The sequence below is a fragment of the Bradyrhizobium sp. McL0616 genome (assembly GCF_049993385.1).
Lineage (GTDB): Bacteria > Pseudomonadota > Alphaproteobacteria > Rhizobiales > Xanthobacteraceae > Bradyrhizobium.
Map to the genome: position 1 here is coordinate 1857428 of NZ_CP188255.1, position 455045 is coordinate 2312472.

The following is a 455045-nucleotide window of genomic DNA, read 5'->3' on the forward strand; positions in this document are numbered from 1 at the left end:
GCGTCACGTTGCTCTTCGCGTCCGAACACTACTGAACTCAGTCGATCTCCTCGCCAACTGGCGAGAATCACTTGAGTAGGACCGTAACAATTGCCGATTTCCGATCAAGCGTGCGGAACAAAGCGGTTGCTACGTGTGCTTGATGCTCTTGGTTTGTTTCCAGTTGTTTCTTGATATATCTAATCGCATCAGTTGATTTGAAATTCGAACTAGTTTTGCACCGTAGCGGTTATAAAGTTCCGCACACCCGTGGAATTACAGCTATTTTGGGTAGTGTCGCAGGTCCGTCACATTGAGGGGTTTTCAACCCCGGATTGACTCTCCTGGTCACGCACCCACATGCGACAATTCGACTCATGTATGTCGTTGAGACTCCAGCTTGGTGAAATCTTGGCGAGTGTGTGTCTTTCGAGTCGCACTTTCGCCTCGTGCATGACGCGTTTGACTCATTCGACGTCGCATCGCGCGTGACGGAACGTTTTCGATGCGCACGTTTCAGGCAAGCTTCGGCAATTAGCTTCGTTCAACAGATCGAAACGAACGGAGCATTTTCACATGTTGTCCGATGGAAAAACGCGTCCCAGCGAAACCGCAACTATGTCTGCGCCGCCGCAGCCTGCTCAAGCGGCGCGCGATGCGAAGGACAATAAGCCGGCTACAGGCACGAAACCTGCGGCAACAAGCGACGAAGTTGCGGCAAAAGAAGCGCTCGAGGGGTTGAAGCGGATTCGCGCCAAGGCGCGCCTCGACAAGATGGCGATCCCGAAGCCCGCGCAAGTCGTGATCAAGCCGGCCGTGATCGTGGCCAAGCCGCCGCCGCCCCGTCCAACATGGGTCGCACCACTCGCGACATTGGCGGTTGCCGCCATCCTGGTGGTTTGCGCCTGCACCGGCGTCATCGCCTATCTGACCATGCAGCCGAGCCAGACCAATGTCGCGGCCAATGCCGAGATGAGGAATCTGCGCGAAACGGTCGCGCAATTGCGCAAGCAATTGTCCGGCATGTCCGAAAATCTCGATGGCTTGCGCACCGCGGTCGATTTCTCGAGCAAGGCGACCAGCGACCGGTTCGGCCGGTTCGCCGAGAACCTGGATCGCATCGAGCGGGTGAGCTCGTCCTCGACAGCGAAGCTCGACAAGCTTGCCCAGGCGCAGGTTCAGGCGCAGACGACAGTCGCCGCGCTGCCGTCATCATCGACGCCGATGATGGCCTCGCTCGCCGTGCCCGAGACCACCGGTTCGGTGTCTCCGGCCGAACGCAGCTCGGCGCCGCGAAAGGTGATCAAGGGCTGGTCGGTTCGCCAGGCATATGAGGGGATTGCGATCCTGCAAGGTCCGAACGGCGTCGTCGAGGCCGTGTTGGGGCAGCAGGTGCCGAACCTCGGCCGCATCGAGGAGATCCGGAACGAGAACGGCCGGCTCGTGGTGGAAACCAGCGGCGGTTCCGTCTATTCGCCGCGCAAGGGGACGCCGTAACCGGCGGACCCGTCTATTGGCGGTGATGCTCGAAGCTGGTGCATAACAGGTCGATCTCCGCCTCGGCGATCGGCGCGCGAAATAGACGGCAGGTGAACTCGACCGTCGACTTGTTCTCGGAAGAGGTGCGGTCCTCCCGAAGGAAGATACATCGCTTGCAGACGTCGGTATGGTGACGCTGTTCGGCCGCGTCCGCCTGGTCGAGCACGTGTCGCAATGTGTCGCGAAAGCGGATCTTGCCGTCATCATCGAGCACGTCAATGGCCTCGACGAGGCCATTGACGGGATCGCGCGCGAGGAATTTTTTGCCCTGCTGCGTCACGCTCAGCATCACCGAGCGCTTGTCCTTGGCGGAGCGCTTCCGCTCCAGATAGCCCAGCCGCTCGAGTTCGCCGATGATGAACGAGGCGGTGCCGCGCGTGGTGCCGACGTAGCTCGCCAGTGCCGAAGGCGTCCTGGAAAACCGGTTGGCACGGGAGAGGAAGCGCAGCGCCATCCACTCGCGGTCGCGCATGCCATGCTTGGTGCCTTCGAACCAGAGGATCCGAGCCACTTGTCCCAACAATTCAATCGCTTCGCGAGCCAAATTCATTTCTGTGCCAGATCGGATAAAGCTATATTCAAGTGAGCGCTTGGTAGCGCAATCTATGCGGGTCGCAATAAAGCACTCGAGCGCTGCGTCGCTCGAAGCGGAAACACGTGCTGCGCTTGGAAGACGCCTCTCCGTTCTGGAGATTGAACGTTCGAGAGTGGAACTAGAGCGTCACAAAGAAAGTTCGAGTAAAGTACAAGGCTCAAGTCTTCTGAAAATTTCAGTCAAATGGCGGAGATTCCCGCGCAAATTCCGTGCTATGTGCGATGCCTGGGCAACATGATGTGTCGTTGCAGCCACGATCGAGCCCGATTGTTGCTGCGAGACGTTTCGAATTGCGCGTAAGCGCTCATGGGTTGCAACGCGCGATGGTGCGGCGGGCAGTGGGTGAACCGCCTTTTTCGGTTAATGGATGTTGCGACGCAATGCGACCTGACGGTTAAATCGGGCACGTAATCAAATCGGGAAATGCGGGAGTCTCGTCGGCAACGCGTCCGCCGCCGATTGGAGTCCAGTGCGGGCACGGCGGAGCGGAGACGAGTCTAGACGCAGAAACTCTTGTCCCTATCGTTCTTCACTCGCGCTCCACAGCGCATCCAAGCCCTGCCGATAGGTCGGATAAGCGAGCGTCACGCCAAGCTCGTGCTTCAATTTCGCGTTGGAGACCCGGGCATTGCCGGCATAGAAGCTGCGCGCCATCGGCGACATTTCGGCAGCCGCAAACGCTTCTTCGGCCGGCGGTGCAACACCCATCAGCTTCGCCGCATAGGCGATCACATCCTGCGGCGGCGCAGGCTCGTCATCGCAGACGTTCCATAGGCCGCCGCCCTGATGGCTAATCGCGGCCAGGATCGCGCCTGCGATATCGTCGACGTGAATGCGGTTGAAGACCTGGCCGGGCTTGATGATGCGCCGGGCCGTTCCCGCCCGCAACGTCGCGAGCGCATTGCGACCGGGGCCGTAGATGCCCGCAAGCCGCAGGATCGCGACATCGCCGCGCGCGGTCTCCGTCCACGCTTGTTCAGCGGCAAGCCGCATCCGCGTGCGGTCGAAGCTGGCCAGCGGAGGCGTGCTTTCGTCGACCCATGCGCCGCCGTGATCGCCATACACGCCGATGGTGGCCAGATAGATGATCTTGCGGCGGTGGCCCGCCGCCAGGACCTCGCCGAACGCGGCGATGGCGGGATCGCCGTTACCTCCCGGCGGGATCGACACGAGAACGACATCGGCGTCGCGAATGCGTTCGACCGTCTCGCGAGCCGGGCCGCTGCCGGAAAAGGCATGCAGCTCGACGCCGGCGAGGTCTTGCCGTGTCGCGGGATCGCGCACCGTTGCGGCGATGTGCGAGAAGGTGCCGCCGAATTTGCGGACAAAGCGCCGGGCGCTATAGCCGAAGCCGAGGATGAAGAGCCGCATGCGTCTCCCGTTCCGATGAGAGTTCCGAGCGCGCCGCCGCGCGCATGTCCGCTCATAAGGGATTTTTGGGTCCGGCAAAAGATATTGCGATTTTACTCGCCGGCCGCCTTGGGCGATGGTCGCCCGTCATGGTGTCATGAGGGAGGCGTCGATCATGCAGCCAGGCGCTGCAGAACTGGTCCGCCGCGCGGCCGCGCTGATCTTCGATGTCGACGGCACCCTGGCAGAGACCGAGGAGCTGCATCGGCGGGCCTTCAACGCAGCCTTCGTTCACCACGGCCTCGATTGGCGGTGGGACCGTGCCGTCTACAAGGACCTGCTGCGGGTCACCGGCGGCAAGGAGCGCATTCGCGCCTATCACGCAAGACAGAGGATCGCGTTCCCCCTGCCGGACGGGGACATCGCGGAACTTCATCGCATCAAGACCGCGCATTATGCCGAATTGGTCGAGACCGGCTGCTGTTCGTTGCGGCCGGGCGTGGCGGAGCTACTCGGCGCGGCGAAGGCGCGGGGGCAGCCGCTCGCGATCGCGACCACCACCTCGCACGGTAACATCGACGCGCTGCTGTCGCGCGCGCTCGGAAAACGCTGGGCCGCCGACTTCGACGCGATCGTCGCCGGCGATGATGTACGGCACAAGAAGCCTGCGCCGGACGTCTATCTCGAGATCCTGGCGCGGCTGAAGCTTGAACCTGCGGACTGTGTTGCGATCGAAGATTCTGGCAACGGCCTGATCGCGGCTTCACGGGCGAACATTCCGGTGCTCATCACCCGCAGCATGTTCTTTCGGGATGATGACTTCGCCGAAGCCCAGTTCGTGCTGGACGATCTGTCGGAACTCGAGGCCGCCGACAAAAAAACTGAAAAACAACCCCATGCACAGTAGATCACGCCGGCGTGTTCGCCGCGTTCAGTGGACGCGGTGGCTCGTTCTATCGTCTTCGGCCTGCTCGACAATTTGCGCGATTGGGCTCGACTGGTGGTGCACGAGGCGCCAGCCGTCGCCGACACGGCGAAAATGGTTGGCGGCGGCCAAAGCAGTGCCGTCGACGATCTCGATGCAGAGCACGCGCGCGCAGTCGCCGTCGATGATCGCCTGTGGTTCGGCACAAACGATCTGCGGCCGCTCCGGATTTTGCAGGATATCGCGCCAGCTCCCGATCACGGTGGCCCGCCCGACGATGGCCGGCCAGCCGGGATGGATGCAGGAAATGGCGTCGTCATCCGCCCACATCTGTTCCATGCCGTCAAAATCGCCCGTCGAAAAGGCGGCGTAGAAGGCCGCGTTCGCGGCGATGACCTCGGTGTCCTTTGCCATGCCTCTCGGGTGGGGCAATGACGGGCAAAAATCAAGCGCGACTTCCGTTGGAATTTGACCGCAGTGCAGCATGCAAGACGCTGCTGCCCACTTTGTAGTCACGCGGACACGTGCGCCTCTACAGCCCGCCGCGCACCCTCTGAATAAAGACGGCCGAGCGCTGCGGTCACGGCTTCGCGCAGGCGCGGTTCGGCGCCTAACGGGCCGAAAACCTTTGTCACGCCGAGCAGCACGGGCGCGAGCCGTTCGGCGACGGGACCTGCCTCGCGCGCCAGTGCCGCGAGTTCGCCGGCGAGCGGATCACGAACGTCGATCGCGCGGCCCTGCTCATCGATCGCGGTGACGTAACGCATCCAGCCGGCCACCGCGAGCGCATGTGTCGCGATCGGCAGATTCTTGAGCAGGCGGTCCTGCATTGCGCCGAGCAGCCGCTGCGGCAGCTTTTGCGAGCCGTCCATCGCGATCTGCCAGGTGCGGTGATGCAGCGCCGGATTGGAAAAGCGCTTGAGCAGAGAGGCGCGATAGGCGGCAAGGTCGGTGCTGACAGGCATCGTCAGCGTCACCGCGGCCTCCTCCATCACCCGCGCGGCGAGCCGCGCGAAATGCGGATCTTTCATGGTGTCGGCGATGGTCTCGTAGCCGGCGAGATAGCCGAGATAGGCCAGCGCCGAATGGCTGGCGTTGAGCAGCCGCAGCTTCATCAGCTCGAACGGCTTGACGTCAGTGACGAGCTCGACGCCCGCGGCGGCGAGATCGGGCCGGCCTGCGGAGAAGCGGTCCTCGACCACCCATTGCGTGAACGGCTCGGTCATCACCGGCCAGGCGTCGCGCATTCCGAGCGCAGCCGAAACCGCGTCGCGATCGGCATCGGTCGTCTCCGGCACGATGCGGTCGACCATGGTGCACGGGAAAGCGGTCGTATCCGCAATCCATTTGCCGAGATCCTTCGACCGCAGCGCTGCGAACTGCGCCACGATCCGCTGCACGGTGTGGCCGTTGGCTGCGAGGTTGTCGCAGCACAGCACGGTGAAGGGCGAAAGCCCCTGCGCGCGCCGGCGCGCCAGCGCAGCAACGATGAAGCCGGGCGCCGAGCGCGGCGCGTCGAAATTGTTCAGATCGTGCATCACGTCCGGATGCCGCTCGTCGAGATCGCCGGTCTGCGGCGTGTGGCAATAGCCCTTCTCGGTCACGGTGAGCGAGACGATGCGGATGGCGGGATCGGTCATCCGCTCGACCAGCGCTGCCGGCTTCTCGCGCGCGACAACGCTGTCGAGCAGTGCGCCGATCACGCGATGCTCGGTGCCTTCGGCGGCGCGTACGGCAACAGTATAGAGGTGATCCTGCGGGGCGAGAGCGTCGCGCGTGTCCGGACTGCGCAGGCTCGCGCCGATGATGCCCCAGGCGGTGGCACCAGTTGCAAGACAATCGTCGATGACGACGGCCTGGTGGGCACGATGAAAGGCACCCAAACCGAGATGCACGATGCCGGGCGTGACGCGCGAACGGTCATAGGTCGGGCGGCGGATGGCTGGCGGCAGCCGGTCGAGATTGGCGCGGCCAAGGCGTGTTGAACTAAGCCGCATCGTCGTTTCTCCCTGTGTTTGGCCGCTGCTTGACATGGCGCCCGTGCTCGGTCAATGCTTCGGTCAATTGGTAAGGCCAATTATCCAAAATTGGCGGGCCGCCGGGGTGGAAGCCTCCCCGGCGAGACCCTTTTGGGGAGGCCAGCGTGCCGCTGGAAGCTGTGGAGGCGAGACGGCTTTATCGCCAAATCGCCGATCAATTGCGAAGCCTGATCGACAGCGGCGAGTACGCGGTCGGCAGCCGCTTGCCGACCGAGCGCGAGCTCGCCGAGCAGCTCAAGGTGTCGCGGCCGACGGTGCGCGAAGCCCTGATCGCACTCGAGGTCGAGGGCCGCGTTCGCATCCGCGTCGGTTCCGGCATCTATGTGATCGATCCCGCGGGCGCAGCGCCCGTGTCGGCGGCGGTCGTCATTGAAGGCCCGTTCGAGCTGCTGCGCGCCCGCGAATTCCTCGAAAGCGCGATCGCCGAACAGGCCGCGCGCGTGGCGACCAAGGATGACGTCGCGCGCATCGACGCCGCTCTCGTCGCGATGGAGAATGTCGACCATCCCGGCGAAGCCTCGATGGTCCACGACCGCGCCTTCCATGTCGCGATCGCCGGATGCCTCGGCAATGCGGTGCTGGTGCGCGTGGTCGGCGAGCTGTTCGACCAGCGCCTCAATCCCTATTTCGCGCAGCTTGCGCATTATTTTGAAAATCCAGGCACGTGGCGCACGGCGCTCGACGAGCATCGGACCGTGCGCGATGCCATTGCGGCGCGGCAACCCCAGGCTGCCCGCGATGCCATGCGCGATCATCTCGCGCATTCGCAGGAGCGCTTTGCGCAGAATTTTGGCGCCGAGGCCGTAGCCGGATCGTCATCCGGCCAGAAGCGGACGGCGGGATCCAAGGCGAAGCCGGCAACGGCAAAACGCTTGCCGAAAAGGCAGGCCAAGAGCGGCAGCGCGCGACGGCGATGACATCGGGCGGCCCGCATTGTTTCGGCGCGGGTGAACAAGAAGCAGACTTAAAAGATGGAGGAAAGTCAGTGTTGAAGAAGATGACGATGGTGCTGGCGACGTCAGTCGCGGCGATGCTCGCGACAACCAATGCCGGCATGGCGCAAACCAAGCTGAAATGGGCCCATGTCTACGAGACCTCGGAGCCGTTCCACACCGCCTCGGTCTGGGCCGCGCAGGAAATCGGCAAGCGCACCAACGGGCGCTATCAGATCGACGTCTATCCGGCGTCCCAGCTCGGCAAGGAAGCCGATATCAACCAGGGCCTTTCGCTCGGCTCGGTCGACATCATCATCTCCGGCTCGAGCTTCGCGGCCAAGAGCTTTCCGCCGATCGGCGTGACCTATTATCCCTACACCTTCCGCGATGCCGACCATCTCCTTGCCTACACCAAGAGCGACATCTTCAAGGAACTCGCCAAGGGTTATGAGGACAAGAGCGGCCACCACATCATCGCGGTGACCTATTACGGCGTGCGCCAGACCTCGTCGAACAAGCCGATCAAGACCTGTGCGGACCTCAAAGGTCTGAAGATGCGCGTACCCGACGTTCCCGCCTATCTGGCGATGCCGCGCGCCTGCGGCGCCAACACCGCGCCGATTGCGTTCGCCGAAGTCTATCTCGCGCTTCAGAACGGCACCGTCGAAGCCCAGGAAAACCCGCTGACCACGATCGAGGCCAAGAAGTTCTACGAGGTGCAGAAGCACATCGTGCTGACCGGCCACATCGTCGACCACCTCAACACGGTGGTGGCGGGCGCGCTCTGGAAGAAGCTCTCCGACGAGGACAAGAAGATCTTCACCGACGTTGCGCAGGAGGCCGCCGCCAAGGCGACCGACGAGATCAAGCAGAACGAAGCCAAGCTCGTTGCCTTCTTCAAGGAGAAGGGCCTGACCGTGACCGAGGTCGACAAGAACGAGTTCCGCGACATCGTGCTGAAGAACGTTCCGTTCGAGACCTTTGGCTATCGCAAGGCCGACTGGGAACGCATCCAGGACGTGAAGTAACCGACGCGGTGATTCCGGGTTCGACGCTCACGCGTCGGCCCGGAATGACGTTCACGTCCTCTAAGGAGTAACCCCATGTCGACCGCCGAAACCCACCGGCAGATCACCGCGGACGAGATCGCCCATACCTTCGAGGAGGAGGCGACGCCGAAGGTCGATCTCGGCATCTACGCGTTCGAGGACTGGATCGCGCTGGTGATCTTCTGGGTGATGGCGCTTGCCGTCTTCCTCCAGTTCTTCACCCGCTATGTGCTCAACGACAGCTACGCCTGGACCGAGGAGATCGCGACCTACTGCCTGATCGGCGTGGTCTTCATCGGCGCGTCGATGTGCGTGCGGCTGTCGCGGCACATCCAGGTCGACCTGATCTATCGCTATCTGCCGCATCTCGTGGCACGCGCGCTGTCGTCGGCGATCGACCTGATCCGGATCGCCTTCTTCGGCTACGCCATCAAGCTGGTCTGGGTCTACATCCAGATCATCGGCGACGAGAACATGACCACGATCAATTTTCCGAAGAACTACGTCTATTACGCTGTGCTGCTCGGCTTCGTGCTGATGTTCGTGCGCTCCGTTCAGGTCGCTTTGCAGCACCTGCGGCAGGGCTATTCGATCCTCGAACGTCCTGGCGCCTACGACGGTTTTGAAGGGTAAAGTCATGCTGCTGTTGCTTGGAGGTTTCCTCGTCCTGATGCTGCTCGGCGTTCCCGTGGCGATCGCCATGGCGTCGTCGTCGCTGCTCTACATCCTGGTCAGCGGGGTGACGCCCGACGTCACGCTGGCGCAGCGCATGATTGCCGGTGTCGAGAGCTTTCCGTTGCTCGCCGTGCCCTTCTTCATTCTGGCCGGCAATCTCATGAACATCGCCGGTGTCACCGGGCGCATCTACAAATTCGCTGTGGCGCTGGTCGGCTGGATGCGCGGCGGCCTCGGCCACGTCAACATCATCGGCTCGGTGATCTTCTCCGGCATGTCCGGCACCGCGATCGCGGACGCCGCCGGTCTTGGCACCATCGAGATCAAGGCGATGAAGGACCACGGCTACTCCACCGAGTTTTCGGTCGGCGTGACCGCGGCCTCCGCGACGCTCGGCCCGATCATACCGCCGTCACTGCCGTTCGTGATCTACGGCATGATGGCCAACGTCTCGATCGGCGCGCTGTTTCTCGGCGGCGTCATCCCCGGCGTCGTGATGACGCTGCTGATGATGGCGACCGTGACTTACTTTGCGCACAAGAACAATTGGGGCAGCGATGCGCCGTTCTCCTGGCCGCAGCTCGGCTCGGCCGGGCTCGAGATCGCCATCGTGCTCGCTTTCCCGCTCGCGATCTGGCTGATGACGCTTGCCGGCATGTCGACCAATATGGCGGTGGTTATCGGCCTCGGCACGCTTCTCGCGATCGACTGGTATTTCGACTTCTCCGCGGTCATGGCGCTGATGGCGCCGGTGATCCTGATCGGCGGCATGACGCTCGGCTGGTTCACGCCGACGGAAGCCGCGGTCGCCGCCGTGATCTGGTCGCTGTTCCTCGGCCTCGTGCGTTACCGCACCATGACGCTGAAGACGGTGGCGAAGGCGACCTTCGATACCATCGAGACCACGGCCTCGGTGCTGTTCATCGTCACCGCCGCCTCAATCTTCGCCTGGCTCCTCACGGTGTCGCAGGCAGCCCAAATGCTGTCGGACTGGATGCTCAGCATCACCCACAACAAATGGGTGTTCCTGGCGCTTGCCAACATCCTGATCCTGTTCGTCGGCTGCTTCATCGACACCACGGCGGCGATCACCATTCTGGTGCCGATCCTGTTGCCGATCGTGCTCAAGCTCGGTATCGATCCGATCCATTTCGGCCTGATCATGACGCTGAACCTGATGATCGGCCTGCTGCATCCGCCGCTGGGCATGGTGCTGTTCGTGCTGGCGCGGGTTGCAAAACTCTCGGTCGAGCGCACGACGGTCGCGATCCTGCCCTGGCTGGTGCCGCTGATGCTCGCGCTGATCGCGATCACCTACATTCCTGAACTGACCCTCTGGCTGCCAAAATACATGGGACTCTCCAAATGACCTCAGTCGCTCTCGCCGCAACCCTGTTCGGCCCCGAAGATCTGCGCATGATCGAGCATCCGCTCGACAAGCTGGCAGCGGGCATGGTGCGCATCCGCTTCGGCGCCGGCGGCATCTGCGGCTCGGACATGCACTATTTCCGCCATGCCCGCACCGGCGATTTCGTGGTGAAGTCGCCACTCGTGCTCGGGCACGAGATCTCCGGCGAGGTCGTCGAGATCGCAGGCTCGACAGCGAACCTGAAGGTCGGCGACCGCGTCGCCGTCAATCCGTCGCGCTGGTGCGGCCATTGCGTTGCCTGCCGCGAGGGCCGGCAAAACCTCTGCGAGAATATCTACTTCATGGGCTCAGCCTCGAAGACCCCGCATATGCAGGGCGGCTTCGCCAATTTCTTTGACGCGATCCCCGCGCAGTGCGTGAAGATCCCAGACCACGTGTCTTATCAGGCCGCGGCGCTCGCGGAGCCGCTCGCGGTCTGCCTGCACGCGGTCGCGCGCGCCGGCAAAATCGAGGGCAAGCGTGGCATCATCTTCGGCGCCGGCCCGATCGGACTTTTGACCATGCTCGCCGCGCGCCGCGCCGGCATGGCCGACATCACGGTGGCCGACATCGCGTCGGCGCCGCTCGCCTTCGCGACCCGGCTTGGTGCCTCTCACGTCGAGAATGTCGCGGGTGGGGAAGAGGGCCTGAAGGCGCAGGCCGCTTCGCGTCCTTATGACGTCGCCTTCGAGGTCTCGGGCACGGCCGCGGGCCTTGCCAGTGCTATCGGCACAGTTCGGCGTGGCGGCATCGTCGTGCAAATCGGCAACCTGCCGGGCGGGCAAATTCCGACGCCGGCGAATGCGGTGATGGCCAAGGAGATCGACCTGCGCGGCTCGTTCCGCTTCGGGCTCGAGTTCATGACCGCGGTGGAACTGATTGGGGCCGGCAGTGTCGACGTTTTGTCGCTTGTCACCGCCGAGCGGCCTTTGTCGAGCGCGCCGGACGCGCTGCGGCTGGCGCTCGACCGCTCGCAGAGCGTCAAGGTCGTGTTGACTGCCAACTGATTGGAGACAACTCATGATGCTAGAGGGATGGCGCTGGTACGGGCCGGATGATCCGGTCTCGCTCGACGATGTCAGGCAGGCCGGGGCGACGGATATCGTCTCGGCGTTGCATCAGGTGCCGATTGGTGAAGCCTGGACGCGCAAGGCAGTCGAGGAGCGCAAGAACTTTATCGAGCACGGCCAGCCCGGCCGCTCGCAACTGACCTGGTCGGTGGTGGAATCGATTCCGATTCCCGACGACGTCAAGCGGCTCGGGGCCAAGGCGACGCGCTCGATCGAGGCGTGGATCGCGAGCCTGGAGGCGGTCGCCGCCGCTGGCATCAAGATCATCTGCTACAATTTCATGCCGGTGGTCGATTGGTGCCGCACCGATCTGGAATGGGAGCTGCCGAACGGCGCCCGTGCCATGCGCTTCGACCAGGATCGCTTTGCCGCGTTCGAGCTGCATATCCTGAAGCGGCCGGCAGCACTCCAGGAGTATTCGCCTGAGCAGCAGGCGCGCGCGAAAAAGCTCTTCGACAAGATGAGCCAGGCGGACATTGACTACCTCATCATGACTATCGCCAGCGCGCTGCCTGGCTCGACCACCGAGCCGATGACGATTCCGCAATTCCGCGACCGGCTCGAACAATATCGCGACATCACGCCGAAGATCTTGCGTCAGCACCTCGCTGAATTTCTAGGCCGCGTCGCACCCGTCGCCGAGCAATTCGGCGTCTCGCTGACGCTGCATCCGGACGACCCGCCACGTCCGCTGTTCGGCCTGCCTCGCATTGCCTCGACCGCCGACGACTATCAGGCGCTGTTCGATGCCGTGCCGTCCAAGGCCAACGGCATCTGCCTGTGCACGGGCTCGCTCGGCGTTCGCGCCGAGAACAATCTGCCGGCGATGGCCGAGCGCTTCGGCCCGCGCATCGCCTTTGCGCATCTGCGCGCGACCAAGCGCGAGGCGGACGGCCTGTCGTTCTACGAGTCCGATCATCTCGACGGCGACGTGGACATTGTCGCGGTGCTGAAGGCGCTCTTGAAGGAGAACGCGCGGCGTTCGCCAGACAAGAGAATCGTGTTCCGTCCTGATCACGGCCACCGCATGCTGGACGATCTCGCCGCCACCAAGCGGACTAATCCCGGCTATACTGCAATCGGCCGCCTCCGCGGCCTCGCCGAGCTCCGCGGCGCGATCCGTGCGATCGAGCATCAATAGGAGATCCGCAGCGGTGCGTGAGCGGAGGTAGGAAATGCGCCTGGCACAGTGTCATAACTTCCACGATTTCCGGCGGCTGGCGCGTCACCGGCTGCCCGGCCCGATCTTCAACTATATCGACGGCGCCGCCGACGATGAAACGACCCATCGCCGCAACAGCGCCAGCTTCGAGCATTGCGATTTGCTGCCCAACGTGCTGCGCGGCGTGCAGCAGGTCGACCTTTCGGTGACGGTCATGGGCCAGAAGCTCGCGCAGCCGTTCTACTGTTCGCCGACCGCCTTGCAGCGGCTGTTCCATCATGACGGCGAGCGCGCCGTCGCTGCGGCCGCTGCGAAATATGGCACCATGTTCGGTGTCTCCTCGCTGGGCACGGTTAGCCTCGAGGAATTACGCAAGGCCTACGACACGCCGCAGGTCTATCAGTTCTATTTCCACAGGGATCGAGGTCTCAACCGCGCCATGATGCAGCGCGCCAAGGAGGCGGGCGTCGAGGTGATGATGCTGACGGTCGACAGCATCACCGGAGGAAATCGCGAGCGCGATCTGCGCACCGGCTTCAGCATTCCCTTCCGCTTGACGCTTGCCGGGATGCTGCAGTTCGCGATCAAGCCGGCATGGGGCATCCAGTATGTCACCCACGAGAAATTCAGGCTCCCGCAGCTGGAAGAGCATGTCGACATGAGCGGCGGCGCCATGTCGATCGGCCGTTATTTCACGGAGATGCTGGATCCCGCGATGAACTGGGACGATGTCGCGGAGATGGTGCGGACCTGGAACGGGCCGTTTTGCCTGAAAGGGATCATGTCGGTGGAAGACGCGCGCCGCGCGGTTGATATCGGCTGTGCCGGGATCGTCCTGTCCAACCATGGCGGGCGCCAGCTCGACGGCTCCCGTTCAGCCTTCGATCAACTCGCCGAAGTCGTCGATGCCGTGGGTGACCGCATCGACGTGATGATGGATGGTGGCATCCAGCGCGGAACCCATATCCTGAAAGCGTTGTCGCTCGGGGCCAAGGCAGTAGGGCTTGGACGATACTATCTCTATCCGCTCGCCGCCGCCGGCCGGCCCGGCGTCGAACGGGCCCTCGGCCTGCTGCGCGCCGAACTCGAGCGCGACATGAAGCTGATGGGGTGCACGTCGATCAGCCAGCTGTCGCGCGCCAATCTGCGCTTCAGGTAGCGCGCCTCGGTCGCCCGTCGTCAATAACAAGCTGCCGTCGTGCCGCCACCAAGCGCACCAATCCCGGCTACATCGCGATCGGACGCCTGCGCGGCCCCGCCGAGCCGTGCGGCGTGATCCGCGCCATCGAGCATCGTTGAGGCCAAGCTCTATCCAATCGTCATTGCGAGCGCAGCGAAGCAATCCAGAATCCCTCCGCGGGAAGACTCTGGATTGCTTCGCTGCGCTCGCAATGACGTGGAGGGAGTGGTGCCGATGCTTCCACAGCGTCATGGCCGGGCTTGTCTCGGCCATCCACGTCTTGCCCCGCGGTACGGAGAACGTGGATGCCCGGGACAAGCCCGTGCATGACGACCTCTCGAGAATGTTCGTTCGCGGCCTAGTAACAAGCCGCCATCGCGCCGAGCTTCGGATAGAGCCGGTCGATCGCAGCGATCTCGCTTTGCATCTGTGCGAGGATCCAGTCGCGGATCTCGGCGGCGATCGGGCGCATGGGGCGGTTGCGCGGTGGCAGGAATTCGCAGATGCGCCGGGTGGTGGTGAGCGTCTCCGACGCCGGCACCAGCGCGCCGGTCAGGAGCCAGTGCGAGGCGACGGTCAGCCAGCCGAGCGCGATGCCCTGGCCGAGTAGGGCCGCCTGCACCACGACGGCATAGTCGGTGAAGCTCAGCGCCTTGGCCGCACCGCGGCGCCCGGTGAGAAGCGAGGAATAGTCCGCGGCCCAATCGCCTGGTGTCTCGGCGAGACGAATGATGGTGTTGCCCTCGGCGGAATCGGTCTCGCCGAGATAGCCGGGACTGCACATCGGCAGCATGACTTCCTTCATCACCAGCGTGCCGCCCGACGACGGTTCCTCGCGATCGCGAAAGCGCATGCCGAGGTCGACATTCTCCACCGGTCCGCGCAGCGCGCCGGAGATGAGCTGGAAGCGCAGATCGACTTGCGGAAATTGCCGCTGCAGCTTGTCGATGCGCGGCATCAGCCAATGCGTCGTGAAGGCGGATGAGACCGACAGCGTCACCGTCTCGGTGCCCTTGCGGCGCCGCTCGATCTCGACCAGCCCACTCTCGATACTGCGAAAGCCGTCGAGCACGCGGCGATAGAGCAGTTCGCCTTCCTCGGTCAGTACAGCGCGTCCTGCCTTGCGGTCGAACAGGCGTACGCCGAGATGCTCCTCGAACTGTCCGAGCATCCGGCTCACCGCAGGCTGCGTGACGTTCAGTTCCGCTGCTGCTGCGGTGAAGCTGCCGTTGCGCGCCGCTGCGTCGAAGACGAACAGGGCGTTACTGGAGGGCAGCATCCGGCGCAGCTCAGACATAACGCCATGTTATGAGCCGTGTGAGAATTTGGCAATTGCCGAGTTCTGCCAAGTCTGGTGTCATTGGCATGACAGCCTAAACTCAGGGTCTTCGAGAGAAGATTTGGTGCGGCGCACGCTTCGAGCGTGGGTGCTTCAAAACCCTGTCTATAATGCAGGCTTATGGCGCGCAGTGAGGCACGCCAGCTAGGGACATGGGCGAGGTCGATCGTTGGACAAACGAGCGGAAAGCGTCGAGATCAGGTCCGCGAGCAAGGCTTACGGCGCGGTTCGCGCGCTCGATGACGTGTCCCTCAATGTCGGCGCCGGCGAGTTCGTCTCGCTGCTCGGTCCCTCCGGTTCCGGCAAGACCACGCTGCTCGGAATCCTCGGCGGCTTCATCCTGCCATCGAGTGGAACGATCCTCTTTGGTGGCCGCGACGTCACCTGGATGCCGCCGCACAAGCGCGACATCGGCGTCGTGTTCCAGAACTACGCGCTGTTCCCTCATATGAGTGTCGGCGAGAACGTCGCCTTTCCCTTGCGCGCGCGCCGCCTGCCGAAAGCGAGCTGGCCGGACAAGGTGCGCGCGGCGCTCGCGATGGTCGGCCTTGCCGGCTACGAGGAGCGCGGCATCGCACAGCTCTCCGGTGGCCAGCGCCAGCGTGTAGCGCTGGCGCGCGCCATGATCTTCGAGCCGCGCCTGATCCTGATGGACGAGCCGCTCTCGGCGCTCGACAAGCAGCTGCGCGAATCCATGCAGATCGAGCTGCGCACGCTGCACAAGCGCATCGGCGCCACCATCATCTACGTCACCCACGACCAGCGCGAAGCCCTGACCATGAGCGACCGGGTCGCCGTGATGAAGGACGGCAGGCTGATCCAGATCGACGAGCCCGAGCGGCTGCACGATCACCCGGCGGATTCGTTCGTCGCAAGTTTTATTGGCGAGGCGACGATGTTGCCGGTCCGCCGTGTCGATGCCTCCAGCGTCGCGCTCGGCAACGCGCTGCTGCGCAGCGCCCGCGCCATTCCTGACGGCGATGCGCTGATGCTCGCCGTGCACAGCGAGAAGCTGCTGATCGACGACGGCGCGCAGGATGCGGCCTGCAACCGGCTGACCGGGACGGTCACCGACATCGTCTACCAGGGCGAGAGCCTGCGCATCTTCCTGGCGCTCGCCGACGGCCTCGCGCTCAGCCTGCGCCAGCCAGCCTACCACCAGGCCTATAGCCGCATTCCGCCGCTCGGCGGCAACCTCACCGTCACCCTTCACCCCGAGGACACCATCGTCGTGCCCAGGGTGGGGGACTGAACTCAAGCCTTGTCCAACCGAGAGAAGAAGCCAAAATGTCGTCAGCAGCCTCGTTCAGCAATTTCAAGGTCCTCACCTTCGACGTCGTCGGCACCTTGATCGATTTTGAGACCGGCGTGCTCTCCGCGGTGCGCAGGATCTCGGGCAAGACGCCGGCCGAGCTCAGCGACGACAAGATCTTCGAATCCTACAAGCGCGGCCGCGACCAACACTATGAGCGGTCGAGCGAGGTGATGTTCCACGTCTACCGCTACCTCGCCAAGGAACTCGGGCTGCCGGCTGATGATGCCTCCTGCGATGTGTTCCAGCTTTCGGTGCTGCGCTGGGGACCGTTCCCGGATTCCGTCGAGGCCCTGAAGCGCCTGCGCACGAAATTCCGGCTGGTTGCGATGACCAATGCCGATCGCGTCGCGCTGTCCTGCTATGCGCACGCGCTCGGCGATCCCTTCGACGACACCGTATGCGCCGACGAGACCGGCGTTGCCAAACCCAATCCGGAATTCTTCGCCTACAACAAGGGCCGGCAGTCTGCTTTCGGCTACAAGCAGTCCGACATTTTGCATGTCGCCCAGAGTCAGCATCATGACATCGGGATCGCGCGAAAGCTCGGCTACAAGGTGTGCTGGATCGAGCGGCGCCAGGGCATGGCGGGCTTCGGCGGCACGCCCGCCGTCGAGACGCTGACCAAGCCGGACTTCCACTTCCCAACACTGAAGGCGCTCGCCGACGCGGCGATCGGACCGGCGGCGTAAATCCGTGAGCGCGGGCATGACACGGGACTGGAGCGCACTGCCATCGGCCAACTCGCTGTGGGAAGCCACAGCGGAGCCGGCGCGCGCGTTTCCGGTCCTGTCGGGCGAGAGCCAAGCGGATGTGGTGATCATCGGCGCGGGCTATACCGGCCTGTCGGCCGCGCATCACATCGCCAAGAGCGGTCTTTCGCCCATCGTGCTCGAGGCCAACCGTCCCGGCTGGGGCGCGAGCGGACGCAATGGCGGGGTAATCACCGCGAAATTCCGTCTCTCGTTCCGCGAGGTCGATGCCGTGCATGGCCGCGCGATGGCGCGGCGCATGTACGAGATCGCACATGAGTCGACCGACATCGTCGAGGAACTGGTGTCGGAGTTCGGCATCACCAGCGCGGCGCTGACGCGCACCGGCCAGGTCAAGGCTGCGCACAATGAGACGACGCTGAAGGCTGCGATCGACGAAGTGGAGTGGATGAAGCAGGAAATGGGCTCCGCCGAGGTCCGCATCCTCGACAAGCGCGGTGTGCGCGAGGAGACCGGCTCCGACATCTTCGTCGGCGGCGTGCTCAATCCCGGCTCCGGCGGCATCCATCCGCTGAACTATCTGCGCGGCCTCGCGGATGGCGTTGCGCGCCGCGGTGTCCCCATCTTTCAGGAGTCGCCGGTCGTCAAACTTCGGCGCGAGAACGATGGCATCGTGGCTGAAACGCCGCAAGGCGCTGTGCGCGCAAAGCAGGCGATCATCGCCACCAACAGCTATTCCGATCTCACCGGCGCGACCGCGCAGTTGCAGCGCACGCTGATCCCGTTCCGCAGCGCCATGGTCGCGACCGAAAAGCTGCCACGCAATCTCGCCGGAAAGCTGATGCCGACGGGACGCACCTACACCGAGACCAAGCGCATGATGCGCTGGTTCCGCATGGTCGACAATCGCGTCATTTTTGGCGGCCGCGGCGCCTTCGGCAAGCAGGATTCGGAATCCGCGTTCGATGCGCTGCGCAAGGCGATGATCGGCATCTTCCCGGATCTCACTGAGGTGCCGCTCGCGTATAAATGGTCGGGCCTCGTCGCAATGACGATGGACTCGGTGCCGCATATCGGCCGGCTCGACGACCGCACCCTGTTCTCGATGGGCTACAACGGCGCGGGCGTTGCGATGTCGAGCCTGATGGGCCGTTATCTCGCCGCCTTCGTCCGCGACGAGACGCCCGATGTCGGGCTGCTAGATGCGCGGCGCCTGCAAGCCATTCCGTTTTATCCGTTGCGCGAACCTGCCGTGCGCATGGTCGCCGGCTGGTACCAGTTTCTCGATGCGATCGGTCAATGACATTTATTTGGTGACAGAGGAGGCGAGGATGACGATGAAACAGCACTTTGGCTACGCCCTGTTGGGCGCTTCGCTCGGCGCGATTGGGCTCAGCGGCACCGCGGCCAGCGCCGCCGAGCAGATCACCTTCGTCTCGCAAGGCGGCGCCTATCAGCAGGCGCAGACCGTGGCGATCCTCGATCCCTCGGCGAAGAAGCTCGGCATCACCATCAACCAGGATTCCATTCCCGACGCCTGGCCCGCGATCAAGACCCAGGTCGGCAGCGGCAAGCCGATCTGGGATGTCGTCGACACGCCGACCGGCTATTGCCTGCGCGGCGGCGAGCAGGGGCTGATCGAAAAACTCGACTTCTCGAAGATCCCGAACGCTGCGGCGATGCCGGAGGCGTATCGCAGTCCCTATTCGGTGTCCTACGAGTTCTATTCCAGCGTGCTGGCCTACAGCCAGAAGACCTTCCCGAAGGACGCGCCGAACAGCTGGGTGGATTTCTGGGACGTCAAGAAATTCCCCGGCCGCCGCGCGCTACGCAACCATCCGATCGCCACGCTCGAGGCGGCGCTGATGGCCGACGGCGTCGCGCCCGACAAGCTCTACCCGCTCGACGTCGATCGCGCCTTCAAGAAGCTGGACGAGATCAAGCCAAGCATCACGGTGTGGTGGACCTCGGGCGCGCAATCTGCGCAACTGCTCAACGACGGCGAGGTCGACATGGAGATGGCCTGGAACGGCCGCGTCAGCGCCGTCGCCAAGGAAGGCGCAAAAGTCGCATTCACCTATAACCAGGGCATCTTGCAAAGCACCTCGCTCTGCATCCTCAAGGGCGCGCCGAATCTCGACACGGCGGTGAAATTCCTCAACGAGGCCGTCGATCCCGTGCATCAGGCCAATCTGCCGCTCAATATCGACTACGGCCCGGGCAATCCGAAGGCGTTCGACACCAGCGTGATCAAGCCCGAGCGCGCCGCGCAATTGCCGAGCGAGCCGGCCAATGCGGCCAAGCAGGCGCTAATGTCCTACGCCTGGTGGTCCTCGCCGGCCGGCGAGGCCGCCGAGAAGCGCTGGGCATCGTTCATGCAGAAGTGAGCGAGGCAGCGTTGACGACATCCGTGCCAGATCCATCGCAGAAGCATCAGCGCCGTGAGCACGGCCTGATGCTGGCTTTGGTGTCGCCGGCGCTGCTGGTGATCTTGGCTCTGATCGTGTTGCCGGTCGGCTGGCTCGCCTGGCAGTCGATCTACCACGACGGCTTCACGCTGGAGAACTACCGCCGCATCTTCACCGAGGACATCTACTGGCGTAGCTTTGCGCTGACCTTCGAGATCAGCCTCGCGGTCACCGTGATCGCGCTGCTGCTCGGCTATCCCGTGGCGTATCTCGCCAATTCCGTGCCGAAAGGATGGAGCATCCTCATCCTGGCGCTGGTCGTGCTCCCGTTCTGGACCAGCGTGCTGGTGCGGGCCTATGCCTGGCTGGCGCTGCTCCAGCGCACCGGCGTGATCAACCAGCTTTTGCGCTATCTCGACGTCATCGGCGAGCCGCTCGCGCTGGTGCACAACACGTTTGGCACGGTGGTCGCGACTGTGCACATCCTGCTGCCGTTCATGGTGCTGCCGCTCTATGCCACCATGCAGAAGATCCCGGGGGATCTGATGCAGGCCGGCGCCAGCCTCGGCGCGAGCCCATCGCTGACGTTCATGCGCGTCTTCCTGCCGCTGTCGCTGCCGGGCATGCTCGCGGGCTGCACCATGGTGTTCGTGCTCTGCCTCGGCTTCTACATCACGCCGGAGCTGCTCGGCGGCGGTCGCACGGTGATGGTGTCGATGCTGGTGAGCCGGAATGTCGAGCTCTACAACCAGTTTGGCGCGGCCAGCGCGGTTGCGGTGGTGCTGCTCGCCAGCGTGCTGCTGATCTTCGCCGTCGTCAGCCGCTTCATTTCGCTCGATCGCATCTTGGGGCAGAAATGACGCGTGTATCGCCAGCACGGATCGCTCTCTACGTGATCAGCGCGCTGGTGCTGATCTATCTGATTCTGCCGGTACTGATCATCGCGCCGATCTCGTTCTCCAGCGCGCGCTTCCTGACCTTCCCACCGCCGTCGTTCTCGCTGCGCTGGTATCAGCAATATTTTTCGAACCCGGCCTGGATGCAGGCGACGCGGGTGACGCTGACGGTCGCGTTTCTCACCGTGCTGATCGCGACGCCGCTCGGCGTCGCCGCCGCCTACGCCATCAGCCAATCCAAGCTGCGTATCATGCGGATCTTCCACATGGCGCTGCTGCTGCCGCTGGTGGTGCCGATCATCATCACCGCCGTCGGCATCTTCTTTGTCTACGCCAAGGTCGGCCTGGTTGCGACCTTGCCGGGCCTCGTGCTGGCGAACGTGATGCTGGGCTTGCCATACGTCGTCATCTCCGTGCTGGCGGGCATGCAAAGCTTCGATCCGGCGCAGGAGATGGTGGCGCGCAGCCTCGGCATGAGCCGCCTGCGCAGCTTCTTCGCTGTGACCTTGCCGCAGATCAAGTCCAGCGTGCTCGCGGGCGGCATCTTCGCTTTCATCTCGGCGATGGACGAAACCATCGTCGCGCTTTTCATCTCCGGCGGCCAGTATCAGCCGCTGACCAAGCGCATGTTCACCGCGCTGCGCGACGAGATCGACCCGACCATCGCCGCGATCTCGACGCTGATGACCACGGCGTCCTTCATGCTGGTGCTGCTGGCGAGCACACGGCAGAAGAAGGGTGGATGAGGAGCCTCTATCGCCTGCCTTTTCGTGGTGAGACGAATAGTCATGCCGTACTGAGTGCGCTCTTTGTCCGACGATCCACGCAGAGCAGCTCGCTCCGGAGCTTGCCGCCGTCATCCTCGATGCGGACGTAGTTGAGCTCGTATGGATAGGTGTTGTCGTCCTCGAGATCCCGCAGCGTGAGAGAGGAAGGGTCCTCGATATATCGCGTCCATGAACCGGGATTGTAGTACCGGCGCCCGTTCTCCTCAACGGACTCTGGCAGGTGGGTGTGGCCCAGCACGACGATTTCCGCGAGCGCCTTCCATTTGTTTCGAGCAATGGTCAAACATTCTGCCCGCGCGTCGATCCGTGAGGCGTCGTGCAACATCAGCGTCGCTCCGCCAGGCTCTTCGGCTGAATTGACAGCGGGCTTGGCGATTTCCAGAACATCGGTCCATTTGGTCAAGGTCGGGTCCGCCTTCAGCAGCAAGTCGAGAAGCTCTGCGACCTGCTCCTCGCTTGCGAAGCGCTTGAGGACGTCGGCTTCGGTTGTTTCGTGCCAACCAAGCAGGTCGCGGCAGAGCCCGGCAAGCTTCTCGCGAAAGAAGACATCGCCCCGTATGGCGCCCAGGAGCTCCGGTCCGATGTCGTCTCTGCTCTCGGCGGAGAGCGATGCGCCGAAATGCTGGATGACGAACCTGGCGCCGAGCCATCCAACCGTCCGCAGTCCCCATCGGTCTTCACGAAGCAGGATCCGAACCAACTCGGTCTGGGGATGCACGTTGTCGACGAAGGGGTATTTGTTCTCGAGCAGGTTCACGAATCGGACAACGAACAGGGTCCCAACACACATCTCCAACCGCGGCGCTTCCTTGTCGTCCGGCATGTGAAGAATCGGATTGCGCCAGTGCTTGAAGCCGTTGACGGGATCGATCGACGGGAACAGATGGCCATGGCTGATGTGCAGCCTGCCGTCGTAACGCACGTAGGTATCGTCACCGAGTTCGATGTTGACGTTGCCAGCCTCGCGGCGGAGGCGGTCTTGCACCTTTGTCCAGTAGAGGTCTATGTCGTGGTTTCCGGCAAAGATCGTCACGATGTTGCCGGGCTTCTGGAATTCGGCGAGCGCGGCAAACGCCTCCGGATGACCGGCGAGGATGCAATCCAGCTTGGCCAGCGATTCCTCTTCCGAGCACCAGAAGTCGGGCGAGTTCAAGGTATATCGTTCGGGGAGAACCTGAACGAATTCGAGAAGGTCGCCATTGATGATCAGCTCGATCTCGCCGCGCCGGCCTTCGTCGGTCTGTGCCTGTTGATGAACAAAGTTCGCAAACTGCTGCCTGTCGTCGACAAAATCGTCGCCGCGTTTTCCATCTCCCATGTGAAGATCGCTCACGATGAGCGTGACGGGTTTCTGAGCCATCAGGTCGGTGCCTTCAGGTCGAGAGGGCATTGCAGCGAATACCACAGGCCGAGCGGATTATCCCTGGCGAGCAACTCCCGGCGAAGATCGAACAGAATCTTGCCGACGGGGATCCGCTCGGCATAGCGTTCTATGAACGTCCTCGCCAGCACGGCGGCGAACAAGGTCGGAATTGGAAACGACGGCGCCACGAGACCTGCAGATCGTCGCTTCCGGAATTCCTTTCGGAAGGACAGGAAGGAGACCGGGGATATATTGCCGGCGTCGCACGCGTTGACGAACACCAGTGGCCAATTCTCGAAGGGAGGGCCGCTGACGTGGAACGCCGTAAAAGGCTTTGATTTCTCGAACTCGAGGATATCGGCAGTCCCGTGGCAGAAGAAATAGATCAGGCTCGCGTTGGCGGATTGGTCGCGAAATGCAGTCATGACCTGATTGAAGCCGCTTGCATAGTTGCCGCGGTGCGCGAGCTTCAGGTCGAAATAGTCCTTCTGCAATTTCACCGGAAGCAGCTTGCGGCCTTCCCAGGCCTTTTCAAGGTCGATGCCCTCGTTCAGGCCCATGGTGACGTGAAGTGGGCGGGCTTGCTGGCGATTCGTCGGTAATTTCTCTTCCGTTGACGTCACGATGAGCAGCGATTCGATGACGAAGCGGTTGCCCCAGAATTGTTCCGGCTGGTAATTTTCGGCCGGATAGCCGTCGATATAGTCGAGAGGATAAAGCATCTCCCAGGGAAGGACGACGGAATCGGTGATTACGGCGATCTTGGCCCCCAGGGGCAGCGCTTCGATTTGTTGGAACATCTTCTGAAAGACGGGATCTTCCGAGAACAGGCGGTACAGTTTCGATCCGACGGTAACAGCGGCCTGCATCGCTTCCCGCGCCAGGTCGCGCGAGATGTCGTCGGAAGGCAAAGTCAGCTCCTCATCAATGCTCTTCCACAACGCGTTGTTCGCGATCTTCCTGATGTCGTCGACGATGAGGGAATCGTAGGCAGCTTTCAGCTTCGAAGGGGTTACCACCGAGGTGACCTCGGGCTCGCCGCGTACGCCGTCGACGTTCCAGTAGACCTGCCAGGAATCCCCCTTGCTGGTGATGACGAGCTCGGCGATCCGCTCTTCCAGCTTGGCTGCAGCAATTGCCTGCAGGTCGAAATCAATCACGACGGGAGCGTATGCAGTTGATCCCAAAGCATCCACGAGATGGATTTCGAGAAAGAACGTGTGTATCAGGGCGCCGGCGACCGAGAGGACGATGTGAATGCCGGATGGTTCAGCTTCGGCATCCAAAGGCTCGGATCGAGACGGGGCTGCAAGTTTGAAGCGCGGCGCCTCTCCTGTCAGCGTTCCATTTTCGAAGCGTGCTTCGCGCGTAGCGATGCCGTCGGCCAGAAGCAGCCCTTTCGGCACGATCGTGATGCCGAGCTTCATTGAAGGCCGGGCGATCAGACGATCAATTTCCTTGCTGAGAACACCTCCGAGGTCACCCTCTCCAGCCAGTCCATAGCTGACAGCGAGGTCAAATTGGCTTCCCCAGACGGCTTCGCTCTGGCGCGCCTGCTCGCCCTCCAACGTGAAATTCAGGCTTTGCCTTTGCGGCGGTGATGGTTCCCGAGCGGAGCGTCGCGGCGCGCCAATGAGATCCTTAAACGCCTTTCTGTACGCCGGATCTGCACCCAAGATGCTTGTCAGATCATCCGATGCATTCGCGCTCGTACCTGAACGCACCTCGTCGGTTCGCGAGGGATGTATTGCAACGGGTGAACCTCGGATTGGCTCATCAGGAAAAGTCTTTGTCGAAATGCCTCCGCCGATGATTTTGTGCACGGCCGCGGATGTTTCTCTCGGCCGATCCCAGGGAGCCTCTCGCGTTGCGAGGCTGACCATGTCGCGGGTTCTTTGACTTTCCCTGATGGCCGAATCTGGTTCCGGGGCGCACTGGACGTCGCGCGCAACGACCGCATGGATGATATCGAGTCGGCTTGGTTCGGCCGTGGCGGCGGAAAGCGGTTTGAACGAGTTGTCGCGCGCAGCAGCCTTCAACGAAAACTGATTGGCGACGGAATCGATATTCTTGACCACCCGGGTCGCGCTGGTGATTTCTTTCGCGCGCGAGCGCTTTTCATTCAGCGACACAGGAGACCGAGCGACCCTGCTCCAGGGGTCGACAACGAAGGCGATATGGTCGCCCGGCTCGCTGTCCAGCAGTCCGTCGAGCGCCGTGAACGGAAGATGCTCATCGTTCCAGTAGAGCTGGCCGTCAATGGAGACGCCTATGTTCTCAGGCGAAGCGAGGCTACTCGCCAGCACGTGCTCTGGACTGATCCTGGCGTGCCGGTTGTCGAATATCCTCCAGCGTCCCGACGCGGCGTTCGTCGCCACCATCGTCAACCGCACCGATCCTTCGTTAATCAGGTCGAAATCGACCAGACGCAAAAGCATTTCGCGGGCGGCGGTGAATCTGCGTTGCTCGTTTCGGCTTGCGAAGCCGAACTGCCCGCGTACGCCGCGAATTAACGGCGAAAGCTGTGATGGGGCGCTCGCCAGCGGCGCGCGCATACAGAGTTCGAGATATTCACGCAATGCGCGCTGGCGCCTCTCGGGTGAGTTGCCGGCAATGATAGCTGCGGCGATCGACCCAGCCGAACTGCCACAGAGCCAGTTCGGCGTCAGGGTCGGGTCCTGCACCAGGCCTTCATATGCGCCCACATGATACGGGGCGTGGCAAGTATCGCCCAGCAGCGCGAGAACGATAGTGGCGGGTCGGTCGAAATGCGGCATCTTGGTTGCTGCCCCGAGACGCGTTTGCCTGACTTTCGGACGGTATCCTAGCGACCATCCGATCCCAAATCCAACCTGAAGTAGTCCGGCCGGATGGTTGCCTCGATAGATCGCCGCAGGTGCGCAGGCGGGTGGATAGGCGACGCGATCAGCCGCGCTTCACTTCCCCGCCCCCAGCCACGCCAAAATCATCTCCACGATCTGCGCACGGCTCTTCGCCAGCACCTTCGGCTCGCTCAGATCACGGTCGAACAGAGCGCCGAAGGTGTGGCGGTTGGCGACGCGGAAGAAGCAGTAGGAGGAGATGGCCAGATGCAAATCGATGGCGTCGACGTCGTCGCGGAAGGTGCCCTCAGTGCGGCCGCGCTTGAGGATGCCGTCGAGGGTCGCGATGACGCTGGCGTTGAGCTGGCGCAGTTGCAAATTCTGCTTCAGGTGCTTGCCATGGTGGATGTTCTCGATGCTGACGAGGCGGATGAAGTTCGGATTGCGCTCGTCATGGTCGAAGGTCGCCTCGATCAGCCGGCGCAGTCCCTCGCGCGCGTCGCAGCTGGCGATGTCGAGCTGGTCCTCCAGCGCGCGGATGCTGCGATAGGCCTCTTCCAGGACGGCGAGGTAGAGCTGCTCCTTGCCGCCGAAATAGTAATAGATCATCCGCTTCGAGGTGCGCGTCCGCGCCGCGATCGCGTCGACGCGGGCGCCGGAATAGCCTTCCGAGGCGAATTCGGCCATCGCCACTTCGAGGATGTCGCGCTTGGTGCGCTCGGGGTCGTTGGTGCGCTTCGATGGGGGCGGCATGCGCTTGAGCATCACAATTTCTCCCGCCGGTTTCTATGGATCACCTTGAAGGTGAAGGCAAATTTCGCCCAATCCGATGTCTTTCGATGTCGTCTTGCATAAACGTACTAGTTCGTACATTATGTTCGAAACGAGATTGCGGCAACCAAACAAAAAAGCGCGCACGGCCGGACGGCCAGAAGCGAGCCGCGACCAACATCTCACACGGGGAGGAATTTCATGAGCTCGACCTCAGTCGCATCGCTGCACGCGCCGTCCACCGCGGAAGCCACACCTGGCATGCTGCCGAAGCGCGCCGCGCTCGTCAGTTTCGTCGGCAGCATGCTCGAATACTACGACTTCTTCATCTACGGCACCGCGGCCGCGCTGATCTTTCCAAAAGTGTTCTTCGCCAATGTCGCCCCCTCGACCGGGACGCTGCTCGCGCTCTTGAGCTTCGGCATCGGCTATATCGCGCGGCCCGTCGGCGCCGTGATCCTCGGTCATTTCGGCGATCGCATCGGACGAAAGACGGTGCTGTTGTTCACGCTGGTGGTGATGGGTGCCTCGACGCTCGCGATCGGATTGTTGCCGGACGCCAAGACGATCGGCAATGCCGCGCCTGTCATCCTGACGCTGCTCCGCCTGTTGCAAGGTTTGTCGGCCGCCGGCGAGCAGAGCGGGGCGAATTCGCTGACGCTGGAGCATTCCGCCAATTCCAACCGCGCCTTCTTCACGAGCTGGACCTTGAGCGGCACGCAGGCCGGCGCGATCCTGGCGACGCTGGTGTTCATTCCCATCTCCAGCATGCCCGAAGATCAATTGCTGAGCTGGGGCTGGCGCATTCCGTTCCTGCTCTCCGCGCTGGTGCTGCTGGTCGCCTATCTGGTGCGGCGGACCATGCCGGAAACGCCGGTATTCGAAGACATCAAGGACAAGGCGCAGGTCGCGCGCTTCCCCGTCGTCGCACTGCTGCGCGACTACTGGCCCGACGTGCTGCGCGTGATCGCCTGCGCGCTGATCGCGACGGTGAGCACCCTGACGGCCGTATTCGCGCTCGGCTACGCAACGAGCAAGTTCGGCGTCGCGCGTCCGACCATGCTGTGGGCCGGCGTGCTCGGCAATGTCACAGCGCTGATCACGCAGCCGTTCTGGGCCTTGCTCGCCGACAAGATCGGCCGCAAGCCGGTATTCATCGGCGGCGTGCTCGGCTGCGCGGTGCTGCTGTTCCCCTATTTCATGCTGATCACGTCGGGCAACACGATCGCGATCTTCGCCGCGGCGATGATCCTGTCCGGCGTCGTCTACGCTGCGCCGAACGCGATCTGGCCGTCGTTCTACGCGGAGATGTTCGAGGCGCGTGTGCGCTATTCCGGCACCGCGATCGGCACCCAGCTCGGCTTCCTCGCTGCCGGCTTCACGCCGCTGGTGAGCGCGAGCCTGGTCGGTGACGGACCGAACGGCTGGATTCCGGTCGCGACCTTCGTCGCCTGCTGCTGCGTGATCTCGGCGGTCGCGGCCGCGACCGCGCGTGAAACCCATACCGTCGATATCGCCGATCTCGGCAAGCGGCGCGCTTGAGCGAAGAGACAGGATAATAGCGCATGCTGACCAACGCAGTTCCGACTACGCGCGGCCCCGTCGTCGGCGCCGAGCAGGCGGGCGTCCGCGCCTTCAAAGGGATTCCGTTCGCGGTCGCTCGGCGCTTTGCCAAGGCGACGCCGCCGCCCGCGTGGACGGAGCCGCGCCGCTGCACGGACTACGGCGCTTACGCGCCGCAGCCCGGGCACCTCGATCATGCCGTTGAGGAGTCCTGTCTCAGCCTGAACATCTGGACGCTGGCGGGAGCCGATCGGCCGTTGCCGGTGTTGTTCTTCATCCACGGCGGCGCCTTCGTGACCGGCGGCGGCGCCGACTACGACGGCGCATTCCTCGCCGCGCACGGCCCGGCGGTGATCGTCACCATCAACTACCGGCTCGGGCCGCTCGGCTTCCTGCAACTGCATCGCCATGGACTCGGGGAGGCGAACAACCTCGCGATCTCGGATGCGCTCGCCGCGCTCGACTGGGTGCATGCCAATATCGCCAATTTCGGCGGCGATCCTGAGGCCGTGACGCTGTCGGGACAATCGGCCGGCGCGTCGATGGTGATTGCGCTCGCAACCCTGCCTCAGGCCAAGGGCAAGTTCAGCCGCGCCCTGGCGCTCAGTGCGCCCGGGCGGAATATCATGAGTGCTGACCATGCCGACGACGTCGTGCGCCGTGTGCTTGCCGAGCTTCAGCTCGAGCGCGACACCAGCGCGATCACGTCCGTGCCGTTGCCGCAGCTGTTCTCGGCGGTCGAGAAAGTCGGCCGGAGGCTCGCGGAGGAGACGACGTCAGGCACCGTGTACGGGCCGGCGCTCGACGGCACCGTGATCCCGCGCGAGCCGCGCGATGTCTTTGCCGACGGGAGTTTGCGCGACATTCCGCTCTGGCTCGGCTCCTGCCGCGACGAGATGGTGATGTTCCTGAAGAGCACCCCGCCGGCCGCGATGATCCGCACCACGGAGCGGAACGTGCGCGCCGCCTTCGGCGATGCCGGTTGGGAGCGCCTGCTGGCTTACTATCGGGGCACCGCACGCCTCGACGAGGACCCGTACAAGGCACTGTTGTCGGATGCTTTCTGGCATCGCCCGATGGCCGATCTCGCCCGGCATCACGCAGCCGCCGGCGGCGCGGCGTGGCTGAGCCGGTTCGACCATCGCCCGGCGCTGGAGCCATTCCTGTCGCAGGGGCCAACCCACGGCGCGGACAACGCCTGCCTGTGGGCGCATCTGCCCAACTTCATCGATCGTCCGATCCTGAAGCGCAAGGGCGGGCCGATGACACCGGCCGACATCGATGTCGCAGCGCGGTTCCAGACGAGCTTGCTACGCTTCGTCACGACCGGCGTACCGGATGTTGCGGAAGCCTGGCCGCGATTTGAGCCCGGCAAGGAACCCCTCGCAATCTTCGGTCAGCCGTTTCATGTTATTCCGCTCAACGAGGGCACGCGCTTTCGCTTGTGGGCGGAGCTCAGCCTGAATACCAACGACAAGAAGAAAATGAGGGAGGCCGGATGAGCCTATCGAACAACAACGCCGGGCACTCTCGGCGATTTTCCGCTTTTTCGATTGCGACCGTCCTTGGCACGTTTGCGATGCTGGCCGCCTGGCCCGCGCCGGCGCAGATCGTCGCGACGCCTATTCCCGGAGATCCCGTCAGCATCGATTCCGGCGCTGTCTCCGGCAAGGTTTTGCCGTCGGGCGTGAAAGCCTATTTCGGCATTCCCTTTGCCGCGCCGCCGCTCGGCGATCTTCGCTGGCGCGCGCCGCAGAAGGTCGAGGCGTGGAACGGCGTCTATCACGCTGACCGATTGGCAGCCGAATGCATCCAGGTGCTGCGCCGGCACAATCTCAATCATTATTTCGGCGAGGAGGCGACCAGCGAGAACTGCCTCTATCTGAACATCTGGGCAAGCGCTGGCGCCAAATCAGGCGCGAAGCTGCCGGTGGTGGTCTGGATCTATGGCGGCGGCTTCACGCTCGGTTCCAGCGGCATGGCGATGTATGACGGCGAGAACGTTGCGAAGAAAGGCACGCTCTTCGTCAGCTTCAACTATCGCGTCGGCATTTTGGGCAATCTCGCCCATCCCGAGCTGACCGCGGAATCGCCGAACCACGCCTCCGGCAATTACGGCCTGATGGATCAGGTCGCGGCCCTGCAATGGGTCAAGCGCAACATCGCGCAGTTCGGCGGTGATCCCGACAACGTCACCATCACGGGGCAGTCGGCCGGCGCCATGTCGGTGTCCGCGTTGGAGGCGAGCCCGCTGGCGAAGGGCTTGTTCAATCGCGGCTTCGCGATGAGCCTGAGCATGTTCGACAACCGCTTCAAATTCCCGGCGCTGCCGGCCGCCGAGAAGATCGGCCTCGAGGTGCAGTCGGCGCTCGGTGCAGCATCGCTCGCCGAGATGCGGCTGATCCAGGCCGACAAGATTTTGGCGGTCCAGAAGGACTGCCAGCTCGGCTGCGCCGGCACCATCTCCGTCACGCCCGATATCGACGGTTACGTGTTGCCGGATACCGTGCCGAACATCTTCGCCGCCGGCAAGCAGAACGACGTTGCCACTGTCGCAGGCTTCACGAGCGACGAGAGCTCGAATGATCTGCGCACCGGCGGAAATCTAGAGGCCTATGTTGCCGCCGCGCGAAAACTCTATGGCGACCAGGCCGACCGCTTCCTCGCGCTCTATCCTGCCAAGACCGACGGTGAGGCGAAAGCCATGGGCCTGCTCGCCGCGCGCGAGGGGCTGGTCGAGATCGGCACGCGCAATTGGGCCGTTGCACAAGCGAAGACCGGCAAGGCGCCGTTCTACATGTACATGTTCTCCCGCGTGCACCCCTTTGCGCCAGGCATCGAGTTCTTCGACAGCCCGCAGAAGATCGGCGCCTATCACACCTCCGATGTGCCTTACTGGTTCGGAACCCAGGACACCTTCAACAAGTTCCGCACCACGCGCGTCTGGACCGAGTTCGATCGCGCGCTGTCCGAACGCATGATGGATACGCTGATAGCCTTCGCGCGAACCGGCGATCCCCGCACGCCGGCGACGCCATGGCCGCAATGGAAGCAGGACGCGCAGACATATATCGAGTTCGGCGACGAATCCGGAGTGCGCGAGGAACGCCGGGCGCGGCTGGACTTCCACACGCCGGCGAACGTCACGCCATCGACGCCGCGTGTGTCGCGGGATTAACGCAGGGCTGACTTACGAAGGCGCTTTGCAGGATCACCTGTAATCTGCCTCACACGCAAATGCGCCAAACAACGCTAGATAAAGTCAGGTCGCGCGACCGCGCGGCCAGGCTCGGAGCTGGCGATGATGGTTGCATTGGCAAAGGCAATATCCCGCGCGACGAGAATCAACGTTGACGTCGAAACTCTGAAAGTGCTGTTGATTTTCTCGGGAGCGGGCCTGCTGCTCTCACTTGTGGCCGCAATGATCTACGGACAGGCCTTCGACGCCGCCTTGTTCTGAAATCTTAGAAGCCGGCTCTCCAAATCCGGCCTGCCGGGCGTCAGAACTGGATCTCCGGCGGAATATCCTCCGCGCTGAGGCCGATGGTCTCAAAGGCCTTGAGCATCCACTCCCGGGTCTGGCCGAGCGCGCGGTTGTAATCGGCCCAGGCGCTGAGGAAATCCTTGTAGCGGCGATCGCCTTCGGCACGGATGCCGAGGTTGGTCGGCAGCGTGAGCAGCGGCCGCGGCACCGCGAGCTCGCCGAGCGTCGGGTTCTTCTTCAAGGTCGCGACCGAAAGCACGGCGAGCGAGATGTTGCAGTCCGCGCGCCCGGTGGAGACGGCGAGAATCGCCTCGTTCCGCTCCTTGAAGCCGAGGATCGTCGCCTTCGAGCAATAGCGGCGCGCAATGGTCTCATGCGTGGAGCCGATGTCGACGGCGATCTTGACCTCGGGCTTGTTCAATTCAGCCCATGTCTGCGGCTTGGCAAAACCCTTCTTGGTGATGACGGTGAAGGAGTGCACCAGAAAGGGCGAGGAGAAGTCGATCACCAGCGCGCGCTCGGGCGTCGGATTGACGGCGAAGGCGAGATCGATCTTCTCGGCCTGAAGATCGAGGATCTGGTTGCCCCAGGTCGATTCCAGCGTCTCAACCTTGGCGCCGAGCTTGCCGGCGATGTCGTTGGCCATGTCGATGCAGGCGCCCGACCATTGATTGGTCGTGAGGTCCTTGTGGAAATACGGATCCTGGCCAGCGATGACGGCGATCCGTAGCACGCCGCTCTTCTTGATACGGTCGAGCGTGGAGGTCGGCGTGGTGTCGGCCTTGGCCGAACCTGCCGCGGCCATCGCCGCGCCGGCGAGGGCGACAGTGGTGAGTGCGTCCCTGCGATTCATGGCAGTTGCTCCTGAAGAGAGGTTCAGTCCGGCTTCTGGACTATTCTTGTATTCAGGACTAAATGCAAGATAGTATTCTTTCTCCAGAACATGAAAGATAAGCCCGTGCGCGCCCTGTTCGTCGATGCCAACGACACGCTTGCAGCCGTGACTGAAAAGCTGCTGCGAGCCAACCAGCTTCCGGTCAGCATCAACCGCAACCCGGCCGTCACGCCTGACGATTTGCCGCGCCTGATGGACGGCGTCGAGATCATGATCGTCGATCACACCGCAGTGCCGACGGCGGTTGCCGCGAAATGTGCGGCCCTGAAACACGTCGTCTTCCTCGGCACCGGGGCGCGCAGCTACATGAATCCGGACGAGCTTAAGCAGCGCGGCATCGCCGTTCACATCATCAAGGGCTACGGCGACACGGCCGTGGCCGAATGCGCGATCGCCCTGATGTGGGCCTCGGCAAAAGGTTTTGGCGAGATGGATCGCGGCATGCGCGAGGGCAATTGGCTGCGTCGCGACGCGGTCCAGCTCACCGGCAAGACGCTTGGCCTGGTCGGGTTTGGCGGCATCGCCGCGGAAGCCGCGCGCATGGCGGCAGGCTGCGGCATGAGGGTGATCGCCTGGAATAGGTCGCCGAAGACGCATCCCGGCGTCGCGTTCGTTTCGCTGGATAAGCTGCTCGCTGACAGCGATGTCGTCTCGCTGCATCTGTTGCTCAACGACGAGACCAAGGGTTTCCTGTCGCGCGAGCGCATCGCGATGATGCGCAAGGGCAGCATCCTGATCAACACCGCGCGCGGCGCCGTCGTCGACGAAGACGCGATGCTCGATGCGCTGCGCTCGGGCCATCTTGGGCATGCCGGCCTCGACGTCTTCACCGTCGAGCCGCTGCCTGCCGGTCATCCCCTGACAGAACTGCCGAACGTAACGCTGTCGGCGCATTCGGCGTTCCGCACCCCGGAGGCGAGCGACAATTTGATCGGCGCCGCGCTCGATCACTGCCGTCGCATCATCGCGAATGGCGGGTAGTGCAAACATCAGGGACGGGCATGATGCCAGCGCAGGGTCCGGAAAGCCTTTCGATCTTGCGCGCTATGTCCGCCTGTCCTACGCCACCTCGGAACGATACTTGCGCGAGGCCGTGAAGCGCATCGCCAAAGCCTGTAGGGAGATGTCATGACCATTCGCAACACCCGGACCGGGGGCCAGATCCTGATCGATCAGCTCGTCGCCCAAGGCGTCGAGCGCGTCACCTGCGTGCCGGGCGAGAGCTATCTCGCAGCGCTGGATGCGCTGCATGACAGCCCGATCGACGTCATGATCTGCCGCGCCGAAGGCGGCGCCGCGATGATGGCGGAAGCCTATGGCAAGCTCACGGGCCGGCCCGGCATCTGCTTCGTCACCCGCGGCCCCGGCGCGACCAATGCCAGCCACGGCGTCCACATCGCGATGCAGGATTCGACACCGATGATCCTGTTCGTCGGCCAGGTCGACACCGGCATGCGCGAGCGCGAGGCGTTCCAGGAGCTCGACTACAAGGCAGTGTTCGGCACCATGGCGAAATGGGCGGTCGAGATCGATCGCCCCGACCGCATTCCCGAGCTGGTCGCGCGCGCCTTCCGCGTCGCCATGCAGGGCCGTCCCGGCCCCGTCGTGATCTCGTTGCCGGAGAACATGCTGACCGAAACCGCTGCTGTTGCCGACGCCATGCGCATCGAGCCGGCGGTGAGCTGGCCCGCGCCATCAGATATCGAGCGTGTCAGCGCCATGCTCGCGCGCGCCAAGGCGCCGCTCGTCATTCTCGGCGGTTCGCGCTGGAGCGATGAGGCGACCAAGAGCATCGCGCGCTTTGCCGAGCGGTTCGACCTGCCGGTTGCGACCTCGTTCCGCCGTGCGTCGCTGATCGACGCCGATCATTCGCATTATGCCGGCGATCTCGGCATCGGGCCGAGCCCGGGGCTGAAGGCGCGCATCGACGGCGCGGACGTCATTCTTCTCATCGGCGGCCGTATGTCGGAAATGCCGTCGTCGTCCTACACGCTGTTCGATATTCCGACTCCGCAGCAGAAGCTGATTCACGTGCATCCGGGCTCGGAAGAGCTCGGCCGCATCTATCAGCCCGAGCTCGCGATCCAGGCGACGCCTGCCGCATTCGCCGCCGCTGTGGAGACGCTGAAGCCGGCTGGTGCGGTCGCCTGGAAGGGCGAAGCGGCCAAGGCGCACGCCGATTATCTGGCCTGGACCGAGAAGGCACGCGAGCTGCCGGGGACGTTCCAGTATGGCCAGGTCATGACCTGGCTGCGCGACCGGCTGCCGAAGGACGCGATCGTCTGCAACGGCGCTGGCAATTATGCCGGCTGGATCCATCGCCATCACCGCTTCCACAGCTTTGCGTCCCAGCTCGCGCCGACTTCGGGCTCGATGGGCTATGGCGTGCCGGCGGCGGTGCTGGCGAAACGGCAATACCCGGATCGCACTGTCATTGCCTTTGCCGGTGACGGCTGCTTCCTGATGAACGGCCAGGAGTTCGCGACCGCCGTGCAGTACGACGCAGCGCTGGTCGTCATCGTCGTCGATAATGCGCAATACGGCACCATCCGCATGCACCAGGAGCGCGACTATCCCGGCCGCGTCGTCGGCACCCAGCTCAAGAACCCCGATTTTGCGATGTACGCAAAGGCGTTCGGCGGCCATGGCGAGCGCGTCGAGCGCACCGAAGAGTTCGCGCCGGCGTTCGAGCGTGCGCTGGCCTCGGGCAAGCCGTCGATCCTGCATTGCATCATCGATCCGCGCGCGATCTCGGTCGGCAAGGATTTCGCGCCCGCTGTGAAGGCGTAAGCGATGCCGCAAGGCCGCCACGTTGCCATCATCGGAGCCGGCGCAGTCGGTGTGATCAGCGCCATCGAGGCGCTGCGCGAAGGCCATCGCGTCACGATGATCGATCCCGGCGAGCCCGGTGGCGAGCAGGCGGCGAGCTATGGCAATGCGGGCTGGCTGTCGTCGCATTCGGTGATCCCGCCGGCGGAGCCGGGCATCTGGAAGAAGGTGCCTGGCTATCTGATCGACCCGCTCGGTCCGCTCGCGATCCGCTGGTCCTACTTGCCGAAGGCCTTGCCCTGGCTGATCAAGTACCTGCTCTCGGGTTGGACCGAGGCGCGGGTCGAGAAGACGGCCTTTGCACTGCGCGATCTCCTGAAGGATGCGCCGCTGCTGCACAGGAAGCTCGCGGAAGAAGCCGGCGTGCCCGAACTGGTCGAGCGCAACGGCGTGATGCATGTGTTCCCGTCGCGCGGCAATTTTGACAATGATCTCGGATGGCGCCTGCGCAAGCGCGTCGGCGTCGAATGGCTGGAGCTCAACGCCGACGAAATGCGCCAGCGCGAGCCCGATCTGCATCCGCGCTACACGTTTGGCGTGGTGGTGGAGGAAGCCGGCCGCTGCCGCGATCCCGGCGCTTATGTTGCAGCCCTTTCTAATCATGCGCTGGCAAACGGCGTGAAGCTCGTGAAGGCCAAGGCGACGGGCTTCAAGCTTTCCGGCAACAAGCTCGTCGCGGTTCTCACCGAGACCGGCGAGATTCCTTGCGACGCTGCGGTGGTCGCGGCCGGCGCGCATTCAAAGCGGCTCACTGCATCCGTCGGCGATCCGCTGCCGCTCGAGACCGAGCGCGGCTATCACGTCATGATCGAGAACCCGGAATCGGGACCGCGCAGCTCGATGATGGCGTCGGATGCAAAGATGGTGGTGAACTGGACCGACAAGGGCCTGCGCGCCGCCGGCACAGTCGAGATCGCCGGCCTCGAGGCCGAGCCGAACTGGAAGCGTGCCGAGATCTTGCGCAACAACCTCCTCAGCATGTTCCCAAAGCTGCCGAAGGACATTCCGGCCTCGCGCATCAAAACCTGGTTCGGTCATCGTCCGAGCATGCCGGACGGCCGGCCCTGTATCGGCTATGCGCGCGCCTCCCGCGACATCGTCTATGCCTTCGGCCACGGCCATATCGGGCTGGTCGGCTCGGCCCGCACCGGCCGTCTCGTCGCCCAGCTTCTGAGCGGCAAGGAGCCGGAGATTCCGCTGGCGCCGTTCGCTCCCACTCGCTTCTTCTGAGATCGCATCATGACCACTCCAGCCAACACATCCTCCCGCACCGCCCGTGGCGGCAAGGCCATCTACGGCGCGCCGCTCGGCATTCTGATGCTGGAGGCGCGCTTCCCCCGCATTCCCGGCGACATGGGCAACGGCACGACCTGGCCGTTCCCTGTGCTCTATCGCGTGGTCAGCGGTGCCTCGCCGGAGAAGGTGGTGCTGAAGGGCGCGGCGGGTCTGCTGCCTGATTTCATCGATGCGGCCAAGGATCTCGTGCGGTTAGGGGCCGAAGCCATCACCACCAATTGCGGCTTCCTCTCGCTGTTCCAGAAGGAGATCGCGGCGGCCGTCGGCGTACCGGTTGCTACCTCGTCGCTGATGCAGGTGCCGTGGGTGCAGGCAACCTTGCCGCCGGGCAAGCGCGTCGGCCTCGTCACGGTGTCCGGCTCGACCTTGACGCCGGCTCATCTCGAAGGCGCCGGCGTGCCGCTCGACACGCCGCTGGTCGGCACCGAGAATGGGAAGGAATTTTTTCGCGTCCTGATCAAGGCCGAGAAGGACGATATGGATGTCGCCCAGGCCGAACGTGACGTGGTCGAAGCCGGCAAGCAGCTCGTTGCCGAAAATCCGGACGTCGGCGCCATCGTGCTCGAATGCACCAACATGCCGCCTTATGCGGCAGCGTTGCAGGCTGAGGTCGGGCTGCCCGTTTATGATATCTATTCCATGATCACCTGGTTTCATGCTGGGCTGCGGCCGCGTCGGTTTGGTTAGAGGTCGAGAAGCTGCCCATGAACAAGCATTTGGAACTCCCTTCCGACAGCATCGTCGATCGCGTCTATGAACAGCTCAAGGCGATGGCCGTGAGCTATGAGTTCAAGCCGGGTGAACGGCTCAACGAGGGCGAACTGGCCAAACGGCTCGGCGTCAGCCGCACGCCGCTGCGCGAGGCGCTCAATCGTCTCAACACCGAGGGCTTCCTGCGCTTCACGCCAGGCAAGGGCTTTTTCTGCCGGGAGCTCGACGCGCACGAGATTTTCGATCTCTACGAATTGCGCAAGTCGATCGAGGTCGCTTCGATCCGCCTCGCCATCAAGCGCGCCAAGGACGAGGACATCGACGCGCTGCTGAAATTCCTCGAAGCCACCGGTCCCGATCCCGGCGAGCGCTCTTCGGTCGAGCTCGTCGAGCTGGATGAGACCTTTCACGAGCGGCTGATGGCGATGTCGAACAATGCCGAGATGCTGCGCGTGCTGCGCAACGTCAACGCCCGCATCCGCTTTGTGCGCTGGATCGACATGGACAGCATCAATCGTTCGAATACGCAGGCCGAGCACCGCGCCGTCGTCGAGGGGCTGAAAGCGCGGGACGAGGCCGCTTGCGTCTCCGTGTTGGAGAAGCACATCGACCGACGCTTGGATCGCATCACATCGGCGATCAAGGAAGGCTACGCGCAGATTTATATGCCGGCGACGGCGAGGACCGCGGCGAACTGAGGTTTCTTGTTCCGTTCTCCCCTTGCGGGAGAAGGTGGCGCGAAGCGCCGGATGAGGGGTATCTCTCCGCGTGCACGGATGCGCATGAATGCGCGGAAACAGACTCCTCACCCTAGCGAGTTCGTATCGACCTGCGGAGATGCCCTCTCCCACAGGGGGAGAAGGCGCAGCAATGCGCACCGAGAAAGACGCAGCTATACAATCCTTCAATACCTGATCATGCCAGACGGTCAGAGCCTTCGCGCGGAATAATCGCTAGCGTCCGCTCGAATTTCACGGAGACAAGCGGTGCACAGCCCCCAACCGAATCTCGAAACGCGCACAAGCGACGACTGGCCGTCCGAGCTCTATCGCATCCTCAAAGCTGCCGACGTGCGGCAGATGTCCTACGTGCCGGATGCCGGCCACAGCCAGCTGATCCGCATGTTCTCCGCCGACCGCGATGTCACCACCAATGTGCTGACCACGGAAGAGGAGGGCGTCGCCATTGCCGCGGGCGCCTGGCTCGGCGGCCAGCGCAGCGTGCTGCTGATGCAGTCGAGCGGCGTCGGCAATTGCATCAACATGCTGTCGCTGTCGGCGATTGGCCGCTTTCCGCTGTTGATGCTGGTGACGATGCGCGGCGAATGGGCTGAGTTCAATCCCTGGCAGGTGCCGATGAGCCGGGCGACGCAGCCATCGCTGGAGGCGATCGGCCTTAAAGTGATGCGCGCGGAGACGGCGGAAGATCTGGTCGAGACCGTCGAATCCGCGGCGGCGCTCGCCTACGATTCCGACCAGCAGATCGCGGTCCTGATCGGACAACGCCTGATCGGCAAGAAGAAGTGGTGATGTCGATGTCCAATCCCTCTCAACTCGATCGTCGCGTTGCCGTCGCGGCTCTTCTCAGGAATCGCAAGGACACGCTGGTCGTCTCCGGCCTCGGCTCGCCCACCTACGACCTGCATTCCGTCGGCGACCATGACGGCAATTTCTATCTCTGGGGCGCCATGGGCGGTGCCGCGCTGATCGGGCTTGGGCTGGGACAGGCCCAGCCGGGAAAGCGCGTCCTCGCTTTGACCGGTGACGGCGAGCAATTGATGGGGGTCGGCGGACTTGCGACCATCGGTGTCGCGCGCCCGCGCAACCTCGACATCGTCGTGATCGACAACCAGCATTTTGGCGAGACGGGGATGCAGGCGAGCCACACCGGGCGCGGCGTCGATCTCACAGCGATCGCAGCGGCCTGCGGCTTTGTGGCGACCGGAACCGCGCGGACGATCGCGGAGGTGGAAGGCCTCGCGGCGAAGCTCGGCGAGCAATCTGAGGGCCCGCGCCTGTTCGTGATCAAGGTGGCCGCCGAAAATCCGCCGCGTTCGCTGCCCTCGCGTGATGCCGTCTTTATCAAGAACCGGTTCCGTGCTCATCTCGGCTTCGCGGCGGCTTGATCCGGGGTGCTCTCCGGGATAGCCCGTTGCCCAAGCAGCTATTCTGGAGTGAGCCCCATGAAACTATCCGGCAAGGTCGCCGTCATCACCGGCGCGGCGCGCGGCATCGGCAAGGCCTGTGCAAAGCGTTTCCTCGATGATGGGGTCAAGGTCGTCATCTCGGACGTCGATACGGATGAGCTCGAGAAGACCGTCAACGAGTTGGGGCGGCCTAAGGAGCTGTATGCTGTGCCGTGCCACGTCGCACGGCGCGCGGACGTCGACCGTGCGGTTGCGACCGCGGTCCGGAAGTTTGGCCGGCTCGACATCATGGTCAACAATGCCGGCGTCGCCCGCAACCGGGATATCCTGGAGATTTCCGAACAGGAATTCGACGAGATCATCGGCATCAATCTAAAAGGCGCATTCTTCGGCGTGCAGGCGGCGGCAAAGCAGATGATCGCGCAAGGCGGCGGCGGCGTCATCATCAACATGTCCTCGGTGAATGCGCTGCTTGCGATCCCGACGCTTGCGACCTACGCCATCTCCAAGGGCGGCATGAAGCAGCTCACTTCTGTGGCCGCCGTGGCGCTCGCCCCGCACAACATACGTGTCGTGGCGGTCGGGCCGGGCACGATCCTGACCGACATGGTGGCGTCCTCCATCTACACCTCCGAGGATGCCCGCAAGACCGTGATGTCGCGCACGCCGGCTGGTCGCGGCGGCGAGCCGAGCGAGGTTGCTTCCGTGGTCGCGTTTCTTGCCAGCGACGATGCGTCGTATATCACCGGACAGACCATCTATCCCGATGGCGGCCGGCTGATCCTGAACTACACGGTGCCTGTGAAGGATAAATAGTGCGGCGTTACGACTTCACCGCGCCTGACGTCATGCCGTCGATGAACTGGCGCTGCAGCGACACGAAAATCACGACGATCGGCAGCACGATGGTCACGGCGGCAGCTAACATCTCGCCCCAGTCGGTCGAGTACTGGCCGGTCAGATTGTAGAAGCGCACGATCGCCGTGACGTTGCTGTCGTTCTGGAGGAACGTCACGGCGATGACGAATTCGTTCCAGGCGTTCAGCCCGACGATGATCGCGACCGTAAGCAGCCCCGGCCGCATCATCGGCAGGATCACGTACCAGAACGTCTGCCACGGTTTTGCTCCGTCGACTTGCGCGGCTTCCTCCAGTGCGACGGGGATCGCGAGCGCATAGGTGCGCAGCAGGAAGATCGCGAACGGCGAGAACATCGCTGTGTAGATCAGCGCCACGGCGGGAATCGAATTGACCAGCCCAAGCTTCGCAAAGATGAAATAGAGCGGGTAGAGGTAGAGCTGCACGGGCACGGTGATCGTGGCCATGAAGTAGAAAGTGATGAAGCGCCAGAATTTGCCCTTCTGTCGCGCCAGCATAGGCGCAGGGCGTCGCGGTGATGCACACCATCAGAATGGTGAGGGTCGCGACCTCGGCGCTGTGCAACAGGCTCGGGCCGAGCTGGGCGTTGCGCCAGGCAGAGGAGAAATTCTCCCAGTGCAGTTGCGTCGGCAGCGCCAGCGGATTGCTGCCGATCTCGACGGTCGTCTTCAGCGCGTTCATCACAGCAAGCACGATCGGCAGCAGCGAGCTGAACGATGCGACGCCGATCAGCGCGAGGCTGAATGTCCTGCTCCAGCGGTCCCCGATCATGTCGATTGCGCGTCGTCGGTGATCTGGAGCCAGAGATAGACGGCGGTGGCGCACAGGCCGAACAGGCTCATGACGCAGGCGGCCGCCGCGGCCTGGCCGACATCGCCCTCGAAGAAGGCGTGACGGTAGGCGAATGTCGCCAGCACCTCGCTGCCATAGGCGGGGCCGCCGCGGGTGACGATGAAGATGAACTCGAACACCTGGAACGACCAGATCACGGTCAGGATCAGCATGAGGATGAGCGTCGGACGAATACCCGGGATCAGCACATAACGGAACAGCGCGAAGAAGCCGGCGCCGTCTAGGCGTGCCGCCTCGATCTGGTCGACGCTGATCTGCCGCATCGCCGACAGGAATACGACCGCAAGAAAGCCCCACCAGTGCCAGATGTCGACAGCGGCAACGGCGTAGAGCGAGCGGTCGGGGTCGGCCAGGGGATCGGAGATCGAAAAGCCGCGCTCATTCAGCCAGGCGACGATGCCGGTGGCCGGACTGAAGATCATGCCCTGGAAGATGCGGCCCGTGACCGCGACTGCTATGATGCGCGGCAGGAAGATGATGGACTGCACGACGATGCGCGCATTCGGCGCCATCAGGAGTGCCGCGGCCATCACTAACGCAAGGCACACGGGTACAGTGAGAAAGATCGCTGTCCAGATGAAATTATTGGTCAGGGCGGACCAGAACACGGGATCGGCGACCATGTTCTGGAAATTGGCCAGTCCCGCCCAAGCCGGCGTGCCGACACCGTCCCACATGAAGAACGCCGCCGTGAATGTCAGCACGGCGGGCACCAGGATGATGCAGATATTGATCAGCAGCGCCGGAAGCGCGAACAGCCACATCTTAAGGTCAGGCCGTCCGCGGCGGCAGCGGCGGCACCTTGCCTTCCTTGGCTTCCTGGCTGAACAGCGTCTGCATCCGGGTGAGATAAGCGTCCGGCGTGATCTTGTTGAGCCAGACCTGCTCGATGCCCTCGATCAGATAGGAATTGGTGGCGCCGGGCCAGAACGTCCAGGTGGTGAAGCCGTATTGGCCCTTGCTGAAGGCCTCGTGCAGATTCGCGATCGTCTTCTCGAACAGGGGATAGCCGATGCCCTGGAGCATATCCGGCGGCAGATCCTTGACGGGCAGCGCCCATTTGCCGGGCCAGTCGCGGTTCATGGTCTCGTAGAATTTGCGCGTCAGCATGAACTCGAACACGGCGGCCGCGCCGTCCGCGTTCTGCGAGGTCTTGGCGATCGACAGGGTCGCGCCGCAGGCAAGATGCACCAGCGGCCCGGTGAAGGCCGAGCCGAGGCTCGGCGTCGGCATCACGTCCATCACCGTGTCGGGCTTCGACATGCCGTAGGATTTGGTGCCAAACGACCAGGTGCCGCTGAGTGCCATCGCCGCCTTGCCGTTCACGACCTGAAGAAAACTTTGCTCGATCGTCAGCGAGAAATAGTTCTTGCCGAAATAGCCTTTGTTGTACCAGACCTTTGACAGCTCGACGGCCTCGACGAAGGGTGGGGCGGTCCATGGCAGTTCGCCCGCGAGCGCCTTGCGGACGTTGTCGGGGCCGGCGACGTTGTTGAAAAACACCGTCATCAGCCACTCGTTGACGCCCTTCCAGTCAGCATTGCCGGCGCCAAAGGGGATGATGCCCTTGGCCAGCGCGGCATCGGCGACCTCTTCCATCTCCTGCCGGTTGGTCGGCAGCTTCCAGCCGTTCTGCTTGAACAGTTCCTTGTTGTAGAAGAGATGCATCGACTCATAGTCGCGCGGCAGCGCATAGAGCTTGCCGCCATAGACGCTGGTGTTGAGAAGCGGCGCGAGGAAGCGGTCCTTCCACTTGTACTTCTCGGCAAAATCGTCGAGCGGGAGCACCTGGCCGGCATTGGCGATCGCAGTGAGATAGGCGGGGCCCGCGGTCTGCACGATGTCCGGGCCGTTGCCGGCGACGAGTGCTACCTTCAGCAGGTTGTTAACCGCGACGCCCTTCACTTCCATCTGCAGCAGATATTTGTCCTGCGAAGCGTTGAACGCCTCGACCAGATCGTTGCGCAGCGCGGCCTGGCCGTCCGAATTCGCCTGGCCGAACCAGAAGGTGACGACCTTGCGCCCGTCCTCGGCGCGGGCGCCGCGCGGCAAATTGGCTGCAAGCGCTGCGGCAGGAATGGCGGCGACAAGCTGGCGTCGGGTCATGGTCATGGCGATGAACCTCGGTTTCCTCGGGCGCGGATGGCGGTTGTTGATTTTCCTTTAGTTATACGTATAACTAAGCCAAATGGCGACGTCAACAACGAGGACGACGCGGGGGACGAGGCGCGACAAAGCAGCGCCGACCCGCCCCACGCAGAAGGATATTGCACTCGCGGCCGGCGTTTCGCAGGCCGCGGTGTCGCTCGTCCTGAACAAGACGGAGACGCCGTCGGTTCCGCCGGCGACGCGCACGCGGATCCTCGAGGTTGCCGAGGGGCTCGGCTATCGACCGAACCATCCGGCGCGGATGCTACGTAGCGCGCGCACTATGACTTTTGCCTGCGTCATCCCGGATATCACCAACCCATTCTATCCCGGCCTCGTGCGGGGATTGCAGACCGTTGCCGCGCCTGCCGGCTATGACGTCATGATCTTCGACACCGACGGGCGGCCAGAGCGCGAGGCGCGCGCGATCGACTGGCTGCTACAGGGGCGCGCCGACGGCGTCGTCGCGACGTTCTTTCATCTGCGAGTGCCCCAGCTTGCAGAGCTTGCGCGGAAAGGCATTCCGCTGGTGCGGCTGGAAAGCCAGCACAAGCCGGACGGGCCGCTCGCGATTGACAGCGTCTATATCGACAACGCGGAAGCCGCCGCCGAGATGACGCGGCTCCTAATCGCGCGCGGGCATCGCCGCATCGCCATGATCCAGGCCGAGTTCGGCCCGAGCCAGCGCCGCGCACAGGGATACAGCGCAGTGATGCGGGAAGCAGGGCTTGCCCCTGACTTCGTCACCGACAGCGCCTATTCCGAAGAGTCCGGCGCGCGCGCGATGAAGCGGCTGCTTGAGCGAAAGGGCCATCGTCCGACCGCCGTGTTCGGTGCCAGTGACGTGCTGGCACTTGGCGCAATGGAAGCGGCGCGCGGCGCCGGGCTCTCGATCCCCGGGGACATCGCGATCGCCGGGTTCGACGACATTCCGGTCGCCAAGCTGCTCGGGCTCACCACGGTGCGGCAGCCGGAGTTCGCTCTCGGCGCGCTTGCGGCGGAGACGCTGGTCAGGCGGTTGCAGCCCGGCGGCCTCGAGTCGCCCGGCAAGAGCCATGAGTTGAAATTCGAGATCGTGACACGTTCGTCGGCCTGACCGGTGAGCCAAAGAAGTTGATATGGGAGTGAACAAGTGACGGCAATTCCTCATGACTACGCGGAGCGCGTCTATGCCGGCGTGCTCGGCAAGCTCATCGGCGTCTATCTCGGCCGGCCCTTCGAAGGCTGGACCTATGAGCGCATCATGAAGGAGCTCGGGCCGATCAACTATTACGTCAACGAACGGCGCGACGTCGCGCTACGCTCGCACCACCTCGTCGTCACCGACGACGACGTCTCCGGCACCTTTGCGTTTCCCCGAGCGCTCGCCGACAACGGCTACCCGAAGCGCCTGACCTCGAAGCAGGTTGGCCAAGCCTGGCTGAACTACATCGTCGAGGAGCGCGCGATCCTGTGGTGGGGTGGCATCGGCAATTCCACCGAGCACACCGCCTATCTCCGGCTGAAGTCCGGCATCCCTGCGCCGCAGAGCGGCTCGATCGAGCTGAACGGTGCGACCGTGGCCGAGCAGATCGGCGCGCAGATATTCATTGACGGCTGGGCGATGGTGAGCCCCGGCAATCCCGAGCAAGCCGCCTATCTCGCCGACCAGGCCGGCCGCGTGAGCCACGACGGCGAATCCGTGCATGCCGCAAAGCTGCTCGCCGCGATGGAGGCGCAGGCCTTCGTCGAGCGCGACGTGCAGAAGCTGATCGATGTCGGCCTCGGCTTCGTGCCGAAGGACGCGCTGATCCGGCGCGTCGTCAACGACGTCCGCGACTGGCATGCCGGCGACAACAGCAATGACTGGGAGCGCACCCGCGCGCTGATCGCCGAGCGCTACGGCTACGACAAATTTCCCGGCAATTGCCACGTGGTGCCGAACCACGCGCTGATCATCCTGGCGACGCTTTATGGCGAGAATAGCTTTCAGGAGGCGATGCGGATCGCCAACACGGCCGGCTGGGATACCGACTGCAACGCCGGCAATGTCGGCTGCCTGTTCGGCATCCGCGCTGGATTGGCCGGCCTCGATGCCGGGCCGGATTTCCGTACCCCTATTGCCGACCGCATGTATATCTCGACCGCCGACGGCGGTGCTGCGATCACCGATGCCGTGATCGAGACGCAGTCGCTGGTCGCGGCGGGGTTAGCGCTCGCGGGCGCGCCGGCGCTCGCCGTTGCCAAGGACGGCGCGCGCTTCAATTTCAATTTTCCAGGTAGCTTGCAGGGCTTTCAAGTGCATCGCGGTTCGCTGGCGCGGCTGCATCAGGTCGAGCTCAGCAACGTCGCCGGCCACAGCCGCTCGGGCGAGCGGAGCCTCGCAATCGACTTCCGCCGTCTCGCGCCCGGACGCGTGGCGAGGGTCGCGAGCCCCACCTTCTTCGACAAGGAGGTGTTCACGATGCCGACCTACCAGCTGGTGTCTTGCCCGACGCTGTATTCAGGGCAGCGCGTCGAGTGCCGGCTCGAATCGGAGACGGACAGTGGCCGCGTGGCGGTGCGGCTGTTTGCCAGCGTCTATGACGAGCGCGATGAGCTGGTGCAGATCTACGGCGATACGCAGGAGCTGATCGGCGGTTGTCAGACCGTGCTGAGCTGGCGGCTGCCGGAGACGCACGCCTATCCGATCTTTGAGATCGGCGTCGAGATCGAGACGCATGATCCGCTCGGCGTCGACGGCACGCTTTATCTTGATTACCTGACCTGGGGTGGTGCACCCGACATCGTGCTGAAGCGTCCGGACAACAATCTGAGCGCGATGTGGAAGCACGCCTGGGTCAACAATGTCAGCCAGTTCCAGACGCGCTGGGAGGGCCTGCGCGTCACCAATGGCGACGGGCTCGGCTTCATCGCGCAGGGTTCGCGCGACTGGAAGGACTATCGGGTAACGTCGGAGATCATGCCGCTGCTCGCGAACGCCTGGGGCCTCGCCGCGCGCGTGCAGGGACGCGAACGCTATTATGCGCTGATGTTCGATCGCGCCGAGGGCGGCCGCGTCCGCCTCATCAAGCGCGTGCATGACGAGGTCGTGCTCGCTGGCGCGCGTTTCGACTGGCAGCTTGACCGGAAATACGAGGTCGAGTTGCGCGTGGTCGGCAGCGAGATCGAAGCGCGCGTTGGCGGCAAGACACTGTTCAGCGTACAGGATACGGGTTGGCTGCCATTGACCGGCGGCGCGGTCGCGCTGGTTGTCGACAGCGGCTCGATCTCCGCAGAAGAGGTGCGGGTAGCGCCGATCTAGGTCGGCGTCACTCCGCGGCGATCGTCATCCCGTATCCCAGCCGCTTCGAGATGCCGGCGGCGCAATCGCGCAGGGCATGTGCGATCGGGCTGTCCCAGCGCGCGTCAAACGTGCCCTCCGGCCCCATCGCGGTAATGACGAGCGCGACATGGCCGGAATGATCGAACACTGGCGCCGAGAAGGCGTTGACGCCGGGCAGGGGATCGCCGAGCGCGCGGGCGAGGCCGTGCTTGCGGACCTCGGTGAGCATCTCGGCGACCTTTGCGCCTTTGACAGGCCGCTTCGGATTGTAGCCGACACCGTGACGGTCGAGGCCGTTTTCAAGCGCGGCGCTGATGGTCTTCTCGGGCAGGTAGGCCGCGAACGCCCGGCCCGTCGCGGTTTCCAACAGCGCCATCACCGAGCCGGCCCGCATCACGATGTGCACGGGCTGGCCGGGTTCTTCGAGTTGCACCACGGTCGGACCGTGCGTGCCCCAGACCGCGAGCGAAACTGCGTGGCCGATCTGGGCCGCGAGCGTCGCGATCTTCGGGCGTGCGATGCGCACGCCCGAGAGGCGGCGCAGGCTGATCAGGCCGAGCTCGAGCGCCAGCGCGCCGATCTCGTAGTGGCCGGTGATCTCGTCCTGCTCGATCAAGCCGATGCGGGAGAAGCTGGCGAGATAGGGATGCGCCTTGGCCGGCGTCATGCCGGCTTCGCGGGCGAGATCGCGCAGCATCATCGGCTCGCCGCTTCTCGCGAGGGCGCGGAGCAGTTCTCCGCCGACCTCGATCGACTGGATGCCGCGGCTTTCTCTCTTCATGCGCCTCCGATGCGCGTTGCTTACGCCGCGTCGCGCTTGGCGGCGCTATCGGCAAGGTGTCGTCCGGCAATGTAGCCGAAGGTCAGCGCCGGCCCAAGGGTGATGCCGGCACCGGGATAATTGCCCCCCATGATGCTCGCCATGTCGTTGCCGGCGGCATAGAGCCCGGAAATGACGCGGCCCTCGGAATCCAGCGCCCGCGCATTCTCGTCGGTGACGATGCCGGCATAGGTGCCGAGATCGCCGATTACCATCTTGATGGCGTAGTAGGGGCCGTTCTCCAGCGGCGCCACGCAGGGGTTCGGCCCGTGCATCGCATCGCCCTGGTAGCGGTTATAGGCCTTCGAGCCCTTGCCGAAGGCGGCATCGTGCCCTTGCGGCGCAGTTGCATTGAATTGCGCCACGGTCTCGGTGAACACCTTTGCATCGATGCCGGCTTTTGCCGCAAGTGCCTCCAGCGTGTCACCGCGCATGAGATAGCCGGTGTGCAGATGATGGCCGAGCGGCATCGGGAAGGGCGGCACGCAGCCGAGGCCGTATTTACGCAGCGTCTTGTGATCGCAGACGAGATACGCTGCGATCTCCTCGCCGGGCCTGGCCGCCTTGACCATGGCCTGGACGAAGTCGTGGTAGGAATTGCCCTCGTTGGCAAAGCGCTTGCCGTCGCGCATCACCGCGATCACGCCGGGTTTGGCGCGGTCGATGAAATGCGGCATCACGCCTTTTGAACCGTCCTTGCGCGTGGTCAGTGACACCGGGACCCAGGCCGCCGCGTTCGGCAGCCGATCCTCGACGTGGCCGCCGGCGCTTTCAGCAAGGCGCAGGCCGTCGCCGGTGTTGCCGGTCGGGCCGGGCGAATAATGCTCACTGCCGGTCGGCGCGTGTGGAAACATTTTTTTGCGCCGCGCGACGTCATGCGGAAAACCGCCGCAGGCGAGCACCACGCCGTGGCGGGCGCGGACACGGACATCGCGTCCCTCGCGGGTGACGATGGCGCCGGTCACGGCGCCGTTCTCGACGGTCAGCTCGCGCACGGGCGAGGACAGCCACATGGGAATCTTGAGATCAAGTGCGGATTTTGCGAGACGGCCCGCGAGCGCGTTGCCGTTGGTCAAGGTCATGCCGCGACCATAGCGCAGTACGTCCATGAAATGCCGCGACAGGCGCTTGGCGACATAGGCCGCCGAGGTCAGCGACTTCGTCACGCGCATGAAATGGATGATCTCCTTGCCAGAGCCTAACATCATGCCGAACACGGTGAGTTCGGGGAGCGGCATGCCGAGCGTCTTGATGAGGTCGCCAAGCTCGCGGCCGTCGAACGGCCGCGTCACCATCGAGCGCCCGCCTTGCGCGCCGCCGGGGGCTTCGGCGTGATAGTCGGGAAATACCAGCGGCATGTCGAAGCGCAACGCGGTCTTGGTCGTGAAGAAGTCGACCGCCTCGGGGCCGGCGCTCAGGAATGCGTCGACGCGCGCGGCATCGAAATTGTTGCCGGCCTCATGCCGCAGATAGGTGCGGGCCTGGTCCGGCGTCTCCTTGATGCCATAGGCCTTTGCGAGCGAAGTGCCGGGGATCCAGAGCCAGCCGCCGGAGCGGGCGGTGGTGCCGCCGAAGCGCGGCTCCTTCTCGACGATCAGCACGTCGAGGCCGCGATAGCGCGCGGTGATCGCCGCCGACATGCCGGAGGCGCCCGATCCGGCCACGAGCACATCGCACTCGTAAGTCTCAATTGCGCTATGCTCGTTGCCGGTCATCTGGGCCTCACTTCTTGAGCAGTGGACATTTGGATTCGGAGACCGGGCGGAAGGCGTCCTCGCCCTTCACGGTCTTGATGATCTCCAGATAGTCCCAGGGTTCCTTGGACTGCTCGGGTGACTTCACCCTGGCCAGATACATGTCGCGAATGACGCGGCCGTCTTCACGCAATTTACCGCCATGGACGAAAGTGTCCTCGATCGGCAGCTCGCGCATCTTGGCCATCACCTTGGCCGGATCGTCGGTGCCGGCGGCCTTGATGGCCTTGAGATAATGCAGCACCGAGCCGTAGACGCCGGTCTGGATCATGGTCGGCATCACGTTGGTGCGCGCGTAGAACTTTTTCGACCAGGCGCGGGTCGCCTCGTCCATATTCCAGTATGACGCCGTCGTCATGTAGGTGCCCTGTGCGGCCTTGAGGCCGACCGCATGCACGTCGGTGTCGAACATCAACAGGCCGACGAGCTTTTGGCCGCCCTGGACCAGGCCGAATTCGCCGGACTGCTTGATGGCATTATCGGTGTCCTGGCCGGCATTGGCGAAGGCGACGACGTCGGCTTTCGAGCTCTGCGCCTGGAGCGCGAAGGAGGAGAAGTCGGGGGTATTGGTCGGATGCTTCACGCCGCCCAAAACCTTGCCGCCCATCTCGTTGATGAAGCGGGTGGCGTCCTTCTCGAGCTGCTGGCCGAAGGCGTAGTCCGCGGTGATGAAGTACCAGGATTTTCCGCCTTCCTTGATCACGGCGGACACCGTCACCTTCGACAGCGCATAGGTGTCGTAGGTGAAATGCACGGTGTTCGGGCTGCACAGCTCGTCGGTCAGGGAACTCGCGCCAGGACCGGAGAGCAGGGCGATCTTGTTGCGCTCGCGCACCATGTTGTGGACGGCGATCGCGATGCCGGAATTGGGGATGTCGACGACGGCGTCGACCTTGCCGTTGTCGAACCAGCCGCGCACGATCTGCACGCCGACATCGGTCTTCATCTGGTGATCGGCGCTGATGATCTCGATCGGCTTGCCGAGCACGGTCGGCCCGAATTCCTCGACAGCCATCTTGGCGGCCTCGACCGAGCCGGGCCCGCTGTTGTCGCGGCCCCAGCTCGACAGATCCGTCAGCACGCCGATCCGCACCGCGTCGTCGGAGACTTGCGCGGTGGCCACGGTCGTCGTCGCAGCCGAAGTCATGGCCGCGAGCATGGCACAGGCCAAAAGCCCTCTCATGGTCGTTCCCTCTCTTTTATGGGCCGCTTGGCGCGGCCGGTTATCAGTTGGCGTCTAGTTAGATATTAGCGAATGAGTTTGTCAATGGCGAATTATGGGCTTTGGGCGAGTTCCAGGACCGCCGGGAGACACTGGTGAGATGCACGCGACCGCTTCAACGCCCGTCATTGAGAGCGCAGCGAAGCAATCCAGACTTTCTCCGCGGAGACAGACTGGATTGCTTCGTCGCAAGAGCTCCTCGCATTGACAGCTGTGGGAGCAGCTGTGCGCGAAACATCGCGCCGTGATCCCGCGAAGAGCCAGCACCCCCGCAGGTTGCAACCTCCATCGCGATTGGCCATGATGCGCCCCGGAATCATGGGGCGTGGCAATGACGGCAGCAACGGGGGTCTCCAGCGCGACGGAGAGATCGACGACGGCACATGTAGTGTGGGCGAGCGCACTCGGCACCGCGATCGAGTGGTACGACTTTCTCATCTACGGCACGGCCGCCGCCCTCGTGTTCAACAAGCTGTTCTTTCCGAGCTTCGATCCCTTCGTCGGAACGCTCGCGGCGTTCTCGACCTATGCGGTCGGCTTCGTCGCGCGACCGATCGGCGGCGCCATCATCGGACATTATGGCGACCGGCTCGGACGCAAGACAATGCTGGTCGCGACCATGATCGCGATGGGGCTCGGCACCTTCCTGATCGGCTGCCTGCCGACGTATAGCCAGATCGGTGTCTGGGCGCCGATCCTGCTTATCATCCTGCGCTTCATCCAGGGCATCGGGCTTGGCGGCGAGTGGAGTGGTGCGGTGGTCATGGTGGCCGAGCATGCCGGCAACCGTCGCGGCTTCTACGGCAGCCTGGTGCAGATCGGCTTTCCCGTCGGCGTCGCCGCATCCACCGGCATCTTCGGGCTGATGACACAATTGCCCGAAGCGGACTTCCTGAGCTGGGGCTGGCGCGTGCCGTTCCTGATCAGCATTCTGCTCGTCGGAATCGGCTTCATCGTGCGGCTCAAGCTTGCGGAAACGCCGCACTTCAAGGAGGTGGTCGAGCGCAAGGAGGTGCTGGCGCAGCCGGTGTGGGAGGTGATCCGCCGCGACTGGCGCAGCTTTCTGCTGGCGATCGGCATCACGGTGTCGGAAGTCGGGCTCGCTTATCTCCTCACCGTCTTCACTGTGGTCTATGCGACGACAAAACTCGGCTTGCCGCGCCAGGTGATCCTCAATGCGGTGGTCTACGCGGCTCTCGTCGAGTTCGCGACGCTGCCGCTCGCCGGCTGGCTGTCGGACATCTTTGGCCGCAAGGCGTTGTATCTCGCCGGCGGCGTGTTCTCGGTGGCGCTGGCGTTTCCGCTGTTCTGGTTCCTCGACACCAAGGAGCCGGTGCTGATCACGCTCGCGCTCGTCGTCACGATGACGCTGACGCATGCGTTGCTGTTCGGCCCCAAGGCCGCGTTCATGCCGGAACTGTTCCGGACGCAGGTGCGCTACAGCGGTGCGTCGCTCGGTGCCAATGTCGCGGCCGCGCTGAGCGGCGGCTTCTCGCCGCTGATCGCGACCGCGCTGCTCGCCTGGGCCGGCTCGTACTGGCCGGTGTCGCTCTACATCATCGGGCTCTCGATCATCACGATCATCGCAACGCTGATGGCGCCGGAGACGGCGCGCGACACGCTGAGATCGTAAGAGCCGCTACCGGCAGGCCGGATTTACGGCGTCCGGAAACAGCAGGAAGGTGATGGTCGCCGGCGCAAGTCGGATCGTTCCCGCTGGTGTCGCGCGCGCGTCAAGCCGGGGCAGTTCGTCGTCGGCCGTCAGCGCGAGCATCTCTCCGTTTAGCTGCACGGTCGCGTCTTGCAGCCGCGTCGCATGCAGCGTGTATCGCCCGGCGGAACGTGACAGCGTCAGCACGTCCGACGCGAGCCGAGACGTGTTAATCGCGAGCACCGACACCGCGCCCCGCATGCCCGGATGGCAATGCGCATAAAGATGGAGATCGGGCGCGGCGGCGGGCGCGGCGAGCACGATCGTTCCCATCAGCCGGTGCCAGAGCAGCGCAGCCCAATAATTTGGCCGCGGACGGAACGTCCCTTCGTCAAGCAGGCCATAGTCGCTGGCGGCGAATGTGTTGTGCATCACGACGTGGACGCCGTCTCTTGCCAGTCGTCCGAGCTGGTCGAGATAGCGAAACGTGTCGAGAAAAGTTGCATCCCAGCGGTTGCCGCCGCAGGCCGCATTCGCCGTCTCCGTCAGCCAGATCGGCTTGCCAGGCTCGAATGCGTCGCGTAAGGCCCGATAGGTCGCAAGCGTCGCATCGGTGCGGGCAAGCCATTGCTCGGAGAGCGCCTGCGCCGGATCGTCGCGGCCGCCGCAGCGCGGCGAGAGGGTGTTGTAGTGATGATATGAGAAACGATCGATACCGGGGCCGGATGCGGCGAGCAGATCGCGCGTGGTGATGCCCGACCCGGATGGCGACGGTGCGTCGCCGATTGAACCCGGACCGATGGTCAGCGTCTCGGGCGCTGTGCGTTGCATCCATTCGCGAAAAATCCTGAAGTCGCGTCCGTAAGCCTTCGCATCATATCCAGGCGGTGCACCGTTCGTCGCAGCGAGTGTTGGCTCGTTCATGAATTCCACCGCCGCGATGTGGCCACCCAGTGAACGCGTCGTATCGATCAGGCGTTGCGCCTGATCTGTCGTCCACACGCCGTCCGCATCGCGACTGCCGGGACTGATCGCGAAGGAGGTGACAATTCTTGCATCGACCGCGCGCGCAAAATCGATGACGCCGCGCCACTGTTGACTGCTGAGCACCGTGTCGAATCCCGGCGGTGGCTTGCCCGGCGCACGGTCCGTGTCGGCAAGGAACGCCGCATTGGCCCACGTGCCGCTCACGCGCAGATAGGCCGGCGACAGGGCCGCCGCGAGCTTGCGCAGGCGCGCATTGGCTAGATCGATCGGCGGCCTCGCGCTGTAACGATCCCGCTCATCGAACGCGCGGATCGTTCGCGGATAGGGCTTCCAGAACCGCCCGCCGGTCACCTCCACCATCTCGATGTTGTAGGATTGAAAGCGCGCATCGATCGTGCCGATTGCCTTCAGTTCCGCGGGCGCGATGGACACATCGCCGGCGTGTGCCGCGCACAACCTTGCGGCAGCGAGCAGCGCAATTGTTGTCGCGCCTGCTGCGCGAACGAGCCCGCACGATCGAAGCCGCCGCCTTGTATGCACGTCCTGACGCCTTCTTATGCGCCCTGCCAAATCCAAATGCATCGGCGCGAACCATTAGCCCCGTTTATAACGCGAATTGTTACTTCCAATTTTACTTCGCAAAATCCTGCCCATAGCCTCGCGCACAATTGATCACATCCGCAGCCGGTCAATGCCGACCGGAGCGAACGTTCATTGTAGCCAACGAGGGTTGCCATGCTTGACAGGGATAAGCGGACATCCACTTCCGTTTCAACGGGAACGGAAGCCAAAGCGGACGTCAGATCGACGAAAAAGCTGTGCCGGCGCACGCTGTTGAAGGGGGCAGCCGCAGTTGCAGGCGCAGCCGCAGGGTCGGATGCGATCCGCGGATTCCCGACCATCTGGGCGCAGGAGATCAAGGATATCGAGCTGCGCCATGTCGGCGTCTCCTATTCGGTGGTGAAGGCGATCGGCGACCAGGCGGCCAAGGATCTCGGCGTCAAGGTCACGATGCAGAACCTCGATACGTCGGCTGCCATCAACCGCTTCATAAGCCAGCCTAATACGGTCGACATCGCCGATCTCGAAGGCTGGCAGGCCAAGCTCGCCGCCAAGCGCAGCGTGATCCAGGGCATCGAGGTCAAGAAGATCAAGGAGTTCGACAATATCCTGCCGATCTTCACCAAGGGCGAGATCGACGGTCACAAGATCCCGCGCCAGGGCATCTCGCCCTATGAGGCCATGTATATCGCGAAGCCCGATTCCACCGACCTGAACGATGGTGTCACCGAATGGGCGACCTTCCTGCCGCAAGTCTACAACGCCGACTCCATCGGGTATCGGCCTGATCTCGTCGGCCACGAAGTGACCGAGTGGAAGGACCTGATCGATCCGAAGTTCAAGGGCAAAGCCGCGATCCTCGATGTGCCCGCGATCGGCATCATGGACGCCGCGCTCTGCTTCGAAAGCGCCGGGCTGATCAAGTACGGCAACAAGGGCAACATGACCAAGGAGGAGATCGACTTCACCTGCAACAAGCTGATTGAGCTGAAGAAGCAGGGCCAGTTCCGTGCAACCTGGACTACCTTCGACCAGTCGGTGCAACTGATGGCAGCGGGCGAGGTCGTCATCCAGTCGATGTGGTCGCCGGCGGTCGCGGCGGTGCGTGTCAAGGAAATCCCCTGCGTCTACGCGCCGGTGAATGTCAAGAACGGCAAGGAAGGCTATCGCGGCTGGTGCAACGGCATGGGCCTGATGAAGCATCTTTCCGGCAAGAAGCTCGACGCCGCCTACGAATATCTCAACTGGTATCTGTCGGGCTGGCAGGGCGGCTTCGTCGGACGCTACGGCTATTACAGCCCGGTGCCGTCGACGGCCAAGAAATTCCTCACCGCGGCGGAATGGGACTTCTGGTACGACGGCAAGCCGGCGCCCGCGGTGATCAACGATCCCTACGGCGTGCCGATGGAGAAGGTCGGCACCAAGCGCGACGGCGGCTCGTTCCTCGATCGCGTCAAGAACATCTCGTGCTGGAACACGCTGATGGACGAGGCGGCCTACATGAATAAACGCTGGAACGACTTCAAGGTGGCGTGAAACCTGCTTTCCCTGACGTAACGAAGCACCGGCGCCGCAACGCGCCGATGCGAGAAGACCGACTTCGAGGCGTTCGTTAATATGCAGCCAAGTCCAGCTCAACCTCCGTCACGCGCCAATCTCGCCGGCTGGCTCTTTGTCTCGCCGCTGGTGCTGGTACTGGTGCCGTTCTTCGTGGCGCCGATCCTGGTCGTGCTGACCGCGAGCTTCTTCGCCACCGACGGCTTTGGCGGGCTGACGCCCGACTTCACGCTGGCGAGCTACATCGATGTGCTGCATTCGGCGCTGACGTTGAAGCTGTATCTGGCGACCATCAAGTTCACGGTGCTGACCTGGGTCTTCACCCTGATCATCGGCTTCTTCGTTGCCTACTTCCTGGTGTTCCACGTTCGCAACCAGCTCTTGGCGATCGGCCTGTTCCTGCTCTGCACGGTGCCGTTCTGGACCTCGAACATCATCCGGATGATTTCCTGGATACCGCTGCTCGGCAAGGAAGGCCTGATCAACCAGGCGCTGCTCGCGCTCGGGGTGATCCGCCAGCCGCTGGAAGTGCTGCTGTTCTCCGATCTCGCGGTGGTCATCGCCTATGTCCACCAGCTCACGATCTTCATGATCGTGCCGATCTTCAATTCCATGGCGCGGATCGACAAGAAGCTGATCGAGGCCGCGATCGATGCCGGCGCCAGTCGCTTCGACATCATGCGGCTGATCGTGGTGCCGATGTCCAAGAGCGGCATCGCGCTCGGCACCATCTTCGTGGTCTCGATCGTGATGGGCGACTTCTTCGTGGTCAAGGTGATGTCCGGCGGAGGCTCCGCCTCGGTGGTCAGTGCATTCTACGAGGACGTCGGCGTGCTGCAATATCCGACCGCGGCGGCGAGTGCCGTGCTTCTAACCCTCGTGCTGGTCGCGATCGTGTCGCTGATTCTGCGCACCGTCGATATCAGGCAGGAGATCACGCGATGAGCGCGGTTCTCGCCGACATGCCCAAGACTGAAACGTCAGAGACGGCCGCGTCCGCGACGACCAAGGCGATTGCGCCGAGCAAGGGTGGACGTCCCTGGACGTTCTACGCGCTGGCATCGCTGTTTGCGCTCTACGTGATCGCACTCTATGGCCCGATGTTCTGCATCTACATCCTGTCGTTCCAGGACATCCGCGGCGGCCTCGTGTTCCCGATGAAGGGTCAATCACTGCACTGGTTCGTCGATCTCTTCACCCAGGTGCGCACCGGAGACGTCAAGGGCTCGTTCGACCGCTCGATCAAGCTCGCGGTCATCGTGACCATCATCACCGTCGTCGTCTCGTTCCTCGCCGGTCTCGGCTTCCGCAAGCGTTTTCGCGGCGACACCGTCGTGTTCTACATGATGATCGGCAGCCTGGTCGCGCCCGGCCTCGTGCTGGGTCTCGGTACCGGTCTGCTGTTCCAGGCGCTAGGGCTGAATGCGAGCTGGTACACCTCGGCACTCGGCGCGCAACTGTCCTGGACGCTGCCGTTCGGCGTGCTGGTGATGTTCGCGGTGATGTCGCGCTTCAATCACGTCTGGGAGGAGGCTGCCTATGATTTGGGCGCCAGCCGCTGGCAATCGATCTGGCTGGTGATGATCCCGGTGCTGGCGCCTGGCCTCGTTGCGGTCGCGCTGTTCGGCTTCACGCTGTCCTATGACGAATTCGCGCGCAGCCTTCAGACGGCGGGCTCGTTCAACACGCTGCCGCTGGAAATCTGGAGCATGACGCTCAACGTCACCTCGCCCTCGCTCTACGCGCTCGGCACGGTGACGACCATCGTCTCCTTCGTCGTCATCGGCGCGAGCCTCGGCAGCATCGTGCTGATCCAGAAGAAGCGCGGCAGCGGGGCAAAGGGTTAGGCTGGGAATGAAGAACGATCGCGGCGATATCGAACTGGCGGGCGTCTGCAAGAGCTTTGACGGCGCGACCTACGTGGTTGACGGCGTCAATCTCAAGATCGCGGACGGCGCCTATTGCTGCTTCATCGGCCCCTCCGGCTGCGGCAAGACCACGATCCTGCGCATGATCGCGGGCCATGAGGATCCAACGGCCGGCGAGATTATCATCGGCGGCCAGAATGTCGTCGGGCTCGCGCCGGTGCAGCGACGGACCGCGATGATGTTCCAGTCCTACGCGCTGTTTCCGCATCTCACCGTCCGCGACAACATCGCCTTTGCGCTCCGCGTGCGCGGGATGTCGAAGGCTGATCGCCTGCGCGCCGCCGACGCCATGATCGAAAAGGTCCGGCTGACGCAATTCGCCGACCGTCTGCCGGCACAGCTTTCCGGCGGCCAGCAGCAGCGCGTGGCGCTGGCGCGCGCGGCGATCACCGAGCCCCGCGTGCTGCTGCTCGACGAGCCGCTCTCGGCGCTGGACGAGCAGCTCCGCGTGCAGATGCGCCAGGAGTTGCGGCGGATGCAGCGGGAGCTTGGCATCACCTTCATCCACGTGACGCATACCCAGCTCGAGGCGATCGCGCTCGCCGATCTCGTGGTGGTGATGGAGCAGGGCAAGATCAAGCAGGCGGGCGCGGCGCGCGACGTCTATGCCCATCCGCACGATCGTTACGTCGCCGAGTTCATGGGCGGGCAAAACGTGCTGTCCGGGCGCGTCGAAAAGGTCAACGGTGCGAGCTTCACGCTGGCGCAGGCCGCCCCTTCGGGCATCGAAGTGCCGCTCCAGGCGCGCTCAACTATCAGCGTCGGCGACAAGGTCGATATCGCCGTGCGCCGCGACGACGTCGCGCTGGTTCGGCCGGGCCAGGAATTGCCGCCCGGCTGCACCACCTCGCTGCCAAGCCGCGTTCTTGCGATCGAATACCAGGGCTACTTCGTCAAGGTCATGCTCGACACCGTGCCGGACGACGCGTTCGTGGCCTATGTGCCGGAAAAGACCTTCTTCGCAGATCCGTTCACCGTCGGCGATGTCGTGATGGCCACATGGGCTACCGGCAGCGCACTTCCACTCGCCTAAGACCCGTCGCGCACAGGAGTATGACCGTGCAGATATCCTTCACACTCAACGGCCGGCCAACCACTGTCGAAGTCGAGCCGGCGACACTCGTCGCCGAACTCCTGCGCGAGCAGCTCAATCTGACCGGCACCCATATCGGCTGCGACACCAGCCAGTGCGGCGCGTGCGTGGTGCATCTCAACGGCTTGCCGGTGAAGAGCTGCACATTGCTCGCGCCGGCGCTCGACGGCGCGACGCTTCTGACCATCGAGGGCTTGCAAGGCGCGCCCGGCTCAAACCAATTGCATCCGATGCAGGAGGCGTTCCGCGAGCATCACGGCCTGCAATGCGGCTTCTGCACGCCCGGTATGCTGATGACCGCAGTGGCGCTTGCGACCGAGAAGCCGTCGCTGACCGAGGCCGATGTCCGTCACGGCCTCGAGGGCAATATCTGCCGCTGCACTGGCTATCAGAACATCGTCGTCTCGGTGATGGCCGGCGCTGCCGCCATGAACGCCGCCAAGGGAGAGTGACCATGGGCAATGTGATCGGCATCGGCGCCTCACCGAAGCGCAAGGAAGATCAGCGCTTCCTCACCGGACGCGGCAATTACGTCTCCGACATCAAGCGCCCCAGCATGACGGCGGGGGCGTTCGTTCGCTCGCCGCATGGCCACGCAATCCTGCGCGGCATCGACAAAAGCGCGGCGCTGGCCGCGCCCGGCGTCATCGCGGTCCTGACCGGCGAGGATGTCGCCGCCGACAAGCTGGGCTCGCTGCCCTGCGGCTGGGGCATTTCGGATGCCAAGGGCGTGCCGATGAAGGAGCCGCCGTTCCCGATGCTGGCGCAGGGCAAGGTGCGCTTCGTCGGTGACATGGTGGCCTTCGTGATTGCGGAGACGCCGGAGCAGGCCAATGCGGCGGCCGAGCTGCTGACCGTCGATTATGAGGTGCTGCCCTCGGTGGTCGGCGTGCTCGAAGCGGTGCGGCCGGGCGCGCCGCAATTGTTCGATGACGTGCCGAACAACATCTGCTGCGATTGGGAGCTGGGCGACAAGGGCGCGGTCGAGACCGCATTCCGCAAAGCCGCGCATGTCGCAAAGCTCAGTCTCGTCAACAACCGCCTTATCGGCAACCCGATGGAGCCGCGTGCGGCGATCGCCGAATACGAGCCCGGCACCGATCGCTTCACGCTATGGACCACCAGCCAGTTCCCGCACGTCGTGCGCTTCCTGATGGGCGCGCTGGTTCTGAACATTCCGCAGCACAAGCTGCGCGTGGTCGCGCCCGATGTCGGCGGCGGTTTTGGCGTCAAGCAGTTCCATTACGGCGAAGAGGCCGTGATCACCTGGGCCGCCAAGCGCGTGATGCGCCCGATCAAATGGGTGGCGAGTCGCTCTGAAGGCTACGTCTCCGACCGCCACGGCCGCGATCACGTCACCGAGGCCGAGCTCGCGCTGGACGAAAACGGGAAGTTTCTCGCCTTCCGCGTCAACACGCTCGCCAATATGGGCGGCTATCTCTCGACCTTTGGGCCGAACATCCCGACCAACCTCTACGGGCCGCTGCTCGGCGGCGTCTACACCACGCCCGCGATCTACTGCAATGTGAAAGTGGTGTTCACCAACACCGTTCCCGTCGACGCTTATCGCGGCGCCGGCCGGCCCGAGGCAACTTTCGTGCTGGAGCGCATCGTCGACGTCGCAGCCAGCGAGATGGGCATTGACCGCGTCGAGATCCGCCGCCGCAACATGATCCCGAAGGAGGCCTATCCGTATCAGACACCAGTGCTGGTGCAGTACGATTCCGGCGATCCGATGGGATGCCTCGACGGCGCGCTGGTCGCGGCCGACGTGAAGAGTTTCGGCGTGCGCAAGGCAGCGTCGGCGAGCAAGGGCAAGTTCCGCGGGCTCGGTTACTCGACCTATGTCGAGGCCTGCGGCCTTGCACCATCGCGCTTCGCAGGGCGGCTCGGCGCGCGTGGCGGCCTCTATGAGAGCGCCACGGTGCGCGTGCATCCGACTGGCCAGGTGACGGTCATGATCGGCACGCACAATCATGGCCAGGGCCACGAGACGACGTTCGCACAGATCGTCTCGGAGAAGCTCGGCGTGTCCTTTGAGAATGTCGACATCGTGTTCGGCGATACCGATCGCGTGCAGTTCGGCATGGGCACCTACGGCTCGCGTTCGCTGGTGGTCGGCGGTGCGGCGCTGTCGAAGGCGACGGACAAGGTGATTGCGAAGGGCAAGAAGATCGCGGCGCATCTGTTAGAGGCGGCCGAAGTCGATATCCAGTTCGAGGCCGGCAATTTCTCGGTCGCGGGCACCGACCGCATGAAGTCGTTCGAGGACATCGCGGGCGCCGCCTACGTGCCGCATAACTATCCGCTCGAAGTGCTGGAGCCCGGGCTAGAAGAGCAAGCCTATTACGATCCAGTCAACTTCACCTATCCCGGTGGTTGCCACATCGCCGAGGTCGAGGTCGATCCCGAAACTGGCACGGTGACGCTGGTGAACTACACGGCCGTGGACGACGTCGGCACGGTGATCAATCCTATGATCGTCGAGGGCCAGTTGCACGGCGGCATCGTGCAAGGCGTCGGCCAGGCACTGTTCGAGAACGCGGTCTATGACGAAGGCTCCGGCCAGCTTCTGTCGGGTTCGCTGATGGACTACTGCATGCCGCGCGCCGATCACATGCCGATGATGAAGGTCGCGACCCATTCGACGCTGTGCACGCACACGCCAATGGGGGTGAAGGGCTGCGGCGAAGTCGGAACCATCGGTTCGCCGGCCGCCGTCATCAACGCGGTGGTCGACGCGCTCGCGCATCTGGGCGTCACCCATGTCGACATGCCGGCGACGCCGAACCGGATCTGGCGCCTGCTGCAAAACGCATCGCTGCCGGTCGCGGCGGAATAGGGAGGACAACAATGAAACCGTTTGCCTATCACCAGCCCGACCAGATTCCCGACGCGGCAAAGTTGCTGATCTCGATCGAGGACAGCAAGCTTGTTGCTGGCGGCATGACGCTGATCCCGACGCTGAAGCAGCGGCTGGCCAGTCCAGTGGCGTTGGTCGATCTTTCCAAGCTCGGAAACTTGAAGGGTATTACCGATGACGGGGCGACCATCACCATCGGCGCGATGACGCCGCATGCGGTGGTCGCCGCTTCCAAGCTGGTGCAGGCAAGAATTCCTGGCCTTGCCGCGCTCGCGTCCATGATCGGCGATCCCGCCGTGCGCAGCCGCGGCACCATCGGCGGCTCGGTCGCGAACAACGATCCAGCGGCCGATTATCCCGCCAGCGTGCTTGGCCTCGGTGCCACCATCGTCACCAATACGCGCAAGATCGCGGCTGATGAATACTTTCTCGGCTTGTTCGAGACGGCGCTCGAGCCGGGCGAGATCATCACTGCGATCCGATTTCCGGTGCCGCTCAAGGCGGGCTACGGAAAGTTCAAGGCGCCGGCCTCGCGTTATGCGCTGGTCGGCGTGTTCGTCGCGAAATTCGCCGATGGGGTCCGCGTCGCCGTAACCGGTGCAGGCTCCGGTGTGTTCCGGGTGCCGCCGATGGAGGCGGCGCTGTCGCAAAATTTCGATCCGTCCGCGATCGCGGCGATCAAGATCGACACCGACGGCCTCACCTCCGACATCCACGCCGAAGCCGATTATCGTGCGCACCTCGTCACGGTAATGGCCAAGCGCGCCGTCGACGCGGCGCTCAGCTAGCTCTTTAGGGTTGATGATGACTGATGGTTCCGGCCGAACGGCCTTCCCGCCGGCGCCGACTGGCCTCGGCGCGCTTTCTGCAACCGAGATCATGGCCGGCTACCGGCGCAAGGCGTTCACCCCGCGCGATGTCGTCGATGATACCATCGCCGCGCTCGAGGCGACGAACGAGGCCTGTAACGCGGTGGTGACGCCGATGTACGAGCAGGCGAGGGCAGACGCCGATAGACTCTCCAAGGAGATGCGCACAGGCGAAGCCAAGGGGCCGCTCGCCGGCGTGCCTGTCACGATCAAGGATCTCGTCTTCGTCTCGGGCGTGCCTGCCTATGGCGGTTCGCCGATGAACAAGGCGTTCGTGCCCGAGGTCGATGCGGCTGTTGTTTCGGCGCTGAAAGCATCCGGGGCGATCATCACCTGCAAGACCACGACCTGCGAGTCCGGCTACAAGCTTACGGCCGATAGCCCTGTCACGGGGACGACGCGAAACCCATGGAATCCCGGTCGCACGAGTGGCGGGTCGAGTGGCGGCGCGGCGGCGGGGGTTGCGGCCGGCTGCGGGCCGATCGCGATCGGCACCGACGGCGTCGGTTCGATCCGCGTGCCATCGTCCTTCTGCGGTGTGTTCGGACTGAAGCCGACCTTCGGCCTGGTGCCGCGCTCGCCTGGCTTTTCGCCGCCGTCCTGGGCCTCGCTCGCACATACCGGGCCGATCACGCGCACGGTGGCCGATGCTGCGCTGACGCTGGAGATCATCGCTGCTTACGATCTGCGCGATCCCGCCAGCCTGCCGGTATCGCCGCGTCGCTTCGATATCAATCCCGCCTCATTGAATGGTATCCGTATCGGCGCCAGTGCTGATCTCGGCTACGCCGCCGTCAATCCCGATGTACGTGCGGCCTTCAGCAAGGCGCTCGCCATTCTGGATGCCTGCGGTGCGCAGGTCACCATGGACGGCCCGGGTCTCGATCCCGGCATTTTGGAGCACACGCTGAAGCCGATCGCCTTCATCGAGCAGGCGGCCGCGGTCGCGAGCAAGACCACGGCTGATCTCGCAAGTTCCGAAGCGGATTATCGCGACGTCGTCAGCGCCGGACGGCACTACAGCGGCACGGACTATATCGAAGCTGGCTACCGCCGCGGCCAGGCGCGCAACGCCTTTCTAAAGCTGTTCGAGCGGGTCGATGCGCTGGTGACGCCGACGGTCGCGGTGACCGCGTTCGAGGCTGGCCAGATCGGCGTCGACAGGATCGACGGCAACAAAGTCGATCCTCATCTCGGCTGGTCGCCCTTCACCTGGCCGATCAACCTCGCCGGCCTCCCGGCGGCAACGCTGCCCTGCGGCTTCGATCGCGACGGCATGCCGATCGGCCTTCAGATCGTCGCGCCCTGGCTCGACGAGCCGACGATCTTCCGCATCGCCGCCGCGTTCGAAGCGGCGCAGCCCTGGGCAAAGTTCTGGCCGTCGCTGGCGCTGAGATAGGAGGCGTAAGCTAGGACAGCTCGATCGGAACGCCCCTGCCGCTAAGCTCTTCGTCGAGGCGCAGATAATGCGCGAGGTAATCGTGCAGCGCGGTGGCCGCCTTCGACGTCGCGCCGCTCGACTTGTAGAGCAGCAGCTCGATCTTCGGCAGCGGCGGCAGTCCCTCGTTGGGGCCGATCTCCCGCATCGCCGGCACCAGCGCGCTGCGGCCAAGCACGGTGACGGCCATGCCGGCAAACGCCGCAGCTTGCAGGCCGCCGACACTTTCGCTGACGCAGGCGATGCGCCAGCGCAGGTTTGCACGTTCCAGGGTATCGATGGCGTAGTCCCGATAGATGTTGCCGGGCGGCAATAGCGCGAGCGGGATCGGGCGTTCCTGGTGCGCAGCGGACTGCTCGCCGGTCATCCAGACCAGCTGCTCGCGCCGCACCACCTGGCCGCCGGTGAAATCGTTCATGCGGGTGACGAGCGCGATGTCGACGTCGCCGCGCTTGACGAGACCGACCAGCGGCGTCGACAACGCGCAGTTGAGCTCGACCTGGACACGCGGAAAGGATTTTCGGAACACGCTGAGAATCGACGGCAGCATGAATGCCGCATAGAGGTCGGGCGTGCCGAGCACCACCTGGCCCTCGATCTCCTGCGAAGCCAATTGCGAAATCAGCTCGTCGTGCAGCCGCAGGATCGATTTGGCGTAGGTGAGAACCGTGGTGCCGTCGTCGGTCAGCATCAGCCTTCGGCCGGCATGCTCAAACAATTGCTTGCCGGTCAGCTCCTCCAGCCGCTGCAATTGCAGGGTGATCGCCGGCTGGGTGCGGCCCAGCCGTCGCGCGGTCTCGGTGATGCTGCCGGTCTCGACCACCGAGATCAGCGACCGAAGCATGCGGATGTCGAGACTGATGAGGTTCATGCGGCGTCCATGTCGCCCAGAATTTATGCAAGTTCCATGCTAACGCCAGCACAAACGGCCCGGAAGTCGATCCCGGCTTGGGATGCGACGCAGTTATCGCGTCCGCGGCGTGGCGGAGGCGGATTTCCCTCCCGGCCGGCCCTTGCGCGCCGTATTCCAGAAATTCTCGGCCGCCCGGGTCATGCGTGCGCGCGTGCGGAACAGCGAGACGCTGATCGGAATGTCCCATTCGCCGCCGCCCGCCCGCAGCAGGCGGCCGCTGTCGAGATCGGCGCGGACAAGGCTCATCGGCGCCCATGTCACGCCGCGCCCCTCACGCGCCATGTCGATCAACAGCATGACCGGTGCGGCGAAGCCCGGAACGAGCCAGGCCGCTGGATCCTTGACCGCCAGGAATGATGTGACCAGTCGCCCCACACCAGAGCCCGGGTGGTAGGCGAGATAAGGCAGCGGCGCACCGGCTGCGCCGGGCAGGGCGTAGCGAGGCTGTGCCTTCTTGCTGCGGCGTCCGCCGCGCGCGTGGCGCGTCAGCGGCGCGCTGATCGGGATCAGCACGTCGGTTGCGAGGTCGACGCGCTGGAAGCGGTCCATGTCGAGCCGGCTCACCAGCGACGGATGATAATGCGCGAGCATGAAATGCGCCTGGGCGTCCAGAAGCAGCTTCTCGCAGCCGGCGAAATTCGAGGCGACGAGCTGAACGGCCGCGCCGGCGCGTGCGCCGTCCGAGTTACGGATCCATTCCGCAAAGAAGGTCTGCGACAGCGAATGGGTGGCCGCGAAGGTGATGGTCTCGGCCTTCAGCCGCGCGACTTCGAGAGCTTCCTCCCGTCCGACCAGGACCCGGCGCAGCACGTCCTCCGCGACGGGGCGAAAACTTTCGCCGGCGGCCGTGAGCGTGATGGTGTGCGTCGAACGTTCGAACAGCGGCGTTCCCAGCCACTCCTCGAGGGACCTGATGCGGCGGCTCAGCGCCGGCTGGGTTACGTGCCGCCGCTGGGCGGCGCGGGAGAACCCGCCCTCCTCGGCGATGGCAAGGAAATCCTCCAGCCAGACCAGGTCCATAAACGTTTTGTCCTCAATTCATACCGATACGGCATTAGCGCCTGATACGCCGCTGGTCCAATGTAAACGGCATCGCAAGACAAGAACAAAGCGCCATCCATGGCGCGACGATGCCGTTGGAGGAAAGCACATTGCAGGTCGCCGTAACGCCGCTGTCTGAGCCTGCCCCGAGCGCCATGTCCGAACGGCGCCGCAAGCCGCTGTGGCGCGAGCAGTATGTCCTGGTGGTCGCCGGCGCCGCGCTCGGCGCGCTGTTCGGCTTCCTGCTTCCGACCGTCGCGGTCGAGTTCAAGCCGCTCGGCGATGTCTTTATTTCTCTGATCAAGATGACGATCGCGCCACTGATCTTCCTGGTCGTGGTCACCGGCATCGCGCAGGTCGGCGACATGAAGGCGGTCGGCCGCATCGGCCTCAAGGCCTTCGTCTATTTCGAGGTGGTGACGACGATCTGCCTGCTGATCAGCTTCGTCGTGGTGCGCTGGGTCCAGCCCGGTGCGGGCGTGGCCCACGCCACCGCACAGCAGGCCGAGGCCGTCGCGCGCTATTCGCAGGCCCATGTCGGGTCGCTATCGGCCTATATCCAGCACATGATCCCGGAAAGTTTCGTCGGCGCGTTCGCGACCGGCGACGTGCTTCAGGTTCTCGTGCTGGCACTGCTCTGTGGCATCGGCCTGCTGCTACTTGGCGACAAGGGTGCGCCGCTGCGGACCGGCCTGGAGCGCGTGACCGAGCTCGTCTTCAGTGTCGTCCATGTCGTGGTGGCGCTCGCCCCGATCGGCGCCTTTGGTGCCATGGCATTCACAGTGGCGAAATTCGGCGCGGCCACGCTCTATGCGCTGGCACTGCTGGTCGGCACCGCCTGGGCGATGATGGCGTTCTTCATCTTCGTTGTTCTCGGCACGATCTGCCGCCTCGTCGGCATCCGCCTGATGGATCTGTTGCGCCTGCTGCGCACCGAGTTGCTCGTCGTGCTCGGCACCTCGTCGTCGGAGACCGCGATCCCCGGCATGATGGAGAAGCTGCCGAAGGCAGGCGTCGGCCGCGCGGTGGCGGGCCTCGTCATTCCCTCCGGCTATTCTTTCAATCTCGACGGCGTCGCGCTGACGCTGCCGCTTTCGACGATCTTCGTCGCGCAAGTTTATGGCATCGAGCTGACGGCCGCGCAGCAATTGAGCCTGTTCGTGGTGATGCTGTTCACCAGCAAGGGTGCAGCCGGCGTCACCGGGGGCGCGTTCGCCGCGCTCGCTGCCACGGTCGTCGCCGCGGGATTGCCGGCGGAGGGGCTGGCGCTGCTGCTCGGCACCGACCGCTTCATGTCGCTGGCGCGCGCCATCACCAACACCATCGGCAACGCCGTCGCCTCCATCGTGGTCGCGAAATGGGATGGGGAATTCAACCGGGAGGACTGGGCTCGGTCCGCCGCTCAAATCCAGGCAGTGAAGTAAGGATCCAAGGTTTCTCATATGGCTACCAACAACAACGGACTTCCCGTCATCGCGCTGACCCCGGGCGATTGCACTGGCATCGGCCCGGAACAGATCGCGCGCGTCCTTTCCGACGACCGGCTCGCGGACGTCGCGCGCCTTGTCGTGGTCGGGGATGCCCGTGTGCTCGAGATGGGCATGGCGCACGCCGGCGTGAAGCTGAAGGTCGAGCGGATTGCCTCGCCCAAGGCGGCCAATTGGGGCAGTAGCACGGTGCAGCTTGTCGATCTCGACAACACCGATCCCGCCAAATTCCCGATCGGTAAGGCCAGTGCCGAATCCGGCCGGCTCACCGGCGAGACGCTGTCGCGCGCGATCGATTTCTCCAAGGCTGGCGAGGTAGACGCCATCACGTTCGCGCCGCTCAACAAGCGCGCGATGTTCGACGGTGGCTGGAAGTTCCCCGACGAGCACAAGATGTTCGCGAGCCTGCTCGGGCACACCAGTTACTTCTCCGAGATGAACGTGCTGGACGGCCAGTGGATGTCGCGGGTCACCGGGCATCAATCGCTGCGCGAGGCGCTGGACGGCATTCATCCGGCGAGCATCACCGAATCGATCGTGCTGGTTGACCGGATGATGCGGAAAGCGGGCGTTGCCAAGCCGCGCATCGCGGTCGCAGCCCTCAATCCGCATGCCGGCGAGGGCGGCCTGTTCGGTCGCGACGAGATCGAGATGATCCGGCCGACGGTGGAAGCTGCCGCAAAGATGGGGATCGACTGTACCGGGCCTTATCCCGCCGACACCGTCTATGTCCGCGCTTTCGCCGGCGAGTTCGACAGCGTGGTCGCGATGTATCACGACCAGGGCCAGATCGCGACCAAGCTGCGCGGCTTCAACCGCGGCGTCACCGTCACCGCCGGGCTTGAAACCGTTTTCACCACGCCGTCGCACGGCACGGCGTTCGATATCGTCGGCACCGGCGTGGCCAAGACCGGCGCGCTGGAGAGCGCAGTCCGCCTCGCGGCGCAACTGGTCTCGATCAAGGTCAAGGAGGCCGCCTATGCGAACTGATCGCAGGACCCTGCTCCAGGCGGCGGCTGCGCTGCCGCTTGCCACCGTCGGCGCCAACGCCGCCTTCGCGCAAGCGCCCGCCACAGCGCCTGCGGCTGCGCCGCCCAAGGACGTCACGCGCGCGCTGGCGCATTATCTCGTGACCGCAAAATACGACGACCTGCCGGCCAATGTCCGGAAAGAGGGCGTCCGCACGCTGCTGAACTGGGTCGGCGTCGCCATCGGTGGCTCGCATCACGAGACCGTTGATATCGCTGTCTCGGCGCTCGGTCCGTTCTCCGGGCCGCAGCAGGCTTCCCTTTTCGGGCGGCGCGAGCGGTTCGACATCATGAATGCCGCTTTCATCAACGGCGTATCGAGCCACATCTTCGACTATGATGACACGCATCTGAAGACGATCATCCATCCCGCGGGTCCTGTCGCCTCGGCAATCCTCGCGCTGTCGGAAATGCAGCCGGTCTCGGGCAAGGAGTTTTTGAACGCGCTGGTGCTCGGCGTCGAAACCGAGTGCCGGATCGGAAACTCGGTCTACCCGAACCATTACGATGTCGGCTGGCACATCACCGGCACGGCCGGCGTGTTCGGGTCGGCAGCTGCTGTCGGCAAGCTGTTGAAGCTGAACGAGCAGCAGATGACCTGGGCGCTGGGCCTTGCCGCGTCGCAGCCCGTGGGCCTGCGCGAATCCTTCGGTTCGATGAACAAGAGTTTTAACCCGGGCCGCGCCGCCTCCAGCGGCATCTTCGCGGCCATCCTGGCCTCCAAGAACTTCACCTCGTCCGACGCGATGATTGAGGCCAAGCGCGGCTGGGCCAACGCGATCAGTACCAAGCAGGACTACAGCGAGATCCTGGGCGACCTCGGCAAGCGCTATGAGGCCGCGCTCAACACCTACAAGCCGTTCGCCTGCGGCATCGTCATCCATCCGGCGATCGATGCGGCGATTCAGCTGCGCAACGAGAACAAGCTGACCGCGGACCAGATCGAGCGGGTCGACCTCAAGATCCATCCGCTGGTGCTGGAGCTGACCGGCAAGAAGACGCCGAGCCAGGGCCTCGAAGGCAAGTTCAGCATCTACCACGCGGTCGCGGTGGCGATCGTCGAGGGCGCCGGCGGCGAGAAGCAGTTCAGCGATCGTGCCGTCACCGATCCGACCATCGTCGCGCTGCGCGGCAAGGTCAATCCGGTCATCACGCCAGGCATCAAGCCGGAGCAGGTCGATCTCACCATCGTGCTCAAGGACGGGCGCAAGCTCAACCGCTACATCGAGCACGCCATCGGCAGCGTCGAGATGCCGATGACCGACAAGCAGCTCGAGACGAAGTTCTCCGACCTTGCGGAGGGCATCATTCCCACGGCGATGATCCGGCGTGTCATGGATGCATGCTGGAACGTCGAAGGTCTGGCCAGCGCGGCGGAAATCGCCAAGATGTCCGTCTCATCCTGATTCTGGAGTCACTTAGGGATGCCGTCACGCCGCCGTTTCCTTCAATCCTCCGGCTCGATTGCCGCGCTCGCTGCAACCGGCGGCCGCACGGTTCGTGCGGCGGGCCTTGGTGTCACCGAACGGCTCGCGCACTACATGGTCGCCGCGCGCGACCAGGAATTGCCCGAACAGGTGCTGCGCGAATGCAAGCATCGCATTCTCGACACTCTCGGCGCGATGATATCGGGCTCGCGGATGAAGCCGGGCGAGATGGCGTTGAAATACGTTCGTACGCTCGGCGGCGATGCGCAGGCTTCCGTGGTCGGTTCTGATTTCCGGACCACTGCGGTCAACGCGGCACTGGCCAATGCGATGTGCGCGCATGCCGACGAGACCGACGATTTCGAGCCCGTCACCAAGGCGCATCCGGGATGCTCGGTGGTGCCAGCTGCGCTGGCTTTTGGCGAGCGCGAGCATCGCAGCGGGCAGGACGTCATCCGTGCTGTTGCGCTCGGCTATGATCTGACCTGCCGCCTATTGATGGCGCTGGGCCCCGATCTCGTGCGTGGTTCGCATAGGAGCGCCGAAGGAACGTCGTCAACCTTCGGCGCGCTCGGCGCCGCCGCTTCACTGGCGCGGCTCGACGAGACCGGGATGCGCTATGCGATCTCCTATTCGTCGCAGCAGGTCGCCGGTCTGTGGAGCTGGGTGAAAGATCATGATCATATCGAGAAAGCCTTCGACTTCGCCGGCATGGGTGCGCGCAACGGCGTCATGGCCGTCGATATGGTGAGCAATGGCCTGACCGGCGTCGATGACGTGCTCGACGGCACGCACAATCTGTTCATTGCGCTGTCGACCGATCCGAAGCCGGAGGAGATGGTGAAGGATCTCGGTAGCCGCTTCTACGTCACGGAGACGGCGATCAAGACCTTCTCGGTCGGCTATCCCATCCAGTCGCCGCTGGATGCGATGCTGACGCTGCGCAAGCAGCATGGTCTCACGCCAGACAACGTCCGCAGCATCCTGGTCAAGCTTCCGACCGACGCGATGGGGATCGTGGGCGAAAGCGCTATGCCCGACGTCAATTGCCAGCACCTCGTGGCGGTCGCGCTGGTCAAGGGCGCGGTCTCTTTCAACGACAGCCACGACGTCCCGCTGATGCATGATCCCAAAATTCTCGCGCAGCGAGCCAAGGTGACGCTGGCCGGCGACAAGACGCTGATGGATCCCGCTGCGCCGCGCGGCGCTGTCGTCGAGGTGACATTGACCGATGGCAATAAGGTCGAGCACTTCACCAAATATCCGCCGGGCACCAAGGAGAATCCCCTGAGCACCGAAGCCGTCGCGGCGAAGACGCGGGACCTGATCGCGCCGGTGCTTGGCGCCGACAGGGCCGAGAAGCTGATCGAGCAGATCGGCGGTCTGGAACGGCTTGACGACGTCGGCAAGCTGCGGCCATTGCTGACCGCGTGATGCAACAACAAACAACAAGACAAACATCGAGGAAATGCCCATGCGCGGGGTTCTCCGTCGCTCCTTTCTTGCCGCCTGCGCGGCGGTTCTGTTCTCTGGCTTCGCGGTAGCGCAGGATTATCCCTCCCGGCCCGTCAAGATCATTGTGCCGTTCCCGGCCGGCGGCTCCAACGACATCATCGCCCGCATCGTCGCGCAGAAACTGGCGGAGCGATCCGGCCAGACCTTCATCGTGGAAAATCGCGGTGGCGCCGGCGGCAATATCGGCGCCGAGGCGGTCGCGAGCGCGGAGCCCGACGGCTATACACTGCTACTCACTGCACCGCCGCCGCTGACGATCAACGCTTCGCTCTACAAGAAGCTGCCGTTCGATCCGGCCAAGGCGTTTGCGCCGGTGGCACTCGTCGCCTCCGTTCCGATCGTGCTGGTCGTCAATCCGTCATTGCCTGCGAAGAACGTGAGCGAGCTGATCGCACTCGCCAAGGCCAAGCCTGGCACGCTGAATTTCGGCTCCTCCGGCATCGGCTCGACCAATCATCTTGCGGGTGAACTGCTCAAGAGCATGGCCGGCGTCGATATCGTTCACGTGCCCTATCGCGGCGCGGCGCCGGCGATGAACGACCTGCTCGCCGGGCAAATTCCGTTCATGTTCGACAACATGCCCGCGGTGTTGCCGCAGGCTCAAGGCAAGGCCATCAACGCGATCGCGGTCGCCGGCGCAAAGCGCGCGGACGCGCTGCCTGATGTGCCGACGGTGGCCGAGACCATTCCCGGATTCGAGGCGTCGTCCTGGTTCGGATTGGTGGCCCCGGCGAAGACGCCGGCTCCGGTCCTCGCCAAGCTGAGCAGCGAGCTCGAAATCATCCTGAAAATGCCCGAGGTCAAGAAGCGGCTGGCCGAGCTTGGTGCCGAGCCCGGCACCGTCTTCGGTCCCGCATTCGGGCAATTCATGACGGACGAGACCACGAAGTGGGGCAAGATTATTCAGGCTTCGGGCGCTACGGTAGACTAGGCGGGAATGGCGACGTCATGGATTTAAATCTCGGCGGCAAGGTGGCCGTCGTCACCGGCGGCAGCATCGGCATCGGCCGGGCAATCGCCGCCGAGCTCGCGCGTGAGCAGGCGCATGTCGTGATCGTCGCACGCGACGCCGAGCGGCTGGCAGCGGCCGCGCTGGAGATGTCACGCGAGACGGGCCGGCGCGTGATGGCTTGTGCCGGCGACATGACCAAACCCGACGACATTGCCCGAGCGATGGCGGCCGCACGCGAGGCCTTCGGCCGCGTCGACATCCTCGTCAACAACGCCGGCGCCTCACCGATGGGCCGGATCGCGGAGACGCCGGATGCGATTTGGGCCAAGTCGATTGAGCTGAAGCTACTTGGCTACATGCGATGTGCGCGCGATGTTTTGCCCGCGATGCGCGATCGCCGCTGGGGGCGAATCATCAACATCATCGGCCGCAGCGGGCATCAGCCGCGTGCGGCCTATATGGCGGGTGGCGCGGTCAACGCGGCGCTGCTGAACTTCACGCTCGCGCTCGCCGAGGAATGCGCGCCCGACAATGTGCTGGTGACCGGCGTCAATCCCGGTCCGGTGCAGACCGAGCGCTGGGATAGCCTGGTCTCGCAGGGCGCGGCGATCGCGGGGCAGGATCGAGGCGCGGCGAATGCCGCGGCCATCGCTTCGGTGCCGCTCGGCCGCGTCGGCCAGGCACACGAAGTCTCGGGCCTTGTTGCCTTCCTCTGCTCCGATCGCGCATCCTTCATTACGGGCACCTGCATTAATGTCGATGGCGGTGGAACGAGGTGTATCTGATGGCTAGCGAACTGCGGAAGATCGGTGTCAGCGACGATTGCGAGCTTGCGGTTCGCATCGACGACTATCTGCTGCCCTGGGACATCAAACCGCCGGTCGTGATGCTGCACGGCCTTGCCGAAAGCGGCGAGGCGTTCCGGCGCTGGGTGCCGTATTTTGCCACGCATCATCTGGTGGTGCGGCCCGATCTGCGCGGTTACGGCGATTCGACCCCGATGCAGGGCGACTATGTCTATCGTTTCGCCGGCCTTGGCGACGACATCATTCGGATGCTGGACGCGCTGAAGCTCGACCGCGTGTTTCTGGTCGGTGGCAAGATCGGCGGAACGCTGGCGATGCATCTGACGGCGAAGCATCCGGATCGCGTCATCGCAGTCGCAGCGGTCGGCGCGCCGGCCTCGCTGACATCGTTCTCGGAGCGGGCGCCGACCTGGCGCAAGCAGATCCGCGAACAGGGCGTCGAGGCCTGGGTGCGCGAGACTACGGCTGGCCGCCTTGGCTCGTCGCTGCCGCCGGCGGCGCTCGATTGGTGGATCAGCCTGATGTCGAAGACCAAGGCATCGACGCTGGAGGCCTTCCTCCAGATGGTGCCGACGGTCGATGTGACCGGCGAGCTTCCGTCGATCAAACGCCCGGCTCTGGTCATCACCACGACCGGATCGGGTCTCGGCAGCGTCGATTCCGTGAAGGCGTGGCAGGAGACGATTCCGGGCTCGAAGCTCGAAGTGCTGCCGGGTGATTCCTATCACGTGGCCGCCACCGACCCCGACGTCTGCGCGCAGAAGGTTCGTGCGTTCTTCGATCGCGTCGCGACTTAAGGCTTAGCAAGCGGGCCATTGGCCCGCCGACCGTTTGGTTCTATGACTGGCGTCAGAAAAGAGCGGCAAAAATCAGGGAGTGGAGCCATGACAAAAACCACGCGACGCGACGTGCTCACCGCCGCAGCTGCGATGACAGCCGCAGGCCTTGCCGATGCGACGCCAGCCGCAGCGCAGGCTGGGCCGAAGCCGATCTTTCCGGTGCCGATGGTCGCGATCCCGATCGTCGGCGAGACCCAGGTGTTCCAGGTGCGCCGCATCTACTGCATCGGACGCAACTACGCCGCGCACGCGATCGAGCGCGGCTCGGATCCGAGCCGTGAGCCCCCGTTCTTCTTCCAGAAGCCGACCGACGCGATCCAGAACGTTGCGGTGGGCGAGGTCGCCGATCATCCCTATCCGTCGCTGACCAAGAACTATCATCACGAGGTCGAGCTGGTTGCCGCGCTGAAATCCGGTGGCAGCAACATCCCGGCCGAGAAGGCGCTCGACCATGTCTACGGCTACGCGCTCGGCCTCGACATGACCCGGCGCGATCTCCAGAACGGCATGGCCGCGGAGAAGAAGCCGTGGGAGATCGGCAAGAGCTTTGACCATGCGGCGGTGATCGGGCCGATCCACCCGGCCAGCAAGACCGGCCATTTCGACAAGGGCGCGATCTCGCTGGCCATCAACGGGACCGTGAAGCAGAGCTCGGATCTCAGAAAAATGATCTGGAGCGTGGCCGAGCAGATCGCAAAGCTGTCGGAAGCGTTCGAGCTGAAGGCCGGTGACATCATCTATTCCGGCACACCGGAGAATGTCGGGCCGGTGGTGAAGGGCGACGTGCTGCTGTGCAAGCTCGAGGGTTTGCCGGATATGTCGATCAAGATCGTCTGAACGCTGCTGCGGCTCTTGGGGCCTGGAGTTGTAATATGTTGCGGTATGCTGTGATCGCTACGTTGAGTCTCGCCTTTGCCGTCGTCGGCGCAAAGGCCGAAGGCGCGAGCGACATCGCGCCCACGGGAGCACTGCGTGTGGCGGTGGCCGTTGGTCCCGCTGCATCGGCGTTCTGGACGACGCGCGATCCGGCGACGGGCAAGCCACGCGGCGTCACCGTCGAGCTCGCCAAGGCCGCCGCGGACAGACTGCACGTTCCGCTGCAACTGGTCGAGTACCGTAGTTCTGACGAGATCGCCGCGGCGGGCGATAAGGATGTCTGGGATCTCTCCTTCATGCCGGCGGACATCAAGCGCGAGCCGTTTGTCGACCAGGGGCCGGCTTATGTCGCCTATATGAGCGGCTATCTCGTGCGCGCTGGTTCTGAGATCCGCTCCGTTGCGGATGTTGACCGCGCCGGACTACGCGTCGGTTGCATCGAGGGGACGTCGACGTCGCGTACGGTTGAAAAATCCCTGAAGCAGGCCAGGCTAACAAAGTTCGTGAAGCCGGAAGAGGCGGCAGAGCTGATCGGCAAGGGCGAGCTCGACGCGCTCGCGATGGGCATGGGAGCGTTGGAAGACCTTTCGCGAAAGCTGCCGGGAACCAAGGTACTGGACGAGGTGATTCAGTCGACCGGTGTGGTCGTGGTCGTTCCCAAGGGCAACACCGTCGCGAAGGCCTGGGCCGCGCATTTCCTGGATGAAGCCAAGGCGGACGGCACGGTGCGCCGCGCGCTCGACGGCCACGGATTTACAGGCGACAAGGTCGCGCCGTAGGGACGCTGTTGCGCTGGTCGGCCTGTGCCGGAACCGCGATTGGCGGCAGGGCTCTTTGAATTGCCGGAGTTCCATCGGTCATTGCCCTTTGTCGGGCAACGAACAGACCTCCTGCGGCCATATTTGAGGAAGAGTGATCTCCCGCAAGGGAGGCGCTCCGATGAAGAAGATTCTGATCACTGCCGTCGTGATGCTGGCTGGGGTCCCCGCAAGCGCCGCCGCGCAGGAGCGCGCTGGCGCTGCGGCATTGGGCGCCGTGTCCGGCGCCGTCGTGCTGGGCCCGATCGGCGCGGTCGCGGGCGCAGTCGTCGGCTACACCGCCGGACTTTCGATCTCCCGGTCATGGGGCATGAGAGGCTCGCGGTCGGCAAGATATCGGCAGCCGCAACGTCGCGAGGCCTATCGCGGCACTTCACCGCGCACGCGCGAGGCGATGGAGGCCAACGGTCAGATGCGAGCTGCCAGCAATCCGCCGGTGCAAGCCGTGTCTGCGGCGCAGCCGGCTCAAGCTGCTCCTGCAGCGGCCGTGCAGGCCACGCCGCCGCCTGTTCAGGGATTCGACTGACCCTTTAGGCCGCGCTAGTTTTCGGGCGCAGCCGATCTACCGTCCTGGCGATCAGCGCAGCGACCTCTTGAACCCTCGGCCCAATCCGAAACTCCGGGCCTGCGACAACAACGGAGAGCCTGCGGCCGCCGATCGGCAGCGGGATCGCCGCGCCGGCGAGATCGCGGCTGTAGTCGCCAAAACTCTGGCAGAAGCCGCGGTCGATCGAATTGCGCAGCTCCGCTTCAACCGCGTCGATGCTGATCGGCGTCGACGGGCCGTACTGCTTGAACTCAATTTTGCGGTAAACCGAGTCGCGCTCCTCCTGCGAATATTGCAGCAGCAGCGCGCGGCCGCTTGCGGTGGCGTGAATCGGCACGCGGTGGCCGATGGTGGCGAAATAGCGGATCGCAGCCTGGGACTCGACGACGTCGATGAAGACGGCCATCACGCCAGCCGGCGCCACGATCGACGCAGTCTCGCCGGTCTCTGCCGAGAGATTGGCCACAAGCGTGTGCGTCCACGGCGGCAGCGGTTCGACCTCGGAGATCATCTGCGCCATCGCCAGCAACCGCGGCGTCGGATAGAATCCGGCGCGCGGTCGCGGTTCGTAGAGATAGCCCTTCTCCGACAGCGTCGCGAGCAGGTTGAAGGTCGACGAGCGCGGCCAGCCGAAATGATCGGCGATCTCGGCAAGCGTCGCCGGCTTCCTCGTTTGCGCGAAGAACTCCATGATCTCCAGGACGTTTGCGGCTTGGCGAACAATCATGGCGGCGCTGTATCCTGATCTAGGGCTGGCCGAGGATCTTCGTCGCGGCGCGAAGATGCGGCTTGTCGATCATCTGTCCGTCGAGCCGTAGCGTGCCGGAGTTGGGATTGCTCGCGAACGCCGCGATCACCTTCTCCGCCCAGTTACGCTCGGTCTCGGTGGGCTCGAACGCCGCGTTGACGACATCGACATGCTTGGGATGGATCAACGCCTTCGCCGAAAATCCATCGCGCCTTGCCGCGCGCGTTTCCTGCTCGAGGCCTGTGAGATTGTCGATGTCGGTATAGACGGTGTCGATCGGGGCAACTTCAGCCGCGGCCGCCGCCATCAGGCAGAGATCGCGGGCGAGACGATAAGGGCTGTGAAACACGCCGCCGCTCGCCTTCTCAGTTGCGCCGAGCGAAGCGGAGAGATCCTCCGCGCCCCACATCAGGCCGGCGAGGCGAGGGGAACAACCCTTGTAGGAGCCGAGGCCGAAGATCGAGCCGGCGGTTTCAGTTGCGACGCAGACGATGCGGGTCGCGCCGACCGTGATACCTGCTGCTGCCTCAAGCGCTTCCAGCCAGGTCGCGACCTGGCGTACGTCGTCGCCGCCCTGCGATTTCGGCAGCACGATGCCGTCGGGCTTGCCCGGCATCACCGCGGCGAGATCGGCGAGCGTCATGCCGGTGTCGAGCGCGTTGACCCGGACATAGAGTTGGTGCGGCTTGCTGCGCCCTTTCAGCATCGCGAGCGTCAAGCCGCGCGCCTCCACCTTCTTGTCGGTGACGACGGAATCTTCGAGATCGATGATCAGCGCGTCGGCGTTGCCTTCGCTCGCCTTCTCGAATTTGCGCGGGGAATCGCCCGGCACGAACAGCATCGAACGCATCAGACCGGCCTCTTGTGCATCATCGCCATGCGGCGGCATTTGCCGACGATCTCGTCGTTCTGGTTCAGGGCGTGGTGCTCGAACTCGACGATGCCCGCCTTGGGGCGCGATTTGGATTCCCGCAACGAAAGCACTTTCGTCGTCGCCCGCAAGGTGTCGCCATGGAAGACCGGTTTTGGAAAGGTCACGTCGGTCATGCCGAGATTGGCGACGGTGGTGCCCATGGTCGTATCATAGACGGTCATGCCGATCATGATGCCGAGGGTGTAAAGGCTGTTGAAAATGCGCTGGCCGAATTCGGTCTGGGCGGAGAAATGCGCGTCGATATGCAGCGGCTGCGGATTGAGCGTCAGCAAGCTGAACATGGTGTTGTCCATCTCCGTGACGGTCCGGGTCAGCGGATGCCTGAACTCCTGGCCCACGGAAAAGTCTTCGAAATAAAGTCCGGCCATCGCCATTTCCTCCCTGCGTCCTGCGATTTGGCTGGCGCTGCGCTCAAGGCGGCGCTGCCAGGTGAACTGCCTTCTGCTCCGCAAGCTTTTCGATCTCGTCCGCCGAGAAGCCGGCCTCCGTCAAGATGTCGTGGCCATGCTGGCCGAGCGTTGGTGCGGGACCCTGCGCTTCCGGCTGGGTCACACTCCAGGTGGATGGCACGCGCATCTGACGGATGCGGCCTTCCACGGGGTGATCGACCGTTCTGAAGAAATCGATCGCCTCGAGGTGCGGATCGTCCAAAATCGTTTCCAGCGTATGCATCGGCATCACCGGAATGTCGGCCCGTTCCAGTAGATCGCGCCATTCAGCCGTCGTGCGCGTCAGGAAGATGTGGCCGATCTCCTCGTAGATCTCATCGATGTGCCTGGTGCGCGCGGCGTGGTTGGCAAAGCGCGGCTGCTGCAAGAATTCCGGCCGGCCGATGGCCTCGAAGAAGCTGCGCCAGTGCTTGTCGTTGTAGACGAGGACGCAGAGATAGCCGTCGCTGGTCTTGTACGGTCTTCGATAGCGCGAAAGCAGGCGGGCGTAGCCGCCATGGTCGAGCGGCGGATCGTAGGTCAGCCCGCCCAGATGGTCGATGAGCACGAACTCCGTCATCGATTCGAACATCGGCACGTCGATGCGCTGGCCCACACCGGTGCGCTGCTGATGCATCAGCCCGCCCATGATGGCGTTGACCATCATGAGCCCGACGATGCGGTCGGCCATGGTGACCGGAACGTAGCGCGGCGTTCCATCGCCGGCGGCGGCGAGCAGCGTGGGAATCGTGGCTGCGCCCTGGATCAGATCGTCGTAGGCGGGCTTGGCGGCATAGGGGCCGGACTGGCCGTAGCCGAACGCGCCGACATAGACGAGGGCGGGATTGATCGCGGCCAGCGTCTCATAGTCGAGGCCGAGCCGCGCCATCGCCTGCGGGCGCACATTATAGACCAGCGCGCTGGCACTCTTCGCCAGTCGCAGCAGCGTATCGCGGCCCTCAGGCTTTTTTAGATCGAGCACGATGCTGCGCTTGCCGCGATTGGCATTGAGGAACATCCCGCCCATGCCGGGCGTGCGGCCGGGACCGATCTGGCGAACGATGTCGCCCTCGGGGCTTTCGACCTTGATGACATCAGCGCCCATGTCCGCCAGCACCTGGGTGCCGTAGGGGCCCATCAGCACCGAGGTCAGATCGAGAATGGTGAAGCCGGCGAGCGGTCCCATGGAGCCTCGTTGTAGTAATTCATATACGTGGAGTTAGAATTCATAGATATTCGGTGTCAATTCGCTGACTGCAGCCCTAGGTGCATAGCCCTATACACAGTTCATATACTTGACATATAAATTCACATATATGTACTTTCTTCGCAAGCAAGAATTGGAGTGAGGGCCGGACGGCCGGCAGCGGCAGGCTGCCGCCTTCGGCGTGGGGACGCGTCAGGGAGAAGCAAATGAAGAAGAATTTGGTCTGGTCCGTCGCCGCGTTCGCAGTGGCGCTGCCGGTCTCGATGATGTCGGCGCAGGCGCTGGAGCTGAAGGTCGCCGACAGCTTCCCCGCCGGCCATTATCTCGTCCGCCTGATGCTCAAGCCCTGGATGGATGACGTCACCAAGCGGACCAATGGCGCGGTGACCTTCACCTATTATCCGAACCAGCAGATCGGCAAGGCAGCCGACATGCTGCGGCTGACGCAGTCAGGCGTGGTCGACATCGGCTACATCGGGCCGTCCTATGTCTCCGACAAGATGCCGCTGTCGGAAGTCGCGCAATTGCCGGGTGCGTTCGCGACCAGCTGCCAGGGCACGCTCGCTTATTGGAAGACCGCGCGCGAAGGCATTCTGGCCAAGCAGGAATATACGCCGAACAAGATCAAGCTGCTGATGGCCGTGGTGCTGCCGCCCTACCAGGTGTGGACCGTCAAGGCGAGGGTCGAGACCACCAAGGATATGCAGGGCCTGAAGCTGCGCACCACCGGCGGCGCGCAGGATCTGACGCTGCGCGCGCTCAATGCCGTGCCGGTGCGCATGGCCGCGCCCGATGCCTATGAATCGCTGTCGCGCGGCACGATGGATGGTCTGCTTTTTCCGCTCGACAGCGTCGTGGCCTATGGTCTCGACAAGCTGGTCAAGCACGCCACCGAGGGCGTCAGCTTCGGCAGCTTCATCGTCGCCTATTCCATCAACCAGTCGGCCTGGGACAAGCTCCCCGACGACGTGAAGAAGGCTATGGACGAGGCGTCTGAAGCGATCACGCCAAAAGCCTGCGCCGACGTCGACAAGGAAGGCGAAGTAACCAAGAAGCACATGCAGGATGAAGGCGTCAGCTTCGATCCGCTGCCGGAGGCGACGCGCGCCGAGATGAAGGACAAGCTCAAGGGCGTCGGCCAGGAATGGGCGAGCGGTCTCGACAGTCGCGGCAAGCAGGCCTCCGCCGCGCTGAAGGAGTTCGAAGGCTTGCTCGCCGCCGGCAGCAAGTAATCCGGGATCGAAGAGGGGAGGCGCGCGAGGTGATCAAGCAGGCAGGGGCTGTGCTCGGCGCGCTGGAACGCGCGCTGACAGTGATCGCGGTCGTGTTCATGTTCGTGATCATGATGCTGGTCGTGACCGACGTGTTCATGCGTTACGCGCTGAACCGTCCGTTCTCCTTCACCTATGATCTGATCGGACTCTATCTGCTCGCCGGCGTGTTCTTCTTCACGCTGTCGGACGCCTTGCGCGAGCATGTCCATGTCGGCGTCGACATTCTCTTGTCGCGCTTCTCGCCGACGGGACGGCGGCTGTCCGAGATCGCCACCGCACTCGCCGGCCTGTTCGTGTTCGTCCTGATCTGCAAGGTCGGCTTCGAGCGCGCGCTGGAGAATTACGAGCAGCACGACGTTCTCTCCGGCGCCATTCCTTGGCCAACCTGGATATCGGCGGCGCTGGTGCCGTTCGGCTGCGGCGTGCTGGTGCTGCGGCTGGCGCTCCAGCTCGTCGGCAATGTGCTCAGCCTTGTGAGCGGTCGCGACCTCTATCCGCTGCCGCCGGTCACCGGCGTCGGCGAAGCGCGCGGCTTTGAGTAACGGCGGATATCCATGACACCTCTCATCGTTCTCGCTCTGCTGTTTGCCCTGCTCGCGCTCGGCACGCCCGTGGGCATCGCCATGGCCTTTTCCGGCTCGGTTGGCCTCGTCATTGTCGGCGGCTTCCCGACCCTGTTCGGCATTCTGGAAACGGCACCGCTCTCGACCGTCTCCTCCTATGAGCTGATCACCATCCCGATGTTCCTGCTGATGGCGGACCTGGTGCTGCTGTCGGGCGTGGCGGACGATCTGTTCAAGACGGCTTCGGCCTGGGTCGGCCGCGTGCCCGGCGGGCTCGGCATGGCGACCGCGCTCGCCGGTGCCGGCTTCGGCGCGATCTGCGGCACCTCGACGGCGTCGGCCGCGACGCTGTCCTCGACCAGCCTGCCGGCGATGATCCGCCAGGGCTACGAGCCGAAGATGGCGGCCGGCGTGGTTGCGATCTCCGGCACGCTGTCGATGCTGCTGCCGACGAGCGTCGCGCTCGTGATCTTCGGCCTGCTGGCCGAAGTGAATATCGGCAAGCTGCTGATCAGCGGCATCATCCCCGCGATTTTGGTGACCTTCACCATCATGGCCACGATCTATTTTCTGGTCTGGCAAGATCCGTCACGCGCGCCGGCCGCGAAGTCGGTGCCGTGGCGGGAAAAATTCGCGCTGCTGTGGCAGGTCTCGCCGATGGTGGTGCTGTTCTCGATCGTCACCGGCACCATCTATCTCGGCGTCGCGACGCCCACGGAAGCTTCGGCCTTCGGCGCGTTCGGCGCCTTCCTGCTTGCGATCGTCAAGGGCAAGATCACCCCTCGCTCGCTGTATGCGACGCTGCTGCGCGCATCCCACGGCACCTGCATGATCATCATGATCTTGGTCGGCGCCTCGATCTTCGGCTATTTCTTCACGCTCACCCATGTCACGCAGGACCTCGTCGCCTGGATCGGCTCGCTGCCGACCTCACGCTGGGTCATCATCACGCTGATCCTGTGCGGCTATATCGTGCTCGGCTCGTTCATGGACCAGATCGCGATCCTGGTGCTGACCGTGCCGATCGTGCTGCCGCTGATCAAGACGCTCGGCTTCGACCCGATCTGGTTCGGCGTCATCAAGATCGTCACCGCCGAGGTCGGCATGATTACGCCGCCGGTCGGGCTCAACTGCTTCATCGTCGCCCGCTATGCCAAGCGTCCGGTCGCCGAAGTGTTTCACGGCACGCTTCCGCACTTCATTGCGCACCTGTTCGCGATTGCGATCCTGGTGGCGTTTCCCTCGATCATTCTCTGGCTGCCTTCCCAGATGGGGCGCTAAGGCCGGAGCCCTCGCGGCTCCCAATAAGGAGATCAAGAGCATGGATTTCGCGCTTACAGACCAGCAGGAAGCCATTCGTGATGCCATCGCCAAGATCTGCGAAGGCTTTCCCGATTCCTATTGGCTGAAGAAGGACCACGACGGCGGCTTCCCGCATGATTTCCACAAGGCGCTGGCGGATGCCGGATGGCTCGGCGTCTGCGTTCCCGAGGAATATGGCGGCTCCGGCCTCGGCATCACTGAAGCGGCGATCATGATGCGCGCGATCGCCGAATCCGGTGCGGGCATGTCCGGCGCCTCCGCCGTGCATATCAATGTGTTCGGTCTCAACCCGGTCGTGGTGTTCGGCACCGAAGAGCAGCGCAAGCGCATGCTGCCGCCGATGGTCGAGGGCCGCGAGAAAGCGTGCTTCGCTGTCACCGAGCCCAACACCGGCCTCAACACTACGCAGCTCAAGACCCGTGCGGTCGCCAAGAACGACCGTTACATCGTCAACGGCCAGAAGGTCTGGATCTCCACCGCGCAGGTCGCGCACAAGATCCTGCTGCTGGCGCGGACCACGCAGCTGGAAGAAGTGCGCTCGCCGACCCATGGCTTGAGCCTGTTCTACACCGACTTCGACCGCAAGAAGATCAAGGTCCACGAGATCGAGAAGATGGGTCGCAAGATCGTCGATTCCAACGAGCTGTTCTTCGAGGACTTTGAGATCCCGATGGAGGACCGTATCGGTGAAGAGGGCAAGGGCTTCCAGTACATCCTCGAAGGCATGAACCCCGAGCGCATCCTGATCGCGGCCGAGGCCGTCGGCCTCGGCAAGCTCGCGCTGTCGCGCGCGACCGAATATGCCAAGACGCGCGTGGTGTTCAACCGCCCGATCGGCAAGAACCAGGGCATCCAGCATCCGCTCGCGATCAACTGGGTCGAGCTCGAGGCCGCCTGGCTGATGGTGATGTCGGCGGCCTGGCAATATGACAGGGGCTTGCCCTGCGGCGCTGGCGCCAATGCCGCAAAATATTTCGCAGGCGAGGCCGGATACCATGCCTGCGAGCAGGCGGTGATGACCCATGGTGGCTTCGGTTACGCCAAGGAGTTCCACGTCGAGCGTTATATGCGCGAGAGCCTGATCCCGCGCATCGCGCCGGTCAGCCCGCAGCTTGCGCTCTGCTTCATCGCGGAAAAGGTGCTCGGGCTGGCGAAGTCGTACTAGCCGCGGGGGGCGGACCACTGGCGGATATACGATGCTCGAGAACACGACTGCGATCGACTATTCCGGCTTGATCCGGGAAGGCGATCTCGTCGTGTGCGGGCAGGCGACGGCGGAGCCGGTCACCCTGACCGAAGCGCTGGTCGCGCAAGCCGGACATCTGCCCGCGTTCCGCATGATGGTCGGGCCGATCTTCTCGGAGACGTTCTCCGCAAGCTACACGCCCAACATCTCGTTTCAGAGCTACGGGGTGATCGGGAGTGCGCGGCGGCTTGCCAAGGCTGGGCGGCTTGACGTGATCCCAAGCAACTACAGCGCCTTCTGTGCCGACTTCGCGTCGCGACGCCACAAGGCGGATGTTGTCCTGGTGCAACTCGCGGAATCCGGCGACGGACGGCTGAGCGCCAGCCTGTCCAACGACTATGTCATCGATGCCGCGCGCGGCGCGCGCCTCGTCATCGCCGAGATCAATCCGGATGCGCCCTTTACGTTCGGGGCAGAATGGCCCGCGGATGTGTCGATCGATATCCGCGTGGCGGGCCCCCGTCCGCCCGTCGAATTGCCGTCGACGCCGCTCGACGATGTCTCGCGGAAAATCGCCGCGCATGCTGCGAGCCTGATCGCGGACGGCAGCACGCTTCAGTTCGGCGTCGGCCAGATTCCGGACGCGATCCTCTCCTCGCTATCGCATGCGCGCGATCTCGGCATCCATTCCGGCCTGATCAACGACGCCGTCGTCGACCTGATCGAGCGCGGCGCGGTGACAAATGCGGAGAAAGGTATCGATCTCGGGATCACCGTCACCAACCAGGTGATCGGCACGCAGCGGCTCTACCGCTTCGTGCACGAGAACAAGGCGGTCGCGGTGCGGCCGACATCCTATACGCACGGCCAGGGCGTACTGGCCCGGATCAATCGGCTGGTCGCGATCAATTCGGCACTTCAGGTCGGGCTCGATGGCAGCCTGAATTCGGAGACGCTGAACGGTGTTGCGATCGGGGCGATCGGTGGCCAGCTCGATTTCGTGCGTGGCGCCAATGCCTCCCCCCGAGGCAGGGCGATCATCGCGCTGCCGTCGACGGCGTCCGACGGGACCAGCCGGATCGTCGCTGATGTCGAGACTGTGACGACGCCGCGTGCCGATGTTGACGCCATCGTCACCGAATGGGGCATTGCCGAGCTGCGCGGCTGCGGCCTTGCCGAGCGCGCGCGGCGCATGATCGCCATTGCGGCGCCCGAGCACCGCGATGTGCTGTCGGCGCAGCTCCACGGCGTCGCGCGTTAACTCAGTTCATCATGGCAAGCGTCGGACGCTGGCTCTCGCTGGAGCCGATGATCGCGGGAAGATCCGTCGCCTCGCCGGCGATCATTCCAGACATCTGCCAGAACAGGTGAGCCAGGCGGGAGAACACCAGCCGTTCGCGCTCGGCAGGAACGGTGCCGTCCGGGATCGTCACGGTTTCCAGGCCGACCACGTTCTTGAAATCTGGCCAGATCGTCATCGACTGCGCGATCACCGAGTAGCAGCGCGGATCCTCATCGCTCTCGTCGGACGCCGGCGGCAAGCCCGGATACTGCACCGGCGCCGCATAGAACTTGTAGGCGCCATAACCGAGCCGAAGCAGGAATTTTTCCGAGACAGCGACGTCGGCGGCAAAGGACACCAGCCGCGCTTCGCTCAATACGTCCGGGTCGATCGCGTTGAGGTCCGATGCGCGCAGCGCCGAGCAGAACGCGAGCTCGCGATGGTGTTCTCTCAGCAGATTGGCCAGCGGCTGCTGCTGTTGCACGGTGTCGGTGAGCAGGATGATGGTCTTGAGCATCTGTGATGTCCGTCAGGGGAAGAGATGGCGGGCGGTCATGACTGCGTTGTCGGCCGCATGGTGGACGAAGAAGTCGTTGGCGATGCGCTGTCCCGGCGCGATCTCCAGGATGCGGTAACGCGCCAGCGCCGCCGCGTCGCGCGCGGCGCCGACGTCCTCCTGCCAAGCGCAGAGCGACAATTCGAGCCGGCCGTAGCCACCGCAGTCGGCGGCATAGGCGCCGGTCACAGCCTCGACGGTGGCGGCCACCGCGCCGGCGTCGCTGGCCGAGATGTCGCGCAGGATCACTGAGATGCCGTTTGCGGCTTCGGCTTTCGAGGTCATCACCATGAAGGCGTCGCGGGCGCCGGTGCGGCCGGCCCGGCGGGCGGTGCGCACGAGGCCTGCGAAGGCGGGATCGGGGCCGAGCTCCAGCGTCGTGGTCTGCTGGTCATGCAAAATCGTAGCGCGCATCGCGCCGAGATCGCCCTTCATCGCGTGATAGGATCGCGGCAGCCACACCGTGTCGAGCGGCACCTGCGCCGAGGTCAGGCTCCAGGCCTGGTCGAGCAGATAGCCTTCCCAGATCGCAGGGTAGGATGCGGCGAGCTGTTGCCAGGTGCGCAGCAGCATTTCAGCGCTCCTGGAGCGGCCGAGATAGAGCGTGCGCGCCGACATCTCCCAGCGATTCCACTTGTGCAGCGCGACGTCGCAGCCGAGAAAGGACGGCAGCAGCGGCGCCTCACGCAGCACGGTGCCGACCTCGACGAACAGCAGCGGCTCGCGATACTTGTTCCACATCCGCAGCATGAACTCGGCTTTCTCGAAGCAGAGGATGCGGTCGCCGAGCTGGGTATCGATCGGCTCGATATGACAGGCGAGCTCGAACCGCTCGAGCGAGTGCCGAAGCGCGAAGGCTGCGGTCGCGTCGCCGCCGCGCGGATAGCAGGAGACGATTCGTGGACGAACGGCGGACGTATCGGCCGCGGCGAGGAACTTCGACCAGCCGATGCCGCCCCACCACATCTCGTGCGGGCCGTCGGCGCCGCAGTGGCCGACGGTGCCGAACTCGGTCAGCTTGGACTTGAGAAAATCGAAGCCGGGATTCTCGCTTGTTGGAATGACGACGGCGCAGCCGGGATTGAGCGAGCGGTAGAACAGCTCGGCCGCAGCACCACTCGGCGGCTCCTTGAGGATGATGACGCCGTTGCGCCGTCCGCCGGGAATGCCGTCCAGCGTCGGCGCACCGTATTGGCCGGCTAGCCAGCCCAGGCGATCGCGCTGGGCCCATCCGAGCCGGACGCCGCCAGCTTGCAGCAGACGATCAAGGTTGTCGTGCGTCCCGTCCGTCAATTCCGTGCCCCTCACGTCACCTGCCCTTGGACTTCAACGGTCAAGGCGGTGCGATCAGGCGGACTATTTGGTGCTGGAGCCCATCGGGGTGATCGCGATGGAATAGATCGCGATGTCATGCGTCATCGCGGCGACGGGGATCAGCAGGCAGGCGTCTTCGTTCTGGGCGCGATAATACGCGCCGTTCCGCTGCACGCTGGCTGAGATCAGGCTCTCGGCGGCGATGCTGGTCACATCCTGGCTCTCGGCCACGTCGCGAATGTCGTCGCCAGATTGGACGGTTACGCCATGAAGCAGGCCTTCGGCGGCGAATTTCGGTAGCGGAAGCGCAACCGTGGCGATGCCCATGGTGCGCAGGAGGGGAATGCGCAGGCGCAATTCGCCGAGGCCGGTGCGGTGGACGGTCACGTTCTCGAGCGTCGCTTTGCCATTGGCTCGGAACAAGCCAATCTGAACCGTGCCGCAGGGATGCTCTTCGAAGACGTCAGCGGGCAGACGGTTGGCGCCGAACAACGTATAGAGATAGCCATGGGACGGCGACAGCTGCGCAAAGCTGCCCGCGAGCCACATCGGCGGTGCGGCTGATGTGCAGGCGGCGGACAGGCCGCGGGCGGTGATTTGATCGCGGATGAAGTCGACGTCGAGCATCGGCGCCAGCGCATGCGTGCCGAGATTGACGTCATGCTTCATCCCGCCGAGCAGCGCCAGTTCGTCCTCGTCGGGCAACAGCAACAGCCGCGCCAGCGTCGCCGCGCACCAGCGCGCCGCGACGTCGGGCGAGGCATAAGGGTTCAGGCAGAAGTCGAGCGCGACGTCATCCGCCGCCTCTGCAAAGGCCAGGGCACCGGCCTGCAGCTCCGCGGCCAGCGCGATCTGGCTTGCCGGACGCGGATTGATCTCGCGCAGCACACGGTCACCGTCGTAGTCGCGCACCGAGCCGTCGGCTGAGCAGCAGGCCTGTTCCAGCAGCGCGATGTTGCGGATCAGCATGCGCTTGGCATGGGGCGTGACCACGAGGTCGGAAATGAAGCCTGCGGCGCTGTCGCCTTCGGCGACATCGTCGAAGGCATCGTCGAGCGACAGCAGATAGGCGCCGTGGAGGTGGATCTTGACGCCCTCCAGGTCGAGGACGCGGCGTAGCGCTTTCTGCACGCTGCCGGAATAGCCGAGATCGGCGAGCACGAGATCGGTGCAATCGTCGAAGTCGGGGATGGTATGGCGCAGATAGGCCAGCAGCCGGGCGCGCAAGGCCGCCGCGAGGGCGACGATCTCGCCGGAATCCATCAGCTCGGGGAGTGCCGCGGCCAAATCCTCGCCGGGAGCGATCCCGTCGGGAAAATCTGCGAAGAAGGCGGCAACCTTCGGCGGCATGATCTTCACGATGTCGCCGAAGGTTGGTGCGTCGATCTTGAACACCTTGCTGAGGAGATCGCAGAGCGGCTGCATCGTGTCGGCCGAGGCGATCAGGCTGACGCGGCGGTTGATCTCGAGATAGGCCGATGTGGTGCCGCGCAGCTCATGCCAGATCCGGTGCGGCAGAAAGCCGTCGCGGCCGAGGAAAGCGAGAGCGACCTTCCGGTCCGGGCCCGCAACCTCTTCGCAACGCCCGGCGATAAAGGCGTCGAACGCGGTCATCACCGGGCCGAGCACGGTCGCGCCGAGGTGGAAGGCGGGAGATTTTTCGACGCTGCGAGCGGCGACCATGCGCCGCAAGGTGCGTGCGCCATGATCGAGCCGGGACGGCGCGCACGTGCACAACAATTCGAACAATGCGGTCTCGCGCTGAAATTTCGAGGCCAGTTGCGGCGTGGCCTGCGGATAATAGCGCGGCCGAATGCCGTGACGCTTCGCACCCCTGATGTCCGCTTTGTCATTGTCGCCGACGTGAAAGGAGGAAGCGGCGTCGATGCCCTCTTCAGCCAGGTATTTTGCGAACAGCGTCTCGCTCTTGCTCATGCCGTGGTCGCAGGATGCGTAGAGGAAGTCCCACGTCAGTTCGGGACGGCAGGCGCGCAGCAGTCGCGCCAGCTGGGCGGAATCCCAATAGGTGTCGGAGATGAAGCCGACGCGGTGGCCGGCACGCTTCATGTCCAGGTATTGCCGAAGCATGTCCGGGTTGGCGCGGCAGAGCTCGAGCTCGGCTGCGAACTCTGATTCGACGAGGTCGCTCAGATGGCCGCGCGTGAGAGCGAACAGCCTGAACGGAAAATAGGAATAGATTTCATCGATGCGCACTTCGCTTGCGCCGCGTTTGTCCTTCGCGGTCCTGCGTGCGCGTGCTTCGGCCTGGATACGATGCTGAACGAAACTCGCGGAAACATCCGGACAAGTTCTTGAAATGCTGGAAAGCTCGTAAGCCCTTTCAAATACGCCATCCGGCGTCGTGCAGGCGCGCATCAGAAATGTATCGAAAACGTCGAACGACCAAGCAGAAACAATTTGCGCGCGGCGCTCGAGGCCGGCCGTTGCTATCGTCATGCGAAGAATCCCCGCTCATCAGAGCGATTAACGTTGGCATCGGCGGAGTCAGGCGCCACAAGTGCGAAAAAAGTTCGCGCGCGATTCAAAATCGCGCTCGTCGCGACTGACAGATTCAAAAAAATCGCTAGGTTCGAAAAAGGTGATTCGGAAAAAATTGCCGAGTGCAGAAGTCGTCTCGCGTTCATTCACACTCGGAAACAATCGCTTCTTGATGCGCTGTGCGTGTGTCGCGTTGGTCACCTAGTGCCGCGTAATGTCAGCGTTTTTTCTCACGACATCTGTTCAGGAGGGATGATCCGCCATGGCGCGAGACGATGTGATGATTGCAGACGTGATGCGCAAAGGGAATCGCGCAGTCGGCAATTATTGCCTTCCACTCGGCAAAACATTCCAGCTAACATCTTGAAAAATAACAAAAATTATCCGCCTGGATTGTTTTGGCCCCGCGTTCAACGCTTGGAAGCCGTGTGGCATGTGCGTCGCCGGCATTGCGGTTTGGAGATTGCGGGATGAGTTACGCTGCTGATGTCTGGGCTCCCGCCGAGGCCGAGATCACGACGATGGTGCCGGCTGAAGTGACCGTGCCGGTGATGCCGTCGGTGCCGCTCGCGCCGGACTGTCCGGTGGTTGCCGCAGACGTCGTGTTCGATGAGGACAGCGAACTCCTCGAAAAGCTCGCCGCCGGCGACGAGGCGGCGTTCCGCATGCTGGTCGAGCGCCACATCGATCGCGCTTACGCGATCGCGCTTCGCATCGTCGGCAACGCGGCCGATGCGGAAGACGTGGTGCAGGACACCATGCTCAAGATCTGGAGCCATCGCGGACGCTGGCAGCATGGCCGCGCCAAATTCTCGACCTGGCTCTATCGCGTCATCTCCAACCGCTGCATCGACCTGCGCCGCAAGCCGCGCACCGAGAATGTCGAGAGCGTCCCGGAAGTCGCCGACGGCCAGCCGGATGCGGCTGATATCATCGAGCGCAACGAATTGAACAGGATGCTGGAGCTCGCGATGCAGCGCCTGCCCGAGCAGCAGCGTATCGCGGTGATCTTCTCGTACCACGAGAGCATGAGCAACAGCGAGATCGCCCAGGTGATGGACACCACGGTGGCGGCAGTGGAGTCGCTGCTCAAGCGCGGCCGCCAGCAGCTTCGCCAGCTCCTGCGCAAGCACGAACGCGACATCCGCACCGCGTTTACCGATTGCTAATCATAAAAATCGCCTCACGAAAATTTTCGCGCCTGATCTCCTTGCGCTCTACCGTTTGAGCGAACGGACGGGGCTGTGGTCCGCGTCGTCAATCGTCTTCAACGATGCGGCACGCTTGCCCATCAGCACAGGAGTTTCCAATGCCTGCAATTTCCACCAATACCGCGGCGAACTCTGCGGTCCGCTACCTCAACATCAATTCCGCGCAGGAGAGCAGCGCGCTGGCAAAGCTGTCGAGCGGTTCGCGCATCACCTCGGCCTCCGACGACGCCGCCGGCCTCGCGATCTCCACCCGCATCTCGTCGGACGTCACCACGCTGCAGCAGGCCGCGACCAACGCTTCGCAGGCGACCGCGATCCTCCAGACCGCTGACGGCGGCGCCTCGAATATCTCCGACATCCTGGCGCGCATGAAGTCGCTGGCTTCCGAGTCCGCGTCGGGGACCACCACCGATTCCAGCCGCGCCTACATCAACTCGGAATTCTCGCAGCTCACGAGCGAAATCGATTCGATCGCGACCGGGACGCGCTATTCCAGCCAGAGCCTTCTGGACGGCTCGAGCGTGTTCTCCTCGGGCGTCTCGGTGCTGGTCGGCTCCTCCGGCTCCGACACCATCACCATCACGCTGACGAGCCTGACGGCGTCGACGCTCGGCGTGTCGTCACTCGACGTCAGCTCCCTGTCTGACGCGACCTCGGCGCTGACCACCCTTGATACCGCAATCGATACGGTCTCCGGCGCCCGCGCCAGCATCGGTGCGCAGGAATCGCGGTTCAACTTCTCGTCCGACTCGATCTCGACCCAGACCCAGAACCTGCAATCCGCGAACTCGGCGATTAAGGACGTCGATATCGCGGCCGAGCAGGCCACGCTGTCCTCGGCCGAGGTGAAAACACAGGCCGCGGTGTCGGCCGAATCCGCGGCGAACCAGATGCCGCAGTATCTGCTCAAGCTCCTCGGCTAAGGCGCAAGGTCCAGGCGACCGCCTAACGACCGTCATGCCGGGCCGGCTTGATGCCGGCCCGCTCCACCTCGCGATGGATCGGGCAGCAAAGTGACCAGCGTCAGTTCGAGTACCAGCAGCACGGCGAGCACGAGCACGTCTAGCGCCTCCTCGGTGACCACGACCGGTACCACCACGTCCACCAGCCTCGACTGGAGCGCGCTGATCACGGCGGCGGTGGACGCCAAGCTCACCCAGGCGACCACGATCTCGACCACGATCACCAACAACGAGGCCAAGGTCACGGCCTACCAGGCGCTCCAGACCGACCTCTCGACGCTGTCGAGCGGGTTGTCCTCGCTCGCGACCTCCGTCGTTAATTCGCTGGCAACCAACGTCTTTGCCACGCGCTCGGCGACCATCAGCTCGACCGGTGACGTCAGCGCCTCCTCCGCGCTCTCCATGTCCGTCGGCAATGGCGCGGCGACCGGGGACCACACGCTGACCATCAGCCAGGTCGCGACCGCGCAGAAGGTGGTCGGCACCGCGCAATCAAGTGAAACCACGGCCCTCGGCTATTCTGGAACGTTTTCGCTTGGACTCGGCAGCGGCAGCACCGCCAGCATCAGCGTGACGAGCACGATGTCGCTGCAAGACGTCGTCGACACTATCAACGCCCAGACCTCGACCACCAATGTGCAGGCTTCGATCGTCCAGGTGTCGAGCGGGTCTTACGAAATGGTGTTGACGGGGACCGAGGATGCCGCCGACATTTCCTATTCGAGCGCGTCCGGCAACGACATCCTGAACGAGCTTGGCGTGACCGACAGCTCCGGCGCATTTTCCGATGTTCTGCAGACGTCGCAGGCCGCCAAATTCACCCTCGACGGCATCTCAGTGACCAGGGATACCAACGACATCACCGACGTGCTGACCGGCGTCACTTTCAACCTCTTGCAGGCGACGACGAGCGGGGCGACGCTGAACATCAGCATCGGGACGGATACCAGCCAGATCACATCGGCGCTCACGACCTTCGTCACCAATTACAACGCCTATCGCGATGCGGTCATCGCACAGCAGGCGACTGGTTCCGACGGCACGGCCTCTTCGAGCGCTGTGCTGTTCGGCGACGGCACCATGCGCGACATCATGGATACGCTACAGAATGCCATGAACAGCACCGTCGGCGGCCTCACCATGGCCGACCTCGGCCTGTCCTTTAACGAGAACAACGAGCTCGAGCTCGATACCTCGACGCTGTCGAATATCCTGAGCACGAATCTGAGCGGGGTCACCACGCTCCTCTCGGCGCAGACCAAGACCTCGTCGAGCCAGCTAACTGTCGTCAACACCGGGACGTCGCCGCAATCCTTCACCCTGGACGTAGCGGTCGATTCCTCCGGCAATCTGTCCTCGGCCTCGGTCGGCGGCGATTCCTCGCTGTTCACGATCAGCGGCACCACGATCATCGGCAATGCCGGAACGGCCTATGCCGGCATGGCCTTCACCTATTCGGGGTCGACGTCGCAGTCGATCACGGTGACCTCGACCTCGGGCCTCGCCACGCAGGTCTACCAGATCGCCAAGAATTATTCGTCGAGCTCGGGTGCATTGCAGACGCTGATCACGAATTTGACTGACCGTGACAGCGACCTCCAGCAGAAGGTCGACGATATCGACAGCGCCGCGTCGGCCTACCAGACGCAGTTGCAGGCGCAGTATGCGAAGTACCAGGCCGCGATCGAAAGCGCCAACAACACCCTGACCTATCTCAAGGCCTTGCTTAACTCCAGCTCGAGTAGTTGATGATGCATAATCCGATGGCGTACATGGCCAACCAGGCCTATCGGGGCGCGGCAACCAGCGTGCCGCCGCTCAAGGCGATCTCGATGCTGCTTGGCGGCGCGATCACCTTCCTCCAGAAGGCGCTGTCCGCGCAGGAGGCACGGCGCTTCGAGGAAGGGCACGAGCACCTGATGAAGGCGACCGCGATCCTGCGTGGTCTCAGCCACAATCTCGACTTCGCCAAGGGCGGGGCGGTGGCCGAGCGTCTGTTCCAGACCTACAACGCCCTCATCCTAGCGAGCCTCAAGGCCTATGGCCGGCCGCATGCGCGCGAAAGCTTTCGGCGAATCATCGCCGGGCTGACCGAGTTGCGGGAGGCCTGGGAGTCCGTCGACGCGACGGTACGCGGAGCCAAACCTGCCCTCGCTGATTCGCCCGGCAAGGGCTAAGGAAGGCCCGGCGCCCCGATCCCGAGGGGGGCCCCCGAATCGGTCGGACGACGTTTCGACCGCCTTCCACAAGGCTCCGGGCACTTTTGGCGCAGGACACCGCGCAAATCCGGTTTCCGCCGCGCCGGCAATGCTTTATGACGGGCCTGACCGAGGCGGGACCGGCGGGCGATGGACGTCACCGAGTTTGAGGAACTGATCGACCGGCTGGGCGAGGATCTCTCGCTCTGGCCCGACGACCGGCGTTTGCCTGCCGAAGAGCTGCTTGCGCAATCCTCCGCCGCCCAAGCCCTGCTGGAAGAGACCCGCGCCTTGCGCCGCGCACTCGCCGCGCCTCCGGTCCGAGCGCCCGCAGGCCTCGCCGACCGCATTGTCGCCGCTGCTGCGAAACTGAAGAGCGACACCGCCGAGCCGCGCACGGAAGGCGAGACGGCGGGAAGCTGAACGGCTTTCTCGACTGAATCTCGTCGCTGTCTTCACCTCTCCCCGCTTGCGGGGCGAGGAAGCGCGCACCGCTGCGGCATACATCATCGCATAACTAAACTCCCGCGCACGGCAGATTTTGCCTAATCGAAAGCGATTTTCGCAGCGGTGAATCCGCGCCTGAATCCGCGCGCCCACGCGTTTCATCAGCACACAGATTTCAAGCGCCACGGAGCGACATCGTTGTCGCCGGTTGCGCGAGAAAGCCGGAGTTCCTGATGACGACAGTTTCCGCAACGAGTTCTGCTTCGACGGCCACGACATCGTCGTCGTCGAGCACGTCGTCCAGTTCGACGCTGACCTCCAGCGATTTCCTGAGCCTGCTCGTGAGCGAGCTTCAGAACCAGGATCCGCTGAACGCGACCTCGACCACCGACTTCATCAACCAGCTCACGTCTTACGCCAATTTCAGCCAGCAGCAGTCGATCAACTCCAACCTGACCTCGCTCTCAAGCTCGTTCTCGAGCCTCGTGACGCTGAACTCGGTCAACTATATCGGCCACACCGTCGAGGCGAAGACCGACACGTCGACCTTGAGCAGCGGTTGGGCGACGTTCGGCTATTCGCTGTCCTCGGCCGCATCGGATGTCGCGATCACTGTCAAGGATTCCTCGGGCAACACGGTCTACACCGGTACCGGCACCGGCAATTCCGGCTCCAACACCTTCACCTGGGACGGCAAGAATTCCAGCGGCACCCAGCTCGCGGACGGCGGCCAGTACACCGTCTCGGTGACCGCAACGAACTCCGCCGGCACTTCGGTCCTCAACTACACGACGATCACCGGCACGGTGACGGGCATCGACACCTCGACCTCCACGCCGTCTCTGACCGTGAACGGCGTCTCCGTCAGCGCCGCCAACATCATCGGCGTCACGTCCTGATCTCACGTTCCGATCTCTCTGGAGTTTCATCATGAGTCTCACCGGTGCTTTGTCCTCGGCGATCTCGGCGCTCAGCGCGCAGAGCCAATCCCTGTCGATGATCAGCGACAACATCGCCAATACCAGCACGACGGGGTACAAGACGACCTCGGCGATGTTCGACGATCTCGTCACCGCGTCGAGCAACACGACCTCTTATGCCTCGGGCGGCGTCACCGTCTCGGGCCGCGCCAACATCACGCAGCAAGGCCTGCTTGCGGCAACCTCCAACGCCACCGACGTCGCGATCCAGGGCTCGGGCTTCTTCGCTGTGACCAATGCCACGTCGGGCGGCACGACCTCCTATACCCGCAACGGCGCCTTTACGACCGACAATGCCGGCTATCTCGAGGACAACGGAAGCTATCTCGAAGGCTGGCGCACCGACGCCGACGGCAACGTCGTCGGCAGCGAGTCAGCGAGCAATCTCCAAGCGATCAACAACCAGGTCGCTTCGACCAGCGGCAGCGCCACGACCAAGACCACGATCGCGGCTAACCTGCCGTCCGATGCAGCAACCGGCGAGACCTATACCAGCTCGATGACTGTCTACGATTCGCTTGGTGCCGCGAATTCGATGCAGGTTACCTGGACCAAGACCGGCTCCAACGCCTGGAGCGCGAGCTTCGCCAATCCGACCTCTACCTCGGACACAACGACCGCGACTGGCACGGCTTCGGGCACGATCGCCATCACCTTCAACAGCGACGGCTCGCTGGCCAGCACCAGTCCAAGCCCGGCGACGGTCGCGGTGACGGGCTGGACAGACGGCGCGACCGACAGCACGATCGCGATGAATCTCGGCGCCGTCGGCAAGACCGATGGTCTGACGCAATACGCGTCCGGTGAGACGACGCCGTCTGTGAACGTCACCAGTATCGACTCGGACGGCTTGTCCTACGGAAAACTGTCCAGCATCGCGATCGGCAAGAACGGCATCGTCGACGCCACCTATTCCAACGGCCAGACCATTGCGATCTATAAGATCGCGGTGGCGACTTTCGCCGACCCCAACGGGCTTTCGGCCTCAAGCGATGGCATCTATTCGGCGACGGTGGCGTCCGGCAACGCCTCGTTGCAGGCCTCCGGCGAGAACGGCGCGGGCACGATCTACGGCAGCGAGCTGGAATCCTCGACTACCGACACCTCCAGCCAGTTCTCGAGCATGATCTCGGCGCAGCAGGCCTATTCCGCCGCGTCCCAGGTCATCTCCACCGTGGACAAGATGTACGACACCCTGATCTCGGCGATGAGGTGAGCGATGCCTGGAGAAAGGGCGAGTGCCGCCGGAGAGGCGCTGCTGCGCCGGCTGCGTCGGCTGGTGGCGCGGGCCGGAGCCGTCAAGGGCAGCGACCGCAAGCAGTTGGTCGCGCTGCTCGACGATTTCGAGACGAGCCGCCGCGGCCTGTTGAAGGAATGCGCGGATGTCGAGGGCGAGATGAGGCAGGCGACCGTCAGGACCACCGCGATCAGCGCGTATTTGCGCAACTCGCAGGTCGGCCGCGGCAAAACGGCATAATTAGAAGAAGGCGATGACCATGAGTGTAGCCCAAGCCAACAGCCAAGCCACGAGGACCAACGCCGCAAACGGCGATGCACGGATCAAGTCGCTGATCGCGCTGATCGACGTGCTGACCGCGCTGGTCGCGGAGGAGAATGCAGAGCTCGCCAAGGGACTGCCGGCCTCGCGCCTCAAGCAGGTCGACGAGAAAAACCGCCTGGCGGAGGTCTTCGAACGGACCGTCGCCGAATGCGCGGCCGGAACGACCACCCTGAACGTACGGGACCGGCTCCTGCGCGAGCAGTTGCTTGAGCGGATTCTGAAGCTGCGCGCCGCGATGGACGAGAATTTGGTGCGCCTGCGCGCGGCGATCGAGGCCAGCAACCGCCGGATCGAGGCCGTAATGCAGGCGATCCGCGAGCAGATCGCCGCGGTGTCGCCCTATGGCGCCTCCGGCCGCGTCGCGGCGCGCGCCGTCTCCAGCGGCACCAGCCGCAGCGCCTGACCAAACGAGGAGCCCGCCGTGTCACTCGACATCGCACGATCGATCGCCTTCAGTGGGCTGTCGTCCACGTCGGTCCAGATCAGCGTGACGTCGTCGAACATCTCGAACGCCGACACGACGGGCTATACCAAGAAGACCGCGAACCAGTCGAGCAGCGTCACCAACGGCGTTGGCACCGGCGTCACGGTGACGGGCATCACCTCGACGGTCGACAAGCTGCTGCTGAAGTCGCTGGTCAGTGCGACCTCCGACCTCGGCTCGGCGGACACGACGAACACCTATCTGACGTCGCTCGAAAAGCTCTACGGCGCGACCAGCAGCACCGACAGCTCGTCGACCGGAACCTCGCTCGCCAACGGCATCGCCTCGCTGGAATCGGCGCTGTCCTCGCTCGCGAGCACGCCGAGCAGCGCCTCGCTGCAGTCCAACGTGGTCAGCGCGCTCGACGACGTCACGAGCCAGTTGCGGGAGACCTCCAGCGGCATCCAGAAGCTCCGCTCCAATGCCGATCAGGACATCTCGTCCTCGATCGACGACGTCAACACGGACTTGCAGTCGATCGCGGACCTGAACGCCGCGATCAAGCAGACGGCGGCGGCCGGCCAGTCGACCGCCGACCTGGAGGACCAGCGCAACACCGTGCTGCAGGACGTCGCCTCCAAGATGAACGTCAGCTATTACACGGCGTCGAACGGCGATCTCCAGATCTACACCACGACCGGGCAGGCCCTGGTCGATAGTTCCGCGCACAAGATCAGCTATACCGCCGCGGCCAATGTGTCGTCGTCGACGACCTACACCGCCGGCTCGTCGTCGAGCGGCTTCAGCGCCATCACAGTGAACGGCGTCGACATCACCTCGCAGATCACGGCGGGAGCATCGGCGGACTCGTCACCCTCCGCGACAAGACCCTGCCGGCGGCGCAATCCCAGCTTGACCAGCTGGCAACGCAGCTTGCCTCCGCGGTGAACACCGTCTCGAACAGCGCCTCCTCGGCGCCGGCCCCGACCAGCCTGACCGGAACGACCAGCGTCACCAGCAGCACGGCGCTGTCCGCCACCGGCACGGTGCGCCTGGCCGTGACCGACAAGAGCGGCGATCTTGTCTCCTACAGCGATCTCGATCTGTCGTCCTATTCCACGGTCGGCGATCTCGTGACGGCCATCAACGGCATCTCCGGGATGTCGGCGTCGGTCGATGCCAACGGCCATCTCTCGATCACGGCGACCGGCTCGGGCAATGGCGTCGCCATCAACGAGATGACGAGCTCGGTGGGGAGCTCCAGCGCAGGATTTTCCGACTATTTCGGCCTCAACGACCTCGTGACGGGAACGAGCGCGTCGGATATCGCGGTCAACAGCAGCATCCTGTCCGGCACCAACGAGTTGCAGCTCGCGACGCTGGATTCGTTCTCGAGCCTTACGGTCGGCAGCAGCGTGCTGTCATCGGAGTCGGCCACCACGGTCAATGCGTTCTACGACGCATTGACAGCCTCCCGGACGTTTTCCTCCACCGGAGGGCTTGCCGCCACCACCGGCTCCTTTGCCGACTATGCCTCGGTCATCGTGGCCGACGTCGCGAGCAAGTCTTCGCAGGCTTCCACCAACTATACCGCCAAGGAGACCGCGCAGTCGACCTATGCGAGTTCGCTGTCGTCGCAATCGGGTGTCAACCTCGACGAGGAATCGGCCAATCTGAGCACGCTCCAGAACCAGTATTCGGCTGCCTCCGCGCTGATCTCGGCCATCAACACCATGTACACGGCGCTTATAACCGCCGTGCAGTCGTCCTAAGGCGCGGGAGCAGGCCCATGGTCGCGATGCGGATCGCCACCTTCGCGCAGTCGAACAAGATGATCGCCGACGCGATGCGCGTGGAGTCGGTCATGGCCAACGAGCAGGTCCAGGAATCGTCGGGCATGGTCTCGACCGATTACGGCGGCTATGGCTCGAACGCGCAGCATGTCGTCAATCTCCAGGTCTCGGTGACGCGTGCGCAGTCCTATGTCGATGCGGCCACGCTCGCCGACAGCAAGGTCCAGGTGATGTATTCCGCGGTCGGCTCGATGACCGACATCATCACGCAGCTGCGGTCCCAGCTCAGCGCCGCCTCGACCGGAAGCTCGACCGAGTCGAATTCGGTGATCTCTTCCGCCCAGCAGATGCTGGAGCAGATGGGCTCGCTGACGAACACGCAATATGACGGCCAGTATGTCTTTGGCGGCGGCAAGACGGACACGGCGCCGGTCGATCTCACCAGCTTTTCGTCGGGCACCGGATCCACAACCACGGCGGACACCAGCTATTACAAGGGCGACGATGAGATTGCATCGGTGCGCGTCGCCGCCGATGACACCGTGTCCTATGGTGTCACCGCCGACAATTCGGCGTTCGAGGAGGTGATGCGCGTGCTGAAGTTCGTGGCCAATAGCACTTCGCTGTCGTCCTCGGACATCTCCAGTGCGCTTAACCTCGCCAGCACGGCGCTCGACGACACCGCGGCCGTGCAGGCAAAGCTCTCCAGCTCGGCGTCATCGATCGAGACGGCGAGCGCGCGCCAGACCGATTACAAGAGCTATGCCGAGACCCTGTCGAACGACCTCACCGGCGTCGATGTCGCCGCCATCACGGCGCAGCTGTCGACCTATCAGGCGCAGCTCACCGCGTCCTATTCGGCGATGTCCAAGATTCTCGGCATGAATCTCGCGAGCTATCTGAAATAGGAGGAGCCTATTCGGCGGCGATCCGCTCCATCGCCATGGCGCGGAGCCTGGCGCGCTGGATCTTCACGCCATTGGCGCTGTCGGTGACAGGGAAGGCGTCCACGATGTAGACCCGCGCCGGGATCTTGTAACCCGCGAGCCGCTCGCGCAAGCGCGCGACTAACGCCTCCTGAAGAGGTGGCTCCTGGTTCGAGTCTCGGGCCGGGATCACGAAGGCGACGCAGCGCGCATGGCCCTTCAGATCGACCGCGACGACCTGGGCGTCGGCGACGCCAACGCAGGATTTGAGCTCGTCCTCGATCTCGCCCGGTGCAACCAGGAAGCCGCCGAGCCGCATCGCGTCGCCGGCGCGGGTCTCGTAGACGAAGGAGCCGTCGCCTCGCAGGCGGCCGATATCGCCGGTGTGGAAGAAGCCGTCCGCGGTGATGGCGTCGCGCGTCGCTTCCGGATTGTTGAAGTACCCAAGGAAGCGCGAGGGCGCGCTGATCTCGATCTCGCCGGAGACGCCTTGGGCCACAAAGTCGCCGGTCTCGGTGTCGCGCACACGGACCTTGGCCTGCTGCGACATCGGCCAGCCGCCACCCTCGATGCGGTCGGCGAAGACGTCGCTGGCGCGGCTGATCGAGAACAGCGCCTGCACCTCGCTCGAGCCGTAGAGGCCGAACAGCTGCAGGCCGCGCGCCTGCGCCTCGGTGGCAAGCTCGCGCCAGCCCGGCTGGAACGCGGCGAAGCCGCAGACTTCGAGATGCGGCAACGGCCGCGGCGCATCGGTGAGGGCGAGGATGCGGCGGAACATCTCGTCAGAGCCGAAGGTGTGCGTGATCTTGTGTTCGCTGAGGATTGTCAGCGCCGGCGCGGCCTCGAAGGCGTCGAGCACATGGACGGTCGCGCCGGCTCCGATGAAGCCGAGCAGGCTCGTCATGCCAAAAGTGCCGCAGAACGGCAGCATAGCCAGCAGCGCATGACGCTGTCGATCAAGCTTGAGCGCGTTGGCAACGGAGACGGCGTGCGTGGCCAGCGTCCGCTGCGAATGCGCGACCAGTTTTGGTCCCTTGGTCGTGCCCGATGTGGTGTAGAGCAGCACCGGCAAGTCGACGTCGCCTTGCGGCAGCGGGGCAGGCGGGTATGGCTTGTCGAAGGCGTCGAAGCGCACGCACGGCCAATGGGCAGTAATCGCATCCGCGCCGATCACCGCGAGTTTTTGCAGAGCGGGCACGTCAGACCTGGTGATATCAGCGAGAATGGCAGCGAAATCGATGGTGCGAAACGCGGCCTCGACCACCATCAGCCTGGCGCCGGAAACCTTCAGCAGATGCGAGACCTCAGCACTGCGGTAGCGCGTGTTGACCGCGGCGACGACCGCACCGAGGCGGGCGGCGGCAAACAGCAGCGCGATCCATTCGATCCTGTTGACGAGCCAGACCGCCACCACGTCGCCCTTGCCGATTCCTTGCGCGGCAAGCCAGGCCGCAGCCTGCTCGACCTTCCGAGAAAATTCCGCGCGCGAGACGGGCGTGCCGTCGAACACGAAGGCGGGATCGGCAGCGGTCTCCGATCCGATCAGCGATTGCAGTGAAACATCATCGGCGCGCATGGCAACCGGAGTAGCCCGATCGCGCAGACCTGTCTACTTGGTGCCGAACATCCGGTCGCCTGCGTCGCCCAGGCCCGGTACGATGTAGCCGTGGTCGTTGAGTCGCTCGTCGATCGCGGCGGTCCAGATCGGCACGTCGGCATGCTCGCTCTGGAATTGCGCAATGCCTTCGGGCGCCGCCAGAAGGCAGACGAAACGGATGTCGCGGGCGCCGCGGTCCTTGAGCAGGGACGCGCCGGCGCAGGCAGAGTTTCCGGTCGCCAGCATCGGGTCCATCAGGATCACGGTGCGGTCGGACAGGTCCTGCGGCGCCTTGAAGTAATATTCCACGGCCTGCAATGTCTCGGGATCGCGGTAAAGCCCGATATGGGCAATGCGCGCCGACGGCATCAGCGCCAGCATGCCGTCGAGGAAGCCGACGCCGGCGCGCAGGATCGGCGCCAGCGTGAGCTTCTTGCCGGCGATCTTCGGCGCCCGCATCGGCGAGATCGGCGTCTCGATCTCGACCAGCTCCAGCGGCAGGTCGCGCGTCACCTCGTAGCAGAGCAGCATCCCGATCTCGTTCAGGATCTCGCGAAAGCTCTTGGTCGAGCGGTCCTTCTCCCGCATCAGGGAAAGCTTGTGCTGGACCAGGGGGTGGGCGACGACATGGACGTTGCTGCTGCTCATGAAACCGCTCTACACGGTTCCGCGAAACTGCGCCAGATCGGCCGGGTTCTTTCCGCGGGATACGCGGCCTGTCCCGGCATCGCAACCGCGGTTCACGCCCGATTGCCCGCCTCGTAGGCAGCCATGGTCAATTCGCGGTCGGTCGCGGTGCGAAGTCTAGACCCCGAGTCCGCGCGCCACGAGCGTGATCACGAGCGTCAGGATCGCGCCCCAGACCAGGCTCAGCGTCATGGTCAGGACGGTCGTGGTGACCGCGTGTTCGAGATTTCCCTTGAAGAGATGCACGCTAGCCCCTCAGTAATCGTGCCGCCAGCACGATCAGCGGATTGCCGCGGTTCTCGATGTCGAGTTCGAAGGTCTCTGTGGGGAACACCAGCGCGCATCGCACGGGCTTGCTCTGACGATTGGCGAAACCGACTGCGGAGCTCTTGAACAGGAACAGGCCGCCGATGCGTCCATTCGCCTCGCGTGCGACCCAGAGCCCGGCCTTGTTGCGGCCGATGAAGAACGCGGGAATGGAGGCGCTGACGACGTCGGGATCGAGCGGTTTGAGCGTCGCCGCCTGCGTCTGCTGGGTCTCGGTCCGGCGATGGACGGCTTGAAGAGCGATCGCGGCCATGGCGGCCTCCTCACACATCTGCAAAGTCATGATGGTCACTGTTGCGTTCAGGCGTGAAGGTGCCAGACATAGACTGCGGTCTTCAGCGCGATGACCGCCGCGAGCAGCGTGCCCATCGACAGCACGGCCAGCGTGCGCAGCGCGACGCGCTTGAGCTGGGCCTTGCGCGGCTTCGAGATTCGCGCCGGGCGTTCGGCCTCGTCAAAGGGCCGGTCAAAGCCATGTGTCAGCACCGACATTTTGGAAGTCCTTGTCCAAGGTAGGGCGAGACGCCGCCCCAACCTGCCTCGTATGATGTCCATCGTTGCGTAGGATTGCGAGATGAGCGCCGAGGCGGCCGCATAAGAATGTCATAAAGACGCTGATCGGCGCGCCAGCAGCCCTCTGAACAGGTCGGGATTGCGCTTCGGTCGAGCCTGAGACGGTGCAGGGTCCGCACGCGTCATCCCGATGGCTGCGGTAAAGGCGAGCCGCAGTCGCGGTTCCTCGATCGCCTCGCAGAAGCATTGCAGGGTTGCTTCCGCGTTCTGCTGTTGCCCGCTGATCGCCGCACAGAGCTGGGAACTGGTTCGCCGGAAGAAGTGGAGGGTGTCGTCGGCGTTGCGGCGGCCGCCCTGGCGATCGAGCTCCGCCGCGAGAGCCGCGGCACTGAGCCGGTCGGAATCATCCAGTGTCACGGCAAAGCGCAAGAGCGCCAGCTTCCAGGCGCGGAGCAGCCTGTGAGATCCTTCGGTTGATTGCAGCATGCGATATCCGGATGGCGCAGCGACGCGTCAGGCTCTGACGCTGTCGATCAGCTCCTCGTCAGCGATCGCAGCGAATGCTCGCGCGACCTCCGCCTGCATGGCGGCGTCGAGCGGCACGATTGGCAGCCTCGTGGCCGGCGACATCAGGCCGAGCGTGCTCAGCGCGCTTTTGAGCGCCGCCGGACTTTCCCTGGAGAGGCAGGCGATGAGCGGGATGAGGCGCTTGTGCAGGTAGCGCGCCGATTGCAGACGGCCCTGCCTCACCTGTAAGGAGATCGTGCGGCAGAGATCCGGCGCGACGTTGGCGACTTCCGAGATTGCGCCGTCACCGCCGCTCGCGATGAAGCCGAACGCGGTGGTGTCGTCGCCGGAGAGCAGGCGAAAGCCGGTGGGCAGCAGCCGGTTCAGGCGCATCGGACGGGTGATGTCGCCGCTGCCGTCGCGCAGGCCGGCGAACTGGCGGGATTCGACCAGACGCAGCAGCGTCTCGTCGGCGAGCGGACGCAGCGTGCGGGAGGGAACGTCGTGCAGGATCACCGGCAATCCGATCGAGCCGGCGACGGCGCGAAAGTGCGCAAGCATCCCTTCCTGCATCGGTTTGTTGTAGGCGGGCACCACCAACATGATGGCATCGGCGCCGGCCGCTTCCGCGCGCCGCGCGAGTTCGATGGCGCGACTGGTTGAATTCGACATCGCGCCGGCGATGATTCGCACGCGGCCGCGGACGACATCGACCGCGGTGCGAATGACGAGCTCCTGCTCGGCCGGCGAGAGCGTCGGCGCTTCGCCGGCCGTCCCGCAGACCACAAGCGCGGGAACGCCGGCCGCGACCTGGCGCTCGCAGAGCGCGGCGAACGCCTTGAGATCGATCGCGTCAGCCGCATCGAACGGCGTCGGCAGGTCCGGAATGAAGCCGGTGAACCAGACAGAAGGAGGGATGAGCATGGCTTTTCGCCGGGAAGGCGCTCAGGCGGCGCACTGCGAGATGTCAACGTTGGGGGTCTTGCCCATGTCGAGCTCGATCTCGCGCGGCAGTTCGACGATGGTTTCGGGATGCTGTCCGTTTTCGAACAGCGCGTATTTGATGGCTTGAGCTCGGCTGACGAACAGGCCGCCATAGAGGCCGTTCTGCTCTTGCGCGATCCACTGTCCCCTGTGGTTGCGGCCGATGAAGACGATGGTCGAGGGGGAGCTGCACGAGGGAGGTTCGACGAGTTTCACTTTGGTATTCCTTTTGATCGATGCAGGCCGCGGGAGCAGTCCCGGGGGCCGCCCGATCAATATCTCTTCTCGCAGGTATGAATTCGAGGTCGGCCAAACGACGATCTCATAGGAGCGTCATAAAGCTGGGCGCTTAGGCCAAGCTGTCCCTAGCCGAAATGGTCGCAGGCGACCGGCTCGTAGAGCGGGTCCAATGCCGAACGCACCGAGGGAACGCTCGGCCGCGAGACCTCCACGGCCAATGCCTGGACCTCGATGAAGGCCGACAGCAAAGCGATCGCAAGGTCGCCATGACATCCCTCGACGGCGGCGTCCAGCCAGTCCGGCAGTTCGCGTTCACGCGAGAGTGCGCAGTGCCATTCGCCTTCGTCATAAGCGATGCGGCGGACCTGCCACAGCGGCAGCTCCAGCTCCATCAAGGCCAACGCAGCATCGGTCCAGGCCTCTGCATCAACGAGGCGCATGACGCGTGCTGTCCGCTCATTCTGTCCGAGCGAGGGGAAGCGCCGGCAGGCCTTGTCGATGATCTCGAGCATCAACGGCCGCGTCATTGCATCTACCGTGCGAAGCCGCTCGCTGAGTGAGGGCGGGTCATAGCATCGAGGAGCGGCGGTCATGTCAGCCTCCTAAAAGGGGCGTCGGTCAGTCGGCCGGCGTCCCCAAGATGGCTGGAAGGGCATTTGAAAACGAGATGAGGATGGGGTGGGAGATATAGGGATTTCATAAGTGTGCGGATGCTTCCGGGCGAGACGCACAGACAGCGCTCATACTCGACTGTCGTCTTTGCCGAAGGTGGAGGCTTATGGAAACCGGCGTTTTGAAAAGACCTTGTCCACAGTCTGCCGTAACAATCACTAGCTAGGGTGATGGTGGATCGCGTCGCTGCAATGCCTGCCCGGAACGACCGCCCTGGAATGCGTTATCAGTGTCGCATGGCCGCCGGCGATGACGTGCCGGCCTTTATGAGATTCCTATAACTTCGTCATAGGCCTCATCTCGAAAATCTATGTGCGCGGTGGCACTTCAGCACGGTGAAAATTCCGGGCGGGCGCGGACACGTGTTGCATTCGCACGCAGCAAGCGGTCGGCCGGGATCCGGGAGACAGCTTACGCCGGATATCGTCTCGCAATGAGGAGTAATTCCATGATGGACATTCTGATGCTGGCGCTGGGCTTCGTCTTCTTCGCCCTTGCGATCGGCTACACCTATGCCTGCGAACGGTTGTGAGGGAGCGGACCATGATCTTCGATTATGCGCTTGCCGGGACCGTCTCGTTCGCCCTCTTTATCTACCTCACCTACGCGCTGCTGCGGCCCGAGCGGTTCTGACCCGTGCTGCTACTTCTCGAATTGCTGCTGGCGGACGCTGCGCTGGTCGCCTGCCTGCTTACGGTGCTCCTGCCGCTTTTGCGCGAGACACAAAGCCTGAAGGGTTAATGCCATGACTATGATCGGTTGGCTCCAGATCATTCTTTTCTGCGCGATCATCGTCGCGCTGACCAAGCCACTCGGCTGGTACATGACGCGGGTCTTCAACGGCGAGCGGACGTTTCTCTCGCCGGTGCTGCGACCGATCGAGGCCGGCATCTACTGGATTTCGGGTGTCGACGAGAGGCGCGAGCAGCACTGGCTGACCTACACGGTCGCCATGCTGTTGTTTCACGTCGGCGGCTTCCTCATCATTTACGGCGTGATGCGGTTGCAGGCCGTTCTGCCGTTCAATCCGGCAGGCCAAGGAGCGGTCGCCGAGGATCTCTCCTTCAACACCGCGATCTCCTTCATCACCAATACCAACTGGCAGAATTACGGCGGCGAGAGCACGATCTCCTATCTCGTGCAGATGGTGGGCCTGACGCACCAGAACTTCCTGTCGGCGGCAACCGGCATCGCGCTTGCGGTGGCCCTGATCCGCGGCTTCTCGCGCGCCTCGATGCGCACGGTCGGCAATTTCTGGGTCGACGTCACCCGCACCACCCTCTACGTGCTGCTGCCGATTTGCGTCGTCTACACGCTGTTCCTGGTCTGGCAGGGCATCCCGCAGACGCTCGGCAATTATGTTGAGGCGACCACACTTGAAGGCGCCAAGCAGACCATCGCGGTCGGCCCGGTCGCCTCCCAGGTCGCGATCAAGATGCTCGGCACCAATGGCGGCGGCTTCTTTAATGCCAACGCCGCGCATCCCTTCGAGAACCCGACCGCGCTGTCGAACCTCGTGCAGATGCTGTCGATCTTCCTGATCGGCGCGGCCATGACCAACGTGTTCGGCCGCATGGTCGGCAACCAGCGCCAGGGCTGGGCGATCCTGTCCGTGATGGGCGTGCTGTTCATCACCGGTGTCGCCATCACCTATTGGTCGGAAGCGGGCGGCACCTCGATCATGCATGCACTCGGCCTGACCGGTGGCAACATGGAAGGCAAAGAAGTTCGCTTCGGCATCGTTGCATCCTCGCTGTTCGCCGTGATCACCACGGCTGCCTCCTGCGGCGCGGTCAACGCCATGCATGACAGCTTCACCGCGCTTGGCGGCATGATCCCGCTGATCAACATGCAGCTTGGCGAAGTCATCATCGGCGGTGTCGGCGCCGGCCTCTATGGCATGCTGCTGTTCGTGGTGCTTGCGATCTTCGTCGCAGGCCTGATGGTCGGCCGTACGCCGGAATATGTCGGCAAGAAGATCGAGGCGCGCGAGGTCAAGATGGCGATGCTGGCGATCCTGGTGCTGCCCCTGATGTATCTCGGCTGGACCGCGGTCGGCGTGGTCTACCCGGCGGCGGTGGCCTCGATGGCGAATGCCGGCCCGCACGGCTTCACCGAGGTGCTCTACGCCTTCACCTCGGCGACCGGCAATAACGGCTCGGCTTTCGCGGGCCTCACCGGCAACACCTTCTTCTACAACCTCACGCTCGCAAGCGCGATGTTCGTCGGACGCTTCTTCATGATCATCCCGGCGATGGCGATTGCGGGCTCGCTGGCCGCCAAGAAATCGATCCCGCCTTCGGCGGGCACGTTCCCGACCACCGGCGGTCTGTTCGTCGGCTTGGTTGTCGGTGTGATCCTGATCATCGGCGGCCTCACCTTCTTCCCGGCACTCGCACTCGGCCCGATCGTCGAGCAGCTCGCGATGAACGCCGGCCAAGTGTTCTGATCGCCAGCCTTCTGAGTTTTTTGGAGTGACCTCCATGGACACCATGAAACTACAAAAACGTGCATCGATGTCGGCGATGCTGGATCCGAAGATCGTATTACCCGCGATCCGCGCGTCCTTCAAGCTCGATCCGCGGCTTATGATCAAGAACCCCGTGATGTTCGTGGTCGAGATCGTGGCCGCGCTCACCACCGTGATCTTTCTCCGCGATCTCGTCACGGGCGGCGCGAATCTCGGCTTCACCTTCCAGATCATTCTCTGGCTCTGGTTCACGGTGCTGTTCGCCAACTTCGCTGAAGCCGTGGCCGAGGGCCGCGGCAAGGCTCAGGCCGACTCGCTGCGCAAGACCCGCACCGAGAGCCAGGCCAAGCTCCTGAGCGGTGCCGGTCGGGCGTTCACGCTCGTGCCAGGCACGAGCCTCAAGGTCGGCGACATCGTGCTGGTCGATGCCGGTGACACCATCCCCTCGGACGGTGAGGTGATCGAGGGCGTCGCTTCCGTCAACGAAGCCGCCATTACTGGCGAATCCGCACCCGTGATCCGCGAGTCCGGCGGCGACCGGTCGGCTGTGACCGGCGGCACGCAGGTCCTGTCCGACTGGATTCGTGTCCGGATCACGGCGGCTCAAGGGTCGACCTTCATCGACCGCATGATCAAGCTGGTGGAGGGCGCCGAGCGGCAGAAGACGCCGAACGAAATCGCGCTCAACATTCTGCTCGCCGGCCTCACCATCATCTTCGTGTTCGCCACCGTCACCATTCCGAGCTATGCGGCCTATGCCGGGGGCTCGATCTCGGTGGTCGTGCTGGTCGCGCTGTTCGTGACGCTGATCCCGACCACGATCGGCGCTCTGCTGTCGGCGATCGGCATCGCCGGCATGGACCGGCTGGTGCGCTTCAACGTGCTGGCGATGTCTGGCCGCGCGGTCGAGGCTGCCGGCGACGTCGATACGCTGCTGCTCGACAAGACCGGGACGATCACGCTCGGCAATCGCCAGGCAACCTCCTTCCGCCCCGTGCGCGGCGTCACCGAACAGGAACTCGCGGACGCAGCTCAGCTCGCCTCGCTCGCCGACGAGACGCCGGAAGGCCGCTCCATCGTCGTGCTCGCGAAGGAGAAATACGGGATCCGCGGCCGCGACATGGCCGAGTTGGGCGCCACCTTCATCCCGTTCACCGCGCAGACCCGCATGAGCGGCGTCGACGCCGGTGGCTCGTCGGTACGCAAGGGTGCGGTCGACTCCATGCTCAGCTATGTCGGCGGTGGTGCGCCGCTGGCCGTTGCCTCCGGCAACACCGCCCGCACCATCCAGCCCGCCGGGCTCTCGGACATCGGCCGCGAGGTCCAGACCATTGCGGACGAGATCTCCAAGGCTGGCGGCACGCCGCTTGCCGTTGCCAGGGACGGCAAGCTGCTCGGCGTCATCCAGCTCAAGGATATCGTCAAGGGCGGTATCCGCGAGCGTTTCGCCGAGCTGCGCCGCATGGGCATCCGCACCATCATGATCACCGGCGACAATCCGATGACGGCCGCCGCGATCGCGGCGGAAGCCGGCGTCGACGATTTCCTGGCGCAGGCTACCCCAGAGGACAAGCTCAAGCTGATCCGCGACGAGCAGGCCAAGGGCAAGCTGGTGGCGATGTGCGGCGACGGCACCAACGACGCGCCGGCGCTCGCCCAGGCCGACGTCGGCGTGGCCATGAACACCGGCACCCAAGCCGCGCGTGAGGCCGGCAACATGGTCGACCTCGATTCGAACCCGACCAAGCTGATCGAGGTGGTCGAGATCGGCAAGCAGCTCTTGATGACACGCGGCGCGCTGACGACCTTCTCGATCGCCAACGACGTCGCAAAATACTTTGCGATCATCCCGGCGATGTTCCTGGCGTTCTATCCGCAGCTCAACGTGCTCAACGTCATGAACCTGTCGAGCCCGCAGAGCGCCATCCTGTCGGCGATCATCTTCAACGCGCTGGTTATCGTCGCGCTGATCCCGCTGGCGTTGAAGGGCGTCGCCTATCGCGCGGTCGGCGCCGGCGCGCTGCTCCGGCGCAATCTGTTGATCTACGGGCTTGGCGGCATCGTCATTCCCTTCATCGGCATCAAGGCGATCGACCTCGTCGTGACTGCCCTGCATTTGGCGTAACCCCGTGATTGCGAGCGAAGCGAAGCAATCCAGAAATGCCTCCGAGGCCGAGAGCCTGGATTGCTTCGTCGCTTCGCTCCTCGCAATGACGAAAGAATTAGGAGAAACATATGCTCAGAGAAATTCGCCCCGCCATCGTCCTGTTGCTGGTGCTCACCGCCATCACGGGCCTGGCCTATCCGCTCGCCATGACCGGCATCGCCGGCATGCTCTTTCCCGCGCAGGCGCAGGGCAGCTTGATCGAGAAGGACGGTAAGGTCGTCGGCTCCGCCTTGATCGGGCAGGAGTTCAAGGACGACAAATATTTCCACGGCCGCCCCTCGGCGACGCTGGCGCCGGATCCGAATGATTCGACCAAGACGGTCTCGGCGCCCTACAACGCCGCCAATTCGGGCGGCTCCAACCTCGGCCCGACCAGCAAGGCGCTGGCCGACCGGCTGAAGGAAGATGTGGACAAGCTGAAGAGCGAAAACCCGAATGCTGCCGTCCCGGTCGACCTGGTCACGACCTCCGCCAGTGGCCTCGACCCGGACATTTCGCCGGAAGCGGCGCAATTCCAGGTACCGCGCATCGCCAAGGCGCGGAATATGCCGGACGATCAGGTCAAGCAGCTTGTGGCCTCCGGCACCCAGGGCCGTCTGTTCGGCCTGCTTGGCGAGCCGCGCGTTAACGTATTGGCACTGAACCTCGCGCTCGATCGCGCCGCCGCGAAGTAGCGGTCTAGGCTCGCGGCGCCCGGATGCTTATATTGACCTGATGGTCCGAGAGCGCCGCGATCCCGAACAACGTCCGTCTCCCGAGGCGCTGCTGGAAGCGGCCCGGCGGGAGGAGAGCGCGAGCGGCAAGCTGAAGATCTTCGTCGGCGCCGCCCCCGGCGTCGGAAAGACCTACGAGATGCTGCAAAGTGCCCATGCCAAGCGCAAGGCCGGCATCGATGTCGTGGTCGGCTTCGTCGAGACCCATGGCCGCGCCGAGACCGAGGCGCTGGTGCGCGGGCTGGAAGTGATCCCGCGCAAGAAGCTCGACTATCGCGGCCAGATCGTCGAGGAGATGGACCTCGACGCGGTGATCGCGCGCCGGCCTCGGATCGCGCTGGTCGACGAACTCGCCCACACCAACGCCGCCGGCAGCCGCCATCCCAAACGTTATCTCGACGTCGAGGAGCTGCTCTCCCACGGCATTGACGTCTATACTGCCGTCAACATCCAGCACATCGAGAGCCTGAACGACGTCGTCGCCCAGATCACCCATGTGCGGGTGCGCGAGACGGTGCCGGATTCGGTGTTCGATCGCGCCGATGCGATCGAGCTGATCGACCTCACCCCCGACGATCTGATCCAGCGGCTGAGAGAAGGCAAGGTCTATGTCTCCAAGCAGGCCGAGCGGGCGCTCGATCATTATTTCTCACCGGGCAATCTAACTGCGCTGCGCGAGCTCGCGCTGCGGCGCACGGCCGAGCGGGTCGACGAGCAACTCCTCACTCACATGCAGGCGAACGCCATCGCCGGCCCCTGGGCCGCGGGCGAGCGCATCCTCGTCTGCGTCAGCGAGGATCCGCGTGCCGCTGGCCTCGTGCGCTACACCAAGCGATTGGCCGACCGCCTGCATGCGCAGTTCACCGCGGTCTCGATCGAGACGCGGCGGTCGCTCCAGCTCTCCGACGAAGAGCGCGACCGGCTTGCCGATACACTGCGGCTTGCCGAATCACTGGGTGGTGAAGCCTTGACCATTCCAGCCATCGGCCGGCGCATCGCCGACGACGTCATTAATTTTGCGCAAGGCAACAACGTCACCCAGATCGTGATCGGCAAGTCGACGCGCTCGCGCTGGTTCGAGATGACGCGCGGCTCCGTCGTGCATGATCTGGTGCGCCGCTCCGGCAATATCAGCGTTCACGTCATTCCGGGCGACGAGCTCACGAGCGAGCCCGCGCCGAAGACGGCGTTGCAAATCGCGGCGCGCTCCGAGCCGTTCGATGCACGTCCCTATCTGAAGGCGCTTGGGATCACCGCGCTCGGCCTTGCCGCAGCTGTGGTCATCAAGCCGTATTTTGGCGTCGAGAACGTCGACCTGATGTTCCTGACCGCGGTGGTTGCCGTGGCGGTCCGCTATGGGTTGTGGCCGTCGCTGCTTGCCAGCGTCGCGGCGTCGCTGGCGTATAACTTCTTCTTCCTGCCGCCGGTCTACACGTTCACCATCACCGATCCAACCAACGTAGCGGCGTTCTTCTTCTTCATGCTGATTGCGTTTGTGGTGTCGAACGTTGCCGGGCGAGTGCGCACCCAAGCCGACAGCGCGATCGGCCGAATCCGGACCACCGAGCAGCTCTATGCGTTCAGCCGCAAGCTCGCCGGCACCGCCACGCTCGACGACGTGCTGTGGGCGACCGCCTATCAGATCGCGCTGATGTTGAAAGTTCGCGTCGTGCTGCTGTTGCCGGAGGATGGCCTCTTGACGGTGAAGTCCGGCTATCCGCCGGAGGACCAGCTCGACCAGGCCGACCTCGCCGCCGCCAACTGGGCCTGGAGCAACGATCGCTCCGCCGGCCGCGGCGCGGATACGCTGCCCGGCGCCAAGCGGCTGTTCCTGCCGATGCGCACCGGGCGGGGCCCGATCGGCGTCATCGGCATCGACAATGATCGCACCGGTCCGCTGCTGACGCCGGACCAGCGCCGGTTGCTCGACGCGCTGGTCGACCAGGGCGCGCTCGCGATCGAGCGTGTGCTGCTGGTCGAGGACATGGACCGCGTCAAGCGCACCGTCGAATCCGAGCGGCTGCGTTCGGCGCTGCTGACCTCGATCTCGCATGATCTGAAGACGCCGCTAGCCTCCGTGCTCGGCGCGGCCTCGACCATGCGCGATCTCGCCGGCGCGCTGTCCGACAGCGAGAAACGCGACCTGCTCGCCACCGTGATCGACGAATCCGAGCGGCTCAACCGCTTCATCGCCAATCTGCTCGACATGACCAAGCTCGAATCCGGCGCCATCGTGCCCAACACGGCGCTGTATGATCTCGGCGAAATCATTGGCAGCGCGCTCCGGCGCGCAGCCAAGATCCTGACCGCGCACAAGGTCGAGCTGGTGCTGGCCGCCGACCTGCCGATGCTCCAGCTCGATGCCGTGCTGTTCGAGCAGGTGCTGTTCAACCTGCTCGACAACGCCGCGAAATATTCGTCGCCCGATACCACGATCTCGATCCGCAGCCAGCGTGAGCGGGACCAGGTGGTGCTGCAAATCGCGGACGAGGGCGGCGGCATTCCGCCGGACGAGCTCGAGAGCGTGTTCGACAAGTTCTATCGCGTGCAGAAGGGCGATCACGTTCGTCCCGGCACCGGGCTCGGGCTCGCCATCTCCCGCGGCTTCGTCGAGGCGATGCAGGGTACGATCTCGGCCGCCAACCGCAGCGACAGGAGCGGTGCTGTTCTCACCATCCGTCTGCCCGTTCCGGCGCAGACCCAGGCATTGGATACCGCCGCATGAGTGCTGCTCCGATCAAGGTTCTGGTCATCGACGACGAGCCGCCGATCCGCAAATTGCTGCGGATGGGGCTTTCGACGCAGGGCTATGAGATCCTGGAAGCGTCGAACGGCAAGATCGCGCTGGAGAAGCTCACTGAAGACCCCGCACTGATCATCCTCGATCTCGGCCTGCCCGACATCCAGGGTCATGAACTGTTGCGCACGATCCGCGCCCGCAACGAAGCCGTGCCGATCGTGGTGCTGTCGAGCCGCGGTGACGAGGCCGGCAAGGTGCAGGCGCTCGATCTTGGCGCCGACGACTATCTGACAAAGCCGTTCGGCATGGACGAGCTGTTGGCCCGCCTGCGCGCCGCGCTGCGGCACCAGCTCCAGGTGCAGGGCGAGCGCCCGGTGTTCCGCACCGGCGATCTCTCCGTCGATCTCGTGCGTCGTATCGTCAAGCTCGGCGAGCGCGATGTGAAACTGTCGCCAAAGGAATACGACCTGCTGCGCGTGCTGGTTCAGCACGCCGGCAAGGTGCTCACCCACCGCTTCCTGCTCAAGGAGCTCTGGGACGAACTGACCGACGCGCAATATCTCCGCGTCTATGTCCGCCAGCTCCGGCAGAAGATTGAAGCCGACCCGGAGCGTCCGCAATACGTACTGACCGAGACGGGGATCGGGTACCGGCTAAAGGCGGGGGATTGAGGCTTGTGCGGTGGCCACGACTGAGGTTGTGGCGCGAGCCTGCATCAACATCGTCCTTGCGAGCGCAGCGAAGCAATCCAGAATCTTTCCGCGGAGGGACTGGATTGCTTCGCTGCGCTCGCAAGGACGGAGTATCAACCCGCCTTCTTGCGCCTCGCCGCTGTCCGGTGCGCCTTCTTCGCAGCGACCTGCCGTCCCGTCGCCCGGCGTGCATGGGATTTGGCCGACGGTTTCCCTCTGCGGCCCCCCTTCAGGCTCTGCTTCAGCGCATCCATCAGGCTGACCACATTGCTCGGCTTCTCTTCGCGCTCCGGCAGCTCGATCGTCTTGCCGCTCGCCTTCCGTTTCACCAGCGCTTTCAGCGCGTTCTCGTACTCGTCCTTGAATTTCGACGGGTCGAAATGAGAGGCTTTGGTGTGCAGGATATGTCCGGCGAGCTCGACCATGTCCTTGGTGATCTTCGGACTCTTGATGTCGTCGAAGAATTCGCCTTCGTCGCGCAGCTCATAGGGGTAGCGCAGCGTGGTGCCGAGCAGGCCTTTGCCGAGCGGTTCGATCGCGATGATGTGCTCGCGGTTGGTGAGCACGATTTTGGCGAGCGCCACGCGCTGCTCGTCCTTCATGGCATCGCGGATCACGGCGAAGGCGTCGGTCGCCGCCTTGCCCTCGGGTGCGATGTAATAGGGGTGGTTGAGATAGCGCTGGTCGATCTCGTCCCGAGGCACAAAGCTCTCGATGTCGATGGTATGGTTGCTCTCGATCTGGACCGCCTCGAGCTCTTCCGGCTCGATCTCGACATATTTGTCCTTGCGCAGCTCGTAGCCGCGGCCCTTCTGATCGCTCTCGATGACGTCGCCGGTCTCCGAATCGACCATCTGTTGCTTCAGCCGGTTGCCGGTCTTGCGGTTGATCATGTGAAACCGCGTCTTCTCGGCCGCCGTGGTCGCCGGATAAAGCAAGACCGGGCAGCTGACCAGCGACAGCTTCAACGTTCCCTTCCAATAGGCGCGGGGGGCCATTCCATTCTCCAGTGATTTCAAGGCTTTTCAGGAACTCCAACCGGGCTCCGGGGTTTTGGTTCCGGCTGGGACTTTTGCCGTGATAGGCTTCCACGCCGAAAAGAAATGCGGGACCGGTCGTGCTGCGAAAGCTTTCCTCCTATCGACAGAAGCGGGATTTTGAGAAGACGCCGGAGCCTTCCGGCGAGACCGCAGTGGCGCCATCGAAGCAGCGGCGCTTTGTCATCCAGAAGCATGATGCCACGCGGCTGCACTACGATTTCCGGCTCGAATTCGACGGTGTCTTCAAGTCCTGGGCGGTCACAAAGGGCCCCTCGCTCGATCCGCACGACAAGCGGCTCGCAGTCGAGGTCGAGGACCATCCGCTCGACTATGGCGATTTCGAAGGCACGATTCCGGACGGCCAGTATGGCGGCGGCACAGTGATGCTGTGGGACCGCGGCACCTGGGAGGCTGATGATCCGGAAGCCGGCTTCAAGAAGGGGGACCTGAAGTTCACGCTACATGGTGACAAGCTGCACGGGAGCTGGGTGCTGGTGCGCATGCGCAACGATCGCACCGGCGGCAAGCGCACCAACTGGCTGCTGATCAAGCATCGCGACGAATATGCCAGCGAGGGCGAGGATGTCCTTGCCGAGGACAAATCGGTGGCTTCCGGCCGCGCCATGGCGCAAATCGCCGATGGCAAGGGGCGCGCGCCAAAGCCCTTCATGCTGGCGAGGGGCACAGGCAAGGCCGATGCGGTCTGGCAGTCCAACCGTGCGGAAGAGACGAAGGGGCACACGGTAAAGCCGGCGCCACATGCGGCATTGAAGGGTGGCAAGGTGGCAAGAAAGAAAGCCACGACCGCGACGAATGCCAGCAAGGTTTCTGAAATGCCGGACTTCGTCGCGCCCCAGCTCTGCACGCCGGTCGAGCGCCCGCCATCCGCTGGCGGCTGGTGCCACGAGATCAAGTTCGACGGCTACCGCGTGCAGCTCCGGGTCGAGGACGGCAACGCGATGCTGAAGACCCGCAAGGGCCTCGACTGGACCGAGAAGTTCGCAGCGATCGCGAAGGAGGCTTGCGTGCTGCCGGACGCAATGATCGACGGTGAGATCGTCGCGCTCGATCACAATGGCGCGCCGAATTTCTCCTCACTGCAAGCTGCACTGTCGGACGGCAAGACCGATGATCTCATCTTCTTTGCCTTCGACCTCCTGTTCGCTGAAGGCCTCGACTACCGCCGCATGCCGCTGGGCGAGCGCAAGGACCGCCTCAAGGAGCTGCTGGCGGCGCGCAAGCGGAAGTCGAGCCAGATCCGCTATGTCGAGCATTTCGTGAGCGGCGGCGACGCGGTGCTGCAATCCGCCTGCAAGCTCGAGCTGGAAGGCATCGTGTCGAAGAAGCTCGATGCACCCTATCGTTCCGGCCGCACCGAGAGCTGGACCAAGGCAAAATGCCGCGCAGGCCATGAAGTCGTGATCGGCGGCTGGAAGACGACGGCGGGAAAATTCCGCTCGCTGATGGCCGGCGTCTATCGTGGCGATCATCTCGCCTATGTTGGCATCGTCGGCACCGGCTTTGGCGCAGACAAGGTCAAGCGCATCATGCCGTTGTTGAAGGAGGCTGCGTCGAGCGAGAGCCCGTTTGGCGGCAAGAATGCGCCGAAGAAGGCCCGTGATGTGCATTGGCTGAAGCCGGAGCTGGTTGCCGAGATCGAGTTCGCCGGCTTCACCGCCGATGGTAATATTCGCCAGGCTGCGTTCAAGGGATTGCGGCAGGACAAGCCGGCCGAGGAGGTCGAGGCGGAAACGCCTGTCGATACCAAACTTGCAAAACCCTCTGCCGGAAAGCGCGTCCCTGCGAAGCCCGGCAATGGGAAAGGCGCCGGTAGTGCCGAGGTCATGGGCGTCGCAATTTCAAAGCCGGACAAGGAGCTTTGGCCAGATGCGGGCGACGGCGAGGGCGTCACGAAGCTCGACCTCGCGCGCTATTTCGAGGCGGTCGGCAGCTGGATGATCGAACATCTGAAGGGCCGCCCCTGTTCGATCCTGCGCGCGCCTGACGGTATCGGCGGCGAAAAATTCTTCCAGCGTCATGCCATGCAGGGCTCATCGAACCTGCTCGAACTCGCAAAAGTCTCGGGCGATCGCAAGCCTTACTTGCAGATTGACCGCGTCGAAGGGCTTGCGGCCGTGGCTCAGATCGGTGGCCTCGAACTGCATCCCTGGAATTGCGCCCCTGACGCTTACGACACGCCGGGCCGGCTGGTGTTCGATCTCGACCCTGCGCCGGATGTCGATTTCGCCGATGTCGTCGAGGCCGTAAAGGAGATGCGGCAGCGCTTGACCGCTCTCGGCATGGAGAGCTTTTGCAAGACCACAGGCGGCAAGGGCTTGCACGTGGTGGTGCCGCTGCTCCACGGCGCGCGCGACAGAGTGGGCTGGAAGGAGGCCAAAGCCTTCGCGCAAGGCGTCTGCCAGTGGATGGCGGACGAGGAGCCCGAACGCTATCTGCTCAACATGTCGAAGAAGCTGCGCAACGGAAAGATCTTTCTGGACTATTTGCGTAACGACCGCTTGTCGACGGCGGTGGCTCCGTTGTCGCCGCGCGCGCGCGACGGTGCAACCGTCTCGATGCCTGTCACCTGGGCACAGGTGAAGAGCGATCTCGATCCGAAGAAATATACCGTGCGAACGGTGCCGGGCCTGCTGGCGCGCTCGAAGGCCTGGGACGGCTATGACGATGCGGCGGCGTCGATCAAGGCGTCGATCAAGAAGCTCGCGGGGAAAAGGAAGTAGGGTGGGTTAGCCGAAGGCGTAACCCACCCTACGTTTCGTACTTGCGGCTAGATCCGTCCCAGCAATAGCAATATCAGCAGGATGACGATGATGAGCCCGAGGCCGCCGCCGCCGTAATAGCCGGTGCCGTAGAACGGGCCGCCGCCGATGCCGCTGAAGCCGCCGAGCAGCGCGATGACCAAGATGATCAGAATGATCGTACCGATAGACATGCTATTCTCCTCCAGCCCTTTGTAAAAAGGGACGTTTCAATCTGTCCCGTTGTGCGAGGGCAACTTGCCGCAGGTTTTAAAGTTCCAACTATGAAACACGGCCGCGCGTCCAACTTGCATGGAACCTTTGCCGCTCCGTCCGGCATGATTAGGTGAAGATTAATCAGCACGAGTCAGGGCCATGTCAGCACCGCTAGTCGTTTCCATTCCGCATCGTCTCGGCCGCGAGGAGGCGGTGCGCCGGCTCAAGACCGGGCTCGGCCGTGCCGCAGCCAGCATTCCCGTGATGCAGGTCGAGGAGGAGCGCTGGAGCGGCGACTGCATGAATTTTCGTATCCGCGCGCTGGGGCAGATCGCGAGCGGCCAGGTCGACGTCGCCGACGACCACGTCAAGATTCAGGTGGTGCTGCCGTGGCTGTTGCAGCGTTTTGCGGAGATGGCACAGGCGACCATCCGCAAGCGCGGCCAGTTGCTGCTGACCAAGGACGACGGAAAGTGAGTTTCAGGTGGTCACGCGCCGCCGCGCGGGCCTGACGGCGCTCGCCGCGGGCGCCGCGATGACCGCAACGGGGAAATCACGGAAAGCCCGTGCCAGCGGCAATTGATTGCCGGCAACGCCCGGCACGATGTAGCCGGTCGTATGGACGGTTGCGTCAAACCCTTCCAGCACAGGCCACTCCCGGCCCGCCTGCGTGAACGGTGCGTATTGGCGTCCGACCACGACAACCGCCGCGGCGCGGCCATGTCGGCGGGCGAAGGCGATCACATGGTCGGCGTGTGCGCCGCGCACGTCCAGCGGCTGGTAGTCGCCTTGGGCGAACACGTTGGCGAGGTCATTGCGCAGCTTGAGCAGGTGTCGTGTCCAGGCGAGCTTGAGCCGCCCGTCCGGCCAAGTCTTGGTCAGGTTACGCCAATCCGGATTGTCGAGCGAATTCAGTGCCGCGTGCCGCGCGGCAAAGTTGACCGGGCGGCGGTTGTCGGGGTCGACCAGTGAGAGATCCCAGAATTCGGTGCCTTGGTAGAAATCAGGAACGCCGGGAAGCGTTGCTTTGAGCGTGAGCTGGCTCAGCGAGTTCAACGCGCCGAGCAATGCGACGCGGCGGGCCAGGGTTTGCAACGCCTCCAGGAATTCGGCGGATTGCGCGGGATCGAGGATCTTTTCGATAAAGCTCCGCACCTCGGACTCATAGGCCTCGTGCGGGTTGAGCCAGCTCGTTTCTTCCTTGCCCTCGCGCGCAGCCTTGAGCGCATAGGCTTGAATCCGCTCGACGAAGCTTGCATCGGGTCCGCCAAGCGGCCACGCGCCCAGCAAGGTCTGGTACAGCATGTATTCGAACGTCGCCGACGGCGCGCGCAAATTGTCGTGGAGGGCGAGGTGCGGCGCGTTCAATACTTTCCAGCGTGAGACCGCACTGGTCCATTCGCCAGTGACCTCGCTGAGCGCGGCGATCCGCGCGCGCGCGTCTTCGCCGCGCTTGGTGTCGTGGGTGGCGGTTGCTGTCATCCCCTGCGGCCATTCCTTGGCGCGGGTGCGCATGATTTCGTGAAAGGCAGGAATCGCCAGGCCGGAGCTTGACGGATCGCCGCCGACCTCGTTGAGGGCAATCAGCCGATGGAATTGATAGAAGGCGGTGTCCTCCAGCGACTTCGCCATCATCGGCCCGGTGAACTGCTGGACCTTCAGCGCGAAGCGGCGCACGCGCGGGGCGCTGTGCGGCGGCCGGTCCGGCTTGAGCAGATCCATGGTCAGGGCATCGCGCAGGAAATCGAAAATGCCCTCGTCGGCGGCGAACCATTCGGCACGGGCGCGTTCGATGGTCTCGTCGATCAGCTTGCGATCAAGCGCAGTTGGACTGCTGTGCGTCAGATAGGTGCGGTAGACCGGGAAATGCAGCACGTAGAGCTCGAGCGCCTGCCGCAGGCTGTCGGCCGAGAAGTCGCGGGTCGAGTAATGCCCGTTGGCGATGCGTGCGAGCAAGCGCGTCAGCACGATGAATTCGCTGGTGAGCAGCGTCTCCAGCACGCGGCGCTTGGCATCCTTCACATAGGGCGCGAGCCGAGGCGGCCGGTTGCTGACCTGGCGCCAGGTCTCATCCAGCGCTTCCAGCCCCTTGGCATCGACCAGAACATGAGTGATGACATTCATCCACTCATAGCCGGTGGTGCCCTGAACGCCGGCAAAGTGCGGCAGGCGCTCGTGCTCGCAGAGGATCTTTTCGATCACGGTGTAGAACGGCTTTGTGGTGCCTTGCGCATCGCGCACCAGCCGGCGCAACCGCTGGCAATATTGCGCGGGATCGCGCAGGCCGTCGATGTGATCGAGGCGAATGCCTTGCAACTTGCCGTCGGCGACGAGCTGCTTCACCAGCCGGTGCGTGGCGGCGAATGTGCCGGGATCCTCGACGCGCAGGCCCGCGAGCCCGTTGACGTCGAAGAAGCGGCGATAATTGATGTCGCTGGAGGCAAGCCGCCAATGGCCGAGCTTGTAATTCTGACGCTCCAGCAGATGATGCAGCGTCAGCGTCTGCGCCGGGCGATCTTTTCCTGAGCGATAGGCGTCAAGGCCGCGAGCGATGATGTCGGCGCTGCCTGCGATGTCCTTGAGCTCTGCCTTGAAGCCAGGCGCTTCCTTGCGGTTGGGGCGGCGCAATCCGGTGTAGCGTGCCCCGAGCGCAGACAGGCGCTTGCCGGCCTCCGTCTCTGCGGCGTCGGCCTCCTTCACGACCATCCGCAGCACTTCGCCATAGCGCTCCGGCGCGATCGGCAGGCGATGCTCGAAATACCAGGCGGAAAGACTGGCTTCGTCGGGATCGTAGCGCAGCTCGATGTCGCTGCGCTCGAGCGCCTCGCCATAGGACGAGCCGAGGATCGGCAGCAACACGCCGCCGCGGGCGCGGTGCGGCAGCAGATCCCAGTCGATATCGAAGGCGGCCGCATGCGGTGATGCCTGGCCCCATTCCAGTACGTCCAGCCACCAGGGATTGTCAGCAAAGTGCACGCCGACATGGTTGGGTACGAAATCGATGATGAGGCCAAGATCATGCTGCTTGAGCGCCTCGCTCAGCCGCGCAAATCCGGCCTCACCGCCGAGCTCTGGATTGAGCTGGCTATGATCGACGGTGTCGTAACCGTGGGTCGAGCCCTTGCGGGCCTTCATCACCGGCGAGGTGTACAGATGCGTGATGCCGAGCGCCTTCAGATAGGGCACCACCGCGGCGGCCTTGTCGAAGTCGAAATCCGCGGTGAGTTGCAGGCGATAGGTGGCGAGAGGAATGGCCGGAGGCATGCTAACCTCCGAGACGCCAGATCACCGACCAGGGCGGAAGCCGGTCGCCGGCCACGCCGCCCCAGATCGGCGTGCCTGCATTGTTGTCGGAATGCGTGATGTCCTTGTCCGACAAATTGGCGGCGAGGCGCAGCGTCGCGCCATCACCCATGCGCCAGTGAGCAGTCAGCAAGCCATTGTCGGTGGCCACGGCGTCGCCGAAGGTCGCGCCCTTCAGCCGTGGCGCGATCTCTTCGCGGCGGAGCGCGAGCAGGTCGCGCACGAAAGCAAGCCGCGTGTCCTGTTCCGGGGTGCGGCCGGTCCAGTCGAGCACGGCCGATTGCAGCGTCGCGGGATCGAGCGGGTCGGGCACCTCGTCGCCGTATTTCTCGTAGGCCCAGGCGTATTCCTGCTTGCGACCCTTGCGCACGGCGTCGGCCAGCCCGCCCTGGAAGTCGCAGAAGAACGGGAAGGGCGCCGTCGAGCCCCATTCCTCGCCCTGAAACAGCATCGGCACCATCGGCGCGAGCAATGTCACCGCAAGCGCAGCCTCGATCTGCTGAGGCGATGCCAGGCTCTCAAGCCGGTCGCCCAGTGGGCGGTTGCCGATCTGGTCGTGGTTCTGGAGAAAATTGACGAAGGTCGCCGGCGGCAGCTCGCCGCTTGCTTCGCCGCGCGGCTTCTTGCCCCAGAACTCGGAGATCTCGCCCTGATAGACAAAGCCCGACGCCAGCGCGCGCGCAAGATCCATGCGCGGGGTCTGGTAGTCGGCGTAGTAGCCGCCGAGTTCGCCGGTCAGCATCACATGCCAGGCGTGGTGATAGTCGTCGTTCCACTGCGCGCGGTATTTGCCGTTCGGCGGATCTTGCGCAGCATCGAGCAGGCTGGCGCGATTGTCGCCGTTCTCCAGCACGAGATGGATATGCCGTCCCGTGGCCTTGGCGAGTTCGCCCGCGGCGACGCTGAGGTCCTGCAGCATCGATTGCTCGCCGGGCAGCGTCATGATGTGGTTGGCAGCGTCCAGCCGCAGGCCGTCGAAGCGGTAGTCGGTGAGCCAGGACAGCGCATTCTCGACTGCAAAGGCTCGCACCTGGGGCAGGCGGTAATCGATCGCGCTGCCCCAGGGCGTGTGCGCGTCGGCGAAGAAGGTCGGCGCATAGCGGCCGATGTAATTCCCCTCGGGGCCGAAATGATTGTAGACGACGTCGAGAAACACCATCAGCCCGCGCAGATGCGCCGCGTCGATCAGGCTCTTCAGATCCTCGGGACGGCCATAGGCGCTGTCGGGCGCGTACCACAGCACGCCGTCATAGCCCCAGCCGCGACGGCCAGCGAAATCGGCAAGCGGCATCAATTCGAGTGCCGTGATGCCGGTCGCGACCAGATGATCAAGCTTGTCGATCATGGCGCGGTAGGTACCTTCCGCCGTGAAGGTGCCGACATGGGTTTCGATCAACACCGTCTCTTCCCAGGGACGGCCGCGCCAATCGCCCGCGCGCCAGGCGAAGGCGTCATGATCGATCACCTCGCTCGGGCCGAACACGTCCTCGGGCTGAAATGCAGACGCCGGATCGGGCACATCGATCTCGTCGTCGATTCTGAACTTGTAGGAACTGCCGACGGTGAGGCCGGCAATGTCGGCCACATACCAGCCATCCTGCCGGCGCTGCATCGCATGTCGTGTGTCGAGCAGCAGATCGACGCGCCGCGCGGCTGGCGCCCACAGGCGGAACGATACGCCGTCCTTCGTCGGCCTGGCGCCGAAGGATGGCCTCATAGCGCCCCCGCGAAGGCGAGCACGGAGCGCGGCGGCGCCTTGCTGTCGCTGCCGGGCAGGAAGTCGATCGTGTTCAGCTTGGCATCGGTCGTGTTCAGGATCTGCTGCCAGCTCTTGTATCCGGGCATCTTGGGCAATTTGAATGCGATCTCTTCGGGGGCGGCGTTCAGGATGATAAAGATCGCGGCGTCACCCGGTTCCATCGGCCCCATCACATAGGAGAGGAACCTACCTTCCGGGAATTTCCAGTCGTTCTCCGTCATCTCGTCACCGGCCGGCGTCAGCCACAGCACGCCATAGGAGACGCCGTCCGCGGGGCGGCCGTCGAGCCAGCGATGGCTGCGGAGCTGCGAAAAGCGGCGACGGATGTCGGCGAGCTGAGCGACGAAATCGATCATATCGTCGCCGTCCTTGCCGAGATTTTCCCAGCCAACCCAGCCGACTTCGTTGTCCTGGCAATAGGCGTTGTTGTTGCCGGACTGCGTATTGCCGACCTCGTCGCCGGCCAGAAGCAGGGGAATGCCCTGCGCCAGCATCAGGCAGGCCAGCACGTTCTTGCGAAGCTGGCGGCGCAGGCCGAGGATCCGCGGATCGTCGGTCGGGCCTTCGACGCCGCAATTGTTGCTGTGGTTGTCGCTGGAGCCGTCGCGATTGTCCTCGCCATTGGCCTCGTTGTGCTTCTCGTTGTAACTGAACAGGTCGGCCAGCGTAAAACCGTCATGCACGGTGATGTGGTTGATGCTGGCGCGCAGCCTTCGTCCGTCATGGTTGAACAGGTCGGACGACGCCGTCATGCGGCTGGAGATGTCGCCGATCAGGCTGCCTTCACCGCTCCAATAGCGGCGCATGGCGCTGCGGTAACGGTCGTTCCACTCCGACCATTGCGACGGGAATGCTCCGACCTGGTAGCCGCCGAGGCCGAGGTCCCAGGGCTCGGCGACGAGCTTGACGGTCGCAAGCACCGGGTCCTGCCGGATCGCGGTCAGGAACGAGATGCCGCGATCATAGCCGTTCGGTCCCCGCGCGAGCGTGGTGGCAAGATCGAAGCGGAAGCCGTCGACATGGCAGACCTCGACCCAGTAGCGCAAGGAGTCCATCACCATTTGCAGCACGCGCGGATGGGTTAGGTTCACCGACGAGCCGCAGCCGGTGAAGTCGTCGTAGAAGCGCGGGTTCTCGCGGTTGAGCCAGTAATAGGACGCGTTGTCGATGCCGCGGTAGCACAGCGTCGGGCCGAGGTGATTGCCCTCGGCGGTGTGATTGTAGACCACGTCGAGCATCACCTCGATGCCGGCATCGTGCAGGCGCGCGACCGTGGTGCGGAAGGAGTCGAGCGCATTGTCCTGGGCGTAGCGCTGCTCCGGCGCGAAGAAGGACAGCGTGTTGTAGCCCCAATAATTGGCGAGCTTGTTTTCCACCAGCACACGATCGTCCACGAAGGCGTGGATCGGCAGCAGCTCGACCGTGGTGACGCCGAGCTTCTTGAGGTGTTCGATCATCGCGGGCGACGACAGGCCGCCATAGGTGCCGCGCAAATTCGGTGGGACGTCGTCGCGCTTCTGCGTCAGCCCCTTGATGTGGGCCTCGTAGATGATGGTGTCTTCCCAGGGAATGTTGGGCCGGATCTCGCGGCGGCCCCAGTTGAAGGTCTCGTCCACCACGATACCCTTGGGCATGCCGCGGGCATTGTCGCGCCGGTCGAAGGACAAGTCTTCGCGCGCGCTGCCGGTGCGGTAGGCGAAATGTGCATCACTCCAGACCAGCCGCCCGGCAAGCCGTTTGGCGTAGGGGTCGAGCAGCAGCTTGTTGGCGTTGAAGCGGTGGCCGTGCTCGGGCTCGTAGGGGCCATGCACGCGATAGCCGTAGAGCTGGCCCGGCGAGACGTCGTTGAGATAGCCGTGCCAGACGTCTTCGGTGCGTTCCGGCAGCTCGATGCGTTCGAGTTCGCGACGGCCCTGGCTGTCGAACAGGCACAGCTCGACCTTTTCGGCGTTGGCGGAGAACAGCCCAAAATTGGTGCCGCGTCCGTCCCAGCTTGCACCGAGGCGTGCGGGCGATCCAGCAGTCAGGCGCATGTGTCAGCTTTCCGGAACGAGGAAGATCGCGGCGAGCGGTGGAATGGTGAGGCGGAGCTCGGGCGTCTTGCCGTCAACCGCCTGAACCTCGCCGATGTTCCCGACATTGGTGCCGCCATAATGGGCGGAGTCCGAATTGAACACCTCTTTCCACTTGCCGGCAAAGGGTACGCGAACGCGATAGTTGCGGTAGACGTTGGGTGAGAAGTTGACGATCACCAGACAGCGCGCGTGTTCGTCAATGCCCTTGCGCATCCACGCGAACACGTTGCGGTTGGCATCGTCCGTGATCAGCCATTCGAAGCCGGCCTGGTCGCAATCCATCTGATGCAGCGCCGGCACCGCGCGATAGACGCGGTTGAGATCCCGGATCAGTGACTGAATGCCGGAGTGGTTCTTGTGTTCGAGCAGGTGCCAGTCGAGCGACTGGTCGTGATTCCACTCGCGGCTTTGCGCGATCTCCGCACCCATGAACAACAGCTTCTTGCCGGGATGAGCGAACATGAAGCTGTAATAGGCGCGCAAATTCGCAAAACGCTGCCACTCGTCGCCGGGCATCCGGCCGAGGATCGAACGTTTGCCATGCACGACCTCGTCATGCGACAGCGGCAGGATGAAGTTCTCCGAGAAGGCGTAGTGCAGGCCGAACAGGATATCGCCGTGATGATGCTTGCGGTGGATCGGATCCTTGCTGATGTAGTTCAGCGTGTCGTGCATCCAGCCCATGTTCCACTTGTAGCCGAAGCCGAGCCCGCCAAATTCGACCGGGCGCGAGACCTGCGGCCATGCGGTGGATTCCTCGGCGGCGGTCGTCGCCTGCGGGAAGCGTGCGAACAGCTCGGTGTTGAAGCGGCGCAGGAACGCGATCGCCTCGATGTTTTCCCGCCCGCCATACTGGTTCGGAATCCAGGCGCCCGGCGGGCGGCTGTAGTCCAGATACAGCATGGATGCGACCGCATCGACGCGCAGGCCGTCGATGGCGTAGCGCTCCAGCCAGAACAGCGCGTTCGACACCAGAAAGTTCGTCACTTCGGTGCGGCCGTAATTGTAGATCAGCGTGCCCCAGTCGAGGTGGCGACCCTGCAGCGGATTGGCGTGCTCATAGACCGAGGTGCCGTCGAACTGGCCGAGCCCGTGCGGATCGTCGGGGAAGTGACCGGGCACCCAGTCGAGCAGTACACCGACGCCTTCGCGATGGCAGGCATCGACCAGCGCGGCAAAATCCTCCGGCGTGCCGAAGCGGCTGGTCGGCGCATAGAGGCCGGTCGGCTGATAGCCCCAGGAGCCGTCGAACGGATGCTCGCTCACGGGGAGGAATTCGAGATGAGTGAAGCCCATGTCGCGGGCATAGGCCGGCAATGTCTCGGCCAACTCGCGATAGGTCAGCCATTCATTGTCGCTCTTGCGCCGCCACGAGCCGAGATGAACCTCATAAATCGACATCGGCGCCGACAATGCGTTGATGCCGTCGAGCGCCGGTCGCGGACGTGGCAGATGTGCCTCGTCGAAGACGATGGAGGCTGTCTTCGGTCTCACCTCGCTCGCGAATGCCATCGGGTCGGATTTCAACGGCAGCTGATGGCCGTGCGGCCCGATGATGTCGAATTTGTAGTGGTCGCCGGCCTTGGCGTGCGGAATGAACAACTCCCAATAACCGGCACCGCGCACCCGCATGGCATGCCGCCGCGCGTTCCAGAAATTGAAATCGCCAACGACGGCGACGCGCCTCGCATTCGGCGCCAGCACCACGAAGCCGATGCCGTCGACGCCCTCGAGCGTCATCGGATGCGCGCCGAGCTTGTCATAGAGGCGCTGATGGGTGCCTTCGCCGAGCAGATAGAGGTCGAAGTCGGTCAGGATCGGCGGAAAGCGGTAGGCGTCCTCGAACTCGACGACGTCGTTGCCGAACTTCGCGCGCAATTGGTAGCGCTTGGAGCCATTGGGCAGGGCGCCGATGAACAGGCCGGCATCGTGGACACGATCCAGCCTTGCCACCTCGCCATGCTCGCCGACCGCCTCGACATCGGCGGCTTCGGGCAGGAAGGCGCGTACCACGCTCTTGCCGCCCTCGGGATGCAGCCCGAGATAGTGGAAGGGGTCGGAGTGGCGGCCCTCGATGATCGCGTAGGCCTCAGCAGGCAGTTTAGGCATGTGCTTCGCTCTCGGCATTGGACAGAATGCGAAGCAGCCGGGTCAGCGGTGCATTGAGCCCCTCCGGCCGGTGGGACAGCTCGTACTCTACTTCGTCGAACGCTTGATCAAGCAGGAAAAACCTTAACAGGCTTTCTGCGGAATGGGGATCATGGGGCCACAGCCGCCGGTCGGTCATGGTCTCGCGATAGGCGGTCAGGAAAGTGGCGGTGGCGCGCTCGCGCCATTCGCCGAGCGCGGCCGCGAGCCGGCCCTGCTCGTCGGAGGTGCCGTTGAGCGCACGATTGAGCGCCGCGGCTGCCGCGAGCTCGATCGAGCGGACAAGGCCGGCAACGTCGCGCGCGGCAGGTAGCTTGCGCCGCTTCTCCGCCAGCGGCAGGCGCGGGTCGCCGTCGAAGTCGATGATGAAGATGTCGTCCTTCACGATCAGAGTTTGCCCGAGGCGGAAGTCGCCATGATGACGGATGTTCAACCCGCCGATGTCGGATGGCAATAGTCCAGTCAGCCGCGCGGCCAGGGTCTCGCGGACTGCGGCGATCTGGTCGACCAGTGGCCGGTCGGCCTCCCGCAGGCTGTTGCGGCCGGCTGCCAGTCGTTCGAAAACCCGCTCAGTGCGTGTCTTGAGGTCCGAGGCCCAGCGCTTGACGTGGGCCGGGCTGATCGGCTCGGGGGCGAGATCGGCGGGCTTTGCGGCCGCCAGAGCCATGTGCAGCTCGGCGAGCCGCCGGCCAGTCTGCGCCAGATGATGCAGGTAGGGCGCCTGGTCCTGGTTATCGCGGGGTGTGTCGCTCGTGGCCAGCAGCCGCTGTTCGTCGATATGACGATCGAGATAGCTCGCGGTCACGGCCCAGCCGTCGCCCTGGTTCTCGACATAGGCATGCAGGACGCCGAGCGCGCTACGGCAGTCCCCTTCCACCAGCTCGATGCTGCCGAGCAGCGCCGGCGCATGAGCAAAGCGCGCGACCTCGGTGAGATAATGGCCGAGCTCGATCTCGGGATTGATGCCGCTCTCGAGCTGACGATGGATCTTGGCGACGTATTGATTGTCGACCAGCGCGGTGCTGTTCGACTGCTCGATCGCGCGGATGCGCTCGGGCTCCTTGATGGTGTATTCGGAGAACAGGCTGGTCGGCTTGAACTCCAGCCGCAGATTGTTCTCCTCCACCACCAGGTGCTGCGACAAATTGCGCAGGAACAGGCCGATGAAGATCTGGTCAGTCGCGACATCGAGCAGCGTGCCTTCGCGCGCGCCCTGTCGCACGGCGGCGAGCGCCTTGGGGTTGAAGCGCTCCCGGTCGAAGCGCACCCATTCGATCTGCATCGGCACCACGTAGCGCGTAATGACATCGTGCTGCGTCGCCTCGAAGAAAGCGATCCACGGCCGGTTGTCGCCGATGTCGCAGAACGGCACCGCCGAGGTCAGCGTGGGCTGGATGTGCTTGGGATTGTGCTCGGGATACCACCGCGTGCGCGACAAAAATCCCGGGAGCACGTCGCGCTCGAACATGCCGCGCTCGCGGGCAAGCGAGACCCAGGTCGAATTGACGGGCACTACCAGGGTCTCGAATTCCGGCACCGCGGTTGGCGTCACCGGCTCGGACTTGTCGCGCTCCAGCAGGTGGAACCAGTAGAATCCGTAGGGCCCGAGCGTGATCATGTAGGGCACCTCGCCGATCGCCGGAAAGCGCGTGCGGCCGAGCATCTCCTGCGGGATGCGATCTTTCCACGGCGACAGGTCGAGCTCGGTCGCCTGCGCTGCGCGCGAGAGGTTGGCGACGCAGAGGATCACCTCGTCCTGGTACTGTCGGACATAGGCGAGCACCGCGCGGTTGGTCGGGCGGATGAAGGTCATGGTGCCGCGGCCGAAGGCGAGCGTCGACTTGCGCACCGAGATCAGCCGCTTGGTGGCGCTGAGCTGTGACGACAGGCTGCGCGACTGCGCCTCGACGTTGACCGATTCATAGCCGTAGACGGGATCCATGATTGGCGGGGCGTAGAGGCGGGCCGGATCGGCGCGGGAGAAGCCGCCATTGCGGTCCGGACTCCATTGCATCGGCGTGCGCACGCCGTTGCGGTCGCCGAGATAGATGTTGTCGCCCATTCCGATCTCGTCGCCATAATAGATGATCGGCGTGCCGGGGAACGACAGCAGCAGCGAGTTCATCAGCTCGATCTTGCGCCGGTCATTGTCCATCAGCGGCGCGAGCCGCCGGCGGATGCCGACATTGATGCGGGCGCGGGGATCGTTGGCGTAGGTGGTCCAGAGATAATCGCGCTCGACGTCGGTGACCATTTCCAGGGTCAGCTCATCATGGTTGCGCAGGAACAGCGCCCATTGGCAGCTCGCCGGAATGTCCGGCGTCTGGCGCAAAATATCGGTGATCGGAAAACGGTCCTCTTGCGCGATCGCCATGTAGATCCGCGGCATCAGCGGGAAGTGATAGGCCATGTGGCACTCGTCGCCGCGGCCGAAATATTCCTGCACGTCTTCCGGCCATTGATTGGCTTCGGCCAGCAGCAGCTTGCCCTTGGAGTAGGCATCTAACTCCCGGCGCAGGCGCTTGATGATCGTATGCGTCTCGGGCAGGTTCTCGTTCGAGGTGCCTTCGCGCTCGCAGAGATAGGGAATGGCGTCAAGCCGGAAGCCGTCGACGCCGGCGTCGAGCCAGCGTTTCATCACCTGGATGAGGGCGCTGACGACGCGCGGATTGTCGAAATTGAGGTCCGGCTGGTGCGAGAAGAAGCGGTGCCAGTAGAACGCGCCGGCCTCCGGATCCCAGGTCCAGTTGGATTTCTCGGTGTCGGTGAAGATGATCCGGGTGCCCTGGTACTTCTGGTCGGTGTCGCTCCAGACATACCAGTTGCGGGCGCTCGAGCCGGCAGGGCTGCGGCGCGCGCGCTTGAACCAATTGTGCTGGTCCGAGGTGTGATTGACGACGAGTTCGGTGATGACGCGCAAGCCGCGCTTCTGCGCTTCCTGGATGAAGCGCTTGAAATCCTTCATCGTCCCGAAATCAGGATTGATCGAACCGTAGTCGCCGATGTCGTAGCCGTCGTCGCGGCCGGGCGAGGGGTAGAACGGCAGCAGCCACAGCGCGGTGACGCCGAGATCCTGGAGATAGGGCAGCTTCTCGGTCAGACCGGCGAAATCGCCGATACCGTCATTGTTGCTGTCGGCAAACGCCTTGACGTGGAGCTGGTAGATGATGGCGTCCTTGTACCAGAGCTCATCCACGGTCTCGGCAGCCTCAGCTTTCTTGGTGTCGACGGAAGACAATACATTCATGGCGTTGAGCCTTTACGCCAGGCAGCGGAACAGCAGCGCCGGATCGCGGTCGGGATCGATACGCAATGTGACCCCGCCCCATTCGATGCGGGACTGTTCGCCGGTGAGGAGATTTTCGAGTGCGGTGACGTTGCGGCGCTCGCCGCCGACGTCGATGGTGAGGTCGCCAAGCGGCAACCAGAACTCGCGCACATGGCGCGAGAGTGCGATTGTCGCGACGACGGTGTTGGCCGGGTCGGCCGCCTCTTTCACGAAGGCGATGGTCTCGCTGTCCTCGATGCCGAGGAAGCGCAGGTTCGCCGTCTGCTGAAGCGCGGCGTTCTCGTTGCGGATGCGGTTCAGCTCGGTAATGTACGGCTTGATATTGCCCGGCTTGTCCCAGTCGCGCTGCCTGATTTGGTATTTCTCGGACTCGAGATATTCCTCGCGGCCGGGGATCGCATCGTGCTCGAGCAGCTCGAACCCGCTATAGACGCCGTAATTGCCCGACAGCGTCGCAGCCAGCGCGACGCGCGACTTGAACGCCCAGGCTGCACCGCTCTGGAGGTGATAGGGCAGCAGGTCGGGCGTGTTGACGAACAGGTTCGGCCGATAGAAGTCACGCTCGGGATAATGCGTCAGCTCGCCGAGATATTGCTCCAGCTCCCACCTCGAAGTGCGCCAGGGGAAATAGCTGAAGGATTGCGCGAAGCCGAGCTTGGCAAGGCCCTTCATCAGCTTTGGCCGCGCAAAGGTCTTGGAAAACAGGATTACCTCGGGATGCCGGCGGCGGATGTCCAGGATCAGCCATTCCCAGAACGGCAACGGCGCGGTGTCGTCGTTGTCGATGGCGAAGATAGTCACGCCATGGTCGATCCAGAACAACATCGCGTCGCGGAAGGCGTTCCACAGTCCGATCCTGTCGACCGAAGCGAAGTCGGGGATGACGATGTCCGAATAGGGCCCATCCGCGGTTCGCACCGAACGGTCCGGCCGCCATTTGAACCATTCCGGATGCTGCGCCAGCCAGGGATGGTCCGGCGAGCACTGCACGGCGAAATCGAGCGCGAGCTCGACGCCGTATTCCAGGCAGGTTGCAACCAGCGCGCGGAAATCTTCGATCGTGCCGAGCTCGGGATGCAGCGCATCGTGCCCGCCCTCGGCCGTGCCAATCGCATAAGGCGAGCCAGGATCACCCTCAGTCGCCACGGCAGTATTGTTGCGGCCCTTGCGGCGGGTGCGGCCGATCGGATGGATCGGCGTGAAATAGAGCACGTCAAAGCCCATTGCAGCGATGTCGGGGACGCGCGCGATGCAGTCGCGGAGCGTGCCGTGCTGGCCGGGTACTTGACTCAGGTTTTGGCTCTGGCTGCGCGGCATCATCTGATACCAGGCGCCAACGCGCGCTCTGTCGCGGTCGACGATCAGCGGGAAGAGCGGCGAGCGGGTCAGGTCGGGGCGCGACTGGCTCTCGGACATCGCATCGTTCAGCTCGGTGGCCAGCAGCGGGGTAACGTCGCCAGTCTGAAGATAGTCCTCGCATTGCCTGACGATGACATCCGCGGCGTCTTGCCGCGCGCCATGCGCCTTGGTCAGCAGGCCGGCCCCCTCGATCGCATCGAGGCTGACATCGGCGCCGGAGAGCTGCTTGCGCTCCATCCCATGACGCCATGTCGCGAACTCGTCGGTCCAGGCTTCGATGGCATAGACATACTGGCCGGGCTCGGCCGGCACGAACGCGCCGGACCAGCGATCATTGCCGTGATGGATCATCGGCTCGCTCCGCCATTCCCGGTCCTGCTCACCGCGCCAGATCAGCGCGGCGCTGATCACGGCGCCGCCGTCGCGATAGATGTCGGCCCAGACCTCGACCCGTTCGCCCGCGATCCGCTTCACGGGGAAGCGGCCGCTCTCGACCAGCGGATAGATATCTTCGATGAGGAAAGCGCTGCCCGAAGCGGCACTCTCGACAGTTTGAATTGTCTTGTTCACGGTGATGCCATTGACAAGAAAGCAGGAGCCCGTTTCCCTTGCCGGGAACCTACGCTTGATACCTATATAGAATGCCGCTTGTGTGTCATTAGTTCCCCTTGGGAACGGCAGGCGCGGTTTGCGAGTTAACCCTGACTAACGTCTTCCGCGACCTCGTTAAAATCGATGCCCCCGGCCAAACAATGGCCTGCAAACCGCGTGCCGAATGGATCTTTTAGCTCAAGCCCAGATCAAGGGCGTTCAGTCCGAATTCGTCGATGCCCTCGGAAAGCTGCGGATCACCGATCCCGTGGCCCTCAAATCCATCCTCGACTCCCTGCCGGAGAAGCGGGTCTACCGCTTCGTCAGCGGACCCGTCGTGGTGCGCGCTTTGGGCAATCCGCGCACCGAATTGGCGGCGATCGGTGCTGTGCCGCTTAAATGGAAAGTCACCGGCAGCGGCAACGTGATCGCGCAGGGTGAGACGCGCGAACCTGTGATCGCCTGGCCGGCCGGACTTCCGCTCGGTTATCACCGGTTGACACTGACCGACGCCGCCGGCGCGACGGAAGAGGTGCCGATGATTGTGGCACCCGAGCGTGCCTTTGGCGGCGATTTCGACCGCGGCTGGCTGCTCGCCGTGCAGCTTTACAGTGTCCGCTCTGACCGCAATTGGGGCATCGGCGATTTCACCGACCTTGCCGGTCTCGTTCGGCTGGCAAAACAGCTCGGCGCCGACGGCGTCGGGCTCAATCCGTTGCACGTCCTGTTCGACAACCACCCGGGCGATTGCAGCCCCTATTCGCCGAACAGCCGGCTGTTTCTCAATCCGCTCTATATCGACGTCGAGGCGATCCCGGAATTTTCGGCCGACCTCGTCCCTGCCGCCGCTGTCACGGCCGCGCGGCTGCGTGCGGGCGATCGAGTGCCCTACGTGGAGATGGCGGCGCTGAAATGGCTTGGCCTGCGCGCTGCCTTTGACGGCTTCGTGAAAAGCGCGAGCGCTGTCCGCCGCAACCAGTTTGACGCCTTCCGCGCCGACCGCGCGCCGCTGTTGTCCCGCTTTGCCTGCTTCGAGGTGCTGCGGCATCGTTTCACCGGACCGTGGTGGGAATGGCCGCCGGAATGGCAGCAGCCGGAGGCGGCAAAGTGCGCGGGCTTGCGCAATGGCCGCGACAAGCACGACGTCGAGTTCGTCGAATTCGTGCAATGGACGGCAGATTCGCAACTGTCTGCGGCCAAGGAGCTCGCGAGCCAACTCGGCATGCGGGTCGGGCTTTACCTCGACGTCGCCGTCGGCGTGCAGTCCAACGGCTTCGACGCCTGGAACGAGCAGACGGCGATCTCCCGCCATCTTGCCGTCGGCGCGCCGCCCGACGTGCTCAACACGGTCGGCCAGGACTGGGGCCTCGCCGGCTTCAATGCCGGCGGCCTCGAAGCGCAGTCCTTCGTGCCGTTTGCCGACATGCTGGCGGCTTCGATGCGCCATGCCGGCGCGATCCGGATCGATCATGTGCTAGGGCTGAAACGGCTTTATCTGGTGCCGCGCGGCTTCAAGCCCGACAACGGCGCCTATGTGCAGATGCCGTTCGAGGCGCTGCTGGGCGCAATCGCGCGCGAGAGCGCGGCCCACAAATGTATCGTGATCGGCGAGGATCTCGGCACCGTGCCGGAAGGTTTTCGCGAGATCATGCAGGATTTCGGCATCTGGTCCTATCTCGTCATGATGTTCGAGCGTGATGATGCTGGCCATTTCCGCGATATCGACCATTACCGGCCGAACGCGCTGGTGACGCTGAACACGCATGATTTGTGCACCTATGCGGGATGGCGCTCGTTCGGCGACCTCAAGATGAAGCGCTCGCTCGGGCTCGATCCCGGCGAGAACGACCAGGCGCGCTGGGATGCGCTCGGCCTGCTCGACGAGATTTTGCGGCAGAACGGCATTGGCGCCAACGACCTCTATTCGGTGCTCGCCTTCCTGTCGCGCACGCCGTCACGGCTGCTGGCGGTGTCGCTGGAAGATCTGCTCGGTGTGATCGACCAGCCCAACATTCCCGGTACGATCGACGAGCATCCGAACTGGCGCCAGCGCTTGCCCGTCGCGCTCGACAAGATCGCCGCCAAGGTCGATCTCAAGGCTTTGAAGGCCGCGACACGGGAACGTTCCCTGACCCGCGGGAGTTGAAGCGCCGGGGATTGCTCAGGTTCGTAAAAAATTGTCCCAGAAGATCGAAGACTACGCGCTGATCGGCGACTGCGAGACCGCAGCGTTGGTCGGGCGCGACGGCTCGATCGACTGGCTGTGCTGGCCAGCTTTCGATTCCGACGCCTGCTTTGCCGCCATCCTCGGGACCCGCAAGAACGGCCGCTGGCTGATTGCGCCGTCCGAAGAGGTCACTGGAACCTCCCGCCGCTATCTCGGCAACACCCTGATCCTGGAAACGCGGCTTGAGACCAAGAGCGGTACCGTCGCGCTGATCGACTTCATGCCGCCGCGCGGCAAGGCGTCCGATATCGTGCGGCTGGTCCGCGGCGTCAGCGGCACGGTCGCGATGCGGATGGAACTCGTCATCCGCTTCGGTTTCGGTGTCGACATTCCCTGGGTGCGTCGCTGCGAGGACGGATCGCTGCTGGCGATCGCCGGCCAGGACATGACGGTGCTGCGGACGCCGGCCAAGACCCGCGGCGAGGATTTCACGACAATTGCCGAATTCGAGGTGAAGACCGGCGAGACCATGCCGTTCGTGCTGACCTATGGCCCCTCGCATCTCGATCCGCCCAAGCCGATCGACCCGGAGATCGCGCTCCAGGAGACTGAAAAGTTCTGGAAGGAATGGTCCAGCCGCTCCACGCACGACGGCGAGTATCGCGATCTCATCATGCGCTCACTGATCACGCTGAAGGCGCTGACCTTCGGCCCGACCGGCGGCATCGTCGCCGCGCCGACGGCGTCACTGCCGGAAAAGCTTGGTGGCGCCAGGAACTGGGACTACCGCTTCTGCTGGCTGCGCGATGCCACCTTCACGCTGCTGGCGCTGATGAACTCAGGCTATACCGAGGAAGCCTCGGCCTGGCATAATTGGCTGTTGCGTGCCGCGGCCGGCTCGCCGTCGCACATGCAGATCATGTACGGCATCTGGGGCCAGCGACGACTGCTCGAATGGGAAGCGGACTGGCTCGACGGCTATGAGGGTTCGCAGCCGGTGCGTATTGGCAATGCCGCGCATGCGCAGCTCCAGCTCGACGTCTACGGCGAATTGATCGACGCCTTCCACCAGTCACGAATGGCCAAGCTGAAGCTCGACGATGAGGCGACCTGGGCACTGGAATGCGCCGTGCTCAATCATCTCGCCGAGGTCTGGGACCAACCCGATCACGGCATCTGGGAGCGGCGTGGGGAGCCCCGGCACTACGTCTTTTCCAAGGTGATGACCTGGGTCGCGTTCGACCGCGGCATCAAGAGCTCCGAGACCTTTGGCCTGAAGGCACCGCTGCTGCATTGGCGCGCGCTGCGCGAGGCCATTCACCGCGACGTCTGCAACAAGGGTTTTAACGCAACAGAGAATGCCTTTGTCGAGTCCTATGGCTCGAAGCTGCTTGATGCCAGCGTGCTGCTGCTGCCGGCCGTCGGCTTTCTGCCGGCATCCGATCCGCGCATCCGCGGCACCATCGGAGCGATCGAAAAACACCTGATGCGCGACGGATTTGTGCTGCGGCACGACCCACGCGAAGTGTCGGAAGAGCAGCAGCCGATCGAGGGCGCGTTCCTCGCCTGTACCCTCTGGCTGGCCGATGCCTGGGTGCTGTCAGGCGATCTCGACAAGGCGCAAGAGCTGTTCGACCACGTGGCCGGGCTTGCGAATGATGTCGGACTGCTGGCCGAGGAATACGATGCCGTTGCGCGCCGCCAGACCGGAAATTTCCCGCAGGCGCTAACCCACATCGCGCTGATCAATACCGCGCATAATCTCTCGACGGCGAGGGAAGCCAGCAAGAAGCCGGCAATGCAGCGGTCGAAATGACGCCTTAGCCCGCCCCGTTCCGCGTCAAGATCATCTCCATCGCCTCGGCAAAGCCGTCCTGCTCATTGGTGGCGGTGACGTTGGTCGCCTGTTCCTTGACGCTGTCCGTGGCGTTGCCCATGGCAATCGACATGCCGCTGACGCGGAACATCGCGAGGTCGTTCTGCATGTCGCCGATGGTGGCGACCGCGTCGGTCGCGATGCCGAGGCGCTTGGCCATGGCCTGCACGAAGGTGCCCTTGTCGAAGCCGGGCGGCGTGATGTCGAGATAATAGGTCTGCGAGCGCACCGCGGTCGCTTGGCTGCCGAGCGCCTCCTGCATCGCTTTTTCGCAACGCTCGAGACCGGCGGCATCGGCGCTGGCGCCGACGATCTTGCAGGCGCTCGCGAGGTATGGCGAAAAATCCGTCACGATGGTCGGATCGGACCGGATGGTATGTTGCTCATGCGCGACGTATTTGCCACTCGGATTGTCGATCAGCCATTTGTCGTATGTGAACAGCCAGATATCGGCGCCGAACTCGCGGAGGATTTGCAGCGACCGTTCGGCGGCGCTCGCGGGGATGAGATGCTGCTCGACCGGATTCATCTCGGGGTCGACGATCGAGGAGCCGTTGAACGGGCCGACCGGCAGCCAGAGCGCGAGCGGCTCGATCAGGAAGCGCATGCCGATGGCAGGGCGGCTGGAGGTGATGGTGAAGCCGAGGCCGGCCTGGTGCAGCCTCTGCACCGCGGATCTGGCGCGGTCGGTCAGGGTCTTGTCCTTGGTCAGCAGCGTGCCGTCGACATCGGAGACCACCAGTGAGATTTTCGTCATGGCTTGCTTTTCCCGCCATCGAGTTTCAACTGCCGCACGATGCCATCCACGATCGCCTCGACGGATTCGTCGATGGACGCCGTGATCACGTGCTCGTTCGGCTCGGGCGCCTCCAGCGTGTTGAACTGGCTGGTCAGGAGCCCGGGCGGCATGAAATGGCCCTTGCGGTTGGCGAGCCGGTCGGCGATCAGCTCCTGCGTCCCCTTCAGGAACACGAAACGGACGTCGTCGCGGCCGCGCAGCAGCACGTCGCGATAAGTGTGCTTCAGCGCCGAGCAGGCGATGATGACGCGCTCGCCCGCCTCGCAGACGCGCGCAATCTCGTCGGCGATGGCGTTGAGCCAGGGCCAGCGGTCCTCGTCGGTGAGCGGGTGGCCGGCCTTCATTTTCGCGACATTGCTGGCGGGGTGAAAGCTGTCGCCGTCCTCGAACCGCCAGCCGAGCCGCTTGCCGAGTAATTCCGCAACCGTGCTCTTGCCGGAACCCGACACGCCCATCACGATCAATGCACAAGGTGCTTTAACGCCCGCCACGAATTCCCTCCGGAAGCGCGGCCTGGTCGACCAGCCAGACGGTCTCACCATTCGAGCGCGCGCGTACAGCGGGCAGAGTCTCGCCATTGAAGAGGCGCGTCAAGATCGGCTGCTTGTCATGCCCCGCAATCTCGAACAGCATTTCGCGGCAGGACGCCAAAGCCGGCAAAGTGAGCGAGACCCGGGGCACGAAAGGCGCGACATTGGCCTTGGGGACGCCGACGACCCAGCGCTGCGTCTCCTCGATCGCGGGATAGCCCGGGAAGAGCGAGGCGGTGTGGCCGTCCGGCCCGGCGCCCATTAAAACCATGTCGAACAGCGGTCGCTCTGGATCAAGCAGTTCCGCGCCGTAGAAGACATGCAGCTCACGCGCATAGGCTTCGGCGCTGCGATCGGGGCTCTCGGCCGTGGTCGGAATAGGGTGGATATGTCCAGAGGGCGCGCTGCGATCGAGAAAGGTCGCACGCGCGATCGCCATGTTGTTGAGGGGATCGGTCGAAGGCACGAAGCGTTCGTCGCCGATGAACCAGTGCACGCGATCCCACGGGATCTTGGCGCAATACGCATCACTGCCGAGCAGCTCATAGAGCTTCTTCGGGCTGGAGCCACCGGTGAGGCAGATCGCGATGCGGCCGGGATTGGCCGTGATCCGCGCCATCACCCGCTCGGCCGCGGCGTGCGCCAGGGCCTCGGCATCGGCGACGACGATTGGCCTCGGCTGGTCGGCCGCGGCCATCACGTAAACTTCCGCCAGCTTCGCCCGTCACGCTTCAGCAACTCATCGGCGCAGGCCGGGCCGTCGCTGCCGGCGGTGTAGGTCTCGATGCCATTGGTGCCGGCCTGCTTCCAGGCATCCAGGAACGGCTGTACCGCCTGCCATCCGGCCTCGATGCCGTCGGCGCGCTGGAACAGGATGTTGTCGCCGATCATGCAGTCATAGATCAGCGTCTCGTAGCCGGTTGAGGGATCGGCCCTGAAGTAATCGCCATAGCGGAATTTCATCTCGACGCCGTCGATGGTGATGCTCGGCCCCGGGATCTTGGCGTTGAACTGCAGCTCGATGGTCTCGGTCGGCGCGATGCCGATGGTGAGAAAGTTCTGCGAGAGACGGTCGACCGCCGTGCCCGAGAACATCGACAGCGGCGCCTGCTTGAACTTGATTGCGACTTCCGTTCGTTTATGGCCCAGCGCCTTGCCGGTGCGCAGATAGAAGGGCACGCCGGCCCAGCGCCAATTGTCGATCATCAGCTTGAGCGCGACGAAGGTCTCGGTGGTGCTGCCGGGCTTGACGTCCTCGGTCTTGCGATAGTCCGTGATCTCGTCGTCGCCGATGCGGCCGGCGAGATATTGCGCGCGAACCGAATTCTTCAGCGCCTCTTCCCGGGTCGGCTCCTGGATCGACGTCAGCACGTCGGCCTTTTCGGAGCGCACGGAATGCGCATCGAACCGTGCCGGCGGCTCCATCGCGACCAGCGACATCAACTGGAACAGATGGTTCGGCACCATGTCGCGCAGTGCGCCGGTGGCATCGTAGAAGCCGCCGCGATGGCCGACGCCGAGCTTCTCCTCCACGGTGATCTGGATGTGATCGATATGGTTGCGATTCCAGATCGGCTCGAACATGCCGTTGGCAAAGCGCAGCACCAGGATGTTCTGCACCGTCTCCTTGCCGAGATAATGATCGATCCGGTAGATCTGGTGCTCGTCCATGATCTTCAAGAGCTCGGCATTCAGCGCCTTGGCTGACGCGAGATCGGTGCCGAACGGCTTTTCGATTACGAGCCGACGCCAGGCGCCGTTCTCCTTCATCATTCCGGTGCGGCCGAGCTCCCGCGCGGTCGGTGCGAACGCGGCGGGCGGGGTCGCGAGATAGAACAGTCGGTTGCCGCCGGTGTCCTGTGCGCATTCCAGCGAATCCAGATGCGCGCGCAAGCGGTCGAAGGAGGTGGGATCCTTCGGATCGGCCTCGACGAAGGTCACGCATTCCAGCAGCTTCCGGGCGATGTCGTCGTCCACGGGACGGGTTGCGAACTCGCGCAGCCCCTTCAACAGGCTGTCGCGCAGCTCGTCATCCGACTGGCGGTTGCGGGCCACGCCGACGACGCAGAATTTCTCCGGCAACAGGTGCTCGGCGGCGAGATTGTAGAGCGACGGCATCACCAGCCGATGGGTGAGGTCACCGGTCGCGCCAAAGATGACGAAGGCGCAATTTTCGGGCTTGCGCTTGGCCTGCGGGTCTTTTGTCACGAATGATCGGCCTTCGCTCTGTTACTTGTTACTTCAGCTTTTATTTGGGTTTCGAAGCGCCCGGCTGCTTCGGCTCCTTGTGGCCGCCGAAACCCGCACGCATCGCGGAGAGAATTTTTTCGGCGAAGGTGTGTTCCCGGCGGGAACGGAAACGTGCGTAGAGCGCCGCGGTCAGGACTTCGGCGGGCACGGCTTCGTCGATCGCCGCATTCACGGTCCAGCGTCCTTCGCCGGAATCCTCCACGAAGCCGGAATATTCGGAGAGCGTCGGGTTATCGGCGAGCGCGGTCGAGGTGAGGTCGAGCAGCCAGGACGGGATCACGCTGCCGCGCCGCCAGACTTCGGCGATGTCGGGGAGATTGAAATCGAAACGATGATCCGCCGGCAGTGCATCGATATTGGCATTCTTGAGGATGTCGAAACCTTCGGCATAGGCCTGCATCAGCCCGTATTCGATGCCGTTGTGGATCATCTTGACGAAATGGCCGGCGCCGACCGGGCCTGCATGGATATAGCCCTGCTCGATGCGGGGATCGCGCCCGTCACGTCCCTCGGTGCGCGGAATGTCGCCTGCGCCGGGTGCGAGCGCGGCGAAGATCGGATCGAGCCGATCGACCACCTGCTTCTCGCCGCCGATCATCATGCAATAGCCGCGGTCGAGACCCCACACGCCGCCGGACGTGCCGACGTCGACATAATGGATGCCGCGCTCCTTGAGCGCCTTGCCGCGGCGGACGTCGTCCTGCCAGAAGGTGTTGCCGCCGTCGATGATGACGTCGCCTTCCTGCATCACGCCTGCGATCGTGTCGATGGTCGCTTCCGTGATGCGCCCCGCAGGCAGCATCACCCAGGCCGTGCGCGGCCGCTCCAGTTTCGCGATGAACTCTTCCAGCGTCGCGGAGCCCACAGCCCCGTCTGCAGCCAGGCCGCCGACGGCCTTGGCGTCCTTGTCATAGACCACGGTCGAATGGCCGTGGCGCATCAGCCGGCGAACGATGTTGCCGCCCATCCGGCCGAGGCCGATCATGCCGAGTTGCATTGAGGTATTCCCCTAGTTCAGTGCGTTCGTGAGCGCGGCGTTGAGGGCCGCGAGGCCTTTCTTGAGCGGACCCTTCAGGTGCACCCGAAGCGCGCGCCGGCCGCGCTCGGTGAGCACGTCGAAATCGCCGCGGGCTTGCGCCGCCTTGATCACACCAAAGCTTGCCTTCTGTCCCGGCACCGGAAGATCCTTGGCATCATCAGCAGTGATCTGGAGGAATACGCCGCTGTCGGGCCCGCCTTTGTAGGCCTGCCCGGTGGAGTGCAGGAAGCGCGGGCCGAACTCCGCGCAAGTCGCGACGTGACGCTTCTCGCGCACTTCGAGCCGCATCGCCTGGAGCGCATCGATGGTGGCCTTGTCGCGCGCGATGTAGCCGAGCAGGGCGACATAGTCGCCATGGTTGGAGCGCGACAGATGCGCCTTCAGCCAGGAGGCGAGGTCGCCATTGGCGCCGGCGGCGCGGAGTGCCGCGGCGTTAGTCGCGTCGGTATAGAGATCGACGTCCGCGGTGCTGACCACCGGCTGTTCGGCCGGCAATGCGCCGGTCTTCTCATACGCTGTCGTCAGCTCGCGGGTCTTGATCTTGGCCGCTTCCACGTCCGGCTGGTCGAACGGGTTGATGCCGAGGATGCTGCCTGCCACGGCGGTCGCCATCTCGAAGCGAAAGAATTCCTGGCCGAGATGGTCGATCGATTTCATCACGATGCGCACGACGGGATGACCGGCCGCTTCGATCGCGGCAAGCTTCGAGTCATGGGCGGCATCCGCTTCGCCCTCGGTGCGGATATCGATGAAGAAGCGGTCGTTGCCGTAAAGCGAGGGTTCGCCGAGCGGCTCACCGGCGATCGGGATCAGGCCCTTGCCTTCCTTGCCGGTCGATTCCGCGATGAGCTGTTCGGCCCAGGCGCCGAAATCGGCGATCTTGTTCGACGACAGGATCGTCACCTTGTCGCGGCCTTCGAGGCCGGCAAGGCCCATCGCAAGCCCAAGCTGCACGCCCGGATTTTCCTGCGGCGGCACGTCCGGTCCGCAGGAGCGGGCCATCGAGAGCGCGTGCTTGATCAGCGTCTTGACATCGATGCCCGCGGTTGCCGCCGGCACCAGGCCGAACGGCGACAGCACGGAATAGCGTCCGCCGATCGAGGGTTCGCCGTGGAAGATGCGCGCATAACTCAGCTTCTTGGCGGCCTTCTCCAGCGACGAGCCGGGATCGGTCACCGCGATGAAGCGATAGCCGGTCTTGACCTTCGGGCCGACCGCCTGCGTGACGCGTTCATGGAAATAATCCTTCATCGCGTTCGGCTCGGTGGTGCCGCCGGATTTGCTCGACACGATGAAGACGGTGTTGGCGATGTCGATCTTGGCCTCCATCGCCCGCACCTGTGCAGGATCGGTGGAATCCAGCACATGCAGCTTCGGGAAGCCCGGCTTACGCGCAAAAGTCTCCGCCAGCACCTCCGGCCCGAGGCTCGATCCGCCCATTCCGAGCACGACGGCGTCGGAGAATTTCTGGCCCTTCACGCGGTTGGCATAGTCCTCATAGTCGGCGAGGTCGGCCTTCGCCGCGCTGTCGAGCCAGCCGAGCCATTTGTCCTCATCGGTGCCGGTCCAGACCGATTTGTCGCGCTGCCACAGCCTGCGGATCTTTGCGGACGCGCGCCATTCCTCGGTGCTCTTGGCCACCGCCTTGCCGAGCCCGTCGCCCAGCGAGAGAAGCTGGCGGTCGATCGCCGGTCCGAGCACGGTGGCGCGCTTGTGCGCGACCGCGCCATAGAGCTTGTCGGCGGCATCCGCAAACTGCTTGACGCCGTCCTTGACCAGCTCCTCGGTGATCGCGTTGAGCGAGACACCGGAGCGCTCCAGCTCTTCCAGCACGCGATAGGCGTCGTCGACATTCTCCTCAAGGCTGTCGCGCGGCTTGCCGTGGTCGCGGAACGCATCGAGCGTCGCCGGCGGTACGGTGTTGACGGTGTCGGGGCCGATTAGCTCCTCGACATAGAGGACATCACTGTAGTCCTTGTTCTTGGTGCCGGTGGAAGCCCACAGCATGCGCTGCGGCTTGGCGCCCTTGGCGGCGAGCTTGTCCCAGCGCGGGCCCGAGAACAGCCGCTTGTAATCCTGATAGGCGACCTTGGCGTTGGCGATCGCGACCTTGCCCTTCAGCGCGGCAAGCCGTTCCTTCTCACTGGGGTCGTTGGCGCGGGCGATCTTCTCGTCGAGCTGCTTGTCGACCACGGAATCAATGCGGCTGACGAAGAAGCTCGCTACGCTCGCGACATGCGACGGATCACCGCCGCCCGCGACATATTTTTCCAGGCCGGCGAGGTAGGCCTCGGCGACCTCGAGATAAACCGCCTTCGCGAACAACAGCGTGATGTTGATGCTGATGCCGTCGCCGATCAGCGTTTCGACCGCCGGCAGGCCCTCCGGCGTCGCCGGCACCTTCACCATCAGGTTCTTGCGATTGACGTCCTTCCAGAGCCGCCGCGCCTCGGCGACCGTGCCGGCGGTGTCCATCGCCAGATAGGGCGAAACTTCCAGGCTGACATAGCCGTCATGACCCCCAAGCTTGTCATAGACCGGGCGGAGCACGTCGGCGGCGTTCTGGATGTCCTCGATTGCGACGGCTTCGAACAGATCGGCCACGGTCCGGTCGCCGCGCTTGAGCGCCTTGCCGATCGGGGCGTCGTATTCGTCCGAGCTGCCGATCGCCTTCTCGAAGATCGAGGGATTGGAGGTGACGCCCTTGACGCCGTCGGTGTCGATCAGCCGCTTCAAGTCGCCCTTGGCGATGAAGCCGCGGGCCAGGAAGTCCAGCCAGACGGCTTGTCCGTGCTTTTCCAGTTCTTTGACGGGATTCATGATGCTTATTTATCTCCAAGCCTGCGGGCGAGGGGTTTCCGCGCCGGTCCTGACGCGCTATCCTGTAGCTTACATGCTCCCGGGAGGGAACCAATCAAGGGCATTGGCGTCATACTCTCAGTGTAACTCCGCTGCGGTCATAGCGATCCAGGCGGCAGTGGTGGATTTGCGTAATTAAAATCATTGGCCGGGACGGTTCGGCCGAGGTCTTGTTGCGTAATTTTGACCTGTCGCGTCACGGAGTGTCGTCAGGGGATTCCGATCCGCCTGATGCATCATTGGCTCGGTCGCGAATGGCCATGCTTGGGGGAAAGCATGCACGCACATCCTGATCGCGTCGCACTCGCCGTCGCAGACGATTCGCAATCGGCCGCTTCGGCCGTATGCATCGATGCAACCCACGATCTCGAAATCGGTCAATGCGCCACGCGCCTGCGGCTGCTGGTCGCGGCTGGCTTCGCGATGACCCTGCTCAGCGCAAGCCTTGCCTTTCATTGGTGGCATGGCCTTGCCGATTATGATGTGGCGATGGGCTATGTCGGCGTCGCGGTGTTTGGCCCGGTCACCTGCTGGCTGATCTGGATGCTGCCGGCCGAACGGGGCCCGGTGGTGATGGTCACGACCTACGGCATCCGCGATCTCCGCGTCGGCAATGAATTTCTGCTGTGGGACTCGATTGCGGATGTTTCGGTTGAGGAATGCCGCGGACACAAGGCGATTGTGCTGACGCCGATTCCGGCCTTGCAGCGCCAGCTTTCCTGCATCCGCGCCGCCTCGCGCGGCGCGCAAACCGATCGCATCCTCATTCAGTCCGACGGGCTGGCGACGGATTTTGGCACATTGCTGCGGGCCTGCCGCGACTGCCACGCTGCCAGCGATTCACGCACCGCATTGCGGCGAGACCGCGATCAGGTCGCGCAAAGCCAGGCCGCACAAGCGTCATAAAGCTGCCGCCGGCCGGCTTCTATGCTGCGCTGCCGGATGACCGAACCCCGGTAACGCCCGGATGTTGCGGCGAGGCGACATTTGCTGGAAATTAGCAAATACAGGTATAGATTCGCATAAATAACAGGCAGGTGCCTGTTCGTAACTCACCCGATGCCTACGTTGTGCGTTGCGTGGTGAAGGCCTGCGGGTGTCGAATGATCGTCATGTGCTCACGCTGATTCGAGAGTGGCGCTAAGGAACGGTCCGGTCGCTGCTTTAGTTCAGTCGTGTAGCGGAACTCACGCGGAGAGGGATCATGTACAACGATTCTCTATTCAACGCTTTCGCTAAGTCGTTCGAGGCGAGAAGCCAGCACGACATGTCGATGGCGGAATACCTGGAATCGTGTCGAAGCGATCCCATGAAATACGCCAACGCGGCCGAACGATTACTAGCGGCGATCGGCGAGCCCCAGACGATTGACACGGCCAAGGACCCACGCCTTGGCCGTATTTTTTTGAACCGCACGATCCGCACCTATCCGGCCTTCGCCGGCTTCTACGGCATGGAAGAGACCATCGAGCGCATCGTCGGTTTCTTCCGTCACGCCGCGCAAGGCCTCGAAGAGCGCAAGCAGATCCTCTATCTGCTCGGCCCGGTCGGCGGCGGCAAATCCTCGCTCGCCGAGCGGCTGAAGTCGCTGATGGAAGTGCATCCGATCTACGTGCTCAAGGCCGGTGATGAACTCTCGCCCGTGTTCGAGAGTCCGCTCAGCCTGTTCGATCCCGATCAGCTCGGGCCGATGCTGGAAGAGAAGTACGGCATTCCGCGCCGGCGCCTCACCGGCCTGATGAGCCCGTGGTGCTACAAGCGGCTGGAAGCCTTCGGCGGTGATATCTCGCAATTCCGCGTCGCCAAGATTCAGCCGTCGCGGCTGCGCCAGATCGGGATCGCCAAGACCGAGCCCGGCGACGAGAACAACCAGGACATCTCCTCGCTGGTCGGCAAGGTCGATATCCGCAAGCTCGAGACTTACGCGCAGAACGATCCCGACGCCTACAGCTATTCCGGCGGTCTCAACCGCGCCAATCAGGGCGTGCTCGAGTTCGTCGAGATGTTCAAGGCGCCGATCAAGATGCTGCACCCGCTGCTCACAGCGACGCAGGAGGGCAACTACATCGGCACCGAGAATATCGGCGCGATCCCGTTCACCGGCGTCATCCTCGCGCACTCCAACGAGGCGGAGTGGTCGAGCTTCAAGGCCAACAAGAACAACGAAGCCTTCATCGACCGCATCTGCGTGATCAAGGTGCCCTATGTCCTGCGGTTCACCGAGGAGCAGAAAATCTACGAGAAGCTGATCCAGGGCTCCGAGCTCGCCTCTGCGCCCTGCGCGCCGGCGACGCTGGAGACGATGGCCCGGTTCTCGGTGATGTCGCGCCTGCGCAAGCACGAGAATTCCACGGTGTTCGCCAAGATGCGGGTCTATGACGGCGAAAGCCTGAAGGAATCCGATCCGAAGGCGCGCAGCGTGCAGGAATATCGCGATGCCGCCGGCGTCGACGAGGGCATGGACGGCGTCTCCACCCGCTTTGCCTTCAAGATCCTGGCTGCGACCTTCAATCATGATCCGCAGGAGGTCGCCGCCGACGCCGTGCATCTGATGTACGCGCTGGAGCAGTCGATCAAGCGCGAGCAGCTGCCTGAGGAAGTCGAGAAGCGCTACCTCGAATTCATCAAGGCGGATCTTGCGCCGCGCTATGCCGAGTTCATCGGAAACGAGATCCAGAAGGCTTATCTCGAATCCTACTCGGATTACGGCCAGAACCTGTTCGACCGTTACGTCGACTATGCCGATGCCTGGATCGAGGACCAGGACTTCAAGGATGCCGATACCGGCCAGCTGCTTGATCGCGAACTGTTGAACCAGGAACTGACCAAAATCGAGAAGCCGGCGGGCATCGCCAACCCGAAGGATTTCCGCAACGAGGTGGTCAAATTCTCGTTACGGTCGCGCGCCCAGAACGGCGGCAAGAATCCGACCTGGATCTCCTACGAGAAGATTCGCGATGTGATCGAAAAGCGGATATTCTCTCAGGTCGAGGACCTGCTTCCGGTCATCTCGTTCGGGTCGAAGAAAGACGGCGAGACGGAGAAGAAGCACGGCGAGTTCGTCGCACGCATGGTGGAGCGCGGCTACACCGAGCGTCAGGTTCGCCGACTGGTCGAATGGTACATGCGCGTGAAGCAAGCCGGTTGAGACGGATGAGAAAGTGGCCATTCACATTATTGACAGGCGCCTGAATCCAGGCGGCAAGAGTCTTGAGAACCGGCAGCGGTTCTTGCGTCGGGCCAAATCCCTGGTGCAGAGCGCCGTCAAGAAGACCTCGCAGGAACGCGACATCAAGGATGTCCTGGAGGGTGGTGAGGTCACCATACCGCTCGACGGCATGCACGAGCCGCGGTTCCGCCGTGAAGGCGGAACGCGCGACATGGTGCTGCCGGGGAACAAGAAGTTCATCGAGGGCGACTACCTCCAGCGCTCCGGCCAGGGCAGCGCCAAGGATTCCGGCCCGGGCGAGGGCGACAGCGAGGACGCCTTCCGCTTCGTGCTCAGCCGCGACGAATTCGTCGATCTTTTCCTCGACGATCTCGAACTGCCCGATCTCGCCAAGCGCAAGATCGCGCAGAGCGAGAGCGAGGGCATCCAGCGCGCCGGCTACACCACCTCGGGCTCGCCCTCCAATATCTCGGTGAGCCGGACTGTACGGCGCGCGCTGGCGCGCCGTATCGCGCTCAAGCGTCCCAGCAAGGACGAGATCGAAGAGCTGGAAGCTGCGATCGCCGCATGCACGGATGAGGATGAGCGTTTGGTGCTTGTCGCCCAGCTCGAAAAGCTGAAGGCGAAATTCAAGCGGATTCCCTTCATCGATCCGCTCGACATCCGCTATCGCCGCTTCGAGACGGTGCCCAAGCCCGTCGCACAGGCGGTGATGTTCTGCCTGATGGACGTCTCCGGTTCGATGTCCGAGCACATGAAGGATCTCGCCAAACGCTTCTACATGCTGCTCTACGTGTTCCTGAAGCGCCGCTACAAGCATGTCGAGATCGTCTTCATCCGCCACACCGACCGCGCCGAGGAGGTGGACGAGCAGACCTTCTTCTACGGCCCGGCGTCCGGCGGCACGCTGGTCTCCAGCGCGCTCCAGGCGATGTACGAGATCGTGCGCGAGCGCTTCAATCCGTCGGACTGGAATATCTATGCCGCGCAAGCCTCCGACGGCGACAATTCCTATTCCGACGGTGAGCTCACCGGCATGCTGCTGACCGACAAGATCCTGCCGGCCTGCCAGTTCTTTGCCTATCTCGAGGTCGGGGAGTCCGGCGGCAGCGCCTTCGATCTCTCCGATTCCTCGCTCTGGACCCTCTATGAGCGCCTGCGCAACAGCGGCGCACCGCTCTCGATGCGCAAGGTCAGCGAGCGCAGCGAGATCTTCCCGGTGTTCCACGACCTGTTCCAGCGCCGCGAAGCCACCCAGGAGAAAGCCGCCCCATGACGGAACGCTTGTTCGAAGGCGCCGATTGGGATTTCCACACCTTGCAGCGCATTACGGACGCCTGCGAGGAGGTGGCGACGAACGATCTCGGCCTCGACGTCTATCCGAACCAGATCGAGGTCATCACCGCTGAGCAGATGCTGGATGCCTATTCGTCCGTCGGCATGCCGCTGTTCTACAAGCACTGGTCGTTCGGCAAGCACTTTGCCTATCACGAGGCGTCCTATCGCAAGGGCCTGATGGGGCTCGCCTATGAGATCGTGATCAACTCCTCGCCCTGCATCTCTTATCTCATGGAGGAAAACACGGCGACGATGCAGACGCTGGTGATCGCGCACGCCGCCTTCGGCCACAATCACTTCTTCAAGAACAACTATCTGTTCAAGCAGTGGACCGATGCCGACGGCATTCTGGATTATCTCGACTTCGCCAAGAAGTATGTGATGAGTTGCGAGGATCGCTACGGCCGCATCGAGGTCGAGCGCACGCTCGATGCCGCGCATGCACTGATGTCACACGGCATCGACCGCTATCCCGGCAAGAAGAAGCTGGATTTGCGCGAGGAAGAGAAGCGCGCCGGCCGTCGCCGCCAGCACGAGGAGGAGGTCTTCAACGATCTCTGGCGCACCGTGCCCAAGGGCGCCTCGAAGACCCGGTCCGCGATCTCGCTCGAGCGCCGGCGCAAGCTGCTCGGCCTGCCGCAGGAGAACCTGCTCTATTTCCTGGAGAAGAGCGCGCCGCGGCTGGCGCCCTGGCAGCGCGAGCTTCTGCGCATCGTCCGCCACATCGCGCAATATTTCTATCCGCAGAGCCAGACCAAGGTGATGAACGAGGGGACGGCGACCTACGTCCACTATCGCATCATGACCAAGCTGCACCAGCAAGGCCGCATCACCGACGGCAACTTCCTCGAATTCCTGCAATCGCACACCAATGTGGTGTTCCAGCCCGAATTCGACGATCAGCGCTTCTCCGGCTTCAACCCCTATGCGCTGGGCTTCGCCATGATGCAGGACATCGAGCGCATCGTCACCAGTCCGTCGGACGAGGACCGCGAATGGTTCCCTGACATCGCCGGCAAGAACGACGTGATGGGCGTGCTGCGCGACGTCTGGGCCAATTACCGCGACGAGAGCTTCATCGCTCAGTTCCTGAGCCCGAAGCTGATGCGGCAGCTCCGCATGTTCCACCTGCACGACGATCCCGAGGAGCGCGCCGGCATAAGGGTCGATGCCATCCACGACGAACGCGGCTTCCGCCGCGTCCGGCGCGAGCTGGCACGCCAGCATGATGTCGGCTACATCGACGCCAATATCGAGGTGGTCGACGTCGATCTGTCCGGTGACCGCCGGCTGATCCTGCATCACCGCGTCATCAAGGGCTCGCAGCTGAACGAGACCGATGCCAAGCGGGTGCTCCAGCATCTCGCCGATCTCTGGACCTATGACGTGGCGCTGATCGAGGTCGACGCCAACGACAAGGTGCTGCGCGAATACGTCGTGAGCCCGCGGCCGATCACCGCGGCGGCCTGACGCCGCGGTCTAGGCCGAAGCCTTGGCCGGCTTCTTCTTTGCCTTGGACGTGTTCAGGGCTATGGCCGCCCGGATGAGCGCCTTCAGCGCCTTTTCGTTGATCTTCGCGCCCTCGGGAAAATCAATCGCGCGCCGCACATTTCCCTCGAGGCTCGAATTGAACAGGCCCGCCGGGTCATCGAGCGCAGCGCCCTTGGCAAATGTCATCTTCACCACCGCCTTGTAGGTCTCGCCGGTGCAGATGATGCCGTCGTGCTCCCACACGGGAACGCCGCGCCACTTCCACGTCTCGACGATTTCAGGATCGGCCTCCTTGATCAGGCCGCGGATCCGCTTGAGCATTTCGCCGCGCCAGTCGCCGAGCTCCTTGATCCGGCCGTCGATCAGCTTCGAAGCTGAAACGCTGTCCGTGTCCTTTGCTGCGCTCTTCTTCACCGCCACGGCCTTCTTCATGATCTCGCCTCGCTTGATGCGCCGCTGCGCCGGCCGACATAGGGCAGCGCGAACAGATAGAGCCCGGTCGAGAGCAGCGGGATCAGCGGAACGAAGGCGAGCAGCCCGATCCATGTGGCTTGAAGCTGCATGGTCAGAGCAACGATGTTGGCGACGACGGCGATCGTGAAGGCGATGGACAGCCAGCGATGGATCTGCCGAATCCACATGTTCGAACTCAATGGGACCTCCTAAAAAGATGATCGGAATGAACGGGCTAGTCGGCTCGCGCCAGCAGCTCGTCCAGCTTTGCGAAAAACTGCTTCCAGCCGGCGTGTGCGCCGCCATAGGCCTGCTTCTGGCTGGGGCGGAAGCCTGCCTGCTCGACGCGCAAGTGCGTGCCCGCGCCCGTCGGGGTAAGCGTGAACGTCACCACGCTCTTGAGATCGTAGGCCGCGTCCTCATGCGTAAAATTCCAGGTGTAGGCGAGCGATCGCTTCGGCTCGATGGCGAGGACCTCGCAGTCCAGCACGCCGCCCCATTCGCCGCGAAGATTGAAGCGGTGGCCGACGCTGGGCTTGAAGTCGTTCTTCATCAGCCACTCCTCGATCAGGTGCGGCTGGGTCAGCGCGCGCCACAGCCGCTCTGCCGGGAAGGCAAATTCGCGCTCGATGACCACGGAACGGGTTTCGGTCTCAGTGTCTGTCATTGGTCCATCCTCTTCAGGAGATCGTCGAGCGCGTCGAGCCGGTTCTGCCAGAACCCGGCCATCTGGCTGGTCCAGTCGATCAGCGGATTGAGTGCGCCGGGTTGCGCGCTGTAATGGGTCTGGCGTCCCTCGTGGCGGTCGCGCACGAGGCCGGCCTGCTTCAGCGCGCCGAGATGTTTCGAGACCGCCGGCTGGGACACGCCCGACCGTGCCGTCAGTGCCCCGACCGTCTGCTCCCCCTCGCGGCACAGCCGCTCGAAGATCGCCCGCCGGGTCGGGTCGGCGAGCGTTCTGAACAAAACATCGGGTGTGGTGGACATGCGAAACCCATAACCAGAAAGTTATGGATTAATTCATAACCGCATGGTTATGGATAAGTCAAGCGCGATGGGGCTTTCTTTCGGTGCGGCTTTCCCGGTGCCCTAAGGCCGCAAATAGAGATAGCCCTGCGATTGAAGCTCGGCCAGGCGGACCACGCCGCCTTTCTCCGCGCTGACGAAGCCCGGCAGCAGGTCGCTGAGCGTGATGTTCTGCGCCTTCATGGTGTTGCCGCAGGCGGCAAGCTCGACGCCATCCTTGGAGAAATCACCGATCCGCTTGCTGATATCGGGATTAGCCTGCGCCAAGTGGAACGCCTTCAGCGCAGGGCCGTGGATCACCAGCGCGATCGTCACGTGCTCGGGCCCGCCGACGCCGTCGATGTGGTTCTGGATGTTGCCGAGCACGAAATTGACCTTCTCGGCGTCGCTCAGATGATAGACGACCTTGAGCTTGTCCGATGAGGCGGTCGCGGCCTTGGCGCGCGAGGCGGCCAACGTCGCGCCCAAGGCAGACAAGGCCGAGACGGTGCTCCACAAGATGTTCCGGCGGTTCATGGCGATCTCCCTACACTGGCCCTGACTTTGCCGGACTCATATCATTTGCGGCGGAGCGCGGCGAGTTCCTTGCGGTCGGTCACGAGCGAGGCGCACTCGCTGGCGTCGGTCCGGTCGACCCGAAAAATCCCGTCGTCAGCGCCTGCGACCAACGATCGTTCGGCATCTTCATCCGGCTTGTTGTGCTGCCAGACTCTGACCTGCTCGAGCCTCACGACGGCGGATTTGTCGTCCTTTGACAGCGCCACGCCGATGCCGCCGCCCTCGCAATCGACGCCGCAGCCGAGGCGGACCTCGTTGCCTTCCTTGGCGAAGATCACGTGGTGACAGGAGCCGCTGGAGTCGAAATCACCGCTGCGATGGCGGTATCTGAAGCCGAGCCGGAAGGAATTGTGGAGCTGCCTGTCCTCCTCGTCGACTTCCGCCGAGACCAGCAGCTTCATGGACGCGACCTTCTGTTTCGGATGCCGCGCCAGATGCTCGGCATCGTAGCGGCGCACGAAACAGGCATAGGCCTTGTCGCCCGGTGCGCCCGCATACATGCGTGTGTTGAAGGTCCCGGCTTCGGTCTTGTTGGCCTCGCGGATGTCGTCGGCCTCTTCGGCATGGCCGGCGCCGGTCAGCGCTACCAAGGTGACGGCGGCAAAGAGAGCGAGCTTCATGACGGCCTCGAGCGCGTGAGAACCCTGCCCTGGCAGGACGGAGCTGTTGGCTGTTAGACGCAGGCCATGTGCGCCCCGTTCACGTCCGGCAGTCCCTGACATGATCATCACGAAGCGGAGCAAGGTGGAGTTCCGTGCAGGGCGTTAGTCACTGGCTCGGCGAAGAAAGTTCAATCGATGTAGCGCTTTCACCCCCCGGTAATTCGATGCCGGCGCTTCCTTCGACATTGTCCCGGTTGATCAATGTGATAGCCTTCACAGACTGCCTCTGTTCGAAGCGGTAGGCTGGGGCGGTTTCTTGCAAGTTTGTGGAGTCCCAGGAATGGGCGAAATTCGCAACTTCAGATCCGGGAATCAGGGCGAGCCGCCTTCGCACGGCGCGATGCCTCGCCGTCTCGCAGCGATCATTGTCGGTGACATAGCTTCCTATAGTCGCTTGATGGAGGCCGACGAGGAGGGCACGCATGTTCGCGTCAAGAGGATCGAGCGGGATCTGATCGAGCCGAGCATCGCCGAACACCATGGAAAGCTGGTCAAGACGACGGGTGACGGTTTCATCGCCATCTTTGACAGCCCTGTCGAAGCGGTCAGGTGCAGCATCGTCATTCAGCAGAATTTGGTAGGCCGAAACGCTTCGCTTTCGAAGGACTCGCGCATCGAGTACCGCATCGGTGTCAATCTCGGCGACGTCATCGTTGAAGCAGACGACATTTACGGCGACGGGGTCAATATCGCCACGCGCATCGAAGGTATCGCGGAGCCCGGCCAAGTCTATATTTCAGGCGCAATCTACGAGCAGATCAAGCACAAGGTGGTTTGCGGTTACGAGTCGCTTGGGGACCGTAAGGTCAAGAATATCACCGATCCCGTGCGCGTTTATCGCGTGCTGCCGGACGCGGGTGCGATGGGCAGGACGCGAGGCCGCCGCGAGAATACCCTGATCTTTCTCCTGAGCATTACGCTGATCGTCATCGCCGGCGGCGTGCTCTGGTATCTTCTGACGCAGCCGGGCGTTAGGGTGAGGGAACAGGCCGCCGCGCCGACTGCTGCTCCGGCCCCATCTCCGAGCCCGCAGCCTCCCGCGCGGGAGGCCGCGACGCAGGTGCCGCAGCCGTCTCCCTCGGTGACCTCGTCACCCTCAGTGACCTCGTCACCCTCGCCCTCCGTCCCGCCGCCCAGCCCATTGGCGGCGGCTGTCCGCGAACCCGAAGTGATCGCCGTTCGCGGAGGCAGCTTTGCAATGGGGAGCAACGATGATCCGACCGAACGGCCTGTCCACCAGGTCACGATCAAGCCGTTCTCGATTGGCAAATATCCGGTGACGGTGCAGGAGTGGAACGAATGCGCCGCTGCCAAGGCGTGCGGCTTCACCGCCGCCGGCAAGGATGATGCGCCGATCACCAATGTGAGTTGGACCGACGCGCAACAATATGCCGCCTATCTCGCGCAGGCCACGAAGAAGCCCTATCGGCTTCCGAGCGAAGCCGAATGGGAATATGCGGCGCGCGGCGGGACGCAGAGCAAGTATTGGTGGGGCGACAAGCTTCAGCCGGGCGTGGCCGGGTGCAAGGATTGCGGTGATGCCGCGGCCGAGCAGCCGGCGAAAGTGGGCAGCTTCAGGCCCAATCCATTTGGGCTCTACGACATGGGCGGCGGCGTCGATCAGTGGATCGAGGATTGCTGGCACAAGACCTATCAGGGTGCGCCCGGCGACGGCTCGGCATGGACCGGCGGGGACTGCACCTCGCACGTCCTGCGCTCGGGCTCGTGGAAGAACGATGCCAGATATGTGCGGCCGTCGAACCGCGATGCTTACGATACCAATGTTCGTTACCCGACGCATGGATTCCGCGTCGCGCTCAGTCCTTAAGCGCTGGAGTAAGTTTGATGCAGATCTTTCGCTGCGTTGCGCTATCGGTGGCGGTCGCATTGCTCCCGGGCGTCGCCTATTCGCAAGGCAAGACCGCCCCCAAGGACGCGAAGCTTTATTTCATCACCCCGCATGACGGGCAGAAGATTCGCGGCGGATTTTGGGTTCGGTTCGGCTTGCGCAACATGGGCGTGACGCATGCCGGCGACGAGTACCAGAACGCCGGTCACCATCATTTATTGGTCGACGTGAACGATCCCATCGATTCCAAGGAACCGATCCTGCAGGACAAGTCGCATCTGCATTTCGGGGCGGGGCAGACTGAAACATTTCTTGAGCTTCCGCCGGGGACGCACACGCTCCAACTGGTGCTCGGCGATGCGAAGCACTATCCGTTCGAACCGCCCATCGTGTCGAGCAAGATCACGGTGCGGGTCAGGTAAAGCCCTCGGCCGCAAAGATCTGCCATTCGCCGGGAATGCCCTTCAACGCGCTCGTGCCGCGGCCGGCGAAGCGCAGGCCTGAGCCGGCCACGAGATCCTTCACCGTCCCCGAAACCAGTACTTCGCCTGCGCCGGCAAGCGCTGCGACGCGTGCCCCGATGTGGACTGCAATCCCGCCGACATCGTCGCCGATCATTTCGCATTCGCCAGTGTGCAGGCCCGCGCGGACATCGATGCCGAGCGACTTGATCTCATTCGCAATCGCGCAAGCGCAACGGACGCCCCGTGCCGGTCCGTCGAATGTTGCCAGAAATCCGTCGCCCGTGGTCTTGACCTCGCGTCCCCTGAATCGCGTGAGGATGCGGCGGACCATGGCGTGATGCTCATCCAGCAATGCGCGCCAGCGGCGGTCGCCGAGAGAGGCAGCCTTTTCGGTCGAGCCGACGATGTCGGTGAACAGCACTGTGGCAAGCACGCGGTCCGCCACCGGGGAACCACGCGTCCCCGTCAGGAATTCCTCGACCGTATCGGAAATCTCGTCGGCATTCTCGCCGACATAGAAAAGATGATCGGTGCCAGGGAATTCCACCAGACGCGCTCCGGGAATTTTCGCGGCGACGTCGCGCCCGCCCTCGACGCTGACGACCTGATCGTCAGTTCGGTGGATGACGAGTGCAGGCACGCGAACCGCGGGCAACACGCCGCTGATCTCGATCTGGCTATTCATGCGCATCAAGGCCACGACCGCGGACGGACTTGCGCCCAGACGCTCGTTTCGTCCCCACCAGCGCTGGAAGGCTGCGTCATTCGCACGCGATGGCGCAAATCTCTGAATGCTGCCGCCGGTTCCCCAGGCTTTCTCGACATAGCCGAAGAACGTCTTCAGCGCCTCCTCGGTGGGAAACCAGTAGGAAAAGCGCGAAAAGCTTCCGTAGAGTACGATGGCGCTGCACCGATGCGGATAAGTAGCGGCATACAGGATGGAAAGCGGCGCCCCTTCCGAAATGCCGAGCAGTGCCGCATGCTCCATGCCGGCCGCGTCCATGACCGCACGCAGATCGTCCATCCGCACGTCGAGCCCGGGAAGCTCTCCGACACGGTCGGACCCGCCAGTACCCCGTTTATCGAAGGTGACGACCCTGGCGTAGCTCGCCAGGCGCGTCAGGAAGCGAGCAAAGTCGGGTTGATCCCAGTAGTTCTCGACGTTGGACACGAAGCCCGGCACCAGAACCAGATTGATCGGCCCGTCGCCAAACGCCTGATAGGCGATGTGGACGTCTCCGCTCCTGGCATATTGCGTAACCGGCTGCATCCTGATCCCTGCCCGCCGGTTCACCATAGCAAACAAGCTTTGCGGGCGGATAGCCGTCCCGCGGGGAGCCTCGCACAAGGTTCCAGCCTTAAGCCTCTAGAAGATGGGGCATTGATAAACCCCGGGTTGCTGCAAATGGCCGGTGGCAGTCGAAAATGTCCGTAGATCAGACCCTGCCCAACCTTTCGATCGGCTATTCCCAAGGGCGGTTGCTGAAGTTTTTCGGCATCGGCCTGCTGGCGACGCTCATGTGCACCGCGGTCGCATTCAACTGGTATCGCGGCAAGGACATCAACGCGTTCCAGATGACGGCCTGCTATGTCGGCGTCGCGTTGTTCGGCTTCGCCACTTGCAAGACCCTCTGGATGTTGATTTCCTCGAGGGGGCCGGTCGTCTTCATCAGCCGTGTCGGCATTCGCGACACCAGGATCGCCGATGAAACCATCGCGTGGCAATCCGTCCGGGACATATTGATCTGGCAGTATCGCGGTCAAAAGATCGTGGTGCTCAAAGTCGACCACCTTCTCGCCCAGCGGTTTGCCGGAGGCCTTCTGAAGGGCCTGCTGTCGCTGATGAACAAGGCGCTTGGCGCGGACGGCGTGGTCGTCAACGCCGGAGGCCTGACCATGGACAGCCAAACGCTGTTCGATACCTGCAGGCAATACTGGACCGCCGGCCGATTTGCATATTCGGGCCGATCCGTGTCGGAGCCCGAGCGCATCAACTAGAACGACGCGGCTCTTCAGGCATGGGCTGAGCCGATGCCTGACCTATTCAGACCGTGCGTCAGCGCAGGCTGGCGTTGAACTTGTCCAGCGCCGCCGAGCCCGGGCAGAGCGTGTCGGCTTCCAGCGAGTTGAGCGGCGTCTCGACCGTGTTGAGATGGGTGTGCAGATCGTCCGCGTCGGGATCGACGTACAGCAGACCGGTGACAATCTGCCCTTTGGCGGCGTGCTTCTGGAGAAAGGTCTGGGCGCCGAGCCGATCATGCGGATCATAATCGGCATCGATCTTGCGCAGCGCGATCTTGCTGCCGTCATGCTGCTCGACCACCTGCACCGTGCCCGGCGCGTAATCGACGGCAATCGGGTCGCGGCCGACCAGCACGTCGAGCCGGTTCACGGCGTCGTTGTGCTCGCGGACATAGTCGAAGCTCTTGGTCGAGCCGGCGTGATTGTTGAAGGCGATGCAGGGGCTGATGACGTCGATGAAGGACGCGCCCTTGTGGCCGATCGCCGCCGCGATCAGCGGCACCAGCTGGCTCTTGTCGCCGGAGAACGAGCGCGCGACGAAGGTGGCGCCAAGTTGCAGCGCGATCGCGACGAGGTCGATTGCGTTGTCGGTGTTGGTCACGCCCTTCTTGCTCTTCGAGCCGCGGTCGGCGGTCGCCGAGAACTGGCCTTTGGTCAGGCCGTAGACGCCGTTGTTTTCGACGATGTAAGTCATGTTGACGCCGCGTCGGATCGAATGCGCGAATTGACCGAAGCCGATCGAAGCGGAATCGCCGTCGCCGGAGACGCCGAGATAGATCAGGTCGCGATTGGCGAGGTTGGCGCCTGTCAGCACCGACGGCATGCGGCCGTGCACGGAGTTGAAGCCGTGCGAATTGCCGAGGAAATAATCCGGCGTCTTCGACGAGCAGCCGATGCCGGAAATCTTCGCCACCCGGTGCGGCTCGATCGAGAGCTCGTAGCAGGCCTCGATGATGGACGCGGTGATCGAATCATGGCCGCAGCCGGCGCACAGCGTCGAGATTTTGCCTTCGTAGTCGCGATGCGTATAGCCGAGCTCGTTCTTCTTCAGGGCCGGGTGATGGAATTTCGGCTTTGCGATGTAGGTCATGATACGGCCTTGCGGAGCGGGGTCACCTTGAGGTGATCCTGGTGGTCGCCAATGGCTTTTGCGATGTAGCGGGCGGTGATCGGAGTACCGTCGTAGTGCACGATCGGCACGAGACGCACCGGGTCGATGCCGTTCTCGTTGACGATGAGCTGGCGCAGCTGGCTGTCGCGGTTCTGCTCGACGACATAGACGAAGTCGTGCTCGGCGAGGAAGCTCGCCACGCTCGAATGGAACGGGAAGGCGCGGATGCGCAGCCGGTCGAGCTGATGCCCGCGCGTCTCCAAAAGTCCGATCGCCTCGTCCATCGCCGGCGAGGTCGAGCCGAAATAGATCACGCCATATTTGGTCGGCCGTTCCGCGTTGGCCTGAAGCGGCCGCGGCACGAGGTCTTGCGCAGTCTCGAACTTGCGCATCAGGCGCTGCATGTTGTCGGCGTAGACCGAGCCTTCCTCGGAGTAACGCGCATAGCGATCACGCGAGGTGCCGCGGGTGAAATAGGAGCCCTTGGTCGGGTGCGTGCCGGGATAGGTACGGTAGGGGATGCCGTCGCCGTCGACGTCGAGATAGCGGCCGAAATCGCGGCCCTCGTCCAGCATCTCCGCGGTCATCACCTTGCCGCGGTCGTACTGCTTGGCATCGTCCCATTTCAGCGGACGGCAGAGCCGGTGGTTCATGCCGATGTCGAGGTCGAGCATCAGGAAGATCGTGGTCTGAAGCCGCTCGGCGAGATCGAAGGCGGCTGCTGCGAACTCGAACGCCTCGGCCGGATCTTCGGGGAACAGCAGCACATGCTTGGTGTCGCCATGCGAGGCATAGGCGCAGGCGATGATGTCGCATTGCTGGGTGCGGGTCGGCATGCCCGTGGAGGGGCCGGCGCGCTGGACGTTCATGATCACGGCCGGGATCTCGGCAAAATACGAGAGGCCGATGAACTCGGTCATCAGGGAGATGCCGGGGCCGGAGGTCGCGGTAAAGGCGCGGGCGCCGTTCCAGGAGGCGCCAATGACGATACCGATTGAAGCCAGCTCGTCCTCGCCCTGCACGATGGCGTATTTCGCCTTGCCCGTCTCCGGATCGTGCCGGTATTTCTTGCAGTGGGCGGTGAAAGCCTCCGCCACCGACGAGGACGGCGTGATTGGATACCAGGCGCAGATGGTGGCGCCGCCATAGACGGCACCGAGCGCAGCCGCGCTGTTACCTTCGATGAAGATGCGATCGCCAACCTTGTCGGATTTTTTGATGCGCAGCCCGATGGGGCATTTCAGGTTTTGCAGCGCCCAGTCGCGGCCAAGATGCAGTGCGTGGACGTTGGAGGAGAGCAGCTTCTCCTTGCCCTTGTACTGTTCGCCGATCAACTGCTCGATCAGCTTCGGGTCCATGTCGAGCAGCGCCGAGAGGCTGCCCAAATAGATGATGTTCTTGAACAGCTGGCGCTGGCGCGGATCGGTGTAGGTCGAATTGGTGATCGCGGTCAGGGGCACGCCGATCACATTGATGTCGTCGCGGAATTTGGTCGTCGGCATCGGCTTGGTGGAATCGTAGAACAGGTAGCCGCCGGGCTCGATGCCGGCGACGTCCTTGTCCCAGGTCTGCGGGTTCATCGCCACCATCATGTCGACGCCGCCGCGGGCGCCGAGATAGCCTTCTTCCGTCACCCTCACCTCGTACCAGGTCGGCAGGCCCTGGATGTTGGAGGGGAAGATGTTGCGCGGTGAGACCGGCACACCATGGCGCAGGATCGCGCGCGCAAACATTTCGTTGGCGCTGGCCGAGCCCGATCCGTTGACGTTGGCGAAGCGGACGACGAAGTCGTTTACGCTGCTGATCGGCTTTTTGTCGGACATGCTGAACCTGCGTGAGTCATCTCGATGAAATATTTCTGCATGTCCCAGGCTCCGGTGGGACAACGCTCGGCGCACAGCCCGCAATGCAGGCAGACATCCTCGTCCTTGACCATCACGCGCCCGGTCTTGAGATCGCTGGACACATAGAGATCCTGGTCCGGATGGAGCGAGGGCGCCTTCAGGTGCTGGCGCAGATCGGCTTCCTCGCCATTATCAGTGAAGGTGATGCAGTCCATCGGACAGATGTCGACGCAGGCATCGCACTCGATGCAGAGCGAGGTGGAGAACACGGTCTGGACGTCGCAGTTCAGGCAACGTTCGGCTTCACCGAGCGCGAGCTTGACGTCGTAGCCGAGCTCGACCTCGGTGCGGATGTCCTTCAGCGCAATCACCTTGTCGCGGTGCGGCACCTTGAAGCGCTTGTCGACGGAGATGTCGTTGTCGTAGCTCCATTCGTGGATGCCCATCTTCTGCGAGGAGACATGCACCTCCGGCAGCGGGCGCTCGGTGATGTCCTCGCCCGACAGCAGCTTGTGGATCGACAATGCGGCGTCATGGCCTTGCGCGACCGCCCAGATGATGTTCTTGGGGCCGAACGCGGCGTCGCCGCCGAAGAACACTTTTGGATTGGACGAAACGAACGTCTTCGGATCGACCTTGGGCATATGCCATTTGTCGAACTCGATGCCGCAGTCCTGCTCGATCCAGGGGAAGGCGTTCTCCTGGCCGACCGCGACCAGCACGTCGTCGCATTCCAAGGTCTGGTCGGGCTCGCCGGAGGGAACGAGGTTGCGGCGACCCTTGGCATCGTATTCGGCCTTCACCTTCTGGAAGGTGATGCCGGTGAGCTTGCCGTTGTCGTGAACGAAGGCGACGGGGACGAGGAAGTTGAGGATCGGGATGTCCTCGTGGAGCGCGTCTTCCTTCTCCCACGGCGAGGCCTTCATCTCCTCGAAGCCGGAGCGCACGACCACCTTGACGTCTTCGCCGCCAAGCCTGCGCGCGGTGCGGCAGCAATCCATCGCGGTGTTGCCGCCGCCGAGCACGATCACGCGCTTGCCGATCTTGTCGGTATGGCCGAATGACACCGAGGAGAGCCAGTCGATGCCGATATGGACGTGGCTTGCTGCTTCCTGGCGGCCGGGAATGTCGAGCTCACGGCCGCGCGGCGCGCCGGAGCCGACGAAGATCGCGTCATATTTCTCCGCGAGCAGCGCCTTCATGCTCTCGATGCGATGGCCGCCTTTGAAGTCGACGCCGAGATTGAGGATGTAGCCGGTCTCCTCGTCGATCACCGAATTGGGCAGGCGGAATTTCGGGATCTGCGTGCGCATCATGCCGCCGGCTTCAGGATCGCCGTCGAACACGGTGCAGTGATAGCCGAGCGGGGCGAGATCGCGCGCCACGGTCAACGAGGCCGGGCCGCCGCCAACGAATGCAACGCGCTTGCCGTTTTTCGCGGCGGGCCGCGGCAGACGGTGCGTGATGTCGTCTTTGAAGTCCGCGGCGACGCGCTTGAGGCGACAGATCGCCACCGGAGTCTCCTCGACCCGTCCGCGACGACACGCCGGCTCGCAGGGACGATCGCAGGTGCGTCCCAGAATTCCGGGAAACACGTTCGACTTCCAGTTGATCATGTAGGCGTCGCTGTAGCGGCCCTGGGCGATCAGTCGGATGTATTCGGGAACCGGGGTGTGTGCAGGACAGGCCCATTGGCAGTCGACCACTTTGTGAAAGTAGTCGGGGGCCGCAATATCGGTCGGTTTCATTCCTACCCTGTCCGCGCAGGCTCAAAGACCCGGCGGCCTTTTCTTGAGCTTGTCGAACGCTAGCGCGCGGCGATCTGGTTTCTGAATGACGTCATTGGGTTAGCTTATTAGAACCATTCCGAAGCACAACGGCAAATTTGGGTGATCACCCGCTTTCATGGGAGCTGCGCGCGCACAGCATTAACGGCCGCGCGCAGCAATGCGGCGGTGCAATATGTTGCGTTGCGGATGGCAACTTAGCTGTGCGCGATATCGCTCTTCGCGAGATCCCACATCAGGCTGTAAGTGCCAACGGACACGGGCAGCGGGAAGGGCGCTGCAGCAGGGCCGGTGAAGCGCTCGGCGATGACGGCGGAGACCGCGCCGACATGCGTGCCGTCGATCAGCACGAACCAGTCGCGCGCGCCCTCGTTGCGTACCGCCGGGATGTCGGCCGTTGCACCCGACAGCTCCGGCTCGCTCTCGAGCAGATGCATCGAGATGATGCCCTCGCGCTTCTCCGGCGCCAGCTTGTCTTGCAGTGCATCACGCCACGCCCCTGCATTGTCCGGCGACGGCCGCAGCCGCACGAGGCCGAGCGCAGCTCCGCGGCCGGTGCCGTTGCTGACGGTGATGCGCACGACCACGCGCAGCATGTCCTTGAAATGCGCCATGGTCCGCCGCGACCATTCGGTCTGGTTGGCGAGCCGCGCCCGGTAGGCGGGACTGTCGAGCACGTCCAGCGTCGCGGTCGAATAGAGCGAGAGATATTTTGGCTTGGCGGCGTGCGCGACATAGCGCCGTGCCTCCAGAAAGCCCTCGATCGCGACGCGCTCTTCCAGATGCTCGCGATCGTACCAGCGGTTGAAATCGGCCTCATCGGCCTCGTCGATATTCATCGACGTCAGCAACATGCCTTTCCCGGCGAGCGGCATTTTCTTGTCCTTCTATCGCGCGGCCTTCGAAGCGAGGTCCGCGATCGACTTCATGACCGCGTCCCTGACGCCGGCATCATAGAGCGAATGCCCGGCTTCTTCCACGATCCGAATCTCGGAACGCGGCCAAACCTGCGCGAGCGCCTGCGATGTCTCAGGCGGGCACAACAGATCGTAGCGGCCCTGCACGATGATGCCGGGAATGTCGGCGAGCCGGCCGGCGTTCCGCAACAGCTGGTTCTCGGTCATGAAGCTGTCGTTGACGAAATAATGCGCCTCCATGAACGGCGTCGCGGGCAATGTGCGCCAGACGTTCAGCGAGGCGAGGTTGATCCGCATCTTGGCGGGCTTGTGCTCAGAGAGCGCGCGTTCGGTGTCGTGCCAGGCCCGTGAAGCTGGTCCATGCACGGCCGGATCGGCATCGAGGATGCGGCGATAGTAGGCGTCCACGGGCCGGTCCCGCTCTTCGAGTGGCAGCACGCTCAGGAAATCCTCGTAGAGCGCCGGATAGAATTGCGGCAGGCGCAGCGTAAATCCCGCTTCGACTTCCGCCCGCGTGCCCAGGAAGGTCGCGCGCAGTGCGATGCCCGAGACGCGCTCGGGATGGGCCTGCGCATAGGCCAGCGCCAGCGTCGCGCCCCAGGAACCGCCGATCACCATCCAGCGCTGGAAGCCGAATTTTTCGCGGATCTTCTCCATGTCCGCGATCAGATGCGCCGTCGTGTTGTGTTCGCGCGATCCTTTCGGCCGGCTGCGGCCGCAGCCGCGCTGGTCGAACAGCACGGCATGGAAACGGTCAGGATCAAAAAGCCGGCGATGATCGGGCTGGCAGCCGCTGCCGGGCCCGCCATGCAGATAGACCGCGGGAACACCGTCAGGGCGGCCGACGCTCTCGACATAGAGCTCGTGGCCGTCGCCGACATCGAGCATTTCGGAGGTCAGAGGTGCAAAGGGATCGGCGCGTTTTGCCGCTGCAGCCGCGTCGGCGTCAGGCATCATTCTCGGATTCCAGAGTGCCGCCGGCGAAGTTGCGGTAGAGGAAGCGGTTGGTCTCGCCCTCGGCCTCGCGCTCGGCCTGCTTGAAGATGGTCTCGTGCAGCGGCGACAGCGCGCAAGCTGGATCGGTGTTGGCGGCGTCACCCGTCAGCGCAAAGGCCTGGCAGCGGCAGCCGCCGAAATCGATCTCGCGGAATTCGCAAGACTTGCACGGCTCCTTCATCCAGCCCGTGCCGCGATAGCGGTTGAAGGCGTCCGAGTTCTGCCAGATCCAGGCGATTGAATGATTGGAGCGGACGGATTCGAAGTCGAGCCCGGTGATGCTTTCGGCGGCGTGGCAGGGCAGCACCTTGCCGGCGGGGGAGATGTTGAAGAACTGCCGGCCCCAGCCGCCCATGCATTTCTTTGGCCGCTGCGCATAATAATCCGGCACGACATAGTCGATCGCGAGTGTACCCTTGAGCCGTTCCCGCGCCTCCTCGACGATGCGGGTGCATTCATCTAACTGCGTCACCGTCGGCATCAGTGCGGCGCGGTTCTTCAGTGCCCAGCCGTAATACTGTACATTGGCGACCTCGAGCCGGTCGGCGTCGAGATCGATCGACATCTGGATGATGTCAGGAAGCTGATGCAGGTTCTGCCGATGCATCACCGCGTTCACGGTCAGCGGCAGATCGAGTTCGCGCGTCCATTTTGCCGCTTCGAGCTTCTTGCGATGCCCATTCTTGTAGCCGGCGACGCGATCGGCGAGACCCTCTTCGACGCCCTGGAAGCTGATCTGGACGTGACACAGCCCGGCATCCGCCAGCTCGCTGAGCTTGTCTCGCGTCAACAGCACGGCCGAGGTGATGAGGTTGGTGTAGAGGCCGACGTCGCTGGCGTGCTTCACCAGCTCGACCAGGTCCTTCCGCGCGGTCGGCTCGCCGCCGGAGAAATGCACCTGGAGCACGCCGATCTCGGCGAGCTCGCTCAGCACCTTCTTCCATTCCTCGGTGGTCAGTTCCTTGCCGGAGCGGTCGAGCTCGACCGGGTTGGAGCAGTATGGGCATTGCAGCGGGCAGCGATGCGTGATCTCGAGCAGCACTGCGAGCGGAATGCCAAAGGTCTCCGCCGTCGAGCGCTGCTTCTCCAGCACCGCGAGGCCATCGCTGGCATCGGGCGGAATGGCGGGATTGCCGAGCACATCGCTCATTGCGTTTTCTCCCGGGCCTCGGTGAGGAAGCCCTTGTCGGCGAGATCCTGCAGCATGACGATGACGTCGGCGAGGATCGCCTCGCGCGGCGCGGCATATTTCGCCGCCAGCAGGTCGGAGACGTCGCCGACATTGCGCTCGCCGTTGCAGAGCTGCAAGACCTCGACCGCGATCTCGTCCGGCGCCAGCACGCGCTCCGGCGCCAGGATCACCCAGATTTTTCGCGTCTCGTCGTATTTCAGCTTGGCATGCCGCGGCAGCACGGGGCGGCTTGCCTCGCTGACGCTGATGTTCCGCGGCCCGGCCATTGCTCTATCCCTTAACTCGCTTTGGGCACGAACGCGCCCGGCGGAATGTTGCCCTCGACATAGGCGTGATAGAGCGCGTCGAGCTGCACCCATAGCACGCTGGTCTTGAAGATCAGCGCGTTGCACACCTGCGCGCGCTGCTCCGGCGTCGTGGCATGCGCCTTGACATAGTCGAGCGCAAAGCCGGCATCGCGCGGCGCCTGCGCCAGACGCCGCTTGAAGTAGCTCATGATGTCGGGATTGACGAAGTCGTAGTGCTCCAGCATGCCGGAGATGCGCTCCTCGTGCAGGTTCGGCGCGAACAATTCGGTGAGCGAGGAGGCGATCGCCTCCAGCGGCGACTTTTCGCGGCAATAGTGGACATAGGCCTCCACCGCGAAGCGCGTCGCCGGCAGAATGCCTTCGGTGGATTCGACGTAAGCCGTGTCGAGCCCAAGGCCGTCGGTCAGTTTGAGCCAGCGCTCGATGCCGCCCTCGCTGCCGACATCGCCGTCATGGTCCTCAATGCGGTGACGCCATTCCAGCCGCGTGGCGCGGTCGCGGAAGCGCGAGATCACCACCGCGTCCTTGATCGGGATCGTGCTCTGGTAATAGTAGCGGTTCAGCGCCCAGGCCTGCACCTGGCCCTTGTTGAGCTTGCCGCCATGCAGCAGCTTATGGAATGGATGCAGGCTGTGATAGCGCGTCGCGCCAATATGGCGCAGCGTCGCCTCCAGCTCCTCGGCGCTAGTGAGCCTGATGTCCTTGCCGATCGAGAGCGCAGTCATTCCAGTCATGGACGCGGCATTCACAGCACGATCTCCGTTCCGTCGGCGGGTATCTGCCAGCCCGCCTGCTCCGCGGTCTTGCGCTCGATTGAGCCGGGCAGCAATGCCGGGTTCGAGTTGTTGATATGCAGAAACATCTTCCTGTCGATCTTGAGGTCGGCCAGCCGTGCGATCGCGCCGTCGTCGCCGGACATCGCGACATGGCCCATGCTCTTGCCGGTCTTGTGGCCGAGGCCGGCCTTTATCATCTCGTCGTCCTGCCACACCGTGCCGTCGAAGAACACCAGCGCTGCGCCGTCGATCGCGGCCTTGAGCGCGTCGGTGATCTCGGCGCAGGCGGCAATGAAGTAGAAGCATTTGCCGGTCGACTTGTCGGTGATCTTCAGCCCGAGCGTATCGCCATCGCCGGTCTCGCCGCCGGGATGCGCCTTGCCTTCGAGGTACCAGGCCGACTTGCCAGGCACCGCGAAGGGCAGCACCTCCAGTCCTGAGCGCGCGCCATCGGGCAGCCGCGGCTCGAACGGCTCGCTGATGTCGATCGGCTGCCGCCGCACGTTCTTTTCGTTCAGCACGTTGAAGATGCTGTTGCTCTTCAGGATCGCCAGCACCTTCTCATGCGCATAGATCGTGAACGGCGAGCCCTCGCGCATCGACAGCAGGCCGGCCACCGCATCCACTTCGCTGTTCGTCAAGATCACGCCCGCAATCGGCGTATGGCGCAACGCGCCCATCTTGGGATGCAGCTGCGGCGTGGCGTTCAATTGCTGGCGAAGGTCGGGCGAGGCGTTGATCAGGAACCAGTGCTCGCCGTCGCCGCTGAAGGCGACCGAGGCCTGGGTTCGATAAAGCTCCTGGCCGCGGCTACGTGCCGCCCGGCAGCCCTCGCAACCGCAATTCCATTGCGGGACACCGCCGCCGGCCCCGGCGCCCAGGACGACGACGCGAAGCATGATCCGTCTCCTGGAGGGAACGCCGCGAGGTGACTCTCAGGCCGACACAAATCCTGTCTTTCGGAAACGCATCGTGACCGAAAGGGACAAGGACTCGACCGAGAGAGCCACCTGCGCTGAACGCGAACTCACCAACCGCTTACTTGCGGGTGGCGCTCACATACATGTTGATTTCCATGCCGCAGGGCACTTCGACGATCTTCGGGGTTTTCCAGGCCATTTCGGCTCTCCATTTTCAAGAATTCGGACGTATCCGCCCAAAGGTTAAACTAATGCGGGCAGAAAAGTTCGCCAGTGAAATTTTCCCGATAAAAGCATGTTGCGCCGCGAAAAATGATGGGGGAACATCAGTTTCGGTGACGCTGCCTTGCGCCTGGCGCATTCGGTCGCGAACTGTCCTGATAAAGCAGTTGTGAGTGCAATGCAGCTTTCAATCCGGTACAGGCGACCCAATTGGAATTCGTGATGCCCAAATATTTCTTCAACACCCGTATCGGCAAGGAGTTGATCGTGGATCCCGAAGGCGAGGATCTGCGCAATCCTGATCGTGCCTGGGAGGTCGCCCGCCAGATGATCCTGGAGGTGCTGAAATCCGAGGGGACCCAGCCGGCGCTCATGGAAGCGGTGATCGAGGTCACCGACCTCGAAGGCGAGATCGTGCTGGAATTCCCCTTCACCGAGGCCCTTCTGGACGTGCCGGACCAGTCCGCGACCCGGCATTAGGGGCCACGGCTCCCTCCACCCGTCATTGCGAGGAGCTCTTGCGACGAAGCAATCCAGAGTGCCTCCGTGCAGGCAGTCTGGATTGCTTCGCTGCGCTCGCAATGACGGCGTAACCTTGCGAAATCCGCATGGCTTTGCCGCGTTCCCGGCGCTAAAAGACGCCGGTTACACGGAGCAACCCATGCAAGACCTCTGGCGCCTGTCGGCTGCCGACCTCGCCACCCTCGTCAAAGCCAAAAAGGTGTCCGCCAGGGAGGCCGCCAAGGCCGGCCTCGCCCGGCTCGACGCGGTCAATCCCCAGCTCAATGCGGTGATCGACCACCGGCCGGAGGACGTGCTCAAGCAGGCCGACGCCGTCGATGCGGCCATCGCGAGGGGAGAGGACCCCGGCGTGCTGGCCGGCGTGCCCGTCACCATCAAGGCCAATGTCGACCAGGCCGGCTTTGCCACCACCAACGGCCTGAAACTCCAGCGCGACCTGGTCGCGCGCGAGGACAATCCGGTGGTCGCCAATTTCCGCAAAGCCGGCGCGGTTCTCCTTGGACGCACCAATTGCCCGGCCTTCTCCTATCGCTGGTTCACCACCAATCTGGTCCATGGCGACACCAAGAACCCCCGCGACGCCTCGCTGACCCCGGGCGGCTCGTCCGGCGGCGCCGGCTCGGCGGTCGCGGCCGGCATCGGCCACATCGCCCACGGCACCGATATCGCCGGCTCGATCCGCTATCCCGCCTATGCCTGTGGCGTGCACGGCCTGCGCCCGACGCTCGGCCGCATCCCCGCCTTCAACCCGGTGCTGCCGGAGCGCCCGATCGGGCCGCAGATCATGGCGGTGTCGGGACCCTTGGCACGCACCGTCAATGATTTGCGGATTTCGCTCGCCGCGATGTCGGCGCGCGACGCGCGCGATCCCTGGTATGTGCCGGCGCCGCTGGAAGGCCCGGCGCGGCCGAAGCGTGCCGCGGTCTGCCTCAACCCGGATGGGCTCGCGACCACGCCGGAGGTAAAGGCGGCCGTGACCGACGCCGGCAAGCGGCTGGAGCGCGCCGGCTGGACCGTCGAGCTGATCGAGAACACGCCGCCGATGCGCGAGGCGGTCGAGTGGCAGGTCAAGCTCTGGCTTGGCGACGGCTACGAGGCGCAGCTCGAAATGGCCGAGCGCGAAGGCGATCCCGGCGCGCTCGCCTGCCTGCGCGGCAACCGCGCCAAGGTGACGCCGTTCGACCAGGCCGACTACGCCAAGGCGCTGACCCGCCGCGCCACGCTGACCCGCGACTGGATGCTGTTCTTCGAGCAATATGCGGTAGTGCTGACGCCGGTCTCCGGCGAATTGCCGTTCCCGGATCATCTCGATCGCAAGGACGAGGCCTCCTTCAAGCGCGTTTGGGAGGCGCAGCTGCCGCAGATCGCCATTCCCTTCATGGGACTGCCGGGCCTTGCGGTCTCGACCGGTCTCGTCGGCAAGGCCCCCGTCGGCGTGCATATCGTGTCCGCGCGCTATCGCGAGGATTTATGCCTGCTCGCAGGCGAGGCGATCGAGGCGGGCGGCGTTCCGCCGTCGCCGATCGACCCGGTGGGTTAGCGATGTCGGCGATCTACGAATTCAAGGCCAACTCGCTTCTCGGCGACGAGATCGCCCTGCGCCATTTCGAGGGCCAGGTGCTCCTGATCGTCAACACCGCGAGCAAATGCGGCTTCACACCGCAATATCGCGGCCTCGAGGATCTGCACCGCGACCTGTCGCCGCGCGGCTTCTCGGTGCTGGGCTTTCCCTGCAACCAGTTCGGCGCGCAGGAGCCGGGGCAGGCGAGCGAGATCCAGTCGTTCTGCTCGACCAATTACGACGTCACCTTTCCCCTGTTCGCGAAGATCGACGTCAACGGCGCCAAGGCGCACCCTTTGTATGAGTACCTGAAGCGCCAGCAATCCGGCCTGTTAGGGGCCTCCATCAAATGGAATTTCACAAAATTCCTGGTGGATCGCGCCGGCCGAGTGATCGCGCGCTATGCGCCGACCGCACGGCCCGAAGGATTGCGGCAGCAAATCGAGACCCTGTTATGAGCGAGACAATCATGAGCGACGAATTCCCGGACCGCCTGTCGGTCAATCCGAACAGCCCGTTCTACAACGCGGATATCCTGTCGCGCGACGTCGGCATCCGCTTCAAGGGCGTCGAGAAGACCAATGTCGAAGAGTACTGCATCAGCGAAGGCTGGGTCCGCGTCACCGCCGGCAATGCCAAGGATCGCCATGGCAACCCGCTGACCATCAAGGTGCACGGCCCGGTCGAGCCGTATTTCAGGGATAAGAAATAGGCGCTGCGCGCGCTCTTTCTCCTCGTCATTGCGAGGAGCCCTTGCGACGAAGCAATCCAGACTATTTCCGCAGTGACAATCTGGATTGCCTCGCTTCGCTCGCAATGACGAAAGGAAACCCCATGTCCGTCCGCATCGTCGACGTCCGCGAGATCACCAAGCCGATCTCATCGCCGATCCGCAACGCCTATATCGACTTCACCAAGATGACGACGAGCCTGGTTGCCGTCGTCACCGACGTGGTGCGCGACGGCAAGCGCGTCGTCGGCTACGGCTTCAATTCCAACGGCCGCTACGGGCAGGGCGGCCTGATCCGCGAGCGCTTTGCCTCGCGCATCCTGGAAGCCGATCCGAAGTCGCTGCTCAATGCAGCCGGTGACAATCTCGACCCCGACAAAATCTGGGGCGCGATGATGACCAACGAGAAGCCGGGCGGCCATGGCGAGCGCTCGGTCGCGGTCGGCACCATCGACATGGCGGTGTGGGATGCGGTGGCGAAGATTGCGGGCAAGCCGCTGTTTCGGCTGCTGGCTGAGCGTCACGGCCTCACAGCCAATCCGCGCGTGTTCGTCTACGCCGCCGGCGGCTATTACTATCCCGGCAAGCACCTCTCGGCGCTGCGCGGCGAGATGCGCGGCTATCTCGACCGCGGCTACAACGTCGTCAAGATGAAGATCGGCGGCGCGGGAATCGAAGACGACCGCACCCGCATTGAGGCGGTGCTGAAGGAGATCGGCAAGGACGCCCAGCTCGCCGTCGACGCCAACGGCCGCTTCGATCTCGAGACCGGGATCGCCTACGCAAAAATGCTGCGCGACTATCCGCTGTTCTGGTACGAGGAGGTCGGCGATCCCCTCGACTACGCGCTGCAAGCCGCGCTCGCGGAGTTCTATCCGGGCCCGATGGCGACCGGCGAAAACCTGTTCAGCCACCAGGACGCCCGCAATCTGATCCGCTATGGCGGCATGCGGCCCGACCGCGACTGGCTGCAATTCGATTGCGCGCTGTCCTACGGCCTCTGCGAATACCAGCGCACGCTGGACGTGCTGAAGACCTACGGCTGGTCACCCAGCCGCTGCATCCCGCATGGCGGCCACCAGATGTCGCTCAACATCGCAGCCGGCCTCGGCCTCGGCGGCAATGAGAGCTATCCGGATCTGTTCCAGCCCTATGGCGGTTTCCCCGACGGCGTCCGTGTCGAGAACGGCCACATCACCATGCCTGACCTTCCGGGCATCGGCTTCGAGGGCAAGTCGGATCTCTACAAGGAAATGAAGGCGCTGGCGGAGTAGCTCGGCTGCGGCAACACGCTCCGTCATTGCGAGCGCAGCGAAGCAATCCAGGGTCTTTCCGCGGACGCAGCCTGGATTGCTTCGCTGCGCTCGCAATGACGATGCGGGGCGAGCAGGCCGTCTCTTGACGCAGTCGTATGTCGCGCCACTTTCACGCCCGTTGCAGCAGCGGCCTCAGGCTACGGATATCCGTCACAGCCTCGATCTCATACACCGACTTGATCAACCGCGCCGCCTTCTCGCCGCCGACCACCGGCGCAATCAGATCCCGTGCCTTGTCGATGACCTCGTCCCGCGTCATCGGGTTGCGCGGGGTGCCGCGGACTGCGGTGACGCGTTCGGAAAGGTGGCGGCCGTCGGCGAGCTCGATCTCGACGATGGCGACGCGCACCGGCAACAGTTTTGCCAGCTCCTCGTCGCGCACCAGATTCACCTTGGCGCGTTCCTTCAGCACTGCAGCATCCTGCATGCGCGGCTTGTCGTGTGCGGCGTGGAAGGAGGCGGTCTTGTCGAGCAGCATCACGGCGACCATGTGCTGGAGGCAGATGTCGGGGATGTCGCGGTTGTCCACGACCTCGGCGACCGACGGGGCAAGCCGCACCGTCACGCGCTTGACCTGATCGGCCTCGAACGCCTGCTTGCTGCGGATTGCATAGACCGCGTCCAGCGGTCCCTGGATCGGCGAGCCCACGGTCCATTTCTTGATGTCGGTGCCTGCGATCTCGTAACGCTCGCCGAGCTTTTCCACCAGCTTCCCGGTCGCAGCCTTCGGCGCATAGGCCAGGAAGTAATTGTCCGGCCCCGAGAACACGTCGTCGACGCCGTTCCAGTCCGATCGCACCAGCAGCGCCGCCGTCACGCCGTTGCGGGCCGGCATGCCGGCGAAGACAAAACCCTTCTCGATATGGTCGACGTCGCGCCGCCACACGATAAAGCCGGAGGATTGCTGCGCGGCGTAGTCGAGCACCCAGCGCATCCGGCGCGAATCGAAGCCGGCGACGCAAGCGGCCGCAGCGGACGCGCAAAACGTGCCGGAAATACTGTGCGTGCTGAGCACGCTCTCATAGCTGAAATCGGCGCCGCCCATCGCCATCACCACGCGCGTGCCGACGTCGTAGCCGAGCGTCACCGCGCGCAGGAAATGCGCGCCGTCGATGCCGAGGTGTTCGCCGAGCGCAAGCGCTGCGGGAACGACCGAGCTGCCGGGATGCGAACGCGATGGGCTGTGAGAATCGTCGGTCTCATCCGCATGCGCCATGACGCCGTTGGCCAGCGCAGCCTCGACCGGCGATGCGGTGAGCGATGTGCCGGCGACGGTGGCCGTGCCCGGCGCGGCATTGGCACGGATGTAGCGTTGCGCCGCCTGACCGGGCGGCAGCTCCGATCCGGAGATCATCGAAGCCAGCGTATCTAGAATGTGGTGTTTTGCTTGTTCGACGACTTCGGGCGGCAACACGCGGGTTTTGGCCGCGCTCATGTAGTCGCACAGCGCCGTCATTTCCGGCCCGGAGCCGGATCCCTCCGCGAAACTGCGTGCAGGCGAGAGCGAGAAGCTGGTAGCCGCCGCTGCGGTCAAGCCGAAAAAATCACGTCGGTTCATGGTGTCCCGTTCTTTGGTGCAGGAATCCGATGAACCGTCTAGCGCTTATGACAGCCGCATGTCCAGCAGCCGCCGTCGACGGTGAGGCCAGAAGCGCCCGAGGTGTCGCCACATCCTCCGTCATTGCGAGCGCAGCGAAGCAATCCAGTCTCTCTCCGAGGAGACAGTCTGGATTGCTTCGTCGCAAGGGCTCCTCGCAATGACGGCGGAGGGAGTCAGCCTTTCGACGCCGCGCTCGCATTGACGATGTGGAGCGAGCGTGTGTCTTATGACAGCCGCATGTCCAGCAGCCGCCGTCCTTCGCCCTTCAGCAGCTTCTTCACCGCGCTGGACGCCACGACCTCGCCGTCATTGGCGTAGGCTTCGTGGTTCTTCTCGATGTCGTCGAGGCGGTAGAGATAGTTGACCATCACGCCGGCGGACTCCCGCACGCCCTTCGGCGAGAGATCGCCGAGCCAGTTGATGCGTTCGAGCCTCGCGCCGTTGCCGAGATGGAAGCGGGCGACGGAGTCGATCAGCTTGCCCTTCGGCGTGCGCGCCTTCAGGAAGTAGTGCGCCGCGAGCGGTTCGATCACGCCGCGGAGCAGCGTCGTCGTCTCGGGATTCTCGAACCATTTGGGATCGTCGAGACGCTTCAGGATCTCGCGATCCTCGTCCGACAGCGGCAGGTCCTTGTCCTGGTTCACCCAGTGCATGAAGCCCGGCACCGGCGACAGCGTCACGAAAGTGTCGAGCTTCGGCGTCTCGCGCCTCAGCTCCTCGACCACCTGCTTGATCAGGAAGCTGCCGAAGGAGATGCCGCCAAGGCCGCGCTGGGTGTTGGAGATCGAATAGAACACGGCAGTGCGCGCTTTCTCGATCGGCAGGTACTGGCGGTCGACCGTGAGCAGCGGCGCGATCGCGCCGGGAATCGTCTCGGTCAGCGCTACCTCGACGAAGATCAGGGGTTCGTCGACCATCGCCGGATGGAAGAAGGCGTAGCAGCGGCGGTCGACCGGATCGATGCGGCGGCGCAGGTCGTCCCAGTCGCTGATCTCGTGCACGGCTTCATAGCGAATGATTTTTTCGAGGATGTTGGCCGGGGTCGACCAGTCAATCCGGCGGAGCACGAGAAACCCCCTGTTGAACCACGAAGAGAGGAGATGGGAGACGTCGCGGTCGAGCGCGGCGAGGTCGGTGTGTCCGTTCATCATGCCGAGCAGATCGGCGCGCATGCTGACGAGATCGCCGGTGCCGCCGGGCGCGCGGTTGAGACGCCGGATCAGTTCCTGCCGCCGTGGTTCCGATGCGAAGTGCAGAGCGCTGGCGTCCTCGTCGGCCGGCTTCGTGCGCCATTTCTCGATCGCCTGTGCCAGCCGTTCCCGGTCCGGGCCGAAATCGCGCACCAGCGCCTCGAAGAAGGCGCGGCGTCCGGCCTCATCCAGTTCCTGGTAGACGTCAAGCACTTCGCGCGCCATGGCTGTACCGGAGGCTTCGCCTCGGCCCGACAGCAGCGCGCCGCAGAGCTCGATCAGCCCGTCGGCGTCCTGTTTGGTATCGGCAGAATCGCGGCGAAGCAGCGTGCGGCCGCGTTCGGAGATGGTGGCGAGCAGGTCGGAGAAGAAGGCGTTGGCCATCTGGGCTTTTCGAATCCGGGTTTGTGCAGTGCGCAATCTTACACGGGATTTGGGCGGAAGCCGATCACAATCGAGCGGAGGAATTTTGCAACTTCAGCTGGGCCATGCGCTCCAACAAAGCTGTCATGCCCCACCAGTGGCATTTGGAGAACGAGGCGGCTGCCTCGCACGCCGCCATTGCGAGCGCAGTGAAGCAATCCAGACTGCCGCCGCGGAAGGATTCTGGATTGCTTCGCTGTGCACAGCAATGACGAGGTGGAGTTACCCCTTCCTCGCAAACTCCGTCGGCGTCCGTCCCGTCACCTGCCGGAACGCCGCCGAAAAAGCCGGCACGCTGGCGTACCCAAGCTGGGTGGCGAGCTGCTTGACCGACACCCCCGCATCCGTGGACAACCGCTGGATCGCCGCTGCAACCCTTGCGTGCTGGCACCAGCTCTTGAAGCTCAGCTGCGTCTCGGCAGAGAACAATCGCGACAGCGTCCGCGCGGAGGTTCCGACCTCTCGCGCCAGAGTGTCGATGTCGTGCAGGCCGGTGGGATCGTCGAGCACGATCATCGCGGCGCGCCGGCAGCGCGGCTCGTGCGGCAGCGGCACGAAGGTCGCGGAATCCTCGGCCTGGTGCAATTCCAGCATCACCAGCCGGACCAGCAGCTCGGTGCGCTCTTCCGTGTTGCGGGCGTCGAACAAAGCGAGGATCGCCTGATTGAGCAGCGGCGACACCCGCACCACGAATTCCTTGGTCAGGCCCTCGTAGCGCTGCTCGCGCTTCAGCCAGGGCAGGTCGAAATACAGCGTACGCATCTCGATGTCGGCAAGCAGATCGATGGCATGTTCGAGCCCGGCCGGGACCCAGACCGCGCGGTCCGGCGGCACCAGCCAGCGGCCCTTGGGCGTGGTCACCTGCATGGTGCCCTTGGCGGCATAGATCAGCTGCGCCTCGCGGTGTAGGTGCGGATCGATCCGCATGGCCTTGGGATAGTCGCGCGCGACCAGGTGCACGCCCGCGGTCGAGCGGTGGTTACCCCGGACCTCCCTAAGGATTGGCGTTTCCAAGACAGTCATTGGCAGCATCCCGTCATGCCCAGGACATATAACTCATTTTCGAGCAAGAGAGGATTCGTATGAACAGCCCCAGCCGGGTCATCAGTTTCGTCAACGCAGGCCATTTCATCGACCATTATGCGATGCTGATCTTCGCCGCCGCCGTGATCATCATGGGGCCGGCGCTTGGCATGGCCTATTCGGAGCTTTTGCCTTACGCGACGCCCGGCTTCATTGCCTTCGGCGCCGGCTCGCTGCTCACGGGCTGGCTCGGGGATCGCTGGAGCCGTCGCCACATGATGCTGATCTTCTTCATCGGCATCGGGCTTGCCATGATCTCGGTCGGCTTCGTGCAGACGCCGCCGCAGCTTGGCGCGGCGCTGTTTGCGATCGGCATCTTCGCCTCGATCTACCACCCCGTCGGAACCGCGATGATCGTCTCTTATGCCGACAAGCTTGGTCGCGAGATGGGGCTGAACGGCGTCTGGGGCAATCTCGGCGTTGCCTCCTCGGCGCTGGTCACCGGCGTGGTCGGGCAATACTTCGGATGGCGCCTCGCCTTCATCGTCCCGGGCGTGGTCACCATCCTGATCGGCATCGCGTTTGCGATGATGGTCGTGCACGAAGACCGCAAGGGCTCGAAACAGGCGGCGGCGCAGGCACGCGTCGCCAAGCAGGACATGTGGCGCGTGATCCTGTCGCTCCTGATCGTGGTCATCGCGATCTCCACAACGTTCAATGCCGTCACCGTCGCGCTGCCAAAGTTGTTCGCGGAGCGGCTCGCGGATCTGACGAAAAGCCCGGCGATGCTCGGCGTCATCGCCGCCTGCGTCTACGTGTTCGGCGCAATGACGCAGTACACGATCGGCCGGCTGCTCGACCGCTATTCCCTGAAGACGGTGGCGCTGCCGCTGTCCTTCATGCTGGCGCCGTTTTTGTATCTCGCCGCGAGCCTGTCCAATCTGCCGCTGATATTGGTCTCGATCGGCATCGTGATGGGTGCGTTCGGGCAGGTCACGGTCAACGACGCCATGGTCGGCAAGTACACATCCGAAGAATGGCGCTCGCGCGCCTATGCCGTGCGCTATTTCGTCGGCTTCACCGCAGCCGGTGCGTCGGTCGGCCTCGTCGCCTGGCTCTACGAGCAGGGCGGCTTCGTCACCATGCTGCACGCCTTCGCCGCCCTCTGCCTGCTGGCGATCGCCGCCGCGATCATCCTGCCGCGCGAGACCAGGACGCCACAGGCGGTGTGACCGGTTGACGTGAGGCCGCCAGCTCGCGCCCCATCGTCATTGCGAGCGCAGCGAAGCAATCCAGAATATTTCCACGGCGGCAGTCTGGATTGCTTCGCTGCGCTCGCAATGGCGGAGAATGGGGTTGGCGGCGGAGGCATGTAGCGCCACTCCGCTCACGGCCCGCCCACAATGCCATTCTGCCAGTGTTTTGCCCGACGGAGCAAGTCGCTTCGGCAAGTCCGAAATTTCTCGCGCGTTTTCAACCGCATCTCTACTGTGCATGGGGTTGTTTTCGACTTTTTTGTCGGTCCGCCCCCGGCACGCCGCTTGCATTTCCTCCCTGCGGGTATCTGTCCTCTCACCGAGGCCCGCATGGATCTGCCGTCCGATCTCCCGGTCCGGAGCCTGATCGATCGCGCCGCGACCGGCGTGGTCTACGATCCGCTTGCGGCAGCCACCGAGCACCCAAAGTTTGTCCATCACCTCGGCAGCCCCTGGTTTCTGGCGCTGACGGCGCTCGGTGTCGTGTTCGGCGACATCGGCACCAGTCCCCTCTATGCCTTCCAGGTCGCGCTCTCCGGCCTCGGCCACCCCCTGCCTGTCGCGGCCGAAGTGACCGGCATCGTCTCGCTCATTCTTTGGGCGCTGATCGCGATGGTCGCCCTGAAATACGTCGTGTTCATTTTGCGGGCGGACAACGACGGGGAGGGCGGCATTCTGGCGCTGTTGTCGCTCGTCGCTGCCGGGAAGGTCGCGAACGGGACAAAGCTTCCGATCCTGGTCCTGCTCGGCGTCATCGGCGCCTCGCTGCTCTATGGCGACGGCGTCATCACGCCGGCGATCTCCGTGCTGTCGGCGATGGAGGGCCTGAAGCTGGTGGCGCCCGACTTCGAGCACTTCATCCTGCCGGCGACGCTGGCCGTGCTGATCGCCCTGTTCGTGATCCAGCGCCATGGCACCGGCATCATCGGGCAACTGTTCGGACCGGTCATGGTCGTGTGGTTCGTCGTGATCGCCATGCTCGGTGCGGTCAATGTGTGGAAGGCCCCGGCGATCCTGCTGGCCGTCAATCCGCTGGCGGCTGGACATTTCCTGCTCGCCGATCCAAAGATCTCCTTCGTGGTGATCGGCGCCGTCTTTCTCGCGCTCACCGGCGGCGAGGCGCTCTATGCCGACATGGGCCATGTCGGCGCCACCGCGATTCGCCGCGCCTGGTTCGCGTTGGTGCTGCCGGCGCTGATGCTGAATTATTTCGGGCAGGGCGCTCTGGTGCTGTCCGATCCCACCGCCGCCGACAACCCCTTCTACAAGCTCGCCCCTGGCTGGGCGCTGATCCCGATGGTGATCCTGGCGACCTTCGCCACCGTTATCGCCTCGCAGGCGTTGATCTCCGGCGTGTTCTCGCTGACACGGCAGGCGATGCAGATGGGGCTGGTGCCGCGGGCGCGGATCACGCCGACCTCCTATGACGAAGCCGGCCAGATCTACGTGCCCGCCGCCAATTGGCTCTTGATGACCGGCACGCTGCTCACGGTGATCATGTTCCGCTCGTCGGAAAACCTCGCCGCCGCCTACGGCATCGCGGTATCCGGCACCATGCTGATCACGACCATCCTGCTCTATCACGTGGCGCGGACGCGCTGGAAATGGTCGCGCAGGCTGGCGCTGCCGGTGATCCTCATCTTCGGCGCGATCGATGCGACGTTCCTGGTGTCGAACTCGCTCAAGATCGTCGAGGGCGGCTGGTTTCCGCTGGTCGTCGGCACGGTCATCGCCGCGCTGATGCTGTCCTGGCGCAGGGGCTCGTCCACAGTGCGGCAGCGCCTCGACGACATGTCGATGCCGCTGAATGCATTTCTCGGCTACGCCGACACCGCAGTGATCGGCCGTGCGCCCGGCATGGGCGTGTGGCTGACAAAAGTCGAGCATGGCGTCTCGCCGATGCTGCTACGTCATATCGAGCACAACCGCGTGCTGCACGAGACCGTGGTGCTGCTGACTTACGTTTCCGATCGCCGGCCGCGCGTGCCGTTCGGCGAGCGCCATTCGGTGCATCGCCTCGGCCGCGGCTTCTATCGCATCCAGGTCCGGCTCGGCTTCATGCAGACGCCGGACATTCCGCTGACGCTCGACAATTGCAACAAGCTCGGCTTCGACGCCGATCTCGAGCACAAGAATTACTACCTCGCGCATGAGACCATCGTCCGCCGCGAGACCGGGTCGGCGATCGATCCAGTCTCGTTCGGCATCTTCTCGTTCCTCAACCGGATCGCCAGCCGCGCGCCCGACTTCTTCAAGATTCCCCACGACGCGGTGATCGAGGTCGGCTTCCGCGTCGATGTCTGAGGATCAGGCTTCCGTCTGCGTCGCGGGCTTTGCCGCCGGCTTCTTGCTGGAGGCGAGCCAGTTCTCGAAGCGCTGCACCACCACGAAGAAGGCCGGCACGAACAGCACCGCGAGGCAGGTCGAGGCCAGCATGCCGGAGAATACCGTGATGCCGATCGATTTGCGGGCGCTGGCGCCGGCGCCGGTGGCGATCACCAGCGGCACCACGCCGAGGATGAAGGCGAACGAGGTCATTAGGATCGGACGGAAGCGGGCGCGCGCGGCCTCGATCGCGGATTCCAGCACCGGCTTGCCGTCGCGGCCGTGCAGCTCGAGCCCGACCTCGACGATCAGGATGGCGTTCTTGGCCGACAGCGCGATCAAGAGGATCAGGCCGATCTGGCAATAGAGGTTGTTGTCGATCTTCAAGCCGTTGAGGACCAGCATCGGTCCGATCAGCGACAACGGCACCGCCAAAATCACCGAGATCGGCGCGTACCAGCTCTCGTACTGGCCGGCGAGCACAAGATAGACCAGCAGCATGGCGAGCCCGAACACCCAGTAGATCTGGTTGGAGACCGCCTTCTCCTGATACGACATCGCGGTCCATTCAAAGCCGGTGCCCGGCGGCAGTGTCTTGTCCGCGATTTGCTCCATCAGCTGCAGCGACTGGCCGGACGAATAGCCCTGCGCCGGCAGGCCGACGATGGTCGACGACGGATAGAGATTGTAGAGGCTGATCAGCGATGGTCCGGTGACCGGCGTGATCGTGGCGACGGTGCCGATCGGGACCATGTTGCCGTCCTGGTTGCGCACCTGCATGTTGGCGATGTCGCGCTCGGTGACGCGGAACGCTGGGTCGGCCTGGGTATAGACCTGGAACACGCGGCCGAATTTGTTGAACTGGTTGACGTAGGACGAGCCGAGATAGGTCGATAGCGCAGAGAACACCTGGTCCGTCGTCACGTGCAGGGTCTGGGTCTTGACGCGGTCGATCTCGACGTTGAACTGCGGCACCGAAGAGCGGAACGACGACGACACGCGCTGGAGCGCGCTCTGGCTCTGGGCATTGGAGACCATCGCGCCGGTGATGGCTTGCAGCTTGGCGAAATCGCTGTTGCCGTCGCGCAGCTCAACCTGCATCGAGAAGCCGGCGGCGTTGCCGATGCCCTGGATCGGCGGCGGCGGCAGCACCAGCGTGCGCGCCTCCATGATGGTCGCGACCTTGTCGTTCAGCCCGTACACCAGCGAGCGTAGATCCTCGCCGGGGCCTTTGCGCGCCCCCCAGTCCTTCAGAATGATGTAGGCGACGCCGGCATTGGCAAGGCTCGCGCTGCTGTCGAGCGCGGAGATGCCGGCGATGGTGATGACCTGGGCAACGCCCGGCGTCGCCTTGATGAGCTCGCTGGCCCTGTCGAGCACCTTCTGGGTTCGTTCGAGCGAGGCGCCGTCGGGCAGCTGCACGGCGGCGATCAGATAGCCCTGGTCCTCGATCGGCAGGAAGCCGGTCGGCACCCGCGACAGGCCGTAGCCGCCGATCCCGATCAGCACCAGGGCGATCGCGACCGAGATCGTGCTGTTCCTGCACAGCACGCCGATCAGCCGGATATAGCCCCGCTCGACCCGGTTGTAGACGGCGTTGAAGCCACGGTAGAAGAAATTGCGCTGCTCCGGCGGCACCGTCGGCCGCAGCCACAGCGCGCACTGCGTCGGCTTCAAGGTCGCGGCGTTGATGGCGGACAAAAGCGCGGTTGCCGCGATCACCAGCGCGAATTGCGAATAGATGCGGCCCGTCAGGCCGGCGAGGAACGATGCTGGCAGAAACACCGAGATCAGCACCAGCGTGATGCCGACGATCGGCGCAAACAGCTGGTCCATCGCCTTGATCGCGGCGTCATGGCCGTTCATGCCCTGCTCGATATTGTGGGCGGCGCCCTCGACCACGACGATGGCGTCGTCGACGACGATGCCGATCGCGAGCACGATCGCAAACAGCGTCGACATGTTGATGGTGAAGCCGAGCGCCGCCATCGCAGCGAAGGCGCCGATGATGGTCACCGGCACCGTCGTCGCAGGCACCAGCATCGCGCGCCAGTCCTGGAGGAACACCAAAATCACGACCAGCACCAGCAGGCCAGCCTCGATCAGCGTCATGTAGACCTCGTGCACCGAGGCCTCGACGAATTTGGTGGTATCGAACGGCGTGTCGTATCTGACGCCTTCCGGGAATCGCTTGGCGAGCTCCACCATCTTCTTCTCGACAGCCTGCTCGACCTGGAGCGCGTTGGCGCCGGGCGACTGGAATACGCCGATGCCGACCGAGGGCTGCTTGTTCAGCGAGAAGATCTGGCTGTAGGTCTGTGCTCCCAGCTCGACCCAGCCGACGTCGCGCACCCGGGTGACGTCGCCGCTGGTGCCGGTCTTGACGATGATGTTCTCGAACTGGCTGGTGTCTTCGAGTCGGCCGTTGACGTTGAGCGTGTACTGGAACGCTTGGCCCGGCGGTGTCGGCGGCGCGCCGACCTGGCCGGCGGAGATCTGCTGGCTCTGCTGCTGGATCGCCTGGATGACGTCCTGCGGCATCAATGCGCGCGCCTGGAGCTTGTTCGGATCGAGCCAGACCCGCATCGAATATTGGCCGGCGCCAAACACCGTGACGTTGCCGACGCCGGGCAAACGTGACAGCTCGTCGCGAAGGTTGATGGTCGCGTAGTTGCTCAAAAAGAGGCTGTCGAACCGGGAGTCCGGCGAGGTCAGCGTGACGAACAGCAGGATCGAGGTCGACTTCTTCTGGACGGTGACGCCCTGGTTCTGCACCGAGGCCGGCAGTTGCGATAGTGCGCTGGAGACGCGGTTCTGCACCAGCACCTGCGCGAAGTTGAGGTCGGTGCCGATCTTGAAGGTCACGGTCAGCGTATAGGTGCCGTCGGAGGCGCTGAAGGACTGCATGTAGAGCATGTCCTCGACGCCGTTGACCTGTTGTTCTATCGGCAAGGCAACCGTGTCGATCACGGTCTTGGCGCTAGCGCCGGGATAGCGGGTGGTGACCTGCACGGTCGGCGGCACCACGTCCGGATATTGCGCGATCGCGAGATTGAACAGCGACACGCCGCCGATCAGGATCATCAGGAGCGCGATGACGTTCGAGAGCACCGGCCGCTCGATGAAGAATTTTGAGATCATGACCGGCGGCCCCTCACTTGGCAGATCGTTTGGCAGATCACTTGGCAGAGGCCTGAGGCTGTTCGATCTTGGTCAGTTGCGGGTCGATCTTCTGGCCCGGAATCACCCGCAGCAGGCCCGCGGTCACGACGCGGTCGTCCGGCGTCAGGCCGCCCTCGATCACGCGCAGGCCGTTGTCCACGGTGCCGATCTGTACCTTGCGCTGCTCGACCACGCTGTCCTTGTTGACCACTAGGAGATAGCGGCCGCCCTGGTCGCTGCCGAGCGCCGTGTCGGGGACCAGGAGGGCATTCTTGTCCTGGTCGAACGGGACGCGGACGCGGACGAAATAGCCCGGCAGCAAAACCCGCTTGTCGTTGGGGACCAGGCCGCGCACCGCGAGCGTGCCGGTCGCCTGGTTGAGGGTCGGCGCGACATAATCGAGGTGGCCTTCATGCGGATAACCGGTTTCGGTCTGGAGGCCGACCTGGATCGGAAACTGCTTGAGGTCAGCGGCGGTCAGCCCGCGACGCTGCGCTTCGGCGCGGATGCGCAACACGTCCTGTTCGTTGACGGTGAAGTTCACCCAGATCGGGTCCATCGCGACGATGGTCGCGAGCTGGGTTGGCGATGCGACGCCGACGAGCTCGCCGATCGAGACCAGGTGAGCGCTGACGATGCCGTCGAACGGCGCGCTCACCTTGGTGTAACTATAGTTGAGCTCGGCAAGCCGGGTGTTGGCCTGCGCTTGCTGGAGATTGGCCTGGGCGTTGTCGCGGGTCGATGTCGAGGTGTCCAGCGTCGCCTGCGAGACTGCCTGGCGCTGGACGAGATCGACCTGCCGCTTGTAGTCGGCTTCCGCCTGCCGGAGCGAGGCCTGTGCGCCGGCCTCTGCTGCCTGCGCCTGGTCAAGCTTGAGCTTGTAGGTCTCAGGCTCGATCGTGAACAGCTGGGTGCCCTGCTTGACGAAGGTGCCGTCCGTGTAGTCGATCGATTGCAGGAAGCCTTGCACGCGCGCCACGAGATCGACGCTCCTGATCGGCGCGGTGTTGCCGGTGGCCTCGACATAGCGCGTCACGGCGCGCTGCACCGGCGTGGCGACGTCCACCTTGGGCGGCGGGGGCGCCACGAAGGTGTTCTTGTCCTCGCAGCCGGCGAGCGCGACCACGGCTGCTGCTGCAGCCAGTGTCCGACCGATATGTCTCCACTGTCCGTAGCGTCGAGCGGGACGAGCGAGATTCGCGCAGGTCATTCGATGGCCTCCGATTGCTATCTGTCGGTGCGACAGGCTAGCAACAAACGAGCGGCCGTGGAACACCATAGCCATGGCAGTCACAATCCTTGCACTGCAAACGGCGGCATGGCCTTTGACGGTTTGTCATGACAAATCGCTTTTCACGGAGCGCATGATCGACCAGGATTGTGTCAAAGGCCGCGTGACGGGCGCGAGGCAGGCGGAATGAACAAGACAAGAAGAGAGCATAAGAAGAAACGTGAGGAGAAAATGACATGCCAACGCCACTCTGGTCGGCCTGCGCCGGCCTCGTCCTCGCAGCGGCGGTCGCCATGCCCGCGCTAGCTGATGGCCTGAAGGACGAGATCGCGCCAACCGGCAAGCTGCGGGTCGCGATCGCGAGCAGCCCGGCGGGCGGCGCTTTCTGGTCGACCAAGACCGAAGCCGGCTATGCCGGCGTTCCCGTCGATCTCGGCAAGGAAATGGCCGCCCAGCTCGGCGTCCCCGTCGAATATGTCGTGCACCAGAATTCCGGACAGATCACCGACGCGGCGGGCAAGGGCACCTGGGATGTCACCTGGCTGCCCAAGGATCCCGAGCGCGAGACCAAGATGATGTTCGGCCCGATCTACGAGGTCGCGGATGCTACCTATATCGTCAAGGCCGGTTCGACCGTCACTAATTTTGCCACCCTCGACCAGCCCGGCATCAAGGTTGCGGCCGTCAACGCCACCACCACCATGCGCGGCGCCGTCGCGCATCTGACGAACGCGAAAGTCACGGGCTACCAGACATACGATGAAATATTCGGTCTGTTGAAAAGCGGCGAGATCGACGCCTTCGCGCTGTCGCGCGACCAGCTCAACAAGATGGCGCAGAAGCTCCCGGGCACGCGCGTGCTGGATGAGACCTTCAAGAAGACCGTGACTGCCGTCGCCGTCCCGCTCGGCCATCAGCAGTCGCTGACCTTCGTCGCGAAGTTCATGAACGAGGCCGTGACGAACGGCACGTTGCGCAAGGCCTATGACAATAACGGTCTGAAGGATGCGCCGATCCGCACCGAATAAGACGCGCGGCGCAGGATGGCCGCGCCGCGCCCCGGCCTATGGCTCCGCGGTGCGAATCCCCGCGGGGCTCACCTGCATCTTGAGCGTGGCGGTTTTGTTCAGTGTCTTGCCGTCGAACGAGAACGCAATGAGCTCGCTCTCGACCATGCACTGTGCGACGAGGTATTTGGAGTCCTTCGACCACACCATGCCCTGGCACCAATGGCCGATCTTCGCCTCCGCCACCGGCGCGAGCTCGGTGCCGGAAATCTTGTAGACCTTCAACAGGCCAAAATCGTTGAAGAACGGCGAGGCCGACGGCTTGTTCGAGCCGTTCATGACGGTCACGGCGACGTAGTTGCCGTCCGGCGACATTTTCACGCCCTCGGGCGTCTGCCCGACGCTGACCGTGTTGACGACGTGGATCGGTTTTGCGGTCATGTCGATCAGGCTGATCGTATCCGTGTCGCCGCCGCTGGCGCCGACATTGCCGACGATCGCGGTGGCGCTCCCGGTGAGATCGATGTCGTAGGGGCGCACACCGGAATAGAGGTCGCGCTTGGCGTATTCGACCTTGCTGCCGTCCACCGTCAGCAGCGAGATCCGGCTGTCTCCGTCGCGGGTGACAAGGGCAGTCGCGCCGTCGTAAGAGAAGACGGCGTGGCTCGGACCTGACTTGGCGTCGCCGAGCTGGATTTTGCCCGCCGGCGTCAGATTGTTGCCGCTGATCGTGAAGACCGAGACCGTGCCTTCACTCCGGTTGGCAACCAGCGCCAGCGTCGCTGTACGGTTGATCGAGACGCCGGCAGCGCCTGCGCCGGCCTGGAGCGTCGCGAGCACCTTGGGCGGCGACGATTTCAGGTCGATGACCGAGAGCTTGTCATCGGGCACCGTCTTGGTCGCATCGGCCGGATCGACCTTCATGGCGCCCGTCACGAGCGCATACGCACCATCCGGCGCGATCGCCACGCTTGGCGGCGGGCCGACGACGCTGGCCGGGGCCGGTATCTCGGCGAGCAGTTTTAGCTGGCCGTCGGTGAAATCGATCACGCTGACTGTGTCCGGCAGCGGTTGCTTGCGCACCACGGCGTTGCCGTTCTCCAGCGCCATCTTGCCGTCATTGGCGGTGACGACGATCTCGGCATGGCTCGTTGAGGCCGCAAGGCCGGCGAGCGTCGTTGCAACCAGGGCCGAAGCGATGTGACGTGCTCTCATATAAGCCTCCCATTTTGGCGGACCTCTTTCGGGCCTCGCCTGATCAGACTGTAACATTAGTTCGCGGGCTTCGCGCGGCCACCGATATCTTGCAGGAAGCCGCGGACCTCGCGATTCAGGAACTCGACGTCCGCCGCATTGAACCCGCCGGCCGAGGCGTGGCCGGTGACGGTGCCAGGGCTGATCGTTTCCATCTTCACGTCGCGGATGTTCTTGCCCATCTCGGTCGGTTCGAACTCCGGATTGAGCAGGTCCTTGGTGCCAGTCAGAATCAGGGTCCTGGCCTTTATCGAGGCCAGCGCCTTCGCGGTATCGCCGTTGAACCCGGGAGAGGTGCCGACGTCGTGACGTTCATAGGCCCAGGTCTGGTAGATCCAGTCGTTGGCGTCGAACGCCTTCAATGCTGCGTCCTCCTGCTCCTTCATCCAGGGCAGCGCGTCCATGCCGTTCTTGAACTGCGCCTGATACATGTCCGGCGTGCGCGCCGCGAGCAGATTGAGAATGTCGCGCCAGAGGCGGACGCCCTTTTCGGGCGGCGCATCATAGTTTCCGCCGTTCCACGCGGCATCGGTCATGATCGCCTTTCGCGAGGCTTCGACCACCGCCACGCTCCAGGCCGGCGTCTTGGCGAGCGGGACCATGGCCACCAGTGCATCCATATCGTCCGGATGGCTGACGCCCCATTGCAGCGTCTGCATGCCGCCCATCGACGGACCGATCACGGCGACCAGATGCACGACGCCGAACTTCTCCTTCACCAGGCGGTGTTGCGACTCGACCATGTCGCGGATCGTGAATTTCGGGAATTGCATGCGCGGCTGCGCCTTGGAATTGCTCGGCGAGGTCGTCAGACCGTTCCCGATCGCGTCGGTGCAGATGATGAAGTACTTGTCCGGGTCGAGTGCCTTGCCGGGGCCGATCATGAAATCGATCCGGTGATGATTTCCCGAGATCGCCGTCACCATCAGGATGGCGTTGGATTTCTCGGCGTTCAGCGTGCCGTGGGTCACATAGGAGATCGAGAAATCCTTGATCACTTCACCGCTTTCCAGCGCGAGGTCTCCCTCGCTGTAGAGCTGGTGAGGCGGCTGTTGAGGTGTGTGTGCCGCGACCGGCGCAGACATCAAAAGGCTCAAGGCGGCCACGCGGATGATGTTTTTCATGATTGCCCCCCATAGCGACATATCTTTGTTTTGCTTAGCTAAAAGCAATCGGACGATTTCCGCAACGATTTGAACGCCACGATTTTTGTTCTTGGTCAGGGAATAAACGAGGTTGCCGCGATCTGGATCGCGCTCGGCTCGAGGTCGCGGTGTGGCGAGAATCTCCGGCAAAACGGGCCTGTGGAAAATTTTGTCCGAACAACCGCGCAAAGTGTCTCTTGCGTCAAACTGACACAGCTTTGTCACTCGTGATCGCTAGGGTTCCCGCGTCATTCCTTCCGGGGCAAACAGAGATGAAATCTAAATTTTTGACGACGGCTGCGATTTTCGCGGCCGCGACTGCACTTGCGTGTGCCATGCCGGTTCTCGCAGACGATTTCGGTCGGGACCGGGATCATGACCACGATCGCGATCATGATCGCCATCCGCATGAGATCCACACCGAGACGCCGATCAAGCATCTCGTGATCATCTTCAACGAGAACCGCTCGTTCGATCATTACTTCGCGACCTATCCGAACGCGGCCAATCCGTCCGGCGCGATCCCCTTCGTGCCGAAGCCGCATACGCCGAAGGTCAACAACCTCGCCAACGCCAATCTGCTGGTCAACAATCCGAACAACAACGCCGCCAACGGCACCGGCGCGACGGATCCGTTCCGTCTCGACCGCACCCAGGCCAATACGCGTTCGCAGAACCACGCCTATACGCCCGAGCAGCAGGCCGTCGACAACGGCAAGGAAGACCTGTTCCCGAAATTCACCGGCCGCGGCACTGCCGGCGGCGCCGGCGCGTTCGGCACCAACGGGCAGGTGATGGGCTATTTCGACGGCAACACCGTCACCGCGTTCTGGAACTACGCGCAGCACTTCGCCATGAGCGACAACCACTGGACCGACACTTTCGGCCCGTCGACGCAGGGCGCGCTCTCGGTGGTTTCCGGTCAGACCAATGGCGCGCAGAACATCGTCGGCAACACATCGTCGATCGCCGACGGCCAGGGCGGCCTGACGCTGATCGGCGACACCGATCCGGCCTACGATTCCTGCTCGAGCACGACCAGCACCGTGCTGATGACCAGCAAGAACATCGGCGACCTGCTCAACGACGAGCACATCAGCTGGGGCAGCTTCATGGGTGGTTTCGATACCACGCTCAAGAACACCAACGGTACCACCGGTTGCGTGCGCAGCACCTTCTCGGGCAATGTGAACGGCACCATCGTCGATTACATCCCGCACCACGCCTGGTTCCAGTACTACAAGTCGACCGCCAACCCGACCCATGCGCGGCCGAGCTCGGTGCATGCGATCGGCCATACCTATGCGGATGACCATAAGACCCTCGATCCGGCCAATCACGCCTACGATCTCGAGGATTTCTACGCGGCGGTGAAGGCCGGCCATCTCCCGGCCGTCTCCTACATCAAGATGCCGGCCTTCCAGGACGGTCATCCCGGCAACTCCGACCCGCTCGACGAGCAGGCCGGCAATGTCGAGCTGATCAACTTCCTCCAGAAGCAGCCGGAGTGGCGCGAGACCGCCGTCATCATCACTTATGACGACTCCGACGGCTGGTACGACCACCAGTACCTCGCGCCGAAGAACGCCTCCTACGATCCGACCGCCGATCAGGTCAACGGCCCGGGCCTGTGCGGCCTCGGTCCGCAGAAGCAGCCGGCGCCGAAGGGCCTCAGCGGCCAGCCGGTGAACGGCCGTTGCGGTCCGGGCACCCGCGTGCCCTTCATCGTGGTCTCGCCCTACGCCAAGACGAACTTCGTCGGCCACACCTATATCTCTCAGGCCTCAGTGGTGCGGTTCATCGAGGACAACTGGCTGCGCGGCAAGCGTCTGGGCGGCGGTTCGTTCGATGCCTCGACCGGATCGATCGCGGAACTGTTCGACTTCGATCAGGACCACAGCCACGACTTCCGCACCGACGCGCTGTTCCTCGATCCGACCGCCGGCACGGTTATCGTCAGCCCGCCGGACGAGCATCATCACCACTAGTCCGACAGGACGACATATGCACAGCCGCACTCTGTGGCTCCTCGGCGCCGGCCTGCTCTCGCTGGCCGGCGCTGTCTTTGCGGTCGAGACGCAAGGACTGGCCGAGGCGACCCCGTCGGGCCTCAACCCGAACCCGGTTCATCTCTATCGTCCGCCGGTCGCGCCGCTCTCGGCGATGGCGCAGCTCGGCAAAGCAATCTTCTTCGACGCGTCGCTGTCCTCGTCCGGCGCGCTGTCATGCGCGTCCTGCCACAGCCCTGATCAGGCCTACGGCCCGCCCAACGACGGCCCGGTCATGCTCGGCGGCGCCGCCCTGTCGCGGCAAGGCGCACGCGCGGTGCCGTCGCTGACCTATCTCGATCGCCACCCGAATTTCAGCATCGGACCCGATAAGGGCGACGACGACAACATTATCGATCTCGCGCAGATGGCCGCGCTCGGCCAGCAGGCTGCGCGTACGACGAAAACCGCGGGCGGCTCCGGCGCGTCGGCGAACATCGTGCCGCAAGGCGGCCTGTTCTGGGATGGTCGCGCCGACACCCTTCAGGACCAGGCGTTGTTCCCGCTGCTCGATCCCAACGAGATGGACGGCGGCAGTGCCGAGATCGTCGCGGACAAGCTGCGCCATGCGCCTTACGTCCAGCGTTTCGTCGAGCTATTCGGCGCCGGCGTCCTCAAAAATCAGGGGCTCCTGATCTCGGAGGCGATGTTCGCTGTCGCGCGCTACCAGGTGGAAGAGCAGAGCTTCCATCCCTACAGCAGCAAGTACGACAACTGGCTCGAGGGCAAGGCGCGGCTTTCCGAGAGCGAATTGCGCGGCCTGCAATTGTTCAACGATCCCGACAAGGCCAACTGCGCCGGCTGCCACACTTCGGCGCCGACCCGCGACGGCCTGCCGCCGCTGTTCACCGACCACCAATACGAGGCGCTCGGCGCGCCGCGCAACGCTACGCTCGCGAACAATCGCGATCCCAATTACTTCGATCTCGGCGTCTGCGGCCCGCATCGCACCGACATCTCCGAGCAGACGCAATTCTGCGGCATGTTCCTGACGCCGACGCTGCGCAACACCGCGACGCGTCACGCCTTCTTCCACAACGGCGTCTTCAGCACCCTCGAACAGGTGATGGATTTCTACAATTTCCGCGACACCAATCCGGACAAGGTGTTTCGGCGCGGCGCGGACGGCACGGTGCAGAAATACGACGACCTGCCGCAAAAATATCACGCCAATGTCGACGTGACCGATCCGCCTTTCGATCGCCACCCCGGCGACAAGCCGGCGATGACGGAGCAGGACGAGGCCGACATCATCGCGTTCCTGAAGACGCTGACGGACGGCTACAAGGCGGAGAACTAGGAGCGCCGTGCTGCTCTCCTAGCGCGGCTTGATCTCTGCATATTTCGCCATCGCCTTCTCGAACTTCCGCTTGAACAGCCACATCGCGCCGAGAATCTCACGGAAGCTGGCTGAGCTCCGCGCCCGGTCGGCCTGCCCGAAGGCGAAGATGCTGTTGTTGCGCAAGTGTTTCATGATGGTGGGACTGGACACCCTGTAGCCGAGCAGATCGCCTGACTTGAGCGCGGACCGCGTCGGTGTCGGGATGATCTGGATCAGCTCGAACAGCTTCATCTGGTCGATCGGATCGGGCAGTGTCTTCACGATCGCGGGGATCTCGGCAAACAGCTCTGCATGCGCGTTCATCAGGCCGTCGCGCACGTTGGTCCAGTGGTTGAAGCGGAAGTCGGTGCCGCGGGCTCGCGCTTCCTCCTTGTCGTCGCGCGCGCTCAGCCCGGGATCGGTCGCCGCGATCGCGCCCTTGATGGCCTCCCATTTTCTCCGGCCGTTGCGGTCCTCGGACGGCCCGGTCTGCAAGCTGCCCATATAGGTGTTCGAGCGCCCGTTGCGGACGTTCTGCTTGCCGTTGGTCTCGGCGAAGAACAGCCCGAGGCTGATCCGGCCGGCTGCGTCGGCGTAGGCCGGTGCAAGCCCCTTGGCGCGCGCGATCGCCGCGGCGAGATCGACGACGTCCTTGAACGGCGTCGCCGAGTTCTGCGCATTGGCGGGCGGCGCCTCCATGATCTCGAACAGCAGAGCGTATTCGTCGACCAGCGGCTCGATCTCGGCATCGAAATAGGCCGGCGGAATTTCGAACTTGTTGGGCTTCCCGATCCTCGACGGCACGGCGTCGGTGAGATCCTTGTAGCTACTGATCACCGCGACGCGCGCCAGATAGAGCGCCTGGCCCGGCAGGTTCGGCAGCGGCTGCTTTGCTTCGATCTGGCTGCGCCGCTCGGCAAGGATGGATTTGAAATCGCCGAGCGCGCGATCGTAGGCCGCAAGCGCATCCGATTGCTTCGCTGTGAGCGTTTGCGCCTGGCTCACGGAGAACGATGTGAGGATCAGACCGAGCGCCGCTATGGCTGCGGTGGCATGACGTCGTGCACGCATGGCCGGTTCCCCCAACGATTCGTCAGTCGGGGGATCGTAAGCATCAGATGCGAGGGCTGGCGAGATGGAATCCGATCCGGCCGCCTAGTCGTTGGCTTCCGGCGGCAGGAAGTCGACCTCGTGCAGGGCCGAGATGCGCACGACCTCGGCCGGGTCGGTCAGATTGTGGAGCTGGGTGAATAGCGCCTCCAGCTTCTGCATCGGGGAGACCCAGAACAGCGCGCGGGCCGGTTTGTCGGATTTGTTGAAATAGCCGTGCGGGATGCCGCGCGGCAGGCGCACGAGATCGCCGGCGTGGGCCTTGACCCATTTGCCGTCGAGCTTGAGGTCGAGCGTGCCCTCCTGCACCAGGATGAATTCGTCCTGGGTCGGATGGATGTGCACCGGCACGAACTGGCCCGGTTCGCTGTTGGTCTCGAATGCGAAGGTGGATTCGGTGACGGCCTTGGGGAAATAGACCTGGCCCAGGATGTTCCAGCTCTTGCCGCCATAGCCCGTGCCGTTTGCGGTAATGCCTTTTTCGAGTGCAGTCATGGCTCGCCTCCAAAGGAATTTTGCCGGTGTCGGAGTTTTGCCCAGGCGCCGCGCGAAGTCCATCCGCCAGCTACCGCCCGTCGTGATCAGAGCCCTGCTGGCGCAAAAAGGCTTCAACCTCGGCCTGCACCGAGTAGGGCGTCGGGATCGGGTCGCCTGCGGCATCGACGGCGGTGTCGAGGGAGCGGCGCAGCATGCGCGCGAGCTCGGCCTTGCGGTAGGGCTTTGCCAGCAGCGGCGCGCTCATTGTGGCACGTCCCTGTGCATGCGAGTCGTAGGCATAGCCCGACGTGAACAGCACTCGCAGCGAGGGCCGCGCGGCCACCATCTGCTCGGCGAGCTCCCGCCCGTTGAGGCTGCCGGCCATCACGATGTCGGTGAAGAGCAAGTCGAACGGCGTGCCCTCGGCCGCGATGGCGAGCGCTTCGGTCGCATTGGCGGCGGGGACGACCCTGTAGCCGAGGCTCTCGAGCTGGACCGTGACGTAGTGGCGGACGTCGCGATCGTCCTCGACGCAAAGGATAGTTTCCGTGCCGCCCACGACCTTGCGTTCGTCATAGCCTGCGGGGCGGAGCGTGCTGGTTTCGGCCTTGGGCAAATAGATCGTGAATGTCGTGCCGCGGCCTTCCGCGGAATTGACCTTGATGCCGCCGCCGGACTGCTTGACGAAGCCGAACACCATGCTGAGCCCGAGCCCCGTGCCCTTGCCGACCTCCTTGGTCGAGAAGAACGGGTCGAAGATCCGCTCGAGGATGGCTTGCGGCATGCCGGTGCCGTTGTCGGCGATCTCGATCTCGACATAGTCGCCGGCATAGCCGGCGCCGACCGCGACGGCTTCGCGCACGCCGAACACGACGTTGCGCGTCGTCAGCGTGAGCCTGCCGCCGTCCAGCATCGCGTCGCGGGCGTTGATCGCGAGGTTGAGCAGCGCCGAGCTCAATTGTCCGCGGTCGGCGAAGGCGAGCCAGATCTTGCCGTCGAGCCGTGTCACGATCTCGATCTTCTTGTCGAAGGTCGCCAGCAGCAGTTTTGCGAGCTCTTCGAGCAGTTCATTGACGCCGATCTCGGCCGGTTGCAGCGCCTGCTTGCGCGCAAAGGACAGCAGGCTCGATGTCAGCGCGGCGCCGCGGTCGGCGGCTTCGCTGATCAGCTTGGTGATGGTCGCAAGCGGCGGGTTGTCCTTCACGGCATCGGCGAGGATCTCGATCGTGCCCGTGATCACCGTTAGCATGTTGTTGAATTCGTGCGCGATGCCGCCGGTGAGCTGGCCGACCGCCTCCATTTTCTGGGCCTGGATCAACTGCTCTTCGGAGGCGCGCTTTTGCGTCACGTCCTTGACGAAATTGTTGATGATGGTGCGGCCGCCGAGGCGAAGCGCCGTGCTCGAGGCCTCGATCAGGATCTCGTCGCCGTTCCGGTGCAGCAGGCTTGCCTCGAAGCGGATGCCGATCGGGGTATCCGACAATTCCGGCAGGAGCCGCATCATGCGCTGCCGAAAGCCGTCGCGGAGCGGCTCGGCGATGAGGAGCTCGACGACGTCGGCGCCGAGCGCCTCCTGCCGCGACCATCCGGTCAAGGCCTCGGCCTGCAGGCTCCACTCTAGGACGATGCCGGTTTCGTCAGTCTGAACGAAGGCATCGAGCGCGGTCTTGATGACGGCTTGCGTCATCTGTGCGCCGTCCGCGCGCGCTTGCGCGTACCCGGCCGCCAGCGCGGCGGCGCGCTTGTCCTGTGCTATCTCGATCGAGCCGGCGCAGAGGCGAGCGACCACCATCGCGACGACAGCGCTCGCCAGCAGGGCGACGATCTGGGCCATGCCAAACGCGCTCGTAACGGCATAGGAGGCGACGAGGGCCACAGCAGTCACGATGGCCTGCGCGGCGATCGCGAGTGTCAGAAGCCCCCTGAGTTTCATGCTCTCACACCAAAGACTTCAGCCGCGGACTGCCCCGGCCGCGCTGCCGAGGAGTCCGGCATCTCGTGAGCTACAGATTCCGTGCCGCTCCGTCGAGGGGCAATTTACTGCGGAGCCGAGCGGCGAGGGCTTTAACCTGCGGGCGAATCAGTCTGGCGCAGCGTTGTGACCCAGATCACGCGCGCTGCGTGCTGGGTCGGGTTGTCGAACATGTGCGGCACGATGCTCGGAAAGCGGAAACTGTCGCCGGCCTCGAGCAGATGGGCCTGGTTGTCGAGCCAGAGCCGCAGGCTGCCGGACAGAATGTAGCCGGCCTTCTCACCGGTGTGCTGGAGGAAGTCGGTGCCGGACGAGGCGCCGGGATTGAGGGTGAGCTCGTAGAGTTCGAGCTGGCCTGTGTCAGCCGGTGTCAGCGCTTCCTTGACGACGCCGCTGGCGGTGAGCCGCAGCAGGCGCCGGTTGTTCTTGCGCACGATGTAGCGCTGCACGTCGGCGGGATCGCTGGTCTCGAAGAAGTAGGAGATGGGCACGTCGAGCGCGATGCTGAGCAGGCGCAGCGTGCGGATCGACGGCATGGCGCGCGCGCGCTCGAGCTGGCTGATCATGCCGTTGGAGAGGCCGGTCTTGGTTGCGACATCCTGGATCGAGAGGCCGGCCCGCTGTCGCAACAGCCGCACAGTCTCGCCGAGGCGCTGGTCGACCGCATCGTCGGCCTCGATCGTCGGGGCGTCCTTCGGAGGCTTCGTATCGCCGCGACCATCCATGTCGCTCTCCCATGCATTGCCTCGCCGCCGGAATGGCCGGCGGCGCTCAGTCAGAGTGAAAACGTCGCGCATCCTAGCAATCCGATTGACAGCTGTATTTAGTCATGATGAACTTTTGATCGAAAAATGTAGAAGCACTAAAGCCCACTCCTGCCCCCGCCGGGGTTTCGGGGGCGCGGGAGAGGTGCCGCGTGCGGGAACGGAGACTGGTCATGGCAGACAGCACCGGCAAGTTCGGCGTTGGAGCAGTGCATCTCGGCATTCCGAATCGCCGTCAGTTTGTCCAGCTCGGCGCAGGCGCCGCGGCGGGATGGACGCTTTCAGGCAACGCCTTCGCCCAGACCGAGCGTCCGAGCAATCCGCCGGACAAGCCGCGCGGGCAGGTGATCGCCGGGCTGTCGCAGGAGCCGACGGTCTTTCATCCGCTGATGCCCGGCATCGAGGTTGATCAGGGCGTCTGGTGGCAGGTGTTCTCGCCGCTCTGGTTCATCGATCCCGACGGCAAGTTCGTTCCCGACCTCGCGCGCGAAGTCCCGACGATCGAGAACGGCGGCCTTTCAGCCGACGGCCTGACCTGGAAGATCAAGCTGCGCAGCGACGTGAAGTGGCACGACGGCACGGCGTTCACGGCCGACGACGTCAAGTTCTCGCTCGATCTGATCAACAACCCCGATTTCCGCGTCCGCAACCGCGTTGGCCACAACCTGGTCAAGGACATCACGATCGTTGCGCCCGACGAGATCCACTGGCGAATGGAAGCTCCCTATTCGCCTTACATGTCGATCCTGTCGCTCACCTTCATCGTGCCCAAGCACATTCTCGAGAAGGTATCGGATCCGAACGCCTCGCCGTTCCACAATGCGCCGGTCGGCACCGGACCGTTCCGCTGGGGCGAGCGCGTGCCCGGCGACCACATCTTGTTCAATGCCTATACCGGCTACCACGGCAAGGGACCCTACGTCGAACGCGTGGTCTTCAAATACATCCCGGACCTCACCGTTCTCTACACCCAGTTCCGCACCGGCCAGGTCGACTACACCGGCCTGCAAGGCATCTTGCCAAACTTCGTGCAGGAGGCGAAGACGCTGAAGGGCCGCAAGATCTTCGTCTCCGCGATGCCCTCGGTCGAGCACATCGCGCCCAATCTGGAGTTCGGTCCTTTTGCCGATCGTGCGGTACGTGAGGCGCTCTATCTCGCCATCAACAAGCAGGCGATCATCGATGCGCTCAACTACGGCCTGCCGACGCAGACCGAAAGCTTCGTGCCGCAGCAGGCGTGGTCGTTCCAGCAGGGCCTGCCGCAGCACGAGTACAATCCGACCAAGGCCAATGCGCTGCTCGATGCGGCCGGATGGGCGCGCGGCTCTAACGGCATCCGCGAGAAGGGCGGCGTCAAGCTCGAGTTCACGAATTCGACGACGTCAGGCAATGCGGTGCGCGAGCAGACCCAGCAGCTCCTGATCCAGGACTGGCGCGCGATTGGTGCGACGATGCGCGTCAACAACATGCCGGCCGCCGTGATCTGGGGGGATTTCTGGCAGCAGTCGAAATTCAATTCGGTGATCGTGGGAGTGAACTTCATGCTGGGCAGCGACCCCGATGTGACGCCGCGCTTCGGTTCCGGCGCGATTCCCGCCAAAGGCGGCCGCGGTTACAATACCTATCAATACAACAGCCCGGAGGCCGATCGCCTGCTCGCCGAGGGCGCGAAACAATTCGATCTGGCGCAGCGCAAGACCATCTATGGCAATCTGCAAAAGCTGATCCGCAACGATCTGGCGATCTTGCCGCTGTTCCAGGGCTTCATCGCCGAAGGCGTCAAGGAAGGGCTGCAAGGCTTCCGCCCCAATATCAACACGTCGATCAATAGCTGGAACATCCGCGAATGGTACTGGGCCTGATGCGTCCGGCGCGCGGAATCGCCTGAGATGGCCCGTTACGTCGCCAATCGCCTCGCGCAGGCGGTGATGCTGCTGGTGATCGTCTCGGCGATCGGCTTTGCCATCCTGCATCTGGCGCCGGGCGGTCCGCTCTCGCAATACGCGGCGTCTGCGCAGATGACGCAGGAGGATCTCGATCGCGTCACGAAGCAGCTCGGGCTGGATCGTCCGCTGCCGGTCCAATATCTCGACTGGTTCGGCCGCATGCTCAGAGGTGATTGGGGCAAGTCGTATCGCGACGGCGAGGCGGTCCTGTCCGTGATCTCGTCGCATCTCGGCGCCACGCTGGAGCTGATGGCGACGGCCACCATCATCGCGGTGCTGCTCGGCTGCTGGATCGGCATACTCGGTGCGCTGCGCCGCTATTCGCTGTTCGATACGCTCGCAACCGTTGGCGCCATGATCGCGCTGTCGATCCCGACCTTCTGGTTCGGGCTCGTCACCATCTACGTGTTCTCGGTGAAGCTCGGCTGGCTGCCGGCCGGCAACCGCGAGACCGTCGGTGACGGCTCCCTGCTCGACCTGCTGCATCATCTCATCGCGCCGGCTTTGGTGCTGGCGCTGGTCGAGACCGCGATGTGGGGCCGCTTCATGCGCTCCTCGATGCTCGAGGTCATCAACCAGGACTACATCCGCACTGCGCGCGCCAAGGGCATGCCGGAATGGCGTATCCTCACCGTGCACGCTTTGCGCAACGCGCTGCTGCCGATGATCACGGTGGCCGGCCTCCAGTTTCCGACGCTGCTCGGCGGCGCGCTGGTCGCCGAGACCGTGTTCACCTGGCCCGGCATGGGCCGTCTCTTTCTCGATTCCATCGGCTATCGCGATTACCCCGTGGTGATGGGCATCCTGATGTTCTCGGCAATGATGGTGCTGATCGGCTCGCTGCTGGCCGACATCTTCTATGCCGTCGTCGATCCGCGTATCCGGGTGGGCTAGGCGATGACGATCGCGACCCTCTCCACGGACCAGCCCGCGCCCGGCCAGGCGGCGTGGCGGCGATTCCGCCGGCACCGGCTCGCGCTCGCGGGTGCCGTGATCATTCTGGTTCTCCTACTCGGGTCGGTGCTTGGTCCTTATCTTTTGCCGTTCGACGACACCTATATCGACATCATGAAGCGGTTCGCGCCGCCGTTCTCGGGTGCACACATCCTCGGCACGGACGAGCTCGGCCGCGATGTGCTGGCGCGGCTGATGATGGGCGGGCGGGTGTCGCTCTCAATCGGCATCGTCGCGATGGTAATGGCGATGGCGGTCGGCATCGTCGTCGGCGCCTTCGCCGGCTTCTATGGCGGCGTGGTCGGGGCGGTGCTGATGCGGCTCGTCGATGCCGTGCTGTGCTTTCCGACCATCTTCCTGCTGCTCGCGCTTGCGGCGCTGACCGAGCCGGGCCTCGTCACGACCACGGTGTTGATCGCGGCCACCGCGTGGATGGCTGTTGCCCGCGTCGTCGAGGCCCAGGTGCGCTCGCTACGCGAACGCGAATTTGCAGTCGCGGCGCTCGCCTTCGGCTCGTCGAATCTGCGGATCATGTTCCGTGAGCTCGTGCCCAATGCAACGGCGCCGATCGTGGTGGCAGCCACGTTGAATGTTGCGAAAGCGATCCTGCTGGAATCCTATGTCAGCTATCTCGGCTACGGCATCCAGCCGCCGGCCGCGAGCTGGGGCAACATGCTCAACAACGCGCAGATCTATCTCACCAGCGCGCCGTGGCTCGCGATCGCGCCGGGCCTCGCCATCACGCTTGCGGTGACGAGCTTCAACTTCCTCGGCGATGGCCTGCGCGATGCGCTCGATCCGCGAATGAACATCCCATGATCTGCAAACTAGCGACGAGCCAATTTACTTTGTTCGAACTGAATAGCTGGAGTGTCCGATGTCCCCGCCGCTCAACCGTATAAACAGCGATGAACGCCTGCCGGCACAGGTGGATGTCGTCGTCATCGGCGGCGGCGTCATCGGTGTCTCCGCGGCCTATCATCTCGCGAAGAAGGGGCTTTCCGTCGCCCTGGTCGAAAAGGGGCATGTCGGCGGCGAGCAGTCGAGCCGCAATTGGGGCTGGTGCCGCCAGCAGGGGCGCGCGCGTGAAGAAATTCCACTGGCTCGCGAGGCGCTGCGGCTGTGGGACGACATGCAGAACGATGCCGGCGTCGATGCCGGCTTCCGTCGCACTGGCGTCTTGTTCCTCACCAAGAGCGAGGACGAACTCGCCAGCTGGGAGCGCTGGGCGGCGATGGCGCGCGAGCAGCAGGTGCATTCGACGGTCCTGACGCCGGCGGAGATCGCCGAACGTCTGCCCGGCAATGCCGAGACATGGGTCGGCGGCCTGCACACCCCGAGCGACGGGCGCGCCGAGCCGTCGATGGCTGTGCCGGCGCTTGCGACGGCCGCGCGAAAACATGGCGTCACCATCCATCAGGGCTGCGCCGCGCGTGGGCTGGAGACGCAGGGCGGCCGCGTCAGCGCCGTCGTCACCGAGAAGGGCACCATCCGCACGCAATCCGTGCTGCTGTCGGGCGGCGCGTGGTCGTCGCTGTTCTGCCGGCGCCACGGCATCGAGCTGCCGATCGGCCTCGTCAATGCCACCGCATGCCGGACCACGCCGGGGCCGGAGATCACATCGGGCGCACTCGGCACCGACTTCTACTGCATCCGACGCCGCCTCGACGGCGGATTTACGCTCGCGCTGCGCAACCGCGGCACGGTCGAGCTGTCGCCCGACCTGTTCCGCTATGCGCGCACCTTCTGGCCGACCTATCTGCATCGTCGCAACGGCTTGAAGATATCGTTCGGAAAGTCGTTCTTCGACCAGATCGTGCGCGGCACGAGCTGGGGTTTTGACAAGCCGTCGCCATTCGAGACCGAGCGCGTCCGCGATCCTGCGCCGGACATGTCGTTGGTCAATGCGGCGCTCGCCTCGCTGATCAAGTCGAACCCCGAATTAAAGGACATCGAGATCGCGGAGGCCTGGGGCGGCACCATCGACTGCACGCCGGACACCATTCCGGTGATCTCGCCGGTTGATGCGCTCCCTGGCTTCTTCCTTGCCACCGGCTTCTCCGGCCACGGCTTTGGCATTGGCCCCGCCGCTGGCAAGCTCGCCGCCGACATCGTGACGGGTTCGACGCCGCTGGTCGATCCCGCGGCCTACAGCCACAAGCGGCTGATCGACGGCCGGCGCCTCGCGCCGGTCAGCCCGTTCTGAGAGTTTTGCGGCATGACGGTTCTCTACAAGGCCAACATGGTGCGCGGTGCGGAGTGGGCGACCTTCTTCGCGGAGCGCGCACCACATCTGCCGTTCCGGCTCTGGCCTGACATCGGCGATCCCGCAGACGTGCGCTATCTGGTGGCATGGGTGCCGCCGGACGACATCGCGACGAATTTTCCGAATCTCGAACTCGTCTTTTCGGTCGGCGCGGGCGTCGACCAGTTCGACGCGACAAAAGTTCCACTGCACATCCCGCTCGTGCGTATGCTGGAGCCGGGCATCGCCGAGACCATGGTCGAATACGTCACCATGTCCGTGCTCGCGCTGCATCGCGATCTCCTGCACTTCATGGCCCAGCGGAAGGAGCAGGTCTGGCGCGAGATCCGGATCACGCCAGCGAAGCGGCGGCGTGTCGGCGTGATGGGGCTCGGTCAGCTCGGCCAGGCCGTGCTCGACCGCCTCAAGACGTTCGGCTTTCCGCTTCTCGGCTGGAATCGCTCGCCGCGCGAGATCGAAGGCGTCACCTGCTATGCAGGTACGGAGAAGTTGTCCGAGTTCCTCTCGCAGAGCGACATTCTCATCTGCCTGCTGCCTTTGACCGATGACACCCGCGGCATTCTCAATACAGACCTGTTCGCGCGCCTGCCGCGCGGCGCTTCTCTCGTCAATGTCGGGCGCGGCCCGCATCTCGTCGAAGCCGATTTCCTCGCCGCACTCGACAGCGGCGCGGTATCGGGGGCCGTGCTCGACGTCACCGATCCCGAGCCGCTGCCCGCGGGCCATCCGTTCTGGAACCATCCGCGCATCCTGCTCACACCGCACAATGCCAGCATGACGAGCCCGGACACGGCCGTCGACTACGTGCTCGACGTCATCGCACGTCACGGCCGCGGCGAGGAATTGCCGGGGCGTGTCGATCGCCGTCGCGGCTATTAGGGCTTTGGCATGAGCATCGGCGCAAACGCACCCGACCAAGTCGCTGCCGAGATGCAGGCGCCCGTGCTCTCGGTTGCCGGCCTGACCACGTCCTTCATGCGCGAACGGCAATGGATTCCTGTCGTCCGCAACGTGTCGTTCGACATCGCCCCCAAGGAAACCGTGGCGATCGTGGGCGAGTCCGGTTCGGGCAAGAGCGTCAGCGCGCTCTCCATCATGCGGCTCATTCCGAAGGAGAGCGGTCGCATCGAGGGGCGCGTCACGCTCGCCGGTCGCGATCTGATGATGCTGCCCGAAGCGAGCATGAAGAATATTCGTGGCAATGAGATTGCCATGATCTTCCAGGAGCCGATGACGAGCCTCAATCCGGTGCTCACCATCGGCTTCCAGATTGCGGAGGCGCTGATCCAGCATCGCGGCCTGTCGCGGGCGGCGGCCGAGGCCGAGACCATCCGCCTGCTCGACCGCGTCCGCATCCCCGCGGCAAAATCGCGGTTTCACGAGCATCCGCATCGTTTTTCCGGCGGCATGCGCCAGCGCGTGATGATCGCGATGGCGCTCGCCTGCAAGCCGAAGCTCCTGATCGCGGACGAGCCGACCACCGCACTCGACGTCACGATCCAGTCCCAGATCCTGGAGCTTCTGAAAGAGCTTCAGCAGGAAGAGGGGATGTCGATCCTCTTCATCACCCACGATATGGGCGTGGTCGCCGAGATCGCGGACCGCACCGTGGTGATGTATGGCGGGCAGGCGGTGGAGACGGATGCGACCGCTCGCATCTTCGCAGCTCCCTCACATCCCTACACCCGTGCGCTGCTCGCGGCGGTGCCGCGCCTTGGCTCGATGGAGGGACGCCCGCGGCCGATGCGCTTTCCGATCGTCGACAAGGTGACGGGGACATCGGACGAGCCCACGGAGACGCCAGATACGGTCTCGACCGCCGAGCGCCCGTTGCTGGAAGTCGCCAACCTCACCACGCGCTTCCCGATCCGCTCGGGATTGTTCGGCAAGGTCTCGGGCCGCGTCCACGCGGTCGAGAATATCTCCTTCACTTTGCGCGCCGGCGAGACGCTGGCGCTGGTTGGTGAATCCGGTTGCGGCAAGTCGACGACCGGCCGCTCGATCCTCAAGCTGGTCGAGCCGGACGCCGGCATCGTTCTGATCGACGGCCAGGATGTGCTTGCCATGAACGGCCGCACCTTGCGCGACTTCCGCAAGCACATGCAGATCGTGTTCCAGGATCCGTTCGCGAGCCTCAATCCGCGCATGTCGGTGGGAACGGCGATCGCAGCACCGCTGCTGGCCAACGGGCTCGCCACCGCCGCGCAGGCGCGGGAGAAGGTCGCCGATCTGCTCACGCGCGTCGGGCTGACCGCCGACATGGCCGCGCGCTTTCCGCATGAATTCTCCGGCGGCCAGCGCCAGCGCATCTGCATCGCGCGCGCGCTCGCGCTGGGACCGAAATTCATCGTCGCCGATGAGGCCGTGTCGGCGCTCGACGTCTCGGTCAAGGCGCAGGTCGTCAATCTCATGCTCGATCTTCAGGCCAGCATGGGCCTCGCCTATCTCTTCATTTCCCACGACATCGCGGTGGTCGAACGCATGAGCCATCGCGTCGCGGTGATGTATCTCGGCGAGATCGTCGAGATCGGCCCGCGCGCTGCTGTGTTCGGCAATCCCCAGCATCCCTATACCAAGAAGCTGATGGCGGCGGTGCCGGTGCCCGATCCTGCGCGCCGCGGCACCAAGCGCGAGGCTGCGAACGACGAGATCAGAAGCCCGGTGCGCGCGCCGGATTATCAGCCGCCGGTCCGGCAATATCGTGAAGTCTCACCCAGCCACGTCGTGCAGGTCTGGGGCGACGAGTGGTCGGCCTGAGGCTGCGAATGCTTTCAAGAACGCACGTTGAAAATCGCGAATTGGTTCGCCAAGCGAGTTAATAGTGCTGTCCTTCGCGATTCCGTGCCTGCGAAATCATGCTGAAATCACAGTGAAAATCATCTCGTCGCGATGCGTGCGACAGCCTGCCACAACACTTCATGTTGATGCGGTAAAACTGGACCGTTAGCCGGCAATCCGATAATGCATCGACTTCGAAGGGCCGGAGAAGACGCGCTCTTCACGGATAGGTTGACTGAAATGACACAAGCCGGCGTCTACGGACAGAGGTTCGGGCAGCGCCTGCACCTGAAGCATGCGCCGGCGCTGGTCGCGCGTTCGCTGCGCAGCGCCGAGCTCGCGGTCACTGAAGTGCGCAATGACGAGCCGACGCCGAGACTCTCAGGCTCCTTGCCTGCGGAAGATGCCTATCTCGTCAGCCTGAAACTTCGCGACTATCCGGATTGCGAGTGCTGGGAGCGGGGTAGTTGCGTTACCAAGGCGGACGTTCGCGCGGGCGCAACCTATCTCTACGATCTCAAGCGCGACCCGCGTTATGTGATCGACAAGCCGTTTCACTCGCTGTTTTTCTATTTGCCGCGCTCGGCGCTCGACGACATTGGCAGGCAGCCTGGTGCGCCGCGCATCGGCGAGCTGAGCTACGAGCCCGGTGTCGGCCATGACGACGAGGTCATCCGTCAAATCGGAGCCTCCTTGCAGCAAGGGTTGCGTCGGCCGGACGAGACCAACCAGATTTTTGTCGATCACATGATGCTCGCGCTCACGGCCCACGTCGTCCAGACCTATGGGGGACTGACGCCCGTCGCAGAGCCGAGCCGCGGCGGCCTCGCGCCATGGCAGGTGAAGCGCGCATGCGATCGGCTCGAGTCCGATCTGGCCGGCAAGGTCGCGTTGCAGCAGATCGCAGCCGACCTCGACCTTTCGGTCAGCCATTTCTCACGCGCGTTCCGGATCTCCACCGGCCTGCCGCCGCATCAATGGCTGCTGCGCCAGCGCGTGAAGGCCGCCAAGCAATTGATGACCGTTCGCGACCTGCCGTTGTCCGAGATCGCGATGTCGGCCGGATTTGCCAATCAGAGTCATTTCACGCGGGTGTTCTCGTCCATGGTCGGCGTCAGCCCTGGCGCGTGGCGTCGCGAAGCGCAAGGCGAGAGCTAAATCAGCGGCGCTTCGCCAGCGAGATTGTGTAGGCCGCGCGGCGCGCCGCAAAGATTTCGTCCGGCGGGTGGCCGATACCGTTGGCAAGATTGGCTGGATTGAAGATCGACCCGTCGCAGGCATCGTCGGCCTCAAGGCTGGTGATGACGATGGTCCCCAGCCGCACCTCCTCGCGATTGTCTTCCTCCGGCCAGCGTGTGGTCACGTCCATGGTGGGATCGCCGGGACGGTCGAGCAGCGCCATCACGTTGAAGCGGACGTCGCCGGCTGCGATTCGCCGCGCGAGATCGTCGTGCAGGAAGTCGGCGGACTTCGCCTTGGCTTCGTCCTCGCTCAGTGTGACGTCGCTGCCGACGGGCGCGACCTTGAACTTTATGAACCTCGTCTCGCCCTTCGCATTGGTCGCTGGAAAGGCGTGCACGCCCCAATAGGTCGTGCCGGCAAAGCTTCCGGGCAGGTGCCGCGCGGCGATGAAATTTGCCTGGTTCAGCGTTTCGGGATTGGCGGCGGAGAAGGCCTTGACCTTCTCCATGTCGGGCTTGCCGTCCGTTCCCGGAATGCGCGCCTTGAGGAAGGCCAGCATCTGGTCGAGCGTTCTTGCAAAATGCACCGGCGCGCTTTCCACCAGGATGTCGGAGCGGTGATCGTCGTCGCCGAGTCTGAAGCTGAAGCCGAGCAGCACGAGATTGTTGGTATCGGCGACCTTGGGATTGCCGCCGCCGACCGAGAAGCGCGCCAGCACGCGCGACGGCTTTGTGAAGCTCAGCGACCGCGTGATCTCTGCCGCGCGGTCGGACGGCGTATAGGTGCCGCGCACGCATCGCCCCTTGGCAAAGCTCGCGCGCACCCTTGGCGGATTGCCGGCGACTGCCTTCAGCACGTCGACGATCGCGGCGGGTGTTGCAGCGGCGGTTGGGAGTTCGGACATGGCGCGGTCTCCGGCTCGAACGGCGGGCCCCTGTTCTAGTCTTCGTGCCGCGCGCGTCTTTCCCAAAGCCGCGATGCTTAGTCCGATCCTGCTGAAGAAGTTCTGCGCCTACGAATTGACGTGCACGAAATCCCGCAGCAGCGGATAGATCTCGTTGTTCCAGCGCTTGCCCGAGAACACGCCGTAATGGCCGACGCCGGCCTGCATGTGGTGCACCCGGCGATAGGCGCGCACGCCGGTGCAGAGGTCTTGCGCGGCAAGCGTCTGGCCGATCGAGCAGATGTCGTCCTTCTCGCCCTCGACGGTCATCAGGCCCATGCGGCCGACGGCCTTGGTGTCCACGGGGCGTCCCCGATGCATCAGCTTGCCCTGCGGCAACAGGTGCTCCTGGAATACGTCGCGCACGGTCTCGATGTAAAACTCGGCCGGCAGGTCCATCACCGCGAAATATTCGTCGTAGAAGGTCTTGATGCTCGCGGCCTTCTCCTTCTCGCCCTTGGCGATGTGGTTGGCGAGATCCATGTGCTGCTTGATGTGGCGCTCGAGATTCATTGAGACGAAGGCGGTGAGCTGCACGAAGCCCGGATAAACCTTGCGCAGCGCGCCGCGGCATTGCACCGGCACGTAGTTGATCAGGTTCTGCTCGAACCAGTCGATCGGCCTGCTCTTGGCGAACTCGTTGACCCGGGTCGGCTGGATGCGCGTGTCGATCGGCCCCGCCATCAGCGTCAGCGTCGCCGGCCGCGAGGGATGGTTGCCTTCGCACATGATCGCGGCCGCCGCGAGTGCGGAGACTGAAGGCTGGCAGATCGCCACCATATGCGGGCGCGGGCCGAGCTGTCCGAGGAAGTCGATCAGGTGCTCGGTGTAATCGTCGAGGCCGAAGCGGCCCTCGCTGCGGGGAATGTCGCGCGGATTGTGCCAGTCGGTGATGTAGACGTCGTGGTCCTGGAGCAGCGTCTTCAAGGTGCCGCGCAGGAGTGTGGCGAAGTGGCCGGACATCGGCGCCACCAGCAGCATACGCGGCTGCTCGCCCACGCCCTGCTTCTTGAAATGCAGCAGCGAGCCGAACGGCGTAGCGTAGGCGACCTCCTCGGTGACGGCGACCTCGCGGTTGCCCACCATGACGCTGTCGATGCCGTAGGCCGGGCGGTGATAGGTGAGGGTGGAGCGCGAGATCAGCTCCAGCGCGGCCGAGAGCCGGCCGACCACCTGATCCGACATGCCCTGCGGCACCAGATGGAGGAATTTAAGCGCGGACGAGGCTCCCGCCCGCCACGGCGCTGTCAGGTCCATTTGGTTCTGAAAGGCTTGATAAAACATCGACATCATACTGAATCGCCCACCTGTCCCATGTTGCCATGCAATATCGAAGCCAAAGCTGAGTCAAATCGCCCGGAAAACTGGCACATCGCTTGCTCTTCAAGCTGAGCGAACATTTTGGGAAGCACAGGTAATGGGCACGCCTGAGGGCCGGGCAGGGTGCCGGTCACAGGCGTGAGGGAAGGGCCATATGGCGAAAGCGACACTGACCATCAGCAGCAAGAACTACTCGTCCTGGTCGCTGCGTGGCTGGCTGCTGACAAGGTTTTCCGGGCTCGATTTCGAGGAGGTCGTCACCGCGCCGGACGACGCGTCCGCGCGGGCTGAAATCCTGCTGCTGTCGTCCTCGATCCTGGTGCCGTGCCTGCGGCACGACGGCGCCACCGTCTGGGATACGCTCGCAATCGCCGAATATCTCAACGAGGCGATGCCGGACGCCGGCTTATTGCCGGCCGATCGCGTCCAGCGGGCGCATTGCCGCTCGATATGCGGCGAAATCCATTCCGGCTTCACCACGCTGCGCGCCTCGTTGCCGGTCAATCTGAAGGGACATTTCCCCGGCTTCAAGATCTGGTCGCGCGCGCAGGCCGACATCGACCGGGTCTGGGCGATCTGGCGCGACTGCCTGGAGAAGTCGGGCGGACCTTTCCTGTTCGGCGAGCAGCGCACCATGGCGGACGCGATGTACGCGCCCGTGGTGACGCGCTTCGTGACCTATAACGTCAAGCTCGAGCCGCGGCTGCAGGCCTATGCCGATACCATCATGGCCATGCCCGAGATGAAGGAATGGGTCGCGGCGGCCAAGGACGAGCCGGCCGAGATCGAGGAGCTCGAGGTCGAATATTAGGCAAAGCGCGCGCCGTCCTGCCCGTTTCGGCGGCGCAAGTGCGGGAGCGCAGGCCGCGCTTCAGGAATTAACGTTTGGGGCCGGCGACCAGCCCGGGCTCGCCCGCGCGGCTCGCAGATATGGTACGCGCGAGCGAGCCTACTTCGACATCTAGCCGTGAACAGGTGTGGACAGAGCTACACGGCTGATTCGGACGCGATTCGTTCGAACCGCGTTCCGAAGGTTAAGGCGGCGCGCGGCCCCGTCGCATTTTGAGACAGGCGCGAGCCTTCAGGCCACCCCTGTGTGCTTCATGCGCGGCAGGCGCCAGCCGATCACGGTTGCTTCCACCGCGACGCCGGCCGCGTCGTTCTGCCAGCGTCCCTCGACATAGCGGCACGCGAACGGCAGCTGATACGTTCCGCTGTGGTCCTCGCACAGCACTTCGACCGGAAGGCCAGGCGGTGGTTCTCCGGCGCCATCGAATTCCGCAAGACGTCTGTCGCGCGTTGCCATTCCAAAAATCTCCCCTCATCAAGCCGCGGAAAGAGCGCCCACTTCGTCCGCGCGCGATTCACTGCTCCCCTGTCCAAAGGGAACAAGCCAAGCTCAACGCGAGAATGCGGTACGAGTGTGGTAGCTTCGAGAAGCCGCGCCCAATAGGCGCAAATTGCCGTGATTAATTTGACGAGGAACCTGGATGCCGCGACGGACTGCTGCCGTGTGTTTCACGATGTTACCGCTCGTCGCGCTGGCGCAGACGCCGTTGCACGCGCAGGACGTGCCCGGCATCGAAATCTGCACGGTCGAAAAGACCATGGAGCGGCGCACGAGCTGCCTCCAGAGCAATGTCGATTTTCTCCAGAAGACGATCACGAAGCTCAACCTCGATCATCAGCAGAAGATCGACGCCGCCAATCGCCAGATCGATGCATTGAAGGTGACGCTCGCCGGCTTGCAGAAGACGCTCGGCGATCTCCAGACGGCGCAGGCGAAGACGGCGGAGGATGTGAGGAAGAAGCAGGACGCCCCGGCGCCGAAGGATGCGAAGGACAAGTAGGGTCCGACCGCAACGCCGATCAAGCCAAGCCTCTGGCGACCGCCTAAACCGGCCTCGCTTCGAACGAGAGCCCAACCACCATGAACCCAGCCCAGCGCGCGCTCTGGTATATCGAGAGCCATCTGGCCGAGCCGATGACGCTCGACGAGATCGCTGCGATATCAAGCGTGTCGCGGTTCCACATCGTGCGCGCGTTTGCCGCAGCCACCGGCCATCCGGTGATGCGTTACGTGCGCGCGCGGAGGCTGACGGAGGCTGCACGGAGCCTCGCCAGGGGTGCGCCGCACATTCTCTCACTGGCGCTGGAGGCAGACTACGGCTCGCACGAAGCATTCACCCGCGCGTTCCGCGACCGGTTTGGCACCACACCCGAAGCGGTGCGGGCCGCGACATGCGTCAACGATCTCAAGCTTCAGGAGCCGATCCTCATGGACTCCACCATGCTCGACCATCTTGCTGCGCCGCGTTTCGAAACCGCCAAAGCTTTCCTCGTCGCCGGGCTTGCCGAGCGCATGTCCTGCGACAACGGCGCGATCATTCCGGGACTATGGCACCGCTTCCATCAGGAGGTGGTCGACATCCCCGCGCGCATTGGCAATGCGGCATACGGCGTTTGCTGCAACGGCGACGATGCCGGCAATTTCGACTACATCGCCGGTGTCGAGGTCGCCGATTTCTCGGACCTCGCTCGCCGCTTCGGTCGCATCCGCATCCCCGAGCAGCGCTACGCGGTGTTCACGCACGCAGACCACGTCGCCTCGATCCGCCGCACCGTCAACACGATCTGGAATCAGTGGCTGCCGGCCTCCGGCCTGAAGGCTGCGGACGCGCCGAACTTCGAGCGCTATGACGAAAAATTCGATCCCGCGACCGGCAGTGGCGGCTTCGAGATCTGGGTGCCGGTGAAGGAGTAGGGCGGCGCAACGCTGGCATACCTGCCCGCTTGCTTGGCAAGCCGGACCTACTTTGTCATAACCGCAGGCAAATCTTGCGTGCGGGCCCGTGCCGGACATCCTGCGCAAGCCATAACAAGCAGCCGGGAGGGTCCCACCATGTCCAACGTTCGCGTTCTCGCCACCGACCTCGAATTTCCCGAAGGGCCGGTCGTGATGCCGGACGGCTCGGTGGTGCTGGTGGAAATCCGCGGCCAGCGCCTGACCCGGGTTTATCCCGACGGCCGCAAGGAGATCGTGGCCAAGGTCCCGGGCGGCCCGAACGGCGCGGCGCTTGGGCCCGACGGCAAGATCTACATCTGCAACAATGGCGGCTTCTCCTGGATCCCGACCCGCAACATGATCATGCCGGGACCGCAGCCGGACGATTATCTCGGCGGCTCGATCCAGCGCGTCGATCTGCAATCGGGCAAGGTCGAGACCGTCGTGACCAAGTGCGGCGAGCACGATCTGCGCGGACCGAATGATCTCGTCTTCGACAAGCAGGGCGGCCTCTGGTTCTCGGATCTCGGCAAACGCCGCGCGCGCGAGATGGATGTCGGCGGCATGTATTATCTGAAGCCCGGCATGAGCGAGATCGTTGAAGTCGTGCACGGCATACTGCCGGCCAACGGCATTGGTCTGTCGCCGGACGAGAACACTGTCTACATCGCGGAGACGCCGACGGGCCGGCTCTGGGCCTACGAGCTCTCCGCGCCCGGCACGCTCAAGCCGCGCGATGTGATCTATCGCGGCGAGCGGGGCAAGCCGATCTGCGGCCTCGGCGGCTATCAGATGTTCGACTCGCTCGCGGTCGAGGCAGGTGGCAATGTCTGCGTCGCCACGCTCGTCTCCGGCTGCATCTCGGTGATCGCGCCGGACGGCACCCTGGTCGAGCAGGTCCCGACCGGCGACCGCGTCACCACCAACATCGCGTTCGGCGGCCCGGAGCTCAAGACCGCCTACATCACGCTGTCCGGCAAGGGCGAACTGGTCGCCATGGACTGGCCGCGCGGCGGTTTGCCTCTCAATTTCCTAAACAAGTGAACGGTGCTAGTTACCGTCATTGCGAGCGAAGCGAAGCAATCCAGGAATGCCTCTGCGGAGACGGTCTGGATTGCTTCGTCGCTTCGCTCCTCGCAATGACAAAGGAGAAAGTCTCAAATGCCCTGGCCTGATCCCGTCACCCTGCGTGGGCAGCACGCCCGTCTCGAACCGTTGTCGCAGCAGCATCGCGAGGGGCTGGTGGAGGCCGTGAAGGACGGCGACCTCTCCACGATCTGGTACACCGCGATTCCCCTTCCTGAGAACATGGCGAAGGAAATCGACCGCCGTCTCGGTCTTCAAGTCGCGGGCTCGATGCTGCCGTTCACCGTGTTCGACGCCGGCGGCAAGATCGTAGGCCAGACCACCTACATGAATATCGATGCCGCCAACCGCCGCGTCGAGATCGGCTCGACCTGGTATGGCAAGAGTGCGCAGCGCGGTCCGCTCAACACCCAGTGCAAGCTGCTGCTGCTCACCCACGCGTTCGAGACGCTGAACTGCATCGCGGTCGAGTTCCGCACGCATTTCTTCAACCAACAGAGCCGCCGCGCGATCGAGCGCCTCGGCGCCAAGCAGGACGGCATTCTGCGCAGCCATCAGGTCGCGCCGAACGGCACGTTGCGCGACACCGTGGTCTACAGCATCACCGCCGCAGAATGGCCGACGGTGCGAACGCATTTGAATTATCAACTCAACGACAAGCCGCGCTAAGAAGCGGCCGAGGCATCATGGATAGATTTGACTATGTGATCGTCGGCGCGGGCTCGGCGGGTTGCGTGCTCACCAGCCGGCTGAGCGAGGATCCCTCAACCAGCGTTTGCGTGCTCGAGGCCGGGCCTAACGACTGGCATCCCTACATCCATCTGCCGGCGGGCTTTATCAAGACCTTCCACATGAAGAGCATCAACTGGGCCTACCAGCAGGAGGTCGGGCCCTGGACCGGCGGGCGCAGCATCTACGCGCCGCGCGGCAAGACGCTCGGCGGCTCGTCCTCGATCAACGGCCACATCTACAACCGCGGCCAGCGCATGGATTTCGACACCTGGGCGCAGATGGGCAATCGCGGCTGGGGCTATGCCGATGTGCTGCCTTACTTCCGGCGGCTGGAGAAGCGGGTCGGCGAGGGCGAGGACATTTATCGCGGCCGTGACGGCAACCTCACCGTCACCACGATGAACTGGCGCGATCCGCTCTGCGAGGCCTTTATGGAAGGCGCGGTGAGCCTCGGCATTCCGCGTAACCCCGATTACAACGGCGCGAAGCAGGAAGGCGTGTCCTACTGCCAGCGCACCATCGACAAGGGCCTGCGCGTCTCCGGCTCGACCGCGTTCCTCAAGCCCGCGATGAAGCGGCCCAACGTGCATGTGCATACGCACGCACATGCGACCGAGATCATCTTCGAGGGCAAGCGCGCCGTCGGCGTGCGCTACATGAAGGGCGGCAGCGGCGGTACGCCGGTCGAGGTCCGCGCCAACAAGGAAGTGATCCTCTCCGGCGGCACCTATAATTCGCCGCAACTGCTCCAGCTCTCCGGCATTGGCTCGCCCGATTTGCTGGGCGCCCACGGCATCCAGGTGCGTCACGCGCTGCCCGTCGGCGAAGGCCTTCAGGATCACTACGCGCCGCGCACGGTCGCCCGCGTCAAGGACATCAGAACCATCAACGAGCTCCGGCGCGGCTTCTCGCTGTGGATCGAGGCGCTGAAATGGGCCACGACGCGCGGCGGCCTGCTCTCGCTGTCGCCGACCATGGTCTATTGCTTCTGGCATTCCGGCGAGAGCGCGGACTCGTCCGACCTGCAACTCACCTTTACGCCGGCGAGCTACAAGGAAGGCGTGCAGGGCCAGCTCGAGGACGAGCCCGGCATGACGGTGGCCTCCTGGCAGCAGCGCCCCGAGAGCCGCGGCTATGTCCGCATCCGCTCCAACGATCCCTTCGCGCCGCCGATCATCCAGACCAACTATCTCGACGCCGAGCTCGACCGCCGCGTCATCGTCGGCGGCATGAAGCTCGCGCGCAGGCTTTTGAAGTCCGCGCCGCTGTCGCCCTATTACGCCTATGAGGATTTCCCCGGCCCCAACATCAACACCGACGACGAATTCCTGGCCGCCGCCACCGAACGCGGCACCACCACCTTTCACCCCGGCTGCACCTGCCGCATGGGTCCGGCGGACTCGACCTGGGCCGTCGTCGACGACCAGCTCCGCGTCCACGGGCTGGAAGGCCTTCGTGTTATCGACGCCTCGGTGATGCCGCGCATGATCTCGGCGAACTTGAATGCTTCGACCATGATGATCGCCGATCGCGCCTCGGATTTGATCCGCGGCAAGCAGCCGATGGAATCCGCGCGTGTGCCGGACGCAGCGGTGGCGTGATGCCCTTCGTCTCTCCCGGCTTGCGGGGGGAGGCCTGATCGCATCGACAGATGCGATCAGGGTGAGGGGGACTCTCCGCGAGTCGAACTCTTCTCTTTGTGTACGAACGGGACGATTACGGCAGTTCGGCTAGGAGAGATGACACTCGACCCGATCGCACCAGTTCTTCGGCGGCGCTTTCCATGCGAGCTCGCGTTACGGCGCGTACAATGACCAGGTTCGGTTCAAAGAATATTCGATCGCTCTCCAGATCGGCTTCTACGTGTTGAATGAGCCGCGCCAGATCATAAAAGTTGATTCGGTAGCGCGTATTCGCCACGATGATCCGAGCCTCGGAAAACCATCCCTTTGCTTCGACTTCCGGGCCGTAGTCTTCAAAATTAGCTGGCAACTCGAGATACGAACTTCGCACTTCGATCGTTCCTTCCGGATATCATTCGCGCGGACTCTGAGGTAGCGCGCCACCACGCTATAATGTGCCACTATAAGTAGTCAAAGGTGTCTCGATGCTGAGCGTGGAAGAGGAAATATTGCTCAATCAGCTGGCGCAGGGAATCGTCAGCGGTTCGGAGGGCGACGCGTGGTTCGAGGCGAAGAATGAAGACGACAAGCGAAGGCTGCTTCGCGGCTTAAGCAACTTCATACAGCAGGCAAGGCCTAAGCCAGACGATGTGGCAGGTGCAATTGCCGAGTCGCGGCTGAAGCCGACGCTTACTCCGTGTATCTTGATCGCAATGCCTAATCTCAATGTTCAATTAGCGAAGCTCTTGACGCTGCCAGAGTTTGAGTTGCCTCGCGTATTTCGGCTCCTCATCAAGTTGCTCGCAGCCGCAGACAACAGGCGCCGTAGGGAGCAGCCGCTGGATCTCGTAAATCATTGGTGGCACCGGGATTTAAGTGATCTGGACGTCGTGAATGACATCAAGCGAGCCCGGGGGGCGTAACTGCGGTTACCTGCCGCTTGCTAGAGTGCGATCTTGTTCGCCGTCGGGCAAAACACCCCGCCATCCCGTCAATCCCTCTCCGCAAAAACATTCCACTTTACCGAAATTCGGAATTGCGGCATAATCGAAGCAGCCCGGCCGGTTGATGAGGGGCGGTTCGCGAGTCGTTCGAAGCGCGGGCCGGGTTGCGGTGGACGCGGCAGCGTCGGCACGAGAGGCTAAGGGCAGGGCGGATTGCTCTCCGTGAGCCCTGAGGCTTCGTGCGGACGAGCGGCGCTGTGTGCGTACGGCAAAACCGTGTGGTCCTGGCCGTCGTTGCTACGGTCAAGCTCTTGCGAATGCGGCAGTCGCGTCAACCGGCGCGGTGCCGGCGAATTTCGCTGGGCGAGGGAGGCCAGAAGGAACTCGGCTCCCGGGAGAGCACGGCATACGCCGTCCGACCACTGCGCAGGGAAGGCCGTGTGTTTGGCTTCACCTGTATGCCGCTGTGCAGTTCTTCTGCGTGTGCTTTCGCACAGTGGACCGTGGGTGCCAGCCGGCACCCGGCCATCCCTGCGCCCTCTTTCTTGGGGGCGTGACGGAGACAGCAAAGCTCGGGCGAAATGCGCCGCGAGGATGCGAAGGCGCGTCTGCGAGTGAGGTGCGAGTTGGAGAGTGACGGTGATGCCGCTTGCTCCGTCATCGCGAGCGCAGCGAAGCAATCCAGACTGTCGCTGCGGAGGGATTCTGGATTGCTTCGCTGCGCTCGCAATGACGAGTGTGGAGGCAGTGGTGCGTCGCACTGCGCTCTCGTGCCCCGGACGCAGCGCAGCGCGGCTTTAGCGGTGCGCTGCAGAGCCGGGGCCCATGTCTCCGAGCAATCCGTGTCGCCTTCTGGGTCCCGGCTCTGCGCAGCAACGCTTGCGCGTTGCAGCGCGTCCGGGACACGAGAAGCCTACACTTCCCTTCGGCTCAGAAACGCCAGCCGCTCGAACAGATGCACGTCCTGCTCGTTCTTGAGCAGCGCGCCGTGCAGCGGCGGGATCAGTTTGCGCGGGTCGCGCTCGCGGAGCTGCTCGACGCTCATGTCCTCGTTGAGTAGCAGCTTGAGCCAGTCGAGCAGCTCCGAAGTCGAGGGCTTCTTTTTCAGGCCGGGCACCTCGCGGACCTCGAAGAAGATCCGCAGCGCCTCTTCGACCAGGCGCTTCTTGATGTTGGGGAAGTGGACGTCGACGATGCGGCCCATCGTGTCGGCGTCGGGGAACTTGATGTAGTGGAAGAAGCAGCGGCGCAGGAAGGCGTCCGGCAGCTCCTTCTCGTTGTTGGAGGTGATCATCATGATCGGGCGCTGCTTCGCCTTGATCGTCTCGCCGGTCTCGTAGACATGGAATTCCATGCGGTCGAGCTCGAGCAGCAAATCGTTCGGGAATTCGATGTCGGCCTTGTCGATCTCGTCGATCAGCAGCACCGGGCGCTGCTCGGCGGCGAAGGCGTCCCAGAGCTTGCCGCGCTTGATGTAGTTCTTGATATCGGACACGCGGGCATCGCCGAGTTGGCTGTCGCGCAGGCGCGACACCGCGTCGTATTCATAGAGGCCCTGCTGCGCCTTGGTGGTGGACTTGATGTGCCAGGTCAGCAGCGGCGCGTTCAGCGCCTTCGCCACTTCCTCGGCCAGCACCGTCTTGCCGGTGCCGGGCTCGCCCTTGATCAGCAGCGGGCGCTCCAGCACGATCGAGGCGTTGACGGCGACCTTGAGGTCTTCGGTCGCAACATAGTCCTTGGTGCCGGTAAATTTCATCGCGCGTCCTTGTTGGTCGTCGGCCGGGCATCGCCCTGGTCCAACAAAAGGAACGGCCGCACATGGCGGCCGTTCCTGGTTCGGTCAGGCTTTCAGACCCGTTTTATCAGCGAAAGGATGACGAGCACAATCACCGCGCCGACCGTGGCGTCAATGATGGCGCCCAGTGTGCCCGTGGCCAGCGCAATGCCAAGCTGCGGCAGCACCCAGCCTGCGACCAGCGCGCCGATGATGCCGACTACGATGTTGCCCAGCAGTCCAAATCCCGCGCCGTGGACAATTTTTCCGGCGAGCCAGCCGGCGATGGCACCGATGATGAGTGCTGCGAGAATTCCCATTGCAAACGTCCCCAAAACAACCCCTTGAGGCCGCCAATTCTAGCGCAAAAAGCCTCCCGGTCCAGCGCCTGGCGGCGGCTTCCGCCCCTTGACGTTCGTCCCCCGACGGGCAATCTGTCACCCATGTTCCTGCAATTCTTTACGTCTCTGCGCGATGCGCAGGTCCCCGTGACGCTGCGCGAATACCTCACGCTGATGGAGGCGCTCGACGCTGATCTGTCGGACTATTCGGTCGAGAATTTCTACTATCTGTCGCGCACCTCGCTGGTGAAGGACGAGCGTAACCTCGACAAGTTCGACCGCGTCTTCGGCACCGTGTTCAAGGGGCTGGAAAGCCTGCTCGACGCCATGGAGGGGGCTGAGATCCCCGAGGAGTGGCTGAAGAAACTCGCCGAAAAATACCTGACGGAAGAAGAGAAGAAACAGATCGAGGCCATGGGCTGGGACAAGCTCATGGAGACCCTGAAGAAGCGCCTCGAGGAGCAGAAGGGCCGGCACCAGGGCGGCTCGAAGTGGATCGGCACGGCAGGCACCTCGCCGTTCGGCGCGCACGGCTACAATCCCGAAGGCGTCCGCATCGGCCAGGAGAAGAATCGCAATAACCGCGCCGTGAAGGTGTGGGACAAGCGCGAATTCAAGGATCTCGACGGCAATGTCGAGCTCGGCATCCGCAACATCAAGGTCGCGCTGCGCCGCCTGCGCAAATTCGCGCGCACCGGTGCGCCGGACGAGCTCGATCTCGACAATACGATTCGTGAGACCGCCAACCACGGCTATCTCGACGTGGTCATGCGCCCGGAGCGGCGCAACGCGGTCAAGCTGCTGGTGTTCTTCGACATCGGCGGCTCGATGGATTCGCATATCGAGCAGGTCGAGGAATTGTTCTCGGCGGCGAAGAGCGAGTTCAAGCACATGGAATATTTCTACTTCCACAACTGCCTCTATGAAGGCGTGTGGAAGCAGAACAAGCGCCGCTTCACCGACCGCACGCCGACCTGGGACGTGCTGCACAAATATCCGCACGACTACAAGGTCGTGTTCGTCGGCGACGCCTCGATGTCGCCTTACGAGATCATGGTGCCTGGCGGCTCGGTCGAGCATGTCAACGAGGAGCCCGGCTCGGTCTGGCTCGATCGCATCATCCGCACCTATCCGCATTCGGTGTGGCTCAATCCGGTCGCGCAGAAGCACTGGGACTATTCGGAATCCACCACCATCATCAAGCGCATCTTCGCCAACCGCATGTTCCCGATCACGATCGAGGGGCTTGAGGGTGCAATGAAGGAATTGACGCACTAGCTGTTGTCATTCCGGGGCGCGACCAAATCGCGAGCGCGGAATCCATCAGGCCGCAGCGCGTGTAGATAAATGGATTCCGGGTTCGCGCTGCGCGCGCCCCGCAATGACGAGAAGAGGGAGATACAAAATGCCCCAGACCATCACCCGCGGCATCAAGGCGCTGATCGACGAGGCCAATAAGGAGATCGAGACGCTCACCGCAAAGGACGCCATCGAAATCTCCAAGAACGGCGACGTCGTCATTGTCGACATCCGCGATCCCCGCGAGATCGAGCGCGACGGCCGTATCCCCGGCGCGTTCGCTTGCACCCGCGGCATGCTCGAATTCTGGATCGATCCGCAGAGCCCTTATGCGAAGCCGGTGTTCCAGGAGGACAAGAAGTTCGTGTTCCACTGCGCCGGCGGTTTGCGCTCCGCGCTCGCCGCCAAGACCGCGCAGGACATGGGCCTGAAGCCCGTCGCCCACATCGCCGGCGGCTATGCCGCCTGGCGCGACGCCGGTGGTCCGGTGGAGCAATGGGAGCCGAAGAAGAAGGGGTAGATCTTTCCCTTCGTCATTCCGGGGCGCGACGAAGTCGCGAGCCCGGAATCCATTGATCCACCGACCCTACCGCACAATAGATTCCGGGCTCGTGCTGCGCACGCCCCGGAATGACAAGGAAAATGCCGTATGACCACCGATCCCCTCGTTTCCACCGAATGGCTCGCCGCCCACATCAACGACGCCAATGTCAAAGTGCTCGACGCCAACTTCAAGCTGCCGGGCGTGCTGCCGCTGCCGAAGGACGACTACCTCGCCGCGCATCTGCCGGGCGCGGTGTTCTTCGACGTCGATGCGGTGTCGGATCATTCCAACCCGCTGCCGCACATGTATCCGAGCACCGAGCAGTTCGGCCGTGACGTCGGCAATCTCGGCATCTCCAACGCCGACACCGTCGTGCTCTACGATGCTGGCGGCTGGGTCGCCGCGCCCCGCGCGTGGTGGATGTTCCTGGCCTTCGGCCACAGCAATGTCCGCATCCTCAATGGCGGCCTGAAGAAGTGGCGCGCCGAGGGACGTCCGGTCGAGAGCGGCGAGGTGAAGCCGAAGCCCGCGAGCTTCAAGGCGAGCTACGATTCAAAACGCGTGCGCAGCATGCAGCAATTGATTGCCAACGTCGAAAGCCGCGCCGAGCAGGTGATCGACGCGCGCGCAGCCGAACGTTTCGAGGGTCGCGCACCGGAGCCACGCGCGGGCATCCGCTCCGGCCACATTCCGGGCGCGCGTAACGTGCCCTACAGCCAATTGTTCGATGCCGCGACCGGCACCATGAAGCCGCTCGACGATCTCCGCGCCGCCTTCACCGGCGCTGGCGTCAAGCTCGACGCGCCGATCGTGACCAGCTGTGGCTCCGGCGTGTCGGCCGGCGTGCTGACGCTCGCGCTCTATCGCTTGGGCATCGCCGACACCGCGCTCTATGATGGCTCATGGTCGGAATGGGGCCAGGAAAAAGGCCCGCCGATCGCGACCGGGCCGGCCTGAGTCGCCCGATTTTGGCCGCGCTGAAGGTGCGCTCCCTCGCCCCGCTTGCGGGGAGAGGGTTGGGGTGAGGGGGAGTCTCCACGAGGGCTGTGAGAGTGAGACTCGCGGAGAGTCCCCCTCACCCGGATCGCATCTTGCGATGCGATCCGACCTCTCCCCGCAAGCGGGGCGAGGTGAAGCACGTCACCGCGCTCGCGTGGTCGTTGCGGCGAGCGTGGGCTGCGGCTGTCCAAACGGATCGAGCTGCTGAACCGGTGGCGGAGGTCGCCGGACGATCCGGCGGCGCTTCTTCACCCGATGCGCGTGCGGCTTGGCCACCTTGCTTGCAGGCGTGGCGCTGTCGACCTTAGCCTTCGCAGGCGGATCCTTCCAGGCCGTGGTTGCGGGGTCGTTGAGCGCTGCCACCCTGGCGCTCGCGATGTCGATTGCAGACGAAGCCTGGGCTGCACTGTTGTCGGCCTGCGCCGGCTCGCTCGCGGTCATCGTCGGAGCGGGTTTGGCCTCGGGCATGGATGCAATTGTGTCGGCCGGGGTGAGCGTGTCAGCCGGAGCTGGAACTGCGGTCTCCGCCTTGGCCGGCTCGGCAGCCGATGGCTCAGCCTCGGCGACCTGGGGTTCAGGCGGAACGCTGGTCTCAGTGGTCACCGCGGCCACCTGCTCGGGCTCGCTCGCCGGCAAGGCGACAGTCGGAACCTGATCCCGCAGCGACGGCGCGGGCTCAGTCGCCTCGGGCTCGGCGCGCAATGCGGCGAGCACCGGCTGGGCCGGCTCCGTGACTTGCACGAACACCTGCTCCTGCGGGCCGTTCCGCCAGGACGGGTTGCTGACGTACTGCTCATGGGTCGCCCGCAGCAGTGCGGCCGCGCCGAGGCCGAACACCAGAATGGAGGTTGACAGCAGGATCGCGGCAAACAGGAAGCGAAAGCCCGGAAGCATCGGACAGGTACGAATTTCCGCCCCGGCGGGTGGTGGCCAGGGCCCATGAGCCATCTGAACGCGGTGACGGTACTGATTGCCGCGTTCGCCACGCAGGGATTCGAGCTCAAATCGGTGGCGAATCAGGCTGATTCGACCATATCGCAAGGCTCAAGCGTCGTTCCGTAAAAATCAGGGCCGAAGACTCGGGCAATCTGCGGCGTGATGCGATTTCCGCCCCGTGATGCAACGGAGCAACGGTGTGCATTCACATCACAATTCGCCAAATCGGCCCAATTCGGCCTGTCATGTCTTGAATGTGCCGCTATCTTCGGTCATGTGGCCGTTAGCGGTCCGATAGGGCTTGGGGACTATACAAGAGCGATGATGATCAAACATTTTCTGACGATATGCGCTGCCGCAACAGTCGCTGCGGCGGGAACCTCGCTCGTACAGGCCCAGTCCTATCCGGTGCAGCAGGCGCCGAGCTACGGCGCCCCGTCCGAATATCGCCCCGGCGACCGCACGCCGAATTTCGACGCGCTGGAAGATGACGACGACGCGCTGCCGCAGGCGTCGCTGCCGCCGCCCGGTCCGGGCGGTCCGATGATGTCGCCGAACGATCCGCGCTATGGCCGCCCCGTTGGTCCTCCGGTCTATTCCGCCGCCCCGCCGCAGGGGCCGGTGATGTCGCCGGACGATCCCCGTTATGGCCGTCCTGCAGGTCCCCCGGTTTACTCCGCCGCCCCGCCGCAAGGCCCGGTGACGTCGCCGGACGACCCTCGTTACGGCCGCCCTGCCGGTCCGCCGGCGGTGATCTATGCCGACCGTCCGGGCCAGGCGCCCAGCGACGATGGCCTGCGTCCGCCCGAGGCCGTTGGCGGTCCCGGCGCGACCGGAACGGTCTCGCAGCCTGCCGTCGGCGCCGATGGCCGGCCGATGGCGATTGCCTCGCTGCCCCCCGAGGAGCAGCCCGACGCCGCTCCTGCGCAGCTGGCGCCGAACCTGCGCCGTCAAGAAGTCTCGCTGGCGACCAAGGAGCCGGCCGGGACGATCATCGTCGATACCCCGAACACCTATCTCTATTACGTCCTCGGTAATGGTCGCGCGATCCGCTACGGCGTCCGCGTCGGCCGTGACGGTTTCACCTGGACCGGCGTGCAGAAGATCACCCGCAAGGCGGAGTGGCCGGATTGGCATCCGCCGACGGAAATGATCGAGCGTCAGCCCTATCTGCCGCGTTTCATGGCGGGCGGCCCGGGCAATCCGCTCGGCGCGCGTGCGATGTATCTCGGCTCGACTGTCTACCGCATCCACGGCACCAACCAGCCGTCGACGATCGGCAAGTTCGTGTCCTCCGGCTGCATCGGCATGCTGAACGACGACGTCTCGGACCTGTTCGAGCGCACCAAAGTCGGCACCCGCGTCGTGGTGATGCCGGGTGGCCCGGCGCCGGGAACGGCGACCGCATCGGCTGCGCCCGCGCCGGTCGCGGCCCAAGCGGGTCCGGTCGGGGGCACCCAGCCGACGGTGGTGCCGCCGCTGCCTGCGCCGGTCACCGTGCGCTAAGCGCGTCGCGACAATTGGAATTGTGAAGGGCGTGCTATCGGCGCGCCCTTTTTCGTTTCAGGCCAGCTTCCGCGGCAGCTCGCCGCCCTTGCTCCAGGCGTCGATCGCCTCGACCATCTGGCCGTAATGGATGCGCAGTCCGTCCTCGGTCGCGTAGCCGAGATGCGGCGTCAGGACGAGGTTGTCGAGCTTGCGGAAGGGATGGTCGACCGGCAGCGGCTCGACCGAGAACACGTCGATGCCGGCGCCCGCGATCTTCCTCTGCTGCAAGGCCTCAAGCAGCGCCTGCTCGTCCACGATCGGCCCGCGCGCGGTGTTGACGAGGAAGGCCGTCGGCCTCATCCGCGCGAGATCGGCAGCGCCAACCAGCCCGCGCGAACGCTCGCTCAGCACCACATGGATGGTGATGATATCAGCCTTGGCGAACAGTTCCTCCTTCGTGGCGTAGCCGACACCGGCCTCCTTGCACTTCTCCGGCGTGAGGTTCGGGCTCCAGGCGATCACGTTCATGCCGAACGCCTTGGCGATATCAGCCATCTTGCTGCCGAGCTTGCCGAGCCCGACGACACCGAGGGTCAGGCCCTCGATCTCGACACCGGCAAAAGTCTGCCAGGGCTCGCCCGCATGCATGCGCGCATTCTCTCGGCCGATGCCGCGGGTCAGTTCCAGGATCAGGCCCATGGTGAGCGGTGCGGTGGGATCGCGGGAATATTGCGTGCCGCCGATGGCGACGCCACGCGCCTTCGCGGCCTCCATGTCGATCGAGGCGTTGCGCATGCCGGAGGTCAAAAGCAGCTTCAGCTTCGGCAGCGACGCGAACAGGCTCTTGGGGAACGCCGTGCGCTCGCGCATCGCGCAGACGATGTCGAAATCGGCCAGCGCGCTGGCCGCGGCCTGCTCGGAGGCGAAGGGATGGCTGAACACGGTGACGTCGACCCGGTCGGACAATTTCGGCCAGTCGGCGACGTTGAGGGCGATATCAAAATAGTCGTCGAGAATTGCACAGCGCAGCCGCGTCATCAGCGTTCATCCATGTCGAGAGGTGACGGCGCGAGCGGGAGCGCCATCGTCGGAACCGGGCCATGGTTGCGCGCAATCACACCTGCGCGCAAGACGCTCGCGTGTTCAAAAATCCGACAGGAGAGAGCGGCTCAGAGGTCGCGGGGCTTCAGCCGCAACGGCGCGTCCATGCCGTGCTTGGCACGCCAGGCGGGGCCGGGGCCGCGCATGTAATGCAGCTCGGGCCGGTAGGGATTGAAGGCGGTGGCGAAGAAGCGCGTCCAGAAGCCCTTGATCTCGGACACGAGTCCGGACGCGTTCCCGGCTTCTACCGGAACTGCGATGGAGTGGGTCTCGATCAGAGCCATGATGGGCCTCGCTGTGCTCCCGTTCATTCTGAGCGGGTGGCGCTGTTTCCGCGCGAGGACGAGCTTTGGCCTGATTTATTAAAAGATGGTTTCAATTGTCCGGACCGGGGTCCGGATGGTGTCCGTCCCGTATTCATCCGTGGTGAACGGAGGGAAAACATTGCCCTTTGGGGGCCGGATCGCTACATCGGCAGCAAGCAAATTTCCTCAAATCGAAGGTTTTCGGGACCGATGGCGCGCCAGTTCGTCTATTTCATGCAAGGCCTGACCAAGAGCTACCCGACCCGCAAGGTGCTCGATAATGTCCATTTGAGCTTTTACCCGGACGCCAAGATCGGCGTGCTCGGTGTCAACGGCTCGGGCAAGTCGACGCTGCTCAAGATCATGGCCGGCCTCGACAAGGAGTACAACGGCGAGGCCTGGGTCGCCCAGGGCGCCCGCGTCGGTTATCTCGAGCAGGAACCGCATCTCGACGCCAGCTTGTCTGTGCGCGAGAACGTCATGCTGGGCGTCGCCAAGCAGAAGGCCATCCTCGATCGCTACAATGAGCTGGCGATGAATTACTCCGAGGAAACCGCCGACGAGATGACCAAGCTGCAGGACGAGATCGAGGCCCAGGGCCTCTGGGATCTCGACAGCAAGGTCGACCAGGCCATGGACGCGCTGCGCTGCCCGCCTGACGATGCCGACGTGACGAAACTGTCGGGCGGTGAGCGCCGCCGCGTCGCACTGTGCAAGCTGCTGCTCGACCAGCCCGAGCTGTTGCTGCTCGACGAACCGACCAACCATCTCGATGCCGAGTCGGTGTCGTGGCTCGAAGGCCATCTGCGCAACTATCCCGGTGCGATCCTGATCGTCACCCATGACCGCTACTTCCTCGACAACGTCACCAGCTGGATCCTCGAGCTCGACCGCGGCAAGGGCATTCCCTACGAGGGCAATTATTCGTCCTGGCTGGTGCAGAAGCAGAAGCGGCTCGCGCAGGAAGGCCGCGAAGACGTCGCGCATCAGAAAACGCTTATCCGCGAGCAGGAATGGATCGCGTCCTCGCCCAAGGCGCGCCAGGCCAAATCCAAGGCGCGCTACCAGCGCTACGAGGACCTGTTGAAGCAGGCGAGCGAGAAGCAGACCCAGACCGCGCAGATCACGATTCCGGTCGCCGAGCGGCTCGGCCAGAACGTGGTCGACTTCGAGGGTCTCAGCAAAGGCTTTGGCGACCGCGAGTTGATCGACAATCTCACCTTCAAGCTGCCGCCCGGTGGCATCGTCGGCGTGATCGGCGCCAACGGCGCTGGCAAGACCACGCTGTTCCGCATGATCACCAAGCAGGAGACGCCGGACAAGGGCTCGATCACCGTCGGCGAGAGCGTGCATCTCGGCTATGTCGACCAGTCGCGCGACGCGCTCGATGGCAACAAGAACGTGTGGGAGGAGATCTCCGGCGGCAACGAGCTGATCCTGCTCGGCAAGAAGGAAGTCAATTCGCGCGGCTATTGCTCGTCGTTCAACTTCAAGGGCGCCGACCAGCAGAAGAAGGTCGGCGCGCTCTCCGGCGGTGAGCGCAACCGCGTGCATCTGGCCAAGATGCTGAAGTCGGGCGCCAACGTGCTGCTGCTCGACGAGCCGACCAACGATCTCGATGTCGACACGCTGCGCGCGCTCGAAGAGGCCCTGGAGGACTTTGCCGGCTGCGCCGTCATCATCAGCCATGATCGCTGGTTCCTCGACCGCATCGCGACCCACATCCTGGCCTTCGAAGGCGACAGCCACGTCGAATGGTTCGAGGGCAACTTCCAGGACTACGAGAACGACAAGATGCGCCGCCTCGGCCAGGACAGCATCATTCCGCACCGCGTGAAGTACAAGAAGCTGACGCGGTGATGTCGGCATGATGCGGCGGGCGCTCATTGCTGCGGTGATCGTGGTCACCTGCGGATGGTCGCCGGCCCGCGCCGCCGACGCGGCCTTCACGCAGTTCATCGCTTCGCTCTGGCCGGAGGCACAGGCCGCGGGCGTGTCGCGCGCAACGTTCGACGAACAGACGCGCGGGCTCGAGCCGGATTACAAGCTGCCCGATCTGATCCTGCCCGGACGGCCCGCGACCGGCGCGCCGTCGCAGGCCGAGTTCGTGCAGGTGCCTGCGGACTATGTCCGGGAAGCCTCGATTGCGAATCTTGCGAGCGAGGGGCAGCGGCTGCTGCAGAAATACAATCCCGCGCTGACGAAAATCGAGAAGAGCTCTGGCGTGCCCGCGACCGTGATGCTCGCGATCTGGGGCCGCGAGACCGACTACGGCCGCTACACGCTGCCCTACGATCTCGTGCGCGTGCTGGCGACGCAGGCCTATGTCGGCCGGCGCAAGGACACCTATCGCAACGAGTTCATCCTCTCACTGAAGATTCTGGGCGACGGCGTGGTGACGCGCAAGGACATGCGCTCGTCCTGGGCCGGCGCCACCGGGCTCACGCAATTCCTGCCGTCCGAATATTACAAGCACGGCGTCGATTTCGACGGCGATGGCCGCATTGACATCTGGCATTCGGTGCCGGATGCGCTGGCTTCGGCCGCGCAACAGCTCGTCAACAAGGGCTGGCAGAGCGGCGCGCGCTGGGCCTATGAGGTGCAGGCGCCGGCGAAGGTCGATTGCACCAGCGGTGTGCCCGAGGTGGTGAAGCCGATCAGCCAGTGGCTGCGCGAAGGTTTCGTGCCGGTGCGTGGACAAAAGCTCAGCGCCGCCGAGCAGGCGCAGCCGGCCTCGCTGCTCCAGCCGGAAGGCATCTATGGTCCGTCGTTCCTGACCACGAAGAACTACTTCGTCATCAAGGAATATAATTTCTCCGACCTCTACGTGCTGTTCGTCGGTCATCTCAGCGACCGCATGACGAGCCCACAGCCGTTCGCGACGGCATGGTCGGCGTCGAAGCAATTGCGAACAAAGGATGTCGAGGCGATGCAGCGCGGGCTGACACGCGTCGGGCTCTACAAGGACAAGATCGACGGCAAGGCCGGCATGCAGACGCGCGCAGCACTCGGCGCCTATCAGAAATCGGCAGGCCTGAAAGTCGATTGCTGGCCGAGCGAAGAGGTGCTGCGTTCGATCCAGTCAGCGCACTGAACAAGCTTGCCAAAAGAAAAAAGCCCGGCCGATGCTCTCGGCCGGGCTTCGATCGCGGCGCTCATGAGCGCCGTGCGATCATATCAGTAGCAGACGCGAACCGGGCGGACGGTCCAGCCGTAGCCGTCCCAATAGCGCTGGCGCTGCCAGTAGCAGGGCGGGGGCGGCGGGCCGGGCTCGGCCACATAAACGGGGCCGCCATAGGCGGGACGGCTCGAGGCGATGGCGCCACCGATGATCGCGCCGCCGAGCAGGCCGGCGGCGATGCCGACGCCGACGCCGTCATGGGCCTGTGCGGACGGAGTGGCGGTCACCAGCGAACCGGCGACCGTCGCAACCGTGAGGGCGGCAACTAAAGTCTTCTTCATACTCTTGGCTCTCCTGAGAGATGGACGCTCTCTGTTAGAAGCGTCCGGGGTTCAAAGGTTCACGCACACTCAGATGGAATTGGCCTTGCAGCTAGGAAGCGCGCAAATGGTCAATCCGCGGTAAACGCGCACGGAGCTGTGACGAGAAAAAGCGGTCTTTTTCGGGCCCTGAGATGAACGGCGCATCCGTAGTGAACCGGCGCAACTGAATCGATTCAAGCGAGCCGGTCTAGCGCGCCTCAGCCACAGACTCTGACGCGGCGAGCGCGCCAGGCATAGCCGTCCCAGAAGCGCTGCTTCTGCCAGACACAGCCGTCGCCGTAATAACCGTCGGCGGCGTAACCGGGACCCGGCGCGTAATAGCGGGGCGGATAGTAGCCGGGGCCGTAGCCCGGACCATAGGCGTAGCCGGGTCCAGCTCCGTAATAATACGGGGAGGCCAGCGCGCCACCGACGATGGCGCCGCCGATGATGCCGGCGGCGACGCCAGCGGCGACACCGCGCTGTGCATGGGCCGGCGTCCCGGCCGTCAGGACCAGGGTGGCGGCGGCAGCGATTGCCAGGAGCGTTTTCTTCATGGGATCGACCTTTCACGCACGAACACGGAACAGCTGCGGCCAAAGTTCCATACTTCGTTTGAACGATCAATGAACGGCCCATCTGCCAGGTGCGACCAATCGGTAGAATTGGCGAGCTTTCAGCCTGGGGAGACGATGATGAACGGCGTCCTGACCAATGCCCTGATCGCCGTCGGAGCCATCGGCGTGATTGGCTATGCCCTGATGACCCATTTTCAGAATCGCGCCCCGCATTCTCGCGCCAGGGCAGGCGGCGATGACGGTGGCGGCGACAGCTATTCGGATACCGCGAATGACGGCTTCTCGCTGGGAAGCTGGTTTTCCAGCGACAGCTCGGGCAGATCGAGCGACGGCGGCAGCTGCTCCACAAGCGACACTGGCGGGGGCGGAGACTGCGTAGGCGGCGGCGATGGAGGGGGAGGCAGTAGCGGCGACTAGGCCCAAACCGGCTGCATCTTGATTCAGCGCAATACCCTATTTTAGAGCCGTTCTAGGCTGGTTCCAGGCCAGTTTGGAATAGCTTGAAATACCGGTTTTTCCTTTTGCATCCGGCCGGCCCCTTGAATATCGATATTGGCGCATCACCAAGGGCCGCCGCTTTCCATGATCGTCTGTTCCTGTAACGTGCTGAGCGATGACGACATCCGCGCCGCCGTCGCCGAGTCCGACGACGCCGTGCGTCATGCCAAGCAGATCTACGGATGCCTCGGCTGCAGCGCCGAATGCGGCCGCTGCGCGCGCACCATCAAGACCATCATCGATGACGCGCTCGGCCCCTGCGCCAAGTCCTGCTGCTCCGGCTGCCCGCACAACCACACCGTGGCCGCCAATGACGAGACGGCTGAACCCGCCCAGTTCGCCCTCGCGGCTTGCTGAAAATCTTCCACCTCGTCGGCTGAGCTTTTCCCCGGCTGCGTCCCCGTAGCCGGTTGCCCTCATTCCCAAACTCTTTTAGAAGTGTTCTAAATTCGGTTTCCAGCCGGATTGGACTGCAAAAGCTGGAGTGGAATCATGCAGGGCGACGCAAAAGTTATCGATTATCTCAACAAGTCACTGCGTCACGAGCTGACTGCGATCAACCAGTACTGGCTGCACTACCGTTTCCTCGACAATTGGGGCCTGCTGGACATGGCCAAGGTCTGGCGCAAGGAGTCCATCGAGGAGATGGAGCACGCCGACAAGCTCACCGCGCGCATCCTGTTCCTCGACGGTTTCCCGAACATGCAGGTGCTCGATCCCCTGCGCATCGGCCAGAACGTCAAGGAGGTCATCGAGTGCGATCTCGCCGCCGAGATGAGCGCGCGGGCGCTCTACCAGGAAGCGGCGACCTACTGCCACAGCGTCAAGGACTACGTCACGCGCGACCTGTTCGAGAAGCTGATGAGCGACGAGGAGCACCACATCGACTTCCTCGAGACCCAGCTCGATCTGATTGGCCGTATCGGCCTCGAGCTCTACACCCAGAAGCATGTTGGCGGGCTCGAGGGCGACGGGCACTAAGCTCGTCTAGTCCACCAAGGCTGCCACACACTCCGCTGTCGTCCCGGCGAAGATCGGGACGACGTTGCGGTTGTTGCGCTAGCTAAAGCTGCGTCTTGTACCGCGCTTCCACAACATCCTGGCTCTCCGGCTCGCCCAGGGTGGTCTGGTCGTGGATCACCTCGCTGATGCTCGGCATCACCGAGCGCTGCACCTTCTCCGGCGCCCACAGCTTGGAGCGCATCAACGCCTTGCCGCAGTGGAAATAGACTTCGCTGACGACGACGCTCAGCACCGCGCGCGGCGGCTTGTCGAATTCCACCATCGCGGCGAGCAGATCCGGATCGGCCGACAGGGTGCCGCGTCCGCCGACGCGCAGCGTCTCGTCGATACCGGGCACGAAGAACAGCAGATGCACGAAGCCCGAGCCTTCGACGACGTTCCGAAAACTGTCGATCCTGTTGTTGCCGGAACGATCGGGCATCAGCAGCCGGTTGGGGCCGGCGACATGGACGAAGCCAATGCTCCCGCCGCGCGGCGAGGCGTCGACGCTGCCGTCGGCGTCGGAAGTCGCGAGCACGCAGAACGGCGACATCTCGATGAATTTCTTCGCATGCACATCGATCGCGGGACGCGCTTTCGCGATCACGCGCGGGGTCGGCTTCGAATAGATGGTGGCGAGGTCCTCGGCGCAAAGCTCGGTGGTCACGAAGGTCTCCCTGCTTGGATGCGTGAGGATATCATTCCCCGGTCTGATCGCTATCCCTTTTGTCGCGGCCGCCACGGCCAGTCGATCACGCCGGCGCAGTACAGCGCCCACCAGATGATGACGGGCTGAAGCGCCAGCCGCGGCCCGTGATAGAGCCAGCTGTTGGGGATGGGCGGAAGGTCGATGCCGTCGATGGCGTGCTTGATGTTCGCCGGCCACACGCTGAGCGCATAGAGCGCGAGCCCGACACCGGCCCACCAGCGCAGTGGCTTCGTCACCAGCGCGATCGCGCCCAGGATTTCGCAGACGCCGGTGACAAGAATGATTTGCGGCGCAAACGGAACCCATGTCGGTGTAATCGCGAGCAGCTTGTCAGGGACCCGGAGATGCGCGACGCCGGCTGCTAGGAAAAACGCCGCCAGCACAAAACGCATCACGGCGCGCGAACGATCGTTTGCAGGAGTGGTGTTCATCAGCCGAACTAGCACGCGCGGCGCCAAGGCGCCATCGCGGAGCGGGCCTACACCGCGTCCGCCGGCACGAAGCAACTGATGATGATGGCGCCGCGATGATGGACGTACCACACCACGGCCTGGCCGACGGGATTGCCGCGGTCGCGGATGATGGCGCGCTCGGGCACTGCCATCCACTCTCCTTCGATCGGCACCCAATAGGTGCCGCCGCGCACGTCGTATTCGGTGCGGTGGCCGTCGGAGATGTCGCAGCAGGGCACACCGTTCGGCGCCATCACGCTCTTGAACCAGGCGCGGATGTCGGGCGCGACGTTGTCATATTGCCCGTTGTCGAACGCGAATGAGGCGCTCGCAAGCGCGGGCATTGCGGCCAGCAGAGCGAACAGCGCAAGCTTGCGCATGCGATCCTCCTCACCGTGTCTCGCGCCTGCGGCGCGCAATCGCGTCGCGTGTCGATTCGTATCGTTGATGCAATTAAGCCCGAGCCGCCGGCGCATTGCATGCTCAAAATATATGCGGCGCCAATGCGCCGCATATAATGCGCTGCGAGATGACGGCGCGGTCCGCCGTCCTACATCGTGCGCTGCGGCGCGGTTTGCAGCAATTGCCGGATCTGTTCGCTGTAGAACTTTGCGTTGCCGGTGGTGCCGTGGCCGCGCGTCTCGGTGCTGGCGGGGATCAGGTAAAGGTGCCCGCTTTTGACCCGCTTCATCGCAGTGTCCGTGACTCCGGTCTCGGGCGGATTGCGCTCGTCATCGGCGGAATTGATCAGCAGCAGCGACGCCTCGATTCCCTCCAGCTTCTCAGCGGCATTGTAATCGTGCGAGGACTCCCACTGATAGACGAAGTCGTTGGCATCCGCCGTGATGGGCGTCGCCAGCCGCTCGTCGACGATCATGTCCGCCTTCGCCGCCGTCGGCGCCTGGGACTGATAGGCCAGCGTGCCGCCGATGCTCGCGATGCCGTAGGCGGTGATCGCGTATTTCATCATCCGCGGCTGGCTGGTGTAGTTGCCGCTGTTGTAATCGGGATCGTTGCGGATGGTGTCGAGCATGATCCGCCGCAGCATCCAGTTGCGCGATGCCATCTCCGTCGGCTGCGAGGCCATCGGGATCAGCGCGTCCATCGCCTTCGGGTATTTCTCGCCCCACAGCCAAGTGTGCATGCCGCCCATCGAATTGCCGATGACGAGCCGCAGATGCTTGACGCCGAGGCCCTCCGTCACCAGGCGGTATTGCGCCTCGACCATGTCGTCATAATCGTATTTCGGGAAGCTCGTCTTCATCCCGTCGGACGGCTTTGACGATTGACCGTGGCCGATACTGTCGGGAATGATGATGTAATATTTGGACGCATCGAGCGGCTGCCCGGCGCCGAACAGCTCGCCCGCGAAGCTCGCCGCCAGCATGCTCGCGGCCGACCCGCCCGATCCGTGCAGCACCAGCACGGGCTGGCCGCTCGGCTCGCCGACGGTGGTGTAGTGCAGCCGCAGCTCCGGCATCGTCTCGCCGGTGTGGAATTTGAAGTCCTTGGCGATCCAGTCGCCCTGCTTTGGCGCAGGAAAGTCGGCGGCCATGGCTGGGATTGCGATGGACAGGAAAACGGCCGACAGCGCCGCGCAACGAGCTTTCATGAGTCTCTCCCCATGCGGCTCATACCGGGCGGCCGCGTTGCCTGGACCTTAGCAGAACTACCCGGAACGATGTAGGATTTTAGCCCCGCCGATCGTCTTAGAGGAAACTTCGGGAGAGACTGCATGTGCCGCAACATCAAGACGCTGTTCAACTTCGAGCCGCCGGCGACGGAGGATGAAATCCATGCCAGCGCAATCCAGTTCGTGCGAAAGCTGTCCGGCTTCAGCAGGCCATCGCAGGCCAATGAGGCGGCGTTCGACCTTGCGGTCGCCGAGGTCTCGGAGGCTGCGCGAAAACTGCTGACCTCGCTGCACACCCACGCGCCGGCGCGCGACCGCGAGATCGAGGCGGAAAAGGCGAAGGAGCGTTCGCGGCTGCGTTTCGGCTAGCCAAAGCCTTTCCGTGATCTGGCTCACGGAAAGTGCGGTCTCAGCGCGCGATGGTGTTCGCCGGGGTTTTGACAACCCGGAGTACGACCATGAGCCGCCCCCTTCTTCCGCTGAAAGCAGGTGCCATCGTCTTCACGCTGCTGTGGACTGCCTGGATGATGTGGTGGGGCGGCTCGTTCTCGAGCGCGAACGTCGTCATCCTGGCCTTGTGCGGCGCTGCGGTCGGCTATCTCTGGTATCGCGCCATGCGCTGGCAGTTCGAGCGCATGGGCATGCTGCCGCGGCGGGAGGATCAGGCGAAGTAGACGCGCCTAGTCGTCCTTGTAGCCGTGCTTCTTCTTTTTCTTCTTTTTCTTGTGCTCGTCGCCTTCGGCATCGTCGCCCTCGTCATCGAGGGGCAGATCCTCGGCCTCATGCACGGCGGCCTCTAACGCCGCGCGCTCGGCAGCCTCCTGTTCACGCTGGCGGCGACGTTCGTCCCAGGCGTCGAACAGCTGGTCGAGCCACGGCAGCACCTGCTCGATCGACGGCAATTGGCCGGGCGGACCGGCCTCGCCGCGCGGGCCTTGAATCCCGGCGGGGCCTTGGCTCCCGGCGGGGCCCTGCGGGCCTGCTGCTCCCCGCGCACCGGCTTCGCCTGGCTTGCCTGGCAGGCCGGCCTTGCCCTGCGCTCCGGCCTTTCCGGTCGGGCCCGGCTTGCCCTGCGGTCCCGGCTTGCCGCGTGTGCCGTCCGGCCCGCGCTTGCCCGGATGACCCTGCGGCCCCGGCCGTCCCGGCTCGCCCTGCCGCCCGCGCGGACCCGGAGGTCCCTGCCGTCCCTGATCGTCTGCCACGCCACTGCTCCCTCTGCGGAAGCAAGCTACTTAGCGGCGTTTGACGACAGCGGCAATTCCGCCCGCGCATCGCGCCGGGCTTGATCAACATCAATCGACGCCGCGGCGCACAGCTTCACGCGCTAGTCGTGATAGGCGGGCACGTCGATGCCGGAGGCGGCATAGAGCCTGATCTTGTTGCGCAGCGTGCGCACCGACAGGCCAAGCACGCGGGACGCGCGGGTGCGATTGCCGTCGCAGCGCGCGAGCGTCTGGAGCACGAGCTCACGCTCGACCTCGCCGACGGTCGCGCCGATCAGCAGTGGAACGATCTGGTTTGGGGCAAGGAATTGCGCGCCCTGCTCGGGCGCCGCGACATGAACAGTGGTCATCAACATACTCCCCGATCAACGCCCGCTTCCATTGTTGGAAGCGGATCGAGAACAAACGACCCCCAAGCCGTAGATCTACGGTGGGAGGGTTTGGTTAATGAAAGGTTAATTGAGGGATGGGCGCACCAATTGACCTTGGGAATGCCGCCGCGCCGCCGCGATTGGCACAGGATGCATAGCGCTGCGGACCGATCTCGCGCGGCAAACTCGCCGCCGCGCTCACACCGTCCGATATCCGCCATCCACCATCACGATCGTTCCCGTGACGTAAGACGACAGATCGGAGGCAAGGAAGATCGCGGGGCCGACGATGTCCTCGGGCTTGCCGGTGCGCGCGAGCGGGGTGTGGTCGACGAAGGCCTGCACCAGTGCCGGATTGGTGGCGCGCACATTGGCGTTGATGTTGGTCTCGATGAAGCCCGGCCCGATCGCGTTGACGCGCACGCCCTCCTTGCCGAGTTCGACCGCCAGCGCCTTGGTGAAGCCGAGCACACCGTGCTTGGAGGTGGTGTAGGCCACCGAACTCGGCGTGCGCAGATGCACGAAGGACTGGATCGAGCCGATATTGACGATGCGGCCCTTGCTCGCGCGCAACGGGGCAAGGAACGCCTGCGTCATGTTGAAGACGCCGTTGAGGTTGAGCGAGATGATGTCGTTCCAGTCCTTCGCCACCGTCTCCGGCTCGGCGGTGAAGGCATTGCGGCGGGTGATGCCGGCATTGTTGACGAGGATCGTGACCTGTCCGACCTTGTCCGCAACCTGCTTGGCCAGCGCAAAACAATCGTCGCGCTTGGTGACGTCCAGCGCAAAACTCTCGGCCTTGCCCCCGGCCTTGCGGATCTCCTGCGCGGCTTCGGCAACCGTATCGGCATTGACGTCGAGCAGCACCACTTGCGCGCCCTCGCGCGCGTAGCCGGCCGCGATCGCCCGGCCAATGCCGGAACCCGCGCCCGTGACGACAGCGATGTGATCTGTGAGCAATGCCATGACATTTTCCTCCCGGATTCGTTTCGAAATTTCATGAAAGGCTAACTCGAAATTAAGGGGTCGGAAACGGCGGCCTTGGCATACTGATCTCCATTGCTAAACGTTGCGCGCATGATGGAACGGCTTGAATCCTGGAAACTGGCGCTCGAGCGCCTGCGATCGGCGGAAGCGGTCGACTGGACCGAGGCGGGTCGGCTCGTGGCCGAGATCGCGCGGATGAGCACCGACGCCACGCTGCGGCAGGCCGCCGATCAGGCGTTGCCGGTGCTGCGCCAGGCCGTGGATAACGACGATCGCAGCGTCACGCTCGCGGCCCAGCGCCGGATCGGCGTGATTCTCGATGTCGTCCATGGCCTGACCGCGCCGCGCTTCGGCCGCCGCAACGGGGCGCCGAAAAAGCTCTCCAGCGAGGACCGCGCCCGCAAGATGCTCGGCCTGCCGCTCGCCGTGCAGCTCACCTGCGACGACATCAACCAGGCCTATCGCCGCGCCGCCAAGGGCAAGCATCCCGACCAGGGCGGCAGTGCGCAAGCCTTCATCGACCTCGCAGCCGCGCGCGACATCCTGATCCATCCCGGCGCCCACAAGGACGCGTGAGAGCGCTCAGCTCTTGTTCACGCAGCTCGGATAGGGCGCGGCTTCGCCTGATACAATCGGGCAGAGCTCGATCGGGCTCAAGTCGCGCAGGCGGGCTTGCCAGCGCTCGTCATTGACCGGCGGCTCGTCGGCCTCCGGGCCGCGCTCGGCCCATTGAATGGTGTAGTAGTCGGTCGCACCCTTCAGCGTGACCAGGAGCGCGGTCTCGCTGTGCCGCGTCGGACCGCTGTCGACGCGGCCGCAGCCGATCACGGCAGCAAATCCCTCGAAGCGGCCGAAATTCATGGCGCCGAACGGTCTTGCCGCAAAGCTGTCGGGACAGGCCGATTTGAAACCGCCGGCGATCGAGCCTGCAAACTTCTCCGGCGATGCGCCCGGCGTCAACGTCATGCCCTTCTCGCCGGTCACGGTGATCATCTGCGTCCAGAGCTCCGGCGTCTCGCCCTTGAGCACGGCCTCGCGGATGTAGTGGCCGCCCTTGGTGTTCTCGAACACAACGGCGAAATTCGACGGCATCGTGAAGCTGACGAGCTGGCCGAAGATCGGCGAAATCACGCGGAACGACTCCGGGGCCTGCGCCTGCGCCGTTGCTACGAGCAGGAGCGATGCGGCCAGAACTGCTGCTGTCGTCGTCCGTGCGCGCATCGATCCGCTCCACATCCGCGTGGTGAAAAAAACGACCGGGCAAGGAAGCTAGCATCGCATCCTTGCCCGGCTCTTTCGTCCGCCGATCGAATTCCTACCAGGAGCAGTGGCCGGCCTTCAAGGCATGGTCCTTCAGCTCGAGCGCGTCGAGGAGGGTCGGAACGCTCGTGCTGGCGCGGTGGTAGCCGGCCGGCCACGGCGTGGTCGGAATGCTTTCGTCCCAGATCTGGCACACGCCGCTGTCATGCCAGCGGATCAAGTGATAGCCGGCTTCGGCCGGGCTTGCGGCGACGAAAGCGGCAATGGCGAGACCGGTGGCAGCGCACAGCATGGATAGACGACGCATGGATCAGCTCCTCAAAATGAAAGATGTGATGCGCCTCCCGACAATGACGGGGAGGGGTGGTGCGGGACGCTTTCGGGCCTGCGCCCCGGACAAGACGTGAGTAGTTCCGCATGCTGACAAGGTTCAAAGCGTGCGCGTGGGAAATGCTGGAAATTGGCTGAATAAAGCGGCCGGCGACGTCGCGCCTGGCGCAAAAAGCGAAGGGCGGGCTGCTCGCGCAACCCGCCCTCGAATTCGTTCGGCTGTGAGCCTGCTCAGAGCGTGCAGCGGCGCTCCGAGCGCAGCTTGATCTGGAGATCCGAAGCCGCGGTGAAGGTCGGGAGCGGCTTGCTGACGACCTTGTAGGTCGATGCGCCCCACTGGAACGGCTTGTAGCGGAGGTCCTCGTTCCAGACCTGGCAGATACCGGTGTTGTCCCAGCGGATCACGTAATAGCCGACCGCCGCCGAGGCCGGCGCGGCGAACACGGAGGTAGCGATGCCGGCAACGGCACAAAGGGCGAGAACGCGACGCATTAAAAATCTCCTGATGGGGAAGTGTGACCCGAAAATTCGTGCGGTAAAAGCAGGTCCTTTGCAAGCTGAGGAGCGGCCGTTCACGGATATGTCAGATGGAGTCACGCACTTGGTTCGGCCGAGTGCCCGGCAGGACACACGTGCTAAGCGTGGCTCACTTCGCCAGCGATGCAACTGCCTCGATCTCGATCAGCATCTTTGGATCGGGCAGCGCCTGCACCACGCACGTGGTGCGTGCAGGGTAGGGCGGTGGACCGAACGCGCCGGCATAGAGCGCGTTCATGGCGGCGACGTCGGAGGCGCGGGTCAGGAGCACGTTGAGCTTGACGAGGTCGCGCGTCGTCGCACCGGCCTCGTCGAGCACGCGCTTGATGTTGACGACGACGTTGGCGAACTGCGCGTCAAAACCGTCCGGCAGCGCGCCATTGGCATCGAAGCCGGGAATGCCGGAGACGAACAGGAGGTCGCCGACGCGCGCAGCGAAGGACAGCGGCGGCGCCTTGACATGCGGCGGGGGCGCAAAATGCTGGATCGGCATGGGATCACCTCGAATGCTGGAGTTCGCACGAGCGTAGCGGCATGCGGGGCCTGCTCCAACAAAAAACGCGAAAACAACCCCATGCACAGTAGAAATTGTTGGCAAAAATCGAATTTCGGGAAGAGAGAAGTTGCGGTTGACGCGTCGGGCAGAACAGGGCCAGAATGGGATGGTGGGAGATGTTCGCGAGCGCAGGCGGCTTGCTTCGCTTCTCCCCGCGTGCGGCCCGTTGGCGGGAGAAGCGGAAATCCATCCACCCCGTCATTGCGAGCGCAGCGAAGCAATCCAGACTATCTCCGCGGAAAGATTCTGGATTGCTTCGCTGCGCTCGCAATGACGGAGAATGAGGACCTTCCCTGAGTCTAGCCGCCACCGCACTTGCAGAAACTCTCCCCATCATGTTGCCGCCGCGATCCATCGGATAGATTGCTGCATCTGATTCGAATCCATCCCTTGAAAAATAGCCCCGGAGACGCCCCATGAAGATCGCTTCCACCTTGCGCGCTGCGCTGGTCGCCATTGCCGCGCTGGCCGGCCTCTCGACTGCGGCGCAGGCCGACGGCGGCACCGTGGTGCTGACGATCTACAAGGCGGGCTGGATCATCGGCGGCTCGGGCGGTTCCGGCATGCTCAACTTCCGCGGCCGCTCCTATTCGCTCTCGACCGGCGGGCTCGATTACGGCCTCGTCTTCGGCGGCTCCAAGACCGTGCTGCGCGGCCGCGTCTCCAACATCAACCGTCCCTCGGATGTCGCCGGCGTCTACGGCGCCGCCGGTGCCGGCCTCGCCGTCGGCCGCGGCGCCCGCGCCATCGTGCTGACCAACCAGAAGGGCGCGGTGCTGGAGCTGTCGGGTACGCAGGTCGGCCTGATGGCGAATGCGGATCTGAGCGGGCTTGCGATCACGATGCGGTAGGGACAGCCTGCATCAACGTCGTCATTGCGAGCGCAGCGAAGCAATCCAGACCGTCGCCGCGGAAGGATTCTGGATTGCTTCGCTACGCTCGCAATGACGGAACTGGTTAAGATCCACTCACCGCCGCATGAATCCTCTCGCAATGCGCGACGAGATTCCGATGCGCATCGACGAACGCTTTCAGCGGCGTCGGAATCGGAAAGTAATAGATATTGGCGATGAAGCCGTAGATGCCGGCATCGATGCTGGTCGGCGCTTCGCCGTGCACGAAGCCCTGCGCCGGCACGATCTCGGCTAGCACCTGGAGATCCGCGAGCCCCCGGGCGTAAGCCTGCTCGGGCGTGTAGCGGCCGATGCCCTGGAAATGATAGCGCTGCGCATTGTAGGCCTTCGCCTTCTCGAAGCCATCAGCGTCGATCTGCGGATGCTGCGCGATGAAGCCGTCGCGAAACGCCGGATAATAGCGGTCGTCCTTCCAGCGCGAATACGACATCACCCAATAGAGATCGTCGAGCATGCGGGTGACGAGATGATTGATGCGAACCTGCGCAGGTGACAGCGCGGCGTCGATGGTCAGTTGATATTTTGTGATTGTCTGCGCGATGATCGTCTCGCTGTCGCCGATGGTCTCGCCGTCGTCGACGACATAGGGCAGCTGCCCGCGCGGTGCGGCGGAGGCATCGAACACATGCTCCTGCACAAAGGGCACGCGCGCGAGCTTCAGGAAGGCGTAGACCTTGAGGCCATAGCCGTTGTTGTCGGCGACACCGAACAACTCCGGATAGGAATAGAGCGTCAGCATGATTGCTCCCTTACTCGCGGGCCGGCGCCCTGGCGCGTTTGCCGGTGGTGGCCGCCTGCGCAGGCTTGCTGGAACGGATCATCAGGAACGATCCGGATGTGCCGGGCAGCCGCCAGCGCCCGTCGATCTCGGTTGCCTCCACATTCATCACGCCGTCGTAATGGACCGTCTCGAAGCCGTATCCGGGCGGTTCGTAGCGTTTGACGAACGACACCACGCTGCCGGAGCGATGACCCGTGATCGAGGCGCTGTGGGTTCGCAGCGGACATCGCGGGTTCGAGCAGGGCTCGGTCACGTCGCCGATCAGCGCGCCGCCGGTCTCGACCAGCGTCGCGGTGAACGTGACCATTCCCGTGCCGGGTTGGATGTAAGTGCCGTCCCAGACACCGGAGAGATCATCGCTCACGGCAGTGGTTTCCTGGACATGATGTGCGCCGGGTGACGCCCCGGCTGGTCCACCCCAAGTTCTTCCACCCTAAGTCGTATCGCCGTCGGGACGCGCTTGCAACAGGTCTGCGCATCGTGCGGGGTCGATCGATCGGAGGATGCTTGGCATTGCGCCGCGGGCTGTCGTGCCAGACCAGCCCCGCCGGCCAATCGGGCGCGCAAGACCTCGACAAAAATGATACGCCTCAGTCGGATCGTCGTCCGCTCGTTCGTCCTTCGAGCGACCGCCCGCGCTGGGCGCGTCTCGTTCCACATCCCGGGGTATCAGCACATGACGTCCATCACGCCGTTTCTCTGGTTCGACAACAATGTTCCGCAAGCCGTCGCTTTCTACAAATCGGTGTTCCCCAATGCCAAGGTCGAGACCGTCAGCGACTTCATGGCGGCGTTCGAGCTCGAAGGGCAGCGCTTCAACGCGCTCAATGGCGGGCCGATGTACCGCTTCAACGAGGCGGTGTCGTTCTTCATCAGCGTGGAGACGCAAGCCGAGGTCGATTATTTTTGGGACAGGCTCACCGCCGACGGCGGCGCGGAATCCAAATGCGGCTGGCTCAAGGACAAGTTCGGCCTGTCCTGGCAGGTGATCCCGACCGCCCTCGGCCGCTATCTCGGCGATGCCGATCGAACGAAGGCCAATCGCGTCATGCAGGTCATGATGGGGATGAGGAAGATCGTGATTGCGGAGTTGGACAAGGCGTATGCGGGGTGAGTGTTAGCTGCGTAACTGCACTAACTCCTCATGGTGAGGAGGCGCGAAGCGCCGTCTCGGGACGATGCTTTGCATCGCTCGGAGAACCATGCAGGCCCCATCTCGCACGCGGCCATCCTTCGAGACGACCGCTCAGCGGTCTCCTCAGGATGAGGGCGGTGTATGTGGCGCGTTCAATGCCCACGCGCCGCCATCAGCTGGTCGATGCGGCTGTAAAAACCGCCAGCTGCGCACCGAACGCGCGGCGAAAGGCCGGCCGCGCTTCGCCGCGGGCAACATAGGACGAGAGGTTCGGATAGTCGCCGAGGATGTGCGATGAATTCAGCCTGCGCAGCACTGTCACCATCAGGAGATCGCCGGCGCTGAACGCGCCGTCGAGCCAGTCGGCCCCGCCGAGGTGTCGGGACAATTCGTCGAGCCGGACAGAAACGCGATCCCTCAGGTTGGGCAGGCGTTCCTCGTACCAGCTCTCGTCACGTTCAAGCAGCGTCGCCATCCCGAGATCGACGATCGGTGGCTCAACGGTGTTGAGCGCGGCAAACATCCACGCGATGGCGCGCGCCCTGGCGTTCGTCTCGGTCGGCAGCAGCCCGTCATGATGTTCGGCGATATGGAGCACGATTGCGCCGGTCTCGAACAAGACAAGATCGCCGTCCTCGAAGGTCGGGATTTGTCCGAACGGATGCAGCGCAAGATGCTCCGGCTCCTTCATGGCCTCGAACGACACCAGGCGAACGTTGTAGGGCAGACCCACCTCCTCAAGCGCCCAGCGCACCCGCATGTCGCGCGCCTGTCCCATGCCGCGGTCGGGTGAGGTTTCGAAGGCGGTGATGGTAGGGGACATCGGGAGCTCCGGAGTGATCGCGCTTTGGATCCAGAGGACGAACGTGCGGAGTGGATTCCGACAGCCTATCGCGTTTTCTGACGGGCGTGTACGCAGCCCGTAGCCCGCATGAGCGCAGCGATATGCGGGAACAGTCGCCCCGGATATCGCTTCGCTCATCCGGGCTACGCATCCTCGTAAGGAGCAATCCACGCCGCCAACTCCCGCCACGGCTCCAGCGTCCAATGCCCGGACGCGGCGCCGGACGGCGAGGGCAGCACGAATATCTCCGGCAAGCTTCCATCGCGCGGTTGCTGCCCCAGCGCAATCCCGCTCGACGGCCTGCCATAAAACAAGCTCGCCGCCTTCTTGCTCGTGAACGCAATCGTCCGCGGCCGATACTTTTCGATCTTGGCCCTGAAGCCGGGCACGTCGATCGACGCGGTCGCGATCTGGTGATCCATCCCCGCGCCCGACTTGGAAAGATCAGTGAAGCCGATTCCGAACTCGATCAGCGCGGCGAACTCGCTCGGCTGATAGCGCCGCGGCGTGATGCCGGCCTCATGGATCGCGCGCCAAAAGCGGTTGCCGGGATGGGCGTAGTAGTGCCCGAGCTCGGCCGAGCGCGTGCTGGCGGCGGTGCCGACGAAGACGAGGCGGAGGTTGGGAAGGAGTTGGTCGGGGAGGCGGTCGGGGGAAGCTTTGGGCACGTCAAATATCCGCGGCATTAGCCCGCATGAGCGGAGCGATATGCGGGACGACAAAGATCCCGGATGTCGCTACGCTCATCCGGGCTACGATTGCTAGCGGTAAATCGGGAAGAGATTGAGATGGCGATTGGTTTTGCTCAAAGCTTTGATTTTAACCCCATCATAGGATGGGAGCTCTATCAGGTGACGATCGATAAATATCACATAATGTTCTGGTTTGAGGACGAGCATGCCTTGCTGAACGTGGCGGATCGTTTCTCATTCAGGTCCTCAGATGGCGCAGTCAATTTCTTCTATGAGATCTATGGCAGTCATAAATCTCTGAATGTTGATCGAATTCTACGGACGAAAATCGCCGAAGCGCGGACCATTAGTAAGGACCAGCTCGATCTCGTGTTCGGAAATGGAGACGTCCTGTCGATCTACGATAATCCGGAATTCAGATCCTGGTGGTTTCTCGGGGGACGCCAAAACGACCCGATTACCAAGAGGACGAGTTGGTCTTTTGCACTCGGCGATCAAGAGTTAGAGGACCTCACGGAGCAAGAGTACCAAGATCGACGCACCTAACGAGTCCAAAGCTATCCGACGCCATTCATCGGAGGCTCGCTGTTGGATCGACTCTCAGCCAAAAAAGAGGCCAGACTTTCGCCCGGCCTCTACGCGTCCTTCGATGCCCCGATCAGCCCCGAGAATGGTTATGGAAGCGCCGGCGGCGTCCTTTACAGCACCCGATTGCTCTCCTTCACCTTCTCCGCATCCAGATACACGCTGCTTCCCATCTCCTTGAACTTCGCGCTCATCTTCGCCATGCCGTCCTCGGCGGTGCCGCTGATCGACATGCCGATGCTGTTCGGATCATTCAGCGTCGCCGCATAGTCCCGGACGTCCTGCGTGATCTTCATCGAGCAGAATTTCGGGCCGCACATCGAGCAGAAATGCGCGACCTTGTGGGCTTCCTTCGGCAGGGTCTCATCGTGGAAGTTCTTGGCGGTCTCGGGATCGAGGCCGAGGTTGAACTGGTCGCTCCAGCGGAAGTCGAAACGGGCGCGGGAGAGCGCGTCGTCGCGCAGCTGAGCTGCCGGGTGACCCTTGGCGAGATCGGAGGCGTGGGCGGCGATCTTGTAGGTGATGACGCCGACCTTGACGTCGTTGCGGTCGGGCAGGCCGAGATGCTCCTTCGGCGTGACATAGCAGAGCATGGCGCAGCCGAACCAGCCGATCATGGCAGCACCGATGCCCGAGGTGATGTGGTCGTAGCCCGGCGCGATGTCGGTGGTCAGGGGTCCGAGGGTGTAGAACGGCGCTTCGCCACACTCCTTGAGCTGCTTGTCCATGTTGATCTTGATCTTGTGCATCGGCACGTGGCCGGGGCCTTCGATCATGACCTGGCAGCCCTTGTCCCACGCAATCTTGGTCAGCTCACCGAGCGTCTCGAGCTCGGCGAACTGCGCGCGGTCGTTGGCGTCCGCGATCGAGCCCGGGCGCAGGCCGTCGCCGAGCGAGAACGAGACGTCATACTTGCGCATGAGGTCGCAGATCTCGTCGAAATGCGTATAGAGGAAGCTCTCCTTGTGATGCGCCAGGCACCACTTCGCCATGATCGAGCCGCCGCGCGACACGATGCCGGTGACGCGGCTGGCAGTGAGGTGGATGTATTGCAGGCGCACGCCGGCGTGGATGGTGAAGTAGTCGACGCCCTGCTCGCACTGCTCGATCAGCGTGTCCTTGTAGAGCTCCCAGGTCAGCTGCACCGGATCGCCGTTGCACTTCTCCAGCGCCTGGTAAATCGGAACGGTGCCGATCGGCACCGGCGCGTTGCGCAGGATCCATTCGCGCGTGGTGTGGATGTTGCGGCCGGTCGAGAGGTCCATCACGGTGTCGGCGCCCCAGCGGATCGCCCACACCATTTTCTCGACCTCTTCCTCGACCGACGAGGTTACCGCCGAGTTGCCGATATTGGCGTTGATCTTGGTCAGGAAGTTGCGGCCGATGATCATCGGCTCGAGTTCTGAGTGGTTGATGTTGCAGGGAATGATGGCGCGGCCGCGCGCAATCTCAGCTCGGACGAACTCCGGCGTGATGAAGGCGGGGACTTCGGCGCCGAAGCTCTCGCCGTCGGCGAGCGCTGCTTCCGCGCGATCGAGCTGCTGCTTGCGGCCGAGATTTTCGCGCGCGGCGACGTAGATCATTTCCTTGGTAATGATGCCGGCGCGGGCGAATTCGAGCTGCGTGATCTTGTGGCCGTCGAGGCCGCGGAGCGGCTGGTGATAGGCCGAGAAGGCGCGCGCGGCCTTGTCGGTGGAGACGCTGCCATTGTCCTCCGGCTTGATCTGCCGTCCCTGATATTCCTCGACGCCGCCGCGCTCCAGCACCCAGGCCTTGCGGCCGCGCGCGAGACCGGCATTGACGTCGATGGTGACGGACGGGTCGGTGTAGGGGCCGGAGGTGTCGTACACCGGCAGGTTCGGCTCGCCGGCGCCTTCGGACAGGATGATCTCGCGCAAGGGGACGCGAATGTCGGGCGCCGCGTCCGGGGATGCGAAGATCTTTCGCGAGGACGGCAGCGGGCCGGTGGTGACGGCGGGGATGGTCTTGTCGGGGTTGGAGCGGATGTTCATGGGATCCTCCTTTTAGTTCGTAAGCGAGTGCGTCGGGACGACGCTGGTGAGTTCTTGCTCCGTCATTGCGAGCGCAGCGAAGCAATCCAGAATCTCTCTGCGGAGACAGTCTGGATTGCTTCGTCGCAAGTGCTCCTCGCAATGACGAGTGGAGAGAGGGCGCATCACGCCGCCTCCTTCGACAGGCCGAGCCATTGCCGCACCCGCGCATCGGGGTCGGCGTTCTGGGTGACGTCGCTGACGACGGCGATGGAATCCGCGCCTGCGGCAAAGATCTCCGCGGCGTGCTCGAACTTGATGCCGCCGATCGCGACCAGCGGGATGCTGCCGATACGCTTCTTCCAGTCCGTGATCTTCGGAACACCCTGCGGTTCGAAGCGCATTGATTTGAGCGTGGTGAAGAAGATCGGGCCGAGCGCGACATAGTTGGGCTTTGCGGCGAGCGCGGTTTCAAGCTCCGCGTCGTCATGGGTGGAGACGCCGAGCGACAGGCCGGCCTCGCGGATGGACTTGAGGTCGGCATCGGCCAGATCCTCCTGGCCGAGATGCAGATATTTTGCGCCGGCGACGACTGCGGCGCGCCAATAATCGTTCACGACCAGCTTGGCCTGCGTACCCTCTGTGATCGCCAGCGCGTCGCTGACGATCTGCAGCGCGTCGGCGTCGTTGAGGTCTTTTGCGCGCAGCTGGATGGTGCCGACGCCGAGCTTGGTCAGTCGTTCGACCCATTTGAGGCTGTCGACGACGGGATAGAAGCGATCAGGATACGCGTTGCGATCAGGATACGGCATGCCAGAACGGGGTCCCAACGACAGGGGTTGAAGGGGAGGCGAAGTCGCGGGCGTTCATCAGCCCGGCCTCAAAAGCGGTGCGGCCGGCCTCGATGCCGAGGCGGAAGGCATTTGCCATGGCGACGGGATCGGCGGCTTTTGCGATGGCGGTGTTGAGCAGCACGGCGTCATAGCCGAGCTCGAGCGCTTCGGCCGCGTGCGAGGGCGCGCCGATGCCGGCATCGACGACCAGCGTGATGTCGGGTAGGCGCTCGCGCATCAGCTTGAGCGCGTCGCGATTGGTAATGCCCTTGGCGCTGCCGATCGGCGCGGCCCACGGCATCACCACCTTGCAACCAGCATCGACCAGGCGGTTTGCGACCGAGAGATCCTCGGTGCAATAGGGGAACACTTCAAAGCCGTCCTTGATCAGGAGGCTTGCCGCCTCAACCAGGCCAACGACGTCGGGCTGGAGCGTGTCGTTGTCGGCGATGACCTCGAGCTTGATCCAGGACGTAGCAAACAATTCGCGCGCGAGCTTGGCGGTGGTCACGGCTTCGCGCACGCTGCGGCAGCCGGCGGTGTTCGGCAGCACGGTGACGCCGAGCTCGCGGATCAGATTCCAGAAGGTGTCCCCGGTTTTGCCGCCGGCGGATTCGCGGCGCAGCGACACCGTGACGATGTTCGAGCCTGAGGCTCGGATCGCCGCCTGCATGATCGCAGGCGAGGGATAGAGCGCGCTGCCGATCAGCAGGCGGGAGGCGAAGGTTTTGCCGTAGAAGGTCACCATGTGGGAGGTGTCTCCTCGAATTCAGCCGTCGTCCCGGCGAAGGCCGGGACCCATAACCACGAATGGCCGTTGTGACGGCAGGTCTCTCCCCGCGTGCCCGAAGTGAAATCACGCGGTATGGGTCCCGGCCTTCGCCGGGACGACGTGGGGTTAGAGCTTGCCATCACCATCACCCTCCCTGCCGCGGCGTGATGATCTCGATCTCGTCGCCGGCCTTGAGGTGGGTCTCGGCCCAGCGGCTTTTCGGCACCACGTCATAATTGAGCGCGATCGCGAAATGCGTACCCTCGTAGTCGAGCTCGCTGAGCAGCGCGTCCACGCTGGCCGCAGTGATTTCGCGGTGCTCGCCATTCACGATCACGCGCATTGCATCACCTCATTGTCGATCTGGCCGCGCTCGACATAGGCGAGCGTCAGCTCGGCAAGCGCCGGCGCGATCAGGAAGCCGTGGCGGTAGAGCCCGTTGACGGCGATGGTCTCGCCGCGGACGCCGATGCGCGGCAGATTGTCGGGGAAGGCGGGGCGAAGGCCCGAGCCGAACTCGACGATGCGGGCCTCGCCGAAGGCCGGATGCACGGCATAAGCCGCGCCCAGCAGCTCCAGCGCGGAGCGCACGCTGACGCCGGTGTCCTCGGCCTCGATCGAGGTCGCGCCCAGCATGAACAGATTGTCTTCGCGCGGGATCACGTAGAGCGGCCAGCGCGGATGGATCAGCCGCACCGGGCGCGCGAGCTGCACCTCGCTGCTCTCAATCAAAATCATCTCGCCCTTGACGCCGCGAAGCTCGCTTTGCTCCTCGCGCGCGGACAGGCCGCGGCAGTCGATCACGAGGCCGTCGAGGCCTTGCAAATCTTGGGCCGTGACGTCGCTGTCGAACTTGATGGTGCCGCCGGCGGCGCGGATGCGCTCGTGCAGTTTTGGTAACACGCGGCGCGGCTCGACATGGCCCTCGGTCGGGAAGAACAGCGCGTCGCGGAAGCGGCCCTCCAGCGACGGCTCCAGCGCGGCGAGAGCGGCGGCATCGAGCCGGCGGTGGCCTTCGGTCATGCGCGCAAAGCGCTCGAAATCGTTGCGCTCGCGCGGATGCGCCACGACGAGCGAGCCGTTGAACGGCGTGTCCGGCAGTTCGCGCCGCCAGATGTCGAGCGAGCGCAGGCCGAGCCGGCTGATGATCGGCTCGGAAACTTCCGCCTCGCAATAGGGCGCGAGCATGCCGCCGGCCCAATGGCTGGTGGAGTCAGTCATGGCGGCGTCGCCGCGCTCGTGCAACGTCACGGTATGGCCGGCCTGCGCGAACAACAGCGCCTGCCAGGCTCCGGCAATGCCTGCACCGATGATGGATACCGGGGAATCCGGTCGCTTGGTCGTCTGCAACATCCCTGTCCCTTCGCCGGCATGACCCGGATCAGGTTCAAAGGGTCACCGCGGTCCTGGGCCGGCTTGCTGAAGTGCAGGCTTGCCCATTTAGCGGTATCTCAGCTCCTCCTCGGAGCACCCCTCGGAACGGCTCTAATGTAGGCCAGTGACGGCCTGTGTCAACGCATGTTCCCGGGAACCTGCGCCCGCGCATTGCGGACGTGCTGGGCCAGCTTCCGGTGCGGCACGGCGCCTAACATCGGCTGCGGATTGCCGTTCGGCTCCAGCCAGGTCTCATTGCTCGCCTGTTGCACGGCCTGTTGCGCCGTTTCCTGGCGCTGCCGCTTTGCAACGTAGTAATAGCCGCCCGCGAAATAGCGAATGGCTCGGGCGTGGTCGCCATTGGCGGCGTGATAGGCGCCGGCGAGGTATTTCACCGCATAGGTGAGATTGGTGTCGGGATCGCGCAGGCCCGCGGCATCGCCGGTGTAGCCAAGCCCGCGGGCGGTCGCGAGCTTGATCTGCATCAGCCCGATCGTGCCGCCACGGCCGATCAGCTGCGGCTGATAGCGGCTCTCGCGCATGATGACGCGATGCACCAGCACCTCCGGCACGCCGTTGGCGCGCGCATGCGCCGCGACCATCTCGGCGTATTCGGCCTCGCCCGCGAAGGCGGCCTGCGGCGACACCAGTCCGGCCGCAATGAACGCGGCAATGCGTAAAATCTTCATCAGATATCCCAGATGTCCCTGAGTAACCTGCGCCTGGCTGCCGTTAGGCCTCCCGAACGCGGCGATGATGTGACCGAACGCCGCCGTTAACGATTGTGCGGCGCAGAGCCGTTGTTACGACTCAAAGGTCGCGTAAGGGTTCCCGTCGGGTCGAAAAGCCCGCTCGCGACAGCACGTCTGTCTATTCGCGCTGGTCTGCGAAAGCGAGTACGAACGGCCTGCGAATCGGGAGAGGTGCCATGACAAAATCAACCATGGTCAATGCGCACGCCGGCGACATCCCAAGACAAAATCCCTGCGCCCAATGCGGCACGCTGATCGCACAGCCCGACTGGATCGAGCCCGGCGAGGGGCGCATCTCATATCTCTGGATCTGCCGCGCCTGCGACTATCACTTCGAGGCGGTGGCGATCTTTGATGAGATGGCCGTCGCGCATCCGCCGCTGGCCGCTTAAGCGGAGATCTAAGCCGCAATCCGCGGCTGCTGCCACACCGGCAATTGCATCCGCACGATCAGCCCGTGCGGCTCGCGGTCGTGCAGCGACAGCTGGCCGCCATGGGCGATCGCGATCGCGCGCGCAATCGACAGGCCGAGCCCGAAGCCGGTGGAATCGTCCATGGTGCGGGCGTCGTCGCCGCGCACGAACGGCTCCAGCATCTCCTGCTTGCGCGCATCCGAAATGCCGGGGCCGTCGTCCTCGACGTCGATGACGAGTTTCGTGCCGGCGACATCGAGGCGGATCGTCACTTCGGCGCCGAAGCGTACCGCGTTCTCGACCAAATTGGTGACGCCGCGATGCAGATCGTCGGGACGCGCGACGGCGGTTGCAGAGAGCGGACCGTCATAGTGCACGACGTGGCCCATGTCGCCGAACTGGTCGGCGATGAGCTGCAATGTGCTCGCGATGTCGACCAGGGTCACGGCTTCGATCTTGCGGTCGTTGCGCAACAGCGACAGCACCGATTCCAGCATCGAGCGCATCTGGTCGAGATCGATCAGCATGCGTTTGCGGTTGCCGTCGTCCTCGATGAACTCGGCGCGCAGGCGCAGCCGCGTGATCGGGGTGCGCAGATCGTGGCTGATCGCCGCCAGCATCCTGGTACGATCCGACATCAGTCGCGCGATCCGCTCATGCATGCGGTTGAGCGCGCGCGCGACCGAGCGGATCTCCTCCGGGCCGCGCTCGGGCAGCGGATCGGCCGCCCCGTCGAGGCTGAAATTCTCGGCGGCCTTGGCGAACGACGACAGCGGCGCGGCCAGCGCGCGTGCCGCCCACAGGCCCAGCACGCTGATAGAGATGAATGCGGTCATCAGCGTCACCAGCCACGGCGCACCCCAGAACCAGGGCCGCGGGCCGTTGTCGACATGGCCGGCGATCACGGTGCCGTCGGGCAATTGCACGCCGATGCGATCCGCGCCGCCGTCGTCGGACGCAAGCTGCACCACCTTGTAGCCGCGGCCGAGGTGACGGCGCATCCCGTGCAGGTGCTGGATCTCGCTGTCCTCGACGACGCTCACCGTGCCGGACGCATGCGTCTCGATATTGAGCTTCGGGAAGGCGCGCGCGAGATCGGCGACGAGGCGCGGCCGCTCGCTCTCGCTTGCGGAGCCGAGCAGCAGTGCGGCGTCCGCCAATTGCGGGGCGCCGTCCGGCGGCGTGTCCGGGCGGTCCGGCCGGCTGATCAGGAAAGCGGTGGTGACGACGAGATGCAGCGTCACGGTCGAAGCCAGCACCAGCCCGGCGATCTGCCCGCCGATGCCCTTGAGGTGAAAGAACCCGAACGGCCTCATGGTCGCACGCCCCGTCAGTTGCTCAGGGGCGCCGTGACCGCTTCCGCGCTCGCTGCTTCTGTTCTCGGCGTGAACAAATAGCCGCCGGAGCGCACCGTCTTGATGATGGTCGGATCCTGCGGATTGGGCTCGATCTTGCGGCGGATGCGGCTGACCAGCACGTCGATGGAGCGTTCGAACGAACCGGTGTTGCGGCCCTGGGTGAGGTCGAGCAGGCTGTCGCGCGACAGCACGCGGCCGGGCCGCTCGCAGAATGTCCGCAGCAGATCGAACTCGGCGCTGGTCACCGCGACCCGCGCGCCGTCCGGATTGCGCAGCTCGCGCAGTCGCAAATCGATGCGCCAACCTTCGAAGGCGAGTGCAGAGGCGCCTTCGATCGAGCTTGCAGCCTGCGCGGAAGCCTGGCGGCGCAGCACCGCGTTGATGCGGGCGAGCAGTTCGCGCGGGTTGAACGGTTTTGGCAGATAGTCGTCCGCGCCCATCTCGAGGCCGACGATGCGGTCGACGTCCTCGCCGCGCGCCGTCAGCATGATGATCGGCGTCTGCGCCTCCGAGCGCACCTTGCGACACAGGCTGAGGCCGTCCTCGCCGGGCAGCATGACGTCGAGGATGATGAGATCAACGCGGTGATCGGCCATGGCACGCGACATCTCGCGGCCATCGCTCACGGCGGTGACGTTGCAGGAGTTGTTGCGCAGGTACTTCGCAATCAACGTCCGGGTTTCGCGGTCGTCTTCGACGACCAGGATGTTGGGAGAGGGGTTCGCCATGGGCTTTGTTTGTCCAAGATTCGGGCAAAAAGGCGAAGATTTTTGTTTCAGACTGTTTCTGAATGTTTTTCCGCAACACCCGGCAACGACTGGGCAGTGGAACGGCAAGCTCCCGTTAAGACCGTTAACCATATTGTGGCCGGGTCAAGCAAGAAACCCCGCAAATCCACGGAGCCATCATGACCTCCATTTCGGCGGCCTCCGCCGGCAATTATCAGTCCCCGCTGCAAAAGCTGCAGCAGGAGCTGCAATCCGAAGTGTCCGACGGGACGGTTTCCTCCTCGGACCAGTCCGCGCTCACGACCGCCCTGCAGGACATCGATTCGGCGCTTCAGCAGAGCAAGTCCGGCGATCAGTCGAGCGGCACCAAGCCGTCCAAGGACGGCCTGAAGTCGAAGATCGACGACCTCATCTCGAACGAGGTCTCGAACGGGACGCTGACCTCCGACCAGGCCACCGAGCTGAAGGGCGTGTTTCAGTCCGCCTTCGGCAAGGGTCCCGGTGGTGCGGGTGGTGCAGGCGGCCCGCCGCCCGGTCCACCGCCGTCGGATGACAGCTCGTCTTCGGATTCGTCGTCCACGGATTCGACGAGCAGCAGCTCGACCGAGTCCAGCACGGCCAAGATCCTCGAGCAGTTCCTCCAGGCACTCCAGCAGTCGCAGTCGTCGAGTTCGTCTTACGGCGCCAATGGCAGCACGACGACCTCGTCGAGCAGCTCCGATTTCTCGGCACTTCTGATCGACTACCAGAGCTGACCGGAGCGACGCCGGTTGGCGCATTCCTCGCCGCGATCGTGCTTCACCCAGGGCGCATGATCGTCGGCGGGGAACTGTGCATCTCGAACGTTCCTGTGTGACTTGCCTGAGTAGTCCGGGAACTTTCGTCGCGACGCAGTGCCATCATCACGCGACGAAATTGCCGCAGCTCAGGAACTGCGCGTGATCGTGGCTGTTCTCTCTGCACAAGTTTGCTGAAGGAGAGGACAACATGTTGATGAAATCGATCGCCGCCGGCCTTGCCGGCACCGCGCTGTTTGCGACCGTTGCGATTGCGCAAGCGCCGACCGCCACCACAGACAAGACGCCGACCGCGGCCACCACCGCGACGACAACCACCACGACCGCTTCCGGCGAGTGGCGGGCGTCGAAAATGGCTGGCCTGAAGATCTATAACGACGCCCACGAGAATATCGGCTCGATCAACGACCTGCTGATGGACAAGAACGGTGACGTCAAGATTGCGGTGATCGGCGTCGGCGGCTTCCTCGGCATGGGCGAGCATCTCGTCGCCGTGCCCTATGACAAGCTGAAATTCGTCAACGAGGCTGTGGCCTATACCGGCACCGGCACGAATCCGAACGCCAGGCCAGCTGCGACCACCACCACAGGCGCCGCGACCGGCACCGACAAGACCGTAACGACGAGCACGACCGCGTCGTCCACCTCCAAGTGGTATCCGGACCACGCGGTGTTCAATGCGAGCAAGGACGAGCTGAAGAACATGCCCGAGTTCAAGTACGCGGAGTAATGCGGCCCGCGTGAGTGTCTAAACGAAGCGCGCCCGGTTTTCACCGGGCGCGCTGTATTCTTGTCATTGCGAGGAGCTCGCGACAAAACTGCGCAGCAATTTTGCGCTGATGCGACGAAGCAATCCAGGCTGTTACCGCGGAGGGACTCTGGATTGCTTCGCTGCGCTCGCAATGACGGATAACCTCAATTTCCCTTCACCAGCGGGCAGCCGCCCTTGTCGAGCGGGCGGAAGGCTTCGTCGCCGGGCACGGTGGCGATCAGCTTGTAGAGGTCCCACTCGTTCTTGGACTCTTCGGGCTTCTTCACCTCGAACAGATACATGTCGTGGACCATGCGGCCGTCGATGCGGATCTTGCCGTTCTTGGCGAAGAAGTCGTTGACCGGCGTGGCGCGCATCTGCTCCATCACCTTCGGCGCCTCGTCGGTCTTGATGGCCTCGATCGCCTTCAGATAGTGCATGGTCGCCGAATAGAGGCCGGCCTGGATCATGGTCGGCATGTGGCCGACTTTTTCGTTGAAGCGCTTCGAGAAGGCGCGCGTCTCGTCGTTCATGTCCCAGTAGAACGCGTCGGTGACGATCAGGCCTTGCGTCGCCTTGACGCCGAGCGAGTGCGTGTCGGTGATCTCCTGGAGCAGCGCGATCATCTTCTGGCCGCCCTGGACGAGTCCGAACTCGGCGGCCTGTTTCAGCGCGTTGGTGGTGTCGCCGCCGGCATTCGCCAGCGCGACCACCTTGGCCTTGGAGGCCTGGGCCTGAAGCAGGAAGGACGAGAAGTCCGACGAGTTGAGCGGGTGGCGGACCTCGCCCAGCACCTTGCCGCCGCTCTCCTTGACGACGTTGGCGGCGTCACGCTGAAGCGCCATGCCGAACGCGTAGTCGGCGGTGACGAAGAACCAGGTGTCCTCGCCGCGCTTGACCATCGCCTTGCCGGCGACGTTCGACAGCGCATAGGTGTCGTAGGTCCAGTGCACCGTGTTGGGCGAGCAGGCGACGCCGGTGATGTCGGACGATCCGCCGCCGGAATTGATGTTGATCTTGTTCTTCTCGCGCGTCAGCGCCGAGATCGGCAGTGCGACCGAGGACGTCGGCACGTCGAAGATCGCATCGACCTTCTCGTTGTCGTACCAGTTGCGGGCGATGTTGACGCCGACGTCGGGCTTGTTCTGGTGGTCGGCGGCGACCACTTGCACGGGCTTGCCGGCGACCTTGGCGCCGTAATCGGCGACCGCCATTTCCACGGCAGCGAGCGAGCCCTTGCCGGTCGCATCCGCATAGAGGCTCGACATGTCCGTGAGCACGCCGATCTTGACGACGTCGTCGGAAATCTGCGCCTGCGCCGTGCCGCATGTCGCGGCGATGGCGAAGCTGGCCGCGACAGCGGCAATGAGTTTTTGCATGGTGTTGTTCCCTCAGCGTTGTTGTTTTGGGTCTTGTTGCAAGGAGGTTCTAGCCGCAATCGACGCCGGCCGCAAAGCCAAGGACGTGCGGGGAGATTGAGAATAAGTAGGGGGCAGCGGTGTTAACCCTGTTCCCTTGTGCGCGAGAATGCTCGCGCATCGCGAGCGCGGGTAAGGGGTTCTATCCGCGAGTGATCTGGCTCGCGATGAATTCGCGGAGGCAGATCCGGGCGCCGCCCTTTACGCGCTGCTGCCCTTGAGCCGTTCGTTGCGTCGGCGCAAGCCTTCCAGGGTGGCGAGGAGGATGACCGATACCGTCGTCAGAATCACCGCTGCTGCCGTGATGGTCGGGCTGATGTTCTCGCGGATGCCGCTGAACATCTCGCGCGGCAGGGTGCGCTGCTCGGGACCTGCCATGAACAGCACGATCACGACCTCATCGAAGCTGGTCGCGAATGCGAACAGCGCGCCCGACGCCACGCCGGGCAGGATCAGCGGCAGGATCACGCGGCGGAACGCCTCAAGCGGCGAGGCGCCAAGCGAGGCGGCGGCGCGAGCCAGATTGGTGTCGAAGCTTTGCAGCGTCGCGCCGACCGTGATCACCACAAAGGGCGTCGCCAGCGCGGTGTGGGCCAGGATCAAGCCGAGATAGCTGCCGGTCAGTCCGATCGGCGCGAAGAAGAAATACAGGCCGACCGCGGTGATGACACCGGGCACGACGACCGGCGACAGCACGAAAGCCAGCACGAGCGGTTTGAACCGGCTCTTCCACTGCGCCAGCCCCAGCGCGGCCAGCGTGCCGAGAACCATCGACAGCAGGGTGGAGGCGACGCCGATGATCATGCTGTTCTTCAGCGAATTCATCCAGCGCGGCGAATTGATGAAGTCGTCGTACCAGCGCAAGGAGAAGCCCGGCAGCGGATAGGTCAGGTACGAGCCCGAGCTGAAGGACAGCGGCATGATCGCGAGGATTGGCGCGATCAGGAAGATGAACACCAGCGTGGAGATGGCGATGGTCGCAGTCCACGCGATGCGCTGGCTGGGCGTGCGCAGGGAGGGATTATCGCTCAATTCTTCATTCCTCCCGTGACCTGCTGACCCTGCACCAGCTTGCCGTAGACGAGAGCGAGCAGAACAGTGGCCAGCAGCAGCACCGCGCCCAACGCCGAAGCAAGGCCCCAATTGGCGGTCTCGGTTGTGTAGAGCGCGATGAAGTAGCTGATCATCTGGTCGGCGGCGCCTCCGACGAGTGCCGGCGTGATGTAGTAGCCGAGCGCCAGGATGAAGACGAGCAGGCTTCCGGCGCCGATGCCGGGCAGGGTTTGCGGCAGGTAGATCCGCAGGAAGGCGGTGGTCGGTGGCGCACCGAGCGAGGCGGCGGCACGCATGTAAGCAGGCGAGATCGCCTTCATGCTGCTGTACAGCGGCAGGATCATGAACGGCAGGAGAACGTGGGTCATGGCCACGCAGACACCGAAGCGATTGTAGATCAGGCGCAACGGCTCGTCGATGATGCCAAGCCAGTGCAGGCTGTCGTTCACGACGCCCTTGCTCTGCAACACCACGATCCAGGCGCAGGTGCGGACCAGAAGCGACGTCCAGAACGGCAGCAGGACGAAGATCATCAGCAGATTCGAGCGGCCCGGCGGCAGCGTCGCCAGCAGGTAGGCGACCGGGAAGCCAAGGATCAGGCAGAGTGCCGTGACGCCAAGGCTGATGAGGAAGGTGCGGGCGAAAACGTCACGGTAGATCGCCTGATCCGGCGGGGCTGCGACGATCGCGCCGTCCACGTTCCGCGTCAGGTCGAGTGCCGCCAGAAGGTAGAAGCCGGTCACTGGACCACTGGCGTCCTTGATCGTCGTCCAGGTGGTACGTTCGCGCCAGGCCGGGTTGATCTTGCCCAGCGTCTCCTTGGCGGTGCCCGACTCCGGCACCGCCTTCAGATTGCGTGCCGTGCTGGTCAGGATCGTGCGGAAGCCGTTCATTGCGTAGTTGAGCCGCTTGGCCGCGATGGCGATGGTGCCGGAGGCGCGCGCCGCCAGGATGTCGCTTGCCAGCGCCGCGTAGGCCTTTTCGTCCGGCAGGTCCTTGCCGTCCCAGCTGGCGAGAGCAGCTATTGTTTGAGGTAGAGCCTGACGCACTTCCCTGTCATCGAGCGCGCGCCACAGCATGCCGGCGATCGGGCCTGCGAAGGTGAAGAGCAGAAACAGCAGAAGCGGCAGAACCAGCGCCAATGCCTTGACCTGGCGTGTCCGCTCCGCTCGCCTCAATCGGCGCTTGAGCGGGACTTCGGTCGATGCATCGGCGCCGGTCAAGAACGCATCCGTCATTGGTCGAGCCTTCGGTCTAGCCTTGGGTCGAGCCCTGCGGGGCGCGCTACTTCGCGGCCCATTTGTTGAAGCGCTCGGTCAGGCGGTCGATATTCTCGAGCCAGAAGGCAACGTTGATTTCGACCGCGTTCTTGATGTTGTCAGGCGCGGTCGGCAGGTCCTTCAGAACCGCGGGCGCGAGCAGAGCGGCTGCGTCCTTGTTCGAGGTGCCATAAGCAATGTTCTCCGACAGTTTGGACTGGTTCTCCGCCTTGCCTGCGAAGTCCAGGAACTTGTAGGCCGCGTCCTTGTTCGGGCTGCCCTTCAGGATGACCCAACTGTCGAGGGTGAAGAGCGCTCCGTCCCACACCATGCCAAAATTCTTCTTCTCGCTCTTGTTCGCGGTGTCGATGCGGCCATTGTAGACCGAGGTCATCACGACCTCGCCAGAGGCGAGCAATTGCGGCGGCTGAGCGCCGGCCTTCCACCAGACGATGTCGCCCTTGATGGCGTCCAGCTTCTTGAACGCGCGCTCGATGCCCTCGTCGGTCGCCAGCACCTTGTAGACGTCCTTCGGTGCGACGCCGTCAGCCATGAGGGCGATCTCCAGCGTGGTCTTCGGGCCCTGACGCAAGGCCCGCTTGCCCGGAATCTTCTTGATGTCGAAGAAGTCGGCCCAGCCGTGAGGGGCGTCCTTCAGCTTGTCCTTGTCGTAGCCGAGAACGAAATCGTAGAGGATGGCGCCGACGCCGCAGGGATTGACTGACGGCGGGATATAGGCGGCCTCGCCGCCGATCTTGGAATAATCCAGCTTCTCGAACAGGCCTTCCTCGCAGCCGACCGCGAGTTCGTCGCTCTCGACCTGGACGACGTCCCAGGTGGCGGCGCCGCCCTGCACCTTGGCGCGCAACACGCCGACGCCGCCGTCCCAGGACTCGTCGTTCATCGGCGCGCCGGCTGCCTTCTTGAACGGCTCGAAATAGACCTTCTTCTGGGCATCCTGATACGCGCCGCCCCACGACACCACGGTGAGGTCACGCGCATGCGCGACCGTGGCCAGCGCAGCGCTGGCGCTGAACGCTGCGACGAAACCCAGGGCAATCTTGCCAATCTTGCGCTTCAGCATGGCCTTTGTTCCTTCTTCATATCAGTTGCGTTGAGGTTGATTGATGCCGGTGCCGCTTGTGTTGGATCAGACGGGATCGAGGGCCAGGCAGTCCTCGGGGCGGAAGGTGATGAACACGCTTTCACCAGGTCTTAGGTTGCCAGGTCTTGGGCTGCCAGATATTGGGCTGTCATGTGCGCCTGGCTGAAGCTTGACCATGAACTCCCCGTTGCCGGCGACATCGAGCACGGCCAGCGCGTGGTCGCCGAGATAGATGGTGTTACGCACCTTGGCCGGCAGGTGGTTCGGTCCCTCGCCGGTGCCGTCCGTGACAATGGCGATCCGCTCCGGCCGCACCGACAGGGAGGTCGATGCGCCCGCGCCTGATACATTGACCGCCCGTGCGGTCACGGCGCCGCCACCCGCCAGCGCGACGCGGCAATATTCTTTTTCGACAGTCTCGACGGTGCCGGCCAGCACGTTGTTCTCGCCGATGAAGTGGGCGACGAAGCTGTTCACCGGATGCTCATAGAGCGCATCGGGCCTGTCGATCTGCTGCACGATGCCGTCGTTGAACACGGCGATGCGGTCCGACATGGTGAGCGCTTCACTCTGATCGTGGGTGACGTAGACGACGGTGATACCCATCGTCTCGTGCAGTTGCTTGATCTCCAGTTGCATCTGCTCCCGCAGGCGCTTGTCCAGGGCGCCCAGGGGCTCGTCCATCAGCACGAGTTGCGGATTGAAAACCAGCGCGCGGGCCAGCGCCACGCGCTGCTGCTGACCGCCGGACAGCTGCCCGGGGCGCCGCTGCGCCAGGGTTTCCATCTTGATCATGCGCAACGCCGCTTTGACGCGTTCCTGCGCTTCCGCCTTGTTCGTGTTGCGAACGGACAGCGGGAAAGCGATATTCTCCGCGATCGTCAGGTGAGGAAACAAGGCATAGTTCTGGAACACCATGCCGATGTCGCGCTTGTGGGGCGGGACGTTCTTGATCGACCGGTCAGCGAGGTAGATCTCGCCCTGGGTCGGAACCTCGAAGCCAGCCAGCATCATCAGCGTGGTCGTCTTGCCCGAACCCGACGGGCCGAGCAGGGTGATGAACTCGCCCTTCCTGATGTCGAGATCGAGGTTCTTCACCACGAGGTGCTCGCCATCATAGGTCTTCTGAATGCCGGAAAAGCGCACCAGCGCCGACGCGGCTGTGACCATGCCGGCTTCCATGTCGTCCTCGCGTCATCAGCTACAGTGCTGTCAGCACCTCGTCCGAGGTTGCGAGGAATAGCTTAGCATCGTCCGACGAGAATGCCAGCGGCGCAAGCGACGAGCGCGCGGGCCCGGTGAGGGGAGGCGCGCTACATCCCCGACAGCTTCGTCACATACACGTTCAGTGTACCGCCGGCTTCCGCGACGATGCGCAGTGTCTTGGAGTCGAAGGCGATGTCGGCCAGCGTCAGGCTTTCGATCTTGGCGTCCACGCGCAGGCCGTCCTCGCTCTTCTGGTAGTCGGCGATCACGGCCGCGATCTTCTCGCGCGCGTTGGCGGCGATCGGCTTCAGGTCGAGCGACGCCTTTTGCACCAGTGCCTGTTGCATCTGCGGTACCACCGCGCGCGCAGCAGCCCCGAGCAGGCCGAACGCGGCTTCGGATTCCACCGCGAGCTGGATGTCGGCGAGCCGCAGAGTCTGCTGCTCCTGGTCGAGCATCGGCCGCCCCCAGATGTGCACGGTCGCCTCGGCGCCGAGGCCGAGCCAGCTCTTCTTCTCCTTGGCGCGCACCAGCAGCGAGATCAACAGCCGCTCGCCCGACGGGATCACGTTGACGCTCTTCACGGTGACGTCGACCGGACCGGAGCCGTCCTCGGGATAGGTGTGGCCGACCATTTGGGCTGCGATCAGCTTGTTGATCTCGGTGAAGGGTATGTCGATCGGCACGCCGATGTTCACGCCGGTGCCGGTCGGCGGCACGATCGAGATCTTGTCGGGGAACGGGCAGTCCGGCTTGGTCTGCGCCGTGGTGACGCGCGTCTCCGCCTCGAGCCCCAGAAGCAGCGTCACGGCCTGCGCGTCGACGCGCGGCTGCGCCGCGATTGCCCGCACCGGCTTCATCTCGAGCCAGAGCGGCGGCAGCGTGGCCGAGGATCCCGTGCCTTGCAGCGGGATCGAGCGGCAGGCCTTGGCCCATTGGGTCTTCGCGTTGTCGCGCAAGCTCGGGTCGTTGCGAATACGCTCGGAGACGGCGTTGAGCTGTTCGCCGACCGTCTTGTCGATCAGCGGCTTGACCTGCGCCGGCACGTTGACCTTGGCGCCAGCGACCGACAGATCGGTGTTGCCGAGATTGACCTGCGCGCCGAGATTGGGCTCGAGGTGCCAGTTCGCCGCGAGCTTCGGGCGCGAGGTCACGACCACATTGCCCTTGATCTCGGCGCTTGCATTCAGGTTCTTGATGTTGACCGCGCCGATCCGTTTTGCCGCGTCACCGCCGAGCACGCTGCCCAGCGCATCGCCAAGCGCGCCGGTGGCTTTCGACGACAGCGACCCCGTCACGTTCAGCTTGCCGGTGAGCGGCGTCGATAGCGTCAGCACGTCCTTGTCGCCCGTGGTCGATATCGGTCCGCGCACAGCCGTCCAGCCGATATCGGCGTTTTGCAGGATCTGCGAGATCGGATTGTCAGCCTTGCCGGCGAAATTGCGCGGCGAGGCTTTCTCGGCCTGGTCGCGGATGGCCGACAGCGCGATCGCCACCGGCGCCACCACGATCGAGTTGCGCGAGGTGGGCGGCAGCGGCGGCAGTTGCGCGATCGCCGGCGCCGGATTGGTCGCGCGCGGCGATAGCCAGTCCATCGCCTTCAGGCTGACGAAAAACGACGCCGCAAGGACCACGACGGCAATCAGGACAGTCTTCAAGTTCAACGTCAGACGCATCTCACCCCCAGGCCGCCCCGGTTGGGATTCTATAGGGCTGCCGAGGAGGGCGCTAGAGCGCACCGATGGGGTGGAATTGGGGCGAATGGGTTTAACGGCTGCCACCTTGCCGTGACCGTCTATTCCTCATTGAGGATCACCTCGCCTGGGACGGCGGACCGCCCTCACCTTGCCGGCGCTTCCGCCGCCGCAGAACAAGCGATCGCCGCCGTCGGACTCCAGTCCCGAGACCATTGTCCCGGACGGCAGGTCGAGCTGCTCCAGCACCTTTCCGGTGTCGGGATCGATCCGCCGCACGTCGCTGTCGTCGCCTTCCCAGGTGCCGTGCCAGAGTTCGCCATCGACCCAGGTCACGCCAGTGACGAAGCGCTTGCTTTCGATGGTGCGAAGCACCGCCCCCGTGTCCGGATTGATCTGATGGATCTTGCGCTCGCGATACTGTCCGACCCAGAGCGAGCCTTCGGCCCAGGCCAGGCCGGAATCGCCGCCGCCACCCGGCGCCGGGATGGTGGTCAGCACCTGGCCGGTCGCGGCGTCGATCTTCTGGATGCGATCCTCGGCGATCTGGAACAGGTGCCGGCCGTCGAACGCCGTTCCTGCATGTGCGGCGACATCGAGCGAGCGGGAGATCTTGCCGTTCGCCGGGTCGACCGCATTCAACTTGTCGCCCGATGCGAACCAGACATGGGTGCCGTCATAGGTGACGCCATGTACGTTCTCGATGCCTTCAAAAGGCCCGTACTCCCGGATGATCTCGGCGGCTGAACGTTTCATGGCTTGGTCCTTGTGAGGCGATCCATCATCTTACGTCTTCAGCAGCGGTCCGGGGAGTAACAAGCCTGTCGGGAAGCCGGGGACAGGCGGGGTCATCCAGCGGCGCGCCCGGCCGTGTCCGAACGACTGCACCTTGTTCGATCGCGCGAGCTCCTCGAGCGCCCGTTGCACCGTGCGCGTGCTCATGCCAAGCGCAAGCGCGAGCGCCGAGCTCGACCAGGGCTCGCCGTCGGCGAGAATGGCGAGGACGGCGGCGTGCTTTTCCTCGACGGGCCGCGCCAGCACGAGGACGTCGCGCGTCTTCCGCGGCGCCAGAACAAAACCCAGCTTCGTCGCGCTGATTTCGGCCAGCGGCTTGAGCTTGGTGCGGAGCCGCCCGATCTCGACGCGCAATCGCGCGCGGTGCGACTCATCGGCGTGCTTCGCTTGAAATGCACCTGATATCAACGCCTCTCGCGAGACATCCGCGGGCCATGCCTGCGCCAGGAGACGGGCGAGCGCGAACAGCACTGGCCGCGTTCCGAACGACACGACAGTGCCTTGCCTGCGCACGACATGATGGAAGGTGTCCATGACGAGCGCTGTCGAGGTCGCCAGTCTTTCGACCTCTCCGAGCAACAACGGGTGTTCGCTGCCGCGCGCGATCAGGCGCGCGGCCGGCGTGTCGAGGACGAGATTCGCAGCGTTGACCTCGGCCACGAGCGCCGGGATGTTAGCCAGCCGCGCTGCGCGAGCCGCCAGGTCGAGCGCCGCGCGTGCATCTTTTGTTTTCAGCCGCCTGATTGCGATGCCGGCGACCACCAGCTCGCGGACGACCTGAGATGCAGGCGGGAGCGGGGAGGCGGGAAGCTCGGCCAGCGTCCGCTCGGCGTCGTCGGGGCGTCCGATCAGAAGCAGGCGGCGCGCCTCGATATGGCCTGCATGGGCGGCATTGGCGAGATCGCCATGCCGTTCGAGTGTCGCCCGCGCCGCCGCGAGCGTCCGCGCCGGCCAGCTCAGGTCGCGCGAGACGAGCGCGATCTCGGCCTCGGCCACCACGCATCTGGCGCGCGCGACGGCCTCTCTCGGCCCGAAGGCGCGCGCCGCGCTTCGCAGCAGTGCCTTGGCCCGAACGAGATCGCCGAGCTGCGCCATCGCGATGCCGCGCAGCGCGAGCGAGGGCGCATCGTTGCGGAGCGCCACGCGGTTCAACGCGCCGAGCGGATCGCCGGCTTCGAGCGCACGCGCGGCGGCGGTGATCAGCGACTCCATGAAAATCCCGCCACACTTGTTACTCCCACCGCGCCATCGTCCGGTGCGAGAACTGGCTCACGGCCGACGATGTGCGGTGAGACGCGCTTCGGTCTGCGCCGGTGCGGCGCAGGACGATCGCCCAAGCAAAAGGTTCGGAGAGCCATGACGACAGCCACTAAATCAGCCCAGGACAAACGGAACAACGGACAGCCCGCCATGCAAACACCGCCAGTGGTGTCGCCGCAGGACTGGGAGGCAGCCCGTCAGCAACTGCTCGTGAAGGAAAAGGCGCATACCCGCGCCCGCGACGCTCTCGCCGCCGAACGCCGGCGCATGCCGTGGATGGAAGTCGACAAAACCTACGCATTCGATGTGCCTGCGGGCAAGGCCAGTCTGCTCGATCTGTTCCAGGGCCGGCGGCAGCTCATCGTCTACCGGGCCTTCTTCGAGCCGGGCGTGTTCGGCTGGCCCGACCATGCGTGCCGGGGCTGCTCCATGGTGGCCGACCAGGTCGCCCATGTCGCCCATTTGAACGCCCGCGACACCACGCTCGTCTTCGCCTCCCGCGCGCCCCAGGCGGATATCGCGCGGCTGAAGCAGCGGATGGGCTGGGAGATTCCGTGGGTCACCATCACCGACAGTTTTGACGCCGATTTCGGCGTCGGCGAATGGCACGGGACCAACGTGTTTTTCCACGACGGCAATCGCATCTTCCGCACCTACCTCATCAAGAGCCGTGGCGACGAGCAGATGGGCGGCACCTGGAACTATCTCGACATCACCCCGCTCGGCCGCCAGGAGCCCTGGGAGGATTCGCCGGCGGGCTATCCGCAGTCCCCGACCTATAAATGGTGGAACTGGAACGACAGCTACGCGGAAGGTGCTGCGCCCGACAAAAAATGGGTCGAGGTGTCGGACGCCGGCGAGATCGCGCTGCGCGCGGCCGGCGCGCAGTGACCGAGACCCATCCCGCCAGCCCGGTCGCCGGCGCCGTCGGTGATGGCAGAGAGGCTGTGGCCGCATCTCACCTCGCCGGATGGCTGGGTCTTGCTGCCACCCCGACCTTCGCGATCATGGCCGTGCTGACGGCTGTCTTTGGCGGCGGTCCGGCGGAGATGCTCTGCGCCGCCGGACACGGGCTGTCCGTCGGCGGGATGGTGCCGATGTATCTGCTGATGAGCGCGTTTCATGCAGCGGCGTGGCTGAGGCTGGTTTCGGAGCGACGAGGTGGGGGCGGGAGGTGAGGAGCCCCCGCCCGCGTGAACGCCTCGTCCTTCGAGACGACCGCTCCGCGGTCTCCTTGAGGAGCCCGCCCTTGCGGGCGTCTCGAAGGATGGCCGTGATCACCGGCGAAAAACGAAAACGGCCCCGGTCTCGCCGGGGCCGTTCGCATCTCAATTCTATTCGCCGCCTACCGCGTTGCAGCTCCGAGGTCCGCGCGGCGCTCGCTCATCGGCAGCACGATCACCTTGGTGCCGACATTGACGCGGGAGTAAAGGTCGGAGACGTCCTCATTGGTCAGGCGGATGCAGCCGGAGGAGACGTGCTTGCCGATCGTGTCGGGGGCGTTGGTGCCGTGGATGCGGTAGACGGTGCCGCCCAGATACATGGCGCGCGCGCCGAGCGGGTTGCCGGGGCCGCCGGCCATGTGGCGCGGCAGATAGGGCTGGCGCTGGATCATCTCCGGCGGCGGGGTCCAATCCGGCCACTCGGCCTTCTTGGTCACCGACTGGGTGCCGGACCAGGTGAAGCCGTCGCGGCCGACGCCGATGCCGTAGCGGACAGCCTGGCCGTTGCCCAGCACGTAATACAGATAGGTGTTGGGCGTATCGATGATGATGGTGCCGGGCGCCTCGCGCGTGGCGTAGCTCACGGTCTGGCGGCGGAAACGCGCCGGCGTCTCGACGGCGTCCTGATCCTCGGACGGCGCGGCCTGGTACGGCGCCGCCTGATAGGGTTGAACCGGCGCAGTGAACTGCGGCAGCGGCTGGAAGAAGGGGAAGAGCTGCACGGGCGCGGCCTTGGCCGGGCCGGCAAACGCGATTGCGGTCACAGCCACGGCACTGAGCGCCACGGCGCGCGAATAGTTCTTGAACGTGTCCAGATTGAACATTGGTCGCCCCTGTTTGCGCGGTGTTTCTTGGTCACCCGGCACCGTTTCGGTGCTCCGTTGCCTAATTCACTAACGGCAAAAAGTTTCGGGACGTTTGCGCGGAAAACCGAAAACGGTTTCGTCGCGGAAAGGATTGTTTCATGACAGTTTCGTGGCCCGGCGAAGCTGTTAACGATCAAAACAGCGGGCCGACACTTATGTGACGTCACACGCCTGAAATATCCGTGGTTGATGGTCCTAAGCCGAGAATCATCAAACTCTCGGGATTTCCCCATGCGGGTATTAATCGCGACTGACGCCTGGCATCCGCAGGTTAACGGTGTGGTCCGGACGCTGACCTCGCTGGCGGCCGCCGCCAAGGCCCTCGACGTCGAGATCGACTTCCTGACGCCGGACGGTTTTCGGTCGTGGCCGTTGCCGACCTATCCGGGCCTGCGCATCGCGCTGCCAAGCGGCAAAGAGATCGCGCGGCGAATCGAGAAGGCCGCGCCTGAAGCGCTGCACATCGCGACCGAGGGCCCGATCGGCTGGGCCGCGCGGGCCTATTGCCGCCGCCACCGGCTCGCTTTCACGACGTCCTACACCACGCGCTTTCCGGAATATGTCTCGGTGCGAACCGGCATTCCCGCGGCTGTCGGCTATGCCGTGCTGCGACACTTCCACGATGCCGCGGCCATGACCATGGTGGCGACGCCCTCGCTGCGGCAGGAGCTTTCCGAGCGTGGCTTCAAGCGGCTCGGATTCTGGACGCGCGGCGTGAACACCGAACTGTTCCACCCGGACGCTCCCGCCAAGCTCAATCTGCCGGGTCCGATCTTCATGACGATGGGGCGCGTAGCGGTGGAGAAGAATCTCGAAGCGTTCCTCTCGCTCGATCTGCCCGGCACCAAGGTCGTCGTCGGCGACGGGCCGCAGAAGGCGGCGCTCGAAAAGAAATATCCGGATGCCGTCTTCCTCGGCGAGAAGAAGGGCGCGGAACTGACCGCGCATCTCGCGGCTGCCGACGTCTTCGTGTTCCCGAGCCTCACCGACACCTTTGGCGTGGTGCAGTTAGAGGCGCTCGCATGCGGCACGCCGGTTGCTGCGTTTCCGGTGACGGGACCGAAGGACGTCATCGCCGATCATCCGATCGGCGCGATCGACCACGATCTGCGTGCAGCTTGCCTCCGCGCGCTCACCATGTCGCGCGAGACCTGCCGCAACTTCGCGCTGGAGCGCTCCTGGGAGAACAGCGCGCGCCAGTTCGTCGGCAACCTAACCTCACTCCAGCCCAGCCGCATTCTGCGCGCCTCGCCGGTGATGGCGCGGCGGCCGGTGCGCGGCTGATTCCTTTCCGTTTGAACCACAGCGAGAACCTCATCGATGGCTAAGATCATGAACCTTGACGGCACCCAGCAGCTCGACCTCACCCGCGGCACAGTCGAGCAGGCCTACGATCGCTGGGCGCCCGTCTACGATCTCGTGTTCGGCGGCGTATTCGCCAAGGGCCGGCAGGCGGCGATCGCGGCCACCAACAAGATCGGCGGCCGCGTGCTCGAGGTCGGCGTCGGCACCGGCATCTCGCTGCCGCTCTACGCGCCGCATCTGCGCATCTTCGGCACCGATATTTCGGAAGCGATGCTGGACAAGGCGCGTCAGCGCGTCACCGAGGGCAAGCTGAAGAACGTCGAGGGTCTCGCGGTGATGGACGCCGAGAAGCTCGAATTCCCCGACAATTCCTTCGACGTCGTGATGGCGCAATATGTCGTCACCGCGGTGCCGAATCCGGAAGTCGCGCTCGACGAATTCGCGCGCGTGCTGCGCCCGGGCGGCGAGCTGATCATCCTCACCCGCGTCAGCGCCGATGCCGGCGTGCGTCGCTTCATCGAGCAGAAGCTCCAGCCGGTGGTGCGCCCGCTCGGCTTCCGCACCGCCGAGTTCGCCTGGTCGCGCTATGTGAAGTGGCTGGCCGGCGCCAACGGCATCGAACTCGCCGAGCGCCGTCTGATTCCGCCGCTCGGCCATTTCTCGCTGGTACGCTTCCGCAAGGTCGACGTCGCCAAGGCGGCTTGAGAGAGGCGGCTTGAGCACGGCGGCGTGAGCCGCCGCTAGCGTTCGCGTGCGTCATCGCGTCGCTGCGCATCGTCACATGACAAAATGATGATGTCACACGACGTACATCGAATCTCTGTAAATCCCGTACCCGAAAGCATTTTGGGGGAGAGCATGATCAAGAATTATCTCGAGCAGCTGCGGATCCAGCGCTGGGACGACCATCGCTACTATCACCACAGCCGCATCAATCAGAGCCTGCACTTCGTCAGCGCGCTGAGCTTCCTCTTCGCCTATCTCTGGCTGTTCGTCGATCCGATGATCTCCGCCCTGGTCGGCTGGCTGGTCTCGATGACCTCGCGCCAGGCCGGTCACTTCTTCTTCGAACCGCACGATTTCGACCACATCAACCAGGCCACGCACGAGTACAAGGAAGACATCAAGGTCGGCTACAACCTTCAGCGCAAAGTGGTGCTGATGGCGATCTGGGCGCTGTCGCCACTGGTGCTGTTAGTCGATCCGACGCTGTTCGGCCTGTTCACGCCCTGGGCGAGCGCGACCGATTTCATGCGGCAGGTCGCCAAGATCTGGCTCGTGATCGGCGGCGGCGGGCTGCTGTTCCGCACCGTGCACCTGTTCTTCATCCGCGACGTCGAGACCGGCCTCGTCTGGATGACCAAGATCCTGACCGATCCCTTCCACGATCTGATGCTCTACCGCAATGCTCCGCTGGCGCTCATGCGCGGCGAGCTGATGGACCCCGGCCTGCATCTCAACCCCGAGCACACGCTGGGCCTGATCTCCGAGCCCACGCTCGAAGAGCAGCACGCCTGAGCGCGCTGTTCTCACCAAACGCTCCGATGTCTGATGGTTGCGTCATGCCCGGCCTTGTGCCGGGCATCCACGTCTTGGGACTTTCGCGCGGAGACGCGTGGATGGCCGGGACAAGCCCGGCCATGACGGCGTTGGACGAATTAGCCTCGGCGCCCAAAACGCTTGGCCAGCATCTCTTTGAGGATCTGCCGCTTGATGCTCTTGTTGGTGAGCACGCCATCGTGCCACCAGAAGCCATCGGCCTTCATCTTTTCGGCGGCGCGGACGAAGCGTTCGGAGACCTCGGTGAAGTCGGCATCGGTGTAGTTCAGGCTGAAGATCAGCCGTCCGCTGCCGACCCAGCTCAGCGACAGGCCCTCGGCGCGCAAATAATATTGCAGCATCCAGTTGTAGCGGGACGGCGTGGTGTATTTCACCGTCCAGATCGACGACAGATTGGCGACCTGCACCGGCAGGCCCGCGTCGGTCAGCATCTGGTTGAGCTTTTCCGCGCGGCCATTCCAGGTCTCTTCCAGCCCGTCATAGATGGCGCGGAAGTTCGGGCTGGCGAGCCGGCTCAGGAATTCGTCCATCGCCGTCATGACGTAGGGATGCGAGTTGAAGGTGCCCCGGGCGAAGCAGACGTCGGCGGGACGATCGTCGCGGAAGCGGCGCATCAGCTCCTTCTTGCCGCAGACCACGCCGACCGGCAGGCCGCCGGCGAGGCTCTTGCCGTAGGTCACCATGTCGGCGCGCACGCCGAAATATTCCTGGGCGCCGCCGGCGGCGAGACGGAAGCCGACGAAGACCTCGTCGAAGATCAGCACGATGCCACGCTCGGTGCAGACCTCGCGCAGCTTCTTCAGCCACTCGGTATAGGCCGCGCGGTCGAACTTGCCGCCGCGGGAAGAATCAACCAGCGCGGAATCGCCGGGGGCGTTGGAATTCGGATGCAGCGCCTGGAGCGGATTGACCAGAACGCAGGCGATGTCGCGGCGCGTGCGCAGCACGTGCAGCGTCTTCTCCGACATTTCGGCAAGCGTATAGGTCTCGTGCGCGGTGACGGGGTTGCCGACGCCGGGCTGCACATCGCCCCACCAGCCGTGATAGGCGCCGGCAAAGCGGACGAGATGGGTTCGCTTAGTGTGGTAGCGCGCGAGCCGCACGGCCTGCATGACGGCTTCGGTGCCGGACATGTGGAAGGAGACTTCGTCGAGGCCCGAAATCTGGCAGAGCCGCTGCACGTTTTCGAGGATGACGGGATGGTAGGGGCCGAGCACGGGTCCGAGCGCATGCGCCCGTTTCTCGGATCCCTCGATGCACTCCTTGTAGAAATCGTTGCCGAAGATGTTGACGCCGTAGGAGCCGGTGAGGTCGTAGGAGACGTTGCCGTCGACGTCCTTCACGGTGACGCCGCTCGAGGACTCCATGAAGGCCGAGGTGCCCAGATTTTCGCGCACCAGGCGCGAGAACTGGAACGGCACGCGGTAAGTCTCGGTGAAATTCAGGTCGGAGATCTTTTCCGCCGCCTCCTGCGTCATCGCGCGACCCTTGGGGTAGCGATCGGCGTAGATGCGCGCGAGACGGAAGAAGGCGTCCTTGCGCTGGGCGGCGATGTTCGCCGGCGCGCCGTCGCAGGAGAAGTAGTCGCCGTCTCTGAACTCGTAGAACGGGAGCAGCCGCGCCACCCGGCGCGACATCTTGGAGTGCCCGGCGAGCGACCGGTGCTTGGCGCGGGACAATGCGAGCCGCGCCTTCAGCTTCGGGAAGGCGGCGGCAGCGGACGCTGCGGCGGCCACGGACAAAGAAAGAATCGGGAGTGTCGTTTCCATGACAACAAGCGCTAATACTGCGAGCTGACAGATTCATGACAGTCAAAGCCCTCATCGCCTCTTTCACCCAGCAGGAAGACCTCAACTTCCTGTTGACCAACCGCATCCCCCGCGCTGCGCTGACCCGCTTCATGGGCTGGTTCTCCAAGATCGAGAATCCGCTGGTGCGGGACGGCTCGATCGCCCTGTGGAAGCTGTTCTCCGATCTCGATTTGTCGGAGGCGCGCAAGACCCATTTCAAGAGCCTGCACGATTGCTTCACCCGGGAGCTCAAGCCGGGCCTGCGGCCCTTTGATCCCGACCCTTCCGTTGTCGCCAGCCCGTCCGACGGCATCGTCGGCGCCCATGGCCGGATCGCAGACACCGAGCTGTTCCAGGTCAAGGGCGCGCCCTATTCGCTGCTCGACCTGCTCGGCGATTCCGCGCTGGTCGAGCAGCACCGCAACGGAAGCTTCGTCACGCTGCGGCTGACCTCGAGCATGTATCACCGCTTCCATGCGCCCTACGATGCACACATCGAGCGCGTCACGCTGATCCATGGCGACGTCTGGAACGTCAACCCGATCGCGCTGAAGCGGGTCGAACGCCTGTTCTGCAAGAACGAACGCGCGGTGATCCGCACGCATCTCTCATCCGGCGAGGTCGTGACACTGGTGCCGGTCGCCGCGATCCTGGTCGCGAGCATCCGCCTGCACTTCCTCGGCATGGTGCTGAACGCGCAGACCAGGGGGCCTGTCAACTTCCCCTGTGACGTCAACGTGACCAAGGGCGAGGAGCTCGGCTGGTTCGAGCACGGCTCGACCATCATCATCCTCGCACCCGGCGATTTTACCTTCTGCGATGGCATCACTGAGGGCACGCGCATCCGGGCCGGTCAAGCGTTGCTGAGGAAAAACTAGCCTTCAATCTGCCGTGTCGGCTGTCTATATCATCCGCGGGGGTCGATCGACACGGATTTGGTGATGGCGCGGGCGCCGGTGATGGCGGCGGGTGGTATTGTGCTGCGGCGTGGTGCTCCGCCGCTGATCGCGATCGTGCGCCAGCGCAAGCGCAACGAATGGGTCTTGCCCAAGGGCAAGCTCGATGACGGCGAAACGCCGAAACAGGCCGCGCACCGCGAGGTGCTGGAAGAAACCGGCCATGAGGTCGCCATCCACGAGTTTTTGGGCACGCTGGTCTACCAGTCCGGTGGTCGCTCCAAGGTCGTGCATTTCTGGCGGATGGAGGCCGAAGGCGGTCCTGTCCGCAAGCTGATGAACGACATCAAGGCGGTCGACTGGCTGCCGCTGGAAGACGCGATCGCGCGCCTGTCGCGCGAATACGAACGCGCCTTCCTGGTGCAGATCGGCCCGATCGCACTCGCTGCTGCCGGCCTTGCATCTTCGCCTGCAGCCGAGCCGCCGCCGCTGGCGACCGACGATATCGATGCCGCCTTGCAGACCCTGACACCCGCCGAAGCCGCCTCCGTCGACGAACTGCGCCACGGCTTGTTGCAGAAGGTAAGGGCGTGGCTGCGCGGCGAGGCGTGAGTTCTCTTCATCTCGCGCCGCTTGCGGGTGAGGGAGCATCCGCGAGCTAATATCGTTGGGGAGCGCCAGCCCCTTCCAAGTCGTCATTGCGAGCGCAGCGAAGCAATCCAGAATCTTTCCGCGGAGGGACTCTGGATTGCTTCGCTGCGCTCGCAATGACGGCAGAGGATAGAGCGGGGCGCGCCGAGCGCTTCGGCGCACACTAGACTCTACCGCTTCTTCTTTTCCTTCGGCGGCGCGGGCTTGCGCGGCGCGGCGGGGCGCTGTGCGCCGGGCAGGCGCTGCTGCACGCCGGGCGGGCGCTGCACCGCGCCTTGCTGCGGCTGGGCCGCCGGTTGGGCGCCGGGCTGCAATCCCGTGCGCGGGGTCAGCGGCGTCGCGCCCGGCTGCGCGGGCGTGACTCCGCCAGGCTGCGCCGGAGTTTGGCCGGCGCGTGCCGGCTGCGTCGGCGCTGCGCCGCCGGGCTGCGTGCCTTGTCCGGTGCGCGGCTGGCCTGCCGGCTGCCCCGCACCTTGTTGCTGCTGGCTCTGACCGGCGCGCGGGGTACCCGGCTGCAAGGCGCCGCCCTGTCCTTGCCGCTGCGGCGTCTGCGTGCCTGGTTTCGTACCTTGGCGGTTCGGTGTACCCGGCTGTTGCTGACCCGGACGGTTGTTCTGACCGGGCTGCTGCGGCTGTTGGCCCGGCGCTGTGTTCGGACGCAATTGCTGTTGCTGCGGCGGCTGGGCCGGCCGCGGAATCCGGCTGCTTGCGGTGGGATTGGCGCGGCGGAAGTCGCGCTGCTCGGTGACGATCTGCCGGCCCGTGGTCTGCGCCGCATGCACCTGGCTGACGAAGCCGCGGTCGCGCGCGATCTGCTGCGGCGGAATCGTGATCGGCACCGCGGCAAAGCGCATGCCGCCCGGGCCGCCTGTGCCCGGCCGGATCGCAAAGCCGCTCGATGCCTCCGTCAGCGCACCGAGCCGCGCGCCGCTGGTGCGGTCGTTGACGTCGATATGCCCGACCCGGCCGTCGGCGTCGGGATAGAGCTTGATGTTGACGTTGTTGGCGGGGCTCGCGGCCGCGCCCTCGGGCACGTCGACGACGCCGGTGGTGCCGCGGATGCCCAGCGTTGCGGTCGGCGTCGCGATCTTCATGTCGCCGTTTTTCGCCACCGCCGCTGCAACGAAGGCGACCGTGCCCTTGCCGATGTCGAAGATCGCCGAGTTCTGCTTGCCGCCGTCCTCATAGACGTAATTGTCGATGGTGATCTTGGCGCTGGCCGAGAGGTTGAACGTGGTGGCGTCGTTGAAGGTGATGCCGAGCGCGGAGTTCGACGAGGTCTGCACTACGTCGTTGAGATAGATGTCGTCGCGCACTTTCAGCGGATAAGAATTCTTGTCGCGGACCACGGTCGCGATCCCAGTCACCGTCGCGACATTGCCGATCGGCTCGACCGCGGCGGGCTGCGCATCCGCAGCCGGTGCTGGCGAGGCTGCGGGCGTCGGCGAAGGCGCGGGCGTTGGCTGGGCCTGCGGCTGCGCTTGGGCAAGCTCGATCGTATCGGACGCGCCTGCATCGCCCGCGCCGGCCAGCGGCAACGCCAGCAGCGGAACAGCAAACACGAAGCGGCGCCAAGCCACCATCAAAGCCACAATGAGGTCCCGGTGAGAACGCGAGGCAGGATCGACCGATTTCAACTGGAGCCGGCTGAACGGCGGATGAACATCTGTCGCATGGATGAGGTCAACGTTCAAACGCCACGTCCCGGGCAGGGACGTGGCGCCATGATAAGAACAGGAAAATTGGCCAGCCGCGAAGGATGACCCCTTCGCCCTCAGCTCACCCGCTTCCAGGTCTGGCCGCCGCAGAACATGCCGCCGAAGGCACAGCCCTGCACGCGCATCGCATTCGGGCCCTTCATCGCGATCGTGGAGTCGTAGTTGCGGCCGGAGTCGGGGTCGTGGATGCGGCCGCTCCACTTGGCGCCGTCGGGCTTCATGTTGATCAGAATCCGCTCATTGCTCTTCTCGGCATAGCCGCAGAGATCGGTGCCGCACTGCTCGACGCGGACATTGCCCTTGTTCTCTTCGGTCGCCCACACGCCGAGCGGCGTGCTCGCGATCTGCGCCGGCGCGGCGGCGGCAGGCGCCGGAGCGGGCGCATAAGCAGGTGCAGTCGCGACCGGCGCCGGAGCCGCAACCGGCGCAGGCTGCGTGGTCGTGTCGACGGACGGAGCCGCGGCAACGGTCGTGGCCGGGGCAGCAGGAGCAATTGCGGGGGCTGCCGGAACAGTTGCCTGCACCGGCTGCTGCTGCACCGGAGCCGGCGCGGGCTGCGCGGTCGTCGTGCTCGGCGTGGTGTCGTCGTCGTCCTTGGAGCCAAGGCCGTTGAGATTGATGTTGTTCAGCTTGATTGGCTTGTTCGACAGGCCGGGCGCCACGATGGTGACGCAGTCGAGCGAGGCGCAGTTGCGCGGCGTCTCGATGCGGACGCGCTGGCCTTCGATCTGGAACGAGATCGAATTGCCCGCATGGGCTGCGGCGGTCGAAGCGAGGAAGAGTGCGGTGGCGGCGATGTAGAGCTTGTTCATGACAACCTCCCAGATGTTGCGTGGTCCCGGTATGGCCTGAAGTCGGCGCCGGACTGAATGTGGTTCGACCCTATCCCTGGCTTATCCGGTCTTCTGTGATGGACCTCACAACGGCCGCGTCAGGGCTTGGGTGAGCCAGCGCACATTCAGCCGCCGTTCCCTTGCGTAACGTCGTCGCGACACGGAGGGAGGCGTCGATGAAGCGGCTTGCGACTTCGCTTGGCACATTGATCGCACTGATGGCGGTCGCGCCCGCAGCGCAGGCCGGTTCCTATTCCTTCTCGATTGGCGGCCACCGGTTCCATGTCGAAGCACCTCGGAATTGCCGGTCGACCTCTTGCGTTTCGATTTCCACCAATCCCGGCATCAAGCGGATAGAGGATGTCGACACCACACCGGCCCCGCCGCCCGCGCCTGCGCCGGCCATCGTGCAGCCGCAGCCGGTTTGTGTCGCATCGCCAGTCAGACCGCCGCAGGCGACAATTGTCGTGGCGCCGCCCGCACCGCCGCTCGCGCCTGTGGTTGCGGCCACGACATCACAGCCAATTGTTCTGCCGCTGCCGCCAAGGCCCGCGCCGCCGAGTATCGACCCGCCTCGAACGACATCTCTCGATCCGCCACGCGTTGCACCCCCGGTCATCGCGCCAAAGCCAGTCGCGATCTCACAGCATACCGATGACGAGCCTGCGGACGCGCCGCTCGGTCAATGGGAGAGCGCGGGTGCCAAGGGTACGGTGCGCATCGAACATTGCGGCCCCGCGCTGTGCGGTTATGCACTGACGGAAGCTTCGACCAAAGGCGAGAGCGTGCTCGTCAACATGAAACCGAAATCGGACGACGTCTGGACCGGCAACATCTACAGCCGCTCCAGCGGCAACACTTATTATGCCACGATGACGCTGAAGGCCTCCGGCAGGCTCCACGTCGAGGCTTGCGCGCTCGGCCACTTCTGGTGCTCCGGCAGCGATTGGGTGCGCGTCGAGGAGGGGCAAGAGAAACTGATCACGACGTCGCGGCAGTGGGGCGCGCGGTCGTAGCAACGCGCACCTCTTACCCTCCCCTCCAGGGGTCCTCCAGGGAAGGTGGCAGTTTTGCCTGTCTAATTTGTAATCGTCTCGCACCGAACCCGCATCTGCCTTGCGCGCGACCGATGGCTGACGACGCACGCAAGGAGAGCCTACATGAAACGTCTTGCCCTCATCGCTGCGCTGCTGATCGGCAGCGCGATCTCGGCGCACGCCGACACCGATATCTGGACCAACGTGCTGAAGCAGAAGCGCGGCGACGACGCGCTGAACGTTGATAGCGGGTTCTGCGACGCGCAGTTCGGCGCGCCGCAGAACGGCACGGCGACATCGGCAGGCTACAAACGCTGCATGCGCGCACGTGGCTGGCGCTTCAGCTATACTCGCCGCGAGAAGGACGATCGCTATCCCGATCCCGACAACCCCGGCATGATGTGCCGAAGTTTCAAGATTGGCGGCATCACGGGATCAGACTGCTCGAATTTTGAATGCAGCAGAACGCCCGGCGAACGCAACCGGGCTGGTCCTGCAATGCGGTCGGTAGTCGCTGCTAGATCATCCCGAGCACGATGGCGCCGACAAAGGCCATGGCGATGTACGCAGTGATAACGCTCAGTCTCCCGACGAACGTCATGACGTTGCTCCCTGAGATCCCCTTGGGATTGCTCCCTCTGCGCGCGCCGCCTCGCGCGCAACTATTATGGTTAACAGAGAGTGAACTTCCAAAAAAGTCAGCCGTGCTGTCGTTCAACCGGCGCGGCAATCTCACGCCCGCGCCCGGCATGGTTAAAGAAGGCTGAAATCAACACGTTGAAGAGTCTTTAAGTAAATTCACCGAACGTGCGCGCATGACGCGCGGAGTTCGTTTGTATCTCGTCGGCTCCATCGTCCTTGTTTCGCTCGCGGGTTGCGGACGCGGCTTGTTCCAGGCCGAACGTGAACCGTGGCGGGCCGAGGCCGAAGCGGCGTGCCTGAAATCCGGCGCCGTAAAAGAGAGCGCGGAGATCGTTCGGATCGAACCAATCTCCGGCCCCGGCATGTGCGGCGCCGAGTTTCCGCTGAAGGTCGCCGCCATCGGCGAAGGCACCAGCAGCTACGGTTTTGCCGACGAGGAATTGCGCCCGCCCGGAAACGTCGGCAACCAGCCACGCTGGCCGGTGACGCAGCCGCAATCGAACTATCCGGCATCCTCCTATCCGCAGCGATCGAACTATCCCGAGAGCGCGGTGCGCCAGCCCTCTGGCTATGGCGCATCCTCCGGCCCGGTGTCGCTGAGTGCGCCTGGCGTCGCGCCTCAGGAAGACGAGATCGACCTGCCGGCCGAAGGTACCGATGCCGCCGGCGCGGCGCGCTACATGAATGCACCGAGCTATCCGCCGCGGCCGGCGCCTTATTCGCAAGCCCCTGCGCAACAGCCGCCGCGCCTCGGCCCTGCGCAAGGCAATCCCGTCACCGCCGTCGGGCCGGTCGCGATCAAGCCGACCGCGACGCTGGCCTGTCCGATCGTGTCCGAGCTCGACCGCTGGTTCGCCGACACTGTGCAGCCATCGGCGATGCGCTGGTTCGGTGCCCGCGTGGTCGAGATCAATCAGATCTCCGCCTATTCCTGCCGCGGCATGAACGGCAACCCGAGCGCCCACATTTCCGAACACGCCTTCGGCAATGCGCTCGATGTCGCCGCCTTCGTGCTTGCCGACGGCCGCCGTATCTCCGTGAAAGACGGCTGGCGCGGCATGCCGGAAGAGCAGGGCTTTTTGCGCGACGTGCAGTCGGGCGCCTGCGCGCACTTCACCACGGTGCTGGCGCCGGGCTCCAACGTCTATCACTACGATCACATCCACGTCGATTTGATGCGCCGCGCCAGCCGCCGCCTGATCTGCCAGCCCGCCGCCGTCTCCGGCGAAGAGGTCGCCGCGCGCGCTGGCGGACGCCGTCCCTATGCGAATGCGCGCGATCCCTCGGTCACCGGCGCGCTCGGTGCGCGCAAGACCAACAAGCGCGAGAAGGTCAACGAGGAAGACGAGTTCTCGGACGATTAGGCGCGCAATGCGCGCGCCCCTTGTCGCCCGGATGAGCGAAGCGATATCCGGGACAGCATTCCCGCATATCGCTGCGCTCATGCGGGCTGTGACCGCGTGAATCGCATGCCCGACATCATTCGCTATCTCACCCACCCGCAGGTGCAAATCGATCCCGACGTGCCGGTGCCGCAATGGCGCCTCAGCCCGGTCGGTCGCACGCGCATCCAAGCGCTCGCAAAAACAAGCTGGCTTGCGCGCACCACGCAGATCATCTCCAGCGGCGAGCGCGAGGCCATCGAGACCGCTGAGATCATCGCGAGCCCGCTCGGCCTCATGATCGATATCCGCGAGGCCATGCATGAGAACGACCGCTCAGCGACGGGTTTTCTAAAGCCAGCCGAGTTCGAAGAGGTCGCCAATCAGTTCTTCGCGCAGCCGCATCTCAGCATCCGCGGCTGGGAGCGGGCGATCGATGCGCAGGCACGCATCGTGCGCGAGGCCGAGGCGGTGCTGGCGCGCAACCGGTCGGGCGACGTTTTGTTCGTCGGGCACGGCGCCGTCGGTACGCTGCTGTTCTGTCACTATGCCGGCCATCCGATCGATCGCGTCCACGATCAGCCGGCGGGAGGCGGCCACGTCTTTACGTTCACGCGCGATGCGCGCCGGGTCCTGCATGGTTGGCGCAGAATGGAAGAGATTTAGGTGGGGACGAAGACGCTACTTCGCCCGGTAGGCCGCCAGAAACATCCGCGTCGCGCTGTCGACCACTTCGGCCATGCGTTCTTCCGACGGCGGCGGCGCCGCCTGGAAGACGAAGGGCAGAAACAGCGAGGCCTTGGACAGTTCCATGAACTGCGTGGCGGCAAGGTCGCAATCGTCGATCTTGAGATCGCCAGAGGCGACATGGGCTGCGAGATATTCGGCAAGCCTGTTGATGGTCTTGTCCAGCACGCGCACATAGTAGCGGCGGCCGACATCGGGCATGCGCTCGGCGATCGCCATCACGGTGCGGATCGCGGATCCGCCGCCGGGCCGGCAGAGCAGATGGATGTAAGCCTGGCCGAAATCCTTCAGCGTGGTCTCGACATCGCGGGCCGGGTCGAAATTAAATACAACCTGACCGTGCTGGAGCGCCTCCTGCTCCAAAATTGCCTCGAACAGAGCGCTTTTGTCGGCAAAATAGACGTAGAGTGTGCCCTTGGAGACGGCGGCCGCCCGCGCAATCTCGCCCATGCTGGCGCCGTCGAAACCGAGATCCATGAAGACCTTGCGCGCGCCGTCCAGGATCTGGCGGCGTTTTGAGCTGTCTTCTTCGGAGACAACACGCAGATGTTCGCGGTCGGCTGCAACCATTGGTTTAGGTTCTCGAAAGGTTTTGGTCAGGTCCTGGCTAGTTCTTGGCCAGTTCTTGGACCATGGAAACCTAAAGAAAGGATTCGGACCAGTACGGTCCGATGCGGGGTACAATTTAGATTGACCGAACCGTTCGGTCAATTATATTTGGATGCGTGAGAGGGGCCAGGGCCGCGCGACGGCGTGTCCCGGCTCGCGATTTTTTGTTGGGGAGGCCTTTATGGCCGCATCGAGAGACCAGGCTGCGCGCGTCGTCCCGCTGGATCAGGCGCAGGACCACGCGCCGGAGCAGGCGGGTGGCGACGCTGCGCCGGAAAAGTCCGCTGCGCTGGCCGAGCAGTTGCGCTCTCATGTGGCTGAGGAAACCAAGCGCCGCATCAATGAGGCGCCGGAGAGCCCCGTGACCGACGAGCCGGCCCCCGCCGCAACCGCACCAGGCACGCCCAAACCCGGCAAGCGCAAATTCGTCCTGATGGGCGTCGGCCTGCTGCTCGCGCTCGCGGCCGCAAGCTATGCCGGCTACTACACGCTGGTCGGCCGCTTCTACGTCTCCACCGACGACGCCTATGTCCGCGCCAACAACACCATGCTGGGCGCGCGCGTTGCCGGCCACATCTCCTCGATCCTCGCCGGCGACAACTCGCTGGTCCGTGCCGGCGACACCGTCTTCCGTATCGACGACGGCGACTACAAGATCGCGGTCGACGCCGCCGCGACCCGGATCGCGACCCAGCAGGCCACCATCGATCGCATCGGCCGCCAGGTCGCCGCGCTCGAGAGCCAGGTCGCGCAGGCCAAGGCCCAGTTCGTCTCCGCCGAAGCCGGCCTCAAGCGTGCCGATCTCGATTATGAGCGCCAGCAGGCGCTGAGCAGCAAGGGCTTTGCCTCGCGCGCCACCTTCGAGTCCTCGGAAGCCGGACGCGACCAGGGCGCCGCCGCGGTCAAGGCCGCGCAGGCCGCCTATGACGCCGCGCTCAGCAATGTCGACGTCGCCAAGGCGCAGCAGGCCGAAGCGCAGGCGCAGCTCGCCGAACTCAAGACCACGCTCGCCAAGGCCGAGCGCGACCTCAGCTTCACCCAGGTGCGTGCGCCCGTCGACGGCACCTTCTCCAACCGTCTCGTCAGCGCCGGCGACTTCGTCGCGGTCGGCCAGCGCCTCGGCAACATTGTGCCGCTCGACGACGTCTATATCGACGCCAACTTCAAGGAAACGCAGCTCAAGCGCATCCGTCCCGGCCAGCCGGTGACGATCAAGGTCGATGCCTACGGCATGCGCAAGTTCAGCGGCGTCGTCGACAGCATCGCGGCGGGCGCGGGCTCGGTGTTCACGCTGCTGCCGCCGGACAACGCCACCGGCAACTTCACCAAGATCGTGCAGCGCGTGCCGGTTCGTATCCGCGTGCCGAAGTCGGTTGCGAGGCAGAACCTGCTCCGCGCCGGCATGTCGGTCTACGCGAGCGTCGACACCAACAAGGGCGCGGCCGACGCCGACAGCGAGATCGATCTCGACGATCCCACCATGATCCATCCGCAGTAGGCGCGTATCTGAAGCGCTGCGAGGTCAGACCATGGCGAACGCCACGACTGCTTCACCTGCCATGATGGCGGCAGCCGCCGCTTCGGAGCGCATTGCGCCGAAGCGGATGATCGCCTTCATCATCATGGTATTCGGGATGTTCATGTCGATCCTGGACATCCAGATCGTCTCGGCCTCCTTGAGCGAAATCCAGGCCGGCCTGTCGGCGAGCTCGAGCGAGGTCTCCTGGGTCCAGACCGCCTATCTGATCGCCGAGGTGATCGCGATCCCGCTGTCGGGATTCCTGTCGCGCGCCTTCGGCACGCGGCTGTTGTTCGCGATCTCGGCCGCCGGCTTCACCTTCGCGAGCCTGCTCTGCGGCTTCGCCACCACGATCGAGGAGATGATCCTCTGGCGCGCGCTGCAGGGCTTTCTCGGCGCCGGCATGATCCCGACCGTGTTCGCCTCGGCCTACACCGTGTTCCCGCGTACCAAATTCCACATCGTCGGTCCGATCATCGGCCTCGTCGCGACGCTGGCTCCGACCATCGGGCCCACGGTCGGCGGCATCATCACCGACGCGATGTCGTGGAACTGGCTGTTCTTCATCAACGTCATTCCCGGCATCGGCATCACCATCGGCGTGCTGGCGCTGGTCGATTTCGACGAGCCGCATTTCGAGCTGCTCGACCGTTTCGACTGGTGGGGCCTGATCTTCATGGCCGGCTTCCTCGGCAGTCTGCAATATGTGCTGGAGGAGGGCCCGCAATATGAATGGCTGCAGGACACCTCGGTCGCGATCTGTGCCGCGATCTGCGCCGTCTCGGCGGTTGCCTTCTTCTGGCGAGTCTTCACGGCGGCCGAGCCGATCGTCAATCTGCGCACGTTCACCAACCGCAATTTCGCCGTCGGCTGCACGCTGCAATTCTGCATCGGCATCGGCCTCTACGGCCTGACATACATCTATCCGCGCTATCTCGCCGAAGTGCGCGGCTACAGCGCGCTGATGATCGGCGAGACCATGTTCGTCTCCGGCATCACCATGTTTCTGGTCGCGCCGCTGGTCGGCCGGCTGATGGCGAGCGTCGACATGCGCTACATGATCGCGTTCGGCCTGGTCGTGTTCGCGATCGGCTCCTACCAGATGACCTGGATCACGCGCGATTTCGACTTCTACGAGCTGCTGATCCCGCAGATCCTGCGCGGCGTCGGCATGATGTTCGCGATGGTGCCGACCAACAACATCGCGCTCGGTACGCTGCCGCCAGACCGGGTGAAGAATGCTTCCGGCCTCTTCAACCTGATGCGCAATCTCGGCGGCGCGGTCGGACTCGCCGTCATCAACACCGTGCTCAACGACCGCACCGACCTGCACCTCACGCGCCTGCAGGACCGCGTGACCTGGGGCAATACGACCGCGACCGAAACCCTGAACATGTTCATGCAGAAGTTCCAGGGGCTCGGGGACTCGACGCTGATGGCGATGAAGCAGCTCAGCCAGATGGTGCACCGCCAGGCCGTGGTGATGAGCTACGGCGATACCTTCTTCATACTGACGCTGTTCTATCTCGGGCTCAGCGTGCTGGTCACATTGCTGAACAAGCCGGCCTCGCCGTTCGGCGGCGGCGGCGACGCGCATTAGTCGAGCCACATACGCGCTGTGATCGCTCGACAAGCCAGGGCATGACAGAGTCGGCGGCTCCGGCACCAAATTGCAACACTCGCGTGTGATCTCGCGCAGGCCCCGTTGCAAATCGCAAACGACACATCTATAAAGTGCACCTCATTCATTTGAACCGGGGAGGGATTTGCATGATTTCGTCGCATTCGCAGATCGTACGCCCGCGCTCGATGATGCTCTGGCTCGGTATGTGCTCGGCCTCCTAGAGGCCATTTCCGCCAGCTTCGATCGGGTTTTGTGTCCCGGTCGCTCAACTTTCCAAATCCCGACTTTTAAAGTCAAACCCAACTTTACGTGACGCCGTTTCGGCCCTCGCGGCCGGCCTGCGTCCATCGATGGAGCCGGCCCGCGCCAAGGCGGCCGGATGATGCCATGACCGCTCTGTCCAAAAAGCCCGCGGCGATACGCGTGGTGCTGCCCTTCGTATTCCGGCACTGGCTGAAGCAGCCGGGGCGGACGCTTGCGATCGCCGGCGGCCTGCTAGGTGCGACCGTCGCCGATTTGTTCATGCCGGTGTTTTCGGGACATCTGGTCGACGCGTTGACGCGCGGCCCGTCCGATCCCGATGCGCGCCACGCTGCGCTGGTGGCATTGGGCGGCATCGTTGCGCTGGGCGCGGCCTCGATGGTGCTGCGGCTGACCGGCCTCCAAATGATCGTGCCGTTCACGCTGAAGATCATGGCCGAGGTCGTACAGGACGCTTTCATGCGCGTGCAGCGCTTCTCGACCGACTGGCACGCCAATTCCTTCGCTGGCTCCACGGTGCGCAAGATCACCCGCGGCATGTGGGCGCTCGACCTGCTGAACGACACCATCCTGCTGGCGCTGCTGCCGTCGCTGTTCGTGCTGATCGGCTCGATGATCCTGCTCGGCGTGCACTGGGCCTCGCTCGGCGGGGTGATTGCGCTTGGCGCGCTGGTCTATGTCGTCACGACGGTGCTGTTCTCGACGCGCTACATCGCGCCGGCCGCGCGCGTCTCCAATGCCTGGGACACCAAGGTCGGCGGCACGCTGGCGGATGCGCTGACCTGCAATGCGGTGGTGAAATCCTTCGGCGCCGAAGCGCGCGAGGATGCGCGGCTCGCCCGCGTCATCAACCGCTGGCGCGTGCGCGTGCGGCGGACCTGGCTGCGTTACAACTACACCGCCATGTCGCAGCTCTCTTTGCTGCTATGCCTGCGGGGGTCCGTGATCGGCGGCTCGGTGCTGCTGTGGATGTCCGGGCATGCCTCGCCCGGCGACGTCACCTATGTGCTGACCAGCTATTACGTCATCCACGCCTATCTGCGCGACGTCGGCATGCACATCAACAACCTGCAGCGCTCGGTCAACGACATGGAGGAGCTGGTGGCGATCCATGCCGAGCCGATCGGCATCGCGGATGCCGCCGAAGCGCGGCCGATCGCGATTGCGGGCGGCCAGATCGTGTTCGACGACGTCACGTTCCACTATGGCGGCCATCGCGCGCCGCTGTACGACGGGCTGTCGGTCACGATCCGCGCCGGCGAGAGGGTCGGCCTCGTTGGCCGCTCCGGCTCCGGCAAGACCACCTTCGTCAAGCTGGTGCAGCGTCTCTACGACGTCACCGACGGCCGCGTGTTGATCGATGGACAGAATATCGCGCTGGCCACGCAGCAATCGCTGCGCAGCCAGATCGCGATCGTGCAGCAGGATCCGATCCTGTTCCACCGCACGCTTGCCGAGAACATCGCCTATGGCCGGCCGGGTGCCAGTCTGGAGGCGATTGAGCAGGCGGCGCGGCTGGCGAACGCGCACGACTTCATCCTGCGCCTGCCGAAAGGCTACGGCACGCTGGTCGGCGAGCGCGGCGTCAAGCTCTCGGGCGGCGAGCGGCAGCGCGTGGCGCTGGCGCGCGCCTTCCTGGCAGATGCGCCGGTGCTGATCCTGGACGAGGCGACCTCGAGTCTCGATTCGGAATCGGAGGCGCTGATCCAGCAGGCGATGGAGCGGCTGATGAAAGGCCGCACCTCGATCGTGATCGCGCACCGGCTGTCGACGGTGCGCAGCCTCGATCGGATCCTGGTGTTCGACCGTGGCGAGATCGTCGAGCAGGGTACGCACGCGATGCTCGCCGGGAAGTCCGGCGGCATCTATCGCAGCCTGTTCGAGCGCCAGGTGGTGGAGCTTGGGCATATCGCAGCGGCGGAATGAGAGGCGCGCGGCAGCGGGGCGAAAGTCCCGCTGTCACACCGCCCAAGGAATGGAATGAGATGAAAGACCTGACACGCGGCTCCATCGTGAGCCACATCCTGCACATGGCGCCGCCGATCATGGTCGGCATGATCACGATCATGATCTGCCAGCTGGTCGACCTGTATTTTGTTTCGGGATTGGGCGATGCGGCCGTGGCGGGCGTCGCCGCGGCCGGCAATGCAGGTTTTCTCGTCAACGCACTGATGCAGGTGCTCGGCGTCGGCACGGTGGCGCTGATTGCGCACGCCGTGGGACGCAAGGACCGGCCGGATGCCAATTTGATCTTCAACCAGGCGATCGCGCTTTCGGTGCTGTTCGGCCTGTTGACCCTGGTCGCAGGCGTCGCGCTGTCACGCCTCTACATGCGCGCGATTGCCGCGGACCAGGCTACGATCGAGGCGGGGACCACTTATCTGCTGTGGTTCATGCCAGCGCTGGCGCTGCAATTCGCGACCCAGGTGATGGCATCCGCGCTCCGCGCCACCGGCATCGTGCGTCCCGCCATGCTGGTGCAGGCGCTCGCCGTCGTCATCAACATCGCGCTGGCGCCGGTGCTGATCACGGGCTGGGGCACGGGCCATGCCCTCGGCGTTGCCGGCGCCGGGCTGGCGAGCTCGATCGCGGTGCTGATCGGCGTTCTGATGCTGCTTGCGTATTTCCGCAAGGTCGAGCGCTACGTCGCCTTCAATCCGGCACAGTGGCGTCCGCAGTCGCGGCATCTCAAGCGCATCCTCAATGTCGGATTGCCTGCCGGCGGCGAGTTCGCGATGATGTTCATCCTGATGGCGGTGGTCTACTACGTGCTGCGCGATTTCGGCGCGGCCGCGCAGGCAGGATTCGGGATCGGGCAACGGGTGCTCGGCCTGATCCAGATGCCGGCGCTCGCGGTTGCGCTGGCCGCCGGGCCGATCGCCGGCCAGAACGTTGGCGCCGGAAACGGCGAGCGCGTGCGGGAGACCTTCGTCAAGTCGGCGCTGATCACCAGTGTCGTGATGATCGGCTTCATGTGCCTCGCGCAATTGAAGCCGGAGCTCTTGCTTGCGGGGTTCTCGAACGACCAGGAGACCATGGCGATTGCCTTCCTGTTCTTGCGGATCATCTCGCTCAACATGGTGGCGCAGGGCCTGATCTTCACCTGCTCGAGCATGTTCCAGGGCCTCGGCAACACCAAGCCGGTGCTCGTGAGCTCGGCAACGCGCGTGTTCACCTATTCGCTGCCGGCGATCTGGATGTCGACGCGGCCGGGCGTCCGGATGGAGTACGTCTGGTACCTGTCGATCGGGGCGACAACGCTACAGGCCGCCTTGAGCCTGTGGTTGCTGCGCCGCGAATTCGGCAAGCGCCTGGTGTTGCTCCGGCACGAGGAGGTTTCGGAGCAGACTGAGCCTGAGCCCGCGACGTCTCCTGCCCGCGCGCCCGCGTAGCGAGCTTGTCGCCCACCCACGGCTCCGGCTAGTTTGCCGCGCCGCGGGAACGGCATGCGAATCTGCGAGGGGCTTGGATGAGCGAAGTTTTGAACGAACAGCGGCCGGCGCCCTGGCTGTCGGCGATCTGGGCCGCGCGCTACCGCACGCCGGCCCGTTTCGTCGCGCTGGCCGCGCTGCTGTTGCCGTGGTCGACCACCGGGTGACCCTGGCGCTGCTGCCCTGGCTGATCACTTTCGCTTTCGTCGATCTCCGCGACTTGCCGCGCTCGCTGCTCCGCCCGGTCTGCCTGCTGCCGATCGCGCTGTTTGCGCTGGCCGTCGTCGGCACGCTGTGGTCGGAGGCGTCCTGGCCCGAGCGGCTGCATGCGATCGGGCCATCAGCGAAGCTGCTGGTGCTGCCGCTCCTGATCTACCAGTTCGAGCGCTGGCCCTACGGCAATTGGGTGCTCAAGGCCTTCCTCGCATCCTGCACGCTGCTGATGCTTTACTCCTTCGCTGTCGCGATCGACCCCAACCTTTCGCTGAAGCTCTATCTGTCGCGCGGGCCCCACAAGTTCGAGAGCGGGGTCGCGGTGCGCAACTATATCGACCAGAGCCACGAGTTCGCGCTCTGCGCGATCGCGCTGGTCTATCCGGTCGTGACGCTATTCCGCGCCGGCCGCATTCGCATCGCAGCGCTGCTTGCGTTCATGGCGATCGGCTTCCTCGCCAACATGATGTTCGTCGTGGTCTCACGCACGGCGCTGGTGACGCTGCCGATCCTGCTAATGGCGTTCGCGCTGCTGCATCTGCGCTGGCGTACGGCCGTGCTCGCCGCCGGCGCGATGGCGCTGTTGACGCTCGTGCTGTGGAATGTCTCGCCGCACCTGCGCGCGACCGTCGCGAAGTTTCAGGGTGATTACGAAAGAAGCATTGAGAAGGACAACAATTCGATCAGCGGCATGGGCTCGCGGCTGGAATATTGGCGGAAGTCGGTGCAATTCATCGCCACCGCGCCGCTGCTTGGTCACGGCACCGGATCGACCCGCGGCCTGTTCGCAAGCGTGGCTGCCGATGCGGAAATCGATCCGTTGCATGGCGAGGTCGTCAGCGATCCCCACAACCAGACCCTCAATGTCGCCGTGCAATGGGGCGCCCTCGGTGTGCTAGTGCTCTACGGTTTGTGGTTTGCACATCTCCTGATGTTCCGCGGCGAGGGGCTGGCCTGCTGGATCGGCCTCCTGGTCGTGGTCCAGAACATGCTGTCCTCGCTGTTCAACTCGCATCTGTTCGATTTCACCGAGGGCTGGATCTACGTGCTCGGCGTCGGCGTTGCCGGCGGCATGGCACTCGCAGCGAAGAAGACATCGAGCTAGTGCGTGCCCAAACTGTTCCAGACGAGAGTGGCTCCCGACAGGAACAACAGGCCGAGCACGACATCGCCAAAATGCTTGTCGCTCAGCGCGTGATAGACGCGTGCACCGGCCCATGCGCCGATCAGCGTGCCGGGAAAGGCGACCAGTGCGAGCCACACCACCTTGAGCTCGACCAGGCCTGATGCGGTCTGCAATACCAGTGCGGTGGCCAGCACCGTAAAATTGAAGAGCTGGAAGATGCCGCGCCGCTCATGCTTGTTCCAGCCGCGGATATTCGCCCACAGGATCGGCAGGGGTCCGGATAATCCGGCGAGGCCGCCCAATATGCCGCCGGCGAAGCCGATGACGCCGTCGGCAATGCGGCCGCCGAATTTGTATGCGAGCGGCCGCTTGTTCAGGTAGAGCGCAGCCGAGAAGACGAGGATCAACACTCCGACGCTCAGCTTGAAAACTTTTGGGTCGGCGGAAGCCACCATCATGGTCCCAAGCGGCACGCCGATCAGCCCGCCGATCAGGAACGGCCAGACCAGCGAGAGGTCAAAGCTCTTCCACATCGACGGCAGCGTCGAGCTCTGCGCGATCACCGAGCAGATCAGCACCAGCGGCACCGCGAGCGAGGGCGGCAGCACGTAGAGCCAGATGCCGAGCGCCATCAGCGCCGTGCCGAAGCCGGCTAGCCCCGAGACGAAGCCGCCGGCCAGCGCGCCCAACAGCAGCAGCGCAATGTGGGACGTTTCCACCAATCAAATCCTGTCGTTACCGGCAATCGCGAGGCGTAGATCGCCGTTTGGCGCATAGCACAAATGCGACCCGAGGAGGTCAATTTCAAAACCGCACGCAAGCGTGATCCCCAAGGGCGGGCGTTCTCGGAAGACGCGCCTACATGACGCTCGTGCAGCAATTTGGGGGACCGCAAGCGGATCTGCGCTTCGTCAGTCCCGATGAGACGAAGGAGCATGATCATGACCCGCACGAGCATTGCCATTGCGGCCACGCTGTTGTCGGCGGCGGCCTTGATGCCGACATTGGCGCAGGCGCAGTTTTCGGAGCCCGCTGCCTATCAGGCCGCCCATCCCGATCGCGACGTTCTGAACGGTGGCCAGCTCACGCCCGCGGGGCGCGCGGCTCGCGGCGAGACAGTGGCACCGAGCGAGGCCTATGCGGCTTATCCGTCACCCGCTGCGCCAGTCGTCCGCACCCGCCACCGCCGTCAGCAGTAGGTTTCTGCTAGACGATCTGCCTGGTATCGGCGGTCTTATGCATCGCGCCGACCAGGATGCGCAGCGCCTCCGTCAATTCCGATCTGTTGCGCGCTGCGCCAAGCGACACGCGCGCCGCATGGGGCGGTACCCCATCGACTGCGAAGGCATCGCCGGCAACGACCGCGAGCCCGTTTCGCAACAGATGCGCCGCGACATCGGGGCGGCCGTCCGGCAGTTTTAGCCACAGGTGGTGGGCGGCAGGCTTGGCCTGGAATTGAAAACCCTTCAGCGCCCGCTGTGCCAGCTGCTGGCGGCCGACGGCCTCGTTGCGGATCGCGGTGATGATGCGGTCGGCGATGCCGCTCTCGAGCCAGTGCGTCACCAGCGCGACCATCAGCGGCGCCGGCATCTGCACGGTGGCTTGCAAATAGCTCCGCATCTCCTGCTGCGCGTCGGCATCGGGCGTCAGCAGATAGGCCACGCGCAACGCCGGCGCGATGCATTTTGACAGCGTGGTCGCCAGATACGTCCGCTCCGGAATGAGGTTGGCGATCGGCGACGCCGCGCGGTCGAGCAGCCCATAGGCGTCGTCCTCGATCAGCACAGTGCCGGCCTCGCGGATGATCTTTGCGATTGCGCTGCGCCGCTCGGCAGACAGCGTCGCGGTGGTCGGATTGTGCAGCGTCGGAATGAGATAGACGGCCTTCGGCTTGTGCGTGCGACAAGCCTTGGCAAGAGCATCAGGCAAAATGCCGCCCTCATCCATCGTCACGGCGACGAGCTTGACGCCGAGCCGTGCGGCGGCGGCCTTGACGCCGGGGAACGTGAGGGCCTCCGTCAGCACGATATCGCCGGGCCGCGCGAGATAAGCGAGCACGTTGAAGAGGATTGTCTGCGTGCCCGGAAAGATCACGAGCTTGTCGGGATGTGCATGCGGAACGCGTGCGCGCAACCATCGCGCCGCGACCTCGCGCTCATGTGCGCTGCCGCCGGGCGGCTGGTAATTCAGATGCGCAGTCAGTCCCGACTGTGCGCGGATCGCCTCCAGACCTGCGATGATGCGTTCGTCGAGCTGCGCTTCGAGCGGATGCGGCGGCACGTTCATCGAAAGGTCGATCGCAACGGGATGCGGCAGGTCGACCGCGCGGCGCGCACTGGTCTCCGAGACGAACGACCCTTGTCCGACCCGCGCCTCCAGAATCCCGCGGCGCCGCGCCTCGGTGTAGGCGCGCGTCACCGTGGTCAGGTCGATGCCGAGCGCTTTGGCGAGCGCGCGCTGTGTCGGCAGTTGCTGGCCGCGGACCAGCCGGCCGGCCGCGATGTCGGCCTCCATGGCCTCGACGATGCGCTGGTAGCGCGGGCCTGACAGCTCCGAGATTGTAGGGGTCCAGTCCATGCAATTCAGGTCCATATCCTTTGAATGTATGGATACAAGATACTATTGTATGGATCAAAGAAAAGGAAGAGGTGCTGTCATGGCAACGGGTTCAGTCTCTCTCTCGAAGGCGATGTGGCGCGGTTTTCTGGGCAAGTGCCCGAACTGCGGCGAAGGGCACGCGTTCGGCCGTTTCCTGAAAGTCGCCGATAGCTGCGACCATTGCGGCGAGGAGCTGTTTCACCAGCGCGCTGACGACTTCCCGGCCTATCTGGTAATGGTCGTGGTCGGCCATCTCGTGGTGCCCGCGATCCTCGCGGTCGAGACGGCCTATGCGCCGGCTGTCTGGCTGCAACTCGCGGTATGGCTGCCGGTGACGCTGTTCGCTTCGCTCGCCCTGCTGCAGCCGACCAAGGGTGCCATCGTCGGCCTGCAATGGCAGATCGGCATGCACGGTTTCGAGGCGGGCAAGCTACGGCGCGAGGCCACCGAGTTCGCTCCGGCACTTGTGAAGGATTCGCGCGCCGCCTGAAGCAGTCGTGAAGTTTATTTGGCGCGACCCACCACTACACTCCATCGCACCGACACCAACGATGGAAAATGTAGATGGCCGGATGCCCGAAGATTTTTCTACTCTGTCATGGCGCATGGTCCGGCGGATGGTCCTGGAAGAAGATGCATCCGTTGATGGCACAGGCCGGTCATCGCCTAGTGGCGCCGACTTATACCGGGCTCGGCGAGCGTGAACATCTCGCCAGTCCCGGTGTCGATCTCGACACGCATATCCAGGATATCCTGAACGTCATCAGGTTCGAGGATCTCAATGACATCGTGCTGATCGGCCACAGCTATGGCGGCATGGTCGCCACCGGTGTGGCCGATCGCGCCCGCGAACGCGTGACGCAGCTCATTTATCTCGATGCCTTCGTGCCGCGTGACGGGCAATCGCTGTTCGATCTCAACGAAGGCGGGCGCGAGCCGATGCGCAAGGCAGCCGCCGCGGGAGACGGCTACCGCATCCCGCCGAACCCCCCACCGCCGGATACGCTGCAGGCCGATCTCGACTGGCTGGACGAGCGCCGCGTCAACATGCCGATCAAATGCTGCGAGACGAAGCTGAAGCTCGCACATGGCGAGCCGTCGATGCCGCGCAGCTACATCTATTGCAAGCGCATCCCGCCGAGCGATGTGTTCGGGCAATTCGCGAAGCGCGCGAAGAGCGAGGATGGCTGGCGCTATTTCGAACTCGATGCGAGTCACGCGCCGAACGTGACTGCGCCGGAGGCGTTGAAGGGCGTGCTGGAGAAGATCGTCGGTTAGCTCACGTTCGCCATTCCGGGGCTTGTGCTGCGCACGCCCCGGAATACGGCCTTTGAAAATGGTGAGGGGTCCGATGCGTTAGCATCGAACCCCTCGTCACTTCTTTAGCAAGACGCATTTTCTTCACGCGAACCGGAAAACCACTTCGCTCGAAAACGCTTTAGAATATCAGCCGGCCTGTAAGCCGGGTTCTGTAAGGCACCGCCTGCTTGCGCAAACGATACGTGACGGCCATTCCTCTGGGACCATGTTTGCACATGGCCTCGAGCAACCTACCCGGACGGCGGGCCTGACATCGCCCCGCGGCGTTATCGCTTGCGCGATCGGCCCGCATTTGCCGTCCCTATTCGGTTTTGCTCCCGGTGGGGTTTACCATGCCAGCTTCGTTGCCGAAGCCGCGGTGCGCTCTTACCGCACCTTTTCACCCTTACCCTCCTGCGCAGCTTGCGCTGCGGAGGCGGGCGGTTCGTTCTCTGTGGCACTTTCCCTGGGGTTGCCCCCGCCGGACGTTATCCGGCACCGTATGTCAAGGGAGCCCGGACTTTCCTCCCCGGCGGCCTTTCGGCACTTGCCGGAGCGGCCGTCCGGCCGACTGACGGGTTACGCATGGGCATTTGTGACGGTTTCGTCAAGCACAGATCGTCGCGCACGCCGGCTGCAAATAATTTATCCTGAAGATGTCGTTGGGCGTGGGGCCCGGTTCGACTGGATGCCGGCAATCCAGCCGAGCAACAGGAGTGAGCCATGCAGTATTTGCTGCTGATCTACCGGAACGAAGCTCAACAGAGCAAGATGGACCCCGCAGACTATCAAAAGCTGTTGGCGGAGTATTCCGCGTACACCCAGTCCATCGTCCAGAGCGGCAACTTCAAGGCCGGCGACGGGCTCCAGCCGACCTCGACCGCGACCACCGTTCGCGTTCGCGAGGGCAAGATCTTGGCGACTGATGGTCCCTTCGCCGAGACGCGCGAGCAACTCGGTGGCTACTATCTGGTCGAGGCCAGGGATCTCGATGCCGCGATCGCGATGGCTGCGCGGATTCCCGGAGCCAGGGACGGCTCGATCGAAGTCAGGCCGGTCATGATCTACAAATGACCTCGGTCCGAAGGGTGCGCGAAAAAAAATCTCCCGACGATGTCGTTTGATGTTGGCCCCGTTCGACTGGATGTCGGTGATCCCCCGAACAACAGGAGTTAAGCCATGCAGTATCTGCTGCTGATCTACCGGAACGAACAAAAGCTGATCAACATGTCTCCCGCGGACCGTCAGGCGGTGTCAGCGGAGTACGGCGCCTATACGCAGTCCATCGTCCAAAGCGGCAATTTCAAGGCCGGCGACGGGCTTCAGCCGACCACGACGGCGACCACCGTGCGGGTGCGCGAGGGCAAGACCCTGACGACCGACGGTCCGTTCGCGGAGACCCGCGAGCAGCTCGGCGGCTACTATCTGGTCGAGGCCAAGGATCTCGACACCGCCATTGCACTGGCAGCGCGGATTCCCGAGGCCAGGGAAGGGTCGATCGAGGTCAGGCCGGTCATGATCTACAAGTGATCTCTCCTGCCGACATCGACAAAATCTTCCGCGACGAGGCGGGGCGGGCGCTCGCCACGCTGATCCGCCTCGTCGGTGATTTCGATCTTGCCGAGGACGCGCTCCAGGATGCCTTCGCGGTTGCGCTGGAGCGCTGGTCGGCGGGCGAGGTGCCCGACAATCCGCGTGCCTGGCTGGTCAATGTCGGCCGCAACAAGGCGATCGACCGCGTCCGGCGGCAGGCTGTGTTCCGCGGCAAGCAGCAGGCGCTCGTGCATGAGCTCGAGCTCAACGCGCAAGCGCCGGCCGAGCCGCCGGCGATGCTCGACGACGACATGCTGCGGCTGATCTTCACCTGCTGCCACCCGGCATTCGCCGCCGAGGTTCAGGTCGCGCTGACGCTGCGCACCGTCTGCGGGCTTTCCATGGCCCAGGTCGCGCGCGCCTTCCTCATCGGTGAGGATGCGATGGCGCAGCGTCTCGTCCGCGCCAAGCAGAAGATCAGGCTCGCCGGCATTCCCTACGAGGTGCCGGAGCACGTCGCGCTGGCGCCGCGGCTCAACGGCGTGCTCGCCGTGATCTATCTCGTCTTCACCGAAGGCTACGTCGCAACCTCGGGCGCGGATTTGATGCGGCCGGATCTCGCGGTCGAGGCGATCAGGCTCGGCCGGTTGCTCGATCGTCTGATGCCGGATCGCTCCGGGATCAAGGGCCTGCTGGCCCTGATGCTGCTGCATGATGCGCGCCGCGCCGGGCGCGCGACATCGGCCGGCGACATCGTGCTGCTGGAGGAACAGGACCGTTCGCTCTGGGATCGCGCACAGATCGAGACGGGTCTGCGTCTCGTGGACGACGCGCTGCGGATGCCCGGCCGGCCGCAACCCTATGTGGTTCAGGCCGCGATCGCCGCGCTGCACGCCCGCGCGCCGAGCTACGAGCAAACCGACTGGCCGCAAATCGCCGGGCTCTACGAAGTGCTGCTGCGCATCAATCCGTCGCCGGTGATCGAGCTCAATCACGCCGCTGCGGTTTCGATGGTCGACGGTCCGGCGCGCGCGCTCGATCTGGTCGACGCGACCGCTGCGCGCGGCGGGCTCGCGGGTTACGAGCTGTTGCCGGCGGTGCGCGCGGATCTGTTGCGGCGATTGGAGCGGAAAGAGGAGGCGCGCGAGGCTTATCGTGCGGCGACCGGGGCGACGCAGCTGGAGCCGCTGCGGCGGCTGTATGCGCGGCGGGTGAGGGAGCTCGGTTAGAGCGTGGATAGCAGCAATCAGATGCCGAGCGCGCTCTGGTAGGCGAAGAGGGCGGGTGCGCCCCCCGTGTGCAGGAAGACGACATCTTCGTCGCTCCGCCAACGCCCCTGGCGGATCATCGCGATCAGGCCGGCGAGCCCCTTGCCCGAATAGACGGGGTCAAGCACAAGAGCTTCCGACTTTCCTGCAAGCCGGATCGCTTCGATCGTGGCCTCGTGCGGCACCCCGTAGGCTGGTCCGGCATGACCGGCGACCACCTCGACCAAAGCCTCGTCGAAGTCTGCACCGAGCAGATCCGCCGCTTGCCGTGCAAGGGCCACCACATCAGAGCGCACCCGCGCAGGCTCGGCATCGATATCGATCCCGACGATTCTCGTGCCCGGCATAGCCACGGCCGCGCCGACGACGAGACCCGCCTGCGTGCCGGCGCTTCCGGTGCAATGCACGATTGCGGCCGGCGCGAAGCCCGACAGCGCCGCCTGCTGCTCGATTTCGGCGATCGTGGTGGCATAGGCGACCGCACCCAGCGCATTCGAGACGCCGTAGGGCACGAAATACGGCCTGCGCCCCGACGCCCGGAGATCGTCGACGAGCGTGCGGATGGCCGCATTGCGGTCGCCGGTCCATGGCACGTCGTGCAGGCGCGCGCCGAACAGCCGGTTGAGAAAGGCGTTACCCGAGCTTTCGTATTCCGGCGTCGGCGGCGCGAGCCGGCCGTGATAGACGGCCAGATGACAGGCCAGGCCGAGCTTTGCAGCAACCGCGGCAACCTGCCGCTGGCTGTTCGATTGCACGACACCGCCTGAGACGATCGTATCGGCGCCTTTTGAAACAGCATCATGCAGGACGTAGTCGAGCTTGCGCAGCTTGTTGCCGCCGAATCCGAGCCCGGTCGCATCGTCGCGTTTGACCCACAGTCGCGGCCCGCCGAGATGAGCCGTCAACCGTTTCATCGGCTCGAGTGGCGTGGGAAGATCGGCCAATCCCAGGCGCGGAAAAGCTGCGAGCCGGTCAATCAGCGGTTTGCGATCAATCTGCATCGTTTCGTTCGTCCCGCTCGCGCATGACCGTCGGACAATAGCCCGACGCCCGCACTTGCAGCGACGATCGCGCGATCACATTCAAGCGAACAGCGGTAGAATTGTTATCGTGAAGGAAAGCAACAGCGCTACTTCGCGGCGAGCGTCGCCGTTCCTTCAGCCGGCAGGCTCGCCAGCAGCGCCTGCAAGGTCGACAGCGTCGAATGATCGGCGACGCCATCCAGCCGCGCAGGGCGGAAATGCCGCTGGAAGGCGGTGACGACTTCCATCGTCGATGCGTCGTATTTACCGGTCAGCGGCAAGCCGTAGCCATATCTTGCGAGCGCCTGCTGGAGGCTCAAGACCTCGTCGCTGATGGTGCCGAGCATCAGGCTCTCGCCGCGCACGACCGGTGCCGGCGTCACCCAGTGACCGACGCCGGAATTGGCCAGCGAATGCCACGGAAACTTTTCGCCGGGGTCCTTCTTGCGCGCGGGGGCCACGTCGGAATGACCGAGCACCCGGTGTGCCGCAACTTTGCGGCGGAGCATGATGCCGCGGCACAGCGCGATCACGGCCGCGATCTGGCGCAGCGGAAATTCCGGATAGCCCCAATCGTGGCCGCGATTGATGATCTCGATCCCGATCGAGCAGGAGTTGATGTCGTCCTCGCCGGCCCAGGCCGAGACGCCCGCATGCCAGGCGCGCCTCGCCTCCGGCACGCATTGCACGATGCGGCCGTCCTCGAGCACCACGTAATGCGCCGACACTTCCGTACCTGCCGTGCACAGCCGTGCCAGCGCGCCCTCGACGTCGGGCATGCCGGTGTAATGCAGCACGATCATGTCGGGCTGCCGTCCCTTGCTGCGTTCGCCATGATTGGGCGATGGGATGATGTCGGAGACGATCGAGGAATCCGGGTCGAACGTCCGCATGGCCGCCGCGGTCTTGGGAACCGGGAGAACGCGTTGACGCTTCGAATCAGTTCCAGATGGCGTGGACGAACCGGACGACATAAACAGCTCTAATCCGACAGAAGAGGTGGGCCGAGCCCTCCTCTTTACCATTCCTTTACCCTCCGCTTCGCGCAATCGCGCAGCGCGGTTAACGGGCGCATTTTGCCCGGGGTGTGTGGATGGGGCATCACCGGCGAGCGCCCTTTTCGACTTGTAAGGAGGCGATCAACGCTTTCTTAACGCTAAGGGCCGTTACTGAGAGGTGAAGAGCCGACCTGCGTCCGGAGGCGGCCAAAAGCGTTTTTGGCTCGAAATCCCATGGCTGCCCGACAAATTCCACTGGGAACACCGGGGGTGCCACCTGGGACGACCGGGCTCGGCATGCTGGACAGGGGTTGGGTCGTGGAACCGCCGCGACGCGGAATTATTCGAGGCGTAATGGGCTGGCTCGCCCCCGATTTCAGCTGTCCGTTCGGCAGGCGCGAGGCATGAGTTCCGCGCCTCACATTCCCGTGCTTGGCCGCGAGGCGATCGATCATCTCGCCCCGCGCGAGGGCGGCATCTATGTCGACGCGACCTTCGGCGCCGGCGGCTATAGCCGAGTCATCCTCGATGTGCCGGGAACCCGCGTGATCGCGATCGACCGCGACACCACGGCGATCACCGGCGGTGCCGAGCTGGTCGAGCGCTCGGCGGGCCGGCTGACGCTGGTCGAGGACCGCTTCTCGAATCTCGCCGAGGACTGCGCGGCGCAAGGTATTGATGCCGTCGACGGCGTCGTCATGGACGTCGGCGTCTCCTCGATGCAGCTCGACCAGGCCGGCCGCGGCTTCTCGTTCCGCCTCGACGGTCCGCTCGACATGCGGATGGGGCGGACGGGACCGACCGCGGCTGATGTCGTCGCGCGCGCCTCGGAAGCCGATCTCGCCGACATCATCTATCTCTTCGGCGAGGAACGCCATTCGCGCCGCGTCGCCCGCGCCATCGTGGCGGACCGGCAAGAGACGCCGTTCACCACCACGCGCGCGCTGGCCGATCTCGTCGGCAGGGTAGTTCGCTCAAAGCCGAACGATATTCATCCGGCAACGCGGACGTTCCAGGCCTTGCGCATCTTCGTCAACGAAGAGCTCGACGAACTTCAGACCGCACTGTCCGCGGCCGAGCGCGTGCTCAAGCCCGGCGGCCGTCTCGTGGTGGTCTCGTTCCATTCGCTGGAAGACCGCATCGTCAAGAATTTCCTCTCGGAGCGTTCCAAGACCGGCGGCGGCTCGCGGCATCTGCCGGAAATGGCGCAGACTGCGCCGAGCTTCCAGCTTCTGACGCGGCGGCCTGTGGTCGCCGGCGAAGAGGAGGTTTCGCACAATCCGCGCGCCCGTTCCGCAAAATTGCGCGCCGCCGAGCGCACTGATGCGCCCGCGCATGACGATGCCGAGCCGTCGTCCTGGCCACAACTCTCCGACATCATGAGGGGTGGCTAGCGCATGCGCATCATCCACCTCCTCGTCATCGGCGCGCTGATCTTCGCCGCTGCCTATGTCTACCGGATCAAGATGGATTCCACGGCCCGCACCGAGAAGGTGCTGCGGCTGCATGCGGAGATCCGCGAGCAGCGCGACGCGATCGCGGTGCTGCGCTCGGAATGGGCCAAGCTCGATGCGCCCTTGCGCCTGCAAGGCCTCGCCGAGCGGCATCTGCCGCTCAAGCCGGTCAACGCCACGCAATACGACTCCCTGAAGAACCTGCCGGAGCGTCCGCCGCGGATGTTCAGGCCGGGCGAGCCCGATCCGATCGGGGCCATGCTCAACACCATCGAAGCCGCGAGCGATCCCGATACGGTGACGGGCTCCGTGCCTCAGCCCGAGGACAAGCAATGAGCGGCACGCCTCCGGCCAAACCTGCTGAGAAGTCGACCGAACCTTGGCGGCAGCGTCTGATCCGCAGCCTGCTCTACGGGCGCAATGTCGATCGCGCCGCGAAGGCGCGCGCGCGCGTGGGCCTGGCAATGCTCGCCTTTGCCCTGATCTATACCCTGATCGGCAGCCGGCTCGTGATGTTCGCGATCGGCGCCGACGCCCACAGCGCGCGACGCGCCGCATCGCAGGAAGTGGTTGCGACCGCGCGGCCCGACATCGTCGACCGCAACGGCGCGATCCTTGCGACCGACGTCAAGGCGGCCAGCATGTTCGGCGAGCCGCGCCGCATCATCGACAAGGACGAGGCGATCGAGCTTCTGACCGCGACCGTGCCCGATCTCGACGAAGCCGAGGTGCGCGAGCGCCTGTCGTCGCGCAAGGGTTTTGTGTGGCTGAAGCGCGAGATCACGGCGAAACAGCAGCTGGACATCCACAAGCTCGGTATTCCCGGCATCGGCTTCCTGCGTGAGAACAAGCGCGTCTATCCGACCGGCAACGAGGTCGCCCACCTCATCGGTCTGGTCAATATCGACAACCAGGGCATCGCCGGCATGGAGAAGTGGCTCGACAATCAAGGTCTCGCCGATCTCCACCGTGCAGGCTTCGCCACCGACCGCCTGCAAAAGCCGATCGAGCTGTCGGTCGATCTGCGCGTCGAGCACGCGCTGCGCGACGAGCTTTCAAAGGCCAAGGAAAAATTCCACGCCAAGGCGGCCTCCGGCATCATCTCCAACGTCAAGACCGGCGAGATCGTGGCAATGGTGTCGCTGCCGGACTTCGATCCCAACAATCCGAAGGAAGCCCACGATCCCGATCGCATCAACCGCCTGACCACGGGCGTCTACGAAATGGGATCGACATTCAAGGCGTTCACGCTGGCGATGGCGCTCGACTCCGGCAAAATCAACTTGAACTCGTCGTGGGATGCGCGCGGAAACCTGCACTACGGCAAGTTCACCATCCACGACAGCCACAACCTGGGACGTTTCATCAATACCAAGGAAGTGTTCACCTACTCGTCCAATATCGGCGCCGCGCGGATCGCACTCAACCAGGGTGTCGAGGCGCACAAGGCGTTCCTGGCCAAGATGGGACAATTGACGCGGCTGCGCACTGAGTTGCCGGAGAGCGCGGCTCCGCTGGTGCCGCGCCGCTGGGGTGAGCTGAACACGGTCACCATCGCTTTCGGTCAGGGCCTGTCGGTCGCGCCGCTCCAGGCGGTGATGGGCATCAACGCCCTGATGAACGGCGGCTATTTGATTCCGCCGACATTCATGAAACGCAGCGAAGAAGAAGCGCGGGCGATGGCCAAGCGCGTGATCAAGCAGGAGACCAGCGACAAGATGCGGTATCTGATGCGGCTCAATGCCGAAATCGGTACTGCCAGGTCCGCCGACGTGAAGGGCTACTATGTCGGCGGCAAGACCGGCACGTCCGAGAAGGTCATCAACGGCCGCTATGCCAAGAAGCGGGTGCTCAACTCCTTCACCGCGATCATGCCGTCCGACGATCCGAAATATCAGATTCTCGTCATGCTGGACGAGCCGCAGGCGCTGCCCGAGACGCATGGTTTCATCACCTCGGGCTTTAACGCGGTGCCGACCGGCGGCAAGGTGATCGAGCGGATCGCGCCGCTTCTGGGGGTCGAGCCTCGCTTTGACCTGCCGCCTGCGGACCGCCTTATTCTTGCAGCATCCAGGACAACCCAGTAATCAAAAGGGTAGGCCGTTGCCGCTGCTGAGTCGGGGGTTTCCCGAAGATTCGGCTTTCCGGCACGGCATGTCGACTGGAAGACCATGAAGCTGCGCGACCTCTTAGGTCAGGATGCCTTGGGCAATGATGCCGAACTCGAGCCTGCCGTTGCGGCGCTCGAGGTGACGGGTCTTGCGCTCGACAGCCGCGTGGTCAAACCCGGCGATCTGTTCTTCGCGCTCGCTGGCAGCAAGACCGACGGTGCGCGCTTCGTCGATGCCGCGATTGCGGCCGGCGCGTCGGCGGTCGTCGGCGATCATGCGCCGGCTGCCTGTAACGTGCCATTCATCGCGGTCGCCAATCCGCGCCGCGCGCTGGCGTTGGCCGCGGCAAGGTTTTTCCCGGCGCAGCCTGCGACCATCGCGGCGGTGACCGGCACCAGCGGCAAGACCTCGGTCGCCGCGTTCACGCGGCAGATCTGGCAGCGGCTTGGTCATGTCTCGGCCAGCATCGGCACCATCGGCCTCGTTTCGCCCAAGCGCACCGTCTACGGTTCGCTGACGACGCCGGACCCGATCGCGCTGCATCGGCAGCTCGACGAGATCGCGCATGATGGTGTCACGCATCTTGCGTTCGAAGCGTCCTCGCACGGGCTCGATCAATATCGCCTCGACGGCGTGCGCGTCTCCGCCGGCGGCTTCACCAATCTCTCGCGCGACCACATGGATTACCACCCCTCGGTCGCGCATTACCTCGCGGCCAAGCTGCGGCTGTTCCGCGAGTTGGTCCCGCCGGGCGGCGCGGCCGTGATCTCGGCCGATCATGATTGCTCGGCGGAGGCGATCGACGCTGCGACGGCGCGCGGCCTGCGCGTGATGACGGTCGGCCGTCACGGCGACGGCGCAGGCGAGGGCATTCGTCTCGCCGAGGCCGAGGTCGAGGGTTTCTCGCAAAAGCTTACGCTCGAACATCGCGGCAGGCGGCATGCGGTCCGGCTGCCGCTGGCCGGCGAATTCCAGATCGAGAACGCGCTGGTGTCGGCCGGCCTTGCCATCGGCACCGGCAGCGATGCGGCCGATGTGTTTGCGAGCCTCGAGCATCTCGAAGGCGCCAAGGGCCGGCTCGAACGCGTCGGCGAGCGCAATGGCGCGCCGATCTTCGTCGACTATGCGCACAAGCCCGACGCGTTGGAGAAAGCGTTGCAGGCGCTGCGCCCTTACGCCAGGCGCCGGCTGATCGTCGTGTTCGGTGCCGGCGGCGATCGCGATGCCGGTAAGCGTCCGATCATGGGCGAGATCGCGGCGGAGAACGCCGACCGCGTCATCATCACCGACGACAATCCGCGCAGCGAGAAGCCGGAAGCCATTCGCGCCGCGATCCTCGCGACTGCGAAGGGCGCCCGCGAAATCGGCGACCGTGCCGCCGCGATCCGCGCCGCGATCGAGGAACTGGAAGAAGGCGATGCGCTGCTCGTCGCCGGCAAGGGCCATGAGACCGGGCAGATCGTTGGCAGCGAGGTGCTGCCCTTCAGTGATCATGAAGCGGTCGCTGCCGCACTCACATCGAGGGTTGCATGAGCGTGCCAATATGGACGATTGCCGAAGTGGCGCGCGCGCTGGGGGTGGCCGGATCATTTCCCGACACGCCGATCGATTTCGTCACCCAGGACAGCCGGCTGGTGAAACCGGGCAGCCTGTTCGTCGCGCTGAGCGGCACGCCGAGCGGCGGCTTCATCTCGGCCTTCGCCAGCGCGCGCGACGGCTGGGAGTTCGCGGACAAGGCGGAAGCCTCGGGCGCGGTCGCGATGATCGTGCCGCATGTGATCGCGGGCATTCGCATTCCTCAGATCGTCGTCAAGGACACGCTGATCGACGGGCTCTGGGGCCTTGCCCGCGCCGCCCGCGCGCGCTTCAACGGGCCGGTGATTGGCCTCACCGGCAGCGCCGGCAAGACCAGCACCAAGGAATTCCTCGCGGCTTATCCCGGCGCGTATGCGAGCCCGTCGAGCTTCAACAATTTCTGGGGCGTGCCGTTGACGCTGTGCAACGCCAGGCTAGATGCCAGCCTCTGGGTCGTCGAGATGGGCATGAACCAAACCGGCGAGATCGCGCGGCTGAGCGAATTGACGCGGCCGACCACGGCACTGGTCGTCAACGTCCAGCCGGTGCATCTGGAAAAGCTCGGCTCGCTCGAAGCGATCCGCCGCGAGAAAGTGTCGATCGCACTCGGCCTGCACCAGGGCGGTGTGCTGGTGCTGCCGGTCGGGATCAAGGCGCCCGACTGGAAGGGCAAGGTGATTCGCTTCGGCGACAAGGCCGAGGTGCACGAGGTGACGCACGCCCCGCATGGCGAGAGCTGGCAGGTCGTCGCCGCGATCGGCAAGAAGGAGATCGCGTTCAGCCTGACGCCGGGTGCGCCGCACCGCGTTCAGAATGCGCTGGCCGCGCTTGCGTCGATTCATGCCGCCAAGCTCGATGCCGCGACGCTTGCGATCAAGCTCGACCGCGTCGGCATCATGACCGGCCGCGGCGTCGAGCAGGCGGTCGGCGGCGTCACCGTGATCGACGACAGCTTTAACGGCAATCCGGCCAGCGTGGCTGCTGCACTGCAAAGTCTCCAGGCGCGTCACATGACCGGCGGCCGCCGCATTGCGGTGCTCGGCGACATGCTTGAGCTGGGCGACGACGCAACTCGCTATCACACCGGCCTTGCCGCGCATCTTGCCGGCATCGACGGCATCTATTGCGTCGGGCCCCTGATGCGCCAGCTCTATGATTTGCTTCCCGCGGGCAAGGGCCTCGGCTGGCACCACGATCCCGCCACACTGAAGCCGAGCGATGTTGCGGCGCTTCTGAAGGCAGGCGATGTGGTGGTTGTCAAGGGCAGCAAGAAGATGTTCTGGGTCAACAAGTTTGTGCCGGGCCTAGTGGCCGCCTTGCAGGCAAAGGCGTAAACTGCTTGGAAGGCGCTGTTCCCGATCCTACCATTTTGCGGCGCGAAGCCGGCAGGTTTCTGGCCGTCATGTTTCCTGGAGGTCGCCCGCCCCATGATGAAAACCAGCGAATGCGCGTGAGGCGAAATCTGCTTCTGCAAGCCCGCGTGCGAAAGGCGCCATAGGACCGTCTGAATGTTTTACTGGCTGATCGAGCTCTCCAACACAGTTCCGGGCTTCGGTGCATTTCGCACCGTTCTGAACGTCTTCCGCTACATCACCTTCCGCACCGGTGGCGCCGTCGTCACCGGCGCGCTGTTCGTGTTCCTGTTCGGACCCTGGATCATCGACCACTTACGCATCCGCCAGGGCAAAGGCCAGCCGATCCGGGCCGATGGCCCGCAATCGCATCTTGCCAAGAAGGGCACGCCCACCATGGGCGGGCTGATGATCCTGTCCGGCCTCACGGTCGGCACGGTCCTGTGGTGTAATCCGCTCAACCCCTATGTCTGGATCGTTCTGGCCGTGACGCTCGGCTTCGGCTTCGTCGGCTTCTATGACGATTACCTCAAGGTGACCAAGCAGACCACGACCGGGTTCGGCGGCAAGCTGCGCCTGCTGATCGAGGCGCTGATTGCGCTGGTCGCCTGCTATGCGCTGGTGCGGCTGAACCGCGATCCCGCGTCGACTGCGCTGACGATTCCCTTCTTGAAGGACACGGTGCTGCATTTCGGCTGGTTCTTCGTCGTGTTCGGTGCCTTCGTCATCGTCGGCGCCGGCAATGCGGTGAATCTCACCGACGGTCTCGACGGCCTCGCGATCGTGCCCGTGATGATTGCGACCGCGAGCTTTGCGATGATCGCCTATCTCGCCGGCAACGCCGTGTTCGCCGACTATCTCCAGATCAAATATGTCGCCGGCACAGGCGAGCTCGCGGTGCTCTGCGGCGCGCTGCTGGGCGCCGGCCTCGGCTTCCTCTGGTTCAACGCGCCGCCGGCCTCGATCTTCATGGGCGACACTGGCTCGCTCGCGCTCGGCGGCATGCTGGGTTCGATCGCGGTCGCGGTGAAGCACGAGATCGTGCTCGCGGTGATCGGCGGCCTGTTCGTGCTGGAGGCGGTCTCCGTCATCGTGCAGGTGGTGTCATTCAAGCTGACCGGGAAACGCATCTTCCGGATGGCGCCGATCCACCACCATTTCGAGCAGCTCGGCTGGACCGAGCCGCAGATCGTGATCCGGTTCTGGATCATCTCGGTGATGCTGGCGCTTGCGGGCCTCTCCACGCTGAAGCTGCGGTGATCGATCGATGATCCCTGTCACGTCCTTCGCCGGCAAGACGGTCGCGGTGTTCGGCCTCGGCGGCTCGGGGCTCGCGTCCTGCCACGCCTTGAAGGCCGGCGGCGCCGAAGTGGTTGCCGGGGACGACAGCGCCGAGAATGTCGCCAAGGCTGTGCAAGCCGGCTTCATCACGGCTGACTTACGCAACGTCTCCTGGGCCAATTTCGCAGCGCTCGTGCTCGCCCCTGGCGTGCCGCTGACCCATCCGGTGCCGCACTGGAGCGTGCTGAAGGCGCGCGAGGCCGGCGTCGAGGTGATCGGCGACATCGAGCTGTTCTGCCGCGAGCGGCGGCGGCATGCGCCGGATGCGCCGTTCGTCGCCATCACCGGCACCAACGGCAAGTCGACCACGACGGCGCTGATTGCGCATCTGACCAAGGTCGCCGGCTACGACACTCAGATGGGCGGCAATATCGGCACCGCGATCCTGTCGCTGGAGCCGCCGCGCATGGGCCGCGTCCACGTGATCGAGATGTCGTCCTACCAGATAGATCTTACGCCTTCGCTCGATCCCTCCGTCGGCATTTTGCTCAATGTCAGCGAGGATCACATCGATCGTCACGGCACGATCGCGCATTACGCCGCGGTGAAGGAGCGCCTTGTTGCGGGCGTGCAGGCCGGCGGCACCGCGATCGTCGGCGTCGACGACGGCTTTTGCCGCGACATCGCCGACCGGCTCGATCGCGCCGGCAAGAAGGTCGAGCGCATCTCCGTCAAGAATCCGCTGGCCTCCGGGACCTATGTCGAGCACGGCGCCATCGTCCGCGCCTCGGGCGGCGCGAAGAGCGAGGTCGCCAAGCTCGGCGGCATCGGCTCGCTCCGCGGCCTGCACAATGCGCAGAACGCGGCCTGCGCGGCGGCGGCTGCGCTCGCGATGGGCATCGGTCTCGATGTCTTGCAGAATGGCCTGCGCAGCTTTCCCGGCCTTGCGCATCGCATGGAGCAGGTCGGCCGCCGCGCCAACGTGCTGTTCGTCAACGACTCCAAGGGCACCAACGCCGATGCCACCGCGCATGCGCTGTCGTCCTTCGCGGACATCTTCTGGATCGCCGGCGGCAAGCCGAAGGCGGGCGGCATCACTGGCCTCACCGGCTTCTTCCCACGCATCCGCAAGGCCTATTTGATCGGCGAGGCCGCGCAGGAGTTTTCAGGCACGCTCGGCGCGCAGGTGGTGCATGAGATCAGCCAGACGCTCGACGTCGCCGTCGAACATGCCGCACGCGATGCGGAGGCATCGGGCCTCACCGACGCCGTCGTGCTGCTGTCGCCGGCCTGCGCCTCCTTCGACCAGTACCGCAACTTCGAGATCCGCGGCACAAAGTTCCGCGAACTGGTGCAGGCGCTGCCGGGTGTGAAGCCGGTGGTGTGAGGATGTCGCGGCGACGCTGGATCGGAATTGTCGTCGCTGCTCTTGCTGTTCCGGTCGCCGCGGGTTTCTTCTTTGTTGTCCTCATTGACAACCTCATGAGCGGATTCGGCGCGTGCCGCGTCGTTCGCCAGAGTTCGTTCGCCTCCCCAAGCGGCAGTCAGTTGGTTGTCGTGGTCTGGAAGGAGTGTGGAGCGACGGTGCCTGACAGCACTCAAGCCAGCATCGTGGCTCGCGGTCGGACGTTCTCGCCTGAGAGCACGCCGACCTTTTTCAGCGTGCGCGGGCATCTTGATGTTGTCGTCGCTTGGAGCGGGGAGGGGGCGGTCAGGATCGGCTTCATTCCCGGGGCAGACCAAGTCTACAAGCGCGATCAGCATGTGGGGGACATCACGATCAATTACGAATAGGGCCGCAGGTGGATCTATCGCCAAAGATATCCATTCCCTTAACCCCCCGTAAACCAACCTCGGCGACCAATGGACCGACCTCTGTCCGAAAGCGGCCGCCCATGCTCTCCCGTGAAGAACGCACCCCCTTTACCGAGTGGTGGTGGACCGTCGACAAGCCGCTGCTCGGCGCGATCCTGGTGTTGATGCTGACCGGCGTCATCCTGTCGCTGGCGGCCAGCCCGCCGGTTGCGACCCGCATCGGGCTCGATCCCTTCCACTTCTTCAGCCGCCACGTGATGTTCCTGGCGCCGTCCTTCATGGTGCTGGTTGGCGTCTCCTTCCTGTCGCCGCGGGCGATCCGCCGCTCTGCCCTGATCATCTTCGCGGCCAGCATCATCCTGATCGTACTGACGCTCGCGATCGGTCCCGAGGTGAAGGGCTCGCGGCGCTGGATCACGCTGCTCGGCGTCAACATCCAGGCCTCCGAAGTCGCCAAACCCTCGTTCGTCGTGATTGCCGCGTGGCTGTTCGCGGAATCGACCAAACGCCCGGAGATGCCGGCGACCTCGATGGCGCTGGTGCTGCTGTTGATGCTGGTCTCGCTGCTGGTGATGGAGCCGGATTTCGGCCAGACCATGCTGATCCTGATGGTGTGGGGCTCGCTGTTCTTCATCGCGGGCATGCGCATGATCTGGGTGTTCGGTCTCGCCGGCATCGGCGCGGCCGGCCTGTTCAGCGCCTATCTTTTTGTTCCTCACGTGGCAGGACGTATCAAGCGCTTCATGAATCCGGGCTCCGGCGACACCTTCCAGGTCGATACCGCGATGGAAGCCTTTTACAACGGCGGCTGGTTTGGATTGGGACCGGGCGAGGGCATCGCCAAGCGCAGCCTGCCGGACAGTCACACCGACTTCGTGTTCGCGGTCGCCGCCGAAGAGTTCGGGATCATTCTGTGCCTTGCGATGCTGGCGCTGTTTGCCTTCGTCGTGATCCGCACGCTGTCGCGCGCCTATGCCAATGAGGACATGTTCTCGCGCTTCGCAGCCTCAGGCCTTGCGATCCTGTTCGGCGTGCAGGCTGCGATCAACATGTCGGTCAACCTCCAACTCATCCCGGCCAAGGGCATGACGCTGCCCTTCATCTCCTATGGCGGCTCCTCGATTGTGTCGCTCTCCTATGGCGTCGGCATGATGCTCGCGCTGACGCGGCTGCGCCCGCGCACCGAGGTGGAGTCGATCGGCCGCGCCGAGGCGATGCGCAGCTACGCGTAGTTCGTCATTGCGAGCCAACGGGTCCGCGCGAAGCGCGGCCCGATGACAGGCTCCGCGAAGCAGTCTGGAATCTCTCGGCGGAGGTAGTCTGGATTGCTTCGCTTCGCTCGCAATGACGGGAGAGACCCTGTAAAAGCCGTCTTCATGGACACCTCCCCCTTGATTCTTCTCGCCGCAGGCGGCACCGGCGGCCATCTGTTTCCGGCCGAGGCGCTCGGCGTCGAATTGATCCGGCGCGGCTATCGCGTGCGCCTCGTCACGGACGAGCGCGCGCTGCGCTATAGCGGGCTGTTCAGCAAGGACATGATCGACGTCGTCGCAAGCGAGACCGCGCGCGGCCGCAATCCGCTGCAGCTCGCCTATGCCGGCCTCACGCTCGCCACCGGCACGCTGTCCGCGTACCGCCTGATCAAGCGATTGAAACCGGTCGCCGTCGTCGGCTTCGGCGGCTATCCGACGCTGCCGCCGCTGGTCGCGACAAGATTCGCCGGCGTGCCCGGCATCATTCACGAGGCCAACGCCGTGCTCGGCCGCGCCAACCGGTTTCTGTCCGGCCGCGTCCGCGCCATCGCGACGTCCTTGCCCGGCGTGCTCGACCGGGATCCGGCGCTCGCCGGCAAGACCACGACGGTCGGCACGCCGATGCGGCCGGCGATCCTTGCGGCTGCCGCCGTGACATATGCCGCACCCGAGGTGAACGGTCCGCTGCGCCTGCTCGTCGTCGGCGGCAGCCAGGGCGCGCGCATCATGGCCGACATCGTGCCGGGCGCGATCGAGCGGCTCGAGCCCGCTTTGTGGGGCCGGCTCATCCTCACCCAGCAGGTGCGCGACGAGGACATGGCGCGGGTGCGCGCGGTCTACGACAAGCTCAAGATCAAGGCCGAGCTCGCGCCGTTCTTCACCGATTTGCCGGCGCGGCTCGCCTCCAACCATCTGGTGGTGTCGCGCTCGGGCGCCGGCACCGTGGCCGAGCTCGCCGCGATCGGGCGGCCCTCGATCCTGGTGCCGCTGCCCGGCTCGATCGACCAGGACCAGTTCGCCAATGCCGGCGTGCTGGCCAAGGTCGACGGCGCCATCCGCATTCCCCAGACCGAATTTACCCCGGACCGGTTGGCCGCCGAAATCTCCGCCTTCGCCGCCGAGCCCGCGCGCTTGGCCGCCATGGCCGATGCCGCCCGCGGCGCCGGCCGGCTCGATGCGGCCGAGCGGCTGGCCGATCTGGTGGTCAAAGTCGCGGGAATCTGACGCGAAAAAGCCCTTGTCTTCGCCTTCTAAAGCGGGGCATCCAGTAGGAAAGGCGCGCGGCTGATTTGGCCGTGACCTTCGCCAGAGGCCGCCTTCGCGGGCGGCGAGGTCAGGGAACACCGCATGAGACTGCCGCGCGAGATCGGACCCATCCACTTCGTCGGGATCGGCGGGATCGGCATGAGCGGCATTGCCGAGGTGCTGGTCAATCTCGGCTATTCCGTGCAGGGCTCGGACGCTTCCGACAATTACAATCTCGACCGGCTGCGCAAGGCGGGCGCAAAGGTTTCGGTCGGCCACAAGGCGGAGAATGTCGACGGCGCCGACGTCGTCGTGGTGTCCTCGGCGATCAAGCGCGACAATCCGGAATTGATGGCGGCGCGCGAACGGCGCATTCCCGTGGTCCGCCGCGCCGAGATGCTGGCCGAGCTGATGCGGCTCAAAAGCTGCGTCGCCATCGCCGGCACCCATGGCAAGACCACGACGACCACCATGGTCGCGACGCTGCTCGATGCCGGCGGTCTCGATCCCACCGTGATCAATGGCGGCATCATTAACGCCTACGGCTCCAATGCGCGGCTCGGTGCCGGCGACTGGATGGTGGTGGAAGCCGACGAAAGCGACGGCACGTTCCTGAAACTGCCCACCGAGGTCGCGATCGTCACCAATGTCGATCCCGAGCATCTCGATCACTTCAAGACCTTCGAGGCCGTGCAGGACGCGTTCCGTCACTTCGTCGAGAATCTGCCGTTCTACGGCTTTGCCGTGATGTGCATCGATCATCCCGTGGTGCAGACCCTCGTCGGCACGATCGAAGATCGCCGCATCATCACCTATGGCGAGAATCCACAGGCCGATGTGCGGTTCGTCGATCTCACTCCGATGGGTGGCGGATCGAAGTTCAAGGTCGCGTTCCGCGATCGCAAGACAGGTCGCGTGCACGAGATCGCAGATCTCATGCTGCCGATGCCGGGCCGTCACAACGCCTCCAACGCGACGGCCGCGATTGCGGTGGCGCGCGAGCTCGGCGTGTCGGACGAGGCGATCCGCAAGGCGATCGCCGGCTTCGGCGGCGTCAAGCGCCGCTTCACCAAAACCGGCGAATGGAACGGCGTCACCGTGATCGACGATTACGGCCATCACCCCGTCGAGATCGCGGCGGTGCTGAAGGCGGCGCGGGAATCCAGCAACGGCCAGATCGTCGCCGTGGTGCAGCCGCATCGCTACACCCGCCTGCAATCGCTGTTCGAGGAGTTTTGCACCTGCTTCAACGATGCCGATGCAGTGATCGTCGCCGACGTCTATGCCGCCGGCGAAGCGCCGATCGAAGGCGTCGACCGCGATCATTTCGTCGCCGGCCTGCGTGCGCATGGCCACCGCGAAGTGATTCCGCTGCCGGCGGCGCCGGAGCTCGCGGGCATCGTCAAGGGGCTCGCGAAGTCGGGCGATCTCGTCGTGTGCCTCGGCGCCGGCAACATCACGCAATGGGCGTATGCCTTGCCCGGCGAATTGAAGGCGCTGGGGTAGGCGCTCTTATGAGAGTCTCACGGACAGCCACACGGCAGACTGCGCTCCCTCCCCCCTTGCGGGGGAGGGCGGGGGAGGGGGGTAGCCACGAACTCCCATCTCGCTTGGGGCTACCCCCCTCCCTGACCCTCCCCCGCAAGGGGGGAGGGAACGGAGAGAGCTTGCCTTCCTCACTTGAGGATGCGGCATGAGTTTTCCCGACATCACACCCGACCTCAAGGCCGCGATGCCTGACCTGCGCGGCCGGCTGCTTGCCAACCAGTCGCTCGCCGAACTCACCTGGTTTCGCGTCGGCGGTCCGGCGCAGGTGCTGTTCACGCCGGCGGACGAGGACGATCTCGCTTATTTCCTCGCGCATCTCGCGAGCGATATCTCCGTCTATGTCGTCGGCGTCGGTTCCAACCTCATCGTGCGCGACGGCGGCATTGCGGGCGTGGTGATCCGGCTGGCGCCGCGCGCATTTGGCGAGGCGAGCGCGAGCGGCGATGTCGTCACGGCAGGCACCGCCGCGCTCGACAAGCGCGTGGCGGAAGTGGCGGCCGCCGCGAATATCGGCGGGCTAGAATTCTATTTCGGCATTCCCGGCACGATCGGCGGCGCGCTGCGCATGAATGCGGGCGCCAATGGCGGCGAGACCAAGGATGTGCTGATCGAGGCGACCGGCATCGCTCGCGACGGCAAGAAGCAAATCTTTTCCAATGCCGATATGAAATTCGTCTACCGCAACAGCGGCGTCGATCCCTCCATCATCTTCACCTCGGCGCGATTTCGCGGCGAGATCAGGGATGCGGAAGCCATCCGCGCGCGCATGGCGGAGGTGCAGACCCACCGCGAGACCGCGCAGCCGATCCGCGAAAAGACCGGTGGTTCGACCTTCAAGAATCCGCCCGGCCATTCTGCCTGGAAGCTGGTCGACGCCGCGGGCTGCCGCGGCTTGCGCGTCGGCGGCGCGCAGGTCTCGGAGATGCACTGCAATTTCCTGATCAACACGGGCGATGCCACCGCGCACGACATCGAGACGCTGGGCGAGACCGTGCGCGAACGGGTGAAGGCAAATTCTGGAATTGAGCTACACTGGGAAATCAAGCGGATCGGAGTTTCCGCTTGATTGACGACGCAGACAGGTGACGAGAGAACATGCGCATCACCATCCTCTTCGGCGGCTCCAACCGCGAACGTCTGGTTTCGGTCGCTTCAGCCCAGGCGCTGCATCAGGCTTTGCCCGAAGCCGATCTCTGGTTCTGGGACATCCAGGACCGGGTGCACGTCATGCCGTCGAAGCAGCTCGTCGAGCACGCCCGTCCCTTTGAGGATGAGCTCAAGCCCGCGACAAGCGGCGTTCCGCTCGCGCAGGCGCTCGACCAGGCCAAGGCGGAAGATCGCGTGCTCGTGCTCAGCCTGCATGGCGGGTGCGCCGAGAACGGCGAATTGCAGCTGATGTGCGAGGCGCGCGGCGTGCCGTTCACCGGCTCGGGCTCGGCCTCCTCGCATCTTGCCTTCGACAAGATCGCGGCCAAGCATTTTGCTGCGCTCGGCGGCGTGACGCCGCCGGCAAGCGTGGCGCTGGACAACATCGATGATGCCTTCGCCGAATACGGCCGGCTGATCGCCAAGCCGGCGCGCGATGGGTCGAGCTACGGCCTGATCTTCGTCAACGCCAAGCAGGATCTCGTCGCCGTTCGCAATGCCGCCAAGCACGAGGAATATGTCATCGAGCCCTATATCGCCGGCGTCGAGGCCACCTGCGGCGTGCTGGAGCGCACCGACGGCTCGATCATCGCGCTGCCACCGATCGAGATCATTCCGGGTGAGGGCAATTTCGACTACGCCGCAAAATACCTGCTGTCGACGACCCAGGAGATCTGCCCGGGCCGTTTCACGACGGAAGTCACCGCCGCGCTGAAGGCGCAGGCGATGCTGGCGCATCGCGCGATGTCCTGCACCGGCTACTCCCGCTCGGACTTCATCGTCTCGGACAAGGGGCTGGTTTATCTCGAAACCAACACGCTGCCCGGACTGACGAAGTCCTCGCTCTACCCCAAGTCGCTGAAAGCCGAAGGCATCGCGTTCGTCGACTTCCTCGGCGGCCTGATCGAGCTCGCCGTGCAGCGGGTACGGAAATAGTTAGGACTGGTTAACGGCCAAATGGGCGAAAACGCCCGGTTTGGCGGCCAAAACCGGTAAAATGCCGGACATCGTGGCATAAACGCCTCACAGGGCTGGGCAAAAAGCGTCCGCCGTTAACGAACTTTACCTTTTGTTTACCAGGACGTCCGAAGGTTAACGCTGGCGGCGCATATGGCGTTTTGGCTGCCGGCGCGTGAGCTGTTGGAGATGTCTCCGACCAGCGAACGCTTTGAAGGGGAGCGGTTTCTTCTGCTGAAGACCAGTACCCGGCCCGGCAAGACCGAGACGTCATGTTCGCCAGGACCCGCGCGATGTCGCGGGCAAACTGTTGACGAGCTCGTGCAATGGATGGTGCAGGAAGCCTCACCCGGTCGTTTTTGAGATCGCTGAGGCCCCAAGCTGACCTGAAGGCGGCCGCTGTTGGAGCGGTCGTGCTTCTGCGCGAGTGGGTCCAGGACAGGCGCCAGGAAAGACTTCACGAGAAGCGCACTGCCGCCAAGGACAAGATCAGGGCCAAAGCCCAAGCCGCGGTCGAGCGCGCGCCCCCGCCGCGCGTGATCGCGCTGGTCGAGCGTCATCTGCCGCGCCGGGTCGGGATCAGCATGACCGTGCTGCTGCTGATCGGAAGCTGCGGCTTCGGCATCGTCAAGGGCGGCCATCTCCAGGATTTCATCACCGCCGTCAGCGACGCGCGCAACGCGATGGCCAATTCCGCCGGCTTCCGCATCACGTCGGTCGTGATCAACGGCCGCAAGCAGCTCAGCCAGGACGAGATCCTCGCGATCGGCGGCGTCAGCGGCCGCTCTTCGCTGCTGTTCCTCGATGCCGACGGCGTCCGTGACAAGCTCAAGGCCAATCCCTGGATCGCAGATGCGACCGTGCTGAAGCTCTATCCGGGCCAGCTCATGATCGAGATCACCGAGCGCAAGGCGTTCGCGCTGTGGCAGGAGGCCGGCCGGCTCTCCGTCATCGCCGACGACGGTGCGCTGCTCGAGCCCTATGTCTCGCGTCGGTTCCTGTCGCTGCCGCTTGTGGTCGGCAAGGGCGCCGACACGCAGGCTCGCGACTTCCTCGCGCTGCTGGCACGCTATCCGCAGGTGAATTCGGTGACCAAAGCCGCGATCCTGGTCGGTGAGCGGCGCTGGAATCTGCGGCTGAAGGACGGTCTCGACATCCGCCTGCCCGAGCAGGACGTCGGCAACGCGCTTGCTGCGCTGTCCAAGCTCGACAAGGACGAGAAGCTGTTCTCGAGGGACATCGTCGCGGTCGACATGCGCCTGCCAGATCGCCTGGTGGTGCAGCTGTCCGACGACGCCGCCAAGGCGCGCGAAGATCTCTTCAAGGACAAGAAGAAAAAGAAGGCCGGGGACGCCGCATGACCGGTCTTGATCGCACCCAGACGCCGAAGACACGTCAGATGCCGCACAAGCGCGGCGGCCTCGTCGCCTGCCTCGACATCGGCACCAGCAAGATCGCCTGCATGATCGCCCGGCTGAAGCCGTCGGCGCCGAGCGAAGCCCTTGGCGGCCGCACCCATGCGGTGGAGCTGATCGGTTACAGCCAGATCCAGTCGCGCGGCATGAAGGCCGGCGCGGTGGTCGATCTCGCCGAATGCGAGCAGGCGGTGCGCCAGGCCGTCGGGCTTGCCGAGAAGATGGCCAAGGTGCGGGTCGAGTCGGTGCTGCTGTCGGTCTCTGGCGGCAGGCTCTCCGGCCAGCTGGTCGAAGCCGCAGCCGATATCCGCGGCGGCGCGGTGGCGCCCGCCGATGTCAGCCGCGTCACCTCCACCGGCATGCGCCACGCCACCGGCGATGGCCGCACCGTGCTGCACGCGCTTCCGGTCGGCTACACGCTGGACGGCGTCAAGGGCATCCGCGATCCCCGCGGCATGGTCGCGCGCCAGTTCGGCGTCGACATGAACGTCGTCACCTGCGACGCCACGGTGGCGCGGAACCTGATGCTGGCGGTGGAACGCTGCCACATCAACGTCGAAGCCATGGCGGCGAGCCCCTATGTGGCCGGACTGTCGGTGCTGACCGACGACGAGGCCGATCTCGGCGCCGCCGTCGTCGAGATGGGCGCGGGCACCACGACCATCGCGGTCTATGCCGGCGGCCGCTTCGTGCACGCGGCCGGATTTGCGGTCGGCGGGCAACACATCACGATGGATCTTGCGCGCGGACTCTCGGCGACCATTGCCGATGCCGAGCGAATCAAGACGTTATACGGAACGGTCCTCACCGGCGGATCGGACTCGCGTGAGCTGATGTCTGTACCGACGGCCGGTGACGAGCAGGATCTGCCGCAGATCGTTTCGCGCGCTACCATTGCCAACATCGTCAAGCACCGTGCCGAGGAAGTCTTCGAAATGGTTCGGGACAAGCTGAAGGATTCGCCCTTCGCGGCAGAGCCCAAGGGCCGTGTCGTGCTCTCGGGCGGCGCCTCGCAGCTCACCGGCCTCGTCGAGCTCGGAACACAAATTCTCGGCCGGCCCGTGCGGGTCGGACGTCCGCTCGGTTTCGGCCGGCTACCCAACGAGGCGAAGAACGCCGCGTTCGCGGTGCCAGCCGGACTTCTCGTCTACCCGCAATATGTTCACCACGAACATGTCGAACCGCGGCATACGCGGCAGCAGGTCAAGACAGGGACGGGCGGTTATTTTGGAAAGGTCGGACGATGGCTACGCGAGGGCTTCTGATGAACCGGTTCCGCAATCTTCGAATTTCACCAACTCCCGCGGCCGCCGGCCGGGGCGAACCCACGCGCGCGTGATCGAGAGGCAAACATGACCATCAGCATCAATGTTCCTGATATTCACGAGTTGAAGCCGCGGATCACCGTGTTCGGCGTCGGCGGCGCCGGCGGCAATGCCGTCAACAACATGATCACGGCAGGCCTCCAGGGGGTCGACTTCGTGGTCGCCAACACCGACGCGCAGGCGCTGACGATGTCGAAGGCGCAGCGCATCGTGCAGATGGGCACGGCGGCGACGCAAGGGTTGGGCGCAGGCTCGCAGCCGGTCGTCGGCGCGGCCGCGGCCGAAGAGGTGATGGACGAACTCCGCGACCATCTCTCCGGCGCCAACATGGTGTTCGTCACCGCGGGCATGGGCGGCGGCACCGGCACCGGTGCTGCTCCCGTGATCGCCAAGATCGCGCGTGAGATGGGCATCCTCACCGTCGGTGTCGTGACCAAGCCCTTCCACTTCGAGGGCGGCCGCCGCATGCGCACCGCGGAAGCCGGCATCAACGAGCTGCACAAGGTCGTCGACACGCTCCTGATCATCCCGAACCAGAACCTGTTCCGGGTCGCCAACGAGAAGACCACCTTCGCCGACGCCTTCGCGATGGCCGACCAGGTGCTCTACTCCGGCGTTGCCTGCATCACCGACCTGATGGTCAAGGAAGGCCTGATCAACCTCGACTTCGCCGACGTCCGCGCCGTCATGCGTGAGATGGGCAAGGCGATGATGGGCACGGGCGAGGCCTCCGGCGACAAGCGGGCGCTGACCGCCGCCGAAGCCGCGATCGCCAACCCGCTGATCGACGACAGCTCGATGAAGGGCGCCAAGGGCCTGCTGATCTCGATCACCGGCGGCAAGGACCTGACCCTGTTCGAGGTCGACGAAGCTGCAACCCGTATCCGCGAGGAAGTCGACCAGGACGCCAACATCATCGTCGGCGCGACCTTCGACGAAGCACTCGACGGCCTGATCCGCGTTTCGGTCGTCGCCACCGGCATCGAGCAGGCCGCGATCGCTCGCAATACCCAGGTCACCAGCACTCCGGTTGCGAACGCAGCGCCCCAGGTGCAGCAGGCTCCCGCTGCTCCGGCTGCCGTTGCCGAGAGCCGTCTGGCCGATTTGACCGCGCGGCTCCGCGCCGACAACCAGCGCCTGGCCGAACGTGCCCAGAAGCTGGATGGGCAGATCCCAGCAGCGCCCGTCGCGCAGCGTCCCAATGTCGAGCGTGCGGCGCTCGCTGCCATCGCCGCGGCGGTCGCGGATGTCTCGCAGGCGCCCGCGCCGATGCAGACCTATGGCGACGTCACCGTGCGCCCGATCGCGCAGAAGCCCACGCTGTTCCCGGAGCCCGAACAGGCGCCGATGGCCATGCATGAGCCGATGACGCCGGAAAACTTCATCCCGCCGCAGGCCGAGCGTGCGCCGATGCGGGCGCCGCGGATGCCGCGCCTCGAGGAACTGCCGATGCCGGCCCAAGCCGAGATTCGTCAGGCCCGCGGCGAGCTCGAGGAGGAGACTCCGCAAAAGACCCGGCTGTCGCTGCTCCAGCGCCTTGCCAATGTCGGCCTCGGCCGTCGCGACGAAGAGACCGAGGCGCCGATCGCGGCCCGCACCGCCGGCCCGGCGATGCCCGCGCTGCCGGAGCGCAAGCCGCAGCGGTCGGTGGCACAGCAGATCGCAGCCAGCGAACCGGTCTCCGAGTATGCCCGCAGGCCCGCGCCGCAGGGTCTCGACGCCCATGGTCGCCCCGCACCTGTTGCGCCGGCGCCACAGGGAGACGACCATCTTGATATCCCGGCCTTCCTGCGGCGGCAGGCGACCTGAGGATTGTTACAATAAGGCCGACGAAAAAAGGTCCCGGCAGCAAGCTTGCCGGGACCTTTCCTTTTGCCGATGCGTGAGCGGATTTGCACGCTCAAGCAACTGATTTTAAATCATTAATTACTTATTTTGTGGTTCTGTAAATCTGCCGATAAGTGCCCAAAACCCCGGCGTAATTTGGTAAAGCCTTGGCGCGAATACGGCAGGTTTGGGGTAACAATCGGTAAAAAAGCGTGAGTTGGCGCTGTTTGAGGCAGTGACTATGGTTTGCCGTGACTTGGGGATACGGATTCGGACGGTCGGCCTTCGCCGGTTAGTCGGGACTTGTATAAGTCGCAGTTGGTCGTAGTGGGGCGGTTCCTGATGAAATTTAGCCGGCAAACAACGCTTCGTGCGCAAGCCACCGTGGCCGGCGTCGGCGTTCATTCCGGTCTTCCCGTCACCCTCACGCTCGGACCTGCACCTGTCGATGCAGGTTTTATTTTTATCCGTACCGGCCTCGAGGGAAGTGACCGCGAAGTTCAGGCGACCGCCGAGCAGGTGATCGCGACCGATTTCGCGACTGTCCTCGGTGATCGCAGCGGTCCGCTGGTCTCCACCGCCGAGCATGTGCTCGCTGCGCTGCGAGGCATGGGCGTCGACAACGCCACTATCGAGGTCGACGGTCCTGAAGTACCGATCATGGACGGCAGCGCCGCGGCTTTTATTGCGGCGATCGATCAGGCCGGCATCGTCAATCAGCCGGCGCAGCGCCGGTTCATTCAGGTTTTGAAGCCGATCTCGGTCAAGATTGGCGACTCCTTCGGCGAGCTCCGGCCCTACGCCAACGGGTTCCGTGCCGAGGTCGAGATCGACTTCACCAATCCCGTCATCGGCCAGCAGAGCTACGCCTTCGATCTCAGCCCGGAGCGCTTCCGCCGCGAAGTCGGCCGCGCCCGGACTTTCGGTCTGATGGGTGACGTCGCCCGGCTCTGGAGCGCGGGCTACGCGCTCGGCGCCTCCTTCGACAACACCGTCGTGTTCGACGACGAGCGGCTACTCAACACCGAGGGCCTGCGTTACGCCGACGAATGCGCCCGTCACAAGGTGCTGGACGTGATCGGTGACCTCGCGCTGGCCGGCCTGCCGTTGCTGGGCGCCTATCGCTCGGTGCGTGGCGGCCACAAGCTCAACCACGCCGTCCTGACTGCGCTGCTCGCCGACCGTACGGCTTGGCGGGTGGTCGAGGGCGAGGCGGCGCGCCGTACCTCGCGTCCTGTGGTCGAGGTCGGCAGCGGGATCGTCGGCGGCCGGATCGCCGCGGCCTACGGACCAGACGTGTCCTGACCGCCTTGCTTTCGCAGACGTTTGGCCGGCGATTATCCCCCGGGAAACTCCTGGTAACACTGATCGGCTAGGATTGCGGCAAGTTCGCCTTAATCCGGGCGGAATGCCTGCCTATCCGGTTGGTTGGAGATCGTTTTTCGGTTACACCGGCGTGGTCGCATGGCAGGCACCACGGCTACATTTTGCGCCCATGACGAGGTTCGTGGGCTGGCGGGCACCGCATCACAGGGCGACAGGTCTTAAATTCATGTCGGCACAGCGTATGACGCGCGGATATCTTTCGGTTTCACCTCGCGCCCGTGGGCTGTTGCAGGTGGCCACCCTCGTCTTGCTCGCACTGCCGCTGGCCGGCTGCGGTACCGGCGCGCTCTGGGACAAGTTCACCGCCAAGGACGACACCTTCGTCGAAGAGCCTGCCGACAAGATCTACAATGAGGGCTTGTACCTCATGAACGAAAAGAAGGACATGAAGGCGGCGAACAAGAAGTTCGAAGAGGTCGACCGCCAGCATCCCTATTCCGACTGGGCGCGCAAATCGCTGCTGATGTCGGCCTATGCGTCCTACCAGGGCGGCGACTATGACGGCTGCATCGGTGCGGCCACCCGCTACGTCACCCTGCATCCTGGCAGCCCGGACGCTGCCTACGCGCAATATCTGATCGCCGCCTCGCACTATGACCAGATCCCGGACATCAGCCGCGACCAGGCCCGGACCGAGAAGGCGATCGCCTCGCTGGAAGAGGTGAACCGCAAATATCCGACGTCCGAATATGCGACCTCCGCCAAGGCCAAGATCGAGGGTGCGCGCGACCAGCTCGCCGGCAAGGAAATGAATGTCGGCCGCTACTACATGCAGAAGCGCGACTACACCGCCGCGATCAACCGCTACAAGGCCGTGGTGACGCAATATCAGACCACGCGCCATGTCGAGGAGGCGCTATTCCGCCTCACCGAGGCCTATCTGGCGATCGGCATCGTCGGCGAGGCTCAGACTGCGGCCGCCGTACTTGGGCACAATTTTCCTGACAGTCGCTGGTACAAGGACGCCTATAATCTTGTAAAATCCGGCGGTCTCGAACCGAGCGAGAATCAGGGGTCCTGGATTAGCAGGACCTTCAAGAAGATGGGCCTCGGCTAGGAAATTTGATTCCATGCTGGCGCGTCTGTCGATCCGTGACATCGTCCTGATCGAACGGCTCGATATCGAATTCGCCACCGGACTTGCGGTTTTGACCGGCGAGACCGGTGCGGGCAAATCCATCCTGCTCGATGCCTTTGCGTTGGCGCTCGGCGGCCGCGGCGACGCCGGCCTCGTGCGCCATGGCGCGGAGCAGGGCCAGGTCACGGCCGTCTTCGATATCCCCAAAAATCACCCTGCGGCGAAGATCCTGGCCGAGAACGGCCTGGACGACACCGGCGAGATGATTCTCCGCCGGGTTCAGCTCGCTGACGGCCGAACCCGCGCCTTCATCAACGACCAGTCCATCAGCGTGCAGACGCTGAAGGCGGTCGGCGCCGCGCTGGTCGAAATCCACGGCCAGCACGACGAGCGCGCGCTGGTCGATGCCGCCACCCACCGCCGCCTGCTCGATGCCTTCTCCGGACTGGAGAAAGACGTTGCGGCTGTCGAATCGCTCTGGGATGCGCGCCGCACCGCGAACGCTGCGCTGGAAGAGCATCGTGCCGGCATGGAGCGCGCCGCGCGCGAGGCCGATTATTTGCGCCATGCCTCCGACGAGCTGAAGCAGCTTGCGCCCAAGGACGGCGAGGAAACCTCGCTCGCCTCCCGCCGCACCACCATGATGCAGGGCGAGAAGATCGCCTCCGACCTGCGCGAGGCGCAGGAGGTCGTCGGCGGTTACAATTCGCCGGTTGCGGCGCTCGCGGCGGCGGTGCGCCGGCTGGAGCGCCGCGGCGTCAATTCGCCTGCGCTGGTCGAGCCCGCGGTGAAGGCGATCGATATCGCGATCAACGCGCTGGAGGAGGCCGACCAGCATCTTCAGGCTGCGCTCGCAGCAACCGATTTCGATCCGGCCGAGCTCGAACGCATCGAGGAGCGGCTGTTCGCGCTGCGCGCCGCCTCGCGCAAATATTCGACCCCGGTCGATGGCCTCGCCGCACTCGCCGCGAAATACGCCGCCGATGTCGTGCTGATCGACGCCGGCGCCTCGCGGCTGAAGAAGCTGGAGCAGGCCGCGATCGAGGCCGATGCCCGCTATGCGGCTGCCGCCAAGAAACTGTCGATGGCGCGGCAGAAGTCGGCTGAAAAACTCAACAAGGCCGTCAACGCCGAGCTCGCCCCGCTCAAGCTCGAACGCGCAAAATTCATGACCCAGGTAGAGACCGACGAGAGCGCGCCGGGGCCGCAAGGGTTCGATCGCGTCGAATTCTGGGTGCAGACCAATCCCGGCACCAAGCCGGGGCCTCTGATGAAGGTCGCCTCCGGCGGCGAGCTGTCGCGCTTCCTCCTGGCGCTCAAGGTTGTGCTGTCCGACCGCGGCTCGGCGCCGACGCTGGTGTTCGACGAGATCGATACCGGCGTGGGCGGCGCGGTCGCAGACGCCATCGGCGCGCGGCTCGCGCGCTTGGCCGGCAAGGTGCAGGTGATGGCCGTAACCCACGCTCCGCAGGTCGCCGCCCGTGCCGACCAGCATCTCCTCATTTCCAAGGACGCGCTGGACAAGGGCAAGCGCGTCGCCACCCGCGTCAACGCACTCGCCGCCGACCACCGCCGCGAGGAGATCGCGCGCATGCTCGCCGGCGCCGAGATCACGGCCGAGGCGAGGGCGGCCGCGGACCGGCTGCTCAAGGCGGCGACGGCTTAGGTTGCTTCTCCCGGGCGTAGCGTCCGGGGCACGAGATTTCCACACGCCTTTACCGTCCTACCCGCTCCGTCGTATCCAAGCACCATGGCAAGAGCAGCAAAATCCAAACCGCTTCGCGACGTCGCCGACCTCACCATGGCGCAGGCCAAGGTCGAGCACATGCGGCTCACGCTCGAACTCGAAGGGCACGACAAGCGCTACTATCAGGACGACGCGCCGACCGTTACCGACGCCGAATATGACGCGCTACGCCAGCGCCTCAACGCGATCGAGAAGCGCTTTCCTGACTTCGTCAGCGCGGACTCGCCGTCGCAGAAGATCGGCGCGGCGCCGTCCGGACGCTTCAAAAAGGTGCGGCATGCCGTGCCGATGCTGTCGCTCGACAACGCCTTTGCCGAGGAGGACGTGCGCGACTTCGTCGGCCGTATCGTGCGCTTCCTGAAGCTTGCGGACGACGCGATCGATTTCTCCGCCGAGCCGAAGATCGACGGCCTCTCGATGTCGCTACGCTATGAGGGCGGTGAGCTCGTCACCGCGGCGACGCGCGGCGATGGTGCCGAAGGCGAGGATGTCACCGCCAACATCCGCACCCTCGAGGACGTGCCGCAAAAGCTGAAGGGCCGCAACGTCCCCGACATCTGCGAGGTGCGCGGCGAAGTCTATATGACCAAGAAGGCTTTCCTGGCGCTCAACAACAAGCAGGTCGAGGCGGGTGAGGCGCCGTTTGCCAATCCGCGCAACTCGGCCGCGGGGTCGTTGCGGCAGAAGGATCCGACCATCACTGCCTCGCGCCCGCTCGGCTTCTTCGCCTATGCCTGGGGCGAGATGAGCGCGATGCCCGAGGGCACCCAGAGCGGCATGATCCACTGGTTCGAGCGTTGCGGGTTCAAGACCAATCCGCTGACCAGACTGTGCCACTCCGTCGAGGACCTGATCGCGTTCCACCAGAGGATCGAGGAAGAGCGGGCCGAGCTCGATTACGACATCGACGGCGTCGTCTACAAGGTCGATCGCCTCGATTGGCAGGAACGCCTCGGCTTCGTCTCGCGCACGCCGCGCTGGGGCATCGCGCACAAGTTTCCGGCCGAGCGCGCCATAACCGTGCTGCGCGACATCGAGATCCAGGTCGGCCGCACCGGCTCGTTCACGCCGGTCGGCAAGCTCGAGCCGGTCGGTGTCGGCGGCGTGATCGTGCAGAACGTCACGCTGCACAACGAGGATTACATCAAGGGCATCGGCAACAAGGGCGAGGTGCTACGCGAGGGCCGCGACATCCGGATCGGCGACACCGTGGTGATCCAGCGCGCCGGCGACGTCATCCCGCAGGTGGTCGACGTCGTCATCGACAAGCGGCCAAAGGGCGCGAAGGAGTTTCACCTCCCGAAGAAGTGCCCGTGCCCGCTGCACACCGACGTCGTGCGCGGGGAGACGGCGGCGGGCGAGGAGGAGTCGCGGTCCCGTTGCACCGGCGAATTCGCCTGCCCCTATCAGAAGATCGAGCATCTGAAGCTGTTCGTGTCGCGGCGCGCTTTCGACATCGACGGGCTCGGCGAGAAGCAACTCCAGTATTTCTTCGATGAGGGGTTTGTGAAGGAGCCCGCCGACATCTTCACGCTGGAAAAGCGTAATTCAAAACTCAAGCTCGAGGAGATCGAGGGCTACGGCGAGACGTCGGTGCGCAATCTGTTCGGCGCCATCGAGAGCCGGCGCAAAATCGCGCTGGAGCGCTTCATCTATGCGCTCGGCATGCGCCATGTTGGCGAGACCACGGCGCTGGCGCTCGCGCGCGGCTACGGCTCCTGGGACGCCTTCCACGACGCCTGTCTGAAGGTCACCAAGGACGACGAGGAGGCGATCGCCGAGATGGACGCGCTCGACCAGATCGGCGACACCGTGATCAAGAGCATCGCCGATTATTTCGGCGAGAGCCACAACCGCGGCATCGTCGAACGGCTGACCAGGGAAGTCGAGATCGTCGACGCCGAGAAGCCGAAGAGCAATTCGGCGGTCGCTGGCAAAACGGTGGTGTTCACGGGCTCGCTGGAGAAGATGACGCGGGACGAGGCGAAGGCAACCGCGGAGCGGCTCGGCGCAAAAGTCTCGGGCTCGGTGTCGAAGAAAACCGACCTCGTGGTCGCCGGCCCCGGCGCGGGTTCGAAGCTCGCGGAGGCCAACAAGCATGGCGTCAAGGTTCTGACCGAGGACGAGTGGCTGGCGTTGATCGGGGAGTGAGGACTGCTTTCGTCGTTGCGAGCGCAGCGAAGCAATCCAGCATCTTTCCGCGGTGACAGTCTGGATTGCTTCGCTGCGCTCGCAATGACGGGGAGGGAGTGAGGCACCCCTCACATCATCCCCGTCTCTTCCTCCTCCGCCTGCTCGATCAGCGTCTCGCTCACGACCACCTCGCGGCGGGGGACGATGAAGATCATCGTGCAGGCGCAAAGCAGCGAGATCGCGAGGACCGCCGAGGTCAGCGGCAGCGTCGTCGCGGAGTGGCCGCCGAGATAGGCGCCGAATTGCGACATCAGCGCGCCGATGCCCTGCTGGAGGAAGCCCATTGCGCCCGACGCCGTGCCGGCGGCCTCGGGGCGGATGCTGATCGCGCCGGCGGCGGAATTCGCCATCACAAAGGCGTTGCCGACCATCACGATCATCTGCGTGCCGAACAGCCAGGCGGGTGCCTCGTTCCAGCCCGTAAAGCTCCAGATCAGGTTCAGCAGGCTGCCGCAGAGTTGCAGGCCGAGCCCGAACCAGATCAGTTTCTCCAGCGAGTGCCGTGGCGCGAAGCGCACGCAGAGCAGATTGCCGACCAGATACGCAAAGCCGGTCGTGGCGAACCACGCGCCGTATTCGGCACTGGTCCGACCCATCTGGGTCACCACGATGTAGGGACCGCCGCCGGCGAAGGTGAAGATGATTTGCGAGGCGAGCACCTGGCACATCACATAGCCGATGAAGGCGCGGCTCTTGATCAGTGTGCCGACGTCGCCGCGAAAGCCGCCGCCGGCGGCGCGGCTCCGGCGCGTTTCCGGTAACGCAATGGCGATGCCGATTGCGACCGCGATCGCGGCGATCGTGACGGCGTAGAAGATCGCGCGCCAGCCGAACGCGGTCTCGATCAGGCCGCCCGTGAGCGGCGAGACCATCTGGCCGATCATCAGGGCGGCAACCACAAGGCTGATCATGGAGGCGACGCGGTCGCGCTCGTAGATGTCACGGATGATGGCGCGGCTGACAACCATGCCGGAGGCACCGCCGAGCGCCTGGAAGAAGCGCGCTGCGATTAACTGCGGCAGGGTTTCAGCGAAGATGCAGGCGACGCTCGCCGCGATCATCAGCGCAAGTCCGGAGAGCAGCACCGGCCGCCGGCCGAACTTGTCCGACAACGGCCCCATGATGAGCTGCGACAGTGCGATGCCGACCATGTAGAGCGACACCGTCATCTGCGCGACCGAGATGTCGCGCCCGAATGTCGTCGCCAGCACCGGCAGCGCCGGAACCAGGATGTAGAGCGAGATCGGCGCGATCCCGGTCATGACGACCAGCAGCAGCAGCACCAGGCGCGAAGTCGCGAGGTTTGCCGTCGCCGTTCCCGGCGGTTTGCTGATCATGCCGTGCATGCGTATCCGTCTTTCGAATTCGAATCGGACTGTAGCGTGCGCGCACAAGACGGATATCGGCGTTTCGGAATGCGGCTATACGGATTCCGGGACGGTTATAATAACGCCGCGGTGGCGACCGATTGGGCGCGGCATTCGTACCGCAGACTGGCCGCGATCACCCGAGAAAGCGGGTGATCACGTATTCCAGAGGCAGGAGTCGCCTACGGAGAAGCCGCGGCGTACTGGATTCCCCGCCTTCGCGGGGAATGACAGCTATCGTGGGGAAAGAGCCTTGCGCAAATTCGCGTAGTGCTATGCGTCGCATTCCCGAATGACGAGCTAGGCCTTCAGCTCCGCCGTCGCCTGATCGAGCCAGGCCTTCGTTGCCTCGTCCAGCGCCGGCCGCACCTCGGCGCGGACGCGGGCGTGGTAGGTATTGAGCCAGTCGAGCTCGTCCTTGTTCAGCATTGCGACGTCGATCAGCTGCCGGTCGATCGGCGCCAAGGTCAGCGTCTCGAACGCGTTCATCGATTTCTCGGCGCCCTTGATGTCGGCGGCGACCACCAGCTCGAGGTTCTCGATGCGGATGCCGAAGCTGTCGGTCTTGTAGTAGCCGGGCTCGTTGGAAAGGATCATGCCGCGCTTCAGCGGCGTGGTGCCGAGTTTCGAGATCCGCGCCGGCCCTTCATGCACCGAGAGGTAGCTGCCGACGCCGTGGCCGGTGCCGTGCTCGAAATCGACGCCGGCGGCCCAGAGATATTGCCGCGCCAGCGTGTCGAGCTGCGCGCCGGTGGCGCCGTCGGGGAACACCGCGCGCGCGATCGCGATATGGCCGCGCAGCACGCGGGTGAAGCGGTCGCGCATCTCGTCCGTCGGCTCGCCCACCGCCATGGTGCGGGTGACGTCGGTCGTGCCGTCTTCGTATTGCGCGCCGGAATCGATCAGCAAGAGGTCGCCGCGCGTGATCCGCCGGTTGCTCTTGCGGGTGACGCGGTAATGCACGATGGCGCCGTTCGGACCGGTGCCTGAGATGGTCGGGAACGACACGTCCTTCAGCGCGCCGGTGTCGCGGCGGAACGTCTCCAGCGCCTCCACCGCGTCGATCTCGGTGAGCTTGCCGCTTGGTGCCTCGCGGTCGATGAAGGCGAGGAAGCGCGCCAGCGCGATCGCGTCGCGGCGGTGCGCCGTCTGCGTGCCCTTGATCTCGGTCGCGTTCTTGACCGCCTTGAGCAGCGCAATCGGATCGCTGCCGCGCAGCGGCTTGCCGCCGGCTCCCGAAATCAATCGGCTGAGCGCGTCGGCCGCGGTGGCATTGTCGAGCGCGATCGCGGCACCGCTCTTGGCGAGCGCCATCAGCGTCGGCGCCAGCGCATCCGGCTCGCGCACGTCGGCGGACTGCTCGAGATGGTCGCGCGAGAGATTTGAGAGCTTGCGGTGGTCGATGAAGATCGTCGGCCGGCCGTCCTTCAGCACCAGCGCATAGGACAGCGGCAGCGGTGTATGCGCGACGTCGGCGCCGCGGATGTTGAAGGTCCAGGCCACGGCGTGGCTGTCCGACAGCACCAGCGCATCGGCGCCGAGCTTGTCGATCTCGCTCTTGATCTGCGCAAGCTTCTCGCCTTCGGCGGTGCCGGCATGTTGCAGCCCGTGGACCGCGACCGGCCCCAGCGGCGGCTGCGGCCGGTCCTGCCAGATCGCGTCGACCGGGTTGCTGTCAACCGCCACCAGCTCGGCGCCGGCCTTGGTGCAGGCGGCGGAGAGGCGCTCGGCTGCCGCAAAAGTGTGCAGCCACGGATCAAATCCGAGGCGGTCGCCGGCTTTCAGATGCGCCGACACCCAGCTCTCCGGTGGCGGATCGATCAGCGATTCCACGGCCCAGGCTTTCGTCTCGACCTGCTTAGGCGCCTGGAGCGTGTAGCGGCCGTCGACGAAGATTGCGGCTTCCCGGGCCAGCACGACGGCAAGTCCCGCCGATCCGGTAAAGCCCGTCAGCCAGGCGAGCCGCTCTTCCGAGGGCGCAACATATTCATTCTGCTGCTGATCGGCGCGCGGAACGACGAAACCGGTCAGCTTGCGGCGGGCGAGTTCTTCACGGAGCGCGGCCAGCCGCGCCGTCAATGCGACGCCGGCCTCGGGCTCTTCGAATGTCTGGAAGTGTGCTTCGAACATGGCTCAGTTTAGGATCATGGGGACCGGTCCGCAATGTGGACGCATTTGAGGTCGTATCTGGCATGGACTGTGCTTGAAAAGGTTCCATTCGAATTGAGTGGAGTAATGGATGCGGCTGTTGCGCTTCGTCCGGATAACAGGGAAATTCGAGCAAGTGGTTCATCTCAACGGCGAGGGGACACACGATGCCAGCGTTTACGTTTGAGAAGATTTCGCCGCCGGTGCGCCGCGCCCCCGCAGCAACGCCCCCGCAGAAGCCACGTGGCCTGATCAGCCAGATGATCAACCGTTTCGCCGAGCGGCGCGCAAGGCGTGCTTTGCGCGCATCGCCTCGCGGTGACGAGAAGCTGGCGAAATAGCGCCACATCGACGATGCCGTAGGGTGGGCAAAGGCGCAAAGCGCCGTGCCACCATGTCTCCCTCGATCGCAATGAATATGGTGGGCACGCTTCGCTTTGCCCACCTCACGAAGTTCACCCCATCTTCCGCAGCAGCAGACTGCTCCACCCCTCGATCCGCAGGTGCCGCAACGGCACGAGGCCGCGGGCGCGGTAGGCAGCGATCACGGCGGGCGCCTGGTGCGTCAACAGGCCGGAGAGGATGGCGCGGGCGCCTGGCGCCAGATGCCGCGTCATCGGGCCTGCCAATTGGCGCAACGGATTGGCGAGGATGTTGGCCAGAACCAGGTCGAACGGGCCGCATCTGCCAAAATCCGGCGCGGCGAAGCCGGTGGCGCGGATCACCCGCACTTGGTTACCAACTTCGTTCAGCGCTGCGTTCTCGGTCGCTACCCGCACCGAGGGCGGGTCGATGTCGGAGGCCAGCACCGCGCGATGCAGCGCCTTCGCCGCCGCGATGCCCAACACGCCGGTACCGGTGCCGAGATCAAGCACGCGCTTCGGCCGCGCGTGTTTCAAGACATGGTCAAGCAGCAGTAAACAGCCACGCGTGGTTCCGTGGTGGCCAGTGCCGAAGGCGAGCGCCGCCTCGATCTCGATGGCGAGCTTGTTCGGCGCCACGCGATCCCGGTCGTGGCTGCCATGGACGACGAAGCGCCCTGCCGGCACCGGGACGAGGTCTTCCAGGCTCGCCTTGACCCAGTCCTTGGCCTCGATCGTGTCGAAGGCAAGCCTGGCGGCGATGTCAATTCCTGCTGAGGTTGCAACGAGTTCGCGTAGCAATTCCTGATCCGGCGCCTCGGCAAAATGCAGCGTGACATACCATTCTCCGTCCGGCCGCTCGAACGCGGCGACGGCGGCGTCGCCCTCGAAAAAGACCTCATTGAGCACGTCGACGACGCGCCTGGCGGCGGCCTCGTTGCCGATCGAAAAGCTGGCGCAATGGGTCGGGGAAAGCTGCATCTAGGGTTCCGATGGGTTCAATTTTTGGAACTTTTGTTCCAATTTTCCGCATAAACTTGCAGTTCCCACGTTAACCCGACCTCAGGTTGTAACCAGTAGTTTCCCGGATGTTGGAACCAACCAACACATCCTGGAACGGAAATGGAGGCGAGACGTGAAGCGTATGGTTCAAAAGTTCTGGTCCAATGAGTCCGGTGCAACCGCGATCGAATACGGCCTGATCGCTGCGGGTATCGCGCTGGCGATCATCACCGTGGTGAACAGCCTGGGTACCACCCTGAACGACAAGTTCGGTTCGGTTAGCAGTTCCTTGAAGTAATTTCTGCCTCCCATTTCCCGGCGGGGGTTACTTTCTTTGACGCGCGCCCGCTGGGGGAATTGCACTCCGGCGGGCGAATTCGTTTTGGGGGGCATTACGCCAAGTGTTCAAAGGACGTCGTCCACTGACGTCCACAGGCTATTCGCGCATTCTCCACGTGCCATCCACAGCCTTATGCACCATTCATCCCGGCTTTTTCCACAGCCTGTTCCGGGCTCCTACCGTGAGACCCCGCCAGGTTTCCACCGCTTCATCACAGCTCGCTCACAGGCCCGTCCACAGTCCATCCACAGACCTATCCACGGCTTGTGAACAGCCCGCGGTGATCCCGCAAAATCGCCTGCGCCGCGTTGTGGCCGGGGGCGCCGGTGACGCCGCCGCCGGGGTGGGCGCCTGAGCCGCAGTGGTAGAGGCCCTTGAGCGGGCCGCGATAATCCGCATGGCCCAGCATTGGCCGTGCCGAGAACAGCTGGTTCAAGGTCAGCGCGCCGTGAAAGATGTCGCCACCCAAGAGGCCGAACTGCCGTTCGAGATCGAGCGGGGACAGGATCTGGCGGCAGAGCACGCTGGCCGCAAAGCCCGGCGCGTATTGGTCCACCGTCGCGATCATGAGATCGGCGACCTCCTCGCGACGGTCGTCCCAGGATTTTCCGTCGGGCAGCTCGGGCGCGACGTGCTGGCAGAACAGGCTCGCGACGTGCTGTCCCGCGGGAGCCAGCGTGTCGTCGAGCGTCGAGGGGATCAGCATCTCGACGATCGGCTTATGGCTCCAGCCCTGCGCGCGCGCATCGAGATACGCGCGGTCCATATAGCCGAGGCTCGGCGCCAGGATGATGCCGGAGGAGAGATGATCGCCGTCGCCCGGCAGCGCCGTGAAGGAGGGCAGGCGGTCCAGCGCCACGTTCATGCGGAAGGTGCCGGAGCCGTTCTTCCAGTGGCGGATGCGGGCGAGGAAGTCCGCGGGCAGGGCGTCGGCCGCAATCAGCCGCGTGTAGAGCAGCTTTGGATTGACGTTGGCCGCGACATATTTCGCACGAATGGCCCTACCGTTCTCCAGCACCACGCCGACGGCGCGGTCGCGCTCGACGATGACCTCGCGCACGCCGGCGTCCGTCTCGATCGTGACGCCGCGGCCCTGCGCGGCGCGCGCCATCGCCTGCGTGATCGCGCCCATGCCGCCGATGGCATGGCCCCAGACGCCCTTCTTGCCGTTCACCTCGCCGAAGGCGTGATGCAGCATCACATAGGCCGAGCCGGCCGCGTAGGGGCTGGCGTAATTGCCGACGATGGCGTCGAAGCCGAACAGCGCCTTGACGAGATCATGCTCGAAACGCTCGTCCAGCATCTCGCCGGCCGAACGGGTGAAGAGATCGAGCAGGCTGCGGCTTTGCTCCAGTGTCAGGGCGCGCAGGATGTTGGCCGTCGTCAGCGCGTTCACGGCTTCGCGGATTGCGTTCGTGCCAAAACCGGCGAGCAAGTTCGGCGGCGCGCGCAGCACGAACTGCCGCAGCACATCCGCAATGTCCTCAAGCTCGTGCGAAAACCCGTCGAGCGCGTCTGCATCATGCGTGCTCAGCCGCGCGACTGACTCCTTCGTCCGGCCCTCGCCGGTGAGGAGATAGCTGCCGTCGGGCGCGGGCAAGAAATTCTGCGCGCGCCGCTCGACGATTCGCAGGCCCTGCTCGGCGAGTCCCAAGTCGCGGCTCACCTGCGGATTGAGCAGGCTCACAGTGTAGGCCGCGACCGAATTCTTGAATCCCGGATGAAACTCCTCCGTGACCGCTGCCCCGCCGACCACCTTGCGGCGCTCGACGATATGCACGCGCAAGCCTGCGGCCGCGAGATAGGCCGCGCAGGTGAGGCCATTATGGCCAGCACCGATGATGACGACGTCGGTTTCAGTCATGAAGGTTTCTGAACGTTCCATGGTCATTCCGGGATAATCCGAAGAACCGGACCCGGAATGACATCTCTATATCAGGCATTTCTCGCGGCAACATCACGAGACCATTTATTGCCCGTTCAGGCGCCGTGTGCTCCATTGCGCGCGCCCGGCGCCGCCGGGGGTAAGCCGGAGCTCCCATGGATTCGATCGTGCAACCCGCCGCTACGGAGCAGCCGTCCTCGTCGCGCAACCGGCTGCTGCTGACGGTCTATACGGCTGCGATCTTCGTCAGCGCGCTGCTGCTGTTCTCGGTGCAGCCGCTGTTCACCAAAATGGTGCTGCCGCGGCTCGGCGGCTCGCCGGCGGTGTGGTCGGTGGCGATGGTGTTCTTCCAGTCGCTGCTGCTGGCCGGCTACGCCTATGCGCATATGCTGATGCAGATCAAGAGCCGTGTCGTTCCCGTGGTGGTGCATCTCGCATTGCTGGTCGTCGCCTTCGTCACGCTGCCGCTCGGCATCGCCACCGCTTGGGGCGAGCCGCCGGCCTCCGGCTACGCCTTCTGGCTGCTCGGCCTGTTCGTGATGTCGATCGGGCTGCCGTTCTTCGCGCTCGCCGCCAACAATCCGCTGCTGCAAGCCTGGTTCGTCCGTACCGGCCATCCCGACGGGCGCGATCCCTATTTCCTTTATGCCTCCTCCAACATCGGCAGCTTCCTCGCGTTGCTGTCCTATCCGTTCCTGCTGGAGCCGATCTTCACGCTGCACACGCAGAACCGGCTCTGGACCGGCGGCTATGGCTTTTTGATCCTGCTGATCGCGGCCTGCGGCGTGCTGTTGTTGCGTTCGCCGAAGCTGGCTGTGGTCGACGCGCAAACCGAGGAGGCGAATGCGCCAGCGCCGGGCGTGGTGACACGGCTGCGCTGGATCTTCCTCGCCGCGGTGCCGTCGGGCCTGCTCATCGCCGTGACCGCGCACATCTCGACCGACGTCGCCGCAGCGCCGCTGCTGTGGGTGCTGCCGCTGTCGCTTTACCTCCTGACGTGGGTGGTGGTGTTCCAGTCGCGGCCGCTGCTGCCGCACAAATGGATGCTGATGCTCCAGCCGGTCGCGATTGCGGGCGTCATTTTTCTGCTCGCCTTCGGCGGCGAACAGAATCTGCTGCTCACGCTCGGCGGTCATCAACTCTGCTTCTTCGTCATCGCGATGGCCTGCCATGGCGAACTCGCGCGAACCCGGCCGCCCTCAAAATATCTCACCGGCTTCTATGTCGCGTTGTCGTTCGGCGGCATGGTCGGCGGTCTGTTCGCTGGCCTCGTCGCGCCGTTCACCTTCTCCTGGATCGCCGAATATCCGATCCTGGTCGCGCTCGCCGCGCTGTGCCGGCCTTCAGTGAACGAACGTTTTGCCGGCATCGTCAAATGGTACTGGCTGGTGCTCGCCGCGCTCGCGGTGGCGCTGGTCGTGCCGTCATACATGACGGGCGATCTTACGACCTGGCTCGAGGATCATCGAGTCTGGCTCGCCGGCGCCGTCGGCGTGCTCGCGGCACTTCTGGCGCTCGCGGTCAACGCCGATCGCTGGAAGATCTTTGCAACCGTCGCGCTCGCGCTCGCATTGATCCGGATCTATCCGGCGGACGAGGGCCGTGTCACCACCGTGCGCAGCTTCTTCGGCGTGCACAAGATCGTAGTGACACCCGGTGGTTATTTTCACGTGCTGATGCACGGCACCACCATTCACGGCGCCGAGCGCTTCCTCAACAATGACGGCACGCCGGTGACTGGCCGGCCCGAGCCGATCACCTACTACCACAAGGATGGCGGCATCGGTCAGGCCATCACGGCGATCCGCGAGCGCAAAGGCGCGCCGCTGAAGGTCGCTGCGATCGGCGTCGGATCGGGCACGCTCGCCTGCGCCGCCGAGCCCGGCGAGGACTGGAAATTCTTCGAGATCGACCAGTCCATGGTCGACGCCGCGCGCGATCCCAAAAATTTCCGATATATCTCTAGCTGCCTGCCGGACCTGAAGCCGGTGATCGGCGACGCCCGCCTCACCTTCGCGAAGGAGCCGGACGGCGCCTACGACCTCATCATCGTCGACGCCTATTCGTCGGATGCGATTCCGATTCACCTGGCGACCGAAGAAGCCATGAAGATCTACAAGGACAAGCTCACCCCGCATGGCGCCGTGGTGATGCACGTCTCCAACCGCCATCTCGATCTCGAGCCCGTCGTGGTCGGCATTGCCGATGCCAATGATCTCAAGAGCTGGGTCTACGACGAGGATTCGGGCCGCGACGGCGACTACATCTTCTCCACCGACGTCGTCATCTCCGCGCGCGAGGCGGCCGATGTCGGCAAGCTCGCTTCCTCCAAGCAGTGGGAGGAGACCGACGCCGACGAGAAGGTGCGGGTCTGGACCGACGACTATTCCAACATCCTCGGTGCGCTGTACCGGCGTTTGCGGTACGGGGAGCAGTAACTCTCCGTAGCCAGGATTTCGTTGCGCTCCATCCGGACTACAAAATGAAAGCTTACGGCACCACCGGCGTCCCGGCCGGCAGTGCAATTCCCTTCTCGCCCGCGACCTGCCGCAACAGATCCGGCTTGTCCGAGATAATGCCGTCGACGCCGGTCTCGATCATGCGCGCCATGTCTTCGGGCTTGTTGACGGTCCAGACCACGACGCGCAATCCGAGCCGGTGGGCTTCGGCAACGAGCACCATGGTCACATCGCCGAAATAGGGCGACCACACCGCACCACCTGCAGCCTTGATCGTCCGCGGCAGCGAGCCGCCGTGATCGGCGGGATTGAAACCCGCCGTCCAGCCGGTCGCATTGCCGAGGACGATCGTCGGCGCCGAGCCGCGCTGGATCGTCAGATACACGGTCGGAATTTTCGGTGCCTGCTGCTGGACAAGAAGCAGCGTCCTCCAGTCGAAGGACTGGATCATGACGCGGTCGGAAAACTTTTCGGCCTCGATCACCCCGAGCAGCTTTGCGACGAAGGCCTGCGGATCGAGCGATTCGTCGGGGTGGTCCGGATCGATCTTGGTCTCGATATTGAACCGCACGCGGCTGTTGCCGGACTTGCGCACCAGCGCGAACAGCTCCTTCAGCGTGGGAATGCGCGTCCCCGGCACGGCACGCTGGTCGGGGAATTGTTTTGCATAGGCGCTGTCCGGCCGGATCTGGCCGACGTCGTAGCTCCTGACGTCGGCGAACGCTAGCTTTGCGAACGGCGTGCCGGGCGGCGCGACATAGGCGCCGTTCGCATCCTTTGCGAGATCGGGATTGAGCCCGCGCTCATGCGAAACGATGACCTCGCCGTCGGCAGTCACGCCGACATCGAGCTCCAGCGTATCCACGCCCATCGAGAGCGCATTGGCAAAGGCCGGGAGGGTGTTTTCCGGCAGCAGTGCCCGCCCGCCGCGATGCGCCTCGAGATCGAATCCCATAGCCCGTCCCGCCATCAGAACCGAGAGCACGGTCAAAATTGTCGCAGCACGTGAGGGCATGGCGGCTCGAAGGGCAAGTGAAAAGGGGAGTATTTGAACGCAGTTTGGCGCGTGTGGCCCATTCTACAGGCTTTTGCGCCTGTTGAGACCTTCGGCAGCGGCTTGGGTTGCGCTCGCCCGGCGGTTATGTACTCATAGTGGCCTTGGAATCCCGCCCGTGCACCAGAAACGCGATCACCGCATCATCCGCAGCCGGCATTTTCACAAGATGCAGCGGCGGCATTTTATCCTTTTCGACGTGCTGCCTTTTGCCGGTACGCTGGTTGCGCTTGGAATGTTGTTCTATCGCCCGATCGGCGTAACCGAGCTCGGCCTGTTCTTCGGCTTCTGGCTGATCACGGGCCTCGGTCTGACCGTCGGCTATCACCGCCTCTTCACCCATCGCGCCTTCGCGACCTCCACGGCGATGAGCGCGATCCTGATCATCATGGGCTCGATGGCCGGGCGCGGTCCGATGCTGTCCTGGGCGGCGATGCACCGGCGTCACCATGAACTGTCCGATCACGACGGCGATCTGCATTCGCCGCGCCTGCATGGCGATGGCCTGCTCGGCCGCCTGCGCGGCTTCCTGCACGCGCATTTGACCTGGATGATCGAGCACGATTATCCCAACGTCGCGTATTACGTTCCGGATTTGATGGCGAACCGCACGCTGGTCGCGGTGAACAGCTACTACACCAGCTGGGTTGGGCTCGGGCTGCTGCTGCCGGCCGCGATCGGCGGCCTTGCCACGATGAGCCTGTGGGGTGTGTTGACTGGTTTGCTCTGGGGCGGCGTGGTGCGCATGTTCGTGGTCGAGCAGACCATGTCCGCCATCAACTCGATCATGCACAGTTTTGGCGCGCAGCCGTTCGTCACGCGCGACGACAACAGCAGGAATCTCGGCGTGATGGCCTGGCTCGCCTGGGGCGAGGGTTGGCACAACAACCATCACGCTTTCCCGTATTCCGCCGCCTTTGGCTTGCGCTGGTTCGAGTTCGATCCCGGCTTCATCTTCATCCGCGCACTGGAGGCGCTCGGGCTCGCCTGGGACGTCAAGGTGCCGAGTGAGGAGAAGATCGCGCGACGCATGTTGCGGCAGCCGGGCGATGCGACGCCCGACCTGGAAACGGGCTGAGTACCATCGACCGGCGACAGTGCCGGCGATGGTGCGGCTTCGATCGGATGCTGTTCAACGACTACCCATTCCTTCTGGTCTTCCTGCCGGCGGCGCTGCTGATCTACCGCCTGGCCGATCCCTATCCACACTTGCGGATCGTCGTGCAGGTGGCGCTGTCGCTTGCCTTTTATGCCTGGGGCAGTCCGTCGTTCATCCTGTTCCTGGTCGCCTCGATCGCGATCAACTGGCTCGCCTCGGTCGCCTATGGCCGGGTGAAGTGGAAGGCGGTGCTGACGCTCGTGATCGTGCTCGATATTGGCGTCCTGGCGCTGTTCAAATACGCGAACTTTATGCTGGCCAATCTCGGCCTCGTGCTTGGCACGACGTTTCCGTCGCTCGATATCGGGCTGCCGCTCGGCATCTCCTTCTTCACCTTCCACCACATCATGTATCTGGTCGATCTCAGGCGGGGCAAGGCGCCGCTCTATACGCTCGACCGCTACGCGCTCTACATCGCTTTCTTCCCGCAAGCGATCGCGGGGCCGCTGGCGCGCTGGTCGGAGGTGATGCATCAGTTTGGCAGGCAGGTTTACGTGCCGGGCTGGCAGCGCCAGTTCTGCATCGTGACATGCTTCATCGCGCTAGGCCTGTTCGAGAAGGTCGTGATCGCCGACAGCATCGCGCACCTGCTCGATCCGATCTATGCGCAGGCGGCCGGCGGGCAGCTCGCAAGCGGCGATGCCTGGCTCGCCTTCTGTTTCTCCTTCCAGATACTGTTCGACTTCTCCGGCTATTCCGACATTGCGATCGGCCTTGGTCTGTTGTTCGGCGTGCAGCTTCCCTACAATTTCAATGCGCCGCTGCGCTCGACCAATATCCAGGAGTTCTGGCAGCGCTGGCACATTACGCTGATGCTATTCCTGCGCGACTACGTGTTCTATCCGCTGGTCAATCTGCGGTTCCTGCCGCGGCGATGGCTGCCGGTCCAGTTCTTCGGCGCAATGCTGATCACCATGGCGCTGTGCGGCCTGTGGCACGGCGCGAGCTGGACTTTTGTGCTGTGGGGTGCGCTGCACGGTCTTGCGCAGGTCGTTTGTTCGTTGTGGCGGCGCTACGGCCCGCACGTCCCGTCATGGCTTGGCTGGGCGCTCACCGTGTTGTTCGTGCTCGCGACCGGTGTGATTTTTCGCGCAGGATCGGTCGAGGCGGCATGGCACGTCTTTTCCGGACTGACTTCACCGCTGCCGCTCGCGCGCGGACAGCATCTGTGGCCGCTGATCGCAGCGCCGCTGGTTGCTTTCCTGCTGCCGGCGAGCCAGGACATCGTGGCTGTGCTCACGCGCCGCCCGAATCCGTGGCTGGCGGGTTTGCTTGGCCTTGGCCTGTTCGCATTGCTGCTCCACATGGGTGGTCGGGATCTTCATGAGTTCGTCTACTTCAAGTTCTGAGATTGACCCCGGCTGGGGCCTGAGCCTGCTCGCGTGCCTCGGCACGATGATCGGTGCTGGCCTGCTGGTGCTCGCGCTGATGGTGCTGGTCGACCCCTATGACAGCGGCAAGCTCGGCCTGCTTGATATCAACGGTGTCGACAACCGCCTCACGCAGGTCACGGCCGCGAGCCGGGCACGAGATCCCGACTTCAACGCCGCCATCCTCGGAAACTCGACCGCGCAAATGATCGACCCGGCCACACTGTCGCGCGCAACGGGCCTGCGCTTCGTGCAGCTCTACATGACCGGTTCAAGTCCGCGCGAGCAGCTTGCGGTGCTCGACTTCTTCCTGCGCCATCACAAGCAGGTCGGCGCGCTGGTGATCGCGGCGGATCCCGGCTGGTGCGTGCATGCGCAGCCGAAGGAGGAGGGCGCTCCGTTCCCCTATTGGCTCTACGACAAGAGCGTCGTCACCTATGCGGTGCGGCTGATCTCCTGGCAGGCGATCGAGCAGGCTTTCCAGCGGCTCAGCATCGGGCTTGGCTGGCGGCAGCGGATGAACCCGGAGGGCTTTGTCAGCTATGAAGACATCTGGCCGCCCGGCCAATTCGAAGAGATCGGATGGCCCAGGGATCCCGCGCCGGCTACGTCCGCAGAGATGCGGGCAACGTTTCCCGAGATCGCCGCGCTGGACGACATCGTCAGGAAGCTCCCGGCCGAAATCCCCATCGTCATCATCGTACCTCCAACCCTTGCGGCCACAGTGCCGAACCCGGGGACGGACACGGCGCTGGAGCGCGGGGCTTGCGATGCCGCGTTGAAGAGGGTCGTGACGGGACGGTCGCGCAGCAATTTCATCAACTATCGCGTCGACAATGAGCTGACCCGCGATCGCGGCAATTTTGCCGATTTCATCCACTACCGCCCGAAACTCGCGCGAGCGATCGAGCAGGGTCTTATCGCGAGCCTGCGCGACGGGGAGAAGGCGCGGGTCGATTTCTGAGCCGTCGCCGGATCAGACGATCTCCTCAAAGCCCCCGTCAAGCCAGAGCCTGCGCGCCTGCTTGCGCTGGATCTTGCCGCTGGTGGTCTTCGGCAGCGCGCCGGGGCGGATCAGCGCGATGTGGCGCGCGGAGAGTTCGTGTTGGTCCGCGATGGCCTCACGGATCTGTTCCTTGATCTCGGCAGTGTCGATGGTGTGACGGGCGGTGCGCTCGACCTCCTGGATGATCACGAGCGTTTCCTCTCCGCTCTCGTCCGGGACCGTGAACGCCGCGCCGCCGTTTTCGCGCAAGTTGTCGTCGAGCGACTGCACCGTGCGTTCGATGTCCTGCGGATAATGGTTGATGCCGCGGATGATGATGAGGTCCTTGATCCGGCCAGTGACGAACAATTCACCGTCCGCATCGAGGAAGCCAAGATCGCCTGTGCGAAGCCACGGGCCGTCCTCGCCGGCGATCTCGGCGTTCAGCCCCTCGCGCGTCGCCTCGTCGTTACGCCAATAGGCGCGTGCGACATTCGCGCCGCTGACCCAGATCTCGCCGACGCGGTCGGCGGCAAGTCGCGCCCGGCGTTCCGGCTCGACGATCGCGATCCGCTCGCCGGCAAGCGCGCGCCCGCAGCCGACCACGATCTGCGCATCGTCGGGATCGGCCGGCGCCTCCGCCGCATGCGCCTGGAGCGCCGCGCGGCTCACACTGCGTGTGGCATGGCGACCGCCGCGCATCCCGCCGGAAATCAGCAGCGTCGCCTCCGCCATGCCATAGGCCGGATACATCGCGCGCGCATCAAATCCGTGTCGTGCAAATGTCCCGGTGAACCCTGCGATAGTCTCCGCGCGCACCGGTTCGGCGCCATTGAGCGCGATTTTGAGTGAAGACAGGTCGACGCCCTCCATCTGGTCGGCGCGATAGCGGCTGACGCATAGGTCGAAGCCGAAATTCGGGCTGCACGCCACCTCCGCGCGGTAATGCGAGATCGCGCGCAGCCAGCCGAGCGGCCGCTGCATGAACGCGTTAGGCGCCATCAGCACGCAAGTCGCGCCGACATAGAGCGCCTGCAGCGCGTTCAGGATCAGCCCCATGTCGTGATAGAGCGGCACCCAGTTGACATAGGTCGATTGCCTGGTGTTGCCGAGTGCGAGCCGGATCATCTCGAGATTGGCGAGCAGATTCGCATGGCTCACCATCACGCCCTTGGGCGTGGATGTGGAGCCGGAGGTGTATTGCAGGAAGGCGATGCCGTCCGGCGCAGGCTCGGGCAGATCGACCGTCGCGCTTGAGTCCGCGGCAAGATCGACTTCGATCCAGCGGATGTTCTCCTGCCCGAAGCGGGTTTGCAGGTCGCCGCGCAAAGCGAAGGCGGACGTTGTCAACGCGAGCGCGGGCGTACAATTGGCGAGGATCGCGGCGCTTGCATCGCGCGCGCCGTTTCGCCGCGGCATCATCATTGGCACGGCGATCACACCCGCCATCAGGCAGCCGAAGAACGCCACCATGAATTCGATGCCGGGCGGAAACACCAGGATCGCGCGATCGCCGGGCCGCGCGGCCGCGGTCAGGCGCGACGCGAGCGCGGTTGCTGCGTCATGCAACTGCCGAAAGCTGAGGACCGCTTCCTCCGTAGCGCGATCGGAGACGAAGATGTAGGCGCGGTCGTCACCCTGGTCCACCGCACGCCGGGCCAGCAGTGCCACGAGCGAGCGGAAATTGTTCATGAGGGTTGCGCCGACTTCAGCCGCTCTCAGGCGGCGGAGCGAAGCGCGCGCTTGTCGGCGAGAAATCGCGACAGCGCCTCGACGGTGGGGTGGTCGTAGAAGTCGTCCGTCGACAGTTCGAGGTCGAGTTTCTCCTCGAGCTCCATCATGAGGTAGACGAGCATCGCCGAATCGAGGCCGAGACGGTTGAATTTCGTGCCGGTGTCGATCCGGTCCTTCGAAATCCGCAGGATATTGGCTAGCGCGGTCACGCAAAAATCCGAAATCTGCTCGCGTGTCATGTCATTTCCCAGAAACATTCGGAAAGACAATACGGGCGGCCCCTAGGTTGTCAATTTGGCCGAAACGCCGCAGCGTTGAAGGTTGGGGACTGTTGCATTCCTGCGTCGTTTGCTGCCCATTTCGTGCACAGGATGGCGCGATTTCCCGCGGTCGACAGGGCAAGCGGCCGCCTCTATCCTCCCAAAATTGCAGTTTGACGCGCGTGACGGGATTTTCGCATGAACCGCGCCCGCTTGTTCGCCACCCTTTTTCTTCTGGCCCTCATCGTATCGGAGCCGGCCTCCTCCCAGCGCGGCAACGATTTTGATTCGCTGCTCGCGCAGATGAATGCGGCGACGCAGTCCGGACGCTGGGCTGATGGGCTGACGGCGGCCCAAAAGCTTGAAAACCTGGTGCGGCGCCGGCAGGGCGCCGACAACATGAACTATGCCGGCGTGCTGCATAACGAAGGCATGTTCCTGCACAATCTCGGCCGCTTCCCCGAGGCTATCGACAGGCTCAATGCGGCGCTCGTCATCAAGCTGCGCAACAATGACGTCGCCTCCACGTTGCGTACCTCGAATATCCTGGTCGCATCGCTTGGCATGCTCGAGCGCCGGGCGGAAGCGACCACGGTCGCCGAGCGTGCGCTGGCACTCGGCACCGGCGCGTTCGGGGCTAACGACGTCCGCCTCTCCGACACGCTGTCGGCGCTCGGCGGGCTCGCGCGTGACAAGGAGAATTTGACGGAGGCCGTCAGCTATTTCGAGCGGGCGCTGGCCGGCCTGCAAGCCGCCAATTCGTCACCGTCCGATGTCGCGTCCGCAATGGATAATCTCGGGGATGTCTACGGCCTGCTTGGGCGCTTCGACGACGGCGAACGCATGTTGAAGCGGGCGCTTGACCTATTCGACCGCAGCTTTGGCAACGACGCTGAGGCCGCGCCGACTACGACAAGATGCTCAACGATCTCGGCAACCTGTATCTGGACGCCGGGCGACTGGCTGATGCCGAGGCGACACTGCGCCGCTCGCTCGCGATCACGCGGGCGCGGAACGGCGAAGCTCATTTGAATGTCGCGGGCACCATCGGCAATCTTGCGACCGTTCTCGAGCATGAGGGACGCTATGCCGAGGCCGAAAAGCTCTACCAGCAGGCACTTCAGACCTATGAGCGGATCTTCGGTCCGAACCATGCAACGACGGCGATTGGGCTGAACAATCTCGCCAATGTCTACTCAGCTCAGGGCAGGAACGAAGCGGCAGCAGGCCTTCAGGAGCGCGTGCTCGCCATCTACGAGAAGGCTTTTGGCCCCGAGAGCCCCGACGTCGGGCGGGCCCTCAACAATCTCGCGAATAGTTACGCAGAGATGGGACGCGCCGCACCGGCGCTCGATCTTTACCGAAGGTCGTTGGCCGTGATGGAGCGCAAATTCGGCGAGGGCAGTGGCCCGACCGCGCTGGCGGCGGGATCGCTCGGACAGGCTCTCGCGGATGCCGGCCGGACGGACGAAGCTCGGCCCTATCTGGTGCGCTGCCTCGACATCGACGAGCGCATGCTTGGCGGCAAGCATCCGCAACTCATCAAAGATCTGCGGAGTTTGGCTTTGTTGGATCTCAAGACCGGCAATTTGGCGGATGCCCGCAGCCGGCTCGACCGGGCGCTCCCGATCGCACGGGACAGGCTCGGTCCGCGCCATCATGACACCATCGCCGCGCTGATCAACCTCGCCGATGTCGATCGCCGTGAAGGCAAATGGCAGGATGCGCTGGCGCGGCTGCAGCTCGCCGCCACCGCGCTCAATGCGCAGCAGAATGTGCAGTTCATCCGTTTTCCTGAGATTGATCCCTGGCTGATCGATGCGATCTGGCGCGTCTCCGACGGTCAGCCAGATAGTGCGGCAAAGGATGAGGCCTTTGGCGCTGCGCAGCGCGCGCATGAGACCAGCGCCGGCGCAGCACTGTCGCAGATGGCGGCCCGCTTCGGAGCCGGCAACGATGCGATCGCGGGACTGGTGCGGCGGCAGCAGGACCTGAAGGCAAGCCTCGAGACACTCGACAAGCGCGTGACCTCGGAGCTCGGGCAGGCGGATGGAAAGCGCAAAGACACGCTGATTGCAAGCTTGCGCGCGCAAACGGCGCAAACGCAAAAATCGCTCGACGATGTCTCGGCGCAGCTCGACCGCAGCTTTCCGGCCTATGCCGAATTGTCGAGTCCGCAGCCGCTTTCGATTGCGCAAACGCAGGGCTTGTTGAAACCCGACGAAGCTCTCGTCGCGTTCATCGTGCTCGGCGACAAGAGTTATGCTTTCGCGGTGACGCGAGAGGCGAGTGCGCTCCGCCAGATCGCGCTCGGCAGCCGCGAGATCAGCGACCGCGTCGCGCATCTGCGGCAAGGGCTCACTGATCCGGAGGCTGGCCGGTCGTCGTTCGACCTCGATGCGTCCTTGGAACTTTACAATGGGTTGTTCAACCCAATCGGAGCCGATATTGCCGGCAAGCCGAAACTGCTGATTGTCCCGGCCGCTGCGCTGACCAGCCTGCCGTTTCATGTGCTGGTGACGAAGAAGCCCGATGCTGCGTCCGCCGATCGCTACCGGAAGGTGGCGTGGCTGCTCAATGAGCGCGCCATCACGGTGCTGCCGTCAGTGCCGAGCCTGCGCGCGCTGCGCAGCTTTGCCAAGGATTCGCGCGCCCAGAAGCCCTTCATCGGCTTTGGCGATCCGGTGTTGCAGCGGTCGTCCGGCGATAAGCGCCCAGGACGCAACGTGCAGCCCTACCAGAACTACTACGACGGCTCCGCCGTCGATCTCGAACGTCTGCGCACCGGTCTGCCGGCGCTGCCGGAGACCGCGGGCGAGCTCCAGGCTGTGGCGCGTGCGCTCGGCGCTTCGCCACAGGACGACGTCAAGCTCGGTGCGGCCGCGACCGTGACCAGCGTCAACCAGCTGCCGCTTGATCAGTATCGCGTCGTCGATTTTGCGACCCACGGCCTCGTCGCCGGCGAGGTCAACGGCCTCAGCGAACCCGCGTTGGTTCTGACCCTGCCGGACCGGCCGACCAGCGATGACGACGGCCTCCTCACCGCGAGCCGCATCGCCAAGCTCAAGCTCGATGCAGACTGGGCGGTGCTGTCGGCCTGCAACACGGCCGCAGGGGACAGGCCGGGTGCTGAAGGGCTGTCGGGTCTTGCACGTGCGTTCTTCTATGCCGGCGCGCGCGCGCTGCTGGTGTCGCATTGGCCGGTCGATTCCGATGCGGCGGTGCGCCTGACCACCGTTGCCTTCTCCGAGCTCACGGCGCACCCCGGCATCGGCCGCGCCGAGGCGTTGCGCCGGTCGATGAAGGCCCTGATCGCGGATAGCTCGTCGCCGCGCAACGCCGATCCCGCGGTCTGGGCGCCGTTCGTGCTGGTGGGCGAGGGCGGTTGACGACGGCCGCTGAAGGGCGAAACTGGTCATCAAAAGGGACCGGGAGCGATTCACATGCGGCTCATCTTCCTCGCAACGATGGTGGCTCTCATGGCCGGGTCTGCTGCAGCCAAGGATGTACTGTCGGGCGCAAGCCTCTATGAAGATGTGGCGCGCTACGCCTCCTTCGGTCTGCACCGCTTCGGCTCGCCCGGCGATCACGCGACCGCCGACTGGATCGCCGGCGAGCTATCGGCTGCCGGCTATGCGATCAAATTCCAGCCCGTCGTGCTCGGCCGGCAATATGTCGTCGAGCGGGCCAGCGCGGAAGCCGCTGGCACGACTGTCGAGGCGACGCCGTTCTGGTGGCCGCCGGAAAACAAAGCCAGCTTTCATCTTGCCGCCCCGCTCGCGCGCGACGGCGACGTCAGCGGCAAGATTCTCTGGATCGACCTGCCATTCGATCGCGGCGCCTATCTCGGTCCCGCCCATCGCGCGGCGATCGCCGAGGCCGCGGCGAAGAAGCCCGCCGCCATCCTGCTGACGATCGGCAATCCCGCCGACGATCGCTTCGCCTACAATGTCACGCAGGAGGACGCGCCCTGGCCGGTGCCGGTGATGGTGGTCGGCGCCAAGGCGCGGGCGACATTCGAGCGTGCGCTGACATCAGGCACGCCGGTGACGTTTGACGTCGCCGGCCATTACGAGCGCAACGTGTCAGGGCGCAATGTCGTCGCCGAGACCGGCATCGGCCGCGGGCCGACCATCGTCGTTTCCACGCCGATGACCGGCTGGTACACTTGCGTCTGCGAACGCGGCCCCGGCATTGCTAATTTTCTTGCACTCGCCCGCACAGTCGCCGCCGAGAAATGGCAGGCCCATTTTATCTTCATCGCGACCGCCGGCCATGAGATCGGCCATGGCGGCATGGAGTTGTTTCTGAAGGACGGCGCGCCTGCGCCGAAGGACACGCTGGCCTGGATTCATTTCGGCTCGTCGAACGCCTGCTACGGCTTTGCGGAAGGTGCCCGCACCAACCGGCCCGAGGAGGAGCGCTATCTCGTGCTGAGCAAATCGGCCGTCGCGCTGACGGACGAAGCCTTCGTTGCGGTCGCGGCAAAACGTCTGGTGACGGAGAAGCAGGCCGTCGGCGAGCTGCGCGACGTGCATGCGGCGGGCTACGCCAATTTTCTCGGCATGGCCGGCCGCCATCAAACGTTCCACACGCCGGCAGATGATCTCGGCGCGACCGGACCCGAGATCCTCGAGCCGGTCGCGCGCGCTTTCGTCGATGCTGCGCGAAAGATCGTCGAACGCGGCGACGCCGCGTTCAAATAGGCATGATCCGGAAAAGTGCGGAGCGATTTTCCGAAAGGATCATGCTCAAATAATCGCGTCAGTTCTGGTAGTAATAGCCGCGCGGCTGATAATACTGCCGGGGCTGTTGCTGCTGCTGATAGTAATAGCCCTGCTGGCCGTTGACCTGGCCGTAAGACGGCGGCTGCTGCTGGTAGACCTGCGCGCCAAAGGCGCGGCTGGTCGGGCGCGGGGCCGGATAGCGGGCGCCGGTGTCGCTGCCGTCGGCCGGATAGATGTAGTTGTCATCCTGCGGCATGTAGCGGCGGGCGGGCTGCGCCGGCGGCGTCAAATTCACGGGATCGCCTGAGGTGGCGTACTGCTGCTCATCGGCCGGCTGCGGGGCGCGGGCCACTGCGTTGGTGGAGCGGCCGCGTGGATTGCGCGCCAGTGCCACCTGCGCCGAGCCGGTCAGCGTCACCGAGGTGTTGAGCACGCCCTGCTCCTGGACCAGCGCATAAAGTGTCGTGGCGTTCTGGCGCGATAGCCGCACGCAGCCATGCGAGGCCGGCGAGCCGAGACGGCCGACCGAGTCGGTACCGTGGATGGCGTGCCCGACCTTGGTGAAAAAGATCGAGTGCGGCATCGGCGCGTCGTCGAATTCCTTGGAGTAATGATCCTCTTCCATCCGGAAGGCACGGAAGGCGCCGTTCGGCGTCTCGCGCGAGGGGATGCCGGTCGACACCGGCCAGTGGTAGCGCGTGACGCCGTCGACCACGACGGTCATCTGCTGATTGTCTTTGTCGACGGTAATGTCGACCTTGGCCTGCGCGGTGCCCGCGCTCAAAAGCATCAAGGAGGTGAAAGCAATGAAAAAGGAACGCATCTGACGTCTGGCCTCCGGCCTGTTCACGCAAGCGCCGCGGCTCTCCGTCCCCCGGTGTGCACTATGCCTGCAATCCGGCTTTCGTTCCAGCGGCCTGCCCACCCATCGTTAACGTGATGCCGGGCGTAAGCAAGGCCGCTTTGTGCCGCGCCGACCGCGGCGGTGCTGACATTTTCGCGAGCGCACGAGCGTTCACAACGCCGACAATTCGTCACAAAGGCGCAACCATTTGGCCGCTCCAGGCGTTGAACATGGCCTACCCCGACAGGCGGCTTTCGCCGCTTTTACCCCTTAGGACCAAAGATGAACAAAGCCCGTGTCGCCGCCGCGCAATCGCCGGCGGGTTTAACCGTCCGCCTGCTGTTTGCGGGCGCTGCCCTCCTTCTCGCCCTGGCTTGCTTGCCGCAAGCCAGCCACGCCCAGGGCATCGTCCGCGGCGCCCAGGAAGGTTCATATGAAGGCAACCGCATTGCCGGCCCCGTGGGCGGCGCGGTCGGAGGTGTCGTCGGTGCCGGTGTCGGCGGCGCTGTCGGTGCCGTAGACGGTATCCTGGGCATTCCCTATCACGGTCACCGCCGTTGCCGCGGGTACTACGACGGGTACAACCGCTTCCACTGCTATCGGTAGATTCACTACCGTCGTTCTGGGGCGGCCAAAGGCCGACCCCAAAATCCATCGGCTGGCAGAGTTGGTGGATGAGTGGATTCTCAGATGCGCAATTGCGCATCTTGGCTCGCGCTTCGCGTGCCCCGGAATGACCGTCAGCTCTTCAACCGATACCCCGTCCGGAAAATCCACCAGATCACGGCGAGGCAGATCGCCAGGAACGCCAGCGTCATGCCGATGCTGACGAATACGCTGACATCGGCGATCTCGTAGAAGCTCCAGCGGAAGCCCGAGATCAGATAGACGACCGGGTTGAGCAGCGCCACCGTGCGCCAGGTGGGCGGCAGCATGTTGATGGAATAGAAACTGCCGCCGAGGAAGGTCAGCGGCGTCACCACCAGCATCGGGATCATCTGGAGCTTTTCGAACCCGTCGGCCCAGATGCCGATGACGAAGCCGAACAGGCTGAACGTCACCGCCGTCAGCACCAGGAAGACCAGCATCCAGACCGGATGATGGATGTGCAGCGGCACGAACAATCCGGCCGTGGCGAGGATGATCATGCCGAGGATGATCGACTTGGTCGCGGCGGCGCCGACATAGCCGAGCACGATCTCGACATAGGAAATCGGCGCGGAGAGAATCTCGTAGATCGTGCCGGTGAATTTCGGGAAGTAGATGCCAAAGGAAGCGTTGGCGATGCTCTGGGTCAGTACCGAGAGCATGATCAGGCCCGGCACGATGAAGGTGCCGTAGCTGACGCCCTCGACCTGGCTGATGCGCGAGCCGATCGCAGCGCCAAACACCACGAAATAGAGCGAGGTCGAGACCACCGGCGAGACGATGCTTTGCAGCACGGTGCGCCAGGTGCGCGCCATTTCAAACAGATAGATGGCGCGGACAGCGCGATAGTTCATGACGTCCTCACGAGGTCGACGAAGATGTCCTCGAGCGACGATTGCGTCGTGTCGAGATCGTTGAAGCGGATGCCGGCGTTGCGGAGATCGCTGAGCAGGCTGGTGATGCCGGTGCGCTCGCCCTTGGTGTCGTAGTCGTAGATCAGCGTCGCGCCGCTGTCGCAGAGGTCGAGCTCGTAATGTGCGAGGCTCTCCGGCAGCGCGCTGAGCTTGCCTTGCAAATGCAGCGTCAGCCGCTTCTTGCCGAGCTTCTGCATCAAGGTCGCCTTGTCCTCGACCAGCACGATCTCGCCCTTGTTGATGACGCCGATGCGGTCGGCCATCTCCTCGGCTTCCTCGATGTAGTGCGTGGTCAGGATGATGGTGACGCCGGACTGCTGGAGGGTGCGAACGACTTCCCACATGCCCTTGCGCAGCTCGACGTCGACGCCGGCGGTCGGCTCGTCCAGGAACAGGATCTGCGGCTCGTGCGACAGCGCTTTCGCGATCATCACGCGGCGCTTCATGCCGCCGGAGAGCGTGATGATCTTGCTGTCCTTCTTGTCCCAGAGCGAGAGGTCCTTCAGCACCTTCTCGATATGGGCCGGGTTTTTCGGCTTGCCGAACAGGCCGCGGGAAAAGCTTACGGTCGCCCAGACGCTCTCGAAGGCGTCGGTATGCAGCTCCTGCGGCACCAGCCCGATCAGCGAACGCGCCTTGCGGTAGGAGGTCTGGATGTCCTCGCCGCCGACGAGGACCTTGCCCTCGCTCGGATTGGCGATGCCGCAGACGATGGAGATCAGCGTGGTCTTGCCGGCGCCGTTGGGGCCAAGCAGCGCGAAGATCTCGCCGCGCTTGATGTCGAGATTGATGTTTTTGAGCGCCTTGAAGCCGGACCCATAGGTCTTCGACAAATTGGCGACGGAGATGATGGAGGACATGATGGCCGGCGGGCTGGGGAGGGGGGCTGGAACCCGCCGGGGAGGCAGGTCAGCAGAGCCCTGAAATAGGAATGCACTTGCCCGGCCGCAATTGGCCGGAGAAAAATGGTCTCAAAACAGGCCATTCTGGGGCAGGTTTCGAGCTAGTGTTGCGCGATGGTCACGGGCTGCGGCTAAGATGGTCGCTCACGCGGCTCTTGGTTGCGTCTGCGAGCAGGCCGTGGCTACGATTCCGGCCAATTGCGAAGTGTCCCCAAGGAAAAGATCGATGAGACCGAACGGCCGTCACACAGCCGGCGCCAGCCAGTTGACCACTCTCCGCATGTGGGCGACCTGCCTGCTCCTGCTATCAGCTGTTGCCATGAGCCCGACCACTGCCAAGGCGGCGCCGAGCCAGGCGGCTGCGACGACGCATGTCTATCTGCTCCGCGGCGTGCTCAACATCTTCTCGCTCGGACTCGATACCATTGGTGCGCGGCTCGAAGCGCAGGGCATTCCGGTGACAGTTGCGAACTTCGTCTCCTGGTCCTCGCTCGCCAATGAGGCCGCAGCAAACTACAAGGCCGGCCGGGTCAAGACCATCGTGCTGGTCGGGCACTCTTCGGGCGCGACCGCGCTGCCCGACATGATCGCCAAACTCAATCAGCTCGGCGTTCCCGTGAAGCTCGCGATTGGGCTCGACTCCGTGTTCAAGACCAAGCTGTCGACCGGTGCTGAACGCTACATCAACATCTATATCGGCGACGGTCCCGGTGAGCCGGTGCGGGCCGCGACTGGCCTGCGCGGCAAGCTCGATAATGTCGACGTGCGCGGCACCGGCGTCGGCCACATCTCGATCGACAAGAACGAGGCCATCCAGCGCCGCGTCATCGCCGAGATCGACGCCGCGATCGCGCGCTCGCGCGCGCCGGCGGGACCGGTTGCAGAGCCCGGCGCGCCACGGGCAGCGCGCTCCGCTGCAGCAACGGCACCGGGGCGGAACTGAGCCCTCTCGCCGGGACGGCTGACTTCGTCATACCGCCGTCGGCGCGCAAGTCGACGGCGGCTTTGTTTTGCTTGTCTCGAAATGGCGTTAGCGCCGCACCGGCTGAGCGTCGAGACAGGACTTGTATTGGGGGGCCGTGAGCAGGCTGCGCACGCAACCTGTCGCCCGCGCCTCTTCGCAATCCGCAGCGCTCAGGTCATCGCGGACCGTGCCGTTGAGGATGCAACTGGCGCGCTTGTTCCTGTTTGCCGCGAGACAGTTCGTGTATTGCTCCGACGTCAGCATGTGTCGCACGCAACCCGTTCGTTGCGCCTCCACGCAATCGTCGTCGGAAATGTCGTCGCGCCGCACGCTTCCGATCAGGCAGCGTGCATGCGCCGGCGTGGTGATGGCGACCGAGAGGCCGGCGCCGCCGACCAATCCCGTCACCGAGAGACCGATCGAGCCGACACTGATCGTGACGGCGGCGGCTGCCGCAGCCGTGGCCCGAGTGAGACCCTTCAGTGTTCGCGAAGCCGACATTGCATACGTTCCAGTGGCGTATTTCATGGCGTCGTCTCCTCATCATGTTGATCCGCCCCCGCTGTGAATCTTCAGCAGTTTAACGTTCAGCATGCATTCCTAAGGTAGCAAAAGATATTTGCGGCACGTGTGAGCTGGCTCATAAGACGGTCACCGGCGCAGGGTTTTTGGCTGGATCTGTACCGGTTCGACGACGCGACTTTGTCAACGGGAACGGCTGGGATCCCATGGCAGGAGCGGAGATTGTCGCTGGCAAGAGTGCCCGGACCGGTAGCAGCGGCGATTGCCAGTTACACATGAAAAAGGGCACGCCGCGCGAGCGGCATGCCCTTCCAAAACATCGATCGAAACGACGACTTATTTCTTCTCGGGCACCCAGGTCGTGCTGGCCTTGTCGTATTTGAAGCCCGGTGCGTCCTTGAGCGTGTCCTTGGTCTCGTCCACCGTCAGCCACCATTTGTCGTTCTTCTTGGCGGTCTTGACCGCGGTGAAGGGAATGATGACGTCCTTTTCGCCGACGCCGAGGAAGCCGCCGACGCCGAGAACGAGGCCGGTGATCTTGCCGGACTTGTCGACGAGCACGTCGTCGATGTCGCCGATCTTGCTTTCCTTGGGATCGTAGACAGCCTGCTTGTAGTAGTTGGTCACCGTCCAGCTTTCCGACGGTCCCGATTTCATCGTGGTCGTTGCTGCATGGGCGGAGGTAGCGGCGGCAACCGCGAGAGCACATGCCAAAGCAAATTTCTTCATTCTGGTCTCCTCAGCTAATCAATCGCCGTGGCAACAAGCGGTTGAGGCAAAGGTTCCTCGGTCGCGTTCAAAGGAACCCGGCGCACAGTCCGGTGTTGTTAAACCATGGCAAAGAGACGAGACGTCGGCCCAATGGTCGTGCAGCCCGAACGGGTATGGGCGGCTCAACCGATTGCCGAAAGTGCGCCCGCGAAAAAGTCGCAGCCGCGGTCGAGCCGTTTGAACGCGACGCGGGCCGTTGTGCTGAGACAGCATGCGCTCCGAATGCAGCGCGCGCTGCTCGCCGGCAAGAGCGACAGTCGCAAAGGTTCCGCGAAGTGATAGCCTGTCTTTCGGCGAGACGTCTGTTTGGACCATAGCACGTGAAAGAATTTCAGTGTCCGTCGTGCCGACAGCCTCTTTCGTTCGAGCACGTCGCGTGCGCGAATTGCGGCACTTCGTTGGTGTTCGATCCCTCGTGCATCAACATGGGGAAACTTGCGTCCAATCAGGCCTGCCGCAACCGCGAGATCATCGGTTGTAACTGGTGTGTCGAGGGTGCGGATTGGTATTGCGGCTCTTGCCGCCTCACGCGCACCATTCCACACCTTGGCAGCACCACGAACGTCATGCTCTGGCGGCGCGTGGAGGAAGCCAAGCGCCGTCTGCTCTACGATCTCGGTCGGCTGGGACTTCCTCTGGCATCCCGCAGCGGTGAACACGTAGCATTCGACATTCTCTCCGACGAGATCAGTCCGATCCTGACGGGGCATCTCTCGGGCGTGATCACGCTTAATCTCGCGGAAGCCGACGATGTCGCGCGCGAAGCCCGTCGCGTGGCGTTCCGGGAGCCGTACCGTACCCTGCTCGGACATTTCCGGCATGAGATCGGCCACTTCTACTGGGACTTGCTGGTCAACCGCACGACATTCCAGGCGCCGTTCCAGCTGATCTTCGGCGACGAGGCGCAGGACTATCAGGCGGCGATCAGCGGCTATTATCAACGAACCGATCGTTCATACGACCCGAGCGGCTTCATCAGCGAATACGCAACGTCGCATCCCTGGGAGGATTGGGCGGAGACATTTGCGCATTTTCTCCACATCCTGTCGACACTCGACTCGCTGGCAGGCTTGCCGCTGGCGCTTGATGAGCGCGCCCGGCAAACCTTGTCGGATCCCTATCTCGAGAGCGACTTCGAGGCGCTGCTGGCGTTGTGGACGCCGCTCTCCCGGGGCCTCAACGAGCTCAACCGGTCGCTTGGGATGAGGGACGCCTATCCCTTCGACATATCGCCGGCGGTGAAAGGCAAGCTGCATCTCGTGCACATGGCGATCAGCGCGTTCCGCGATCAGCAGAGGCTGGCGGCGTAACGCCGCCGAGCCCGGCTCCCGTTAGGTCAGGAAGGCGCGAATGGCATCCGCGATCTCCCGCGCATGCGTTTCCAGCGCGAAATGGCCGGTGTCGAAGAACTGTACCACCGCATTGGGATTGTCGCGCTTGAACGCCTCGGCGCCGGGCGGAATGAAGAACGGATCGTTCTTGCCCCAGACTGCCAGGAACGGCGGCTTGTGCGTGCGGAAGTAGTTCTGGAATGACGGATAGAGCGCGACGTTGCTCTTGTAGTCGCCGATCAGATCGAGCTGCACCTCGTCGGAGCCGGGGCGCGCGAGATAATAGTTGTCGAGGTTCTGGCCGTCCGGTGACACCAGTGTCACGTCGGGAACGCCGTGCGTGTACTGCCAGCGCGTCGCCTCCGGCGTCTGCATGGAGCGCAACACCTCGCGGTTGGCCAGCGACGGATCCTGCCAATAGGCCTTGACCGGAGTCCAGTCGTCGCTGAGGCCCTCCTCATAGGCGTTGCCGTTCTGCGAGATGATCGCGGTGATCCGCTCGGGATGGCTGAGCGCGAGCCGGAGGCCGGTCGGCGCGCCGTAGTCGAAGACGTAGACTGCAAAACGGTCGAAGCCGATCACCTCGATGAAGCGCTCGATCACGTGCGCGATGTTGTCGAAGGTGTAGCGGAAGGTTTCGCGGGAGGGCATGTCGGACTGACCGAAGCCGGGAAGGTCGGGTGCCACGATGTGAAACTTATCCGCGAGCAGCGGGATGAGGTCGCGGAACATGTGGCCTGCGCTCGGGAAGCCGTGCAGCAGCAGAAGCTTTGGCGCACCGGGAGTGCCGGCCTCGCGATAGAACACCCTGAAGCCGTCAACGTCTGCCGTGCGGTACGTGGTCGGGGTCATGACTGTCTCGATTTCGGACGTAACCTGTTAAATGCTATTTTTGAGGTTACGTTCCTAGGGAGTAACTTGTCAATAGCTAGTTTACAGGTTACTTAGAGCTGGCTTCTTTCAGACCGGCCGAGGACCGCTCATGGACCACCCGCCCGCCATGTTCATCGCCGACTCGCTCGGCCTCGATTTCCTCAACTCGGTGGCGACGCCGGTCGATACGCCACTCGACTGGATCGATGATGGTGATGGCCTGATCGATTGGCTTGCCCAGGCGAAGCTCGTTCCATCCGACGAACTCGACGCGATGAGAGCGAGCGCCTTGCCGGGCGAGCTGGACAAGGTCGCGGACCAGGCGCGCGCCTTGCGCGAGTGGTTTCGAGGCTTCGTTCGCAAACATGCGGGCCGGCCGCTCACGGCGAAGGTGCTGCATGAGCTCGGTCCGCTCAACAGCCTCCTGGAACGCGATGAGGCGTTTCGGCAGATCACGCCGCGTCACGACGGCAGTGACGGCCTTGCGCTGCAAAGGATGCGACGCTGGCGGTCGCCCGAATCCCTGCTTGTGCCGGTCGGTGAAGCGCTGGCAAGATTCGTCTGCGAGGAGGACTTTTCGGACGTGAAGGCGTGCGAGGGCCATCACTGCACGATGCTGTTCGCCGACCACACCCGCAGGCGCGCGCGGCGCTGGTGCGTCATGGCGGTCTGCGGCAACCGCGCCAAGCAGGCCGCACATCGCAGCAGGCTCAAGAGCAAGCAGTAACGGAGCAGAGCTTTGATAGGGCGCGGGGCGAGACCCGGGCCGTAGCCCGGGTCTCCTCATCACTTACGCGACATCAGCGAGTTCGTTGTAGCGGGGATAGTCGGTGTAGCCCCGCTCGTTGCCGCCGTAGAAAGTGTCCCGATCGTGCGGGTTGAGCGGCAGGTCGCGGCGCAGGCGCTCGACCAGATCAGGGTTGGCGGCAAAGTGCCGGCCGAAGGCGACTAGGTCGGCATCGCCGCCATCGACGATGACTTCGGCGCTGTCACGCTCGAAACCGCCGGCGGCGATGATCGGTCCCTTGAAGACGCGGCGAAGCTGATGCGCGGCGACCGGGGGCAGGCCATCGGCGCGAAGCTTCGAGCCGTCGATGCGCGGTTCGATCAGGTGGAGATAAGCCAGACCGAAGCGGTTGAGCTCTGCGGCGGCGTGGCCGAACAGCGCATCCGGATTGCTGTCGGACATCGAGCCGAACGTGCCGCTCGGGCCGAGTCGCACGCCGACTCGATCGCCGCCCCAGACCGAGGTGACGGCCTCGGTCACTTCCAGCAGGAAGCGCGTGCGGTTCTCGATTGAGCCGCCATAACGATCGGTGCGCTTGTTCGAGCCGTCCTGGAGAAATTGGTCGATCAGATAGCCGTTGGCGCCGTGGATCTCGACACCGTCGAAACCGGCCGCCTTGGCGCGGATCGCGCCCTGACGAAATTGCTCGACGATCTCCTTGATCTCCGCAATCTCAAGCGCACGGTTCGGTGACGTCTTGATCCAGCCGTCCTTGGTGTAGACAAGATCCTGCACAGGGATTGCCGACGGTGCGAGCGGCGCGCCGCCGCCGGTCAGCGAGACGTGGCTCTGCCGGCCGACATGCCAGAGCTGGAGAAAGATCACGCCGCCCTTGGCATGCACGGCATCGACGACCTTGCGCCAGCCTTCGGCCTGCGCGTCACTGTAGATGCCGGGTGCGCCGAGATAGCCGCGGCCTTGAACGGACACCGGGGTCGCTTCGGCGATTTGCAAACCGCCCTTCGAGGCGCGTTGCGCATAGTACTTCACCATCATGGCGCTCGGAACGTCGCCAGGTTGGTCCGAACGCAGGCGCGTGAGTGGTGCCTGCACGATGCGGTGGTCGAGATGGATCGCACCGATCTGGACGGGTTGGTAGAGCTTGGACATGGTCAACTCCTGTTGGTTGGGTTCGTGGCGGCGAGCGCCGTCATCCGGCGCCCGCCGGTCGCTGTGCGAGGTGAGTGATGGGAAAGAGAAGTGTTGCTTAGTGAGACGCGACGGCGGCAGCGGCCTGCTCGATCACCTTCGCCACGGCCTGCGGCTGGGAGATGTAGACGGCGTGGCTTGCGACGATTTCCGTCGTCACTGCCTTTGAGCGCGCATACATCGAGCGTTCGAGATCGGGATTGATGGCGCGGTCCTGCGTCGCAACGATCGCGAAGCTCGGCTTGGTCTTCCACGCCGGTGCGGTGATCGGCGTTGACAGGGCCTTTCCTGAGGTCGCCACCTGGGAGTCGCCGATGAAGTCGGCTTCGGCCTTGGGAAGGTCGGCTGCAAAAGCATCCTGAAAATGTTCGCGCTGGATCGTCAGGAAGCCGTCCTTGGACGGTACGATATAGTTGGTCGCGGCCGGCTTGCTCGCGAGCAACTGACCGGCACTCTCGCCGGCGTCAGGCTGCAGCGCGGCGACGTAAACCAGGTTCTTCACCTGCGCATGGTTGCCGGCCTGCGTGATGATCGCACCGCCATAGCTGTGGCCGACGAGCACGGCGGGGCCGTCAAGCTGATCCAGCACGCGATTGGTTGCGGCGACGTCGTCCTCGAACGAGGTTTCCGGCGGCTGCACGATGCTGACATTGTAGCCGCGCTTGCGCAGGATCTCGGCGATTGCCTTCCAGCCGGAGCCGTCGACGAAGGCGCCATGCACGAGCACGATGTTCCTGGTCGCGCCGGCCGGCGCTGCATGTACGGCCGTGACGCCAAGCGCGGTCGTCAAAGCCGTGGTGGCGGCGAACAGCGTGTTGATGAGCTTAGACATGTTACGAGTCCTTTGGGTTTTGCAGTTTGATTGAGGATGTTGGGTGGGGCGAGAGAAGGCGCGCTCAGCTGAAGCTGAGCTTGCCGAAATCGAGGGAGACCAGCAGCGGGTCGGGCACCTTCCGCATCGCATCGTCATAAGCGTAGATGCGGCGCTTCGTCGGCATCTTGATGCCCTGAAAGCTGCGATAGTCGCTGGTGTAGTTGGCTCCGGTCGCGCCGCCGAGGATATCGACGGTGTAGTCGTGGCGGCGCATCAGCCCGTCGGGGCCGAAATGCGTGACTTGCGTGCGCGAGTGGCTCTTGATGTAGTCGGGGAAGGTCACCTTGAGGCGGCGCCAGGTTTCCCCGTTTTCCTGCCACGGCTCGATCTCTTCGCTGACGAACCCGGGATAGGTGTAGAGAAACGGCGAGGTCAGGTAGGTCCAGAGCGCTTCGCTGGCGAAATAGGCGACGTGGAATTTGTCCCACGGTGTCTCGCGGACATGACCTTCGAAGGAGGCGTCGGGATCGTTGCGCATCTCGCAGACATTGCCGTCGAGCGTCTCCAGCGTCAGGCGGTCCGGCACGAACACGCTGCGGTGCCGGGGCGTTGCGAATGGCGTGATCGACAGCCGCTCGGCATGGGTGTCGATCTCGAACACCTTGTTCTTGAGCAGGTCTGGCTGCTGCTTGAGGTGCCAGATGGCACCGTCGACCGAAAGCTCGGCGCGCAGCCTGGAAAAGGCGTTCCAGCGGGCGAGGCCGCCATGGGCTTCAACGGCGAAGGCGAGAAGGTCGTTCATCTCTGTTCTCCTGTCGGGGGCGGGTCGAAGCCCGTCGTCGATGGAGAATGGGTATCCGGCGCCAGACCCGGCCTGTAGCCATCCGTTTCCGCTAGGATTTATGTACAGCCCGCATAAGCGATGCCGGTGGGGTGGCTTCCGCCCGTCAGCTCGCCTTGGCGTCGGTTTCTTCTTGGCTGCGAAACTCGGCGGCGAGGAAATCGGTCAAAGCGCGGGCGGCGGCGCGGGTGGCACGGCCGGCCGGGAAATAGGCGTGCACGGGAATGTCGCGGGTCTTCCACTCGGGCAGCAGCCGGACCAGCGAGCCATCGCGCAATTCGCGGCGGCAGGCCCATTGCTGTGTCGAGGTGATGCCCATGCCGGCGGCGGCCGCGGCGACGGTCGCCTCATTGTCGTTGGTGGTGAGATGCGTCGACAGTTCGAGAGTCTCTGTCTTGCCGTCGCGCTCAAACACCCATGCATTGGGGACGGCCGTCGCCGGACCGCCAATGATACGGTGCTGCGACAGATCCGCAGGTGAGGCGGGCGTGCCGGCGTCCTTGAGATAGGAGGGCGCGGCGACGACCACGCGGTTGACCCTTGCGATCAGCCTGGCGGTCGCGCTGGAATCGGTGAGACGGCCGATGCGGATCGCGACATCGACGGCTTCGCGCACCAGGTCCTGGCGCTTATCGTCGAGCAGAATTTGGATGTTCAGCTTGGGATAGCGCGCGGCGAACGGCGTCAGGCGCGGGATGACCTCGCGAATCGCCATGCTGGAGGGCAGGCCGAGGCGCAAGGTGCCGCGCAGCTCGCCGCCTTCGCGCACGCTCTGCTCGGCTTCATCGAGGGCGTCGAGGATCGGCTCCATCCGGGCCAAAAACTCGGCGCCTGCCTCGGTCGGCACCACCGCACGCGTCGTGCGGGAGAGGAGGCGGGCGCCCAGCGAATCCTCTAGGTCGGCGACGATGCGGGAGGCCTGGGATTGCGAGAGGTTGCACTCCCGCGCGGCGGCCGAAAAACTGCCGAGGCGCGCGACCCGCGTGTAGAGCTTCAGAGCGAAGATATCTTTCATGGCGGCCCGCGCATTCATGTCAAAAACGGGCAACTGACCAGTCCCAGCCGCCGTATTCATGTAATTAGTGCATAGAACATAGCGGGAAAGGCCGGCTACTGGCCAGTCCCGGAACCGTCGAAATCTCCTCTGCCCAGACAATCAGGAGATTTTGCCGTGTCCGACAGAACGCTCGCCAAGGCCCGCGACGACATTCGCGGCGTCGATGCCGCCATCGTCGCTCTCAACGAACGCCCCTCGCGAACCGGCGCGCTCTATGCTTTGGCGCTCGGCACCTTCGCCGTCGGCACCGAAGGGTTCATGATCGCGGCCATTCTTCCGACGATCTCGCAGTCTCTCGCCGTGACTGTGTCGGCCGCCGGCCTCCTCGTCACGATCTTTGCGCTGGTCTATGCGGTGAGTTCGCCGATCCTGACGGCCCTGACCGCGTCCGTTGGCCGCCGCCAATTGCTGATGGGATCGCTGGCCGCCTTCGTGCTCGCCAATCTGGTCGCCGCGATCGCGCCGGGCTATTGGGCACTGGCCGCGGCGCGCGTCCTGCTGGCGCTGACCGCGGGGCTTTATGTGCCGAATGCGAACGCGCTCGCCGGCACGCTGGTGCCCGCCTCGCATCGTGGCCGTGCGCTTGCGATCGTCAATGGCGGTATCACGGTCGCCGTTGCCATCGGCGTGCCGCTCGGGGCGCTGGTCGGCGGCCATCTCGGCTGGCGGGCGACCTTCGTGGGTGTCGCCGCGATCTCCGCGATTGCCTGGTTGGTGCTCGCAGTCAAGCTTCCGCGCGATATCGCCGGCAGCCCGCCCGCAACGCTGCGTGCTCGCCTCAGTGTGGTCGCCCATCCCGGCGCGATGATCGTGCTGATGACGACCACGATATGGGCGATCGGCGCTTACACAGTCTATACCTACATCTCGCCGTTCCTGATCGCCGCGACCGGGATCTCGGCGATGGAGGTCGGCTTCGTGCTGACGCTGCTGGGCGCATCTGCGGTCGGCGGAGTGACATTGGGCGGTATCGCCAATGATCGTTTCGGCGCGCGGAAAGTCCAGGCATTGACGCTGCCGCTGATGGCGCTCGCCTTCGCGGGCCTTACGGTTGCCGCCGTGGCCCTTGCTCCGCACGCGCTCGTGGCGGTCCTGCCTCTGGTCGTGCTGTGGGGGCTTTCTGCCTGGGGCTTCTTCCCGCCGCAGCAGAACCGCCTGATTGCCGTCGTCGGCGTTGCCAATGCACCTGTCGCACTCTCCCTCAATGCGTCTTTCATGTATGTCGGCTTCGCGCTGGGCGCGCTGCTCGGCTCGATCATAGTCGCTGTCTTTCCCGTGTCATGGATTGGTGCGGCCGGCGCCGCATTCGTCACGATCGCCGCAATCCTGTCGGCGGCAGGATGGAGGCGGGCCGGGAATGCCGGACATTCGCCCTCGCCACCGTCTTGAGCTAGAGTGAGCCGCGAAGCGACATTGTCTCGTTTCCGGCCACTTCGAATTGCAATGTTCGCGCGAGGAACGGCCTTCACTGAAAAGGCCGTCCCATGTCGGAATTCGTCGTCCATGCCACGCCCGGCAGCCCGTACGCGCGCGCCACCATGGCTGCCCTCGAGGAGAAGAGGGCGAACTGGCGGCTCGCCGCGCTGAAGCCTGGGACCTCACGGCAGCCGGAGCACCTTGGGCGTCATCCGTTCGGACGCATGCCGGTGCTCGATCACGGCGACTTCAGGCTCTACGAGACCCAGGCGATCCTGCGCTATCTCGACCGCGTCCTGCCGCAGCCCGCATTGACGCCGGCCGATCCGAAAGCGGTGGCGCGCATGGATCAGGTGATGAACATCGTCGATTGGTATCTCTTCCAGGGCTGCGGCAACATCATCACCTTTCAGCGCATCGTGCGGCCAAAGCTGTTGGGACAGCCGACTGACGAAGCCGCCATCCTAGAGGCGATGCCGCGCGGCCGCGTCGTGTTCGGTGAATTGTCGCGCCTATTGGGCGATGCGGATTGTTTCGGCGGCGATAGCATCAGCCTCGCCGATGTGATGGTTGCGCCCCATCTCGATTTCTTCGCGCAAACTCCAGAGTGGCGTGAGTTGACTGACAATAACGCCAATCTCGGCCCCTGGCTCGCGCGCATGGAGGATCGTCGCTCGTTTCGCCTGACCACCTGGGCGCGGGTCGCCGACATGGCGGCCCGAGCGATATCGGAGCACGACGGCCGTCCTATCGCTTCCTGACCAGCGTGAGGGGAAGACCGGTCCTCTGATTGCGCGGCTTGCTTGCGGCGCTCTGCGCTGCCGGCGGGCCCAGGAAGCGGACGAGCATCGTCTTCAGATGCGCCGCGCTCTGCTTGATGTCCAGCTTGGGATTGCGGATCGGCATGGCGCGGGATCCGTCGATGATGGCGATCAGGAGGTTTGCTGTCGCGTCCGGGTCCAGTCCTGCATCCACGCGTCCCTGGCTTTGCGCCCGGCGCAGGAAATCGCTCCACATGCAGCGGACCGCCTCGGTGTGCCGTTCGAATATCTTGGCGAATTCCGGATTGCGACCGGCCTCCGCCAGGGCATCCAAATTGAGGATCTGCGCGGGACGAAACCGCAGGCTGGTTTCCTCGATATCGGTGAGCAGCGCCTCGATCACGTCGGGGGCAGCGAGAATCTTTTCGAAATGCTTGGCTGTACGGGCGAGACCCATGTCGATCATCGCCTCGATGATCGCCACCTTGCTCGGAAAGTAGTGATAGAGGTGCCCCGGACTGATCCCGGCTTCAGTGCAGATGTCCGTCGTGCTGGCGCCGCGGAAGCCGTCCCTGGTGAAGCAGCGGATCGCCGCGCCGAGGATCTCGCCGCGCTTCCGCTCATGCTTGACGGGGTCGACTTTCCTCAAGGCTCGCGTCTCCTATCCCTCGAGCGTTTCATTTAGCACGACGGTCCGCCACGATAAAATCTAAATTAGATAGTTCCATCTATTTATGTTGACGGACGACAACGGGCGTGAGAATTATTACTAGAGTATCCTCTCTAATAAAACGCCGGGGCGTGAGCGGGACCATGCGCTTTCAATGGGCGACCCTGATGTCTGTGGCGCTCGCGCTTGGTGGCTGTGCTAACGCGCCGCTCGAGCGGGCCGGTTCGCTCAGTAGCTACGACCGGATGTCGGACGCGAACGGACTGGTGACCCGATCGCAGATCCGCGTGAACAAGAAGGACGTGTTGGCCGCCAAGACAGTCCGGATCGCTTCGACCGTCTTCCCCGCGCGTGCCGATGTCCCCTTGAACGAAAAGGAGCGGCGCCTGGTCGCCAACGCCATCAGCCGCGAGCTGTGTCTGCGCCTGAGCGAGCGCTTCCGCATCGTGGCCGCTGATGACGATGCGGACCTCACGGTGCAGGCGACGGTGACGCATGCCACACCGACCAGCCCGACCGCCTCCGGCGCATCGAAAGCCCTGGCGATTGCCAAGACGGTTGCGCTTCCCGCCGTGCCTGTGCCGGTGCCGCGGCTTCCGATCGGGCTAGGCGGTCTGTCGGTCGAGGCGGAGGCGCGCGATTTCGCCGGATTTCAGAAGGCGGCGATGGTTTGGGCGCGCAACGCCAACTCCATCTCGAATTCTCCGAGGGTCGCCAACGAGGGCGATGCATACGATCTCGCCGCCGATTTCGGCGACGATTTCGCCAAGCTGGTTACGACCGGAGAGTCGCCGTTCGGGGGCGTCCCAGCGCTGCCTCCGATCGAGAACATTCCCGTGCGACTCGGCGGCGCGCCCAAATACGTCGCGTGCGAGGCGTTCGGACGGTTTCCAGGGATCACTGGCTTCGCGGGACAGGGACTCGGCCTGCCGCCGGGCTGGACGGATTCAGGCGCCAAGGAGAGTCCTGCCGACAGTCCTGTTGCGCCACCGGCGCCCGAGGCGAGTCCAGAGCAGACGCTCACGCAATGATGTGGCTGCGCGCCTTGCCACCTGCAAGCTCAACATATTTGGTACCGACGCGAGTAGACGACATGCTGACATCCGGAACAACTCGCCCGTCCCAACGGCTCTTGCGCCAAAGCGCAACGCGCGCCGACGCGCGCGTCAGCGCGAGGATCATTCCCCTGTTCACGGCCGACGAGGCGTGGAGCCAAACCAGCGCGGACCGGCGCGTCGCGATTGAGAAGGATGACGATGAGACGATCCTCGAACCCGGCTTCTGGATCACGGCCCTTGTCGCGTTCCTGCCCACGGTTGCGGGCTGCCTTTACCTCTTCCTGACTCAAGGCTGAGGCGTCCGCATCCAACGCGGCGCCGAGGGGCAGCGATGCATTCACAATACAAGTCGACGCGGTGCAGTCACCGGGCATCTGGCTTCGGCCGCCGCAGGTCGCTGCGTGCGATGGCCGCTGTCTTGACGGTGTTGCTGGCGGGCTGCGCGTCAACCCCGAATCTCCCCCCTGACTATCATCCTTCGCGTCCGCCGAGTGCCAAGGCGGTGCAGGAGGGCATCAAGAAAGCGGCGGCCGAAGCCAAGTTGACCGGGGGCCTTGAGAGCTCCGCCGTCCGTCACAGCGACCACGGGCCAGGATCGTATTTCGTCTGCCTGAAGCAGATCGGCCCATCGACGGTCGGACGGGCCACCTATTCGGTCTTTTTCGACAATGACGACTATAAGGGAATCCAGAGTTCGGTACTGTCCGAGGCATGCGAAGCCGAATCATTGGTTCCGTTCAAGTAAGGCCAGGATCTCGAATTGGTCACAATGAGCGCCCTCGCGGTGCCACGGTCTCGGTTCCGTGCCCCAAAATACGCCCAATCGGTGGTCACTAAGCCCCGCGGGGGAGGCGTCTGCCTCCTGTGGTGGGACTGCGGGACTTGATGATTGATCCAAGGCGACTTGTGGTGCTGGCAGCGATTGCGCTGCTCGCCTTGAACCTTGGCATGGCCGCAGGCTCACCCGCCAAGCCGAAGCCGGCTGCGATCCCGACCGTCGCGCCGCCGCCACCTCCGCCGGCCGAGCCGCTGCCGCCGCCGAAGATTTATCTGTTTCGTGGCGCGATGGGGCCGATCTTCTCGACCGGCATGGATCGGCTCAGCGAGAAGCTGACGCAGGCCGGCTTCTCCGCCGACGTCAACGAATTCACCATCTGCCGATGGATCGGCGGTCGCGCCATCGCGAGCTACAAGGAATCGCCTGCCCCGATCGTGCTGATCGGCCATTCCATGGGCGGGCTGTGCTCGGTCATCATCTCCGAGATGGCGGCCAAGGAGAACATCCCGATCAGCCTCGTCATCACCATCGACCCCGCGCATGCGACCGATGACGTGCCGCTCAATGTCGAGCGCTTCATCAACATCTTCCTCTCCGACAGCGTGCTCGGCGGCGGCAATGTGGTGGCGGTGCCAGGCTTCCGTGGCCATTATGCGAGCTACGATCTGAAGGAGAACAGCCGCGTCTCTCACATCAACATCGAGAAGTCCGACGACATCCATCGCCAGATCCTCGAGATGGTGACGCAGCTGCCGCGCATCCAGGCGCAGGCCCAGGCTGATGCCGTGCCGCTGCGCTATCTCGTGCCCGGGGATACCCTGGTCGAATTGTGGGACTCTGGTGTGCGGCTGCCGGTGCGCCGCGGCGACACAATGGCGAGCATCGCCGCCGCCAATCGCGTGCCGCTGTGGTCGCTCGCGCAGAGCAACTCGCTGCCGGAGAACGCGGCGCTGACGCCCGGCCAGTCCATCATCGTCCCGCGCCATTTGACGCCGCCCGAGCCGACGGCCGCGATGGCGACGCCGGCGCCGGGGCGGCGATAGCTTTTTCTCAGACGTTCGACCCGTGGATCGCGTCGATCACGGCATCCGTCACTTCCTTCGTCGTCGCCTTGCCGCCGACGTCAGGCGTCAGCACGCCGGCTGCACACACTTTCTCCACCGCCGCCATCAGCCGCACCGCCGCGGCCTTCTCGCCGAGATGCTCGAGCATCTGTGCGCCGGTCCAGAACGTCGCGACCGGGTTGGCGATGCCCTTGCCGGTGATGTCGAAGGCCGAGCCGTGGATCGGCTCAAACATCGAGGGGAAGCGGCGCTCCGGGTCGATGTTGCCGGTCGGCGCCACGCCGAGGCTTCCCGCTAATGCGCCCGCGAGGTCGGAGAGGATGTCGGCGTGCAGATTGGTCGCCACGATGGTGTCGAGGCTCTTCGGATGCAAGGTCATGCGCACCGTCATCGCGTCGACCAGCATCTTGTCCCAGGTCACGTCGGGGAATTCGGCCGCGACTTCGGCCGCGATCTCGTCCCACATCACCATGCCATGGCGCTGCGCGTTCGACTTGGTCACCACGGTCAGGAATTTGCGTGGACGCGACTGCGCCAGCTTGAACGCATAGCGCATGATCCGCGTCACGCCGACGCGGGTGAACACCGCGACCTCGGTGCCGACTTCTTCCGGCAAGCCTCTATGCGCGCGGCCGCCCATGCCGGCATATTCGCCTTCCGAATTCTCGCGCACGATCACCCAGTCGAGATCGCCGACGCCGACATTGCGCAGCGGCGAAGCGACGCCCGGCAGAATCTTGGTCGGTCGCACATTGGCGTATTGGTCAAATCCCTGGCAGATCGGCAGACGCAGGCCCCACAGCGTAATGTGATCGGGCACGTCGGGCGCGCCGACCGCGCCGAAATAGATCGCGTCGAACTTCTTGAGCTCAGCAAGACCATCGGCCGGCATCATCACGCCGTGCTTCTTGTAATAGTCCGAGCCCCAGTCGAACGTCTTGATGTTGAAGGCGATGTCGCCGCTGCGTTTGGCAAGTGCCTCCAGCACGCGGATTCCGGCGGAGATGACTTCGGGGCCGATGCCGTCGGCGGGGATTGCTGCAATCGAATGGGTGCGCATGGGAAAGCTCCGTTTGAGAGTTCAGTGAGATTGCGTGATGGGCTCGACGGGCGCGGTCTGCGCGCGCGACAATAGCAGGGTGAGTACGGCCGAGAGAACGAGGAGGCCGCTGACGAAATAGAGTCCGCCGACGAAACTGCCGGTCTGGTCCTTGATCCAGCCGATCATGGCGGGGCCGACAAAGCCGCCGAGATTGCCGATCGAGTTGATGGTGGCGATGCCGGCCGCAGCCGCGGGGCCGGACAGGAACAGCGTCGGCATGCTCCACAGCGGCGGTTTTGCGGAGGAGATGCCGATATTGACGAGCGTCAGTGCGACCAGCACCGCGACCACGCCGGTTGCGAGGCCAGCATAGGCGAGGCCCACGGCGGCAATCAGGCAGGCCAGCACGACGTGCCAGGTGCGCTCGCCGGTGCGGTCTGAATGCCGCGCCCACAGCACCATGGCGACGACGGCGGCGGTTGCCGGCAGCGCATTGAGGAAGCCGACCTGGAGCGTGGACAGGCCGAACTGCTTGATGATCTGCGGCGCCCAGATGCCCAGCGTGTAGAGACCGGCCGAGGTGCCGAAGTAGATCAGCGCCAGCGCCAGCACGCGCGGATCGGCAAGACCACGCCAGATGCTGTGGCTCGCGGTCGCGGCCTTGCTGGTGGTCTCCGCGTTCATGGTCTCGACCAGCCAGCGCCGCTCGTCGTCGGCGAGCCACTTCGCCTTCTCGGGGCGGTCGGTGAGGAAGGCCAGCACGACGAAGCCGAGCAGCACGGCCGGAACTGCCTCCAGCACGAACAACCATTGCCAGCCCTTGAAGCCGAACAGGCCGTCCATCTCCAGCAGCGCGCCGGAGACCGGCGAACCCAGCACGGTCGAGAGTGGAGCAGCGGCCATGAACAGTGCGGTCACCGCGGCGCGCTGGCGCGCCGGGAACCAGTAGGAGAGATAGAGGATGATCCCGGGAAAGAAGCCGGCTTCCGCCACGCCAAGCAGGAAGCGCAGCACGTAGAAGCTGGTCGGGCCTTGCACGAAGACCATCGCGGCCGAGACTAGGCCCCAGGTGATCATCACCCGTGCGATCCAGATCCGCGCGCCGACCTTGTGCAGAATGATGTTGGAGGGCACCTCGAACAGGAAATATCCCCAGAAGAAGATGCCGGCGCCAAAGCCGTAGACGGTCGGCGACAGGCCGATGTCCTTGTTCATCGTCAGCGAGGCGAAGCCGATATTGACGCGGTCGATGAAGGCCACGAAGTAGAGCAGCATGATGAAGGGAACGATGCGCCAGGTGATCTTGCGCAGCACGCGCGTCTGAATCTCGCTCGCCACTCTCGCCTCCCTCAAGTTCCGGTTTTGCAAGTTCCGGCTTTGGTTGTGTGGCAACGAGCCTAGGCGGGGGCAGGAGGTGGATTCAATTGGCGCTGGTTTATACAAAAAAATGATATAATCCTCGCGAAGGCGACGAGAGGATCTGCGAATGGAATTGCATCAGCTCCGATGCTTCGTGGCGGCGGCCGAGCAGCTGCATTTCGGCCGCGCGGCGCAGCATCTCCAGATGCTACCTTCCGCGCTCGGGCGCCAGATCAGGCTGCTGGAAGAGGATCTGGGAACGCGGCTGTTCGCGCGCACGACCCGCGCGGTGTCGCTCACCGATGACGGCACGACGCTCTTGCGCGATGCCCGCGCCATCCTCGCCCGGGTCGAGGCGGTCGAGAGCAATCTGCGCAACCGCTCGCGCGCGGGCGCCGCGCGGCGGCTGCGGGTCGGCGCCATCGACAGCGCCGCAGCCGGGCTGTTGCCGGCGCTGCTGCGCGATTTCCGCGCTGGGTATCCCGAGGTCGCGGTTCAGCTTCTCGAGGACAAGACGATCCGGCTGCTGCCAAAGATCCTCACCGGTGCGCTCGATCTCGCCTTCGTGCGCCCGCCCGACCGGCCGGACAAGCGGCTGGAATTCGGCCCTCTGCTCCAGGAGACCGCGATCGTTGCGTTCCCGCAGCGGCACGCGCTCGCCGGGCGCAAGTTCATCACATTGGCCGACATCGCCGACGAGCCGATGCTGGTGCCGGACCGCCGCTCGCGGCCGCACAGCCACGACCTCACAATCAAACTGTTCGAGCAGGCCGGGCTGACGCCGCGCATCGTGCAGGTCGCCGACGAGAAGCAGACCATCATCCATCTGGTGGCAACCAAGCTCGGGGTTGCGATCGTGCCGCGCTGGACCACGCGGATGGCGGTGTCGGGCGTGCGCTTCGTGCCGCTCCGGCCGAAGCAGAACGGCCCCGTCGGCCGGCTGCCGCTTGCCGCCGCATGGCTGCGCGGATCGCGCGACCCGGCCCGCGATGCGATGCTATCGGTGCTCGAGGCCCGCCTGCGCAGCTATGCGCGGGAGGCGTGAGGGGCTATGAATTTGGCTTGGCGAGAGGGGGTGATGCGATGACTGAACAGAAAGCTTCGAACGAATTGAAGGTCGCCATCGCGGGCCTGGGCTCGATCGGCACCAAGATCGCGACCGCGCTCAATCAGGGCATCGAGGGGCTGGTGCTTTCGGCTGTAGCGGTGCGCGATCCCGCCAAGCATCAGTCATTCCTGAATAGCCTTCGCCGCCCGCCCGCGGTGCTGCCGATCGACCAGCTCGGCGAGGCCGCCGACATCGTGGTCGAATGCGCGCCGAGCAGCCAGCTCCGCGCCATCGTCGAGCCGGCGGTGAAGCGCGGCAAGGCCGCGGTCGTCGTCAGCGTCGGCGGGCTGCTCGATAATTTTGATCTCGTTGACCTCGCCCGCGCCCATGGCGGTCGCATCATCGTCCCGACGGGGGCGCTGATCGGGCTCGATGCCGTCAACGCGGCCGCGATCGGCACCATCCATTCGGTGAAGATGGTCACGCGCAAGCCGATCGACGGACTGAAGGGCGCGCCGTTCATCGTCGAGAACAAGATCGACATCGACAATCTGCGCGAGCCGCTGAAACTGTTCGAAGGCACGGCGCGCGAGGCAGCAAAGGGCTTTCCGGCCAATCTCAATGTCGCAGTGGCGCTGTCGCTTGCGGGCGTCGGGCCGGATCGCACATCGGTGCAGATCTGGGCCGACCCGACCGTGACGCGCAACGTTCACCGCATCGAGGTCGAGGCGGATTCGGCGCGCTTCTCGATGTCGATCGAGAACATCCCGTCCGAAAATCCCAAGACCGGGATCATTACGGCGTTGTCCGTGATCGCGCTGCTGCGCAAGCAGCGCGCCACGCTCTGCGTCGGGACGTAACTTTTACGCGCCGGTAACGCGCCAGATCACGTTGCCGACGTCGTCGGCCATCAGCAGCGACTTCTTGTCGGGGCCGATCACGACGCCAACCGGGCGGCCGTAGGATTCCTTCTCGTCCGGGGACAGGAAGCCCGACAGGATGTCGCGAGCGCGGCCAGAGGGTTTTCCGTTCTCAAACGGGATGAACACCAGTTTGTAGCCGGATAGCGTGCTGCGATTCCACGAGCCGTGCTGGCCGATCACCATGCCGTCCGGGAAGCCCGGCAAGGTGCCGGCGGGCATCCAGCACAGGCCGAGCGAGGCGGTGTGGCCGCCGAGCGCGTAGTCCGGCGTCAGCGCCCTGGCGACCAGCGCCGGGTCCTGCGGCACGCGGTCGTCCACCGTCTTGCCCCAGTAGCAATAGGGCCAGCCGTAGAAGCCGCCGTCGCGCACCGAGGTCAGATAATCCGGAGGCGTCTCGTCGCCGAGGCCGTCGCGCTCGTTGACGACGGTCCAGAGCACACCGGTAGTTGGCTCCCAGGCAAGTCCCACAGGATTGCGCAGGCCGGCACCGAAGATGCGATGTGTGCCGGCGGCGAGGTCGAGCTCGTAGACCGCGGCGCGGCCTTCCTCGACCTCCATGCCCATCTCGGCGATGTTGCTGAGCGAGCCGACGCCGGCATAGAGCTTCTTGCCGTCGGGGCTTGCGAGCAGGCTGCGCGTCCAGTGTCCGTTCGGCTTGAAATTGGTGAGCCTTTTGCCCGGCGCGGTGATGCGGTCGGCATTCGCGACATAAGGGAAGGCCATCACGCCGTCGGTGTTGCCGACATAGAAGGTGTCGCCGATCAGCGCCATGCCGAACGGCTGGCTCAAATTCTCCATGAAGGCGCCGCGCACTTCGGCGACGCCGTCGCCGTCCTTGTCGCGGAGCAGCGTGATGCGGTTGGCGCTGACGCCGAGCGCCGCGGCGCGCCGCATCGTCGCCTGCATTGCATAGTGAAACACGCTCCTCGGCGCGCCTGCGATCTGCGTCGCTTCAGCGATCAGCACGTCGCCATTCGGCAGCACCTCGATCCAACGCGGATGATCGAGGCCGGTCGCAAATGCATTGACCTTGAGCCCGGGGGCGACCGTCGGCTTCTGCCCTTCGCTCCAGCCCCTGGCCGTCGGCATCTTCAACGTCGGCAGCGCCCCTTGCGGCTTCGCTTCGGGAATGGCCGGCGCCTGGCCCCAGGCCGGCGCGGGCGCGGTGCCCGAGAGCTTCCGCCATTGCAGCGCGATGCCGCCGACGACCGCGACGAACTGCGCAAAGATGCTGGAAAATGTCATGAAAATCCCCTGTCGAACCTGCGGCACAGTCCAACGCCGGATCGCCCAAACCCCGCGCGGGTTTAGACCTGATCGTCGATCTCTCCAGATCGAGGATGGAATGTCGTCGTGCCGTTTTGCGCGCGCATCCAACTGGCTAGCGGTAAAAAGGTCAACATGCGCGGGCCCGGATCGGGCCGTTTATGGCCTGCGCGATGGCAGCACGCCGAATTTGCATGGCAAGGATGCAGGCGTGAAAAATTCTGAGTGTCGTCCCGGCCTAGTGCGCAATTCCGCACGGGGGGGCGGGACGACACCAGTGGATGTGGCGCCTTGCTAGCTCAACGCGGAGACAAAAACGGGATGATCATCGGCACGCGGCGGCAATAGGCGCCGTAGGCGTCTTCGCCGAGCTCCTTGGACAGGAACACTTCTTCCATCCGCCCCTTCTGCCACATGCCGAGCGAGATCAGGATCGCGCCGAGGATTGCGGTCACGGTGCCGACCGCGATGCCGGTGACGAGCATGCCGGCGATCAGCCCGGTGTAGATCGGGTGGCGCACGATGCCGTACGGGCCGGTGTCGACGACGCGGTGGTCTTCCTTGTGGGTGATGGTGTTCGACCAGAATTTTCCGAGATGCAGCCGTCCCCACCAGGTGAAGGAGATGCCGGCAAGCACGAGCAAGGCCGCGATGTAGATGCCGGTATCGCCGAACACCCAAAGCGGTTTCTCGCCCAGGATCTCGGCCGTCCACGGCGTGAACAGGATGCCGCCCACCAGGATCGGGATGCGATAGCGGCCGGACTCCAGCGTCATCACCTGCTTCTGCGTGCGGCCCTGCCAGAACGAGGCGCCGACCCAGCTGGCGAGCCAGGCGAGCCAGATCAGGGCGAGCAGTTTTGTCGGCCAGGTCGTGGTCCAGCCACCCCAGGCGACAGAGAGAAGCTTGCTGAAATCAAAGGACATGCGGAAAGGTTCTTTGGGTTGGGCGGGAGCTTAGCTCGCGCGCGAGGAGAGCGCGTGATGCTTGATGGCGCCGGAGGCTGGCTCGCCGCCGCGGGCGAGCAGATGGGTGATGGTGTCGCGCAGTACCGGTTCGATCGAGCGCGGCGAATAGCCGAGCTCGTTACGAGCCTTGCCGATCGAAAGATCGCTCGCGGCAAGCGCGATGCGCACGCCCTCGGCGGTACCGTTCGGCGGCCGGCGTGTGACGTGATCAGACAGATATTCGAGCATGATGCCGGAGAACTCGGCGATCCTGCCGGGAACGACGACCGGAAACTGCCGGCGGCCGCTCATCGCGGACATCATCCGCAGGATCTGGCCGAGCCGCACGCAATCGCCGCCGAGGATGTAGCGCTGGCCGATGCGGCCGCGCTCCATCGTGAGCACCAGGCCCATGGCGACGTCGCGGACGTCGACGAGGTTGACCAGGAAGTCGAGATGCGGCTGCACCTTCTTCTGGAGGAAGTACCACAGCATCGCCGTCGGCGGCGTCAGATTGTGGTCGGCAGCTCCAATCGGCATGGTCGGTGTGCCGATCACGAGCGGGAAGCCATTGGCCGCGGCCTTCGCGGCATGATGCTCGGCGAGCGACTTCGACCGCGTATAGGCGCCGGGCATCGCGTCGGCCGGCTGCAGCGCCTCTTCGGCGGCAACGCCGTTGAGATTCGAATAGGGGAACAGGATCGATTCCGTCGAGCAATGCAGGAAGCGCGAGACGCCGCGCTTCATCGCGGCTGCCAGCACGACCTCGGTGCCGCGGTAATTGACGTCGTGAAAGGCGTGCTTGTCGGCGACCCACATGCCGGGCAGGCCGGCGAGGTGATAGACCTGATCGACGCCGTCAAGCGCCGCATCGACTGCGGCGCAGTCCAGCACCGAGCCGTGAGCATATTCAACATCCGCGTTCGCGGCGGCCGGCGGCCGCACATCGAGAACTCGTACCCGCTGCCCACGGGCGCGGAGCGCTTCGACGAGGTGATGTCCGATGAAACCACTGCCACCGGTAACCAGTACGAAAGTCATGAAGAAGGTTTTACTGTTCCGCTTCTAGCAAGCTATCGGGTTGAAAGGGAGTTGGTCGGAAGAGGCGCGAGAATCGCGGCAAGGTCGCGACGAAAACCCAGTGCAATGAATAATTTTGCCATGACGAACATCGGTCCAAGCAGGAAATGAGTGGGGTGGTCGACCATTGACGGCTGCCGCTCCTCAAATACCTTGTGGCCCACGATCTGCGATGCGATGCCAAACCCGATCAGCAGCGCAAAAATCGACCACATCATGGCAATCGAGACCTGATTGCCAATCGCGGTTGCGACCGAAAGCAGCACAATCATCGCCGCGAGGATGCCGAGCCCAATCCCGGCGTCCAGCATCAGCCAATAGACCAGCACCGGCAGGGCCAAAATCACCGCCAAGCTGACCTCAACCCCGAACACCGGAAAATGGACCAGCGTCAGCGGCAGCGTCGCGCCGGTGAAGAGCAGGAGAATGCCGACCACGTGCATCGCGCAATTCCAGGGATCGCGGTGGTATTCGACATAGTCGGCCAGTTGGCGTTGAAAATAGCCAGCCATCTCGGTCTCGTGCGGCACAAGGGCAGGGAAGGACGAACAGAGGCTATAGCACCGGAGCGGGCAGTGCACAAACCGGCGCGATTGTCGCACAAAACCGTGCTGTCACGCTGTGAGACAGGTCACAAAACGGTCAGGACTTCAAAGGGTTCCGCGGGCGCTGGCGGGTGTCTGCTCAGTGTTTCTTGGCAGGCTTTTTCGTCGCAGGCGCAGGGGCCGCAGTGGGACGCGCGGGCTCGTCATCGGGCAGTTTGGCAAAGGTCAGAATTTGCAACTGGCCGTTGACGGCCGAGGTCGGCTTGGCGCGGTCGAGGAACTGCTCCTCGCCGAGACCGATCGGCTGCAGCCGCTTGGTCGAGATCTTGAACGTGTTCACCAGCACGTCACGGATCGCGTCGGCCCGGCGCTGACTCAGGATTGCGTTCGCTTCCCGCGTCTTCTGATTGGACTCGACATGGCCGACGATCAGGAACGTGTAGGGCAGCAGCGAGGCGTGAACCAGCGCGTCCGCGAGCCGGCCCACGGTCTGGTAGGAATCCGGCTGGATGATCGGCGTGTCGGCGTCGAACTGGATCTGGGCGGTGAAGGTGGGCAGCTTGGCGAGGTCGGGCGCGATCAGCGGCCGGTTCACCGGTCCCGGATCGTTCTTGATCCTGGTCTTGGCCCGTTCCATCACCTGCAGCTTCAGCGCGGGGATGTCGACCTCGGCAGCTTCCTCGAAATGATTGAGCTTGCCGACGATGTCGTCGCGGGTCGGCGCCGTCTGCGCGACCGCTGCGCCCGCGAGCAAGGCGAGAGCAAGAGCACTACCAAGCGCGATGCCAATTCCGGCGGTGGAATGCCTGGCTCTGCGCATCATCGATACCCCGCGTCGTCGACGGCCTTCAGGCAATTGTTGCTGATGCCCTTGGGTGTCGAGATCAGGCAGGGGACCGACTTGCTGGTTCCCTTGGTCGAGCCGCCACAGACCTTGACGATCTCGCGCTGGCAGGCGTTCGCCACCGTGACGCGGGCGGCCACCCGCTTCAGGATGGCGTCGAAGGCCGTGAGGTAGTCGGTCTGGCACTGCGGCGAGAGCACGTCCCGGTTGCGGGACAGGCACTCCTTCAGCCGGGTCGAGTCCGGATTGACGCCGCGGCAATTAGCGACGATTTCCGCACCGCAACTCTTGGCCAGCAGCCCGAGCGAATCGCCAAAGCTCATGGTCTCCGCCGCCGCAAGCGACGGCATCCCCAATGCAAGCAAGATCAGTGTGACGGAGCCCCGGACCATGGCTGCATCTGATACGGGGAAGTTCGCGGTGGTCAAGGGGCGTGGTGGGAAGAAACGCGGCGGCGTAACGCCGCCGCAACAGGGCCGGACCTCACGCCCGCTGCACAAAACTGTCCACGACCTTCTTCTCGCCGGCCTTGTCGAAGGCGATGGTGAGCTTGTTGCCGTCGACCTTGGTGACGCGGCCGTAGCCGAATTTCTGGTGGAAGACGCGGTCGGCGAGCGAGAATTCCGAGGTCGTGCCGGTCGATTTGGCGACCAGTTCGCCCTCAATCGTCATCGGCCCGCGGCGGCGCGAGGAGAAGCTGCCGAAATCGGGCGCGGAAGATGAGGATGAAGAAGACGAGAACGACGAGGCCTCTTCCTCCAGACCGCCGCGCCCGCCGCCATTGCGGCCGCCACCGCGGTTGCGGTTGGCCTGGGCGCGCTGCCAGCCCGGCGTCGAATAGGTCGAGCCGAATGCCTCCATGTCGTCGAAGCGCGAGGCGCCGTAGCCGCCGGTACCGCCCCAGGCCGAGCCGCCCTTGGATTCCGTGATCTCGACATTGGCGGCCGGCAATTCGTCGAGGAAGCGCGACGGGATCGTGGTTGTCCAGGTGCCGTGAATCCGCCGGTTGGTCGCGAAATAGATTTTGGCCCGGCGCCTTGCGCGGGTCAGGCCGACATGGCCGAGCCGGCGCTCTTCTTCCAGCCCGGCGCGGCCCTGTTCGTCCAGCGTGCGCTGGCTCGGGAACAGGCCTTCCTCCCAGCCGGGCAGGAACACGTTGTCGAATTCGAGCCCCTTGGCCGAGTGCAGCGTCATCAGCGACACCGCGTCCTCGTCGGCCCCGTTGTCACGGTCCATCACCAGCGAGATGTGCTCGAGGAACCCTTGCAGGTTCTCGAACTCCTCCATCGAGCGCACGAGCTCTTTCAAATTCTCGAGCCGGCCCGCGGCATCCGCCGAGCGGTCCTTCTGCCACATCTCGGTATAGCCGCTCTCGTCGAGCACGATCTGGGCGAGATCCGTGTGCGCAGTGACCTCGCGCGCAGCACGCCAGCGATCGAACTGGCCGACGAGATCGCGCAAGGATCCACGCGCCTTCGGTTTCAGCTCGTCGGTGTCGACCACGGCGCGCGCCGCCTCGAACAGCGGAATGCGGCGCTTGCGGGCGTGGTCGTGCAGCATCTGCACGGTGGCATCGCCTAATCCGCGCTTGGGCGTGTTGACGATGCGTTCGAAGGCGAGGTCGTCGGCAGGCGAATTGATGACGCGTAAGTAAGCCAGTGCATCGCGGACTTCGGCGCGCTCATAGAAGCGCGGGCCGCCGATCACGCGGTAGGGCAGGCCGAGCGTGACGAAACGATCTTCGAACTCGCGCATCTGGTAGGAGGCGCGCACGAGAATTGCGATCTCGTTGAGCTTGTCGCCCTGGCGCTGGATCTGCTCGATCTCCTCGCCGATGCCGCGGGCTTCCTCTTCCGAATCCCAGGAGCCGGTGACGGTGACCTTCTCGCCGTCCTGGTCCTCGGTGCGCAACGTCTTGCCGAGCCGGCCTTCATTGTGAGCGATCAGGTGCGAGGCGGCGGCGAGGATGTGGCCGGTCGAGCGGTAATTGCGTTCGAGGCGGATGACCTTGGCGCCGGGAAAATCGTGGTCGAAGCGCAGGATGTTGTCGACCTCGGCGCCGCGCCAGCCATAGATCGACTGGTCGTCGTCGCCGACGCAGCAGATGTTTTTGACGGGGGCTTTCTCCCGCTCCCCGCTGGCGGGGAGAGTCTCCACGAGCTCGGTGCTTGGAGAGTCGACCTCACCCGATTTGCTTTGCAAATCGACCTCTCCCCGCACGCGGGGAGAGGTGAGAGAAGACGGCGCCTGCGACAGCAGCCGCAGCCACAGATATTGCGCGACGTTGGTGTCCTGGTACTCGTCGACCAGGATGTATTTGAAGCGCTGCTGGTACTGCCGGAGAATATCCGGGTGCTCGCGGAAGATGCGGATGTCTTCGAGAAGCAGATCGCCGAAATCGGCGGCGTTCAAAATCTTCAGCCGCTCCTGGTAGCTCGCATAGAGCTTGCCGCCCTTGCCGTTGGCGAAGACAGCGGCTTCGCCGGCCGGCACCTGCGATGGCGACAGGCCGCGGTTCTTCCAGCCGTCGATCAGGCCGGCCAGCATCCGCGCCGGCCAGCGCTTGTCGTCGATGTTGTCGGCTTGCAGGAGCTGCTTCAACAGCCGGACCTGGTCGTCGGTGTCGAGCACCGTGAAATTGGACTTGAGTTGTGCCAGTTCCGCATGGGTGCGCAGGATGCGGCCGCCGATGGAGTGGAAGGTGCCGAGCCACGGCATGCCCTCGACGGCCTGGCCGAGCATCTGGCCGAGCCGGTGCTTCATCTCGCGCGCGGCCTTGTTGGTGAAGGTGACCGACAGGATTTCGGCGGGGCGGGCGCGGCCCTGGCTCAGGATATGGGCGATGCGCGTGGTCAGCACGCGGGTCTTGCCGGTGCCGGCGCCGGCCAGCACCAGAACCGGGCCGTCCAGCGTCTCCACGGCGTCGCGCTGCTCGGGATTGAGCCCGGACAAATATTTCGGGCCGACCGAGGCCCGCGCACGCGCGGCGATGCCGCCGGCCGCGGGCTGGTGGTCGGGGACGTCCTGGGAGGTGATTTTGCTGGGCTCGGTCATGCGAATCATTGGCCCCACGATGGCACCGCGGGGTGGTGGAAGGGAGCCTTCATAACAGGGATTGGTGGCTATATGGGGTCGCGGGAACGGGTTTTCCACGTGCGCGGCGGGCCGATTTGTTCCTGCCCGACAGGCGAATTTCCAGATCACGCGGCCCGGAACCATTGTTCCGCGTTGGAGATTGTTTGTGCAAGTGAGGCGCGTCAGCCGCGCCGATCGCAGACAGTCATTCAAACAGAGGTTCGGATCATGCTTAGCTGGGTTGTGACGTTTCTGGTTATCGCCCTGATCGCCGCCATCTTGGGCTTCGGCGGCCTCGCCGGCGCGTCGATCGAAATCGCCAAGATCATCTTCTTCGTCGCGATCGTCCTGTTCCTGGTCTCGGCCGTCGTCGGCCTGGCCCGCGGCCGCAGGATTTAGCCGCTTACCGCTTCGAGGGCATCGTCACGTTCCGGCCGATGCCCTCGGGCCGGGCCAAGGCGCTGTGAGCCTTGGCAACATCAGCAATGCGCGGCTGGATATCGGGCGGAAACGGCGCAACGCGCCGGGCATTCATGTCCATGTGCAGCGACATGTTCTCGGACGTGGCCGACAGCCAGCCTTCGGTGGCGTGCCGCAGCTCCTCGAATGTGTGCAGCCGCTTGTCGTCGGCCTCCAGTAGCCACACCGAAATCTGCACGGGATCGCCGAGATGGATCTCGCGCAGATACCGCACATGGCATTCGGCGGTGAAGGTCGAGCCGTTGCGCTCTTTCTTGTACACAGGACCGATGCCGAGCTCGAGCCAGAACTCGTCGATCGCACGGTCGAACATCACGTTGTAATAGGCCATGTTGAGATGGCCGTTATAGTCGATCCATTGCGGCTCGATCTGCATGATCGAGGCGCGGAACGGCTCTGCTTTGGGCGCAGCGGCAGCGGTCTCCGGCATGTTTCATTCCCTGGCTATGCGTCCGGTCGCTTGACTTGACCGGTGAGATGTCCTTTGCCACGGTTTATCTCGTCGGGAGGACTATCCGTGGGTACGACCATCACCAATAATCCGCCGCGGCCGGCGCCGAAAGCCCTCGCAAGCGCGCTGGAGCAGCTTGCCGCGCGCTTCGGCAACCGCCTGATCACCTCGCAGGCCGTCCGCGAGCAGCACGGCCATACCACCACGTGGATCGTCAACCAGCCGCCGGACGGCGTGGTGATGGCGCAGGACACCGCCGACATCCAGGACGTGGTGCGGATCTGCGCGAAAAACGGCGTGCCCGTCATTGCCTTCGGCACCGGCACTTCGCTCGAGGGCCAGGTCAATGCGCCCGCCGGCGGCATCTCGATCGATTTGCGCGACATGAACAAAGTACTCGCGGTGCATGCCGAGGATCTCGACTGCGTGATCCAGCCCGGCGTCACCCGCAAGGCGCTCAACGAGCATCTGCGCGACCAGGGCCTGTTCTTCCCGATCGATCCCGGCGCGGATGCTTCGCTTGGCGGCATGGCCTCGACCCGTGCCTCCGGCACCAATGCGGTGCGCTACGGCACCATGCGGGACAGCGTGATCGCCCTGAAGGTCGTGCGCGGCGACGGCGAGATCATCACCACCGGCACGCGCGCCAAGAAATCATCCGCGGGCTACGATCTGACGCATCTGTTCGTCGGCGCCGAAGGCACGCTCGGCATCATCTCGGAACTGACGATTCGCCTGCGCGGCATCCCCGAGACGATTGCGGCGGGCGCGGTGTCGTTCGAGACCGTGCATGGGGCGTGTCAGGCCGTGATCCTGGCGATCCAGACCGGCATTCCCGTCGCGCGCATCGAGCTGCTGAATGCAGCCCAGGTGAAGGCCTGCAATTCCTATTCGAAGCTGACGCTGCCGGAGACGCCGCTGTTGCTGATGGAATTCCACGGCAGCGAGATCGATGTCGGCGAGCAGTCCAAGGCCTTCGGCGAGATCGCGAAAGACTGCGGCGGCGGCGATTTCTCCTGGACCACCAAGCCGGAGGATCGCACGAAATTGTGGCAGGCGCGGCACGACGCCTATTGGTCGGTGAAGGCGCTCCGGCCCGGCGACAGCATCGGCGTGGTCGCGACCGACGTCTGCGTGCCGATCTCGCGGCTTGCCGAATGCGTCGGCGAGACCGAGGAAGATCTCAAGCGGCTCAACCTGTTGTCGCCCATTGTCGGCCATGTCGGCGACGGCAATTTCCACTGCTCGCTGGTCTGTGACACCAACGATGCCGACGAGATGGCGCGCGGCGAGGAGTTCATGCACCGCCTCGTCGAACGCGCGCAGGCGATGGACGGCACCTGCACCGGCGAGCACGGCATCGGCCAGGGCAAGCAGAAATATCTCAAGGCGGAACTCGGCCCTGAGGCGATCGACGCGATGCGTGCGCTGAAAAAGGCACTCGATCCGCAAAACATCTTCAATCCCGGCAAGATCGTGCCGGAGGCGTAGCGCACAGCACTGCGCCCGTTTATGCTCGTTCCGTCACCACGGAGCGAGGCAATGCAGTGGTTCGCGCGCGAGACGCGGCAAGACGTCTGGGACGAAACGATCGAATGGCCGCTCGGCGATATCGAAGCGGCTGAGCGCATCCGCGCGATCTGTGAGACTGCTTCTGTCAGCGCTGCCGGTTCGTCGCGCAACAACACGCGCGACAGCGACCGCTATGAGCGCGCGGCGAAGGTCGCGATGGAAATCGCGATGAAGATTTCGGACGGCCTGATGCGCGACGACGCGGTTCATCGCATCGTCGGCCTCTGCATGAACGCGAACGACGTCAAGACGGCGCGGATCCTGTTTCGCGCGATCCACGCGAGCTGGATCCGCGAAACGGTGTTGCAGGATTATCCCGTGCTATCGCAGTGATCGCAGCTATTTAGCCAGCTTGCGCACGGCTTCGTCCACGCTGTGGAACACGTGCTCCTTCGGCAGCACATCGAACAATTTGAAGCGTTCGAACGCGTCCTGCGCACGCACCGATTCCAGCCGCGCCAGCGCGACCGTGACGCCCTGTTCGCTGCACGCCTTGAAGACGTCGAGCAGGATTTGCGCGGCTGTGAAGTCGATCTCGACCATGCCGCTTGCTTCCAGCACCAGCAGTTGCGGCGTGGACGTCGTGAGAACCTTGGTCACGTCGCTGCGGAAGCCGGGTGCGTTGAGGAACGACAGCGGCGCTTGAAGCCCGATCACCGCGATTCCGGCGATGCGTTCGCCGGTGATGTGCGGATGCGCCGGCCACCAGATCGTGGTCCCCGGCACGCGCTCGAACTCGACGAGCCTCGCGCGCGTCGTGCTCCAGATGCCGTGCAGCAGCGACAGCACGATGCCGAGGAACGCGCCCTGCTGGATCGGAAGCACGATGATCAGCGCGGCGGTCGCAACGATCAGCAGAAACTCGCTGAAGGACTGGCGATAGATCGTCACGATCTGCTTCACGCGGATGATCCGCAGCGCCACGAACAGCAGGATGCCACCGAGCGCTGCGTCAGGAACGTGCTGCAACAGTCCGGTGCCGAACGCGAGCAGCGCGAGCACGATGGCCGCCGCGGCAAGGCCTGAGAGCTGCGATTGTCCGCCGGTCTCCGCGACGATGCCCGTCCGCGGCGGACTGGCATTGACCGGAAACGCCCCGAACAGGCCGGCGAGCACGCTGCCGGCGCCCGCGCCGAGAAAATCGCGATCGACATCTGCTGGCTTGTCGGGATCGGACGGAAACGATCGCGTGGTGGCCGCGGTCTGCACCATCACCACGATCGTGATCACGAAGGCGAGCGGCACCAGACGCACCCACAGCTCCGGTGCAAGATCGGGGAAGGTTGGTCGCGGCAGCGTGCCCGGCACCACGCCGACGACATTGACGCCCTTGCTCTCGAGGCCAAGCCCGATGGTGGCCAGCGTCGCGGCGACGAGTCCGATCAGCGCGCCTGGAATTTTGGCGCTGATCTTCTCGGAGATGAAGACCACCGCGAGCACGCCAAAACCGATGCAGAACGTCATGGGATTGGTTCGGCCGAGCTCGGTTGCAAGCACGCCGATCCGATCGAGCGTCGGCCCGCTCGGCGACTGAAGCCCCAGCACGCCCGGCATTTGCGACACGATGATGTGGACGGAGATGCCGGCGAGGAAGCCGACCATGACCGGCACCGACAAGAGGTTCGCGATGCCGCCAAGCCGAAACGCGCCGCTGGCCAGCATCATCGCGCCGACCATCAGCGCCAACGCGATCGCAAGCCCCTGATATTCAGGCGAGCCGGTGGTGGCGAGCGCCGCGAGGCCGCCGGCGAAGATCGGCGTGATCGTGGAGTCGGCGCCGCAGGACAGGAATCGGTTGCCGCCGAGCAGCGCGAAGCCGAGCGATCCCGCCATGAAGGCGAAGAAACCGATCTGCGGCGCGAAGCCGCCGAGCCGTGCGGTGGCCATCTGCTCTGGGATAGCGATCGCGGCCAGCGTCAGCCCCGCCATGAGATCGCCGGGCAGGGAATAGGACGCGAGCGACTGGAACAGCGGCCATGTTTTCTTGGCGTGAGTGTCTTGCGGCATCGATGGGGTGTCCCCGGAAACTTTGCGTCGGTCGATCAGACTACAGCATTTCCAGCTTCAAGGACGACAGACGGTGCAGGCCTGGCGCCATCAACAGAAATGTCCGCAAGCGAGGCTTGCGGACATCAATGCCTATCGCAGTGCGGCAGTGTCAGTACCTGGTGCCGCCGCGGCCGTAGTCGCCGTGTCCCATCTCTCCACCACGGCCTCCGCCACCACCCATTCCCATGCCAAGACCGATCCCGATGCCGATGCCCTGCATGACGGCGCCGGGTGGCGGGCCGGGGGGCGGTGCGCGCTCGACGACGACGTCGTCAGGCGGCGGCGACGCCCGGCGCTTCGGAGGCGTATCGACGACCTTGCGCTTGGTCGGCGGCGGCGTGTCGTCGACGCGCTTCTTGATAACGGGCGCGACAATCGGGTTGATCGGCGTCGCCGGGGTCGTAGGCGCCGTGCACGGACAGGTCGGCGCCAGCGCGACGGCGACCGGCGCAGGGATCGCAGCGGCCGCGACCGGCAAGACATAGTTGCGGTTCTGCACGCGAAGCAGCAACTTGCGCGCAGTCGCCGCAAGGTCGCTGTTGTCCCAGTTGACGAGATAGGCCTCGAAGGAGGCGCGGGTGTTGATCGCGACCGCACGATCCCATGCCAGCATCTGGCGCCGGCGCTCCAGCACTGTGCGCAGGCGCGGCGTGCGGACGTCCTGTGCGTATAACTCGACATAGGCCTGATACGCAGGAACGGTGTCGTCAGCGATCACGAGCTCATAGGCGACCTTGGGGTCCTTGCCCTGCAAATCCCTGCGCCAGTCCTCGACGCTGCGCGTCGCACTGGCGAGCGCCATCGAGCCTGTGCCCGGGGCAGGGGGCTGCTGGCCGCTACTGTCGCCGAAGAATTTGAAGTCGGTCGTCAGCGACGAGCTCTCCCAGGGAATCTGCCGTCCGTCGGTCGATTGCGCCACCGCGATGCGGATGCGCTTGAACACTTCCTCGATCGGGATGTTCGGTTGCTTGGCGACAGTCAGTGCCGCGGTGGTGTAGGGGCTGTCGGCGCCGGAGCCGTCCTCGGCTTCCGCGCCGGGCGAGGTCGAATAGGAAATGAAGGTGCCCTGTGCGCCGGCCTTGGTGTCGACGATCGCAAGCCCGTGGCCAGCACCGCTCAGCGCCGGGAACGGATTGTTGCGGCAGGCGTCGAGCATGAAGATGCGCGCCCGCGTCGGCAGCGCGCCGAGCGTGTTGAGCAGATCGTTCAGCCGCACGCCCTGGAGCGGGATGTCGGCCTCGCGCTTGGGATCGAGATCGACCGGCACCAGATAGTTTTCACCGTCGATCTGCAAGCCATGGCCGGCATAGAACACCAGCGCGATGGTGTCGGCGCCGCTGGCGCTGACCTTCTCGGCAAAGTCAGAGATCGCCTGGCGCATCTCATCCTGCGCAAGGTTCGGCGCTGCGGTGACGTTGAAGCCGGCATTGCCGAGCAGCTCGGCCATGCCCTTGGCGTCGTTGGCGGCGTTGGGTAGCTCGGGCACCGTGCGATAGGCGGATTGGCCGATCACCAGCGCGAGCCGCGCTTCGGCCGCAGCCTGCGTCGGCATCATCAATTGCGTGAGAACGAGAAGACCGGAGGCAAGAACTAGATTGCAAAGGACTGGACGGCGCATGGTGTCACCTCCATCGGCAACGGCGCGAGGATGTCACCATTTTAGTCGCCCGCCATTGTTCTGTCTGTGCGCTATCTCACGCACTCGCGTGCGGCAAAATGGGGCAGCAGGTCTGCCGGAGCCGGCGCGCCACGCGCAGGGCAGCGTCAGAACAGTCCACGGTCCCAGGGCGGATCCGGTGAAAACTGTGCGGCGAGAAAGTCGATGAAGGCGCGCACCTTGGCCGGCGGCCGGCGATCGGGCAGGTAGACCGCATGCACCGCGGAGGACTGAATCTCCGGCTGGTCCAGCGGAAGTGCGACCAGCGTGCCGGCACGCAAATCATCGGCGATGATGAAGGTCGGTTGTCGCGCCAGTCCCTGTCCGGCCAGCGTCGCCGCGCGCAGCGCATCGCCATTGTTGGCGCGCAGATTGCCGGAGACCTGGACGCGGATCTCGCCATCCGCGCCGAACAGCCATTCCGCCGCGCTCGCCTGCTGCGAAAGCGTGTAGCCGAGGCAATTATGCGCGGCGAGGTCGGCGACGCTGCGCGGCGTGCCATGCTTCGCAAGATATGAAGGGGCGGCGCAGACCACGAGGCGGCTCGGCGCGAGCCGACGCGCCACCATGCTGGAGTCGCGCAAGCGTCCGATGCGGATCGCAAGGTCCCAGCCTTCTTCGGCGAGGTCGACGAGACGATCGTTGAGGCCGAGCTCGATCGTGACCTCGGGATGGCGTTCGCTGAACTCCGCAATCAGCGGCGCGATCTGCCGTGTGCCGAACACGACGGGGACGTTGACACGCAACGACCCGCGCGGCTCGACGCGCTCGCGCGCCACAGCTGCGTCGGCGGTCTCCATGTCGGCGAGGATGCGCTCGGAGGACTCCAGATAGAGGCGGCCGGCCTCGGTGATCGACAGCCGCCGTGTGGTGCGGTGGAACAGCTTGATCCCAAGCCGCGCCTCGAGCGAGGCCACATGCTTGGTGACCATGGTCTGCGACAGGCCCATGGCCCGGGCAGCGCCGGACAGGCTGCCATTGGCCGCCACCTTGGCGAAGACTTCCAGGCTGGTCAGCCGGTCGAGCATCCGTCTCACTCTGTTGGTGTGAAGTATAATTCTAAAATAGCTGATTATCGTTTGAATTGAAATAGATCATACTGCATCGCAGCAAAGGAGACTGCCATGATCGATTCCCGTACCGCTCCCTACGCCGCGCTGGTGCTGCGCGTGACGCTGGGCGCGCTTTTCCTGGCCCATGCCAGCCTGAAATTGTTCGTCTTCACCCCGGCCGGGACCGCAAAATTCTTCGGTAGCCTCGGCTTCCCGCCCGAGCTCGCTTATCTCATCATGACGGTTGAAGTGCTGAGCGGCATCGCCCTCATCCTCGGCGTCTGGACCCGCTATGCCGCGCTCGCCGGCGTCCCGATCCTGCTCGGCGCGATCTTCACCGTGCACGGCGCTGCCGGCTTCTTCTTCACCAATCCGAAGGGCGGCTGGGAATTCCCCGCTTTCTGGGCGATCGCGCTGGTCGCACAGGCGCTGCTCGGTGATGGCGCTTTCGCACTGCGGCCTTCGCGTCAGGACGCGCCGGTCGGTGGCCAGTTGAGCGGTGCGCATTCGCGCTGAGGTCGTCGGTTTGCAGGAGCTGCGGGATCGCGCAGGCGATTCCGCAGCTTTCTGCTGAGCGGCGTCTGCGTCCGACCGCACGCACTATTTTTGTCCGGTTGGCAAGAAGCCGTCGCTCAAGGTTTGCATGAAGGCGACCAGCGCATTCTCGTCCGCGTCGGATAGCCCCAGATTTCCGACCTTGCTCTTGTTCATATTCTCGGTCGTTTCCGGAGCCGGCCAGTAGCCGGTGCGATCACGTGGATCGCGCGGCTTACAGCGCGGCAGCACATCGCGCGTGTTAGAAGTGCACGATTTCCTTGAGGCTCTTGAAATAGCCGTTGTGTCCATAATCCTTCACGAAATCCGGGCTCGGACGCTTGTCGACATTGCGCAGCGTCGGGACCTGGAAGCGGCCGTGGTTCTGACCTTCCAACGGCTTCCAGCGAGTGTCGACTGCTGACGGTTCGCTGAGCGGATGGCCCTTGCCAAGAAAACCCCCGACGCCGGGATAGACGAAGGAGGATCCGTTCTTGTTGGCGACATAGCCGCGCTGATCCGGGACGCCTTCCGCATAAAAGGGCAAGTCGGAATTGGCCGGTGTTCCAATATTGGCCGCTGTGAAGTCGGTGAACAGCGGATCTTCGCCAGGACCGCCGTCGCGATGGCAGCCGTTGCACAGCGCCTTGCCGCGAAACAAATCGTAGCCCTGCTGCTCCTGCGGTGTGAACCGCGCCTTCCCGGCGAGCACGGCATCATATTTTGATGAGAACGCCGTCACCTCGTGCGAGGCTTCATAGCCCGCAATCGATAGAGCCATCTGATCGAACGTGGCGGCGGCGCGGCCGCGATCGACCGGGTTGAGGTGGATCGGCGCCGGATCGTCAGCCGGAGGCGGGCCGGGATTGTTGCAAACGTCCTCGGTGTTCGCAGGCCAATTGATCACAAACGACTGCGCCCCCCACACGGCTTCGAACAAGCCGCGATAGGGGCGCTGTGAGGCCCGGTACACCGCGCACGCGAGATCCGGAAGGCCCATCTCGGTCGGGTTAGTCGGCGGTCCTTCCGCCTGTTCGGCCGCCGGATTGCCGAGGCGGCGTCCGGTTGCACGCATGTCCCAAAAGTTACCGCCGACGAGATCGCCCTGGGCTTCGTTGTAGTGGAGCACGGGAGAAAGCGGCGCATAGGTATGGGTCTGTGGCTTGCGCTCACTGAAGCGGGTGCGCACCGAGCCTGGGTACGAGCCCGTCGTTCGGTTGAGCTCCGAGATCGGACCGGTAAAACCGGTCTCGGGCATGTGGCAAAAGGCGCACGCCTCGTTGCGGTTGACCGATAGCTCCTTGTCGAAAAGCATCACCTTGCCGAGCAGCTCGATCTGCTGCACCTGATTGTCTGGCGGAGTTCCAACGCGCTTGAGCGCCTCGGCCTCGATTCGATCGATGTCGGCTTCAACGCGCACGATCTCGCCAAGTATGCTGGGCGAAGGAGACCAACTCTCGCTGATTGCTCGCGAGCTCATTCCTGAAAGTGCGGCGGCTATGACGACAGCCAACGAGGCAACCCTGGAGTTCATAATAGCTCCGATTCAAAAACCTTGTTCGTGCGGGCGCGGCAGCTCGCTCTCGGTCCGCGACAGGACATATCGACCGTTACGCTTGATGAAGGTTTGATGCAGATGCCCGAACGTTGCCGCGCCGCCCGATGCGTCGGGGCATTGAAGCCGTGAGTAGTCGAGATGAATTACGTTCGACTCATGCTCGTAGGTTGCGAAGTAGTGGCCAGCTTCCGCTTCCGCCCCGCACTTCGACTGAACGAGCCGTCGTATTTCGGACGGCAGACGATCAATCCGCTCGGACGTGAAGGGAGGATCGGGAGCCACCACAGGGGTCGCGTTCGCGGCCAGCTCCCATCCGCACAGGCTCACGCAGAGAAGGAAAAAGGTCACGCGCCGCATTCCGCACCTTCCTGAGCCTCAATTGCCGAACGCCACCGATCGTCTTCGAGCGAGGACTTGTCGAATGATCGGCGCGACGTCGTGTCGCGGGGCTCCTATCAATGCTAGGAGGTTGAGAGATAAGGTCAAACTATAATAACAGATCATTATGATCAGAAAATCTGATGAATGGCGATCGCGCTCGTCGCGATCGCTCGTGCGGGGCAATTGACTTCTCGAATTCGTGAAGCTGCTCACGTCGAAAGAGCAGCGTGAACTCGCCAAACCGGCTTGTCCGTCGACGCGCGAGGGACGCTGATCGCGCAGCCGATCAATGTCGCTTCGGCATCGATCCATGCTGCAATCGGATCGATCGGAATCAAATCGGCCTCGCGGCAGTCGGATCACAGCCCGGCGCATTGCGCACTGGAAAACACCGGACAAGATGGGTGTTGAGTGCTCCTGTCTGCCGACGCATCCGCCGACATGAACTCGGTGGTGCGAACTGGCTGCTACTCTTGCCTGTGCAATCGCTTTGGCCCTACAGTTCGTAAAACAAGTCGCGGCAACGATCGCGATCGAACAAGAGAATTCAGGGAGAGACCGCACCATGACCATCGTGCCCGTGAGCCGTCGCACGTTCATCAAATCGTCGACGGCGGTGACCGCCGGCCTCGTGCTCTCTCCCGCGATCATCGGGCGCGCCGAAGCCGCGACGTTGAAGCTGAAATGCTCCTCCTCGCTGCCGAACGATCCCAAATTCGCCAACGGCCGCGTCTACTACGACAACCTCGTCAAGAATTTGAAGGGCAACGGGCTCGGCGAGCAGGTCGAGGTCGCATTCTTCCCGGACAACCAGCTGGGGCAGGAAATCGACGTCATCAATTCGGTGAAGCTCGGCGTCATCGACCTCATGGTGTCGGGCTCGTCGATCTCCGCCAATCTCGTGCCGCTGGTCGGCACCTACGACCTCGGCTTTCTGTTCTCGAGTTTCCCGCAGCAGACCAAGGCGTTCGACGCCGGCGCCGCCAAGCCGATCGAGGATGCGCTGCTCAAAGGCAGCAACATTCGCATCATCGCCTGGGCCTATAATTTTGGTTCACGCAGCGTCTTTGCGAAGAAGCCGGTGAAGACGCCGGAGGATCTCGCTGGCCTCAAGATCCGCACCCTGCCAAATCCCGTCATCACGGAATGCCTGCGGCTGATGGGGGCCGCCGCCACGCCGCTGGCGTTCGGCGAAATCTACACCGCGTTGCAGGCCGGCGTGCTCGACGGGCTGGAGCACGATCCGCCGACGATCCTCGCCAGCAAGTTCTTCGAAACGGCGAAATTCTACGCGCTGACGCAGCACAATTTCTCGCCGCTGGCGATCTACTTCAGCGACATGACCTACAACCGCATGGATCCGAAACTGCGCGACGGCTTTCTCGATGCCGCGAAGAAGGCCGCGGTTGACACCCGTGCGCATGGGCTCGCGGTCGAGAAGGAGGCGCTGTCGGCCTTGACGGAGAAGGGCGTGACGGTGGCCGAATGCGACCGCGAAGCGTTCAAGAGGCGCGTGGCGCCGCAGATCGAGAACTTCATCAAGGCGCGGCCGGAGTCCAAGCCCGTCATCGACATCATCCGCGCGACGCAAGCCTGAGATGGCCAAATCCGAGATGGCGTTGCCAGGCGCCGTGTCTCTTCCGGGCGAGCGCCACGGGAGCATCGCCCTTCTGCTTCGCCTCAGCGACGCCATCGCGGCGATCCTTTTGGCCGCCGACCTCGTCGTGGTCTGCGCCTCGGTGCTGCTGCGTTTTCTCTTCAACGCGCCGGTCGAATGGTCGGACGATGTCGCGCGCGGCTTGATGGTCGGCTCGGCCTTCTTCGGCGCGGCGAGCGCGCTCGCGCGCGGCGAGAATGTCGGCGTGTCCTTCTTCCGCGATTTGGCTCCAATGCGTCTGCGCGCGCTGGTCGACGCGGCGAGCGCGCTGCTGGTGGTGCTGATCTCGGGTTACGTCGCTTATAATGCGATCAAGCTGGGATCGTTGACAGCCGGTCAGACCACCGGCTCCGGCCTGCCGCTGGAGCTGACGTTCTACCCGATGGGCGTCGGCGCGCTGTTCATGACGGTGTTTGCGATCGACCATCTCTGCGCACGGCCGCTGCCTGATATCGTCAGGGGTTTCGTTGCAATTGCGGTGCTGACCGGCCTCTATCTCGCCTGGGACACTCTGTCACCGTCGACCGTGCCGTCGGCGGGCACGCTGATGCTGATCGGTTTTTTCGCCACGCTGTTCGGTGGCCTGCCGATCGGCTTTGCGCTGGCGCTCGCCGCACTGATCTTCATCTGGGTCGAGGGCCCGCTGCCCGGCGTCATCTTCGCCCAGCAGATGGCGCGCGGCATCGACAATTTCGTGCTGCTCGCGATTCCATTCTTCATCCTCGTCGGCTACCTCATGGAAGCCAACGGCATGTCGGTGCGGCTGATCGAGCTGTTGCAGCGCGGGGTCGGTCGCATGCGCGGCGGGCTCAACGTCGTGATGGTGGCCTCGATGGTGCTGTTCTCGGGCATCTCCGGCTCGAAGATGGCCGATGTTGCGGCCGTCGGCTCGGTGCTGATCCCGGCGGCACGGCGCTCGAAGCAGAATCCGGGCTCCGCGGTGGCGCTGCTCGCCGCATCCGCGGTGATGGCGGAAACCATTCCGCCCTGCATCAACCTCATCATTCTCGGCTTCGTGGCGAATTTGTCGATCGGCGGTCTTTTCATCGCAGGGCTCCTGCCGGCAGCGCTGATGGCGCTGGTCTTGATCGCGTTCTCGATCATCTTCGGCAAGCGCCCGGCTGAGGCCGAGGAGGTCGAGCTGCAGGTGCCGGTGTCAGGTCTGTGGAGCGGCGCGATCGCCTCGTTTGGCCTGATCTTCATGATCTTCTTCGGCTTCAAGAGCGGTTTTGCCACGGCCACCGAAATCTCGGCCTTCGCCGTGGCCTATGCGCTGGTCGTCGGCAGCGTCGTGTTCCGCGAGCTCACCTTCAAATCGGCCGCGCACAGCTTCGTGCAGGGAGCGACGCGCGCGGGCCTCGTGCTGTTCATCGTCGCCGCCGCGCAATCGCTGGCCTTCACGCTGACCTTGCAGCAGGTGCCGCATGCGGTCGGCGAGATCATGCTCGGATTGTCCAAGACCAGCGGCGTCTGGATGTTCATGCTGCTGGCAATTGCCGTGCTGATCGTGATGGGATCGGTGCTGGAAGGCGCCGCCGCGCTCATCATCTTCGGACCGCTGCTGCTGCCGGTGGCGGTGCAGCTCGGCATCGATCCCCTGCATTTCGGCGTGGTGCTTGTCATCGCGATGGGCATCGGCCTGTTCGCGCCGCCGCTGGGGCTCGGGCTTTACGGCGCATGCCTGATCGGCAATGTGCCGATCGAGCAGACCGTGAAGCCCATCTTAGGTTATCTGGGCCTCTTGTTCCTCTGCCTGCTCGTCATCGCCTTTGTGCCGTGGCTCTCGACCGCACTGCCGCGGGCATTCGGCTACTGAAGGAGTTTTCCGTGAAGGTCCTGCTGGCCCACACGCCCGAGATGCGTCGCAATTATTACGGTGATCGCAGCCTGAACGGTTTGCGGGCGATCGCCGAGGTGACGCTGCATGAGGGTGACCGGCCGCTCGATGCGGCGGGCCTCGTGAGCGCGGCGAAAGAGGCAGACATCATCGTCGCCGATCGCATGACCGAGGGCCGCGGCGAAATCTTTGCGCAACTGCCGCGCCTGCGTGCCTTCGTCCGCTGTGCCGTCGACATCCGCAATGTCGATGTCGAGGCCGCATCAGCAGCCGGTGTGCTCGTGACCCGCGCCGGCCCCGGCTTCGTGCAGGCGGTCACCGAACTCGCGGTCGGCTTCATGGTCGATCTGTCCCGTGGCGTGTCGCGCGCGACGGCCGATTACCACGCCGGCCGCAAGCCGGAGGCGCAGATGGGTCGCCAGCTCGGCGGTAGCAAAATCGGCATCATCGGTTATGGCGCCATCGGGCGCTATCTCGCCGAGGTCGCAAAAGTGTTGCGGATGGAAGTGCTGGTCTCCGATCCCTTCGCGACCGTCAGCGACAGCGCGATCAGGCAGGTCACGCTCGACGAACTCCTGGCCGCATCGGACTACGTCGTCTGCCTCGCGGTTGCCAACGAGCAGACCGAGAAGCTGATCGGGGAGGCGGCGCTGGCGCGGATGCAGAAGCACGCCGTCTTCATCAATCTCTCGCGTGGCAATCTCGTCGACGAGGCGGCGCTTGCCAAGGCGCTATTGGAGAACCGCATCGCTGGTGCTGCCATGGATGTCGGCCGCGCGCCCGACCAGATGCCGACGCCGGAGCTGGCGAAATTTCCCAACGTCATCGCGACGCCACATGTCGGCGGCCTGACGCCGCAAGCGATCGAATACCAGTCGTTGGAGACGGTGCGGCAGGTCGAAGCGATCGTGAGAGGCGAGGTCCCGCAAGGAGCCGTCAACGCCGAGCGTTGGACGCGGCGGCCGTGAGCCGCCCTGCAACCGGTCCACCGCCCTGAACGTTCCGTCCTTCTGGATTACCGTCAAAAACACCTTTGGCGGCATTTCGACTGCGCGGATGCCGACGGTGATGATGCTGCCGCTGATGTCGAAGCGGCCGACGTCGTTGATGATCCGCATCAGGCCCGCCCGCGTCGGGTTCGGCCCGAGATGTTCCAGCGCCGCGGCGACGAAGCGGCCGGAGAGATAGCCTTCGAGCGACACGAAGTCCGGTGTCAGCGTCGGGTCGAACGCCTTCTGCGCCGCCTGGTAGTCGGCGACGAGCTTGAGCGAGCGATCCCAGGGAAACGGCACCACCTGCGAGACGATGACACCTTCGCCATCGGGGCCGAGTTCGCGCGCGAGCGCATTGGCGCCGACGAAGGAGATGTTGACGAAGGTCGGTGAGAGGCCGCTGCGGCGTGCCAGCTTGATGAATTCGGCGCAGGGCCCGTAGGGTCCCGACCATGACGATCGCCTCGGGCTCGGCGCGCTTGATCATCCGCCAGGCCGAGCCGACCGCGCGGGTGTTGCGCTCGAAGGTACCTTCCGCGGCGAGTTCGAGGCCGCGTTTGGCCAGCGCATTCTTCACGCCCGCAAGCCCGTCACGGCCGAAGGAATCGTCCTGGTAGAAGATGCCGATGCGGGTGAAGTGGCGATCCTCCGTGAGGTGCTTGATCCACGCCTCGGCCTCGGCGCCATAGCTTGCCCGAATGTTGACGACGTTCGGAAGTTCCAGGTCACGCAAAAATTCGGCGCCGCTGAACGGACCGATGAAGGGCACGTTCCGGGCGCTGGTGATCGAAATGGTCGCCTTCGCGGTCGGCGTGCCCACAGCGCCGATCAGCGCGAACACCTTGTCGTCCTCGATCAGCCGCAGCGTCTGCGCCACCGAACGGTCGGGATCGTAGCCGTCGTCGCGGCTGATCAGTTGCAGCCTGCGGCCATGGACGCCGCCGTTTGAATTGATCTCGGTGAAGGCCGCGACGATGCCTTGCCGCATGCGCTGCCCAAGCGCAGAGGAGGGACCCTCGAGCGCAGCCGCCTGGCCGAACAGGATCGCATCCGCGCTGACGCCGGCCTCGTCGCCGCTGGCGGCGAGCGTGGCTGCGGCAAGCAGTGCGAAGCTCACGACGACGCGTGTCGCTGTTCGATACAGGTTCATCAAGAAGTCTTGCCGGATGCAGGAAAAATCGCGGCAACCATAGCCGCGCGGCCTGAATAGCTCGCTAACCGCTGGCGTACCGGCGCCTCCGTAATACTCCGGGTAAATCCGGCAACTTGCCCTGATAAAGCCCGTTCACGCGCGCACTTCGTTAACTAAGGCGGGCAATGCGGGAAAGCCGGGTTCCGAAATTGTGCAGTTCTTAACTGCGGTCCTTGTCCGATCACCACCCCGGCGGTTCAACCAGAAGTTCTGTCCGTCGCGGAGAGGGGACGACGGCTTTACGGATGGGCGATCGCGATCAGAATGATCAGGATCGGAGGCGGATGACCGGATGGTGGCGCGCTGCGCCGCTGCTCGGGCTGTATCGTCCTGCGCTCGTCGCAGCTGGCGTCGGCCTGTTGTTCTCGCTAGCGGGCGCCGCGGCCGTGGCGCGATGGGAAGACCGCGTCAACAGGATTGAGTTCGAGAACACGGCCGAGACCGAATCCATCGTCATGCAGAACGGCATGAACGAATATATCAGCCGGCTGGTCGCGCTGCGCACCCTGTTCGAGTCGACCAACGAGGAAATCACCCGCAGCGAGTTCGAGACGTTCAGCGCCCGGTTGTTCGAGCGCCATCCCGGCATGCTGCGCATTGCCTGGCTGCCGCGCGTCAACCGCAAGGAGCGTGCCGAATACGAGGCCGCCGCGATCGCGGACGGCCTGTCCAGCTATCGCATCAAGTCGCTTCAGGGCGAGGGCTTTGCGACCGCGCCGCAGAGCGACGAATATTTTCCGGTGTTCTACTCGACCCAGGCGAAGACTTCGCCCGTCTACGGCATGGACTACGCGACCGTTCCGGAACGCCGCGCGGCGCTCGAACGCGCGCGCGACAACGACCGGACCGCCGGCATTCGCACGCGCCTGTACGAGCCGCGCGAGGTCGGCCGGATGCCCGATGTCCTCGTCGCCGTTCCCGTCTATGCCAAGGGGACCTCGCGCGAGACGATCGCGGACCGGCGCCGCAATCTCGCAGGCTACGTCGTAGGCGTCCTCGATCTTCCGTTGCTGGTGCAGTCCATTCGCATGACGACCGGCGCAAGCCCCGCAGTCAGCGTGAACGTCTATCCGCCTTTCAGTGCACGGATCGTCAGCCTCGAAGAGGCGTTGCCGGATTATTCGTCGGCGTCATCGTCGCCCCAGTCGATGCGCGATGTCGCGCGGGGCCTGCACTGGTCGGGCCATCTCAGGATCGGGGATACCGACTGGCAGGTGCGCGCGATGCCGACGGCAGGTGGTGCGCTTGAGATGACATACGACCGCGCCGCCACGATCCTCATCGTCGGCATGCTGCTGACGTTGTCGCTCGCGACCTATCTGATGCTGGCGAGCCGCAATTCGCGGCGGCTGTCGCTGGCGAACCGGCGCGTACTCGAGCTTGCGCAGACCGACATCCTGACCGGACTGCCAAACCGCGCCTTCTTCCTCGCAAGGCTCGATGAACTCAACGGCCAGTTGGAGGATCGCGGCCCGACCTTCTCGATCCTGATGCTCGATCTCGACCGCTTCAAGAACGTCAACGACTCGCTTGGCCATGGGGCCGGCGATGCGCTGCTGCGCCAGGTGGCGCTGCGGCTGAAATCCGCGGTGCGGGCGACCGACGTGCTGGCGCGCCTCGGCGGCGACGAATTCGCGATCATCCAGGAAGGCTGCGATGATCAGCGGGTCTGCTCGACCGAGCTGGCAGCGCGGATCGCCAAGCTGGTGACTGAGCCGTTCCTGCTGCCCGGACATCGGGTCGAGATCGGCACCAGCATCGGCATTGCGATCGCGCCGGATCACGGCAGCGACCAGGAGCAGCTTTTGAAGAAGGCCGATCTCGCGCTCTATCGCTCGAAATCGGCCGGCCGCAACTGCTTCACCATCTACGACGAGGCGATGTCGGTCGAACTGGAGGCGCGCAACACGCTGGAAGGCGATCTGCGCGACGCCATCGCGCGCTGCCAGCTCGAGGTCCACTACCAGCCGTTCATGGACGCCAACAGCGGCGCGCGGCGCGGCTTCGAGGCGCTGGTGCGCTGGCGGCATCCGAGCCGCGGCTTGATCCCGCCGGACCAGTTCATACCGCTCGCCGAGGAGACCGGGCTGATCGTGCCGCTCGGCGAATTCGTGCTGCGGCAGGCCTGCGCCGACGCCGCCGCCTGGCCTTCCGACCTGATGGTTGCCGTGAACCTGTCGCCGATCCAGTTCAAGGAAGTCGATCTGTTCGACGTAATTTGCTCGGCGTTGCGCGATTCCGGCCTGTCGCCGCAACGGCTCGAGATCGAGATCACGGAATCCGTCCTCCTGGAGCGCGGCGCCGAGAACCACGCCTTCATGGAGCGGCTGAAGAGTATCGGCATCGAGCTCGCGCTCGACGATTTCGGCACCGGCTATTCCTCGCTCAGCTATCTCACTGCGTTCCCGTTCGACAAGATCAAGATCGACAAGTCGTTCATCCGCAACCTCACGCACCAGCCGCGCAGCTCCGCGATTATCTCCTCGATCGTGACGCTGGCGCGCGGGCTCGACATGTCGGTCACCGCCGAGGGCGTCGAGACAGCTGAGGAGTTCGAGCGGCTAAAGGCGCTCGGCGTCAATTTTGCACAGGGCTATCTGTTCGGGCGTCCGTTGCCGATCGAGCGGGTCGTGTTCGACGGGTGCACCGAGCACTCGCAGCGCGACGCCGCCTGAGCCTGCCGCCCAAAGGGCATTCGCGGAAAGCGCTTGACCCGGGCATCCCCAGATGGTCCGAAGGACCGTCTAGGGGTGAAATACAGAAAATGCGGCTTCCGTTCTTCTACGGCTGGGTCGTGGTCGCGGTGACCTTCGTCACGATGGCCATCGGCGTCAACGCGCGCTCGGCCTTCTCGCTGTTGTTTCCCCCGATCATCTCCGAGTTCGGCTGGGAGCGCGGCGTCACCGCCGGCGCGTTCTCTTTCGGCTTCGTGGCTTCCGGCGTGGCTAGTCCGCTGATCGGCCGGCTGATGGATCGCGCCGGGCCGCGCGCGGTGATGGAGCTCGGCGTCGTTCTCATGGGCGGGGGGATGCTGCTTGCACCGCTGACCACTGCGCCCTGGCATCTCTACGCGACGCTTGGTGTCATGGTCGGTGCCGGCAGCGTCTGTCTCGGCTATTCAGGCCAGTCGCTGTTCCTGCCTAACTGGTTCATCCGCACGCGCGGCTTCGCGATCGGCATCGCCTTTGCCGGCGTCGGCATCGGTTCGGTGACGCTGCTGCCATGGGTGCAGCACATGATCGAACAGACCGGCTGGCGGACCGCGTGCACGGCGATGGGCCTGACGATCCTGGTCGTGCTCGCGCCGATCAATCTGTTCCTGCACAAGCGTCCCGAAGACATCGGTCTTCGGCCGGACGGCGACATTGCCCCGACCGCAGGCGCTGCAAAGCCGGTCTCCAATATCGTCGATCCCGTCTGGGCCAACACCGAATGGACGCTCGCTCGCGCAGTCGCGACAGGGCGGTTCTGGTGGATCGCCCTCGGCTATTTCTGCGGCCTGTACATCTGGTACGCGGTCCAGGTGCACCAGACAAAGTTCCTGCTCGACATCGGTTTCAGCCCGAGCGTGGCGGTCTGGGCGCTCGGTGCTGTCAGTGCACTCGGCATTCCCGGCCAGATTCTGCTCGGCCACGTCTCCGACCGGATCGGGCGGGAGTGGGTCTGGGCGATCAGCTGCGCCGGGTTTGCAATCTGTTTTGCGGCACTCATCGGCTTGAAGTACCAGCCGTCGCTCTGGCTGGTCGGTTTGATGGTGTTCACCCAAGGCGCGCTCGGCTACGGCCTTACCTCGATCATGGGCGCGGTGGTGTTCGAGATTTTCCAGGGCAGGCACCAGGGCAGCATCTTTGGCATGATCATGCTCGCGGCGCTGGCCGGCGGTGCGGCCGGTCCATGGGTGACGGGCTTCCTCTACGATCGCTTCGGCGACTATACGCTCGCCTTTGCCATCGCGATGGTCGCGAGCGGACTATCGGCGCTGTCGATTTGGCAGGCCTCGCCGGGCAAGGTGCGGGCCGTGACCGGACGGCTGCACAAGCTTGGATCAGGAACCGCCGCTGAATAGGTTCCGAACGCACCAAGAAACCTTCGGCGCTTTCGCACTTGCGGTCGCCATCGCCGTAGTGCGCGTAGGGCAGGGCCTCGGCATGACCGTCGTCGCCGAAGGCGTCGAGACCGAAGGCCAGCGCAAGATGCTGGCCGAGCTCGGCTGTGACGTCGTCCAGGGCTTTCTCTACGCGCCCGCACTTCCCCCTGTCGCGTTCGAGCGCTGGCTGATTGAGCATTGCGCCGAGCAGGCGATAGCGATGCTGGGGCGACTCGACCTTGCGCCGGCAGGTCGCGACGCAGTGAAGCGGTCGGCCTAGAGCGCCGCGGCCTGAAAGGCCGGCTCAGCCATTCGGTTGCAGGAACGTGCCATATTGCCTGGTCGCGGCGACCCCGGCTGCGGCCTGTCCAATGACGCGCATCGCCGCCATCATGGGCCACGGCCCAAGGCTGACCCGCCGCACGCCGACACGGGCGAGATCCCCGATTTCGGGAACACCTTGCGTCACCATGATGTTGACCGGCAGCGGCGTGAGCTGAACCAACCGCTCGATCAGCGCGAGGTCGTTGAGGCCGGGCACAAAAATTCCATCGGCACCGGCGTCGGCATAGACCTTCGCGCGCCGTGTCGCTTCATTCAGGCATTGCTCCGGCGAGCCGAATTTCAGCAGGAACGGATCAGTTCTCGCATTGATGAAGAGACGAACGCCGAGTCCTTGCGCAATGTCCCGCACGGCCTTGATCTTCGCGGCGTGCTGCAAGGCGCCGGCGAGTTGCCGTTTTCCCTCCGACAGCCCGTCTTCGATATTGATGCCGACGGCGCCGGCCTGCAGAATCCTGGCCGCCGATTCCGCCGCGGCGTCCGGGGTGTCGCCATATCCTGCCTCCAGATCGATCGAGACCGGAACCGACACGGTCGCGGTGATCCGCGTCACCAGGCCTGTCACCACATCGAGCGGGACGTTTTCCCCGTCCGCGTATCCGAGCGCGGAGGCGACCGCGCCGCTACTGGTCGCGATGGCAGGAGACGTCTTCGCAATGGCTTTGGCGGTGGCGGCGTCCCAGGCGTTGAACAGGACAAGCGGATCGCCTGTCCTGTGAAGAGCGTGAAACGTCTCGGCATATTGCTGCTGTGTCCTGGCGTCCATCGCGCGCACTCCTAGTCAGAAAACCCAAAAAGATGTTGTGCTCATGCCTTCAGTCAGGCGCGTACGTCTTGAACCAGTCCATGATCAGACCGGTGACTTCGGCTTCACGCTCGAGGTGCGGGAAGTGGCCGACATCAGGCAGGGCAACGCGCTTATGCGGCCCCTTGAACAGCGGCTCTTCCTTCACCGAATATTTCGCTGTCGGATCGTTGCTGCCATAGATCGTCAGCGTCGGCGTATGCATGTCATTGACCGGCAGCCGGCCCATGCGCCCCGCATCGGTCAGGCCTCCGTAATACTTGAGCGCCGCCGCCATGGTGCCGGGCGCGCTGAGCGTCTCCTTGATCGAGCGGATGTGCTCGGCATTGTCGAATGTCGGTGACCACAGCTTCCAGAGGTAGTCGACGAAGGGAAGTCCCTCGGTATTGACCGCCGACTCGGCGCCGGCCAGCTGGAAAAAGTAGACATGGAAGATGGATCGGACGATGTCCGGATCTCGCCTGATGCTGCCGAATGTGATCGGGTGCGCGGTGTTCATCACCACCGCGGCCTTGATCGCCGATGGCGCCGTGGCCAGCGCCTGAAAGGTCGACGTGCCGCCCCAATCCATGCCGACGACGCGTGCCTGGCCGTCATCGCTCAGCGCCGCGATGAGCGCCTCGAGATCCTTGCCGAGGGCGATGGGATCGTAAACGCCGTCCGCCGGGATCTCGGTCGGCGCGTAGCCGCGCAAGAACGGCGCGACCGCGCGATACCCCGCATCCGCGAAGACCTGCAGCTGCTTTCGATAAGACCAGGCATTGTCGGGAAAGCCGTGCATGAACAGTACAAGGGGACCGTCTCCCTGTTCGAGATAGGCAAACCGCACGCCATTGGCCGTCACGTATTTCAGTGCGGGTTCGCTGCCGGTGTCGTTCGGCGTTGGTCGTGCTGCGCTCCTCGTATTCAACGTCATTCTCCATGTTGCCTGTTCTGCGACCATATATGTGCGCAGCGCACATATATGGTCAAGTTGTTTTTTGTGCGTAGCGCACATATTATTCGGCGCATGGAAACGGGAATCGCGAATTTGCTGGGGGCGCTCTCGCTCGCCGTCATGGATCGTATCGAGCAGGGCGCGCGCGAGGTGATCGGCCGTGGCGGCGAGACGCCTGCCGCGCTCGTCGTCATCGGCTATGGCCAGGGCATGACCAACGACAAGCTGCGGCGGATCCTCGGCCTGTCGCATTCCGGAACGGTCCGCCTGGTGGACCGTCTGGTGTCGGATCGGCTTGTCGAGCGCCGGCCGGGAAAAGACGCCCGCGAGGTCGCCTTGCACCTGACGGCTACGGGCACCGCGACCCGGAACGAACTGATGGCGTCCCGGATTTCAGCCGTCGCGTCGCTTCTGGATGTGCTGTCGCCGGCCGAAACGAAGCGGCTCGAAACGCTGCTGCACGAACTCTTGGCACGGCAGGACACGTCCGAGATGGATCGCTTCACGATCTGCCGGATGTGCGACGACAGCGTCTGTACGAATTGTCCATTGCCGACGAACAAGGGCAAAGGCGATCGTTAGCGCGAATTGCTCGCATTATCTGCGCCGTTCCGTCAGTAAGATCGGCAATTGGCTAGATGCGCGAAGACATGCCATGTCCGCTCTGTCTTTGGGAGCGGACAGCATCGGTCCCTCTAAACCGGTCATCTAAGGGCCAACAGGCGACATCGGATGATCGCATAAAATGACAGAGACTGCCGACCGATATAACGAAAGATTACTTCACTTCTGTCATCACGGGCTTGTCTTTGGCTTTGATGCGGAACACTAGCGTCTTTGAAAGTTTTTCCGTGGCGTTCCGGCCAAAGTGCTTCGTGTTCGGTGGCGTGTACACAACCTCGCCAGCCTTGACTGTCTTGGTGCCGACGCCATCGATTTCAAAGGTCTGCTCGCCCTCGATCACGTAAACGAACTCGTGACCTTCCTCGTGCTCGTGCAGCGGAAGCCGGTAGGCCACTCCGATGCGTAGATGATTACCTCTTGCCCCGGTAGATTGACCAAGTCCGTTTTGAATACTTGCTTGATCACATATCCCGGCAACTGCGCACGAATGGCCTCGGGCAAACCCAATCCAATGACAATGCCGCCTACCAAAAGGCCAGCCGAAAACAAATGACGTTTCATTAAGCACTCCCGGTTCGAGCCACCTTGTGATGCCGTTTCTGAAATTACGACGCACCAAAAATGGAAACCTAGGTGTCAAAACGCCTTTATGCAACTCGAGCTTTCGCCCCGTGCGGGCACGGCTGATGTCCGTTCGGGGTCAATCTCGACATTCTTGCAGTTAGCCAGCCACGTCCGATCTACCCCTGACTTCAGACATACCACTGCACTGCGCCAATTGAAGCGATGGGCCACTTCCGGACTCATCAGCTCTTGCATAACCCCTTTGGTGTCCAGTCATGATGCGGTGTTGTCGGTGGCTTGTTCGCATCGTGAAGAATGAGCACGAGCGCTCGACGCACCTCCGTTCCCGTTGCAGTCAGATGCATGGGCGGTCCGCCAGGAACGATCACGGGCGGACCGCCCGCTCGCCCGATCTGCTTGCCACTAGGAGTTTCCAAACAGGTCTCTCCAGCTTGGGTATACCAAGCCTCCGGTCCCGCATGGGTGTGCGCCGGCGCTTCCATGCCCGGCGTAAAGATCGCCTCCATGTACTGAGCAGAGTAGGTCTGACCTGCGCTTATCGGAAGCGGGCCGATCTCAGCAATGCGTTCACCCCCGGCCGGCCGCCAACCCTCGTCGGCAATCGTCAGCAGCCACGTTTTTCCAAGGGACTTCACGACGGCGCTCCCAGCAGCCTTTGCTGCTTCAGCCTCGACTTCTGTCGGGTAAGCATCCAGATGCCAAAAGGTCTCTGACTTGGTGAGTTGTCCGATTGGCTGATTGGCGATGATCCAACACCCGACCTCGCCGGTCCGCTCAGCCACTGGCCTACAAATTTGCGCCGACGCTTCTTGGCAAGTTATGAAAAGTACGGCACTCGCTAGAGCCAAAAAAATGTGCGGCATACTTTGCCTCCATATACGCGCCCAACACTATCAACCGACGATAGGTTAGGTCAGCCTAGTACTTTGCATTTTGGTAGCGAGCGAAAAAAATGGCCCTTCGTTGCACCTACGCGCCTTGCCGCAAAGCCATCGCCACTCAGGAGGTCGAAGTCCGTTGTGGGTCATGAGCGTCGGTCGAGAAGGAGCGGCTAATGTCCGGTCTTCCTGATACAGCGGACCTATGCGGCTTCCCGCACCTCTTCGCCTTCGGGCCAACCGCGGACCAGGGCCCCGAGCCCTGCACGAAAAATGCAGCCGTGTTGACGTTTGTCGACGAGGTAATCCGATGAACCTTTGCAGGATTTCCTGGACCCATAGTGAACAGCTTCACATAGCGCGTTCGGGGCCGGGGCTAAGGTGATAATGGAATTCGCCTGAACAGAAGCTCTGCGCGGGAGACACGTTTTCTGATTGCCTCAAGTAAGACTAGTTCAAGCGTGATGGAAAACTGCTGAACTGAAATTTGATCGAATTCCAAGGGAGCTTTCCTATGGATTATTTCAGTGAGGATTCCGCACACGTTACTAATGGATTTTCTCTAAGCGAACGTGCTGCGAGCACTGACGATGACAGTATCACCCACAGGCGTTGGGCAAAGGCCGTGCTGGCCTTCTATGCCTGCGTGCTCACGGCTGGCGCGACCGCAATTGCTGTCTCCCAGAGCATGAGCACGTCCGACGGCATGGAACAACACGCTACCTTGCGTGCCGACATTCGATCTGCCCACTAACAACTCACGCATTTCATAAGTGGAGGGCCGACCGTCGTCATCTAGCGCGCCATATCGAAGGATTAGGCCATGGCAACCACGAGACATAGTCACACCGCGTCATCAGTAAAGGCGACAGGAGCCTACGATGGAAGGATCATCGCTGGTTATTGCCTCTTGGCAGCAATCGCGCTTGCTGCGCTCTATTTTGCGTCAAGCGGTCCGGGGACCGGCGATGCTGCCATTGCCGTTATGGTAGCTATGCCTTGACGTGAGGACGCACGATGCGATGGCTCCTCATTCCCTCTGTAACTTTTTCGGTCCTCTTGGCCGCGCGAGGCCAGCATCAAACAGAGTTCGTGCCGCGCGCGAGCGCATCTATGCCCCCGGTCAACGTGCCCTAGGTTGGAGTTCGAACTACCGTCTGCTTTGAAGTTGCCGCAGTGAGGATAGCCGCCGCCGTTGATCGGGTAATCACCGCCGTGTGCTTTGCCGAACGTCCGCTTTAGGTCCACGAGCAGGCTATCGGATGCCGGACGGCTTTGTACTCTATGGGCCATGTGTGGACGGCTCCGGGTTGGCAAGAAGAATCTTCACTTTGCGGCGTTGGTCGGAGCGGCCATGTGTTCGGCCTGTTTTCGCGGTTCACATCACCGCTGGCCATAATGCCCTCCGCGGATCAGGTCCCGGTCAAAAGCACGCATTCGAAGATGCTGTGGCCCAAGTGGGTTGTCCTGATCGCCGGATCGACCGGCGCTGCATTAAGTGCTGTTCGCCCTCCCAACCGTTACATCACACCGGATGTCCGGTGTAGCCTCGTCACGCCGTGAGAGCGGCGGGTTCATGGTAAGGTTCGTTTCTGGCCATCATCGCCCATGCCATCCTGGCGAGCTTGTTGGCGAGCGCGATGGCAGCGACCTTGGTGGGTCGCCGGGCCAACAATCGAGTGAGCCAGGGCCGATGATCGGTGCCATGGATCTTGGCATAGCGGATCACGGCGAGCGCGCCAGCCGTGAACAGGCTGCGCAAATAGCGATCGCCTCGTTTGCTGATACTGCCAAGCTTGTCCTTGCCCCCACTCGAGTGCTGCTTGGGCACGAGCCCAACCCAGGCCGAGAAGTCTCGTCCCGATCGGAAGGCCTTGGGATCAGCAATACTGGCGACCAGAGCTGTTGCCAGCGCTGGCCCGACGCCGGGGATTGCGTCCAGCCGTTTGCTTGTCGCGCTTGATCGATGCCAGGCGATGATGCGTCGATCGAACTCCAGGATTTGAGCCTTCAATGCGCGCAATTGGCTGCCAAGAGCAGCAAGACAAGCGCGAGCCAGTTCCGGAAGCCTGCGGTCGGCTGTATCGGCGACGACTTCCAGCAGCTGCTCGACACCCCTGCGTCCGACAGGGGCGACAATCCCAAACTCGGCGAGATAGGCGCGGATCGAATTGATGACGGCAGTCTGCTGGCGGATGCAGAGATGGCGCGCCCGGTGAAGCATCAGACAGCTCTGTTGCTCGACCGTCTTGGTCGGCACGAACCGCATGTTGGGTCTCGCGACCGCCTCGCAAATCGCCTCCGCGTCCGTGGCATCGTTCTTTTGCCGCTTGACGTAGGGCTTCACATAGGCCGGAGGCATCAATCGTACCGTATGCCCGAGTGCCTGCAGTTCGCGGGACCAATGGTGCGACGACGCGCAAGCCTCGATCCCCACCAGGCACGGTGGCAGTTTTTGGAAAAATGCCAGGACCTGCCCGCGCTTCAACTGCCGGCGCAGGACCACTTGGCTGGCCGCATCAACGCCGTGCACTTGAAAGACCGACTTCGCGATATCCAGTCCAATCGTCGAAATTGACTGCATAGCTAGCTCCTCCGAATCGTGGGAGCCTCAAACGGCGCCCACTCCTTGGCACTCTCGTGCCGGTGGAGGAGCCGTCCACAGCATCAAAAACGGACTCATGCACTGCAGCAAACGCACACGGTTATTCGACGGGCGGCGCAAAACACGCTAGTTTCCAACGCTCGGAGCTTTCCAAGATCGGGAGCGACGTATGACAGCGCGCCGTTTTGCATTGCTGGCGGTTGTCGGGGCGGCGATCTGGTCGGTTGTTGCGGTAGCGCAACCCTATCCAGCGCGGCCCATCACCCTCGTGGTGCCCTACGCGGCGGGTGGCGTGTTCGACACGATAGCCCTTATCATCGGAGAGCGCATGGGCGAAGTGCTCGGCCAGTCAGTGATCGTGGAGAACGTGACTGGCGCAGGGGGTATCATCGGCGTCCAACGCGCGATCAACGCCAAGCCGGACGGCTATACGGTTCTGCTCGGGACTGTCGGCACCCACGCCTACAATCAATCGATATACCGGAAGCGCCGCTATGATGCGGTGAGCGACTTCACCCCCGTCACGCTTTTCTCTGACCAGCCCATGGTGCTGGAAGGCCGCAAGGATCTGCCCGCTGACAACCTTGCGGAATTTATCGCACTGCTCAAACAGAACGGCGCGAAGATGCAATACGGCTCGGCAGGTGTTGGATCGACTACGCATCTTGCTTGCGCGCTGCTCAATGCGAGGATCGGCGTCGACGTGACCCACGTTCCCTATAGGGGTGGCGGGCCTGCTGCGAACGACCTGATCGGCGGCCACATTGACTATATGTGCGGCAACATGGGTACCGTTGTGGCGCGTGCTGCCGCAAAGCAAACGAAGCTCCTCGCGCTGTTGTCGCGCGAGCGAACACCGCTGATGCCGGAGCTTCCGACCGCGCAGGAGCAGGGTATCGAGGATTACGATGTCGTGACATGGACGGCTTTCTTCCTGCCCAAAGGCGCGCCGAAGGACATTGTGGCCACGCTGAACGAGGCAACCCACGCCGCAATGGATACGCCTGCTATCAAGTCCCGGTTTAGCGCCATCGGCGTGGTCGGCGTTGCACCTCAGCGGCGTGGACCCGAATACCTTGCCAAATATATGGTTGAGGAGATCGCGCGCTGGGAAGGTCCGATCAAGGCTGCCGGTTTGCAGGCGGATTAATGCTGGCTTCTGGAGTCTATGCAGACGGGGGATGGCAGCTCTGGGTCAAAAGCGGCGGTCGGCCCAACGACTCATAACGTCGCGTCTCTCCCGGATAGCGGAAGTGACGGCGGCTCTTGCGGTGTTCGGCTTAGGGCGGCCAGAAGCGGACATTCCCGACCTTGAGCGGCTTACATTTTTCTTACCGGCGGCATAGTCTGTTGGTTGAGCGCCTCTCAGGGAGCGGCCACGGGGGAATTGGCTCTGCGCTATCACTTCCAGAACAGCACACTGGATACAGAGCGGCGCGAGCTGTGTCGCGGCGCCGAGATCATCCCTCTCGCGCCACAGGTGTTCGACCTGCTCGCGTACCTGATCCGCAACAGGGAGCGCGTCGTCAGCAAGGACGACCTCATCCGTGCCATCTGGAATGGCCGCGCGGTCTCGGATGCAGCGTTGACGACTCGCATCAATGTTGCCCGGAACGCGATCGGCGATAGCGGCGAAAAGCAGCAACTGATCAAGACGCTACAGCGCAAGGGCTTCCGGTTCGTGGGCACTATATTCGAAGATCATCACCGCGCGGTCGACTCAGCTAGCTTGGCAACGCACGGCGGCGACCTTGGAAGGATGCCGTCTTCAGCGCCCCATCTTTCCATTATTGTGCTGCCTTTCGCCAATCTTAGCGGCGATCCCGAGCAGGACTACATCGTCGATGGCGTAACCGAGAGCCTGACCACAGACTTGTCGCGCATAAGGGGCTCGTTCGTGATCGGTCGCCACACCGCATTTACCTACAAGGGCAAGTCGGTTGATCTCAAGCAGATCGGCCGCGAGCTGAACGTTCGCTACGTGCTCGAGGGTTCGGTCCAGCGGAGCGGCAAGCGGCTCAGGGTGAACGTGCAGCTTGTCGATGCTGAAACAGCCAATCACCTTTGGGCCGAGCGCTTCGACAAACCTATCGCCGATCTGTTCGATATGCAGGACGAGATCGTATCGCAACTCGCCAACCCGCTGAATGCCCAGCTCATCGAGGCCGAGGCGCGCCGCGCATCAAGCGCGCGACCTTTTCGAGCGTGCCTTGGAAATCGATTCCCGAAATATCAGAGCTCTGGTCGGCATGGCACGTGTCCATCTGGCGATGGGGGCCGCAGTGTTAGCTGATGACCGGGCCGCGCACTTGTCGGCGGCCGAAGCGAATGCGATCAAAGCACTTTCACTCGCCCCGGACTACCCATGGGCCCATTTGGCCTTGGGTGGCGCCCAAATTTTCACAAACCGGGCAGCACAAGCGATCGCGGAATTCGAGCAAGTATTGCGGCTCGATCACAATTCGGCCGATGCACACGCTTACACTGGTTTCGCAAAAGTCTTCTTGGGCAGTGCGGCCGAAACCGAAGCCCATGTAGTCGAGGCTTTCCGCCTCTCTCCTCGCGATATCGCCGCCTACCAGTGGATGCACATTGTGGGGGTAGCCAAACTTCAGCTTGGCGCGGATGCCGAAGCTGTCGCTTGGTTACGAAGAAGCATTGACGCCAACCGAAACTTTCCTGTGAGCCATTTTATTTTGGCCGCTACCTTGGGCCTGCTCGGCGCACTGGATGAAGCGCGAACCGCCGCAAGGGCAGGACTTGCGCTCGACCCAGGCTTCACCATCCGCCGCTTGCGCGCCATTCAAGCAAGCGACAACCCAACTTATGTTGCTTGGCGCGAGCGCTATTTTAAGGGCTTGCGCCTTGCCGGTGTGCCCGAAGGATGATGCCGAGTTGGGTCATGAGCGTCGGTCGAGAACGGAGCGGCTAATGTCCGGTCTCCCTGATACAGCGGACCTATGCGACTTCCCGCACCTCTTCGCCTTCGGGCCAGGAACGGAACTAGGTGTGCTCACATCCCGCTTGCCGACAGGCTCGCTTTTCGGTTTACTTTGGGCGGCGCAATACAAGAGCACTCTCGGCAATTTCAGACTAACCCGCGCGTACAAATCTCCCACATGGAACTTGAATATGACTGCCCCCCGGGTTGAGCGACGTCTTGCGGCCGTGCTCGCGGCTGATGTTGCCGGCTACAGTCGCCTCATGGGCGTGGATGAAGAGGGTACGCTGGCGAGGCTGAAGGAGTGCCGGCGGGCGCTTGTCGACCCCAAGATCGCCGAGCACCGCGGCCGTATCGTCAAGACCACGGGCGATGGGATGCTAGTCGAATTTGCCAGCGCAGTGGATGCGGTTCGATGCGCTGTCGAAGTTCAGAGCGGCATGACGAAGGGCAATATGGATGTGCCTGGAGCCAAGCGCATCGAATTTCGCATTGGCATCCATGTCGGCGACATCATCATTGACGACAACGATATTTTTGGCGATGGCGTCAATATCGCCGCGCGCCTTGAGGGGATAGCCGACGCCGGCGGCATCTGCATTTCGGACGATGCTCATCGCCAGATCCGGGGTAAAACGGAAGTCGCATATGACGACATGGGTCACCAGTCGCTGAAAAACATTTCTGAGCCGATGCGGGCGTGGCGCGCGCGGCCTGCCGGCGAGACCGTGAATCCGCCACCCGAGGTTGACCGGCCCATGCTTGCGCTACCCGACAAGCCTTCCATCGCGGTGCTGCCCTTTACGAACATGAGCGGCGACGTCGAACAGGAGTATTTTGCCGATGGCATGGTGGAAGACATCATAACTGCTCTGTCACGCATGACGTGGCTATTCGTCATCGCCCGCAATTCGAGCTTCACCTACAAAGGCAAGGCGGTCGACATCAAGCAGGTCGGTCGGGAACTGGGGGTACGCTATGTGCTGGAGGGCAGCGTTCGTAAGGCCGGAAACAAGGTGCGCATTACAGGGCAGCTGATCGACGCGTCGACTGGATTGCATTTATGGGCGGATCGTTTTGACGGCAGTCTTGAAGATATTTTCGATCTTCAGGACGAAGTGACTACAAACGTTATCGGAGCGATCTCGCCTAAACTCGAACAGGCCGAAATCGAACGCGCCAAGCGCAAGCCGACAGAAAAATTGGCGGCCTACGACTATTTTTTACGGGGTATGGCGAATATCTATCAAGGAACGAAACAGGCCAACCTTGAGGCGCTGCAGAACTTTCAGCAAGCGATCAGCGCCGATGAGAATTTTTCCACCGCCTACGGGATGTGTGCGTATTGCTACGTCTGGCGAAAGGCAAATGGTTGGATAGTCGATCGTGAACGGGAAACCGCTGAAGCGGAACGATTGGCCCGCGCAGCGGCAAGACTCGGTACCGACGACCCCGTGGCGCTTTCTCAGGCCGGCTTCGCACTTGCCTTCGTGGTTGGTGCCCTCGACGACGGTACCGCCCTGATCGACCGAGCCCTTGTGCTGAATACCAACCTGGCAATGGCTTGGCGGTTCAGCGGATACGTCAGGGTTTTTCTCGGCGACCCGGATCTCGCGATTGACCATCTGGAACGCGCAATCCGCCTAAGCCCGCTCGATCCGCTCATCTTTATTGTGCAAAACGGTATTGTGCTGGCTCACTTCTTCGCCGTCCGCTACGAAGAGGCGCTTTCCTGGGCCCAAAGAACTCTAAGACAGAATCCAAATTATGTCGCGGCGATCATTATGGCCGCGGTGAGCGCAGCCATGGTAGGGCGCGACGACGAGGTGCGCAAGACGGTCGGACGCCTGCACCAGATCGATCCAACTTCGGGTATCTCCAATTTCGCCCACATGTGGCCGCTGCGCCGTCCCGAGGATTTGGCCGCATTTGATTCCGGCCTCCGCCTCACTGGTCTTCCTGAGTGATCGAGTTGAATGCTGCGGCAGGGGCGGAGCAATCTTCATGTCCGTTCAGGGTCAAAAGGCGAAATGCCGGAGTTGTCCGCTTAAGTCTGCCTGATCCCTGGAAGCAGACATCAGACATGTATCGGGCGCTTCAGCCGTGCTCACTCCGATGCTAACCCCGTCCGCCGCCGCAGATCCGTAATCGCCCGCAAAAAACTGTCGGCCGGCGTCGTTTCCGGATCGATCAGCCGGTGCAGGCGAAAGCCGTCTTCGAGGGCCAGCACGACGGAGGCCATCCAGGGCGGGTTCAGCGTGTCGCCCTGCGCGTTGCTCTTCAGCGTGGCCTCGACGATGTCGGCGATCAGCTTGCGGCGCAGGCGCTTCGCAAGCTCGGGCCGGCGTTTTTCAGCGCGCGCGACGAAGAGGATCATCTCCATATGCAGGAGGGGCGAGCGCCCGAGTGGATCCTGTCGGGTGCGATCCATCCCCTTCAACGCCGCGATGAAATCGTCGAGATTCCTGTGCTGCGCGAGGATGTCCATGTTGCGCCGGATCGATTGCTCGACATGGTCTTCGAGCATGGCGATGATCAACTCGTCCTTGCTCTTGAAGTTCGAATAGAACGCGCCGCGGGTGAAGCCTGCCGCCGCCGCGATCGCCTCGATGCTGGCGCCGCCGATGCCGTCCTCCTCGAATACACGCGCGGCCGCCTCGAACAGTCTGTCGCGCGTGTCGTCCCTGGTCGGCCTGGTTCTCACCCTTGACATCGCGCCAGGTTAGGGCAGAATGCAACTCGATACAACAATGTATCGAGTTTATAGTTTTAGGGATGGTTACGCCGCGCAACCAAGGGAGCGATCGGCGTATTCGTGTCATGCGGCAACCGGTTTGAGGTCACCATGAACGAGCAAGTGCAACCCGCCGGCGGCGATCCGCTGTTCAACCCGCTGTCGCCGGACTTCATCCGCGATCCCTATCCGCATTACGACCGGCTGCGCACGATCGATCCGATCCATGTGACGCCGTTCGGCCAGTTCGTCGCCAGCCGACATGCCGATGTCAGCCTCGTGATGCGCGACAAGCGCTTCGGCAAGGATTTTGTCGAGCGCACGACGCGCCGCTATGGCCCTCAGATCCTGAACGAGCCGGTGTTCCGCAGCATGGGCCACTGGATGCTGCAATCCGATCCGCCCGACCACACCCGCCTGCGCGGCCTGGTGGTGAAGGCCTTCACCGCCCGCCGGGTCGAGGACATGCGGCCGCGGATCCAGGAGATCGTCGACCAGGCCATCGATGCCGTGATCGATCGCGGCCACATGGACCTGATCGAGGATTTTGCCTTCCGCCTGCCTGTCACCATCATCTGCGACATGCTCGGCATCCCCGAGGACCATCGCGAGGTCTTTTACAACAGCTCGCGCGACGGTGGCCGCCTGCTCGATCCCGTGCCGCTCACGCCGGAGGAGATCGCCAAGGGCAACGCCGGCAACATGATGGCGCAGATGTATTTCCAGCAGCTGTTCGAGCTGCGCCGTCGCAGTCCCGGGGACGACCTCACCACCCAGCTGGTGCAGGCCGAGGAAGACGGCAACAAGCTCACCAATGAGGAGCTGACCGCCAACATCATCCTGTTGTTCGGCGCCGGCCACGAGACCACCGTCAATCTGATCGGCAACGGCCTCCTTGCACTTCATCGTAACCCAGACCAGCTCGCGCTGCTCAAGGCGCGGCCTGAGCTGATGGTGGGCGCGATCGAGGAGTTCCTGCGCTACGATTCCTCGGTGCAGATGACCGGACGCGTCACGCTGGAGGAGATCGACGATCTCGGCGGCAAGAAAATCCCAAAGGGCGAGAGCGTGCTCTGCCTGCTCGGCTCGGCCAATCGCGATCCGGCGGTCTATCCCGATCGCCCCGACCGGCTCGACATCACCCGTCCCAACGTCAGGCCGCTGTCGTTCGGCGGCGGCATCCATTTCTGCCTGGGCGCCCAATTGGCACGCATCGAGGCCGAGATCGCCATCGCCACGCTGTTGCGGCGGCTGCCCGATCTGCGCATCGACAACGTCGAGACCCCGGAATGGCGGCCGACCTTCGTGCTGCGCGGCCTCAAACACCTGCCGGCGAGCTGGTGAAGGGCGCCGGCATTAACCTCCGCGCGCAACAGTCGCTGTGACTTCGCCACACTTCCCCCTATATAAGGGGTTGTTCCGGCGCGCCTGAAGCCTTTGCGGTCAGGGTTTGGAGGCCAAGGTTGGTCTTGGTGCCGGCTTGGCCGAGGGGAGACCCGTGCAGACGACGCTGCTCGGATTGGCGATTGCCTTTATCTTAGCGCTTTTGGCCGCGCTGATCGGGCCTTACTTCGTCGACTGGAACCAGTTCCGGCCCCAGTTCGAGGCGGAGGCGACCCGGATCATCGGCGTGCCGGTGCGGGTGGCGGGTGAGCTCAACGCGCGGCTGCTGCCGGCGCCGACCCTGCGGCTGCGCTCGGTCACCTTCGGCGGCAACAACGATCTCGGCCGCCTGCGCGCCGACAAGCTCGACGTCGAGTTCAGCCTGAGCTCCCTGATGCGCGGCGAATGGCGCGCCACCGAGCTGTCGGTCAACGGCATGGCGGTGGATCTCGGCCTTGACGCCAAGGGACGGGTCGACCTGCCGTCCACCGCGAGCGGCACCTTCAATCTTGCTTCCCTTGCCATCGAACGGCTGAACCTCACCGGCCGCATCGCCCTGCATGATGCCGCCAGCCGCGCGACGCTGGAGCTGAGCGACATTGCCTTCTCCGGCGATGTGCGCTCGCTCGCAGGTTCCGTGCGGGGCGACGGCAATTTCACCGCCGCAGGCGCGCGCTATCCGTTCCGCATCTCCTCCGGCCCGAGTGCCGATGGCAGCGCCACGCGCCTGCACCTCAACATCGATCCCGGCGAACGCGCCTTCCTGGCCGATCTGGAAGGCGTGCTGGCCTTCGACAATCGCCTGCCGAAATTCGACGGTGCGCTGACGCTGGCCGTGCCCGCGACGAAGAAGCCGGGCGAGGCGGGACCGACGCCCTGGAAGCTGACCGCAAAGCTCAAGGCCGATCCGGCCGGAGCGAAATTCGACCAGGTCGATGCAAGTATTGGCACTGATGACAATGCGCTCAAGGCCGGTGGTGTCGGCGACCTCCGATTTGGCGCTTCTCCGCTGTTGCGCGCAGTGCTGTCGGCACGCCAGGTCGATGCCGACAAGCTCGCCGGCAAGGGCGATGCCGAGCCGCTGCGCATCCTGCCGGCGCTGCGCGCGGGCCTTGCGGCGATCCCGCAGGCGCCGATCCCGGCGCAGATCGAGTTCAACTCCGATCAGATCATGCTGGGCGGCCGTCCACTCCAGAACATCACGGCTGAGCTGACGACCGACGGCCGGTCCTGGACCTTTCAGCGGCTCGACCTGCGCGCGCCCGGCATGACGCAGCTTGCGCTGAACGGCGCGGCTCCGGGCTCCGACAGTTTCAGCGGTCGCCTCAGCGTCGAATCCTCCGATCCCGATACGCTGGTGGCGTGGCTCCAGGGCCGCAACGAGGTCAACCGCCGCAGCACCAAGCCACTGCGCCTTGCGGGTGACGTGACGATCGCCGCCAACCATCTCGCGATCGACAGACTGAAAGCCGACGTCGAAGGCGGCACTGTGGAGGGACGGATCGCCTTCGTTCAGACCGGCGCGAACAAAGGTTCGCGGATCGACGCCGAGCTCAAGGCCGACCGTCTCGATCTCGATGCCGTCGCGAGTTTTGTCCGGGCGCTCGCGGGCCCGCAGGGCGAATGGCCGGAGGAAGCAAAGCTCTCGCTCGACGTCGGCCGCGCGATTTCCGCCGGCCAGGAGCTGCGTCCATTCGCGGCCAAGCTCGGCTATAGCCCGAATTCGCTGTCGCTGGAGCAGTTGCGGTTCGGTCAGGCGAGCGGCGTGACCACGGACGCAAGCGGCAATTTTGACCGCGCCCACGCGACCGGCCGGCTCGCGCTGAAATCGTCGGCCAATTCGCTGCACGAACTCACTGCATTGATCGAGCCGTTCGCGCCGGCGGTGCGCGCACGCTTCGATGCCCTCCCATCGTTGCCCGGTGCGACGCGCCTGAAGCTCGACCTCAGCCTCGACAAGAACACCGAACATGCCGACCGCAGCGACGCGCGAATCGTGCTCGACCTCGATGCGCCGCAGCTCAAGGCCACCGCGACGCTGGCCGCGCAGACACCAGTGGCGGCGCTGAATGGCATCGACCTCGACCGCCTGCGCAACAGCGACTTCACGCTGGACTCGAAACTGTCGACGCCGCAGGCCAGCACGCTGACGGCGCTGCTCGGCCTTGATCGCATGGTCGCCCCAGGCGAGGGCGCCTCGCAGATCGAGGCTAAGCTCAGCGGCGCGTGGCGCCGGCCGCTGCAATTGAACGCCAAGCTCAGTGGCGGCGGGCTGGATGCGGATGCGCAAGGCAGCGTCGAATTGTCGACGCCGGAGCCGAAGGCCAGCGTGAACCTGCGCGTGCGCAACGCCAATCTGGCGCCGCTGTTCGGGACCAGCCCGGCCGACAAATCGGCTCAAAACGTCAGCCTTTCATCCCGCGTCGGCCTGTCCGGCAACAAGCTCACCCTCGACGATCTCGACAGCACTGCCGCCGGCTCGCACCTGCGTGGCCATCTGGCGATGACGCTGAACCAGGAGAAGAGTGTCGACGGTGAAGTCGGGCTGGACTCGCTCGATCTTGCGCCCGCGCTCGCGCTGGTCATCGGCGCGGCCGGACAAGCTGCCGGCGAGCCCCTGAGCGCGGGGCTCGTCACCGGCTGGCGCGGCCGCATCGCCTTTCAGGCGTTGCGCGGAAGCTTGCCGGGCGGAATCGAAATACGCCCCTTCAGCGGCACGCTCAGGAGCGACGGCCAATCGCTCGCGCTCGATGCACTCAAGGGCGGCGTTGGCGGCGGTGAGATGATTGCAAGCCTCGATGCGCGCAATGGCGCCAATGGCCTTGCGCTGAACGCGCGTCTCGATCTGATCAATGTCGATGCGGCAACGCTGCGCTATCGCGATCTCGCTTTGCCGAAAGGGCGCGCGTCGATACAGATGGCGCTGACGAGCCAGGGCCGCAGTGTTGCCGCCCTGACCGGCGCGCTCGCCGGCAATGGCACGGTGACGCTGGACTCCGCCGAGATCGCCGGCCTCAATCCGCGCGCCTTCGAGATCGCAATCCGCGCCAGCGACGGCGGCCAGGTCGTCGACGACAACCGGCTTCGTCAGCTCGTCGAGCCCGCGCTATCGGCAGGTCCCATTGCGGTCGCCTCGGCGCAGATCCCGTTCACGATCCGCGACGGTCGGCTGCGGGTCGGCGCCACGCCGCTGGAAGCGAAGAACGCGCGCGCCATCGTCTCCGGCGGCTACGATATTCCCGCCGACCAGGCTGACATCCGCGCCAGCCTGACGCCAATCATGACCGGCCTCTCCGGCGCTCCGCCGGAGATCCAGTTGTTCGCGGCAGGTCCCCCCGACAGGCTCAACCGCACCGTCGATCTCGCGCCGCTGTCCTCGTGGCTTGCCGTGCGGACGATCGATCGCGAGACGCGTCGGCTCGATGCCATCGAGCGCGGCGAGCCGCCGCCGGCGACCGCGGCTCTGCCGACGCTGGTCTCTCCCGAGCCCGTGCCCGAGCCGTCGCTGACCGACGTGCCGATGCCGGGCCGCGACCCGCGCCGCGCGCCGGCCAGGCCCAGGGTTGAACCCAAGGCCGAATCCAAGGCCGCGCCGATGCCGAAGGCGCCGCAGGCCGCGCCCGCCGTACCAAGCCTGCCGCTCGCGAGCCAGCAGATCGCGCCGCTGCCGCCGCCGATCGAGGTGAGGCCGGCCCCGGGCCCGCCGCCGCCAAGACTCAAGCCGAAGCCGCCGCTGGTCCTGACGCCGTCGAATCCTTAAGAGAAGGCTATCGCATTCGCGGCCGATCCTTCGAGACGCCCGCTGTTGGCGGGCTCCTCAGGATGAGATCTCGTTTCGCGGCGAGATCTCAGACCCTCATGGTGAGGAGCGCCGCCTTACGGCGCGTCTCGAACCATTAGGCCGAGGCATGGCTCACCCGTAAACACATTCCCTCGCATTTTAAGGAATTTTGCTCGGCAAAACTGAGCTGCCGATTTTACCGGATTCTCGCGTTTGATCCCTAGTGTCTGTTCCCAGAGGAATCCGGCGTCGCGCCAGAAGCGGCGGGACGGCTCGCCAAGAACTGGGACCAAGAACTGGGGTGATCGAGATGAACGGGGCGAAATCGATTCTACAGGATCTGGACGACGCAATCGCGCGCGGCACCGACGAAAGCCGGACGCGGGCGTTGTGGCACGCGACCGACCTTTTGATCACCGGTCGCTACGTCGACGACGAGATCAGCATGTTCGGCGAGGTCATCGGGCGGCTTGCCGAGGAGATCGAGGTTGTCGCGCGCGTGCAGCTCTCGGAGCTCATGGCCGCCTGCGATCACGCCCCGCTCAATGTCGTCGCGCAACTTGCCTTCGACGACGAGATCGCCGTCGCCGGCCCGGTGCTGCGCGAATCCACCCGGCTTGACGAGAAGGTGCTGATCGAGAGCGCCATGACCAAGGGCCAGTCGCATCTGCTCGCGATCGCCCAGCGCAAGTCGATCGGCGAGGCCGTCACCGACGTGCTGGTCAAGCGTGGCGACCAGGAGGTCGTGACCTCGGTCGCCAAGAACGAGGGCGCGCGTTTCTCCGGCTCGGGCCTGTTGCACATGGTCAGGCGCGCCGAGGGTGACTCGATCCTCGCCGAGCAGCTCGGCCTGCGCAAGGACGTGCCGCGCCACATCTTCCAGCAACTGATCTCGAAAGCGTCGGAAGACGTCCGCCGCCGGCTCGGGACCGAGCGCCCCGAAATGATGGCGCAGATCCAGAGCTCGGTGACCGAGGTCACCGGCGATCTGCAATCAAAATTCGGTCCCTCGTCGCGCAGCTATTTCGTCGCCAAGCGCGTGGTGACGACGCAGTACCGGCAGGGCAACCTCAACCAGGATTCGATCTCGAACTATGCACGCCAGCACCGTCTCGACGAGGTGCAGATCGGCCTGTCGCTGCTCTCGGCGCTGCCGGTCGATGTGATCGAGCGCGCGATGATGGACCGCAACCGCGAGATCTTGCTGGTGCTGTGCAAGGCGCTCGATTTCTCCTGGGACACGACCATGTCGCTGCTGTTCCTCGGCGCCAAGGATCATCTGATCACGGCGCGGGAGCTCCATGACAACGAGCGCGATTTCGGCCGGCTCAAGATCGAGACCTCACGCAGCGTCTTGAAGTTCTACCAGTCGCGCAAGAACAGCGCCGGCGCCGACCCCACCCAGGGTCGTCAGCCCGAGCTCCAGATCCACTGAGCATCATCCGGGAATTGGCAGGGGAGTATTTGCAATGTTGCCTCAATTCGGCACCGCGATTCGCAAGGCCAAGAGCCTCAACGCCGAGACGAGCGGATCGGCTCCGGAGAGAGCCACCGTCGACGCCGCGTGGCTCGTGCTGGAAGCCGCCAACGATCTCGGCGACCACGCCGCGATCGAAGCCTGCCGCCGCGTCATCGACGCCGAGCTGAACGGCACGGTGGCGGGAAGCTCCGATACCGATCTCGTGCTGGGTTATTTCAGGTAAGGTCGGCGGCTCAGCCGCAATTCCAGACCGCGCCGATCGGTGTCCGCGTCCAGCACGGGCCGAAGCTGCCGCCATTGTAGCGCGGGCCGGCGAAGCCGGGCCGGCCGAAATAGCGCCGGTCGCCGTTATAGCGGTAATAGTAGGGCACCGGGTCGATATACCAGGGGCGCTGGTTTTCGCGCGCGTAACGCTGCAGGCCGTTCTTCTGCATAAAGAGCGGCTGGCTATTGCTCAGCGGTTGACGATAGCCCGGCAGGAAGCCGTAGCCATGCCAGCTCTGTGCTGGCTTCTTGTGCATTGGCGCAGCCGGCGCGGTAACCGGCAGCAGCGACAGTACGACAGCAACAAATAGACATGCGAGGCGCGACATGAATCGACCATAGACAGTCGATGGCGGGAACGCCATTCAAATTCGAGTGCGTATTTCTTGCCGTTCGAATCGGACAAAATCACGCCAGCATCGATAAAACCGCATGAACGAGGTCAGTGCTGCGGTCCACCAGATGATCCGCGCCCGCCGTTTCAAGCTCACCCCGGCTGCCATACCCCCAGAGCACGCCGAGGCCGCGCATCCTGACCGCGTGAGCGCCGACGATGTCGTGCCGGCGGTCTCCGACCATGAGAGCGTCCGAAGCAACCAGTTTCCGTTCGGACAGGATGTGAGCGAGCAATTCAGGCTTGTGATCCAGCGCGCCGCCGTCCACCGAGCCGTAGATGCCGTCGAAATATCCGGTCAAATTCAGATGCTCTGCGATCCGCCGGGCAAAGACCTCCCGCTTCGACGTGGCCATGTAAATTCGCAAGCCGGCTTGCCGCATGCCTTCGAGAGCGTCGCCAATTCCGGAATAAAGCTCGCTCCCGAGATAGCCGATCTCGCCGTAGTGCTGACGATAGGCCAGCACGGCCTCATCGAGGCGGTCGTCGTCATATGTCTGGAGCAAAGCGCGCAGCACGTCTTCGAGTGGCGGCCCGATGAAGGGCGTGATGTCGAACGTTTCGTCAGGGCCGTGTCCCAGCGTACGCAGAGCAGTGAGGCAGCTTGCGGCAATGCCGGGACGGGAATCGATCAACGTCCCGTCGAGATCAAGCAGTACAGAGCGGCTTCCAGACATGTTCGAAGCATAGCATCGTCATGGCCAGCCAGCCCAGATCAGATGGCGTGGCACGAAGAGACGACAATTGCTGTTGTGAAGAACTCGGCCGGGCTAAACCTTGGCCCGGCCGCTTGCTCCCGGCCGCCTACGCGTTCGCGCCGCCGTCCACCGTCAGTGTCGAACCGGTGATGTACTTCGCCTTCGCGCTCGCAAGGAACGCCACGGCGTTGGCGATGTCGTCGGGCGCGCCGTAGCGGCCGAGTGCCATGAACTGCTTCAGCGTCTCTGCGGTCGGGCCGCTCGCAGGGTTCATGTCGGTGTCGATCGAGCCGGGCTGCACGAGGTTGACCGTGATGTCCTTTGAGCCGAGCTCCCGCGCCAGTCCCTTCGTGAACGCGATCAGCGCCGACTTCGAGGCCGAATACAGGCCGAGCACCGGCGAGGGCACGCGGTCGGCGAAATAGCTGCCGATGGTAATGATGCGGCCGCCCTTGCCAAGGTGGCGCAGCGCGGCCTTGCTCGCGACGATCGGCGCGCGGACATTGACGTTCAGCAGCGCGTCGATATCCGCGAGCGAGATATCGTTGAGGCCGCCGAGGCGAAGAATGCCGGCATTGTTGACCAGGATATCAAGTCCGCCCAATGCGGCGACGGTCTTCTCGACCGAGGCCTGGACAGCGGCAACATCGGCGCTGTCGGCCTGGATCGCCACGGCGTTTCGCCCAGTCGCCTTGATGGCGTCAACGACCTTCGCGGCGTTGTCTGCGGACTTTTCGTAAGTGATCGCAACATCCGCGCCTTCCGCGGCCAGCGCCTTTGCGATGGCCGCGCCGATACCTCTGCTTGCGCCCGTCACAAGGGCCCGTTTTCCTGCCAGCGTCATCGTACTCTCCAATTCAATTCTGTAGTGATCGACACAGAATAAGTGGTGGCTTGATCGCCGGCGTCAAGCGAATTATGTGTTGACCATTACAGAAAGAGACGTCATGGCGGGTCGGCCACGGGAATTTGATCGGGAGGCGGCGTTGGAGGCCGCGATGCTGCTGTTCTGGCGCAAGGGCTTTGCGGCGGCCTCGATGAACGATCTGTGCGACGCCATGGGCGTCCGCTCGCCGAGCCTCTATGCGGCCTTCGAGAGCAAGGAGGCGCTCTATCTTGCGGCGATCGAGCATTACGTCCTGACCCAGGGACCTCCGGTCTGGGACAGGCTTGCGGAAGGAGCAACCGCGCGTGACGGCATCGAGAACCTGCTGATCGGGGCGGCCGAGACCCTGCCGAAATCCCGCTCGGCACCGGCCGGCTGCATGGCCGTGCTGGGCGCCGTTGGCGACGAATGGCCGGCCTCGATCGCCCGCGTGGTCAGGAAGGTCCGGCTCGACATGCTCGGAAATTTTCGCGCGCGGCTGGAGCCTGCGGTCGCCACTGGCGAATTGCCCGCCGCAACCGACATTGAAGCCCTGAGCCGGTTCTATCTCAGCGTCTTCCAGGGCATGGCCATCCAGGCCAAGGACGGCGCGACGCCGACGGAGTTGAGAGGGGCAGCCGAGGCGGCCATGGCCGCGTGGCCGGGCGGGGGTGGCAAGTAGCGAAGTCTAGAACTCTAGATTCGACGAAACAGGTGCCCAATGGACGATCGTACCGACGCCGGCATCGGCCCGCATCGAGATTGAAGTGACGGCGATCATCTCGGACTGCCGGGCCTCTTGCGCCAATGCTGGCATCTGGGTCGCGGGGCGTTGGGCCAGGAGATTGATCTATCTCAAGACTATATCCGAAATGCGGGCCCAGCTTGCATACGGAAGGCAGTGATGCATCCAGACGAGCGGGAGGCGAAGCATGTACCGGCACATTCTCATTCCGACTGATGGGTCCGAGCTAGCGGAGCACGGAGTGGCGCACGGGTTGGCGCTGGCGAAATCCCTTGGAGCCAAGGTATCTGCAATCTTCGTTGTGGAGCCGTTTTCAGAAATGACAGGAAGGTTCCGTGAAGCAGTCGCAACATATGCTGAGCTGCGCAAGGAACAGGCCACGAGCGCGTTGGATCGCGCGGCAAAGGCGGCCAAGGAGGCTGGCGTTTCCTGCGAACCGATTCAAGTGGAGAACGGGCAACCCCATCAAGCCATCATCGCAGCGGCTGAGAATAAAGGTTGCGATCTCATCGTTATGTCATCCCATGGGCGTAGCGGACTCTCCATGCTTCTAATCGGCAGTGTGACAAACAAGGTGCTGACGCAAGCGAAAACTCCCGTACTGGTTTGTCAGTGAATGTGTGAACCTGGAGTTCTCGCTTGCCACGAGGGCTGGAAAACTCATCAGTCGCACAAAGCGCCTGCTGCTTTGCGTCATTTGCACGCCTTACGTGCCGGTTAGGCCTCGTCGGCCCGGCACCCCAGAAGCGGACAATCCGGATTTATACTCACCGCTGGATGCGGTAAATCACGACGTCTTCGCCGTGATGCGTCGTGCTTTTCTCGAGCACATAGTTCGCTTTCTCCAGCACGCGGCGGGATGCGCTGTGCTCGACGAAGACCAGGCCGATGAGCGACGGCAGTTTGAGTTGTGACAGGCCGATGTCCGTCAGCGCGATCGCGATCTCGCTCGCAAATCCCTGGCCCCAGAGACCGCGCTTGAAGGTGTAGGCAATCTCGATCTCATCGATGCCGTCCACGCGGATGTGCCGGATTCCCGCCCGTCCGGCGAACGCGCCGTCCTTTGTTCGCAGCGCCCAGAGCCCAAAACCGTGCTGGTCCCAATGGGCCATGTTGGTCGCGAGATAGGTCGTCGTGACCTCGGCCGAACGCACGCCGCCGAGATAGCGGGACACGTCGGGATCGAGGTGGAGTTCGACGAGGTCGGCGAGGTGATCTTCGCGCAGTCGCTCGGCGATCAGCCTCGTCGTGCTGAAGCTATTCATGAAAGCAAATAGTCGCTTTGGATCTGGTCGCGATCTTGATGCCGCTGGGGCCGATGATGCCATCGTGCGCCTGTTTTGCACGACGGATCAACGGCCCCGCAGCAGCGGCCGGCCATCATGCAGTCTAGTGCGCCATCGCAATTTCACCGGGCAACTGCTCGCGCCTTGCATCGATCCGCAGCATCACGACAACGATTGCGCCCACCAGCGCGCAACCCGCCAGCAAGAGCAGGCCCGCGGTAAAATTGCCGGTCAAATCCTTCAGATAGCCCATCGCGTAGGGACCGGCGAAACCGGACAGATTTCCGAGCGAGTTGATCGCGGCGATTCCGGCGGCGGCCGATGCGCCCGTCAGGAAACTTGCCGGCAGTGGCCAGAACATCGGGGGCACCGCGGAGACGCCGATCTGTGCAAAGCAAAGCAACGCCATGATGAGCACGGAGTTGGACACGAGACCTGCCAATCCGATCCCGACCGCTGCCATCAGGAGCGCTGCGGCAACGTGCCCCTTTCGCTCCATGGTCCGATCGGAATGACGACCGAGCACCACCATGCCCGCGGCTCCGAAAACAAAGGGTAGTGCCGCGAGCAAACCGGTCTGGGTGTCACTGACGCCAAAGCCCTTGATGATGGTCGGCAAGAAGAACGCCACGCCGTAACTTGCGGCGTTCAGGCAGAAGTACACCAGAGCGCACGCCAAAATGCGGGGATCGGTCAGCGCCTGTCCCAGGGACAAATGTTCCACGCGCTCCTTGTTGCGCTTCTCGGTGGCCTGCACGTTCTCCAGCCAGGCAATCTCGTCCGGTTGCAGCCAGCGGGCCTGGCGCGGGAAATCGGTCAGATAGAGCAGGACGCCGATGCCGACCAGAACCGACGGCAGAGCTTCGAGAATGAACAGCCACTGCCAGCCTTCCAGTCCCCAGCCGGTCACGCCGAGCAGCATGCCGGAGATGGGTGATCCGATGATGGACGAAATCGGGATTGCCAGCATGAACAGGCTGATGACCCGGGCGCGGTAAACCGCGGGAAACCAGAGCGTCAAATAGAAGATGATGCCGGGAAAGAAACCCGCTTCGCAGGCGCCGAGCAGCAAACGAAGAGAATAGAAGACGCCCGTCGTCGGAATTCCCGTTGCTGCCGATATCGACGGGATGAATGCGAAAGCCGCCGAGACGATCCCCCACGTAATCATGATGCGGGCGATCCAGACGCGCGCGCCGACTTTCTCCAGAAAGATATTGGAAGGCACTTCGAACAGGAAATATCCGACGAAGAACAAGCCGGCGCCGAGCCCGAAGGCGGCTTCACTCAACCCAAGCGCCTGGTTCATGTGCAGCTTGGCAAAGCCGACATTGACGCGGTCGAGATAGGCTACGAAGTAGCACAAGATCAGGAACGGAATAAGCCGCCACATCACCTTGCCAATGACCCGAGTCTCGACGTCTTGCATGGCAAAGCCTCCCGCTTGATCACTAGGCTCCGGTTCGAACATCCGGGCAGCGTTACGAAACTATGACGCTCGGACACGATGAGTGCAAACGGCATTTTGGGGTTCACGCCAAAGCGACAGTTATGCTGCCATGCACGGCACTGTCTTGCCGATGCCTCCAGGTCCGGTGAGCGTGACGATGCGATGGCCGGACGAGGATCCAGAAGGTGCTGCGTGACGATCTCCCGCCCGATCAGCGGCGATGTTGCTGCCGGAAAGTTGTTCCGATGGTGCAGCGATACTCAGCGGCGGGCGTCGGGTTTGCCGGGACCGGCGGCGTATCGTTCTGCTGAACTGTCCACGTTCCCAGCAGCTGATAGCCGCGCCCCGCGACGGTCTTCAATATTGTGCGATCCGACCCCAGCGCCTTTCGAACCGTCGATATGTGGGGCTGCAACGTGTTTTCCTCGACCACGGCACCGGGCCAGACGCCGTTGATGAGATCGCATTTGTTGACGAGGGAACCCGCCGCTCGCGCGAGAATCTCGATGACCTCGAACGCACGGCCGTCAAGAGGCGCGACAACGCCTCGCGAGCGCAATTCGCGCCGGGCGATATCAACTTCCCAATCGCCCGACTTGTAGACCAGCGAACGAACTTCAGCAGGCATCTTCGACAGGGCCTCACGCGGAGAGTTTTCGAAAAAGCACGATAACGTGGCTCGATCAGAGCCACCTTCAGAATTTTTCAGAATTGCATCAGGGCGCTCGCGTTTCGATAGGGGTATCGTGTGATCATTGTAGCGACCTTGAGGACGTCGAGATGGCCGAAGAGCAAAATCCTGTCGGAGTCGTCGATCGCGACCGCCGGCTGGTCAGTTTATCTCGGAGAGGCTTCATAGCGTCATCCACAGGCCTGGTCGGAAGCATGGTCGCTGGTCACGCCGCCGCAGAAACGCTGGCAGATGTGCCGCCGCGCGAGGATGGTACGGATCTCAGTGGCCACAGCGAGCGGTCAAAATATACCAAAATCGCGCGCATTCCCGAGGCTGGTCCGGGCAAGCGCAATATCGATCCAGGCGATGCGATCAATTCGAAGACGCCTCTCGATAAATTATTCGGCAGCATCACCCCGTCGGACCTGCACTACGAGCGAAGCCATTCCGGCGCACCCGATCTTGATCCGGCGCTGCACCGCCTGCTGATCCACGGCATGGTGCGGAAGCCGCTGGTTTTCAATGTCGAAGACTTGAAGGCCATGCCGTCGATTTCGCGGGTTGTCTTCATCGAGTGCACCGGAAACGGCTGGGAGAACTGGAAGAAGGCCGACGGAACTCTGACCGTGCAGAACACGCATGGACTTGTCAGCACCAACGAATGGACCGGAGTTCCCCTCAAATTCCTGATCGATCTGGTGGGGAAGGAATCCAATTCGCGATGGGTGCTTGCCGAGGGTGGCGACGCTGCGGGCGTTGCGCGCAGCATCCCTCTCACCGACGAAATCCTGAACGAAGCGTTCGTGGCCTACGGCCAGAATGGCGAGCCGCTGCGCCCCGCGCATGGCTTTCCGATGCGGCTCATCATGCCGGGCTTCGAGGGCAACCTCAACATCAAGTGGCTCCGGCGGCTCAAGTTCGGCGACCAGCCCTGGATGACGCGCTGGGAGACGGCGCGGTACACGCAGCTTCAGGCCAACGGAAAAGCCATTCAGTTCCAGCTTCGGATGGAGACCAATTCCGTCATCACGTCGCCTTCCGGGACCATGGTGATCAAACCGGGTTATCGTCGCATCACCGGGTTAGCCTGGAGCGGACACGGCAGGATCACGAAGGTCGAGATATCGACCGATGGCGCGAAGACCTGGAAGGAGGCGCAGCTCGGTTCGCCGGCACTGGCCAAGGCGCAGACGCGCTTTCAGATGGATTGGGCATGGGACGGCAAGCCGACCAGGATCGTTAGCCGTTCGACCGACGATCAGGGGAACGTCCAGCCTGATCGAAAGTCCTTCATCGCGGCAACCGGGACCAACGCGCTCTTCCACTACAATGCGCAGCAGACCTGGAGCATCGACGAGACCGGGAGAGTTCGCAATGTCCTCGACTAGCAAGGTCGTTCTCGCAGCCGTCGCAGCACTCGCCCTGGCGATGCCCGCGCTTGCCGATGATTTCGGCCGTCCGGCGACGCCGGACGAGATCGCGCTATGGGACATTGACGTCAGGCCCGATGGACGCGGACTTCCCCCTGGCAGCGGTACGGTGGTTCAGGGCAAGCAGGTGTTCGCGGATAATTGCGCGGTCTGCCACGGCGACAATGGTGTCGGCGGGATCAAGGACCGCGTCGCGGGCGGCAAGGGTACACTCACGTCTGACGCTCCGGTGAAGACCGTGGGAAGTTACTGGCCCTATGCGACCACGCTGTTCGATTACATTCACAGGGCGATGCCATATCAGGCGCCGGGTTCGCTAAGCGCGGACGATACCTATGCTGTTGCCGCCTACATACTGAACCTCAATGGCATCCTGCCATCCGATGGAAAGCTTGACCGCGAAAACCTGCCGGCGGTCGTCATGCCCAATCGTGAGGGCTTTGTGCCCCAGCCGGAGTTCGACCCGGCCACATTGTTCAAACCAAGATGATGTCGGGGTTAGCAAGGACACTCGCCCTCGCTCTCATCGCAATAACGCTGTCGGGAGTACAAGCAATGGCCGCTGATGGATTGATCGCGCTGCGCAGCAGCTTCGGTCCCGAGGACACGATGAACCGTTGCGAGGCCGAGGTCCGCGCCAAGGGCATGACTGTTTTTGCGCATATCGATCATGCAGCAGGCGCCAGTGCCGTTGGGCTGCCATTGCGGTCGACGGATTTGTTGATCTTCGGGGCGGCCAAGGGCGGCACGCCGCTGATGCAGTCGATGCAGACGATCGGCATCGACCTGCCGTTGAAAGTGCTGGTCTGGCAGGACGAGACCGGCGCAACCTGGCTCGGCTACAATGATCCCGCTTACCTCGCGCGCCGGCACGGCCTCGGCGTGGCTGCCAAGCCCGCGGTCGAGATGATGTCGGGTGTGTTGAAAGCGATAGCCGCCAAAGCGACAACCGCCCCCTGAGGAAGGACGTCCACATGGCAATGACTTCGCTTCATCGACACGTGCGGCGTTGCCCGCGCCTTTGCCGGGCCGCGGCGGCGGTCGCGAATGCGGTTGCCGCGATGGCAATTGCGACGGCGGCCTTTGCAGCCGAACTGGTGCAGCCAAAACAGCTTATCGTCGATGGCAGCCTGCCGAGAGCGGAGGCCGAGGCACGGATCCTCGCCGCCAGCAATTACGATACGTTCTGGAACACCGGCGAGGAGAAATTTGCCATGGCGGCACTGGCTCCCGACTTTGTGGACCGGACGCTGCCGGCCGGACGCGCCCAGGGCGTCCAAGGGCCTCTTGCCGCGTCGAAATTCGTGCGTGCGGCCATCCCTGATCTCACCTGCGAGATCGAGCAGATGATCGTCGCCGGAGATCGCGTCGTGACGCACCTCCATTTCCGCGGCCACTTCACCGGCCGGTTCAACGAGAGCCAGGGGAAGGGCGAGGAGATCGACTTCATTGCGACCGATATCTATCGCGTCGCCAACGGGCGCATCGCCGAGAACTGGCATATCGAAGATAATTTGACTCTGCTGCGGCGGCTCCACCAGGTCGAGAAGTGAGTTCAAGTGATGTCGCAATCTTATGAAGGGACTGCCGCGATGAAGATCTGGAAAGCCTCGCTTGTTGCGACGGCCATTGTTGTCGCTGCGTTCGCGACCGAGCATCAATGGGGCCAGCGGCCGGGACATTCTCTCTCAATCATGTCCGAGCTGTGTGGGGACGAGGCCCCGTTCGTCGCCGAAAATCGCGTTGCCATGCAGCGCATGATGGATGGCATGACTGTCGAGCCGTCCGGAGACGTCGATCGCGACTTTTCATCGATGATGATTGCTCATCATCAGGGCGCGATTGAAATGGCGCAGGCCGAGCTTCGTCATGGCCATAATGAGCTGCTGCGCCGGATCGCGCAGGAAATCGTGGTCGAGCAGCAGCAGGAGATTGCGGCGATGCGCCTCTCGCTTGGCGAGAGACCGACGCGTTCGGCGATCGCGTCGACCGCGCTACAGGAATAAGGAGGCAAACATGATGCGCCAAATGCTGAAAATTGCGGTCTCTTCCGTAGTGATGAACATGCTGGCCGTCCCGGCATGGGCCGGGCAGGCTCCCGGGCTTGCGACGGCAGCCGACATTCCGATCAGCCATCACGATCGCGTCTACGCGGCCGAGCAATTCTCCAACACGGTGTCGGTGACAGATCCCGCCGACAACAAGCTGCTCGGCGTCATTCGCCTTGGCTCGCCATCGCCGGCGAATTTCAGTCCTCTCTACCGCGGTCAGCTTCTCGTGCATGGAATGGGATATTCGCCCGACCATCATACGCTCGCGGTTGTCTCGATCGGGTCTAATTCGGTGACGTTCATCGACACGGCGACCAATACCGTCAAACACACGACCTATGTCGGACGCTCGCCTCACGAGGCCTTCTTCACGCCCGATGGCAAGGAGGTCTGGGTGACCGTGCGTGGTGAGAACTACGTCTCTGTCCTCGATGCGACCAGCTATCAGGAGAAGACGCGCATCATTCTGCCGAACGGCCCGGGCATGCAGATCTTCTCGCCGGATGGCAAATACGGTTACGTCTGCTCGTCCTTCAATCCTGAAACCACCGTCATTTCGGTCGCCGATCATGCGATCGTCGGCAAAGTCGCCCAGGCGAGCCCGTTCTGCCCGGATATCGCGGCAACGCCGGATGGCGCGCAGGTCTGGTTCACCCTCAAGGACACCGGCAAGGCGCAGGTCTTTGACGCGCGGCCGCCGTTCAATTTGCTCAAGACCCTCGACACCGGACCGATCACGAACCACGTCAACATTGTCCGCAACGCCAATGGTCAGTTTGCCTACATCACGGTCGGCGGACTCAATGAGATTCAGGTGTACCGCACTGACGATTTCGCGAAGGTCGCGACGATTCCGGTCGGCAAGCTGCCGCACGGCATCTGGCCTTCCGGAGATGGTACACGGGTGTATGTCGGGCTGGAGAACGACGACCAGATGATCGCTGTCGATACGCTCACCAACCGCGTCATCGCCAGTGTCCCGATCGGCCAGGCGCCCCAGGCCGTCGCGTATGTTCCCAATGCCGTGCCCGGCATGGGCATGCAAGGTAACGAAGCGATGAGCGTCATGGACGGCGCAGTGAATCCCGGGACCAATGCATTGCAGCAGCTCGATGTCGCTGGTCATGTCGCTCATTTCGCGATGGTCGCCCCGGGAGCGGCCCAGGCGTCAACCAGCGTGAGCCTGTTCGACCAGGGCCTGTCGCAGGTGTTGCAGGCCGCGGTCACCGGCCTTGAGCCAAGGCGCCCCTATGCCCTTGCGCTTGCCAATCTTCCCGACGGTAGCGGAGCCCTCGAGCCGATCGCGAGCTTCATGACCAACCCCGCCGGCTCGGCAATCGTCAATGCGCTGGGCCCGATCAGGCAAGTCGTTCAGGGGAACGCAGAAGGCGGTCGCCGCTATCTGGTGATTGCCCCGGGCTCGATGGCCGAGCTTGGAAAGCCGGTGCAGGTGCAGGTGCCCTGAAGTTTTGGGGATGATGCCATCGTGCGCCTGTTTTGCCCGACGGGTCAACCGACTCCGTAGCCCGGATTGCGCTGTGCTCCATCCGGGCTACGGCCGGATGATTTTTGTACACGCATAACCCATTGATCTCACAGCCGCCGTCTACTGTGCATGGGGTTGTTTTCGCCATTTTAGTGGGGAGGGGGCTACCCCGCCCCGAGCGCCACCGCGATGTTGTAGGTCACGAGGCTCGCCGCATAGGCCAGCACCAGCATGTACGCAAACGTCGTCGCCATCCAGACCCAGCTTCCGGTCTCGCGCTTGATCACGGCCAGCGTCGAGGCGCATTGCGGGGCGAAGATGTACCAGGCGAGCATCGACAGCGCGGTTGCCAGCGACCATTTCGTCGCAAGCACCTGGCCGATCTGCTCGGCCGCTTCCTTGCCGCCTTCGATCGCATAGACGGTGCCGAGCGCTGCGACCGCGACCTCGCGCGCTGCCATGCCCGGGATCAGCGCGACGGCGATCTGCCAGTTGAAGCCGACAGGCGCGAGCAGCGGCTCGAGCGCCTTGCCGATGATCGCAGCCAAGCTGAAGTTGATGGCGGGCTCGGTCGCGCCCGCCGGCGGCTGCGGGAACGAGGCCAGGAACCAGATCAGCACCATCATCGAGAAGATCGTGGTGCCGGCGCGGTGCAAAAACATCTTTGCCCGCGTGGTGACGCCGATCGCGATCGATTTCAGCCGCGGCATCTTGTAGTCGGGCAGCTCCAGCATGAACGGCGCCGGCGCATAGTCGCGCAGCATGAAGAACTTGATCAGGAACGAGACGGCAAGCGCGCTGACGATGCCGGTCGCGTAGAGGCCGAACATCACGAGGCCCTGGAGGTTGATGAAGCCCCAGACGTCCTTGGCCGGAATGAAGGCCGAGATGATCAGCGTGTACACCGGAATGCGCGCCGAGCAGGTCATCAGCGGCGCGATCAGGATCGTGGTCAGCCGGTCGCGCTTGTTGTCGATCACGCGCGTCGCCATGATGCCGGGAATGGCGCAGGCAAAGCTCGACAGCAGCGGAATGAAGGCGCGCCCGTGCAGGCCGGCGCCGCCCATGATGCGGTCCATCAGGAACGCGGCGCGCGCCATGTAGCCGAAATCTTCCAAGAGCAGGATGAACAGGAAGATGATGATGATCTGCGGCAGGAACACGATGACGCTGCCGACGCCTGATATCACGCCGTTCTGAAGGAAGCTCTGCAACAGGCCGGCGGGGAGGGTGGCGTGCACGAACTCGCCGAGCGCATCGAAGCCGGAGTTGAGCAGCTCCATCAGCGGCTGCGCCCAGGCAAACACCGCCTGGAACATCACGAACAGGATCAGCGCCAGCACGATGAGGCCGCCGACGGGATGCAGCACCACGGAATCGATCCGCGCGGTCCAGGTGTCGGGCCGGCTCGGCAGGCTGACGCAGTCGGCGATGATGCGGTCGGCCTCGCGCTGGGTGGCGCGCAGCTCGGCCACGCTGAGCGCGCGCCAGCTGTTCTCGGCCGGCTCGGCCGCGAGCTTGGCCGAGATCTCGTCGGTCAGCGTCAATAGGTCGGCCGTGCCGCCCTTGCGCACCGCGATCGAGGTGACCACGGGCACGCCGAGCTCCTTGGCCAGCCGTTCGACGTCGACACTGATGCCACGACGGGTCGCGATGTCGAACATGTTGAGCACGAGGATCATCGGCCGGCCGGTGCGCTTGAGCTCGAGCAGCAGGCGGATGGTCAGGCGCAGATTGGTGGAATCCGCCACGCACAGCACGATGTCGGGCAGGGCCTCGCCGGAGGCCTTGCCGAGCACGAAGTCGCGGGTGATCTCCTCGTCGGGGCTGCGGCCGCGCAGCGAATAGGTGCCGGGCAGGTCGACCACCGAGACCTGGCGCCCCAGGGGCGTGACGAAGAAGCCCTCCTTGCGCTCGACGGTGACGCCCGGATAGTTCGCGACCTTCTGCCGGCTGCCGGTCAGCGCATTGAACAGCGAGGTCTTGCCGCTGTTTGGCGTGCCCACCAGGGCGAGATGCAGCAGGGGTGCTTCCATGGATTAAGGGTCCGGTCGCTATCTAAGCGACGATGATGGCCATGGCTTCACGACGGCGCACCGCGATCGTGATGTTGTCGACACGGACGGCGATCGGGTCGCGCCCGACCAGCCCCTCGTGCAGGACTTCCACCCGCGCCCCCTCGACGAAGCCGAGCTCGATCAGCCGGCTCTCGAGCTCGATGTCCGAGAGAGCCGAGCCGGTGTCCTTGGTGGAAAGGTGCTGAATGACGCCGGTGTAGCCGCGCAGGGCCAGACCCAGCGGCATCTCGGGGCGCGTCGTCTTGGTATCGGTCATGCCCTGTATTTTCAACGCAAGGCATTGAGGTCAAGCGCGCTCGCGCGCCGAAGCTGCACCTTAGAGCGATTTTAAAGTGCAGATCACGAACGCGTGGCGAAATCGCCCCGGCGCTACAGGGCCGGGACCTTTTCCGGCTGGATGGCGGCCATGGCGCGGCTCTTGAAATAATCGAGCACGAACAGGCGGATCGCCGAGGACAGATTGCCCTGCTGGCGGCCGCCGTCGATTTCGCCGACGAGCTCGGACAGCGTCATGTTACGCAGGCCCGAGATCTCCTTCATGCCGTTCCAGAACGCCTCTTCCAGGCTGACGCTGGTCTTGTGGCCGGCGACCACGATCGATCGTTTCACGACGGGCGATTTCATGGCTGATCCTCGCGATCGATCCGGTGCTGGTCCAGGTGCTCCTTCGCCTGGTCCGCGCGCGTCTCCTCCGCCGACCGCTCCGCCTTCGTGCGGCCGAACTTCGCCCGGTTGACGTCCGCCTGCTTCGCCGAGGTTTCCCGCTCGGCGCGCTTCCTGAAACGATTCAGGTTGATGACGTTCCCCATGCCGCGTCTCCATCACCCGATCCTCCTCAGACTGGATGAAACACTCAGAAACCAGGCGCCGCACTGCGCCCCATGAGACTTGATCGCCATTCGCTTGTCCTCGTCAATCGGCCTGTCGGCCATCAAACGATGAATTTCGCCCTGCCAAGGGCGGAGAGGCTTGCGTAACACGCATCCCCGCCGCGGCATTGACGGTAATCAAATCCTGCCCGCTTAGCCTTATATTTATGAGCTTTTTGGCTCCGTATCATTACGGATGACTATCGGAATTCGGAATTCACCCGGGTCTCGTCATCTTCTCCGGCTGCACCAGGCGGTCGAACTCATCCGCTGAGACGAAGCCGAGCCGCAATGCCTCTTCCTTCAGCGTGGTGCCGTTGGCATGCGCCGTTTTCGCCACCTTGGCCGCGTTGTCGTAGCCGATCTTCGGCGCCAGCGCAGTCACGAGCATCAGCGAGCGCTCCATCAGCTCCTTGATGTGTTTCTCGTCGGCGCGGATGCCGCTGATGCAATGCTCGGTGAAGGACCGTGCGGCGTCCGCGAGCAGGCGGATCGAGTGTAGCATGTTATAGGCAAGCACGGGCTTGTAGACGTTGAGCTCGAAATGGCCCTGGCTGCCAGCGACTGTGATGGCGGTGTGATTGCCGAACACCTGGCAGCACACCATGGTCATCGCCTCGCACTGGGTCGGATTGACCTTGCCCGGCATGATCGATGAGCCCGGCTCGTTCTCCGGCAGGATCAGTTCGCCGAGGCCCGAACGGGGACCCGATCCGAGCAAGCGGACGTCGTTGGCGATCTTGAACAGGCCTGTCGCGACGGAATTGATGGCGCCGTGCACCAGCACATAGGCGTCGTTGGAAGCCAGCGCCTCGAATTTATTGGCCGCGCTGGTGAAGGGGATCCTGGTAATCCCGGCAACGTGCTTCGCAAACAGCTTTGCAAAGCGCGGCTTGGAGTTGAGGCCGGTGCCGACGGCGGTGCCCCCCTGCGCCAGCGGATAGAGATCCTTCACTGCGACCTTCAGCCGCGCGATGCCGCTTTCGACCTGCGCGGCATAGCCGGAAAATTCCTGGCCGAGCGTCAGCGGCGTCGCATCCTGGGTATGGGTGCGGCCGATCTTGACGATCTTGGCGAACTCCTTCTCCTTCTTGCGCAGCGCGCGGTGCAGCTCGCCGAGCGCGGGAACGAGATCGGCCGTGATACGGCCTGCGGCCGCGATATGCATCGCGGTGGGAAAAGAGTCGTTCGACGACTGGCTCATGTTGACGTGATCGTTCGGATGCACCGGCTTCTTGGTGCCGAGCTCGCCGCCGAGCAGCTCATTGGCGCGGTTGGCGATCACCTCGTTGAGGTTCATGTTGCTCTGGGTGCCCGAGCCGGTCTGCCACACCACCAGAGGGAAATGGTCGTCGAGATTGCCGTCGATCACCTCGCGCGCGGCGCGGATGATCGCGTTGGCGCGACGCTGGTCGAGCAGGCCGAGCTCGCGGTTGGACTGCGCCGCGGCGAGCTTGACGATGCCGAGCGCATGTACCAGCGAAATCGGCATGCGATCGATGCCGATGCGAAAATTCTGGCGCGAGCGCTCGGTCTGCGCCCCCCAATAGCGATCGGAGGGGACCTCGATCGGACCAAAGCTGTCGGTCTCGATGCGGGTCGCGGAGCGAGCGGGGCGGGCAGTCTTCGAGCGGGGAGTCTTGGCCATGAGCACATCCGTTCTGCCGCGCGAAACGCCGCGCGGCTTCTTCATATGCTCTTCTATATAGGCAGTTTGGCCGGGCGCGACGGTCTCGCGCCCAACCTAGATCATTTCTTGCGGAAACGATCGAGTCGCACGACCTCGGCGCCGCCCTGGTTCGGCGGGGTCGGCTCGTCAGCGGTCTCCGCCGGCTCAGTGGCAGGCGCGGGCACAGCTATGGCCGACGGCGCGGCCGGCAACGTCTCGATCGCCACCTCGGCGACATCCGAGGTTTCGAACTGGAGGCCGAATTTCACGGACGGATCGAGGAAGCTCTTGATGGCGCTGAACGGCACGATCAGCCGCTCCGGAATGCCGCCGAAGGACAGGCCGACCTCGAAGCGATCCTCGAGCACGGTCAGGTCCCAGAACTGGTGCTGGAGGATGATGGTCATCTCTTCCGGATACTGCGCCAGCAGCCGCGACGAGATCTTCACGCCCTCGGCCTTCGAGACGAAGGTGATGAAGAAATGATGCTCGCCCGGCAGTCCATGGGACGCCGCATCGGTCAGCACCTTGCGCAGCACGCCGCGCAGCGCGTCGCGGGCCAGCACATCGTATCGGATATGATCGGTCGCCATGGTGGTCCTGTTGCATTCCAGGAGACGGGCCCTGCCGGCCCGACTCGCCAAGCCGCAATAGTACCGCGCCTGACGGGTCAGCAGGAGTCCCCGCCCGGAAGGAAATAAGAGGTAAGTGGAGGCTTCTGTTGCCAGGTGCCTCCGAACCCCGCCTAACGGAGCTTAACCCGTTAGGACTTCAGAATGGTCTTTCAAACTGCGTTACGCAGCCTGAGCAACCGGAGCAAAGTTGTCGTTGGCAACTATTGCATAGCCCGATAACGGCGGAACAATACCGAGAAAAAGAACGCCCTTTACGCCCTCGTCGATCCTATTTCGCCCCCGCCGAAGCTCACTTGTCAGTGGGCCAAGCCCGCCGAACGATGAGCTTTGGTGGAGGCGCCGGGTACCGCCCCCGGGTCCGAATGGTTTATTGCGACGACCGTTTATTTCCATAGCCGGCGAACCGGCACCCCCAATATAGGGGGCAAAGGTTTAGAAAGACAGGGGTTTGGCGCGGCACGGTATTGTTCCCTTTGGATAGGTGCTCGACGGTCTTGGCCGCGAGGCGGTACAGGCTCTAAGTTCCTCCGATGTCCACGGATTCAGCACCGGCCGCCGAAGAACCAGATCAAGAGCCGGATATCGCCCCCGACCACAGCCTTCCGCCCAGCCTGCCGGCGCTGTTCATGGCCTTCGCCCGGATGTCGCTGGCTGGTTTCGGCGGGGTCCTGGTGTTCGCCCGGCGGGCCATCGTCGAGCAGCACCGCTGGATGACGGCGGACGAATTCAACGAGACTTTTGCGCTCTGCCACTTCCTGCCCGGGCCCAACATCGTCAATTTGTCGATGGTGTTCGGGTCGCGGCTGCGCGGGATCGCGGGCGGCGTTGCCGCATTCGCCGGGCTGTTGCTGCCGCCGACGCTGATCATGACCGGGCTCGCGATCGTCTACGCACGGTTCGGCGACGTAGACCTGCTGCGCCGCAGCCTCGCCGGCATCTCCTGCGCCGCGGTCGGGCTCCTGATCGCCGTGGTCTTCCGCATGATGACGCCGCTGCTCAAGCGGATGGATGCCATCGCGCTGATCCTGATGCTTGCGGTGTTCATCGCCATCGGCGTGCTTCGCCTGCCGCTCCAGGCGGTGCTGCTGGTCGCGATCCCGGTCAGCGTCGGCGTCATCTTCCTGATGCGACGGAAGGTAGCAGCATGACCAGTGAGAACCCGATCTGGGCGCTGATCTCCACCTTTGGTCTGATGTCGCTGTTCGCGGTCGGCGGTGCCGCGGCCGCCGTGCCCGAGATGCACCGCATCGCAGTCGATGTGCATCACTGGATGACCGACAAGCAGTTCGTCGACGCCTATGCGATCGCGCAGCTCTCGCCTGGTCCCAACGTCCTTATCGTCACGTTAATCGGCTATGCCGTTGCCGGCATTCCCGGGGCTCTCGCCGCAACGCTGGCGATGTGCCTGCCGACGGCGCTGCTTGCCTATTATGTCAGCCGGCTCCTGAACCGGCCGAGCCAATCGCGCTGGCCCGGTCTGATTCAGGCTGCGCTGGTTCCGCTCTCGATCGGATTGATGGCGGCAAGTGCCCTGATCCTGGCCCAGTCGACCGATCGCACCATTGCTGCACTGCTTCTGACCGTGACCGTTGCAGTGATCGCCGCTGTCTCGCGCGTCAATCCACTATGGCTTTTGCTAGCCGGGGGCTTGTTGGGTTTTGCTGGCATTGTGTGATGAAAATCGCTAGGCAATGATCCGGGCGGGGGATCGATTTCCAGCCGATAGAACAACAATGCTCGTGACTTACCGAGTCGCGGAGGAGACATGCATGGCCGATACAATGGGCCACTCGGCGACGACGACCCGAAACACGTCGGTGGTGATCGCCTTCTGTCTGCTGGCCGTGGCGCCGCAGATTTTCGAATTCATCTGGTCGATCGGGACCTTCTTTGGCTGGGGCGCCGGGCGCGGTCCGGCCACCGTCCTGACGAGCCACGCCGCGGCGCTGGTTGTTGGCGCTCCCGGTGCGTTGCTCAGAGCGGTCGGCGGTGACACCAAGCAGACGTCATCCGATGTGCTGCTGGCACTGGTCTATTCCTATCCGCTGTTTGCGGTGGCGATCCTCACGATCTTCATGACGATCAGGTCGGCACAGGACTATGTCGGCGGCATCGTTCTGATGGCGCTGGCGTTGTTTGCGCTGTGGGCCTCCAGCGATTTGCAGGGAATGCGCGGCTTCTCCTTCGGAGCAGGCACGGCGCCGCGGATGTTTGGCGGGCTGCTCGTCGCACTTGGCGCCGGCATCGCGTTAACGGGACTGCTGACCGATGGGCCGGCGATGGCGCACTATGCCTGGCGCGGGCCGCTGTTCGTGATGATCTCGATCGTCTTCTTCGCGTTGGCGATTCGTCCGCTTGGGGTCGTGGTTACGGCGTTCGCGAGCTTCCTGATCGCGGCGACGGGCACGCATGAGACGCGCTGGGTCGAAGCGATCATCGTCGGCGCCTGCCTGACGCTCGGCTGCGCGCTGCTCTTCCCCTACGTGCTCGGGCTGCCGATGCCGATGTTCCCGCGCTTCCTGGCTCAGTGAGGGTGTGATGTTCGATCTCTTCCACAATCTGGGCCTCGGTTTCGGTGTGGTGTTTCAGATCTCCTGGTGGTCACCCTGGTGGCTCTATGGCCTGTCGCTCCCGATCTCGATCAATATTCTCATGTGCCTGATTGGCGCATTGGTCGGCACGCTTGTCGGCGTGCTGCCGGGCATAGGCACCGTCGCAACAGTGGCGATGCTGCTGCCGATCACGTTCGGATTGCCGCCGGTCGGCGCGCTGATCATGCTAGCCGGCATCTACTACGGTGCTCAGTACGGCGGCTCGACCACCTCGATCCTGGTCAATATTCCCGGTGAGGCGACATCGGTCGTCACCGCCATCGACGGCCACGCGATGGCGAAGCAGGGCCGCGCCGGCCCGGCGCTGGCGATCGCCGCGATCGGCTCGTTCTTCGCCGGCTGCGTCGCGACCGTCCTGATTGCCGTGCTTGGTGCGCCCCTGACCAAGCTCGCGCTGGCCTTCGGTCCGGCCGAATATTTCTCGCTGATGGTGCTCGGCCTGATCTTCGCGGTGGTGCTGGCCAAGGGCTCGGTACTGAAAGCGATCGCGATGATCGTGCTTGGCCTGTTGCTGTCGATGGTCGGCTCGGACATCGAGACCGGCGCCTCGCGCATGGCCTTCAACATTCCGGAGCTCGCCGACGGACTTGGCTTTGCGACGGTGGCGATGGGCGTGTTTGGCTTCGCCGAGATCATTCGCAATCTCGACGCCGGCGCCGAGATGAACCGCGATCTCGTGCAGCAGAAGATCACCGGCCTGATGCCGACCAGGAAAGACCTGATCGACTCCGCGCCTGCGATTCTGCGCGGCACCGTGCTCGGCTCGATCCTCGGCATCCTGCCGGGTGGCGGCGCTGTCATCGCGTCCTTTGCGTCCTATACGCTCGAGAAGAAGATCGCCAAGAACCCGTCGCGGTTCGGCCGCGGTGCGATCGAGGGTGTGGCGGCGCCGGAAAGCGCCAACAACGCCGCGGCGCAGACCTCCTTCATCCCGTTGCTGACGCTCGGCATCCCGCCGAACGCCGTGATGGCGTTGATGGTTGGCGCGATGACCATTCATGGCATCGTGCCGGGTCCGCAGGTGATGCAAAAGCAGCCGGAGCTCGTCTGGGGCATGATCGCCTCGATGTGGATCGGCAATCTGATGCTGATCATCATCAACCTGCCGCTGGTCGGAATCTGGGTGCGGCTGTTGCGCGTGCCCTACCGGCTGATGTTCCCCTCGATCGTGATCTTCTGCGCGATCGGCATCTACTCGGTGAACAACGCGCCGGTCGACGTCGTCCTCGCAGGCGTGTTCGGCCTGGTCGGTTACTGGCTGATCAAGCACGATTTCGAGCCGGCGCCGTTGCTGCTCGGCATGGTGCTCGGACCGTTGATGGAAGAGAACCTGCGCCGCGCACTTCTGATATCGCGCGGCGACTGGACCGTATTCCTGACGCGCCCGCTGTCGGCCGTGCTGCTGGCGATCGCTGCCTTCCTGCTGGTGCTCACGGTTCTACCTTTCTTGCGGGCCAAGCGCGACGAGGTGTTCACCGAATCCGAGAGCTGATCGCGCTGCGCCTGCGTCGGCGCGCCGCATTCGGAAGTCCAATCGACTTGGCCGACAGCTTCGTGAAATGAAAATGCCGGCCGTGAGGCCGGCATTTTTGTTTGTGTCGCAAGGGACCGACAAGGAGATCGAGATGACGTCCATTCGCGTGCTTGCCGCAGGCGCATGTGCAGCAGTGCTCGCATCGCTGTGCGGCTTTGTCGCACCAGGCGCGGCGCAGACCTATCCGACCCGCAGCATCACCATGATCGTGCCGTTCGCCGCGGGCGGCCCGACCGACGTGATCTCGCGCATCGTCACGTCGCATATGGCGCAGACGCTGGGGCAGAGCATCATTATCGAGAACGTGGTCGGCGCCGGCGGCACCACCGCGACCACGCGTGCAGCGCGCGCAGCCAATGATGGCTATACGCTGATCACCGGGCACATGGGCACGCACGCCGCCTCAGTGCCGCTCTATCCGAAGCTCGCCTATCATCCCGAAAAGGATTTTGAGCCGATCGCGCTGCTCGCGGGCACGCCGATCCTGATCCTGGCGCGCAAGGATTTTCCGCCGAAGGACCTCAAGGAATTCGTCACTTACGTGAAGGCCAACGCCGAGAAGGTGAATGCAGCGCATGCCGGCATCGGCTCGGTCTCGCATGTGTCCTGTGAGCTGCTGCACTCCATCCTCGACATCAAGCCGGTCGGCGTGCCCTTCAACGGCACGGGTCCTGCGATGAACGCGCTGGTGGCAGGCCAGGTCGATTACATCTGCGACCAGATTGTCAACGCCGTGCCGCAGATCAACGCGGGCACCATCAAGGCCTATGCGATCGCGACGGCGGAGCGCAATCCGTCGCTGCCAAACGTGCCGACGACAGCGGAGGCAGGCTTGCCCGCGTTCCAGGCCCAGGCCTGGAACGCGATGTTCGCACCGAAGGGAACCTCGCCCGCGATCGTGGCGAGCCTGAATGCCACCGCCGTCAAGGCGCTCGACGACGAGACCGTACGCAAGCGCCTGCTCGAGCTCGGCAGCGTCATCCCGACCCCCGCGGAACGGACGCCGGAGGCGCTCGCTACCCTTGTGAAGAGCGAAATCGCGAAGTGGACCCCGGTGCTCAAGCCGGCAAGTTAATCAGCACAATCAAGCCGATAGGCGAGGGGCGGGACATCAGTTCCGCCCCTTGTCGTTTGTGCCGGGAATGCTCACTTTTCCGGGTATAATCGGTGCGGGCGGCGAATCGACGCTGTCGCAGCACGGGGGTGGCCGGTAAGTTCGCCGCCTTCCCAAAGGCTCATGACACATGCACCAGTATCAGGACCTGCTCGAGCGGATTCTTTCAGACGGCGCCGAGAAGACCGATCGGACCGGCACCGGCACACTATCGGTGTTCGGCCATCAGATGCGCTTCAATCTGTCCGCCGGCTTCCCGATGCTGACCACCAAGCGCCTGCCGCTGAAGGCGATCGTGCATGAGCTGTTGTGGTTCCTGAAGGGCGACACCAACATCAAATATCTGCGCGACAACGGCGTCACCATCTGGGACGAGTGGGCGGATGCCAATGGCGATCTCGGCCCGGTCTACGGCCATCAATGGCGCTCCTGGCCTGCGCCGGACGGCCGCAGCATCGACCAGATTTCGAACGTGGTCGACATGATCAAGCGTAATCCGGATTCGCGCCGACTGATCGTCTCGGCCTGGAATCCAGCCGAAGTCGACAAGATGGCGTTGCCACCGTGTCACTGCCTGTTCCAGTTCTACGTGGCGAACGGAAAGCTGTCGTGCCAGCTCTACCAGCGCTCGGCTGACGTCTTCCTCGGCGTGCCCTTCAACATCGCCTCCTACGCCCTGCTCACCATGATGGTGGCGCAGGTCACGGGCCTGAAGCCCGGCGACTTCGTGCATTCGTTCGGCGACACCCATCTCTACTCCAACCATCTGGAGCAGGCGCGGCTTCAGCTCACGCGGGCGCCGCGTGCGCTGCCGGTGATGCGGATCAACCCCGACGTGAAGGACATCTTCTCCTTCCGCTACGAGGATTTTGAGCTCGTCGGCTACGATCCGCATCCGCACATCAAGGCGGCGGTCGCGGTCTGACGCCAATGTCGCTCAACATCCGTCGCGCGCGTCCTGGCGAAGCCGGGATCGTTCTTGCGTTCATCCGCGAGCTCGCCGAGTACGAAAAGCTGTCGCACGAGGTCGAGGCGACCGAGGCGATGATTGCGGAGGCGCTGTTCGGCAACGATCCGCGGCTCTTTTGCGCACTCGCCGAGTGGAACGGTGAAGCGGTCGGCTTCGCGGTCTGGTTTGCAAATTTCTCCACCTTCAGCGGCCGCTACGGCATCTACCTCGAAGATCTGTACGTGCGGCCCTCACATCGGGGCAAAGGCCTCGGCAAGGCGCTGCTGGTTTATCTGGCGAAGGAATGTGTCGAGAACGGCTGGTCGCGCCTGCAATGGTCGGTGCTCGACTGGAACGCACCGTCGATTGCGTTCTACAAATCGCTCGGCGCCGTGATGATGGACGACTGGACGCTGTGCCGTGTCAACGGGCCTGCGCTGGCGCGGCTTGCGGGGAGCGAGTCTTGATGGAGATCGTCTTCGTTGTTGCGATTGCGGAGAACGGCGTCATCGGCGCAGGCAACGCGATGCCGTGGCGAATGAAATCCGATATGGCGCGCTTCAAGGCGCTTACCATCGGCAAGCCGGTGATCATGGGGCGCAAGACCTTCGAATCCCTGCCCAGGCCGCTGCGCCATCGCACCAACATCGTGATCACGCGCGATGAGGCCTATCGCGCCGCCGGCGCCATTGTCACGACATCGTCTGCGGCTGCCGGCATAGTCGCGCGCGGCGATGCCCTGCGGCGTTCGGTCGCCGAGATTGCGGTGATCGGCGGCGCCGAAATCTACCGGCAATGGCTCGATCGCGCCGATCGCCTCGAAATCACGGAAGTGCATGCGCGGCCCGACGGCGACACGCATTTCGAGATCGACAGGGCCGAGTGGGACGAAACGAGCCGCGTCCGCCACCCGGCCGGCCCGGACGACAGCGCCGACTACTCCTATGTGACATATCGTCGGCGGCCGCCCAATTAACTGCATTCGCCAATGTTTACATTGACTTTTCCGTGCCCGAGCATAGCTCGTGGGACGGTTATGGCCGCGTTGTAAGGGACCTGCCGGTCCCCTATAAAGCCGGACCGGACAATGCGGGCCGGGCAAGTTCTAGTTCTGGTCTGCCGAGGAGAGCGTCGAATGCCGTGGAAGAATCAGGGCGGTGGCCCGTGGGGCTCGGGTCCGAAAGGACCATGGGGCACAGGCCCGCAACCGGTCGGCCCGAGGCCGCCGGATCTGGAGGACCTTCTGCGGCGTGGCCAGGACCGGCTCCAGCAGATCATGCCGGGCGGCTATTTCTCCGGCATCGGCATCACGCTGATCCTGCTCATCATCATCGCGCTCTGGCTTTTGTCGGGCTTCTTCAGGGTACAGTCTGAAGAACAAGGCGTCGTGCTGCGTTTCGGCAAGCACGTGCGCACCGTGGACCCGGGCCTGAACTATCATCTGCCCTATCCGATCGAGACCGTGCTGCTGCCGAAGGCGCTGCGCGTGTCCACCATTTCGATCGGCATGACGTTGATCGACGATCCCGCCCGGCGCGGCCGCTCGATCCGCGACGTGCCGGAAGAGAGCCTGATGCTGACCGGCGACGAGAACATCGTCGATGTCGACTTCACCGTATTGTGGCGCATCAAGCCCAACGGCGTCGGTAACTTCCTGTTCAACATCCAGAACCCCGAGGGCACCGTGAAGGCGGTCGCCGAAAGCGCCATGCGCGAGGTGATTGGTCGCTCCAACATCCAGCCGATCCTGACCGGGGCACGGACGCAGACTGAAGCCACCGTGCAGGATTTGATGCAGAAGACGCTCGACGGCTACGGCGCCGGCATCCAGATCACCCAGGTGCAGATGCAGAAGGTCGATCCGCCAGCGCAGGTGATCGATGCCTTCCGCGACGTGCAGGCAGCGCGCGCCAACCTCGAGCAGCTGCAAAACGAAGCGCAGACCTACGCCAACAAGGTCGTGCCGGACGCGCGCGGCCGCGCCTCGCAGATCTTGCAAGCGGCCGAAGGTTACAAGGAGCAGGCGGTCGCCGAGGCTAAGGGCCAGAGCGCACGCTTCCTGAAAGTGTACGAGGAATACAAGAAGGCGCCCGACGTGACGCGTGAACGGATCTATCTGGAGACGATGGAGCGCCTGCTCGGCGGCTCCGAGAAGTTGATTTATGACGGGGGCTCCTCGAGCCAGGGCATCGTGCCCTATCTCCCGCTCAGCGAATTGACGGCCAAGCGGCCTGCCGCGACCGGCCAGCAGTCGACCGGAGGCACCCGATGAGGTCTCCAGTTACAGGCATTGTTGCGCTGCTTGCGCTGCTGATGATTATGATCGTCGCCTACATGTCGCTGTTCACGGTGCAGCAGACCGAGCAGACCATCGTGCTGCAATTCGGCAAGCCGGTGGACGTCATCACCGACCCCGGGCTGCACTTCAAGGCGCCCTGGAACTCCGTGATCAACATCGACAAGCGGATCCTCGATCTCGAGAACCCATCGCAGGAGGTCATTGCCTCCGACCAGAAGCGCCTCGTGGTCGACGCCTTTGCGCGCTACCGCATCAAGGACGCGTTGCGCTTCTATCAGAGCGTGGGCTCGATCCAGGCTGCGAACCTCCAGCTCACCTCGCTGCTGAACGCAGCGCTGCGCCGCGTGCTCGGCGAGGTCAACTTCATCACTGTGGTGCGTGATGAGCGCGAGAAGCTGATGGGACGCATCCGCGAGCAGCTCGACCACGAGGCCGACGGTTACGGCATCGAGGTCGTCGACGTCCGGATCCGCCGCGCCGATCTGCCGGAGCAGAACAGCCAGGCGGTCTACCAGCGCATGCAGACCGAACGTCAGCGCGAGGCGGCCGAGTTCCGCGCGCAGGGCGGCCAGAAGGCGCAGGAGATCCGCTCCAAGGCTGATCGCGAGGCAACCGTGATCATTGCCGAGGCGAACTCGACCGCCGAGCAGACGCGCGGCGTCGGTGACGCCGAACGCAACCGCCTGTTCGCCGAGGCCTACGGCAAGGATGCTGACTTCTTCGCCTTCTACCGGTCGATGTCGGCCTACGAGAACGGGCTGAAGTCGGGCGATACCCGCTTCCTGCTGCGGCCGGATTCGAATTTCTTCCGGTATTTCAGTAACCCGAGCGGCAAGACGGCGACCGAGACACCGGCGAAGCCGTAAGCTAGACGAAGGGCGGCGCTTCTGCCGCCCTTTGTCCAGACAAGAACAGCATAACGGGAGTTCCAATCCGATGAGGTCCATTGCGTTCGCCGACTTCCTCATCGGCTTAGGCATTCTGTTCGTGCTCGAAGGCTTGATGTTCGCGGCAAGTCCTGCCTGGATGCGCAAGGCCATGAAGAGCGCAATCGCCACGCCGGACAACGTCCTGCGCGCGGTTGGGATCGGTTCGGCTGTCGCCGGATTGATCCTGATCTGGGTGATGCGGCGGCCCATCTGAAGGACGCGCCAACGCCAAAGTGAAGGCGCAGGGCGGGTTTTCGCCGTATTATCGGGGTCTTGAAGCCCGTTAAGCTCCGTGCTTGCGCCGTCCCCCCGTTCGAGCGCAGTCTTCGGGCCGAATCCTTGGCGTCGCATTCTTTTCTCTGGAGACCACAATGACCGCTGCCACCATTGCCCCGACCCGCTTGCGCCCGATCCGCTTGCGACTTGGGCTGGCTGCGCTCGCCGTCGGCGCTGTCAGCGCGTTCGGCTCGCCAGCCTATGCGCGCGGACCGGAAGGCATCGCCGACGTCGCCGAGAAGGTGATCGACGCGGTCGTCAACATCTCGACCTCGCAGACCGTTGAAGCCAAGGGCAGCGGCGGCGGCAGCAACACCATGCCGCAACTTCCGCCCGGCTCGCCCTTCGAGGAATTCTTCGACGACTTCTTCAAGAACCGCAAGGGTCCCGGCGGCGGCGGCAAGGGCGGCGACAGCGGCCCGCCGCGCAAAGCCAACTCGCTCGGCTCCGGCTTCATCATCGACACCTCCGGCGTCGTCGTGACCAACAACCACGTCATCGCGGATGCCGACGAGATCAACGTCATTCTCAACGACGGCAGCAAGATCAAGGCCGAGCTGGTCGGCGTCGACAAGAAGACCGACCTTGCCGTGCTGAAGTTCAAGCCGCCGAAGCCGCTGGTGTCGGTGAAGTTCGGCGACTCCGACAAGCTGCGCCTCGGCGACTGGGTGGTTGCGATCGGCAACCCGTTCAGCCTCGGCGGCACGGTGACGGCGGGCATCGTCTCGGCCAAGAACCGCGACATCTCCTCGGGTCCCTATGACAGCTACATCCAGACCGACGCCGCCATCAATCGTGGTAATTCCGGCGGCCCGCTGTTCAACCTCGATGGCGACGTCGTCGGCGTCAACACCCTGATCATCTCGCCCTCCGGCGGCTCGATCGGCATCGGCTTCGCCGTGCCGTCGAAGACGGTCGCGGGCGTGGTCGACCAGCTCCGTCAGTTCGGCGAACTACGCCGCGGCTGGCTCGGCGTGCGCATTCAGAGCGTCACCGACGAGATCGCCGAGAGCCTCAACATCAAGCCGCCGCGCGGCGCGCTGGTTGCCGGCGTCGACGACAAGGGTCCGGCCAAGCCCGCCGGCATCGAGCCCGGCGACGTCGTCGTCAAGTTCGACGGCAAGGACGTCAAGGACCCGAAGGACCTTTCCCGCGTCGTCGCCGACACCGCCGTCGGCAAGGAGGTCGACGTCATTATCATCCGCAAGGGCGAGGAGCAGACCAAGAAGGTCACGCTCGGCCGCCTCCAGGATCCCGACAAGGTGCAGGCTGCGGTGAAGACCGACGAGCCCGCGCCTGAGAAGCTGGTGACGCAGAAGGCGCTCGGCCTCGATCTCGCGGTGATCAGCAAGGATCTGCGCGCGCGCTACAAGATCAAGGACACCGTCAAGGGCGTGGTCGTCACCAATGTCGACGCCAATTCGGATGCCGCCGAGAAGCGGCTCTCCGCCGGCGACGTCATCGTCGAGGTGGCGCAGGAAGCCGTGTCGAGCGGTGCCGACATCCAGAAGCGGGTCGACCAGCTCAAGAAGGACGGCAAGAAGTCCGTGCTGCTGCTGGTTTCCAACGGCGACGGCGAATTGCGGTTCGTGGCGTTGAGCGTGCAGTAAGAGCCGCTGTTCGCCGCACACTGTCATGCCCCGGCTTGACCGTGGCATCCAGGGCGCGGCTTCTCGGTTCGATCCTCGCGGCCTCTGGAATACTGGATCACCCGCCCCAGTGCGCAATTGCGCACAAGGCGGGTGATGACGCTGGAGAGCAGGCTAGGCCTCCACAAACTCGTCGCGCCGATACCCCTGCGCATACAGCAGCGCGGTGAGATCGCCGTGATCGATCCGCGCGGAAGCTGCAGCCGCCACCGCGGGCTTCGCGTGATATGCCACACCCAGCCCCGCCGCCTGGATCATCGCGAGATCGTTGGCGCCGTCGCCGACGACGACCGAGTCGATATCGTCGAGATCAAACGACTCCATCAAATCGACCAGCGTCGCGAGCTTGGCTGCGCGGCCCAAAATCGGCTCCTTCACTTCGCCGGCGAATTTGCCGTCGCGCACGACGAGCTCGTTGGCGCGGTTCTCCTGGAAGCCGAGCTTTGCGGCGACCGCGCTCGTGAACAAGGTGAAGCCGCCGGAAACGAGGCAGGTATAGGCGCCGTGCGCGCGCATCGTGGCGACCAGCTCGCGGCCGCCCGGGGTCAGCGTGATGCGTTCGGCCAGCACCTTGTCGACGACGCTGGCGGGAAGGTCCTTCAGAAGCGCGACGCGCTCGCGCAGCGCCGGCTCGAACTCGATCTCGCCGCGCATTGCGCGCTCGGTGATGCCTGCGACATGCGCCTTCATCCCGACGAGATCGGCGAGCTCGTCGATGCATTCCTGGCCGATCATGGTGGAATCCATGTCGGCGAGAAAAAGCCTCTTGCGCCGGAAGCCGACTGGCTGCACGACGATGTCGATCGGGAGGTCGCCGCGAAGCTCGCGCAACCGTTGTTCGATGGCGTGGCGGTCGCCTTCGAGGTTACTGTCGGCGCCGAAGGGAATGTCGACCGCGACCCCGTCGAACAGCCAGTGTGCTGGCAGCGCCTGCGGCAGCACGGCGCGGGCGCCGTCGACGATGGTCGAGTCGAGCGCGGGATTGGCGGGATTGCAGATCAGCGTGGCGACGAGGGACATTTGAGGTTTTCGTGAACGAGGGGCAAGTCAGCAGAAGCCATGTTGGCAAGGCCGTGCTTATCGCAGGCCCGACCGCCAGCGGCAAGTCGGCGCTAGCGCTCGAGCTTGCACTGACCACGGGCGGCGTCGTCATCAATGCCGATTCCATGCAAGTCTATCACGACCTGCGCATCATCACCGCGCGTCCCACAGGGGCCGAGGAGGCGCGGGTGCCGCACCGCCTCTATGGCCATGTCGATGCGGCGGTGAATTTTTCGGCCGGCGCCTGGGTGAACGACGCGGCCAAGGCGCTCGAAGAGGCGCGGGCTGAAGGCCGCCTGCCGATCTTCATCGGCGGCACTGGGCTGTATTTCAAGGCGCTCACGGCGGGTCTCTCGGTGGTGCCGCCGATCCCTACCGAGATCCGCGACGACGTACGAGCGCGGCTGGAGCGGAACGGCGTCGAGGCCCTGCATGCGGAACTCGCGGCCCGCGATCCACGCGCCGCGGAGCGATTGAACCTGCGCGACCGCACCCGCATCGCGCGCGCGCTCGAAGTGATCGAAGCGACCGGACGTTCGCTGCTCGATTGGCACCAAGAGGGCGAGCCGCCGCTGTTGCCGAAGGACAGTTTTCGCGCGGTGTTTCTCGCACCCGAGCGCGACGAGCTCTATGCCCGCATCGATGCCCGGTTCGACGCCATGCTCGGCGCGGGCGCGCTGAAGGAGGTGGAGCGGCTCGCTGCGCGCAGCCTCGCCCCGCTGTTGCCGGCCATGAAGGCGCATGGCGTGCCGGCACTGATCCGCCATTTGCGCGGCGAGATAAGTCTCGATGAGGCGGCGACCGTCGGCCGCGCCGACACCCGCCACTACGCCAAGCGCCAGTTCACCTGGTTCCGCCACCAGCTGCCCGAGTTCGAATGGGTGAAGCTGGGTGAGGCGAGGGGGTGGCTCGCAGCCTCCGTCAAGTCAGCAAGGGACGCCGGCTGACGCGCTTTTGTGCCCCGGTTCCCGATTTTACCTCTCGCCGAACTCCGGGAACGCCGCTACACTGCCAAAATCGCGCGGGAACGGCCGCATTGCCTTGACATCCGGGCTTTGGCCGCTATGTTTCGCGCAACCTTTGGGAAGCCGGGCACCTGCCATGCGTAACATTATTACCAAACTCCTTATCGCCGTCGTACCCAGGCACACCGCCGGGGGTGGCTAGCTGCCATCCACATGACAGGCGGTGTGCATGGGCCCTCTTCGGGGCCTTTTTTATTTCCCGAACCCGACACGAACGAAGCCGCTGACAACAGCGCATCCGGAGCAAGCCAATGAGCGACAAGAGCCACGATCCGAACCAGATGACCGGCGCCGCGATGATCGTCCGCGCGCTCATCGATCATGGCGTGACGGATATCTTCGGATATCCCGGTGGCGCCGTGCTTCCGATCTATGACGAGATCTTCCAGCAGAGCGAGGTCCAGCACATCCTGGTCCGCCACGAGCAGGGCGCCGGTCACGCCGCCGAGGGCTATGCGCGCTCGACCGGCAAGCCGGGCGTCGCGCTGGTGACCTCCGGTCCTGGCGCCACCAACATGGTGACGCCGCTCACCGACGCGCTGATGGATTCGATTCCGCTGGTCTGCATCTCCGGCCAGGTGCCGACGCATCTGATCGGCAATGACGCGTTCCAGGAATGTGACACCGTCGGCATCACGCGCCCCTGCACCAAGCACAATTGGCTGGTGCGCGACGTCAACGATCTCGCAAAAGTGCTGCACGAGGCCTTCTACGTCGCGACCACGGGCCGCCCTGGCCCGGTGCTGGTCGATGTGCCCAAGGACGTGCAGTTCGCGACCGGCACCTATCATCCGCCGCGCAAGTCCGACGTGCACAGGTCCTACGCGCCGCGCGTGAAGGGCGATGCGACGCAGATCCGCAAAGCCGTGTCGCTGCTCGCCAATGCCAAACGTCCTGTGATCTACAGCGGCGGCGGCGTGATCAATTCGGGTCCGGAAGCGACCAAGCTGCTGCGCGAGCTGGTCGAGGTCACCGGCTTTCCGATCACCTCGACGCTGATGGGCCTGGGCGCCTATCCGGCGTCGGGCAAGAGCTGGCTCGGCATGCTCGGCATGCACGGCACCTACGAAGCCAACATGACCATGCATGATTGCGACGTCATGCTGTGCGTCGGTGCGCGCTTCGACGACCGCATCACCGGCCGCGTCGACGCGTTCTCGCCGAATTCGAAGAAGATCCACATCGACATCGACCCGTCCTCGATCAACAAGAACATCCGGGTCGATGTGCCGATCATCGGCGATTGCGCCAACATCCTCGGCGACATCCTCCAGGTGTTCAAGGCGGAGTCGAAGCAGCCCGACATCAAGGCGTGGTGGCAGCAGATCACGCAGTGGCGCGCCCGCAACTCGCTCTATTACAGGAAGAGCAACGACGTGATCCTGCCGCAGCACGCGATCCAGAGCCTGTTCGAGGCGACGCGCGGCAGGGACACCTACATCACCACCGAGGTGGGCCAGCACCAGATGTGGGCGGCGCAGTTCTACGGTTTCGAGGAGCCGCATCGCTGGATGACGTCGGGCGGTCTCGGCACCATGGGCTACGGCCTGCCAGCCGCGGTCGGCGTGCAGGTGGCGCACCCGGACAGCCTCGTCATCGACATCGCGGGCGACGCCTCGGTGCAGATGACGATGCAGGAGATGTCGACGGCGGTGCAGTACGAGCTGCCGATCAAGATCTTCATCCTGAACAACCAGTACATGGGCATGGTGCGGCAGTGGCAGCAGCTGCTCCACGGCAACCGGTTGTCGCACTCCTACTCGGAGGCGTTGCCGGATTTCGTCAAGCTCGCGGAAGCCTATGGCGGCGTCGGCATCCAGGTGCACAAGCCGTCAGATCTCGACGGCGCCATCCAGGAGATGATCTCGGTCAAGCGTCCGGTGCTGTTCGACTGCCGCGTCGCCGCGCTGGAAAACTGCTTCCCGATGATCCCCTCCGGCAAGGCGCATAACGAGATGCTGTTGCCGGAACAGGCCAATGACGAGGCCACCGCAAAGGCATTCGCTGGCGGCAAGGCGCTGGTGTGACGTCATGTTCGACCTGAACGAGCTCGAGCGTGCACATGCGATCGTGGGGCAGGCGGTGACGGCAACGCCGGCGCATGCCTGGCCCTTGCTGGCCGAGCGGCTCGGCACGCAAGTTCTGGTCAAGCACGAGAACCACACGCCGATCGGCGCTTTCAAGGTGCGCGGCGGGCTGGTCTATCTCGAGCGGCTGAAGCGCGAGCGGCCGAACGTTCCAGGCATCATCTCGGCGACGCGCGGCAATCACGGTCAGAGCCTCGCATTCGCGGCAAGCCGTCACGGCGTGCCGGCGGTGATCTACGTGCCGCGCGGCAACTCGGTCGAGAAGAACCGCGCGATGAAGACCTTTGGCGCCGAGCTGGTCGAGCATGGCGAGGATTTTCAGGCTGCGCGTGAGGAAGCCGGGCGTCACGCGCAATTCGCCGGGCTTCATATGGTGCCCTCGTTCCACCCGGATCTGGTTCTGGGCGTGGCGACCTACGCGCTCGAGCTGTTCCGCTCCGCGCCCGATCTTGACATTCTCTATGTGCCGATCGGGCAGGGCTCTGGCATCTGCGGCTGCATCATGGCGCGCGACCTGCTCGGCTTGAAAACCGAGATCGTCGGCGTGCAGTCGACGGAAGCGCCGTCCTATGCGCTGTCGTTCGCAGCCGGAAAGGTCGTGACGACCGAGACCAGCAACACGCTCGCCGACGGCATGGCGACGCGGATTCCGGATCCGGAAGCGCTCACCATCATCCGCAAGGGCGCCTCGCGCATCGTAGAGGTCACCGACGACGAGGTCGCCGCCGCGATCCGCGCCTACTGGACCGACACGCATAATCTCGCCGAAGGCGCCGGCGCTGCCGCGCTCGCCGCGGCACTTCAGGAAAAGACAAAACTGCAAGGCAAGCGCGTCGGTCTCGTGCTGTCCGGCGGCAACATCGATTTCGATCTGTTCCGCCAGTGGGTCGGAACGGGCGCGCCGGCGACGGCGTGACGAGAGAATAGAGGGGACGACAATGAACCAGCCGGCATCCGCCTACTTCATCGAAGAGCGTCACGATCCCAACGAGACGCACACGCTTTCGGTGCTCGTGCAGAACGAGCCCGGCGTGCTCGCGCGCGTCATCGGCTTGTTCTCCGGCCGCGGCTACAACATCGAGAGCCTCACTGTCTCCGAGACCGAGAGCCAGAAGCATCTGTCGCGCATCACCATCGTCACCACCGGCACGCCGATGGTGATCGAGCAGATCAAGCATCAGCTCGACCGTATGATCCCGGTCTATCGCGTCGTCGACATGACGCTGACCAAGCGTTCAATCGAGCGCGAGCTTGCGATGGTGAAGGTGCGCGGCCAGGGCGAGCATCGCGTCGAGGCGCTGCGGTTGGCCGACGCGTTCCGCGCCCGCGTAATCGACGCCACCACCGAGAGCTTCGTGTTCGAGATCACAGGCAATACGGACAAGATCAATCAGTTTATCGACCTGATGCGCCCGCTCGGCCTTGTCGAGGTGTCGCGCACCGGCGTTGCCGCGATCGGCCGCGGGCCTGAAGGGATGTGAGCCATGCTGGCGCGCGACTGGTACTATAACGAGCGGAACCGGATGGGCATCGAGCCCGCGGTGGCATCGATCTATGATGCCCACGACGATGCCGATTTGCGCGCGCGCGCCGCACTGAAAATGCTCGAGGTCCAGCGCGGCTGGCGCATCGCCGATATCGGATGCGGTAACGGCGTGCTGGCGACCGAAGCCGCGCTGATGGGAGCGCAGGTCGACGCCATCGACATCTCGCCGGCGATGCTGGCGCTGGCCGAGATCTATGCGCGCGACCGCAAGGCAAAGGTCGCGACGCAGTCGGCGGGCCTCCTCAGCTTCGCCTACCAGCCGGAATCCTATGACCTGATCGTCAGCGAATTCACGCTGCACCATCTGCCGGATTTCTGGAAGGCGGTGGCGATGTCGCGGATCTATCGTGCGCTGAAGCCGGGCGCGAGCTTCTATCTGCGCGACATCGTTTATGTCTCGATGCCCGATGCCGTCGAGCGCGACGTCGATCAATGGGCCGAGTTCCAGACCAAGAACCACGATTTCTCGCGCGAGAGCGTGGTGATGCATATGCGCGACGAATATTCCACCTTCGGCTGGGTCATGGAGCGGATGCTGACCGATGTCGGCTTCACGCTGGTTTCGGCCGACTATCACGCGCCGATGCACGGCACGTATCTCCTGCGCAAACCCAATTCTTCCATGTAACGGCCGGCGAGCAAGACGATACCAGAACAACAGGGCTGCACGACAAGGCAGAACCGGGAACAACAATGAAGCCGGCCGATATCTTCATCGCCATCCTGGTGGCGATCATCTGGGGGCTTGCCTTCGTGGCGAGCCGGATCGCGCTCGACGAGTTTTCGCCGGAGCTGATGACGGCGATGCGCTTCATGATTGCCGCGGTGCCCTGCCTGTTCGTCCGCAAACCGAAAATCGCCTGGTCGCTCCTGATCGCGATCAGCTTCACGCTGTTTTTAGGCCAGTTCCTGAGCCAGGCCTACGGCATCGCCCATGGCGTGCCGGTGGGACTGACCTCCGTAGTCGTGCAGAGCCAAGCGCTGTTCACGATCGGCCTTGCCGCGCTCGCGTTCGGTGAACGGCCGACGCAGGCGCAGACGTTGGGCGTCGTCATCGCGGCGATCGGCTTGCTGATGATCTGCGGCACCGTCGGTTATGATTTCAGCGTCGGTGCCTTTGCTGTGCTGATGATCGCGCCCCTCAGTTTTGCCGTCGGCAACATTCTGCTGCGCGGGGCCCGGGGCGTGCCAATGTTCGACCTGTTTGCCTGGCTCTGCCTCGTCACCGCAGTGCCGCTGTTCGTGCTGGCGCTGCTCGTCAACGGGCCGGCGCCGACCTGGCAGTCGCTGATCCACATGTCGCTCACTGGTCTGATCTGCCTGCTGGTGATCGGCGCCATCTCGACCAGCATCGCCTATTGGCTGTGGGGCCGGTTGCTGCGCGACTATCCGGCTGCGCAAGTGGTGCCGTTCGCGCTGCTGGTGCCGTTCGTCGGCTCCGCCGCGTCCAGCATCGTGTTCGGCGAGCGGTTCGGGCCGTTGCGTCTCGCAGGCATGCTGACCGTCATCGGCGGCATTGCGGTGATGGTGCTGGTCAAGCGGCCGCAGCCGCTTGCGAAGATCGCGTGAGGTGACCATGTCCCAGTCGCTGCTCTATGCCTTCATCATCTTCGCCCTCGTGATGTTCTTCACACCGGGCCCGAACAACATCATGCTGCTGTCGTCGGGGCTGACTTACGGCTTCCGCCGCACCATCCCGCACATTGCCGGCATCACCATCGGCTTCGCCTTCATGGTCGGCGCCGTCGGTCTCGGGCTCGGCACGGTGTTTTTGGCCTATCCGATCCTCCAGAGCATTTTGAAATATGCGGGCGCCGCCTACCTGATTTACCTCGCCGCAATGATCGCCTTCTCCGGCGCGGCCAAGCCGGGCGAGGGGGATGGCCGCGGCCCGATGACCTTCTGGGGCGCCGCCATGTTCCAGTGGATCAACGCCAAAGGCTGGGTGATCGTGATCGGCACCATCACGGCCTATGCGGCGATTGCCCAGTTCCCGATCAACATCGCGATTCAGACCCTGATCAGCCTGCTCGTGGGCACGGTCTCGACCGTGGTGTGGGCCTTTTTCGGCACTGCACTGCGGCCAGTCCTGACCTCCGAGCGGCTGGTCCGCGCCTTCAACATCGTGATGGCGGTCCTGCTGCTCGCCTCCCTCTACCCCGTTTTCATGGATGCATGATGTCGCGGATTTCCATGCAGAAACGGGTTTCCTTAAGGGGCCAAAATGCTCTAGACAGCCCCCGAAATCCGCAAATTTCACCTTTCGGACACCGACCTTTGGCCGATTCTGGCCCTGAATGAGGAAACGACTATGCGTGTTTATTACGATCGCGACGCCGACCTGAACCTGATCAAGGGCAAGAAGGTCGTCATCGTCGGCTATGGCAGCCAGGGCCACGCCCACGCGCTGAACCTCAAGGACTCCGGCGTTAAGGAGGTGGCGATTGCGCTGCGCAAAGACTCGGGCTCGGTCAAGAAGGCGGAAGCCGCCGGCTTCAAGGTGATGGAAGTCGCCGAAGCTGCCAAATGGGGCGACCTCGTCATGATGCTGACCCCGGACGAGCTCCAGGGCGACATCTATCGCGAGCACCTGCACGACAACATGAAGAAGGGCGCAGCGCTCGTCTTCGCGCACGGCCTCAACGTCCACTTCAACCTGCTCGATCCCCGCTCCGACCTCGACGTGCTGATGATCGCGCCGAAGGGCCCCGGCCACACCGTGCGCTCGGAGTATCAGCGCGGCGGCGGCGTGCCCTGCCTGATCGCGATCGCCAAGGACGTCTCGGGCAATGCCCATGACCTCGGCCTGTCCTACGCCTCCGCCGTTGGTGGTGGCCGCGCCGGCATCATCGAGACCAGCTTCAAGGAAGAGTGCGAGACCGACCTGTTCGGCGAGCAGGTCGTGCTCTGCGGCGGCCTGGTCGAGCTGATCAAGGCCGGTTACGAGACCCTGGTCGAGGCCGGCTACGCGCCGGAGATGGCCTATTTCGAGTGCCTGCACGAAGTGAAGCTGATCGTCGACCTGATCTATGAAGGCGGCATCGCCAACATGAACTACTCGATCTCCAACACCGCAGAATACGGCGAGTACGTCACCGGTCCGCGCATCGTTACCGCCGAGACCAAGGCCGAGATGAAGCGCGTTCTCGCCGACATCCAGGGCGGCAAGTTTGCCCGCGACTGGATGCTCGAGAACAAGGTCAACCAGACCTCGTTCAAGGCGACCCGCGCCAAGCTCGCCGCGCACCCGATCGAGGAAGTCGGCGCCAAGCTGCGCGACATGATGCCCTGGATCAAGAAGGGCGCGCTGGTCGACAAGTCGAAGAACTGACGGCATCGCCGTCATTCCGGGGGCGCGACTTCATCGCTTCCCGGAATGACGGGTGAAGCAAATGCTTCGCTCGCCAAACTAATTCTTAAACCTTCGCGACTATTTCTGAGCGAGACCGCAACAGCGGTCTCGCTCTTTCTTTCTCGCGCGAAGCATTGCTGCTTCATTCAAATTCTTCGCGCGTTGAAGCGCCCTCTGAGCACAAAGAACTGACGCTTAAACCACATTCTTGGCCTCGCGTCGTTTCTCAGAGTTTCCCGCAAGCTTCAAATCGTCAAAACATCAGTCTGTTCAAAGTCCAAGATTCGACTCTTCATCTGTTGTCTCATCGCGATCAATCTTGTCGCGTGACGTTCGGTGGGCGCTTCATCCTAAGAACCGACATATGCTGCACCTTCTTGCCGAGCGTCACTCGCGTAAAATCGTGGTCTGTGCCCGGACTGAGAATTGGGCAGCATTGCGCGACAGCGCCTTCCTCCTACATGATCGCCGGAACTATTGGGGGGAACGACTAATGCGATCTGTTGTCATCACCGGCGCGTCCACCGGCATCGGTTGGGCCATTGCAAAACTCCTGATCGGGCGCGGCTATCGCGTCTTCGGCAGCGTTCGTAAGCAGGCCGACGCCGATCGGCTCACCGGCGAATTCGGCGCCAATTTCACGCCGCTGCTGTTCGACGTCACCGAAGAGGCCGCGGTGCTGGCCGCCGCGCGCCAGGTCCGCGAGGCGCTGGGCGGCGAGACGCTTGCGGGCCTCGTCAACAATGCCGGCGTCGCTGTCGCCGGTCCCGTGCTCGAAATGTCGGCCGACGATTTCCGCCGTCAAATGGACATCAACGTCATCGGCCCGGTCATCGCGACGCAGGCTTTTGGTCCGCTGCTCGGCGCGGACCCGTCGCTGAAGGGGCCGAAGGGCCGGATAGTGATGATCAGCTCGGTCGCGGGCAAGAACGGCAACCCATTGTCGGCGCCTTATTGCGCTTCCAAGCACGCCATCGAGGGCCTGTCGGAGAGCCTGCGCCGCGAGCTGATGCTGTTCGGCATTGACGTCGTCATCGTCGCCCCTGGTGCGGTGAAGACGCCGATCTGGAGCAAGGCGGAGCAGTTCGATCTCTCAGTCTACCAGAAGTCGCCCTACCTGCCCGCGCTCAACAAGGTCATGGCCTTCATGATGAAGCTCGGCGAGACCGGCCTCCCGGCCGAGCGGATCGCCGAGGTGGTCTTCGAGGCGCTCACGGCGGCGAGGCCCAAGGTTCGCTACCAGATCACGCCGGACCGGATGCGACACCTGATGACTGCCACGCTGCCCAAGCGCGCGGTCGACCGCATCATCGCCAAGCGGCTCGGGCTGCTGCCGCAGGGCTGAAGCGGCCGCTTAGCTTGCAGCGGCCGTCCGTCCGCGCGGGTGGGCGGCCATCGCGATCAGCCGCAGCGCCACCACGGCGAGTAGCGGAATGAGGAACACGGCATAGAGCGGCATCGTCGGCACGCGCTTGCCGAACGACACCATGAACTGGAACCAGAGATAGTAGCCGCCGACGAGGTGCAGCGTGCGCCAGGCCTGCGGCCCGAGCAGCGCGGCGGTGCGGTCGAACGAGGTCGCGCTCATGGCAATGATGATGGCATAGCCGATGCCGCCGAAGATGTAGGAGGCAGCCGAAGTGGCGTCCGCGAAGCCCGCCGGATCCATTTTAGCGAACGCGACGATCGCGCCTGCGTGGATGGCGTGGGAGGCTGCGAAGCTCAGGCCCAGATAACGGCGGTTGCGGCGCTGCCAGCGCGTCCAGGCGCTGGGCCACAGCCGCGCCAGCGCCGCGGCGCCGAAGGCGAGGCAGAACAGCAGCAGCGAGCTCCGCGCCGTGAAGCGGATCACCATCCGCACGCCGTCGACCTCGAACTGCCGCATCGAGGCGATCCACAGGCTGAGGGCCATCAGGCTCAAGGTGAGGACGGCAAGCAGCCGCCAGCCTTCGAACCAGCCTTGACGTGCGACATGATGATCTCCTCGGTTATGTAATCATCGATTACATTTGGGGCGAACCCCATCGTCAACGGTGTAATCGCCGATTACATTCACGTTCGGGTGATGCTAGAAGGCTTTATGCCCGCCCGTCAGCCAGCTAAGCCCCGCGTCCGTCGTCAAACACAGGAAGACCGGCCCTATCATCACGGTGATCTCCGCCGGGTGCTGATCGATGCTGCGCTGCAACTGGCAGCCGAGGGTGCCGAAGTCTCGGTGCGCGAGGCCGCGCGCCGCGCCGCGGTGTCGCCGGGAGCACCGTTCCGGCACTTCCCCAACCGCGACGCGCTGATGGCCGCAGTAGCCGGGGAGGCGCAGCGGCGCTTCCGCGTCGAGATCGAGGCGGCGCTGGCAGACGCTCCGCCCGCCGAGCCGCTGGCCCGCTTCCGCTCCTTCGGCCTCGCCTATGTGCGCTGGGCCATGCGCAATCCGGCGCATTTCGAGATCATCTCCACCGGGCGATATTTTGCCCATGGCAGCTCGGCCGAACTGACGCGGGACAATGCCGAGGTGATCGCGCTGACTGAGCGGATGCTGGCTGAAGCGGCAGAGCAGGGCTTGCTCCGGTCAGCTGACCTCAAGCGTATCCAGATCGCCGGCCGCGCCTTGGTCTACGGCTTTGCCCGGATGAACCTCGATGGTCACTTTCCGCGCTGGGGGGTGGAGGAGGGCGAGGTCGAGCAGATGGCAGAGGGGGTGATCGACCTGTTCATCGCGGGGATCGTCAAGCGCTAGCGTCGCTCGCCGTGCGGCCCTTCGCCGCCCGCTAACATTAAGCGAAGGTCGGGTCGCCACACGCGTTGCTTGTCCGTGACCGTTCAATTACAGTTTTATGACACGGTGCAGGCTTTCCGGCTGCTCCGAACGTCGCTGGTGCTCCAGTCGGCTTGGCATCACCGCCCCGGACCAGAAGTTGCGTGTCGTCAATGGCGTCCGCGCCCAATCCAGGTCCTTCTGCCGCCACCGCCGTGCTGGCGAGCGTTGCCGCGCTCGGCATCTGGCGCTTGCTCGCTGTTGCCGCGCCGCACCTTGCAGCCATTGGTCTGATGTACGAGACCGAGACCGATTTCGGCTCGCGCCTCTCCTTCGTACTCGCCTGGGGCATCCTCAACTTCTTCTGGATCACGCTCTTGCGGCGGCCGGCGCTGTCGGGCGCGCTGTCGCTGACGATGGTCGTTGTGCTTGTCCTGCTGTCGCGGCTCAAGCACGACGTCGTGCAGATGACGGTCAACTTCATCGACCTGATGATGATCGACCGCGACACCGTTGCGTTCCTGTTCACGATCTTCCCGAACCTGCGCTGGTCGGTGATCGGGGCCGGCCTCGTCACGCTGCCGCTGATGTACGCGCTGTGGTGGCTCGATCCGTTTCGCATCCGACGCCTGCCGGCACTCGCCGCCATGCTTGCCTGTGTAGCCGCGATGGTCGGCTATTCCGTCTACCATCCCGATGAGGCATGGCGCGGTTATTACGACGACGGCTATCTCTCGAAATTCTTTCGCTCCGGCGTCAGCGCGGTCTCCGACTTCGCGCAGTACGGCTTCATGGAGTCGGCGGCCTCGACCAACGAGCGGCTCAACATGCCGCTGGTCGATGCCTGCCATCCCGCCGGCCGGCGGCCGAACATCATCATGGTCCATGATGAATCGAGCTTCGACATCCGCGCCGCGCAGGGCATCAAGGTGCCGCCCGGCTATGGCAGTCACTTCAAGTCCTTGGACGGCAAGCAGCGTACGTTCCTGGCCGAGAGCAATGGCGGGCCGAGCTGGTTCACTGAATACAATGTGCTCGCTGGTCTCTCCTCGCGCTCGTTCGGCCGTTTCGCCTATTTCGTGACGCGCATTGCGTCTGGCCGCGTTGAGCGCGGCCTGCCGCTGGCGCTCCGGCGCTGCGGCTACGACACCATGTCGCTGTATCCGGCCTATGGCGGCTTCATGGGCGCGCGCAGCTTTCAGGTGACGACCGGAGTCGAGCGCTTCTTCGACTCGAAGGATCTCGGCGCCAAGGATGTCGAACCCGACAGCTTCTTCTACGACAAGGCGCTCCGGCTGATGGGCGAGCGCACGCCCAACAAGCCGCTGTTCACCTTCATCTATCTCGGTGCCAATCATTTCCCCTGGGAGACGCGTTTCCGGCCCGAGTTGCTGCCGAACTGGCGCGCGCCGGGCAACACGCCCTCCATCGACGAATATCTGCGCCGACAGGCGATGAGCGCAGAGCAGTACAAGGCTTTCATCGCCGGACTGAAGAAGACGTTCCCGGGCGAGCCGTTCCTGATCGTGCGCTATGGCGACCATCAGCCGGAATTCGCGCCGCAGATCCTCGAGCCCGGGCTCGACGAAGGCGCCATCGGCAAGAAGCTCGACCAATACGATCCGCGTCTCTACGCAACCTATTACGCGATCGACGCCGTTAATTTCGAGCCGGTGAAAAGCGACGCTGTGATGGACACGATCGACGGCCCCTATCTGCCGCTGGTGATCCAGGAAGCCGCCGGCATTCCGCTCGATCCGTCCTTCGCCGAGCAGAAGGAGATCATGCTCCGCTGCAAGGGCATGTTCTACGCTTGCAAAGACGGCGCCGAAGCGCGGCGGCTGAACCGGCTGCTGATCAATGCGGGGATGATCCGGGGGCTTTAGCTGCGCGCATCCTCCTCCGAACGAAGGACGCGATGGACGACGAGGCCGGCTAAGGGGAGCGTTCAATCAACCGCTAACCCTTAGGAGAAGAAATTGCCAATTTCCGTGAAACAGATGATGGAGGCCGCCAACGCGGTCGTGACGAAGATCACTCCGGCCCAGGCCAAGGAAATGATCAGGAAGGGTAACGCGCTCGTGCTCGACGTGCGCGATGCGCCGGAAATCGAGAAGAGCGGCAAGATTCATGGCGCGTTGAATATTTCCCGCGGCATGCTGGAGTTCCGTGCCGATCCGGATTCGCCCTATCACGACAAGGCCTTCGCCAAGGACAAGACTGTGATTCTTTATTGCGCCTCCGGCGGTCGTTCCGCTCTCGCAGGTAAGGTGCTTCACGACATGGGCTACGGCCAGGTCTACAACGTCGGTGGCTTCAAGGATTGGGTCGACGCCGGGGGCGCGATCGAGAAGCCGGTCATGTAGGGATAGCAAGGTGGCGTGCGCGGGAGAGCGCCAGGCGTTGCGAGATAGTATCGTCCTAGCGCCCGCCAACTTTCCCCCATAGCCACTTCGCCACGGCGTCTGGCGATGAGTTCGCATCGTTACCGGCTGCGCGCAGGTTTGCTTCGCGCATGGTGGCGATATCGATCTTCCCCAGCAACGGCTTCAGCGCCTCCTTAAGCTGCTCGTCATCGGCCCGCTTGGGCGCGAGCAGCAGGATCGCGTCGTAAGGCGGGATCGCATGCCTGGGATCGTCGAGCGCGACCAGATCGTATTTTGCGATCAGCCCGTCGCTGGTATAGCCCGCGATCACGTCGACCTCGCCGCTGGCGACCGCGGCATACATGAAGTCCGGTTGCATCTGGCGTTGCGCGCGGAACTGAAGGCCGTAGGCCTTTTGCAACGCGGCCCATTCGGGCCGCGAGAAGAATTCGTAGTCGCCGGCGATCGACAGGGTCGGCGCATGTGCCGCGAGATCGGCGATGGTGCGGATACCTAGCGCCTCGGCGCGCTGCTTCGGGATCACCAGCGCATAGGCGTTCTCGAAGCCGAGCTCGCCGAGCAGGGTGATCTTTTCCTTGGCGAGCGCCGTCTTCAGCTCGGCCAACAGCTCCGCGCGCGGCTTGATGTCGGTGCGGTGCAACTGGTTGGCCCAGAGCGTGCCGGAATAATCGATGTAGAGATCGATATCGCCGGCTTTCAACGCCTCGAAGATCACGCTCGAACCGAGACCCGATCGCGCCGTGGCGGAGAGACCAGCCGCCTGGAGGCGATCCCTGAGCAGGGCCGACAGCACATATTGTTCGGCAAAGGTCTTGGCGCCGACTACGTAGCCGGACGACGAGCGGCCCATCGACGGCACCAGAGTTGCGGCCACGAGCGCTGCGATGCCGACGGCACCGAGCGCGCTGTGCGGGCGGCTGTTGCGACGCAGGCCGCTTTCGATCAGGCCGAGCAGTTGATCGACGGCGAGTGCGAGCAAGGCGGAGGCAAAGCAGCCGAACAGCACGAACACCCAGTTCTGGGTCTGCAATCCTGCGAAGATGTAGTTGCCGAGGCTGGTCTGGCCGATCGGGGTCGACAGCGTCGCGGTGCCGATCACCCACACCGCGGCGGTGCGGATGCCGGCCATCATCACTGGCAGGGCCAACGGGAGTTCGACCATCACCAGCGACTGCCGCGCGGTCATGCCGACTCCCTTGGCTGCTTCGATCAGCGCCGGGTCGATGCCGTTCAGCCCGGTGATGCCGTTGCGCAGCACCGGCAGCATCGAATAGAGCGCGAGTGCGAGCACCGCTGGCAGGAAACCGAACGCCGAGAAGGAGACACCGAACCAGGTGAGTGTCACGGAAGCCAGCGCGAGCAGCAGCGGATAAAACAACGCGAGCAGTGCCAGTCCCGGGACCGTCTGCACGATGCTGGCGAGAGCAAGCAGGATGCTTCGCGGGGCGGGACGGTTGCGCGTCAGGATCGCCAGCGGCAGGCTGACGGTGAGGCCGAGCGCGAGCGCGGCAAGGCTCACCCGCACATGGTTGCCGAGATAGTCGGGCAGATGCGACAGCGCCTCTCCCCAGCGCGGATCGGAGAACAGGTTCATGCCGCACCGCTCTGCGGCAGCAGCGCGTTCAGCCGCTCGACCTGGCGTCGCGGCGTCCGCAGCAGCTCCAGCACATAGGCGTCGCTGCTGTTCGAGAGCTCCGCCGGCGTGCCCTGCGCCAGCAGCTTTCCGCTGCGCATCACCGCAATGCGGTCGGCGAGCACGATCGCTTCCGTCATGTCATGGGTGATCATCACGGTGGTCAGGCCGAGCTTGCGGTGCAGGTCACGAAAATCGTCGCCGAGGGCGTCGCGGGTGAGCGGATCGAGCGCGCCGAACGGCTCGTCCATCAGCACGATCCGAGGTTTTGCGGCGAGCGCGCGCGCGACGCCGACGCGCTGGCGCTGGCCACCGGAGAGCGCTTCCGGGAGGCGGTCGCGATGCGCGGTCCGGTCGAGCTGCACGAGCTCGAGCAGCTCGTCGACGCGCGCAGTGATGTCCGCCGCCGGCTGGCCGAGCAGCTTTGGCGTAATTCCGATATTGTCGGCAACGCTCAAATGCGGGAAAAGCCCGCCGCTCTGGAAGACGTAGCCGATCCGGCGCCGCAGCGCGACGGGATCGACGTTCTGCACGTCCTCGCCCTCGACCGTAATGGTGCCGCCGTCGGCTTCGATCAGCCGGTTGGCGAGCCGCAGCAGCGTCGTCTTGCCCGAGCCCGAGCCGCCGACGATGGCCACAAACTCGCCCTCGGCGATGTCGAGCGACACGCCGTCCACGGCCTTGAGGGCGCCGAAGCTCTTGGTGACGTGTGCATAGCCAATCATCGGCCTGGAAGGCATTGGGCTGGGGCTCACTCTTCTCTTACCCTTCCCTTCCTGCGGAGGGTAAGGGCACAGCAAGCCCTATGCGTATCACGCTTGTCCGGTTGATTGAACTTGGCCGCGCGAGAGGCTAAGGCATCGGTCCGGGTTCGGGAGGAAACACATGTCAACGCCCACGGCAGTGGCGCTGGAAGATGCCAAGGTTGCGTTCCGGCTGGGGGACGGGCGGGTCTATACGGCGGTGGAGAAGGCGCATCTCGCGATCGGCCAGGGTGAGTTCGTCGCGATCGTCGGCCCGACCGGCTGCGGGAAATCCACGCTGCTCAACGTTGCCGCGGGCCTGCTCAAGCCGGCCGCCGGCAGCGTCAAGATCTTCGACCGGCCGCTCGCTGGGTTGAACCGGGACGCCGGCTACCTGTTCCAGGCCGATGCGCTGTTCCCCTGGAAGACCGCGCTCGACAATGTCGCGATCGGGCTCGAGATCAGGGGCACGCCCCGCGCCGAGGCGCTGCCGCGCGCGCAGAAATGGCTGACATCGGTCGGCCTGGGCGCCTTCGCCAACCGTTACCCGCACATGCTCTCGGGCGGCCAGCGCAAGCGCGTGGCCCTGGCGCAGGTGCTGATCCGCGACCCAAAAATCCTGTTGATGGACGAGCCGTTCGGGCCGCTCGACGCGCAGACCCGGCAAGTCATGGGCAATCTGCTGCTCGACCTCTGGAACGCCGACCGCAAGGCCGTGCTGTTTGTGACCCATGATCTCGAAGAGGCGATCGCGCTCGCCGACCGCGTCGTGATCATGTCGGCGGGGCCGTCCTCGCGCATCATCGGCGACTGGCGCGTGACGCTGCCGCGTCCGCGCGACATCTTCGAGGTGCGGCTGGACAAGGAGTTCCATGCGCTGCATCGCGAGATCTGGAGCGTGCTCAAGGACGAGGTGATGAAGGGCTACGCGCAATCCACCCACGCGGTGGAGGCGGTCTGATGTCGCGCGTGACGCTGCTTGCGCTGCAAGTCCTGGTCGCCGTCGTCTGCATCGTGCTGTGGCAGTTGCTGTCGACCGTTCCGATCTTCGGCAAAATCCTGCTGCCGCCGTTCTTCTTCTCCAACCCGATCGATGTGTTCGAGCAGATCGTCAAATGGTTCTGGAGCGGCGTGATCTGGAAGCATCTCGCCATCACCTTGTGGGAATCCATTCTGGCCTTCGTAATCGGCTCGCTCAGCGGCGTGCTGGTCGGGTTCTGGTTCGCGCGGCAGCCGATTGTCGCTGCGGTATTCGACCCCTATGTCAAGATGGCGAACGCTTTGCCCCGCGTGGTGCTGGCGCCGATCTTCGCGCTGTGGTTGGGGCTGGGCATCTGGTCCAAGGTCGCGCTCGGCGTGACGCTGGTGTTCTTCATCGTGTTCTTCAACGTCTATCAGGGCGTCAAGGAAGTCAGCCGCACCGTGCTCGACAACGGCCGCATGCTCGGCATGAGCGAGGGACAGTTGATGCGGCACGTCTATTGGCCGTCGGCGCTGTCGTGGATGTTCTCGTCACTGCACACTTCGGTCGGCTTCGCCGTGGTCGGCGCCGTCGTCGGCGAATATCTGGGATCGGCCGCAGGCCTCGGCTATCTGATCCAGCAGGCCGAAGGTGTGTTCGACGTCGCCGGTGTGTTCGCCGGCATGTTCGTGTTGTCGGCCTTCGTGATCCTGATCGATTATGGAGTTACGCTGGTGGAGCGGCGCTTGCTGGTGTGGCGGCCGACGGCTGTGGATGGCCGCGGCTAGCGGCAACGGGGCCCCCGCGCGTGGCGCGAGCCCCGGATCGCTCAGTCCAGCAGCTTGGTATCGTCCGGGGCCTGCGGCGGCGTCTTGATCGCGATCGCCTTGACCTGTCCGCTGATCGGCTTGGTGCCGCCATGCGGCGTGCCCTTGGGGATGATGACGAGGTCGCCCGGCTTCACCGTCACTTCCTTGTCGCCGAGCCAGATCGTCCCGGTCCCGTCCAGGATATACTGGATCTCGTTGGTGTTGGGATGCATGTGCTTGGGCACATTGCCGAGCTGGATCGAGATGGTGGCGCCGTCGGCGGTCATGAACGTCTTGGAGCGGAAGCCGACCTTGTTGGCCTCCCCCAGCGCGTCGCCTTCCATCTCACCGGTATGGATGATCTGCGGGGCGATGCTCTCGGCGGCGAGCGCCGGCCTCAGCACATGGGTTGCGCCGCATCCGGCGGCAAAGGCGGTGGCGATCGACAGCCCGATTGCAAGGCGATTCATGGATGATCCTCCCCATCAAAAATGGTTGTTGTTCGCGCATGCTATTGCGTCAAAAGGCTGATGGCCAGTG

General features: G+C 64.0%; 421 protein-coding genes, 2 other RNA genes, 5 pseudogenes and 1 riboswitch. Of the genes and pseudogenes, 241 read left to right on the forward strand and 187 right to left on the reverse strand.

The window, feature by feature from the left end; all coding sequences use genetic code 11:
* Positions 1-555: 555 nt before the first annotated feature.
* On the forward strand, positions 556-1476 hold the full coding sequence (locus tag ACPPVR_RS09050; protein ID WP_426613881.1) for a hypothetical protein: 921 nt from the start codon (positions 556-558) through the stop codon (positions 1474-1476).
* A 13-nt stretch (positions 1477-1489) separates the two neighbouring features.
* Here ACPPVR_RS09050 and ACPPVR_RS09055 read toward each other — a convergent pair whose 3' ends face one another.
* Both ACPPVR_RS09055 and ACPPVR_RS09060 read right to left on the reverse strand, forming a co-directional pair.
* Positions 1490-2068 (reverse strand): MarR family winged helix-turn-helix transcriptional regulator, encoded by a 579-nt coding sequence (locus ACPPVR_RS09055; protein WP_426613882.1) that lies wholly within the window; start codon positions 2066-2068, stop codon positions 1490-1492.
* Positions 2069-2632: 564 nt separating this feature from the next.
* Positions 2633-3484 (reverse strand): SDR family oxidoreductase, encoded by an 852-nt coding sequence (locus ACPPVR_RS09060; RefSeq protein ID WP_426613883.1) that lies wholly within the window; start codon positions 3482-3484, stop codon positions 2633-2635.
* A gap of 154 nt (positions 3485-3638) precedes the next feature.
* Here ACPPVR_RS09060 and ACPPVR_RS09065 point away from each other — a divergent pair, with 154 nt between their 5' ends.
* Complete coding sequence (locus ACPPVR_RS09065; RefSeq protein WP_426613884.1) at positions 3639-4370, forward strand: HAD family hydrolase; 732 nt, start codon at positions 3639-3641, stop codon at positions 4368-4370.
* A 24-nt stretch (positions 4371-4394) separates the two neighbouring features.
* Here ACPPVR_RS09065 and ACPPVR_RS09070 read toward each other — a convergent pair whose 3' ends face one another.
* Both ACPPVR_RS09070 and ACPPVR_RS09075 read right to left on the reverse strand, forming a co-directional pair.
* Entirely contained in the window at positions 4395-4802 is a 408-nt protein-coding gene (locus ACPPVR_RS09070; RefSeq protein ID WP_426613885.1) for a nuclear transport factor 2 family protein, read from the reverse strand.
* A 98-nt stretch (positions 4803-4900) separates the two neighbouring features.
* Entirely contained in the window at positions 4901-6385 is a 1485-nt protein-coding gene (locus tag ACPPVR_RS09075; RefSeq protein ID WP_426613886.1) for a mannitol dehydrogenase family protein, read from the reverse strand.
* Positions 6386-6531: 146 nt separating this feature from the next.
* On the opposite strand from ACPPVR_RS09075, the gene ACPPVR_RS09080 reads away from it, so the two are divergent.
* The 7 genes from ACPPVR_RS09080 (at position 6532) to ACPPVR_RS09110 (ending at position 13885) form a co-directional block, all read left to right on the forward strand.
* The gene (locus ACPPVR_RS09080) at positions 6532-7344 is read left to right on the forward strand and encodes a FadR/GntR family transcriptional regulator (protein WP_426613887.1); all 813 of its coding nucleotides are present in this window, start codon (positions 6532-6534) and stop codon (positions 7342-7344) included.
* Between the two features lie 86 nt (positions 7345-7430).
* Complete coding sequence (locus ACPPVR_RS09085) at positions 7431-8390, forward strand: sialic acid TRAP transporter substrate-binding protein SiaP (protein WP_426616057.1); 960 nt, start codon at positions 7431-7433, stop codon at positions 8388-8390.
* Between the two features lie 75 nt (positions 8391-8465).
* A complete protein-coding gene (locus ACPPVR_RS09090) occupies positions 8466-9044 on the forward strand; it encodes a TRAP transporter small permease (protein ID WP_426613888.1) in 579 nt (192 codons plus the stop codon).
* Between the two features lie 4 nt (positions 9045-9048).
* A complete protein-coding gene (locus ACPPVR_RS09095; protein WP_426613889.1) occupies positions 9049-10455 on the forward strand; it encodes a TRAP transporter large permease in 1407 nt (468 codons plus the stop codon).
* A complete protein-coding gene (locus tag ACPPVR_RS09100; RefSeq protein WP_426613890.1) occupies positions 10452-11501 on the forward strand; it encodes an L-idonate 5-dehydrogenase in 1050 nt (349 codons plus the stop codon). Before ACPPVR_RS09095 ends, ACPPVR_RS09100 begins: the two co-directional genes overlap by 4 nt.
* Before the next feature lie 13 nt (positions 11502-11514).
* Positions 11515-12705 carry a mannonate dehydratase gene (gene uxuA, locus ACPPVR_RS09105; RefSeq protein ID WP_426613891.1) on the forward strand — a complete coding sequence of 397 codons (1191 nt, stop codon included), beginning with the start codon at positions 11515-11517 and terminating at the stop codon, positions 12703-12705.
* A gap of 34 nt (positions 12706-12739) precedes the next feature.
* The gene (locus ACPPVR_RS09110) at positions 12740-13885 is read left to right on the forward strand and encodes an alpha-hydroxy acid oxidase (RefSeq protein WP_426613892.1); all 1146 of its coding nucleotides are present in this window, start codon (positions 12740-12742) and stop codon (positions 13883-13885) included.
* Between the two features lie 379 nt (positions 13886-14264).
* Here ACPPVR_RS09110 and ACPPVR_RS09115 read toward each other — a convergent pair whose 3' ends face one another.
* Positions 14265-15203, reverse strand: a complete 939-nt coding sequence (locus ACPPVR_RS09115; RefSeq protein WP_426613893.1) for a LysR family transcriptional regulator — start codon at positions 15201-15203, stop codon at positions 14265-14267.
* A gap of 211 nt (positions 15204-15414) precedes the next feature.
* On the opposite strand from ACPPVR_RS09115, the gene ACPPVR_RS09120 reads away from it, so the two are divergent.
* The 6 genes from ACPPVR_RS09120 to ACPPVR_RS09145 all read left to right on the forward strand — a co-directional run bounded on the left by ACPPVR_RS09120 (position 15415) and on the right by ACPPVR_RS09145 (position 21320).
* Positions 15415-16497, forward strand: coding sequence for an ABC transporter ATP-binding protein (locus ACPPVR_RS09120; protein WP_426613894.1), 1083 nt, complete (start codon positions 15415-15417; stop codon positions 16495-16497).
* 35 nt (positions 16498-16532) lie between these two features.
* Entirely contained in the window at positions 16533-17249 is a 717-nt protein-coding gene (locus tag ACPPVR_RS09125; RefSeq protein WP_426613895.1) for an HAD family hydrolase, read from the forward strand.
* A gap of 16 nt (positions 17250-17265) precedes the next feature.
* On the forward strand, positions 17266-18573 hold the full coding sequence (locus ACPPVR_RS09130; RefSeq protein WP_426613896.1) for an NAD(P)/FAD-dependent oxidoreductase: 1308 nt from the start codon (positions 17266-17268) through the stop codon (positions 18571-18573).
* 28 nt (positions 18574-18601) lie between these two features.
* The gene (locus ACPPVR_RS09135; protein WP_426613897.1) at positions 18602-19657 is read left to right on the forward strand and encodes an ABC transporter substrate-binding protein; all 1056 of its coding nucleotides are present in this window, start codon (positions 18602-18604) and stop codon (positions 19655-19657) included.
* A gap of 68 nt (positions 19658-19725) precedes the next feature.
* A complete protein-coding gene (locus ACPPVR_RS09140; protein WP_426616058.1) occupies positions 19726-20538 on the forward strand; it encodes an ABC transporter permease in 813 nt (270 codons plus the stop codon).
* Positions 20535-21320 carry an ABC transporter permease gene (locus tag ACPPVR_RS09145; RefSeq protein WP_426613898.1) on the forward strand — a complete coding sequence of 262 codons (786 nt, stop codon included), beginning with the start codon at positions 20535-20537 and terminating at the stop codon, positions 21318-21320. The genes ACPPVR_RS09140 and ACPPVR_RS09145 overlap by 4 nt, the downstream gene beginning before the upstream one ends.
* Positions 21321-21360: 40 nt before the next feature.
* Here ACPPVR_RS09145 and ACPPVR_RS09150 read toward each other — a convergent pair whose 3' ends face one another.
* The 3 genes from ACPPVR_RS09150 to ACPPVR_RS09160 all read right to left on the reverse strand — a co-directional run bounded on the left by ACPPVR_RS09150 (position 21361) and on the right by ACPPVR_RS09160 (position 26312).
* Positions 21361-22722, reverse strand: coding sequence for a metallophosphoesterase family protein (locus ACPPVR_RS09150; RefSeq protein WP_426613899.1), 1362 nt, complete (start codon positions 22720-22722; stop codon positions 21361-21363).
* Entirely contained in the window at positions 22722-25502 is a 2781-nt protein-coding gene (locus tag ACPPVR_RS09155) for a hypothetical protein (protein ID WP_426613900.1), read from the reverse strand. Before ACPPVR_RS09155 ends, ACPPVR_RS09150 begins: the two co-directional genes overlap by 1 nt.
* Positions 25503-25661: 159 nt before the next feature.
* Entirely contained in the window at positions 25662-26312 is a 651-nt protein-coding gene (locus tag ACPPVR_RS09160) for a TetR family transcriptional regulator (protein ID WP_426613901.1), read from the reverse strand.
* Positions 26313-26519: 207 nt separating this feature from the next.
* Between ACPPVR_RS09160 and ACPPVR_RS09165 the strand changes: the two genes are divergently transcribed.
* The 4 genes from ACPPVR_RS09165 (at position 26520) to ACPPVR_RS09180 (ending at position 31341) form a co-directional block, all read left to right on the forward strand.
* Positions 26520-27860 carry an MFS transporter gene (locus tag ACPPVR_RS09165; protein WP_426613902.1) on the forward strand — a complete coding sequence of 447 codons (1341 nt, stop codon included), beginning with the start codon at positions 26520-26522 and terminating at the stop codon, positions 27858-27860.
* A 23-nt stretch (positions 27861-27883) separates the two neighbouring features.
* The gene (locus ACPPVR_RS09170) at positions 27884-29383 is read left to right on the forward strand and encodes a carboxylesterase family protein (RefSeq protein ID WP_426613903.1); all 1500 of its coding nucleotides are present in this window, start codon (positions 27884-27886) and stop codon (positions 29381-29383) included.
* Positions 29380-31059 carry a carboxylesterase/lipase family protein gene (locus ACPPVR_RS09175; protein ID WP_426613904.1) on the forward strand — a complete coding sequence of 560 codons (1680 nt, stop codon included), beginning with the start codon at positions 29380-29382 and terminating at the stop codon, positions 31057-31059. The genes ACPPVR_RS09170 and ACPPVR_RS09175 overlap by 4 nt, the downstream gene beginning before the upstream one ends.
* 123 nt (positions 31060-31182) lie before the next feature.
* Positions 31183-31341 carry a hypothetical protein gene (locus tag ACPPVR_RS09180; protein WP_426613905.1) on the forward strand — a complete coding sequence of 53 codons (159 nt, stop codon included), beginning with the start codon at positions 31183-31185 and terminating at the stop codon, positions 31339-31341.
* Positions 31342-31381: 40 nt separating this feature from the next.
* Here ACPPVR_RS09180 and ACPPVR_RS09185 read toward each other — a convergent pair whose 3' ends face one another.
* Positions 31382-32218 carry a transporter substrate-binding domain-containing protein gene (locus ACPPVR_RS09185; RefSeq protein WP_426613906.1) on the reverse strand — a complete coding sequence of 279 codons (837 nt, stop codon included), beginning with the start codon at positions 32216-32218 and terminating at the stop codon, positions 31382-31384.
* A 105-nt stretch (positions 32219-32323) separates the two neighbouring features.
* On the opposite strand from ACPPVR_RS09185, the gene ACPPVR_RS09190 reads away from it, so the two are divergent.
* The 8 genes from ACPPVR_RS09190 to ACPPVR_RS09225 all read left to right on the forward strand — a co-directional run bounded on the left by ACPPVR_RS09190 (position 32324) and on the right by ACPPVR_RS09225 (position 40058).
* Positions 32324-33241 carry an NAD(P)-dependent oxidoreductase gene (locus ACPPVR_RS09190; RefSeq protein ID WP_426613907.1) on the forward strand — a complete coding sequence of 306 codons (918 nt, stop codon included), beginning with the start codon at positions 32324-32326 and terminating at the stop codon, positions 33239-33241.
* Between the two features lie 147 nt (positions 33242-33388).
* Positions 33389-35050, forward strand: coding sequence for a thiamine pyrophosphate-binding protein (locus tag ACPPVR_RS09195; protein ID WP_426613908.1), 1662 nt, complete (start codon positions 33389-33391; stop codon positions 35048-35050).
* Between the two features lie 3 nt (positions 35051-35053).
* Complete coding sequence (locus tag ACPPVR_RS09200) at positions 35054-36319, forward strand: NAD(P)/FAD-dependent oxidoreductase (RefSeq protein ID WP_426613909.1); 1266 nt, start codon at positions 35054-35056, stop codon at positions 36317-36319.
* Between the two features lie 9 nt (positions 36320-36328).
* Entirely contained in the window at positions 36329-37072 is a 744-nt protein-coding gene (locus tag ACPPVR_RS09205; RefSeq protein WP_426613910.1) for an aspartate/glutamate racemase family protein, read from the forward strand.
* A 17-nt stretch (positions 37073-37089) separates the two neighbouring features.
* A complete protein-coding gene (locus tag ACPPVR_RS09210) occupies positions 37090-37794 on the forward strand; it encodes a GntR family transcriptional regulator (RefSeq protein WP_426613911.1) in 705 nt (234 codons plus the stop codon).
* 288 nt (positions 37795-38082) lie between these two features.
* Positions 38083-38625, forward strand: a complete 543-nt coding sequence (locus tag ACPPVR_RS09215) for a thiamine pyrophosphate-binding protein (protein WP_426613912.1) — start codon at positions 38083-38085, stop codon at positions 38623-38625.
* Between the two features lie 5 nt (positions 38626-38630).
* Entirely contained in the window at positions 38631-39221 is a 591-nt protein-coding gene (locus tag ACPPVR_RS09220) for a thiamine pyrophosphate-dependent enzyme (RefSeq protein ID WP_426613913.1), read from the forward strand.
* Between the two features lie 57 nt (positions 39222-39278).
* Entirely contained in the window at positions 39279-40058 is a 780-nt protein-coding gene (locus ACPPVR_RS09225) for an SDR family NAD(P)-dependent oxidoreductase (RefSeq protein ID WP_426613914.1), read from the forward strand.
* Between the two features lie 7 nt (positions 40059-40065).
* Here ACPPVR_RS09225 and ACPPVR_RS09230 read toward each other — a convergent pair whose 3' ends face one another.
* Positions 40066-40617, reverse strand: a complete 552-nt coding sequence (locus ACPPVR_RS09230; RefSeq protein ID WP_426613915.1) for a carbohydrate ABC transporter permease — start codon at positions 40615-40617, stop codon at positions 40066-40068.
* Between the two features lie 20 nt (positions 40618-40637).
* Here ACPPVR_RS09230 and ACPPVR_RS09235 point away from each other — a divergent pair, with 20 nt between their 5' ends.
* On the forward strand, positions 40638-40913 hold the full coding sequence (locus ACPPVR_RS09235; protein ID WP_426613916.1) for a hypothetical protein: 276 nt from the start codon (positions 40638-40640) through the stop codon (positions 40911-40913).
* Here the strand turns inward: ACPPVR_RS09235 and ACPPVR_RS09240 are convergent.
* Positions 40888-41736, reverse strand: a complete 849-nt coding sequence (locus ACPPVR_RS09240; protein WP_426613917.1) for a carbohydrate ABC transporter permease — start codon at positions 41734-41736, stop codon at positions 40888-40890. The genes ACPPVR_RS09235 and ACPPVR_RS09240 overlap by 26 nt on opposite strands.
* A 7-nt stretch (positions 41737-41743) precedes the next feature.
* Positions 41744-43084, reverse strand: a complete 1341-nt coding sequence (locus ACPPVR_RS09245; protein WP_426613918.1) for an ABC transporter substrate-binding protein — start codon at positions 43082-43084, stop codon at positions 41744-41746.
* A 76-nt stretch (positions 43085-43160) separates the two neighbouring features.
* Between ACPPVR_RS09245 and ACPPVR_RS09250 the strand changes: the two genes are divergently transcribed.
* Positions 43161-44216 carry a LacI family DNA-binding transcriptional regulator gene (locus ACPPVR_RS09250; RefSeq protein WP_426613919.1) on the forward strand — a complete coding sequence of 352 codons (1056 nt, stop codon included), beginning with the start codon at positions 43161-43163 and terminating at the stop codon, positions 44214-44216.
* A 36-nt stretch (positions 44217-44252) separates the two neighbouring features.
* A complete protein-coding gene (locus ACPPVR_RS09255; RefSeq protein ID WP_426613920.1) occupies positions 44253-46403 on the forward strand; it encodes an ADP-ribosylglycohydrolase family protein in 2151 nt (716 codons plus the stop codon).
* Between the two features lie 7 nt (positions 46404-46410).
* Here ACPPVR_RS09255 and ACPPVR_RS09260 read toward each other — a convergent pair whose 3' ends face one another.
* From ACPPVR_RS09260 to ACPPVR_RS09270, 3 genes are read right to left on the reverse strand one after another with little or no spacing between them, the layout of a single operon-like run.
* Positions 46411-47205, reverse strand: a complete 795-nt coding sequence (locus ACPPVR_RS09260; RefSeq protein WP_426613921.1) for an IclR family transcriptional regulator — start codon at positions 47203-47205, stop codon at positions 46411-46413.
* A 20-nt stretch (positions 47206-47225) separates the two neighbouring features.
* Positions 47226-48959: an FAD-dependent oxidoreductase gene (locus ACPPVR_RS09265; protein ID WP_426613922.1), complete on the reverse strand. Its 1734-nt coding sequence runs from the start codon at positions 48957-48959 to the stop codon at positions 47226-47228.
* A gap of 7 nt (positions 48960-48966) precedes the next feature.
* Positions 48967-50181: an ABC transporter substrate-binding protein gene (locus ACPPVR_RS09270; protein ID WP_426613923.1), complete on the reverse strand. Its 1215-nt coding sequence runs from the start codon at positions 50179-50181 to the stop codon at positions 48967-48969.
* Positions 50182-50551: 370 nt separating this feature from the next.
* Here ACPPVR_RS09270 and ACPPVR_RS09275 point away from each other — a divergent pair, with 370 nt between their 5' ends.
* Complete coding sequence (locus ACPPVR_RS09275; protein ID WP_426613924.1) at positions 50552-51853, forward strand: MFS transporter; 1302 nt, start codon at positions 50552-50554, stop codon at positions 51851-51853.
* A gap of 6 nt (positions 51854-51859) precedes the next feature.
* On the opposite strand, the gene ACPPVR_RS09280 is transcribed toward ACPPVR_RS09275, so the two are convergent.
* The gene (locus tag ACPPVR_RS09280; protein WP_426613925.1) at positions 51860-53290 is read right to left on the reverse strand and encodes a hypothetical protein; all 1431 of its coding nucleotides are present in this window, start codon (positions 53288-53290) and stop codon (positions 51860-51862) included.
* 303 nt (positions 53291-53593) lie between these two features.
* On the opposite strand from ACPPVR_RS09280, the gene ACPPVR_RS09285 reads away from it, so the two are divergent.
* From ACPPVR_RS09285 to ACPPVR_RS09320, 8 genes are all read left to right on the forward strand, one after another.
* Positions 53594-54955, forward strand: a complete 1362-nt coding sequence (locus ACPPVR_RS09285; RefSeq protein WP_426613926.1) for an ABC transporter substrate-binding protein — start codon at positions 53594-53596, stop codon at positions 54953-54955.
* A gap of 81 nt (positions 54956-55036) precedes the next feature.
* Complete coding sequence (locus ACPPVR_RS09290) at positions 55037-55921, forward strand: ABC transporter permease (RefSeq protein ID WP_426613927.1); 885 nt, start codon at positions 55037-55039, stop codon at positions 55919-55921.
* Positions 55918-56823 (forward strand): ABC transporter permease, encoded by a 906-nt coding sequence (locus ACPPVR_RS09295; protein ID WP_426613928.1) that lies wholly within the window; start codon positions 55918-55920, stop codon positions 56821-56823. Before ACPPVR_RS09290 ends, ACPPVR_RS09295 begins: the two co-directional genes overlap by 4 nt.
* 7 nt (positions 56824-56830) lie before the next feature.
* Positions 56831-57937, forward strand: coding sequence for an ABC transporter ATP-binding protein (locus tag ACPPVR_RS09300; RefSeq protein ID WP_426613929.1), 1107 nt, complete (start codon positions 56831-56833; stop codon positions 57935-57937).
* Positions 57938-57957: 20 nt separating this feature from the next.
* Positions 57958-58449 carry a (2Fe-2S)-binding protein gene (locus ACPPVR_RS09305; protein ID WP_426613930.1) on the forward strand — a complete coding sequence of 164 codons (492 nt, stop codon included), beginning with the start codon at positions 57958-57960 and terminating at the stop codon, positions 58447-58449.
* A 2-nt stretch (positions 58450-58451) separates the two neighbouring features.
* Complete coding sequence (locus ACPPVR_RS09310) at positions 58452-60839, forward strand: xanthine dehydrogenase family protein molybdopterin-binding subunit (protein ID WP_426613931.1); 2388 nt, start codon at positions 58452-58454, stop codon at positions 60837-60839.
* Between the two features lie 11 nt (positions 60840-60850).
* The gene (locus ACPPVR_RS09315; protein WP_426613932.1) at positions 60851-61648 is read left to right on the forward strand and encodes an FAD binding domain-containing protein; all 798 of its coding nucleotides are present in this window, start codon (positions 60851-60853) and stop codon (positions 61646-61648) included.
* Positions 61649-61664: 16 nt separating this feature from the next.
* Positions 61665-63128: an amidase gene (locus ACPPVR_RS09320; RefSeq protein WP_426613933.1), complete on the forward strand. Its 1464-nt coding sequence runs from the start codon at positions 61665-61667 to the stop codon at positions 63126-63128.
* Between the two features lie 10 nt (positions 63129-63138).
* On the opposite strand, the gene ACPPVR_RS09325 is transcribed toward ACPPVR_RS09320, so the two are convergent.
* Positions 63139-64038, reverse strand: coding sequence for a LysR substrate-binding domain-containing protein (locus tag ACPPVR_RS09325; RefSeq protein WP_426613934.1), 900 nt, complete (start codon positions 64036-64038; stop codon positions 63139-63141).
* Between the two features lie 93 nt (positions 64039-64131).
* The gene (locus ACPPVR_RS09330; RefSeq protein WP_426613935.1) at positions 64132-65100 is read right to left on the reverse strand and encodes a LysR family transcriptional regulator; all 969 of its coding nucleotides are present in this window, start codon (positions 65098-65100) and stop codon (positions 64132-64134) included.
* A gap of 131 nt (positions 65101-65231) precedes the next feature.
* Between ACPPVR_RS09330 and ACPPVR_RS09335 the strand changes: the two genes are divergently transcribed.
* The 10 genes from ACPPVR_RS09335 (at position 65232) to ACPPVR_RS09380 (ending at position 75395) form a co-directional block, all read left to right on the forward strand.
* A complete protein-coding gene (locus ACPPVR_RS09335; protein WP_426613936.1) occupies positions 65232-66545 on the forward strand; it encodes a cation:dicarboxylate symporter family transporter in 1314 nt (437 codons plus the stop codon).
* An 18-nt stretch (positions 66546-66563) separates the two neighbouring features.
* Positions 66564-67598: a PdxA family dehydrogenase gene (locus ACPPVR_RS09340; protein ID WP_426613937.1), complete on the forward strand. Its 1035-nt coding sequence runs from the start codon at positions 66564-66566 to the stop codon at positions 67596-67598.
* A complete protein-coding gene (locus ACPPVR_RS09345) occupies positions 67588-69042 on the forward strand; it encodes an MmgE/PrpD family protein (RefSeq protein ID WP_426613938.1) in 1455 nt (484 codons plus the stop codon). Before ACPPVR_RS09340 ends, ACPPVR_RS09345 begins: the two co-directional genes overlap by 11 nt.
* Before the next feature lie 18 nt (positions 69043-69060).
* Entirely contained in the window at positions 69061-70497 is a 1437-nt protein-coding gene (locus ACPPVR_RS09350; RefSeq protein ID WP_426613939.1) for an MmgE/PrpD family protein, read from the forward strand.
* 40 nt (positions 70498-70537) lie between these two features.
* Positions 70538-71509 carry a Bug family tripartite tricarboxylate transporter substrate binding protein gene (locus ACPPVR_RS09355; RefSeq protein WP_426613940.1) on the forward strand — a complete coding sequence of 324 codons (972 nt, stop codon included), beginning with the start codon at positions 70538-70540 and terminating at the stop codon, positions 71507-71509.
* Between the two features lie 17 nt (positions 71510-71526).
* Positions 71527-72315, forward strand: a complete 789-nt coding sequence (locus ACPPVR_RS09360) for an SDR family NAD(P)-dependent oxidoreductase (protein WP_426613941.1) — start codon at positions 71527-71529, stop codon at positions 72313-72315.
* Positions 72315-73133 carry an alpha/beta fold hydrolase gene (locus ACPPVR_RS09365; protein WP_426613942.1) on the forward strand — a complete coding sequence of 273 codons (819 nt, stop codon included), beginning with the start codon at positions 72315-72317 and terminating at the stop codon, positions 73131-73133. The genes ACPPVR_RS09360 and ACPPVR_RS09365 overlap by 1 nt, the downstream gene beginning before the upstream one ends.
* Before the next feature lie 87 nt (positions 73134-73220).
* Complete coding sequence (locus ACPPVR_RS09370; RefSeq protein ID WP_426613943.1) at positions 73221-74012, forward strand: fumarylacetoacetate hydrolase family protein; 792 nt, start codon at positions 73221-73223, stop codon at positions 74010-74012.
* A gap of 35 nt (positions 74013-74047) precedes the next feature.
* Positions 74048-74830, forward strand: a complete 783-nt coding sequence (locus ACPPVR_RS09375) for a transporter substrate-binding domain-containing protein (RefSeq protein WP_426613944.1) — start codon at positions 74048-74050, stop codon at positions 74828-74830.
* A gap of 160 nt (positions 74831-74990) precedes the next feature.
* Entirely contained in the window at positions 74991-75395 is a 405-nt protein-coding gene (locus tag ACPPVR_RS09380; RefSeq protein WP_426613945.1) for a hypothetical protein, read from the forward strand.
* A 4-nt stretch (positions 75396-75399) separates the two neighbouring features.
* On the opposite strand, the gene ACPPVR_RS09385 is transcribed toward ACPPVR_RS09380, so the two are convergent.
* Genes ACPPVR_RS09385 through ACPPVR_RS09400 form a run of 4 tightly spaced genes read right to left on the reverse strand, consistent with a single transcriptional unit; the run spans position 75400 to position 78712 of the window.
* Positions 75400-76143 (reverse strand): IclR family transcriptional regulator, encoded by a 744-nt coding sequence (locus ACPPVR_RS09385; protein ID WP_426613946.1) that lies wholly within the window; start codon positions 76141-76143, stop codon positions 75400-75402.
* Between the two features lie 19 nt (positions 76144-76162).
* Complete coding sequence (locus ACPPVR_RS09390; protein ID WP_426613947.1) at positions 76163-77014, reverse strand: HpcH/HpaI aldolase/citrate lyase family protein; 852 nt, start codon at positions 77012-77014, stop codon at positions 76163-76165.
* Positions 77014-77466: a MaoC family dehydratase gene (locus tag ACPPVR_RS09395; RefSeq protein WP_211399565.1), complete on the reverse strand. Its 453-nt coding sequence runs from the start codon at positions 77464-77466 to the stop codon at positions 77014-77016. Before ACPPVR_RS09395 ends, ACPPVR_RS09390 begins: the two co-directional genes overlap by 1 nt.
* 43 nt (positions 77467-77509) lie before the next feature.
* Positions 77510-78712 carry a CaiB/BaiF CoA transferase family protein gene (locus ACPPVR_RS09400; protein WP_426613948.1) on the reverse strand — a complete coding sequence of 401 codons (1203 nt, stop codon included), beginning with the start codon at positions 78710-78712 and terminating at the stop codon, positions 77510-77512.
* Between the two features lie 227 nt (positions 78713-78939).
* Here ACPPVR_RS09400 and dctP point away from each other — a divergent pair, with 227 nt between their 5' ends.
* Genes dctP through ACPPVR_RS09425 form a run of 5 tightly spaced genes read left to right on the forward strand, consistent with a single transcriptional unit; the run spans position 78940 to position 84340 of the window.
* Positions 78940-79965: a TRAP transporter substrate-binding protein DctP gene (dctP, locus tag ACPPVR_RS09405; protein ID WP_426613949.1), complete on the forward strand. Its 1026-nt coding sequence runs from the start codon at positions 78940-78942 to the stop codon at positions 79963-79965.
* Between the two features lie 29 nt (positions 79966-79994).
* Positions 79995-80549 (forward strand): TRAP transporter small permease, encoded by a 555-nt coding sequence (locus ACPPVR_RS09410; protein WP_426613950.1) that lies wholly within the window; start codon positions 79995-79997, stop codon positions 80547-80549.
* A gap of 12 nt (positions 80550-80561) precedes the next feature.
* Positions 80562-81851, forward strand: a complete 1290-nt coding sequence (locus ACPPVR_RS09415; protein ID WP_426613951.1) for a TRAP transporter large permease — start codon at positions 80562-80564, stop codon at positions 81849-81851.
* Between the two features lie 40 nt (positions 81852-81891).
* Positions 81892-83058: an acyl-CoA dehydrogenase family protein gene (locus ACPPVR_RS09420; RefSeq protein WP_426613952.1), complete on the forward strand. Its 1167-nt coding sequence runs from the start codon at positions 81892-81894 to the stop codon at positions 83056-83058.
* A 31-nt stretch (positions 83059-83089) separates the two neighbouring features.
* A complete protein-coding gene (locus tag ACPPVR_RS09425; protein ID WP_426613953.1) occupies positions 83090-84340 on the forward strand; it encodes an acetyl-CoA hydrolase/transferase family protein in 1251 nt (416 codons plus the stop codon).
* Position 84341: 1 nt separating this feature from the next.
* Here the strand turns inward: ACPPVR_RS09425 and ACPPVR_RS09430 are convergent, their stop codons facing one another.
* From ACPPVR_RS09430 to ACPPVR_RS09440, 3 genes are all read right to left on the reverse strand, one after another.
* Positions 84342-84878: a hypothetical protein gene (locus ACPPVR_RS09430; protein WP_426613954.1), complete on the reverse strand. Its 537-nt coding sequence runs from the start codon at positions 84876-84878 to the stop codon at positions 84342-84344.
* Positions 84879-84890: 12 nt separating this feature from the next.
* Positions 84891-86210 carry a hypothetical protein gene (locus tag ACPPVR_RS09435; protein WP_426613955.1) on the reverse strand — a complete coding sequence of 440 codons (1320 nt, stop codon included), beginning with the start codon at positions 86208-86210 and terminating at the stop codon, positions 84891-84893.
* A 63-nt stretch (positions 86211-86273) separates the two neighbouring features.
* A complete protein-coding gene (locus tag ACPPVR_RS09440) occupies positions 86274-88688 on the reverse strand; it encodes a hypothetical protein (RefSeq protein WP_426613956.1) in 2415 nt (804 codons plus the stop codon).
* Between the two features lie 512 nt (positions 88689-89200).
* Here ACPPVR_RS09440 and ACPPVR_RS09445 point away from each other — a divergent pair.
* Complete coding sequence (locus ACPPVR_RS09445; protein WP_426613957.1) at positions 89201-89899, forward strand: RNA polymerase sigma factor; 699 nt, start codon at positions 89201-89203, stop codon at positions 89897-89899.
* A 140-nt stretch (positions 89900-90039) separates the two neighbouring features.
* The gene (locus ACPPVR_RS09450; RefSeq protein WP_426613958.1) at positions 90040-90864 is read left to right on the forward strand and encodes a flagellin; all 825 of its coding nucleotides are present in this window, start codon (positions 90040-90042) and stop codon (positions 90862-90864) included.
* Between the two features lie 32 nt (positions 90865-90896).
* Here the strand turns inward: ACPPVR_RS09450 and ACPPVR_RS09455 are convergent, their stop codons facing one another.
* Positions 90897-91037: a hypothetical protein gene (locus ACPPVR_RS09455; protein ID WP_426613959.1), complete on the reverse strand. Its 141-nt coding sequence runs from the start codon at positions 91035-91037 to the stop codon at positions 90897-90899.
* On the opposite strand from ACPPVR_RS09455, the gene fliD reads away from it, so the two are divergent.
* From fliD to ACPPVR_RS09500, 9 genes and pseudogenes are all read left to right on the forward strand, one after another.
* Positions 91018-92652: a flagellar filament capping protein FliD gene (gene fliD, locus ACPPVR_RS09460; RefSeq protein WP_426613960.1), complete on the forward strand. Its 1635-nt coding sequence runs from the start codon at positions 91018-91020 to the stop codon at positions 92650-92652. The two genes, ACPPVR_RS09455 and fliD, sit on opposite strands and share 20 nt — an antisense overlap.
* A complete protein-coding gene (gene fliS / locus ACPPVR_RS09465; protein ID WP_426613961.1) occupies positions 92652-93080 on the forward strand; it encodes a flagellar export chaperone FliS in 429 nt (142 codons plus the stop codon). Before fliD ends, fliS begins: the two co-directional genes overlap by 1 nt.
* A gap of 171 nt (positions 93081-93251) precedes the next feature.
* Positions 93252-93524 carry a hypothetical protein gene (locus ACPPVR_RS09470; protein ID WP_426613962.1) on the forward strand — a complete coding sequence of 91 codons (273 nt, stop codon included), beginning with the start codon at positions 93252-93254 and terminating at the stop codon, positions 93522-93524.
* Between the two features lie 257 nt (positions 93525-93781).
* On the forward strand, positions 93782-94447 hold the full coding sequence (locus tag ACPPVR_RS09475) for a flagellar hook assembly protein FlgD (protein WP_426613963.1): 666 nt from the start codon (positions 93782-93784) through the stop codon (positions 94445-94447).
* 31 nt (positions 94448-94478) lie between these two features.
* The gene (gene flgE / locus ACPPVR_RS09480) at positions 94479-95744 is read left to right on the forward strand and encodes a flagellar hook protein FlgE (RefSeq protein WP_426613964.1); all 1266 of its coding nucleotides are present in this window, start codon (positions 94479-94481) and stop codon (positions 95742-95744) included.
* Positions 95745-95747: 3 nt separating this feature from the next.
* Positions 95748-96005, forward strand: coding sequence for a hypothetical protein (locus tag ACPPVR_RS09485; protein ID WP_426613965.1), 258 nt, complete (start codon positions 95748-95750; stop codon positions 96003-96005).
* A 13-nt stretch (positions 96006-96018) separates the two neighbouring features.
* Positions 96019-96492 (forward strand): flagellar protein FlgN, encoded by a 474-nt coding sequence (locus tag ACPPVR_RS09490; protein ID WP_426613966.1) that lies wholly within the window; start codon positions 96019-96021, stop codon positions 96490-96492.
* Positions 96493-96510: 18 nt separating this feature from the next.
* Positions 96511-98285: pseudogene (gene flgK, locus ACPPVR_RS09495) on the forward strand (flagellar hook-associated protein FlgK).
* A gap of 17 nt (positions 98286-98302) precedes the next feature.
* Positions 98303-99214: a flagellin gene (locus ACPPVR_RS09500; RefSeq protein WP_426613967.1), complete on the forward strand. Its 912-nt coding sequence runs from the start codon at positions 98303-98305 to the stop codon at positions 99212-99214.
* 7 nt (positions 99215-99221) lie between these two features.
* On the opposite strand, the gene ACPPVR_RS09505 is transcribed toward ACPPVR_RS09500, so the two are convergent.
* From ACPPVR_RS09505 to ACPPVR_RS09545, 9 genes are all read right to left on the reverse strand, one after another.
* Positions 99222-100808, reverse strand: a complete 1587-nt coding sequence (locus ACPPVR_RS09505) for an AMP-binding protein (protein ID WP_426613968.1) — start codon at positions 100806-100808, stop codon at positions 99222-99224.
* A gap of 33 nt (positions 100809-100841) precedes the next feature.
* On the reverse strand, positions 100842-101477 hold the full coding sequence (gene upp / locus ACPPVR_RS09510; RefSeq protein WP_426613969.1) for a uracil phosphoribosyltransferase: 636 nt from the start codon (positions 101475-101477) through the stop codon (positions 100842-100844).
* Positions 101478-101633: 156 nt separating this feature from the next.
* Positions 101634-101762, reverse strand: coding sequence for a hypothetical protein (locus tag ACPPVR_RS09515; protein ID WP_426613970.1), 129 nt, complete (start codon positions 101760-101762; stop codon positions 101634-101636).
* 1 nt (position 101763) lies between these two features.
* The gene (locus tag ACPPVR_RS09520) at positions 101764-102126 is read right to left on the reverse strand and encodes a hypothetical protein (RefSeq protein ID WP_426616059.1); all 363 of its coding nucleotides are present in this window, start codon (positions 102124-102126) and stop codon (positions 101764-101766) included.
* Positions 102127-102143: 17 nt separating this feature from the next.
* Positions 102144-102335 (reverse strand): hypothetical protein, encoded by a 192-nt coding sequence (locus tag ACPPVR_RS09525; protein WP_426613971.1) that lies wholly within the window; start codon positions 102333-102335, stop codon positions 102144-102146.
* 111 nt (positions 102336-102446) lie between these two features.
* Positions 102447-102785 (reverse strand): hypothetical protein, encoded by a 339-nt coding sequence (locus tag ACPPVR_RS09530; RefSeq protein WP_426613972.1) that lies wholly within the window; start codon positions 102783-102785, stop codon positions 102447-102449.
* Positions 102786-102869: 84 nt separating this feature from the next.
* Positions 102870-103787: a 4-hydroxy-tetrahydrodipicolinate synthase gene (gene dapA, locus ACPPVR_RS09535; protein WP_426613973.1), complete on the reverse strand. Its 918-nt coding sequence runs from the start codon at positions 103785-103787 to the stop codon at positions 102870-102872.
* Between the two features lie 21 nt (positions 103788-103808).
* Entirely contained in the window at positions 103809-104063 is a 255-nt protein-coding gene (locus ACPPVR_RS09540) for a hypothetical protein (RefSeq protein WP_426613974.1), read from the reverse strand.
* 149 nt (positions 104064-104212) lie between these two features.
* Positions 104213-104680, reverse strand: coding sequence for a hypothetical protein (locus ACPPVR_RS09545; RefSeq protein WP_426613975.1), 468 nt, complete (start codon positions 104678-104680; stop codon positions 104213-104215).
* A 622-nt stretch (positions 104681-105302) separates the two neighbouring features.
* Between ACPPVR_RS09545 and ACPPVR_RS09550 the strand changes: the two genes are divergently transcribed.
* The 6 genes from ACPPVR_RS09550 (at position 105303) to ACPPVR_RS09575 (ending at position 113520) form a co-directional block, all read left to right on the forward strand.
* Positions 105303-105392 (forward strand): K(+)-transporting ATPase subunit F, encoded by a 90-nt coding sequence (locus ACPPVR_RS09550; protein ID WP_426613976.1) that lies wholly within the window; start codon positions 105303-105305, stop codon positions 105390-105392.
* A gap of 112 nt (positions 105393-105504) precedes the next feature.
* Complete coding sequence (gene kdpA, locus ACPPVR_RS09555; protein ID WP_426613977.1) at positions 105505-107208, forward strand: potassium-transporting ATPase subunit KdpA; 1704 nt, start codon at positions 105505-105507, stop codon at positions 107206-107208.
* Between the two features lie 34 nt (positions 107209-107242).
* Positions 107243-109354 (forward strand): potassium-transporting ATPase subunit KdpB, encoded by a 2112-nt coding sequence (gene kdpB, locus ACPPVR_RS09560; protein WP_426613978.1) that lies wholly within the window; start codon positions 107243-107245, stop codon positions 109352-109354.
* A gap of 110 nt (positions 109355-109464) precedes the next feature.
* The gene (locus ACPPVR_RS09565; RefSeq protein ID WP_426613979.1) at positions 109465-110070 is read left to right on the forward strand and encodes a K(+)-transporting ATPase subunit C; all 606 of its coding nucleotides are present in this window, start codon (positions 109465-109467) and stop codon (positions 110068-110070) included.
* Between the two features lie 40 nt (positions 110071-110110).
* Positions 110111-112834 carry a DUF4118 domain-containing protein gene (locus ACPPVR_RS09570; protein ID WP_426613980.1) on the forward strand — a complete coding sequence of 908 codons (2724 nt, stop codon included), beginning with the start codon at positions 110111-110113 and terminating at the stop codon, positions 112832-112834.
* Positions 112831-113520 carry a response regulator gene (locus tag ACPPVR_RS09575; protein WP_426613981.1) on the forward strand — a complete coding sequence of 230 codons (690 nt, stop codon included), beginning with the start codon at positions 112831-112833 and terminating at the stop codon, positions 113518-113520. Before ACPPVR_RS09570 ends, ACPPVR_RS09575 begins: the two co-directional genes overlap by 4 nt.
* A gap of 134 nt (positions 113521-113654) precedes the next feature.
* On the opposite strand, the gene ACPPVR_RS09580 is transcribed toward ACPPVR_RS09575, so the two are convergent.
* Complete coding sequence (locus ACPPVR_RS09580) at positions 113655-114539, reverse strand: Ku protein (protein WP_426613982.1); 885 nt, start codon at positions 114537-114539, stop codon at positions 113655-113657.
* Between the two features lie 119 nt (positions 114540-114658).
* Here ACPPVR_RS09580 and ligD point away from each other — a divergent pair, with 119 nt between their 5' ends.
* The gene (ligD, locus tag ACPPVR_RS09585; RefSeq protein WP_426613983.1) at positions 114659-117322 is read left to right on the forward strand and encodes a DNA ligase D; all 2664 of its coding nucleotides are present in this window, start codon (positions 114659-114661) and stop codon (positions 117320-117322) included.
* A 47-nt stretch (positions 117323-117369) separates the two neighbouring features.
* On the opposite strand, the gene ACPPVR_RS09590 is transcribed toward ligD, so the two are convergent.
* Positions 117370-117534: a DUF3309 family protein gene (locus tag ACPPVR_RS09590; RefSeq protein WP_106945843.1), complete on the reverse strand. Its 165-nt coding sequence runs from the start codon at positions 117532-117534 to the stop codon at positions 117370-117372.
* A 181-nt stretch (positions 117535-117715) separates the two neighbouring features.
* On the opposite strand from ACPPVR_RS09590, the gene ACPPVR_RS09595 reads away from it, so the two are divergent.
* Complete coding sequence (locus tag ACPPVR_RS09595; RefSeq protein ID WP_426613984.1) at positions 117716-118033, forward strand: polyhydroxyalkanoic acid system family protein; 318 nt, start codon at positions 117716-117718, stop codon at positions 118031-118033.
* Positions 118034-118036: 3 nt separating this feature from the next.
* On the opposite strand, the gene treY is transcribed toward ACPPVR_RS09595, so the two are convergent.
* Genes treY through ACPPVR_RS09625 form a run of 6 tightly spaced genes read right to left on the reverse strand, consistent with a single transcriptional unit; the run spans position 118037 to position 132059 of the window.
* On the reverse strand, positions 118037-120820 hold the full coding sequence (gene treY / locus ACPPVR_RS09600) for a malto-oligosyltrehalose synthase (protein WP_426613985.1): 2784 nt from the start codon (positions 120818-120820) through the stop codon (positions 118037-118039).
* A gap of 1 nt (position 120821) precedes the next feature.
* Positions 120822-122576 carry a malto-oligosyltrehalose trehalohydrolase gene (gene treZ / locus ACPPVR_RS09605; RefSeq protein ID WP_426613986.1) on the reverse strand — a complete coding sequence of 585 codons (1755 nt, stop codon included), beginning with the start codon at positions 122574-122576 and terminating at the stop codon, positions 120822-120824.
* The gene (gene glgX, locus ACPPVR_RS09610) at positions 122573-124651 is read right to left on the reverse strand and encodes a glycogen debranching protein GlgX (protein WP_426613987.1); all 2079 of its coding nucleotides are present in this window, start codon (positions 124649-124651) and stop codon (positions 122573-122575) included. Before glgX ends, treZ begins: the two co-directional genes overlap by 4 nt.
* 3 nt (positions 124652-124654) lie before the next feature.
* Positions 124655-126802 (reverse strand): 1,4-alpha-glucan branching protein GlgB, encoded by a 2148-nt coding sequence (glgB, locus tag ACPPVR_RS09615; RefSeq protein WP_426613988.1) that lies wholly within the window; start codon positions 126800-126802, stop codon positions 124655-124657.
* The gene (gene treS / locus ACPPVR_RS09620; RefSeq protein WP_426613989.1) at positions 126795-130088 is read right to left on the reverse strand and encodes a maltose alpha-D-glucosyltransferase; all 3294 of its coding nucleotides are present in this window, start codon (positions 130086-130088) and stop codon (positions 126795-126797) included. Before treS ends, glgB begins: the two co-directional genes overlap by 8 nt.
* 12 nt (positions 130089-130100) lie before the next feature.
* Positions 130101-132059, reverse strand: a complete 1959-nt coding sequence (locus tag ACPPVR_RS09625) for a maltotransferase domain-containing protein (RefSeq protein WP_426613990.1) — start codon at positions 132057-132059, stop codon at positions 130101-130103.
* 205 nt (positions 132060-132264) lie between these two features.
* On the opposite strand from ACPPVR_RS09625, the gene malQ reads away from it, so the two are divergent.
* On the forward strand, positions 132265-134226 hold the full coding sequence (gene malQ / locus ACPPVR_RS09630) for a 4-alpha-glucanotransferase (protein ID WP_426613991.1): 1962 nt from the start codon (positions 132265-132267) through the stop codon (positions 134224-134226).
* Between the two features lie 31 nt (positions 134227-134257).
* On the forward strand, positions 134258-136063 hold the full coding sequence (locus ACPPVR_RS09635; protein ID WP_426613992.1) for a glycoside hydrolase family 15 protein: 1806 nt from the start codon (positions 134258-134260) through the stop codon (positions 136061-136063).
* A 4-nt stretch (positions 136064-136067) separates the two neighbouring features.
* On the opposite strand, the gene ACPPVR_RS09640 is transcribed toward ACPPVR_RS09635, so the two are convergent.
* Genes ACPPVR_RS09640 through ACPPVR_RS09665 form a run of 6 tightly spaced genes read right to left on the reverse strand, consistent with a single transcriptional unit; the run spans position 136068 to position 143561 of the window.
* Complete coding sequence (locus ACPPVR_RS09640; RefSeq protein WP_426613993.1) at positions 136068-136880, reverse strand: HAD family hydrolase; 813 nt, start codon at positions 136878-136880, stop codon at positions 136068-136070.
* Positions 136877-137413: a gluconokinase gene (locus ACPPVR_RS09645; RefSeq protein ID WP_426613994.1), complete on the reverse strand. Its 537-nt coding sequence runs from the start codon at positions 137411-137413 to the stop codon at positions 136877-136879. The genes ACPPVR_RS09640 and ACPPVR_RS09645 overlap by 4 nt, the downstream gene beginning before the upstream one ends.
* Positions 137400-138149: a 6-phosphogluconolactonase gene (pgl, locus tag ACPPVR_RS09650; RefSeq protein WP_426613995.1), complete on the reverse strand. Its 750-nt coding sequence runs from the start codon at positions 138147-138149 to the stop codon at positions 137400-137402. The genes ACPPVR_RS09645 and pgl overlap by 14 nt, the downstream gene beginning before the upstream one ends.
* On the reverse strand, positions 138149-139660 hold the full coding sequence (gene zwf / locus ACPPVR_RS09655) for a glucose-6-phosphate dehydrogenase (protein ID WP_426613996.1): 1512 nt from the start codon (positions 139658-139660) through the stop codon (positions 138149-138151). Before zwf ends, pgl begins: the two co-directional genes overlap by 1 nt.
* Before the next feature lie 40 nt (positions 139661-139700).
* The gene (gene gnd, locus ACPPVR_RS09660) at positions 139701-140699 is read right to left on the reverse strand and encodes a phosphogluconate dehydrogenase (NAD(+)-dependent, decarboxylating) (RefSeq protein WP_426613997.1); all 999 of its coding nucleotides are present in this window, start codon (positions 140697-140699) and stop codon (positions 139701-139703) included.
* A 12-nt stretch (positions 140700-140711) separates the two neighbouring features.
* The gene (locus ACPPVR_RS09665; RefSeq protein ID WP_426613998.1) at positions 140712-143561 is read right to left on the reverse strand and encodes a bifunctional transaldolase/phosoglucose isomerase; all 2850 of its coding nucleotides are present in this window, start codon (positions 143559-143561) and stop codon (positions 140712-140714) included.
* Positions 143562-143876: 315 nt separating this feature from the next.
* Here ACPPVR_RS09665 and ACPPVR_RS09670 point away from each other — a divergent pair, with 315 nt between their 5' ends.
* The 4 genes from ACPPVR_RS09670 (at position 143877) to ACPPVR_RS09685 (ending at position 149577) form a co-directional block, all read left to right on the forward strand.
* Complete coding sequence (locus ACPPVR_RS09670) at positions 143877-144506, forward strand: hypothetical protein (RefSeq protein ID WP_426613999.1); 630 nt, start codon at positions 143877-143879, stop codon at positions 144504-144506.
* A 298-nt stretch (positions 144507-144804) separates the two neighbouring features.
* Positions 144805-146748, forward strand: coding sequence for a PrkA family serine protein kinase (locus ACPPVR_RS09675; RefSeq protein WP_426614000.1), 1944 nt, complete (start codon positions 144805-144807; stop codon positions 146746-146748).
* A gap of 19 nt (positions 146749-146767) precedes the next feature.
* A complete protein-coding gene (locus tag ACPPVR_RS09680; RefSeq protein WP_426616060.1) occupies positions 146768-148045 on the forward strand; it encodes a YeaH/YhbH family protein in 1278 nt (425 codons plus the stop codon).
* The gene (locus ACPPVR_RS09685) at positions 148042-149577 is read left to right on the forward strand and encodes a SpoVR family protein (protein WP_426614001.1); all 1536 of its coding nucleotides are present in this window, start codon (positions 148042-148044) and stop codon (positions 149575-149577) included. Before ACPPVR_RS09680 ends, ACPPVR_RS09685 begins: the two co-directional genes overlap by 4 nt.
* A 9-nt stretch (positions 149578-149586) precedes the next feature.
* Here ACPPVR_RS09685 and ACPPVR_RS09690 read toward each other — a convergent pair whose 3' ends face one another.
* From ACPPVR_RS09690 to ACPPVR_RS09715, 6 genes are all read right to left on the reverse strand, one after another.
* The gene (locus tag ACPPVR_RS09690) at positions 149587-150030 is read right to left on the reverse strand and encodes a DUF1801 domain-containing protein (RefSeq protein WP_426614002.1); all 444 of its coding nucleotides are present in this window, start codon (positions 150028-150030) and stop codon (positions 149587-149589) included.
* Positions 150027-150239, reverse strand: a complete 213-nt coding sequence (locus ACPPVR_RS09695; RefSeq protein WP_426614003.1) for a hypothetical protein — start codon at positions 150237-150239, stop codon at positions 150027-150029. Before ACPPVR_RS09695 ends, ACPPVR_RS09690 begins: the two co-directional genes overlap by 4 nt.
* Positions 150240-150286: 47 nt before the next feature.
* Complete coding sequence (locus ACPPVR_RS09700) at positions 150287-150718, reverse strand: SRPBCC family protein (protein WP_426614004.1); 432 nt, start codon at positions 150716-150718, stop codon at positions 150287-150289.
* Positions 150715-151038 (reverse strand): ArsR/SmtB family transcription factor, encoded by a 324-nt coding sequence (locus ACPPVR_RS09705; RefSeq protein WP_426614005.1) that lies wholly within the window; start codon positions 151036-151038, stop codon positions 150715-150717. The genes ACPPVR_RS09700 and ACPPVR_RS09705 overlap by 4 nt, the downstream gene beginning before the upstream one ends.
* 102 nt (positions 151039-151140) lie before the next feature.
* A complete protein-coding gene (locus ACPPVR_RS09710) occupies positions 151141-151593 on the reverse strand; it encodes a DsrE family protein (RefSeq protein ID WP_426614006.1) in 453 nt (150 codons plus the stop codon).
* A 41-nt stretch (positions 151594-151634) separates the two neighbouring features.
* A complete protein-coding gene (locus ACPPVR_RS09715; protein ID WP_426614007.1) occupies positions 151635-152255 on the reverse strand; it encodes a hypothetical protein in 621 nt (206 codons plus the stop codon).
* Between the two features lie 322 nt (positions 152256-152577).
* Here ACPPVR_RS09715 and ACPPVR_RS09720 point away from each other — a divergent pair, with 322 nt between their 5' ends.
* Both ACPPVR_RS09720 and ACPPVR_RS09725 read left to right on the forward strand, forming a co-directional pair.
* On the forward strand, positions 152578-154125 hold the full coding sequence (locus tag ACPPVR_RS09720; protein ID WP_426614008.1) for an SUMF1/EgtB/PvdO family nonheme iron enzyme: 1548 nt from the start codon (positions 152578-152580) through the stop codon (positions 154123-154125).
* A gap of 17 nt (positions 154126-154142) precedes the next feature.
* A complete protein-coding gene (locus ACPPVR_RS09725) occupies positions 154143-154568 on the forward strand; it encodes a DUF4399 domain-containing protein (protein WP_426614009.1) in 426 nt (141 codons plus the stop codon).
* Here the strand turns inward: ACPPVR_RS09725 and ACPPVR_RS09730 are convergent.
* Positions 154561-155880 carry an adenylate/guanylate cyclase domain-containing protein gene (locus ACPPVR_RS09730; protein WP_426614010.1) on the reverse strand — a complete coding sequence of 440 codons (1320 nt, stop codon included), beginning with the start codon at positions 155878-155880 and terminating at the stop codon, positions 154561-154563. The genes ACPPVR_RS09725 and ACPPVR_RS09730 overlap by 8 nt on opposite strands.
* A 155-nt stretch (positions 155881-156035) precedes the next feature.
* On the opposite strand from ACPPVR_RS09730, the gene ACPPVR_RS09735 reads away from it, so the two are divergent.
* Positions 156036-156608, forward strand: a complete 573-nt coding sequence (locus ACPPVR_RS09735; RefSeq protein ID WP_426614011.1) for an STM3941 family protein — start codon at positions 156036-156038, stop codon at positions 156606-156608.
* 58 nt (positions 156609-156666) lie between these two features.
* On the opposite strand, the gene ACPPVR_RS09740 is transcribed toward ACPPVR_RS09735, so the two are convergent.
* The 10 genes from ACPPVR_RS09740 to pqqA all read right to left on the reverse strand — a co-directional run bounded on the left by ACPPVR_RS09740 (position 156667) and on the right by pqqA (position 166682).
* A complete protein-coding gene (locus tag ACPPVR_RS09740; protein ID WP_426614012.1) occupies positions 156667-157722 on the reverse strand; it encodes a 2-oxoacid:ferredoxin oxidoreductase subunit beta in 1056 nt (351 codons plus the stop codon).
* Complete coding sequence (locus ACPPVR_RS09745) at positions 157719-159566, reverse strand: 2-oxoacid:acceptor oxidoreductase subunit alpha (protein ID WP_426614013.1); 1848 nt, start codon at positions 159564-159566, stop codon at positions 157719-157721. Before ACPPVR_RS09745 ends, ACPPVR_RS09740 begins: the two co-directional genes overlap by 4 nt.
* On the reverse strand, positions 159536-161335 hold the full coding sequence (locus ACPPVR_RS09750; protein WP_426614014.1) for an FAD-dependent oxidoreductase: 1800 nt from the start codon (positions 161333-161335) through the stop codon (positions 159536-159538). Before ACPPVR_RS09750 ends, ACPPVR_RS09745 begins: the two co-directional genes overlap by 31 nt.
* Before the next feature lie 236 nt (positions 161336-161571).
* Entirely contained in the window at positions 161572-162249 is a 678-nt protein-coding gene (locus ACPPVR_RS09755; protein WP_426614015.1) for a hypothetical protein, read from the reverse strand.
* Between the two features lie 12 nt (positions 162250-162261).
* Positions 162262-163248, reverse strand: a complete 987-nt coding sequence (pip, locus tag ACPPVR_RS09760) for a prolyl aminopeptidase (RefSeq protein ID WP_426614016.1) — start codon at positions 163246-163248, stop codon at positions 162262-162264.
* Positions 163238-164437 carry a pyrroloquinoline quinone biosynthesis protein PqqE gene (gene pqqE, locus ACPPVR_RS09765; RefSeq protein ID WP_426614017.1) on the reverse strand — a complete coding sequence of 400 codons (1200 nt, stop codon included), beginning with the start codon at positions 164435-164437 and terminating at the stop codon, positions 163238-163240. Before pqqE ends, pip begins: the two co-directional genes overlap by 11 nt.
* Complete coding sequence (pqqD, locus tag ACPPVR_RS09770; RefSeq protein ID WP_426614018.1) at positions 164434-164745, reverse strand: pyrroloquinoline quinone biosynthesis peptide chaperone PqqD; 312 nt, start codon at positions 164743-164745, stop codon at positions 164434-164436. Before pqqD ends, pqqE begins: the two co-directional genes overlap by 4 nt.
* An 11-nt stretch (positions 164746-164756) precedes the next feature.
* On the reverse strand, positions 164757-165536 hold the full coding sequence (gene pqqC / locus ACPPVR_RS09775) for a pyrroloquinoline-quinone synthase PqqC (protein WP_426614019.1): 780 nt from the start codon (positions 165534-165536) through the stop codon (positions 164757-164759).
* Complete coding sequence (gene pqqB / locus ACPPVR_RS09780; protein ID WP_426614020.1) at positions 165533-166462, reverse strand: pyrroloquinoline quinone biosynthesis protein PqqB; 930 nt, start codon at positions 166460-166462, stop codon at positions 165533-165535. The genes pqqC and pqqB overlap by 4 nt, the downstream gene beginning before the upstream one ends.
* 139 nt (positions 166463-166601) lie before the next feature.
* A complete protein-coding gene (pqqA, locus tag ACPPVR_RS09785; protein WP_045002119.1) occupies positions 166602-166682 on the reverse strand; it encodes a pyrroloquinoline quinone precursor peptide PqqA in 81 nt (26 codons plus the stop codon).
* Positions 166683-166927: 245 nt separating this feature from the next.
* Here pqqA and ACPPVR_RS09790 point away from each other — a divergent pair, with 245 nt between their 5' ends.
* The 5 genes from ACPPVR_RS09790 (at position 166928) to tarD (ending at position 170792) form a co-directional block, all read left to right on the forward strand.
* The gene (locus ACPPVR_RS09790) at positions 166928-167185 is read left to right on the forward strand and encodes a DUF6894 family protein (RefSeq protein WP_426614021.1); all 258 of its coding nucleotides are present in this window, start codon (positions 166928-166930) and stop codon (positions 167183-167185) included.
* A gap of 181 nt (positions 167186-167366) precedes the next feature.
* Positions 167367-168767 carry an amidase family protein gene (locus tag ACPPVR_RS09795; RefSeq protein WP_426614022.1) on the forward strand — a complete coding sequence of 467 codons (1401 nt, stop codon included), beginning with the start codon at positions 167367-167369 and terminating at the stop codon, positions 168765-168767.
* A gap of 2 nt (positions 168768-168769) precedes the next feature.
* Complete coding sequence (locus ACPPVR_RS09800) at positions 168770-169246, forward strand: glutathione peroxidase (protein ID WP_426614023.1); 477 nt, start codon at positions 168770-168772, stop codon at positions 169244-169246.
* On the forward strand, positions 169243-169500 hold the full coding sequence (locus tag ACPPVR_RS09805; RefSeq protein ID WP_426614024.1) for a DUF3297 family protein: 258 nt from the start codon (positions 169243-169245) through the stop codon (positions 169498-169500). The genes ACPPVR_RS09800 and ACPPVR_RS09805 overlap by 4 nt, the downstream gene beginning before the upstream one ends.
* A gap of 122 nt (positions 169501-169622) precedes the next feature.
* Positions 169623-170792, forward strand: a complete 1170-nt coding sequence (tarD, locus tag ACPPVR_RS09810) for a D(-)-tartrate dehydratase (protein ID WP_426614025.1) — start codon at positions 169623-169625, stop codon at positions 170790-170792.
* 151 nt (positions 170793-170943) lie between these two features.
* Here tarD and ACPPVR_RS09815 read toward each other — a convergent pair whose 3' ends face one another.
* The 3 genes from ACPPVR_RS09815 to ACPPVR_RS09825 form a co-directional block, all read right to left on the reverse strand.
* A complete protein-coding gene (locus ACPPVR_RS09815) occupies positions 170944-172392 on the reverse strand; it encodes an MmgE/PrpD family protein (RefSeq protein ID WP_426614026.1) in 1449 nt (482 codons plus the stop codon).
* A 266-nt stretch (positions 172393-172658) separates the two neighbouring features.
* Positions 172659-174008 (reverse strand): malonyl-CoA decarboxylase, encoded by a 1350-nt coding sequence (locus ACPPVR_RS09820; RefSeq protein WP_426614027.1) that lies wholly within the window; start codon positions 174006-174008, stop codon positions 172659-172661.
* A 261-nt stretch (positions 174009-174269) separates the two neighbouring features.
* Complete coding sequence (locus ACPPVR_RS09825; RefSeq protein ID WP_426614028.1) at positions 174270-175070, reverse strand: AraC family transcriptional regulator; 801 nt, start codon at positions 175068-175070, stop codon at positions 174270-174272.
* Between the two features lie 59 nt (positions 175071-175129).
* On the opposite strand from ACPPVR_RS09825, the gene ACPPVR_RS09830 reads away from it, so the two are divergent.
* A complete protein-coding gene (locus ACPPVR_RS09830; protein WP_426614029.1) occupies positions 175130-176302 on the forward strand; it encodes an MFS transporter in 1173 nt (390 codons plus the stop codon).
* Between the two features lie 354 nt (positions 176303-176656).
* Positions 176657-178630, forward strand: a complete 1974-nt coding sequence (locus ACPPVR_RS09835) for a potassium transporter Kup (protein WP_426614030.1) — start codon at positions 176657-176659, stop codon at positions 178628-178630.
* Positions 178631-178633: 3 nt separating this feature from the next.
* On the opposite strand, the gene ACPPVR_RS09840 is transcribed toward ACPPVR_RS09835, so the two are convergent.
* A complete protein-coding gene (locus ACPPVR_RS09840) occupies positions 178634-181792 on the reverse strand; it encodes an efflux RND transporter permease subunit (protein ID WP_426614031.1) in 3159 nt (1052 codons plus the stop codon).
* A 37-nt stretch (positions 181793-181829) separates the two neighbouring features.
* Entirely contained in the window at positions 181830-183023 is a 1194-nt protein-coding gene (locus ACPPVR_RS09845) for an efflux RND transporter periplasmic adaptor subunit (protein ID WP_426614032.1), read from the reverse strand.
* Between the two features lie 257 nt (positions 183024-183280).
* On the opposite strand from ACPPVR_RS09845, the gene ACPPVR_RS09850 reads away from it, so the two are divergent.
* Positions 183281-184072 carry an ABC transporter substrate-binding protein gene (locus ACPPVR_RS09850; protein WP_426614033.1) on the forward strand — a complete coding sequence of 264 codons (792 nt, stop codon included), beginning with the start codon at positions 183281-183283 and terminating at the stop codon, positions 184070-184072.
* A 36-nt stretch (positions 184073-184108) separates the two neighbouring features.
* Here ACPPVR_RS09850 and ACPPVR_RS09855 read toward each other — a convergent pair whose 3' ends face one another.
* A complete protein-coding gene (locus tag ACPPVR_RS09855; RefSeq protein ID WP_426614034.1) occupies positions 184109-185266 on the reverse strand; it encodes a beta-propeller fold lactonase family protein in 1158 nt (385 codons plus the stop codon).
* 56 nt (positions 185267-185322) lie between these two features.
* A complete protein-coding gene (locus tag ACPPVR_RS09860) occupies positions 185323-186429 on the reverse strand; it encodes an alpha/beta fold hydrolase (RefSeq protein ID WP_426614035.1) in 1107 nt (368 codons plus the stop codon).
* Positions 186430-186722: 293 nt separating this feature from the next.
* Here ACPPVR_RS09860 and ACPPVR_RS09865 point away from each other — a divergent pair, with 293 nt between their 5' ends.
* Together ACPPVR_RS09865 and ACPPVR_RS09870 are read left to right on the forward strand one after the other, a co-directional pair.
* Positions 186723-188438 (forward strand): phospholipase C, encoded by a 1716-nt coding sequence (locus ACPPVR_RS09865; RefSeq protein ID WP_426614036.1) that lies wholly within the window; start codon positions 186723-186725, stop codon positions 188436-188438.
* 16 nt (positions 188439-188454) lie between these two features.
* Entirely contained in the window at positions 188455-189798 is a 1344-nt protein-coding gene (locus ACPPVR_RS09870) for a cytochrome-c peroxidase (protein ID WP_426614037.1), read from the forward strand.
* 18 nt (positions 189799-189816) lie between these two features.
* Here ACPPVR_RS09870 and ACPPVR_RS09875 read toward each other — a convergent pair whose 3' ends face one another.
* The 4 genes from ACPPVR_RS09875 to ACPPVR_RS09890 all read right to left on the reverse strand — a co-directional run bounded on the left by ACPPVR_RS09875 (position 189817) and on the right by ACPPVR_RS09890 (position 194103).
* Complete coding sequence (locus tag ACPPVR_RS09875) at positions 189817-190890, reverse strand: hypothetical protein (protein WP_426614038.1); 1074 nt, start codon at positions 190888-190890, stop codon at positions 189817-189819.
* Positions 190891-190974: 84 nt separating this feature from the next.
* Complete coding sequence (locus ACPPVR_RS09880; protein WP_426614039.1) at positions 190975-191424, reverse strand: cupin domain-containing protein; 450 nt, start codon at positions 191422-191424, stop codon at positions 190975-190977.
* Positions 191425-191494: 70 nt separating this feature from the next.
* Positions 191495-193339: an ATP-binding protein gene (locus ACPPVR_RS09885; protein WP_426614040.1), complete on the reverse strand. Its 1845-nt coding sequence runs from the start codon at positions 193337-193339 to the stop codon at positions 191495-191497.
* Between the two features lie 131 nt (positions 193340-193470).
* Positions 193471-194103: a cupin domain-containing protein gene (locus ACPPVR_RS09890; protein ID WP_426614041.1), complete on the reverse strand. Its 633-nt coding sequence runs from the start codon at positions 194101-194103 to the stop codon at positions 193471-193473.
* A gap of 212 nt (positions 194104-194315) precedes the next feature.
* Here ACPPVR_RS09890 and ACPPVR_RS09895 point away from each other — a divergent pair, with 212 nt between their 5' ends.
* The 7 genes from ACPPVR_RS09895 (at position 194316) to ACPPVR_RS09925 (ending at position 203244) form a co-directional block, all read left to right on the forward strand.
* On the forward strand, positions 194316-196004 hold the full coding sequence (locus ACPPVR_RS09895) for a peptide ABC transporter substrate-binding protein (protein WP_426614042.1): 1689 nt from the start codon (positions 194316-194318) through the stop codon (positions 196002-196004).
* Between the two features lie 27 nt (positions 196005-196031).
* Positions 196032-196982 (forward strand): ABC transporter permease, encoded by a 951-nt coding sequence (locus ACPPVR_RS09900; RefSeq protein WP_426614043.1) that lies wholly within the window; start codon positions 196032-196034, stop codon positions 196980-196982.
* 3 nt (positions 196983-196985) lie between these two features.
* Positions 196986-197861, forward strand: a complete 876-nt coding sequence (locus ACPPVR_RS09905) for an ABC transporter permease (RefSeq protein WP_426614044.1) — start codon at positions 196986-196988, stop codon at positions 197859-197861.
* Between the two features lie 58 nt (positions 197862-197919).
* Complete coding sequence (locus tag ACPPVR_RS09910; RefSeq protein ID WP_426614045.1) at positions 197920-199248, forward strand: NAD(P)/FAD-dependent oxidoreductase; 1329 nt, start codon at positions 197920-197922, stop codon at positions 199246-199248.
* Between the two features lie 12 nt (positions 199249-199260).
* Positions 199261-200187, forward strand: coding sequence for a 2-hydroxyacid dehydrogenase (locus ACPPVR_RS09915; RefSeq protein ID WP_426614046.1), 927 nt, complete (start codon positions 199261-199263; stop codon positions 200185-200187).
* Positions 200188-200196: 9 nt separating this feature from the next.
* On the forward strand, positions 200197-202065 hold the full coding sequence (locus tag ACPPVR_RS09920; protein WP_426614047.1) for an ABC transporter ATP-binding protein: 1869 nt from the start codon (positions 200197-200199) through the stop codon (positions 202063-202065).
* 261 nt (positions 202066-202326) lie between these two features.
* Positions 202327-203244 (forward strand): helix-turn-helix domain-containing protein, encoded by a 918-nt coding sequence (locus ACPPVR_RS09925; RefSeq protein ID WP_426614048.1) that lies wholly within the window; start codon positions 202327-202329, stop codon positions 203242-203244.
* A 1-nt stretch (position 203245) separates the two neighbouring features.
* On the opposite strand, the gene ACPPVR_RS09930 is transcribed toward ACPPVR_RS09925, so the two are convergent.
* Both ACPPVR_RS09930 and ACPPVR_RS09935 read right to left on the reverse strand, forming a co-directional pair.
* Positions 203246-204172, reverse strand: a complete 927-nt coding sequence (locus ACPPVR_RS09930) for a catalase family peroxidase (protein WP_426614049.1) — start codon at positions 204170-204172, stop codon at positions 203246-203248.
* Positions 204173-204280: 108 nt separating this feature from the next.
* Entirely contained in the window at positions 204281-205504 is a 1224-nt protein-coding gene (locus ACPPVR_RS09935; RefSeq protein WP_426614050.1) for a polyhydroxyalkanoate depolymerase, read from the reverse strand.
* Positions 205505-205685: 181 nt separating this feature from the next.
* On the opposite strand from ACPPVR_RS09935, the gene ACPPVR_RS09940 reads away from it, so the two are divergent.
* Positions 205686-206342: a glutathione S-transferase family protein gene (locus ACPPVR_RS09940; RefSeq protein ID WP_426614051.1), complete on the forward strand. Its 657-nt coding sequence runs from the start codon at positions 205686-205688 to the stop codon at positions 206340-206342.
* A gap of 270 nt (positions 206343-206612) precedes the next feature.
* Here the strand turns inward: ACPPVR_RS09940 and ACPPVR_RS09945 are convergent, their stop codons facing one another.
* Positions 206613-206837, reverse strand: a complete 225-nt coding sequence (locus ACPPVR_RS09945) for a hypothetical protein (protein WP_409192248.1) — start codon at positions 206835-206837, stop codon at positions 206613-206615.
* 217 nt (positions 206838-207054) lie between these two features.
* Here ACPPVR_RS09945 and ACPPVR_RS09950 point away from each other — a divergent pair, with 217 nt between their 5' ends.
* The 5 genes from ACPPVR_RS09950 to ACPPVR_RS09970 all read left to right on the forward strand — a co-directional run bounded on the left by ACPPVR_RS09950 (position 207055) and on the right by ACPPVR_RS09970 (position 211735).
* Positions 207055-207381: a hypothetical protein gene (locus ACPPVR_RS09950; protein ID WP_426614052.1), complete on the forward strand. Its 327-nt coding sequence runs from the start codon at positions 207055-207057 to the stop codon at positions 207379-207381.
* Between the two features lie 80 nt (positions 207382-207461).
* Positions 207462-208295 carry a GyrI-like domain-containing protein gene (locus ACPPVR_RS09955; protein WP_426614053.1) on the forward strand — a complete coding sequence of 278 codons (834 nt, stop codon included), beginning with the start codon at positions 207462-207464 and terminating at the stop codon, positions 208293-208295.
* A gap of 138 nt (positions 208296-208433) precedes the next feature.
* The gene (locus ACPPVR_RS09960; protein ID WP_426614054.1) at positions 208434-209360 is read left to right on the forward strand and encodes an SMP-30/gluconolactonase/LRE family protein; all 927 of its coding nucleotides are present in this window, start codon (positions 208434-208436) and stop codon (positions 209358-209360) included.
* A gap of 117 nt (positions 209361-209477) precedes the next feature.
* Positions 209478-210071 (forward strand): GNAT family N-acetyltransferase, encoded by a 594-nt coding sequence (locus ACPPVR_RS09965; RefSeq protein WP_426614055.1) that lies wholly within the window; start codon positions 209478-209480, stop codon positions 210069-210071.
* 17 nt (positions 210072-210088) lie between these two features.
* Positions 210089-211735, forward strand: coding sequence for a GMC family oxidoreductase (locus ACPPVR_RS09970; RefSeq protein WP_426614056.1), 1647 nt, complete (start codon positions 210089-210091; stop codon positions 211733-211735).
* A 115-nt stretch (positions 211736-211850) separates the two neighbouring features.
* On the opposite strand, the gene ACPPVR_RS09975 is transcribed toward ACPPVR_RS09970, so the two are convergent.
* A complete protein-coding gene (locus ACPPVR_RS09975) occupies positions 211851-212147 on the reverse strand; it encodes a hypothetical protein (RefSeq protein WP_426614057.1) in 297 nt (98 codons plus the stop codon).
* A gap of 94 nt (positions 212148-212241) precedes the next feature.
* On the opposite strand from ACPPVR_RS09975, the gene ACPPVR_RS09980 reads away from it, so the two are divergent.
* Complete coding sequence (locus ACPPVR_RS09980) at positions 212242-212679, forward strand: DUF5958 family protein (protein ID WP_426614058.1); 438 nt, start codon at positions 212242-212244, stop codon at positions 212677-212679.
* 934 nt (positions 212680-213613) lie between these two features.
* On the opposite strand, the gene ACPPVR_RS09985 is transcribed toward ACPPVR_RS09980, so the two are convergent.
* Positions 213614-214456, reverse strand: a complete 843-nt coding sequence (locus ACPPVR_RS09985; RefSeq protein ID WP_426614059.1) for an AAA family ATPase — start codon at positions 214454-214456, stop codon at positions 213614-213616.
* A gap of 92 nt (positions 214457-214548) precedes the next feature.
* A complete protein-coding gene (locus ACPPVR_RS09990) occupies positions 214549-214794 on the reverse strand; it encodes a GlsB/YeaQ/YmgE family stress response membrane protein (RefSeq protein ID WP_212234809.1) in 246 nt (81 codons plus the stop codon).
* A 123-nt stretch (positions 214795-214917) separates the two neighbouring features.
* Between ACPPVR_RS09990 and ACPPVR_RS09995 the strand changes: the two genes are divergently transcribed.
* The 3 genes from ACPPVR_RS09995 to sseA all read left to right on the forward strand — a co-directional run bounded on the left by ACPPVR_RS09995 (position 214918) and on the right by sseA (position 217615).
* A complete protein-coding gene (locus tag ACPPVR_RS09995) occupies positions 214918-216093 on the forward strand; it encodes a vWA domain-containing protein (RefSeq protein WP_426614060.1) in 1176 nt (391 codons plus the stop codon).
* Between the two features lie 127 nt (positions 216094-216220).
* The gene (locus ACPPVR_RS10000; RefSeq protein WP_426614061.1) at positions 216221-216634 is read left to right on the forward strand and encodes a rhodanese-like domain-containing protein; all 414 of its coding nucleotides are present in this window, start codon (positions 216221-216223) and stop codon (positions 216632-216634) included.
* A 129-nt stretch (positions 216635-216763) separates the two neighbouring features.
* Positions 216764-217615: a 3-mercaptopyruvate sulfurtransferase gene (gene sseA / locus ACPPVR_RS10005; protein WP_426614062.1), complete on the forward strand. Its 852-nt coding sequence runs from the start codon at positions 216764-216766 to the stop codon at positions 217613-217615.
* Between the two features lie 183 nt (positions 217616-217798).
* On the opposite strand, the gene ACPPVR_RS10010 is transcribed toward sseA, so the two are convergent.
* Positions 217799-218551 (reverse strand): hypothetical protein, encoded by a 753-nt coding sequence (locus ACPPVR_RS10010; protein WP_426614063.1) that lies wholly within the window; start codon positions 218549-218551, stop codon positions 217799-217801.
* Positions 218552-218596: 45 nt separating this feature from the next.
* Here ACPPVR_RS10010 and ACPPVR_RS10015 point away from each other — a divergent pair, with 45 nt between their 5' ends.
* Entirely contained in the window at positions 218597-218719 is a 123-nt protein-coding gene (locus tag ACPPVR_RS10015) for a hypothetical protein (RefSeq protein WP_426614064.1), read from the forward strand.
* 198 nt (positions 218720-218917) lie between these two features.
* A complete protein-coding gene (locus ACPPVR_RS10020) occupies positions 218918-220099 on the forward strand; it encodes a L,D-transpeptidase family protein (protein ID WP_426614065.1) in 1182 nt (393 codons plus the stop codon).
* A gap of 57 nt (positions 220100-220156) precedes the next feature.
* Here ACPPVR_RS10020 and ACPPVR_RS10025 read toward each other — a convergent pair whose 3' ends face one another.
* A complete protein-coding gene (locus ACPPVR_RS10025) occupies positions 220157-221119 on the reverse strand; it encodes a D-2-hydroxyacid dehydrogenase family protein (protein WP_426614066.1) in 963 nt (320 codons plus the stop codon).
* A gap of 131 nt (positions 221120-221250) precedes the next feature.
* The gene (locus ACPPVR_RS10030) at positions 221251-221466 is read right to left on the reverse strand and encodes a hypothetical protein (protein WP_426614067.1); all 216 of its coding nucleotides are present in this window, start codon (positions 221464-221466) and stop codon (positions 221251-221253) included.
* Between the two features lie 231 nt (positions 221467-221697).
* On the opposite strand from ACPPVR_RS10030, the gene ettA reads away from it, so the two are divergent.
* Together ettA and ACPPVR_RS10040 are read left to right on the forward strand one after the other, a co-directional pair.
* A complete protein-coding gene (gene ettA / locus ACPPVR_RS10035) occupies positions 221698-223347 on the forward strand; it encodes an energy-dependent translational throttle protein EttA (RefSeq protein ID WP_426614068.1) in 1650 nt (549 codons plus the stop codon).
* Positions 223348-223354: 7 nt separating this feature from the next.
* The gene (locus ACPPVR_RS10040; protein ID WP_426614069.1) at positions 223355-224581 is read left to right on the forward strand and encodes a lytic murein transglycosylase; all 1227 of its coding nucleotides are present in this window, start codon (positions 223355-223357) and stop codon (positions 224579-224581) included.
* Between the two features lie 83 nt (positions 224582-224664).
* Here ACPPVR_RS10040 and ACPPVR_RS10045 read toward each other — a convergent pair whose 3' ends face one another.
* Complete coding sequence (locus tag ACPPVR_RS10045; RefSeq protein ID WP_354223676.1) at positions 224665-224949, reverse strand: hypothetical protein; 285 nt, start codon at positions 224947-224949, stop codon at positions 224665-224667.
* 239 nt (positions 224950-225188) lie between these two features.
* Entirely contained in the window at positions 225189-225527 is a 339-nt protein-coding gene (locus ACPPVR_RS10050; RefSeq protein WP_426614070.1) for a hypothetical protein, read from the reverse strand.
* A 138-nt stretch (positions 225528-225665) separates the two neighbouring features.
* Here ACPPVR_RS10050 and ACPPVR_RS10055 point away from each other — a divergent pair, with 138 nt between their 5' ends.
* From ACPPVR_RS10055 to bfr, 3 genes are all read left to right on the forward strand, one after another.
* On the forward strand, positions 225666-225965 hold the full coding sequence (locus ACPPVR_RS10055) for a hypothetical protein (RefSeq protein WP_426614071.1): 300 nt from the start codon (positions 225666-225668) through the stop codon (positions 225963-225965).
* A gap of 165 nt (positions 225966-226130) precedes the next feature.
* A complete protein-coding gene (locus ACPPVR_RS10060) occupies positions 226131-226403 on the forward strand; it encodes a (2Fe-2S)-binding protein (RefSeq protein WP_426616061.1) in 273 nt (90 codons plus the stop codon).
* Between the two features lie 135 nt (positions 226404-226538).
* Positions 226539-227027, forward strand: coding sequence for a bacterioferritin (gene bfr, locus ACPPVR_RS10065; protein ID WP_426614072.1), 489 nt, complete (start codon positions 226539-226541; stop codon positions 227025-227027).
* 82 nt (positions 227028-227109) lie between these two features.
* Here the strand turns inward: bfr and ACPPVR_RS10070 are convergent, their stop codons facing one another.
* From ACPPVR_RS10070 to ACPPVR_RS10085, 4 genes are all read right to left on the reverse strand, one after another.
* Complete coding sequence (locus tag ACPPVR_RS10070) at positions 227110-227715, reverse strand: MSMEG_1061 family FMN-dependent PPOX-type flavoprotein (RefSeq protein WP_426614073.1); 606 nt, start codon at positions 227713-227715, stop codon at positions 227110-227112.
* A 50-nt stretch (positions 227716-227765) separates the two neighbouring features.
* Positions 227766-228188, reverse strand: a complete 423-nt coding sequence (locus ACPPVR_RS10075) for a DoxX family protein (RefSeq protein WP_426614074.1) — start codon at positions 228186-228188, stop codon at positions 227766-227768.
* Between the two features lie 47 nt (positions 228189-228235).
* Positions 228236-228589: a hypothetical protein gene (locus ACPPVR_RS10080; RefSeq protein ID WP_426614075.1), complete on the reverse strand. Its 354-nt coding sequence runs from the start codon at positions 228587-228589 to the stop codon at positions 228236-228238.
* Positions 228590-228759: 170 nt separating this feature from the next.
* The gene (locus tag ACPPVR_RS10085) at positions 228760-229821 is read right to left on the reverse strand and encodes an alpha/beta fold hydrolase (RefSeq protein WP_426614076.1); all 1062 of its coding nucleotides are present in this window, start codon (positions 229819-229821) and stop codon (positions 228760-228762) included.
* 123 nt (positions 229822-229944) lie between these two features.
* On the opposite strand from ACPPVR_RS10085, the gene ACPPVR_RS10090 reads away from it, so the two are divergent.
* Positions 229945-230211: a DUF2277 domain-containing protein gene (locus ACPPVR_RS10090; protein ID WP_426614077.1), complete on the forward strand. Its 267-nt coding sequence runs from the start codon at positions 229945-229947 to the stop codon at positions 230209-230211.
* Between the two features lie 89 nt (positions 230212-230300).
* Positions 230301-230516 (forward strand): hypothetical protein, encoded by a 216-nt coding sequence (locus ACPPVR_RS10095; RefSeq protein ID WP_426614078.1) that lies wholly within the window; start codon positions 230301-230303, stop codon positions 230514-230516.
* A gap of 6 nt (positions 230517-230522) precedes the next feature.
* Here the strand turns inward: ACPPVR_RS10095 and ACPPVR_RS10100 are convergent, their stop codons facing one another.
* The 3 genes from ACPPVR_RS10100 to ACPPVR_RS10110 form a co-directional block, all read right to left on the reverse strand.
* Entirely contained in the window at positions 230523-231044 is a 522-nt protein-coding gene (locus tag ACPPVR_RS10100) for a collagen-like protein (RefSeq protein WP_426614079.1), read from the reverse strand.
* A gap of 122 nt (positions 231045-231166) precedes the next feature.
* Complete coding sequence (locus tag ACPPVR_RS10105) at positions 231167-231415, reverse strand: helix-turn-helix domain-containing protein (protein WP_045013908.1); 249 nt, start codon at positions 231413-231415, stop codon at positions 231167-231169.
* A gap of 219 nt (positions 231416-231634) precedes the next feature.
* Positions 231635-232402 (reverse strand): SDR family NAD(P)-dependent oxidoreductase, encoded by a 768-nt coding sequence (locus tag ACPPVR_RS10110; RefSeq protein ID WP_426614080.1) that lies wholly within the window; start codon positions 232400-232402, stop codon positions 231635-231637.
* Between the two features lie 111 nt (positions 232403-232513).
* On the opposite strand from ACPPVR_RS10110, the gene ACPPVR_RS10115 reads away from it, so the two are divergent.
* Positions 232514-232999 (forward strand): J domain-containing protein, encoded by a 486-nt coding sequence (locus ACPPVR_RS10115; RefSeq protein WP_426614081.1) that lies wholly within the window; start codon positions 232514-232516, stop codon positions 232997-232999.
* 6 nt (positions 233000-233005) lie between these two features.
* On the opposite strand, the gene ACPPVR_RS10120 is transcribed toward ACPPVR_RS10115, so the two are convergent.
* The 4 genes from ACPPVR_RS10120 to ACPPVR_RS10135 all read right to left on the reverse strand — a co-directional run bounded on the left by ACPPVR_RS10120 (position 233006) and on the right by ACPPVR_RS10135 (position 235043).
* Positions 233006-233644 (reverse strand): hypothetical protein, encoded by a 639-nt coding sequence (locus ACPPVR_RS10120; protein ID WP_426614082.1) that lies wholly within the window; start codon positions 233642-233644, stop codon positions 233006-233008.
* A 94-nt stretch (positions 233645-233738) separates the two neighbouring features.
* Positions 233739-233990 carry a hypothetical protein gene (locus ACPPVR_RS10125; protein ID WP_426614083.1) on the reverse strand — a complete coding sequence of 84 codons (252 nt, stop codon included), beginning with the start codon at positions 233988-233990 and terminating at the stop codon, positions 233739-233741.
* Between the two features lie 254 nt (positions 233991-234244).
* Positions 234245-234505: a hypothetical protein gene (locus tag ACPPVR_RS10130; RefSeq protein ID WP_426614084.1), complete on the reverse strand. Its 261-nt coding sequence runs from the start codon at positions 234503-234505 to the stop codon at positions 234245-234247.
* A gap of 154 nt (positions 234506-234659) precedes the next feature.
* On the reverse strand, positions 234660-235043 hold the full coding sequence (locus ACPPVR_RS10135) for a RidA family protein (protein ID WP_426614085.1): 384 nt from the start codon (positions 235041-235043) through the stop codon (positions 234660-234662).
* Between the two features lie 479 nt (positions 235044-235522).
* On the opposite strand from ACPPVR_RS10135, the gene ACPPVR_RS10140 reads away from it, so the two are divergent.
* Positions 235523-235957, forward strand: coding sequence for a hypothetical protein (locus tag ACPPVR_RS10140; protein ID WP_426614086.1), 435 nt, complete (start codon positions 235523-235525; stop codon positions 235955-235957).
* A 106-nt stretch (positions 235958-236063) separates the two neighbouring features.
* On the opposite strand, the gene ACPPVR_RS10145 is transcribed toward ACPPVR_RS10140, so the two are convergent.
* Together ACPPVR_RS10145 and ACPPVR_RS10150 are read right to left on the reverse strand one after the other, a co-directional pair.
* Positions 236064-236759 (reverse strand): glutathione S-transferase C-terminal domain-containing protein, encoded by a 696-nt coding sequence (locus ACPPVR_RS10145; RefSeq protein ID WP_426614087.1) that lies wholly within the window; start codon positions 236757-236759, stop codon positions 236064-236066.
* 10 nt (positions 236760-236769) lie between these two features.
* Complete coding sequence (locus ACPPVR_RS10150) at positions 236770-237165, reverse strand: hypothetical protein (RefSeq protein ID WP_426614088.1); 396 nt, start codon at positions 237163-237165, stop codon at positions 236770-236772.
* Positions 237166-237477: 312 nt separating this feature from the next.
* Between ACPPVR_RS10150 and ACPPVR_RS10155 the strand changes: the two genes are divergently transcribed.
* Complete coding sequence (locus ACPPVR_RS10155; protein WP_426614089.1) at positions 237478-237915, forward strand: VOC family protein; 438 nt, start codon at positions 237478-237480, stop codon at positions 237913-237915.
* A 193-nt stretch (positions 237916-238108) separates the two neighbouring features.
* On the opposite strand, the gene ACPPVR_RS10160 is transcribed toward ACPPVR_RS10155, so the two are convergent.
* Positions 238109-238759 carry a glutathione S-transferase family protein gene (locus ACPPVR_RS10160; protein ID WP_426614090.1) on the reverse strand — a complete coding sequence of 217 codons (651 nt, stop codon included), beginning with the start codon at positions 238757-238759 and terminating at the stop codon, positions 238109-238111.
* Positions 238760-238923: 164 nt separating this feature from the next.
* Positions 238924-239466 carry a mismatch-specific DNA-glycosylase gene (locus tag ACPPVR_RS10165; RefSeq protein WP_426614091.1) on the reverse strand — a complete coding sequence of 181 codons (543 nt, stop codon included), beginning with the start codon at positions 239464-239466 and terminating at the stop codon, positions 238924-238926.
* Between the two features lie 102 nt (positions 239467-239568).
* Here ACPPVR_RS10165 and ACPPVR_RS10170 point away from each other — a divergent pair, with 102 nt between their 5' ends.
* Positions 239569-240018, forward strand: a complete 450-nt coding sequence (locus ACPPVR_RS10170; RefSeq protein WP_426614092.1) for a hypothetical protein — start codon at positions 239569-239571, stop codon at positions 240016-240018.
* Positions 240019-240170: 152 nt separating this feature from the next.
* Here the strand turns inward: ACPPVR_RS10170 and thiC are convergent, their stop codons facing one another.
* The 6 genes from thiC to ACPPVR_RS10200 all read right to left on the reverse strand — a co-directional run bounded on the left by thiC (position 240171) and on the right by ACPPVR_RS10200 (position 245716).
* Positions 240171-242069, reverse strand: a complete 1899-nt coding sequence (gene thiC, locus ACPPVR_RS10175; protein ID WP_426614093.1) for a phosphomethylpyrimidine synthase ThiC — start codon at positions 242067-242069, stop codon at positions 240171-240173.
* 164 nt (positions 242070-242233) lie between these two features.
* Entirely contained in the window at positions 242234-242860 is a 627-nt protein-coding gene (locus ACPPVR_RS10180; protein WP_426614094.1) for a thiamine phosphate synthase, read from the reverse strand.
* Positions 242847-243629, reverse strand: coding sequence for a thiazole synthase (locus tag ACPPVR_RS10185; protein ID WP_426614095.1), 783 nt, complete (start codon positions 243627-243629; stop codon positions 242847-242849). Before ACPPVR_RS10185 ends, ACPPVR_RS10180 begins: the two co-directional genes overlap by 14 nt.
* A 169-nt stretch (positions 243630-243798) precedes the next feature.
* Entirely contained in the window at positions 243799-243996 is a 198-nt protein-coding gene (gene thiS / locus ACPPVR_RS10190; RefSeq protein WP_426614096.1) for a sulfur carrier protein ThiS, read from the reverse strand.
* Positions 243987-245006, reverse strand: a complete 1020-nt coding sequence (locus tag ACPPVR_RS10195; RefSeq protein ID WP_426614097.1) for an FAD-dependent oxidoreductase — start codon at positions 245004-245006, stop codon at positions 243987-243989. The genes thiS and ACPPVR_RS10195 overlap by 10 nt, the downstream gene beginning before the upstream one ends.
* Positions 244994-245138: riboswitch (TPP riboswitch) on the reverse strand. Its footprint overlaps the gene before it by 13 nt.
* A gap of 26 nt (positions 245139-245164) precedes the next feature.
* On the reverse strand, positions 245165-245716 hold the full coding sequence (locus tag ACPPVR_RS10200; RefSeq protein WP_426614098.1) for a transglycosylase SLT domain-containing protein: 552 nt from the start codon (positions 245714-245716) through the stop codon (positions 245165-245167).
* A gap of 239 nt (positions 245717-245955) precedes the next feature.
* Between ACPPVR_RS10200 and ACPPVR_RS10205 the strand changes: the two genes are divergently transcribed.
* Positions 245956-246171 (forward strand): hypothetical protein, encoded by a 216-nt coding sequence (locus ACPPVR_RS10205; protein WP_426614099.1) that lies wholly within the window; start codon positions 245956-245958, stop codon positions 246169-246171.
* An 8-nt stretch (positions 246172-246179) separates the two neighbouring features.
* Here the strand turns inward: ACPPVR_RS10205 and ACPPVR_RS10210 are convergent, their stop codons facing one another.
* Together ACPPVR_RS10210 and ACPPVR_RS10215 are read right to left on the reverse strand one after the other, a co-directional pair.
* A complete protein-coding gene (locus ACPPVR_RS10210; RefSeq protein WP_426614100.1) occupies positions 246180-247508 on the reverse strand; it encodes an ATP-binding protein in 1329 nt (442 codons plus the stop codon).
* A gap of 14 nt (positions 247509-247522) precedes the next feature.
* On the reverse strand, positions 247523-248278 hold the full coding sequence (locus ACPPVR_RS10215; RefSeq protein ID WP_426614101.1) for a response regulator: 756 nt from the start codon (positions 248276-248278) through the stop codon (positions 247523-247525).
* Between the two features lie 179 nt (positions 248279-248457).
* Here ACPPVR_RS10215 and ACPPVR_RS10220 point away from each other — a divergent pair, with 179 nt between their 5' ends.
* Together ACPPVR_RS10220 and ACPPVR_RS10225 are read left to right on the forward strand one after the other, a co-directional pair.
* Entirely contained in the window at positions 248458-249033 is a 576-nt protein-coding gene (locus ACPPVR_RS10220) for a hypothetical protein (protein WP_426614102.1), read from the forward strand.
* Between the two features lie 232 nt (positions 249034-249265).
* Positions 249266-249805 (forward strand): PRC-barrel domain-containing protein, encoded by a 540-nt coding sequence (locus ACPPVR_RS10225; protein WP_426614103.1) that lies wholly within the window; start codon positions 249266-249268, stop codon positions 249803-249805.
* Positions 249806-249990: 185 nt separating this feature from the next.
* Here ACPPVR_RS10225 and ACPPVR_RS10230 read toward each other — a convergent pair whose 3' ends face one another.
* The 8 genes from ACPPVR_RS10230 to ACPPVR_RS10265 all read right to left on the reverse strand — a co-directional run bounded on the left by ACPPVR_RS10230 (position 249991) and on the right by ACPPVR_RS10265 (position 259568).
* On the reverse strand, positions 249991-251205 hold the full coding sequence (locus ACPPVR_RS10230; RefSeq protein ID WP_426614104.1) for an ABC transporter substrate-binding protein: 1215 nt from the start codon (positions 251203-251205) through the stop codon (positions 249991-249993).
* Between the two features lie 240 nt (positions 251206-251445).
* On the reverse strand, positions 251446-252276 hold the full coding sequence (locus ACPPVR_RS10235) for an ABC transporter permease (RefSeq protein ID WP_426614105.1): 831 nt from the start codon (positions 252274-252276) through the stop codon (positions 251446-251448).
* A complete protein-coding gene (locus tag ACPPVR_RS10240) occupies positions 252273-253535 on the reverse strand; it encodes an ABC transporter permease (protein WP_426614106.1) in 1263 nt (420 codons plus the stop codon). The genes ACPPVR_RS10235 and ACPPVR_RS10240 overlap by 4 nt, the downstream gene beginning before the upstream one ends.
* Before the next feature lie 46 nt (positions 253536-253581).
* Positions 253582-254640 (reverse strand): ABC transporter substrate-binding protein, encoded by a 1059-nt coding sequence (locus ACPPVR_RS10245; RefSeq protein ID WP_426614107.1) that lies wholly within the window; start codon positions 254638-254640, stop codon positions 253582-253584.
* 66 nt (positions 254641-254706) lie between these two features.
* On the reverse strand, positions 254707-255843 hold the full coding sequence (locus ACPPVR_RS10250; protein ID WP_426614108.1) for an ABC transporter ATP-binding protein: 1137 nt from the start codon (positions 255841-255843) through the stop codon (positions 254707-254709).
* 131 nt (positions 255844-255974) lie between these two features.
* Entirely contained in the window at positions 255975-257543 is a 1569-nt protein-coding gene (locus ACPPVR_RS10255; RefSeq protein WP_426614109.1) for a DUF4403 family protein, read from the reverse strand.
* Between the two features lie 126 nt (positions 257544-257669).
* Positions 257670-258317 (reverse strand): glutamine cyclotransferase, encoded by a 648-nt coding sequence (locus ACPPVR_RS10260; protein ID WP_426614110.1) that lies wholly within the window; start codon positions 258315-258317, stop codon positions 257670-257672.
* A gap of 30 nt (positions 258318-258347) precedes the next feature.
* Positions 258348-259568: a helix-turn-helix domain-containing protein gene (locus ACPPVR_RS10265; protein WP_426614111.1), complete on the reverse strand. Its 1221-nt coding sequence runs from the start codon at positions 259566-259568 to the stop codon at positions 258348-258350.
* Between the two features lie 144 nt (positions 259569-259712).
* Here ACPPVR_RS10265 and ACPPVR_RS10270 point away from each other — a divergent pair, with 144 nt between their 5' ends.
* Both ACPPVR_RS10270 and ACPPVR_RS10275 read left to right on the forward strand, forming a co-directional pair.
* Positions 259713-260507: a DUF899 domain-containing protein gene (locus ACPPVR_RS10270; protein WP_426614112.1), complete on the forward strand. Its 795-nt coding sequence runs from the start codon at positions 259713-259715 to the stop codon at positions 260505-260507.
* Entirely contained in the window at positions 260450-260794 is a 345-nt protein-coding gene (locus ACPPVR_RS10275) for a hypothetical protein (RefSeq protein WP_426614113.1), read from the forward strand. The genes ACPPVR_RS10270 and ACPPVR_RS10275 overlap by 58 nt, the downstream gene beginning before the upstream one ends.
* A 167-nt stretch (positions 260795-260961) precedes the next feature.
* On the opposite strand, the gene ACPPVR_RS10280 is transcribed toward ACPPVR_RS10275, so the two are convergent.
* Positions 260962-261663, reverse strand: a complete 702-nt coding sequence (locus ACPPVR_RS10280) for a L,D-transpeptidase (protein WP_426614114.1) — start codon at positions 261661-261663, stop codon at positions 260962-260964.
* A gap of 273 nt (positions 261664-261936) precedes the next feature.
* Between ACPPVR_RS10280 and ACPPVR_RS10285 the strand changes: the two genes are divergently transcribed.
* From ACPPVR_RS10285 to ACPPVR_RS10295, 3 genes are all read left to right on the forward strand, one after another.
* The gene (locus ACPPVR_RS10285) at positions 261937-262989 is read left to right on the forward strand and encodes a glycosyltransferase family 4 protein (RefSeq protein ID WP_426614116.1); all 1053 of its coding nucleotides are present in this window, start codon (positions 261937-261939) and stop codon (positions 262987-262989) included.
* A gap of 36 nt (positions 262990-263025) precedes the next feature.
* Positions 263026-263715 (forward strand): class I SAM-dependent methyltransferase, encoded by a 690-nt coding sequence (locus ACPPVR_RS10290; RefSeq protein WP_426614117.1) that lies wholly within the window; start codon positions 263026-263028, stop codon positions 263713-263715.
* Positions 263716-263868: 153 nt separating this feature from the next.
* Positions 263869-264528 carry a hypothetical protein gene (locus ACPPVR_RS10295; protein ID WP_426614118.1) on the forward strand — a complete coding sequence of 220 codons (660 nt, stop codon included), beginning with the start codon at positions 263869-263871 and terminating at the stop codon, positions 264526-264528.
* 140 nt (positions 264529-264668) lie between these two features.
* Here the strand turns inward: ACPPVR_RS10295 and ACPPVR_RS10300 are convergent, their stop codons facing one another.
* On the reverse strand, positions 264669-266339 hold the full coding sequence (locus ACPPVR_RS10300; RefSeq protein ID WP_426614119.1) for an aminotransferase class III-fold pyridoxal phosphate-dependent enzyme: 1671 nt from the start codon (positions 266337-266339) through the stop codon (positions 264669-264671).
* A 35-nt stretch (positions 266340-266374) separates the two neighbouring features.
* Here ACPPVR_RS10300 and asd point away from each other — a divergent pair, with 35 nt between their 5' ends.
* Complete coding sequence (gene asd / locus ACPPVR_RS10305; protein WP_426614120.1) at positions 266375-267238, forward strand: archaetidylserine decarboxylase; 864 nt, start codon at positions 266375-266377, stop codon at positions 267236-267238.
* Positions 267239-267301: 63 nt separating this feature from the next.
* Positions 267302-267868 carry an NUDIX hydrolase gene (locus tag ACPPVR_RS10310; protein WP_426614121.1) on the forward strand — a complete coding sequence of 189 codons (567 nt, stop codon included), beginning with the start codon at positions 267302-267304 and terminating at the stop codon, positions 267866-267868.
* 209 nt (positions 267869-268077) lie between these two features.
* Here ACPPVR_RS10310 and ACPPVR_RS10315 read toward each other — a convergent pair whose 3' ends face one another.
* Together ACPPVR_RS10315 and ACPPVR_RS10320 are read right to left on the reverse strand one after the other, a co-directional pair.
* On the reverse strand, positions 268078-269490 hold the full coding sequence (locus ACPPVR_RS10315; protein WP_426616062.1) for a FecR domain-containing protein: 1413 nt from the start codon (positions 269488-269490) through the stop codon (positions 268078-268080).
* Between the two features lie 191 nt (positions 269491-269681).
* Positions 269682-270437 (reverse strand): DUF2147 domain-containing protein, encoded by a 756-nt coding sequence (locus ACPPVR_RS10320; RefSeq protein WP_426614122.1) that lies wholly within the window; start codon positions 270435-270437, stop codon positions 269682-269684.
* Between the two features lie 197 nt (positions 270438-270634).
* Between ACPPVR_RS10320 and ACPPVR_RS10325 the strand changes: the two genes are divergently transcribed.
* The 4 genes from ACPPVR_RS10325 to ACPPVR_RS10340 all read left to right on the forward strand — a co-directional run bounded on the left by ACPPVR_RS10325 (position 270635) and on the right by ACPPVR_RS10340 (position 274185).
* On the forward strand, positions 270635-271474 hold the full coding sequence (locus ACPPVR_RS10325; protein WP_426614123.1) for a DUF2147 domain-containing protein: 840 nt from the start codon (positions 270635-270637) through the stop codon (positions 271472-271474).
* A 144-nt stretch (positions 271475-271618) separates the two neighbouring features.
* Positions 271619-272068 (forward strand): hypothetical protein, encoded by a 450-nt coding sequence (locus tag ACPPVR_RS10330; protein WP_426614124.1) that lies wholly within the window; start codon positions 271619-271621, stop codon positions 272066-272068.
* A gap of 242 nt (positions 272069-272310) precedes the next feature.
* Complete coding sequence (locus ACPPVR_RS10335; RefSeq protein ID WP_426614125.1) at positions 272311-273501, forward strand: extensin family protein; 1191 nt, start codon at positions 272311-272313, stop codon at positions 273499-273501.
* 105 nt (positions 273502-273606) lie between these two features.
* Entirely contained in the window at positions 273607-274185 is a 579-nt protein-coding gene (locus tag ACPPVR_RS10340; protein WP_426614126.1) for a histidine phosphatase family protein, read from the forward strand.
* A 15-nt stretch (positions 274186-274200) separates the two neighbouring features.
* On the opposite strand, the gene ACPPVR_RS10345 is transcribed toward ACPPVR_RS10340, so the two are convergent.
* Positions 274201-274836 carry a TetR/AcrR family transcriptional regulator gene (locus ACPPVR_RS10345; RefSeq protein WP_426614127.1) on the reverse strand — a complete coding sequence of 212 codons (636 nt, stop codon included), beginning with the start codon at positions 274834-274836 and terminating at the stop codon, positions 274201-274203.
* Positions 274837-275056: 220 nt separating this feature from the next.
* Here ACPPVR_RS10345 and ACPPVR_RS10350 point away from each other — a divergent pair, with 220 nt between their 5' ends.
* The 5 genes and pseudogenes from ACPPVR_RS10350 to ACPPVR_RS10370 all read left to right on the forward strand — a co-directional run bounded on the left by ACPPVR_RS10350 (position 275057) and on the right by ACPPVR_RS10370 (position 283028).
* Positions 275057-276373 (forward strand): HlyD family efflux transporter periplasmic adaptor subunit, encoded by a 1317-nt coding sequence (locus ACPPVR_RS10350; RefSeq protein ID WP_426614128.1) that lies wholly within the window; start codon positions 275057-275059, stop codon positions 276371-276373.
* Between the two features lie 31 nt (positions 276374-276404).
* The gene (locus tag ACPPVR_RS10355; RefSeq protein ID WP_426614129.1) at positions 276405-277994 is read left to right on the forward strand and encodes a DHA2 family efflux MFS transporter permease subunit; all 1590 of its coding nucleotides are present in this window, start codon (positions 276405-276407) and stop codon (positions 277992-277994) included.
* 411 nt (positions 277995-278405) lie between these two features.
* Positions 278406-280205: an ABC transporter ATP-binding protein gene (locus ACPPVR_RS10360; RefSeq protein WP_426614130.1), complete on the forward strand. Its 1800-nt coding sequence runs from the start codon at positions 278406-278408 to the stop codon at positions 280203-280205.
* Positions 280206-280264: 59 nt separating this feature from the next.
* Positions 280265-281671 (forward strand): MATE family efflux transporter, encoded by a 1407-nt coding sequence (locus tag ACPPVR_RS10365; protein WP_426614131.1) that lies wholly within the window; start codon positions 280265-280267, stop codon positions 281669-281671.
* Positions 281672-281748: 77 nt separating this feature from the next.
* Positions 281749-283028 (forward strand): annotated as a pseudogene (locus ACPPVR_RS10370) (O-antigen ligase family protein).
* Here ACPPVR_RS10370 and ACPPVR_RS10375 read toward each other — a convergent pair.
* Positions 283025-283768: a sulfite exporter TauE/SafE family protein gene (locus ACPPVR_RS10375; RefSeq protein WP_426614132.1), complete on the reverse strand. Its 744-nt coding sequence runs from the start codon at positions 283766-283768 to the stop codon at positions 283025-283027. The pseudogene ACPPVR_RS10370 and the gene ACPPVR_RS10375 overlap by 4 nt on opposite strands.
* 222 nt (positions 283769-283990) lie before the next feature.
* Here ACPPVR_RS10375 and ACPPVR_RS10380 point away from each other — a divergent pair, with 222 nt between their 5' ends.
* Positions 283991-284248, forward strand: a complete 258-nt coding sequence (locus tag ACPPVR_RS10380) for a hypothetical protein (RefSeq protein ID WP_426614133.1) — start codon at positions 283991-283993, stop codon at positions 284246-284248.
* Positions 284249-284255: 7 nt separating this feature from the next.
* Here the strand turns inward: ACPPVR_RS10380 and ACPPVR_RS10385 are convergent, their stop codons facing one another.
* Positions 284256-285626 (reverse strand): PLP-dependent aminotransferase family protein, encoded by a 1371-nt coding sequence (locus tag ACPPVR_RS10385; protein WP_426614134.1) that lies wholly within the window; start codon positions 285624-285626, stop codon positions 284256-284258.
* Between the two features lie 79 nt (positions 285627-285705).
* Between ACPPVR_RS10385 and ACPPVR_RS10390 the strand changes: the two genes are divergently transcribed.
* Together ACPPVR_RS10390 and ACPPVR_RS10395 are read left to right on the forward strand one after the other, a co-directional pair.
* Positions 285706-286137, forward strand: a complete 432-nt coding sequence (locus ACPPVR_RS10390) for a DUF983 domain-containing protein (protein WP_426614135.1) — start codon at positions 285706-285708, stop codon at positions 286135-286137.
* Positions 286138-286211: 74 nt separating this feature from the next.
* Positions 286212-286925, forward strand: coding sequence for an alpha/beta fold hydrolase (locus tag ACPPVR_RS10395; RefSeq protein WP_426614136.1), 714 nt, complete (start codon positions 286212-286214; stop codon positions 286923-286925).
* 164 nt (positions 286926-287089) lie between these two features.
* On the opposite strand, the gene rnpB is transcribed toward ACPPVR_RS10395, so the two are convergent.
* Positions 287090-287521: RNase P RNA component class A (gene rnpB, locus ACPPVR_RS10400), an RNA gene on the reverse strand.
* A gap of 148 nt (positions 287522-287669) precedes the next feature.
* Between rnpB and ACPPVR_RS10405 the strand changes: the two genes are divergently transcribed.
* From ACPPVR_RS10405 to ACPPVR_RS10415, 3 genes are all read left to right on the forward strand, one after another.
* Positions 287670-288020, forward strand: coding sequence for a YciI family protein (locus ACPPVR_RS10405; protein WP_426614137.1), 351 nt, complete (start codon positions 287670-287672; stop codon positions 288018-288020).
* Positions 288021-288125: 105 nt separating this feature from the next.
* The gene (locus tag ACPPVR_RS10410; RefSeq protein WP_426614138.1) at positions 288126-288476 is read left to right on the forward strand and encodes a YciI family protein; all 351 of its coding nucleotides are present in this window, start codon (positions 288126-288128) and stop codon (positions 288474-288476) included.
* Positions 288476-289708: an RNA polymerase sigma factor gene (locus tag ACPPVR_RS10415; protein ID WP_426616063.1), complete on the forward strand. Its 1233-nt coding sequence runs from the start codon at positions 288476-288478 to the stop codon at positions 289706-289708. Before ACPPVR_RS10410 ends, ACPPVR_RS10415 begins: the two co-directional genes overlap by 1 nt.
* Before the next feature lie 17 nt (positions 289709-289725).
* Here ACPPVR_RS10415 and ACPPVR_RS10420 read toward each other — a convergent pair whose 3' ends face one another.
* Complete coding sequence (locus tag ACPPVR_RS10420) at positions 289726-290748, reverse strand: D-cysteine desulfhydrase family protein (protein WP_426614139.1); 1023 nt, start codon at positions 290746-290748, stop codon at positions 289726-289728.
* Positions 290749-290876: 128 nt separating this feature from the next.
* On the reverse strand, positions 290877-291662 hold the full coding sequence (locus ACPPVR_RS10425; protein WP_426614140.1) for an N-acetylmuramoyl-L-alanine amidase: 786 nt from the start codon (positions 291660-291662) through the stop codon (positions 290877-290879).
* A gap of 509 nt (positions 291663-292171) precedes the next feature.
* Between ACPPVR_RS10425 and rsmH the strand changes: the two genes are divergently transcribed.
* The 20 genes from rsmH to ligA all read left to right on the forward strand — a co-directional run bounded on the left by rsmH (position 292172) and on the right by ligA (position 318433).
* The gene (rsmH, locus tag ACPPVR_RS10430) at positions 292172-293161 is read left to right on the forward strand and encodes a 16S rRNA (cytosine(1402)-N(4))-methyltransferase RsmH (protein WP_426614141.1); all 990 of its coding nucleotides are present in this window, start codon (positions 292172-292174) and stop codon (positions 293159-293161) included.
* A 3-nt stretch (positions 293162-293164) separates the two neighbouring features.
* Positions 293165-293557 (forward strand): cell division protein FtsL, encoded by a 393-nt coding sequence (gene ftsL, locus ACPPVR_RS10435; protein WP_426614142.1) that lies wholly within the window; start codon positions 293165-293167, stop codon positions 293555-293557.
* Entirely contained in the window at positions 293554-295308 is a 1755-nt protein-coding gene (locus ACPPVR_RS10440) for a peptidoglycan D,D-transpeptidase FtsI family protein (protein ID WP_426614143.1), read from the forward strand. The genes ftsL and ACPPVR_RS10440 overlap by 4 nt, the downstream gene beginning before the upstream one ends.
* Before the next feature lie 84 nt (positions 295309-295392).
* Positions 295393-296865 carry a UDP-N-acetylmuramoyl-L-alanyl-D-glutamate--2,6-diaminopimelate ligase gene (locus ACPPVR_RS10445; protein WP_426614144.1) on the forward strand — a complete coding sequence of 491 codons (1473 nt, stop codon included), beginning with the start codon at positions 295393-295395 and terminating at the stop codon, positions 296863-296865.
* Positions 296862-298241 carry a UDP-N-acetylmuramoyl-tripeptide--D-alanyl-D-alanine ligase gene (locus tag ACPPVR_RS10450; RefSeq protein ID WP_426614145.1) on the forward strand — a complete coding sequence of 460 codons (1380 nt, stop codon included), beginning with the start codon at positions 296862-296864 and terminating at the stop codon, positions 298239-298241. Before ACPPVR_RS10445 ends, ACPPVR_RS10450 begins: the two co-directional genes overlap by 4 nt.
* 174 nt (positions 298242-298415) lie before the next feature.
* Positions 298416-299519: a phospho-N-acetylmuramoyl-pentapeptide-transferase gene (mraY, locus tag ACPPVR_RS10455; RefSeq protein WP_426614146.1), complete on the forward strand. Its 1104-nt coding sequence runs from the start codon at positions 298416-298418 to the stop codon at positions 299517-299519.
* 7 nt (positions 299520-299526) lie between these two features.
* Positions 299527-300927 carry a UDP-N-acetylmuramoyl-L-alanine--D-glutamate ligase gene (gene murD, locus ACPPVR_RS10460; protein WP_426614147.1) on the forward strand — a complete coding sequence of 467 codons (1401 nt, stop codon included), beginning with the start codon at positions 299527-299529 and terminating at the stop codon, positions 300925-300927.
* 2 nt (positions 300928-300929) lie between these two features.
* Positions 300930-301334 carry a hypothetical protein gene (locus tag ACPPVR_RS10465; protein WP_426614148.1) on the forward strand — a complete coding sequence of 135 codons (405 nt, stop codon included), beginning with the start codon at positions 300930-300932 and terminating at the stop codon, positions 301332-301334.
* A 101-nt stretch (positions 301335-301435) separates the two neighbouring features.
* Positions 301436-302587, forward strand: coding sequence for a putative lipid II flippase FtsW (gene ftsW, locus ACPPVR_RS10470; RefSeq protein ID WP_426614149.1), 1152 nt, complete (start codon positions 301436-301438; stop codon positions 302585-302587).
* Positions 302588-302731: 144 nt separating this feature from the next.
* On the forward strand, positions 302732-303832 hold the full coding sequence (gene murG / locus ACPPVR_RS10475) for an undecaprenyldiphospho-muramoylpentapeptide beta-N-acetylglucosaminyltransferase (RefSeq protein WP_426614150.1): 1101 nt from the start codon (positions 302732-302734) through the stop codon (positions 303830-303832).
* Between the two features lie 123 nt (positions 303833-303955).
* Entirely contained in the window at positions 303956-305359 is a 1404-nt protein-coding gene (gene murC / locus ACPPVR_RS10480) for a UDP-N-acetylmuramate--L-alanine ligase (protein WP_426614151.1), read from the forward strand.
* A 187-nt stretch (positions 305360-305546) separates the two neighbouring features.
* Complete coding sequence (murB, locus tag ACPPVR_RS10485; protein WP_426614152.1) at positions 305547-306467, forward strand: UDP-N-acetylmuramate dehydrogenase; 921 nt, start codon at positions 305547-305549, stop codon at positions 306465-306467.
* Positions 306468-306496: 29 nt separating this feature from the next.
* Positions 306497-307483, forward strand: coding sequence for a D-alanine--D-alanine ligase family protein (locus tag ACPPVR_RS10490; RefSeq protein WP_426614153.1), 987 nt, complete (start codon positions 306497-306499; stop codon positions 307481-307483).
* A 347-nt stretch (positions 307484-307830) separates the two neighbouring features.
* Complete coding sequence (locus ACPPVR_RS10495) at positions 307831-308865, forward strand: cell division protein FtsQ/DivIB (protein ID WP_426614154.1); 1035 nt, start codon at positions 307831-307833, stop codon at positions 308863-308865.
* A complete protein-coding gene (gene ftsA, locus ACPPVR_RS10500) occupies positions 308862-310184 on the forward strand; it encodes a cell division protein FtsA (protein WP_426614155.1) in 1323 nt (440 codons plus the stop codon). Before ACPPVR_RS10495 ends, ftsA begins: the two co-directional genes overlap by 4 nt.
* Positions 310185-310271: 87 nt before the next feature.
* Positions 310272-312053: a cell division protein FtsZ gene (ftsZ, locus tag ACPPVR_RS10505; protein ID WP_426614156.1), complete on the forward strand. Its 1782-nt coding sequence runs from the start codon at positions 310272-310274 to the stop codon at positions 312051-312053.
* Between the two features lie 360 nt (positions 312054-312413).
* On the forward strand, positions 312414-313376 hold the full coding sequence (gene lpxC / locus ACPPVR_RS10510; RefSeq protein ID WP_426614157.1) for a UDP-3-O-acyl-N-acetylglucosamine deacetylase: 963 nt from the start codon (positions 312414-312416) through the stop codon (positions 313374-313376).
* 247 nt (positions 313377-313623) lie between these two features.
* Positions 313624-314514, forward strand: a complete 891-nt coding sequence (locus tag ACPPVR_RS10515) for an outer membrane protein assembly factor BamD (RefSeq protein ID WP_426614158.1) — start codon at positions 313624-313626, stop codon at positions 314512-314514.
* 13 nt (positions 314515-314527) lie between these two features.
* Positions 314528-316201, forward strand: a complete 1674-nt coding sequence (gene recN, locus ACPPVR_RS10520) for a DNA repair protein RecN (protein WP_426614159.1) — start codon at positions 314528-314530, stop codon at positions 316199-316201.
* Positions 316202-316285: 84 nt separating this feature from the next.
* The gene (ligA, locus tag ACPPVR_RS10525) at positions 316286-318433 is read left to right on the forward strand and encodes an NAD-dependent DNA ligase LigA (protein ID WP_426614160.1); all 2148 of its coding nucleotides are present in this window, start codon (positions 316286-316288) and stop codon (positions 318431-318433) included.
* A gap of 110 nt (positions 318434-318543) precedes the next feature.
* Here ligA and ACPPVR_RS10530 read toward each other — a convergent pair whose 3' ends face one another.
* The gene (locus tag ACPPVR_RS10530) at positions 318544-319821 is read right to left on the reverse strand and encodes a multidrug effflux MFS transporter (RefSeq protein WP_426614161.1); all 1278 of its coding nucleotides are present in this window, start codon (positions 319819-319821) and stop codon (positions 318544-318546) included.
* Between the two features lie 321 nt (positions 319822-320142).
* Entirely contained in the window at positions 320143-321972 is a 1830-nt protein-coding gene (locus ACPPVR_RS10535; protein WP_426614162.1) for an aminopeptidase P family protein, read from the reverse strand.
* Positions 321973-322157: 185 nt separating this feature from the next.
* Between ACPPVR_RS10535 and ACPPVR_RS10540 the strand changes: the two genes are divergently transcribed.
* Positions 322158-322331, forward strand: coding sequence for a hypothetical protein (locus tag ACPPVR_RS10540; protein WP_426614163.1), 174 nt, complete (start codon positions 322158-322160; stop codon positions 322329-322331).
* A gap of 114 nt (positions 322332-322445) precedes the next feature.
* Here ACPPVR_RS10540 and ACPPVR_RS10545 read toward each other — a convergent pair whose 3' ends face one another.
* Positions 322446-323333 (reverse strand): 50S ribosomal protein L11 methyltransferase, encoded by an 888-nt coding sequence (locus tag ACPPVR_RS10545; RefSeq protein WP_426614164.1) that lies wholly within the window; start codon positions 323331-323333, stop codon positions 322446-322448.
* Positions 323334-323496: 163 nt separating this feature from the next.
* Between ACPPVR_RS10545 and ACPPVR_RS10550 the strand changes: the two genes are divergently transcribed.
* Positions 323497-323652, forward strand: coding sequence for a Flp family type IVb pilin (locus ACPPVR_RS10550; protein ID WP_426616064.1), 156 nt, complete (start codon positions 323497-323499; stop codon positions 323650-323652).
* A 295-nt stretch (positions 323653-323947) separates the two neighbouring features.
* Here ACPPVR_RS10550 and ACPPVR_RS10555 read toward each other — a convergent pair whose 3' ends face one another.
* Positions 323948-325558 (reverse strand): phytoene desaturase family protein, encoded by a 1611-nt coding sequence (locus ACPPVR_RS10555; protein ID WP_426616065.1) that lies wholly within the window; start codon positions 325556-325558, stop codon positions 323948-323950.
* A 176-nt stretch (positions 325559-325734) separates the two neighbouring features.
* Between ACPPVR_RS10555 and ACPPVR_RS10560 the strand changes: the two genes are divergently transcribed.
* A complete protein-coding gene (locus ACPPVR_RS10560) occupies positions 325735-328017 on the forward strand; it encodes a spermidine synthase (RefSeq protein ID WP_426614165.1) in 2283 nt (760 codons plus the stop codon).
* 52 nt (positions 328018-328069) lie between these two features.
* On the opposite strand, the gene ACPPVR_RS10565 is transcribed toward ACPPVR_RS10560, so the two are convergent.
* Entirely contained in the window at positions 328070-329053 is a 984-nt protein-coding gene (locus ACPPVR_RS10565) for a glycerophosphodiester phosphodiesterase (protein ID WP_426614166.1), read from the reverse strand.
* Positions 329054-329210: 157 nt separating this feature from the next.
* Between ACPPVR_RS10565 and ACPPVR_RS10570 the strand changes: the two genes are divergently transcribed.
* Genes ACPPVR_RS10570 through ACPPVR_RS10580 form a run of 3 tightly spaced genes read left to right on the forward strand, consistent with a single transcriptional unit; the run spans position 329211 to position 332585 of the window.
* Positions 329211-330170, forward strand: coding sequence for an acyl-CoA desaturase (locus ACPPVR_RS10570; RefSeq protein WP_426614167.1), 960 nt, complete (start codon positions 329211-329213; stop codon positions 330168-330170).
* 47 nt (positions 330171-330217) lie between these two features.
* Positions 330218-331600, forward strand: a complete 1383-nt coding sequence (locus ACPPVR_RS10575) for an MBOAT family O-acyltransferase (protein WP_426614168.1) — start codon at positions 330218-330220, stop codon at positions 331598-331600.
* On the forward strand, positions 331575-332585 hold the full coding sequence (locus ACPPVR_RS10580) for a hypothetical protein (protein ID WP_426614169.1): 1011 nt from the start codon (positions 331575-331577) through the stop codon (positions 332583-332585). The genes ACPPVR_RS10575 and ACPPVR_RS10580 overlap by 26 nt, the downstream gene beginning before the upstream one ends.
* 12 nt (positions 332586-332597) lie before the next feature.
* On the opposite strand, the gene ACPPVR_RS10585 is transcribed toward ACPPVR_RS10580, so the two are convergent.
* Together ACPPVR_RS10585 and ACPPVR_RS10590 are read right to left on the reverse strand one after the other, a co-directional pair.
* Positions 332598-334298, reverse strand: coding sequence for a fatty acyl-AMP ligase (locus ACPPVR_RS10585; RefSeq protein WP_426614170.1), 1701 nt, complete (start codon positions 334296-334298; stop codon positions 332598-332600).
* 26 nt (positions 334299-334324) lie between these two features.
* Positions 334325-334579 (reverse strand): acyl carrier protein, encoded by a 255-nt coding sequence (locus tag ACPPVR_RS10590; RefSeq protein WP_426614171.1) that lies wholly within the window; start codon positions 334577-334579, stop codon positions 334325-334327.
* Positions 334580-334798: 219 nt separating this feature from the next.
* Here ACPPVR_RS10590 and ACPPVR_RS10595 point away from each other — a divergent pair, with 219 nt between their 5' ends.
* The 3 genes from ACPPVR_RS10595 to ACPPVR_RS10605 are packed head-to-tail and all read left to right on the forward strand — an operon-like array spanning position 334799 to position 339306.
* Complete coding sequence (locus ACPPVR_RS10595; protein ID WP_426614172.1) at positions 334799-335632, forward strand: tetratricopeptide repeat protein; 834 nt, start codon at positions 334799-334801, stop codon at positions 335630-335632.
* Positions 335518-337989, forward strand: coding sequence for a CHAT domain-containing tetratricopeptide repeat protein (locus tag ACPPVR_RS10600; RefSeq protein WP_426614173.1), 2472 nt, complete (start codon positions 335518-335520; stop codon positions 337987-337989). The genes ACPPVR_RS10595 and ACPPVR_RS10600 overlap by 115 nt, the downstream gene beginning before the upstream one ends.
* Positions 337990-338043: 54 nt before the next feature.
* Entirely contained in the window at positions 338044-339306 is a 1263-nt protein-coding gene (locus tag ACPPVR_RS10605) for a hypothetical protein (RefSeq protein ID WP_426614174.1), read from the forward strand.
* 58 nt (positions 339307-339364) lie between these two features.
* On the opposite strand, the gene ACPPVR_RS10610 is transcribed toward ACPPVR_RS10605, so the two are convergent.
* The gene (locus ACPPVR_RS10610; protein WP_426614175.1) at positions 339365-340150 is read right to left on the reverse strand and encodes a L,D-transpeptidase; all 786 of its coding nucleotides are present in this window, start codon (positions 340148-340150) and stop codon (positions 339365-339367) included.
* A gap of 303 nt (positions 340151-340453) precedes the next feature.
* Between ACPPVR_RS10610 and ACPPVR_RS10615 the strand changes: the two genes are divergently transcribed.
* The gene (locus ACPPVR_RS10615; protein ID WP_426614176.1) at positions 340454-340777 is read left to right on the forward strand and encodes a hypothetical protein; all 324 of its coding nucleotides are present in this window, start codon (positions 340454-340456) and stop codon (positions 340775-340777) included.
* Positions 340778-340911: 134 nt separating this feature from the next.
* Here the strand turns inward: ACPPVR_RS10615 and ACPPVR_RS10620 are convergent, their stop codons facing one another.
* Positions 340912-341673, reverse strand: coding sequence for an ABC transporter permease (locus ACPPVR_RS10620; protein WP_426614177.1), 762 nt, complete (start codon positions 341671-341673; stop codon positions 340912-340914).
* On the reverse strand, positions 341670-342593 hold the full coding sequence (locus ACPPVR_RS10625; protein ID WP_426614178.1) for an ABC transporter ATP-binding protein: 924 nt from the start codon (positions 342591-342593) through the stop codon (positions 341670-341672). The genes ACPPVR_RS10620 and ACPPVR_RS10625 overlap by 4 nt, the downstream gene beginning before the upstream one ends.
* Positions 342594-342861: 268 nt before the next feature.
* Here ACPPVR_RS10625 and ACPPVR_RS10630 point away from each other — a divergent pair, with 268 nt between their 5' ends.
* Positions 342862-343578, forward strand: coding sequence for a hypothetical protein (locus ACPPVR_RS10630; RefSeq protein WP_426614179.1), 717 nt, complete (start codon positions 342862-342864; stop codon positions 343576-343578).
* Between the two features lie 87 nt (positions 343579-343665).
* Here ACPPVR_RS10630 and ACPPVR_RS10635 read toward each other — a convergent pair whose 3' ends face one another.
* Together ACPPVR_RS10635 and ACPPVR_RS10640 are read right to left on the reverse strand one after the other, a co-directional pair.
* A complete protein-coding gene (locus tag ACPPVR_RS10635; protein ID WP_426614180.1) occupies positions 343666-344127 on the reverse strand; it encodes a hypothetical protein in 462 nt (153 codons plus the stop codon).
* Positions 344128-344457: 330 nt separating this feature from the next.
* Positions 344458-344850, reverse strand: coding sequence for a PRC-barrel domain-containing protein (locus ACPPVR_RS10640; protein WP_426614181.1), 393 nt, complete (start codon positions 344848-344850; stop codon positions 344458-344460).
* Positions 344851-345212: 362 nt separating this feature from the next.
* On the opposite strand from ACPPVR_RS10640, the gene ACPPVR_RS10645 reads away from it, so the two are divergent.
* A complete protein-coding gene (locus ACPPVR_RS10645; RefSeq protein WP_426614182.1) occupies positions 345213-346202 on the forward strand; it encodes a zinc-binding metallopeptidase family protein in 990 nt (329 codons plus the stop codon).
* Between the two features lie 21 nt (positions 346203-346223).
* Here the strand turns inward: ACPPVR_RS10645 and ACPPVR_RS10650 are convergent, their stop codons facing one another.
* Complete coding sequence (locus tag ACPPVR_RS10650; protein ID WP_426614183.1) at positions 346224-347075, reverse strand: alpha/beta fold hydrolase; 852 nt, start codon at positions 347073-347075, stop codon at positions 346224-346226.
* A 130-nt stretch (positions 347076-347205) separates the two neighbouring features.
* On the opposite strand from ACPPVR_RS10650, the gene ACPPVR_RS10655 reads away from it, so the two are divergent.
* On the forward strand, positions 347206-347823 hold the full coding sequence (locus ACPPVR_RS10655) for a CGNR zinc finger domain-containing protein (RefSeq protein WP_426614184.1): 618 nt from the start codon (positions 347206-347208) through the stop codon (positions 347821-347823).
* A 63-nt stretch (positions 347824-347886) separates the two neighbouring features.
* Here ACPPVR_RS10655 and ACPPVR_RS10660 read toward each other — a convergent pair whose 3' ends face one another.
* The 4 genes from ACPPVR_RS10660 to ACPPVR_RS10675 all read right to left on the reverse strand — a co-directional run bounded on the left by ACPPVR_RS10660 (position 347887) and on the right by ACPPVR_RS10675 (position 351702).
* Positions 347887-348993, reverse strand: coding sequence for an alkene reductase (locus ACPPVR_RS10660; protein WP_426614185.1), 1107 nt, complete (start codon positions 348991-348993; stop codon positions 347887-347889).
* A gap of 97 nt (positions 348994-349090) precedes the next feature.
* Complete coding sequence (locus tag ACPPVR_RS10665; RefSeq protein ID WP_426614186.1) at positions 349091-349864, reverse strand: alpha/beta fold hydrolase; 774 nt, start codon at positions 349862-349864, stop codon at positions 349091-349093.
* Between the two features lie 64 nt (positions 349865-349928).
* Positions 349929-350648 (reverse strand): hypothetical protein, encoded by a 720-nt coding sequence (locus tag ACPPVR_RS10670; RefSeq protein ID WP_426614187.1) that lies wholly within the window; start codon positions 350646-350648, stop codon positions 349929-349931.
* A gap of 145 nt (positions 350649-350793) precedes the next feature.
* Positions 350794-351702: a LysR substrate-binding domain-containing protein gene (locus ACPPVR_RS10675; protein ID WP_426614188.1), complete on the reverse strand. Its 909-nt coding sequence runs from the start codon at positions 351700-351702 to the stop codon at positions 350794-350796.
* Positions 351703-351858: 156 nt separating this feature from the next.
* Here ACPPVR_RS10675 and ACPPVR_RS10680 point away from each other — a divergent pair, with 156 nt between their 5' ends.
* A complete protein-coding gene (locus tag ACPPVR_RS10680; RefSeq protein WP_426614189.1) occupies positions 351859-353133 on the forward strand; it encodes an MFS transporter in 1275 nt (424 codons plus the stop codon).
* A 95-nt stretch (positions 353134-353228) separates the two neighbouring features.
* Positions 353229-353921 (forward strand): glutathione S-transferase family protein, encoded by a 693-nt coding sequence (locus ACPPVR_RS10685; RefSeq protein ID WP_426614190.1) that lies wholly within the window; start codon positions 353229-353231, stop codon positions 353919-353921.
* Here ACPPVR_RS10685 and ACPPVR_RS10690 read toward each other — a convergent pair.
* Complete coding sequence (locus tag ACPPVR_RS10690) at positions 353908-354570, reverse strand: TetR/AcrR family transcriptional regulator (RefSeq protein ID WP_426614191.1); 663 nt, start codon at positions 354568-354570, stop codon at positions 353908-353910. The two genes, ACPPVR_RS10685 and ACPPVR_RS10690, sit on opposite strands and share 14 nt — an antisense overlap.
* 188 nt (positions 354571-354758) lie before the next feature.
* Here ACPPVR_RS10690 and ACPPVR_RS10695 point away from each other — a divergent pair, with 188 nt between their 5' ends.
* The 4 genes from ACPPVR_RS10695 to ACPPVR_RS10710 all read left to right on the forward strand — a co-directional run bounded on the left by ACPPVR_RS10695 (position 354759) and on the right by ACPPVR_RS10710 (position 357470).
* Positions 354759-355622, forward strand: a complete 864-nt coding sequence (locus ACPPVR_RS10695; protein ID WP_426616066.1) for a DUF3313 domain-containing protein — start codon at positions 354759-354761, stop codon at positions 355620-355622.
* A 62-nt stretch (positions 355623-355684) separates the two neighbouring features.
* A complete protein-coding gene (locus ACPPVR_RS10700; protein WP_426614192.1) occupies positions 355685-355945 on the forward strand; it encodes a hypothetical protein in 261 nt (86 codons plus the stop codon).
* 128 nt (positions 355946-356073) lie between these two features.
* On the forward strand, positions 356074-356394 hold the full coding sequence (locus tag ACPPVR_RS10705) for a hypothetical protein (protein ID WP_426616067.1): 321 nt from the start codon (positions 356074-356076) through the stop codon (positions 356392-356394).
* 140 nt (positions 356395-356534) lie between these two features.
* Positions 356535-357470, forward strand: a complete 936-nt coding sequence (locus ACPPVR_RS10710; protein ID WP_426616068.1) for a LysM peptidoglycan-binding domain-containing protein — start codon at positions 356535-356537, stop codon at positions 357468-357470.
* A 7-nt stretch (positions 357471-357477) separates the two neighbouring features.
* On the opposite strand, the gene ACPPVR_RS10715 is transcribed toward ACPPVR_RS10710, so the two are convergent.
* Positions 357478-358551, reverse strand: coding sequence for a tartrate dehydrogenase (locus ACPPVR_RS10715; protein ID WP_426614193.1), 1074 nt, complete (start codon positions 358549-358551; stop codon positions 357478-357480).
* Positions 358552-358572: 21 nt separating this feature from the next.
* Positions 358573-359871: an MFS transporter gene (locus tag ACPPVR_RS10720; RefSeq protein ID WP_426614194.1), complete on the reverse strand. Its 1299-nt coding sequence runs from the start codon at positions 359869-359871 to the stop codon at positions 358573-358575.
* Positions 359872-360019: 148 nt separating this feature from the next.
* On the opposite strand from ACPPVR_RS10720, the gene ACPPVR_RS10725 reads away from it, so the two are divergent.
* Both ACPPVR_RS10725 and ACPPVR_RS10730 read left to right on the forward strand, forming a co-directional pair.
* The gene (locus tag ACPPVR_RS10725; protein WP_426614195.1) at positions 360020-360937 is read left to right on the forward strand and encodes a LysR family transcriptional regulator; all 918 of its coding nucleotides are present in this window, start codon (positions 360020-360022) and stop codon (positions 360935-360937) included.
* Positions 360938-360975: 38 nt separating this feature from the next.
* Positions 360976-361800 carry an aspartate dehydrogenase gene (locus ACPPVR_RS10730; protein WP_426614196.1) on the forward strand — a complete coding sequence of 275 codons (825 nt, stop codon included), beginning with the start codon at positions 360976-360978 and terminating at the stop codon, positions 361798-361800.
* A gap of 3 nt (positions 361801-361803) precedes the next feature.
* Here ACPPVR_RS10730 and ACPPVR_RS10735 read toward each other — a convergent pair whose 3' ends face one another.
* The 7 genes from ACPPVR_RS10735 to ACPPVR_RS10765 all read right to left on the reverse strand — a co-directional run bounded on the left by ACPPVR_RS10735 (position 361804) and on the right by ACPPVR_RS10765 (position 369608).
* The gene (locus tag ACPPVR_RS10735) at positions 361804-363108 is read right to left on the reverse strand and encodes a PQQ-dependent sugar dehydrogenase (protein WP_426614197.1); all 1305 of its coding nucleotides are present in this window, start codon (positions 363106-363108) and stop codon (positions 361804-361806) included.
* A 320-nt stretch (positions 363109-363428) separates the two neighbouring features.
* Positions 363429-364055 carry a methyltransferase family protein gene (locus ACPPVR_RS10740; RefSeq protein ID WP_426614198.1) on the reverse strand — a complete coding sequence of 209 codons (627 nt, stop codon included), beginning with the start codon at positions 364053-364055 and terminating at the stop codon, positions 363429-363431.
* Positions 364056-364085: 30 nt separating this feature from the next.
* Positions 364086-365117 carry an NAD-dependent epimerase/dehydratase family protein gene (locus ACPPVR_RS10745; RefSeq protein ID WP_426614199.1) on the reverse strand — a complete coding sequence of 344 codons (1032 nt, stop codon included), beginning with the start codon at positions 365115-365117 and terminating at the stop codon, positions 364086-364088.
* A gap of 32 nt (positions 365118-365149) precedes the next feature.
* On the reverse strand, positions 365150-365668 hold the full coding sequence (locus tag ACPPVR_RS10750) for a DUF962 domain-containing protein (protein ID WP_426616069.1): 519 nt from the start codon (positions 365666-365668) through the stop codon (positions 365150-365152).
* Positions 365669-365840: 172 nt separating this feature from the next.
* Positions 365841-366521: an OmpA family protein gene (locus ACPPVR_RS10755; RefSeq protein WP_426616070.1), complete on the reverse strand. Its 681-nt coding sequence runs from the start codon at positions 366519-366521 to the stop codon at positions 365841-365843.
* On the reverse strand, positions 366521-366937 hold the full coding sequence (locus tag ACPPVR_RS10760; protein ID WP_426614200.1) for a hypothetical protein: 417 nt from the start codon (positions 366935-366937) through the stop codon (positions 366521-366523). Before ACPPVR_RS10760 ends, ACPPVR_RS10755 begins: the two co-directional genes overlap by 1 nt.
* Before the next feature lie 91 nt (positions 366938-367028).
* Entirely contained in the window at positions 367029-369608 is a 2580-nt protein-coding gene (locus ACPPVR_RS10765) for an ATP-dependent helicase (protein WP_426614201.1), read from the reverse strand.
* 240 nt (positions 369609-369848) lie between these two features.
* On the opposite strand from ACPPVR_RS10765, the gene ACPPVR_RS10770 reads away from it, so the two are divergent.
* The gene (locus ACPPVR_RS10770) at positions 369849-370019 is read left to right on the forward strand and encodes a DUF1328 domain-containing protein (protein ID WP_148775805.1); all 171 of its coding nucleotides are present in this window, start codon (positions 369849-369851) and stop codon (positions 370017-370019) included.
* A gap of 4 nt (positions 370020-370023) precedes the next feature.
* On the opposite strand, the gene ACPPVR_RS10775 is transcribed toward ACPPVR_RS10770, so the two are convergent.
* Entirely contained in the window at positions 370024-370530 is a 507-nt protein-coding gene (locus ACPPVR_RS10775; RefSeq protein ID WP_426614202.1) for a thioesterase family protein, read from the reverse strand.
* An 87-nt stretch (positions 370531-370617) separates the two neighbouring features.
* Here ACPPVR_RS10775 and ACPPVR_RS10780 point away from each other — a divergent pair, with 87 nt between their 5' ends.
* On the forward strand, positions 370618-372042 hold the full coding sequence (locus ACPPVR_RS10780; RefSeq protein WP_426614203.1) for an FAD-binding oxidoreductase: 1425 nt from the start codon (positions 370618-370620) through the stop codon (positions 372040-372042).
* A gap of 51 nt (positions 372043-372093) precedes the next feature.
* On the forward strand, positions 372094-372456 hold the full coding sequence (locus tag ACPPVR_RS10785; RefSeq protein ID WP_426614204.1) for a hypothetical protein: 363 nt from the start codon (positions 372094-372096) through the stop codon (positions 372454-372456).
* Positions 372457-372462: 6 nt separating this feature from the next.
* Here ACPPVR_RS10785 and ACPPVR_RS10790 read toward each other — a convergent pair whose 3' ends face one another.
* The 3 genes from ACPPVR_RS10790 to ACPPVR_RS10800 form a co-directional block, all read right to left on the reverse strand.
* A complete protein-coding gene (locus ACPPVR_RS10790) occupies positions 372463-374130 on the reverse strand; it encodes a SulP family inorganic anion transporter (RefSeq protein WP_426614205.1) in 1668 nt (555 codons plus the stop codon).
* A gap of 151 nt (positions 374131-374281) precedes the next feature.
* A complete protein-coding gene (locus ACPPVR_RS10795) occupies positions 374282-375790 on the reverse strand; it encodes a caspase family protein (protein ID WP_426614206.1) in 1509 nt (502 codons plus the stop codon).
* A gap of 146 nt (positions 375791-375936) precedes the next feature.
* Positions 375937-376857 (reverse strand): LysR substrate-binding domain-containing protein, encoded by a 921-nt coding sequence (locus tag ACPPVR_RS10800; RefSeq protein ID WP_426614207.1) that lies wholly within the window; start codon positions 376855-376857, stop codon positions 375937-375939.
* A gap of 96 nt (positions 376858-376953) precedes the next feature.
* Here ACPPVR_RS10800 and ACPPVR_RS10805 point away from each other — a divergent pair, with 96 nt between their 5' ends.
* Positions 376954-377397 carry a DoxX family protein gene (locus ACPPVR_RS10805; RefSeq protein ID WP_426614208.1) on the forward strand — a complete coding sequence of 148 codons (444 nt, stop codon included), beginning with the start codon at positions 376954-376956 and terminating at the stop codon, positions 377395-377397.
* A 280-nt stretch (positions 377398-377677) separates the two neighbouring features.
* On the opposite strand, the gene ACPPVR_RS10810 is transcribed toward ACPPVR_RS10805, so the two are convergent.
* Together ACPPVR_RS10810 and ACPPVR_RS10815 are read right to left on the reverse strand one after the other, a co-directional pair.
* Positions 377678-378835, reverse strand: a complete 1158-nt coding sequence (locus tag ACPPVR_RS10810; RefSeq protein ID WP_426614209.1) for a cytochrome-c peroxidase — start codon at positions 378833-378835, stop codon at positions 377678-377680.
* Between the two features lie 126 nt (positions 378836-378961).
* Complete coding sequence (locus tag ACPPVR_RS10815; protein ID WP_426614210.1) at positions 378962-379330, reverse strand: hypothetical protein; 369 nt, start codon at positions 379328-379330, stop codon at positions 378962-378964.
* 589 nt (positions 379331-379919) lie between these two features.
* Here ACPPVR_RS10815 and ACPPVR_RS10820 point away from each other — a divergent pair.
* From ACPPVR_RS10820 to ACPPVR_RS10830, 3 genes are read left to right on the forward strand one after another with little or no spacing between them, the layout of a single operon-like run.
* A complete protein-coding gene (locus tag ACPPVR_RS10820) occupies positions 379920-380951 on the forward strand; it encodes a TRAP transporter substrate-binding protein (RefSeq protein ID WP_426614211.1) in 1032 nt (343 codons plus the stop codon).
* Position 380952: 1 nt separating this feature from the next.
* Entirely contained in the window at positions 380953-382827 is a 1875-nt protein-coding gene (locus ACPPVR_RS10825; protein WP_426614212.1) for a TRAP transporter large permease subunit, read from the forward strand.
* 11 nt (positions 382828-382838) lie between these two features.
* Complete coding sequence (locus tag ACPPVR_RS10830) at positions 382839-383816, forward strand: hydroxyacid dehydrogenase (protein WP_426614213.1); 978 nt, start codon at positions 382839-382841, stop codon at positions 383814-383816.
* A gap of 9 nt (positions 383817-383825) precedes the next feature.
* Here the strand turns inward: ACPPVR_RS10830 and ACPPVR_RS10835 are convergent.
* Positions 383826-384990: pseudogene (locus tag ACPPVR_RS10835) on the reverse strand (ABC transporter substrate-binding protein); the annotation flags it as partial.
* A 326-nt stretch (positions 384991-385316) separates the two neighbouring features.
* Between ACPPVR_RS10835 and ACPPVR_RS10840 the strand changes: the two are divergent.
* The 3 genes and pseudogenes from ACPPVR_RS10840 to ACPPVR_RS10850 form a co-directional block, all read left to right on the forward strand.
* Positions 385317-387707, forward strand: coding sequence for a bifunctional diguanylate cyclase/phosphodiesterase (locus ACPPVR_RS10840; RefSeq protein ID WP_426614214.1), 2391 nt, complete (start codon positions 385317-385319; stop codon positions 387705-387707).
* 89 nt (positions 387708-387796) lie between these two features.
* On the forward strand, positions 387797-389098 hold the full coding sequence (locus tag ACPPVR_RS10845) for an MFS transporter (RefSeq protein ID WP_426614215.1): 1302 nt from the start codon (positions 387797-387799) through the stop codon (positions 389096-389098).
* 28 nt (positions 389099-389126) lie between these two features.
* Positions 389127-389399: pseudogene (locus ACPPVR_RS10850) on the forward strand (EAL domain-containing protein); the annotation flags it as partial.
* A gap of 24 nt (positions 389400-389423) precedes the next feature.
* Here the strand turns inward: ACPPVR_RS10850 and ACPPVR_RS10855 are convergent.
* Both ACPPVR_RS10855 and ACPPVR_RS10860 read right to left on the reverse strand, forming a co-directional pair.
* Positions 389424-390227: an isocitrate lyase/PEP mutase family protein gene (locus ACPPVR_RS10855; RefSeq protein WP_426614216.1), complete on the reverse strand. Its 804-nt coding sequence runs from the start codon at positions 390225-390227 to the stop codon at positions 389424-389426.
* A gap of 49 nt (positions 390228-390276) precedes the next feature.
* Positions 390277-391176, reverse strand: coding sequence for an alpha/beta fold hydrolase (locus ACPPVR_RS10860; RefSeq protein ID WP_426614217.1), 900 nt, complete (start codon positions 391174-391176; stop codon positions 390277-390279).
* Positions 391177-391275: 99 nt separating this feature from the next.
* Here ACPPVR_RS10860 and ACPPVR_RS10865 point away from each other — a divergent pair, with 99 nt between their 5' ends.
* Positions 391276-391785 (forward strand): MarR family winged helix-turn-helix transcriptional regulator, encoded by a 510-nt coding sequence (locus ACPPVR_RS10865; protein WP_426614218.1) that lies wholly within the window; start codon positions 391276-391278, stop codon positions 391783-391785.
* 196 nt (positions 391786-391981) lie between these two features.
* Here ACPPVR_RS10865 and ACPPVR_RS10870 read toward each other — a convergent pair whose 3' ends face one another.
* Both ACPPVR_RS10870 and ACPPVR_RS10875 read right to left on the reverse strand, forming a co-directional pair.
* Positions 391982-392221 carry a cupin domain-containing protein gene (locus tag ACPPVR_RS10870; protein ID WP_426614219.1) on the reverse strand — a complete coding sequence of 80 codons (240 nt, stop codon included), beginning with the start codon at positions 392219-392221 and terminating at the stop codon, positions 391982-391984.
* Positions 392222-392633: 412 nt separating this feature from the next.
* The gene (locus tag ACPPVR_RS10875; protein WP_426614220.1) at positions 392634-393275 is read right to left on the reverse strand and encodes a hypothetical protein; all 642 of its coding nucleotides are present in this window, start codon (positions 393273-393275) and stop codon (positions 392634-392636) included.
* Positions 393276-393804: 529 nt separating this feature from the next.
* Between ACPPVR_RS10875 and ACPPVR_RS10880 the strand changes: the two genes are divergently transcribed.
* Positions 393805-394044 carry a hypothetical protein gene (locus ACPPVR_RS10880; RefSeq protein WP_426614221.1) on the forward strand — a complete coding sequence of 80 codons (240 nt, stop codon included), beginning with the start codon at positions 393805-393807 and terminating at the stop codon, positions 394042-394044.
* A 798-nt stretch (positions 394045-394842) separates the two neighbouring features.
* Here ACPPVR_RS10880 and ACPPVR_RS10885 read toward each other — a convergent pair.
* Positions 394843-395874 carry an IS110 family transposase gene (locus ACPPVR_RS10885; protein ID WP_426613823.1) on the reverse strand — a complete coding sequence of 344 codons (1032 nt, stop codon included), beginning with the start codon at positions 395872-395874 and terminating at the stop codon, positions 394843-394845.
* 190 nt (positions 395875-396064) lie between these two features.
* On the opposite strand from ACPPVR_RS10885, the gene ACPPVR_RS10890 reads away from it, so the two are divergent.
* The 3 genes and pseudogenes from ACPPVR_RS10890 to ACPPVR_RS10900 all read left to right on the forward strand — a co-directional run bounded on the left by ACPPVR_RS10890 (position 396065) and on the right by ACPPVR_RS10900 (position 400803).
* Positions 396065-397045, forward strand: a complete 981-nt coding sequence (locus ACPPVR_RS10890) for a Bug family tripartite tricarboxylate transporter substrate binding protein (protein WP_426614222.1) — start codon at positions 396065-396067, stop codon at positions 397043-397045.
* Positions 397046-397288: 243 nt separating this feature from the next.
* Positions 397289-398783: pseudogene (locus ACPPVR_RS10895) on the forward strand (winged helix-turn-helix domain-containing tetratricopeptide repeat protein).
* A 244-nt stretch (positions 398784-399027) separates the two neighbouring features.
* The gene (locus ACPPVR_RS10900; protein WP_426614223.1) at positions 399028-400803 is read left to right on the forward strand and encodes an adenylate/guanylate cyclase domain-containing protein; all 1776 of its coding nucleotides are present in this window, start codon (positions 399028-399030) and stop codon (positions 400801-400803) included.
* 140 nt (positions 400804-400943) lie between these two features.
* Here ACPPVR_RS10900 and ACPPVR_RS10905 read toward each other — a convergent pair whose 3' ends face one another.
* Entirely contained in the window at positions 400944-401549 is a 606-nt protein-coding gene (locus ACPPVR_RS10905) for a TetR/AcrR family transcriptional regulator (RefSeq protein WP_426614224.1), read from the reverse strand.
* A gap of 132 nt (positions 401550-401681) precedes the next feature.
* Here ACPPVR_RS10905 and ACPPVR_RS10910 point away from each other — a divergent pair, with 132 nt between their 5' ends.
* The 4 genes from ACPPVR_RS10910 (at position 401682) to ACPPVR_RS10925 (ending at position 408437) form a co-directional block, all read left to right on the forward strand.
* On the forward strand, positions 401682-402914 hold the full coding sequence (locus ACPPVR_RS10910) for a cytochrome P450 (protein WP_426614225.1): 1233 nt from the start codon (positions 401682-401684) through the stop codon (positions 402912-402914).
* Between the two features lie 154 nt (positions 402915-403068).
* The gene (locus ACPPVR_RS10915) at positions 403069-406713 is read left to right on the forward strand and encodes an AsmA-like C-terminal region-containing protein (RefSeq protein WP_426614226.1); all 3645 of its coding nucleotides are present in this window, start codon (positions 403069-403071) and stop codon (positions 406711-406713) included.
* Positions 406714-407044: 331 nt separating this feature from the next.
* Entirely contained in the window at positions 407045-408169 is a 1125-nt protein-coding gene (locus tag ACPPVR_RS10920; protein ID WP_426614227.1) for a DUF2336 domain-containing protein, read from the forward strand.
* 34 nt (positions 408170-408203) lie between these two features.
* Positions 408204-408437 carry a hypothetical protein gene (locus ACPPVR_RS10925; protein WP_426614228.1) on the forward strand — a complete coding sequence of 78 codons (234 nt, stop codon included), beginning with the start codon at positions 408204-408206 and terminating at the stop codon, positions 408435-408437.
* Positions 408438-408447: 10 nt separating this feature from the next.
* On the opposite strand, the gene ACPPVR_RS10930 is transcribed toward ACPPVR_RS10925, so the two are convergent.
* The 3 genes from ACPPVR_RS10930 to ACPPVR_RS10940 all read right to left on the reverse strand — a co-directional run bounded on the left by ACPPVR_RS10930 (position 408448) and on the right by ACPPVR_RS10940 (position 410414).
* Positions 408448-408807: a hypothetical protein gene (locus ACPPVR_RS10930; protein ID WP_426614229.1), complete on the reverse strand. Its 360-nt coding sequence runs from the start codon at positions 408805-408807 to the stop codon at positions 408448-408450.
* Positions 408808-408886: 79 nt separating this feature from the next.
* Positions 408887-409549: an HAD hydrolase-like protein gene (locus tag ACPPVR_RS10935; protein ID WP_426614230.1), complete on the reverse strand. Its 663-nt coding sequence runs from the start codon at positions 409547-409549 to the stop codon at positions 408887-408889.
* Between the two features lie 127 nt (positions 409550-409676).
* Positions 409677-410414: a 3-oxoacyl-ACP reductase family protein gene (locus ACPPVR_RS10940; protein WP_426614231.1), complete on the reverse strand. Its 738-nt coding sequence runs from the start codon at positions 410412-410414 to the stop codon at positions 409677-409679.
* A 103-nt stretch (positions 410415-410517) separates the two neighbouring features.
* On the opposite strand from ACPPVR_RS10940, the gene ACPPVR_RS10945 reads away from it, so the two are divergent.
* Both ACPPVR_RS10945 and ACPPVR_RS10950 read left to right on the forward strand, forming a co-directional pair.
* Positions 410518-411117: a TetR/AcrR family transcriptional regulator gene (locus tag ACPPVR_RS10945; RefSeq protein ID WP_426614232.1), complete on the forward strand. Its 600-nt coding sequence runs from the start codon at positions 410518-410520 to the stop codon at positions 411115-411117.
* Between the two features lie 250 nt (positions 411118-411367).
* A complete protein-coding gene (locus ACPPVR_RS10950) occupies positions 411368-411796 on the forward strand; it encodes a universal stress protein (protein ID WP_426614233.1) in 429 nt (142 codons plus the stop codon).
* Between the two features lie 151 nt (positions 411797-411947).
* Here ACPPVR_RS10950 and ACPPVR_RS10955 read toward each other — a convergent pair whose 3' ends face one another.
* From ACPPVR_RS10955 to ACPPVR_RS10965, 3 genes are all read right to left on the reverse strand, one after another.
* Complete coding sequence (locus ACPPVR_RS10955) at positions 411948-412445, reverse strand: GNAT family N-acetyltransferase (protein ID WP_426614234.1); 498 nt, start codon at positions 412443-412445, stop codon at positions 411948-411950.
* A gap of 124 nt (positions 412446-412569) precedes the next feature.
* On the reverse strand, positions 412570-413895 hold the full coding sequence (locus ACPPVR_RS10960; protein ID WP_426614235.1) for an MFS transporter: 1326 nt from the start codon (positions 413893-413895) through the stop codon (positions 412570-412572).
* Between the two features lie 232 nt (positions 413896-414127).
* Positions 414128-414544: a winged helix-turn-helix domain-containing protein gene (locus tag ACPPVR_RS10965; RefSeq protein ID WP_426614236.1), complete on the reverse strand. Its 417-nt coding sequence runs from the start codon at positions 414542-414544 to the stop codon at positions 414128-414130.
* Between the two features lie 152 nt (positions 414545-414696).
* On the opposite strand from ACPPVR_RS10965, the gene soxC reads away from it, so the two are divergent.
* From soxC to ACPPVR_RS10995, 6 genes are all read left to right on the forward strand, one after another.
* Entirely contained in the window at positions 414697-415977 is a 1281-nt protein-coding gene (gene soxC, locus ACPPVR_RS10970; RefSeq protein WP_426614237.1) for a sulfite dehydrogenase, read from the forward strand.
* Positions 415964-416509, forward strand: a complete 546-nt coding sequence (locus ACPPVR_RS10975; protein WP_426614238.1) for a c-type cytochrome — start codon at positions 415964-415966, stop codon at positions 416507-416509. Before soxC ends, ACPPVR_RS10975 begins: the two co-directional genes overlap by 14 nt.
* Positions 416510-416574: 65 nt before the next feature.
* Complete coding sequence (locus tag ACPPVR_RS10980) at positions 416575-416979, forward strand: DUF302 domain-containing protein (protein WP_426614239.1); 405 nt, start codon at positions 416575-416577, stop codon at positions 416977-416979.
* Positions 416980-417080: 101 nt separating this feature from the next.
* Positions 417081-417572: an ester cyclase gene (locus ACPPVR_RS10985; protein ID WP_426614240.1), complete on the forward strand. Its 492-nt coding sequence runs from the start codon at positions 417081-417083 to the stop codon at positions 417570-417572.
* A gap of 195 nt (positions 417573-417767) precedes the next feature.
* Positions 417768-418025 carry a DUF305 domain-containing protein gene (locus tag ACPPVR_RS10990; RefSeq protein ID WP_426614241.1) on the forward strand — a complete coding sequence of 86 codons (258 nt, stop codon included), beginning with the start codon at positions 417768-417770 and terminating at the stop codon, positions 418023-418025.
* A gap of 13 nt (positions 418026-418038) precedes the next feature.
* Positions 418039-419535, forward strand: coding sequence for a YncE family protein (locus tag ACPPVR_RS10995; RefSeq protein ID WP_426616071.1), 1497 nt, complete (start codon positions 418039-418041; stop codon positions 419533-419535).
* 185 nt (positions 419536-419720) lie between these two features.
* Here the strand turns inward: ACPPVR_RS10995 and feoB are convergent, their stop codons facing one another.
* The 7 genes from feoB to ssrA all read right to left on the reverse strand — a co-directional run bounded on the left by feoB (position 419721) and on the right by ssrA (position 425254).
* On the reverse strand, positions 419721-421592 hold the full coding sequence (gene feoB, locus ACPPVR_RS11000; protein ID WP_426614242.1) for a ferrous iron transporter B: 1872 nt from the start codon (positions 421590-421592) through the stop codon (positions 419721-419723).
* Between the two features lie 22 nt (positions 421593-421614).
* Positions 421615-421890, reverse strand: coding sequence for a FeoA family protein (locus tag ACPPVR_RS11005; protein ID WP_426614243.1), 276 nt, complete (start codon positions 421888-421890; stop codon positions 421615-421617).
* A gap of 113 nt (positions 421891-422003) precedes the next feature.
* Complete coding sequence (locus tag ACPPVR_RS11010; RefSeq protein ID WP_426614244.1) at positions 422004-422258, reverse strand: ribbon-helix-helix domain-containing protein; 255 nt, start codon at positions 422256-422258, stop codon at positions 422004-422006.
* On the reverse strand, positions 422255-422443 hold the full coding sequence (locus tag ACPPVR_RS11015; RefSeq protein ID WP_426614245.1) for a DUF4169 family protein: 189 nt from the start codon (positions 422441-422443) through the stop codon (positions 422255-422257). The genes ACPPVR_RS11010 and ACPPVR_RS11015 overlap by 4 nt, the downstream gene beginning before the upstream one ends.
* Before the next feature lie 277 nt (positions 422444-422720).
* Positions 422721-424151 (reverse strand): class II fumarate hydratase, encoded by a 1431-nt coding sequence (gene fumC, locus ACPPVR_RS11020; protein ID WP_426614246.1) that lies wholly within the window; start codon positions 424149-424151, stop codon positions 422721-422723.
* A gap of 101 nt (positions 424152-424252) precedes the next feature.
* Positions 424253-424765, reverse strand: a complete 513-nt coding sequence (locus ACPPVR_RS11025) for an SspB family protein (RefSeq protein WP_426614247.1) — start codon at positions 424763-424765, stop codon at positions 424253-424255.
* Positions 424766-424879: 114 nt separating this feature from the next.
* Positions 424880-425254: a transfer-messenger RNA gene (ssrA, locus tag ACPPVR_RS11030) on the reverse strand.
* Positions 425255-425337: 83 nt separating this feature from the next.
* On the opposite strand from ssrA, the gene ACPPVR_RS11035 reads away from it, so the two are divergent.
* From ACPPVR_RS11035 to ACPPVR_RS11090, 12 genes are all read left to right on the forward strand, one after another.
* Positions 425338-425955: a chromate transporter gene (locus tag ACPPVR_RS11035; RefSeq protein WP_426614248.1), complete on the forward strand. Its 618-nt coding sequence runs from the start codon at positions 425338-425340 to the stop codon at positions 425953-425955.
* Complete coding sequence (locus tag ACPPVR_RS11040; protein WP_426614249.1) at positions 425952-426482, forward strand: chromate transporter; 531 nt, start codon at positions 425952-425954, stop codon at positions 426480-426482. The genes ACPPVR_RS11035 and ACPPVR_RS11040 overlap by 4 nt, the downstream gene beginning before the upstream one ends.
* 94 nt (positions 426483-426576) lie before the next feature.
* Positions 426577-427338, forward strand: coding sequence for a tripartite tricarboxylate transporter TctB family protein (locus ACPPVR_RS11045; protein ID WP_426614250.1), 762 nt, complete (start codon positions 426577-426579; stop codon positions 427336-427338).
* Between the two features lie 7 nt (positions 427339-427345).
* A complete protein-coding gene (locus ACPPVR_RS11050) occupies positions 427346-428911 on the forward strand; it encodes a tripartite tricarboxylate transporter permease (RefSeq protein WP_426614251.1) in 1566 nt (521 codons plus the stop codon).
* A 133-nt stretch (positions 428912-429044) separates the two neighbouring features.
* Positions 429045-430028 (forward strand): tripartite tricarboxylate transporter substrate binding protein BugD, encoded by a 984-nt coding sequence (locus ACPPVR_RS11055; protein ID WP_426614252.1) that lies wholly within the window; start codon positions 429045-429047, stop codon positions 430026-430028.
* Positions 430029-430197: 169 nt separating this feature from the next.
* Positions 430198-430992, forward strand: coding sequence for a thymidylate synthase (locus tag ACPPVR_RS11060; protein WP_426614253.1), 795 nt, complete (start codon positions 430198-430200; stop codon positions 430990-430992).
* Between the two features lie 5 nt (positions 430993-430997).
* A complete protein-coding gene (locus ACPPVR_RS11065; protein ID WP_426614254.1) occupies positions 430998-431483 on the forward strand; it encodes an N-acetyltransferase family protein in 486 nt (161 codons plus the stop codon).
* Entirely contained in the window at positions 431483-431992 is a 510-nt protein-coding gene (locus tag ACPPVR_RS11070) for a dihydrofolate reductase (protein WP_426616072.1), read from the forward strand. The genes ACPPVR_RS11065 and ACPPVR_RS11070 overlap by 1 nt, the downstream gene beginning before the upstream one ends.
* 159 nt (positions 431993-432151) lie before the next feature.
* Positions 432152-433288: an FtsH protease activity modulator HflK gene (hflK, locus tag ACPPVR_RS11075; protein WP_426614255.1), complete on the forward strand. Its 1137-nt coding sequence runs from the start codon at positions 432152-432154 to the stop codon at positions 433286-433288.
* Positions 433285-434181 (forward strand): protease modulator HflC, encoded by an 897-nt coding sequence (gene hflC / locus ACPPVR_RS11080; protein ID WP_426614256.1) that lies wholly within the window; start codon positions 433285-433287, stop codon positions 434179-434181. The genes hflK and hflC overlap by 4 nt, the downstream gene beginning before the upstream one ends.
* Positions 434182-434251: 70 nt before the next feature.
* Positions 434252-434458, forward strand: a complete 207-nt coding sequence (locus ACPPVR_RS11085; RefSeq protein ID WP_045006215.1) for a DUF2065 domain-containing protein — start codon at positions 434252-434254, stop codon at positions 434456-434458.
* 157 nt (positions 434459-434615) lie between these two features.
* Positions 434616-436130 carry a Do family serine endopeptidase gene (locus ACPPVR_RS11090; protein ID WP_426614257.1) on the forward strand — a complete coding sequence of 505 codons (1515 nt, stop codon included), beginning with the start codon at positions 434616-434618 and terminating at the stop codon, positions 436128-436130.
* Positions 436131-436283: 153 nt separating this feature from the next.
* Here the strand turns inward: ACPPVR_RS11090 and serB are convergent, their stop codons facing one another.
* Positions 436284-437189 carry a phosphoserine phosphatase SerB gene (serB, locus tag ACPPVR_RS11095; protein ID WP_426614258.1) on the reverse strand — a complete coding sequence of 302 codons (906 nt, stop codon included), beginning with the start codon at positions 437187-437189 and terminating at the stop codon, positions 436284-436286.
* An 11-nt stretch (positions 437190-437200) separates the two neighbouring features.
* On the opposite strand from serB, the gene miaA reads away from it, so the two are divergent.
* The 9 genes from miaA to ACPPVR_RS11140 all read left to right on the forward strand — a co-directional run bounded on the left by miaA (position 437201) and on the right by ACPPVR_RS11140 (position 446565).
* Positions 437201-438157 carry a tRNA (adenosine(37)-N6)-dimethylallyltransferase MiaA gene (gene miaA / locus ACPPVR_RS11100; RefSeq protein WP_426614259.1) on the forward strand — a complete coding sequence of 319 codons (957 nt, stop codon included), beginning with the start codon at positions 437201-437203 and terminating at the stop codon, positions 438155-438157.
* A 329-nt stretch (positions 438158-438486) separates the two neighbouring features.
* The gene (locus tag ACPPVR_RS11105; protein ID WP_426614260.1) at positions 438487-440262 is read left to right on the forward strand and encodes an acetolactate synthase 3 large subunit; all 1776 of its coding nucleotides are present in this window, start codon (positions 438487-438489) and stop codon (positions 440260-440262) included.
* A 4-nt stretch (positions 440263-440266) separates the two neighbouring features.
* Positions 440267-441238: a threonine dehydratase gene (locus ACPPVR_RS11110; protein WP_426614261.1), complete on the forward strand. Its 972-nt coding sequence runs from the start codon at positions 440267-440269 to the stop codon at positions 441236-441238.
* Between the two features lie 22 nt (positions 441239-441260).
* Entirely contained in the window at positions 441261-441803 is a 543-nt protein-coding gene (ilvN, locus tag ACPPVR_RS11115; RefSeq protein WP_007613340.1) for an acetolactate synthase small subunit, read from the forward strand.
* Positions 441804-441806: 3 nt separating this feature from the next.
* Positions 441807-442496 carry a class I SAM-dependent methyltransferase gene (locus ACPPVR_RS11120; protein ID WP_426614262.1) on the forward strand — a complete coding sequence of 230 codons (690 nt, stop codon included), beginning with the start codon at positions 441807-441809 and terminating at the stop codon, positions 442494-442496.
* 65 nt (positions 442497-442561) lie between these two features.
* Complete coding sequence (locus tag ACPPVR_RS11125; protein ID WP_426614263.1) at positions 442562-443437, forward strand: EamA family transporter; 876 nt, start codon at positions 442562-442564, stop codon at positions 443435-443437.
* Positions 443438-443444: 7 nt separating this feature from the next.
* Positions 443445-444047 (forward strand): LysE family translocator, encoded by a 603-nt coding sequence (locus ACPPVR_RS11130; RefSeq protein WP_426614264.1) that lies wholly within the window; start codon positions 443445-443447, stop codon positions 444045-444047.
* A gap of 132 nt (positions 444048-444179) precedes the next feature.
* Positions 444180-445199: a ketol-acid reductoisomerase gene (gene ilvC, locus ACPPVR_RS11135; RefSeq protein WP_426614265.1), complete on the forward strand. Its 1020-nt coding sequence runs from the start codon at positions 444180-444182 to the stop codon at positions 445197-445199.
* A gap of 514 nt (positions 445200-445713) precedes the next feature.
* Positions 445714-446565, forward strand: coding sequence for an SDR family oxidoreductase (locus ACPPVR_RS11140; protein ID WP_426614266.1), 852 nt, complete (start codon positions 445714-445716; stop codon positions 446563-446565).
* A 9-nt stretch (positions 446566-446574) separates the two neighbouring features.
* Here ACPPVR_RS11140 and ACPPVR_RS11145 read toward each other — a convergent pair whose 3' ends face one another.
* Complete coding sequence (locus ACPPVR_RS11145) at positions 446575-447132, reverse strand: hypothetical protein (RefSeq protein WP_426614267.1); 558 nt, start codon at positions 447130-447132, stop codon at positions 446575-446577.
* A 168-nt stretch (positions 447133-447300) separates the two neighbouring features.
* Here ACPPVR_RS11145 and ACPPVR_RS11150 point away from each other — a divergent pair, with 168 nt between their 5' ends.
* The 3 genes from ACPPVR_RS11150 to ACPPVR_RS11160 all read left to right on the forward strand — a co-directional run bounded on the left by ACPPVR_RS11150 (position 447301) and on the right by ACPPVR_RS11160 (position 450338).
* Positions 447301-447954: a TetR/AcrR family transcriptional regulator gene (locus ACPPVR_RS11150; RefSeq protein ID WP_426614268.1), complete on the forward strand. Its 654-nt coding sequence runs from the start codon at positions 447301-447303 to the stop codon at positions 447952-447954.
* A gap of 191 nt (positions 447955-448145) precedes the next feature.
* Positions 448146-449858, forward strand: a complete 1713-nt coding sequence (locus tag ACPPVR_RS11155) for an LTA synthase family protein (RefSeq protein ID WP_426614269.1) — start codon at positions 448146-448148, stop codon at positions 449856-449858.
* Positions 449859-449951: 93 nt separating this feature from the next.
* A complete protein-coding gene (locus ACPPVR_RS11160) occupies positions 449952-450338 on the forward strand; it encodes a rhodanese-like domain-containing protein (protein WP_426614270.1) in 387 nt (128 codons plus the stop codon).
* A gap of 55 nt (positions 450339-450393) precedes the next feature.
* Here ACPPVR_RS11160 and ACPPVR_RS11165 read toward each other — a convergent pair whose 3' ends face one another.
* Positions 450394-451953, reverse strand: coding sequence for a glycine betaine ABC transporter substrate-binding protein (locus ACPPVR_RS11165; RefSeq protein ID WP_426614271.1), 1560 nt, complete (start codon positions 451951-451953; stop codon positions 450394-450396).
* Positions 451950-452732, reverse strand: a complete 783-nt coding sequence (locus ACPPVR_RS11170) for an ATP-binding cassette domain-containing protein (protein WP_426614272.1) — start codon at positions 452730-452732, stop codon at positions 451950-451952. Before ACPPVR_RS11170 ends, ACPPVR_RS11165 begins: the two co-directional genes overlap by 4 nt.
* Positions 452733-452877: 145 nt before the next feature.
* On the opposite strand from ACPPVR_RS11170, the gene ACPPVR_RS11175 reads away from it, so the two are divergent.
* Positions 452878-453696 carry an ABC transporter ATP-binding protein gene (locus ACPPVR_RS11175; protein WP_426614273.1) on the forward strand — a complete coding sequence of 273 codons (819 nt, stop codon included), beginning with the start codon at positions 452878-452880 and terminating at the stop codon, positions 453694-453696.
* A complete protein-coding gene (locus ACPPVR_RS11180) occupies positions 453696-454484 on the forward strand; it encodes an ABC transporter permease (protein ID WP_426614274.1) in 789 nt (262 codons plus the stop codon). The genes ACPPVR_RS11175 and ACPPVR_RS11180 overlap by 1 nt, the downstream gene beginning before the upstream one ends.
* Before the next feature lie 41 nt (positions 454485-454525).
* Here ACPPVR_RS11180 and ACPPVR_RS11185 read toward each other — a convergent pair whose 3' ends face one another.
* Positions 454526-454975: a cupin domain-containing protein gene (locus ACPPVR_RS11185; RefSeq protein WP_426614275.1), complete on the reverse strand. Its 450-nt coding sequence runs from the start codon at positions 454973-454975 to the stop codon at positions 454526-454528.
* Between the last annotated feature and the right edge of the window lie 70 nt (positions 454976-455045).

Bases quoted from the DNA above. Each gene is read 5' to 3' on its own strand.
- ACPPVR_RS09050 (WP_426613881.1), top strand. From the start codon at position 556: ATGTTGTCCGATGGAAAAACGCGTCCCAGCGAAACCGCAACTATGTCT.
- ACPPVR_RS09055 (WP_426613882.1), bottom strand. From the start codon at position 2,068: ATGAATTTGGCTCGCGAAGCGATTGAATTGTTGGGACAAGTGGCTCGG.
- ACPPVR_RS09060 (WP_426613883.1), bottom strand. From the start codon at position 3,484: ATGCGGCTCTTCATCCTCGGCTTCGGCTATAGCGCCCGGCGCTTTGTC.
- ACPPVR_RS09065 (WP_426613884.1), top strand. From the start codon at position 3,639: ATGCAGCCAGGCGCTGCAGAACTGGTCCGCCGCGCGGCCGCGCTGATC.
- ACPPVR_RS09070 (WP_426613885.1), bottom strand. From the start codon at position 4,802: ATGGCAAAGGACACCGAGGTCATCGCCGCGAACGCGGCCTTCTACGCC.
- ACPPVR_RS09075 (WP_426613886.1), bottom strand. From the start codon at position 6,385: ATGCGGCTTAGTTCAACACGCCTTGGCCGCGCCAATCTCGACCGGCTG.
- ACPPVR_RS09085 (WP_426616057.1), top strand. From the start codon at position 7,431: ATGGTGCTGGCGACGTCAGTCGCGGCGATGCTCGCGACAACCAATGCC.
- ACPPVR_RS09090 (WP_426613888.1), top strand. From the start codon at position 8,466: ATGTCGACCGCCGAAACCCACCGGCAGATCACCGCGGACGAGATCGCC.
- ACPPVR_RS09095 (WP_426613889.1), top strand. From the start codon at position 9,049: ATGCTGCTGTTGCTTGGAGGTTTCCTCGTCCTGATGCTGCTCGGCGTT.
- ACPPVR_RS09100 (WP_426613890.1), top strand. From the start codon at position 10,452: ATGACCTCAGTCGCTCTCGCCGCAACCCTGTTCGGCCCCGAAGATCTG.
- uxuA (WP_426613891.1), top strand. From the start codon at position 11,515: ATGATGCTAGAGGGATGGCGCTGGTACGGGCCGGATGATCCGGTCTCG.
- ACPPVR_RS09110 (WP_426613892.1), top strand. From the start codon at position 12,740: ATGCGCCTGGCACAGTGTCATAACTTCCACGATTTCCGGCGGCTGGCG.
- ACPPVR_RS09115 (WP_426613893.1), bottom strand. From the start codon at position 15,203: ATGTCTGAGCTGCGCCGGATGCTGCCCTCCAGTAACGCCCTGTTCGTC.
- ACPPVR_RS09125 (WP_426613895.1), top strand. From the start codon at position 16,533: ATGTCGTCAGCAGCCTCGTTCAGCAATTTCAAGGTCCTCACCTTCGAC.
- ACPPVR_RS09130 (WP_426613896.1), top strand. From the start codon at position 17,266: ATGACACGGGACTGGAGCGCACTGCCATCGGCCAACTCGCTGTGGGAA.
- ACPPVR_RS09135 (WP_426613897.1), top strand. From the start codon at position 18,602: ATGACGATGAAACAGCACTTTGGCTACGCCCTGTTGGGCGCTTCGCTC.
- ACPPVR_RS09140 (WP_426616058.1), top strand. From the start codon at position 19,726: ATGCTGGCTTTGGTGTCGCCGGCGCTGCTGGTGATCTTGGCTCTGATC.
- ACPPVR_RS09145 (WP_426613898.1), top strand. From the start codon at position 20,535: ATGACGCGTGTATCGCCAGCACGGATCGCTCTCTACGTGATCAGCGCG.
- ACPPVR_RS09150 (WP_426613899.1), bottom strand. From the start codon at position 22,722: ATGGCTCAGAAACCCGTCACGCTCATCGTGAGCGATCTTCACATGGGA.
- ACPPVR_RS09155 (WP_426613900.1), bottom strand. From the start codon at position 25,502: ATGCCGCATTTCGACCGACCCGCCACTATCGTTCTCGCGCTGCTGGGC.
- ACPPVR_RS09160 (WP_426613901.1), bottom strand. From the start codon at position 26,312: ATGCTCAAGCGCATGCCGCCCCCATCGAAGCGCACCAACGACCCCGAG.
- ACPPVR_RS09165 (WP_426613902.1), top strand. From the start codon at position 26,520: ATGAGCTCGACCTCAGTCGCATCGCTGCACGCGCCGTCCACCGCGGAA.
- ACPPVR_RS09170 (WP_426613903.1), top strand. From the start codon at position 27,884: ATGCTGACCAACGCAGTTCCGACTACGCGCGGCCCCGTCGTCGGCGCC.
- ACPPVR_RS09175 (WP_426613904.1), top strand. From the start codon at position 29,380: ATGAGCCTATCGAACAACAACGCCGGGCACTCTCGGCGATTTTCCGCT.
- ACPPVR_RS09180 (WP_426613905.1), top strand. From the start codon at position 31,183: ATGATGGTTGCATTGGCAAAGGCAATATCCCGCGCGACGAGAATCAAC.
- ACPPVR_RS09185 (WP_426613906.1), bottom strand. From the start codon at position 32,218: ATGAATCGCAGGGACGCACTCACCACTGTCGCCCTCGCCGGCGCGGCG.
- ACPPVR_RS09195 (WP_426613908.1), top strand. From the start codon at position 33,389: ATGACCATTCGCAACACCCGGACCGGGGGCCAGATCCTGATCGATCAG.
- ACPPVR_RS09200 (WP_426613909.1), top strand. From the start codon at position 35,054: ATGCCGCAAGGCCGCCACGTTGCCATCATCGGAGCCGGCGCAGTCGGT.
- ACPPVR_RS09205 (WP_426613910.1), top strand. From the start codon at position 36,329: ATGACCACTCCAGCCAACACATCCTCCCGCACCGCCCGTGGCGGCAAG.
- ACPPVR_RS09210 (WP_426613911.1), top strand. From the start codon at position 37,090: ATGAACAAGCATTTGGAACTCCCTTCCGACAGCATCGTCGATCGCGTC.
- ACPPVR_RS09220 (WP_426613913.1), top strand. From the start codon at position 38,631: ATGTCCAATCCCTCTCAACTCGATCGTCGCGTTGCCGTCGCGGCTCTT.
- ACPPVR_RS09225 (WP_426613914.1), top strand. From the start codon at position 39,279: ATGAAACTATCCGGCAAGGTCGCCGTCATCACCGGCGCGGCGCGCGGC.
- ACPPVR_RS09230 (WP_426613915.1), bottom strand. From the start codon at position 40,617: ATGCTGGCGCGACAGAAGGGCAAATTCTGGCGCTTCATCACTTTCTAC.
- ACPPVR_RS09235 (WP_426613916.1), top strand. From the start codon at position 40,638: ATGCACACCATCAGAATGGTGAGGGTCGCGACCTCGGCGCTGTGCAAC.
- ACPPVR_RS09240 (WP_426613917.1), bottom strand. From the start codon at position 41,736: ATGTGGCTGTTCGCGCTTCCGGCGCTGCTGATCAATATCTGCATCATC.
- ACPPVR_RS09245 (WP_426613918.1), bottom strand. From the start codon at position 43,084: ATGACCATGACCCGACGCCAGCTTGTCGCCGCCATTCCTGCCGCAGCG.
- ACPPVR_RS09250 (WP_426613919.1), top strand. From the start codon at position 43,161: ATGGCGACGTCAACAACGAGGACGACGCGGGGGACGAGGCGCGACAAA.
- ACPPVR_RS09260 (WP_426613921.1), bottom strand. From the start codon at position 47,205: ATGAAGAGAGAAAGCCGCGGCATCCAGTCGATCGAGGTCGGCGGAGAA.
- ACPPVR_RS09265 (WP_426613922.1), bottom strand. From the start codon at position 48,959: ATGACCGGCAACGAGCATAGCGCAATTGAGACTTACGAGTGCGATGTG.
- ACPPVR_RS09270 (WP_426613923.1), bottom strand. From the start codon at position 50,181: ATGAGAGGGCTTTTGGCCTGTGCCATGCTCGCGGCCATGACTTCGGCT.
- ACPPVR_RS09275 (WP_426613924.1), top strand. From the start codon at position 50,552: ATGACGGCAGCAACGGGGGTCTCCAGCGCGACGGAGAGATCGACGACG.
- ACPPVR_RS09285 (WP_426613926.1), top strand. From the start codon at position 53,594: ATGCTTGACAGGGATAAGCGGACATCCACTTCCGTTTCAACGGGAACG.
- ACPPVR_RS09290 (WP_426613927.1), top strand. From the start codon at position 55,037: ATGCAGCCAAGTCCAGCTCAACCTCCGTCACGCGCCAATCTCGCCGGC.
- ACPPVR_RS09295 (WP_426613928.1), top strand. From the start codon at position 55,918: ATGAGCGCGGTTCTCGCCGACATGCCCAAGACTGAAACGTCAGAGACG.
- ACPPVR_RS09300 (WP_426613929.1), top strand. From the start codon at position 56,831: ATGAAGAACGATCGCGGCGATATCGAACTGGCGGGCGTCTGCAAGAGC.
- ACPPVR_RS09305 (WP_426613930.1), top strand. From the start codon at position 57,958: ATGACCGTGCAGATATCCTTCACACTCAACGGCCGGCCAACCACTGTC.
- ACPPVR_RS09310 (WP_426613931.1), top strand. From the start codon at position 58,452: ATGGGCAATGTGATCGGCATCGGCGCCTCACCGAAGCGCAAGGAAGAT.
- ACPPVR_RS09315 (WP_426613932.1), top strand. From the start codon at position 60,851: ATGAAACCGTTTGCCTATCACCAGCCCGACCAGATTCCCGACGCGGCA.
- ACPPVR_RS09320 (WP_426613933.1), top strand. From the start codon at position 61,665: ATGACTGATGGTTCCGGCCGAACGGCCTTCCCGCCGGCGCCGACTGGC.
- ACPPVR_RS09325 (WP_426613934.1), bottom strand. From the start codon at position 64,038: ATGAACCTCATCAGTCTCGACATCCGCATGCTTCGGTCGCTGATCTCG.
- ACPPVR_RS09330 (WP_426613935.1), bottom strand. From the start codon at position 65,100: ATGGACCTGGTCTGGCTGGAGGATTTCCTTGCCATCGCCGAGGAGGGC.
- ACPPVR_RS09340 (WP_426613937.1), top strand. From the start codon at position 66,564: ATGGCTACCAACAACAACGGACTTCCCGTCATCGCGCTGACCCCGGGC.
- ACPPVR_RS09345 (WP_426613938.1), top strand. From the start codon at position 67,588: ATGCGAACTGATCGCAGGACCCTGCTCCAGGCGGCGGCTGCGCTGCCG.
- ACPPVR_RS09350 (WP_426613939.1), top strand. From the start codon at position 69,061: ATGCCGTCACGCCGCCGTTTCCTTCAATCCTCCGGCTCGATTGCCGCG.
- ACPPVR_RS09355 (WP_426613940.1), top strand. From the start codon at position 70,538: ATGCGCGGGGTTCTCCGTCGCTCCTTTCTTGCCGCCTGCGCGGCGGTT.
- ACPPVR_RS09360 (WP_426613941.1), top strand. From the start codon at position 71,527: ATGGATTTAAATCTCGGCGGCAAGGTGGCCGTCGTCACCGGCGGCAGC.
- ACPPVR_RS09365 (WP_426613942.1), top strand. From the start codon at position 72,315: ATGGCTAGCGAACTGCGGAAGATCGGTGTCAGCGACGATTGCGAGCTT.
- ACPPVR_RS09370 (WP_426613943.1), top strand. From the start codon at position 73,221: ATGACAAAAACCACGCGACGCGACGTGCTCACCGCCGCAGCTGCGATG.
- ACPPVR_RS09375 (WP_426613944.1), top strand. From the start codon at position 74,048: ATGTTGCGGTATGCTGTGATCGCTACGTTGAGTCTCGCCTTTGCCGTC.
- ACPPVR_RS09380 (WP_426613945.1), top strand. From the start codon at position 74,991: ATGAAGAAGATTCTGATCACTGCCGTCGTGATGCTGGCTGGGGTCCCC.
- ACPPVR_RS09385 (WP_426613946.1), bottom strand. From the start codon at position 76,143: ATGATTGTTCGCCAAGCCGCAAACGTCCTGGAGATCATGGAGTTCTTC.
- ACPPVR_RS09390 (WP_426613947.1), bottom strand. From the start codon at position 77,014: ATGCGTTCGATGCTGTTCGTGCCGGGCGATTCCCCGCGCAAATTCGAG.
- ACPPVR_RS09395 (WP_211399565.1), bottom strand. From the start codon at position 77,466: ATGGCCGGACTTTATTTCGAAGACTTTTCCGTGGGCCAGGAGTTCAGG.
- ACPPVR_RS09400 (WP_426613948.1), bottom strand. From the start codon at position 78,712: ATGGGACCGCTCGCCGGCTTCACCATTCTCGATCTGACCTCGGTGCTG.
- dctP (WP_426613949.1), top strand. From the start codon at position 78,940: ATGAAGAAGAATTTGGTCTGGTCCGTCGCCGCGTTCGCAGTGGCGCTG.
- ACPPVR_RS09415 (WP_426613951.1), top strand. From the start codon at position 80,562: ATGACACCTCTCATCGTTCTCGCTCTGCTGTTTGCCCTGCTCGCGCTC.
- ACPPVR_RS09420 (WP_426613952.1), top strand. From the start codon at position 81,892: ATGGATTTCGCGCTTACAGACCAGCAGGAAGCCATTCGTGATGCCATC.
- ACPPVR_RS09425 (WP_426613953.1), top strand. From the start codon at position 83,090: ATGCTCGAGAACACGACTGCGATCGACTATTCCGGCTTGATCCGGGAA.
- ACPPVR_RS09430 (WP_426613954.1), bottom strand. From the start codon at position 84,878: ATGCTCAAGACCATCATCCTGCTCACCGACACCGTGCAACAGCAGCAG.
- ACPPVR_RS09440 (WP_426613956.1), bottom strand. From the start codon at position 88,688: ATGACGATAGCAACGGCCGGCCTCGAGCGCCGCGCGCAAATTGTTTCT.
- ACPPVR_RS09445 (WP_426613957.1), top strand. From the start codon at position 89,201: ATGAGTTACGCTGCTGATGTCTGGGCTCCCGCCGAGGCCGAGATCACG.
- ACPPVR_RS09450 (WP_426613958.1), top strand. From the start codon at position 90,040: ATGCCTGCAATTTCCACCAATACCGCGGCGAACTCTGCGGTCCGCTAC.
- fliS (WP_426613961.1), top strand. From the start codon at position 92,652: ATGATGCATAATCCGATGGCGTACATGGCCAACCAGGCCTATCGGGGC.
- ACPPVR_RS09470 (WP_426613962.1), top strand. From the start codon at position 93,252: ATGGACGTCACCGAGTTTGAGGAACTGATCGACCGGCTGGGCGAGGAT.
- ACPPVR_RS09475 (WP_426613963.1), top strand. From the start codon at position 93,782: ATGACGACAGTTTCCGCAACGAGTTCTGCTTCGACGGCCACGACATCG.
- flgE (WP_426613964.1), top strand. From the start codon at position 94,479: ATGAGTCTCACCGGTGCTTTGTCCTCGGCGATCTCGGCGCTCAGCGCG.
- ACPPVR_RS09485 (WP_426613965.1), top strand. From the start codon at position 95,748: ATGCCTGGAGAAAGGGCGAGTGCCGCCGGAGAGGCGCTGCTGCGCCGG.
- ACPPVR_RS09490 (WP_426613966.1), top strand. From the start codon at position 96,019: ATGACCATGAGTGTAGCCCAAGCCAACAGCCAAGCCACGAGGACCAAC.
- ACPPVR_RS09500 (WP_426613967.1), top strand. From the start codon at position 98,303: ATGGTCGCGATGCGGATCGCCACCTTCGCGCAGTCGAACAAGATGATC.
- ACPPVR_RS09505 (WP_426613968.1), bottom strand. From the start codon at position 100,808: ATGCGCGCCGATGATGTTTCACTGCAATCGCTGATCGGATCGGAGACC.
- upp (WP_426613969.1), bottom strand. From the start codon at position 101,477: ATGAGCAGCAGCAACGTCCATGTCGTCGCCCACCCCCTGGTCCAGCAC.
- ACPPVR_RS09520 (WP_426616059.1), bottom strand. From the start codon at position 102,126: ATGACTTTGCAGATGTGTGAGGAGGCCGCCATGGCCGCGATCGCTCTT.
- ACPPVR_RS09525 (WP_426613971.1), bottom strand. From the start codon at position 102,335: ATGTCGGTGCTGACACATGGCTTTGACCGGCCCTTTGACGAGGCCGAA.
- dapA (WP_426613973.1), bottom strand. From the start codon at position 103,787: ATGCTCATCCCTCCTTCTGTCTGGTTCACCGGCTTCATTCCGGACCTG.
- ACPPVR_RS09545 (WP_426613975.1), bottom strand. From the start codon at position 104,680: ATGACCGCCGCTCCTCGATGCTATGACCCGCCCTCACTCAGCGAGCGG.
- ACPPVR_RS09550 (WP_426613976.1), top strand. From the start codon at position 105,303: ATGATCTTCGATTATGCGCTTGCCGGGACCGTCTCGTTCGCCCTCTTT.
- kdpA (WP_426613977.1), top strand. From the start codon at position 105,505: ATGACTATGATCGGTTGGCTCCAGATCATTCTTTTCTGCGCGATCATC.
- kdpB (WP_426613978.1), top strand. From the start codon at position 107,243: ATGGACACCATGAAACTACAAAAACGTGCATCGATGTCGGCGATGCTG.
- ACPPVR_RS09565 (WP_426613979.1), top strand. From the start codon at position 109,465: ATGCTCAGAGAAATTCGCCCCGCCATCGTCCTGTTGCTGGTGCTCACC.
- ACPPVR_RS09570 (WP_426613980.1), top strand. From the start codon at position 110,111: ATGGTCCGAGAGCGCCGCGATCCCGAACAACGTCCGTCTCCCGAGGCG.
- ACPPVR_RS09575 (WP_426613981.1), top strand. From the start codon at position 112,831: ATGAGTGCTGCTCCGATCAAGGTTCTGGTCATCGACGACGAGCCGCCG.
- ACPPVR_RS09580 (WP_426613982.1), bottom strand. From the start codon at position 114,539: ATGGCCCCCCGCGCCTATTGGAAGGGAACGTTGAAGCTGTCGCTGGTC.
- ACPPVR_RS09590 (WP_106945843.1), bottom strand. From the start codon at position 117,534: ATGTCTATCGGTACGATCATTCTGATCATCTTGGTCATCGCGCTGCTC.
- ACPPVR_RS09595 (WP_426613984.1), top strand. From the start codon at position 117,716: ATGTCAGCACCGCTAGTCGTTTCCATTCCGCATCGTCTCGGCCGCGAG.
- treY (WP_426613985.1), bottom strand. From the start codon at position 120,820: ATGCCTCCGGCCATTCCTCTCGCCACCTATCGCCTGCAACTCACCGCG.
- treZ (WP_426613986.1), bottom strand. From the start codon at position 122,576: ATGAGGCCATCCTTCGGCGCCAGGCCGACGAAGGACGGCGTATCGTTC.
- glgX (WP_426613987.1), bottom strand. From the start codon at position 124,651: ATGCGCCTGACTGCTGGATCGCCCGCACGCCTCGGTGCAAGCTGGGAC.
- glgB (WP_426613988.1), bottom strand. From the start codon at position 126,802: ATGCCTAAACTGCCTGCTGAGGCCTACGCGATCATCGAGGGCCGCCAC.
- treS (WP_426613989.1), bottom strand. From the start codon at position 130,088: ATGAATGTATTGTCTTCCGTCGACACCAAGAAAGCTGAGGCTGCCGAG.
- malQ (WP_426613991.1), top strand. From the start codon at position 132,265: ATGGATCTTTTAGCTCAAGCCCAGATCAAGGGCGTTCAGTCCGAATTC.
- ACPPVR_RS09640 (WP_426613993.1), bottom strand. From the start codon at position 136,880: ATGACGAAAATCTCACTGGTGGTCTCCGATGTCGACGGCACGCTGCTG.
- pgl (WP_426613995.1), bottom strand. From the start codon at position 138,149: ATGGCCGCGGCCGACCAGCCGAGGCCAATCGTCGTCGCCGATGCCGAG.
- gnd (WP_426613997.1), bottom strand. From the start codon at position 140,699: ATGCAACTCGGCATGATCGGCCTCGGCCGGATGGGCGGCAACATCGTT.
- ACPPVR_RS09665 (WP_426613998.1), bottom strand. From the start codon at position 143,561: ATGAATCCCGTCAAAGAACTGGAAAAGCACGGACAAGCCGTCTGGCTG.
- ACPPVR_RS09670 (WP_426613999.1), top strand. From the start codon at position 143,877: ATGCACGCACATCCTGATCGCGTCGCACTCGCCGTCGCAGACGATTCG.
- ACPPVR_RS09675 (WP_426614000.1), top strand. From the start codon at position 144,805: ATGTACAACGATTCTCTATTCAACGCTTTCGCTAAGTCGTTCGAGGCG.
- ACPPVR_RS09685 (WP_426614001.1), top strand. From the start codon at position 148,042: ATGACGGAACGCTTGTTCGAAGGCGCCGATTGGGATTTCCACACCTTG.
- ACPPVR_RS09690 (WP_426614002.1), bottom strand. From the start codon at position 150,030: ATGAAGAAGGCCGTGGCGGTGAAGAAGAGCGCAGCAAAGGACACGGAC.
- ACPPVR_RS09695 (WP_426614003.1), bottom strand. From the start codon at position 150,239: ATGTGGATTCGGCAGATCCATCGCTGGCTGTCCATCGCCTTCACGATC.
- ACPPVR_RS09700 (WP_426614004.1), bottom strand. From the start codon at position 150,718: ATGACAGACACTGAGACCGAAACCCGTTCCGTGGTCATCGAGCGCGAA.
- ACPPVR_RS09705 (WP_426614005.1), bottom strand. From the start codon at position 151,038: ATGTCCACCACACCCGATGTTTTGTTCAGAACGCTCGCCGACCCGACC.
- ACPPVR_RS09710 (WP_426614006.1), bottom strand. From the start codon at position 151,593: ATGAACCGCCGGAACATCTTGTGGAGCACCGTCTCGGCCTTGTCTGCC.
- ACPPVR_RS09715 (WP_426614007.1), bottom strand. From the start codon at position 152,255: ATGAAGCTCGCTCTCTTTGCCGCCGTCACCTTGGTAGCGCTGACCGGC.
- ACPPVR_RS09720 (WP_426614008.1), top strand. From the start codon at position 152,578: ATGGGCGAAATTCGCAACTTCAGATCCGGGAATCAGGGCGAGCCGCCT.
- ACPPVR_RS09725 (WP_426614009.1), top strand. From the start codon at position 154,143: ATGCAGATCTTTCGCTGCGTTGCGCTATCGGTGGCGGTCGCATTGCTC.
- ACPPVR_RS09730 (WP_426614010.1), bottom strand. From the start codon at position 155,880: ATGCAGCCGGTTACGCAATATGCCAGGAGCGGAGACGTCCACATCGCC.
- ACPPVR_RS09735 (WP_426614011.1), top strand. From the start codon at position 156,036: ATGTCCGTAGATCAGACCCTGCCCAACCTTTCGATCGGCTATTCCCAA.
- ACPPVR_RS09740 (WP_426614012.1), bottom strand. From the start codon at position 157,722: ATGACCTACATCGCAAAGCCGAAATTCCATCACCCGGCCCTGAAGAAG.
- ACPPVR_RS09745 (WP_426614013.1), bottom strand. From the start codon at position 159,566: ATGTCCGACAAAAAGCCGATCAGCAGCGTAAACGACTTCGTCGTCCGC.
- ACPPVR_RS09750 (WP_426614014.1), bottom strand. From the start codon at position 161,335: ATGAAACCGACCGATATTGCGGCCCCCGACTACTTTCACAAAGTGGTC.
- ACPPVR_RS09755 (WP_426614015.1), bottom strand. From the start codon at position 162,249: ATGCCGCTCGCCGGGAAAGGCATGTTGCTGACGTCGATGAATATCGAC.
- pip (WP_426614016.1), bottom strand. From the start codon at position 163,248: ATGATGCCTGACGCCGACGCGGCTGCAGCGGCAAAACGCGCCGATCCC.
- pqqE (WP_426614017.1), bottom strand. From the start codon at position 164,437: ATGAGCGATGTGCTCGGCAATCCCGCCATTCCGCCCGATGCCAGCGAT.
- pqqD (WP_426614018.1), bottom strand. From the start codon at position 164,745: ATGGCCGGGCCGCGGAACATCAGCGTCAGCGAGGCAAGCCGCCCCGTG.
- pqqB (WP_426614020.1), bottom strand. From the start codon at position 166,462: ATGCTTCGCGTCGTCGTCCTGGGCGCCGGGGCCGGCGGCGGTGTCCCG.
- pqqA (WP_045002119.1), bottom strand. From the start codon at position 166,682: ATGGCCTGGAAAACCCCGAAGATCGTCGAAGTGCCCTGCGGCATGGAA.
- ACPPVR_RS09790 (WP_426614021.1), top strand. From the start codon at position 166,928: ATGCCCAAATATTTCTTCAACACCCGTATCGGCAAGGAGTTGATCGTG.
- ACPPVR_RS09795 (WP_426614022.1), top strand. From the start codon at position 167,367: ATGCAAGACCTCTGGCGCCTGTCGGCTGCCGACCTCGCCACCCTCGTC.
- ACPPVR_RS09800 (WP_426614023.1), top strand. From the start codon at position 168,770: ATGTCGGCGATCTACGAATTCAAGGCCAACTCGCTTCTCGGCGACGAG.
- ACPPVR_RS09805 (WP_426614024.1), top strand. From the start codon at position 169,243: ATGAGCGAGACAATCATGAGCGACGAATTCCCGGACCGCCTGTCGGTC.
- tarD (WP_426614025.1), top strand. From the start codon at position 169,623: ATGTCCGTCCGCATCGTCGACGTCCGCGAGATCACCAAGCCGATCTCA.
- ACPPVR_RS09815 (WP_426614026.1), bottom strand. From the start codon at position 172,392: ATGAACCGACGTGATTTTTTCGGCTTGACCGCAGCGGCGGCTACCAGC.
- ACPPVR_RS09820 (WP_426614027.1), bottom strand. From the start codon at position 174,008: ATGGCCAACGCCTTCTTCTCCGACCTGCTCGCCACCATCTCCGAACGC.
- ACPPVR_RS09825 (WP_426614028.1), bottom strand. From the start codon at position 175,070: ATGACTGTCTTGGAAACGCCAATCCTTAGGGAGGTCCGGGGTAACCAC.
- ACPPVR_RS09830 (WP_426614029.1), top strand. From the start codon at position 175,130: ATGAACAGCCCCAGCCGGGTCATCAGTTTCGTCAACGCAGGCCATTTC.
- ACPPVR_RS09835 (WP_426614030.1), top strand. From the start codon at position 176,657: ATGGATCTGCCGTCCGATCTCCCGGTCCGGAGCCTGATCGATCGCGCC.
- ACPPVR_RS09840 (WP_426614031.1), bottom strand. From the start codon at position 181,792: ATGATCTCAAAATTCTTCATCGAGCGGCCGGTGCTCTCGAACGTCATC.
- ACPPVR_RS09845 (WP_426614032.1), bottom strand. From the start codon at position 183,023: ATGACCTGCGCGAATCTCGCTCGTCCCGCTCGACGCTACGGACAGTGG.
- ACPPVR_RS09850 (WP_426614033.1), top strand. From the start codon at position 183,281: ATGCCAACGCCACTCTGGTCGGCCTGCGCCGGCCTCGTCCTCGCAGCG.
- ACPPVR_RS09855 (WP_426614034.1), bottom strand. From the start codon at position 185,266: ATGAGAGCACGTCACATCGCTTCGGCCCTGGTTGCAACGACGCTCGCC.
- ACPPVR_RS09860 (WP_426614035.1), bottom strand. From the start codon at position 186,429: ATGAAAAACATCATCCGCGTGGCCGCCTTGAGCCTTTTGATGTCTGCG.
- ACPPVR_RS09865 (WP_426614036.1), top strand. From the start codon at position 186,723: ATGAAATCTAAATTTTTGACGACGGCTGCGATTTTCGCGGCCGCGACT.
- ACPPVR_RS09870 (WP_426614037.1), top strand. From the start codon at position 188,455: ATGCACAGCCGCACTCTGTGGCTCCTCGGCGCCGGCCTGCTCTCGCTG.
- ACPPVR_RS09875 (WP_426614038.1), bottom strand. From the start codon at position 190,890: ATGCGTGCACGACGTCATGCCACCGCAGCCATAGCGGCGCTCGGTCTG.
- ACPPVR_RS09880 (WP_426614039.1), bottom strand. From the start codon at position 191,424: ATGACTGCACTCGAAAAAGGCATTACCGCAAACGGCACGGGCTATGGC.
- ACPPVR_RS09885 (WP_426614040.1), bottom strand. From the start codon at position 193,339: ATGAAACTCAGGGGGCTTCTGACACTCGCGATCGCCGCGCAGGCCATC.
- ACPPVR_RS09890 (WP_426614041.1), bottom strand. From the start codon at position 194,103: ATGGATGGTCGCGGCGATACGAAGCCTCCGAAGGACGCCCCGACGATC.
- ACPPVR_RS09895 (WP_426614042.1), top strand. From the start codon at position 194,316: ATGGCAGACAGCACCGGCAAGTTCGGCGTTGGAGCAGTGCATCTCGGC.
- ACPPVR_RS09900 (WP_426614043.1), top strand. From the start codon at position 196,032: ATGGCCCGTTACGTCGCCAATCGCCTCGCGCAGGCGGTGATGCTGCTG.
- ACPPVR_RS09905 (WP_426614044.1), top strand. From the start codon at position 196,986: ATGACGATCGCGACCCTCTCCACGGACCAGCCCGCGCCCGGCCAGGCG.
- ACPPVR_RS09910 (WP_426614045.1), top strand. From the start codon at position 197,920: ATGTCCCCGCCGCTCAACCGTATAAACAGCGATGAACGCCTGCCGGCA.
- ACPPVR_RS09915 (WP_426614046.1), top strand. From the start codon at position 199,261: ATGACGGTTCTCTACAAGGCCAACATGGTGCGCGGTGCGGAGTGGGCG.
- ACPPVR_RS09920 (WP_426614047.1), top strand. From the start codon at position 200,197: ATGAGCATCGGCGCAAACGCACCCGACCAAGTCGCTGCCGAGATGCAG.
- ACPPVR_RS09925 (WP_426614048.1), top strand. From the start codon at position 202,327: ATGACACAAGCCGGCGTCTACGGACAGAGGTTCGGGCAGCGCCTGCAC.
- ACPPVR_RS09930 (WP_426614049.1), bottom strand. From the start codon at position 204,172: ATGTCCGAACTCCCAACCGCCGCTGCAACACCCGCCGCGATCGTCGAC.
- ACPPVR_RS09935 (WP_426614050.1), bottom strand. From the start codon at position 205,504: ATGATGTCGATGTTTTATCAAGCCTTTCAGAACCAAATGGACCTGACA.
- ACPPVR_RS09940 (WP_426614051.1), top strand. From the start codon at position 205,686: ATGGCGAAAGCGACACTGACCATCAGCAGCAAGAACTACTCGTCCTGG.
- ACPPVR_RS09945 (WP_409192248.1), bottom strand. From the start codon at position 206,837: ATGGCAACGCGCGACAGACGTCTTGCGGAATTCGATGGCGCCGGAGAA.
- ACPPVR_RS09950 (WP_426614052.1), top strand. From the start codon at position 207,055: ATGTTACCGCTCGTCGCGCTGGCGCAGACGCCGTTGCACGCGCAGGAC.
- ACPPVR_RS09955 (WP_426614053.1), top strand. From the start codon at position 207,462: ATGAACCCAGCCCAGCGCGCGCTCTGGTATATCGAGAGCCATCTGGCC.
- ACPPVR_RS09960 (WP_426614054.1), top strand. From the start codon at position 208,434: ATGTCCAACGTTCGCGTTCTCGCCACCGACCTCGAATTTCCCGAAGGG.
- ACPPVR_RS09965 (WP_426614055.1), top strand. From the start codon at position 209,478: ATGCCCTGGCCTGATCCCGTCACCCTGCGTGGGCAGCACGCCCGTCTC.
- ACPPVR_RS09970 (WP_426614056.1), top strand. From the start codon at position 210,089: ATGGATAGATTTGACTATGTGATCGTCGGCGCGGGCTCGGCGGGTTGC.
- ACPPVR_RS09980 (WP_426614058.1), top strand. From the start codon at position 212,242: ATGCTGAGCGTGGAAGAGGAAATATTGCTCAATCAGCTGGCGCAGGGA.
- ACPPVR_RS09985 (WP_426614059.1), bottom strand. From the start codon at position 214,456: ATGAAATTTACCGGCACCAAGGACTATGTTGCGACCGAAGACCTCAAG.
- ACPPVR_RS09990 (WP_212234809.1), bottom strand. From the start codon at position 214,794: ATGGGAATTCTCGCAGCACTCATCATCGGTGCCATCGCCGGCTGGCTC.
- ACPPVR_RS09995 (WP_426614060.1), top strand. From the start codon at position 214,918: ATGTTCCTGCAATTCTTTACGTCTCTGCGCGATGCGCAGGTCCCCGTG.
- ACPPVR_RS10000 (WP_426614061.1), top strand. From the start codon at position 216,221: ATGCCCCAGACCATCACCCGCGGCATCAAGGCGCTGATCGACGAGGCC.
- sseA (WP_426614062.1), top strand. From the start codon at position 216,764: ATGACCACCGATCCCCTCGTTTCCACCGAATGGCTCGCCGCCCACATC.
- ACPPVR_RS10010 (WP_426614063.1), bottom strand. From the start codon at position 218,551: ATGCTTCCGGGCTTTCGCTTCCTGTTTGCCGCGATCCTGCTGTCAACC.
- ACPPVR_RS10015 (WP_426614064.1), top strand. From the start codon at position 218,597: ATGAGCCATCTGAACGCGGTGACGGTACTGATTGCCGCGTTCGCCACG.
- ACPPVR_RS10020 (WP_426614065.1), top strand. From the start codon at position 218,918: ATGATCAAACATTTTCTGACGATATGCGCTGCCGCAACAGTCGCTGCG.
- ACPPVR_RS10025 (WP_426614066.1), bottom strand. From the start codon at position 221,119: ATGACGCGGCTGCGCTGTGCAATTCTCGACGACTATTTTGATATCGCC.
- ACPPVR_RS10030 (WP_426614067.1), bottom strand. From the start codon at position 221,466: ATGGCTCTGATCGAGACCCACTCCATCGCAGTTCCGGTAGAAGCCGGG.
- ettA (WP_426614068.1), top strand. From the start codon at position 221,698: ATGGCGCGCCAGTTCGTCTATTTCATGCAAGGCCTGACCAAGAGCTAC.
- ACPPVR_RS10040 (WP_426614069.1), top strand. From the start codon at position 223,355: ATGATGCGGCGGGCGCTCATTGCTGCGGTGATCGTGGTCACCTGCGGA.
- ACPPVR_RS10045 (WP_354223676.1), bottom strand. From the start codon at position 224,949: ATGAAGAAGACTTTAGTTGCCGCCCTCACGGTTGCGACGGTCGCCGGT.
- ACPPVR_RS10050 (WP_426614070.1), bottom strand. From the start codon at position 225,527: ATGAAGAAAACGCTCCTGGCAATCGCTGCCGCCGCCACCCTGGTCCTG.
- ACPPVR_RS10055 (WP_426614071.1), top strand. From the start codon at position 225,666: ATGAACGGCGTCCTGACCAATGCCCTGATCGCCGTCGGAGCCATCGGC.
- ACPPVR_RS10060 (WP_426616061.1), top strand. From the start codon at position 226,131: ATGATCGTCTGTTCCTGTAACGTGCTGAGCGATGACGACATCCGCGCC.
- bfr (WP_426614072.1), top strand. From the start codon at position 226,539: ATGCAGGGCGACGCAAAAGTTATCGATTATCTCAACAAGTCACTGCGT.
- ACPPVR_RS10075 (WP_426614074.1), bottom strand. From the start codon at position 228,188: ATGAACACCACTCCTGCAAACGATCGTTCGCGCGCCGTGATGCGTTTT.
- ACPPVR_RS10080 (WP_426614075.1), bottom strand. From the start codon at position 228,589: ATGCGCAAGCTTGCGCTGTTCGCTCTGCTGGCCGCAATGCCCGCGCTT.
- ACPPVR_RS10085 (WP_426614076.1), bottom strand. From the start codon at position 229,821: ATGAAAGCTCGTTGCGCGGCGCTGTCGGCCGTTTTCCTGTCCATCGCA.
- ACPPVR_RS10090 (WP_426614077.1), top strand. From the start codon at position 229,945: ATGTGCCGCAACATCAAGACGCTGTTCAACTTCGAGCCGCCGGCGACG.
- ACPPVR_RS10095 (WP_426614078.1), top strand. From the start codon at position 230,301: ATGAGCCGCCCCCTTCTTCCGCTGAAAGCAGGTGCCATCGTCTTCACG.
- ACPPVR_RS10105 (WP_045013908.1), bottom strand. From the start codon at position 231,415: ATGACCACTGTTCATGTCGCGGCGCCCGAGCAGGGCGCGCAATTCCTT.
- ACPPVR_RS10110 (WP_426614080.1), bottom strand. From the start codon at position 232,402: ATGGCATTGCTCACAGATCACATCGCTGTCGTCACGGGCGCGGGTTCC.
- ACPPVR_RS10115 (WP_426614081.1), top strand. From the start codon at position 232,514: ATGATGGAACGGCTTGAATCCTGGAAACTGGCGCTCGAGCGCCTGCGA.
- ACPPVR_RS10120 (WP_426614082.1), bottom strand. From the start codon at position 233,644: ATGCGCGCACGGACGACGACAGCAGCAGTTCTGGCCGCATCGCTCCTG.
- ACPPVR_RS10125 (WP_426614083.1), bottom strand. From the start codon at position 233,990: ATGCGTCGTCTATCCATGCTGTGCGCTGCCACCGGTCTCGCCATTGCC.
- ACPPVR_RS10130 (WP_426614084.1), bottom strand. From the start codon at position 234,505: ATGCGTCGCGTTCTCGCCCTTTGTGCCGTTGCCGGCATCGCTACCTCC.
- ACPPVR_RS10135 (WP_426614085.1), bottom strand. From the start codon at position 235,043: ATGCCGATCCAGCATTTTGCGCCCCCGCCGCATGTCAAGGCGCCGCCG.
- ACPPVR_RS10140 (WP_426614086.1), top strand. From the start codon at position 235,523: ATGAAGATCGCTTCCACCTTGCGCGCTGCGCTGGTCGCCATTGCCGCG.
- ACPPVR_RS10145 (WP_426614087.1), bottom strand. From the start codon at position 236,759: ATGCTGACGCTCTATTCCTATCCGGAGTTGTTCGGTGTCGCCGACAAC.
- ACPPVR_RS10155 (WP_426614089.1), top strand. From the start codon at position 237,478: ATGACGTCCATCACGCCGTTTCTCTGGTTCGACAACAATGTTCCGCAA.
- ACPPVR_RS10160 (WP_426614090.1), bottom strand. From the start codon at position 238,759: ATGTCCCCTACCATCACCGCCTTCGAAACCTCACCCGACCGCGGCATG.
- ACPPVR_RS10165 (WP_426614091.1), bottom strand. From the start codon at position 239,466: ATGCCGCGGATATTTGACGTGCCCAAAGCTTCCCCCGACCGCCTCCCC.
- ACPPVR_RS10170 (WP_426614092.1), top strand. From the start codon at position 239,569: ATGGCGATTGGTTTTGCTCAAAGCTTTGATTTTAACCCCATCATAGGA.
- thiC (WP_426614093.1), bottom strand. From the start codon at position 242,069: ATGAACATCCGCTCCAACCCCGACAAGACCATCCCCGCCGTCACCACC.
- ACPPVR_RS10180 (WP_426614094.1), bottom strand. From the start codon at position 242,860: ATGCCGTATCCTGATCGCAACGCGTATCCTGATCGCTTCTATCCCGTC.
- ACPPVR_RS10185 (WP_426614095.1), bottom strand. From the start codon at position 243,629: ATGGTGACCTTCTACGGCAAAACCTTCGCCTCCCGCCTGCTGATCGGC.
- thiS (WP_426614096.1), bottom strand. From the start codon at position 243,996: ATGCGCGTGATCGTGAATGGCGAGCACCGCGAAATCACTGCGGCCAGC.
- ACPPVR_RS10195 (WP_426614097.1), bottom strand. From the start codon at position 245,006: ATGTTGCAGACGACCAAGCGACCGGATTCCCCGGTATCCATCATCGGT.
- ACPPVR_RS10200 (WP_426614098.1), bottom strand. From the start codon at position 245,716: ATGAAGATTTTACGCATTGCCGCGTTCATTGCGGCCGGACTGGTGTCG.
- ACPPVR_RS10205 (WP_426614099.1), top strand. From the start codon at position 245,956: ATGACAAAATCAACCATGGTCAATGCGCACGCCGGCGACATCCCAAGA.
- ACPPVR_RS10210 (WP_426614100.1), bottom strand. From the start codon at position 247,508: ATGAGGCCGTTCGGGTTCTTTCACCTCAAGGGCATCGGCGGGCAGATC.
- ACPPVR_RS10215 (WP_426614101.1), bottom strand. From the start codon at position 248,278: ATGGCGAACCCCTCTCCCAACATCCTGGTCGTCGAAGACGACCGCGAA.
- ACPPVR_RS10220 (WP_426614102.1), top strand. From the start codon at position 248,458: ATGACCTCCATTTCGGCGGCCTCCGCCGGCAATTATCAGTCCCCGCTG.
- ACPPVR_RS10225 (WP_426614103.1), top strand. From the start codon at position 249,266: ATGTTGATGAAATCGATCGCCGCCGGCCTTGCCGGCACCGCGCTGTTT.
- ACPPVR_RS10230 (WP_426614104.1), bottom strand. From the start codon at position 251,205: ATGCAAAAACTCATTGCCGCTGTCGCGGCCAGCTTCGCCATCGCCGCG.
- ACPPVR_RS10240 (WP_426614106.1), bottom strand. From the start codon at position 253,535: ATGACGGATGCGTTCTTGACCGGCGCCGATGCATCGACCGAAGTCCCG.
- ACPPVR_RS10245 (WP_426614107.1), bottom strand. From the start codon at position 254,640: ATGCTGAAGCGCAAGATTGGCAAGATTGCCCTGGGTTTCGTCGCAGCG.
- ACPPVR_RS10250 (WP_426614108.1), bottom strand. From the start codon at position 255,843: ATGGAAGCCGGCATGGTCACAGCCGCGTCGGCGCTGGTGCGCTTTTCC.
- ACPPVR_RS10255 (WP_426614109.1), bottom strand. From the start codon at position 257,543: ATGCGTCTGACGTTGAACTTGAAGACTGTCCTGATTGCCGTCGTGGTC.
- ACPPVR_RS10260 (WP_426614110.1), bottom strand. From the start codon at position 258,317: ATGAAACGTTCAGCCGCCGAGATCATCCGGGAGTACGGGCCTTTTGAA.
- ACPPVR_RS10265 (WP_426614111.1), bottom strand. From the start codon at position 259,568: ATGGAGTCGCTGATCACCGCCGCCGCGCGTGCGCTCGAAGCCGGCGAT.
- ACPPVR_RS10270 (WP_426614112.1), top strand. From the start codon at position 259,713: ATGACGACAGCCACTAAATCAGCCCAGGACAAACGGAACAACGGACAG.
- ACPPVR_RS10275 (WP_426614113.1), top strand. From the start codon at position 260,450: ATGGGTCGAGGTGTCGGACGCCGGCGAGATCGCGCTGCGCGCGGCCGG.
- ACPPVR_RS10280 (WP_426614114.1), bottom strand. From the start codon at position 261,663: ATGTTCAATCTGGACACGTTCAAGAACTATTCGCGCGCCGTGGCGCTC.
- ACPPVR_RS10285 (WP_426614116.1), top strand. From the start codon at position 261,937: ATGCGGGTATTAATCGCGACTGACGCCTGGCATCCGCAGGTTAACGGT.
- ACPPVR_RS10290 (WP_426614117.1), top strand. From the start codon at position 263,026: ATGGCTAAGATCATGAACCTTGACGGCACCCAGCAGCTCGACCTCACC.
- ACPPVR_RS10295 (WP_426614118.1), top strand. From the start codon at position 263,869: ATGATCAAGAATTATCTCGAGCAGCTGCGGATCCAGCGCTGGGACGAC.
- ACPPVR_RS10300 (WP_426614119.1), bottom strand. From the start codon at position 266,339: ATGGAAACGACACTCCCGATTCTTTCTTTGTCCGTGGCCGCCGCAGCG.
- asd (WP_426614120.1), top strand. From the start codon at position 266,375: ATGACAGTCAAAGCCCTCATCGCCTCTTTCACCCAGCAGGAAGACCTC.
- ACPPVR_RS10310 (WP_426614121.1), top strand. From the start codon at position 267,302: ATGGCGCGGGCGCCGGTGATGGCGGCGGGTGGTATTGTGCTGCGGCGT.
- ACPPVR_RS10315 (WP_426616062.1), bottom strand. From the start codon at position 269,490: ATGGTGGCTTGGCGCCGCTTCGTGTTTGCTGTTCCGCTGCTGGCGTTG.
- ACPPVR_RS10320 (WP_426614122.1), bottom strand. From the start codon at position 270,437: ATGAACAAGCTCTACATCGCCGCCACCGCACTCTTCCTCGCTTCGACC.
- ACPPVR_RS10325 (WP_426614123.1), top strand. From the start codon at position 270,635: ATGAAGCGGCTTGCGACTTCGCTTGGCACATTGATCGCACTGATGGCG.
- ACPPVR_RS10330 (WP_426614124.1), top strand. From the start codon at position 271,619: ATGAAACGTCTTGCCCTCATCGCTGCGCTGCTGATCGGCAGCGCGATC.
- ACPPVR_RS10335 (WP_426614125.1), top strand. From the start codon at position 272,311: ATGACGCGCGGAGTTCGTTTGTATCTCGTCGGCTCCATCGTCCTTGTT.
- ACPPVR_RS10340 (WP_426614126.1), top strand. From the start codon at position 273,607: ATGCCCGACATCATTCGCTATCTCACCCACCCGCAGGTGCAAATCGAT.
- ACPPVR_RS10345 (WP_426614127.1), bottom strand. From the start codon at position 274,836: ATGGTTGCAGCCGACCGCGAACATCTGCGTGTTGTCTCCGAAGAAGAC.
- ACPPVR_RS10350 (WP_426614128.1), top strand. From the start codon at position 275,057: ATGGCCGCATCGAGAGACCAGGCTGCGCGCGTCGTCCCGCTGGATCAG.
- ACPPVR_RS10355 (WP_426614129.1), top strand. From the start codon at position 276,405: ATGGCGAACGCCACGACTGCTTCACCTGCCATGATGGCGGCAGCCGCC.
- ACPPVR_RS10360 (WP_426614130.1), top strand. From the start codon at position 278,406: ATGACCGCTCTGTCCAAAAAGCCCGCGGCGATACGCGTGGTGCTGCCC.
- ACPPVR_RS10365 (WP_426614131.1), top strand. From the start codon at position 280,265: ATGAAAGACCTGACACGCGGCTCCATCGTGAGCCACATCCTGCACATG.
- ACPPVR_RS10380 (WP_426614133.1), top strand. From the start codon at position 283,991: ATGACCCGCACGAGCATTGCCATTGCGGCCACGCTGTTGTCGGCGGCG.
- ACPPVR_RS10385 (WP_426614134.1), bottom strand. From the start codon at position 285,626: ATGGACTGGACCCCTACAATCTCGGAGCTGTCAGGCCCGCGCTACCAG.
- ACPPVR_RS10390 (WP_426614135.1), top strand. From the start codon at position 285,706: ATGGCAACGGGTTCAGTCTCTCTCTCGAAGGCGATGTGGCGCGGTTTT.
- ACPPVR_RS10395 (WP_426614136.1), top strand. From the start codon at position 286,212: ATGGCCGGATGCCCGAAGATTTTTCTACTCTGTCATGGCGCATGGTCC.
- ACPPVR_RS10405 (WP_426614137.1), top strand. From the start codon at position 287,670: ATGCAGTATTTGCTGCTGATCTACCGGAACGAAGCTCAACAGAGCAAG.
- ACPPVR_RS10410 (WP_426614138.1), top strand. From the start codon at position 288,126: ATGCAGTATCTGCTGCTGATCTACCGGAACGAACAAAAGCTGATCAAC.
- ACPPVR_RS10420 (WP_426614139.1), bottom strand. From the start codon at position 290,748: ATGCAGATTGATCGCAAACCGCTGATTGACCGGCTCGCAGCTTTTCCG.
- ACPPVR_RS10425 (WP_426614140.1), bottom strand. From the start codon at position 291,662: ATGCGGACGTTCGACCCGGATTCCTCGATCGTCTCCGACATCATCCCA.
- rsmH (WP_426614141.1), top strand. From the start codon at position 292,172: ATGAGTTCCGCGCCTCACATTCCCGTGCTTGGCCGCGAGGCGATCGAT.
- ftsL (WP_426614142.1), top strand. From the start codon at position 293,165: ATGCGCATCATCCACCTCCTCGTCATCGGCGCGCTGATCTTCGCCGCT.
- ACPPVR_RS10440 (WP_426614143.1), top strand. From the start codon at position 293,554: ATGAGCGGCACGCCTCCGGCCAAACCTGCTGAGAAGTCGACCGAACCT.
- ACPPVR_RS10445 (WP_426614144.1), top strand. From the start codon at position 295,393: ATGAAGCTGCGCGACCTCTTAGGTCAGGATGCCTTGGGCAATGATGCC.
- ACPPVR_RS10450 (WP_426614145.1), top strand. From the start codon at position 296,862: ATGAGCGTGCCAATATGGACGATTGCCGAAGTGGCGCGCGCGCTGGGG.
- mraY (WP_426614146.1), top strand. From the start codon at position 298,416: ATGTTTTACTGGCTGATCGAGCTCTCCAACACAGTTCCGGGCTTCGGT.
- murD (WP_426614147.1), top strand. From the start codon at position 299,527: ATGATCCCTGTCACGTCCTTCGCCGGCAAGACGGTCGCGGTGTTCGGC.
- ACPPVR_RS10465 (WP_426614148.1), top strand. From the start codon at position 300,930: ATGTCGCGGCGACGCTGGATCGGAATTGTCGTCGCTGCTCTTGCTGTT.
- ftsW (WP_426614149.1), top strand. From the start codon at position 301,436: ATGCTCTCCCGTGAAGAACGCACCCCCTTTACCGAGTGGTGGTGGACC.
- murG (WP_426614150.1), top strand. From the start codon at position 302,732: ATGGACACCTCCCCCTTGATTCTTCTCGCCGCAGGCGGCACCGGCGGC.
- murC (WP_426614151.1), top strand. From the start codon at position 303,956: ATGAGACTGCCGCGCGAGATCGGACCCATCCACTTCGTCGGGATCGGC.
- murB (WP_426614152.1), top strand. From the start codon at position 305,547: ATGAGTTTTCCCGACATCACACCCGACCTCAAGGCCGCGATGCCTGAC.
- ACPPVR_RS10490 (WP_426614153.1), top strand. From the start codon at position 306,497: ATGCGCATCACCATCCTCTTCGGCGGCTCCAACCGCGAACGTCTGGTT.
- ACPPVR_RS10495 (WP_426614154.1), top strand. From the start codon at position 307,831: ATGGATGGTGCAGGAAGCCTCACCCGGTCGTTTTTGAGATCGCTGAGG.
- ftsA (WP_426614155.1), top strand. From the start codon at position 308,862: ATGACCGGTCTTGATCGCACCCAGACGCCGAAGACACGTCAGATGCCG.
- ftsZ (WP_426614156.1), top strand. From the start codon at position 310,272: ATGACCATCAGCATCAATGTTCCTGATATTCACGAGTTGAAGCCGCGG.
- lpxC (WP_426614157.1), top strand. From the start codon at position 312,414: ATGAAATTTAGCCGGCAAACAACGCTTCGTGCGCAAGCCACCGTGGCC.
- ACPPVR_RS10515 (WP_426614158.1), top strand. From the start codon at position 313,624: ATGTCGGCACAGCGTATGACGCGCGGATATCTTTCGGTTTCACCTCGC.
- recN (WP_426614159.1), top strand. From the start codon at position 314,528: ATGCTGGCGCGTCTGTCGATCCGTGACATCGTCCTGATCGAACGGCTC.
- ligA (WP_426614160.1), top strand. From the start codon at position 316,286: ATGGCAAGAGCAGCAAAATCCAAACCGCTTCGCGACGTCGCCGACCTC.
- ACPPVR_RS10530 (WP_426614161.1), bottom strand. From the start codon at position 319,821: ATGCACGGCATGATCAGCAAACCGCCGGGAACGGCGACGGCAAACCTC.
- ACPPVR_RS10535 (WP_426614162.1), bottom strand. From the start codon at position 321,972: ATGTTCGAAGCACACTTCCAGACATTCGAAGAGCCCGAGGCCGGCGTC.
- ACPPVR_RS10540 (WP_426614163.1), top strand. From the start codon at position 322,158: ATGCCAGCGTTTACGTTTGAGAAGATTTCGCCGCCGGTGCGCCGCGCC.
- ACPPVR_RS10545 (WP_426614164.1), bottom strand. From the start codon at position 323,333: ATGCAGCTTTCCCCGACCCATTGCGCCAGCTTTTCGATCGGCAACGAG.
- ACPPVR_RS10550 (WP_426616064.1), top strand. From the start codon at position 323,497: ATGGTTCAAAAGTTCTGGTCCAATGAGTCCGGTGCAACCGCGATCGAA.
- ACPPVR_RS10555 (WP_426616065.1), bottom strand. From the start codon at position 325,558: ATGACTGAAACCGACGTCGTCATCATCGGTGCTGGCCATAATGGCCTC.
- ACPPVR_RS10560 (WP_426614165.1), top strand. From the start codon at position 325,735: ATGGATTCGATCGTGCAACCCGCCGCTACGGAGCAGCCGTCCTCGTCG.
- ACPPVR_RS10565 (WP_426614166.1), bottom strand. From the start codon at position 329,053: ATGCCCTCACGTGCTGCGACAATTTTGACCGTGCTCTCGGTTCTGATG.
- ACPPVR_RS10575 (WP_426614168.1), top strand. From the start codon at position 330,218: ATGCTGTTCAACGACTACCCATTCCTTCTGGTCTTCCTGCCGGCGGCG.
- ACPPVR_RS10580 (WP_426614169.1), top strand. From the start codon at position 331,575: ATGAGTTCGTCTACTTCAAGTTCTGAGATTGACCCCGGCTGGGGCCTG.
- ACPPVR_RS10585 (WP_426614170.1), bottom strand. From the start codon at position 334,298: ATGAACAATTTCCGCTCGCTCGTGGCACTGCTGGCCCGGCGTGCGGTG.
- ACPPVR_RS10590 (WP_426614171.1), bottom strand. From the start codon at position 334,579: ATGACACGCGAGCAGATTTCGGATTTTTGCGTGACCGCGCTAGCCAAT.
- ACPPVR_RS10595 (WP_426614172.1), top strand. From the start codon at position 334,799: ATGAACCGCGCCCGCTTGTTCGCCACCCTTTTTCTTCTGGCCCTCATC.
- ACPPVR_RS10600 (WP_426614173.1), top strand. From the start codon at position 335,518: ATGCTCAACGATCTCGGCAACCTGTATCTGGACGCCGGGCGACTGGCT.
- ACPPVR_RS10605 (WP_426614174.1), top strand. From the start codon at position 338,044: ATGCGGCTCATCTTCCTCGCAACGATGGTGGCTCTCATGGCCGGGTCT.
- ACPPVR_RS10610 (WP_426614175.1), bottom strand. From the start codon at position 340,150: ATGCGTTCCTTTTTCATTGCTTTCACCTCCTTGATGCTTTTGAGCGCG.
- ACPPVR_RS10615 (WP_426614176.1), top strand. From the start codon at position 340,454: ATGAACAAAGCCCGTGTCGCCGCCGCGCAATCGCCGGCGGGTTTAACC.
- ACPPVR_RS10620 (WP_426614177.1), bottom strand. From the start codon at position 341,673: ATGAACTATCGCGCTGTCCGCGCCATCTATCTGTTTGAAATGGCGCGC.
- ACPPVR_RS10625 (WP_426614178.1), bottom strand. From the start codon at position 342,593: ATGTCCTCCATCATCTCCGTCGCCAATTTGTCGAAGACCTATGGGTCC.
- ACPPVR_RS10630 (WP_426614179.1), top strand. From the start codon at position 342,862: ATGAGACCGAACGGCCGTCACACAGCCGGCGCCAGCCAGTTGACCACT.
- ACPPVR_RS10635 (WP_426614180.1), bottom strand. From the start codon at position 344,127: ATGAAATACGCCACTGGAACGTATGCAATGTCGGCTTCGCGAACACTG.
- ACPPVR_RS10640 (WP_426614181.1), bottom strand. From the start codon at position 344,850: ATGAAGAAATTTGCTTTGGCATGTGCTCTCGCGGTTGCCGCCGCTACC.
- ACPPVR_RS10650 (WP_426614183.1), bottom strand. From the start codon at position 347,075: ATGACCCCGACCACGTACCGCACGGCAGACGTTGACGGCTTCAGGGTG.
- ACPPVR_RS10655 (WP_426614184.1), top strand. From the start codon at position 347,206: ATGGACCACCCGCCCGCCATGTTCATCGCCGACTCGCTCGGCCTCGAT.
- ACPPVR_RS10660 (WP_426614185.1), bottom strand. From the start codon at position 348,993: ATGTCCAAGCTCTACCAACCCGTCCAGATCGGTGCGATCCATCTCGAC.
- ACPPVR_RS10665 (WP_426614186.1), bottom strand. From the start codon at position 349,864: ATGTCTAAGCTCATCAACACGCTGTTCGCCGCCACCACGGCTTTGACG.
- ACPPVR_RS10670 (WP_426614187.1), bottom strand. From the start codon at position 350,648: ATGAACGACCTTCTCGCCTTCGCCGTTGAAGCCCATGGCGGCCTCGCC.
- ACPPVR_RS10675 (WP_426614188.1), bottom strand. From the start codon at position 351,702: ATGAAAGATATCTTCGCTCTGAAGCTCTACACGCGGGTCGCGCGCCTC.
- ACPPVR_RS10685 (WP_426614190.1), top strand. From the start codon at position 353,229: ATGTCGGAATTCGTCGTCCATGCCACGCCCGGCAGCCCGTACGCGCGC.
- ACPPVR_RS10695 (WP_426616066.1), top strand. From the start codon at position 354,759: ATGTCTGTGGCGCTCGCGCTTGGTGGCTGTGCTAACGCGCCGCTCGAG.
- ACPPVR_RS10700 (WP_426614192.1), top strand. From the start codon at position 355,685: ATGCTGACATCCGGAACAACTCGCCCGTCCCAACGGCTCTTGCGCCAA.
- ACPPVR_RS10710 (WP_426616068.1), top strand. From the start codon at position 356,535: ATGATTGATCCAAGGCGACTTGTGGTGCTGGCAGCGATTGCGCTGCTC.
- ACPPVR_RS10715 (WP_426614193.1), bottom strand. From the start codon at position 358,551: ATGCGCACCCATTCGATTGCAGCAATCCCCGCCGACGGCATCGGCCCC.
- ACPPVR_RS10725 (WP_426614195.1), top strand. From the start codon at position 360,020: ATGGAATTGCATCAGCTCCGATGCTTCGTGGCGGCGGCCGAGCAGCTG.
- ACPPVR_RS10730 (WP_426614196.1), top strand. From the start codon at position 360,976: ATGACTGAACAGAAAGCTTCGAACGAATTGAAGGTCGCCATCGCGGGC.
- ACPPVR_RS10735 (WP_426614197.1), bottom strand. From the start codon at position 363,108: ATGACATTTTCCAGCATCTTTGCGCAGTTCGTCGCGGTCGTCGGCGGC.
- ACPPVR_RS10740 (WP_426614198.1), bottom strand. From the start codon at position 364,055: ATGTCCTTTGATTTCAGCAAGCTTCTCTCTGTCGCCTGGGGTGGCTGG.
- ACPPVR_RS10745 (WP_426614199.1), bottom strand. From the start codon at position 365,117: ATGACTTTCGTACTGGTTACCGGTGGCAGTGGTTTCATCGGACATCAC.
- ACPPVR_RS10750 (WP_426616069.1), bottom strand. From the start codon at position 365,668: ATGGCTGGCTATTTTCAACGCCAACTGGCCGACTATGTCGAATACCAC.
- ACPPVR_RS10755 (WP_426616070.1), bottom strand. From the start codon at position 366,521: ATGCGCAGAGCCAGGCATTCCACCGCCGGAATTGGCATCGCGCTTGGT.
- ACPPVR_RS10760 (WP_426614200.1), bottom strand. From the start codon at position 366,937: ATGGTCCGGGGCTCCGTCACACTGATCTTGCTTGCATTGGGGATGCCG.
- ACPPVR_RS10765 (WP_426614201.1), bottom strand. From the start codon at position 369,608: ATGATTCGCATGACCGAGCCCAGCAAAATCACCTCCCAGGACGTCCCC.
- ACPPVR_RS10770 (WP_148775805.1), top strand. From the start codon at position 369,849: ATGCTTAGCTGGGTTGTGACGTTTCTGGTTATCGCCCTGATCGCCGCC.
- ACPPVR_RS10775 (WP_426614202.1), bottom strand. From the start codon at position 370,530: ATGCCGGAGACCGCTGCCGCTGCGCCCAAAGCAGAGCCGTTCCGCGCC.
- ACPPVR_RS10785 (WP_426614204.1), top strand. From the start codon at position 372,094: ATGCAGTGGTTCGCGCGCGAGACGCGGCAAGACGTCTGGGACGAAACG.
- ACPPVR_RS10790 (WP_426614205.1), bottom strand. From the start codon at position 374,130: ATGCCGCAAGACACTCACGCCAAGAAAACATGGCCGCTGTTCCAGTCG.
- ACPPVR_RS10795 (WP_426614206.1), bottom strand. From the start codon at position 375,790: ATGCGCCGTCCAGTCCTTTGCAATCTAGTTCTTGCCTCCGGTCTTCTC.
- ACPPVR_RS10800 (WP_426614207.1), bottom strand. From the start codon at position 376,857: ATGCTCGACCGGCTGACCAGCCTGGAAGTCTTCGCCAAGGTGGCGGCC.
- ACPPVR_RS10805 (WP_426614208.1), top strand. From the start codon at position 376,954: ATGATCGATTCCCGTACCGCTCCCTACGCCGCGCTGGTGCTGCGCGTG.
- ACPPVR_RS10815 (WP_426614210.1), bottom strand. From the start codon at position 379,330: ATGCGGCGCGTGACCTTTTTCCTTCTCTGCGTGAGCCTGTGCGGATGG.
- ACPPVR_RS10820 (WP_426614211.1), top strand. From the start codon at position 379,920: ATGACCATCGTGCCCGTGAGCCGTCGCACGTTCATCAAATCGTCGACG.
- ACPPVR_RS10825 (WP_426614212.1), top strand. From the start codon at position 380,953: ATGGCCAAATCCGAGATGGCGTTGCCAGGCGCCGTGTCTCTTCCGGGC.
- ACPPVR_RS10840 (WP_426614214.1), top strand. From the start codon at position 385,317: ATGACCGGATGGTGGCGCGCTGCGCCGCTGCTCGGGCTGTATCGTCCT.
- ACPPVR_RS10845 (WP_426614215.1), top strand. From the start codon at position 387,797: ATGCGGCTTCCGTTCTTCTACGGCTGGGTCGTGGTCGCGGTGACCTTC.
- ACPPVR_RS10855 (WP_426614216.1), bottom strand. From the start codon at position 390,227: ATGGACGCCAGGACACAGCAGCAATATGCCGAGACGTTTCACGCTCTT.
- ACPPVR_RS10865 (WP_426614218.1), top strand. From the start codon at position 391,276: ATGGAAACGGGAATCGCGAATTTGCTGGGGGCGCTCTCGCTCGCCGTC.
- ACPPVR_RS10875 (WP_426614220.1), bottom strand. From the start codon at position 393,275: ATGCCGCACATTTTTTTGGCTCTAGCGAGTGCCGTACTTTTCATAACT.
- ACPPVR_RS10880 (WP_426614221.1), top strand. From the start codon at position 393,805: ATGGATTATTTCAGTGAGGATTCCGCACACGTTACTAATGGATTTTCT.
- ACPPVR_RS10885 (WP_426613823.1), bottom strand. From the start codon at position 395,874: ATGCAGTCAATTTCGACGATTGGACTGGATATCGCGAAGTCGGTCTTT.
- ACPPVR_RS10890 (WP_426614222.1), top strand. From the start codon at position 396,065: ATGACAGCGCGCCGTTTTGCATTGCTGGCGGTTGTCGGGGCGGCGATC.
- ACPPVR_RS10900 (WP_426614223.1), top strand. From the start codon at position 399,028: ATGACTGCCCCCCGGGTTGAGCGACGTCTTGCGGCCGTGCTCGCGGCT.
- ACPPVR_RS10905 (WP_426614224.1), bottom strand. From the start codon at position 401,549: ATGTCAAGGGTGAGAACCAGGCCGACCAGGGACGACACGCGCGACAGA.
- ACPPVR_RS10910 (WP_426614225.1), top strand. From the start codon at position 401,682: ATGAACGAGCAAGTGCAACCCGCCGGCGGCGATCCGCTGTTCAACCCG.
- ACPPVR_RS10920 (WP_426614227.1), top strand. From the start codon at position 407,045: ATGAACGGGGCGAAATCGATTCTACAGGATCTGGACGACGCAATCGCG.
- ACPPVR_RS10925 (WP_426614228.1), top strand. From the start codon at position 408,204: ATGTTGCCTCAATTCGGCACCGCGATTCGCAAGGCCAAGAGCCTCAAC.
- ACPPVR_RS10930 (WP_426614229.1), bottom strand. From the start codon at position 408,807: ATGTCGCGCCTCGCATGTCTATTTGTTGCTGTCGTACTGTCGCTGCTG.
- ACPPVR_RS10935 (WP_426614230.1), bottom strand. From the start codon at position 409,549: ATGTCTGGAAGCCGCTCTGTACTGCTTGATCTCGACGGGACGTTGATC.
- ACPPVR_RS10940 (WP_426614231.1), bottom strand. From the start codon at position 410,414: ATGACGCTGGCAGGAAAACGGGCCCTTGTGACGGGCGCAAGCAGAGGT.
- ACPPVR_RS10945 (WP_426614232.1), top strand. From the start codon at position 410,518: ATGGCGGGTCGGCCACGGGAATTTGATCGGGAGGCGGCGTTGGAGGCC.
- ACPPVR_RS10950 (WP_426614233.1), top strand. From the start codon at position 411,368: ATGTACCGGCACATTCTCATTCCGACTGATGGGTCCGAGCTAGCGGAG.
- ACPPVR_RS10955 (WP_426614234.1), bottom strand. From the start codon at position 412,445: ATGAATAGCTTCAGCACGACGAGGCTGATCGCCGAGCGACTGCGCGAA.
- ACPPVR_RS10960 (WP_426614235.1), bottom strand. From the start codon at position 413,895: ATGCAAGACGTCGAGACTCGGGTCATTGGCAAGGTGATGTGGCGGCTT.
- ACPPVR_RS10965 (WP_426614236.1), bottom strand. From the start codon at position 414,544: ATGCCTGCTGAAGTTCGTTCGCTGGTCTACAAGTCGGGCGATTGGGAA.
- soxC (WP_426614237.1), top strand. From the start codon at position 414,697: ATGGCCGAAGAGCAAAATCCTGTCGGAGTCGTCGATCGCGACCGCCGG.
- ACPPVR_RS10975 (WP_426614238.1), top strand. From the start codon at position 415,964: ATGTCCTCGACTAGCAAGGTCGTTCTCGCAGCCGTCGCAGCACTCGCC.
- ACPPVR_RS10980 (WP_426614239.1), top strand. From the start codon at position 416,575: ATGGCCGCTGATGGATTGATCGCGCTGCGCAGCAGCTTCGGTCCCGAG.
- ACPPVR_RS10985 (WP_426614240.1), top strand. From the start codon at position 417,081: ATGGCAATTGCGACGGCGGCCTTTGCAGCCGAACTGGTGCAGCCAAAA.
- ACPPVR_RS10990 (WP_426614241.1), top strand. From the start codon at position 417,768: ATGCAGCGCATGATGGATGGCATGACTGTCGAGCCGTCCGGAGACGTC.
- ACPPVR_RS10995 (WP_426616071.1), top strand. From the start codon at position 418,039: ATGCGCCAAATGCTGAAAATTGCGGTCTCTTCCGTAGTGATGAACATG.
- feoB (WP_426614242.1), bottom strand. From the start codon at position 421,592: ATGGAAGCACCCCTGCTGCATCTCGCCCTGGTGGGCACGCCAAACAGC.
- ACPPVR_RS11005 (WP_426614243.1), bottom strand. From the start codon at position 421,890: ATGACCGATACCAAGACGACGCGCCCCGAGATGCCGCTGGGTCTGGCC.
- ACPPVR_RS11010 (WP_426614244.1), bottom strand. From the start codon at position 422,258: ATGAAATCGCCCGTCGTGAAACGATCGATCGTGGTCGCCGGCCACAAG.
- ACPPVR_RS11015 (WP_426614245.1), bottom strand. From the start codon at position 422,443: ATGGGGAACGTCATCAACCTGAATCGTTTCAGGAAGCGCGCCGAGCGG.
- fumC (WP_426614246.1), bottom strand. From the start codon at position 424,151: ATGGCCAAGACTCCCCGCTCGAAGACTGCCCGCCCCGCTCGCTCCGCG.
- ACPPVR_RS11025 (WP_426614247.1), bottom strand. From the start codon at position 424,765: ATGGCGACCGATCATATCCGATACGATGTGCTGGCCCGCGACGCGCTG.
- ACPPVR_RS11035 (WP_426614248.1), top strand. From the start codon at position 425,338: ATGTCCACGGATTCAGCACCGGCCGCCGAAGAACCAGATCAAGAGCCG.
- ACPPVR_RS11040 (WP_426614249.1), top strand. From the start codon at position 425,952: ATGACCAGTGAGAACCCGATCTGGGCGCTGATCTCCACCTTTGGTCTG.
- ACPPVR_RS11045 (WP_426614250.1), top strand. From the start codon at position 426,577: ATGGCCGATACAATGGGCCACTCGGCGACGACGACCCGAAACACGTCG.
- ACPPVR_RS11050 (WP_426614251.1), top strand. From the start codon at position 427,346: ATGTTCGATCTCTTCCACAATCTGGGCCTCGGTTTCGGTGTGGTGTTT.
- ACPPVR_RS11055 (WP_426614252.1), top strand. From the start codon at position 429,045: ATGACGTCCATTCGCGTGCTTGCCGCAGGCGCATGTGCAGCAGTGCTC.
- ACPPVR_RS11060 (WP_426614253.1), top strand. From the start codon at position 430,198: ATGCACCAGTATCAGGACCTGCTCGAGCGGATTCTTTCAGACGGCGCC.
- ACPPVR_RS11065 (WP_426614254.1), top strand. From the start codon at position 430,998: ATGTCGCTCAACATCCGTCGCGCGCGTCCTGGCGAAGCCGGGATCGTT.
- ACPPVR_RS11070 (WP_426616072.1), top strand. From the start codon at position 431,483: ATGGAGATCGTCTTCGTTGTTGCGATTGCGGAGAACGGCGTCATCGGC.
- hflK (WP_426614255.1), top strand. From the start codon at position 432,152: ATGCCGTGGAAGAATCAGGGCGGTGGCCCGTGGGGCTCGGGTCCGAAA.
- hflC (WP_426614256.1), top strand. From the start codon at position 433,285: ATGAGGTCTCCAGTTACAGGCATTGTTGCGCTGCTTGCGCTGCTGATG.
- ACPPVR_RS11085 (WP_045006215.1), top strand. From the start codon at position 434,252: ATGAGGTCCATTGCGTTCGCCGACTTCCTCATCGGCTTAGGCATTCTG.
- ACPPVR_RS11090 (WP_426614257.1), top strand. From the start codon at position 434,616: ATGACCGCTGCCACCATTGCCCCGACCCGCTTGCGCCCGATCCGCTTG.
- serB (WP_426614258.1), bottom strand. From the start codon at position 437,189: ATGTCCCTCGTCGCCACGCTGATCTGCAATCCCGCCAATCCCGCGCTC.
- ACPPVR_RS11105 (WP_426614260.1), top strand. From the start codon at position 438,487: ATGAGCGACAAGAGCCACGATCCGAACCAGATGACCGGCGCCGCGATG.
- ACPPVR_RS11110 (WP_426614261.1), top strand. From the start codon at position 440,267: ATGTTCGACCTGAACGAGCTCGAGCGTGCACATGCGATCGTGGGGCAG.
- ilvN (WP_007613340.1), top strand. From the start codon at position 441,261: ATGAACCAGCCGGCATCCGCCTACTTCATCGAAGAGCGTCACGATCCC.
- ACPPVR_RS11120 (WP_426614262.1), top strand. From the start codon at position 441,807: ATGCTGGCGCGCGACTGGTACTATAACGAGCGGAACCGGATGGGCATC.
- ACPPVR_RS11125 (WP_426614263.1), top strand. From the start codon at position 442,562: ATGAAGCCGGCCGATATCTTCATCGCCATCCTGGTGGCGATCATCTGG.
- ACPPVR_RS11130 (WP_426614264.1), top strand. From the start codon at position 443,445: ATGTCCCAGTCGCTGCTCTATGCCTTCATCATCTTCGCCCTCGTGATG.
- ilvC (WP_426614265.1), top strand. From the start codon at position 444,180: ATGCGTGTTTATTACGATCGCGACGCCGACCTGAACCTGATCAAGGGC.
- ACPPVR_RS11140 (WP_426614266.1), top strand. From the start codon at position 445,714: ATGCGATCTGTTGTCATCACCGGCGCGTCCACCGGCATCGGTTGGGCC.
- ACPPVR_RS11145 (WP_426614267.1), bottom strand. From the start codon at position 447,132: ATGGCCCTCAGCCTGTGGATCGCCTCGATGCGGCAGTTCGAGGTCGAC.
- ACPPVR_RS11150 (WP_426614268.1), top strand. From the start codon at position 447,301: ATGCCCGCCCGTCAGCCAGCTAAGCCCCGCGTCCGTCGTCAAACACAG.
- ACPPVR_RS11155 (WP_426614269.1), top strand. From the start codon at position 448,146: ATGGCGTCCGCGCCCAATCCAGGTCCTTCTGCCGCCACCGCCGTGCTG.
- ACPPVR_RS11165 (WP_426614271.1), bottom strand. From the start codon at position 451,953: ATGAACCTGTTCTCCGATCCGCGCTGGGGAGAGGCGCTGTCGCATCTG.
- ACPPVR_RS11170 (WP_426614272.1), bottom strand. From the start codon at position 452,732: ATGCCTTCCAGGCCGATGATTGGCTATGCACACGTCACCAAGAGCTTC.
- ACPPVR_RS11175 (WP_426614273.1), top strand. From the start codon at position 452,878: ATGTCAACGCCCACGGCAGTGGCGCTGGAAGATGCCAAGGTTGCGTTC.
- ACPPVR_RS11180 (WP_426614274.1), top strand. From the start codon at position 453,696: ATGTCGCGCGTGACGCTGCTTGCGCTGCAAGTCCTGGTCGCCGTCGTC.
- ACPPVR_RS11185 (WP_426614275.1), bottom strand. From the start codon at position 454,975: ATGAATCGCCTTGCAATCGGGCTGTCGATCGCCACCGCCTTTGCCGCC.